This is a genomic window from Phycisphaeraceae bacterium, assembly GCA_040222855.1.
GTDB lineage: Bacteria > Planctomycetota > Phycisphaerae > Phycisphaerales > Phycisphaeraceae > Mucisphaera.
Window position 1 is genome coordinate 1 of the sequence record JAVKCD010000025.1, and the last position, 461,373, is coordinate 461,373.

The window sequence follows — 461,373 nt, forward strand, 5'->3', positions numbered from 1 at the left end:
CGGCGCGCGTGGCCCGGGCTACAGCGCCTCGGGTGTGGGTATCTTCAACCTCGAGGGAGGATCGGTCACCGTCAACGGGACCTCATCCACCGCCATGCGTGTCGGACGCGCTGGCGCTACAGGCACCCTCAACATCTCAGGAGGTACCTGGAACACCGCAGGACAGTTCAACATCGCAGCGGCTCCGGCACAGAGCGGTATGCCATCGACAGGTCGAGTCAACATGTCGGGTACCGGCTTGCTGAGCGTCTCCGCAACCTTTATTAACGATGCCACCGGCTCAAGCGCGGGCGACGCTCTGCTGAGCCTGACCGGATCAAACACTTCGGTGAATGCCGTCAGTTATGTTCAGAATGAAGATGGGGCCTTGCTTTTCACCGCCGACGACATAGGTGTCTCAGCGATTGAGGTGTCAAGCACCACGGACCTCGAAGGGACTCTGGACGTTGACCTCAGCGCATTAACTGGCACCCCCGGCTTGCTGATGTTGATTAACAACACCGGCACCAACCTCGTCTCGGGAGCGTTCGGGAATGCTCCAGAAGGCACCATGTTCGGAGGCTACACGCTGACATACCTGTATGACAGTGGTGACGGCGTGGGTAACGATGTGGCGCTGCTGATCCCCGAACCCTCGACTGCGTTGCTTTCACTGTTAGGCCTTGCCGCCATCAGACGCCGGTGATTCAAATCGTTTGCTCCTGCCACTCCGTGAAACCGCGGAGTGGCATATTTCAGAAACTTAGGGCCCATGATGCGTTTGTCTCCTCTATTCTCGATGACTCCGGCACTTGCTGTGGCTGTAATATCGTTCAGTTCGCTCAATGTGAAGGCAGACACCTATACGCCTTCAACACTCTGGGACAACGGCAATGTCGATGGCAACTGGGATCTTGATTCTGGTTGGACCAGCGGACAGGAGCCGGATGAAACTGACCTGGTTGCGATCAATAACGGGAGAATCGTGACCATTACTCAGCCTGGCGAGGTCGCCGATGTGCTGCGGCTCGCTTCAACCCCGACTTCTCGTGGAACGCTTCGTGTCCTGTCCGGAGACCTGATGTTCAGGCTCGGGCGAGTCGGAGACGAGGGCATTGGCGTCGTTAACCAGCTTGGGGGTAGTGTGACCTCAACCAACCAGCTCTGGATTGGTGCGCGTGGTCCGGGGTATGACGCGGCTGGCCAGGGAACCTACAACCTCACCGGCGGTTCTCTCACCGTTCTGGGTACGTCCAATACAGCTTTCCGTATTGGACGCGCTGGCGGGACGGGTGTGCTCAATCATTCGGGTGGCATCCTTAGCACCGCTGATCAGTTGAATATCGCCGCCATCCCGGCAGCTGATGGTCACCCGTCCCGAGGGAGCTACATCATCTCTGGCAATGCGGTCCTCAACGTGGGTTCCACGCTGCTCAATGACGCGACCGGCGATGACCCGGGTGAAGCACTCTTCGAGATTCGTGGGTCTCAAGTAAGCATCTCGATGCTCTCGTACGGGCATCGTCCGGACGGCACGCTCCGATTTGTCGCGGACGCTTTTGGTGTTTCTCCCATCCACGTCCTGAACGCACCGGTTGGCGTGGAGATCGAAGACGGCCTGCTGGACATCGATCTCACGGCTCTTGCGGGTACACCTCAATCCCTTGTCTTGATTGACAACCAGACGGCGAACCCGATCAAGGGGCAGGGGGGTATTGGCATCGGACGATTTGTCAATGCACCCGAGGGGACATTGTTTGGTGACTATCGATTGACCTACTTTTATGACAGTGGGGATGGCGTGGGCAACGATCTGGCCCTTCTGTACGAAGGCCTTGCGGGCGACTTCGATGGCAACAGTCTCGTGAATGCGGACGACATTGATCTACTTGCTGATGCCATACGCAGCGGCTCGAACGACCTTCAGTTTGATCTGAATAGTGATCTCCAGCTCAGTTCGTTGGATCTGGATTATATGATTCAGGAGATCCTCAACACTCTCCTGGGTGACACCAATCTCGACCAGGCCGTAGACCTCGTCGATCTCTCGATTCTGGCCTCCTCTTTTGGAGGGACGTCCGGCTGGGCTGGCGGGAACTTCAACACCGACACACTCGTCGACCTGATTGACCTGTCAACGCTTGCCGCGAACTTTGGCCAGAGTCCCGCTGTCCCCGAACCGGGCTCGGCTCTGGTGATGCTATGGCTGGCGTTTGGCACAAGGTCTGGCTATCGAACTTTCTCCTCTTAAGGACTCAGAGGAAGCATCGTCATGAAACGGAAACGGACTGGTTTCACACTCATCGAACTTCTGGTGGTCATCTCGATCATCGCTCTGCTGATCGGAATCCTTCTCCCCTCACTCAGCTCTGCGCGCAAGCTCGCCAAGGCGATGAGCGGGCTCAGCAATATCCGCCAGACGTACATCGGCATGGCGGCTTACGCCGCCGACAACAACGGATGGCTGCCCTACCGACCGCCCACCTCAAACTATCTCCCCCACAGGATGAACGTCAGCGGACACTACGATCTCCAGAAGAGCTTCATCGGACCCTATCTCGGCAGTAGCAGGGATCAGTTGATGTTCTGTGTGGGTGACCTCTATGAAGAACGCAATCCGGAGTCGAACGGCTACGACTACAACCTCGTCACGGTTCAGTATCTGAACATGGTCCTGCCTTCAAGCACGCCTTATGTGCAGGCCAATGGCATCTATGACCTGACACGGATTGATAACCCCGGCACCAGCGACAAGCCAGTCTGGGGATGCCTGACCATCGAGATCTCATCAGGCCTGTTCCTCGGACATGACGCACCTTTTAGTCAGGCACCACCAACGGGCAGCAACTTCGTCTTCATGGATGGGTCAGGACGCTGGACGTCATGGGGTGATCACGAGCCTTATCTGATCTCATCGACTATTTACTACCGGCCTAAGACCTCTGATAACTGACGTTGCGATTCCTCGTAAAGTCCACTGCATACCAACGCAAGGAAGCAGCATGTGTATTGCCCTACGCGCTCTCTCCAGGATGCTCTCGCTCTCCTTAATACTGACCTTGTCAGGTCTGGCTCAATATGCTCATGGTCAAGCCACCGAGCTGGACGATCGCGCACAGCTACTGGTTGATGACGTTCTGATTGCCAGCGAGAAGAACACCCGCTACGTCATTCATCAAGCTAGAAAGCTGGCCCAACCGGTTGTCGAAGCCGATCGTCTCTGGGAAAGCAACCGGGTCTATCTATATGGAACGGTGCTTCGAGACCCCGCGACGGGCCGCTTCCGAATGTGGTACTCGGGCGGAGGGCTCGCGTACGCTGAGTCGGCAGATGGCCTGAACTGGGTCAAGCCGGAACTCCTCTATCACCAGCACAATGGGCAGAACACGAATGTGCTGGTGACAGGCTCGAACCTGACTTGCGTGATCTATGACCCTGAGGAACCCGAGCCGGCATTCCGCTACAGGCTGCTGGATAACACCAAGCACCATGATTTCATCGGCTTCCACTCAGCGGACGGGCTTGAGTGGAAGCGCTACCCAAAGACGCCACTCCTGGCCCAGGGCTCGGAGCTAATTGATGCAGTTCGTGATCCATCATCGGGGCAGTTTTTTGCCTACATCAGACCTTATCTCCCTCGGCACCATCCAAAGAACAACACTGAAAAAAGATTGATCGCTGTCACGACCAGCCCTGACTTTCAGACCTGGTCTCCGATGAAAGTCGTGATCGAACCGGATGCCATCGATGACGCATGGACGAGTCGCGAGGGGCAGCGGACCGAGTTCTACGCCATGGCAGGCTTCCCCTACGGTTCGCAGTACCTCGGCATGCTGATGGTCTTCCGGATCACCGAGATCATTGAGAATCAGGCCCCAGGTCAATCGAAGTATGAGGGGCCGATCCATGTGGAGCTTGTCCACAGCCGCGACGGTCTTCACTGGGAGCGATCTACACCCCGCACGCCGATCATCGACAACGGGCCTTACGGATATGACGCCGGCGCCATTATGGATACGGCCAACCTACCCGTCATTGTCGGCGATGAGGTCTGGATGTACTACACGGCTCTGACCACCAGCCACGGCGGAAAACTTCCGGAGAAACGCGCCTCAATCGGTCTGGCTCGCTGGCGCCTGGATGGCTTCGTCTCCCGTGACACCGCTTCAGACGAGGGCGAACTGATCACCAAGCCCCTCATTCTGCCCGAAGGTCAACTGACCCTGAACGTGGCGGCACCAGCTGGCAGCGTTCGAGTCGAGATCCTGGGCCAGAACGGTCGGCCCATCCCGGGGTACACCCTCAACGAGTCCATACCCTTCACCGGTGATAACACTTCGGCTCGAGTCCGCTGGCGAGAGCAGGTCAATGTGCCGATCGATCGCCCGGTTCAGCTTCGTTTTGTCTCGAAGAACGCTTCCCTGTTCAGCTACAGGATCGCGGGTGATCGACCATGAATCAGCGGCTCACGCTATGCCTGTGTTTCGTTGTCGGTATGGCGATTGTAGGCATGCCCGCTCTTGCGCAGACCAATCGCTCGATTGATATTCAGGATCTTCACGATACGCCCATGGGTCTGATCGCCACCCAGGCCGTCTGGCTCAATGACGGCCTCGTGGCTCTGGTCGAATCCAGCGATCAAGCATCGCTCTTCTACTGGCTTCCTGACTCAGCAGAAGCTGACATGCTGGTCCAGATGCGGATGAGCCAACCGGCTATGGTGCGAGCTGAAGGTGGAGCCTTGGTGATCGGCGGCTACGAACAGAAGAAATGGCTTCGTAGTGTGCAATCAGTCGTCCTTGAGGACTCTACGCCAGTCATCACGCTGGCAGGCGATCTGCCTCTAACCCTTGAAAACCCGCTGGCGGTAGCCCTTCGAGATCGGGTCTATGTGGTCGGACTTGATCACGATACCCAGACCTCGAAGCTCATCAGCCTCCGTGTTGAAAACGGAACTGCTATTGATTTTCGTGAGCACGCGTCTCCCCCTCTGGCTTTATCGGGTCAGGCCAAGCTGGTTACACAGGCAGCAGGCGAACGCCAACACCTCTACCTGCTGACGCACGATAAGAATCAGCACTGGCACCTGATGGCCTATGACCCCAACACCGACCAGTGGCTATCACGTGAATCACCAACGATCTCGGGACCATCCAGACTGCTTGTGCCATTCGGGGCTCACAGCCTGATCCTGACGACAAAGAAAGCCATAGGGTCTGGTCAAGCGTATAACACGATTACCAACCGCTGGTCATCGATGAATATCCAGGGACTTGATCAACCACTTATCAGCGTTGATGATTCTCATCGCAGTCTTGTCTGGTTCATGCCAGAGCACCCGGATAACACCGGGCGCATCACCGAGATCCGCCCAGCCAATCTGCCATCAAACTTCGGCTGGCTTGATTACACGACCCTCGCTCTCTACCTACTTGCTCTGGTCGGGCTGGGAGCCTACTTCAGCCGACGCGAGAACTCGACTGAGCAATACTTCCTGGCTGGCAGGAACATCCCGTGGTGGGCCGCGGCGCTGAGTCTCATGGCGACCCAAGTCAGCTCGATCGGCTTCATCGCAGTCCCTGCCAAGACCTTCGCAACCGACTGGATCTACTTTGCAGGCATCCTCAGCTGGTTTGTGGTCGTGCCCGTGGTCACCCGCGTCCATATCCCCTTCTTCAGAAGGCTTAAGGTCACCAGCGCCTACGAGTACCTCGAAGCTCGCTTCGATGTCAACATCCGACTGTTTGCTGCCCTGACCTTCAGTCTGCTCCAACTCGGAAGGATGGCGGTCGTCCTCTATCTACCCGCGCTTGTGCTATCCGTGGTGACCGGTATCCCCATCATCACCTGCATCCTGATCATGGGTGTTCTCGCCACTGCCTACACCGTCGCGGGAGGGATGGAGGCCGTCATCTGGACCGATGTGCTCCAAGCCGGTCTGCTCCTGCTCGGCGCAGTCCTCTGTGTCGTCGTCGCGATCGCCGGCATCGAGGGCGGGCTTACTGAAGCCGTCTCCCTGGCCAACGCAGACGACAAACTCCGGCTGGTCAACACCGACAGCAGCTTCATGGTCAGTGCCCTATGGGTCATCCTTCTGGGAAGTATCTTCTCTCGTTTCTCAAACATCTCGGCTGATCAGTCCGTGATCCAGCGCTATCTCACCACAACCGATGAGAAACAGGCAGGCCGGGCACTCTGGGGAGATGTCGCCGTCTCGATCCCCTGGGCGATCATCGCTTTTGGCATGGGTACGGCCATCTTCGTTTTCTATCAGGCCAATCCGGATCATCTCGCCCCGGGTCTCAGAGCTGATGCCGTCGTCCCTTTCTTTATTTCGCAGCAACTACCAACAGGCCTTAGTGGCTTAATCATTGCTGGTATCTTCGCTGCGGCCATGTCCAGTCTCGACAGCGCGATTCACAGCGTGTCCACGGTGCTGACCACAGACGTCTACCAAAGAGTCCGGCCCGAAGGCTCCGATCGCGTGCGACTCCGACTCGCGCGTGGGCTTACCATCCTTCTCGGAGCTTTCGGGACGGGTATCGCCCTTCTGATGACAACAGCAGAGATCCTGTCGATCTGGGATCTCTTTATCGAAGTAATCGGCCTATTCGTCGGCATGCTGGCTGGCTTATTTGTACTCGGTATGTTCACCACCCGCAGCAATGGTACCGGTGCGCTGCTCGGGGCCATTCTCGGAGCGGCCAGCCTCTACCTGGTGAAACAGCACACCGCGATGCACTTCTATCTCTTCCCCGTGGTCGGCATCGTTGTCTGCGTTGCCTCCGGCTATCTGCTCAGCTTGATCCTGCCCGGTCGTTCGACGACGCAGGACCTCACCATCCACACGATGCCCAAGGATCTCACGCAGAGTGCATCCCAATCCTGAGGAACTGGCAACATGTCTGACTCATCCGGAAACCTGCCAATAGCGAGCATAATCAAGCTGACCGCGGCTCTCGCTCTCCTCGCTGGCGCCGTCATGCTCCTGATGTGGGGTGGCGGGGAACCTGAACTCGACATCCGCCAAGCCTACTACTTTGACCCGCAGACAAGCCAGGTTTTCGTCGGTCCCGCTTCAGGTATCGCGCCAATCCCCGCACCTTCTGATCCCGCGGGTGTCTTAGAGCCCACCGGAGTACGCGCTTTCATCTTCTGTTGCGGGCCCTGTAATGCGTCTTATGACAACATGACTCCCGAGCAGATCAAGGAAGCAGGTGCCATCATCGGCTGGCTTGAACGGTACACACCTGAAGGTCGTGAGATCCTGATGCGCAGGAATGATCAGCGGCCCGATACTGATTTTGAGACAGGCATCAGCAACAAGCTAGTTCGGGCAGTCGATAGTGATCGCTGGTATCCCGCTGAATCACCCGCTGCCAACCGCATACGATACGCTACGCGACAGCACTGTGAGGATGGATCCCCGAACCTCTGTACACCCTGAAAATCACTGCAACGGAGCACTTCGTGTATCTGCGCGAGGGGCCAGCGGTGTGTGGTAATCCTCCCACAGAATCAGCAGAACCCGGGGTGAATCCTTGACCATTGAGTTGGCAGTTGTGGCTTCCCCCTAGCGGCCTGTCAAGTAAATCGAATTACTGGCTCCAGCTTCACCACCTTCGGTTCAGCGAATAGGCTTCGTATCTGACGTTCCCAGCAGGGTTGCTTCCATGGGTAGGTGCTGACCTAGACCTGTGGCTGTGACAGGAGTGAGGAGGGCAGGCTAAACCTCAGCGGATTTGATCGGTTAGCCCCGCACGATGGTCCGTGCGGAACGGGGACGCTGGTAACCCCTCCTGATTGATCAGATTCGCGCGATCAGGGTTATCTGCCCACGCATAACGTATGGCGTCGATCTCAAACCCCTCCGGCGATCGCAAGACTACGCGGTCCTGCTGAATTTCAGCCTCTGCCCAAACAAAGCCTCCGTCTGCGGGTGCGACCGCGAAACCCCTTAACGGCTCATCGTCGCGCGTGGTGAGTCCGGACCCAACACTGCCGAACGTGATGACGGCTTGACTCCCCATTACCTGCACATCCTTAACCAGTGGACCATTGGGCACGACCTTGAGTCCATAGACGTCGTGCAGTACTGAGAGGGCGAGCCGGTAACCAACAGTCTTCTTGTCACGCGGGTGAATATCGTCCTCCTCGCCAACATCGATTGTGACAGCAAGACCTGTATTCATTACCTGCTGAAATGTCAGTAGCTGACTTTCACGCAGCTCAGACCAGGCACTGGGTTCTGACGCGTCAGTCTGAGCGGGGCCGTACCCGGGCAACTGAACAATCAGGAATGGGAAATCGCCCTGTCCCCAGTGGGAGCGCCAATCGTTGATGAGCTGCGTCAACTGCCAGCGATACTGGTAGGCACGTCCGCGGTTCGTCTCGCCCTGATACCAGGCAACGCCTCGGATACCGAAAGGCATCAAGGGTTCAATCATGCCGTAGAACAGGCCCGATGGGCGATGTGGATGATCCGGACGCCCGAACGACGGCTTCCTGGGTTTCTCAGATACTGTGTTTGGATCAGCCGCCCGCGCCGCCTCCCACTCAGCGATCGAACGCTCCCAATCGGCGACTTGTTGATCGAATGTCGCCGTAGCCATATCCCATCGCTCTACGATCGGCCGCGTTTCATTATTCGATAGTATGACCTCACGTGTGGTCCAGGCCTCGGCAGGCGTACCGCCCCAGGCCGACAGGATGATCCCAACCGGTACATCAAGCCCCGTACGCAACTTGGTGGCAAAGAAGTACGCGACCGCACTAAACTCACGCACCGTCTCTGGCTGGCCCGGCTGCCACGCACCCTCAACAGAAAAGACCGGCGAGAAGGACTGTTGGCGTTCAACATGGAACAGCCTCAGATGTGGATCTCCGGGCTTTTGAATCTCGGTTGCTCCTCCTTGTGCCTTCTCAAGCCGGAACTCCATGTTCGACTGTCCGGAGCACAGCCATACCTCCCCGACAAGAATATCCCGCAGCTCGATCTTGTTACGCCCCACAATGCGCATGGCGAGAGGGTTGCCGATCGCCGTAGTCGCTGGCAGAGGATCCAGATGGATCATCCATTGCCCATCATCATCCGCGACGGCTACGTGCGTCTGATCTGTGACGCTGACGGTGACGCGCTCACCCGGGTCAGCCTCACCCCAGATCGGCAGCGGACGATCCCGCTGCAACACCATGTGATCACTGATGATCGCTGGCAGCCGTACGTCGGCGTGCAGAGGGTTCAACGCGTGAATCAGGAAGAGCAGGGGTATGAAGCATCGGGTCATCAGGTCCATCCTTTGAGAAAGTATGGCCCTATGCCCTGCTCAACAACTCAGTCGTGATCCTGGTCATCAGGCAGGGCGTCGGACTCATGCATCAACCGCGACGCTGCGTCGAAGACAAAAACGAGGTTAAACGATGATATGCACAGTTTATCGTCTAGCGGTTGGAACTGACCTCTCCCCCTCCCACCCCCCGCGCCCGCCCCGGTGTTGTTGTACGTCGTTCCTGCGTTAGCTGGTCTGGGTTGGGGCCTGCTGGTCGGGACTGAGATGCTCTGGTTTCTGATCTTGCGAGATCGACCGGCTTGTTTGTGTGAGGGTTGTGCGCATGGTGGGTTTTGGGGTGGGCGGGGATGAATCCGGGTTGCGGAGGGGTGTGCGGGGCTGTGTTTTGGGTCAGGGATGGGGTTGGGGTGGGGGTTTGAGAGTTTGGATGGTTGTGGGTTGTGCGCACGGGGGTTTTGGGGGGCTTGTTTCTGGCGTTCTTCGTGGTGGTTCGGGGGTGGGGTCGTCGATCAAAGGTGACCGATGGGGCCCGGAATGCGGGTGTTTGTGCGCACGGGTGGGAGGGGCGGGTGGGTTGATGGTGTTGGGTGTCGCGGCAGTTCAGGCACGGCAAGAGGCCTGAGCGGCGTGGCAGCATGTCTTGCGGCGGTGTGCCGGGCTGGGCAATAAGATGCGTCAAGAGGCCGCCTAGGGATCATCACCTGCCGAACCGATGGGATACACGGAGGGGGTGATTTAGAGCCAGCGATCAAGATTGAGCGAAAGAATTTCCGTGGTGATCCGCGATTGCTCTATCCAGTCATCTTGGTGCGATATAAAATCGCCTTCGCGGCCTGAGATGGCCGCAGGCGGAGCACAACAATCTGTTGGACCCCCGCTACACCCCAAAAGAGCGTGCCGAGATCCTCCAACTGATGCGCCTGCGCTGCTGGTCTGCCAAGCAGACAGCGGCGCGGTTCGTGGTCCAAACCAACACGATCCGTAACTGGAGAAGGGCGGTCAGAGAGAAGCATCGCGCTCAGGATGTTGTTGGTGCACCGCCCTGGAACAAGCTGCACGCAGGGGTGCGCTGGCTGGTCGATGAGATCAGATCTCTCTGTCCAGAACGCGAGTTCGGGACCCGAACCATTGCTCGGCACATCATGAAGGCCGGGGTTCAGATCAGCAGGGCCTCAGTTCTGCGGATTCTTGAGGAAGAGCGACGGCCTCATCCACCAGCTTGTACGTCCTCAAATGAGTCAGATCGAACTGCGCCCGAGCACTTCCAGCCACCGGGGCCGGATCATATCTGGCACATGGATCTAACCGTTCTGAAGGTGCTGTGGCTGCGACTTGAGGTTGCGGGCATCATGGACGGGTTCAGTCGGAAGATCCTGACCCTAAGAGTCTCCAACTCAACTCCGAACACGAATCAGCTGTTGGCTCTAATCGACGAAGTATCGGGGCAAGCGGGCTTGCTCCGATACTTCGTCACCGACCGAGGGGGACAGTTCCAGAGGCGGTTCAGGAATGAACTCAAGAACCGGGGCATTGAGCACGCCCGCGGCAGGGCTCGGACCTGGCAGTTCAATGCCAAGATCGAGAGGCTGTTCTGGAGCCTGAAGAGCTGGTGGCGTGTATCTCTGATTGTGCCGAGGGTCGAGGCGATCCAGGCGCGCCTCGATGCCTACGTCACCTGGCACAACCGCTTTCGGCCACATGCAGCGCTAGGTATCAGGACGCCTGTCGAAGCCTTCATGGGATCATCAGTTGCCGAACCGCTTCGCTACGCGGAAGCGGGCGAGATCGAACCCGTGATCAGGGTCGAAAGACGAAACGTCCGCGGTGACCCCAGATTGCTCTTCCCAGACATCCGAGTGCGACCTAAACTGGATTTCGTGGCTTGAAATGGCTGCAGGGCGGAGCACAACAATCTCCTGGACCCCCGTTACCGCACAAGAAACGGCTAACGCCCACTCGCCCTACGCTTCCGCTCAGCCGGATGCCACCGCTCCTCAGCGTCAGCAAGCGACCGCCTCGGATCAACAATCGGCCGCGGACGATCAAGGCCCCGCAGCCACAGCCGCGAGTACTCCCCGCCCGGGTCGTAGCGCTGAGCCTGCCCGATGACGTCAAAACCACGGAAACCACGGGGGTCAGCCCCGACGCCCGCCGCATAGGCCCAGTTGCCCCAGTTCGCCGCCGGGCAGTAGTCAACAAGCCGCGACTCAAACCAGCGTGCGCCCCACCGCCAGTCGATCCCGAGGTTCTTGGCCAGAAAACTCGCAACGTTCTGCCTCCCCCGATTGCTCATGAACCCGGTGCTAGCCAGCTCGATCATGTTCGCATCGACAAAATCAACACCCGTCCGACCTCGGCACCAGGCGTCGAAGGTTTCCCTGTTCCTACCCCAGTCAAGCTCGCGGCCCTGCGGCCCGTCGGCGTGAAACAGCAACCGGCCATGCTTTAGGAGGTAGAGGCGAAAGTACTCCCGCCAGTGAAGCTCAAACCTCAGCCAGTACGTCGAGTCGTTGGCGACCCGCTGGTCCTCATAAACCAGAGTCTGTTCTGCGACACGCCGCGACGAGATGCAGCCCAGAGCCAGCCAAGGCGACAGCTTCGAGGAGTAGTCCGCGCCGAGTAACCCGTTGCGCGTCTCCTTGTACGACCGCAGGCAATCCCGATCGAACACCCACGACCGCAGCCGCTCGAACGCCGCCGGCTCACCGCCCCGGAACACCATGACCACACGATCATCATCCCCAGGCTCCTCCACACCAAGCTCTGTCAGACTCGGCAACGCTCCCGGCTCCAACTCGTGAGACAGGGTCTCGAGACGACTCGGGGCTTCCACCGGATGGCCGAGCTGCATTCTCTTCTCAACCTGCCGTCGCCAGTTACTGAACACCTCTGGCAGGTCACGCGCGTGCTCGAAGACATCGTCAAGTTCGTAAAGGCACTCTGGGTCAAGAATATTCTGATCACATTCTGGATGCTGCACATTCAGCCTTTTGAGCAGCGCTCTCTCGATCGCACGCTCTTCCGTGCCGGGTTCGCGGACCAAGCGGACCCGCGTAACACCGAGCCCGGCGACCAGGTCTGGCAGGACAACTTCCGGTTCGCCCATTCGGATCATCAGCTCGCTGCCAAGCCGACGAAGCGACGCACGCAGCGCATCAACAGACTCCAGGATGAACCGCAGCCGTCGACCGCAGCACCGCGGGAAACCCAACGGGTCCTCAGCAAGAAGCTCTCTGGGATCAAGAATCCAAACACCAGCGACAGGGCCGGTCATCCCCGCGAGCAGCGGCTGATCATCCACGCGCAGCTGCCGCCTAAACCAGACCAGTGTACGCGTTGGCTCGTGCCCGCCAGCCATCACCAGTGCCACGTCCCGGGTGAGCCCTTGAACGGGCCCACAACCCTGCCGGTCACCCAGCCGCCATAAAAGTTGCCGGTCTGCGGCTCGACGCGTTCATCCCCGACGTAGCAGGCGTCCATCGGCTCTGCATAGAACGAAACGTAGTCACGGATCGCCGTGAATGACCCCGTCGGACTTGGATACGACCAGGCCGCCGCCTCGGCGACCCGAGCGCCCACCACAACATTGAAGTAACGCGCACGCCCCTTCCACTCGCAGACGGAACTCTTTCTGATCACCTCCAGCACGCCCTCCGCGACATCCGCCGGCGGGATGTAATAGGTCGGCGGGTGACTCGTCTCCAAAACCCGGTAGCCGCCCGTCGATTCCGCGATCACCCGACCCGCCAGCACGACACGCAGGCGATCGGTCACCGGTTCGAGGCGCGGCGGGCGAGGATAATCCCACACAGACTCCTGCCCCGGTCCAGGCTTGATCGGCGTGATGCTCATGCTGATGCCCATCGCGACCCAGCTGCATGGCTGATCTCTAGCGGGTCTCTTTCGCTGGATTGTAGGTCGGTTCAGCGGGGCAGACCCGCCTCGGCTGCCAAACTGTCGAACCACGGGGCCACCCGGCCGCCGTGCTCTACGATGTCGACGTGAGAACCCGCGTCCTCGAGCCCGAGCGGATGGATGACCCGGCACTGCCGGCGGCCGAACATCACCACGCACTCGCCGGCCTCCGCCGCATCAACGCGATCTGCATGACCCACCGGCGACTACTCGGCTTGGTCAGGAGTCTGACACGCAGCAGACCGGGCGACAGCATCCGTGTGCTCGACCTGGCCTGCGGGTCCGGCGATGCCGTGCGCTACATGGCTGGGCACGCCGCAGCAACGGGGCTGAGCTGGCACATCACCGGGCTCGACCGCAGCGCCGTCGTCGTAGACGAAGCCCGAAGACTCACCCCCGCATCACTTAGAGATCACGTGAGCTTCTCCGTAGGTGATGCACTCGATGATCTCGATGCTCATGCGGCGGACATCGTGACCTGCAGCCTGTTCCTGCATCACCTGACCGACGAGGATGTGGTGCGACTCTTCCGGGGGGTTTATAAGAAGGCACGCATCGGCTTCGCGGCCCAGGATCTGGTACGAAGCAGAACGGGGTACTGGCTGGCCAGAGCGGGCACAAGGCTTCTGAGCCGGTCTCACGTGGTTCTTCACGACGGCCCGCAGTCCGTACGCGCCGCCTGGACAGTTGAGGAGATGCGGACCCTGCTCGAGACCTCCGGGATGGGCCGTGAACACACGGCTATTATGAGAATCTTCCCCGAGCGCATGCTGATCAGGTGGGCGCGTCATGACTGACACTTACGATGTTGTGGTCGCGGGGGCCGGGCCGGCGGGATCGCTGGCCGCTCTCCTCCTCGCGCGAGCAGGGATGTCCGTCCTGCTGGCAGAGAAATCAGCCTGGCCGAGAGATAAGGTCTGCGGCGGGTGTCTTAACGCGCGCGGCGTCGATCTGCTCCAGAGCGAAAGCCTGGATCTGCCCAGCCTCAAGAACCAGCAGTCGTACGACTCGATGCGTCTCGTAGGCTTCGGCAGCGTTGTCGATCTCCCCCTGACACAAGGCCGGATCATCGATCGGCGGGTGTTTGATGCTGAGCTGGTCGACGCCTCGATCCGGGAGGGCGTCCACTTCTTGCCCGAGCACCGGGTTGCTCTGTTCGATGGCGACAACAGGGACGACGGGCTTCGGATCATGCTCAAGGCTGGCGCGAACACGCGTGTTGTGAGCACTGGTTACATGATCGACGCCACCGGGGTCGGTCAACAGACGACTCCAACCAGCTGGGTCCAGGACCGGCGGTGTCTCGTGGGTGTTTCGGCCACCGTGCTCAGGTCCGACTGGCCCGCCGAAGTACCCGCGCCAGGACAGATGGTCATGGCGGTCCGACCCGAGGGCTATGTCGGCGTGGTTTTGCTGGGCGATGATCGTGTCCATGCGGCCGCGGCGATCCGCCCGTCGGTCATTCAGCGGCGGCGCTCCGGGGTCGCCGCCGTGGTGGCGGACATGCTGATGGCGTCACCGACCCAAGCCGACAGCGATTCCCTGACCAGGATGATCTGGAAAGGCACGGGCTTGCTCAACCGGCACGCGTCGCCAGCCGCATCGCATCGCTGGTTTCGTGTCGGGGATGCCGCGGGCTACCGTGAACCGTTTACCGGCGAGGGAATCACGCGTGCGCTCGAGAGCGCCAGGCATCTGGCGCAGCTGCTGCTCTCCGAGAAGGACACACCGGCCCAAGAGCAGATCTGGAACCGCTGGTGTTTTCATCGTTATCAGCGGCAGTGGCCCTGCCGTCTGGTCTCGGACCTGATCGCCAATCCCATCGCCGCGCGTGTCAGCCTGGCGTTGCTCTCGCGGTTACCGGTGCTGGCACAGCCAATCTTACGATCCATTCAAGCCGATGTACCAAGAGGTGTCTCATGACCATCATTCACGACAGCGGGCGTCGCGCCGTTGATCCCACGCGGGCTCACGCCAAAGAACAGACACCAAAGGATCGGGGCACCAGGGTTCTCGGTTTGGGTACGGCTCTACCCGCGCATCGGCTCTCTCGCGAGATGGCGCTGCGCTTCGCACTCGACCGTCTTCCCGACCGGCAAGCTGACCTGAGCTGGATTGCGCGCCGATACGACCGGAGCGGGGTCGATGCCCGCTTCACGTGTCTATCGCCCGAGGCTGCTGCGGCATCTGAGTTTGATCTGCCCTCGATCGAGGAGTTCTTCCAGAGGGCATCAAGCCCCGCTGACAAAGGGCCGAGCACCGCAGAGCGTATGGCGCTCTACGAACGCTGCGCGCCACCTCTGATTGAGCGGGCAGTCTCCAGCGCTATTGCCTCAGCGGGTCTGGATGCTCACGAGATCACGCATCTGATCACCACGACCTGCACCGGCTTCTTCTCGCCCGGGCTTGATCATCTCCTGATCGATCGGCTCGGTCTGCACGAATCGGTGCAGCGAGTTCAGGTCGGCTTTATGGGTTGTCACGCGGCGATCAACGGACTTGGCGTCGCCGAGGCCCTTGCCAGCAGGGAAGCCGGCGCCCGTGTGGTGCTCGCCTGTGTTGAGCTGTGCTCACTGCACTTCCAGTACGACGCGTGTCGCGAGCAGGTGGTGGCCAACGCGCTGTTCGGCGATGGAGCCGCCGCCGCCGTGGTCGGGCAGCCCGGAGAACAACGAGTCGGGACGGCATCTGATCACGTCAGTATCCGGATTTTGGGTCGCTGGAGTCATGTCCTGCCGGGAACCCGTGAAGCGATGTCCTGGCGGGTGACCGACCACGGGTTCAGGATGACGCTCAAGCCCGAGGTGCCCGGGCTCCTCCAGGGCTGCCTCCATGAAGGCCTTCTGGATCGTTGGTTGGCTGTCCATGGGCTGAACCGCAAGGAGGTCTCGGGCTGGGCGGTTCATCCGGGTGGACCCAGAGTTCTGGATGCTGTTGAAGGCGCGCTATCACTGCCATCCGAGGCGTTGTCCGTCAGCCGCGAGATCCTCTTATCCCACGGCAACATGAGTTCACCCACCATCCTCTTCATCCTCCGGGCCCTCATGGCGTCGGGCGTTCGAGGTCATACCGTGCTGATGGCCTTCGGGCCGGGCCTGACCCTTGAGCTGGCCCTGGTGCACATCGAGGGCTAGCTCGAGTCCGCCACCAACCACGGCGCAAGGAGGAGTCACGGGTTCCGCCATGTCAGGCTGCGCGCATTCATCTCAAGGACCAGCGGTTCACCTTCGGCCAGCATGCGCTCGCCGTACGCGACCGCCCTCTCGAGTTGCTGCTGATTCAGCTGCTTGTAGGCACGCAGCCTCCGATCCAGGTGCTCGTACCAGCAAGCCTCGAAGAGATGATCGAGGATGATCCGCATGAAGCAATGGTCGTACCGGACAGCCCAGTTGCCCTCACGGGCCGCCGCCGGCAGCCGCTGGCGTGTGATCTCGAGGTACCGGTCCTGCAGGTCGTACCGGTCTGCCTGATGTCCTTTAGCGTCTGCGTCCATGCGGCTTGACCTGTTTGACCATGAAGGACGCCAGTGAGTGTCCTGGTCTATGATCCCCTATGAGCCATATCGCAATAGTAGGAGCAGGGATGGCTGGGACGACCGCCGCACGCCTGCTTGTTGAGGCTGGCCAGCGGGTCACGCTCTTCGACAAGGGCACCAGACCGGGCGGCCGTATGTCCACGCGCGAGCTGGATGACGTCAGCTTCGATCACGGCGCGCAGTACATCACGGCGAGAACGCCATCCTTCACGCAGGCGCTGGCGTCGTGGCGTCAGGCCGGCGTTATCGCCCTTTGGGAAGCCCGATCGATGGATTGGGACGGCGACCTTCACCCCTCCGACCAGAAGAAGACACGCTGGGTCGGCACGCCCGCGATGGCCACGATCCTTAACCACCTGCAGATCGGTCTCGATGTTGAGTATGGCCGTGCTGTGGACAGGATCATGAAAACCGACGCCGGCTGGAGCGTGCGACTCGACGACGGCGAGACGCGTGCCGGTTTCTCCTGCCTGCTGATATCGATCCCCGTCGAGCAGACCCGCCGGCTGCTGTCCGACTCCGGTCTCTCGCAGACCATCGACCTGGGCGAGTTGCACAGCCAACCCTGCTGGACCCTGTTGCTCTCCTACGAGCATAGCCTGGCTCTCGACTTCGACGCCGTGAGACTGACCGGCCACTCTTGTCTTGGCTGGCTGGCCAACAACTCCTCAAAGCTTATGAGGCCCTCCAAGGGCCCGGAGTGCTGGGTCATTCAGGCTACCGAGGCATGGAGCAGAGCCCACCTCGAACAAACCAGGGAACAAGCCGCCGAGCAGCTCCAGTCTACCTTTGAGCATTTCGTGAGCGGTTTCGATCACCCGCTGCCCGAGCCTCTATCAAGCAAGGCTCATCGCTGGCGCTACGCGCACATCGATCGGCCCGCCGGACAGGACCGGCTGACGGACACCGACCTGAAACTCGTAGTCTGTGGGGACTGGCTGCGCGGCCGACGTGTCGAGGATGCCTACCTCAGCGGGGCCTCCGCCGCAGATGCCGCCCTCGAGATGCTCGGCCCATGAGCGCTCTCCTGGTCGAAGCGGGTAGGACCTTAGGCCAACTCTGGGCGCGTGGACCCAAGGGTGCTCGCTGGTATTACGTCGGCGGGGCCCTGTTGATCGCCAGCGGCCTGCTGCACGTGCCGGTCTTGCTGATCGACGGAAGTGACTGGGCCGGCCCCGTCTCCTGGCGCAAGCCGATCCTCTTCGGGATCTCAACGGGCGTCACTCTGATCTCTCTCGGCTGGGTTTACGGTTTACTGCACGGCTCATCGCAAACCTGGCTCGATCGAGTCTCCAGAATCGTCGCGCTCGCTGCGGTTCTGGAAGTCGGGCTGATCACCCTCCAGGCCTGGCGTGGCGTGCCATCGCACTTCAACATCGAGACGGGGTTGGACCGCTCGATTCACTACGCCATCGACGCCATGGTGATCCTCATCATGCTCATGGTGCTCTGGCTGAGCCTCGCGAGTTTCCGAATCAAGACACCGGCCATAGATTCACTGTCCGCCGATGATCGTCTGGGCATTCGCTTCGGCATGCTCGCGCTGAGCTTCAGCTGCCTCTTCGGGCTCTACATGCTGATCTATGGCATGCCCAGGGCTGAAGCTGGGAAGGATCCCGGGCTCTATGGCGAAGCGGGCGTCCTCAAGTTCGTGCACGGCATCGCGATCCACGCCCTGCAACTCCTGCCCGTGACAACCTGGCTGATGAAATGGCTCGGCGTGTCCCAAACCGTAAGAATTCGTTCAAGCATCTCCCTTGCACTCGGCATCACGCTGCTGACGGCTTACGCCTGGCTTCAGACTTTCTCTGGCCTGCCCCGGTTTGATCCGACCCTGCTCGCCGCCGGGGTCCTCATCGCCGGGCTGCTCTTCCTGGCACTCCCCGCAGGGTTGGTCACGGCCTTGCTGGTCAAGTCACGGTGTCGCCCAACTCGGATGAGGACCTAGACTTGGCGATGCTCTCACTGGTCTGGTTCAAGCGAGACCTGCGCACGGCCGATCACGCCCCGCTCAGCGACGCACTCGCTGACGGCGCATGCATCGGCCTCTATGCCTACGAGCCGAGCATCCTGAACGCCCCGGAGCAGGACGCCTGCCATCTGGACTTCATCAATCACTGCCTCGAAGAACTCCGCCATGCTCTCGCGAGCCTCAACTGCCCCCTCTTGATGCTCAAAGGCGAGATGCCCGAACTCCTGGATCGACTCTATGAGCAAGTCCGCATTGACAGACTCTTGAGCTACGAAGAAACCGGACTCGGCGTGACCTACGAGAGAGATAAGCGTGTCGCGCGATGGACTCGACAACGTGGCATCACTTGGAAGGAGTACCCGCAGCATGGCGTGGTCAGGCGTCTCGAACACCGTGACGGCTGGTCGCGACGCTGGCTCGAACGCATGCGACCCGATCCCCTCCCGGAACCGAAGCCAGGCCGGCCCTTACCGACATCGGTGATGAAGGCTCTGCCAGACACGACATGCCTGACCCCGGAATCACTCGGCCTTGAACCCTCCACCAAAAGCGAGGCACAGCCGGGCGGAAGCCAGGCCGGCCTCACCCTGCTGAACTCGTTTCTCCACGAGCGCGGCCGCGACTACCAGCAGGCCATGTCCTCGCCACTGGAGGGTGCCGACGCCTGTAGCCGGCTCAGCCCTCACTTCGCCTACGGCACCCTCTCGATCCGGGAGGCCTACCACGCTTCCAACAACAGACTCCAGGAACTCAAGGGCAAGCGTGGCAAAGCCAGCCTCTGGCGTTCATCCGTCCAGAGTTTCTCCAGACGCCTCCGCTGGCAGAGCCACTTCATCCAGAAACTCGAGGACGAACCCGACATCGAGTTCCGGAACATCAACCGCACCTTCGACGGCCTCCGAAACGAAGACCCCGATTCATGGTCCACCCAGGGAAAAGAACGCTTCGACGCCTGGTGCCGTGGCCAGACCGGCTATCCCATGATCGACGCCTGCATGCGCTGCCTGCACACTACCGGATGGATCAACTTCAGAATGCGCGCCATGCTCATGAGCTTCGCCAGCTACCACCTCTGGCTCCACTGGCGCCCGACCGCCCAATACCTAGCTAGACAGTTTGTCGATTTCGAACCCGGGATTCATTACAGCCAGGCCCAGATGCAGTCCGGCGTAACGGGGATCAACACGGTCCGCATCTACTCGCCGATCAAACAAGCCCAAGACCAGGACCCCAAAGCCATCTTCATCAGACGATGGATACCCGAACTGCGCGAGCTGCCCGACGAGTACATTCATCAGCCGGAGGCCTGCCCGCTGATGATCCAAGCGATGTCCGGCTGCGAGATCGGCCGTGACTACCCGCAACCGATCGTCGAGCACAAGACCGCCTACCGAACAGCCCAGTCCAAAATCTTCCAGCGAAGATCCAGCCCGGGCGCCAGACAAGAAGCCCAACGCGTTTACCTCAAGCACGGTTCCCGCCGCCGCCCACATGGAACGATGTATTGATCAAACGGAGTGATTGATCTGCCCCCGGTGCTTGTGCCAGTCGTAACGCTTACCACTGGCAGAACTGCGCCTGTCCCCATCCTGGTGCCAGTCTCGACGCTAGCCTCGGCCATCAATCGGCCGGGTTAACCCGGCCGGATGAAGCTCGAAGACTCAACCCAAGACTGGTACTGAGGACGGGAGCAGCGCAAATCAGCCAGTGGTAAGTGTTACCACTGGCGCTAAACCCGGGGGCAGGTCAGGGTGAAGCGGTGCTGGAGCGTGTCGGTGATGAGTGGCGTGCTGGTCTGGGCCGGGATTGCTGGGCGACGAGTTTGCGGGTGGGTTGTGCGCATGGTGGGTTTTGGGGTGGGCGGGGGTGAATCCGGGTTGGGGAGGGGTGTGCGGGGCTGTTTTTTGGGTCAGGGATGGGGTTGTGGTGGGGGTTTGAGGGTTTGGGCGGTTGCGGGTTGTGCGCACGGGGGTTTTGGGGGGCTTGTTTCTGGCGTTCTTCGTGGTGGTTCCGGGGTGGGGTCGTCGATCAAAGGTGACCGATGGGCCGCGGGATGCGGTTGTTTGTGCGCACGGGGGGTCGGGTGGGCTCGAAGGTGTTGGGTGTCGAGGCGGTTCAGGTACGGCTAGAGGCCTACGCGGCGTGTGCTGGGCTGGGCATCAAGATGTGTCAAGAGGCCGCCAAGGGATCATCAACTGCCGAACCGATGGGATACACATAGGGAGGTGAGTTCGAAACCCAGATCAGGGTCGAAAGAAGAAACATCCGTGGCGATCCCAGATTGCTCTTCCCAGACATCCGAGTGAGAGCTAACATCATTTTTGCGGCTTGAAATGGACGCTGGCGAAGCACAACAATCTGCTGGACCCCCGCTCAGCTTCTGTAAAACACGTGACCTCGAGCAGACATCGAGCTCTGCTGGAAACCACTCCGCCTAAGGTCATTCACTTGGAAGATAAGCCCATAGCGCCGGTCTGCCGACATTGCAGTGAACCGCACGACCCAGCAGAGACAAACCTGCCAGGCTCATGAAGATGGTGATCCGAGCCACATCCCAGGCGGCGAGCTTCGATACGCCCTGGCCACGCTGCCGTCGCGATGGGCTTCGGATGGGATGGAACACGGTTTCCACCATCGCGGGTCGGCTCTGCTCGGCGTCCTGGAACGCATTGATGCTGTTCAGGGCGTCGTTGATCGACGATTCATCAAGGGTCCCGGCCTCAGTCAAGCGGTGATCGATAACGCTTGCTGCGCTGCGGCTGAGCGTTGGCAGGATGAGCAACCCTACAAAAGACCAGAGGGTGAATGCGCACGCGTACTCGATAACACCGACCGCTGTCGCCAGTCTGTCAGAGCCCAGGGCTGAGGCGCTGATCAGTGAGCCCAGCATGATGAAGGCAAGGGCAGATAGCCTCCCACGCACAAAGAGCCCCGACCGAACGGCTTCGTCTCTCCGCTGGCTAATCGCCTCGAGTTGATTCTGAGGGAGACTTGTCTGCCAGAGTTGAGGCTGCACATCCTGCCGAGGACAAATCAGTCCGTCGAGCCCACCGGTAAAGCCTTGGTCCTCGGACGCCGTGAGGCACGTGCCGTTCTTGACGGCCGAGCTCAGTTGCGCCATCAGTCGAGCGTAGGGACGTCGCAGCCACAGCAGAAGCATGGACAGTGTCATGGTCCAGATCACGGCGCCGCCAGCGCCGAGCTGACGGGACGCCAGGAGCAAGCCCATGGCACAGGCAAAAAGGCAGGCCGAGTGGACGGCCACACCCCGGGACCAGTTGACCGCATAACCCCGGAGCGTCGGGTGCGGCCTGTTGTACCGGCGCGGGAGCAGGTAACCGCCCAGCCAGTCCAGAGGCGTCTGGATCAGGGCATAAAGGCCGACGAACCCAGCCAGCAAATAGATATCTGGCAGGGACTGAAGCTCCGAGGGACCCAAACGCAGGCGGAGCAGGCCAACCACCGCGAGGACAACCATGAGGCCCACGCCGCTGATACCGAGCCAGAGCCGTGCCCGGCCATAGCCGTTATCCGTCCGAGTGGGCGTGACCAAATCCAGGTTTGAAGACATATTTTTTCTCGCGTGGACAGGACTCTAGGCTGGAGAGCGACCACGGTGTATTCAGGGTATCGAACGGCCATGACCCCAAGGGTCTGACCGATGTGAATGTCTGTCTCGATTCTTCATCAGGGTCTACTGCTTGTGTCTGAGAACCATCAACTCGTCCAGCAGACAGGCTGTGCTTTGAGGGGGGCAGTTGCCACAAGATCAAGGTCAAACGACAAAACGCGCGTGGTGATCCGAGATTCTTGTATCCAGCGATCAACGTGATCACTAAAATCCATTCGGTGACCTAACAAAGTCCCTTGGACAAGCACAACATTCTCCTGGCCCCCCGCGATTGCCTGAATATGAGTCAGGCCCGTCTGTGTCTGCCGCCGAGCACAGGCAGGCTAGTGAGTAGCAGGGTGACACCCGAGAAGGGTTCAGGGACGTTCGAGAGATTCATGCCGAAGTGACTGGCTAAGAGCGATAGATCGATGAGATCGACGTGATTGTCGCCGTTGAAGTTACCGCCAGCCCAGCCCGACGAGCCTCCAAAGTTCGAGGCCAGCACCGAAAGATCGATCAGATCCACCTTCATGTCTAGGTTGGCGTCGCCGAGCAGGGCGGTAGTGACGAGCACGCTGGTCGGCGTGTAGGTCACGGCCAGACCCGCGCCTTGGGGCACGCCGGGACCGGAGACGCCCGTGATGCTGTTAAAGATGCCGGCGACGCTGACAGCAGTGACGACCTCGAAGGTATCGCCAAGACTCGGGGTGAAGCCGTTGATGAGGGCAAGGTCGAGCGTGCCGCCGGTGTTGGCCATGGCACTGTGAACGATACGGTCAAACGACCCAGGCGACGTACCGCCGAGCTCGATCTCAAGCCTACCCTCGTAGGCGACCGAGCCGCGATACACGGTGGCGGGGCTGAAGCCGGGGGCATCGGTGCCGGTGATGACCACGTTGTCGAGGGTGCCGACGCCCTTGACGTAGCCCGTGAGCGTGATGGGGTTCGCCGATGAGTCGCCGATGACGTTGCCGTTGTTGATAAAGGGATTGAACGGGTCGTTGGGCGTCAGGACATTGCCGTGACCGATGAGGTTACGGCCAAATCCCAGGGTGATCCCGTTCTGCGCGATGATGACACCGCCGACGCCCGCGCCGTCGCCCAGGGTGGTGAGGGATCCGAGGACGGCATCGTTGCTGTCGTTCAGAGTGATGGTGTTGACGTCGACGTCGAGCTCGCCGTCGAGGAAGACGCCCGCCGGGTTGGTCGCGTCGCCGATCGCCAAACTGCCGGTGAGGCTGATGATCGAGCCGGTACTCGAGGCGAGGCGGCCCTGGAGATTGCCCTGCCCGAAGAAGGCGGCGCCAGCGGGGAGTTGGAAGCCGTTGTCGGCCACAACGCGACTACCCGGCTCGGTCGCGACGTTGGCGTTACCGAGGGTGAAGAAGCCGGCTTTCTTGAGTGTGACGGTGTTTGGCCCGACGTTGAGCGTGCCACCGATGGACACACCGTTGAAGTCGGAGGCATCACCCAAGGTGAGGTCGCCGGTGGCGGTGACATCGCTCCGGGTTGTGAAGACGGCTTCGACGGTGCCGGAGCCGTTGAACGGAAGGTTGCCAAAGTCAAGGAGATCAGCTCGGAGTGTGCCGCCGTTCATGGCGATCGCGAATCCACCCGTTTCGGGGCTCAGCGTCTGCGTGCCGAAGTCGGCGGTGCCCCGGACATCGAGCGTCGAAAAAGTGGCCGTGCCGTTCTGCGACACGTCCAGCGTCCCGCCGGCCCACACGGTGATCGCGTTGCCCGCAGCCAGCTCGCCGCCGTTGCTCACGGTCACTTCCGCACTCCCACCCGGTCCGGATTTCGTGCCGCCAATGAAGACGTCGTCCGCCGCAGACAGCCGGCTGCCTGCGTTCGTGACGAGCACGGTGTGCGCCCCCGCCCCGACACCCCCAACCACGATGTCGGCATCGGGCGAGCCATTAAATGTGGGCGTGGACGTAATCCCCTCAAAGAAGTCAAAGCCCTCGACCCCCGCCCCAACCTCGCTGCCCTGCGAGACCGTCAGGCTCGCCGACACGTCGTCAGCGATCACAAGATCCTCGTCGATGTTCCAGCCGCCGTTGGCGCCGGCGAAGAAGGCCGATGCCGTCGTTTCGTCCGCGTTGGCTCCGCTGCCAATGGCACCGGCCCCTGACGTGACCGGCACATCGCTCGCACCGGTCAGCATCCCGGCCCCATCCCCGCCCACGCTCAACGTGCCGGCGACGAACAGACGCCGGCTCAAGGAACCCGAGAAGCTCGACCCAAGCCGAGCAGCTGCGCTCCCGTCGATCGGCAGGTCCCCGGCCAGAGACAAGATGCCAGAGCCGCCAGCGAACTGCACCACACCCGTCCCCACTAAGGCCCCCGCCCGCACCGAGCCGTTCGAAAGCAGTAGATTCGACGTCAGTTCCAAGGTCCCCGCGTCCAGCTTCTCGTTCGTGGCGACCGTGTTGGCCGTGTCCCACGTCAGCGTGTTCGCCACCTCCAGCCGTGCTTCATCGAAAGATGACGCGCCACGATCAAAAGCGCCTTTCACGGTCGCTGTGCTCGCCGTGATAAACCCGTCAATCGCTACACGACCGGTCGTATCCACGAGCAGATCGTTGGTCACGTCCGCGAAATAGGTGCCCAACACCTGATTCGAGCTCAACAACTCGCCCGTCACCCCCGTCCCGGACGCGCCGCCCACCGTCAGGTTGGTCGCCACCAGATTCTCCGGCGGCAGCGAGGAACTCGCCCCCACGGTGTCCAGCACGATCCGCCCCACCGAACCGGCCCCGCCGACCGTCACCGTCCCGGCTGAGAGCAGGCCCGGCACGCCGATCGCGAACTCTGCCGTGCCGCCGAAACCAGAACCCACATTGATTTTGTCCGCGTGCGCGAAGCCTCGCCACGACGCAGAGCCCACCGTCAAGCGCGGGCTCGTTCCGAATCCGGCGACCGTGATCGTCTCGGTGATGCTGAGATCGGTGAACCCGCCACCTCCACCTCCAAAAAGTGTGACGTCGCCATTGGTCACCGTCAGGTTGCGGGCGAACATGTCGGTCACACCCGGTCCTAAGGCGTACGTCGCGGCGTTGTTGAACACGACGTCGTCCGCTGTTGTCGGCACCCCGGCTGGTGACCAGTCCGAGGCCGTGCTCCAGACCCCGCTGCTCGACACGTCGATGAAGAACCGCTCCGCCGCCACGCAGGGTGTGGCGACAGCCAAGGCCAGGCTTACTGCCGCCCCCGCGACGCACGACCCGCTCGAGTCCTTCTTGATCACGCTGAATGACGCTCGACGCATCTCGCTTCCTCCTACCTGATACATGAACTCGTACTTTGGCGCCAACACCGTATGGCGGTCGTTCGCTTCTATTTGATGCGGCTGCGGCGCTGGCTGTTCAAAAACGATTGTAAGGCCTCCTCACAAGAATCCAAGCCACTCGTGGGCAACTGACCTGCCCCCGGGTTTAGCGCCAGTGACAACACTTATCACCGGCCCGTGGCGTAAGTCCCTGTTGGTGCCGGGCATCGAGGCGATTCAAGACCGCCTGAACGCCTCCACGACGTGGCACAATCTCTTCAGGCCGCATGCGGCGATGGGTACCACAGCGCCAAGCGAAGCGGCCATCGGAGCCTCGGTTCCAGACCCGCTTCGCTATACGGAAGCAGGTGAGATCGAACCCGTGATCAGGGTCACTCGCCAAAACGTCCGTGGCGACCCAAGATTACTCTTCCCAGAAATCCGCGTGAGGTCTTGAATCGGTTTTGTGGCATGATGAAAAGCTGTTGGTGGAGCACCACAATCTCCTGGACCACCACTGCGCCACAGGAGTTTGCGGCAGATTGCTGTCTGTATTTGCAACTCGCGCTTTATCGAGCACCTCATAGCTCATGTATTAGAGTAAGCCCATGAAGACGGACTTCTATCGTGTCATGCCGGGCTCGAAGCTCGACCTCAATGGCCTTCCTACTGCTGATGATGGCGGTATCGATAAGGATATGGCACGTGATCGCTTCGCAGAGCTAAGGCAAAGGCTAATCGAGAAGCAAGAGCTGCTGTATGCCGATGGGCGTTTTGGCGTCCTCGTCGTGTTTCAGGCCATGGATGCTGGCGGCAAGGACAGCACGATCCGTAAGGTGATCGGACCGCTTAACCCGGCAGGCGTACGGGTCACGAGTTTTAAAGCTCCCAGCGACGAAGAGCTTCGACACGACTTTCTCTGGCGCATTCATGCCAACGCACCAAGACGCGGCAACATCGCCGTATTCAACCGGTCTCACTACGAGGACGTGCTGATTGCGCGGGTCAAAGATCTGGTGCCTCCAAAGGTCTGGCAGCAACGGTATGACCACATCAATGCCTTCGAACGACTGCTTTACGACGAAGGCACACGGGTTGTGAAGTTTTACCTCCATATCTCCAAGGGCTACCAGAAGCAGCGGCTTCAGCTAAGGCTTGATGATCCGAACAAGCACTGGAAGTTTGAGCCGGCTGATCTTAAAGAACGTGCCCGATGGTCTGACTATCGGGTGGCCTTCGAGGATGCGATGTCGCGTTGCTCAACGGAGCGGGCACCGTGGTACGTTGTACCGGCTGAGCGGCGCTGGTTTCGTAACCTGCTCGTGGCACAAGTCCTCGTCGATACGCTGGATGCGTTGGATCTGCGGACGCCCAAGCCGGCTTTCGATCCCACGACCGTTGATATTCCGGATTAGGCTGCATGCATAGGGTCTCGTCTTGAACATCCTCCTCATCCTTCTGGGTCTGGCCCTGCTCACCGCTGGCGGCGAGACACTCATTCGCGGGGCGTCCCGTCTCGCTGCGGCGGCCGGTATCCCGCCTCTGCTGGTCGGGCTCACCGTCGTGGCTTTCGGCACCAGTGCCCCCGAACTCGCCGTATCCATCAAGGCCGCACTCACCGGGCAGGCCGACCTCGCCCTCGGCAATGTGTTGGGCAGCAACATCTTCAACATCCTCGGTGTGCTCGGGATCGCGGCTGCCCTATCGCCCGCTGGTATCGCTGTTGCGCCTGCTGCCTTGAGCTCTGACATCCCCATCATGGTGGCTGTCGCCTTTGCCTGCCTGCCCATCTTCATCACCGCCGGACGCATTGACCGCTGGGAGGGTGCTCTCTTCCTGTTCTTCTATGCTGCCTACCTCACCTTTCTCATCCTGGCCGCAACCACCCATCCCGGTCTCAACGCCTTCATGTCCGCCATGGTTGGCTTTGTCATCCCTCTCGTCGTTATCACTCTTGCCCTCAGTCTGATCTACACGAGAACCCCACGATCGTGACCCAGCAGCCTCCGACCGAAGAACCATCCGAAGCGATCCGGAGCAAACATGCCCCGGTGGTCCCGCTTCATTCTGTCTTCGACGACCTAGATCAGTTCGTTGCGTCGCGGAACGGGCAGGACGTCACCTTGGCTGACGTGGAGAACGCACTTCGCGGGCGCTGGGCCGCCGTTCTGATCCTTGTGCTCTCTATGCCTTTTATCTTTCCGATTCCCATCCCGCTGCTCGCCACTGTCTGTGGGCTTCCGATGTTCGCGATCGGTCTACGGCTTCTGCTTGCCCGGGAACCGCGACTCCCGGCATATGCCTACCGGCACCAACTCAGCGCAAACACACTGTCCCGCATCGCCTCGGGACTCCGACGCTTGCTCACCCCTCTGGCGTGGCTCTACCTGCCTCGATTGGCCCCGCTCTTCTGGCCCATCGCCTGGCGAATGACCGGTCTCTCCATCGCCATGGCGGCCCTGATGCTGAGTCTTCCCCTGCCCATCCCGTTCGCAAACATGATCCCCGCCCTGCCCTCATCCAGTTCGCCGCAGGACTGCTCCAGCGGGACGGGCTCGCCATACTGCTCGGCCATATCCTGACTGTTGCTGGCTTCGCTTACCTGTACTGGATCTCCGAAACCGTGCTTCAACTTCTAAAGTCATTTTTCTGAACACAGTGGGGATACTGCCTCTGGTACTGCTTTGGGGCGTCCACCGTGATCAACCACTTTGTCGACTCTAAAAAGCTGTTCTACGTAGGGTTGAAATCCGTTAATGAACCAAGTGCGGAGCTCGGCAGAAATCGTCCCGTGCTTGCCTGCGGATCATCCTAAGATAGGGCTCATGAATCAATCCCAGAGACTCGAGAACCAGAAACTTTATTGCGCGGCCGTGGGCCCGCTGACGATCTGGCTGCGGCGGGAAGGTGAGGAGTTATTCGTTGCCACGGAGCGTGATGCCGACGAGTCGCTTAGGCATCGTGACGAGCCACTGGTTATCGATGACTCGGAGCCACCCACGAATTCCGCGGCGATGGCCTGGGACCGTTACATCCTGGCGTCGAATTCGCAGGAGATCAGTCTCCGGTACCTTTTGCCAGATCGCCCGCTTGTCGCGCGTCCTGAATCGATGCTGGTCCTGCCGCCTGGGAGACATGCCACGTTTTACTTCGGTATTCCTCTCCGGATCGCGGTTATCGAGGTCACGTCCACACCTGTGACACTGACAGAGTTGCCCACGATCGTCCTGTCGAATATCTGGTTCGGCGATCCGATGCAGGGGGAGTTGTGCTACTCGCTCATGACCCGAGCCAGGCGCGATGTCGATCTTTCCGAACGGCGTCCGTATCGGGCGATTTGTACGCTTGAAATCCGTAACGAGTCAGATGAGCCGATCAAGGTCCAACGGCTGCGAGTGGACGGCCCCAATCTCGACCTCTTTGAGGGCGAGGGTCAAGTCTGGACCAATCGTGTTGTTGCCCGATTCAGGAGCCAGGAGCAGGGAAGTGAGGTGGAGGTTGTTTCATCTGCACCGAAGTCGGGCGTCCGCAAGATCGTGCCGGCGCGTGAACCGGTGGCTGGGAGTGTCGTGTCAAGGGTTCTGGGGATGTTCCGACGAGAGGAGTCTATTGACGCATGATGCTCGCTGCCCTTATTGAATGGCCGGCACTCAGGGAGTACGCACTTCAGAATCTCGAGACGATTATTCGTGTCCTGATACTGCTCTTTATCGGCTTGCCGGCTGTCTGGTTCGTCTCTAGGACTGTCGGAAGAGCGCTGGAGAGGCGAACGACCGCACAAGCCGGGATGGTCGTCCGCAAAGTCATGCTGTACGTGGGGGTGTTGATCATTGGTCTTTCAATAGCAAGGCAGTGCGGGATCCCCCTCACCCCACTTCTTGGTGCGGCCGGGATTGTTGGTGTCGCTGTGGGATTTGCATCACAAACTTCCGTCTCCAATATTATCTCGGGCCTCTTTCTGATCGCAGAGAAGCCATTCGCTGTTGGAGACGTGGTCAAGATCGGACCGACCACTGGCCTTGTCCTGTCTATTGATCTGCTGTCACTCAAGATCCGGACCTTCGACAACCAATATGTCAGGATCCCAAATGAGATGCTGATGAAGACAGAGGTGACCAACATTACCCGCTTCCCAATACGGCGCGTCGACTTCACCATTTCGGTTGCCTATCGCGAGGATCTCGAACGCGTCAAGAGCATCCTGCTTGACCTTGCAAAGCAGCATCCTCAGGTGTTAGACGAGCCCGATCCGCTGGTGCTACTCACGAACTACAACAACTCCGGCATCGATTTCCTGTTTGCCGTCTGGTGTGTCAAATCTGACTTCTTTGAGATCCGCAAGACCTTGATACCCTCCATCAAGAAGCGATTTGATGAAGAAGGGGTTGAGATTCCCTTCCCTCATATCAGTTTGTACGCTGGATCTGGAACCGAAGCCTTGCCCATACGACTCGTCAACGAGGAGCCGGCTCTGGATTCTGCGATGCCTGCTGACCCATCCAAAACCTGATTTCAACGGCACCAATCGTGTTGGCATGAACCAATCCCGCCTGTTTGGAGAACACAATGAGAACCGCAGTCTTCTCGGCGAGGCCTTATGACCGTCGGTCTCTAAATTATGCCAACGAACAAGCCGGTAGTCCGCACAGTTTTGACTTCCTCGATGATCTCGACTCGGGGAGCCTGACCGGCTCACGCCTCGCTCAGCCGCACTCGCCTCTGGATACGAGGCTGCTTGCGTCTTTACCAACGACGATCTGGGACGCGAGACGCTCACGATACTCGCAGAAGGGGGCTGTCAGACGTGCGCCTCTCCCCGGATCCTGATCCACAGATGATGCTCGTATAGCGGAGAGCGTGGGATTAGAACTACTGGTAGGGGCTAGAGCTTTCTTATCGCGACATCATTCTGCGCGCATCGCGGATCCAACTAGAGTTGAACTCAAGATCCGAACCCTCGGTCGGCGAGGATGATCAAAAACGTAACCTCGAATTCGGCCACAGAGACACTCGGGCCTTTTGGCCATTCCAAGCACAGGCCCACCCAGCCATAGAAGTCGGAGACCCCGAAAGTCACCGGGTTATCGCCGGTTTTCCTGATATAAATCCTTGTTTTTACTACACTTAGAGCAAGCGGTGTGAGAATCGAGATACGTCAAAGCGTCTCTGTCGGGGGCTGTTGGCGGCAGAAAACGGCCTAGATGATGTCCGAAATGTCTGCCTGCTGAACCCCCATATCAGCGTAAACCCTTATATGGCAGTCGGATAAGTCTGTCCGGGGCCGCATTACCTGACACTCGTTCTGCGCCCTCGTCGTACAGTATTGAGGCACGGGTGCCTGTGCATCGAGATAGCGAGCTGTTACCGAAGCAAGGTGCAGCTAAGCACCACTCACGGCCAGTAAAGGCGGACACCAAGACCCAGGTGTTGCTAGTTCAGCTGCGTCTGGTGAACAAGCTGCCATGCGCTGCTCCCGTCCTCGGTACCAGTCTTGGGTTGAGTCTTCGAGCTTCTGCGATGCTTACGCCACGTGGCACAATCTCTTCCGGCCGCATGCAGCGCTGGGTACGTTGACGCCAAGCGAAGCGGCCATCGGAGCCTCGCTTCCAAAAGCGCTTCGATACACGGAGGCAGGTGAGATCGAACCCTTGATCAGGGTTGAAAGACGATGCGTTCGTGGAGACCTGAAACTGCACTTCCCAGACATCCGAGTGAGACCTAAATGGTCCTTGCGGCCTGAAATAGCTGCTGGCGGAGCACAACAATCTGCTGGACCCCCGCTGTTACGCAGCGATCACGTCAACCTAGCTGAGACAGTTACTTTCCGCTACTTCCCACGAGATGATCTAGCAGGTGATCCAACGATACGCTTGCGATCATGGACGATCGATCACTGACCGCGAAGGGTACAATCAACTCTCGGTTGTGGATTATTGAGCCGCAGCTATAGACCACATTGGGCACATAGCCTTCGCGTTCGGTGCCTACTGGCGTTATCAGGGGTGTGCTTAGTCTGCCGATCACTTTTGTTGGATCGTGCAGATCGAGCAGAGCGGCACCGATACAGTATTTACGCATCGGGCCGACGCCGTGGGTTATGACCAACCACCCTGCTTCGGTCTCAAGTGGTGACCCGCAGTTCCCGATTTTTATCGATTCCCAGGTCTCACTCGGTCGAAGAATCACACGGGGATCGCTCCACTGGTGAGGGTTATCTGACATCATGAGGTGAATGTTCTCGTCGTCCTGGCGTGAGAGCATCGCGAAACGACCATCGATCCGTCTCGGGAAGAGCGCCATTCCTTTGTTCTGGATCGCCGATCCACCCAGCGTCAGCATCCTGAAGTGACAGAAATCTTCTGTGCGAATCAGCTGCGGTAGGATTGTCTGTCCGTTGTAGGCCGTGTAGGTCGCGTAGTAGACCACGCTGCCATCATCATCCTGGAAGCGGACAAATCGAGCATCTTCAATGCCGTTCGTCTCATTCGGTGATACGGGGAAGATAATGCGCTCACTCATGGCGAGCTCGGGAGCAAACTCTAACTCGTAGTTCGAGTCCGCGAGCCATTGGACGTGGTCCAGCGTCAGCGTCAGCTCCGGCGTAACTCGACCGATTTCACGACGCATCGCTTCAACACTATTTGTGAGATCACGCCTTGTGAAGCTCTCTGCAAGCGGCCCGAGCACGGCTTCCATGTGGGGCTCATCAAGTCCCATCTCATGCAGCCGACGCCAGAATCGAGTCTTGTCATACCGAGGATCAAGAACAAGCTTCGGGGCGCTTACGAACCTGGATACATCATCGAGAGAGATACTCCCGTCTGCTGTAATGCTGCCCGCCCTGAACTCGATTGATGAGATATGCCCCTCGCCGGTTGCGCGGAGACTCATGATGAAGCGTTGTTCGCCGGGTGCAGTGCCGCTCTGATCCGGGTGCCGCACGATCGATGGATTGAAAATAGCTGCTGACTCGAGAGCATATTCGCCCGAGAACATCGCGCCGATCAATAGCCTCAGTTCTCGCGACAGAGGGCGATGCGTAAACAGATACGGCACGATTCTATCGAAGTGCTGGTGTAGCTTCCCCTCAATATCGAGATGGCGGCCGTCGAACTCGAGCAGGACACTGGCCAGGTGGGCAGCGACCTCCTCGTCTGTCAGCGCCAGCGTACGGCCAAGGATTGCGGTGATTCGGTCTCTTCCCGATGGTATAAACGGCCTGAGAATTACCCGGGCACTCTCAGGGAGTACTGTCAGATCATGGCGTCTGATTCTGATCATACTCATGAAGACCCGTCGGCGTAGTTGGGGGTGAGGCTTCTTGAGGCCTGCATGTCGGCGAGTGAAAGATGGAACGCAAAAGTCGACTCTGCACCCTGATTCTCACTCACCCCGTCAGCGTGAAGACCATCGCCACAGCCGCCTGTCTCGAAAACAAACAGCGGTGTTCCCAGATCATTTCGCCCTAAGAACCACTCAAACGCGCGTCGTGCTTCGCGTAACCACATCTTGTCGCCGGTGACTCGGTGGGCCTCAAGACAGGCGGCCACCATCGCCTGAGCCTCGACAGGCTGTTGATCGAAGACCGCGGGAGACTCGCCGCGTGGATAGAAACCGTTGTTGCCGATCGGGCGGAAGCATCCTTCGCTCGTCGTCTGGATCGATACCAGCCAACGCAGAACTTTAAGAGCGATCTCTACTGCACGCGGGGTGGGATTCGAACGCTGTCCAAGCAAGAGGGCTTGGCAGAGTCGTGCATTCTCGTATGTTACGACCGGCTCAAACCATGGCCAGTCGGGAGTGGAATAATGCTCCCACAGGACGAGCAATCTCTCTTTGAGTAGATATCGCATGTCGATCGCGGCTCTGTCTTGCGGTAGGTGACAGAGATACTCATCGATACCAATAAGCGCGAAGGCCCAAGCGCGAGGGGATGAGAACTCCGCTACTACCGGTAGGCCACGACGAAACAGGCGGTCGCAGAGTCTTCTGCGGCCGGTGTCTCGACAACGATTGGCTCCCGTGCCCATCGCCCAGAGTGCTCTTGCGTGGCTGTCTTCGCTGCCTACTTCCTCTAACCATAGCCTGCTGTGACTCATGAAGTTAAGGCATCGCCCGTTCCCCGAGGTCATCGCATTGGCGAGGAAAGCCAGATAGGTTGTTTCGAGTTGTGCTGTGACACTCAATGATATCAACGGTGCCTGCTCCTCGATCATGCAGCACAAGACCAGACCTCTTGCGTTGTCGTCGGTGCAGTAGCCTTCAGTAAAGTTGGGAACGTTGAGGATCGCGTGCTGAAAGATGCCCACTCCATCGGTCATACGGATCACATGGTCGATGCGCTGCGCAGGCAGACTAAAAGGCCGACTGTTGAGCGTCCACGCAGCGAATGCGGCTCGTGGTTGTTCTCTCTGATCATGGCTGGCCTGGCGAAAGGTATCGAGATAGCGGTCGCCAACACACGGCCAGAGCATCGATCGGCCAACATCAAATGCTGCTTCCTGTATGGCCTTCATATTCTGCCTGTCATCAAGAAGCCCTGATACCGCTTCCGCAATCGCGGGCGCATCACGGAAAGGGACCAGGACGCCGCGGCCTTCTGCCAGCAGCTCTTTGGCATGCCAATATGGTGTTGAAACCACCACTCTTCCCGAGCCGTACACGTAGGCGAGTGAGCCTGAGGTGATCTGCGATTCGTTGAGATATGGAGTCAGGTAGACATCGGCTGCACCAATAAACTGTCGAAGCTCGTCAATGGCCACAAATCGATTGTCGAAAATAACGTGATCGGCGACGCCAAGGTCTTCAGCGAGATGCTGTAGCCCCAGACGGTATTGCTCACCATCGCGCACGAGCAGTTGAGGGTGCGTTGCACCGAGAACGACGTACACCACGCTGGGGTGTCGACGAACAATACTCGGGAGGGCTTTGATGACGAACTCGATACCCTTGCCCGGGCCGATCAGTCCAAACGTGAAGAGCACATCGCGACCCGCCAGACCGAACTGTGCCTTGTACTCACTCGAGCCGCCCAGAGGCTGATCTGGAATACCGTGAGGAATGACATCAATCGTCTCTTGGGCGGCTCCGTAGATGTCTCGGAGGATTTCAGCGCCCTTATTCGCCATGACGACGATGCGGTCGCTTAGCTTCAGGAGTTCGAGGGTCACCCGGCGCTGATCTGCGTCAGGGTGATCGAGCACGGTGTGCATCGTTGTGACCACCGGCATACGCACCTCATGAAGCAACGCCAGGACGTGTTCTCCGGATACCCCGCCATAGATGCCAAACTCATGCTGGACGCAGAGAAGATCAACATTGTTGAAGTTCAAAAAGTCCGCAGCACTCCGATAGGATGCTAACTCTCTCTCCTGGATCTCAAACCGCACAAGGTCGGGGTACTGGTAGACCTGATGCCGGTCAGTCACGGCCACCACAAGGCACTCTGAACTGGGAGCCTGTGTTGATACTGCGGAGCACAGATCGTGCGTGAAGGTCGCGATCCCGCAGAGACGAGGTGGATAGTCGCCAAGAAATGCGATGGTACTGGGATCCGAATCGGGTGGGATCTTCATCCAGGCTCATAGTCTTCCAAGAGCCATGAGAGCGATGAGCACCACGAGGACGAGCCCGAGCCCTCCGCTTGGATAGTATCCCCATCCCCGACTGTGCCCCCAGTAGGGCATCGCTGCCGCGATGAGGAGGATCAGGGCCATCAGAAAAATAAGGTTTTGCATCATGATTCCTTCCGATTCAGAGTTTTGTTGATCAAGAGAAACAGTCGGCATGCCTATTTATTGAAGGCGACGCGAACAACTCAACATCAGACGGCCAGAGCCGCCCCAGAAGGCCCCTTGCTTACCCCAGCACTTCATCCGGTCATCGCTGTTGTAGTAACCGACCACGTGTTCTTCGCTGTGCTGTTCCTTGCCGACGATCGAATCTTCTTCTTGATGCTTCATGTCAATAGTCCTTCATGTGATCAGGTTCATGGGTCAGGCAATCCATACTCTGCCGACATGCGGCCTGAAGCAGGTGCCCTGCGATAGCGGTAGCTATGTCTCTAATGGGCTTCTCGACTATCTGGCCGATGAGCCAAACGCAGAGGGCAACGGGCCGCCGGTTCCCTGGGCGAGTTGGAGCTTCTTCTCTTCATGCCGCAGTTCGTGCTCGGCGTGCTCCCAGTTCTCCTGACAGTAGCCTTCCCGGCATCCGCTCTTCTCATAGTTCGCATACGCACGCGACGCGATTTCATCGTGGCCGATGCCTCTGGGAGACGCGGGTCTCGAAGGGCTGGGGATGTTGGCTGATCGGACCGAACCGTCGCCGGACTTCGTGATGGATTCTGAGGCTTTATTTGATGTTGAACGATTCATGGTTGGGCTCTTTCTGAATGGTTGAGGCGCGGTGTTGATGATTGAATAGCATTCCTCTGTGCGAACCTTTAATGGGTCCGATCAGAGGTCTGCACGTCGTGAGCTTGATGATGGAGACCAGCACGATCCTGCGTGCGAACTGCGGATCGTGTTGAAGGATCAGGGGTTGGTCAGCCCCATGAGTCGTCCTGCTCCAAGGGTTTTAGCCCTTGCCCGCGGATCGCTCCGGGCAGCAGCATCTCGACTCGCTTCTTATTAAGGCGAACCGAGCTTCTTGTCTGGGTTTCCGATGGTTCTGGATTCACGTTCAGGATGTCCTGGATCAGTCGCATGTCACAGCTGGGCCGCTTTCCGTTAAGAAGCTCGTCGTGATCGTCTTTGCGACGCTGCCCGATTCGTTTGTCAGCCATGTACGCATCCTTTCCGAGGACAAACCCCAGCCAGCGTTATGCTTTGAAAAAAGCGGTGCCAGCAAGCCAGGATTTGATCTGAACGTATGTGAGAACCAGGCCATACAAAAGGTCTCTACGCGTTCAAACGATCAGCATTGTCCTGAAGTCGAGTGCATCAAGCCATCAGGCTCAACCCCTAGATTGATACTTAGGGATGCTCTATCGCTAATCCTGGATCATGCGGATACAATGAACGTGGTGTTTGTCTCCAAGACAACACGCGAATGGCACACCATGTCCCTTAATCCATGCGAAATCCCAGTTGATGACGACCCGCGACCGATGGCTGAGGCGGTGATTGCCTTGACACATACGCCCACTGCTGTGGTCACACAGTCAGGTGAGATCGTGGCCTCCAATGTCTTATGGACCGGGAGAAAAACATTCAGGATGGCGGCGGACGGGCCCCGAAGGCTCGAGGAGTCGCTACCCGAGTGGTTCAGTATGAAGTCGCTCACTGAGTCCATGCAGTTGGGATATCCCCCTGTCGGGCATCAGAAAGGCGTCTGGAAAACGATCTCGGCGCACAATGGCAGGCCGTATCGTCGGCAGGCTTCGATCTGCTGGTCCAGATTGCCTCTCCACGGCCAGAGTCAAACACTGACGATTATCTCGGTGTCAGACGAGCTCACGACTCATGATCTCGTCTCTTTGATCGGCTCCCAGAGAGCTCACATCGATCAGCTACTGATTCGCCAGACACTTGTTGAAGAGGCCGAGCGTCGCAGGCTGGGGCAGTCTCTTCATGATGTGGTCGCCCAGGATCTTGCCGAACTCAACTCCGAACTGATTCGTTGCAGCGCATCCGCGACATGCAAAGACCGTATGGAGAAAAAGCTCAAGCAGATCATCGCAGCGGTTCGGGACATGTCATTCGAGATCAGCCCACCGGTTCTCGAAGACCTTGGTCTGCTGCCGGCGGTACACTGGCTTAGTGAGCATGTCAGTCAGCGATACGGTGTCTGCGTGACTGCTGCCGAGGACGGCGTCGAGCCGGATCTCACGCCTGAAGCAAGAATCATCATGTTCCGTGCCTTGCGTGAGCTGGTGATCAATGCGGCGAAGTACGCATCCGAGCACGTCATCACGATCACCTGCTCATCGTCACACGATAAAAGCTCTATCGAGGTGGCTGATCGTGGACCAGGACTCCGGCGGTCCGCTAACGACAAAGTTCACTACGGGCTCCTGAGTGTCGAGCAGCAGATCCGAGGCATCGGCGGATCGTTTGAGATCTCCACCAGAAAGGGTGAAGGAACGTTGATAACCATCACCATCCCCAAGAGTACCAAGAAGAACAGATCATGACGGCTGTAGTCCTCGTTGATGATCACGCCATGATGCGGGCGGGTATCCGCTCGATCCTCGAGCACGAGGAGACCATCACCGTCGTCGGCGAAGCCAACGACGGCCGGGAGGCCATCGAGCTGACAGCGAGAGTTGTTCCTGATGTGGTGCTGATTGATGTCGGCATGCCGGGGCTTAACGGGATCGAAGCCACACGGAAGATCCTCGCCGAGGACCCGAAGGTTTCGGTCATCGCTCTCTCCATGCATTCCGATGAACGCTACCTCCACGGCATGCTCGAGGCGGGAGCGCGGGGATACCTGCTCAAGACCTGTGGAGCCAGAGAACTCATTCTGGCCATCGAGACTGTCCAGCGGGGTCAGATCTATATCACTTCCGAGCTAACGCACCTTCTGGTTGATAGACGGTATCCAAGAGCAGGCCAGGTGCAGCACGGGGGAAGCCGACTCTCTGAAGAACTGACTCCTCGCGAACGAGAAGTTCTCCAACTCATCGCTGAGGGGCAGACCAGTAAGCAGATCAGCATACGGCTCGGCACCGCGATGAAGACCATCGAATCACATCGCACCAACCTCATCCAAAAGCTGGATCTGCATTCCATCGCCGATCTGACGAAGTACGCCCTTCGAGAGGGCCTCATCCAACTCTCCGACTAAGCCTGATGCCAGACTCAGGGCATTCCCTTGAAGTACTCGTGGGTTCACCCTATAGATGCCTTGACGCTCTTGAGCCATACTTCAACAGGTGACATGAGGCGAGCCCGTAGAAGCTCGTTATATCGTATCACCGAGAGGCACGCTCCTGATGGCCACCAACAACCTGTCTCCGCTCGCTACCGCATCACGAGACCTGGTCATCCAGCTCTCTCAAGGGGCTGACCCGTCCGCGATCGAGGCCGGATGCCGAGAACTCCTGACTCAGAACACCAATGGCCTGGGATCGATCGATACACGGGTTGTTGAAGTGGCCAGTGAGATTGTCCGGGGCGTTCTGACGGGGGCTGTGATGTTGCGAACGCCCACGATCACCGCTGCAACGCGTGGTGTCTCTGAGACTGGCAAAGCCGGTAAAGACGGCGACGCGGAGCGGCTGAGTATTTCAGAACGTGCGTGCCGCGACGTGCGTGACAGCGACGACGCATCCAACTCTGATTACACAGCCGCGCTCGAGGGTGCAGCTCCCGCAGCGCATATGACTACCGAAGAACTCCGCACCTATATCGCCAAATCAGACGCTGACCCAGAAGCGTCGGGAGCGAAGTCGCTTGTCGGTGACCGCTAAAAGATCCATTTCACAACGAACCAGGAGTCAGACCATGACAACAGAGAAGAATGCAAAACACGAGAAGAGTCAGAAATCATCACCGATTAAACCAGGCACACCGATGCCACCCAAGAAGATCGTGGTCGAGGAGAAATCAGGTAAACCTGCTACCGGAATCAAGAAGTAAGCAGCCCTCGTCTCCCTGACAAGGGTCCCAGACGAGAAGAGGAGGGGACCGCCCGGTATGCGAAAGCATTACGGGCGGGTTTCAGAACGACGCTACGCCAAGCCAGGCCAGCCCTAATCGAGCCCCTGCCGTAGAGATCGTGAACCAGTTTCTGCATGTTTCCTTCTGGATGACTCACAAGGTGAGCGATCCATTGATGCGCATGCCCAAGAGTCAGGAAGACCAGAATGTGCCGTACCAAAGTCGTACTGATGACCGCCTATCTCCTCAGCCTCGCACCCGCGATGGCGTCCGCACAGACGATGCCCGATTCGCCGCGACAGGCCATCGAACTCGCCCAGCGACTCAGCCATCATCACGTCTCACTCGCAGAGGCCATCGCGTCTGCCGAAGCATCCTGTGGCGGTACCGCGATCGCTGTGCGTCTCTCACTTGACCATATCGAGACCCTGCCAGATACCGCGACGCTGCTTCCCTCAGGCCAGGTCTTCGCAGCCCCCCCGATGGCGCCAGACAAATCAAAGACCCTGGATCAGAAGGCCAAGGCCACACCCCCCGCCTTGGATGATCCCACCTCACTCTACGCGGTTGTGACATGCGTCATCGACGCCTCCAGAACCAGAGATGTGGTCATCGACCTGTCCGACGATACGGTCGTGGGCATGCATCACATGGGGATGATGTCTCGTTCACGTGGGTCAACCATGCATGGCCCAATGAATGGACGCTCAGAACAAGCCATGAGGCACCGTGCCACAGATCTCATGAACTGCCAGGCATCGAACCAGGCGGGCGAGGATCTTGGCAGCATCGACGATCTCGCCATCGATCCGGCTTCGGGCCGAGTGGTCTACGGCGTTCTCAGGCGTGGCGGGATTCTTGGTATGAACCAGTCTTCTTACGCCGTCTCGTTGGTTGGTTCCAAGTCCGGCGAGAAAGACGATCTGGTGATCGCTGCATCGGAATCTGACTTCAAGGGGCGCGAAGGCTTCGACACGGATCATTGGCCTCTTGGTGCAGACGAGGCGATTGGCTCAAAGCAGAAGACTGCTACCACGAATGTGGTCAAGCCCAAGAGCATTTCCAAGGCATCCAAGATCATTGGCTCTCAGGTGATGACGAGAGACGGCAAGAAGGCCGGAACCATCAGCGATCTGGTCATCGACGCCAAGAGCAGTCAGATAGCCTTCGTGATCATCAGTACGGACCGTGGGCAGGTCCAGTGCACGATCAAAGAGATCGAGATGACCGCCGAGAAGTTCAAGTCCACGCTCACGACCAAAGAGCTCCAAGCCAGGCCGATCCTCAACGCACGTGTGGAACCCGACTGGAATGACACCGAGCCAGACACGAAACCAACAAGGTAGTGATCTGGGTAGCGCAATAGACTCTCCACTTTGTCGGCGATTGAATCACCGATAAGCAACCAGAGTGACGAAGCGCATAGCAGGCTCTCATCAGACCGACTTCTCTAGGGAAGCCGGTCTTTGTTATTACTGGCATGAGTTGGGTTACTAGAGGACCGAGCTGCCCTTGGTCGCGTGCCCCAGCATGCTCGAGCGCGAATGCAACACGCCAGAACAGATGCGTTTTGCCAGCGGTCTCTGTCGTTTCAGGGAGCTCGCGCAGATAGTGGAGGCGCGCTGAGGCCAGGGGCGTCCCCAAGCCGAATGTGTCTAGTTTCCTGATGTATCCGAACGTATTCACTCTACAAGGCCGAGCCATCAAAAGTCAGTGCCCTCTAGCTAGCTTGACTACAGCCCAGCCTTAAGCATGTATGTGTGCATGCCAGCTCAGGACCCAACCGATCTTCCAGCAGCTAGTACTTCGCAGCTTCGCCTCCTCTGGCAGAACCGTGTCGCCTCCTCGAAGCCTCACCCACCGCGCAGCCGCACGCTGCTGCTGCGTGACCTCACCTGGCCCGATCAGCAGGCTCACCACGGCGGCTTCGACGCCGAGACCGCTCGCCTTCTAAGCCACGCCATCCGCACGGCCGAGCGTCCATCATCGCGCACCGGTGCCTCCAAGCCCCGCCCCAGAGCCCTAAAGCCCTCAAGGCTGACCCCCGGCACCTCGCTGCTGCGCATCTGGCACGGTGTCACCCACGAGGTCCACGTCGAAGCCACTAGTCGCTTCTCCTATCGGGGTAAGCCCTACCGCAGCCTCTCAGCGATCGCCCGCGAGATCACCGGTGCCCGCTGGTCCGGCCCGCGCTTCTTTGGTCTCCAAAAGCCCTGAATCGACTGGATCTTCCGGGTGATCTATGGCTTATGTGTCTCTACAAGCCATGCCCAAGCGCTGCGCCATCTACACCCGCAAGTCCCACGAGGAAGGCCTCGACCAGGCCTTCAACTCGCTCGATGCGCAGCGCGAAGCCGGTCTTGACTACATCCGCAGCCAGAAGCACGAGGGCTGGACGGTCGTTGACCGCTATTACGACGACGGCGGCTTCTCCGGGGGCAACACCGACCGACCCGCGCTCAAAAAGCTCCTTGAGGACATCGAACGCGGCCGAGTCGATGTCGTGGTGGTCTACAAGGTCGACCGCCTCTCACGTTCGCTCCACGACTTCGCCCAGATCATGCAGCGCTTCGATGAGAGGAGGGTGAGCTTCGTCTCGGTGACCCAGCAGTTCAGCACCACCACCTCGATGGGCAGGCTCACTCTTAACATGCTCCTGAGCTTCGCGCAGTTCGAACGCGAGGTCACCGGCGAACGGATCCGTGACAAGATCGCCGCGACCAAGAAGAAGGGGATGTGGGCCGGCGGTCAGCCACCTCTGGGCTACCGGGTCGAGAACAACATCCTCCAGATCGTGCCCCCGGAAGCGGAGATCGTTCGTTGCATCTTCGAGGGGTATCTCAAGCACCGCTCGCTGCTGAAACTGGCCGAGCAGCTCGATCAGCAGGGCCTTCGGACCCGCAGCTGGACCAGCTCCAAAGGTATTGCGCACGGCGGCCGTAGATTCAGCACCAACGCCCTGCACCGCACCCTCACCAATCGGACCTATCTCGGCAGGATCACCCATAAGGGCAAGGTCTGGCCGGGCCTGCAAGAGCCGATCATTGACAAGGAACTCTGGGATCGGGTGCATAAGGCGATGCATAAGCGCAGCCGCCAGGCTGCTTCAAGCTGGCGTCACACGCATCTTCTAAAGGGCAAGCTCAAGACCCGGGAGGGCGTGACCCTGACCACCGGTTCCACCGGCCGCAAGAAGCAGCGTCATACCGGAAGGGCGGTTCCCTACTACATCAGCATGACGGCGCTTAAGCAGGGCTACAAGACCTGCGCGATCAAGAGCCTCAACGCCCGGCACCTGGATGACCTGGTCCGCTCGATTGTGCTGACTCAGGTCCAGGAGGACCCACGATACGCGCGACTCGCTTCGCTCGAGCCATCGGTCCGCGACGCGATCCTCCGAGCCACCATCCAGCGTGTCACCCTAGCCGAGGATCAACTGGACGTTCATCTGGATCTCGCTGCTGGCGCAGCTGCGATCGAGGACGGCTGCGCAACAGGCGATGCTGCAGAACTACAAAAGACCCCCTTCCCAGTCTGTCTCTACCGCCCAGCCGTGGAACGGGATGGTGAGCGCCTCCACATCACGCTGGCGATCCAGATCAAGAAGCTCGACGGCAAGCGATTGATCCTGGGTCCCGATGGTCAGGACCTCTTCCAGCCGGCGCAGCCCGAGCCTCAGCCGCACCTGGTTCTGGCCTTGGGTCAGGCCTACAGCTGGAAGCAGAGGCTTGAATCGACGGGCTGCACCCTCGCGGCCCTGGCCAAAGAGCTGGGCATCACCGAAAGGCGGATCCGCGAACTGCTGCCCCTGACCCTTGTGGGCCCCGGGCTGGTCAAACGGATCCTCACTGGGAACCACGGCTCGACGATCACCCTCGATCGGCTTCTGGCAACCGCCACGCATCTTGATTGGCAACGCCAGCTGGCGTTCCTGGGCATGGACGAGCCAGTCAGCACAACCCCCTGAAGCCAACGAATCACTCGACCTTGAGCAGCCAGAGGGGCCCATCCGGACCACTCAAATCCGCAATGGAGACACTGCCCCCACAGCGGCATCATTCAGCGGCTCCAGAAAAAACGGAGACGGCTGAGAAATCCGAGATCACGCCGAAAGGGCCGGGGGATCGGCGGTGGTTCGTCTAATGTAAGTTCTTGTCAATGAAGAACTTATAGTAAGCGGACGGGGATTCCGGTTACGGCCATCGGTCTCTGATTAATGGTCATTCAGCTAGGAATCCAGGCTAAGCGATGTCCGATGTGTCCGGTCGAGAGGGGTCTGGCTGTTCGCTAAGTATCTCGTAGCACTTTCTTTATCAATGTCCGGGCTTGCCGACCCGGACATTGGGCGAGGAGGGTATGTCCCAGCCGCGTGACCGGTCGATCTGGATGTTGATCGATACTATTTGCTCAGTGGTACATGGCAGCAACTTATTCGCGTGACTCTAGCCGGACCCCCTTGAGCGACACTTCCATCAAGCAGAGTTGATCAGATCCAGAAGCGTTGCGGCCTCAGGCTCTAGCGCCGCCGGCTCGTCTTCGGGCACGAACTCCAGCATGAGGTGATGGTCACGACCGTCTTCACGCAGCAGCCGGAGGCAGGAGCGCCAGGAGTCCTGCGCCTCAGCCAGGGCACGCCGCTCGATCTTGCCATCCTTCATACGCCAGTTAAACACGTGGACATCTGTCACCGCTTCGAGCACACTTTGCAGATCAGCCACTCGTTGCTCATCGCTGAATCGGTTGGGGGGCTGCCAGCCAAGTGTCAGAGCCGGATGACCGATCTCGTCTCGCAGCCGCGTAGCCGATGCAGCGGTATCAGTCAGCGTGCTGGCGTGATACTCGACGACCACACGTACCCCTCGGGTCTCAGCCTGAAGGACAAAGTGTCTGCCATCTTCGACGATCCGAGAACGCTCCGTGTCGCTTGTCTCCGCCGACCCACGCGTACCCGCCCAGACCCGGACGGCAGGAGCTCCCAAGGCGACTGCGGTCTCGATCACCCGGTCCGCAGCACCGTCGATCAGTGCCTGCTCGCCAAGCCTGTAATAGGAACCGTAAGAACCACATACCAGACCGTTGGCTCGCGTGCGTTCTCCAACACGTTTAGCCGAGACCAGGTCTCCGTGAGGCACGTGAAGATCACCACCCCACTCGATGGCGGATAGGCCAGTATTCAGAGCAAGGTCGATGATCGCCTCAGGCGTGAGCTGGCGATAGGTGATGGACACGAGCCCCGGTATCAGCATGACGACTACCTCACCCTTTGACTCAAACAGATCACAAACGGTCCTATCATGATTCTGCGGAGCACATAATGCTTGATCAGGATTCTCGCGATCATCTCGTGGTCGCTTCGGTGCAGATGGCAGGGCTATCGATCAGGTTCTGAAAGCAGCGCGTGGCTCAAACAATCATGGACCCCGGGGCCCGGTCTGGGCGCGGGCCGAGGGGCCAAGGGTCTCGATCCGGATCATGATCCTCAGAGGCTCGTCCGATTGCAGGTTCAGGGCAAGCTTTCGGATCGCACGATCAGGGTCGGCTGGGCCATACTCAGGGGCGACGCCTTGAGGCGCAAAACTACTCCCCAGCGCGTTGTTGAGGAGGCTGCCGCCATGGTTGGGGTTCTGTCCTGCGGGGTCGGGTGAGGTAGGCAGTGGCCTGGCTGCCATGATCTGCCAGCCAGCCTCGGCAGGTTCAGTGAGGATAACCCGGATCGTTTGGCCCTCCTGCGTAAGGGTCGCGACACGCCGATCGGCCGAGAGATCGATGCGGGCGCGCGTGTGTGCGAACCACCACAGATCGATTGGCTCTCCAGCGTCGATCGCGTCGGTGATCGTGGCGGCATCTTGAGTGAGCGTGAAGGTCCGAGATACCGGGACGCCATAGACCTGCGACAGATCAACTGAGATGCTCTGATCTTCGACCACCATTGGAGCATCAGCGCTCAGGTCCTGGTCTGGCCTCTCGGTTGGGTTGATCACGAGGGTGTTGTGCCCCTCGGCGCGATTGCGATAGTAGTGCCACCGCCGACCATCACGGCTCTGATCGAAGTATCCGGGCAGGTTGTAGTCGTCACGACCCGGATCGATAAACCAGCGGATTCCTCGTGTCTCCAGGACGAAGGAGCCCAGGTCGAGCTGTCCGTGCGCCGATGGGAGCGTGCCCCCTTTGACAGCCAGAAAGCTGGCCATCGGGTCACCCCAGGCCGTGCGTATCATGGCCACGCCGACTTTCTCGTAGTACTTGCTGCGGGGAAGTGGTGTGGTTGATTCTTCGAGTAGCTGCGGGTCGTACCAGATCAGTTCGAGCAGCCTGCCCCGGTCACGTTCCACAGCAAATCGCGCGTAAGCGGGCTGAGAATACCTCCTGGCGAGGTACATCAGCGCCGGCGAGGCGAAGCGAGATTCGATGGCGTCGGCGAAGTTAAAGACGAACCCAGTCGGTCCGGTCATCTGCAGCGGGAAACTTCCGGTGAGGTCGAAGCCTTCGATCTCAGCAAGCCCGAACGCGTGTCCAAGCGCCGATTCAAGCCCGGCGATCGCCAGCACGTTGTAGGTCGTGCCATACGACCAGTATCCCGGGCCTTCCTCGTACCCGCCGTCCGGCGCGTAACGCGCCATCGACTTCGGCAGTGATCCAATACACAATTCAATGATCCGTGCACTCAGGTCGGGCTCTTCATCGGCGACGGCCAGGGCGGCCAGGATCAACCCGCCGCCGCAGACCTGATTCCAGTTATTGCTGGTGGTCGTCCACCATGCCTCGTCTTCGTAGGCAGACAGAGCGGGTTGGAGAGCATGGCGGACAATGGCCTGACGGATCACGGCTCGCTGATCTTCAGTCCAGGTGTCGTAGAGCCAGTCATAAGCAAGTGCGAAGCCAACGGCCATCTCAGCGACATCAAGAAAGTGCGCCGGGTTCCAGTCCGGGAAGCCCGCCGCGGCTTCGAGGTCCGCCCAGATACGATCGATGTACCGTTTATCAGGGTTGAGGGTGTGCAGCAGGCCAAGAATCTGCACCCGTGTCATGACCGCGCGGCTCTCATATAGCAGGCGAACACCATCGCGAAGCTGATGTTTTGCGACGGGTTGAGCGAGAAGATCGGGCGCACGAAGACGCAGTCGCTGGTGCCAGTCGCCAGCCACCTGATCGGTCTGGACGAGCGCACGAAGACGCTCGAAATCACTCATATTCACCAGCAGCCGAGGATGAGGTCGCACCTGCTCCGCGATCGAGTCGATGCGGAACGGTCCCGCAGGCAATCGACTCGCGTCGGTCAGATTCGCGCTGTCGGGGTTGTTGGCCCAGGCGTAACGGGCGGCTTTTGCCTGGACCCCGGTGGGGGGCGTGAGTCGGATTCGGTTGGGTGATTCGATCGTGGCTTCGGCCCAGTGCCAGGCACTGTGGCTGTCCTGAACAGCGAAGTGCCGTGGCGGCTCCCCGTCGATCGTGGTGAGGTCGCCGGTGCTCTCGAAGGTCAGAATCACACGCCCGCGATCGTGTCGGAGCGTCTGGACCCTCGGGCCTTGAGAAGCAATCGGTTGTCGATAGACGGTCGCGAGCGCCCATTGTGCAAGGCGTAGGGCAACGGGCTGCTTGTTGGGTGGGTGCCCGTTGTCCGAGTCGCCAAGGTCGATGGTCACGGCGAGACCGGCGTCGTGAAGATCACGGGCGGCCAGACGCTGGGCTTCGCGAAGACTGGCCCACGCTGAATCCACAGGCTGATCGTTCGGCTGCCGATAGTTGGGCAGTTGAACGATGCCAAAGGACAGCCGAGGATCGTCCCAGGCCTCTCGCCAGCTGGTGATCAGCGTCTTGAGCATCAGCTCATAGTCATCTGCCCGTGCGACATCCGATTCGCCCTGGTACCAGATGACGCCACGCAGAGAAAATGGGATCAGCGGGTGAATCATGGCGTTGTACAGGCTCGACGCCTGGGACTGCGGTCGAAGCGCCACCGGTGGGGCTGGTTTTCTGGAGGGGGCCTTACCTTCCGCGATTGCTCTGTCACGCTCGGCTTGCCACGAGGCGATCCGGCGGGCATGCTCCGCCTCGAGCCGCGGACGATCGGCCTCCCGGCGGGCGTCACGATCGAGAATATGGCTCAGCGCACGATCCGCCTGGATGGCCTCGATCGGCGTCCAGGCATCGGCGGTTGTCGCTCCCCATGCCGAACTGATCAGCCCGATCGGTACGTCCATTTGCTGGTGCAACTCAAGCCCATAGAAGTAGCCGACAGCGCCGAATCGTTCGGCACTCTCGGGACTGCTTGCCAACCACGAGCCCTGCAGGTCCTCGCCACGCTCGACGACATGATTAGCAACGAGAAACAGTCGGAGGTTGGGGTACGCGTCGGCCTTCTCTATAGCCCGCGGCCCTCGCTCCGCATTGCGCAGACCAAACTGCATGTTGGACTGACCAGTACACAGCCAGACCTCACCGACCAGCACATCCCGGAGTACCGCGCTGTCGGGTCCAGCCTCGATGGACAGCGACCGTCCGTGAGCGCTTCCCATCATCGGTTCGAGCGTGACACGCCAGTCACCCGTCTCGCTAGCGATGACGGTATGAATCTGGTCGGCGAATCGAACCGTGATCGGAGTACCCGGTAGGGTGCGACCCCAGATAGGCACCGGTTTGTGCCGTTGAAGCACCATGTGATCATCGAGAATGGCCGGTAGTTGCAACGCAGCACAGACCATGGCAGGCCAGAACAAGGTGAGCAGGGCGGCAAGAAAGGTGGCGGAGAGTTTCACGGTGATGACCCTGAGAGGTGATGGTGAGACTACTTCACATAATCCCAGCGATTTCCCGCGGCGGCAATGCGCAAAAACGCCCTTGTCTTGCGAGATCACGAATCAGGCGTAAACCGTTAATCATGTTGCGGGATAAGCTCTTGATCGAAGGGCGAGAGAGTCTATTCTGAACCGTTCAACTCGATTCTGGCTCGGTGGTCCCATGAGGCGGATCGAACCATGTGGCACGCCTTTGACATTCTCGCAGATCATCTGCACGTCCCCGAATCGCTGCGACAGACCGCGGTCCCTGAGACGGCAAGGCTGGTCTATGGCGAACGCATCGTACGCTGGTTCTCGGATAAATCGGCAGACGGTCCCTGGCCGGCAGATGTTGACCTGCGACCCGGAATGGTCCTCTCGCGCACGGTCGGCAAGGATGATCTTCGCCTCCGCATCGAGCAGAGCTGGCCCCAGACCGTGCCCTGTGTGCTTGAACTCGACCTGGTCTGCGAGGCTCAGGGGCTGCACACGGTCAGGTCATGGAACGCCCGTGAAGTGATCGGTTCCGAGGATCAACCGTCCCCCCTCGTAGCCACAACCGAGCGCGGAACCTGGGAGCAGGGTGTCCTCAGCCGCCGTCACGTCGGCGGGCGCAACGAGATAGCCCACCAGCGGCGTGTCGGGGGCTTGCTGTCAATCTATGGCTTCATGGGGCGATTCCCACTCGACGCATGGCCGATGAACTCGCAACAGGCCGATGAATACGAATTGCTGTACGAGCGCATGCTGGAACTGGGCCCGGTCCGCCTGCGTCAATTGCCGCAAGGCCCGGTCTATGATCGTCCCGCAGCCGAGGGTCTCAAGGGCTACGAGTTGCGGCCCGAGCGAGGCTTCCCTCTCGAGTTCTGGGTCAATGGCCGCGGAACCGTGATCTACCTCGTTGAGGCGGCAACCAGAGCCTGGATGCTCGAGTCAGTGGAGGCGCTGTGATGAATCAGCCACGAATTACAAGGCGGCGGTTCGTGCAGGGATGTGCAGCTGGCGCGCTAGGCGGGATGGTCGCACCCATCGCATGGGGTCAGGCTCCGGCGGCGGGGCGAGCCCGACGGCCGAACATCCTGACAATCAGCACGGACCAGTGGCACGCCGGAGCCTTCGGACACCTCGGCAACCCTTGGGTCCGCACTCCCCATTCGGACCGCATCGCCGACCGATCTGTGCGCTTTGATCAGGCCTACTGCGCGGACCCCGTCTGTGCTCCCTCCCGCACCTCATGGCTGACCGGACGCATGCCGGTGGAGCACGGCGTGATCGGCAACGGCGTCGCAATAGACCCCGGGATGATCGACAGCGGGCAGTGGTTCGGTAACCACGGCTACGAGACCGCTCACTTCGGCAAGTGGCACACTCGCGGACGCAACCCGGCCCGATCACACGACATCTATCACGGCATGCACCCCGCTGGCCAGTACGCCGATACCAGCGTCGCGCAGATGGCACGGTCCTACCTCCTCGGGCGGCCTAAGACCAAGCCCTTCTTCGCCCACGTCGCGCTCATGAATCCCCACGACATCTGTCAGGTCTCATGTTTTCACACCGCCGCAGGTGATCTCCCCATCGATCCGGAGCAGCTTCCACCCCTGCCGGATAACTTCAGCAACCGTCCCGACGAACCGTCAACGCTTGCACGCCGAGTACGACAGTCTTTCCGAAGGGCGCAACAACGCAGCTGGGATGAACTGGACTGGCGTCTCTACATCTGGATGTACTACCGCTACTGCGAACAGGTGGACCTGGCCGTTGGCATGATCCTCGATGCACTCGACGCCTCGGGAGAAGCAGAGAACACCCTGCTGGTTTACACCTCCGATCATGGGGAGGGGCTCTCGCATCACGGCCTATATACCAAAGCGTTCCTGTATGAATCCGCGGCCAGGGTCCCGTTCTATATCAGCTTCCCGGGGCGTCTGGACACCGGCGCGGCCAACACATCCATCCCGGTCTCGGGGATTGACCTGATGCCGACATTCTGTGCTGCGGCGGGGGTCCCGACCCCGACGGACCTGCCGGGTGAGGACGTGCTCGGGCAGTGGCGCGAAGGCACAAGCCGGCGCGAACACCTGGTGATCTCCGGGTCCTTCGGCGGCCATATGGTGCGTGACGATCGATACAAACTCATCCGCTACGACAACGATGAGACCGTGCAGTTGTTCGATCTTGAGAAAGATCCGGGAGAGACGAGAAACCTCGCGGGCGAACAACCCAGCCGTGTGGCCTCGCTCTGGACCGGCGCGGAGGCTTTTCACCAGCGGCTCAAGCCGAGACAACCCTAAGGTCACCGTTCAACGGCCGTTGGCCATTTTTCGCCAGGCCGCTGGCGCCATGCCAACCCTCCGGGAGAAGAAACTGCTGAAATAATGAACCGTGGAGAAACCCATCTCCTCCGCGATACGCTTTAGTGGTTGATCCCCCTGTGTCAGGCTGAGTTTGATGGCCTCGATCCGCAGCCGGTGGTACTCCTCGAGGACTGAGCGATGCAGAACTTCACGGAATAGTTTTTCCAACGAGCGACGCGATACACTCGCGGCTTCAGCAATCTCATCGACAGAAACCGGGTGCTGCAGATGCGCGTGCATGAAGGCGATCGCACGCGAGATGTCGGGGTGCGTGCGAGGATACGTGTCGGTGCTGCGTCGGGCGATCAGGTCCTGAGGCGGGACGACGACTGGGGCTTCGGGGGCGGCCTCGCCCCGGAGCAGGCTGTCCAGGAGCCGGCCCGCTTGGTAACCAATCTGCTGACTGCCGTGGTCGATGCTCGAGAGAGGGGGGTCCGAGAGATTGCAGGTCAACTCATCATTATCCACCGCGAGCACAGCCAGCTCCTCTGGGATACGAAGACCAATCGATCGCGCTTCCTCAAGCACCATGACCGCGTGAAGGTCATCACAGACGAACAGGGCGGTCGGGGTGATACGCGCCTGCAGCCATTGCCGTAGGCGCCGCCGCGCCGTCGCGCTGGGACGACCTGTCGAACCGCTGATACCGGTGATGTGCTGGACACAGGTCGCACCGGCCTCACGCAGCCGCTCGGCATACCCCCCGAAGCGTCGGGACACGTAGTAACGCCCATCCAGCCCCGCATAGGCGAAGTGCTCAAAGCCACGGTCCATGAAGAACTCGGCCGCCATGCGCCCGACGGCATGGTGGTCAACGGTCACAACCGGAAGACCAGGGCCCTCAAGGTTGCCAGCGATGCTCACCACCGGGATGCCAAGCCGCATGACCTCGTCACGCATCGCCTGCGTTGTGACCGGCATGATGAGGCCGTCCGCATCGATATGCCGAATGCTCTGCGGGTTCTCATCAGCGACGGAGAGCTCCACCCGCCAAGGCTGTCCGTTGGCGACGTAGCGGGCCAGACCAATCGCTTCGGAGCGGCCATACGCGCTGGCAAGGTCCAGACGCACCGCAACCCGGGGGCGGGTTCGATCACGTCGGAGGCGGGGGCGGGCGGGTGGAGACATAGCGCTTCGTGATAATGCAAATATAATACGGAAACGCGCATACCGCCAGTGCGATGGATGCGCATACTGATATCTGAATCACAGCTTGTCTTGGATGTTCGTCTCACCCCGGTTCACTGGCGCGTCATGATCCGACCCACACCCTCCCTACTACGCCCCTCCACGCCGAATCCAGGCCTGCACTACGCTTACCCCCTGCAGCCCGCCGATCCCCTCCGGCTCGACGCCGACGTCGTAATCTACGGTGCAACACCCTCGGGAATCGCCGCCGCGATCCAGGTCTCACGCATGGGCCGATCGGTGCTCCTGCTGGCCTTCGGCCGACGCATCGGGGGAATGACCACCTCCGGTCTGGGCGCAACAGACGTCGGGCATCAAGGCGCGATCGGCGGGATCTCGCGAGAGTTCTACGAGCGGGTCGGGCTGCACTACGGCCAGTCCGTCTCCTGGCGATTCGAACCCTCCGTCGCCGAACGAGTTCTCAGCGAGATGCTCGACGACGCAGGGGTCCGTGTGCTTTTCGAACAAAGACTCATACGCGTCCAGTCAGAGGCAAAACGCCTGGTCGCACTCGAAACCGAGGGAGGGCACCGTGTGACCGGTCGCGTCTTCATCGACGCAGGCTACGAGGGCGACCTGATGGCTGCCGCGGGCGTGCCCTACACCGTCGGTCGTGAGCCCAACAGCCGCTACCGCGAGACGCTCAACGGCGTGCACTTTGGTCATCCCGGGCACAACTTCAAAGCATGGGTGGACCCCTATCGCACGCCCAGAGACCCGGATTCAGGGCTGCTCCCGGGTGTGACTGCCGAGGTGCCCGGAGTCAACGGCGATGGCGATGAGGCGATTCAGGCCTACAACTTCCGTGTCTGTCTCACGAATCAACCGTCGAATCAACGGCCGTTCCCCAGACCCAGAGGCTACGATCCTGCTCGCCACGAGTTGCTCCTGCGCTACATCGAGGCGGGTGTCTGGGACGCGCTATACCTCACCTTACCCGTGCCGCATCACAAAACAGATACCAACAACTTTGGTGCGGTCTCGTCAGACCACATTGGTGCGAATCACCGCTGGCCCGATGGGTCTTACGCCGAGCGCGAGCGAATCTTCCAGGAGCACGTGGCCTACAACCAGGGCCTTTACTATTTCCTGGCAAATGACCCCAGAGTGCCGGCGTCGATCCGCGACGAGCTGGCCGCCTGGGGGCTGCCCCTGGACGAGTTCGAGGAGACAGGCGGCTGGCCACACGAACTCTACATCCGCGAATCCAGACGCATGCTCGCTGACGTCGTGATGACCGAGCATCACTGCAGGAAGTTCGACCGATCCGAGGACTCGATCGGCCTGGCCGCCTACACCATGGACTCGCACAACTGCCGGCGACTGGTCATCGATGGGCGCGTCTACAACGAGGGCAACGTCGAGGTCCCCCCCAGCAGCCCATACGAAATCAGCTATCGGGCGATCGTCCCGCCCCGCGGACACTGCGCCAATCTCCTTGTCCCGTGGTGTCTCTCGGCAAGCCACATCGCCTTCGGCTCAATCAGGATGGAACCGGTCGGCATGGTGCTCGGTCAGTCGGCTGGCGCAGCCGCCTGCCTGTCAATAGAACTCGGCGTCGATATTCAGGCTGTCCCGTATGACGAGCTCGCCGATTGTCTGACCTCAAATCATCAGGTGCTGACGTGGAGCCAAGAGCCGGTCAGCACGGGGATCAATCAGTGGGTGGAACAACCCGCCGATCGCACTTCGGTCATGACCGACAACCACAGCGATCACAGCGCCGCAGCAACCAGATAGGCCCCATCGCTCTTCAGGACCAACAGCCATGACTCATCATTACACCACAACACCAAGACGTGCCCGGCGGGTCCCGGGCTTCACACTGATCGAGCTGCTCGTGGTCATATCGATCATCTCGCTGCTCATCGGTATCCTCCTGCCGGCACTCGGAGCGGCTCGAGCCTCGGCCCGAACCATGGCTTGCCTAAGCAACCTCCGCCAGACCGGGCTGGCCTTCAGCATCTACGCGACAGACCACAACGACCTGTTCCCCTCAAGATCGGACCTCTGGTACCGCGCGAACGTGCTTGGACAGTACATCCAGGGCGGGGACACCACGACACCCGGCAACATCGGCGGATCGACCTACGCCTGCCCGAGCGACGAGGATGGCGCACGTTCCTACAGCATGAACATCTACGCGACCAGCGGAGACGCAGGAGCCTTCATCAACTCGGCTTTTGGCGAACAGTTCAACGCCGCGGTCATCAACGCCAGCCAGATGATTATCATGTCCGAGAGCTGGTCCTACTTCCAGTCTGATGGGCAGTACTTCGCCTACGCCTTCCTGGCCGAACGAGGTTTCACCCCCTATCAGAACTTCGTCGATCGCCCGGTCCGTGGCTCCTCACAGTTCGGCAAGGTCTACGACCCGCTCCGCGAGAGCCAGTTGGATTTCTCCCGCCACCGCTCAACAGGTGAACCCCACGAGGCACGCGGGAGTGTCAACATCGTCTTTGTCGACGGTCATGCCGCTTCCCACACAGACGAGCAGATGGTCGACCGCGCCGCCGAAAAAAGCACCTACGCCCTTCTCTGGTCACCCAAAGACCGCGACGTGGAGAGCAACTGATGTCGATGGCCCCCGCACCTCACGCCGAATGTTTCTCACTCACTTCCTGGCTGATGATCACACTCATGATGCTGGCCCCGCATGCACCCGGCCAGGCCCTGGCGCAGCAAGCCGCTACGGGCCCGGGGCCCATCAAAGTCGAGGTCGTCGAGCGCTACGGTCGCTTCATGCTCCTGCGCGACGGCAAGCCTTTCGAGATGCGTGCGGTTTCCGGTTTTGATGAGCTGGACACTGCGGCCGCCGCCGGCGTCAACACCCTCCGAACGTGGTCGACCAAACACCTGGACAACGGCAGAATCCTCGACGAGGCACACGCCCGCGGGATGGGAGTCATGGTCGGGCTCTGGCTCGGTCACAAGCGTGACGGCTTCGACTACAGCGACCCCGAGATGGTCAAAGAACAGTATGACCGCGTCACCGCCGAAATCCTCAAATACAAAGACCACCCCGCGGTGCTGATCTGGGGCATTGGCAATGAGGCCGAGGCCCGTGGCGGACAGCCCTACGAGGCTATCCAGCAGATCGCGGAGTTCGTCAAAGAAGTCGATCCCTACCATCCGACAGCCACAGTGCTAGCCGGCTCGCACGTGGACCGCATCACCGCAGTGCGCACACGGGCACCGTCTATCGACATCCTCGGCATCAACACCTACAGCCACTACGCCAACGTGGCGGAGAACGTCCGCAAAGCCGGCTGGACCGGGCCCTACATCGTCACCGAGATCGGCAACAACGGGACCTGGGAGGGCCCCCGTACCACCTGGGATGTCCCCATCGAGCCGCCGAGCGGGATCAAGGCGCAGCTCTACCGCGAACGTTACCTGGACTTGATGGCCAACCGCCGACAATGCCTCGCCGCTTTTCCCTTCAAGTGGGGGTACGTCCCGAAGGGCACCTCTACTTGGTTTAGCCTCTTCCACGCTAACGGCGAGCCTAACGCCGTGGTCGATCAGATGATCCAGATCTGGACAGGCCGCTGGCCGCAGGATCGCTCACCCTGGGTCACCGAACTCAACATCGAGGGCCAGCCCTACGACAGTAGCATCACACTTAAGCCCGGCACGGTGGTCACCGCAGAGGTCCGTTACACCCACGCTGACCCGCACACACTCGATAGCCGATGGCAGGTCAAGCCGGAGGCCACCATCGCCAGCGGGCAGGGCAGCCAGGCGATCAACGTGACCGCCGTCGATACCCCCATCGAAGTCATTGACCCCTACACCATCCGCTTCACCGTTCCATCCGAGCCGGGCCCCTACCGACTGTATTTCTACGGCTACACCCCCACGGACCGTCTCGGGTCGGCCAACGCGCCGTTCCTCGTCGCGTCCGGACCCTGAGCAGGGGAGAGCATGCTCTTACAGGACACGCCCCGCCGTCGTCGAGTTGCACTTGTGCTCAACAAGGACCAGCACCGCTGGCGACGCGTGCTCCGCGGGCTCCTGGGTCTCCACGAAGCACGGGATGAATGGGAACTCCACAGCGTCCCCGGCCTCACTGATCTCCACCTCGACCTGTTGCGCCGCTGGAAACCCGATGGCATCATCGCAGACGTGCCCGACCAGCAGGCCGCAGAAAAAATCATGCAACTGGACATCCCCACGGTCCATCTGGCTGACCGCACCCAAGTCCACGGGCTCACCAGTGTCGGCGTTGATCACCACAAAGTTGGTCAGATGGCAGGCCGCCATTTCGCGGAACTGGGGCTCCGGCATTTCGCTTATTTTGGCGATCTTGACTGGGCATCCAGCCGCGCACACCTCCAGGGATTCCATCAGACGCTGACGGACATAGGCCTCGATGCACGAGTCATTGAGCCCCCCAGATTCCCGACCCTCGACATGTCCGAGGGCTGGACCTCGGCCGATGACAGGATCGCGTCTTGGCTCGAATGCATCCCCCGCCCATTCGGCCTCCTGCTCGGAGATGACCGGTGGGGACTGTGGGTTGCTCAGGTCATCCGTCGCGCCCGCATGACGATCCCTTACGACGTCGCGATGCTCGGCATCCAGGACGACGAACTCCACTGCGAGATGACAACCCCTCCGCTCTCCAGCATCCGCCTGCCACTCGCGCAGATCGGGCTCGACGCCGGGCGACTCCTGCTCGAGATCATCGACGGCCGGGCCGATCCCGCCTCACAGATCAGATTGCCCCCGGTGAGCATTACCTTGCGGGCCTCCACCAGCTTGCTCGCGGTCGAAGACCCCGACCTGGCTCAAGCCCTCCGATTCATCGCCGACTCGGCCCACCTGCCGATCCAGGTCGAAGACATCCTCACAGCAGTCCCGGTCTCTCGCCGACAACTCGAACGCAAGTTCCGTGAACTACTGGGCAGAACACCCCTGCAGGAAATCCGTCGCCAGAGACTCCTGCGCGTCCGTGACCTACTGGCGACAACCGACGACTCGCTCCAGCAGATCGCCGAGCGCACCGGATTCGGCAGCATGTACAGCCTCTGCCGTGTCTTCCGCAGAGAAGCAAACGAAACACCTATGACCTTCCGACAGCGATACCGCAGAAGTTGAACTTCACCCCTTGACCGCCCCAAGCTGGATCCCCTTGACCAGATAACGCTGAAGCACAACAAACAGAACCAGCATCGGCAGCACCGACAGCGCCATCGCCGCCATCAGCACATTCGTCTGCTGACCCTGAGAGGAATCGAAAAACAGCAGACCCACGGGCAGCGTGTACCGATGTGTGCTCTTGAGCATAACCAAGGGCCAGAAGAAGCTGTGGAAGCTCGCGATGAACGTGAAGATCGTCAGCGTGATCACCCCGGGGCGGCTCAGCGGCAGGATGATGTCCCAGAACAGACGCCACCGTGAGGCACCGTCAATCATCGCCGCCTCATCCAGCGAAGACGGGATCGTCAGCATGAACTGACGAAGCAAAAACGTCCCGAACGCGCTGAAGGACGCCGGGATGATCAGCCCCATATAAGTATCCACCAGACCAAGACTGATCATGATCTGGTAGTTGGGGATCATCATCACTAGCCCCGGCAGCATCATTGTGCCCAGGTACAGAAAGAACACCGTGTCCCGACCACGCCAACGCAGACGTGAGAAACTAAAAGCCGCCAGCGCGCTGGTGAATACCTGAAGAAACGTGACCCAACTCGCCACCAGGATGCTGTTCCAGTACCAGCGACCAAAAAGAATCCCCTGAAGCTCCGTCCCCTCGGCCGATTCCAGACCAAGCAGCACCGCGTAGTTATCCCAACGCAACTCCGAGGGCAGCCAGCTCTCCAGCCCCACTTCCTCCAGAGGCTTGAGGCTGGTCAGAATCATCCACACGAACGGAAGGATCATGGTCATGCTCAGCAGCGTGAGCACCAGGTGAACACCAACCTTCGATAACCCCGCCGAACGTCGGGCACCGGAAGCAGCAGCAGGACGGTCTCGTGGCGGCAGATCAGTCATTGACAAACCGGTTCCCGAACGTCCAGTTCATCATCGTCAGCACAAAGACCATGGCGAACAGCGTCCATGTCACCGAGGCCGCGTAACCGAGACGACCGGTCTCGAACCCCTCGATGTAGATGTAATAACTCAGCGTCGTCGTCGCCCCCGCAGGTCCGCCCTCCGTCATCGTCCGCGCCATCTCAAAGCCACCCTGCAGCCCCGCAATCACGCTCATGATCACAATGAAAAACGTGATCGGTGCGAGCTGCGGCCAGGTCACATGCCAGAACCGGTCCCAGTGGCCGGCACCATCAATCGAAGCCGCCTCGTACAACTCGCCCGGCACGTTGCTCAGACCAGCGAGGTACAGCAGCATATTGTTGGACCCGATGGCCGCCCACAGCATCATGATCATCAGCGCCGGCTTGGCCCACCGCGTGTCACTGAGCCAGTTCGGAGGCTCAAGCCCGCCCGACGCCATCTCCGGCAACCCCCAGAACACCCGGCTAAGACCCAGCAAGGCCAAACCGCCCACCATCCACACCACACCAGCCAGAACTGTCCCCCCTACACCCTCATCTCGGCGGCATGTCTGCCCCGTGGCAACAACGCTGATCACAGCCCACAGCACGACAGTCACCGCCACCACCAACAACGCCACCGCCCGCCACTCGCCAGCGCCCCAACCGCCAACCCAGCACGGCAGCGTCAACGCCGCCACGGCCACCAGCACCGGCAGCCCCCCCGACTCACCCTCCCGATGCCAGCCAAGCAGCCATCGCGTGCCCACGACCGTCAGGAACACCAGCAAGCCCAGCAGCAGCAGACTCATGGCCTGTGGCACCCCGGCAGGCACCGCCAGCACCGAGTCTTCCACGCCCTCAAGCACCGGCCGCAACACCGCATTGATCGGCCCGGTCTCCGGACTGTAGAGCTTCTTCCAGAGAATGTAAGTCGCCACACCCGCCGTGAAATGCGGCAGATAAAACAACGTCCGGTAGACCGTTGAGCCTCCCGCTGCCCCCCCAACCAGCACAAGACCCGCCAGTGATGCCAGCAGCAGCGTCATCGCCGTCACCCCCGCACCCAGCATCGCCAGAACAAGCAGCGACAGCACCAGCACGGCAAGCGACACCCGCCGCATCCAGGCGATCCAGGCCGGATGGCCCAGGTCCTGACTCAGCAGCAACGCGGCACCAAGTGAACCCGCGATCCCGAACGGAATCGCCATCATCAGGAACAGCGTGTTGCCCAGATATCGCCAGAAATCAGGGTCGCCGGCCATCCGCACAAAGTTGTCAAAGCCGATAAACCGCAACGGCTCCTGCTTGAACATGTTGTGCAGCCGAAGATCCCAGTTCGAGAAGGCCAGAATCAGTGACAGGATCAGCGGCAGGAACGTGAAGCACAGAAAACCAACGATATTCGGCAGCAGAAAGCCAACCCCCACAACAACATCCCACCATCCCTGGCGACTCGGACTCCGTCTCATTATCCGCCCCCGCTCTGATCAGCCGCTACCGTCTCGTAGCCCGCGCGATACGCCTTATGGAACGGATTCGTGATCCAGTCATCAGGCACCGGATCGCCCGCAGCCTTGGACGCGTCGATCTCCGACTGACGCTCGATCAGAGACCCGTACCGCTCCCGCAAGGCCTCGCTCTGCTCGATCGAACGCTCGATCTCCTCATTGATCGCTTCCGCAGCACGTCGGGCAGCTTCCTCAGCCGGGAGAATCTGTGGGTCACTCAACACCTGCTCACGCGCGATATTCATCAGACGCATCACCGTGATCCGTGACACAAAAGGACTCTCGTCGTTGCCGATCGCACGATATCGCGCGCTGTGGCTCCACGCCTCATGCGTGCCCCACTCATTCGGGTACGCCGACGGCCGGCGGTACGCCTCGGTATCCGTAAAAGAAGGATTGGGCGGCAACGCGTCCGCATCATCAACGATGCGCTGGTTGTACGATTCACTGGCCAGAAAAGCCAGAAAAAGAGCCGCTAGGTCCTTGTGCCGACTGCCTCGATAGATCGCCGCCGAACGAGTGCCGATCAGATCATTGCTGAAGCCGCCCGGAAAAACCGGCATGTAGCTGAGACTCAGGTCCATCGGCTGCTCATACAGGCGAAGCCGGATCAGCGACCACCGCCCGTTGTAGATCATCCCGTAACGACCCGCGTAAAACATCGACACCGAAGCACCGCTGAAACCTGATTCCGCCGCCATCGAGGCCTCCTCCGCAGCGGAGGGCATGAGGTCCAGATCGTAGACCCAGCGGCGCAGACGTAACAGTTCCTCGGCATATCGAGGATCGTCCAGCGTGCAACGCGTCATGGTCTCGTTGAAGATCGACAGCCCCCGCGACCGGATCATCTGCAACAGCATCGCGTAGGCGCGGTAGCCCGTCGGCGTGTCCACGAAGTACACCGTCTGTCGCTCGCCCGGAGCGTTCGCCGCGCTGATAAAAGCAGTCCCGATCCGCTCGAAATCCGCGTACGTCCACGCCCTGGATGGGGTCTCGACGCCAAGACGCTCAAACAACCCACGATTGACCCAGAAACCCAGCAGCGACACATTGCACGGAAAACCGTACTGACGCCCGTCACGCACCAGCGCGCTGCGCAACGCCGGATACGTCGCCTCAGGGCTGAACCCCATCACGCGGGCACGATCCGTGACGTCTTCCAGAACACCCAGCGGCTCCATCTCCCCGATCGAGCAGTCCATGATGTCCGCAGCAACACCCGCCACACTCTGGATGATCTTCTTCGAGTTGTTGCCCGTGCTGATGGCGTCCAGCCGCAGTTCCACCACCGGCCGACCACGATCATCAACGTGACCCTGATCAATCAGCCACTCGTGGAATAACGCCACCTGAGCGACACGGGCCGGACTCATGTCCGTCGCCCAGTAGATGACCGGAACCTCACGCTGCTGCTCCGGCTCAGTCATCAGCGTGACGCCCCCAGCGAGGCTCAGGACCGAGAGGATGATCACAAAAAGGTATTTCATGTGACCGGGGCGTCTTCCGTGAGCGGCTGATCGGTCCAGACCCCGAACCACGGGCTGTCGTCATCATCGACCCTGAGCCACGCCGTGTCCTGCCAGGCCATCGAGCCCTCCGACGCCCGGCTGCTCTGCCACAGCCGCGCACTCACATCGGACGACCCGGTCAAGCGGATCGAGCCCGTCTCGCTCTCCTCCGGCTCCCCGGCAGCAGCAACCTGCCCCTGCCCGAACGAGCCCGCCAGCAGACTCAGATCGATCAGATCCACCACACCGTCATGGTTGCTGTCACCCTGCATCCACGACCCCGACGTGCCAAAAGAGTTGGCCAGCCGCGAGAGATCGATCAGATCAACCACGCCATCCAGATTCGTGTCGCCGTCGTAGGTCGGGCGGATGAGCACAGAATCCGGATTCGTGTCGATTCCCAGGAACACTCCGCCACCCGGCCCCAGCACATCCGAAGCTGTCGCGTACCCCACATTCGCCGCAACATCACCAGGCAAAAGCTGGCCGTTGGCGATCACCGTGCGAAGCGACCCAGCGGTATCCACCGAAGGCTGATTCAGAACCAGCCCGTACCCGTTCAGATCAAGCACGCCCGCTGAGCCCAATATCAGGTCACCCACCTCCATCGCAAGCACCGGACGAACCACCAGCCGGAAAGCCCCATCAAGATCGAGCCTGATCCCGTCAATCCCCGAAAGATCAAGCCTGTCCTCACCACCCGGATTGACGATCTGAATCCGTTCGACGCCCGCGCCAGGCACCTCCATCACAACGCCATCACGCGTCACAACGACGCTCTCAACGCCCGCTGTCACCGTGATCACGTTGTCCAGTTCGGTTGCCGCGATCCAGACCGTGTTCCCGACCCGGCCCGCAAAACCCTCGCCGCGTGTCTCGTACAGCACCGAGCCGATCCCGCGCGCAGCCTCCACCATCGCGTCATAAGGCGTATCGGTAATCGTCACAAAGCCAAGATTACTGTTGTTGTTAGAGTTGTTTAGCCGCCCGCTCGTGGGGAAGTCCCAGTACTGCAGCCAGTGAACGCCGACAACACGGTCGCTGGCCATCGCAGTCTCAAGATAATCACTGTACGCCTGTGCCCTCGCGGCCTGATCAGCCACCTCCCGGAGCCCATCCGAGAGCAGACCCGTGTCGTTGGCACTGAAGTGGAACTCGCTGATGATGATCGGTACGTCAGCGGTCAGCGCCGCAGGCAGCGTATCCACGCCGGTCCCGTATCGGTTGATACTCAGCACATCAACCCGGCTCGCCGACGCCTCAGCCACCGGAATCCGGACGCCGTTGGTAAATCGCGCGCCGAGATACAGGTGCTCAGGCGCAGCTTCGGTCATCGCCGAGGCGGTCGTCTCGAAGTACCGCTCAGCATAAAGACGATCAAAGTCGCGAAGATCCTGACCGGCACCACCGAGACCCGGCACGACGTCTCGACGCTCCAGCAGGTCTTCCCACGAGGCATAATCCGTCTGCCACACGCTATTGAGCCCGCCGATGCTCCCGTAACGCCCCATCAGCAGGTCCCGAAAAGCCACCTTGGCGTGTTGCGTAGGCGCGGACGCCAGAGCCGCCAGCCCGACGTCAATGTCCTGCGTCGAGGAACGCGTCCACGACAGCTCGTTGTGAACGAAATAGCCCAGCAGCCACGGATCGCTCAGGCTCTTGCCGGTCTCCTCGAGAATCCGATTGATGACATTCGTGCGGTACTGCGGGTCAAAATAATCCGGGAAGGTGCCCACCCCGTTGATCAGCGACGCGTTAGGCGGAAACAGCACGATCGTGTAAGGCGTCCGACTCTGAAGATAAACATCCTCATCCGAAAACCCGCCGATCGTGTTCATGCCCCAGCTCCGCAGCCGGTCGTGGGCGAGACTCTGGCTGATGGCCTCCCAGTCGCTGCCGTAACGCTCCAACGCGTTGCTAGCGTAGAAGTTCATCGTCAGCGGGAAACTGCCCTGATAGGCACCAGAAGTCACTGCCGATGTCTCGACCCGGAGAAACTCCGCTGCCGGGTCGCCCGGCAGCGGGAGACCCGCGAAGTAGTGCTCACGTCCCGTCACGCCGGTCTTCACCGCCGCCGCGCCGCCCCCAAGCCGTTCCGGGTCACTGACGCCGGTAAGACCATGCGAGAAGAACAGCCGCCCCTCGGGGTCCACCAGCCACCAGCGGTCCCCAAGCTTCTCCGTACGAAAGTAACCCGTCGCCGTGAGCTGCGGACCGCTCGCCCAACCGCCGTAAACATTGAAATCACCGGGACCCGGATGGGCCAGCAAATCGGCGGCCTCGAGCGTCACTCGGTCCGCCAGGTCCTGAGAAGAGGTCACCTTCTCCGGCCAACTCATATACCGATACTGACCGAACGGATCGATAAAGGGAAAGAAACCCGCCGGATAGAGCCCGCTGGCATAAGGTGATTCCGGGCCCTGCGCCATCGCGAAGATCGCCCCCTCCGGATCGGGCAGGAGCATCAGCGAATCCGCGAGCACCACGTCGGCCCACCGACTCCCCAGCCTCAGCTCGTCAAAAGCAACACTACCCTGACCCTGGAACCGAGTCACCGCCACGCGATCGAAGCCCAGATCGAACGTAGCGATCACCGCGTCCGGCTGGCCCGGCACCAACCCGAGGTCGGGGTTCTGCCAGACGCTGATCGTGTCCGCTCCCTCAGCAAAGTCAACGCGGAGCACAAAAAGCTGAGGATCGTCGCTGTATCCACCAAGCGCAACCCCATCCGACGCCTCGGCACCGACCAGCAACCGGAAGTCCTGCCCATCACCGGGGCTGAAAATACGCAACTGACGCTTGTCCTGAGTCACGCCGCCGTCATACAGCGAAAAGGTCGCTAGCGGAGCATCCAATCCGCTGACCTCCAGCAGGAAGGACAGATACAGTGGGGACCCGTCAAGCGACGTCGTCAGTCGACCACCCTCCGCCAGATAGTTCCCAAGCGGACCGTTGTTCCCGTCCAGCAGCACCCTCGAGACGACATCCGTGCCGTTCAGCACCACCCGATTAAGACCCGCCTCACCGTAGCCGGGGTAGCTCAGGCTCCCCGCAGCCAGCGTGGCGCTGCCAAGCGTCGCCCACGAACCGTCATAGCCCGGCGTGTAGCCGGCTATCCCGTCCAGAGAGGACCCCGCGGGGTAATCAAGGTTCGCAAAGCCCTCCGCAGAGAGCGGGACGCCCGGCAGCAACACCAGTGACCCCGGGTCGGTCACCGAAGACCAGGTCTCACCCATCCGCCACTCATCAAACGCAACCGTCCCGGACCCACCAAAACGTGACAGCGCCAGTCGATCAAAAGACAGGTCATAAGAAAACTGCGCCTGCGGGGCCGGCTCCGGGGAACCGGCCACCGGGTCCTGCCAGACACTCAGGGTGTCGTCTCCCTCAGCAAAATCAACACGCACGACAAAAAGATGCACGCCATCGCTGAGTGAACCCAGCGGCTGGGCACCTGCGGTCGAAGGGCCGACCGCCACCTGAAAAGTCGGCTGGCTGGAGGAGGTAAAGACCCGAAACACCCGATCGCCGCTGGTCGTGCCATCCTTATAAAGCGATACCGTGGCCGCAGGACGACTCGGGCCCGTCACCTGCCATAGAAAACTGAAATAGAGCGGGTTCCCCTCAACCGAGGCACCCAGATCGTTGCCAGGCATCACATAAGACGCCAGCGGCGACCCCGCCGTCGGATCAAACTGCCGGAACACCAGCGCATTGTCCGCCAGCTCCACCCGCAGATCACCCGTCTCCCCGAAGCCGGCGTACCCAAGACTCCCCGCCTCCGTCGTCACCGTCCCGGACCCACCCCAGACCCCTGAGAAACCGTCCACGGTCTCAAGCGTCGCGCTGACCACAGCACCCTCCAGGTACGCACCCTCAGCAAAGCCATCCAGCACCAGCGGAACAGCACTCAACATCATCCGGGGCTCAAGGGGTTGTAGCTGAGTCATACCTGGGATCAAGCCACTCATAGACGCCTGGAAACCACATACAGACGCGAACACCGATTCAACCATGGAGTATGACCGCCAGAATGCCGAGTTCAATACCCTATCGCGCAATGCCATTACCCATTCGAGTCAGCCAAAGCAGCATCCCCCCAGATTGTCGCAAGTCGGCAATGGTCTTGCGCGATACAACATTGCCCCGGAAGCCTCCCGACGTATAGTCAAACTTGAGATTCAATGGCCACCGTCTCCCGAGCGAGATCAACCAGGCCTCAACCTTTCGAACGCCCTCATCTCGGGCATCCCAGGAGGAGAAACATCGTGATCAACCGCAACCCCCACCCCAGCACCCTGTTGTCCTGCTGCCTCTCGACCACACTTGCCATCGGCCTGGTGTCCGCAGGCACAGCGTCCGCGAATCTGATTGCCGGCGATTCGTTCCTGACCGGCAACCCAGCCGATGCCGCCAGCGGAGAATACATCACCACTCAGTTCCGCCGCGGCCAGGTCAACGGTGCCGGACAAGACCCCACCATCCCAGGCTTCACCGGGGCGTGGACCGGCAACGTGACCAGCGGATCACTCGCTGTCGCCCAGTGGACCGCCGAATCGGCACCAACAGGCACCACCGCGCCCTACCAGGTCGGCGGCAGAGCACGCTTTGGCGGGTCCAGCGCCGTCAACGGCCTTCAGCGCCGCGTCCAACGCGAACTCTCGCCCTACACCCCGGCCTCAACCTACTACATGTCCGTGATCACCCAGATCGCTACCGGCGACCTCGCGGGTGCTCCCGGCTTCGCCGGCGTCGGCTTCACCAATGCCGATGCCTCCGTGACCCAGCAGGACGCCAACATGGCCGGGGGCTCGGCGCTCCGCGGACTCCTCATTGGTGCCGCTTCCTCCGATGGCGCGACCACCGACTTCGTCATCCGACACGTCGGAGCCGCAGGTCTCGTCGATGAGGTCGTCGATGCCGGTATCCCCAACGTCGAGCCGACCCTCACCGTCGTCCGTCTCGACTTCAACGACGACCCCGCCAACCCCGCAGGCAACTCCAGGATCAGCGTCTGGCACAACCCGGACTTCACCGCAGCCCTCACCGAGGCCGACGCGACCGCGGACTCGGCACCCCTCACCTTCCGCACGTTCGCCCTCGACACGATCGGTGATCTCACCCACCTGACCATGACCGGCATCAACTACTCCAAGGCCGCCAGCTTCGACGAGGTCCGCCTCGCCACCACCTGGGAAGCCGCCGTCCCCGTACCCGAACCGGCTACCGGAGTCCTCGCACTTACCGCACTCCTCGCCGTCAATCGACGCTCTCGTTGACCAGACCTCACGCCCATACTTCGCCCATGGAATCACAAGGAAGGATGACCATGTCTCAGATCAAGCCTGCACTCACTGGCGGATGGTTGGCCGCCGCACTGCTCATCGCCGGGTTGGTGTCCACCGACGCACGCGCCACGCTGATCGCCGCCGACTCGTTCTTCGGCGCCATCCCCGGGGACCCAGCCCTCGGCGAGTACGACCAGACCACCTTCAAAAACCAGTTCCGCCGTGGACAGACCAACGGTGCCGGACAGGACCCCACGATCCCAGGCTTCATCGATCCCTGGTCCGGCAACGTCACCAGCGGGTCTCTCGGTGTCGCTCAGTGGACCGCCGAGGTAGACGGCATCTTCGCAGACACCAACCTCCTCTCCGAAGGCGGTCGCGCACGCTTCGCCGGCGTCGATAACCTCCAACGCCGAGTCCAACGCCAGCTCAGCCCCTACACACCCGCCGACACCTACTACTACTCGCTCATCTCACAGGTCACCACCGGTGACACCGGACTCGACGGGTTCGTGGGCATCGGCTTCACCAACACCGGACCCACCGTCAGCCTGACCGACGCCAACCTCGTCGGCGGGTCCGACCTCCGCGGCTTCCTCGTCGGTCCCGCCGCCAACGGCTCATCCACCGACTACGTCGTCCGTCACGTCGGCTCCTCAGGCGTCCTCCAGAACGACATCATCCTCCCCGACATCATCCAGAACGATGAGTTCGGCTCACCCTTTGTACGCCACACGGTCCTGCGCATCGACTTCAACGATGACCCACTCAACCCCGCAGGCAACTCAAAGCTCACCGTCTGGCAGGACCCCACCGACCTCGCCTCGGAATCCGCTGCCACCGCATCTGTCACACCCATCGAGTTCCGTACCTTCGCGCTGGGCAGCAACGCTGACATCACCCATCTCACGATGACCGGCATCGACTACTCACGACCCGCCAGCTTTGACGAACCACGATTCGGCACAACTTGGGAGGCCGTTACTCCTCTCAACGCGCTCCCCGGCGACTTCGACGCCGACACCGACATCGACGCCGATGACATCGACCTGCTCACAGCCGCCATCGCAGCTGGATCCGCCGACACAATCTACGACCTCGACGGCTCCACCACCATCGACGCCGCCGACCTCGATGAGATGATCCTCAATCTCCTCGGGACCTTCTTCGGCGACACCAACCTCGACCTCGCCGTCGATCTCATTGACCTCTCCGCCCTCGCCACCAACTTCGGTCAGACCAGCGGTTGGGCTGGCGGAAACTTCAACACCGACACGATCGTCGATCTCATCGACCTCTCCCTGCTCGCCACCAACTTCGGCGCAGGAACCGTGGTCCTGCCCGAACCATCTATGGCCCTGATGCTCCTGGGCATTCTGCCAGCGCTCGCTCGACGTTCTTGATCACCATCCCGTAGCGGCATCGAACAGGTGTCGCTACGGATTTCTCCCCACACCGGGTCATCCCTATCCGTCCGTTTGCGGAGCTTGTTCCATGCCCTCACAGGCACAAAACACCCATCAACCACACCTCGGCCACGACCTGATCGTCTACGGCGGCACCGCCGCCGGGGTCCTCGCCGCCGTAGCTTCCGCCCGTGAAGGCCTCAGCACCCTCCTGCTTGAACCAGGCGATCATCTTGGTGGCATGGTCTCAGGCGGCCTGGGCGCAACCGACGCCGGGACCCCCGAAGCCATTGGCGGTCTCGCACGCGAGGTCTTCAACCGCCTCGGAGAGCACTACGGACTCGACGGACCCGCCTGGACACACGAACCCTCCGCCGCCGAGCACGTCTTTCGTGAGATGCTCAAAGAGGCTGGCGTCACCGTCCGCTTTCGTACGCGACTTCACGAGAACCAACCCCCCGAGAAGATCGAGGCCACACTCGCATCTATCACCACCCAAACAGGCGAGCGATTAACCGCCCACCAGTTCATCGATGCCACCTACGAGGGCGACCTGATGGCCGCCGCAGGCGTCAGCTACCGCGTCGGCCGGGACTCGATCGACGCCTACAACGAGCCGAAATCAGGCATCCGCCCGCCGGTTCACTTCGGCGTCTCAGCCCACGACGACCACGGCCTGCTGCCCGACATCGCCGACGAGCCCTACGGCGACATCGGCGCAGCCGACCACCGCGTCATGGCATACACCTATCGCCTCTGCCTGACACGAAACCCCGACAACCAAATCCCCTTCGACAAACCCCACGGCTACGACAGACGCCGCTACAGCCTCCTTACACACGTCCTGGCCAAGGCCCCCGATGCCCGCTTCCTCGACATGATCCTCCCCGTCGACCTGCCCAACGGCAAGATCGACGCCAACAACCGGCCCGGACTCATCGTCTCCACCAACCTCCACAACGGCAGCTGGGAATACCCCGAGGCCTCATGGAACAGACGCGATGCCATCGCTCACGATCACCAGACATACGTCCGCGGCTTCTTCTACTTCCTCGCCAACGATCACGCCGTCCCCCCGCAACTCCGCTCCGAAGCCGCTCAGTGGGGACTCGCGGCAGATGAGTTCACCGACACCGACGGATGGCCCCACCAACTCTACGTACGCGCTGGCCGAAGAATGATCGGCGAGCACGTCATGACCGCCCACGACATGCTCACCCACACTTCCAAGCCCGATGCCGTGGCCATGGGAAGCTACTTCCTCGATTCCCACCGCTGCCGACGGATCGTCATGCCCAGCGGTGAAGTCGCCACCGAAGGTGGTGTCGGCGGCGAAACAACACCCTATGACATCCCCTATCGATGCATCACACCGCTGGCCGCCCAGGCCACCAACCTCACCGTTCCGGTCTGCCTCTCATCCTCATCCGTTGCCTGGTGCTCACTCCGCATGGAACCCATCTTCATGGCCTTGGGTCACGCCGCAGGCCTGGCCGCCGCCATCGCATGCCGCTCTGATCGTCCGGTCCAGGCCCTCGATAGGGCTCAACTGCAGCAGAAACTCCGAGAAAATAATCAGGTCATCAGCCAATCCGGACTCTCCGCCATGCGTGAACACCAGCATCAGCCGCTGGGCGCACCTCAGGTCACCGTTCGTGCCGACACCGCTCGCCAGGTCCTGCGTGACCCACGCACGTCAGACACAAGACAGCGATAAACGCAACATGCGCCACGCAGAATACCGGGTAGCCAGAAGCCGCCTGCTGCTTGCAGGCACCTAATCTATCGCTGGGATGAGCTTGCGCAAACCCTATCCAAGACTGGCGTTTCGTGTGTCAGCGGGGGTCGATCTCAGATATGTCGATGAGTCTCTGCGCCTCACGGGTCTGAGATCGGTGTCTCCCGCCTGAATCTATATAGAAGGTCAATCTGGGGCGAGTTCTCTCGAGATTTAGCTTGCTGGATCCCCACCGCGGTGGTCCAGGAGATTGTTGTGGGTCTCAAGAGGCCTAAGTGATGTCCGATGTGTCCGGCTTGGGGCAGGGTGGTTACCAGCTAAATACCTCATATGCCTTATCTTACCGATGTCCGTGGGTACTGACCCGGACATCGGAGGAGAAGAGCATGTCTCAGGCAGATCAGCGATCGATCTGGGTATTGATTGATGCCATTTCCGTGTTATTCGCGCAGGCGTACATGGCATCGAGAGCACGAGCCGTGGGTATACCCTCGTCGATGACCCGGGTTCAGGCACAGCGAGATCATGCCTATTCAGACTCTGTCCTTCTCGAGCGAGAGCTCGCCATCTTCCGGGGTCACCGCCAGAATCGGCCCGCTAAGCAGCGTCTTCACTACACCCCAAAAGAACGCGCCGAGATCCTCCAGTTGATGAGGCTGCGCGGCTGGTCCGCCAAGCAGACAGCTGCTCGATTCGTGGTTCATCCCAACACGATCCGCAACTGGAGAAGGGCGGTCAGAGAGAAGCACCGGGCACAGGATGTGGTGGGCTCACCGCCCTGGAACAAGCTGCACGCCGGTGTGCGCTGGCTGGTCCACGAGATCCGATCCCTCTGCCCAGAGCGAGAGTTCGGAACCCGAACCATGGCTCGCTACATCATGAGGGCTGGGATTCAGATCAGCAGGGCCTCAGTTCTTCGGATTCTTGAGGAAGAGCGTCGGCCTCGTCCATCGGACTGTACCTCTTCAACTGAATCAGAACGAACTGCCCCCAACCACTTCTTCCAGCCACCGGGACCGAATCATGTCTGGCACATGGACATGACTATTCTCAAGATGCTCTGGCTGCGCTTCGAGGTCGCCGCCATTGTGGATGGGTTCAGCCGGAAGATCATGGCCTTAAAGATCTTCAGATCGAGCCCGAACACAGACCAGTTGCTGGCTTTGATCGACGAAGTATCGGGGCTGGCGGGCTTGCCCCGATACTTCGTCACCGATAGAGGAGGGCAGTTCCAGAAGCGGTTCAGGGATGAACTCAGACGTCGAGGCGTCAAGCACACCCGTGGCAGGGCTCAGACCTGGCAGTTCAACGCCAAGATCGAGAGGCTGTTCTGGAGCCTTAAGAGCTGGTGGCGGGTGTCCCTAATGGTGCCGAACATCGAGACGATTCAGGCACGCCTGGACGCCTACACCACGTGGCACAATCACTTACGGCCGCACGCAGCGTTGGGTACGTTGACGCCAAGCGAAGCGGCCAGCGGAGCCTCGACTCCAGACCCGCTTCGCTACACGGAAACAGGTGAGATCGAACCCGTGATCAGGGTCAGGCGACAAAACGTCCGCGGCGACCCGAGATTGCTCTTCCCAGACATCCGAGTGCGACCCAAAGTGGATTTTGCGGCCTGAAATGGCTGCAGGGCGGAGCACAACAATCTGCTGGACCCCCGCTCCAGAAGCTGATCCAGAAGCGTGACACCGAGACGCTGCACCGCTGGATGAACCCGGCGCTACTCAAGGGCAAGCTCCGGACTTATGAGGGCTTCGCCATGAGCCCGACCGCCGTCCATCGCCCTTTAACCAAACGAGTCAAGAACGGTCAGAAGCGCCTGGTGCGTTACTACGTCAGCCAGAAGGCCATCCAGCACGGCTTTGCAAGTTGCGCGATCAAGTCCATCAACGGAGAACACCTCGACGAACTGATCCGAGGCATCGTTCTGAGCCATCTCAAGGATGAGGCACTCTGCCACCAGGAACCCCAGGTCCGGGACCACTGGGTCCGCCACACCATCGAGAAGGTCGAGGTCCGGCCCGACCAGCTCATTATCAAGCTCAACAAGAAGCGCACCCGTGAGGTTCTCGAGCAAAACTTCCACACCCCGGAAGATTCAGATGATCAAGGGCCGGTATGTCTCTTCGAGCCCGAAGTCATCGAGAGCGAGCAGATCCTCGAGCTGCGCCTTGCGATCCAGATCAAGCGGTTCGACGGCAAGCGTTTGCTGCTCACACCCGAGGGCAAAGACCTGGTGATCCCCGCGAAGCCTGAACCCAAGCCCCATCTGGTCAATGCCGTGGGCCTGGCGTATCGCTGGCTGGAAGAGCTGACCAGCACCGAAGCAACATCGAAAGACTACGCCGAGAAGATCGGGATCAACCCCAGACGTCTCCAGAAACTGCTGCCCCTGACCTATCTGAGCCCCAGGGTTCTCAAGGCCATCCTGACCGGCACCCTCTCGCCCCGGATCACGCTGGAAGACCTCCTGCGCGTCGCAGAGGACCTCGACTGGAATCGCCAGCATCAGGCTCTGGATCTGCCCTCTTAAGGCACAAAGCCCGTACCCCACAACTCAAAAACGGACACCTCAATCCGGGCTGAGAGACACTCGGGCGATCTCGCGGCGGATTGGACACAAATGGCCCGAAGCGTAGTTCGGAGAAACGGAATACCCCGTGTTATCGGCGATACTCATGATTGTAAGTGCTTGTTAAATATAGACTTAAGATAAGCGGAGAGGGCGGGATTCGAACCCGCGGTACGGACAAGCCGTACACAGCATTTCCAATGCTGCACCTTCAGCCGCTCGGTCACCTCTCCAAAGGGGGTCGACGGCGTCGAACCGGTTATCGTAGACGATCGTGGGCGAGCGTCCAACTCAACCTGTTGAACATCTAAAACCTGTTGGGGTCTTGGTCTACGACGGCTTGATGCTGATTGATAAGCCGCTTGGGATCACCTCGATGCAGGCCCTTCGGGTGCTGCGTGTCGGTTTGGCGGCGGCGGGGGCGAGGGTTAAGGGGAAGGGGCCGGGCAAGGTTCGGACCGGTCATGCGGGGACGCTGGACCCGCTGGCGACGGGCCTTCTGATTGCTTGTGTGGGGAGGGCGACGCGGACGGTGGATCGGCTGATGGGGTTGGCGAAGCAGTATGTGGCGGAGGTGGACCTGACGGCATTTACGGAGACCGACGACCGAGAGGGGGCGCATGAAGTTGTGGTGGTTGATCGGGTGCCGTCGCTGGAGGAGGTGCGGGCGGCCTGTGAGGGCTTTGTGGGTGAGGTTGAACAGACTCCGCCGGCGTATTCGGCGGTGCATGTCGATGGGCAGCGTGCGTACAAGCTTGCTCGTGCCGGGGCGTCGGTTGAGCTAAAGAGTCGGGTTGTTCGGATCGACGCGATTGAGATCGAGCAGTATGAATGGCCAGTTGCTCGGCTGCGGATTGATTGTGGCAAGGGGGTTTACATCCGGTCGCTGGCGCGTGATCTGGGGCAGGTGCTCAAGACGGGGGGGCACCTGGCGTCGCTTCGACGGACGGCGATTGGGCCGTATCGGGTTGACGATGCGGTGACGATGGGGCGGTGTGAGCGGGCGATCAATCCCGGTGATCTGCTGCCTGCGCCTGTGGCTTAGGTGTCATCGGGGAAAGCCGGTCCCTTGTAGGCCATTCGCATGAGCAGCAGGCCAAACTCAAAGAGCAAGTAGAGGGGGATCGAGAGGACGAACATGCTCAGCAGGTCGGTGGGTGTCAGGACGGCGGAGGCGAGCAAGACGGCGAGGGCTGCGTGTTTGCGGAACTGTGCGATCCAGTCCGGGTCGAGCATGCCTGCCCAGCCGATGACGAGCATGGCGACGGGCAACTGGAAAGCGATGACGATGCCGAGGCCCATGAAGGCGGCGAAGCCGACGAACTGTCCCAGCTCGGGCATGGGTTGGAGCATGCTGGGTTGGCGTGCCATGATCGCGTGGACCTGGCCGTCGAAGTAGGCGCGGATGCTGCTTAGGGATGTGTTGATCCAGATGTCGCCTTCGGCGGGCGACTCGGGGTCTTCTGAGTAGACCGGCAGGTTGAGCGCGGTCGTTGTGCCGGCGTCTTGCATCGAGTCGTTTGTCTCGACCGTTGCTGTCGAAGTGCCGAGCATGAGTTGGAGCATGAAGCCGCGCTCGCCCGGTTCGATCGGCGGGTAGGCCTGGGCCCAGCCGAGGAAGAAGAGGAGGCACACGGGCAGGAGGATGTGGTATGTGAACAGGACGCCGAGCGCGACCATCACTGAGCTGAAGGGCGCGAGAATGTGGATGACCCGTCGTTCGTGGGGGTAGAGTCCGGTCGCGATGAAGCGCCAGCCTTGGTAGAGGATCCAAGGAGACGCCAGGATGGCTGCTGCGATCAGGGAGACGCGGAGGTAGACGGAGGTGAATCCGGCGGTGGGATCGAAGGCATAGACCTGGGGTGGGTAGCCGAGGGCTTCCTGGGTCTGGAGGAGTGGTTTGGCGAGCCATGCGATGAGATCGAAGCCGAAGGTGAAGGTGAGGACGGCGGCGACGGCGATGCCGATGAGGGAGAGCATGATGCGTTTGCGGAGTTCTTCGAGGTGTTCGCCGAGACTCATCTCGCCCGGTGTTGGACCGGAATCGGGTTGATCCATTGGTAAGGTCGGCGGGGGTGGGGGGGTGGCAGACGGCATGAGCCGGGATTGTAAGCGGCATTGCGGCAGGCCCGCCGATCAGGCGAGGAGCATGGCGTCGCCGTAGCTATAAAAACGGTAGTGGTCTTCGATGGCCTGGCCGTACCAGTTGAGCAGGTTGTCGATGCCGACTCCTGGGAGTGATGCCACGAGTGCGAGGAGGGTTGATCCGGGGAGGTGGAAGTTGGTCATCAGCAGGTCGGTGTAGCGGAAGCTGAACCCGCTATCGGGATGAATGAAGAGGTCGGTTGCGCCGCGATAGCCATCGTGGGGCAGCGGTTCGGGTAATGATTCGAGGGTGCGTACCGAGGTTGTTCCGACGGCGAGGATGCGTTTGCCTTGGGCGCGGGTGCGTTCGATCTCGGCGATGGTGGAGGGGGAGACTTCGATGCGTTCACTGTGGAGGGTGTGGTCTTCGAGTCGTTCGGATCGTACTGGTGCGAAGGTTCCCAGTCCGACGTGGAGGGTGACCCGTGCGATACGGATGCCGACTGTATTGAGTCGGTTGAGGAGTTCGGGTGTTAGGTGGAGGCCTGCGGTGGGTGCGGCTGCGGACCCGCCTTGGTCGGCGTAGACGGTGTTGTATCGATGGGCATCGGCGTCCTCGACCTCCGCGAGTCCGGCGTGTTTTCGAGCTTTTCGGATGTAGGGAGGCAGGGGCATGGAACCGATCGTGGCGAGCACTTGGGCGGGATCGTCATCGCGATCGGGGCGTGCGAGCCAGTTGCCTGCTTGCAGGTGTGTTTCGAGTTGTAGGCGCAGGACGGGCTGCGCCTGTTGATCGTGGAGTTCGATGATCTCGCCGGTCTGGAGTTTGCCGCGCGTTTCGAGCATGACTTGCCAGAGGCCGCGATCGTCGATGCCGAGGTAGAGGCCTTTGACGGTTCCGCCGGTGCCGCTGCGGATGCCGCGGATAAGTGCGGGGAGGACTTTGGTGTCGTTGACGACCATGAGGTCGCCTGGCCCGAGGACGCCGAGGTCCGGGAGGTCGCGGACGCGGTGGTGCTCGACGCGGTGGTGCTGCCGACGGATGACCATGAGTCGTGCTGAGTCTCTGGGCTCGGCGGGGCGCTGGGCGATCCGGTCATCGGGCAAGTCAAAGTGCAGGGCCTGGGTCCGCATAATGTCAGACTCTACGGGAGATCCCGGCAGCGATCCCCTATACTTCGGGCTGGAAAAGTAGCGGGTCGTCAGCGGCGATGGCCGGCTCGGATCAAGGATCAGGACCCGAGACCATGAAGCCAGGACGCATGCCCCGTGGCCCCAAGGACCTTGGCCCGATCCGGGATCGGATGATTGCTGAAACGAGTTATTTCCTTGGCGAAGCGATGCGTGGGCGGGTTGCTGCTCCCAGAATCCCAACCAGGAAAGTATCCGAGGGCGGTTTCTCGATGCTGCGAAACCATCCGCTGGGCCGGTTGCTTGCGCGCCACTTCTGGCGAAACTGGTGCGGAACTGTCGAGAAACACGATCGTGGGCAATAGCTCAGACACCGCCACCCGGTTCCGGGAGGCACCCAAGAGAGGGTCAACAGCACATGTCAGCTAAGGCAAAAGTCAGTTCCGGATACCGCTGGCGTCTGATCATTATTGGTCTGGCGTGCATCGGCTGGGCCCTCTACTGTGCCTACGATGGTTTTTACGCTTACCCTGCTCAGGCGGATGAGTATGCTGCGCTTCAGGAGTTCAAGGAGCAGTATCCGGAGGACTGGAACACCCGTTGGCCAGACCACGCTTTGGCCAACGACTTGGCTCCTGATGTCGCGAAGATCAAGAACCGCACCAACTTCGACATCTACACCCAATACATCATGCTGGCGATCACGGGCCCGCTGGGTCTGATTTTTGCCTTCCGGGCTGTAACCTGTGGTGGGTGGTGGGTTGAGGTTGATGATCATGGCGTCCGGGCGCACGGGAATCGCTCGGCGACGTGGTCGCAGATCACGGACCTTGATAAGACGAGGTGGAAGAAAGGCATTGCGTACCTGAAGTATCAGGATGATTCGGGGGCCTCGGGCAAGATTCTTCTCGACGACTGGAAGTACGAGCGTGACCCCACGCGTGAGATTGTTGAGGCGATCGAACAGCATCTGGGGCACCCCACGGACGACGAGGATGAGGCCACGGGGAACTCATGAGGGTTGTCCGGATTGAACCTTGGCGTGCTTTCGGCCAGAATCCCGTGATGAGAGTTGGGGATGACGCATGGCGTCAGGATGACCCCAGCCGTTCAAGGGCTTCAGGACGAAGGAACACCCATGACTCGATCAGCAACTATTCATCGTGAAATCGCCGGACCCGCGACTCTGACGTTGTTCGGTCTCTCCCTTGCCTTGTCCGCCGCAGGCTGCCGTGTCCAGCCGAAAGAGATGCCGCAGGTTGCGCCGCCACCGCCAGCAACTTCGGTATCAACCATGAGCCAGGTGGGCGTCGAAGATTCAGCCTCCGACGCTGCGGTGATGGTTGAGCCTGATTTCGTAGAACCCGGTCCGCCTCCCCCGCCACGGGCTGGCGTGACATCGGGCGAGGTGCCGGTTTCGGCGCAGCTGGTACCCGTCGTTGTCGTCCCCGCTCCTGCACCTGGACCAGCCGCTGTGCCTGTGTTGCCCACGCTGCGCAGCTACGAGATCAAGAAGGGCGACTCGCTCTGGAAGATCGCTGAGAGAGAACTCGGCTCCGGGCTCCGATGGCAGGAGATCGCTGATGCCAATCCCGGCATTGATCCCGCGAAGCTGGCGATTGGTCAGGTCTTGATTCTGCCGGAGTGAAGCAAGGCCCGGGTCAGTCTGGTGTCTAAGCCTGCGCCGACTCGGGCGGCATCGGGCTACTCGTCAGTTCATCGATGAGTTCACACACGGCGGTTTCAAGCTCCGCCAGTGCGACAGTGGGTGTTGCTCGATCCACATCATGGACGTGCCAGTAGCGCACTCGGTCTTCCCAGCCCGGATGCTTGGCGGCCAAGCGATGTCGGTGCTCCGCTTGCTTGATGGCGATCACCAGCGACGCGTTCGCCAACTCAGACTCAACGACTTGAATCGGTAATCGTGCTGCGATCTTCTCGACGCCCAGCGATTGCAGCTTCGCCCTGGCCGACTCGGCCATCGGTCCTGCGAGCGTGGGGTTCTCATCCAATCCGAGTGCGCGCGATCCCGCGTGCCAGCTGAGTCCGTGGTGCTTGGCCAGATGATTGAACCACGCCTCGGCGAAGCGGCTGCGGTAGTAGTTGCCCGTGCACAGGAACAGCAGTCGCTGAGCCTTGGTGCCATCTCCAGACATAGAACACCTCTGATCCTGAAGTCTTCTCTAGAGGAGGCTGACTGTGGCGGTGCTCATGCGTGGAGGGGGGGGTAACGGGGGGGAGGGGGGGAATGGCCAGACCCGGACTTGAACCGGGGACACCGGCATTTTCAATGCCGTGCTCTACCAACTGAGCTACCTGGCCTGCTGGCCGCCTGCTGGCGGGAGGCTTAATCTAATGCCCGCCCGGTCAAAGTCAATCGACCGATGGCGTGCTCAGCTTCCATCGGCTGCCCGAGCCGAGGCCTTCACCGTTTGCATCCAGCAGCTGCCCGGGATATTCTGCTTGGCTCGCTGTAGCCCGTCCATGGGCCGCGCATGACCTTCTACGACAGGACTGTGACATGGCCAAGACCGTCACCAAGGTATTCAAAATCCAGGCTCCCGCCGGTCAGGCAACCCCCGCGCCGCCTATCGGTCCGGCACTCGGGCAGAATGGCGTCAACCCCGGTCAGTTCATCCAGCAGTTTAATGAGCGCACTGCCCCGATGCAGGGCAAGGTCGTTGGCTGTGTGATTACGGTTTACAGCGACCGGAGCTTCGAGTTCGAGATCAAGGCCCCGCCAGCGGCTGAGCTGATCAAGTCCATCCTTAAGCTCCCTAAGGGATCGGGTGAACCCAACAAGAACAAAGTCGGCAAGCTTACTCAAGAGCAGCTCACGGCGGTCGCTGAAGAAAAAGGCGTCGAGATGACCGGCCACTCCATCGAGGCTGTCAAGCGAACCATCGCGGGCACGGCTCGGTCGATGGGCGTCGAGATCGAGGAAGCTCCGGCTGCCTGATGAGCCGACAACCCATACAAGGGCCCACCACGAGCCCGCGGCCGGCACGCGTCACGCCGCTCTAATCCGTGGGAGATCGTTTGGCAGTTGCCAGACCATCGAAAGGACTCCACCATGCCTCACCAAGGCAAGCGTTACCGATCTGACATCGAGAAAGCCAGCCAGGAACCCGTCGCCCTCGTCGAGGCCGTGAACCGGGTCAAGGCTTTCAAGGCCGCCAAGTTCGATCAGTCCGTCGAGATCGTCATGCACCTCGGCATCGACGCCAAGCAGGCCGACCAGCTCATTCGTGGCTCTGTCTCGCTGCCCCACGGCATCGGTGCCTCTAAGCGAGTCATCGCCTTCTGCTCTGCTGATCTCGTTGATGATGCCAAGGCCGCTGGTGCTGTCGAAGCCGGCGCTGATGACCTGGTCAAGAAGATCGAGGGCGGCTGGCTTGAGTTTGACGTCGCCATCGCCTCGCCGGACATGATGCGTGTGGTCGCCAAGCTCGGTCGCCAGCTCGGTCCGAAGGGCCTGATGCCGTCACCCAAGAACGAGACTGTGACCCCCAAGGTGGTTGATGCTGTCCGTGATTTTGCTGCGGGTAAGGTCGAGTTCCGCAACGACGCTGGCGGCAATGTTCACGCCATCATCGGCAAGCACTCCTTCGAGCCGACCAAGCTCGTTGAGAACGCCGAGCACTTCATCGCCACCATCGAGAAACTCAAGCCGTCCTCCACCAAGGGCGTGTATGTCAAGAAGATCGCCCTCTCCGCGACCATGACGCCCAGCGTCGTCGTGGCCCACGCCTGATCCGAGCCAAGGACCACGACCGAGGAACAAGACCATGAGCAAGCCCGTTAAGACCATGATCGCCGAGAGCTACAAGGCGAAGTTTTCCGACCGCGATGGACTGGTGATCGTCGATATGCGAGGCGTCAACGCCTCCGACACCGTCGCGATGCGTAAGGCCCTTGCCGACAACGGCCTCCGCGTGACTGTCGTCAAGAACAATGTTGCCAAGAAAGCCATCGAGGGAACCGAACTCGAAGCCGTTGGCGACCTGCTGACCGGCTCCTGCGCTTTCGTCTACTCGATCGACGGCGAGCAGTCGATCATCAACGTCACCCGCACGCTCGTCGACCACGCCAAAAAGAACCCTTACGTCGTCCTCAAGGGCGCCGTCATGGAGGGTTCGATCTTCGCTGACGAGGCGGGCGTGAAGGACCTGAGCAAGTACCCGACCCGTGAGGAAGCCATCGCGAAGATCGCCGGTGCTCTTCTTGGCCCAGGCGGGACGCTTGGCGCCGCCCTCAAGGGACCGTTCACCACGATCGCCAGCCTCATCAAGGCCGTCGAAGAGAAGGGCGGAGAGGTCGCTAAGGTCGCCTCGTAATCCACTGTTCAACCCGCCGCACTTGCGGCATGAAGTTTGTCAGGCACACGTGCCGACTGGAACCCGTCAGGGTTTAAATGATCGATGGTCGATCGCCTCTCGGCACGCCTAACCACGGAGTCTCGATATGTCAGAAGAAGCAGCCGTTAAAGAGTTCGCAGCCGAGATCAAAGACCTTGGCGACAAGCTCGCCGCCCTCACGCTCAAGCAGGCCGTCGAGGTCGCTGAGTACCTCGAGCAGGCATACGACATCAAGCCCGCTGCTGGTGGTGCCGTGATGATGGCCGGCCCCGCTGGGGGTGATGAGGGTGCTGCCGCCGCCGCTGAGCAGACCGAGTTCGACGTGATCCTCACCGCCGCTGGCGACAAGAAGATCCAGGTCATCAAGGCGGTCCGCGAGGCCACCGGCCTGGGCCTCAAGGAAGCCAAGGAACTCGTTGATGGCGCTCCCAAGGCCATCAAGGAGAAGATCTCGAAGGAGGACGCCGACGCCCTCGCTGAGAAGATCAAGGAAGCTGGCGGCGAGATCGAGATCAAGTAAGGCCTCGACGCTCCCGCAAATCTGTCAGTTTAAGACCCCGCGAGATGATGCCTCGCGGGGTCTTTCTTGTCACGGGTGTGCCTCCGCCTTACCGGACCTCTTCCCAGAGCCCAGTCCCCCGCTGAACCGATACCGGGATCATGGGGTTTTCACTGCTAGCCCGTCTGATTGCGCCGTACACCCGCCGAGAGTGGCCGGGGACCTGGCGGCTCCTTCGCTGGCTCCAAGTGACGAACTCTGGTGCTGACCCTGCATGGGCTGATGCCTCTGAGTCGATCGTTCGCGGTAAGTGGCACGGCTACCGGATGGTGCTTGATCCTTGCGACTGGATGGACCGCGCCGCCTATTTTCTTGCCAGGTACTACGACGTCCCCACGCAGCTCGCCATGATGCAGCTGGTCGAGCCGAGCGACCGTGTGGTCGATATCGGGGCCAACCACGGGATGCTGACGCTGCTCGCTGCTGCTCGCGTTGGCGCGAACGGATCGGTTGAAGCCTTCGAGCCGCATCCTGGCTGCGTCGAGCGCATCCAGCGGCAGATCGAACTCAACGGTATCAGACACGTCAGACTCCACGAGGCCGCACTCTCGAACAAGACCACGCGGGCCACGCTTCACTTTGCCCCCAGGCACGCCGGCTACAGCACACTCACATTTCCTGAGGGTGAAGCGGCCAGCACGCTGACCCACGCAGTCGAAGTGAATCTGATCCGAGGTGACGACGCCCTGCTGTCCGACCCTGCCCCAGTCCGCCTCATCAAGATGGATGTCGAGGGGCACGAGCCCCGAGCGATCGAAGGGCTGAGTCAGATCATTCGGCGAGATCGCCCCGCTATTCTCTGCGAGATCAACCCATGCTGCCTGAGGAGTGCTGGCAGCAGCCCCGAGGACATCACCCGGGTCCTCGTCGCGCACGGTTATCGTGGCTATGTTCTCTCTGAACGACGGCAGAGGCTCATCACGAGTCCACTCGATCTTGATGAGCAGCCCACCAGGACCATCGACAGCCTCTGGCTTCATCCGGGGAGTGTCGCGGAGAGACGGTTTCATCCTGTCATGCCTGTGACTCAGGTGGCCCGTCTGGGTAAGGCAGCCTGACGCCGATCCGATCTGCCTTAGACACGCTACCATCGGATCGTGGCGATGGACCCCACCCAACTTCTCGGCCCAGATGGCCCGATCGCGAGACGGCTGGGGGACGCGTACGAAGAGCGTCCCCAGCAGGCCGACATGGCCCGTGCTGTCTGGGCGGCCCTTCGTGAAAGGCGCCCGCTGCTGGTCGAAGCCGGCACCGGCGTCGGCAAGTCGTTTGCGTATCTCCTGCCCATGGTTCTCCACGCTCTTGGTATGTCTGATCATCAGGACGAGGGGGTTGGCTCTAAGAAGAGAGTGGTGATTTCGACGCACACGATCGCGCTGCAGGAGCAGCTCATCAGCAAGGACATCCCCTTGCTCCAGTCGGTTCTGCCCGGTGTGGCTGACGAGTTCTCCGCTGTGCTGGTCAAAGGTCGGGGCAACTACCTGTCTCAGCGGCGTCTGTCGCGTGCGTGGGGGCGGCAGGCGCAGCTCTTTGACGAGGACCAGTCGATTCACAGCCTCGAAATCATCCGAGAATGGTCCAACGAAACCGGCGACGGCACCCTGGCGACCCTCCCTCAACTCCCTCGGCCGGGTGTTTGGAGTGATGTTCAGTCTGATGCGGAAGACTGCCTCGGCCGGCGGTGCCCGACGTACAACACCTGCTTCTTTCAGAATGCACGCCGGCGGATGGCTCATGCCGACGTGCTGATCGTCAACCACGCGCTATTCTTCGCTGACCTTGCGCTGCGAGAGCAGGGCATCGGCATTCTCCCGCCTTATGACGCTGTGGTTCTTGATGAGGCCCACACGATCGAGGATGTCGCGGCAGAGCACTTTGGTCTGGGCATCAGCCGCGGGCAACTCATCCTTCTACTGAACCGACTGTTCAATCCGAGTCGCTCGCGCGGGACGCTTGTGGCTCAGAACGGGCTCGCCGACGCTGACCTGCTTGAGGCCGCCATTCGCCAGGTCGAGTTCACTCGGGCCGCTGGCGATCACTATTTCAATGCCTGGCTCGACTGGCACCGGGCCCACGACAGAAGCAACGGTCGCATCCGCGAAGCCGGGGTCATTGAGGATGTCCTATCTGATCCTCTGGCTCGCCTGGCTTCCATGATTCGGCGGGTCCGCGATGCGATCGAAGACGAGCAGGACCGTCTGGAACTGGCCTCCTACGCTGACCGCGCAGAGGCGCTCGCTCGGTCGATCGGTATCTGGAACGGGCAGGAGCTCACTGATGCCGTTTACTGGATCGAGGTCAGCCAGTCAGGCCGTTCGCCACGGATCCGACTGTCTGCAGCACCGATCGAGGTCGCTCCGAACCTGTCACGTCTGCTCTTCGGAGCCACCGACTCTGATGGCAAGCCTCTGCCCGTGGTCCTGACGTCGGCGACGCTTGCCGATCAGCAGGGCACACGCTCGAACGCTGAGACTGACCCTTTCGCGCACATCCGCACTCGGCTTGGCTGCGGCAACATTGAAGGCGTCCGACTCGATTCGCCTTTTGACTACACCCGGCAGGCGGAGCTGCTGATCTACGATCGTCTTCCGGAACCCCGAGACCCGCGCTATCTCGATGCCGCGACGCTCGCCGCTCTCGAACAGATCGACGCGACCGAAGGCGGGGTTTTCATGCTCTTCACGAGCTACCGCGACCTACGCGAGATTGCCCGCCGGCTCTCTTCGTCCCTCGATGACCGCTCGATGCCCATGCTGATTCAGGGGGCTGGTATCGAGCGCAACGAGCTGCTTGCTCGATTCCGCCACGACCGGCGCTCTGTGCTTCTGGGAACCGACACCTTCTGGCAGGGGGTCGATGTCCCCGGCGATCACCTGCGTAATGTCATCATCATGCGGCTCCCTTTCGCTTCGCCGGACCGACCGGTCGTCGAAGCCCGTCTGGAACGCATCGAAGCGCAGGGCAAATCCGCTTTCGCACACTACTCCCTGCCCGAAGCCGTTCTCAAGTTCAAACAGGGCTTTGGCCGGCTGATTCGCACCCGCTCAGACTCTGGGCGTGTCGTCGTTCTCGACGCCCGACTCGCCCTCAAGCCTTATGGCCGCCGGTTTCTCGCTGCCTTGCCCGAACTGCCCATCCGCCGGCTTGGTCAGCCTTCCCAGCTTGACCAAGCCTCACAATCTCTCCCAGACAGCCTCGATGCGCCCTGGTACGGGTGATCCCTCAGCTTAAATGCTCCGATAAACAGAGGCGTCCGTGCAAGAAACGCATGCCAACTGCGTATTCACCTTCAGGCAGCGGGATGCTGGACGATAGGGAACACTCATGGTCGCAGGTGAACGGAACAACGGGATGAATGCCAGCAACCAGAGCCGCAGCGATTCGGGCAAGTCCCGATTCGGTATGGTCAACGGCCAGCAGCCTCGTCGCGTCCTCCTGCTCTCGCGTAACAACCGCTGCAACTCGCAGATGATGGAAGCCTGGATGCGCCACCTAGGCCGTAACCGACTCGAAGTCGTTAGCGCTGGTCTCATGCCCGATGATCTCCATCCCCTCGCCGTGGAAGTGATGTTCGAGGTCGGTATGGATATCTCCACGCAGAAGCCCAAGCCCGTCGAGGGCGTGATTAGTGAGCCCTTCGAGTTCGTGATTACTCTCTGCGACTATGCCCGTGATCATTGTCCAGCGATTCAGGGTGCGCGATGGATGGTCCATCATCCTTTCCGCGATCCCGACATGTCTTCAGGCAATGACGAACGGCGCTTGGGTGCCTTCCGCATGGTCCGCGATGACCTGCACGACTGGGCCAAGTCCTTTGTGAACTGGGCGGTCCAGCAGCCCGTTGGTCAGCAGGTTGTCTCAGCCTGACACCGGCCATCATCCAGATAACAAACAAGCCGCCCGATGATGGGCGGCTTGTTGATTCTTCAGACCATTTACGTAGTGAGTCAGTCGTGCTACGCCTTCATCAAAGGCGAAGCGGTGCCCCATGAATCGGCATAGACGAACTCGTCGAATGGTTTGCGGCTGCGTTCGGTCTCATCTCGCTGGCGAAACTCCTCGGGCATGTCATCCAGGGTCGCGCCATAGCCCACCGCGATTGCTGTCATTGGCGTAAAGCCTTCAGGAACCCCGTAGGTCTCGCGCACCTTGTCCTGATCGATCCCTGCCATCTGGTGGACGAAGAGGCCCATCGCGGTGGCCTGCAGCGACAGATTCCCCGCCGCCAATCCGAGGTCGTGCTCAGCGACTCGATTCGGCTTGCCGTTCTTGGTGAACGTCGTGCTGACCGCTGTGAGGATCAATAGTCCTGCGTTCTTCGCCCAGCCGCGATTTGCTTCGATCAGGCAATCCATGGCCTTCTCAAACGCTGGCTCGTCCGTCCTGGGTGCGAGGATGAACCGCCAGGGTTGTTCGTTGTAAGACGACGCCGCCCACCGGGCGGCTTCTATCAGCGAGCGGATCTTTTGCGACGTGACCACCTTCGGCGCAAAGCCGTAGGGGCTCCAACGCCGCTTGGCGACATCAATGATCGGGTATTCCGTGGGCGCCGGGTTTTCCATGCGTGTCTCTCGTTACAACTTCCGTGAAAAGAGCAGGTTAGCGTAACTCGCCGAACTTGGCCAAACCGCCACGCTCCCTTTCGATCCTCACCCACGCGTCGATCACCCGCAACTGAAAAGCCTGCGCCTCGGGGTCGCCATACAGCCAGAATCTCGGCGCGTCATTGGGAAGATGCTTCTCCAGGATGTGCCAGCCGCGCTGGTCAACCAGCCAGTCACGCACGTTGATGACCGGCTCGCCCTCATTTGGGAAGAGGAGGTCCAGTGCTTCGGCGAGATAGCCACGTTCCAGCAGCACCAGAAGACAGGCAGGGGCCGCTTCCGGATCGTGTCGGGCGAACTGCATCGCGACGGTGGGTAACACGGGGGCCTGATTCGATGCGCGGAGGAGTTGTCGATACCCATCAAGATGCTCGGGCAGGTCGGCGGGGACGGGCAGTGTACCGCCGCCCCAGGCGTTCAGCGTCCCGAGGAGCAGGCCAGCGCGCATCGTCGCAGGGTTCAGGAGAAGCTCGCCGGCGAGTGTGGCTCGTTCAGCTAACTCCATTCGTTCCTGGACCGTGAGCAGCGCCAACTCGCCGACGCCCGGTTCATCGGAGGCGAGGGCGTCCTTCATGTCGTCAACCCGAAAGTTCACATCAATCCGGGTCGTGAGCACGCGTTCCAACACTGGCCGCTGGGGGTCCATGAACCGATAGCCCCAGTTGTCTGCCGCCTCGATCGTTGCCAGTCGCGTGAGATCACCCAATGCGTGTCCAGGCGGGTGCCTCGAAGCCAGCGCCTCACTGGTCTGAGACACCGCAGCGAGAAAAATCGGCCACTGCTCGGGCCGCTGCAGGTCCGGCTCCTGGCACCAGCCGGCCAGCACCATCTTGTCAGGTGTAATCGTCGGCTGCTTCATGGCTGGCTTGGGCAGGGCCAGAATCGCCCGCCAGGTCATCAGGCGCTCAACCCCTTCATCTTCCCACGTCCCGGTCGCTATCAGGGCGAGGAGTTGCGGGTAGGCCGTCTCTGGCATCTCCGTCATCGCCAGCACCGCCGCGGCCCGCGTTTGATCGGGGATCCGCGCCAGCAGCGAAATATCCAGCAGCGTCTGAGCCTCGATCTCGCCCCGCTGAGCGAGAGCCCAGAGCATGGCTTCGGCGTCCTCCGGCTCGACCTTCATCAGGTGTAATCGGAAGTCCTCAGCGGTGGCTAACGCTGTTGCCGGTTTGTTCTCACCGGTTAAGCCGTAGTCAATCCACGCCCCCGCGTCGCCCAGTAGGTCGCCAGCTAGGATCAGAGTCACCAACAGCATCAAGGCGCAGGTCTGCTTCATGGTTACAGCATAGCCCACAAGAAAACAGCCTCCGACCGTAGTCGGAGGCTGTTGATCGAATCAGGCTATAGGTTGGGCTCAGCCCTTGTTCCAGAACTGTCCGCCGTAGACCGCTGTATCGCCCAACTCTTCCGCGATCCGGATGAGCTGGTTGTACTTGGCGTTGCGGTCGGATCGGCAGGGGGCACCGGTCTTGATCTGGGCGCAGTTGGTGGCGACTGCAATGTCGGCGATGGTGGCGTCCTCGGTCTCGCCGGAACGGTGGGAGAGGACGGCGTTGTAGCCGCTACGCATCGCCAATCCGACGGCGTCGAACGTCTCGCTGAGCGTGCCGATCTGGTTGACCTTGACCAGGATGGCGTTACCGCAGCCCATGTCGATGCCCTTGCGCAGGAACTTCTCGTTGGTGACAAACAGGTCATCGCCCACGAGCTGAACTTTGTCGCCCAGCTTGTCGGTCAACACCTTCCAGCCGTCCCAATCGTTTTCCGCGAGACCATCTTCGATCGAGCGGATCGGATACTTCTTGCACCAGCTCGCCCACAAGTCGGCCATCTGCTCCGACGAGATGATCTCCTGCGACGACGAGAAGAACTTGTAGCCCTTCTTGCCGTCCTTCTCCGCCTCATTCCACAGCTCGCTGGTCGCCGGGTCGAGCGCGACGTAGATCTGCTCGCCCCACTTGTAGCCGGCCTTGTCGACGGCCTCCTCGATGATCTTGAGCGCGTCCTCGTTGTCCTTGAGGTCCGGCGCGAATCCTCCCTCATCACCAACGGCTGTTGACAGGCCCTTGTCCTTGAGCACGCTCTTGAGCTTGTGGTAGATCTCGACGCCGGCTCGCATGGCGTCTTCAAACCGCTCGAAGCCCCAGGGCTGGATCATGAACTCTTGGAAGTCCACGGTGTTGTCCGCGTGCTTCCCGCCATTGAGGATGTTGAGCATCGGGACCGGCAGCGTCTTAGCGCCCGCACCACCCAGATAGCGGTACAGCGGGAGTCCGCATGCGTCTGCCGCTGCATGGGCGGTTGCCATCGAGACGCCCAGGATCGCGTTGGCTCCGAGCTTGGATTTGGTCTCGGTGCCGTCGAGTTCGATCATCAGGCCATCGATGTACTGCTGATCCCGACCGTCGAGCCCGATCAGCTCCGGTGCGATCTCGTCGTTGACGTTCGCCACGGCCTTCTCGACGCTCTTGCCCAGGTAGTAATCCTTCTCGCCATCGCGCAGCTCGACGGCTTCGTTCTCTCCTGTGCTCGCGCCGCTGGGCACCATGGCTCGGCCCTGGCTGCCGTCGGCCAGCAGAACTTCAACCTCGACGGTCGGGTTGCCACGCGAGTCAATCACCTGCCGGCCATGGACGACTTCGATCTCGAAGCTCATAAGAACACTCCTGGTTCTGAGTAAGAAGGGGGGTGGGATCAGGGGCAACCGTGAGCTCATCAGCAGCTCGATTGATCGCCAGAGTCACAAGTCTTGTGTTCCGGCAATCCACGCAGAATAGCGAATCCCGTCATCTCGTGATGAGGGGGTCAGGCAGACGTCCTGCCGTTGTGATCGGCTTAGAAGTTGTGGCGAACGTTGACGCTGCGGCCGGTTCGACGCTTGCGGTTGATCATCTTGCGACCAAGCTTCGTCTTCATCCGGGCCCGGAAGCCCCACATGCGGGCCCGCTTGACGCGACTGCGGCGCTTCTGGTAGTGGGTCGTCATCGTCTGCTCACTATCTCTCTGGAGTCACTCAACTTATGTGAGTTTACTCGGGCCTTATGATCAGGGGAATCAACCGGGCATTGCCCCGCCGATCCACCACACGGAGCGTCATCACACGCTCCAATCCGGTCAAGCCCCGCAGTGTAATCGAGAAAGCCTCACGCGTCGAGTCCAGAATCAGGTCCTCAGGCACGATCGGTCGGTAGGACGTGTCCCCGTCGAGCAGATACCCGATCCCTGCGATCGGGGACAACGCGTCGATCACCTCGCCTGATACCCGCACCGCCCGCCCCGGCATCGTGATCGCCTCCAACCCCTCCACCTCAGGCGGGGTCTGGTCCACCAGTACCGCGTCACTTACCCGCCGGGCAAATCGCGCCATATCAGGAGGGTTGTCGAGTCGATCATCCGCCGTGACCCGGACCCGGTACCAGCCGTCCGGCACTCGCTGGGTCGCCCAGCTTAGCCGCGTCTCGGCCAGCTCGTTCTCCAACTCAATCCAAACACTCGACCCTGCTGGTTGCATCTCGACGACATACTCCAACCGATCGCCGTTCGGATCGCTCGCCTCCCACTCGATCCCATACTCCGATGAGACCTCATCGTCCGGGTTCTCGACCTCCGGGACCTGAACTTGGACCGAAGCCAGTCGGGGCGGGAGGTTCGGCGTCACATGAGTCAGCTCCACGGCATCGACCGAAGGCGCTACGCGACCATCACCCAGCAGCGTCACCCGATACTGCAGGAACCGCGCAGGCGGAGACACGATCGGCACCTCCCGAGGCAACTCCATCGCCGCAGCAGCGTTCGGCATCAGCCCCATCGGCGCCGACCACGCTGACCACATCTCGGATTCGACATCCCCCACATTCCCCGAGCGCGTCTCGAACGTCACCGAGCTGTTCTCCGGCAGCTCGACGCGAACCCGAGCCATCCCCCACAAGCTCACCTGATCGGCATCAATCGCCACCGACTCAAAGGTCCCGCGCCGCCCCACACCCTCGCCCAGGGACACCAGCCGCGCCGGGTTCGATAGCCCCGCGAGCATGGGTCCACCGCCGACATCCCCTCGCAGAAAACTCACCTGCTCGCTCTCGAAGTCTGCCAGCACCGAAACCTCGAAGGTCTCCTCATCAACCGAGAACACCTGCCCCTCGTTCCCTGTTCCGACCACGATAAAATCAGCCAGCTCGACAAGACTCAGCATCGTCGCAGACTCGCGCAGCACCTCAATCACGAACCCTGCTTCAGTGATCGCATAGACGGCATTGCCTTCCTGATCACGACTCGCCTGACGCGCCGGACGCACCCGCGACGCCGTGGCCGAGCGGCGGGCCTCGCTCGAGCCACTCGCCTGCCCCATGCCCCCGACCTGCATCTCCCCGCTCTCTCGCGCCGCCATCAACCGCTCTCGCAGCACCTCGCGCAACCGATCACGCTGCTCACCCGTCACGCCCGTGGCCTGCTCCGGCTCGACTGCGTCCGTCTTAAGCTCTACGTCATCACCCGTATCGTCAGCGCTTACTTCTGTTTCCGGTTCAACCTCAGCCTCAGCCTCATCCTCCTCGACCGCATCAAGGATCGGGTCCGACGGCTCGACTTCCAGGACAGGCTCCACTTCGCCTACTGACTCATCTATCGCCTCCTCCAGCCGCCCGGGGCGAGCCTGCTCGGCGTCCGCCGTGCCGACGAGCAGCGAACCATCTCGGGTGACCAGCATCGAAGCGATCTCCGGTTCTGGCGCATCAAACAGCACATACACAGAAGGCTTGTCCGCCTCCAGATCGCGCACCCGATACACCAGTCCCTCGCCATCGGTCCCCGCATAGAGCGTCTGGCCGTCTTCGCTCAACGCCAGACTCAGCACATGGCTTTGCCCCGTCTCCAGGAGCACTCGCGGCTCCGAGTCCGGATCACTCAGGTCCACGATCAAGACCTTCCCCTCGGTGCCGGTTGCCACCGCGACGCGCTCGCCATCCAATGGGACGATCTGCCAGATGTACCTCACGCCCTCAAGAATGACACTCGGCGTTACCGCAAGCTCGGCTTCCTCATCGCCCTCACCCGCCATCAATCCCTCGACCCCGAGTCGGGACGGCTCACCCGACACCCCCACGATCAGCCGATTACCTGCTTTCGTGAGCGCAAACACCTGCTCGCTCTCGTCGATACCCCCAACCATCACAGGCGGAGCACCCTCCTCGACGATGAAATACCCCGCAGGCCCTGCCGCCACACGGTATCGACCCTCCGCATCCGGGCCGACCACATCGAACAACGAAGAGAACGCTTCCTCGCCCTCTGCCAGGTCGGTTAGTTCACGCGTCAGCTCGATGCGCCCTGTGTTCGTGATCCGCGTGCCGTCCGCCACGCCCTCACTAAAATCGGCCTCCGTCTCGTGCAGCACCGTCACCGGCTGGATGCCCCAGGCCGCCGAGCCGCAGGATACGACGGCGGCCATCACGACAACTGCGGTTTGGCACCGACGCAACAAGTTCATCATGACATTCCTCTCGCTCACGGCTTGCGGATGCTCAGCGTCAGCATGACTTCGCCGGAGACCTCAAGCCCTGTGTCCAGTCGCGACTCGATCAGCTTCGGCAGCATCGTCGCTCGCGTCGATGTGGCCGTCATGATCTGCGACGACACACTGCCCGGCAGATCACGCATCTCGGCACCATCCATCGCCACCCCGCCACTCGCTGGCATCGTTGCCGTGGCATAAAGCGACATCGCGGGCAGATTCTCCATCGTCTCGATCACGTCAAACAGCTCATCCACACCGTCTACATCAAACCGGTGCATCCGCGTCTGCATCCACAGCCGGCGATACGACCCGATCCCGCCCACCATCACAGGGACATCCATCTCCCCCGCATTCTCCGGCACCGGTAGCGTGATCCGCACCGTCCGAAGCTCCCCGCGATAGGGCAGCAGGTCCACCAGGATCACGGCCTCTTCCCCAGGGGCCACGACGTTCCGCTCAAACCGAACGCCCTCGATCATCCCCGCATCCAGCCCTCGCCTTACCTCCAGGGCCATCTCGACCGACGCCAGCCTTAGCTGCTCGAACGGATTGCTCATCCCCATCCCGATCACCGGGACTACGGTCGAAAACAACGCCTCGAACCCGCCGCCCGCCGTCGTGTTCGACACCTCCACCGACCGACCGCCTTGAAACCCGATCGTCATCCGGTAGTCCATCGTGTGCTCGGCTGGCGGAGTCTGAATTGCCGTCAACGACTGCGCCGCGCAGATCAGCGAGAGGATCGGCGTGTAAAGCGGGTGTCGAGCAATCTGATACGCGTAAGCACGATCCGGTTGACCGTCCATCTGAACGTCAACCTTCATATCCGCGAACACATGCTCGATCGAACCTCGTCCCGCTACAGCCGTCGTCTCATCCTGCATCAGCGTGCCCGCCACCCGCAGAGGAGTCCCACGCTTAAAACTGATCTGCAAACTCGGCACAATGAAGTGCACATAGCCGCTGGCCATTGGCAGCGCCGTCGAACCCTCCCCCATCATCGCGTGGCCAAACGCCAGCACCGTGCCATCGGGACGCACGTCCGTCACCGTCCCGACACCCGCCAGGTCCAGATCACCCGTCGTCAGCGGGATCGCCAGCACCGACCCCGCCGTGATCGGAGCCTCTCGGTCGATCCACTGAGGAGGCGGGCCCACCGCACCGCCACCCGCCACGAAGCGCAGTAACCCTTCGCCCCCGCCCATGGGCAAGCCAGCCGACAGCAAACCCTCAGGGACACCCGCCACCGGAATCGACATTGGACGCTGCACGTCCCCCGCCTCAAGCCGACGCCCGGTACCCACCAGCGTCCATCGCTTGAGCAACTGCTCCCAGAGTTCAGTCGAGGCCCGCACTGACTCGCGCTCGCTGTCCTCCCCCAAGGCTCGCATCATCCGCCGGACATCCCCCAATGCCCGCGCCGAGGCCTGCGCATAGTCCACCGGATCACGACCGATTCGCTCGCCCACCGGGATCATCTGCTCAATCGGCTGCACGCCGATGAGGCAACCCTTGGCAAATGCAAACCCGTAGGCAAACGCGCCGATCAACCGACCGCCACCTAGCTCGGCCTCAGGGTCGTTCGGCTCGGGGCCATCCCACAGATAGATCGGCGACCCCGACATCCCCTGCACCGGGCCCGATTCGAGCATCCGCGGGTCTTCCGACCGCAGCCAGATCACCGCGAGTCCCGGCCCGCTTCGCTTCACGACGCTGAGCACCTCGACCTCAAACGGCTCGATGTTCGTCCCCGAAAACACCGTCAGGCAGACCCCCCGCATCCCCGGCCGCACCTCATCCACCGGCATGATGGCCGTCGCCCGTTCCGGCACCAGGATCACCGAGGGATCAGGCATGACCGGGTTGGCAACCACCATCCGGCTCAGGCCCGGAACCAGCACGAGACACACAACCAGCACGCCGATGCGCAGGATCAACACCCACGGAGCGTATCGGTCAACAGGGGGGATGACAACCGCCACCCTTCCCCGATGTCATCGGTCTGCAAGGGTCGTCAAAACAGATAGCTATACTCGCTATCGTCAACCCCGCCGCTGATTCGAGCCCACGGGCAGCGCGGCACGAGCAGCTTATGGACGACGCCATCAAAGCCCGCTGCGAAGAAGCCCTCGGCCACACCTTCGCCAACCCCGACCTCCTCGAACGCGCCCTCACCCACGCCTCCAGCACCGGCGAACGTCTCGACAGCAACGAACGCTACGAGTTCCTGGGCGACGCCATCCTCGGGCAGGTCGTCTGCGAATACCTGTTCCACGAACTCCCCGAAGAGCAGGAAGGCGAGCTCACCAAGATCAAGAGCGCCGTCGTCAGCCGCCGCGCCTGCGCTACCGTCAGCCGCAAGCTCGGACTCCCGAAGATGCTCAGCCTCGGCAAGGGCATGCACACCACCGCAGCGCTCCCGCAGTCGGTGGCCGCAGCCGTCTATGAGTCGGTGATCGCCGCCATCTACCTCGACGCTGGCATCGAGCCCGCCCGAGCCTTCATCCTTCGCACTATGACGCCTGTGCTCGAAGAGTGCACCCAGTCCCTCCACCAGCACAACTTCAAGTCCGTCCTCCAGCACTACACCCAGCGGCACCAGCCCGCCAACCCCAGCTACGTCCTCCTCGACGAGAAGGGCCCCGACCACGCCAAAGCCTTCGAGGTCTGCGTCGAGATCGCGGGGTTCCGCTTCGACTCAGCTTGGGCAAACAACAAGAAAGAAGCCGAACAAAAAGCCGCCCTCCAGGCGCTCACCGACATGGATATCGCCAGCCTCAGCGAAGACGGCACCATCACCATCCACGAAGACCGCTACGACCAGCCGCCCCGGATCGATCAGCTCTCATCCGATTCAGGCTGATTGCCGAAGCTCAGACTCGGCACGCACCCAGTTCTCGAACTCGCGGCCTCGAGGCTTGCCCTGAGCCAGCCACAAAAAATAGGCCCGGTTCGCGATCTGGTCGTGCGTTAGCGTCACCACCACGCTTGGCTTGACTGTCGCTTGGTCCTTCAGCGACGTCTTGCTCGCGGCGCGAGCCGCCTTCACCACGCTCTTGACGGCCGCCTTCGCCTCACCCACGGTCCGACGCGCTCGGCCAGTTGTGCTCTTTCGTGCCATCGCATGAATCTCCTTAGCCTTGGGGAACGTCGTCGCCGGGACCCGAATCGGTCTCACACGGCGATGACCAACCCCATTATCGGCCCTTGCTTGCTCGAAACCTCAGTAATCCATAACCCAAGCCGCCTAGTGGTCTTGCGGTCACGAAAGCTCCTTGATCCGCTGGAGCACCTCCGCGTCGTGACCCGGAACCTTCACCTTGTCCCACCGCTCGGCGACCTTCCCGTCCGGGTCGATCAGGTAGGTCGTCCGCACCACCCCCATGTACTTCTTGCCGTACATGCTCTTTTCCTGCCAGACCCCGTACTTGGCACAGATCGAGGCGTCGGGGTCCGCGAGCAGGGTGAAGTTCAGGTCGTGTTTCGCGATGAACTTCGTGTGCGATGTCTCATCATCCGGGCTGACGCCCAGGATCACCGCTTTCGACTTCCTGAACTTCGGCAGCCCATCTCGAAACTGGCACGCCTGCTTCGTGCACCCCGACGTGTCATCCTTGGGATAGAAGTAGAGCACGACCCACTTGCCCTTGTAATCAGCGAGCTTGTGCGCCTTGCCGTCCTCGTCCTTCAGGCTCAGCGCGGGGGCTTTTTTGCCGACTTCTGTCAGCGGCTTGGTCATATCCGATGAAACTCGTTCAATTGTCGTTGGCATATCATGCTCCAGGTCTTATGGTGGTTCTAGGAAAGGCCCGCTATCGCCCGATGATAGCGCAGCACGATGCTCAGAGGGAAAGGATCAGTCATGTTTTCCAAGCCCGGAATCCGCCACCGTTCTCAGCGACCGGCGTTCACACTCATCGAACTGCTCGTCGTCATCTCCATCATCGCCCTGCTCATCGGCATCCTGCTCCCGGCCCTCTCAGCAGCCCGCAACACCGCTCGCAACATCACCTGCGGCTCCAGCGTCCGCCAGTTCGGCATCGCGATGCAGACCTACCTCATCGACCACCGCGACACCTATTTCTGGCGTGCCCCGAATGAGTTCATCAATGACTTCGGTATGGAGTGGTACGCATGGGGAGGCCGCGAATCCGGCAACGCCCACACTGGCCAGCTCATCTTCAACAACCTCTCGCCTCGCCCCCTCAACCGCTACATGGGCGAGTCCATTGAGGCCTTCCAATGCCCCTTCGACACGGATCCTGTCGCCTGGTCCGTCTTCGAGGACCAGACCTACACCCACTTCGACCTTGTCGGCAACTCCTACAACTTCAACGCAACCGGCCGACCCAACACCCACTTCGTTCCCGACGGCTGGGGTCTCGCTGGCCGCCGCTCGGCAGCGCTCTTCACGCCCTCCGAGTCCCCTGTGTTCTTCGATGCCTCGGGTGCCAAAGCCGCCCCCAACACCGAGGTCTGGCACGCTGACGACAAACTCAACCTCGGTTTCGCCGACGGGCACGTCAAGTTCCGCGCGATGCCCGAAGAAACCGATCCCGATATCGACTGGGTTGAGCCTTCGGACGACTGGATCGTCACCACCGTCTTCGCCGCCCCCTAAGCCAAACCAAGTCCTCCCGCCGTTATACTCAACTCTCCACAACCCGCCTCGGGTCAAGTGCTACTCGCCTCGACTCGATGATGCCCCTGAGCAAGCATGTCCTCTCTCAAAGCTGGGGATATGGTCCTGGATAACCGGAGCCCAAGCGTGTCCAATAAGAAATGTGCCTTGATCACCGGCATCACCGGTCAGGACGGTTCCTACCTCACTGAGTTGTTGCTCGACAAAGGCTACGACGTCCACGGCATCATCCGGCGCTCGAGTTCCTTCAATACCGACCGAATCGATCACCTCTACAAAGACCCGCACGAAAAGGGGAGCAGGCTCAAGCTCCACTACGGCGACCTCACCGATGCTAACGGTCTCGCCCGGCTCATCACTCAGGTCAAGCCCACCGAGGTCTACAACATCGGGGCCCAGTCCCACGTCAAGGTTTCCTTCGACCAGCCCATCTACACCGGCGACGCCACCGGACTCGGCGCCGCCAAACTCCTCGAAGCCTTCCGCGACTACCAGGAAACGACCAGCAACCCGATCCGCTACTACCAGGCCTCCACCTCCGAGATGTTCGGCGGGATGCCCGAGACCGCACCCCAGTCTGAAGACACGCCTTTCCACCCGCGCTCGCCCTACGGCGTCGCCAAGCTCTACGCTCACTGGCTCACCATCAACTACCGCGAGTCCTACGACCTTCACGCATCCTGCGGCATCCTCTTTAACCACGAGTCACCCCGCCGCGGCGAGACCTTCGTCACCCGAAAGATCACCCGCGCCGTCGGCCGCATCAAGCAAGGTCTGCAAACCAAGCTCTACCTCGGCAACCTCGATGCCAAACGCGACTGGGGCTTCGCTGGCGACTACGTCGAGCAGATGTGGATGATGCTCCAGCAGGACACCCCCGACGACTACGTTGTCGCTACCGGCGAAACCCACACCGTCCGCGAGTTCTGTGAGCGAGCCTTCAGCCGTGTCGGACTCGACTACAACGACCACGTCGAGATCGACCCGCGTTACTTCCGACCCGCCGAAGTCGACCTGCTCCTCGGTGACCCCACCAAAGCCAAGAAACAACTCGGCTGGGTCCCCAGGACCTCGTTCGACGAACTCGTCAACATGATGGTCGATCACGATGTCGAACTCGCCTCGCGGGAAAAAACCCTCCGCGATGCCGGACACGTTGTAACCGCCAGCATGGGCCACGACTGATCGCCGCGGCGATCTTCAAGCGCCCCCGGTCTTCTAGAACGATGATTTTCCTGCGGTTTCCTGCTTGCACAGATTCAAGTCGTCGCTATGATCTCGCCGTTATGAGTCACATGACCGCCGACATCAAACCCAAATCCAAACGCGCACTCAAACGCGCCTGATGTCACTTCCGCGTTCTGCGGACCTCTGACCTAGCGGTCACCCACAACTGACAACTTCAAGAATCGCCCGACCCGCAGACGGTGTTTTCGCACACCCGCACAGCGTCGGGCTCACCAGGAGAGCACCATGCTCGCCCCGCAACGCTTTCTGATCATCGGTGCCGGCAAGACCGGTGGACACGTCCCCAGCGCCCTCCCGCCCGATGCCGCCATCGACATCGCTACCACCCGCATGCCCCTCACCGAGCAGCGCCTCGCCGATGCCGATGCCGTGATCGTCTTTGTGCCTCCAGCCGCCATGCCGGACCTCATCGACCCGCTCCTCGACGCCCGGCTCCCCGCTGTCATCGGCACCACCGGCGTCACCTGGCCCGCCGACCTCGACACTCGCCTCCGCCTCGCCCAGACCCCCTGGCTCGTAGGCTCCAACTTCAGCCTTGGAATGAACCTGATGTTTCTCATGGCCGAACTCCTTGGCCGCAGTCAGCAGCTCGCCCCCGAAGCCTTCGTGGGTTCAACAACCGCCATCCACGAAACCCATCACATCCACAAGAAGGACAAGCCCTCCGGCTCCGCGCTGCGTCTGCGTGACGCTTTCGTCGACGCATCGCTCCCGATCACTGCCGAGCGCACCGGCGACGTCGCCGGTCATCACGAACTCCGCATGACCCTGCCCCACGAAACCCTCACCGTGACCCATGACGTCGCCGACCGCGCCGTCTTTGCACAGGGTGCCGCGTGGGCCGCTCAGCACCTCCTGCCCGGCCTTCCCGCCGGCTTTCACCGTTTTGAAGATCAACTCCGCCAACACCTCAGGAACCAACACCATGAATCCGTTTAACACCACCGTCTGGACCGCCTGCATCACGCCTCTGACCACCAACGCCGCTGCCGTCGACTACGCCAGCTTCGAGCAGACCCTCCGCCGACAGGAAGCCGCTGGCAACGGCATCCTCCTCCTGGGCACAACCGGCGAAGGCGCTTCACTCAGCTCTGAGGAGAAGCGGCAGATCATCCGCTGGGCCACGACGCTCGGGCTCAATGTCCCGGTCATGGTCGGCGTCCCCGGCTATCAGTTCGCGGATGCCCTCAACTGCGTCGAGTGGCTCCGCGGGACTCACGCTGACGCGCTGCTCGTCCCGACCCCCTGCTACACCAAGCCCGGCCGCCACGGACAGGCCGCCTGGTTCCGTTCGATGCTCGACGCGGCTGGCCGCCCCTGCATGCTCTACAACGTCCCGTCGCGCTCAGGCGTCGCCCTCGCCACCGACGCTGTCCGTGACATCGCCGATCACCCCAACTGCTGGTCGATCAAGGAAGCCTCCGGATCGATCGATCGCTTCAACGAGTTCGCCGAGACGGGCCTGGCGATCTACTCCGGCAACGATGACATCATGCCCGACATCGGCCCTCGCGGGGCCGCCGGTCTTGTGTCCGTCGCTTCCAACCTTTGGCCCGAGCAGACCCTCGACTACGCCCGCCGGTGTATCACCGGAACGCTCAGCGTCGACGAACGCCAACTCTGGTCCGCCGCCATCGCCGAGCTCTTCCGCGCGTCCAACCCTGTCCCCGCCAAGCGTGCCATGCACGCCCTCGGCCTCATCGCGACCCCTGCCCTGCGTCCACCCCTCCACGGCGACGACCTCGACGACCTGAGCCCACTCCTGTCATACTCCGCAGAGATTCAGGAGACCACCGTTGCCGCTTGATGACCTTTCCAACCATGACTTTCTAAGACAGCTCGAATCAGGCGAACGCCGCGTCGCCGCCCGCGCCGAGGACGGCACATGGACCGTCAACGAGGATGTCAAACGTCGCATCCTCGAAGTCTTCCGAACTTCCGAGCTTGCCGCCTTCGAGGGCGGGTCGGTCGATAAAGCCGATCTTGGACCGCGCCGCTTCCATGTCGAAGACGGCATCCGCCAGATCCCGGGCGGGACCGCCGTGCGCGCCGGGGCGCATGTCGCCCGAGGCGTCGTCATCTGCCCGCCAGCCTGGGTCAACATCGGGGCCTTCGTCGACAGCGACACGATGATCGATTCCCACAGCCTCGTCGGTTCCTGCGCCCAGGTCGGCCAGCGCGTTCATCTCGCGGCCGGCGCTCAACTCGGCGGGGTCCTCGAACCCATCGGCAACCGCCCGGTCATCATCGAGGACGACTGCTTCATCGGCACCCAGGCTGCCGTCGTCGAAGGCGTGATCGTCCGCCGCGGCGCCGTCCTTGCCCCGGGCGTGCTGCTTACCGCCGCCGTCACGCTGTACGACGCCGTCCACCAGACCACCCTGAAAGGCGAAGTCCCCGAGAACGCCGTCGTCGTCCCCGGCTCCCGGCCCGCCACCTCCGACTGGGCCCGTAAACACGGCCTGCAACTCAACTGCCCCATCATCGCCAAGTACCGCGACCCCGGCACCGACGCGGCGCTGATGCTGGAGGAGGCGCTGCGGTGAGTCGACCCGGCTGAAGAGGTTACTGGACACGAACCTCTAAACGATCGCCAGCCTTCAGGATGTTGAAGTCCGGCAAGGATTGAAGGCTTCCATCTGTTCGGTAAAGCGCCTCATAATCAGCGCTCACGCGCGTGATTTCCACGCGGTCATCTGGCTCGCATCGAGGACCGACGGAAGCGATCAGTTGTCTCATGCTGATCGGCTCAGATTGCTGATTGGTAAGCTTAAAAGCACCAGGAAGGCGAACATCGCCCTCTATGTAGACAAACTCATTCGCTACAGGTTCAACGAGATTGAGCGTGTCACGAGCCACGCTCTTCACCACCAGCACATCCCCTTCCTCCACATACCTAATATCACGGTTCTCCTGCTTGAAGTCGATCGTGACCACATCCACACGCCCGTTACGATCCGTGATCTGTACCTCAAACACCGTGTTGTCACCACCAGCAATGCCGGCTGAAGCGATCAGTTGCAGGACCGTTAGTTTCTGGCCTTCTGGGATCGCAAACGCACCCGGTCGGCTGACATCGCGATTGATCGTGCTGAACCGATATTCGGGTTCGGATTGTGGTCCGAGTAAGTACCAGCACCCAACAGCTGTCACGACTGCGATGAGTAGTCCCGCGATCCCCAGCTCTTTCCTGCTCATCTCATGGCTCCGGAGGGAGGAAACCGGTCTTAGATTCCGATACAACTTAGCTTTGCATACGGAGGCATTCAATGGATTTCTCACAACACCGCTTCGTGGTCACTGGCGGGGCCGGATTTCTTGGGCAGGCGCTCTGCGGAAAGCTTCGTGAGCGGGGCGTCGCCGATGACCGGCTTTTTGTCCCACGCAGGAAGGATTACGACCTCACCCTCGAGGCCGATGTCGCGCGGCTCTACAAGGACGCGAAGCCTGATGTGGTGATTCATCTTGCCGCGGAGGTGGGCGGGATCGGGGCCAATCGTGATCACCCGGGGCGTTTTTTCTTCGCCAACGCTGCTATGGGCATGCACCTGATCGAGCACGGGCGTGCGAACAGGATCGCCAAGTTCGTGCAGACAGGGACCGTCTGCGCGTACCCCAAGTTCGCTGAGGTGCCGTTCAATGAGGACGCTATTTGGGACGGTTTCCCCGAGGAGACCAATGCGCCGTATGGGGTTGCCAAGAAGTCGCTGTTTGTGATGCTTGATGGGTACAAGCGGGAGTACGGTCTCGACTCGTCGGTGGTCGTGCCGGTGAATCTGTACGGGCCGAACGACAACTTTGATCTGCACACCTCGCACGTGATTCCGGCGCTGATCCGCAAGTGTGTGGAGGCGAAGAACGCGAAGGCTGATCACATCGTCTGCTGGGGGACGGGCTCGGCGTCTCGTGAGTTTTTGTATGTGGACGACGCCGCGGAGGGGATTCTGGTGGCGACGGAGAAGATGGACGACCCGACGCCGATCAATCTGGGCACCGGGTCTGAAATCACAATCAAGAATCTGGTGGAGCTGATCGTGAGGCTCACCGGTTTCGAGGGGGAGATTGTCTGGGACGCGACCAAGCCGGATGGGCAGCCGCGGCGGTGTCTGGATACGTCCAAAGCGGAGAGACTGCTGGGCTGGAAAGCTCAGGTCGACCTTGAAACCGGGCTGCGGAACACGATTGAGTGGTTCCTCAAGCAGGACGAGGTCCGCGAAGTCGTTTACGGTTAGGGCATGACCACGGAGCCGACGCGGCGTAGCGTCATCACCATCGGCAACTTTGACGGCGTCCACATCGGTCACCGCGCGATCCTCCGGGTAGCGAGGGCGCTGGCTGATGAGCATCGCGGGGCGTCCGGTGGGGGGAGCGGGGGGGTGGAGGTGATCGCGATGCCGTTCGATCCGCACCCGGCGACCCGGCTGGCGCCGGAGCGGGTTCCGCCACGGCTGACCTCGCGCGCTGAGCGCGCGCGGTTGTTGCGGGCGGTGGGGGCGGATCGGGTGGTGTTTTTGGAGCCGGATCAGCGGACGTTGGGGATGGACGCGGGGGCGTTTGTGAACGATTTGGTCGAAAAGTATCGGCCGGTGGGTTTTGTGGAGGGGCCGGACTTTCGGTTTGGGCGGGCGCGGCAGGGGGACCTGGCGTTGCTGCGTGAGATGGGGCGGGCGCATGACTTTGTGGTGCGGGTGGCGGAGCCGGTGGAGGTGGCGTTGCACGATCGTTGGGGGCATCGGGCGGGGAGTTCGCTGGCGCGGTGGCTGATTGGGCATGGGCGGGTCGAGGATGCGGCGCGGGTGCTGGGCCGGGCGTACAGCGTGGTCTCGACGGTGGTGGCTGGGGACCGGCGGGGTCGGGCGATCGGGTTCCCGACGATCAACCTAAGTGCTGATGAGATCGAGGGTTTCATCATCCCGGCGGATGGGGTGTATGCGGGTGAGGCGGAGATCGAGGGGGAGGCCTCGGCTTATCCAGCGGCGATCAGTGTGGGGGTGAAGCCGACGTTTGGGGGGCATGATCTGACGCTGGAGGCGCATTTGATTGGTCTGGATCACGAGGTTTATGATCGTCGGGTGGAGCTGTCGTTTACGCGGTGGGTGCGGGACCAGCGGGCGTTTCCGGGGTTGGAGGCGTTGGTGGAGCAGTTGGGTCGGGATGTGGGTCGGGTGCGGGAATGGGCCGATAGAGGGGAACTGAGCCCGGTGGCTGGTGATGCAGCGTCGCTGGCGGCGCGGCTGTCGTCGCCTTAACTCCTGTTCTGAGGATTGCTTGTGACCGAGACGAACCAGGACTTTCCGCGTCTGGACGCTTATACCTCGACGTTGTCTGCGGACCAGGCGGCGGCGTGGCTGCTTGAGGCCGGGGCTGGCGGGCCGGTGAGTGTGATGACGCACACGAAGCCGGATGGTGATGCGTTCGGGTCGGTGGTGGCGGTGGTGGGGACGTTGTGTGCGCTGGGGATGGAGGCTCATGGTTATGTGGTTCCGCCGATTCATTCGGGGGTGGCGCGGCTGCCGGGGCAGGAGCTGGTGTCGGTGGTGAATGGGACGGCGGGCGGGGCGCGAGTGCCTGCTGAGGGGTCACTTGTGATCGTGGACACGGGGGCGTGGTCGCAGGTTGGACCGTTGGCGGGGGTGGTGGCGGGGCGGCTGGAGCGGACGTTGTTGATTGATCACCATTTGTCGGGGGACATCCCGGCGGGGGCGCGGCACATCGACGGGGCGGCTGCGGCGTGTTGCGAGGTGCTGTATCCGATTCTGGGTCACTGCCTGGTCAGCGGTGGTTTTGGGATGCCGGACGCGGTGCGGGACGGGTTGTACGCGGGGATCACGTCGGACACGGGGTGGTTTCGGTTTTCGAATACGCGGCCTGGGACGCTGCGGGCGGCGGCGGACCTGGTGGAGATGGGGGTGGATTCGCCGACGCTGCTGGCGACGCTGGAGCAGAGCGAGCGGCCGGAGAAGCTGGCGTTGTTGCGCAGGGCTATTGGAAGTCTGGAGTTGTGGCATGATCAGTCGGTGGCGGTGATGACGCTGCGGCGGGCGGATTTTGAGGCGACGGGGGCGCTGGAGGAGGAGACGGAGCGGTTTGTGGATGTCCCGCAACAGGTGATGACGGTGAAGGTGGTGGTGCTGGTGGCGGAGAAGCTGGAGGGGGGCGGGTGCAAGCTGAGCTTCCGGTCAAAGCCGGGGGATGACGCGGTGAATGTGTCTGAGCTGGCGCGGACTTTTGGTGGCGGGGGGCACGCGCGGGCGTCAGGGGCGCGGGTGTCGGTGTCTGTGGAGGAGGCGGTGGGGCTGCTGCGGGAGCGGGTGGGCGAGGTGCTGGGGCGCGGGTGAATATTCACTTAGGTTTTGGGTGGCGGGGAGCGTGGAGAGCGGGCGGGTCTGTCGGTATGGCCGAATGCATCCTTAGAATGACTCTATGGTTACGGTGGGGTTTGGCGTTTGCGGGGGCCGTGGGAAAGATGTTCACAAGTGGTTCGGGGTGCTGTGGCCGGGCGCGGCGTGGTTGTTTTGGATGTTTTGAATGTGGGGTCATCGGTCAGGATTGTGCGCCAGCGCGGGCATGCAAGCGGTGTTTTGGTGCTGTGATTGGTTGGTTTGCTGCCGTGAGGGGCCCGTGGTCGTCAATCAAACGTGACCGATGGCCCCCGGAATGCGCTTCATTGTGCGCCCCCCCCCCCCCCCACATTAAGGCAGGCGCAGGGTGTGGCGGACGACTTGAGCTGGCTGAGGTTGAGAGGCGGGTTGTTGGTGGGCGGTGGAGAGGTTGGCGTTTGGTGGCGTGAGCTGTCGGGAGGTCGGGGGGCGCGGGGGGTGGTTGGCGGGGTGGAAAAAAAAGTGTCGCGCCTAAGGTGCGGTGAATCACCGATTTAAGCCAGATGCGCCAGTTTAACCCCTAGATTTGCTAAAGAATACGGTTGCGAACCCAAGATATAGGGGTAGGATGCGTGTTGCCCGCTGAGGACGTTTGAAGCGTGTTTTGGTGGGCGGCGTGCCTCGTCGCAGGTCCCCTGTTCTGGCGTTTGGGGTCCGGCTCAATCTACTGCCCACGGGTTTGCCCGTCATGTCGCATGCGATGTGATTGCGCTGTTCTTGTGGGTGTGGTTGGCTGGGTCTGCCGGGTCAGGGGGAGGTCGGGTGTCGGGCTCCTCCGCTGACACCTGGCTCCTCTCCATCTGCGATGGAGGGCAGGGATGCCCTCGCGGCGCGTTTTTGGTTGGTTTTGGATTTTGGCCTGTGTCGAATGTTCGGTCTTGATTAGGTAGTTAAAGTTTGTAATCTGTTCGGTATGGCCGAGCAGCTAAAAAGTCGGAAGAACCCCCCCACCTGGACTGAGCGTTTCCGGTTTGGTGGCTGGGAAGAAGATGAGGCGTGGTGCTATGGCCGTGTTGTGTGACAGTCAGATTCGTGAGTTGGTGTCGATCGAGCCTTTTCAGGAGGCGGAGAAGCGGGCGGGTCGGATTTCGTATGGGGTGTCATCGTATGGGTACGACGTTCGGGTGGGGACGCTGTTTAAGATCTTTACGAATGCTCCGGTGGATGGGGGGCAGTCGATTGTTGATCCGAAGCGGTTTGATGATCGGTCGTTCGTGACGGTGGACACGGAGGTGACGGGTCGGGATCACGTGATCATCCCGCCTAACTCGTTTGCGTTGTGCGAGACGGTGGAGACGTTTGTGATCCCGCGGGACCTGCTGGTGATCTGCGTGGGCAAGAGCACGTATGCGCGGTGCGGGATCATTGTGAACGTGACGCCGCTGGAGCCGGAGTGGCGGGGGAAGGTGACGATTGAGATCAGCAACACGACGCCGTTGCCGGCGAAGATCTACGCGAACGAGGGGATTGCGCAGATGATCTTTTTGAAGGCTGATCGGGTGTGTGCGGTGAGCTATGCGGACAAGGCGGGGAAGTATCAGGACCAGGTGGGGTTGGTGCTGCCGAGGGTGGATTGAGGGGACTCTTCTAAAAAAGGAGTGTTGTAATGCATCGTAAACACGACGAACTGGTTCAGAAGCAACTCGATTTGCCATGCAAAGGTCAAACTAGGGACCAAGTTCGGAAATGGTTTGATGAGGTTAAGCCTCAGCCTGGCGATACGGTCGTAGTGCGAACTACTCACGCGGGCATTTGGAGCTATACAAAAGACACCATCGAAGACGTTTATAAATCAACTAATAACCAAATCCGCGTAGCGCTGAAGCTGCACGGAGCTTTCTACAGAAATGGCGTCAACTGCTACGAGCCAACTGGCCAAACGAGGTTTGTCGAGCTTACTCCTGATGTGTTGGCGGCTGCGGAGAGCAATGACACTTATCAGTGCATCTACCGGGTTATTGATTAGCGGGATTTATTCATTCATTCATTCATTAGAGGTGTATTGATGCGTCTGGCCGGTATGTATTTTGGGTTTTGTTTGATACTCGCTGGCTGCCAGTCTATGCCGACCGGTCAGTTGATGTCGGGTGTGAACAAGCAGGGTTTGCCGGACCATAAGTATCTGGTGGGGACGGCGGTGGATCAAGTGGATTACCGGGCGCCGGTGGCGGGGACGGCTTATCTGGTGGAGGGGGCGCGTGGGCGGGTGATTGCGATCAAGTCGCTGAAGGAGGGGGAGAACTGGTTGTACAAGTTCCCGAAGATGCCGGAGACGGAGATCGAGCGGACGTACGGGCCGGGTCAGCCGAACTATCAGTTGCGAGTGAGTCTGTACTTCATCCCGGCGAGTTCGATGCGTTATCAGCGGGGTCTGACGCGGGCGGGATCGGGGTCGTAGTTTTCGGGGTGCTTAGGCCTGGGTTTTGGTTTTATTTATTCTCTTTTTTATCTGACAAGGACTGTCATTCATGAAGATCAACCGCCGTTTTACTGAGTCGGGTAAGGATGTGTTTGAGAGTGTTTCGTGGTCGCGGCGCTCGTGCCGGATCGGGAACCTTGACGGCTCGGTGGTGTTTGAGATGAAGGACGCGGAGATCCCGGCGTCGTGGTCGCAGTTGGCGTCGGACATCATGATCTCGAAGTATTTCCGGAAGGCGGGGGTGCCGAGTGACGGCGGCGCTAATGGTCTGCCTGATGCTGATTTTGAGGTGGGCGGTGAGGTGACGGTGGGGCCGGAGACGTCGGCGCGGCAGGTGATTCATCGGCTGGCGGGTTGCTGGCGGTCGTGGGGTGAGGCGCATGGTTATTTTGATACGGCGGAGGATGCGCAGGCGTTTTATGACGAGCTGTGCTACATGCTGCTGCATCAGATGGCGGCACCGAACTCGCCGCAGTGGTTCAACACGGGGCTGAACTGGGCTTACGGGATCAATGGTCCGGCGCAGGGGCACTATTACACGGATCCGGCGACGGGTGAGACGAAGAAGTCGGAGGATGCTTACTCGCACCCGCAGCCTCATGCGTGTTTTATTCAGTCGGTGGGTGATGATCTGGTGAATGAGGGTGGGATCATGGACCTGTGGGTCCGTGAGGCGCGGCTGTTTAAGTATGGTTCGGGGACGGGGACGAACTTCTCGTCGGTGCGGGGTGAGAACGAGCCGCTTTCGGGTGGCGGGAAGAGTTCGGGGCTGATGAGTTTTCTGAAGATTGGTGATCGTGCGGCGGGTGCGATCAAGTCGGGGGGGACGACGCGTCGGGCGGCGAAGATGGTGTGCCTGGACCTGGATCACCCGGATATTGAGCACTTTGTGAACTGGAAGGTTCGCGAGGAGATCAAGGTGGCGGCGTTGGTGGAGGGGATGAAGGCGATCGGCGGGGAGCGGGCGTCGGAGCGTGATCCGGAGACGATTGGTGAGACGGCGGAGCGGCTGGGGTTGACGCTGGATTATGATTTTAATGGTGAGTCGTACCAGACGGTGTCGGGTCAGAACTCGAACAACTCGGTGCGGATCTCGAACGCGTTTTTCGAGGCGCTCGATAGCGACGGCGACTGGACGCTTCGGGGTCGGACCAGTGGGAAGGTGTCGAACACGATCAAGGCGCGGGGGTTGTGGGACCAGGTCGGTTATGCGGCGTGGCGGTGTGCGGACCCTGGGGTGCAGTTTGATACGACGATCAACGAGTGGCACACGTGCCCGGAGAGTGGTCGGATCAACGCGTCGAACCCGTGTTCGGAGTACATGTTCCTGGACAACACGGCGTGTAATCTGGCGTCGCTGAACCTGCTGAAGTTTTATGACTCGGAGACGCGGGCGTTTGATGTCGAGGCGTACGAGAACTCGATCTCGATCTGGACGGCGGTGCTGGAGATCTCGGTGCTGATGGCTCAGTATCCGAGCGAGTCGATTGCGCGGCTGTCGTATGAGTACCGGACGCTGGGGCTGGGTTATGCGAATCTCGGTGCGATGCTGATGCAGGCGGGGATTCCTTATGACTCGGAGCGGGCGCGGGCGATTTCGGGTTGTCTGACGGCGGTGCTGACGGGTCGGAGTTACGCGACATCGGCGGCGATGGCGAAGGAGTTGGGTGCGTTTGCGGGTTATGAGAAGAATCGTGAGTCGATGCTGCGGGTGATGCGGAATCATCGGCGGGCGTCTTACGGGGTTCCGCGGAACCCGTCGATGGCGGCGAATCACGAGCTTGGGGCTTATGAGGGGTTGAAGATCGCGCCGGTGCCGATTGACGCTGGGAATCTGACATCGACTCGTGAGGCGGCGGGTGTGCTGTCGAACGCGGAGTCGTTGGCGGAGCGAGCGAAGGTGGCGTGGGATGATGCGCTGGAGCTGGGTGAGGCGCACGGGTATCGGAATGCGCAGGTGACGGTGATCGCGCCGACGGGGACGATCGGGTTGCTGATGGACTGCGACACGACGGGGGTGGAGCCGGACTTTGCGTTGGTGAAGTTCAAGAAGCTGGCGGGTGGGGGTTATTTCAAGATTGCGAATCAGTCGTTGAAGCCGGCGTTGGATGCGCTGGGTTATTCCGAGGCGCAGGTGAAAGGGATCATGACGTATGTGATGGGGGCGTTGACGCTGGAGGTGGCGATGCCTTCGGCGAAGGGTGAGGTGGCTGCGAACGGTCCGACGTTTGCGGAGTTTTTGATGGATCGTGGTTTGGAGAAGGCGGACCTGGATCGGTTGACCAAGGCGTTGCCGACGGTGTTTGAGATTGGTCAGGCGTTCACGTCGTGGACGCTTGGGGATGAAGGGATGAAGAAGCTGGGTCTGGCGGACAAGGCGTCGGAGGCGGGTTTTGATCTGCTGCGGGCGTTGGGTCTGACGGGCAAGCAGGTGGAGGCTCTGAATCGAGCGATCTGCGGGACGCAGACCGTGGAGGGTGCTCCGGCGCTCAAGGATGAGCATCTGGCGGTGTTTGATTGTGCGAACAAGTGCGGGAAGCTGGGGCAGCGGTTTATTGTGGCTGAGGGTCATATCCGGATGATGGCGGCGGCTCAGCCGTTTATCACTGGTGCGATCAGCAAGACGATCAACCTGCCCAACGAGGCGAGTGTTGAGGATATTCAGGGCTGCTACCGGTTGAGCTGGGAGTTGGCGCTCAAGGCGAATGCGCTTTATCGGGATGGTTGCAAGCTGAGTCAGCCGTTGAACACGGGGTCCTCGGACACGAAGGACGAGGACGTGCTGGAGGCGATGGAGGATGAGGAAGCGGTAGAGCTTGCTCGTGAGGAGGTCGCTGAGCAGGTGGTGGCGTTGGCGGGTGCTGACGAGCCGATCCGTGAGCGGATTGTTGAGAAGATTGTGGAGCGTCCGCTGCGTCGGCGGCTGTCGGACACGCGGCATAGTCGGACGCACAAGTTCAACGTGGCGGGCCACGAGGGCTATCTGACGGTGGGGCTTTATGACGATGGGACGCCGGGCGAGCTGTTTATCACGATGGCGAAGGAGGGATCGACGATCGGCGGGTTGATGGACTCGCTGGGTACGGCGATCTCGGTGGCGCTTCAGTATGGGGTGCCGGTGGAGTCGCTGGTGACGAAGTTCACGCATCAGCGTTTTGAGCCGGCGGGGATGACGCACAACCCGGATATCCCGTTTGCCAAGAGTCTGGTGGACTACATTTTCCGTTGGATGGGGATGGAGTTTGTGTCGGGGTACAAGTCGGCCAATGCGCCGCTGCGGTCGACGGATGATGGTGATGATCAGACGCCCGCGACCTCGCGGACGATGCCGACGCTGACGGCGGCGCAGACGAGCCATTCGACGGGTAACGGGAATGGCAAGGGCCACGGTCGGGCGGCGAAGCCTGAGGCGGAGGTGTCGGAGTCGGCGACGGCGGTGCTGGTCGAGGAGCGGAAGCCGCGGTTTGATGTGCGTTCGGATCGGGTGACGGTCGAGGACTCGAGCCTGGCGGCGGCGATGAAGGGACTGCAGGCGGACGCTCCGGCGTGCGACGTGTGCGGGACGATCACGGTGCGCAATGGCACGTGCTACAAGTGCCTCAACTGCGGGAACTCGATGGGCTGCTCCTAACCCCCCACCCCCCCACTTCAAGGCAGGCCGCGGGCTTGACCTGAGGGCAAGGGTGGTTGGTTCTGGTGGGTTTCACTTTGCTTCTTCCCTCTCTGCCCCCTCGGCACGCTTGCGTGGCGAGGGGGTTTTTCTTGATCGGGTGAGGGGGGAGTTGGGAGGGGTTGGGGGTTAGACTCTGGTGGTGAGCAGAACAGCGACGCCGATTGATGGGAGGGGGGGCGCTGGGGCACGCCTGGCTGGGGTGGGTGTGGGGGGGTGGCGTGAGCGGGTGATGGTTTGGTGTGGGGTGGTGATGGTGGGGGTGGTGTTGCTGCCTGGGTTGGTGCCGACGTTTGTGAATCCGTGGTTGGAGACGGACCCGCGGGTGGAGGGGTTGACAGGGGCGCTGGGGGGGATGACGGGGACGGTGGCGGTGGGGGTTCAGTTGGTGGGGATGATCGCGGCGGGGGTTGGGTTGGTGCTTGCGCGGGGGGTGCGGGGGTGGTGGTTGCTGCTGGCGGGGGTGGGGTGTTTGGGGGCGATGTGGAGTGTGTTGAACGGGGCGGGGTCGACGGGGAATCGGGTGATGGTGGGGTCGTGGGTGGCGGGTGCGGTGATGGCGGTGGGGATGGCGTCGCTGGTGTCGGATCGGCGGGCGGGTGCGGCGGTGCGACGGTGGGTGGTGGCGGTGCTGGTGGGTGGGTTGATCCCGCTCGCGGTGGATGCGTTGTGGCAGGTGTACGTGGAGCATCCGGAGAATCTGCGGTTTTATGAGCGGACGATGGATGAGATGCTGGCGGCGCGGGGGTGGGCGGAGGGGTCGCCTGAGCATTTGTTGTTTGCGCGACGGATGAGTTTTGCGGATGCGACGGGAGGGTATGCGCTGTCGAATGTGTTGGGGTCGGTGGGTGCGGGGCTGGCGTGTCTGGGGTTGGGGTTTGTGGGGACGCGGCTTAGGGATCGGGGGACGTTGACGGCGGCGGGGGTGTTGGGTGTGGGGGGGGTGCTGGTGTGGTTGACGGCGTCGCGCGGGGCGATGGGCGCACTGATGCTTGGGGTGGTGTGGTTCGGGGTGGCGTGTTGGTTGGGTGCGCGGATCAGGAGGGGGTGGTTGCGTGGTCTGGTGGTGGGCGGGTTGGGGTTGTTGATGGTGTTGCTGCCGTGGGTTGCGATCGGGTGGGCGGGTGCACAGGGTCCCCCCCCACCTCCGCCGCCTGGGGAGGTGACGTCGTTTCCGGGATGGTTGAGTCTGCTGTTTCGGTATTGGTATCTGGAGGCGGGGTTGCGGATGCTGGTGGAGGTGCCGGGGGTGTGGTGGTCGGCGGTGGGTCCGGAGGGCTTTGCGTTGATGTTCGGGTGGATGAAGGACCCGATGCTGCCTGAGGACGTGGCGAGCACGCACAACGTGGTGGTGGACCTGCTGGTGATGCTGGGGGTTTATGGTTTGTGCTGGCTGGTGCTGGGCGGGTGGTGGCTGTGGCGCGGGATGTGTCCTTCGCGAGCAGCGGATGTTGAATCCGGAGGTGAGGAAGAGCGTCATGTGGGGGGTGAGCCGAACTGGTTGGGGGGGATGGCGGCGAGTGGGGTGTTGTTGCTGCCTGTGGTGTGGATGACGGTGGAGACGCTGTATCTGGAGACGGCGTTTTTGCAGCTGCTGGTGTTCGCGGGGATGGCGGTGGCGGTGGCGTGGCTGGCGGAGCTGGGGAAGGGGGTGTCGGCGCGGGTGATGGGGATGGGTTTGGCGGCGGGGGCGCTGGTGCTGATGGTGCACGGTCAGATGGAGATGACGTTTTTTAATGGTGGGGCGTCGCAGCTGGCGTGGGTGGTGTTGGGATTGGCGGGGGGTGTGGGGGCGGGGGTGAATGTGCGGCCGTTTAAGCTGTCGGGTAAGCGGTTCAGGGATGTTGTTGGGGGATTGGGTTTTCTTGGTCTGGGTTCATCAGTCGCTGCTTATCTGGTGTGGGTCGGCTTGGTGGTGGTATCGAGCGAGCGACTGTCGCTTGAGGCCGCACGCCTGGTCGTGGCAGGCGAGAGTCTGCGAGCTGCGGATTTGCTGGAGAAAGAAAGCGGCTTATTTACATTGCTCGAGAAGGATCGCTCACCGTTCGCCGAGTGGATTTTTCGCCTGCGGATGGAAGAGGCACACAGGGCTTCGGCTCAGGGGGACAGCACTCGTGCGCTTGAACTGAGTGGACTCGCCAACCCTGTCTGGCTGCCTTCTCGGAGCGTTCTGGTCTTGTGGAACGAACTGGGCTGGCTCGATGAAGAGCGGATGCCAGGGACAGCAGCAGAACTGCGTCGTCAGATCGCCGTCTGGATGTTCTTCTCTGAGAAACTGCCTGACGAGACTCATCGTGATATGTGGCTGGACGTGAAGGCTGAGATGGAGAACTTGTTGACGATTGTGCCTTACAGCGTTCGGGATCGGTTGCGGTTGGTGGAGGTTTTGATTGAGCTTGAGGACTGGGATGAGGCAGCGGCGGAGTTGGAGCGGGCGCGAGGGATCCATGCGGGGTTGTATCTGGATCCGTTGAAGCAGTTGCCGGAGGAGCGGTTTGAGGGGTTGGCGGGGAGGATTGAGGCGGGGCGGGCGGGGGAGGAGTGATCCGGGATATGTCTGATGCCAAGGGCTGTCGGCACACTTTGACGGGCCTTCGGCGTGTCAAAGTGTGGCACCCGGGTGGGGTTGCTGGTTCCGGGGGCGGGCTGCGCCCGACCCCGGCCACCCATGTCTGAAAGAGGATGGCTCGGCCCGAGCGGGTTAGTTGGTTTTGAAGGGGTTGCCGGTGGTGTGTTCGAAGGTGTCTTCGAGGGTGGGTTCGGCGAGGGTGGCGGAGCGGAGTTTGGGTTGGTGGTGGTCGAGGAGGTAGCGCATGGCGGCGGGGCCGTTAGGGGTTTCGAGTCGGGCTTCGCCTGGGATGCGCTGGGGGAGTGGGGTGACGGGGTGGTGCTGGTTGAGGTCGTTGATGAGGGGGTGGAGGTCATCGGGGTCGAGGGTGGCGAGGGTGAGGACGGCGGCGTGGTTTCCGCCGGCCATGGTTGTCTTGAGTTGGGCGGGGGAGCCTTCGGCGACGATGCGTCCTTTGTCGAGGATGATGACGTGGTCAGCGTGTTCGGCTTCGTCGGTGAGGTGGGTGGTCATGAGGATGGTGAGGCCGGTGCGTTTGCGTTCGGCGTCGAGGGCGTGCCAGAACTGTCGTCGTGCGGTGGGATCGACGCCTGTGGAGGGCTCGTCGAGGATGAGGAGTTTGGGGTTGTGGAGGAGGGCTTTGGCTAGTTCGGCGCGTCGGGCGAGTCCGCCTGAGAGGGTGGCGACTTTGTCATCGGCGCGGTCGATGATGCCGAGGGTTTCGAGTCGCGCGGGGACCTGTTGCTTGAGCTGTTGGTGGGTGAGTCCGTAGATACGGCCCTGGAGGGTGAGGTTTTCGCGGACGGTGAGTTCGCGGTCGAGGGAGGGGCTCTGGAAGACGACGCCGAGGGATTGCCGGATGGTGTGTCCGGCGACGCGGAGGTCGTGGCCGAGGAGGGTGATGCGTGGGATGACGTTGGGGCGGCCGGAGGGTTTGAGGGCGGTGGTGAGGATCTTGAAGAGGGTGGATTTTCCTGAGCCGTTGGGGCCGAGGACGGCGGCCATGGTTCCGTGGGGGACGGTGAGCGCGATGTCATCGAGGGCATCGGTTTCGGTGCCTGGGTAGCGGTGGGAGAGCGCATCAATGGCGATGGCGGGCTCGGTGCTGGCGGGCCTTGGGGGGGTGTTGGTCGTCATGGGGTGTGCGTGGGCGAGGGTCACAGGCGGTCCCACGCGAGGGCCGAGAGAACGATCGGCAGGTAGAGGAGTGAGGCGATGAAGACGACGCGGGCGCGGCGGTCGCAGGGTCTGAGGGCGAACCAGATGGAGGCGGCGGCGAAGGCGAGGGTCGTGCCGAGGGCGACGATGGCGTACACCCAGCCGGCGGTGCCGTAGGCGCCGAAGAGGGGCATGGCGGCGGCGGCGATGAGCAGGAGGGCGGTGACGACGACGTGGGCGGCGACCTGTCTGCCTTTGGCATCGACAACGGGGAGCATGCGGAGTCCTGCGGCGGCGTACTGGTTGCGGTAGAGCCAGGCGATCGCCATGAAGTGGGGGATTTGCCAGATCAACATGATGAGGAAGGCGGGCCAGGCTTCTGCGGAGAGGATGCCGGCGGCGGCGGCGTAGCCGATGAACGGTGGCATCGCCCCCGGAATGGCACCGATGTGGGTGGCCCAGGGGGTGAGGGCTTTGAGGGGGGTGTAGATGAGGACGTAGACGAGGAGGGTGGCCAGGGCGAGTAAGGCGGCGAGGGGTGTGGTGAGCAGGAAAAGAATGAGGGTACCCAGGGTGCCGGTGAGAACGCCGAGGGTGATGCCTTCGGTGATGGAGATGCGTCCTGCGGCGATGGGGCGGTGGGCGGTTCGGTTCATCCGGGCGTCAGGGGTTCGTTCCCAGACCTGGTTGAGGATGCCGGAGGAGATGCAGGTGAGGCCGACGCCGAGGGTGAGGCCGATGATGGCGACGGCGTTCCATTGGTCCATGTGGAGGGCGAGGGCGTAGCCGACCCATGAGGTGAGGACGACCATGAGAGTGATGCGGAGTTTGGAGAGCTCGAGGTAGTCGCGCAGGCGTGAGGGCTGGGCCGTGTGGGCTTTGGGCGATTCCTCGGTGATCTGTTTAGTTAGTGGGGCGGCTTGGGTCATGCCCCTCCTGTGGTTTGGAGGGAGGGTTGGGTGTGGCCGTTGTGGCTGGCTGGGTCGTGATGTGTCGATGGGTTGTCGCTGTTTGATTGAGGGGGTTGGATCTGTTTGATGGTGGTCGGGTGGGCGAGGGAGGAGGCGATGGTGACGCGGGCTGCGAGCCAGACGGAGGCAGCGAGCAGGAGGGCGCCGAGAGACTGGTGCATGGTGGCGAAGGTGGGGTGGATCTCGGCCCAGACGGTCATGATGCCGAGCATGATCTGGGCGGCCATGAGGCTGGCGACGTTGACGAGCGGGGCGGTGACGATGGCTTTTTGTCGGAGACCGGCGAGGATGGCCCATGCGGCGAAGAAGGCTGAGAGGATGACGATGACCGCCATGAAGCGGTGGGTGAAGTGGAGGTGGACCTGTCCGATGGTGGTGTCGATGGGGACGCGGTTGATGAGGTGGTCGGGGAGGTCGAGGATGGCGGTGTCGAGCTGGGCCTGGTTCATCGGGGCCATGAGGGCACCGTAGGAGAGGGGGGCGTCGGGGATGGCTTTTTCGGCGCCGAAGTGTCGGACGGAGGCGCCGATGCCGAGTTGGGCGATGAGGATGCCGACGAGGGCCCATGAGAAGAAGGTGGCGAGTTTTTCGCCGACGGCCTTGGGCTGGTTGGCGGGTCGGCGTTTGGCGGTGGTCCAGAGGGCGCCGGTGGCGACGACGGTGAAGATGACGATGCCGAAGAAGACCTGTCCGACGACGCCATGGAGGGCGGCGAGGGGTTGGGATTGTTCGGTGACGCGGAGTCCGCCCATGACGCCTTGGGTGATCACCAGAATGATCATGGGGATGCCAAGCCATCGGAGCCAGGGTTTGGGTGCCCAGATGGCGAGTCCGGTGCCGAGGAGGAGGGTGAGGAAGCCGACCCATGATCCGATGAGGCGGTGGGAGTGTTCCCAGAAGGTTCCGATGTCGTGGAACCAGACCTCAAGGGGGGCGAGGAACATGTTGTAGCCGAAGGTTCCGGGCCAATCGGGGACGGCGAGTCCTGCGTCGAGGGAGGTGACGTGCCCGCCAAAGCCGATGAGGACAAAGGTGGAGAGGGCCAGGAGGATGGCCAGGAAGTGGAGTGTCCGGCGGTAACCGGAGCGGTTTGGGGGGGTTGCGTCCTTGGCGGTCATGAGAAGTCTCGTGGAGATCCGACTTTAGGGGTGGGTGTGGATTATACTCACCGGATTGAGCCCCGCCTGATGTTTGGATGGGGAAACCACCCGTTTTGATGGAGCGATCTCATGGTCGAGCAGAGCAACGGGTCGGTCGCCCGGAGCGGCCGACGGATTGAGATTTACGATACGACGCTGCGGGACGGCACGCAGGGTGCGGACGTGGCGTTGACGCTGGCGGACAAGCTGAAGCTGACGCGGGCGTTGGACGAGATGGGCTTCGATTTTATCGAAGGGGGTTATCCGCTCTCGAACCCGAAGGACGCGGCTTATTTCGAGCAGGTCCGGGGTTTGAAGCTCAAGCACGCGAAGATCACGGCGTTCGGGATGACCCGGCGCAAGGGGATCGAGGCGAAGGATGATCCGGGGATGCAGGCGCTGGTAGCGGCGGGGTCGCCGGTGATCGCGATCGTCGGGAAGACGTGGGACCTGCACGTCGACGAGGTGCTGCGGGTGTCGCGGGAGGAGAACCTGGCGATGATCCGTGACTCGGTGGCGTTTTGTGCGCAGTCGGGTTCGACGGAGGCGGTGTTTTATGACGCGGAGCACTTCTTTGATGGCTACCGGGCGAACCCGGCGTATGCCCTGGAGACGTTGAAGGCTGCTCTGGATGGTGGGGCGAAGCGGCTGGTGTTGTGTGATACCAATGGGGGGTCGCTGCCGGCGTTTGTCGCGGAAGCGGTGACGGCGGTGCGCGAGCGGTTTGGGTTGGGCGGGGCGATCGAGGGTGGGGACGGACCGCTGCTGGCGATTCATGTGCACAACGATGGTGCGTTGGCGGTGGCGAACTCGCTGGCGGCGATCGAGGCGGGGTGTGTGCAGGTGCAGGGCACGATCAACGGCATCGGCGAGCGGTGCGGGAACGTGGACCTGATCCCGATGGCGGCGAACCTGGCGCTGAAGCTGGGGTATGACTGTCTGCGTGAGGGGGCGACGGCTGGGCTCAAGGGTCTGGCGAAGCTGGCTTACGAGTTGACGGGGATGTCGGCGTGGGCGGGTCAGCCTTACGTCGGAGCGAATGCGTTCACGCATAAGGGGGGGATGCATGTGCACGCGGTGCTGCGGATCGCGCACAGCTATGAGCATGTGGAGCCGGAGACGGTGGGGAATACCCGGAAGGTTCTGGTGTCGGAGCTGGCGGGGGCGAGCAACATCGCGGCGCAGGTCGGGGCGAAGTTCGGCATCGAGGACGACAAGGCCACGCAGCGGAAGGTTCTGGAGAAGATCCAGGACCTGGAGCATGAGGGGTATCAGTTCGAGTCGGCGGAGGCGTCGATGGAACTGCTGGTTTACGAGGCGCTGGGCAAGCGGCCATCGTTCTGGCAACTGCACCACTACCGTTGCGTTATCCTCAAGCGGGACGGGGATGCGGAGACGACGACCGAGGGGACGGTGAAGCTCTCGGTGGATGACGTCACGGAGTACCGGGTGGCGGAGGGTGACGGCCCGGTGAACGCTTTGTATCAGGCCTTGACCGACTGCCTTGGCGACCATTACCCCGAGATCCACAAGATCCATCTGTCGGACTACAAGGTGCGTGTGGTGAACCCGACGGCGGAGACGGCGGCGCGGGTGCGGGTGGTGATCGAGTTCCAGTACACCGCAGAGGACGGCACGACGCGGGTGTTCTCGACGGTGGGTGTGGATGAGAATATCGTGGAGGCGAGTTGGGAGGCGATCTCGGATGCGTTTCAGTATCTGTTGATTGAGGTGCGGGCTGGGGTGGGGGTTTAAGCGTGTCACCCGGCGGATGAGAGCGTAGTGCTCAGCGATTAGACCGGGATGGAAGGTGTCGGAGCTGGCGGGTAACCAAGCCATTGGTTGGTCGGTTCGACCCACGGTGCGACTTTGCGGATGGCTTCGGGATCGACCGAGGAGCGGTGTTGGCCGGCGCGCTCGGCGTCGTAGTGTTCTCGGATGAACTGTTCCATGGCGTCGTTGGGTGAGAGGTCGCAGAAGGCGATGATCTCTCGGGTTTTTTCTTCGCTGAGGTCTTCGAGCCGGACCTCGTAGTAGCGATCAGGTCCGAGGGAGCGGCCGAAGGCGCAGCTGAGTTCAACGCACCATTTCCACTGGAGGCAGGCGACCTGGAGGCGGTCCATTTCTCGGAGCATCTGATGGATGCCGGGGAGCCGTGGCCCCCAGGGGTTTTCGCCGACGAGTTTTTTGAGGGGTTTGGGTGTCATGCGTCGGAGATACTCGGGGGCGTAGAAGGGCATTCGGAGCCAGGAGAGTTCTTTGAGGCGTCGTCGGGTGTGTCCGACGGCGACGTTGGTCACGCCATGGCCGGATTTATCCCAGAGCTTGTCGGAGCTGAGGACGGCGTCGTAGCCGTTTCGGATGATGTGGATGTAGATGGCGTCGGGGAGGACGGCGTCAACGAACCCGGGCCGGATGGAGTTGCTTGGCGTTTTTTCGAGGAGTCGAGATCGGTTGGCGTTGTGAACGCGTTGCGCGAGACTCGAGCGAATGCGTGATCTGATGGCGGGTGTGAGGTGTTCCGGTCGGAGAAGGTCGCTACGCAGGTCGTTGCCGTCTTTCCAGATCAGCCGGGGTTCGACGACGTAGGCGAGGTCGGGGTGCTGGGCGAGGACTTTTCCGATGAAGGTGGTGCCTGAGCGGGGTGCGCCGAGGATGATGATCGGCCGGTGGAGGTAGCGTTTGAGTTCCTCGTGCATGAGCGGGATGGTACGGGAATCGAGCTTTGCCAGCAGTTTTGGGCTTAGCCTTTGACCGCACCCAGCGTGACGCCCTTGGTCAGGTGGCGTTGGAGCATGAGGTAGATGAAGAGGGTGGGGACGACGATGAGGACGAGCCCGGCGAAGACCATGCCCCAGTCGACTTCGTACTGGCTGACGATGGTGATGTTGGCCAGGCCCAGGGGGAGGGTTCGGAGGTTTTCGGAGCCTTCGCCGGAGAGGAACATGAAGGCGAGGAAGTACTCGTTCCAGGTCCCGATGAAGGAGAAGATGGCGACGGTGATGAGTCCGGGGCGGGCGAGGGGGAGCATGATGCGCCAGAACGCGCCGAACTCGGTGCAGCCGTCGAGCAGGGCGGCCTCGTGGAGAGATTTGGGCAGGGAGCGAAAGAAGCCGGTGAGGATGAAGATGGCAAACGGCAGTCCGACGGCGATGTAGACGAGAACCAGGCCGAAGCGGGAACTGAGCAGGCCCATGGCTTTGAGCTGGAAGAACAGCGGGACGACGGCGAGTTGGAGGGGGATCATGAGCCCGCCCAGGAAGTAGAAGAGCAGGGCCTTGGCTCCCGGGAAGGCGAATCTGGCCAGGGCGTAGGCGGCCATGGCGCCGATGAAGACGACGCCGACGACGGTGGCGAAGGTGACGGCGACGGAGTTGAAGAAGTATTCGCCGAAGCTGCCGGTGGTCCAGGCGCGGGTGAAGTTGTCGGTGGCGAGGTTGTCGATCGCGGGGGGTGCGAAGGGCTCGTCGAAGACCTCGGCCGACGGCTTGAGCGAGGTCATAAACAGCCAGAGCATGGGGAAGAGGGTGGCCAGCAGGTAGGCGATGAGGAGGGTGTAGATGGCTCCTGTGGTGAGGACGGTTTTGGGGGTGGTGCGTCGTTCACTCATGGTTTAGAGCTCCACCGCTTCGCGTTTCATCAGTCGGAGGGTCGCCGCGGTCCCGAAGAAGACCATGATGAACAGCAGGACGGCGATGGCGGCGGCCTGACCTACTTTGAACTCGGAGAACATCGCCCAGACCATGCGGGTGCCGATGACGTGCGTCTGGGTGTTGGGCGACTGGTTGGTCAGGAGCCAGATGACCTCAAAGGCTTTCATGCCGGCGATGACCAGGAAGACGATCGAGACGGAGAGGGCTTCCCAGATCAGCGGGATGGTGATGGTCCAGAACTGGTGCCAGGGGGTGGCTCCGTCGATCTCGGCTGCTTCGTAGAGCGACTCGGGGATCGACTGCATGGCGGCGAGGTAGAGAACCATGTTGAAGCCGCAGGCGGCCCAGATCATCATCGGGATCAGCGACCAGTAGAGATTCTGTTGGGAGAGCCAGGCGTAGTTCTGAAACGACTCGAAGCCGAGCCAGACAAGACCCTCGTTGATGGGCCCGCCAGCGGGGTTGTACATCTGTTGCCAGAGCAGGATGGCGGCGACGCCGAGGAGGTTGGGGAAGAAGAAGACGATACGAAACAGCCACGAGCCCCAGACGCCACGAGACAAACATGTAGCGAGAAAGAGGGCGAGAGGGATCACGAACGCCGGGATGACGAACATGATGAAGAGGTTGTTGCGCAGCGCGATCCAGAAGCCGTCGTCTTCGAAGAGCAGGCGCTCGAAGTGCAGCAGGCCGACGGGCTGCATGTCGGTGAGGCCATCCCACCGCTGGAGCGACCAGCCGAAGGAGCTGATGGACGGGATGACGACAAAGAGTGAGTAGAACGCGACTGCGGGGAGCAGGAACAGTGCGACGGCGGAGATGCGGACGCGCATGCCGGCGGCTTCGACCTTGTTGCGACCGCTGTAGGCGCTGCGGATCTGCAAGACGGTCGTGATGAGGACGTAGATCACGCCTGCGCCGAGGAGGGACAGGAGGATGATGGGTTTGACGGAGTGGCGGACGGTGATGCTGTCGGGGTTGGCTTTTTCGGCGCGGATCTTGGTGGCGGCTTCTTCAAGGAAGCGGGCTTCGGCGGCGGGGTCGAAGTCTCGGGCCTCGAGGATGCGGGTGCGGACGTCCTGCCACTGCTGGTTGATCTCGGCGAAGTCGTCATCGGGGGTGGCGGCGAAGATTGAGGTGACGGTTTCGAGGACAGCGGCGACCTCGCGGAGGTCGGGGGGGAGTGCGGTCTGGTTGACGCCCCGGATGGCAACCGGGCGGTGCTCGTTGCCGGCGATGAACGCCGCCTGCTCGGGCGAGGTGGCGAACTGCATGAAGCGGACGGCGGCTTCGGGATTGGGAGCGGCGGAGAAGATGAAGTAGTAGCCGGTCCCGCCACAGATGGCGGTCGGTTCGGCGTTGGGGCCGGGGACGTAGGGGTATTTGAAAAAGCCGACCTCGAAGTCGTCGGGGATCTGGTCGGCCATCTCGGTGAGGAGCCAGGTGCCGCACATGACCATGGCGGCGTTGCCGCGGAAGAACTCGAGCTGGGCCTGGGTGTGGCTCATGCCCTCGGCGCCGGGCTGGAAGTGTTCCTCGGCGAGCTGGCGCACGAGCCGGAGCATCTCGATCATCACCGGGTGGTCGTAAGTCCCGGGCTCGCCCTTCTGCATGGCCTCGAAGTAGTCGCGGCCGCCGAGTTGATAGAGGGTGGTGTTGATGAGCTGGTGGAGATACTGCGGGTACTGACCCTGAAAGGCGATGGGCGCGATGCCGTCGCCTTCGGCCTTGATCTGCTCGCAGAGGGCGAGGAGCTGGTCCCAGGTCTCGGGGATTTGCCAGCCTTTTTCGCGGAAGAGCTTGCGGTTGTACCAGAAGCCGTAGGTGGAGTACCAGAGGGGGATGCCGTAGTTCTGACCGTTGTATCGGAAGCGATCGAAGCTGCCGGGGAGGAAGGTCTCGCGCCAGGTGGGCTGTCCCGGGCCGAGGGGTTCATCGAGGAATCGGTCGAGGGGCTGGACCTTGCCGGCCTCGATGAGGCGGCCGTAGTTGACGGGGGCGTCGGAGAGTTCGGGGAAGGAGCCTTCGAGGATACGGACGCGAACCTTGTCCACGATGCGCGGGTCGCTGACGAGATCGATCTTGATGCCGGGGTTGCGGCGCTCGTACTCGCGAGCGACCTCTTCGAGCCCCCGGGCAAAGAGCATGGCCTGGACGCGGGTGGGTTCTGACTCGGCGGCGTGCGCGGTCGTGCCAGCGGCAAGGCCGAGGAGGGTGAGGATCACAAGCAGGGCAGCGGTGAGACGTGGAGGCATCTGTATGGCAGGATAACAGAGGTTTAATCTTCTAGAACGATCTGGCGGGTGAATCTTTACCTGTCCTGACTATTTACCCAAAAGTGAGCAAGACCCTTGACTTAAGCGCTTCCTTGCGTTTTACTAATAGATACGAGTCGTGTTCAGTGACTCGGGCTTGACATCTTTTTGTTTCGAGAGGACCCGTCGCGGGAGCGGCGCAGCTTGACATTATCGCGGGTTGATTGGCTTGCGATCCCCGTCCACCACCCCCCCCTGAGGTGTCGGCCATTCTTGGTCGGCACCTCTTTTTGCTGGGTGATGGTGATCGTCAGGCGTCCCCAGAAAAAACCGGCCACATAGGGCCGGCTTAGTGAGTTTCAAGTGGGGTCGGGTTTATTTGCTGATCAGCGGGCGGCTGACCTGCGTGTCCGGGTCCGCCGGCGTGGCGGGTGGGGGTGTGGTCGTGGCGGGGGCGGAGCTTTGGGACTGCGCCGGGGCGGCCAGCTCAGTCGGCGTGCCGGGGGTGTCGGCGAGCGGGATCAGAATGATCTCAACCCGGCGGTTGACCGGGTTGCCTGCGGCGGTGTTGGGCTCGAGAGGTCGGTAGGGGCCGTAGCCGGCGACGCCTGTGTGCGAGGCTCGGACGCCGGCGTCGCTGAGGGCGTTCATCACGGCGATGGCTCGGTGGACTGAGAGATGCCAGTTGGTCGGATGCTTCTCACGGGTGCCGGGGTTGCGGATCGGCAGGTTGTCGGTGTGGCCGATGACGCGGACCTCGTAGTCGGCGGCGGCGGGGCTGGAGAGCACCTGAGCCAGGCGTGAGAGGCCAGTTGCCGCGGAGGTGCTGACCTCGGCGGAGCCAGGGGCGAAGGTGAGGTCGGACTTGAAGCGGATCAGGGCCTGCTCCGCGTCGTACTCCATAATGTCGGCGTTGGCCTCGGCGAGCCGCTTGAGCGGTCGGTCGAGTTCGGCGGGGAGTTCCTTGACGGCGCGGGCGTCGCGGAGCTTCTGCTCGGCGGCGGCGAGGGCGGCCTGGAGTCGCGCTCGCTCGGCACGAAGGCCTTCGAGCTCCATCATCATGACGGGGTCTTTGGGGGCGGGCGCATCACGCATGGCCTGGATGGTGGCCTGAGCCTCTTCGAGGCGCATGGTGAGGTCAACGATCTGGGCTTCGGCCCGTTTGTTGACGGCTTCCAGCTCGGAGATCCGCTGCTGCGCGGCGCATCCCACGAGGCTGAAGGAACTGAGAATCATGGTTGCGATCAGCAGACGCTTCATCTTCAATTGCCCTTTCGGCCCAGACTTCCGGATTTAACGTATCGTCAGCAAGGTACAGCATCGGCGCGGAAAAAGCACCGATAGGGGCTGTGATCGGCCGCGATGAGGAGTGATCGTGAATATGGCGGACAGAACGGTTTATCTGGCCGCTGGGGTTCGGGATGCCCGTGGCGTGAATCTGAGCCCCGGAGCGGTCGTTGTCGAGGGCTCGGACCCTGTCACCGTGGTGGCCGTGGGGTCGCCCGAGGAGCTTCGGGGGGCCGGGCGGGTCGTCGATCTGGGCGATCGGCTGCTGATGCCAGCGATGGTGAACGCCCACGCCCATTTGGAACTGACGTCGCTGGGGCCGAGACCCTACGAGGCCGAGGGGGGGTTCTTTGGCTGGGTGTCCGGGGTGAGGGAACGCTCGGGCGACTTGCACCAGGAGCCGGAGGCGGAGACGAGTGTTTATCGGGCGTCGCTGCGCGATGGGCTGAGGCAGAGTCGACTGGCGGGCGTGGCGGCGGTGGGGGATGTGGCGACCTATGACCTTGCTGCGGCGGAGCGACTGCGGAGTGGCCTGCTGGGGGTGACGTTTCTGGAGTTGTTCGGTGTCGGCGACCCGCATCATCGGGCGGCGTTGGAGCGGGTCCATCGCGGAGCGCCGGAAGGGGCTGGGTGGCAACCGCATGCGCCCTATTCGGCATCGCATTCGCTTTACGGTGCGGCGGCGTGGTCGGGGCGGCCGGTGTGCACACACTTCTGTGAGTTGATTGAAGAGGTCCAGTTCGTCGCGCACGCGGACGGCCCGTGCCGGCAGTTCCTGGAGTCGATCGGTCGGTGGAGCCCGGAGGCGGAGCCCCGGTATCGACAGGGCTGGTCGCCGGCGTACTGGATGGAGCCGGCGCTGAGGGCGCGGCCGTGGCTGCTGGCCCACGCGCACTACCTGGATGACCGCGACATCATGCTGCTAGCCGACACCAACGCCTCGGTCGCCTACTGCCCGGTCGCTGCGGACTACTACGGTCATCCGCAGCAGGGGCGCGAGCCGCATCGGTATCAGGAGCTGATCGCGGCAGGCGTCAACGTCTGTCTTGGGACGGATTCGATCGTGTGTCAGCCGAACAAGGCGGTGCAGCCACTTGGGATTCTGGGGCAGATGCGCAGGCTGCATCGGCGTGATGGAGCCAATCCGCAGTTGCTCCTGGAGATGGCCACCGTGCGCGGGGCGCGGGCACTGGGTTTGGACGAAGGGCTCTTCACGCTAAGCAAAGGCCCGGTGGCTGGGCTGGTCTCGGTGGCGCTGGGGCAGGCATCATCACAAGATGCACTAGGGCGTGTGCTGGACCACGACGAACCTGTTTCGCTGGTCGGGCCCGAGGGCTAGGATAGGACGCATGGAGCCGGGACCCGTCCAGCCTGAACCGCCGAATGAGCCACCCGCGGGCGTGCTGCAGAGGCTGCAAACGCTTCAGGTCCGATTCCCGGATGAGTACGCATGGTTCGTGCTCGTCTCGTCGATGGACCTGATGTTCACCTGGCTGATCCTGAATCTCGGCGGGCGCGAGGCCAACCCGTTCGCCAACTGGGTCTATCTCGGGCTGGGTTTCAACGGGTTGGTGATCCTCAAGTACAGCGTGGTGGTGCTGGTGATCCTGATCTGCGAGCTGATCGCGCGTCTGCGCGAGCCAACCGCCCGCACGCTGGCGCGTCTGGCGGTCGGGATCAGCGCGTTCCCCTCGGTCTGGGCGTTGCTGCTGCTGATTGAGTTTCTGATCGAACACACGCCGTAACGCTATGCCTCAAGCGGTCAGCGCGACTGCATCCTCGGCCTCCACGGGGGCGACAATCAGCGACTGCAGGTACTCGGGGTCGTTGCGGTCCACCCACATCGTGAAGGTCTCGCCGTCGTCGATGCGCTCGTCGATGAAGTGATCGATGAGGTTCTTCAGCGCGAGGTGGACCTTATCGCCCTCGACCTTCTTGGCGATGATCTCGCCGAAGCGCGGGTCGGTGCCCAGGCGGGCGCCGAGCAGGACGTTGTAGCCATCGACCTTGATCGGCTTGCCGTTCTCATCCTTCTGGTCCTTGAGGACCACGGGGATGCCGGTCAGGCCGATGTCGGCGGTCTGATACTGCGAGCAGGCGTTGGGGCAGCCGGTGAAGTTGATCGTGATGTCCTGATCAAGCTCGGTGTTCTCTTCAAGGTAGCGCAGCACGCGCCCGGCACGATGCTTGGTCTCGACCACGGCGAGGTTGCAGAACTCCGAACCGGTGCAGGAAATCAGCAGATCACGGAGACGGTGAGCCGTTGGCGTGAGGCCCGCGCTGTCCAGCTCTTTAGTCAGGGCTTCGAGATTAGCCTCGGGCACGTCGAGAAGGATCATGTTCTGCTTGCCGGTCAGGCGGATGCGCTTGTCGCCAGTGGCGTATTGGTCAGCGAGGTCGGCGGCGTCGGCCATGTTCTTCGCGGTCAGTCGGCCGCGTTCGATCGGGATGCCCACGTAGTAGTTACCATCCTTCTGCTGGCCGATGCCCATGTGATCCGAGTGCACGGCGGGGGGGTTCCCCAGCGCGTCATCGTGGATCAACTCGTACCCGAGGATGCCTTCGAGCGTGTCCCTGATCCACTGCCAGCCCTTGTCAGCGACAAGGAACTTCAGGCGGGCGCGGGTGCGTTTTTGACGGTAGCCGTGATCGCGGAAGAGCGTGCAGATCGCCCGTGAGACCTCGACAACCTGCTCGGGTTTCACGAAGGCCCGCATGGCCTGGCCGAAGTGAGGGGTCGAAGAGAGTCCGCCGCCGATGAGCAGGCCGTAGCCTGGCTGGCCCTGATGGGTCGCGCCGTAGAAGCCGTAGCAGTTGATCTGCGGCTGGTGGCAGTGCAACTTGCACCCGCCGATGGACGGCTTGAACTTGCGGGGTAGATTCGAGAACTCGCTGCCGGCGTCGGTGAACATCGTCGAGATGGCCTGAGCGTGCTCGGCCGAGTCGATGATCTCATCCTTGAGAACGCCCGCCAGCGGGCAGCCGACGACGTTGCGGGGGGCATCACCACAGGCGAACTGGCTGGAGAGGCCGATGTCCCAGAGCGTTTCGAGGACCGGACGGAGGTCGGCGGTGGTCAGCCAGTGGAGCTGGATGGTCTGGCGCGTCGTGATGTCGCCAAAACCTCGGGCTCGGTCTTCGGTGATCTGGGCAATGGATCGCAGTTGTGCAGGCGTGAGCTGCCCGCCGGTGATGCGGATCCGGAGCATGAAATGGCCGTTGTTGGGCTTCTGCCGGTAGACGCCAAACCACTTAAACCGTTGTGCTACATCATCTTCCGGGATTGCATCGTAATCGCCGGAGTCCGAATAGCGCAGCAGGTCCTTGAGGACGTCGAAGCCGTCTTTGGCCTTTTTAAGCTCTTCAACAGGGTTGACCTTGGTCACCATGGGGCGGGCTCTCGCTGGATGGGGGGCTCGATCCGGCCGAGATCATCAGGGCCGGGCCATACATCCTAGCAACGCGATCGTGCTTGGCCGATAAACTGCCCGGCTCGGGCCGCCGGGCGTTGCCCTCGAACAGGGCACAGACCCGCGGCATCCCTTACTTTTTTGAGGAATGTCTCCGATGCGAATCACGATGGTCGGCACGGGTTACGTGGGCTTGGTCACGGGGACCTGCCTGTCGAATACCGGCAACGACGTGACCTGTCTCGACGTGGACCCCGGCAAGATCGAGAAGCTCAAAGGCGGGGTCTCCCCCATCTACGAGCCCGGTCTTGAGGACCTGATCAAGCGCAACACCAAGGCCGGTCGGCTCGGCTTCACGCTCGACAAGCCTTCGGCATACAGCTCAGCGGAAGTCGTCTTCATCTGCGTGGGCACGCCGTCGGACGAGGGCGGACGTGCCGACCTCAAGTATGTGCTCGCCGCCGCCGAGGACATCGGCGACGCCATCGAGGCCGCAGACGGCCCAACCGGCAGTGGCCCGGACGAGCGTCGCCCCAAGATCATCGTCGTCAAATCCACCGTTCCCGTGGGCACCAACCTCAAGGTTCGCCAGGCGATCGCGTCACGCACCAAGAAGCCTTTTCTCATGGCGTCGAATCCCGAGTTCCTCAAAGAGGGCGCGGCGATCAACGATTTCAACAAGCCCGACCGCGTCGTGCTGGGCGTTGATGCCGAGGAAGCCGGTGATCGCCTCCGCGATCTCTACACCCCCTTCGTCCGCCAGGGCAACCCGATCTTTGTCATGGACATCCCGTCTGCGGAGATGGTCAAGTACGCCTCGAATGCCATGCTCGCGACCAAGATCTCGTTCATCAACGAAGTGGCCGGGCTCTGTGAGTCTTACGGCGCGAACATCGACGAGGTCCGCCGCGGGATGTGCGCCGACGCCCGCATCGGCAACCAGTTCCTCTACCCCGGCCTGGGCTATGGCGGGTCGTGCTTCCCCAAGGATGTGCTGGCTTGCGTGTCGATGGGTGATGAGGCCAATCGCCCGACCACGCTCCTGGCAGCAGTCCATCAGGTCAATCAGCAGCAGCGCTCGGCGTTTCTGGAGAAGATCGACCGACACTTCGGCGGGTCCAGCTCGCCGGCTGACCTCAAAGGCGTCACCATCGCCGTCTGGGGCATCGCCTTCAAGCCCGGGACCGATGACATCCGCGAAGCCCCGTCGATCACGTTAATGAACGCCCTGATCGAGCGCGGCGCCAAGGTCATCGCCCACGACCCGGTCGCCCACGAGACCGCCAAGCAGGTCATGGGCGATCGCATCAGCTACGTCGATCGCATGGACGATGCCCTCAACGATGCGCACGCCCTGGTGATCTGCACCGACTGGGACGAGTTCAAGCACCCCGACTTCAGCCGGATGCGCAAGGTGATGAAGGCCCCCGTGATCTTCGACGGCCGCAACCTCTACCGCACCGATGCGATGCGCGAGGCCGGCTTCGTCTACCATTCGGTGGGGCGTGACCCGGTGATGTAGCCCGATGGCTCAGAGAAAGGACAGATGCTTTGGACTGGATCGAGTGTCATTCCTTTCTGTCACGGACCATCAAACCCGGGAGTGTCGTGCTGGACCTCGGCGCCAACCACGCCGGATTTAGCACGGTGATCGCTGACCGATACGGCTGTCGCTGTATCGCACTCGAACCAACGCCCAGGCTTCACGAGGGCTACGAGCCTCATCCGCTGATGACCTATGTCCCCGCCGCAGCGAGCGGGACCAGTGGGCGGGCTCGCTTCTGGCCGATGCCCTGCGATCAAGCGTCAACCCTGGTGGCTCAACCGGAGGGAGAGTCCATCGAGGTGGAGTGCCTGACCCTCAGGGACCTCATCACTCGCTACCAGCTCGACCGCATCGATCTGGTCAAGATGGACATCGAAGGTGCAGAAATCGACTTCCTCGATTCTGCCAGCGATGAGGATCTTGGTCGTTGTGATCAACTCACCATCGAGTTCCATGACTTCAATGGTTTAGTCGATGAGCGCGACGTCAGAAGGGTGCTTGACCGCCTCGATTCGCTTGGCTTTATCTGGGCCAGAATGTGCCCGAATGCCAGAGGCTTTCATGACACCATGATCATCAACGCGGACCACCTGGGGCTGGGGCGCATGGAACGGATTTATCTCAAACACATCGCGAAGTATCACATGGCGGGGCCGAGAGTCCTGCGCCGCAGGCTGGGAATTACAGGTTGATTATCCAATCCGCACCATCGCTGCGAACGCCTTGAACCGCGCATCAATGTCCGCTCGCGTCAGCGTCCTCATCCGCCCGAGCGAGAAGTCCTCGATGTTGAAGCTCGCCGTGACCGTTCCGTAAGCCAACGCCTTCTGCATGCCCGACAGCGAGGTGTCGCCGGTCTCGGCGAGATACCCCATCATCGCCCCCGCGAACGAATCGCCCGCTCCGGTCGGATCAACCACTTTCTCAGCGGGGAAAGCCGGCAGGGCGGCCCAGCCGTCAGCGTGTTTCATCACGACGCCGTGCTCACCCTTCTTGATGATCACGAACTTCGGCCCGAGCTTCTCCAGATCGAGCGCCGCGGCGACCACATCACGGCGACCGGTCAGCGCCTTCGCCTCCGAATCGTTGACGATCAGACCGTCGACTTTCTTGATGACCTCGACCAGCTCATCCTTCTGCGTGTTGATGTACAGGTCAATCGTGTCCATCACCGCGAGCTTGCGCTTCGGCACCGAGTCCAGCAGGTTGAGCTGATTCGACGGCCGATCGACCGCCAGGAAAACGTACTCCGAATCCGCATAAAAATCGGGCAGCACCGGCGGGTCTTCGAGCAGGATGTTCAACTCGATCCCGACCGTATCCCGATCGTTCATGTTCTCGTGGTACTTGCCGTGCCAGCGGAACGTCTTCGAGCCCTTGCGGACCTCCAGCCCCCGCCGGTCGATGTTGAAGTGGTCGAACGTCGCCAGGAAATCATCCGGGAAGTCCTCGCCCACCGCCGCAAGCACGCGCGGCTGAGTAAAAAACGACGCCGCCGCCGGGAAATAGATCCCCGACCCGCCGAGCAACTCCTCGGCCATGCTGGTGGGGGTTTCGATCTTGTCGATACAAACGGCACCGGTGACGATGAGGCTCAAGGGTCTCTCCTTGGATTAAACAGAGTAAAGGGCGGGCAGAGAGTGTAGGGCAAGTGACGGCTCTAGGCCCGATACCCACCCATCCCACAAACCAACTTCCACTCCCCCGCCGTCACCGGCTGGACACTCAGCCGTGAGTTGTTGACCAGCACCATCTCCTTGAGCTTCGGTTCGGCCTTGATGGCGGCCAGCGTCACAGGCGTCGGCATCGGGCCCACCGCTTTCACATCCACCATCACAAACTGCCCCTTCGCATCGCCCGGGTCCGGGTACGCCTCCTTCACGACCTCGACGATGCCCACCACCTGCTTCTCATTGACCGAGTGATAGAAGAAGCAGCGGTCGCCCTTCTTCATCGACTGCAAGTGCAGCTTCGCCGAGTGGTTCCGCACACCATCCCACGCAGTCCGCTTGCCCTTCGCGGAGGTCTGGTCGTCCCACGACCACGTGCCGGGCTCGGTTTTGATCAGCCAGTAAGCCATGAATACTCCTAGGCGTTCGTGGAGGCGTCGGCGAAGTGTTGCAAGCAGGCGCGGATCCGGCGGAGCGTCTCGTCTCTGCCGAGGATCGCCAGCGTCAGATCAATCGGCGGGCTCACCGCAGTCCCCGTGATCGCCACCCGCAGCGGTTGAGCGATCGAGCCCATGTTCTTGTACCCCTGCATCTGCGTAAAAGCCTCGATCGCAGCATGAATCGCCTCCGGCGTCCAGGGATCAATCCCTTCGAGCACCGGGCAAACATCATCCAGCGCCTTGAGCCCCTCGCCGTCATTCTTGTGGAGGTTCTTCTTTGCCGCCTTGTCGTCGTAGGTGGCGGGGGGGGTCTTGAAGAAGGCGGCCGAAGAGGAAATATCCGAAAGTGTCACGAGCCGCTCACGATACGCATCGGCGAGGTCATGAAGCTGATTCTTCACGGCGTTTAAGAGCGCTGCGTCATAATTAAGCAGGTAGTCATCCAGCAATCCGCTGAGCGTCTTGACTTCCAGCGACTGCAGATAATCAGCGTTAAACGCCTTAAGTTTCTCACGATCAAACTTCGAGTTGGCCCGATTAATCCGCGCGAAGCTAAACAGCTCGACAAACTGCTCACGGCTGAACTTCTCCAGGTCGTTGCCCGGGTTCCAACCGAGTAGTGCAAGGTAGTTCAGCAGCGGCTCGGGCAGATACCCGCTCTTCTCAAAATCAAACGTGTCAATCTCAGGGAGCTGGATCTTGAGGTGCCGGGCGATCATGATCGCAGTCTCGACGTTGTCCGATTCTTTGCTCAGGAACCGATCAAACTCCTGCTGCTCGATGCCCTCAACACCGGTCAAGCCCGCCTCCTTCGCCGCCTTCCGCGCGATCTTTCCCTTATCCCGCTTGCTCATCTTCGAGCCGTCCGGGTTCATGATCGACGGTAGATGCACAAACACCGGCCGCTGATACGTCCCCGCATCCCCGGTGATCTCCGCCAGCGCATCAAAGATCGCCACATGCTTCGTCGTGTTGGTCAGGTGCTCCTGGCCCCGGATGACGTGACTGATCCGCATCAGCGCGTCATCCACCGTTACCGCCAGATGAAACGTCGGGAACCCGTCCGCCTTGCGGATCACAAAGTCTTCGAGGTCCTTCGCCTCGACCTTGATGTCGCCATAGACCTCATCCTTGAACGCGATGTCCCGGTCCATCCGAAACCGGACGATCTCCGGCTCATCATCTGGCACATAAGCACGCCCAGCCTTCAGCAGTAGGTCGATGTGCTCACGGTAGGGATCTAGCCGATCCGACTGCCGGTAAGGACCCAACGCACCGAGGTCCGAAGCCTTATTCGTCGGGTCCTTGAGCGATGGCCCCTCATCCCACATCAACCCGAGCCATTCAAGGTCACGCACGATGCCCTGGAGCGACTCGTCCGATGACCGCTTCCGATCCGTATCCTCAATCCGCAGGATGAACTCGCCGCCATGCTTCCTGGCGAACGCCCAGGCGAACAAAGCGGTCCGGACCCCGCCGATGTGCAGGGCACCCGTAGGCGACGGGGCGAAACGGGTGCGGACAGGCCGGGATGGAGGGACTTCACTCATCCGGCCGATTCTAAGCATTGCCGCCAGGCGTGCCTGCCGCCCCCGTACCTCCCCGCACCAACCACGACCCGCCCGAGGGCTGGTATAAGCGTGCTCAACCCCCACAAGACCGAGACCCACACCCCATGGCCCAGACCGAAGAACGAGCCCTGAACTTCATCGAGCAGGCAATCGAGGAGCACAACCGCACCGGCCGCTTCGGCGGGCAGGTCGTCACCCGCTTCCCACCCGAGCCCAACGGCTTCCTCCACATCGGCCACGCCAAGGCCATCTGCATCAACTTCGCCATGGCCGCCAGATACGGCGGGCGCTGCCACCTCCGCTTCGACGACACCAACCCCGTCAAGGAAGAGCAGGCCTACATCGACGCCATCCGCGAGGATGTCCGCTGGCTCGGATACGACTGGGCCGACCACGAGTACTACGCCTCCGACTACTTTCCCCAGCTCGACGCCTGGGCCGAGCAGCTCATCCAGGCCGGCAAAGCCTACGTTGATGACCTCACCATGGACGAGATCCGCGACCATCGCGGGACCCTCACCGAGCCCGGCCGCCCGAGCCCCCACCGCGACCGCTCCCTCGATGAGAACCTCGACCTCTACCGCAGGATGAAAGCCGGCGAGTTTCCCAACGGCGCCAAGGTCCTCCGCGCGAAAATCGACATGGCCTCGCCCAACCTCAACCTCCGTGACCCGGTCATGGTCCGCATCCTCCACGCCGAGCACCCCCGAACCGGCAGCCAGTGGTGCGTCTACCCCATGTACGACTGGGCCCACGGCCAGTCCGACGCGATCGAAGGCGTCACCCATTCGCTCTGCTCACTCGAGTTCGAGGCCCACCGCCCGCTCTACGACTGGTTCGTCGAGCAACTCGGCATCCACGCGCCCCAGCAGATCGAGTTCGCCCGCGGCAACATCACCTACATGATCACGTCGAAGCGCAAGCTCATGCGCCTCATCGACGATGGCCACGTCTCGGGCTGGGACGACCCCCGCATGCCCACCCTCCGCGGGATGCGCCGCCGCGGCTACACCCCCGAGGCCATCCGCCGCTTCTGGGACGAGGCCGGCGTCGCCAAACGACCCAACAACATCCACTTCTCCAAACTCGAAGCCCTCCTCCGCGACGACCTTAATAAGCGAGCCCAGCGCCGCATGGCGGTCCTCGACCCGCTCAAGGTCGTCATCAGCAACTACCCCGAGGGACAGGTCGAGCAGATGGAGCTGGTCAACAACCCCGAAGACACCGCCGTTGGCACCCGCACCGCGCCGTTCTCCAGAGAGATCTGGATCGAGCGCGACGACTTCATGGAAGACCCGCCCAAAAAGTTTTTCCGCCTCGGCCCCGGCCGAGAAGTCCGCCTCCGCGGGGGCTACTGGATCGCCTGCCAGGAGTTCATCAAGGACGACGCCGGCAACGTCATCGAGCTGCGCTGCACCTACGACCCCAACACCCGCGGCGGAGAGAACCCCCCACCCGACGCCGAGGGCAAAGTCCGCAAGGTCAAAGGAACCCTCCACTGGGTCAGCGTCGATCACGCCCTCGACGCCGAGGTCCGCGTCTACGAGCACCTCTTCACCAAAGAGAACCCCGAAGACGGCGACCTCGCCGACAACATCAACCCCATCTCCCTCAAAGTCCTCACCGGCTGCAAACTCGAACCCGCCCTCGCACAAGCCGCCATCGGCGAACCCATCCAGTTCGAACGCCTCGGCTACTTCACGAAGGACCCGGACAGCACCGCGGAGCGCGTCTTGTTCAACCGGACGGTAACCCTCAAGGACACCTGGGCGAAGGAGCAGGGCAGGGGTTAAAGGCGATCGATCGGTGTCAAGAGCGTTCAGCAGGAGAAGCGGGCATGCTCAAGCGTTGGTATCACCGGGTTAGGACACGGCTGCTGCCCGAAGTGCTCAGCCGCACGCTGACAATCCGGCGGCGTGACGACATGGAGGTGCTGGGTTCGGTGTACGGCGGGTGGTCCGTGCCGATCGGTCTGCTGGACGCGGGCTCGGTGGTGTACTGTGTCGGCTGCGGGGAGGACATCACCTTCGACCTGGCGCTGATCGAGCGTCTGGGGTGCGAGGTCTGGGCGTTTGACCCGACGCCTCGCGCCATCGCGCACGTCGAGCGTCACGGCGGGGACCAGCGATACCACTTCACGCCCGTCGGGATCTGGTCGGAGGACACGCGCGTCACCTTCTACCTGCCCGACAACGAGGAGCATGTGTCCGGATCGATCGTCGGGCTCAACGGCCGCGGGCGTTCGATCGAGGTCGAGGTGCGTCGGCTCGAAACCGTGATGCGTGAGCACGGGCACGACCGGATCGACCTGCTGAAAATCGATGTCGAGGGGGCGGAGTACGACGTGCTCCACGGCATGCTGGACTCGCCGGTGCGCCCGAGGGTGCTCGCGGTGGAGTTCGACCAGCCAACGCCCTGGCGGCGCACGAGCCAGCTGATCCGCCGGCTCCGCGGCGAGGGCTACGAGCTGGTGGAAGTCCGGGGGTGGAACTACGTCTTTGTGCGGTCGTGACGGGGCCGCCGGAGCAGACCGAGGGCGAGCAGTCCGAGCGACGCGCTGGCGGGGGAGGGGACGAGGGTGAGCGTGAGGGTGGCGTTTGGGGAGAAGAAATCGTCGTCGCCGGCGAGGGTCGAGTTCAGGAGAAACCGGAAAGGCTCGCCGTCGCGGAGCACGCCTGTCAGCAAGGCATCACGGGTTTCGAGGAGGACCGGCGTGTCCATGAGCAGGGCATCAAGGGGTATGCCGTCGAGGTAGGCTTCGAGCAACTCAATGTTGACTGAGGTACCAGGGTACGCGTGGAAGCGGATGCTCTGCTGCTCGCCGGTTCGGCTCGTGTCTCCGCCTACGCCGCCGGTGAAGATCACCTGCGTGCTGTCATAGGCACTGAAGGACCGCGGGAGCACGCCGCCTGAGAGGGTGATGCTGCTACCACCATAAGCCTTCATGGCCGAACCGATCTCGCCATCGAGGAGGGTGAGTTCGCTGTCCACGAGTTCGAGACCGGTGCCGATCGAGCCGCCTCGTACTTCGATGATGCCGCGGAGTGCACCGTAGTTGCGCCCGATCGCCCCATCTTTTTCGAGGACGAGGTGCTGTCCGGGCGTCACGCCATCGGGTGTCGGGTCGCTAGGGAGTACGATCGGCCTGGTCCGGGTGCCATCGGCGTCGAGATGCTGAAGGTTGACCTGGCCCATGAAGAGGTCGTCGTTGCGAGACGTGAAGACCAGGACCGAGCCGTCCGCGAGGACCGTGGTGAAGACGTCATCCGGTCCGAGGCTCTCTGGAAAAGCGTTGATGGCGACGCCGTTGAGTTCGAAGATTGAGCCCTCGAGCGTGAGTTGAGAGCCGGCGTACGTCTGGAACTGGCGTCCGAATCTTCCGCCGGAGATGTGCATATTCGATTTGGTTTCAACGGCGGCGAGTCCCAGTTCCGTGCTATCGCCGATATCTCCGCCATAAATCCATGCGTTGGAGGTTGATTGGTCGTTGCCTCCGCTGATGAGCAGTCCGAGTGTTGCCACACCTCCGGTGATGATCGTTTCGGCTTGGTTCTGAGCAACGATTCGTCGGACCACACCTCCGGCGAAAGTCAGAGAGGAGCCATCCAGCATGTTGATGTCATTAGCCATCGTTCCACCTGAGTAGGTTGCGCTACTCTTTTTGAGCTCAAGACTTCGGCCAATCGCCTCGCCAGAAACTGTAATCACACTATTTTCAGCGTAGATGATCGAGAAGCTGCCGCCAGTGATTGCTAGGTGACTCTGATCGAGAAGCGTGACACGTCCCTCCATAGCACCTTCAGCGAGCGTGACCTGACTGCCAACCGATCTGAAATAGTCGCCGACGGCGCCCCCTTCGATGCGCAAATCGGCATCCACGACGGTGAATGCGTCTCCAGCGTGAGCTGATGCTTCGAGGATCAGGGTCTCGCCCGGTCGGAGCCCGTTGGGGATCGGGTTAGCGGGTGCGATGATGGTTGAAGCGGACGCCGGCGGCACGGCGGCCTGAACCAGGTCAACCCGCTTGAGCCCGGTGCTGCTGCGGAACAGGTCATACGCGTCAAGGTAGAAGACGGAGCCGTCGCTCAAGACGCCGGTGATCCGGTCGTCACCATCGACATCAACCGGACCTGAAACAGGTTGACCGTTGAGGAGGAAGTTGTTGCCGATGATCGCCGGTCTTGTGGGTAAGCCCTGTCCGGTGGTGTTGCTCAGCTGGTAGACTCTTCCGCCTCGGATCTCAATGTCGCTTCCGTCACCTGCTTCTAGTTGGAGATGCGTGCCGCCTGAGATCCGTGCGGTGCTGCCGGAACGGAAAGACGTGCTCAGGTTGGTGCGGCCGCCGCTAATCTCGACGTAGCTGCCATCTGATGCGTCGAGACTATCCAGGAGTTCTCCGCCGGTGATGTAGATGCTGCTGCCTGCGTAAGCATGAAAGTTGTTGATGCCGTCACCGATCAAGCCACCCGAGATGTTCCACGTGCTGTCTCGAAAAGCCATTATGCCTCGCAGGCCAGTGCCGCCGGAGATGTTGACGCTGCTGCGGGTGGCTTCGAGTCGTCGTTCGACTTGACCGCCAGTGATATTGAGGGTGGCGTCGACCACGGCGAAGTTGTCGGGCAGGGTGCCATCGGAAAAGGTCATGATCTGCCCGCCACGCAGGCCCTGAGGGATGGTGTCAGGCGGCGCGATGATGTCAGATACACCAGGGATCGGGGTCTCGATCAGATTCAGCGTGAGGAAGTCGAAGGTGTCCTTGCGTCCAGGTTGGACTCGGCTGTTGAAGATGAAGACAGAGCCGTCCGTCAGTGCTCCGGTCAGGGTTGATCCCCCGGGTAGCACACCAAAAGGCAACGCGGTGATCGGCGTGCCGTCGAGCCTGAAGTCACCGCCGTACAGGTTCACGGTGCTGCCAAAGCGTGCTGTCACGTTGTCGCCGAAGGAGCCGCCAGTGATGTTGACGACGGACCCGGCGTTGGCGGTGAAGAAGTCCCGGATGGTGCCACCCGAGATGTTGATCACCGAGCCGCTGTTGGCGGTCAGAATATTCTCCACGAGGCCGCCTGAGATGTTGACCTCCACATTGGAACTGCTGCCATTTTCAAGTCCTGCTGAGAATCCTTGGCGAAGCACTCCGCCTGATGACACGTTCACCTGGGTGTCGGATTCCGCTGTGGTGTTGAAGTTCGGGCTCTGAGGAGGCACATCGATGACCGTCGTGAACTCTGCCCGGGCTGTGTGTGATCCGGTGAACGAAGCTGCGCATGTGATTGCCCAGCACGCCTGCGTGAGTCGTCGTCGATCAGCCATCGTGTACTCCTTCGAACAGCTGTGCCCCGGAGGGGCGGTACTCAAGAACACCAGCTTAACGATCAGGAGAGCCAGAAGGCAAGACTTTTGTCGAATACTTGGGTCCTCCGCGAAGCTCTCCGAACGCTCACAGCCTTCAAAGCGAGCCGAGTCCGATCGTCAACCTCGACGCCCAACGCACCCCACCGCACCCCTCACCCCCAAACCCACCACCAACGCCGCCGCTGCCACCCGCCCACGCACTCGGCTCCACCCCAGATCAAATTATCACCCACGGCCCGGAGATGTTGGCGCCTTGGACAGAGTGGAGGAAGATGCTCGCAGGAGGCCTCACCTGTGCAAGTGTATTGCCCATCTTGTGAGGCCCAGGTCGCCGTCGATGACATTGATCTCTCGACGCGTCTGGGCAAGTGCCGGCAATGTCAGTCGGTCTTTCCACTACCGTCGTTGCCTGGTCCCAGCACTCAGCGTGTACCGCAGTCACCGGGCTCGCCGCCATCAGGTATCAGCCTCACGCAGTTTCCGGGAGAAACTCAGCTCCGCCTCCGTTGGTATGAGCCTGCGGCCTGGTTCATGCTCTTTTTTTGCATCGCGTGGGATAGCTTTCTCGTGTTCTGGTATGCCACCGCGCTCTCAGCGGCAGCAGGGCCTGGCTTCTCGTTGTTTGCCATCATATTCCCAATCGCGCATGTGGCGGTCGGTATCGGGCTGACCTACTGGACCATCTGCGCCTTTTTCAACACGACCCTGATCACGCTCAACCTCAATCGACTCACGGTCAGACATGGCCCCGTGCCCTGGCGTGGGAACGCCCATCTCGACCCGGCAGGCGTGATCGGTGTCCGTATCGCTCGCAACGGACATAACAACGAGGAACCTCGATACAAGGTGACGTTCAAGACCGACAAGGGCCAGGATCACCAGATCCTCGGGTGGCTGGAGCGAGACAGAGCCCGCTACCTCCGCGACTGGCTCCGATACGAACTCGCCATCAGGTAAACCGCTTTCATCGAGCTGTTATCGCGTTTCATCAGATCGGACCTGAGCGCCGGTCAAACCACCCACCCCTAATGTTTCCGGACCCATCTGCCACATTCGCGGGAATGCTCGGACCCTGCCCGCGTGTTTGGCGTACACAGTCATAGAGACGAACACCGCTTAGCCGATAGCAGCCCAAGCGGGTGGTTCGTCACCCCACGCTGGCCTCATCATGGCTGGCATACGGGTTGCAGACACAGTCGGAGCACGCGGTCTACAATGCCGCGAGAGAATACAGACGCGTCCCGATACGGCGCAGGAAGCAGGAAGCCATGTTTGAACGCTTCACAGATCGTGCCCGCAAAGTGATGGCCCTGGCCAACCAGGAAGCCCAACGCTTTAACCACGAGTACATCGGCACCGAGCACATCCTCCTCGGACTGGTCAAAGAAGGCTCAGGCGTCGGCGCCAACGTCCTCAAAAACCTCGACGTCGACCTCCGCAAGGTCCGACTCGAAGTCGAAAAACTCGTCAAGTCCGGCCCCGACATGGTCACCATGGGCAAGCTCCCGCAGACCCCACGGGCCAAGAAAGTCATCGAGTACGCCATCGAAGAGGCCCGCAACCTCAACCACAACTACGTCGGCACCGAGCACATCCTCCTCGGACTCCTCCGCGAGCACGAGGGCGTCGCCGCCCAGGTCCTCATGAACCTCGGCCTCAAGCTCGAAGAAGTCCGCGAAGAAGTCCTCAACCTCCTCGGCGCAGGTGTCGAGCCCGAAGAAGCCTCTGCCGCACCCGGAAAATCCTCCGGCGAACCCTCCAGCAAGGGCGGAAAAAGCAAGACCCCAGCACTCGACTCCTTCGGCCGCGACCTCACCGAACTCGCCAAGGAAGGCACCCTCGACCCGGTCATCGGCCGAGCCCACGAGATCGAGCGCCTTGTCCAGATTCTCTGCCGTCGAACCAAGAACAACCCCGTGCTCCTCGGCGAAGCCGGCGTCGGCAAGACCGCCATCGTCGAAGGACTCGCCCAGCGCATCATCGGCAACGAGGTCCCCGACATCCTTGCCGACCGCCGCATCGTCGTCCTCGACCTCGCCATGATGGTCGCTGGCACGAAATACCGCGGGCAGTTCGAAGAACGCATCAAGGCCGTGATGAATGAAGTCCGTCGCGCCCGCAATGTTCTCTTGTTCATCGACGAACTCCACACACTCGTCGGCGCAGGCGGGGCCGAAGGCGCCATCGACGCCAGCAACGTTCTCAAGCCGGCTCTCTCCCGCGGCGAGATCCAGTGCATCGGTGCCACCACCCTCGACGAGTACCGCAAGTACATCGAGAAGGATGGCGCCCTCGAACGCCGCTTCCAGACCATCATGGTCGAGCCGCCGAACAAGGTTGACACCGTCCAGATCCTCAAGGGCCTCCGCGACCGCTACGAAGCCCACCACCGCGTCCGCATCACCGATGAGGCACTCGAAGCCGCCGTCGAGATGTCCGAACGCTACATCACCGCTCGGGTTCAGCCCGATAAGTCGATCGACGTCATCGACGAGGCCGGTGCCCGCATCCGCCTCAAGTCCATGACCAAGCCCCCCAACCTCGCAGAACTCGAAGAGCAGATCGAACGCCTGCAGATCGAGAAGGACGAGGCCGTCAAAGCCGCCGACTACGAACGCGCCGCCGAGCTGCGCGACCGCGCCGAGACCCTCCGCTCCGAAAAGGAACGCATCCAGCAGGAGTGGCGCGCCAAGTCCCAGGAAGTCGATGGCGTCGTCGATGAGGAAGTTATCGCCGAGGTCGTCTCCAAGATGACCGGCGTCCCCCTCACACGACTCGAAAAGGCCGAGAGCCAGCGACTCCTCCAGCTTGAAGAAGAACTCCACAAGCGCGTCATCAGCCAGGAGGAGGCCGTCAAAGCCGTCTCCAAGGCCATCCGCCGCGCCCGATCAGGACTCAAGGACCCCCGCCGCCCCATGGGCTCGTTCATCTTCATCGGCCCCTCAGGCGTCGGCAAAACCCTACTAAGCAAGGCCCTCGCCGAGTTCATGTTTGGCGACCAGGACTCGCTCATCCGCATCGACATGTCCGAGTACATGGAGAAGCACAACATCAGCCGACTCATCGGCGCCCCTCCCGGATACGTCGGCTACGAAGAAGGCGGCCAGCTCACCGAGCAGATCCGCCGACGACCCTATGCCGTCGTCCTCCTCGACGAAATCGAGAAGGCCCACCCCGATGTCTTCAACATGCTCCTCCAGATCATGGAAGAGGGCGAACTCACCGACTCCTTCGGACGCCACGTCAGCTTCCGAAACGTCGTGCTGATTATGACCTCCAACATCGGCGCCGATCTCATCAAGAATAAAGCCGGCTTTGGCTTCGCCAAGAAGACCGAAGACGCCGACTACGACAAAATTAAAAAGACACTGATGAGCGAGATCGAGCGGTTCTTCCGCCCCGAGTTCATCAACCGCCTCGATGACACCATCATCTTCAGGCCCCTTAACCGCACCGATCTCGTCTCCATCGTCGACTACGAGATCAAGCAGGTCTTCAAACGCCTCGAAGAACGCAACATGGGCATGGAAGTCGATCAGCCCGCCAAGGAGTTCCTCATCGACAAGGGCTACAACCCCGACTTCGGCGCACGGCCCCTCCGCCGCGCCATCGAACAGTTCGTCGAGGACCCCCTCTCCGAAGCCATCCTCCGTGACGAGTTCCGACCCGGCCAGGTCATCAGGATCACCCGCAAGGAAGACGCTGACCACCTCAGTTTCGACGCCCAGGACAAGCCCGAGGCGCCCCCCGAGGAAGCCGTCGCCACCGTTGGCGGAACGGGCGATGAGAAGGCCTAGATAAACTGGGTAATCTGCTAGTTCAAACAAAGGCTGACCCAACGGTCAGCCTTTGTTATTGGCTCATCAAATAGACAGATTCAGTCAGTTAACCCGTCGATTCTGGTGAAGCACCAGCCCTCTTGTGTCGAAACTAAAACGGGTGACTTCTAGAAGGCTTCCCGCCTTCACCCATCTGCGTTTGGGAGTGTGGACCGCATGGACACGGACCTTCTGGAATCGGTGCTCGAATCACCGCGACTCCCAAGTCTCCCTGATGTCGCCATGGAGGTCATCAGCCTCGTCCAGGACGAGGAAGTGAGCATCGATAAGCTCGCCGAGAAGGTCCAACTCGACCCCGCCCTCGCCGGCAAGATCCTCAAGACCGCCAACTCAAGCCTCTACAGCCTCAACGAGCCCGTCTCCAGCATCAGCTCGGCCCTCGTCCTGCTCGGGCTCAACACCGTCAAAACCCTCGCCCTCGGGTTCGCCGTCCTCGGCAACCTCCAGGACGCTGGCGGCGAGAACTTCGACAACGACAGCTACTGGAAGCGATCCCTCTACACCGCCACCTCCGCCAAGGTCATCGGAACCCGACTCGCTCTCCCCTTCCAGGAAGAGATCTTCCTCTCCGGACTCCTCCAGGACATCGGCATCATCGCCATGCACCAGGTCCTCGGACCACGCTACGACGAACTCGTCGAACAAGCCGGCGGGCACCACCCCATCCTCGTTGAACTCGAACGCGAAAGCTTCGACCTCGATCACCCCACCGTCGGAGCCGAACTCGCCAAATCATGGAACCTCCCCGAAGTCCTTGGCGTCCCTATCCGCTTCCACGAAGAACCCGATGAGGCACCCGAGGAGTTCAGGCAAGGAACCCGCTGCGTCGCCCTGGGCAACCGCGTCGCCGACCTCTTCATGCACGAGGAATCCGGTAACGCCCTCGAACTTGTCAAGCAGGCCGCCAACGACTGGTTCGGCATCGACGAGGACCGCATCGAACCCCTCCTTAAAGAGATCCACGAACGCGCCGCCGAAATCAAACGACTCTTCTCGCTCCCCGCCGGACAGCTCGAAAGCTTCGAGAAAACCCTCGCCCGAGCCACCGAACAGCTCCTCAATATCTCCATCGAAACCCAGCAGATGAGCACCCGTCTCGAAGAGCGCAACCAGGCACTCGTTAAGGAAGCCGAATCCGATGCGCTCACCGGCGTCGCCAACCGACGCAAGTTCAACGAGGTCGCCGCCTCCGCCTTCGACACCACCAACAGCACCAAAGCCCCCCTGAGCATCCTCTTCTTCGACGCCGATCACTTCAAGAGCTTCAACGACACCTACGGCCACCAACTCGGCGACCGCGTCCTCGTCGAACTCGCCGCCCTCATCACCAAAACCACACCCACCGACGCCGTCGTCTGCCGCTACGGCGGAGAAGAGTTCGCCGTCATCCTCGCCAGCACCGACCGCAAAACCGCAGCCCAGATCGCCGAAACCGTCCGCGAAGCCATCTGCGGACAACCCCTCCTCACCCACGAAGACAAACCCCTGAGCATCAGCTCCAGCATCGGCGTCGCCACCCACGACGGCACCGTCTTCCAACGCGTCGAACAACTCATCAAAGCCGCTGACATGGCCGTCTACGCCGCCAAAAAAGCCGGAAGAAACTGCGTCCGCATCTTCACACCACGACTCAAAGCCGCCGCCTGATCAGCAGCCTCACCGACCAACCAGCAACTCCGCGATCTGCACCGCATTGAGCGCCGCGCCCTTCCGGATCTGATCGCCGCAGACAAACAAATCAAGCCCCATCCCCTCCGCCTGGCTGATGTCCCGTCGAATACGACCAACAAACACGTCGTCCAGCCCCGAAGCTTCCAGTGGTGTCGGGAAACGATTCGCCGCGCGATCATCAATAATCGACACACCAGCCGCATCCGCAAGCACCCGACGCGCCTCATCCTCTCCCATCGGCTTGCGAAGCGTCAGGTTGATCGCCTCGCTGTGCGCCCGCAGCACGGGAACCCGCACACACGTCGCCGTGATCGCCGTCCGATCCCCCTCGGCCTGATCCCAGATCTTGTGTGTTTCCTTGACCAGCTTCATCTCCTCCGTGTTGTACCCCTCAGGACCAATATCCGAGTTGTGACTAAACACATTAAAGGCGTACTGCTGACTGAAAATCTTGCACGTCGGCGGCTTGCCCTCCAGCACCTCGCGCGTCTGCTGCTCCAACTCCGCCATCGCCGCAGCCCCCGCTCCACTCGCCGCCTGGTACGTACTCACCACCATCCGCTCGATCCCCACCGCCCGATGAATCGGCGTCACCGCCACCAACGCAATGATCGTCGAACAGTTCGGGTTCGCGATGATCCCCGGCTTCGACCCGATCGCCAGGTCACCCACCGCCTCTGGATTCACCTCCGGCACAACCAACGGCACCCCCGCCGTCATCCGAAACGCCGACGAGTTGTCAATCACCACTGCACCCGCCTCAACCGCCCGCGGAGCGATCGCCTGGCTGATCGATCCCCCCGCGCTGAACAGCGCGATATCAACCCCCTCAAACGATTCCTCCGCCAGATCGCTCACCGCGACCTCACGACCCCCAAACAACATCGTCTTCCCCGCACTCCGACTGCTCGCCAGCAGCCGCAACTCGCCAATCGGGAAATCCCGCTGCTCCAGCACACGCAAAAACTCCTGACCCACCGCCCCGGTCGCCCCGGCAATCGCCACCGTCAACGCAGAAGAACGCCGGGAAGACCCAGCAGAACGGGCAGCAGCAGAGGGGGGCAACACCGACATCGGACCTGACTCCTAATCATGTGGATCGGAAAACCACCATTGTAGCCAACACCAACGATCCTTCCCGCCCCAAGGACCGTACCATGAGGTCATGACCCTCTGGCACGCTCTTCATGGATGGGTGGCGGTCACGGCACTCTGGGCAACCCTCGCCCTCGGCCAGGCAACCGCCGTCTATCCACCCGAAGACCACGACGCCGAAGACCTCATCGCTCAAACCCTCGATGAAGCCGACCGCGGAGCCTGGGAAACCGCCGCCCGCCTGGTCCACCGCATCGTCATCAACCACCCCGATGGCCTCGTCAGAATCGACGACGGCCGCTACCAACGCGCCCCCGAAGTCGTCTGGTCAGGCGTCGGCGCCCAACCCGAACTCCGACTCGCCTACCAGAGCCTCTTCTCCCAGCAGGCCCGCCGCGAGTTGCAAAACCTCCGCGTCCTCCCCGAAAGCGTCGCCCAACTCATCCAGATCACCGACCGCTACCGCGCCACCCCCGCCGGCATCGACGCAGGACTCCTCCTCGTCGCCCTCCACCTCGAAGCCGCACGACTCGGCCCCGCCGCCCTCGTCCTCGACCGCCTCGACCGCGATGCCCGCCGACCCGAACAGCACCAACGTATCCTGGCCCTCCGCGACATCCTCAACACACTCCGCCAGGCACAACCAGAACCAAAACGCACCCAGCACCTCGCCTCCGGATCCGTCGTGCTCGGACCACCACCCGAAACTCTCGGCCGCGCAGAATCCGCCTCACTCTGGACCGTCCCCTGGCGCGAACTCGTCGATGAACAAACCAACACCATCTTCGACCCCCGCCAGGTCGGACAACGTGGCTTCGCTATCAACCGAATGAACCAGACCGCCTTCCCCCAGCCGCTTCTCACCGGCGGACAGGTCCTGGTCAACACCGGCGGAGCCCTCGTCGCTCTCGATCGCTTCTCCGGCGGAGTCCTCTGGCGACACGATCTCGACCCACCCGATGACACCTCACAACAACTCGCCAGAATGCACGCCATCATGGTCCTCTCCGAGTCCCGTGGCGTCGCCACCGACGGAACCAGAGCATTCGCCATCGTCGGCGTCGGTCGCCAGGCCTCACGCATCGGACAACGCGGCAACTCCCGCTCCAACAACAACGCCAGCCGACTCCTCGCCGTCGATCTCCAACAAGGCCGCCCACTCTGGGAGCAACACCCCGATTCCCTCGCCGACAACACCCACGACTGGCACTTCGTCGGCACCCCCGTCACACGACAGGGCTTCCTCTACGCCGTACTCCAACGCATCCAGGGACGCTCACTCGCCGAAACCAACGTCGCATGCTTCGCCGCCGACACCGGCGAACTCCTCTGGCGCACCAGCGTCGGCACCGTCGCCGTAAGCCAGCCCGTCGCCTCACCCGGCGCGCCCCAACTCGCCATGGACCCCCTCGCCGAACGACTCGTCCTCATCGACCCCGCTGGACTCATCGTCGCACTCCATCCCACCGATGGCGGGATCGCCTGGGCACTCGACCTCCTCGAAGCAACGCAAGAACAAACCAACCCCACCCCCAACCCTCGCCAACGATTCCCCGCTTTCCTGCCCGGCTTCAATCCCCAGGCCACCTGGCTCAACGCCGGACTCATCGTGCAAGCTAGCGGACTCGCCCAGGCCGTCCTGCTCTCGCCAACCGATGGCCGGACCCTCCGCATCATCAAGGACATCGATCCGACCGCCCACTGGGCACCCAATCCCCAAGGCGGTGCCCTTGTCCTCAACGATCCCGTCACCGTCCTCAGCGAAAACGCCGAGATCATCGAGCGTTGGCCCTTAGCTGCCGATCGCCCACAACCACAGGACCAACACCAAGGCCTGTGGTTTATTCGCGGATCAGGTCTCTGGTGGCTCGACCCCACCGCCGGCCGATCCGTCCTCTGGACCGATGCCACCCCCTCGTTCCGACTCGCCGCTAACGATGAGCAGTTGATCATCGCCCGCCCCCAGGGAATCTCCGCCTTCATGGCATGGCCCGTCGCACGCGATCGCCTCGCCCAGGCCGTTGAACAAGACCCCAATGACCCCGAGTCCGGCATCCGGCTCGCCGAGGTCGCCGCCGGCCAGAACGACGCTCAGACCCTCGTCCGCGGACTCGCCGCCGCTGCCACCTCTCTCGACGCCTGGCACGACCAGGCCAACCCCGCTGACATCCACCGACTCACCACCCGACTCTTCTCCCTCGCCCAACGGCCCGCCGCTCAGCAGCCCCGCGCCGCTCAAACACTCCTCGATCTCCTCGCCGAGCTCACCGCCACACCCGCCCAGCAAAGCATGGCCACCCTCCTCACCGCACGCGCCCACCAACGCGCTGAAGAACCACTCGCCGCCGTCGACAGCTACCAGCAACTCCTCCTCACACAAGAACTCGCCTCCGCCTCCCTCCCATGGCTGCCTGGTGAACCCCTGGCCGCACAGATCGCCGCCCACGAACTCCGAGCCCTCGTCCAAGACCAACAGACCGAAGCCGACGCTCCGGGCGGCATGGCAGGCGGCCTCGGAGGCGGGGTTAGCGGCGGGGGGGTCTATGACGAATACGATGAACGCGCCCTCGTCGAACTCCAGGCCGCCAGAGACCGCGATGACCCCCGAGCCCTCGCACGAATCGTCGAACGCTACCCCGCCTCCCGATGGTCCCGCGTCGCCCTCGAACTCGCCGGACAGCTCAGCCTCAGGCTTAACCAGCCCCTCGAAGCCACCCTCCACCTCCGCAGGGCCTACCGTCTCGCCGAAAACGATGAACAGGCCACCGCCGCCGTCCGCGAACTCCTCGAAGCCTACCGCCTCCTCGGACTCCCCGAGCAACGCCGAAGCTGGGTCCGCCGACTCGAACGCGACCACCCAGGAACCTCCGTCGTCCTCCTCGATGACCCCAACGATCTCATCACGGCCCGCCCTCGCTCCGCCGTGAACTGGACCGGCCTCCCCAATCGCGCCTGGACCACACCCACCACCAGCATCACCCCTGACCCCGCCTCCTCCACCGTTGTCACCCTCAAGCACAACCAGCTCGAACTGTGGCGGCAACCCGACAACGCCACCGCGCCCAAACGACTCCACCGCGAGAACTACCAGGTCGGTCCCATCGTCGCGATCGCCGACAAACGCTCCGTCCTCGTCACCGAAGCCGCCACCTGGACCATCACCTGCTTCGACGCCATCACAGGACAACAGCTCTGGCGGCGCGAACCACCCACAGCCCAGGCCGACAACACGACCGCCAACCGAGGCGTCATCAACCTCCTCGAAGGCGACCGCAGAATGCTCAACGCCCAGGTCCTACTCCAGGCTCAGGCACGCAACGCCATCCGCCCCCTGGGCGTCCAGACCCTTCTTGTCCGCGACCTCACCGACTTCCGCGTCATCGTCAGCGACCAACGCGGCCGCATCATCGCCCTCGACCGCGCCAACGGCACCACCTCATGGACCCACGCCATCAACCTCGGTGCCCTCCAAACCCTCAAAGCCAACGAATGGGTCGTCGCCATGGTCGGGCAGCAACCCTCTGAAGAAGGCCAACTACGCTCCAGAATCGTCCTCCTCGACACCCTCACCGGCGAACCCATGGTCCCCATGCTCGAACCCGACGAAATCGTCGTCGATCTCGCCCTATCCGACGTCGACGTCATGGCCACCATCGAAGGCACCACCCTCGTCGTACGCCGGGTCGAGGACGCCCAGCCACTCTGGCAAATCAACCACGAAAACACCTCCTTCCAACGACCCCTCTGGATCGACGGCCGCTTCCTCGCCGTCCAGGACAACCGCGCCCAACTCCACGTCTACGACGCCCTCACAGGACAACAACTCCTCAAACTCCCCACCATCCTCCGCCCCAACACCTCAGCCACACCCATCACCGCCGTCGGCGACAAAGCAATCGTCCGATGGAACGACCGACTCCTCGCCATCAACGCCCAGGGCAAGACGCTCTGGGAAGCCGCGCCGCTCGCCAACGACTACCGCTACCAGGCTCACTGGCTCACCACCGACCGCGTCCTCACCTGGCTACAACCCGTCCAGCCAGCCGTCATCCCACCACAACCCGCCTGGGCCGAGTACGACCTCGATACCGGCCGACTTCTCCGACAACAGACGCTCCCCGCCAACTGGAGGCAGGCCGACCTCGACCAAAGCGGGCCCACCGCCCGCGGCTTCGTCCTCAACCTCCGCAACCTCGGCACCGCCTTCTTCGCCACGCCTCCAACCCTCGCGCCACCCACCGCACCCGTCGGATTCGAGAACCTCCGCCAGGGACGAACCACCTCACCCCCACCACGCCCCCTCCCCATCACACGTCCACGCTGAACCCGCCCAACCTTTGCCGCTCCATCCTCGGGCGCATAGGATGAACCATCACCCAGTGGAGACAGCCGTGACACAGACCACCTCCGAACCAGTCCTTAACCAGCCCATGTCCATCCTCCAGGACCAGGACCACGATGCCTACCGCATCATCGCGGCCGAGGTCCAGCGGCAGGAAAACACCCTCGAACTCATCGCCTCCGAGAACCACGCCTCGCCCGCTGTTATGGCCGCCATGGGCTCAGTTCTCACCAACAAATACGCCGAGGGATACCCCGGAGCACGCTACTACGGCGGGTGCCAGTACCACGACCAGATCGAAGACCTCGCCCGCAACCGCGCCAAAGAACTCTTCGGCTGCAAGTTCGCCAACGTCCAGCCCCACTCCGGTGCCAACGCCAACATCGCCGCCTTCATGGCCGTCCTCAAGCCCGGCGAAACAGTCCTGTCCCTCCCCATCGACTCCGGCGGCCACCTCTCTCACGGACTCAAGGTCAACTTCTCCGGGCACTTCTACAACATCGTCGACTACCGCCTCGACCCCGAAACCGAACTCATCGACTACGACCACGTCCGCAGCCAGGCCCTCGAACACAAACCCAAACTCATCATCTGCGGATACTCCGCCTATCCACGCACCATCGACTTCAAAAAGTTCCGCGACATCGCCGACGAAGTCGGTGCCACCCTCCTCGCCGACATCTCCCACATCTCCGGCCTCGTCGCCGCAGGCATCCACCCCTCGCCCTTCCCGCACGCCCACATGGTCAGCACCACCACCCACAAAACCCTCCGCGGGCCCCGCGGCGGACTCCTCCTGACCAACGATGAAGAGCTGGCGAAAAAACTCGACCGCCGCATCTTCCCCGGCTCCCAAGGCGGGCCCCTCATGCACGTCATCGCCGCCAAGGCCGTCGCCTTCGGCGAAGCCCTCCGACCCTCCTTCAAGGCCTACGCCAAACAGGTCGTCGCCAACGCCCAGGCACTCGCCGATGAGCTCGACTCCCTCGGCTACCGACTCGTCTCAGGCGGAACCGACAACCACCTCATGCTCGTCGACCTACGGCCCAAAGCCGATGACCTCACCGGAGCCGACGCCGAAAAATGGCTCGAAGCCGCCGCCATCATCTCCAACAAAAACGGCATCCCCAATGACCCCCGACCCCCCAAGGTTACCTCCGGACTCCGACTCGGAGCCCCCGCCCTCACCACCCGCGGCTTCAAGGAAGACCAGATGCGCCAGGTCGGCCAGTGGATCGACAAGGTCCTCACCGCCAAAGGCGATGAGCAGGTGGCCCGCGAAGTCAGAGAACAAATCGTCGACCTGTGCGCACAGTTCCCCATGCCTCACTGACGTTTAACCACGTTTGATTGACGAGCAAGGCACGCTGGCGACCCCAAACCGCTCAGAAACGCGCTTTGACAGCCCGTTCGCATCAGCCTCATCCGACGCGACCAGAAACAGCGTGCTCCCCGAACCCGTGATGTGAACCGGCGTTTCAAGCTCATCAGCCAGCTTTTTTCGCAGATTCCCCAGCCGAGGCTCCGCCGCACACGCTGGCGCCGCCAGATCGTTAAACGGATCGTGCGCACTGACCAAACCGCCCGCCGCCAACGTCAACACCCGATCCAGATCCACCTCATGCGGCCCCGGCTGATCGTCAAAAGCCTTGTAAACACCAGCAGTTGCGCAACCAAAACCAGGCCAGATCAGCACCAGCCAAACCACCTCACGATGCGGAGCACCACTCAACTGCTCCCCATACCCCGTCCCGATCGCCGACGTCTCGCCACTGTGCGCACCCACAAAAAATGCCACATCCGCACCAAGACCCGCCGCAATCGACTTGAGCACACCGTCCGGCAGACCCAAACCAAACAACCGATTCACCCCCACCAACACCCCCGCCGCATCGCTCGAACCACCCCCCAGCCCACCCCCAGCCGGAACCCGCTTGCTCAGCACCATCTCCACCCCCAACGTCCGCTTTGCATGAGCTTCTAAAGCCTCCAGCGCCCGCCAGCTCAGGTCCTTCTCCACCGGCCAGTCCACCCGGTGCGTGCCCAGCGCATCCTCAGCAAACGCAACGCTCAAAGAAGAAGGTTCCCCGGTCCGCGTCAGCGTCAGCGTGTCCGCCAGACTCACCGCCACCATCCACGTCGCCACCGGGTGATAGCCCCGATCATCCCGCGCGCCCACCGACAGCGCGAGATTCACCTTCGCCGGGCAAGCCAGGCGAAGCGTCGAGCCCTCGGATGTTGAGGGCGAAGCCTGAATCATCAGTCGTTATCCAGCTTGGGCTTCAGCCGATCGGCCAGCGCGATGCAGCATCCCGGCGGGGCGGTCTCCCTCGCCCAGCACGGCCATCGCACGGTCCACAAGCTGCTGCGTCGGCAGACCGATCATCAGCCCGCCATGCACCACGCACCACGCCGCGTCGAGCTTCTCCGCCGACGCCCCGGTCTGCATCGACCACGCCGCCAGTAGCTTCTCGATCATCCCAGGCAGCGCCCGCGTCGCTTCCTTGTCGCTCAGGCTCGCCAGCCAGAACATCAGCCGGTACTGCTCCGGCTCCGCGCTGGCGACCTCGATGTAACGCTCCAGCGACCGCGCCGCGGGAACTCCATCCTCGATCAGCTCCAGCACCGGGTCGAACCGCCGCTGCGTCACCTCCGCCAGCAGGTCCCGCTTGTCCTTGAAGTACCGGTAGATCGATCCCACCGCGCAACCGAGCTGCGAGGCGATCTTGCGGATCGTCGTTCCGTCGTACCCCAGGTCATTGAGACAGACCTGCGTGGCTTCGAGGATCTGATCACGGCTCAGCGGGGCCCGGGAGCGTGGCTTGGCGGTCTGCTCCTGTGCATTGCCCTCGGCGTGATTGTTGTGAGTGACTTTCTCTACTGGGTTTACGACAACCGGTCGCTCCGGCAGAGGCCAGGTTTTAGTGATGCTACTCATGTTGTTCACCTCCATGCGAACCCCTCTAGTCTGGTCCTCAACGCGGTCTGTGTCAACCACCAAGGAACGCAAAAAATGGGGTGAAGAGGGTTGATCGTTCGTCCATCGCCCGATAACAGGCGTCCGGGAGGCCAGCATACGGCAGCCACGGCCTTGTCGCTAGAGCCTTTGTGGAGAACCTGGTTCGTCCCCGGTTTCTCCACGGCCTACTGCGGGTGTATTGCGTGGCGAGATTCCGGCCGATCTCCTGCGCTTAGGCGTCGGTCACGCAGCCTTCAGAGGCGTTACAGACCGTCTTGATGTACTTCCACAGCGTCCCACGCGTTGCCTTCCAGGCCGGCTGTTTCCAGGCTGCTTTCCGCTTCGCCATCTCATCCTCCGGGACATCGACGGTGATGGCGTGAGTCTCGTCGTCAATCGTGATGCTGTCGCCATCGCAGACCAGCGCGATGGGCCCGCCTTCCTGGGCTTCGGGAACGACGTGGCCGACGATGAAGCCGTGGCTCCCGCCCGAGAAGCGGCCATCGGTGATGAGCGCAACATCGTCGAGGAAGCCTGCCCCGGCGAGGGCCGAGGTGGGGGTCAGCATCTCGGGCATACCGGGTCCACCTTTGGGGCCTTCGTAGCGGATGACGATCACGTCGCCGGAGGTGATCTTGCCAGCTTCGAGTCCGGCGATCATGTCTTCCTCAGAGTCGAAGACGCGCGCGGGTCCGGTGAAGCGAAGACCCTGCTTGCCGGTGATCTTGCCGACAGCGCCGCCGGGCGCGAGGTTGCCGGTGAGGATCGAGATGTGGCCCTTGGCCTTCAGGGGTTTCTCGATGGGGTAGATGATGTCCTGGTTAGGCGGGAGGTCGGGGACGTTGGCGATGTTCTCGGCGAGGGTCTTGCCGGTGACGGTCATGCAGGAGCCGTCGAGCAACCCTTCGGCGAGGAGGTACTTCATGATGGCGGGGACGCCGCCGATCTTGTGTACGTCTTCCATCAGGTACTTACCCGAGGGCTTGAGGTCGGCAAGCAGCGGGATGCGATTGCCGACGGCTTTGAAGTCGTCGATGGTGAGTTTCACATCGACCGAACTCGCCATGGCGATGAGGTGGAGCACGGCGTTGGTCGACCCGCCCATGGCGGTGATGACGACCATGGCGTTCTCGAACGCGGCACGGGTCATGATGTCGCGGGGCTTGAGGTCTTTTTCGAGGCAGACGCGGATCGCTTCGCCGGCGCGTCGGCATTCATCGGCTTTTCCGCCGTCTTCCGCGGGTGTTGACGACGAGAAGGGCAGGCTCATGCCGAGGGCTTCGATGGCGGCGGCCATGGTGTTGGCGGTGTACATCCCGCCACAGGCACCGGCACCGGGGCAAGAGTTGCGAACGATGGTTTTGCGTTCGTCTTCGGTGATGGTGCCCGCGATGGCCTGGCCGTAGCTCTGGAAAGCGGAGACAACATCAAGGGTTTCCTGCTTGCCCTTGACGGTCGCGCAGCCGGGCTTAATCGTTCCGCCGTAGACCATGATCGCCGGGCGGTTGAGTCGTCCCATAGCGATGACGCAGCCGGGCATGTTCTTGTCGCAGCCCGGCAGGGCGATCAGGGCGTCGTACCACTGCGCGCCCATGACGGTCTCGATGGAGTCGGCGATGAGATCGCGCGACTGGAGTGAGAAGGACATGCCATCGGTGCCCATGGAGATGCCGTCGGAGACGCCGACGGTGTTGAAGCGGAAGCCGACCATGTCGGCGTTCTGGACGCCGGTCTTGACCTCAGCGGCGAGATCGAGCAGGTGCATGTTGCAGGGGTTGCCTTCGTACCAGACCGAGGCGATGCCGATCTGGGGCTTGTCCATGTCGGCTTCGGTCATGCCGGTAGCGAAGAGCATGGCCTGTGAGGCGCCCTGGGATCGGGGCTGGGTGATGCGAGAGGAATAACGGTTGAGGGCCTGGCTCATCCTTCGGTCTCCTTTACGGGGGGATCGAGATGATAGGAGATTGTGAGACTTTCAGGTTGTGAAGTAGCCTCACACAGCACGCCTTGGGCGTGCAATGTGCCACCCCTCTTGTTGTCCTTAGCCGACGGGTCGTCGGGTGGGGTTGAGGACGATGTTGTCGTGGCCGGGAACGATGGCGTCGGCGATCTCGATGGCTTCGGTGAGGCTTTCTTTGGCTTGTTCGATGTCGAAGGCGTTGCGTTGGACGCGGCCGTTTTCGAGGTGCTCGACGGAGCCGACGGCGTCGCCAGCGATCAGGACGGAGAAGCCAGAAAGGGGCAGGAGCAGCCCCGCAGTGCCCGGTGTGTAGCCGGGGAGGGGGAAGAGATCGACCTGCGGGGCGAGCTGGTCGGGAGCGGGCTCGAAGCGTTTGAGCAGGGCGATCTCCTTGCGGAGCGTCTCCTCGTGCTGGGGGTCATCGGTGTCCTGGAACTGCTGGACGAGGTGGGCCCCGATAGCTTCGCGTTCGGCTTCGGAGATAAGCCAGCGGGCGTTGGGGAAGCCGAGGAGCCCCCAGCGGTGGGCGGGTCGGAAGCAGGTGAGGAAGACATCGGAGATGTCATTGGGTGTCAGGCCGGAGCGTTCGCCTAATCGTGCGATGAGAACCTCGGGCGGGAGGCCGGGATCGACGAGGATGGTGCGTTTATCCGAGCGGATCAGGGTGCAGGTGGCGTGGGGCGTCCGCGCGGGGCCCTGATGGTCCCAGAGGTCGTTGACGGAGAGAGCGCCGATGCTGATGACGCGGTAGTCGAGGGGCATGGGTTACTGGTTGATGGGGGGTGATGGGGGGACGACGATGCGGACAACGGACGCTTGGATGCGCTGCTTCAGCACCTCGAGTTCCAGTTCATGGCGGTAGATTTCGCTTCTGAGCTGGGTGCGGAACTTGGGGAGCGGTCCCTCGATCTGTGCCGTGACGGCCTGACTGAGCAGGTTGCCTTCTTCATCGGGGGCAAGCTCATCGAGATGCCTGCGTGTGGCTTCAATTCTGGCTTGAAGCAGGATCTGCTCCAGTGCGAGTTCGCTTCTGTGGCGTTCATCGAGCACTTCGGTGAGTGTGTGAATCAAGGCTTCGGCGACGTTATCGACGTCCTGGCTGTAGTCTTCGTTCTCGGTCCAGACTTCGAGGCGGATCATGTTTGTGATGTGGCGAGACGTTATCGATTCGTCATAGACAAGCCGTCGAGCAGTGATGAAGCCGTCGATGGCGTCGGCGATTCTCGCCGGATCGTTGGCCAGCGATCGTCCTAGTGCCGTGTTTCGGAGTCTTGGCGCGGCCTTGGCGGCGAGTGAGACGTCCTGGAGCAGAGCGGCTGCCGTGACTGTATCGAGGGTTTTGTCGGTGGCGTTGATCTCGATGATGGCAACGGACTCCCAGCGTCCGTCCTGAGCGAATACAGGGATGGCGGTGATGAGGTGCATGGCGAGTAAGCAGGTAATCAAGGAGAGGCGGGTCATGATTAGTCTCCTCAGAAAGCGGTTTGTCATTCCTTGAAGTGATCGACGTGGTGCCAGGGGAGGGTTCCGCCGAAATGCTGTTTCTTTTGCTTGAGGCGTTCGAGGACGAGGGGAGGGAGGAGTCGGTTGAGCTGGTCGATCTCTCCACCAGCGGCGATCTGTTTGATGAGGGTGGAGCTGGTGAAGGCGAAGGCCTCGCCGGACATGATGAAGACGGTTTCGATGTCGGTGAGGGCGCGGTTGGTGAGGGCGAGTTGGAACTCGAAGTTGAGATCGGTGACGTTGCGGAGGCCGCGGACCATGGCGGTGGCTTTGATGGAGCGGGCGTAGTCGACGGTGAGCCCGTGGAACTGGTCGACTTCGGCGTTGGGGAGGTCGGCGACGAGTTCGGTGATGATCTCGACGCGTTCGTCCATGGTGAAGATTTCGGCTTTGGCGGGGTTGCGGCCGACGGCGATGACGAGGCGGTCAAAGAGGGGGCAGGCGCGGCGGATGATGTCGAGGTGCCCATTGGTGATCGGGTCGAAGGTGCCGGGGAAGAGGGCGAGTTTGAGTTGGCTGGTGGCGGCCATAAGCTTGAGTTTATGGGATCGTGGAGCGGGTTGCCGGTGTGGTTATGATGTGGGCCGCCGCGGGTGTGGCGAAACTGGCAGACGCGCGAGATTTAGGTTCTCGTGGGCTAATACCCCGTGCAGGTTCGAGTCCTGTCACCCGCATTGAGATTGGATCGAATCGAGGTGCAGGAATACCTGCACGCTGAGGCTGGTGGTGTATTCTTGGGGTGGCGGTGCGGGGCGTCTTGTGAAGCAGGGAGAGATGTGCTGGTTATGAGGCCGCGTGCTATCGCCTTTAGTCTGAGTGTGCTGCTGGTCGCTGCGGAAGCGGCGACGGCTTTGCCTATGTTCACGGATGTCTCGGCAGAGGTTGGTTTGTTTCACCGTCAGGGCCCGGCGATTGATCCTGCGACGACGCCAGCGACAACGGGGATGACCGGTGGGGCGGCGGCGGGTGATTTTGATGGTGATGGCTGGGTGGACCTGGTGTTTACGGGGACGGATATCCCGCCTCTGATTTATCTGAACGATCAGTCTGGTGGGTTTAATCTGTCGTTCACGGCATGGGCTACGCCGCCAGCGGTGGCGAAGACCAATGGGGTCGCGGTGGGGGATATCGATAACGATGGCGACTCGGACCTGTACATCACGGTGGTGGGTCATGAGCAGCACTTTCTGTATGTGAACCGCGGGGATGGGGTGTTTGATGAGGTCGCGGTGCAGCGCGGGGCGACGCCGGGGGATGGCCAGCGGTCGCTGTACGGCACGGGCGTGGCATTCGGCGATGTGGATCGGGACGGTTATTTGGATCTCTATGCGGCGGAGTGGCGGCCAGCTTCTGTGACGGGTCCTGCGGACGCGCGGCTGTATCGGAATCTAGGCGCGTCCGGTCCCGGATCGTTTGAGGATGTGACGTCGGCTTTTGGGGTTGGGATGGATGTCACGAGCGGGGTGCAGGCGGGGCGATCGTGGTCATTCTCGCCGCGGTTCAGTGATCTGGATCGTGATGGGCGGACGGACCTGGCGGTCGCTGGTGATTTTGGGACGAGTCGGTTGTTCTGGAATGAGGGCGGCGGGAGTTTTAGTGATGGCACGGCGGGGGGCATCGGGACCGGGTGGCACGACATGGGTTTTGATGTGGGGGATGTGGATGGTGATGGCGACCTGGACTGGTTCGTCACGGACATCTTCTTTACGGAGAGTTCGGATGAGCATCCCAACGGGAATCGGTTATTTCGTAATGACGGCGGGCGGACGTGGACGGATATCACGTCGGACTCGGGTGTTCGTCATGGGTATTGGGGCTGGGGTGCCGAGATGGCGGATCTTGATAACGATGGCGACCTGGACATCGTGCATACCAATGGTTTCATTGACGGGGATGCTTATCTGAGCGATCCGATGCGGTTGTTTGTGAATGATGGTTCGGGTGTATTCTCGGAATCAGCATTGGGAGCCGGCTTGACGGATACGGGTCAGGGGCGGGGGTTGTTGACGCTTGATTACGATCGTGATGGCGATCTGGATGTGCTGGTGGTGCGGAACGGGGACAAGCCTGTGCTGTATCGGAATGATTCGGCGGGCGAGCATAGTTACCTGCGGATTGATCTGGAGGGGGTGGTGTCGAATCGTGATGGGTTGGGTGCGTGGATCACGGTGACGCCTGATCTGGAGCAGCCGGAGCGGGTCCTGGTGCATGAGATGAATGCGTCGTCGAACTACCTTTCGGTGAGTGAGGTGACGGCGCATTTCGGGCTGGGTGATCATGTGGGGTTGCTGGATCGTGTGGAGGTGGTGTGGCCATCGGGTTTGGTCCAGGTGCTGACGGGGGTGGAGATCAATCAGGTGCTGAGTCTGGTTGAGCCGGTGTTAGCGGGGGATACGAACCTTGATGGCGTTGTGGACCTGATCGATTTATCGCTGCTGGCGGGGCGATTTGGTGAGTCGGGTGTGGACTGGGCGGGGGGTGATTTTGACCGGAGTCTGTCGGTGGACCTGATTGATCTGTCGCTGCTGGCGGGGAACTTTGGGTTGTCATCGGGTGTGCCGGAGCCGGTGTCTGGGGTGATCGTGATGCTGGGGGCGGTGGGTTTGCTTCGGCGATAAGATTCGGGGATGAGAACTTCCCAGCGAACCTGGTTTCTGAGTCTGTGGTGTGTGTTGTCGCTGGTATGTCCTGTGGTGGCGGAGCCGCTGCGGATTCTGTTTGTTGGCAACAGCTACACGTACTTCAACAACCTGCCAGAGCAGGTGGAACAGATGGCGGCGTCTCGGGGGATCGAGGTGGAGATCAGTCGAGTGCTCAAGGGTGGGTATTCGTTCGAGCGGCACTGGGCGGATGAGGAGGGGAATCCGGGGGATGTCCGGCGGGTCGTGGCGGAGGAAGGGCCATGGGATGTGGTGGTGCTGCAGGGGTTGAGTACGGGGACGTTGTGGAAGAGGCGGCCACTGTTTTTTGAGTATGGCGGGAAGCTGGTTGAAGAGATTCGTGCACACGAGAATCCGGAGCGACCCACTCGTGTCGTGATGTATCTGACCTGGGCGCGGCGGTGGATGCCGGAGACGCAGCCGTGGATCACACAGGGGTATTCGGAGTTTGCGCTCAAGCACGATGTGGAGATCGCTCCGGTGGGTGAGGCGTGGCGCGTCGTGCGGCTGGAGCGATCGGAACTGGAGCTGTTCGATCCGGATCAGACGCACCCGGGGCCAGCGGGGTCGTATCTGGGGGCTTGTGTGTTTTTTGAGACGATCTTTGAGGAGTCGGCGGAGGGGTTGCCACGTCGGATGGAGGGTGAGAAGGTGCATCCGCGGGATGGATTGCCGACGCTGGTGGATTTGAGTGAGGAGGAGGCGGGGTATTTGCAGGAGTTGGCTTCGGAGACGGTGGCGGGGTTTGACCCGGGCGAGCATGCGGGCGAGTTGGGTGAGGCCCCGCCTTGGCGGGATCCGCCTAAGCCTGATGAGGCGCGATGAGGTCAGTTTGCGGGAGGTTTTGACTTGACTCTTGAATCGAGGTGGTCATACTTCGGGCATGGACACCCTGTTTGGCTATTTTTTTAGCACTTGGTTTACATGGCGACAAGCCGTGTTGGTGTCCGCTTAGGGATTGACCTTTAAGCAACGATTGGACCCCGACGCGGCTGAGGCGTCGGGGTTTTTTTATGTTCCTTTTCTGGCCCGGTGTTCGGGCCGATGAACCTCGAAGTCACTTCCCCGGAGCAAACCGGGATCAGCCTCCAGTAAGGAATCGACCATGATCGTCGTGATGCGAGCGGGTGCCAGCAAGGAACAGGTGGATCACGTGTGCAAGCTGGTGCGAGAGATGGGGCTGCAGGACCACCCGATTGTGGGGACGGACCTGACGGTCGTGGCGGTGATCGGCGACGAGAACAAGGTCGAGGGCGAGGTGCTCGAACGGCTTGAGGGGGTCGATCGGGTGATGCGGGTGATGGCCAAGTACAAGATGGCGGCACTCGAGGCCAAGGGAGGGACGCGGTCGCTGGTAAAGGTCGGCGAGAACTGTGTGTTTGGTGGGGAGCATGTGCCGGTGATCGCGGGGCCGTGTTCGGTGGAGTCGGCGGAGCATATTCTGGAGTGTGCTCATGCGATGAAGGCGGCGGGGGCGCATGCGCTGCGAGGCGGGGCTTACAAGCCGCGGACGAATCCCTACGCGTTCCAGGGGCATGGCGAGGAGGGGCTCAAGATGCTGGCGGCGGCGCGAGAGGCGACGGGGCTGCCGATCGTGACGGAGGTGCTGACGCCTGGGGATGTGGCCTTGGTGTCGGAGTACGCTGACTGTCTGCAGATCGGCACGCGGAACGCGCAGAACTTTGCACTGCTGCAGGCGTGTGGGAAGCAGCCCAAGCCGGTGCTGTACAAGCGGGGGATGTCGATGACGCTGGAGGAGTATCTCCAGGCGGCGGAGTACATCCTGGCGGCGGGGAATCCGAACGTGATCCTGTGTGAGCGGGGGATCCGGACGTTCGAGGATCACACGCGGAACACGTTGTCGCTGTCGGTCGTGCCGGAGCTACATCAGCGGACGCATCTGCCGGTGGTGATCGATCCGAGTCATGGGACGGGTCATGCGCGGCTGGTCCCGGATATGGCGCGGGCGGCGATGGCGGCGGGTTGTGACGGATTGGCGATCGAGGCTCATCCCGATCCGGCGCATGCGCTCACGGATGGTGCGCAGTCGATCACGCCTGAGTTGCTGGCGACGCTGATGGTGAGCCTGCAGCGTGTGGCGGCGGCGGTGGATCGGAGTTGTGTGGTGGCGGGGGTGGGGGTTTAGACTGGCGACATGGGGCGTCAGTTGCTTATCTCGGGGATCATTCTCTTCTCAACGCTGGCGGGCGGCTGTGTGCGTTATCAGCAAATCGGTGCGGAGGAGTTCATTGAGCGCTACGAGGCTGAAAGAAACGTCTATGCGTATCACGAGTATGAGGGTGTGTTTCTGTTGCATCACCACCTTTCGTACTACACATGGATAGAGTTAGGCTCGAATGTGGGGCGTGAGGTGATCTACACCTGTCCCAGAAGTGAGCTACCAGAAAATTTTCCAATGAGGCCACAACGTGATATCGATCCGTGGCGTCCTGACCCGCGACCACCTGGTTTGATGCATTTTGATTCTGGCTTGGAAGAGAAGATCGACTGGAGTATTCCAGAGACCAGGCTTGGGCTGTAGAGAGTTGAAGTCTGAGTGTCTTGGCTCAGGCTGATTTGAGCAGAAGATCTGCGATACCGGCTGTGCCAAGCACGATGCTGATGATGCCGTTGAGGGTGAAGAAGGCTGTGTCGAGGTGTTTGGCGGGGCTGCGAGCGATGAGGGTGTGCTCGAGGGTGAGGAGGCCGAGGCAGAGGCCGGTGGCGATGGCGAAGAGCAGGCCGAGTTGAGGGCTGGTGAAGGCGAGGGTGAGTAGCAGGGCGGCGGCGAGGGTGTGGAGGGTGCGGGAGGCCCAGAGGGCGCCGGCAAGGCCGAGGGCCGAGGGGATGGAGAAGATGCGGTGGGTGCGGTCGTGGTCGAGGTCGGCCAGGGCGTAGAGGATGTCGAAGCCAGCGACCCAAGTGAGGACGAAGCCGGCGAGGAGCCAGAGGGCTGGGGTGGCGAGTGAGGCGGGCTCGATGGCGAGGGCGGCGGCGAGGGGGCTGAGGGCGAGGGAGACGCCCAGGACGGCGTGGCAGAGAGCGGTGAAGCGTTTGGTGAGGCTGTAGAGGGCGAGGACGAGGAGGACGGCAGGGGCGAGGATGAGGGGCCAGGGGTTGTCGAGGAGGGTGAAGCCGGCGGCGGCGAGGAGCAGGAGAGTGGCGGAGGCGAGGCAGGCGGCGAGCATGGTGGTGGGCGAGACGCGGCCCGCGGGGACGGCTCGGCGGGCGGTGCGGGGGTTGGCGGCGTCGAGGCGGCCATCGGCCCAGCGGTTGAAGGTCATCGCGAAGGTGCGGGCGGCGACCATGCAGAAGAGGATCAGGGCCCACTCGGTGAGTGAGGGCAGGCGGCTGGCGGCGTCGGCGGCGAGCATCATGCCCAGCAGGGCGAAGGGCAGGGCGAAGACAGTATGGGCGAGTTTGATGTCGGCGGCGATCTCGCGGGCTGACTGGACGAGGCCTTGCGATGTCGTCGGTGCTGCGGAGGGGTTACTCGTGGGCATCGTCTGAGTCCGGGGCGCGTTCGCGGGCTAGCTGGTCGGCCCAGCGGACGTTGAGGTCGTGTTGGATACCGAGGTGGTCGAGGCAGCGGCCGACGACGAAGTCGATGATGGCATCGACGGTGTTGGGCATCATGTAGAAGCCGGGGTTGGCGGGGAGGATCATGGCCCCGGCTTCGGTGGCCGATTTCATGTTGTTGATGTCGATGAGGCTCAGGGGGGTTTCGCGGTGGACGAGGATGAGCTTGCGTCGTTCCTTGAGGGTGACGTGGGCGGCGCGGTGGAGGAGGTTCTGGGAGACGCCAGTGGCGATGGCGGCGAGGGAGTTGGAGGAGCAGGGGATGATGATCATGCCGTCGTGGCGGAAGGAGCCTGAGGCGATGGGGGCTCCAACATCGCGGTAGGGCTGGAGTTTGACGCTCCCGCCGGTGGAAGGTTGTTCGGCGTGGGTGGGGTTGAGAAGGATGGAGCCGGGGCCTGCGAGGTCTTCGAGATCGACGTTTTCGATGCCGAGTTCATCGTGGAGGAGTCGGCGGCCGAGCGGGGAGACGACGAGGTGGACTTCGGCCCCTGCGGCGATGGCGAGGGAGGTGAGTCGGGTGGCGTAGGCTGCCCCGCTGGCTCCGGTGATACCGACGACGATTTTGGGCTGGTTGTGTTGGTCCAAGGCGGTCTCCTAGAGGAGTTTAGGGCCGCCGGTGCGGTGGGGGCGGGTTAGTTGCTAGCGACTTGCTGAAGCCCGAAGGTGAGTCCGGTGGCTGAGACGTTGAGGCTGGTCACGCGGACGTTGGTTTTGCTGTCGATGGGGAAGATGGGGTCGAAGGCGTGGCCCTCGAAGGCTGCGACGATGTTCTGGACTTGTGCTTTGCTGCCAGCCTTGTCGGCGTAGGTTTTGAGTTGACTGGTAATGGTCTCGCGGGGGAGGGCGAGTTCGCCGGCGTCGATCCGGGTGATCTTGAGCGTGGCCTGGCCGTTGGGGGTGAAGGTGAGTTGGTTGTGGAGGGTGATCCAGCCGGAGACCTCATCGGTTTTCATCTCGAAGGCGAGGACGAGGCGGCCGTTGACCTGGTTGACGAGGTAGTTGGCTGCGAAATCGGGGAGCTTGGTGCCCTGGTTCTTGGCCCACTGTTCGAGTCGCTCGCTAAACCAAACGTTGATTTCGTCGAAGGTCATGGTGAGCTTCTGGGGTCCGGTTTTTTGTGTCGTAGATGCGTTGGGCGTCGTGGTTGGGTTGTTGGTCAGGCGGAAGTTGCGGCCGGTGCCATCGAATGCAGCGACGGAGGCGTTGGTGTTTCCCTGGAGGAGTTGGCGGGTTTCGGGATCGATGGAGCTGTGGGTGTCGCCGAAGAGGCTGGCGAGTCGTTGTTCGAGGTTCTGTGCTATCTGCTCACGTTCGGCTTTAGGTGTGTTCTCGATGAAAGCGAGTGTCTGGCGGACGTGCTCGGGGGTGGTGGAAGCGAGGTAGGCGAGGGTGACGCCAGCGAGGGTGACCAAGGCAATGATGGCGATGAGGAATGTCCCCCAGCGGAATCGTTTTTGGGCTGGGTGTGAGGTGGTCATGGATTGGTCTCGCTAGCGGAGGTTAGGTGTGGCGATCTATTGATCGCTGTTGGAGGCAGTATCGGCTGGGGTGGTGATCCGCTGGAGATCGCGTGCGGCGTCCCAGAGGCGCTGGTGGAGGATCTCGTGGTCGGGCACGGCATCAACGGCCTGGGCAAGGCGGCCAAGCAGGGCGATGGAGGTTTGTTCGTTGGCGAGAGGCATTAGGGCGGCATCGCCGAGTTGCTCACTGGCGAGTTGGAACCACGCTGAGCCCGATAATCCTTGCTTGGGGGTTTTGGAGGCTTTGGCAGGTTCGATCCATGTTCCATGAGGCAGGTCGGGGGGGGAGGTGATGTCGGCTTCGATGCTGCGGTTGCGCCAACTGCGGGCTTTGCGGGCGTTGCCCGAGCCTTCGGCCATGAGGAGTTCGACCCACAGTCGTCGGCGGCGGGCTTCACGCCAGATGCGTTCGGCGTCATCGGGCTTGATGGGGGCGGTTAAGACGATCTGGGCGGCGAGGATCTTGCCGGGCTCACTGCCGGGGTCGGCGTGGGGTTTTGGCCCGGGTTCGGGTCCGTCTTCAGCGAGTCCTTTGAGGATGGCTTCGGGTGATTCAGAGCCGAGGAGTAGCCAGCCTTCGGCGGCGATGATGCGTCTTTGACGTCGGCTTTCCTGGAGCGGCATGAGGATGCGGGCGTAGTCGTCCCAGGACTCGCGCTGCCTAGCGTCGAGGAGGGCTTGTTCCGCGTGCTGCTCGGCGGTGAGGTAGTCGCGCTCGGCGAGGGCGCGGCTGGCTTGTTCCATGATGTCGGCGGTGGTGTTGATCACACGGTGATTCTATCCCGCAGCCCAGATGAGGAGTAGGGGCATCGGGATGAGGAGAAACAGAGCGGTGTTCACGACGAAGAGCCCGCTGGCGAGTCGGCTATCGAGGTGGAACAGGTTGGCGATCATGACCATCTGGATGGCGGCGGGCATAAAGGCTTCGATGATAAAGACACGCACAAGGAGTTGGGTGGGCGGGGTGGCGGTGGTCATGGCGAAGGCGAGGAGTCCGAATGTGAGCAGGGGGGTCAACCCGTACTGAGCGACTGCGAGGATGGCGTGGGGTCCGATGCGTCGCATGGATTGGTTGAAGTGGAGTCGGAGTCCGACGCCGAAGTATCCGCCAAACGCTCCTGCGTAGAGGAGGATTTTGAGGATGGAGCCTTCGGCGAGGACGGCGGGGTAGGGGACTTCGAGTATGGCGAGGATGACGGCGACGAGTGAGGCGTAGAAGAGGACGGCGCGGACGCTGACGAGACTGTTGAAGATGAGTTTGCCCAGGGGTTCATCGTCTCCGCCTTCGGGGCCGAAGCGACGTGCGAGGGGGTAGAGGAAGACGATCCCACAGGCGGCCATGATGTTGACGGCGGCGACGGCGTAGGCGAAGGCTGCTTCGGCGGTGGCTTGAGCTGCTCCGGGGTCGGTGGGGTCGATACCGGGTGGGGCGTATTCCGGGTTGCTGAGCATGGCGAAGCAGAAGTAGGCTCCGAGGGTGAAGCCCTTGTTGGCGAGGCCAGCACCGATACCGAGCAGGACGGACTCGCTGGAGGCGTAGCCGAGGCGTTTGCAGAGGAGTGTGATGGCGACAGCGGGGATCAGGACGAGGGTCGGCTCAAAGAGCAGTAACCATAGGCTTGAGCTAAGCGGCGGCAGCCGCCAGATGGCCATGAGGGCCATGATGGACCAGATGACGGAGATGGTGATGAGGTGGAGGAAGCGGCTTGCGTCTTCGCGGACCCAGCCTTTTTCGCGGGCGATGTAGCCAGCGGCGAGACAGAGCACGCCAAAGATGGCGAAGATCAGGAAGTCGAGCGTCCGTGCGTCCATGTGGGGTCAGTTGCCTGGTTCGCGGGGCACGAAGGCGTGATAGATCGCGTTGAGGGCGACCTCGAAGTCTTCGGCCTCGACGCCGACGATGATGTTGAGCTCGCTCGAGCCCTGATCGATCATGCGGATGTTGACGTTGGCCTGGGCGAGTGCGTTCATCAGGCGTGCGGCGACGCCGGGCTGGTGGGCCATGGCGCGGCCGACGGTGGCGATGAGGGCGATGTTGGGGAAGACCTCGATGGAGTCGGGTTCGACGGCTTTGCGGATGCCGTCGAGGATGTGGACGAGTTTTCCGGCGACCAGGTCATCGCGGAGAACCAGGGACAGGGTGTCGATGCCTGAGGGCATGTGCTCGAAGCAGATGCCTTGCTCTTCGATGACTTGAAGGATTCTGCGAGCAAAGCCGACCTCTGAGTTCATCAGGGCTTTTTCGATGGCGATGATGGTGAAATCTCGGCGACCGGCGATGCCGGTCACGGGGCTGGCTGAGGCGTCGCTGGGGCTGTCGGCGACGATGCGTGTGCCGGGGTCATCGGGGGCGTTGGTGTTGCGGACCTCGACGGGGATGGAGGCTTCGCGCACGGGGAAGACGGCCTCGTCGTGGAGGACGGTGGCACCCATGTAGGAGAGCTCGCGGAGTTCTTTGTAAGTGATGACGTCGATGCGTCTTGGGTCTTTGACGATGCGAGGGTCGGACATGAGGAGTCCGGAGACGTCGGTCCAGTTTTCGTAGAGCTCGGCGTTGACGGCACGGGCGACGATGGCGCCGGTGACATCGGATCCGCCACGCGAGAAGGTGATGACGTGGCCATCAGGGTTTCCGCCGTAGTAGCCGGGCACCACGGCGCGTTGGTGCTGGAGGAGGGTGCTGCCGAGGCGTTGGTAGGTGGCTTCGCGGCGGAGTCTACCGTTGCGGTCGAACAGGATCTGGTCGATGGGGTCGATGAAGGGAGCGTCGAGTGCGGCGGCGATGATGCGGCCATTGATGTGTTCGCCGCGGCTGGCTGCGTAGGCGGGTCCGTGTCCTTCAGCGACCTGCTGGAGGATGGTAGCGTGGGTCTCGGCCATGAGTGCATCGAGGTTGATATCGACGCCAAGGTCGTTGGCGATCGTGACGAAGCGTTCGGCGATCTGGTTGAAGGTGTCCTCGATGGGCTGGCCTTTGGCGGCGAGTCGGTGGCAAACGAGGAGAAGGTCGGTGACCTTGGTGTCCTCGCGGTGGCGTTTGCCGGGTGCCGAGGGGACGATGTAGCGGCGAGTGGGCTCGGCCGCGATGATCTCCAGAGCCTTGCGGATCTGGTCTGCATCGGCGAGTGAGCTGCCGCCAAACTTGCTTACACGAACGCCCAAGGCCGATCTCCTATTCAGTCGCCGAATCCACGGGATTGAACACTTTAGCCGAGCATCGGCGGGCTTGCGGGGTTTTGGGGCTGACGAGAGGTGCCCGCTGGCCATCGCCGGGAGTTGTTCTATACTGTGCGGCTCGCCCCCAACGCCCGGGTGGCGGAACTGGCAGACGCGCCACGTTGAGGTCGTGGTGGGAGTAAAATCCCTTGGAGGTTCGAATCCTCTCCCGGGCATTCCCCCCCCCCCCCGTATTTTTGATTTTTGAAGGGCTTAGCGCACAAGGCTGATGGCGTTTTCGGCGGCTTGCTTTCCGCTGCGCATGGCGCCTTCTATGGAAGGGGTGGTGGTCCAGTCGCCAGCGGGGGTGATGCCGAGGGGTAGGGCGGTAGAGCGGCTGATGGGTGGGAGGGCGTTGGGGATGGTGTAGGTTCTGAGGTGTCGCCAGGTGCGGGTCTGAGGGCCGAACCAGGTTGAGAGTTCTTTGATGATGCTGGCTTGTAAGTCGTTTGGCTCGAGGATGGGGTGGATGGCGGTGACGCTGATGAGTGATGCGCCAGATGGAGCAAGGGCGGGGCAGATATTGGACAGGACGCAGACGTGGTTGAAGTAGCCTTCGGGGTTGCTGTTGAGGACGAGCATGCGGTCCTCGACGGGGGGTTTGTCGGCGGCGAAGTAGAGAACGGTGGTGCCGTGCATACTCGGGGCGGGCTGGTTGAGGAGTTGGGCGGTGGAAGAGGGATCGGCGGCGAGGATGACGGAGGAGGCGCTGAGTTGTTCTCCGGTGGAGAGGGTTACTGCGTGGCGGTTGGGGTCGATGTTGTGGACGGTGGTGTTGAGGCGGATGCTGTCCGTGGGGAGTTTTTGGGCGAGTTGTATCGGGATGCTCTGAATGCCTCTGGCTGGGATGACGGCCCCGCCTTGGGAGAAGGTGTTGAAGATGAACTTGAGGTAGCTGGCGGGGGCGGTGAGATGGCGGTCGAGAAGGACACCGCGCCACCAGGGATCGAGGAAGGCCTGGCGGAACTGCGGGGTGAAGTGGAGTCGGTCGAAGAGCTGAGCGGCGGTTTCGTCAGAGGGCTGGTCATCGTGGCGGGCGGATCGGGCCATGGTGCGGAGGCGGCCGATGCGGAAGCGGTCCATGAGGTTGCCGGGGCCGACGAAGAGGGTCTCGAAGAGGCGGGCGGGTCGCCGCCAGGGGTCGCTGAAGCGGGCGAAGCCGTTGTTCCAGCGGATCAGGGAGCCGGCCTCGAAGGGGTGGAGATCGAGGGCGTCGAGATCGAGGAGGCTGGAGGCGTAGTCGTAGCCGGTGAGGAAGATCTGGAATCCGCGATCGAGCGTGAAGCCGTCGAGATGGTCGGTGCGCATGCGCCCGCCTGGGGCGTCGGAGGCTTCGAGCAGCAGGAAGGGGTAGGCATCGCGATGGAGTTCGGTGGCGCAGGCGAGCCCTGCGACGCCGGCGCCGATGATGAGGATGGGGCGTTCTGGTCGGCTGGTGTGCATGCTCGTTAGGGTATGGGGCAATCTCGGCGACGGCACCCCGGAAGGAGTGTGAAATTCCTATGTTCACTGAACGACAGCAACCGCGAGCGAATGATTTGAAGTTGTTGCATCAGCTTCTGGCGTTGCCGACAAGCCCGTTTCATGAGCAGAATGTAGCGGCGTTTGCGTGGACGATGGCGGCGCGTTTGGGGTGGCATGTCAGGGTGGATCGGTTTGGGAATTTACGGCTTAAGCCGACAGCTCGGACGCGGCCGAAGCTGGTGCTGACGGCGCATCTGGATCATCCTGGGTTCTGGGCTCTGGCGATGGAGGATGATCAGACGCTGATGGCGCACTGGATGGGAGGTGTGCCTGCTGAGGTGATGCCGGGTCAGGCGGTGCGATTCTGGACGGGCGGGAGGAAGCTGCCGGAGGGTGCGCCTGGGCCTTGGTGTCGGCTGGGGTCGGAGGCCAGACTGGGTGGAGCGGTGGTGGATGGGCGCGTGAAGGAGATCGTTGAGTTGGGGGAACGAGGGACGCCAACACTGGTGCGGATCACGGTTAAGAAGGCGGTTACGCCGGGTTCGATTGGGATGTGGCGGCTGGGTGATCCGGTGGTTCACGATGGTCGCGTGTTTGCGCGTGCGGTGGACGATGTGGCGGCGGTGGCGGCCTTACTGGCGACGGCGCGGCGGCTGAATCGGTTGAGCAACAAGCCTGATGTGGAGATTCTGCTGACACGGGCGGAGGAAGGTGGGTTCTTTGGGGCGATTGATTACTGCCGAGGGATTCGGAATCCGGAGCGGGCGCCGGTTCATGTTGGTTTGGAGATGTCCTCGGCGCGGTCTGAAGTGCCGGTCGGGTCGGGGGTGGTGATTCGTGTTGGGGATCGTCGGATGACGTATGACCCCGGCGTGGCGGACTGGGAGAATGCGACGGCTCAGGCGCTGGCAGCGGGGGATGCTGGGTTTCGCTTCCAACGGCAGTTGATGACCGGTGGGTCGTGCGAATCGACGGTGTACCAGACGTATCTGGGGCGGGCGGGGGCGTTGTGTCTGCCGCTGGGCAACTACCATAATGTTGATCGTGAGCGGAAGACGATTGCACCGGAGTTCATTGACCTTGCGGACTTCCGAGACCTAGTGGAGCTGTGCGTGGCTCTGGCGAAGCAACCGTTTTCTGACAAGGTTGAGCGTGGCGACTCGTTTAGGGCGTGGTGTGAAGTGCACGCTGACCGGCACGCGAACCTGACGCATGATCCTGTGGGAATCGTTGAGCCATTGGATGGTTAGGCAGTGATAGTTCCGGGTGGGATCAGATCGACGAGCTGTGCGGCGCTCTGCTGGAGGTCGATGTTGAGGATGTCGTGGAGGTAGGTCTCGACGGCCTTGAGGTCTGCGCCCCAGCCGTCAGCGGTTTGGTTGATGAGTTGTTGGTAGCCGAGTCCTGCGCCGATGATGAGGCCTGCCAGGGATGCAACGGTATCGGTGTCGCCTGGGAGGGAGACGAGGAGTGATAGGAGGTGTCGCGGGTAGCGGGCTTGTGCGGCGCAGGCGATCAGTTGCGTCCAGAGGTAGAGGGGATCGAAGTTTCGGTCGGCGGGTTCAGGGTTGAGGTTGAGATCGCTGGAAAGGTAGATTCTGTTGGTGAACTGATCGATGAAGTCGTGGTCGCTGGTCTGGGTGTCGCTGCCGAGGTCGTGAGCGATCCTGGAGGCGTGCTGGACTGTGGCGGGTGTGTCGAGGTTCTGAGTGAGTGAACTGGCGTGATCGGCCAGGGTGATGAGGCTCCAGTCGTGCGTCTGAGCGGCCTCGGCGATGAGACAGGCCCAGAGGGCGGTGATGATGGGGGCGTGACCCTGATCGAGGGGGCACCAGCGTGATAATCGGTCGTAGATCGGGTTGGGCGCGGTGGTGCGAATGGTGATGGCGAGGTGTACGCCAGTGAAGAGGCCGAAGATGATCGGGGTGTCGGGTTTGTAGAACGAGGCGGTTGTGTTTGATTGGTGGGCCTCGGCCATCGAGAGCCAGTCGTTGATCTGAGCGGTTCTGTTCGAGGTCAGCCAGGAGGGTTCGTCAGTTCGTGGTTTGAAGTTTCGCATCCAGAAGACCCAGCCATGCCATGACGGTTGTCGTTGTGACTTGAGGCATGACGTTAAGTAGGGATCGAGGATGAGATGGCGGAACTCGGTGTCATCGGTGACGACGCCGAGGCGGTCGGTTGTGATATCTGCGGGGGGCCAGACATTCCAGGGTGAGCCGTCGGCGGTGTGGAAACTGGAGGCGGGGAGGAGTCGGTAGTGGTCCTGGGGGTTGGCTGGTTTTCCTGCGAGGCCGTCGAGCTCTCGCGGTGCGCCGAGGGCGTCGGCGTAGGCGGCGAGGAGGAGCATCCCGTGGGCACGGTCGACGCGTTGGTCTCGTGTCATCGCTGGCATGAGCGGGTTGGTGTTAGCCTTTCATCCCGGTCATGGAGATGCCTTCGATGAAGGTGCGCTGGGCGAGGAAGAACAGGACGATGACGGGAAGGACGACCATGGTGCTGGCGGCCATGAGGTAGTGCCATGGCGTGCCCCCTTGCCTGCTCTGGAACGATTGGAGGCCGAGGGCCAGGGTGAAGTCTTCCTGTTCGGTGAGGTAGATCAGGGGCCCGAGGAAGTCGTTCCAGGTTGCTAGGAACTGGAAGAGGGCGACGACGGCGACGGCGGGTGTGGCGAGGGGGAGGATGACCTGGAGGAAGATCCGGATGTGCCCGCAGCCGTCGATGGTGGCGGCTTCGGAGAGTTCTCGGGGGATGGTGCGGAAGAACTGGCGGAGTAGGAAGATGTTAAAGGGCGTGGCGAACCAGAAGGGGACCCAGAGCGGGTGGAGCGTACCGATCCAGCCGAGTTCGCGGAAGAGTCCGTAGAGGGGGACCATGACGACGGGGAAGGGGATCATCATGGTGGCAAGGACGATAAAGAAGACCTTGTCGCGGCCGGGCCATTCGATGCGTGAGAAGCCGTAGGCGACCAGGGAGCAGGAGATGACCGTGCCGGTGACCGTGAGGAAGCAGAGCAGGAGGGAGTTAAAGAGGTACTGGGGGAAGTAGGCCATCTCCTTGATGGCTTCGAGGTAGTTTCGCCAGCGGAAGTGGATGCTGTAGGCGATCGATCCGGCGGGGACGGTGATCTCAGCGGTCAGGGGGTGGGCGAGGAACTCGCGTTCGTCCCAGTCGATGATGTGACGGCGGAGTTTGGTGATGGAAACGGTCATCTCCTGTTCCTGAGAGATGGCGGCATCGACTTGCTCATCGGTCCGGTCGTAGACACGGCCCAGGTCGGCGACAGGGATCGTCTCGCGGCGGAAGGTGCCATCGCGGAGGGGGACCAAGACGTCGATGGTGCCTTGATCAGGTACGGCGGTGTCGGGGTCATACAAGCGGACGCTGGTGGAGCGGCCGTTGATCATGGCCTGCCAGTGGTAGTTGGCGATCACGCGGATCGAGGTGTCGAGCTGGTCGGTCATGGGGTCTTCGAGGACGCGGACCGGGACGGGCTCGGCGACATCGGGCAGGTCAAGGTGCCATTGGTAGGCGTAAGCGACCGATACGGGTTGGTCATCAGCGGTGTCTTCGGGGATGTCGCTGGCTCCGACCTGGACAAGGCGGCCAAAGACCTCGACATGGGCGGCTGTGGGCAGCCAAGTCGGGGGCAGGGACATGGTCTGGTCGATGGGTTTCAGGGATGTGGAGAGCATCCAGAGCATCGGAACGGAGAAGATGAACCCACCGAGGCAGAGGATGGTAAAGCGTAGGAACTGGGTGGGTTTACTAGACATCGTGTATCAGTCCCCGGCGTAGTAGAGGTGGCGTCGCATGCCGACATGGGCGAGCCAGGTTAGGAAGAGGATGATGCCGAAGAGCACGACGGCCATGGCGCAGGCGTAGCCCATGTTGTTGTAGGTGAATGCGTTTTGATAGAGATAGACGGCGTAGAGGAGTGCGGAGCGTTCGGGCCCGCCATCGGGTCCCAGCATGACGAAGGGTTTCACGAACTCCTGCATCCCGCCGATGATGCCCATGATGAGGTTGAAGTAGATGACGGGGGAGACCATGGGGATGGTGATGCTCCAGAACTTTCGGAGGCTGTTGGCCCCGTCGAGTTCGGCGGATTCGTAGAGTGAGCGTGGGACATCCTGGAGCCCGGCGAGGAAGAGGACCATGGTCCCGCCGATCTGCCAGACCTGTGAGAGGATGAGCGTGTTCTTGGTCCAGGCGGGGTCATCGAGCCAGAGGGGGCCTTGAATGCCGAAGAGGTAGCTCAGGGCGTAGTTGACCAGTCCGAACTGGCCGTTGAAGAGCCAGAGCCAGATCATGGCGACACCCACGAGCGGGACGATAGCGGGGATGTAGAAGAGGGTGCGGAAGATCGAGCGGCCGAGGATCTCTTTGTTGAGCAGGACGGCGCAGAGCAGCGCCATGATGAGGCCGAGTGGGACGGCGAAGGCTGCGTAGTAGGCGGTGTTCCAGAGCGAGAGCCAGAAGATCTCGTCCTGGAGCATGTAGGTGTAGTTCTCCGTTCCGATCAGGATCGGGCTGCGGAGGATGTCGTAGTCGCAGAATGAGAAGTAGACGGCCATGGCGACGGGGTAGAGTCCGAAGACGGCGAACCCGATGATCCACGGGCTAATGAAGGCAAGGCCGAGCCTGAGTTTCTGTCGTTCGCCTGGGGTCATCGCATCTGCTCCCATTCGGCGAGCCGGACGTCCTTGGTCAGCTCCCAGCGTCGGACGGCGCGGTCGAGTTTTTTCTGTATCCGTTGCTCGACCCGTTCCATGGCGGGTTCGGGTTCGATGACCTGGCGGTAGACCGAGTTGATGCTGACGTTCATCTCGGAGAGGTACTCCTGCCAGAGTGGGATGAGCGGGGTGGTGCGGGCGTTGGGGCTGGAGGCGAGGTCGATGAAGACCTCGATGTAGGGGTTTGGGTGATCCTGGAGGAAGCGTTCGCTGGTCTTAACCAGCGGGCTGAACTTGCGGTGGCCGAGGCAGAGTTTTTCCATCGGGCCTTGCTGGTTGACGTAGCGGATAAAATCAAAGGCGGCATCTGGGTGGCGGGCGCCTTTAGGGATGACCAAGACGTCGGACTCGAGGATGGTGACCTTGGGGGTGGTGTTGGGGTAGGCGGAGGGGAAGGGGGCGACACCCCATTCGAGCCGGGGGGCGAACTGATCGATGAAGTTGTACATCCAGACGCCCTGGATGACCATGGCGATCTGGCCCTCAAGGAATGGCTCCTGCGGTGAGCCGAAGTTGCCGAAAGAGCTGCCGAAAGCGAGCATGTTGTTCTTGCCATATTTCTCGGTGTAGCTCTCGATCCAGCGCATGGCGTCGAGGTTGGGTTCGGAGGCGGGGGTGACTCTGGTTCCGTCGTCGTTTACAAGCGAGGCGTCCCACCAGTAGCCCCACATGGGTAGCCACCAGCCGGGGTAGGTGGGGGAGTGGCCCAACTGGATGATGCGAAACTCGCTTGCCCTTGAGTCGTCGGCGATGCCGGCTTGTTCTTGAGTCGTCATGTCGCTGTAGCGGACCTGGATTGTTTGTCCGTCTCGTTCGAGTTCGACGATGGTGAGTTTCTCGGCCATGGCGTCGAGTTCAGCGATTGATTGCGGGGGGCGTTCGGGGTCGAGTCCGGCTTCTTCAAAAAGCTGTTTGTTGTAGTGGAGTGCGACGGTGGCGGGCGTTGTGGGCAAAGCCCAGACAAATCCGCGGTGGCTGACAGTTTCCCAGAGGGCGGGGTAGTAGTCTTCTCCGCTGATGCCAGCTTCTGCGATGTAGCTGTCGAGAGGGGTGAGGGCGTTTTTCTCGGCGTAGCTGGGGACCATGTACCCCCAGAGTCCGGCGATGTCCGGCGGGTTTCCGCCCGCCGTAGCGAGGAGGACTTTCTGGTCGATCTGGCTGACGGTCAGGAACTTGACGAGGACTTGGTCCTGGGAAGCGTTGTAGTCATCGACAACACGACGCATGGCTTCGGCTTCAAACGATCCCCATTTCTCCCAGTATTGAAGGATGATGCGGCCGTCGGCGGTGCGATCGTCCCGGCTGTCGCCACAACCCGTGAGTGCGATCGCCACAATGGTCGCGCATGCCAACAAGAAGACTCGGCGACACCATGGGGGCAGGATCATGAAGAGGAACTCCTGAAACCGTTATGAAACAATGTCGCTGTGCGTCTCTATGAAACCGTATCAATCATTCAAGCGTAGTGTAGCGTGACCGGGTGTCGTGATGGTGGGGTGGCACGAAGGTGGCATGAAACATGATGAAACGAGAGGGGTTTCAGGACGGCTAGTAGCCGATCAGCCATGCTGGCGGGACGACCTGCTGCTCTGCTGCGGCGGAGCCGTCGAGCATGAGACGGTTGAAGGACTTGCCGCCAGCGTGGACGAGGCCGATTCGATCGGGGACGTGGCCGGGCTGGCGAAAGTCGATGACGCTGGTGGTGCGGCTTGGCGGCGGTTCATCGGGTCCGGGTGGAGACGCGGCGGAATCGATGAGCAGGGGAATGCTGGATTGCTGAACAGCACCGTCCAGGTCTATGAAAGCTGGAGCGGGGGCGTTGTCGTAGTCAGCCTGGTCACCTGGCAGACCGGCATAGCCGGTTGCGTTGATGGCGTAGGTGCGTGTCATGACTGCTTCGCTGATACTTGCTGTCGCTGGGCAGACCAGGATGGATTCAGCGTCGTATAGCTCTGCAGTAGTCTGGCCTTGGCGTCCCATTCGGGCCTGGACTTCGAGAGCCCAGTTGGGACGCTGGCCGTAGGGTTGGCCGAGAGCCGGGCTGAGTCCGCTGTGCTCGTCGGCGTAGAGACGTATGCCGATGTAGGCTTGGCGGAGGTTGGTCAGGCAGCGGGCGGAACGTGCGACATCACGGGCTGAACCGAGTGCGGGGAGCAGGATGCCGATGAGCACGGCGATGATGGAGATCACCACGAGTAGCTCGATCAGGGTGAAGGCCGGGTTGTGTGTATGCGTTGCACGGCTCACGGCGTCGGCACGATCCGGAGCAGCTTGCCGTTGCCGTCATCGGTGAGGACGTACATGAAGCCATCGGGTCCCTGGCGGACATCGCGGACTCGTTGATCGAACTTCAGGGATGTTTCGTTGGCGACCTGGCCGTCTTCCAGGTCGATCCGACGGATCTGTTGCATGCGTAGTCCGCCGGCGAAGAGGTCGCCCTTCCAGTTGGGGTAGCGGTCGCCGGTGTAAAAGCAGAGGCCGGATGGGGCGAGGTTGGGGGTCCAGACGATCATGGGTTCGATCGTGCCTTGCATCGTGGCGGTGTCCGAGATGCGTGGTCCCCAGTATTCGATGGAGTAGGTGGCGGCGGGCCAGCCGTAGTTGCCGCCAGGTTGGAGCTGGTTGAGTTCATCTCCGCCTCGGGCTCCGTGCTCGGAGACGTAGATGACGCCGGTGGCTGGGTCCAGGTCCATTCCCTGGATGTTGCGGTGGCCGTAGGTGTAGACCTCGGGGAAGGCGTTTGGCCGGTCGGTAAAGGGGTTGCCGGGTGCGGACTCGCCTTCATCAGTCAGACGGACGGTCTTGCCGAAGTGGCTGTCGAGGTCGAGGGCGTAGAGGCGCGTGAGTTTTCCATCGACTGAGGAAGGGGGGTTCCCGCCGTCGCCGATGGACATGAGAAGTGACCCGTCGGCGAGCCAGAGGAGTCGTGAACCGAAGTGTTGTCCGCCCTTTTTCAGCTGAGAGACTTCAAAGAGGTTCTGGACTTGTGAGAGTTGCGAGAGGTCTTGACTCAGGACACCACGGACCAGAACGGTGTGGTTGGCGTCCTTGGTACCTTGAGAGAGCGTGAGGTAGACCCAGCGGTTGTTGGTGAAATCCGGGTGGAGCGAGATGTCCATCAGTCCGCCCTGGCCGTGAGCGAGGATGGGAGGGAGTCCGCCAACGGGCTGATTGATCAGTTCGCCGTTGACGACGAGGCGGAGTCGTCCGGCGCGTTCGGTGATGAGCATGGCGTCCTGGTTGGGGAGCCAGGCGATGCCCCATGGTCGTTCGAGCCCCTCGATCACGGTCTCGGCTCGCCAGTTGGGTTCTTCGGGGACCTCAGCGGTTGGTGTGATGGGGCCTTGAGGGTACTCCTGCCCGCAGGCGGTTGAGACCTGGAGCAGCGGGCAGAGGCAAAACATCAGCAGGATTGAGGCTCGTGACATCGGGCAACTCCAGTGGAGACCAATCGGTCCAGGTGCTTGTTGTCATCATCCTAGGAGCGGAAGACGGGTTCATGCTCGCGGGAAACGGCTTGTTGAAGGGTCATAAGCTCATCTTGGGTCAGAGGGGCGGTGTTCTGGGTGAAGCCAATCGCCAATCTCATCAGATCGGGCAGGCCGGGGGGAATGGCGGCGCAGACGCCGGGCTGATTGAGGGTGAAGCGGAGTTGAAGGTGAGCGAGCTCGATGCGGTCTTCGGGGACATACCACACTCGGTCTGGATGCGGATTTTCTTCCCCCTCGTCGTATCGTCGTCGGGCGAGGGACTTGATGGCGAGGACGCCAACGTCGTGTTGATGGCATATCTCCAAGAGGGCGGGACCGAATCCGCCTTGAAGCCAAGCGGCGTAGTTGATGGGGAACAGGGCGGTTTCGATGATGCCTGTTTCGATGAGTCGGATGGCTGCAGCTTCGTTGTGGGCGCTGAGGCCGATGTGGCGGATTTTGCCTTGTTCGCGAGCCTTGTGATACGCCTCCAGGGCCCCGCCGGGTGCGAGGATCTGATCGACTTCTTCATCGGTGGTCACAGCGTGGAACTGATAGACGTCGAAGTGGTCGGTTCTCAGGAAGCTCAGAGATCGTTCCAGGTCGGCCATGGCGTCCTTGGCGGTTCGGTGCATGGTCTTGCAGTTGAGGACGACACCGTCGCGGTGTCCTTGGAGTGCCGGACCAAGTTGCTCCTGGGCGTCGCCATAGCCCGGGGCGATGTCGAAGTAGGTGATCCCGGCTTCGAGGGCTTCGGCGACGATGGCATTGGCGGGCTCCTGTTGCTGACCCTTGAGGGCGATGCCGGGGAACCCGAGGATGGAGACCTCAAGACCGGTCTTTCCGAGTTTTCGCTGTTCCATGATGTACGCCTTTCGTCAAGACATACAAGGATAACGTGGGCGATTGCCTGTGACCGGGTGGTGTCGATTATTCTGGTTCTCGACGAGAGATCGCCCCCCGGCCGTGGACCTGCGCTATCCTTAGGGCATGACTACGACGACCTCCATGCGTCCTGCCACACTCGCTGACCTTCGCTCTTCGGGCTGGGTTTCCAAACCGGTCAAGCGGGAGATCCATGACAATCTCATGAAGATGCTGCGGGGGGATCAGGAGATGTTCCCCGGCATCATTGGCTACGAAGACACAGTGATTCCCGAGATTGTGCTGGCGTTGCTGGCGCAGCATGACATGCTCTTTCTCGGCGAGAAGGGGCAGGCGAAGAGTCGGCTGATGCGTGCGCTGGTTCAGTTCCTCGATGAGTCGGTGCCGTACATCGATCACCCGGAGATGCCCGTGCATGAGGATCCATTTGCGCCGATTTCTCGGGTGGGCAAGGAGCTGATCGCCAGCCTGCCTCCCGAGGAAGTGCGGATCGGCTGGTGGGACCGCGAGCATCGGTATGCGGAACGACTGGCACCGGGCACCAAGTTTGCCGACATCATCGGCGAGATCGATCCTTCCAAGCTGGCGTCGGGTGTGAGCATGTCGGCGGAGGAGGCGTTGCATTTTGGGTTGATCCCACGGATGCACCGGGCGATCTTCGCGATGAACGAGCTGCCGGAGCTTGATGAGCTGGTTCAGGTCGGGCTTTTTAATATCCTCGAAGAGCGCGATGTGCAGATCCGTGGTTATCCGATCAGCTTTGATCTCGACATCATGATTCTGTTCTCTGCGAATCCCTCGACTTACAACCGGTCTGGGAAGGTGATCCCGCAGCTCAAGGATCGCATTGGCTCGGTCATTCATACGCACTACCCACAGGACCGTGATCTGGGGATTCAGATTACGGCTCAGGAGGCACCGGTTTCGTTGGAGGGTGATGTGCCGGTGGCGGTTCCGTATTTCATGCGACAGCTGATCGAGCAGATCACCATCGCGGCAAGGGCATCTCGCTATGTGGATCATCACTCCGGTGTCTCGGCGCGGTTTAGCAGCGCGAACTACGCGACGATGGTGTCTTCGGCAAGGCGTCGTGGGGCAGTGTTGAATGAGACGCCAGCTGTTCCACGGATATCTGATCTCGGGCACCTCTACGCATCGAGTCTGGGCAAGCTAGAGCTTGACATGATGGGCTCGCACCAGATGAGCGAGAAGCAGGTCTTTGATGCGATTGTCGCCGAGGCAATCCGGACCCTCTTTGATGAGTATGTCGATCAGCATGGGCTCGAGGAGATCAGTGCGATCTTCCGAGAGGGTGTGCGTATTGAGGTGGGCGATATGCTGCCTTCGGAGGCTTATGAGCACGCTCTGCGGCACGTCCCGCCTGCGTGGGAGAAGGCGTTTGAGGTCAACTCCGCCAGTCAACCACAGATGCGGGCAGCATGCGTCGAGTTTGTCCTTGCCGGCTTGTATGCGACGGAGCGGATCAGCCGTCGGCAAGACCACGGCAGGATTGCCTACGAGTTATGAGCAAAGCACCCTATTCATCCAGGCAATCTTGGCGTGGGCGTCACGCTGGAGGCGTCATCCACACCTATCAGGGCTATGACCCGGTGGAGCTGCCGGGGCCGATCTCCAACATGGAGCAACAGGGCGATCTGGCGTCGTTGGGCATGGAACACATGCTGACGTATGGGTCGATGCGTCGCTTCTCTGAGGAAGAGTTGGCTAACGCGATTCACCTGGACCCTAGCCAGATTCAGGGGTTGGGACCTAGTCTTGAATCCTTGATCGCCATGCTTGAGGAACGCAAGCGCAAGATTCTTGAGACCTACGAGACTGCGCATGCTCGCTTGAAGGCCGAGAATGCGTATCTGGATCACGCGGCGTCACTTGATCCGCCTCGAAAATCGCGCAAGGCTTATCGCTCAGCCATCGAGGGTTTTCAGTACGCGGAGCTAAAGAAGCTGTGGTACCGACAAGAGGATGAGGGGTCTGCGTTTGCGACGGGGCTGCTTCACCTGATGGAGGAGCTTGGTCGGTTGTATCAGGTCGAGAAGCTGGCCTCGGATTATCGGTTTACAGGGCACGATAAAATGTCGGTTGATCGGGCGCTTGAGATCAAGGCGGAACTGGAACAGATTGACAAGTTGCTCGAGCAGCTGCGTCAGGCGATGGAGAACGCTCAGTTAGCCGTCATTGATATGGATGAGCTAAGTGAGTTCGCGGACCCCGGTCAGATTGAGGAGCTTGAGGCGTTTCAGCGGCAGGTTGAGGAGATGATTCGCGAGCAGGCGCGTCGCCAGGGGCTCGAGCGTGGAGAGGCTGGCGGTTATGACCTGACGCCGGAGGCTTACCGGCTGTTTCAGTCCAGGGTGCTTGGGACGATCTTTGCTGACCTGTCCGCTGGCAAGACTGGGCGGCATCAGGCGGATTTGTCCGGCGAGGGGGCTGTTGAGACGCAGCGGACTCGTGCTTATGAGTTTGGTGATTCAATCGCGCACATGGATATCCCGGCAACGATCACGAATGCCATGCTGCGTCAGCAAGGTGGCGGCAGCACTGGTCCGGTGCGTTTTCGGCCTGAGGACATCGAGGTTCACCTCACGCGGAACAACCCTAAGTGCGCGACGGTGGTTATTGTCGATATGTCGGGCTCGATGCGGCATGGCGGGCAATATGTCGATGCCAAGCGGATGGCTCTGGCTCTGGATGGGTTGATCCGCTCGGAGTATCCGGGGGACTATCTTGGCTTTATCGAGATGTATTCGGTCGCTCGGATTCGAACGATCGGCGAGGTGGTGGCGATGATGCCGAAGGTCCCGACGATTCGTGACCCGGTGGTTCGTTTGCGGGCCGACATGTCGGACCCGGAGATGAATGAGTATCGGGTCCCTCAGCACTTCACGAACATGCAGCACGCGTTGTCACTGGCTCGGCGTTTGTTGGCGGCTCAGGACACCCCGAACCGTCAGGTGGTGCTGATTTCGGATGGCTTGCCGACGGCGCACTATGAGGATCAGGACCTCTACATGCTCTATCCGCCGGACCCACGAACGGAGGAGATGACCCTCCGGGAGGCAAGGCTCTGCAAGCAGGAGGGGATCACGATCAACATGTTTGTCGTGCCGAGCTGGTCACAGGATGAGGACGACATCCGGTTTAGTCACCGGATGGCTCAGACGACAGGCGGGCGGGCTTTTTTTACGGCAGGGCATGATCTTGATCGGTACGTCGTGTGGGATTACGTCAACCATCGGCGGTCTGTGATCGGGTGAGGGGCGCATAGCGAAACCCGCCGGCCGATGAAGGCCAGCGGGCTGCTCCTCGCTTGGTTGTGCTTTATTTAGTCCAGCGAGACTTCGACTTCGGCGAACCCGCTCTGCGGGACACCAAAGCTGCCGATGTCTTCGCCGGGGAAAGCACGAGGCGTCTGCAGCGCGGCCAGTCGGTCGGGCTGCAGTTCGATGACGCCAAAGAGTTCAAATCCCAGCCCGTCACTCGACGAGAGGTTGATGCCCTGCTCGTAGGAGTTGGTCTGCGTGTAGGCCGAGGCCGAACGCATGTCGGAACCATCGTCCGACGAGAACATCTCGCATCCGGTGCTCAGCAAGGCGAACGAAGCAATCAAAGCAGTGGTCGTGATCTTCCAGTTCATGGCGGTGCTCCTCAGGAAGGTGCGATGCCCGCCGGACGCCCGGCTGGGACTGGTGCGCCCCACCGGCGGCACCACCACAGGAATCGACTCGTGAGGAGGGGTTATTCAGTCCTTCGACGCGATCTATGCCGTGGTTTCTGCATCCGCCCATAACCTCAGCGGCATGATCGCTATAACCGGTCTGATTGTTACGGGAGCGTGGGTGACAGCGGGGTGCACAACAAAAAACCGCGGCCCTGAGGGCCGCGGTTATGAGGGTTTGGAGGTTTCTTAAGGCTTACTGAGCCAGAGCGACCTGCGGGGACGCCGAGGCGGCTGCCTTGAGCTGATCGATCGTCATGTTCTCGGGCGTGAGGCCGCGGAGCAGGGAATCGATCGCGGTCTGGCTCTCGACCGGGGGCAGGGCGAGGAGCTCGATGCCCTCGACGACCTGCTGGACGCCTAGCAGGTACTCGTAGGCCTGCGGGTTGTTGGCCTGGAGGTAGCTGCGGTAGGCCATGGGGTCGAAGGACCCGCCGCTGTCGGCCATGTAGGCGTTGAAGGACGACTGGAGGGTTGATCGGACGAACGGCTTGAGGTCCATCATGACGGCCTCACCGGTGGTCGGATCGAACATGGGCTGCCCGAGATCGTCGGTGGCCGGGCGGCTGATGAGGCTCTGGTAGTCGCTGAGCACCGACTCGACCAGGCTTGGGTTGAGGCGACCGATGGCGACCTCACGGGCGGCCTGACCCAGCGGTGCGGCGGTACGGGGCAGGTCGTCGTACAGACGCTGACCGACCAACCAGCTTACGACCTCTTCGAAGCTGTGGTCGCGTGCAAAGATGCTGATCTCAGCAAGCTGGTCCATAGCTGCCTGGCTGACGGGGAGGTCCTCGATGAGGACGGCGTTCTCGATCCGTGGCGAGGCGGCGGCGATGGCCGTTGCGACGTTGGCCGAGGACCCGCTGGAGGCACCGTCAATCACGAAGCCAGGAGCAAAGGTCAGGATGACCTCTGAGGGCTGACCGATCACGATGGGAGCCAGGGTTGCATTAAATGTGATCGTCGCGGCTTCGAGGACGGATGAGAGTTTGTATTCCTCGCCGGTTCCGGTCTCGTTGAGGGCCGCACCGGTCAGGATGATGCTCCTACCGACGACGATGTCAGCACCTGAGTCGTTGGCGACGGTTCCGTCAGCAAACCGAGTGGTGCCAGAAGGACGACGCAGGAGGTTGATGTTGCCCACAGCAGCGATGGTGACATCGGTTGCGGCCGTGAGGTCGGTTACGGTCACATCATTAGCGTTGATGACCAGTGAGCCGCCGTTACCAGCTCTGTTGACGACCGTGAAGCGATCAACAATCGGTGATCCTGGAGCCAGTTGGGTCATGGCGAAATCACCGGTACCATCGGCATCGAAGGTCAGAGTGCCATCGTTGAGCGTCGTGCTCTGACTGATCCAGAAGGCGGTAGCGATATCTGTTGAACCCGGGAGAGTCCCGCCAACGGTGTTGATGGTGATATCGCCATTGGTGCCGGCGTCGGTAGCAATCATCAGGTCGTTGGAGAAGATCCTGGCCAGCTCAGAGCCGGCTCCGCCGGTCAGGGTGAGGTTGCCGTCGCTTCCGGGAGCGGGTTCATCGGCGGCATCGGTGATGAGGATGTCCTGACCACCAGTCGCGGTGATGTTGACCGTCGCGGGGCTGGCACCAGCATTGACACCGATCTGACCGTCCAGGTCGATGTCGCCAGCGAAGATGTCGATATCGAAGGTCGGTGCGTTGACGGTCACGCCGCCGGGCACGCTGAGAAGCCCGGTGCCGTCGTCGTCTTCGTCAGCATCAAGCGTGGTTGCGCCGCCCGCAGTCAGGTTGCTGTTGATGTTGATGCCGTTGTCGGCCTGGAGTGTGAGGACACCGGACCCAATAATGCCTCCAGTCGGTGCGAGGAGCGTCAGGCTTCCGCCCGCGTCGATCGTGACCCCACCGGCGATGGTGATGGCGTCGTCGCCAGCGTCATTTGCCGCGTTGGCATCGCCATTGAGTGTGATGTTACCCATGGTGGTGGTGAGATCGACATTGACGTCGATGCCCTGGTCTGCACGGGCATTGAGGTCGTTGGTGATGGTCGAGGCAGTTCCGCCAAACACGATGTCACCAGAGGTCAGTGGGCTGAAGGCGCCGTTGATGTTGGCTGTGTTCCCTGCTGTGACACCATCAATGGTGATCGTCCCAGTGGTGCTGAAGGTCACAATCCCGGCGGTGATCTGACCAAGTTCGGTGTCGGAGATGTCCATCAGGGCGGTCGCGGCTGCGGGCCCGATGTTGATGCCATCGCCCTCGGTTTCCGTGAACTGAACCGGCCCGAAGCTGCCGGCACCGTTGTCGGTATCGATGAGGCCATTGATGGCGACATCCTCGCCGTTGATCGAGATGATCTGGCCCTCGGTGCTCAGCGTAGCGGGTGCATCAATGATGACGCCACCTGCTCCGGTGCTGGCACTGTCTGAGAAGAGTGTGATACCGAGGTTAAAGACATCGGTGCTCAGGTCGCCAGCGACGGTGATGTCCGTCAGGGCACTGAGGACAATGCTGCCGGTGGTCACCGAGATGCCACCGGAAGCGGTCGTGATGCTGCCCGTATCCGAGGTCAGGAACAGGAAGCCGCCATCACTTCCATCGTTGATGTTCATGCTGTCCTGCTCGACGATGGTGACGACGCCTGCACCGGTATCAGGTGCCACGAACGTCAGGCTGCCAAAGTTGTGCAGTTCATCGGTCTCACCGAGCGTGATCGAGGTCCCGCCAAGGGTGTTGGTGTCGAACGTGGCGGAGCCAGTGACATTCAGCGTCGTGCCGACACCTGTTTCGTCGGTGATGGCACCTGCCGAAGTCAAGATCAGGGAGTTGGCTGAGCTAGCGGCACGGAGTTCGGTCGAGCTGTCTTCGGTGATGACGACCGCGCCGCCCGAGACAAATGTCAGACTGTCGAAGTTCACGGTGTCACCGCCGTTGTCACCGAGTGTGATGTTGGTTCCGCTGAAAATGGCTGGACCCGTCGTCGTCAAGGAGACGCCCGATGCATCGGTGATGTCGCCCGTGGAGAACAGGTTGAGCGTTCCAGAGGTGTTGGTACCGGCGACTTCCGTGGCGCTGTCCTCGCGGATCGTGACGGTGCTGTTTGCGTTGAAGGTCACCTGTCCGAAGTTGACCGTATCGCCGGCAGCACTGCCCACGTTGATCTGAGTATTACCACCCAAGGAGGTGAGCATGGCGAGGTTGGTGACAGTGATGGATGAGCCGGCGCTGTTCGAGATCCCGGCATCCGACACAAGGTTGGCGGACAACGCGGTGTTGGTCCCGTCGATCGTCATGTCGTTGTCCTGAGCGATCGCGACGGCACCGGTGGAGTTGAAGGTCGTGGTGCCGAAGCTGAGGGTGTCGCCAGCGTTGTCACCGAGAGTGATGCCAGCCCCACCAGCGTCGGCGAAGTCGGCCAGGTTGGTGACGGTGATGGAGACTCCTGAGGCATCGGTGATCGCGCCGCCGGAGTCGAGGTTAAGCGAGTTGGCCGTGTTGCTGCCGGTGATGTTGGTGGCGTCGTTCTCGACGATCGCCACGGCGCCGCCGGAGTTGAAGGTCAGTCCACCGAAGGTGTGACTGGCCGCGTTATCAAGGGTGATGGAGGTGCCGGAGAAGGTGGCGTTGTTGGTCACGGCGAGGGTTGAGCCCCCGTCGTCCGCCACGGCTCCGAGTGATGCCACCGTCAGGCTGTCGGCCGTGTTCGCGCCAGCGAAGTTGGTGTCATCAGTTTCAATCACGACGACCGAGCCTGCTGAGTTGAACGTCAGGCTTCCGAAAGTTGTCAGGACGTTGTTCGAGAGGCTGATGCTGGTTCCGGCAAAGTCGGCGTTGTTGGTCACAACCAGTGTGGAGCCGGCCACATCGGTGATCGCGCCTCCGGAGTTCAGGTCGAGGCTGAGGGCGGTGTTGGTTCCGGCCAGATCGGTGGCATCTGCTTCTGTGATGGCGACCGCACCGGCCGAGTTGAAGGTGAGGCTGCCAAAGGCATTGGTGCCGTCCAGAGTGATGCTGGTGCCGTCAAAAGTGGCCAGTCCTACCACCGTGATGTCAGCACCACCAGCATCGGTCAGGGCTCCGCCGGAAGTCAGGTTAAGTGACGTGGCGCTGTTCGAGCCAGCGATATCAGTGGCGTCATTCTCAACGATCGTGACCGCGCCGCCGTTGAACGTCAGCTGGCCGAAGGCGTGACTGGCCGCGTTGTCGAGCGTAATTCCGCCCCCTGAGATATCGGTGAATGTGGCCAGGCTTGTGACGGCCAGTGTCGAGCCAGCGCCATCGAGCATAGCACCGTTGGTGACCGTGATCGTGAGGTTATCCGCGGTGTTTGCACCCTCGAAGCCAAAACCATTAGCCTCGATCAGCACGACATCACCGGTTGAGTTCACCGTCAACTCACTGACGTCCACCGTCCCGTCGAGGGTGATGCCCGCGCCGCCGGTGTCAGCAAAATCAGCCAGCTGCGTCACAGTCAGTGAGGCACCGCCTGCATCGGTGATGGCCCCGCCAGAGTTCAGGTCGAGGCTGAGGGCCGTGTTGGTTCCTGCGAGGTCGGTCGCATCAGACTCGGTGATGGCGACGGCCCCAGCTGCGTTAAACGTCAACTGGCCGAAGGCGTTGGTGCCATCGAGGGTGATGGTGTTGTCGATCGTAAAATCAGCCAGCCCGGTCACCGTGAGATCGGCGCCGCCGGCGTCAGTCAGAGAACCATTGACACTGATGAGGTTCAGCGTATTCGCGGTATTCGACCCGGCGAGATCGATGGAATCATTCTGCGAGATCGAGACTGCGCCGGTGGAGTTGAATGTCAGAGAACCGAAAGAGTTGATTCCATCGAGCGTGATGCCGGCGCCGCCGGTGTCGGCGAAGTCAGCGAGGTTGGTCACAGTCGTCGTTGCGCCTGGCGCGTCGCTGATGGCCCCGCCAGAGTTCAGGTCCAGACTCAGTGCCGTGTTAGTGCCTGCGATGGTTGCGGCATCCGCCTCGGTGATGGCCACGGCACCCGCTGAGTTGAAGGTCAGCGTGCCAAAGGCGTAGGTGTCATCAAGGGTCAGAGCCGTTCCAGTGAACGACGCCAAGCCTGTAACCGTCAGGTCTGCGGTCCCATCGTCGGTGATGGTGCCTGCCGTTGAGGTGAGGCTTAAGCTTCCGGCGGTGTTTGTGCCGCTGATGACGATCGCTCCAGCCTGAGTGATGCTCACATCTCCAGCGGAGTTGTAAGTCACCGAGCCGAAGTTATTGGTGCCATCGAGCAAGATGCTGGTGCCCGTGAAGTCTGCAAGGCCTACGACGGTCATGTCAGCACCGGGAGCGTCCGTCAAGGCACCGCCCGATACGATTGTCAGCGCGTTTGCCGTGTTGGAGCCCGCGATATCCGTCGCATCGGTCTCATTAATCACCACGGCACCGGTGGAGTTGAAGGTCACCTGTCCGAAGGCGTTGGTGCCATCAAGGGTGATACCAGCGCCGCCGGCATCGGCGAAGTCAGCTAGGTTGGTGACAGTGAGGGTGGCGCCGGTGCCGGTGAGGGCCCCGCCAGAGTTGAGGTCTAGGCTACCAGCGGTGCTGGTGCCAGCAAGGTCGGTGGCATCAGTCTCGGTGATCACCACGGCACCGGTTGAGTTGAAGGTCAGGGTGCCGAAATCGCTGGCACCACTAATCGTGATGCCTGCGCCGCCGGTGTCGGCAAAGTCGGCGAGATTAGTCACCGAGAGTGTCGCGCCAATGACGCTGACGGCTCCGCCTGAGTTCAGGTCGAGGCTGAGGGCGGTGTTCGCACTTTCCAGGCTCGTCGCATCGGTCTCATTGACCACCACCGCACCGGTGGAGTTGAAGGTGAGGGTCCCGAAGGCGTTGGTGCCGTCAAGGGTGATGCCGGCGCCACCGGTATCGGCAAAATCGGCAAGGTTGGTGACGGTGAGGGTCGCGCCGGTTCCGGTGAGGGCCCCGCCGGAGTTGAGGTCAAGGTTCAGTGCTGTGCTGGTGCCGGCGAGGTTGGTGGCATCAGTCTCGCTGATCACCACGGCGCCGGCTGAGTTGAAGGTCAGGGTGCCAAAGGCGTTGGTGTCATTTAGCGTGATGGTTGTGCCCGCGAAATCAGCCAAGCCGACCACTGTAATGTCGGAACCACCGGCATCCGTCAGTGCGCCGCTGGAGTTCACGTCCAGTGAGTTCGCCGTATTGGAACCGGCAATAGCCGTGGCGTCGGATTCGTTGACGACGACGGCACCGGTGGAGTTGAAGGTGAGTGTTCCGAAGGCATTGGTGCCATCGAGGGTGATGCCGGCCCCGCCGGTATCGGCGAAGTCAGCGAGGTTGGTGACGGTGAGGGTGGCTCCAGTGCCGGTGACGGCTCCACCGGAGTTGAGGTCAAGGCTACCCGCGGTGCTGGTCCCGGCGAGGTCGGTGGCGTCGGATTCGTTGACGACGACGGCACCGGTGGAGTTGAAGGTGAGCGTTCCGAAGGCGTTGGTGCCATCGAGTGTGATGCCAGCCCCGCCGGTGTCGGCGAAGTCAGCGAGGTTGGTGACGGTGAGGGTGGCACCGGTGCCGGTGACGGCCCCGCCGGAGTTGAGGTCAAGGCTACCCGCGGTGCTGGTCCCGGCGAGGTCGGTGGCGTTTGATTCGGTGACAGCCACGGCGCCGGTGGAGTTGAAGGTTAGCGTTCCGAAGGCGTTGGTGCCGTCGAGTGTGATGCCAGCTCCGCCGGTATCGGCGAAGTCAGCGAGGTTGGTGACGGTGAGGGTGGCACCGGTGCCCGTGACGGCTCCGCCGGAGTTGAGGTCAAGGCTCAGAGCGGTGCTGGTACCGGCCAAGTCAGTGGCGTTGTTCTCATCGATCGTCACCGCACCCGCAGAGTTGAATGTCAGGGTGCCAAAAGTATGGCTGGTCGCGTTGTTCAGCGTGATGATTGTGCCATCGAAGTCGGCAAGACCAGTCACCACGAGAGTCGCGCCAGCGTTATCGACGATCGTGGCTGTGGAGTTGAGATCAAGGCTGCCCGCGGTGCTGGCTCCGGCTAGGTTGATCGCGGCGTTCTCGGTGATGGCGACCACGCCGGCCGAAGTGAAGGTCAGCGTCCCGAATGTGCTGGTCGCGGTGTCAAGGGTGATCCCGCTTCCGTCGCTGTCGGTGAGGGTCAAGTCGCCCAGTGTCAAAACGCCACCCGCGCCATCGCTGATCCCGCCGGTACCAGCGATCACGTTAGTTGCGCCGCCCGTGATCGAGCCCAGGTCAACGGCACCGGAGTGATTGATGGTCACCAAGCCAGCGCCAGCGTTGATGGTGGCCGTGCTGGTGAAGGTCGTGCCGTCGGAAGTGAAGTCACCGCCGTTGGTCGTGATGTTGGCGTTGACTGCGACGGCCCCGCCAGCGTTGAAATCAACATTGAGTTGATCGCCGGACGCGGTGATCACGTTGCTGATGGTGATGCCGCCAGCAGCATTGATGATGAAGGTGGCTTCACCGCCAGCGAGGTTAGGAATGAGGTCGGCAGAGAGTGTGACATCACCGTTTTCACCGCCACCACCAGTGGTCGTTTCGATGGTGACCGAGGTGCCAGCATTTAGCAGGCCGACGATGTCGGCGACATCGACATTGGATCCGGTTGCGCTGGGATCCCAAGTTCCGAGTGTGAATGCACCGTTGGCGCTAGCGCCTGCAGAGATAGTTACGTCGAACGGGTCGAGAAGGAGAGTTGCCGCCACGATGTTACTGAGGTCAACTTCGAGGTAGCCGCCGGAGACTTCAGCAAAGCCGCCTGGTGCCAGGATGCTGCCGTAGAAGCCCGTGGCCAAGTCGCCCCAGACGGTCACAGTTCCGCCTTCACCGACAGTAAGACTTGAGGTGTCGCTGACGAAAGTCGTCTGTGCGGTGGCGAGCTCGCCGCCACCCTTGTATTCGCCACCGATGTTGATTTCGTTGCTAGCCGAGATGTCGGCATCAGCGACGACAAGTTCTTTGGCAGTAACCTGAGCCTTGTCGGTGGCGGAGATGGTTCCGCTGACTTGAGCGCGGCCTTCTTCGGCGGCGATCTTGACGGTCTTGGCTTTGATCGAGCCGGCCTGGTGCAGAGCGAGGCCGTACATGTCACTGGAGCCGAGGATGACGGCACCTTCGTCGCCAGCGTCGAGCACCCCGTTGTTGACCAGGGAGGTCTGACCGTCATCGGTGGAGGTTCCTGCGGGGAACTTGACCATGATGTGGCCGTTGCGCGGCTGGAGGATGACCTCATCGCCAGCGGCCATGATGAGCAGGCCGTTGGTCGAGAGGATCGAGCCGTGATTGGCGACCCGCTGACCGATCAGAGCGGCGGTGCCACTGGTGTGGATCGTGCCGTGGTTGATCACTTCGCCAGTGAGATTGCTGAAGTGGTTGACGTTATTAAGGAAGTTGCTGTCAGTGATGTTGCCGGCGGCGGCGTAGATCCCGCCGACGTTCACCAGACCATTGGGGCCGACGTAGACACCCGCCGGGTTGGCGATGTAGACGAAGCCGTTGGAGGTCAGCGTCCCGTTGATGTGCGTAGGCTGGATCGCCTGCACACGGTTGAGGACTCGTGAAGTGTTCGTCGGCTGAGCAAAGTGCAGGCTCTCATTGACGTTCACGCCAAGGGTTCGGTGATTGATGATGGCGTTATCGATTGTCGTCGTGATAACACGGCTCGCGCCGCCGGTATCGGTCATGCCCGGGTCGTTTGAACCAGTGGTCTGGCCAAATGCCGTAGCGCCCATGCCGGAGACCGCAGCGAGGGGCAGCACCGCCAGCAGGCGACGGTAAGGAAACGAGAGGACGCGGGGTCGATCAGAGGTCTTCTCGGACATCATGTTCAATCATCCTTCACTTAGCGTGAGCACAGCGGGGTCGGCCCACACCGGTCACAGGCAACGACTTCCGGTCGCTGCTCAGGTTCTGGTTCATCCACACCACGGAACGACGGGGCTCACTGTCGAGAGCCAGCAAGACGCGAGCGGGGAATCCGCTTGCAGTTGCCGGTGACTCGATTTGTAGCGCGTCCAGTCTCATGTCTTTTGGTAGCACCTAAGCGGCATACACCGCATCAATGTTTAGTCAGATCAATAAAGTACGGTCAGACTGAAGTGGAGTTCGGTGTCGCCCGGCTCGACTTCGTTAGCCAATCCTTGCTGCGCGTCGTTGATGGCAAAGCCCAGATCGACATCGATGCTCAGGTTCTTCTTGAAGAGGAACCCAACACCAACGCCAGCACTGAGAAGATCATCGTCCTGCTCGCCGGTCGTCTTGTCGTTGAGGCGGACCATGCCGTAGTCAACAAATGACTTCAAGACCAAGTCCCAATCAGGCTGAGCGTAGACTTCCTGAGGAGCCACACGGAACGGCTCACCGAACAACTCCATGTCGGGTGTTCGGTCGACAGGGAACATTCTGGGAATATGGAACCGATATTCAGCAGACACGAAGAGCGTGTTATCACCCGCGGTCAGGGCCTCCGGATAGCCACGAACCGTGTACAACCCGCCGAGGATCCCCTCGAACTGAGGCACCAGTCGTGATTCAGTGAACTGACCGGTTGCTCTGAGCAGGACTTCGTGGGCTAGCGTTGAGGTCCTTGGTGTGCTTGGGTCTTCCCACGAGTTCGGGAAGAGCAGGGGCTCTAGGTAGAACGAATACGAGGCATTCGCCCGCAGGAGCACCCAGTCTTCATCAGGTTTGACACGTCCGAGGTCCTGAAGTTCGGCGAAGTCCTCGTTCACCAAGTTCGGGTTCCACATCACTCGAACATCGCCCACCAGACGATTGGTGTCGGTGATCATCTCGGTCCCAAGACCGATGTACGGAATGATGAACTGTGTGCGTCCCTGTTGCCTGGTCACATTGTTACGAACCATAATGTGCCGGTAATCAATACCTGCTAGGGCGTCCAGGAAGAAGTTCTGCTGCTGGTAGAAGTTCCAGGCCAAGCGACCGTCGGCACCGTACGTCTCGCCCTCGAAGTCTTCATTGGCTTGGCCAATTTCAGATGCGTCAAACTGCGTGAAGTAGGCATGAGCGCGTCCGCGAAGCCGAGGCGAGAACAGCGGAGCTTCATACGTTGCCAGGTAGGCCTCGGAGTCAGGGTCGCCAAACGAACTAACGATGGCATCAAGACTCAGGATGTCATCATTGCTCGTGAGCTGATTGTGAACGAAGCCGAATCGGTGCCGCAACTCCTCGGTCGTTTCGGTCCCGGTATTGGTCACTTGGTAGTAGAGCACCCACGGCTTGTTCTCGTTGACTAGATAATCGAGCTGAACCGCTCCTGGCTCATCGAGTGCCGAGACAGCGACATCGACCCGGCGTCCGGGGTGACGGTTGAGCTGGAACAGGTAACGGTCAAGTTTTTCCTTCGTGAGCAAAGCCTGGGGGTTGGCAACCTCTGCATCCATCTCGGTCGGCTGAATGGGCGAGTCTGCCGGGATCCCCGTATGCATGGGGTTGTCAATGCGGTCAGAGGTCGGGACTCGTTCGCCCGAGGCAACCGTCCTGGTCGCAGTCACTTCAGCTGACAGGATGAGGATCCCAACGGGCTGATCCATCGCCGAGCGAAGGTCTTCGCCCTGGATGGTGATGTCGTTGGGATCGGGAATGGTACGGATGCCGATGTAACCCGCATCGTTCACCACGGCACGAACCTCATCGAGGATCGCATCGACTGCGGTGAAGTGGTAAGCCCGAGTGCCGTCGTAGTCGCCAACGGCCAAAGCATCGCCCAGATTCAGTTGGGAGATACTGACCATCTCGACGGTTCCGCCGTAGTCCAACGCCAGAGCCGGAGAAGTCCAGCGTCCCTCGACGAACCCGAGTGGAAACTTCTTGGCTTCGATCGACTCGATCGAAGGAAGACCCGGGTTGGGCCGTGCGTAGGAAATGGTGAACTGCAGAATGGTGTAAACCGGTCCACGCAGCGTGGCTCGCCGTGTGACCGGTTGTTCATTCTCAGTCGTAGTGCTCGATGTCTCACCGCCCGGCGGGGTGTCTGGGATGGTGCCGCGTGGGCCCACCACAGGTGCCGGGGTGTTCTGGCCAAGGGCCACACCGCCGGTCAGCATCGCACACACCGCCACGGCCATGGCCAGCCGTGATCGTTGCGACGTGCCAGACGTTCCGGAGACAGACCTGGACAATACGCGTTCTCGTTCCGTTTTCATTCAGCAATACCCCATGGAGGTTGCCCGGAAAGGTAGCAGAAGAGATTCAAGATGGAGAAGACTCGATCTAGTCACCACGTTCTACTGTCACCCTTCACCGTTCATTCTGGACCTGATACCCACAACATCTTGGGGCTACCGATACTTGAGACCCCAAGTACAACCAGCAAGGTAAAGCTGGCGATCAAGGCTGTCAAGAGAAGATGAGAGATTTCAGGTGTTTGGAGAAACTTTTATGACTGAACTTTGGCCGGGCTCATCGGCTTTTCCAAACATTGCGAAGAGATCGGCTCGCTGCTTCGATGCTGTAGCGCTCGACCGCCCGTTCCCGCGCAGAGCATCCCATCGCCTGCCAGCGGGGCCGCTCTTGCAATGCCTTTTCAAGAGCGGTCTGAACTGAAGTCGCAGTCACCCCTTTAAATAGCCAGCCTGTCTGACCATCCACCACTGTCTCGGCAGGGCCACCTAGTGCGTGAGCCAACACCGGTAAGCCCATTGCCATCGCCTCGATAACCGACAGCCCGAAAGGCTCGGGGTCAAGCCTCGCATTCACCGCCAGATCCATCGCTCCGAAGTAGGGTCGAGGATCAGTCACCCGGTCCACGAGCAGTATTTTGTCTCGATACCCACCAGCGACCGCCGTCGAACTTATTTCGGCGGCGATCTCACCATCCAGCGGCCCACCAACCAGCAGCAGCCTCAACTCAGGAAAGCGGCTGGCCAGCAGTCCGACAGCCTGTGCCACCTCTCGTTGACCCTTTGCATCGAATAGGCGAGCAACCACGCCCACGACCACATCATCTTTGCCAAAGCCCATCGACCGGCGTAGCTCGAAACGTTCCGATCGTGGGCTGAAACGATCTGTGTCCGTGGGGGGGTACACCACTGCTGGCTCGTACCCGGGTCGCGCAAGGGTGGACGCCGTGTACTGGCTGTTAGCGATCGGGCGGATTCCCCATCGACGCGTTGCCATCCTGAACATCTTGGCATTCAGATCCATCGGAAGCGTTCGCCCAACAATGTTGGGCATCTCCCAAAATGATGCCAGCCCGCGGCGATGAAAAACAGCACCCATCATAAACGTGAAATGTGGCCAAGCGAGATGTACCACATCCGGTCTGAGGCGATCCAACGCTACCTCCAACTCACGGGCCAACCCACGCTTGTAGACCGACATCGCTGCCAGACCCCGGATCTTGGCAAACAGCCCCCCGACATAGTTCGGCGCTTCGGCTAAACCAAGACATATCGATTCAATCGCAGAGCGATGCAGTTCATCAGAAAATGTCCCTTCGCTCAACGAGATCACACAGGGCTCAACCCCCACTCGCCGGGCGGCCTCCATCATCCCCAGCGTGGCGGTCCGTATACCGTAAAGTTCATCGCCGCTGACGACCCACGCTGCACGGCTCACTGGGAAATCTTTGGTTTCTGAGGTGGAAGTGTTCACTGGTTAAGCGATTCGCTGGTGACGCAACTATTCTCTTTCAAGCACGTTCGCTTGTACGCTCCGACAAAACTGGGACCAAGGCTGCTGGTCCGGGGCAGGCAAGTTCAATGCTGCCAAGGAAGACCATAGCAGTTCTCTTGCAAGTCTTCGGTCTACCCCGTCTCGGCCAGTTGAAGACATGGCAACAGACCCGCAGGCAACCTGTCGAATCTTTGTTGACGCCAGATCAGCTAAGCTACGCCAGTCTGACGCAGCTGTGCGCTTGCCCCGACCACCATGATCAGGGCCTAACTCACAGAGCAGGCGTCGATAGGCTCCATTGCTAAGGCTAAATACAGATGACTGGCTCAGTTGATCCTCAACATGTGAAGCCCGTTGAAGCCATGGGTGCACGCATGCGCGGCGGGGCGGCGACGCTCCTGGCCGGTAAGCTCTTCTCCGGAGCCCTGGGCACCCTTGTGCGGATCATCGTTCTGGCGAACCTTCTCGGGCCCACGGAACTCGGACTGTACGGCGCCGCCATGCTGGCGATCGGCTTCCTCGAAGTTTTCACTCAGTCGGGTCTGCGCCAAGCCATCATCCAGACCGAAGACACCAGCCCGATCACGCTGAGTACGGCGTGGACCATTCAAGCAGTCCGCGGGATGCTGTTAGGCCTTATCCTCTGGGCAGCATCACCGGCACTCGCCGCGATGGTCAATCGCCCAGACGCCTCATTGCCCATCGCGGTACTCGCTTTGGCCCCGATGCTGATGGGTTTTTCCAGTATTGGCGTCAACTTTCTCGAAAGAAAGCTTCAGTACGGGCGTTATGTTCTGCTCACGACAGGCATGTCCATCGTTGAACTGGTTGTCGCGATCACCTACGCGATGTACAGCCCCACTGTCTGGGCGCTGGTCATCGGGCGCATCGCCGCGTGTACTTTTTATCTCATTTTCTCATTCGTCATCAGCCAGACCCATGCACGACCGGGCTTCTCTTTTTCTAAAGCGAAAGAACTTCTCAGTTACGGCATGTGGATCCTCGTTTCCGGATTGATCGCCTATGCCCTCATCAAGGGCGGGGATTACGTCGTCCTGCACTACCTGGGCCCCGAAGACTACGGCATCTGGTATCTGGCCTACGCCTTGGCGACACTCCCGATCATGCAGGTTGTTCACACGGTGGGTGTCGTGACATTCTCTGGTTTCAGCCGGCTAAAAACTGATGTCACCAGACTTCGAACGGCGTTTCTTAAATCTTTTCTTGTCATCGCGACAATCAGCTTTTTTATCTCAATGCTGATTATTGCAATTGCGCAACCTTTCGAGGAGCTTTGTCTCTCAGATGATTATGCCGGAGCTGGTGATCTAATCGAGATCCTCGCTATCTGGGGTCTATCACGCGCACTTGGGGCCGCGAACACCTCTCTTTTTCAAGCTGTTGGGCGCCCTGCTCTCGCCTCGGTCTTCCAGTTTGTCATGCTTGTTCTCGCGGCTATTACTGTTATTCCAGCAGCCACCGCGTTTGGAGCGATAGGAGTTGCCTGGACGTTGGCGTTTGTGGGACTCGCTGTGCAGCCGATGCGTTACCCTCTAACTTGCCGCGATCTGAAGATGCCATCTTCCAACATCTATCTCCGTGTAGGCGCTCCACTGACCGCCGCAATAGCGGGTGTTTCAGCTGCCAAAATACTCACGTTCTTTACGCCCAACCTACATCCCGCAATCCATATTATTCTCACACCTAGCGCAGCTGCCATATCCTTCCTAGTCGTCATGAGTTTGTGGCTAAGGCATACTGGACTGGAGCTTGCCACAGTATTGTCCGAAATTCTTCCAAGGCCACTCAAAAGATGGAGTCCACGACGTGCTGGGTCTAGTTAGAAGATTTGTGCCCCGAAACTTCAAGCTTGCGGCACTCGGCACTGTCGTCCGCTCGCCCTTTCTGACACGCCTTTTCTATCTCTTCTTCAGTGAGTTTTCTCGTGAGTACGCTGCCGTACTCTACGGTCGCCTAGCCCACATCCGCGAAGCAGGCGCAGCCTCTGACGATGGCGCCAAATACACGCTTCGCCGGAACACCCATCGGCTCGAAAAAGGTCTGATCATGCGGCCACGCAGGGATGTGTTTGCCGCAGGCTACATAGGTGAGACCGTCAACATCTACTGCTCTTTGGCCGACGACAATGACGAATCTTCTGCCATGGCCTCGTTGCTTGGTTGGGCTGGTGATGTTCTGCATCGCTACTTCGAGGCGGTTCCAGAGAACGTCAACGAAAAAGTAGACCGCCTCCGAAGGAAATTCCTGGAAACAACACAACGCCACAAACGACCCGTTGGAGAACGCGCCCCCTTCGTCCGGGACCGAGCGCCTCTCAGGATCAATATCGATGACATGCTCGAGCTCGCTAAACGCCGGCGCTCGGTTCGCTGGTATGAGCAAAAACCGGTTCCTCGCGAGATTATCGATCAGGCCATGCTCGTCGGCGGCTACGCGCCTTCAGCCTGCAATAGGCAGCCCTTCGAGTTCCTGGTCTTCGACAAGCCAGAAGATGCTGCGCGCATCGGCTCGATCGCCATGGGCACCGTCGGTTTTGCCCAGAACTTTCCCTGCTTGATCGTCATCGTCGGGCAACTCAGGGCGTTTCCGTTTGAACGCGATCGACATGTCCCTTACATCGATGCCTCCCTCGCAGCTATGGGTTTCCAGTTTGCTCTTGAAGTCCAGGGTGTCAGTTCTTGCTGCATCAACTGGCCTGACATCGAGTGTCGTGAAAAAGCCATGGCTGATGCCCTCGGCCTAGAGCCTGACCAGCGGGTCATCATGCTCATGTCCGTCGGCTACCCCGATCCCGAAGGACGTGTCCCCTTCTCACAGAAAAAAACAGTCGATGAACTGCGGAGCTATCAAACCCCATGATGATCGAGATCCACGGCGCCGCCTTCTCCAACAAAGGTGCCCAACTCATGATCCGCACGGTCATCGACCGTGTCCAGCAGTCGCTTCCCGAGGCTCGCTTCTGTCTCGAAACCGCTAGTGATGCTCAGTATCCGCAGCTTGCTGAGTACGGCCTGCACATGCTCTATCCGCAGGCCTCTTACGACCGTTCGCGGCGGATGCCCTACTACCTTCCTCTGAGTTCACTTGCTGGGCGAATCATTCCTTCGTCATTTGTCCGCCCCTTTGGACTCGTGCGAAGACAGGACACGGACGCCATGATCGATATCTCAGGTTACGCTTTTGGCGACAAGTTCGGAGTCACTAAAGCACGGCTCTTCAACCAGCGTGCTGCGCAATATCGCAGCAGAGGTAAACCCGTCATTCTATTGCCCCAGATGCTTGGACCCTTTGAAAGTCAGGGTTTTCAACCGATCATGGCGCGCATGGTTAGTCAGTCCTCACTTTTGTTTGCTCGCGACCGCATCTCTCTAGACGCCTGCAGAGCCCTGCTCCGCGAGCAAGCCTCACCAATCAAACTAGCACCAGACATCACCATCTTTCGCTCTCCAGGGACTCGCCAGGTCGCCATGCCAGAAGACCCGATGCGAACCGTTGCCCTAGTCCCGAACATCCGCATGCTCGACAAGGGTGATCCTCGCTGGAAAGCCGAGTACGTTCCTCGCCTGACCGCCGCCGGGAAACAGATCCTCGATCGCGGGCTCAATCTCCATATCGTGATCCATGAAACCCGAGGCTCCGACGCTAAGCTCGGCCACCAGCTCAGTGACGCCATCGATCCGATCCGCGTCCCTGTCATCCAATACCAAGACCCGCTCGACCTCAAGGCGTACCTCGGTCACTGCCGCTTCATCATCGCCTCTCGATTCCACGCCGTCGTCGGCGCTCTCTCCTCTGGCGTGCCCGCCCTCGTCATCGGCTGGGCCCACAAGTACGAGATGCTTCTTGAAGATTTCGGCACCCCCGACACCATCCACAACGCCTCGGACCCCGCTGATCACCTGCTCAATCACATCGACCGACTTCTGGATGACTCCCACCGACAGCACGAGCACGAGACCCTGACCCGCCACAAGGCTGATATGAAGCCCGCCAACGACCACATGTGGCAGCAGGTGTTCAACACCCTCGAATGACATGAGCCCGTCGAGCCGTCATAACAGGGCGGTTGGGTAAACCAGACAACCAGGCCAAGCGGGGCAAAATGGAGCCGAAGGGGATCGAACCCTCAACCTCTGCATTGCGAACGCAGCGCTCTCCCAATTGAGCTACGGCCCCTGCGTGTCCCAGAAGATACCCATTCTCAGGCTCGCTTCCAAACTGACGCCCTATTTTCATCGCTCAACCCCAGTTTCTCTTGAATTCTGCCCGTAATGACTTATAAAAGATTAGGGGCACGCGCCCTCGCACCCGGCACTTTCGCCGGGTCTTCTGATTTCACGATGTCCTCAAACGGGAGAAGAGTCTCATGATCACCCATGCTTTCCGTACCGGCGTAGCCATCGCCGCGCTCGGCCTTACCGCCAGTCAGGCGTCCGCTTACCTTCAGGTGTTCCCACAGGCCGATGCCGAACTCGAAGGCGCTCGCTTCTACGACGGTGCTTTCTCCGATGGCACCAACGTCTACTCCGTCTTCCGATCCTCAGCCCCTGGCGACGCCAACGGCTACATCACCAAGTTCGACGGCTCGACCCACTCGTCCGTGATGACGGGCGGCCAATGGAACGCTCTTGGCGCTGGCGACCTTGCAGCCTCTGACGGCGCTCGTGTCATCGGCGGCGAACTCCGCTTTGGCAACTTCTTCACCAACGAGTTTTACGCCGTCGATCTCGGCTCTGGCGCACCTTCAGTCGTGACAACAAACGCAGACCTCAATCTACTTGTTGCCGATAATGCAGCCATCACCGCTGTCCACACGGTCACCGATACTGGCACCATCATCGCTTACGAGTCTCGCACCGACCAGATCGTCGATGAAACCCCTTCGATCATTCTCTCAAGCGCATCGCTGACCTCAGCTACCGGCAACGACACCGTGTCCGGTATGGCTGCAAATGGATCAGACATCATCTGGGGCAGTAATAGTTCTGACGAGCTCTACAGCTACGACGGTGCCGCCGTCTCGACACTCATGACTGAAGCCGAATACACCGCTTTCACCGGCGAGGTTAACCCCGGCTTCAACGACATGACCGTTGGTGCTGACGGCCTGCTGTACTTTTACGACACACGGACCGATTCGATCCTCTCACTCGATCCTGATGCCGCTGTCCCCGCTTCGACCCTCGCCGTCGTCATCTCCGAGGCTGAACTCCTCGCCGGACCCGGGCAGTCCGATCTCATCGGCAACCTCACCTGGTACAACGGCGGCATCGCATGGACCGTCACCAGCACCTCCAGCGGCCGCGTCCCCGGCTTCTACTCCATCCCCGAGCCCGCTTCGGCCGCCCTCATGGGCCTTGCTGCCCTCGCGGCCTTCCGCCGTCGCTAAAGTTTTTGGCTGAGATTCGACAACCTAAACCGCTTCCAACGAGGCCCGTGGACTTCCACGGGCCTCGTTGTCTTGACCCCCGCACCCCCGACGGGTTAAATGAACAGTTGACCTGACACGATCCCCTCCCTCAACGCCGGAGATCCCATGGCCAAGCGCAACGACTGCTGGGGCATCGAGATCGGTTCCTACGCCATCAAGGCCATGCACCTCGTTCGCACGGGCGGCGACATCCGACTCAACGACTACGTCATCCTCCCCTACAAGCACGTCCTCTCGACCCCAGACATCGACATCGACGAGCAGATCCGACTCCAGCTCGACGCCTTCCTAACCAAGCACGATGTCTCCAAGTCCGTGGTCGTCGCCTCCGTCCCCGGCAACATGGCCTTCGCACGCTTCGCCAAACTCCCGCCCGTCGAGCCCAAGCAGGTCAAGAAGATCGTCGAGTTCGAGGCCAAGCAACAGATCCCCTTCCCCATCGATCAGGTCGAGTGGGATCACCAGGTCTTCAAGAACGAGGACTCCCCCGATATCGAAGTCGGCATCTTCGCGATCACCAAAGAGCGCGTGATGAACTTCTTGGCCAACTTCCGCGCCGTCTCCGTCCGTGTCGATGAGATCAACCTCGCCCCCGTCTCTGTCTACAACGCCTTCTCCTACGACAATCAGGACAACTCGGCTGGCGGAACCATTTACCTAGACATCGGCACCACCTCCACCGATGTCATCATCGTCGAAGGCGATGCCATCTGGCTCCGTACCTTGCCCATAGGCGGCAATAACTTCACCGATGCCCTCGTCCGCTCCTTCAAGCTCAGTTACCCCAAAGCCGAGAAGCTCAAGCTCGAAGCCTCGACTTCGAAATACGCCCGGCAGATCTTCCAGGCCATGCGACCCGTTTTCGCTGACATGGTCCAGGAACTCCAACGATCGCTTGGCTATTACCAGTCCATCCGCCGCGACGCCAACGTCACCCGCATCGTCGGTCTTGGCTCCACCTTCCGACTCCCCGGATTGACCAAGTTCCTCAAGCAGCAGATGCAGATCGAGGTCCAACGCCCCGACGGCTTCAAACGCATCACCGTCGACGGCAAACGTGAAGCCGACTTCGCCGAGGAAGCCCTCAACCTCTCCACCGTCTACGGCCTAGCACTCCAGGGCCTCGGCGAGGACAAGGTCCACGCCAACCTCATGCCCACCCCCATCCTCAGGCAGCGACTCTGGGCCGCGAAGCAGCCCTGGTTCCTCGGGGCCGCCGCCGCCATGGCCCTGGCCGCCGTCATCCCCGCATACAAGAACTTCGCCGACCAAGCCGAGATCAACGCCGTGGCTCGCGAACTTGCCCCCAGTGTCCAGGAAATCACCCGGCAAGCTGACCAGTACAAAAATGAGTTCCAGGACATCCAGTCAGGCGGCGAGCCCATCAAGCAAATTGACGGCCTGATGACCCTCACCGAGATGCGCGGCATCTGGCCCATGGTCCTCGCCGACCTGGCCAGTGCCGCCCAGGCGACCAATCCTCAGTCCGAACTCGTCGCAGGGACCGACTACGACAAGATCAAAGCCATCCCGCGTGCTGAGCGGCGACTGGTCATCATCGAAAGCTTCACCCAGACCTACATCGCCAAGCCCGAGTCTGAAGCCGAAGAGGGTGCCGGACAGCAGAACCCCGGCGGCATGTTTGGCAGCCCCGGCATGGGAGGGATGGGCGGCATGGGTGGCGGAATGGCCGGACCGGGAATGGGTGGCATGGGCGGGATGGGAGGCGGCATGGCTGGACCCGGCATGGGGGGAATGGGTGGCATGGGAGGGATGGGCGGCATGGGGGGCGGCATGGGTGGGATGGGGATGGGCAGCAGAGGCGACGCCGACATCTCGCAGACCTACTCCATCGACGACTTCTTCATTGAGGACAAAGGCCCTCGATTCCAGGTCGTACTCCAGGGACGAACGCCTCACGCCAACCCTGCTGATTTTCTGACCAACACCATCATCGAGCACCTCCGCGACAACGCGGATCGCCCTGACCGGCCCTACAAATTCGTCTTCCCGGAGAATGTTCTGGTCGCCATCGAACGCGTCGAAGTCCAGCCCGGCAACACACCCGGTGCCGCAGGCATGGGCGGCATGAGTGGTGCGGCAGGGGGCATGGGCGGTATGGCGGGAGGGATGGCCGGTCCAGGCATGGGAGGCATGGGTGGTATGGGTGGCGGCATGGGAGGGATGAGCGGCGGGCGATCGAGCAGCGTGAACACCGGCGATCTCCTGCCAACCCACCCACTCGAGGCCGAACCCGCCGCAACCGACACACGCTTTAGAATCGAGTTCTTCATCGAACTCAAGAAACCAGAACCCGTCCGTAACCCCACGACCTCACAGGCTGATCCTCTATGAATGCATTGATCAACTGGGTCCGCAGCAACCCCCTCACGCTGGTCGCAGGCATCGTCGCCATAGTCTCCCTTGGCGTGATGGTCTGGTTCATGCTCGGTTCCGCCGAACTTCGCGACGAACTCCGCTCCGAAGCTCGCGCTATCGACAAGCTCAGGAGCTACCGACCCGTTCAGGTCGAGCTGCCACCCTCCGCGCCCGGAGAAAAGGCCTACGAAGCAAGCAACGTGATGGTCAACGCCCAGGCCATCGAACGCGTCAAAGCCATCAACAACCAGATGGCCAGCCAGGCTCAATCCGTCATCGATGCCGCCATCCGCTTCAACCGCGACGGCATGCTCGAAGACCAGCCCGTGATGTTCGGACAGGCCCCAGCCAACCTGGCTCGGGGTCCAATCCTAAACGGCCTGTTCCCCGCCTTCGCCAACGACTCGGTCCCCTATCGCGCCCGCGACGTCTATCGAGCCTCCTTCCCCGCACTCCTCACCGCATGGACTCCCGACGGGCCCGCTTGGCGGCTTGACGCGGGAACACCGCCCAGCCAGGAAGAGATCGCCGGTCGCATCTCCGAGGTCGAGGCCGACCTCTTCCAGGAAGGCGATCGCTCGCAGGCCGATGAGCAGGCCATCCAGCACGAGATACGCTCCAAACGTGCCGCCCTCATCCAGCTCCTCCGCGAGCGGGCCCAGATGATTCACGTCTACGCCGAGACCAACCCCCAGTTCATGCCCTTTCAGATCGGAGCCTGGGTCATGGGCACCGGTCAGCCCCAGCCCCTCGAGCTCTGGGAAGCCCAGATGCAGCTCTGGATCCAGCAGGACATCGTCGCCGCGATCGCCTGGGCCAACCGCGTCTGGGAGGACGGCTCCGACGGCAGCGACTCCGGCCAATCGGTCATCATCGCCCCAATTAAACGCCTCCTCGGCATCAACGTGATCCCCGGTTACGTCGGGATTCACACCGTAGGCGGAATGGGTCAGGCCCAAGCTCTCGCCGGTGCAACCGGACCGCGAAACTCACGCTCGGCAGGGGGCTTCTCCACTGGCGGGGCCAGCTCCTCAGGCGGCTCAGCCACCTCCCCGCCCACCAACCGTAACTTCTACGCAAGTCCCACCGGCCGTGTCTCGAACTCCCTCTACGACGTACGCCACGCCACGCTGTCCCTCCACGTTGATGTCGCTCAGATCCCCAGAGTCTTCGAGGCCTTCTCTCGCATCAACTTCATGACCGTGATCGACTGTGCGATGTCCGATGTCGATGAGTACGGTCCCGATGGCCTCGCAGGCGGGTACTACTACGGCACCGCCGATGTCGTTCAACTCGATCTCGTCGTCGAAAGCGTCTTCCTAAGACAGTGGACCCTGCCACTCATGCCCGAGGAAGCCAAGGATTACATCGGCATCAGCCGCTAAGGCATCGCCCGCAACCAAGCAGTGACGCGGCGTGCCAGACGCCCGCCGGAAGGAATCGATCATGAAAGGCATCAGCCCCATCGAACAGCACCTTGAGAAGATCGTCCTGGCGATCGCCATCATCGTCCTGCTCGCAGCTTTCTACACCCAGTTCATCGCCCAGCCTCATAGCATCAACGAGGGCTCCCCAGCGGAAGTCAAAGAAAAAGTCCTCGATGAGATCGACAACCTCCGCCGTCGACTCGATGGACCCTCCAACGTCCCCGACTACGCCGTCTCCGGCTTCCGCGAGCACTTCGCCTCCGCCGTCGATGACGACGCCATCGGTCGGCTGAGAATCCCCGATCGTGTCGGCCAGCTCCCGCCGCCTCCTCCCACCGAAATCGAGGACGCACCCGCATACAACCTGCCCACGCCTCCCCTGGCGACCGACCTCCAGATCGCCCATGGCCACGCCCTCCTCGCCACCGACGCCGCTGGTGGGCAAGGCAACGTCACCAACGACCTCATCCAGCGCGTAGGCGGGCGGGCACCGTACGACTTCCAGTACGTCAGCGTCGCCGCCACCTTCCCCTTCGCCGAATGGATCCGCCGACTCGAAACCGGCCCGGTCCGCGATCGCGTGCCCCCACGATGGTGGGGCTCCCGCCGTCTCCTCGCCGGTGTCGTCCTCCAGCGTCAGGAACTCAACCCCGCGACCGGCCAGTGGTCCTCGCCTGTCATCATCGAACCCATCCCCGGACAACTCGGCTTCATCGAGAACGCCGAGCAGACCTGGCAGCCCGGCGAGGTCCAGCAAGCCCTCTTGGCCCTCTCCGACCAGCAGACCTTCGTCCAGCAACCACCCTTCGCGCCAACACGGGCTGGCGTCCCCTGGACGCCTCCAGGCGAAGGCCTCGCCAGCCTCGACCCCGCGACCCATCGCGAACTCCGCGACCTCTTTGAAGACCTTGCAACCACCCGTGATCGCCTCGATCGACTCATGGAGCGGGAGCAGCGCACTCAGAACCGACCCCAGCGAGAAACACCCACACGACGCCCCGCACGCCAGCCCACAGGCGGCGCAGCCGGCATGGGCGGAGGGATGGGCGCTGGCGGGATCGGCGGACCGGGTGCAGGAGCAACGCCCACCCCCAATCGACCTCAACCAGCTAGCCAACTCGAACGCCTCCAGCAGCAGGAAGATGAACTTATCCAAGAGATCATCGCCATCCTGCTCCCAGAACAGGCTCAGGACGACAACAACAACTTCCGCAACCAACCCGGGCCCGGCATGGGCGGCATGGGCATGGGTGGTATGGGGATGGGAGGCATGGGTGGCCCCGCAGGAGGCTTTGGTGGGCCCGTTGGCGGAGGCATCGGCGGACGCCCCGGTGTTAACCCCGGCCAACAAGCCTCCTCGGCCATCACCGAACCCACTATCCGCGTCTGGTCCCACGACATCACCGTCGAACCCGGTAAGACTTACCGCTACCGCGTCATCGTCAATGTCCTCAACCCACTCTTCCGTCGCAGCAGCATCGAAGCCCAGCAACGGGCCGAAAACTACCGCAAGGTCGCACTCGGACCCAGCCAGAACGAACTGGCTAACGCCCCCTGGTCTGAGCCCGTCAACACCGATCCCCAGACCTTCTTCTGGCTCGCCGACGGCTCGCTCCAGCAGCAGGAAGCCGAGATCGAAATCTGGACGCGCTTCGCCGGGCGCTGGGAACGCCTCGAAGAACGATTCCAACCCGGTGACACCATCTCAGGCCGCGCCACCATTCAGGGGCCCCTGGGCGTCCAGTCGCTCCGCATGGACACCGGCTCCACCATGATCGACTACGCCTCGCTCGGGACCGGTGCAGCCTCCGCAGCTCTTCTGTTCACCACCCCCGACAAGCCCGATCTCGTCACACGCTCCGTTGATGACGACCGCAGCAACATCAACTACGTCAGACTCCTCAACGAAGTCGATGCCATCGACTTCCTCCAGGAGTTTGGCGGTGGCGCGGGCAGATCTCGACCATCCGGTCCGGGCATGCCCCCACCGCCTGGCATGGGCGGGATGGGTGGCGGCATGGGCGGACCCGTCTTTTGAGCCCTCACATCGACCCCGTCAGCATCACCAAGAACACCCCGCCTCCGCAGGCGGGGTGTTTGACCATCAGGCTCAACATGCCCGAGTCACGCCCCGCGCACGCCCACCACGGCGACCGAGCACCACCCGTTCCCGATCCGATTCGTGATCGGAAGCCCGCGAACACTCGGCACACTCGCCGGTAGCCCCCGCTCGACACAACGCGCATGCCACACCCCGAGGTCATGCTCCGCCACCTCCTGCTCTTCGGTCAGCAGCACCAGACACAAGCCACCGTAGCGGATCGCTGGCTCGTTCCAGAGTTTCGTCAGGTCCTTGCTCACCGGTGCCAGCAGTTCCGCGCTATACCGTCGAAACGCCCCGCCCGTCTCGTGCTGCGCCACTAGCTTAACCTCCAGCCAATACGCATCTGAGACCTCAACCCCCGCCGAAGAATCAAACAGCGTTCCCGCGACCGCCTCATCTTTAAGCGGCAACCGGTCCTGAGTCAGTACGAGATCACACCGCTCGCCACGGCTGCGCTTTCGCTCCACCCACCGACTCGGATAACGCTGCTCCCGGTAGACCCCGTAGCCCCCAGCCTCCAGACACTCAGCTAGCAGCGGATGCAAACCCACCTCGTCCAGAGCATCAAACCCATACACCACCTGCTCCAGATCATCCGCCGCCGCGCGATGCCGAAGCCCCGTCTCTAATGCATCAGCGATCTCCGCTGTCGACCACAGCAACCAGCACCCTCTCCGCTACCAGCTCGATAACTCGCCCACGATCGGCTCAAGCACATCCTTGACCGTCACCAGCCCCAAAGGCCGCTCAGCCTCATCCACCACCACCGCCATAGGCAGACGACGGACCTGCATCACACTGATCGCCTGACGAATCGGCGTAGCCTTACTCATAAATACCGGCGTCTTCATCAATGCACCCACCCTGGGGCACGACACCCGCTCTCGGATCAGAACATCGCGGATATTCAGGACGCCCACCACCTTCCCAGTGCCATCCACCACAGGGAATCGCGACCGGCTCGTCCGGTCAGCCAGCGACCACACCGCCTCGGCATCGGCATCCTCAGGCACCGTGATCACTTGATCCCATGCCGTCATCTCGCCACCCACTCGTTTCTCACTCAACCCCAGCACACGCCCGATGATCGCTGTCTGCTCATCACTCAGGATCCCGTGCCCCAACCCCTCCTTCACCAGACTCTCCACACGACGACGGGGATGCGAAGGCGCAACAGGCCCCGCACTGATCAATCGACCAAAACCCACCGTCAGCGGGACCAGCCCGCAAACCGTATACAACCACCGAGACCCCCGCAGCACGCGTGCTAACGGGTACATCAGCCGATCCGCGTAAGCCGAAAATAAGTCCTTAGGCAGCGTCTCACCAAACACAAACAGAATCGGCGTCACGATCATCGTGTTCACCAGAACATTCGCCCACCCCGTGACCCCACGTGCCTCCAGCAGCAACCCCAGCGTCGCTACGCCGATGTTGTTCATGATGTTGTTGCCGACCAGCAGCGTGCTCAGCAGCCGTGTCATGTTGTCCAGTTCATGATGCAGCAATCGAGCCGACAGCACACCCCGGTGTTCGAGCACCTGCAACCGCACCCGATTCAGGCTGTAGACACCAGTCTCCAGGCCAGAGTACAACGCCGACCCGCCAAAGCCGATCAGCATCGCGATCACACAAAGAACCGCCTCAATAACACTCATTCCGCACCCCCCGTTGGCTTCTCCCCTTCAACGGCCACCCCGACCATTTCCAGCAGCAACGTCTCGATACGACGGCCCTGCATCGACTCGACCGTAAACCGCACATTCCCCACTTTGAGCTTGTCCCCTGGCTTGGGCAGCCGCCCCAGCATCGCCATCACCAACCCACCCAACGTGCTCGCCTCAAACGTCTGTTGCCCTTGCTCCAGCAAAACCTCACGCCCGAAAATATCCGGCCAGTCATGCACCGCCAGATCACCCCCGACACGCCAGCGACCCAGGCCAACCATCTGCACCAGCGGGCGACCGCTCGCCTCATACTCGCCCGCGATATCGCCCACCATGTGCTCCGCGACATCCTCTAGCGTGATCAGACCCGCTGTCCCGCCATACTCGTCCACCACGATCGCAAACGTCGTCCCCGACTTTCGCAGATCAACCAACAGCCGATCCACCGTCGCCACCGCAGGCACATACCGGACCTGCCGGATCAGCTTACGAACCCCAGCACGCGTCTTGGGCTGGGCCACCAACACCTGCCGTGAGTACAACAACCCGATCACGTGATCCAGATCACCATCCGTCACCGGAATATGCCGGAGCCCCGAGGTCTGGATCAGCTCCATCAGCTCCGACGCCTTGTCATGAATATCAAACGACCGGATATCCACCCGTGGGATCATCAGGTCATCCACCCGGAGCTGACTCAACTCCAGCACCTGCTGCAGCAGCCGCTCTTCTTCCGAATCAAGCACCCCGCGGTTCTCACTCAGACGCAGCAGCGTCTCCAACTCCTCCTGAGACAGATCATCCACACTCCCCGAAGGCGCCACCAGCCGCGCCAGAGGCGTGATCACGCCGTGCTGCGCCACCACACGCACGGGGGCCAGCAATCGGTGAACCGCCAGCAGCGGAAGTGACGCATACACCGACCAGGTCACGCGCGACTTCGACGCCACGAGTTTCGGAAGCACCTCGCCCAGCAGAACCAGCACCACCAGCGTAAGCAGTGCCTGTACCGATAACACCCAACCCGTACCCCACGACTGCTCGCGAATCTTCATCGCCGCCGCAGAACTTAGCGCGAAATACAGCACATTCACCGTCATGTTGCCCAGCAGAAGCGTGATCAGCAGCCCCCGTGTCTCCGATAGCAATGCCCCCACGGCGACACCCGAAGCACCACCTCTGCGCTCGATCATCAACCTCTGATGCTTCGACAGACTAAACAGCGCCGTCTCGGTGCCCGAGAAAAAGGCACTCGCCAACAGCAGCACCGGCTGCAACCCCAGCATCACCAGCAAGGTCAGGTCCATCGAACCGCCAGCTCTACCGTAATCATCACCACTAGACCTTTGCCTTGGTGATACCTTCCCACCGGTGCGCTCGCATCGCGGCCAGCACACGCTCCGCCGCATCCACCGCCGTGTAACCCGCCTCCGCATCCACGGCAGGTCGGTTACCCGTCCGAGCCGCTTCCAGGAAACTGCTCAGCTCCGCTGTCAGCGGGTCCTCTTCACCCGGTGGCAGATCCATTGTCAACTCATCCAGATTAACCAGCGACGAGTAATCCAACTCCGACAGATCAACGCCCTCTTGCAACAGCCTGCGAATTTCGTCCAGCGCCTCGGCGTTCTCCGTCAGCTTGATCACCACCCCAGTCCGTCTCTGGTAATCCAGACTCACATAAGCCTTCTCACTGAAGATCCGCATCTTCCGCTCGGTCTTCAGTGCCAGTCGCGAGGCCGTGACATTTGCTACGCACCCGGACTCGAACACAAACCGTGCGTTGGCCACATCCTCATGCTCACTGATCACCGAGATCCCCGCCGCCTCGACCCGCTGAACCTCGGAACCGACCAGCATGTGCATGATGTCCAGATCGTGGATCATCATGTCCATCACCACACCCACATCCAGCGACCGAAACGTCATCGGACTCACACGGTCCACCTCGATAAACCGAGGCGTGATCCCCATGGCCGCCACCGCCCGCACCGCCGGATTAAACCGCTCGGTGTGCCCCACCTGCAGGATCGCACCGTTGGTCGCCGCAAAACCCGCCAGCTCCCGGGCCTCTTTCCGAGTCGGGGCCAGCGGTTTCTCCACCAGACACGCGATCTTCCGCTCCAGCAACGGCCGTGCCGCGTCCATGTGCATCTGCGTCGGCACCGCCACCGTCGCCGCCCGCAGCATCGGATGATTCGCCAGCAGCTCCTCCGAGGTCAAATACGCTTGACAACCGTACTGATCCGCCACCGCGTAAGCACGGTCCTCATCCGCATCCACCACCGCCACAAGCCGCGCCTGCGGCAGCGCCTGGTAGGTCCGCGCGTGATGACTCCCCATCCGGCCTACGCCGATCACAGCAACATCAAGGATCCCATCGTCGATCATCCCTACATCGTAGCCGGACCGACACCTTCACGCCCGAGCCAGCACGCATCCTGCGTGATCTTCGCCACAACGCCCACGCCCGCTACGATGACACCATGCCCGCTTTGCCCAACCAACCCGCTACCCGCAAGCCCGTGCTAGGCATCACGATGGGAGACCCCGCAGGCATCGGCCCTGAGGTCCTTGTCAAAGCCCTCGCCGACCACGACATCCGACGCCTCGCACGCTTCGTTATCTTCGGCATGAACGAGCAGCTCACCTACGCCGCCGACCTCGCCGAACTCGACCCCTTCTGGCATCGCGTTCACCACGATTCTCCCAGGACCGAATACGACCTCACCCACCCCGTCGTCTGTGTCGATGACGACCGCTACTCGCTTCTCACCCCCGGCAACCGTGGCCCCTCCAAACTCGGCGGGCAGGCCTCCATCCGCTTCCTCGACGACGCCATCGCCGCCGCCTCCAGACCCATCGACCAAGGCGGGATTGATGCCATCGTCACCGCACCCATCTCCAAAACCTCGTGGTCGCTCGCTGGCTTCGCCCGCTACCCCGGCCACACCGAGTTCCTCGCTCACCGAACCAAATCTCGTCGCGTCGTGATGATGTTCGACGCGCCCCAACTCCGCGTTGCGCTCGCCACCGTCCACATCCCCCTGATGGACCTGCGCAACAAACTCACCATCGGCGCTGTCTATGACCCCATCGACCTCGGCGCCGCGGCTTGCCGCCAACTCGGCATCCAGAACCCCCGCGTCGCCGTCTCGGGTCTCAACCCCCACGCCTCCGAGGATGGGCTCTTTGGCGACGAAGAATCACGACTCATCACCCCCGCCATCGAGATGGCCAAACAACATGGCATCAACGCCGAAGGCCCCTTCCCCGCCGATACCCTCTTCACCCCAGACAAGCTCAAAAAGTACGACCTGTTCGTCGCCATGTACCACGATCAGGGGCTCATCCCGGTCAAAATGCTCGCCTTCGACACCGCTGTGAACATCACCCTCGGACTCCCCATCATCCGCACCTCCGTCGACCACGGCACCGCGTTCGACATCGCTGGCAAAAACGTCGCCGACCCCGGCTCCATGAAGGCCGCCATCCGCCTCGCCGCACGCCTCGCCAGTGACCGGAAAAAAGCCATCTCCACCAACTCAAGCTAGACGATCACGGCTCACCAACTACAAGCCTCTCGAACAACGCCGCGTACACCACATAACCCTCATCCGAGGGATGGATGATATCCCGGTAAGGATGCTTCCCAGCGTTGAACGCATCAAGCATCACCCCAGTCGCATCGACAGCCTCCACGCCATTCGCCCGCGCTTCACCGAGCATCACCCGCCCGTTCGCGTGCAGCTCACCGGCCCGAACCTCATCCACATCGGGATGGACCACCAACACCACCCGCGCCCCGGTTCGTCTTGCGTCCTCAAACAGACGCCGGAGTGCCTCCAGCGACCGTTCCGCCGCCTCCATGTCCACCCGAGGCAGCAACTCGTCCCACTGCCCTTCCTGCTTGTTCCACCACCGCCACAGCGCTGGCGCATATCGCCCCAAGGCCTCGGTCGTCGCGCTCCAAGGCGACACCGCCGGATACTGATGCGGGTCCAGCGCTTCAAACTTCGGCACATCCGTCAGGTCGTGACTCGACACCACCACGATCACCACATCCAACTGCTCAAACCCATGTCGCTCAAACGCCGCAGCCATATTCTCCGGTCCCCACGACCCCGCCGAGAGATTCCCGACCTCCACCGGCCGATCCAGCCTCGCCTGAACTCGATCCGCCAGCAGGGTCGTCGCCAGCGCATCGTGATCCACCAGCGTCCCTCCATTCACCACGCTGTCGCCGATCACCACGACCCGCATCGCCTCCGCACGCTCTCGTGAGCGTGGGAACGCATCCGACCGCATCCCCAGATCGTTCACCACAATCCGATTCCCCCACCGCCACCGCTCCTGATTGGGCACCAGCAGATACTCGACACGGTCATCCGCCATCCACAGAGGCGGATCCCCCAGACCCACACCCCAACGCAGATAACCCTCCGAACCCGCGAGCAGCAACACCACCGCCAGGATCAGCAACCAACACCACACCCCCCAACGTCGCCCAGGACGTCCCACCTCATGTTGCTTGACTCCCGCCGCTTGACCCTCACTCATTATCGCTACCTAACCACGGCCGCGCCGCCTGCAACGCCTGGACCGCATAAGCCGTCGCCAGATTCGGGTCACCCTCCAGCCACCTCGTGCTCTCGTTTCGCCACAGACCATCCTCGCCCTGCATCGCCAGCAGTTGCTCAGACAGGTCAACCGCCCACCGCCGCTCACCCTCTGGAGCGTCAAGCATCATCTCACCCCAAGCGCTCAGCGACCGTGCCATCACCAGGTAGTAATAGAACAGACCGTCCAGCTCATACCCCGCCGGCATCCCTGGATTTCGCTCGACCGTGTAGTGCTCACCCAGCCACAGATAAGCCGCTCGCACGCGCGGGTCATCGCGATCCAGCTCCGCGTAGAGGTAACTCATAAACCCCGCATAAGTCATACTCCCATACCCCCGCAGTCCCGACACCGGCTGACCCGCGAGCGCCTCATCGATCTTCTCAGGGTTCGCCTTGCTCTCCGGCACGCCGATCAAGTCCAGGTTCACCGAGGTCGCGTAGATAAACCCGCCATCTCGTGGCAGCACCTCGTTATCAAACAGATCGTTCTCCGGGACCGCCTGAACCCGTGTTAGAAAAACCACCGCCCGCTGATACGCCTCGTCCTCAGCGTCCAGGCCCGAAGCGTGCAACCCCGCCAGCATCGTCGCTGTGTTCGACAGGTCCGGACGACCTTTCCCCCCATAACCCGCGCCCCCGTAGTACGGATGCACCTCGGTCACGACCTCGCCCCGAGGGTCCAGCTGACCAGCCCACTGCAAACCACGTAGAAAATCATGCCCGCCCTTGATGATCTCAGCGATGCCCTCCCGATCCGCCACTGACGCCAGCGCCGCCAAGCAGATCGCCGTGTTGTAGTTCTGCAAAAACCCGCCATGAATCCCGCCGTTTTCCTTCACGAACGACAGCACATACGCCAGCCCTCGCTCGCCTGCCGGATGCGAGACGCCGAAGCCCGGCTCCGCGTACAGCCCCTCCAGCACCAGCGCCGTCACCGCAGGCCCCGGCTCCGCTGTCCAGGACCCATCCTCGCCCTGACGCTCAACCAGCGCCGCCAACCCGCGCTCGATCGCCCGGTCCACCCGCTGCTGCATCCCGTCAGCCCACGCCGCACCTACTGGCAGCACCAGACCCAACACAGCCCCCAACAGCAGCAGTCGTCGTCTCATACCCGAAGTATAACCCTCACACCCCGCACAAACGGCACAACCTCACCACCATCCGGCACCGCTGGCGCGGACGCTGCCCAGCCTCGCCCTCAACGTCCCGATATCACAAGGAGACGTTGACCCCGGAGGACACTGTGCCACGAACCGACCTTGAGATCTGGATCGATCTGCTCAGCCGGCTGTCCGAGCGCAACGAAACCCTGTGGATCACCCAGGTGATGCCCGAGCAGCCGCCCGCCGTCGCTGGCACCGACAAATGCCGCGTTCTGGCTGTCAACGAAGATGGCTCGCTCACGGTCGAACGCAACCTCCGCTGCGGTGAACCGATGCCCGCCGTCGAGGCCACCGTCAACGTCCTCGCCTTTGACGGCACCTTCCGCTGGGCTGGCACCTGCACCGTCGAGTCCGGCAGCTTTTTCCGACTCAACGAGGACCACGCCGTCCGCGCCGCTCAGCTCTCCGCACCTACCGACCTCCACTCCGCCCAGCGCCGTGACGCCTTCCGCGTCCAGACCACCGGTGCCCACGTCGTCCTCCATAACGAAAACAACAACCAGCCCATCCACGCCTCGCTGCTGGATATCTCCGTCTCAGGCATGAGCGTTCAGTTGACCAACAACGACCTGGATCCGACCCCGGACTCAGCCCTGAACTGCCGAATCACTCTCCCCTCCGAGAAACAGCCCCTCACGATCCAGGGGACCGTGGCTCGCACCGGAACCGCAGAAGACGGGGCCACCCAGATCGGCGTCGCCTTCTGCACCAAAGACAACCTCGCCACCCGTCGCGCTGAGAACGCCATCAGCCGCTTCGCCGCCTGGCTCCAGCGACAGAGCATCGCCGGCCGCAAACGCGCCTGACCTCGACCAAACCTAAATCACACCCTCCCACCCCGCCGGACACAGCAGCACCGGGATGGTCGATTGCCGCACAATGTTTGAAGGCACGTCCCCAGCGATCAGCCGCTTGAGCACACCCCGCCCCGTCAGCCCGAGCACGATCAGCGTGCAGGAGTACTTCGCCGCCGTATTCAGGATGGCCTTGGCCACATGATCCGAATACAGCATGATGCCCTCCGCCGCGATCCCCGACTTCCCCAGCCCCTCGGTCAACACCGACAACGTCTTCTCGCCCCGATGATTCGCCTCCTGCTCCGTCTCCTCGTCATCCACCAGCATCGCAACGTGCGCCACGACGACCGTTGCACCCAATCGCTTAGCGAGGTCCGTCAGAGGCGCCACCAGCTTCTCACTCGCCCAGGGTGAGGACACCGCGATCAGGATCCGCGTCTCTCCAGACGAAGGCATCGGCGGCAGACTGGACTGGGATTCACTCATCAGCACCGTATCCTAAGCGCCAGCGACGCCCCACACCACGCCCGCTGCCTTTTAGCCCACCTCCACAGCCCCCGATGGCAGGGGTCCACCAAGCAAGGCACGCAGCAGCCCACCCATGTCTCGCGGCGCGAAGTGAACCTCCGAGGCCTCCTCAATCGCCTCCGCAGACCACCAGCGAGCTTCTCCCAGCACGTCATGCTCCTCCGCCGTCAAACGCTCGGGCGAGACCTCAGGCCGCGCCGCGACCCGGCAGAGAAAAAACCGCTCGCGCTGGTCATACTCAATCCCAAGCCACCGGAACACCGCCCGCCGCCGCCACACCCACGGCCCCAGTTCGAGCACCTTGATCCCCGTCTCCTCCCACAGCTCGCGCACCGCCGCTTGTTCGTGAGTTTCACCAGCCTTCACCCCGCCCCCGGGCGTGATCCAGAAAACCCGACCGGTGTCCGGGTTCCGACAGGGGATCAGCAGCAAGCACCCGTCAGGATCGACCACCAACACCCGGCCCGCTTGACGCACCACGGTCTGAGCCATCTCGCCATCCGACATCACAGCCCTCGAATCCCAGCCATTCAAAAAAAGCCCCGGGCGAGCCCGGGGCCATCACGATCACACATCAGCGAAACGAAGACCGACTCAGCTATCCAGCGCCCGCAGGCCCAGCCCAGCTTCAGTCAGCTTCTCCTTGATCTCAATCAGCGACGTCATGCCAAAGTTCTTAACCCCCATCAGTTCGGCTTCGGTCTTCATTGCCAGGTCGCCGATCGACTGAACATTCAGCAGCGCCAACGCCTTACGCGCCCGCACCGACAGGTTCAGTTCATTCACCGATTTGCTGAGCAGTTCATTGTCCCCACCCTGTTCGCGGAGCTGCTCGTAGACCTGCTCTTTAGCCGCTTCGTTTCGCTGCTCGACCGACTGGCCCAGCTTCAGCGCCTTCTGCGACAGCATCGCCTTGATCTCATCCAGCGAAGCGTCGCCGAAGTTCTTGAACGACCGCAGCTCAGCTTCAGTGACCCGCAGCAGATCGCCCAGTGTCCGGATGCTCATCTTCCTCAGCGCATTTCGAGTCCGCACAGTCAACTCGAAGTCGGTGACAGGCGTGTCGAGCATCGCGTTGTGCTTCTCGAGACGCTTCTCCTGCTCGTCATCGATGATCATGCCCTTCGAGGCCATGACATCCTTGATGTAAAGCCGCGCCCGAGGATGATTCGGCTCAGTGTTAAGCACCTGACGGATGCAACGCTCGGCCCGGGCAAACTGCTGACGATCCTCGTAGAGCACCGCGAGGTTCACCAAGGCGTGCAGCGAAGGTCGCTCCTGTCGAACCGCCTCTTCATAAAGGTGCAGCGCCTCCTCCTCTTCGCCGAGGAGATCGAGGTTGTAGGCGAGCCGGAAGCAGACATTCGCATCCTGAGGGTCTGCGGTATACGCAGCCTCATACGACGAAATCGCCGCCATACGCTCCCCACGAAGCTCTGCCTCGTAACCCTGCTTGAAGTACTTCGCCGCCGTCTCCAGGTCGCGGACTTCACCAGTATCCGCAGCGTACGTCGCGCTGTCGTTCATAAGTTCTAGCCTCTATATCAGTTCCGGGATGAACAACGCATCATACGCGCACCCAGACCCTCAGGCAAAACCACAGCACGCCCGGCAGGTCCCCCGAGAGCCATTAAATACCCAGGAATCTACTCGCCCGACACCCGCCCCAGTCGCCGATCCACCCGCTCAAGAGCTTCCACCACGGTCTCCAGCCGCTGGGCGATCCGAGCGTAACGCCCACCCGTCGCTTGCTCATCCGAAACTAGCTCCGGCGTGCGCTCTACTACCACAGGCCGCAGCCCGGGTGTGGATCGCTCCGCGCTGATTGCCGATTCCGCCCCGTAACTCGGGCCCAGCCGCAGCAGCCGCTGTTCCCGATAGGCCGGCTCCTCCGCCGCTGGCGAAGCATCCTCCGTGGCCCTAAGCACCTCATCCAAGGAGCCCCCGGAGGTGGATTCAACCGTCTTTTCGGTACCAGAACGCGCGGGTGCCGCAGGGCGGTCAAACGAGACAGGCTCAGGCTTATTGATCTCTGAGACCTCACCGCTCCCAGGCAAGAGCGACACCACCGCAGCCAAGGCCACCACCCCTACGGCGACCGTCCCGATCGCCAGCCCCGTGAACCAGGGCCGAGCATGGTTGGCGTCAGATCGCCGGGCGGGTGTGTGCGGTAGGGGGGTAGGGGGGGTGTGGGGGGGGTTAGTCATCGCTGAGGAACTCCGTGAAGTCGAGATCAGCGAGGAACGCTTGGGTCTCGACCTGCACCACCACAACGGCCCGTTCCCGCCCGCGATCCAGCAGGGCCTCAGCGCGTGCCTGGGTCTCGGCTCGCTGCTCCGCGGCCAGCTCGTGAGCCGTTCCTAACGCTGGGGCAGGCAACCCGCTCTCGGCTGCGAGCATCTCGATCCGGTGCGTGACCCGTTCGAGTTGACGTTCGATCTCAAGCTGCCGGGCGTGCAGGTCCAACGGGCGCTCGCCCGCTACCACACGTACAGCCGCCAGTCGATCCAGGTCGTCCATTTGGCGATGGAGTTGATCCCGTTGTTCAGCGAGCCGGCGCATCGAAGCGCGATCCCCCGGCGTGGCCGCCATAACAGGCCCCGTCAACACCATGGCGACCAGTACGCCTGACCAGAACTTCATCATCGCATCACCTCATTCGGACTTCGGTTGCTGCATCGACGCCTCGAACCGCAGCCGCTGCATCCGCTTCTGCAACTCAGGATCGATCGCTTCGCCCACCAGTCGCCCCTGACCATCGGTGTCGGGCAGGTTGGCGTCATCCAATCGTTGTTCCAGCTCCAACGCCTCGGCCTCAATGGCGACCTCCGCGGCTTCCGTAAACCGATCCGCCTGCTGGCGTAGCCGCTCCAGCGTGTCCTGCAGGCCCCGCATCGGACCCTCATCGCCATCATCAAAGAGCCGGAGCAGCTCCTGAGCGCCTTCGACGGTCTTGATCAGCTCGAGGTTGTCGCGGAGCCGCCGCTGGGTGGCCTCGAAGCGGGCGAAGAGCAGTTCAGTGGTCATCACCAGTTGTTCATGGACCAGCGCGGCCCGTTCAAGCACACTGACGACGTTGACCCAGACCCGCCGCTGGTCCGGGCTCATCTGCCGACTGAGCAAGCGGACCTCTGCCAGCTCGCGGACGGATCGGTAGTGCGCCGCCAGCCGGGCGCGACGCCCGGCGTCTTGCTCGACGATGATCCGCTGGGCGATGCCGTCGAGGAGTTCCTGATCCGCTGGCGTGAGCCCATCGAGATTCGGTGGCTCGAAGGTCTGCAGTGACTGCGCCAGCCGGGCTCGTGCCCAGGCGATCTGTTCGCCGAGGTAGGCCTGGCCTTGCCACATGGACGAGAGCACGCCTTGCCGTCGCGCGACGACCTCATCCACGGCGCTGAGCACCGTGCGCATCGCCTGCTGGACCTCGCCCCGCGACAGCAGCCGATCGGCCTGGTCGACCGACTCAACGAAGCGGAGGAAGGACCGGTCGAGTTCGCGCTCGAGCGGGGTGACCGAATCGCCGAGGCGGTCGATTGTGCGCGCAAAGCCGTAGCCGCGGATCGAGGGCGGGACGGGGGTTTGGTCGGCGGTGGTGATGGCGAGGCGGAAGGTGCCGAGGTCCCGGGCGGTTGATTGCTGGTCCATGATGTCGCCGACCTGGCCGGGAGATGGCAGGGACCAGAGGCTGACGATCGCGGCGGTGACAGCGAAGGGCCGGTTCACTCGGTCGGCCTCCCGTCGTGATGGGGGGGCAGGGGCACAAGTACTGGATTTGCCGGGACTTGCACGGTCAGGCGCTCGGCCTTCTGGGCGACTTGCTGGCGAAGCTTCGGGTCGGGGATGTTGGACCAGTAGGCTCCGGCCATGCGGCCGTCGCCCTGCATCATGGCTTCGCTGCCAGCGATGAGGTAGGCGAGGCTGGCGACCTTGGCGCGTTCGCGTTCGCGTCGGGTTTCATCGGCGGCGGCGGCGACTTCGGCCTTTGCACCCTCGAGATTGGATGACTGGATGGCTGTCGTAGCCGAGCGTAAATGCTGGTCCAGACGATCTTTGCGGCCGAAGGAGCAACCGGCCAGTAGTGGCAGGCACAGCAGGGTCAGCAGCAGCCAGCGGGGGCCCGCCATGGGGACACCCGGACGGTCTTGGGGCGCAGTCTTCATCTGTTCTAATGTCGGCAGGGCAGGTGGGGGGGCTGGAGGATCGGCTGGCCGGTGGCTAATGGCTTGAGCCCGCCGGGTTTGCCTGATCGTTATGACCGGCGTTCCGGGCAGGCGTTGAGCCGCGGGTGAGGATTCGGGACCCTAGGGCGGCGACGCCAGCGGCGAGCGGTAGGGCGGAGGTGGGCTCGGGGATGACAGGCGGGCCGACCAGGTCGATGAGCAGGTCATCGATCAGCCCGCGCCACTGGCCCCAGGAATGGCCTTCGTTGGTGAGCTGGAAGTCGTAGTCGTAGCCGGAGTTAGCGAGGATCCCCGCCATGGTCTGGCCGTGGCTGCCCTCGAAGGTGCCCTGGGTCATGGAGATTTTGAGGTCGTCGGTGAGGTCGAGGTCGCGGTACCAGTCGTAGATGGTGGGCCAGACCCAGAAGGCGGGGGACTGGATGCCGAGGTTGCCGAAGGTGTCACTGCGGAGGGCTCCGACGTAGGCGGAGACGAGCCCGCCCAGGGAGGTGCCCATGATGGTGCGGGCGGCGGCGGCGGGGTTGGTGCGGAAGTTGTCGTCGATGACCGGGACCAGCTCATCAGCCAGAAATCCAACAAAATCGGGGTTATTGACGTACTGGTCCGCACGTCGGTTGCTGCCGGAGTTGGTGTCGCGGGGGTCGATGAAGACGGCGACGACGGGCTGGATGATGCCTTGGGCGATGAGGTTGTCGAGGACAATGGACATGGAGCCGAGGCGGTCATCGAGGTACTCGTGGCCATCGGTGACGTAGACGGTGGGGAGGTTGGCGAGCTGGTTTTCGTTGTAGCCTGCGGGTGTATAAACCCTGACATTGACGAGATATCCGAGTCTGGCGGAGGTGATGCGGGCGTTGTTGGTGATGGTTCCGCGGGGGATGGCGGGGTCGCGGTTGGCCTCGGCGGGGTAGGTGTAGGCGGGCATGCGGAGTTCGGAGTTGGGTCCGAAGCCGGAATACATCTGGAGGGGGTTGGCGGGGTCGAGGACCCAGCTGCCGTTGTTGACGACGACTTTGTAGTCGAGTCGGCTGTCGGGGGCGAAGGTTCGTTCGTATAACCACAGGTCTGTGTTGGGGATGCGGGTTCCGGAGGCGGGCCGCCAGCCGTTGAAGTCGCCGGCCCAGCCGACGTCGGAGGCTGAGCCGCGGTAGAGGAAGGCGGCGCGGTCGCCTTGGGCGTAAGGCACTTGTCCGTAAGTTCTTAGGTTGTTCCAGAAGGTGTCGATGGCGGCGGTGCGGTCGCCAGCATCAGTGATGGTGGAGAGGGCGAGGAGGTCGTTTTTGAACTCGGAGTACGAGTTGTAGAGGTCCTGGCGGGGGTTGTCGGCGGGGTACTGGGCGAGGGCGGGGAGGGCCAGGAGGAGGGTGATGAGGAGGGGTCGGCAGAGGGAAGGTGTGCGCATGATGGTGGTCCGGGCGTGCAAAAGTCGACTGAGTGAACCGTTTTACTTCAGCCTAAGTCTACCTCGAAACGGCGGGAAAGCGCGATCAAACGTGACCGATGGGGGTTGAAATGCGGTGGTTTGTGCGCACGGCTCTGCTTCGCTCGCTAGCGAGTTTCGCAGGGTTTGGTGTTGGTGCTGAGGGATGAGGTGAGGAATCCGGCACGACCCTGAAGGGTCGTGGCACCCGTGTCATCTCATCGGTAGTCGGCACAGGGCATCCCGGCGTTCTTCGGGATCGCCCTGCGGCAAGTGAGCCCGGTGAGGAGCAAGAAAGCGAAGGCGGAGGTGGGTTCGGGGAGTTGGTAGAAGCCGGGGTTGGGTCCGGTGGCGACGGCCCATGCGAGGGTGTCGTTGTGCCAGGTGAAGTTGGTGATGTCGGTGGTGGCGGCGGGGCCGGCGAGGAGTTGGTCGCGGGTGAGGACGGTTTCGAGGGTGTCGGCGGGGTTGGGGGCGAGGGGGTCGAGTCGGTAGATGGCCTGGGAGACGAGGTCGTTGAAGTAGAGGAGGTCGTCGCCGCCGAAGTGGAGGAGGGAGAAGACGGCGGAGGTTTTGTTGGTGTGGGCGAGGAGGGCGGCGGCGGGGAGGAGGGTGTCGATGTCGTCGGTGTTGTTGCTGTTGGCGATGTAGAGTTCGTTGGTCTCGTCTGACGCCCAGACGAAGAGATCGCCGAAGCCGGCGTTTCGTTGTAGCTCAGGATCGAAGGCGTACGTCATTGCAGAGATTTGATCTGACCCGGTGTCGCTGAGGATTTGCTGGCGTGTGCGTTGGACGATGGGTCCGCTGAGGCCAGCGATGATGTTGTCATTGCTGTCCTGGGTTAATACGGTACCGACGAAGAAGGATCGTGAATCTGTGAGTATGGCACTTGCGTCGGTTAGATCGATGATGTTGCCCGGGTCGGGGAATAGCACCGGCCATTCGAGTCGGATGCTGCTGGTGCTCGCTGGTGTGTCAAAGAGACTTAATCGATAGGCCTGATCGGTGATCGGATTGATGATGAACAGCAAGGTTTGCGAATGCCCCCCGCGTTGACCACGGTTGGTATAGACCCCGCTGCCGGGTGAGGCAGCGAGCGGTCCGAAGCCGGTGGTGTTCCATGTGGTGCTGGTGACAGCGCTGGAATGGGATAATCCGTCGAACTTCGTGATGTATCCGTTGGCCTGGTTTGTGGAGGCGAATACGGTGAAAGCATCGAAGCCATCCGAGAAGATGCCATGGAGTTCGCCGGGGTCCTCGAGTTCGGCAGCTGCTTGTGGGAAGACTTGGAGGTAGGCGTGGGCAGGGGTAGTGGTGAGGAGGAGAGTAAGAGCTAAGAAGCCGGGGAGGGTGGAACGCATGAGTCCTCCGGAGGTCAGGGTTGAACGGATGTCCTGGAACGCATGGATGTAGTTTGGTGCGGGTGGGCTTGAGTTGTCAAGAGTTTTGTTGAGAGATTGCGACAGGGGGGTGGCCCTGCTTCGCCGAGGCTTCGCAGGGTTTGCAGGTGTTTGTGAGGGGATGGGGCGGCTGTTGGTTGCATCCGGGGCCGGCTACGCCGGACCCCGGCCACCCGGACGTTACGATTGGACAGTGTGTGCTCTAGTTGGGGGATAAAACTTTCTGGATGGGTGCAAGGGAGTGGGTTGGGGTGCGACGATGGGGGAAAGGAGACGATTTTATGAGCCAGAATCCAGGTGACTTGATGAAGCGTGACTTGATGGAGCGTCGGTGTGTTGGTGGGCGGTTGGTGGCGGGGGCGTTGGTGTTGGGTGTTGGGTTGGCGGGGGCTGGGCTACTGATGGGGACGGGGTCAGTGGCGTTTGGGGATCATCATCATCAGGCTCAGGCGGGTGCTGCTGATGAGGTTGTGGAGCGGGACCTGGTTGAGGTGGCGGTGGCGACGGGGAAGTTCAGCAAGTTGGTGAATGCGGTGATTGCGGCGGGGCTGGCGGATGCGCTCAAGGGTGAGGGGCCGTTGACGGTGTTTGCGCCGACGGATGCTGCGTTTGAGGCGTTGGGTTCGGAGGCTTATGAGGCGCTGCTGCGGCCGGAGAATCGTGAGAAGCTGGTGGCGGTGCTGACTTATCATGTGGTGTCGGGTCGTGTGCTGGCGGGTGATCTTCGGGATGACCGGTCGTATGAGACGTTGAATGGTGCGGGTGTCCGGGTTGATCTGGATGGTGAGGGTGGTCCGCGGGTGAATGCTTCGCGGATTGTGGTGACGGATGTTGCGGCGCGGAACGGTGTGATTCATGTGATTGATCGGGTGCTGCTTCCGCCTGACCCGTCGATGACGGGTTTTAATGGGGCTGCGGCGATTCGTGTGATCGATGCGGCGGTGTCGCGCGGGGTTCCGCTTTTTAATGATGGCGAGGAAGAGGCTTGCCGGGCGGTGTATGAGGTGGCTGTGATTGGTTTGTTGGCGCTGGGTGATGACGTGGTGCCGGAGTCGATCAAGAAGGATTTGAAGACCACGCTGGCTGCGGCAGGCGCGATGCGTGATGCGGAGGATGCGGTGTGGCGTTTGCGGAGTGGCCTGGATACGGCGCGGGCTTTGCTGGCGAGCAGTGCGGGTCGGATGGTGTCGGGGCCGGAGGATCTTGGGGATGGGCGTGTGCGGTTTGTGCTGGAGGGATTCGCTGATGCGAAGCGGGTGTCGGTGACGGGTGCTTGGAAGGATTGGGACCCGCTGGGCGATGCGATGAAGCGTGAGGGTGATCGTTGGGTGTTAGAGTTGCGGCTTGGTCAGGGGCGGCACGCGTACAAGTTTGTGGTGGATGGTGAGTGGGTGCTGGATCCTGGGAATCCGGCGACGACGTTGGATGACGCGGGGTTTGAGAACTCGGTGTTGCTGTTGACTCGATAGGGCTTACGCGGCGTTGATCATGACAGGGATCCTGGTTGGCGCTTGCGCCAAGCCCCGGCCAGCGGACGGCCGGGGCTTGGGTTTGCTGGGGCTGGCACTCGGATCAGTGGGGCGTGCGTCTGTGGTAGGTGAGCAGGGTGATGAGTATCAGGGCGGAGGTGGGTTCGGGGATGTTGTTGGTTTGGCCGAAGTTGGTGGCGAGGATGGAGAGGTCGATGAGGTCGATGGTGTTGTCGCCGTTGAAGTCGGCGTCGGCCCACCCGAGCACGTTACCGTCGGTCGGGGCGATCTGACCGAAGTTGGTGGCGAGGGTTGAGAGGTCGATGAGGTCGACTTGTCCGTCGAGGTTGGCGTCGCCCAGGAAGGTGTTGGCGATGACTTCGACGAGGTGGGTTACGTCGGCGGCGTCGGTCTGGCCGTCGTTGGTGTAGTCGAAGACGATGTCGCCGAGGTTTTCGAAGAGGAGGTCGATGTCGGTGGCGTCGAGGACGCCGTCGAGGTTGAGGTCGCCTGGGGTGCCGATGGTGAGGGCTCGGGCGACGAGGTCGTTGTAGGCGTCGATAGCTTCCTGAGGCTTGCCGATGAGGATGTCGGCGATGGGGGCGAGGTCGCGGAGGTCGAGTCGGCCGTCGCCGTTGGCATCGGCGGGTGCTCGGAAGAAGGTGTTGTTGGTGAACATGAAGGATTCGAGGAGTTCGATGTCGCGGGCCTCGTAGATTCCGTCTGCGTCGAGGTCGGCGATGCCGGCGCCGAAGTCGGTGATGAGGTTGATGCCGGTGAGGTGTTGGATGTTGACGCGGCCGGTGAGTTCGAAGGTGACGATGGAGAGTTTCTGGTTACCTGAGGTGAGGTCGTTGATGTTGCGTGCCCAGAGTCGGCGGTCGGCGAGGCTGGCGGCGGAGTTGCCGGAGACGGCGTCGATGAGTTGCTGGTCGGTGAGGTAGGCGGGGAGGTTGACGAAGACGTGGACGGAGTTGGCGGTGCCGTCGGGGGATTCGAGTAGGAGGCGTCGGTCGCGGTCATCGGGGGCGTCTCGGCCTTCGAGTGAGACGAAGTTGACTTCGGGTGCTTCGCGGTCGACGTAGATGACCTGTCGGAAGTCGGTGAAGACGGCGGGTTCGCCGGGGCTTCGTTGGCGGAAGACGCGGCCGGTGATGAAGTGTCGTCCTTCGCCCAGGAGCGAGGTGTCGATGGTCTGTTGGTATAGGCCGTTGCCGTCTTGTTGGAAGAAACCGGGTTGGTTGGTGTGCGTGAAGTTTTCGAAGGCATAGCCGATGTCGCCTGGGGTCACGATATCGACGGCACCGGAGTTGTTGGCGTCGATACCGTCGTTGATTCGGAATAGTGCTGCGTCGCCATCGGCGGGTTGGTCGCGGACGGAGCCGAGGAGGTTGACGGCGTTAGTTTGGATCTGGAGGGTGAAGGTGTCTTCGGTGATGACGGTGAGGTCGGTGAGTTGGGTGCTGCCGTTGAGTCGGTCGTCGGTGAGCGGGTTGCCGGTGAGGGTGGGTGGTCCGGCGGGGATGATGTTGGTGATGGGGTTGTTGGTCTGGTCGAGGAAAGACATGTTGCCTTGTGGTCCGGAGACGCCGTAGATGAGGTATCCGTTGCCGTGTTCGATGCCGTTGGCGGCGTTGCGTGGTACGCGGATGTCGGCGGTGCCATCGGGATTGACGACGACGAGTTCGGGGAGGTCGTTGAAGGGGTCGATGGTGGGATCGGCGGCGTTTCCGGTGAGTTCGATGAGTGGTGTGCCTGGGGCGAATGCGGTCTGGACGGTGCGGCTGTCGAATCCGGAGTCGAGTCGGTTGGAGAGGATGACGAGGGCGGAGTTTTCGCGTTCGTAGATGAGTGTTTGTTTTTCGTCGCCGAGGGGCGTGCGGTCGTGGTAGTTGCCGCGGCCGTGTGTGTTGCGGATGTTGGTGAGGGTGGTGATCTGGTCGCCGAAGGCTCCGCCGAGGGCGTCGCCACGGCCTGGTTTTGGGAAGGCGCGGAAGCCGTCTTCGATTTTTTCGCCGTTGAAGTAGACGATGGCTTGTCCGGGTCGCATGAGCATGTAGGCGTGGGCGACGTTGTTGAGGTGGGCTGGTCCGTCATCGTGTGACTGGACGAAGGCGACGCCTTGTGAGCCGTTGTTGGCGAGTCCATCGTCGAAGACGTCGAAGGATGCGTTTTTGACGTTGCGCCAGTCGTTGGCGATTCCGTTGTCGGAGAGGTTGGCGCGGATGGCGAAGAAGTAGCCGAAGTCGAGGGCGTCGCGGTTTCCGCCGAGTTGGGAGAGGTTGTTGTTGTCGATGTCTTTGCGGATGTAGCTGTTGATGAAGGAGGCGCGGTTGTCGCCGCCGGTTTCGGAGAATGAGAAGGCGTGGTCGGGCGAGCCGTCGAGGAGGGTACGTTTGTTGGCGAGGTACATGCCCAGGTCGAGGAAGTTCATGACCCAGGGTTCGAAGTGTCGTACGGCGTCGAAGCGGAAGCCGTCGACGCCGACTTCCTGGATCATCCATCGTGCGTTGCGGATGAGGACACCGGTGGCGTTGTCGGCGTAGGCGTCACCCGCGAGTGGGTTTTGGGTGTTGTAGTCGTAGAGGGTGACGTTCTGGTTGAGTGCGGGGTCGAAGACGGTGGTTCCGCCCAGGTCCTGGTCGGGATAGAAGCGTGCGTTGTCGGGGGTGGGCTGGTCCCAGATGGAACCGGAGGGGATGTTGAGGGGATTGCCTGGTTCGACGGGGTGGCGGATGAACTGGTGGTTTTTTTCCTGGGCGATGTCGATGAGTCCGGCGAGGCGTAAGACCTTTTCGTCGGGAGTGGGGATATCGGTGTCGAAGGCTGGTGCTCGGAAGTCGCCGTAGGGATCGGTCGGGAGTTGGGTGACGAAACCGGGGTAGTCGCCTTGGGCGATGAAGTCGGGTGTGGTGTGGTCGCGGAAGCCGTTGTGGTTTGGGATGAAGTCGGTGTTGACGCGGATGCCGGCGTGGTGGGCGGCATCGACGAGTGTTTTGAGTTCTCCGCCGGTGCCGTAGAGGGTTGGGTTGCCGGGTGATCCGAGGTCGAAGCGGTCGAAGACGTCGTATCCAACGGAGAGTCCGCCGGAGTCGGCACGTTGCGGGGGTGGCAGCCAGAGTCGACCGTAGCCGGCGACGAAGATGTCGCCCATGCGTTGGTCGATGACTTTCCAGTCCTGGTCGAAGAACTGGAGGATGGGATCGGGTGAGGTGTCCTGGGCGTGGGCTTTGGGGGCAAAGAGGATCAGGAAGACCAGAGTTATCAGGAGTGTCTTTGGTGATTGCACACTGCACGCCTTCGGCGTGCAATGTGGCACCCTTATAAGGGCATTCACGGCACGGGTGGGGATCATTCCGGGGTTTATCACGGTTGGTCTCCGGTCGGTCGTGGGTCGGGAAAGAAAAAGGGCGCTTGGGCTGTCACCCAAGCGCCCTGTGTATCTGGGTGTGACCGAGAACTCAGGTCACGGGTTGTTGTTTAGCGGCGACGCGTGAGGGCGAGGCCGGCGAGTCCGAGGAGTGCGGCCGAGGCGGGCTCGGGGACTGTGACGGAGAAAAACTGGTCGCCGGTGAACTGACGGAAGTCGATACCGGCGAGACCGCCGGTGAAGCCGCCGCCGCCGTCGCCGCCGAGGTTGCCCTGGGGGGCGGGGAGACCGCCGAGGATCTGGTTGGAGTGGAAGTTGTTGTCGCCGTTACCGATGGCGGCGTGGATCTTGATGACGTCGCCGGCGGTGAAGGTGCCGAGGTCGGCGAGGGCGATGGAGAACTCGAAGCCGGTGGTGACGGCGGCCGCAGCGACGGGATCGGCCGCGGCGGTGCCGCCGAGGACGCCGGCGGCGTTCGAGTTATCCATGGCGAAGAGGACGTCCTGGGTCAGGAAGGTTCCGGCGTCGGCGCCGGTGGTGGCGGTGCCGGCGACTGCGGCGATGGTGCCGAGTTCACCTGCGGCTCCGGTGGAGGAGCCGAAGTTGCCGAGTTCCGCGCCGGGGGTGCTGGCGCTGCGGTCGACGATGTCGACTTCGAAGTTGCCGCCGCCTGTGCGTGCGAACATGTGGAAGTCGGCTTCGAAGCCGGTGTCGAAGGTGAGTCCGCCGAAGTTGGAGGCGACGTCGCCGAAGTCGTAGGCGAGGGCACCGTCGAGGGTGTTTTCGCCGCCGGCTTTGGAGTCGATGAAGATGGAGATCTTGTTGAAGTTGGGCTCGATGTTGCCGGTGAGGGTGACGTAGAGGCGGTCATTGGTGACGGTGGCGTAGGCTGCGTTGAGTTCGCTGAAGTTGTCGCCGAACTGCGTTTCGACGGTCTGGACAGCGAGGGGGGCGCCATACATGCCATCGACGGTGCCGTCGATGGTGGGCGCGGCCATGGCGGGGAGGGCAAGGGCGAGGGTGAGCAGGCTGGCAGTGGTGCGGATCATGATGTTTCTCCATCTCCGGGGTTGAGTGAGTCGGGTTGACCTGTTTGACGAGCCGTCACGAGACGGCGGGTTGTTGAATCGATTAACCGTTGGTCATGGTGGTGTGAGGGGGTGACATTAGGTGCGAAGGCATCTTGTGAGGGCGTCATTCTGAACTGAGATCATTACAAGTGAATCACTATACATAGTAAAGCCCGAGAGTGGGTGAGGGTCAACCCGAATTGGTGAAGAATCTGATGATTCGATGGGGGTTTGGGGGGTTTATGAGGCTGAGTGAGTGAAAGACGGGGTGTCGCGGGCGGTTGGTGTTGATCCGTTTTACTTGTGTGTTAAACTCCTGATGACCGATTCATGTATCAGATGCGGGTTTTGCCTGCGGGTTGATCACTCATCTCACCTTGATTGCGGATTTTGTTTATGTCCAGCAGTTCGCCACGTGTCCCGGCGTCGGAGCTTCCGGAGGATGGGAAGTCGGGGGTGCGCAAGCGTGCCAAGCGTGTGAGCATGCGTGAGGTGGCTCGGCACTCGAATGTGTCGGTGGCGACGGTGTCGATGGTTTTGAACAACAACCCGCGGATCTCGCGGGCGACGCAGGTTCGGGTTCGGCGGTCGATGGATGATCTGGGTTATACGCCTGACCGTGTGGCTCAGAGTTTGTCGAGCACGTACACGCGATTGATTGCGGTGTTGATTCCGCCTTTGAGTCACGCGTTTGCGGATGCGTATTTTGGTGAGATTATTTCGGGGATTTATGATCGAGCGGCGCGGCTGGGTCACAAGATCATTCTGGAGCAGGCGAAGCCGAAGTTCATTGAGTCGGGCCAGCATGTTGAGCTGGTTGAGCGGCGGTTTGTGGACGGGATGCTGTGTCTGGGGTTTATTGAGAACTACGAGTTTATTCAGGACCTGGTGGATCGTGACCAGCCGGTGATCGCTGTGAACACGCAGTTCACTGATCTTGAGGTGGACACGGTGGTTTGCGACTACACGGCGGGCGCGGAGCAGGCGATGAACTGCCTGCGTCAACTGGGCCATCAGAAGATCGGGATGATTCTGGGTGGGAGTCGTGGGGTGACGACGCAGGACGTAATGGCGGTGTATCGAGCGAACTCGGAGGAGATGGGGACTTATGATGGTGGGCTGGTGGTGGATGGTCGTTATTCGGAGTCGGGTGGTGCGGAGGCGGCGCGGCAGCTAATGGATCGTCATCCAGAGGTGACGGCGATTTTCTGTACGAATGACAAGATGGCGATGGGGGCGATGCACTATCTGCATCGGAGTGGTCGGTCGGTTCCAGAGGATGTGTCGGTGGTGGGTTTTGACAATCTGTATGCGAGTCAGTTTTTGAATCCTCCGCTGACGACGGTGCATCTGCCGTTGTATGACCTGGGGGACCTGGCCTGCGAGCGGCTGATCCAGCGGATACGCGGGTTGCGGGAGCCGGTATCGGAGTTGTTGCCTACGCATCTGATTTTGCGAGAGTCGACGGCGATGGCGGCGAAGCGTTAGTTTCTTAGTGGGTTGTCATCCAACGATGGTTTGACATTGAGTTTGAATCCAAGGAATGCGAGTCTTCGGAAGGACTGAGTTTGAACGTGCATTCGGGTCGTGAGGGCCGTCCTTCGCTGGTTGTGTTGTTGCTGCCGGTGTTGTTGACGGTGCTGTTGGCGGGCGGGTTTGTGTATTTGTCGCGTGGCGGACTGAGTGTTGCGCAGCCGGCGAGCGAAGAGCCTGTTATTGATGGTCCTGTTGAGATGGTTTTCGTTGATGATGAGGGTGGAGCGAGGCGGCTGCGGCTGGTGACGGACGTGAAGCTGGGCGGTGAGCGGCTGTATGGCGTGGTAGAGGGGGTGTCGTCGGCGAAGACGTTGCGGGTGGTTCCGGAGGGGGCGACGGGGCCGGTGCTGGCGGCATTGGAGGTTAGGCCTCGACATGACCAGGTGGCGGTGTCGTATCGTTCCGGGGCTCGGGAGTTGGAGCAGCTTGATGGGTTGTGGAAGTTGCTGAGTGTGCGATTGCCTGAGGGGATGGAGGCGAAGTCGGTGAATCTGGCGGGGTCGTTCAACCATTGGTCGACTTCGGATCATCCGATGGAGGGTTGGGGTGATGGGGTTTATACGGCGGTGCTGCGGTTGCCGCCTGGGGTTCATTACTACAAGTTTTCGGTGCAGACGGGTGAGGGGCCAGTGTGGCTGAATGATCCGGCGAGTGATCGAGCGCTCGAGGAGCCTGATGGTCATGGCGGGATGAACTCGGCGTTTATGTTGGGCCCGGATCCACGTCGGCTGCCTGAGGCGCAGCCGGATCATGTGCAGGGCCAGGCGTTGTTTCACGAGCCGGAGAATCGCGAGGATCTGGCGGTTGCGGGTGAGGATGTGGCGCGTGTGGCGATCCGGACGCAGCGGGGTGATGTGGAGCGTGTGGTGGTGTGGACGGGTGTGGATGGGGGTGGGGATTGGGAGTCGACGGAGCTTGATCTGGCGACGGATGAGGGGGCTGCTTACGATCGTTACAAGGGGTTTGCTGAGCTAGCTTCTGACGGTGGGCGGTATTTTTTCGAGCTGGATGACGGGGCGTTGAAGGTGTTTTATGCGCGGGGGGCGTTGGTTGAAGATCGAGAGGCGGCGGAGCGATTGGCTTATGCGTCGCCTGGGGTATCGGGTGCGGTGACGCCTGAGTGGGCGCGGGATGTGGTGTGGTACCAGATTTTTCCGGAACGATTTCGCAATGGTGATGTGCGTAATGATCCGGGCGATGCTGAGTATGAGACGCTGGTGCCGTGGCGGGGGGATTGGTGGGCGGTGCAGCCGGGTGAGGTGACGGGGCAGGAAAACTTTTATCAGGGGCATGGGAACGTGTGGCGGCGGCGTTACGGGGGGGATGTGCAGGGGCTGCGGGCGAAGTTGGGATATCTGCGTGAGCTTGGCGTGACGGCGCTGTATCTGAATCCGGTGTTCGAGGCGTCGTCAATGCATAAGTATGACGCGACGGATTTTCGTCATATCGATGATAACTTTGGTGTGAAGGGTTCGTGGCCGGTTGAGGGGGAGACGGATGACCCGGTGACGTGGCGATGGAGTGAGTCGGACCTTGTGTTTCTGGATTTTATGGCGGAGGCGAAGCGTCAGGGTTTTCGGGTGGTGATTGACGGTGTGTTTAATCATGTCGGTCGGGCGCACTATGCGTTTGAGGATGTGCTCAAGAACGGCAAGCGATCGGCGTATGCGGGCTGGTTTGAGATCACGGACTGGGGTGACCCCAAGAACTGGGGGCATGAGCCGGCGATGGAGGTACATGGGAAGGAAGGGGGGATCCAGTGGAAGGCTTGGGATGGGGTGAATGGTCATCTGCCGGTCTTTGCGCGGGACGAAGAGTTGGGGTTGGCGGAGGGCCCTCGGGCGCACATGCTGGCGATCACGCGGCGGTGGATGGCGCCGGATGGGGATGTGCATCGTGGGATTGACGGGTGGCGGCTGGATGTGGCGAACGAGGTGCCGATGGCGTTCTGGCGTGACTGGCGGAAGCTGGTGAAGGGGATCAATCCGGATGCGTTTATAGCGGGTGAGATCTGGAATGATGCGTCGCCTTGGTTGGAGGGGGATCAGTTTGATGCGGTGATGAACTACCGGTTTGCGGATGCGGCGGTGGATTTTTTTGTGAATGAGTCGACCGCGATTTCGGCGACGGAGTTTGGTCGTCGGTTGCTTGATTTGTGGTTGGCGTATCCGGCGGCGGTGTCGTTTGTGCAGATGAACCTGTTTGATTCGCACGACACGGATCGGCTGGCGTCGATGTTTATGAATCCGGATCGGCCTTATGACGGGTTGAATCGGCTGCAGGACACGGGGCCGGATTATGACCGTGGGTCGCCTACGGATGAGGATTATCAGCGGATGATCCAGGCGGTGGTATGTCAGATGACGTATGTGGGGGCGCCGATGATTTATTACGGCAATGAGGTGGGGATGTTCAGCCCGGATGACCCGTCGAATCGGATGCCGATGTGGTGGGCGGACCTGATGCCTTATGAGGATGCGGCTGCGGTGATTCGCGAGGATGTGTTTGCGGCGCATCAGCGTTTGATTGCGATTCGGTCGTTGTTGCGGCCGTTGCGGCGTGGGACGATGCGGATTCAGCACGCGGACGATGAGGCGGGGGTTTTGGTGTACGAGCGGGCGTATCGGGGCGATCGGGTGGTGGTGGCGATCAATCGGAGTGGGCAGACGCGGCGGGTTCGGGTGGAGCTTGATGCGGATCGAGCGGCGATTGACTGGCTGAATCCGGCGCATGCGCGGGTGTTGATGCCGGATGAGGATGATGTCGATGCCCGACCGGAGGTGGTGGCGACGGCGCGGATTGGGTTGCGTGGGACGATTGAGGTTGAGTTGGGTCCGTGGGGGTCGGCGATTTTTTCGCCGGTGCCGGCTGATTCCGGGGAGGCACGCTGATGAAGCTGTGGGATATTCCGCGATGGTTGTTGGGTTTGGGTGCGGCGCTGGTGGTGGTGTGGGCGTTTGTGGATGTGGGTGCGCGGACGTGGCGGTTGTGGTCGGACAAGCTGTCGGACCCGCGGCCGGTGCTGACGGTGCTGCACTGGGGGGATAACGATGAGGTAGCGATCGTGCAGGCGCTGGTGGATGCGTATCAGGAGGCGAATCCTGATGTGCGGGTGCAGCGGCTGCATGCGAGCGATTATGACTCGAAGCTCAAGACAATGTTGGCGGCTGGGACTCCGCCTGACCTGTTTTATCTGCGTTATGAGGACATGCCGGACTTTGCGCGGACGGGGATGCTGCTGAATCTTGAGCCGTATATCGCTGAGGATCGGGCGCGGGGTGAGGCGGGTTGGATTGATGATGTGTTTCCGATTCTGCTGGAAGCGTATCGGTGGAACGATGAGCTTGGGCGAGCGGGTTCGGGGACGTTGTATGGTGTGGCGAAGGACTTTACGCCTCTGTTGATGTACGCGAATCTGGATTTGTTTGAGCGAGCGGGCGTGGCGGTGCCTTATGGGGGTTGGACGTGGGGTGAGTTTCGTGAGGTGATGGGCAAGATTGCTGCGCTGGGGGATCGTGATGATCCGAACGGGCGGGTGTATGGGGGAATTTTCAAGACCTGGCCTGCGGTGTTGCGGGTGCTGGTGTGGAACTTTGGGGGTGAGTTTTTTGGTGATGGTTTTGATGATGTGGCGCTGGATGAGGCGGGCGCGCAGGAGGCGATGCACTTTATTCGTAGGATGCGGATGGAGGACGAGACGGTTTTCAATGCAACGGGGCTTAGTCAGGATGAGGACGATCTGTTTCGACGGGGTCGTGTGGGGGTGATTGGTCCGGTGGGGCGTTGGTATACGCCACGGTTTCGGAAGATTGAGGCGTTCGACTGGGATGTGATTCCGGTGCCTCACAAGGAGGGGGTTACGCCTACGACGGGGATCGCGACGGTGGCTTGGTCGATTGCGTCGCAGTCGGCTTACCCGGATGAGGCTTATGAGTTGTTGAAGTTTTTGTGTGCGGCAGATGGTCAGGAGATGATTGCGCGGATGGGTTTGGCTGTGCCGGTGCGGCGGAGCGTGGCGGAGTCGGAGGCGTTTTTGTCGCCTGGTCAGCGGCCGGCGAATGCGAAGCTGTATCTGGAACTGACGGAGACGGCGCGGCTGGCGCAGAATCCTGTGAATCGTCGGTTTGATCAGATTCTGGAGCAGGAGATCGCGAAGACGATCCGGTTGGATGAGATGACGCCTGAGGAAGTGGCGGGTGAGGTGGAGCGGCAGTGGGGGATTGAGATCGCGTCGCCTTTACAGACAAAGGACTATCCGTTGATGCCGTGGCGTTGGCTGGGGCTTGGAGCGGGGTTGCTGGTGGTGGGTGTGACTTTGGTGGGCTGGTTGATTGCGCGGCGGCAGGTGTTGGGTGCGATTGATCGTTCGCAGGAGCGCACGGGTTTTGCGTTTATCTCGCCCTGGCTGATCGGTTTTGTGCTGTTTTTACTGGGTCCGATGGTGGTTTCGTTGTTGCTGAGTCTGACATCGTGGTCGGCGATGGCCCCGCTGAGTAGTGCGCGGTTTGTGGGTCTGGACAACTATCTGCATCTGTTTACTTATGACGAGCAGGTGAAGCAGGCGTTGTGGGTGACGTTTTATTACACGGTGTTGGCGGTTCCGGTGGTGCAGACGGCTGCGATCCTGGTGGCGGTGATGATGAACGCGAAGGTGCCGGGGATTGCGTTTTTCCGGACGGCGTACTTTGTGCCGTCGGTGGTTACGGGGGTGGCGTTGGTGACGCTTTGGATCACGATTTTCAATAATGATCAGGGGTTGTTGAATCTGGTTTTGCGGGATGTGCTGGAGCCGTTGAATGCGGTGACGGGCTGGGGTTGGGAGCCGCCGGACTGGTTTGGTCGAGATGGTGCGGTGTTTGCGATGCCGGCGTTGGTGTTGATGACGTTGTGGGGCGTGGGGGGCGGGATGATTATTTATCTGGCGGGGCTGAAGAACATTCCGGAGTCGTTGTATGAGGCGGCGCGGATTGATGGCGCGGGGGTGGTTCGTCAGTTTGTGAACATCACGTTGCCGATGTTGTCGCCGTTGATCTTTTTCAATGTGATCATGGGGATCATTGGGTCGTTTCAGGTGTTCACGCAGGCGTATGTGATTCGTGGTTCGACGGGGGGAACGGACGAGAACATGCTGTTTTATGTCTTGTATTTGTATGACCACGCGTTTCGGAATCACAACATGGGTTATGCGTCGGCGTTGGCGTGGGTGTTGTTTGTGCTGGTGCTGGTGTTGACGTTGTTTGTCTTCCGTGGTTCGCGGGGGATGGTGCATTATGAAGGGCTGCGCGGATGAGCACGGTGACTTCTCCTGGTCTTGCGTATCGTCCGAAGCGCTTCCGTCACTGGGGATCGGTGTGGACGTATCTGATTCTGCTGGCGGGTGCGATTCTGCTGCTGATTCCGTTTTTCTGGATGGTGTCGAACTCGCTGAAGACGGACCAAGAGATCGCGAATATCGGGCAGGTCCTGCCGGCGGTGCCGATGTGGGGGAACTATCCGGAGGCATTGGAGCGGATGGGGATGGATTCGGATCGGTGGGCGTTTCCGGCGTTGTCGAACACGGTGGTGATTACGGTGCTGAGTGTGATGGGGTCGGTGTTTTCATCGTCGTTGGTGGGGTTTGGGTTTGCACGGTTTCGTTTTCGGGGGCGTGACCCGTTGTTCATGCTGATGCTGGCGACGATGATGTTGCCGCCTCAGGTGACGATGATTCCGGTGTTTTTGTTGTTTCGGCAGATTGGTTGGATTGACACGATGCTGCCGTTGGTGATCCCGATGTGTTTTGGGCAGCCGTTTTTCATCTTCATGTTCCGGCAGTTCTTCTCGCAGTTGCCTGAGGAGTTGCTGGAGGCGGCGCGGATTGACGGGGCGACGGCGCTTGGCGTGTATTGGCGGATCATGTTGCCGCTTAGTTGGCCGGTGATCGCGATCGTGGCGATTTATACGTTCATGTTCACCTGGAATGATTTCATGAACCCGCTGATCTACTTGAACTCGCCGGAGAACCGGACGCTGGCGCTGGAGCTGAACAGTTTTAATGGTCAGTACGGGGTGGAGCGTCGGGAGCTGCTGATGGCGGCGTCGTTTGTGACGATGCTGCCTTGTGTGCTGCTGTTCTTCGCGGCGCAGAAGTACTTTGTGGGGAACGCGGCGGAGGCTGGGGTGAAGGGGTAGCCCGGCAGGGCCGGGCTAGGGAGGAGAGAGTTGAGAGTAGAGAGTGGGGGTGTGTCGGGTGGGAGACGAGCTGAGGATGATCTTGAAGAGGAGATGCAGGGTACGGCGGGCATGCGCCGGGGTTCGTTTGTGTGGTTGGTTCAGGATGTTGGGATACAAAAAGCGTCCGTGCTTTGGGCACGGACGCTTGAGGTGTGATTCGTTAGGGAGTGTGCTCTTATTGGCTTTCGATCGGGAGTGGCGTGATGAGGACATTCGTAGCGCCCTCTGGGCTTTCGGATCCGCCACTGCCATCGGCAAAGAAGATGTTCATGTTTTGTCCGTGGCGTCCACCAAAGTTTTCCAGTCCAGCCAGAGTCTGGCCGCTGACGGGTAGCTTTGAGCGGAATCGTTCGTCTTCATAATGTCCGGCAAGTGTTCCGGGATTGGCGACTCCGAGAGATCTGTGTCCAGCGCTTGAGATGAAAACCGTATCATTCCAAACGTGGATGCCGCCGGAAGACTGAACACGGGCATCGGTATCAGAGCGTGTGCCGAGATCGGCGTAGAGCATGGTTTGAGATGGAGACTTGATGCGGTTCTGGTTTCCGCCAACTGGTGTGCCATCTGCTGTCGGGGATTTATAGGGTAATAGCGTTGGTGCGCCACGATCTGAGAAGTTGTTGGTAGGACGATTGAGGGCGGTTACATCAACATTGACGCCATAAGACAGGGGCAAGAAGTTTTCTGGAGGCGTGATGTCGCCATTTTCACCCGCAGCATTGAGGTCTACGATGTAGCCCGGGAAGTCAGTGTTCAGGCCTGGGTCGGCTGGGCATAGGAAGACTTCGGGGTTGTTTTGCTGGAACTGGGAAGTGGAGCCTTGATCCCAGAAGGTGTCATTTTCGCCACCGCCGAGGTACGGGATGAGCGCCGAGGCATGATCTTTGAGCGTGAGTGGGTCAGATGCGATCCCGGTGGCACGGAAAGCAAATCGTTTACGGTCGAAGCCGTACTCTTCTTCGACGAATCGGGTTTCGGCGGTGACTGGGTAGATGTCCTGATGCTCGACGGCGAAGACGTTTGCGGCGACGTTCTGCTGTCTGCCGTTGGAGAGGCAGGCTGCGGAGCGTGCGGTGTTGCGGGCGGCGCCGAGGGCTGGGAGGAGGATGCCGATGAGCAGGGCGATGATGGAGATCACCACGAGGAGCTCGATGAGGGTGAAGGCTTTGGGGCGTGGGGTGGTGAGGGTTGCGAGAGGCGTCATCGTGAAGCTCCTTGTGGGCTGGTTTGAGTCGCTTGTCGGTTTAAACGGTTTACCCTTGGATTTGAATCGAGGCGGATTGTTGGTGTCTGAGGCGTGTTCTGAACGGGTCGGATGAGCGTCGTGAACCGGGCGAGACGGGGTTTTTGACGCTTGAGACAGCCTTGGTATCGGCCTGTTGCTTAGGTAAGCATAAACCAGATGGCGTCCGGGTCAACCCCGGAACCGCCGGAAAAGTTTGCCTATTCTCAGATATTTGAAGGTTGTTCGTGTTCTGATTGGGTTTTGCGGAGCGCCATCAGGTGTCTGGAGGATGAAGGTGCTTGATTTTGGGTTGAGGGTTTGCTTAATCGGTTCAATGGGTGTATCTTTCCGGTGTAGACGGAGTTCGCGTCTTTCGTTGGTTTTGGCTTCGGATTCCGTGTCTTGTTGATTTAAAGTGATTCGTCCGCACGTATCGGTTCACACTTTACTCATCGGAGGTAGTTATGAGATCCCTGACCATCGCTGGTTTCGCGTCCACGTTTGCTCTGCTTTCGGCTAGCCAGGCCATGGCTGGAGCCCCGTCGGGTCCGTTTGTTGACGGCTTCCTGGAGACAGATTTTTACGGCAGTGCGTTGTCGGTGCAGAACACCAATACGGGCTTTGGCGACAGCAATCTTGGCCAGGCTGAGTTTGCGAACGGTTCTGAGATTAACGCGTTCTACGCCAAGGTGCATGACGGGATGCTTTACGGGTTCGTCGCTGGCAACCTGGAGAGCAACTTTAACAAGCTTGTGATCGTGTTTGACTCGGTGGCAGGCGGCGTGAATCAGGTCCTGAACGATCCGAGCGACCCGCTTCCCGATCTGGACTTTGGTGTGGATGCGTTTAATGACGGTCTTCGTTCTCTGAGTGGGTTGACCTTCGACGAGGGCTTCGAAGCGGACTACATGATGTCGGTGACTCACGGCACGGAGAATATTGATGACCCAGGCAATCCGTTCCCGCCCTCGGGCTGGTTGCTGTCGACTCATTTTGCTGAGTTGAAGCCTCAGTCGGAGAGTCCTGCGGCGGGTTATGCGGGCGGCACCAGTGCTCCAGGCGTAGAGGGTGTTGATGTCAACTTTGTTGATTCGAACACGGCCGATCCGGTGACGACGCCTATTGAGCAGTTCTTCATCACGCCGAGTGGCGGCCGGGCTGCCGCGGATAACAGCGCTTTTGGTATCAAGGCTCAGATCAATAACACCAATGCCTATGCTGACGATGGCGATCCGTTTGATCCGACGCCCACAGCAGGTGGTGTTGTTGGCAACGGAGGAGCGGATGCTGCAGAGCAGGTCTACATTGATCTTGCAGCAGAGGTGCTGACGGGTATTGAGTTCATGATCCCGCTTTCGACGCTTGGGAACCCGACGGGCGATATCAAGATTCACGCCCATATCAATGGTTCGAACTACGGGTATCTTTCCAACCAGACCAATGGTGTGGGCGTGTTGCAGGGGAATCTTGGTGGCGACGGAGCGGGTGGTTTTCTTGGTAAGCCTGATCCGCTATCGGGCGTCGATTTCAGCGCGATCCCGGGTGATCAGTTTGATGTGGTGGCGAATGGTGTTGCGGTTCTTCCCGGTGACGCGAACGGCGACGGGACGGTTGACTTGATTGACCTGTCGACGCTGGCGACGAACTTTGATGGGACTGATACGCCTTACACTTTTGCTCAAGGCGACTTCAACGGCGACGGGTTTGTCGATCTGATCGACCTGTCGATCTTGGCGACGAACTTTGGACAGAGCGTGGTGGTGCCTGAGCCTGCTGCTCTGGCGATGCTGGGGATCGGGGCGTTGGCTCTGGTTCGGCGACGCTGATCCAGGGTTGATGGATGATTGAATGATGGAGCCCCGGTCCTTGCGGCCGGGGCTTTTTTATGCGCGGCCAGTTCATTTAGACTGAGATATTTGGAACAAAGGGGTTGAAAGAAGGGATTAAAGTGTTAAGTTAGGTATGGGAGTTGAGCGCGTGAGAGCGTGCGTTGTGGATTGAGAGGGTGTGCGGTGGTTAGCCGCTGGTTTCATTTCTATTAGCGACAATGAGAAGGGATCTAACGATGAGAACGAGCACAGGCTGTCTGTTGGCTGCGGCGATGATGATGACGGCGGGGACGGCATCGGGGTTGACGATCAATCTGACGTTTGATGCGGGGTCGAGCACGAACCCGTCTTATGATCCGGGAGCGGCGCAGTTGACTGCGATGATGCAGTGGGCGGCGGATTACTGGGAGGACATCATCCAGGACAGCTGGACGCTGGATATTGAGTATTACTGGGATGATCTGAGTGACACGAACGGGACGCTGGGGGTGCACAACAATCTTGGGACGAGTTCGGGCAAGCCAACAGACGCGCGGATTCGGCTGGACACGCAGTCCAACGGCTCGAATCGGTTGTGGTATTTCGACACGACGCCTGACAACAACAGTGAGTATGACATGCAGCAGACGCTTTATCGCGATCTGACGGCAACGCAGCAGGCGGACTGGTTTAATAACTCGCCGCCGGCGTTGTTGGAGGTTGGGTATCGGGGGGATGCGTTTTCGTCTGCGCCTAATGCTGCGCGGAATGGTTTTGATGCGCTGAGCACGATCATTCATGAGATCGGTCACGCGGTGGGTCTGACGAGTAATGTGTCGAGTGGGGAGTATGCGGATGGGGACTATGACGTTCCGACGGGTCTGACCAATGGGTTTGTGACAGGGATCGAGGGCGATGTCCATCTGGATGCGCGGACGGCGTTAATGTGTGGGAGCTGTGGCGAAAGTGGTGTCCGTCGGCTGCCGACGGCGATTGACGTGTTGGCGGCGGCGACGGGGTCGAACTGGACGAATCTGGATCTGCTGCGTCAGGACATGCTGAGTGCGGGGGACATGGGGAATGATTTCGAGTGGGTGGGTGGCAAGCAGCCGGGGTCTGCGGATGATGCGTGGATGCGTCATGGGGGCACTGCGCAGATTTTGAGTGGTGGTACGTTTTTCGCGGCGAGTCTGTTTGTGGGTGAGGGGACGGACGTGCAGACGAATGGGGAGAAGATCGACATTGGTGGGTTGGTGACGATCGAGCGTGCTTCGGGTGAGGGTTCGACGCAGATTTTTGTGGAGACGGGTGGCGAGCTCGAGGCGGGTGATGTGATCGTCAACGGCGGTGAGTTGGACATGAGCGGGGGGTTGGCGGATATCGGGGATGACCTGGATACCGAGGTATTTGATGGGTTTATCGGTGAGGTCAACGGGAACGGGACGGTGGATGTGGCGGGGACGTTCCGTAATGACGGGCGGATTCGGCCGGATGGCGGTCGGTTGACGTTTGTTTCGGCGAATGCGACCTCGGCATGGGACCTGGATGGTCCATCGGGGAATGGTTTGGTGGATGCGTCGGTGGGGAATATCACGTTCGCGTCGGGTGGTGTGAATGATGCGTTTGATGGTGTGATGACGGTGGGTGACGGGCAGGACATCACGTTTAATGTGGACTGGGCATTGGGTACCGGAGGTGTGTTGAATCTCAACGGTGGGGCGACGCTGGCGGCGGATGCTGAGATCCTGGGGACGGGGACGACGACGTTGTCGGGTGTGGTGAATGTGGTGGGTTTTGCGGCGATTGATACGCCTGTGGTGGTGGAGTCGACGGCGACGGTGAACATCACGGCGAGTGATGCGCAGTTGACGCTGGGGAACTCGACGTCTGATTCGATCACCTACAACGGCGGGACGTTTACGGGTGCGGGGACGTTGGTGCAGAATGGTGACGCGACGGTGACGGCGGGGAATACGGTGACTATCCAGACGCATACTTTTGACTGGGATGGTGGGACGATTTCGGATACGACGCTGGAGGCGAACTCGCGGATGGATATCACGGGTCGGGGGATCAATGATGCGCATGATGGGATCATCACGATTGGCAGCGGGGCGGTTTTGAATGTGAACACGCGGTCGCCCTTGATTATTCTCCCGCCTCCGGCGGAGGGCGATGGGTTGGCGATTGAGGGGACGGGGATCATCATTCCGCCTCTGACGTTCCCGGTGGCTTGGACGCTGAGCGGGACGATGAACATGAACGGCGGTGACCTCGAGGGGTCGCGGATGATTGTTGGGGATGGGGGGACGGGGACGGTGAACGCGTTGACTGGGACGAATGAGTTGTTCGCGCCGGTGACGTTTACTTCGACTTCGGCCACCAATACGACGAGTTTTCTGGAGTTGGAAGGGACGGCGATTTTTGAGGGTGGGACGCACACGGGTGCCGGGACGCTGCGTTTCAACTCGGATGTGACGATTGCGGCCAATACGACGATCGCTACAGCGACCCTGGACTGGGACGGATCGAACGGTGGGGACAGTGTGACGACGGTAAATGACGGCGTGACGCTGACGATCAACTCAGACGTTATTGATGGGGGTGTAGATGGCTTTGACGGGACGCTGCGACTCAATGGTGGGCGGGCCAACGTCAATACGGCTGCGGCGTGGGAGCTCAATGGGTTGGTGGACATGGTCAGTGCGAATCCGTCGATCGCGGTGCTCGATGGCTCAGAGGTCGTGATCGGACCGGGTGGCGTGATTCGTGGTGCGGGAGCCTTCTCGAGGGTCTTTTCGGAGGTTTCTCTGGATACGGGTGGTGTGGTTGAGGTGCTGGCTGGCGGGCAACTTTCTTTTGATGATCTCACGAGCTACGACGGCGGGACGATCACGGGTGATGGCGCGTTTCTCCAGAGTGGTGATGCGACGGTCAATGCCCCGACTACGGTGACGGTGGCTCGGTATGACATGGATGGTTTTCAGGGTATTTTTGCGGAGATGAACCTGATCTCGCAGTTGACGATCAACAGCGATTATCTGCAGGCGTTTGATAACACCAACCGGTATTCGGGCACGCTGAATTTCGGGTTGTTTGGTCGGATCACGGTGAACACGCTGGATGGCTGGTTCACGGCTGGGGCGGTGAACTTCAATTCATTCAGCACGGGCTGGGATGTGATTGTTGGGCAGGATGTTCGATTCGACGGGCCGATCAGTGTGGACGGATTCCCGCAGGTGCCGGCTCGGGTGACGTTTGATGATGGGGCGGTGATGACGTTTGTGGATGGGACGGCTCAGTTCCGGCTGGAGAGTGGGACCCCCGGTCAGCCGAACCGGATTGAGGGTGCCACGATCAATGCCGGGGGCACGCTGAGTGCGAGCAACGGGGCTGACCTTCATGGTTTCGGGACGATCGCTTCGGGTGTGAACTTCCTGGCTGGCTCGGACCTGATGGCGGATGATGGGACGCTTAGTGTCGATGGCGGTCAGGTGACGAGCGTGGGCGTGATCGGGACGGCGGATACGGACGGTATCCTGAACTTTACGACGCCTTTCAACACTTCGGTGGCGACGGCGCTGGAGCTGAATGGGGGTACGGTACTCGGCTCGCAGATCGTGAATGACGGTGTGACGCGCGGCCGGGGCTCGATTGGCACGGCGGGTTTCATCAACAACGGGGTGCTGGAGGGTGTGGGCGGGCTGCTGATCGTGGCGACGACGCCTCGGGCGGATATTGATGGTGCTGTTCCGGAGTCGGGGATTGTTCGTGCGACGCAGGGCAGTATTCAGTATGTGAACCCGGGTGGGTCCAACTTTGGATTCGACTCACAGATGGAGATTGGGGCGCCGTGGTACTTCCAGATGACTGAGGGGCTGTTGGTGATGGGGGGTGGCTCGGATCTGTTTCTGACTGGCGGTCGATTGATTGCTCCTGAGTTGCGGCTGTCCGGCAATCTGGATGTGAACAGTGCATCGACGTCGATTCTTCAATCGGCGACGACGTTCCGTCCATCGAGTGTCAATAACGTCGATACGGTGCTGTCGATTCTCGGTTCTGCGGAGGTTCAAGCGGGGGCGAGCTTTGCAGGGACGGGCCAGATGGTGGTTGGATCAGCCTCATCGTTGGCGCTGTTGGACGGTGCGGATGTGGGGATTGAGGTTGTGAATCAGGGATTGATGACGATTGGTTCGTCGCCTGGGTTTGCGGAGGTGAACGAGTTCCGTCAGACGGTGACGGGTACGCTGGAGATGGAGATCGACGGGTATGCTTCGGGTACGGAGCATGACCTCCTGCAAGTGACCTTTGACGGTTACCTGGCGGGTGAGATCGAGCTCTTGATGGGGTTTGAGCCGGAGTATGGCGATGCGTTCAAGCTGATTACGACGGAGGCGGGTGATCTTTTTGACACCTTTGACATCGTGTCGGGCCTGATCGTGAACCCGACGAAGTACATGGCGGTGATCTACGACAATCAGCAGTTGGTGCTGGCGATTGCGGCGCTGCCTGGGGACGCGAACCTGGACGGCATGGTGGACCTGATTGATCTGTCGATTCTGGCGTCGAACTTCGAGACGATCGGGACGTGGGCGACGGGTGATTTCAACGGCAGCGGCAAGATCGATCTCGTTGACCTGTCGCTGCTGGCGAGTAACTTCGGGACATCCGTGCCGATTCCTGAGCCTGGGGCTGGCGTGCTGGCCGGGCTTGGGCTGGCGGGTCTGATGCGTCGTCGCCAGGTGGCGTAAGTCACGATCTGATAAGAGTTTTTGTGTAGCCCCGCCTCACCAGGCGGGGCTTTTTCGTGGGGTCATGCGGGGGTTGCCGATAAGAGATATCTGGAAACACTCGGGAGCCTGGTATGGGTCAGAAGGTCAGCGTGGTGCTTGGAGGTGGGGGGTTCATCGGCGGTCGGCTGGTCGCGGAGTTGGTTGCGCGGGGCGAGCGGGTGCGGTCGGTGGACCTCAAGCCGGTGGGAGAGTGGTTTCATCGTGTGGCGGGGGTCGAGAATCTGGTCTTGGATCTGAGGGAGGCTGGCGCGTGTCAGGCTGCGTGCACAGAGGCGCAGACGGTTTACAACCTCGCGGCGGACATGGGTGGGATGGGGTTTATTGAGAACAACAAGGCGTTGTGCATGCTGTCGGTGCTGATCAACACGCATGCGCTGATGGCGGCGCGTGACGTGGGGGTGGAGCGGTTTTTCTATGCGTCCTCGGCTTGTGTCTACAACGCGGAGAAGCAGCGGCGTGCGGATGTGACGCCGTTGCGCGAAGCCGATGCTTATCCGGCGATGCCTGAGGATGGGTATGGGTGGGAGAAGCTGTTTAGCGAGCGGATGTGCCGGCATTTCACCGAGGATTTTGGGTTGGAGACACGGGTGGCGCGGTTCCATAATGTTTATGGCCCGTATGGCACCTGGGAGGGGGGGCGTGAGAAGGCTCCAGCGGCGATCTGCAGGAAGGTTGCAGAGGCTGATTTGACGGGACGGCATGAGATCGAGGTGTGGGGTGATGGCAAGCAGACGCGGAGCTTTACTTACATCGATGACTGCATCGAAGGCATCCTGCGGCTGATGGGGAGTGACTGTCGTGAGCCGATGAATCTTGGATCGAGTGAGCTGGTATCGGTGGATGGTTTGGTGACGTTGGTGGAGGGGATCGCGGGGTTGCGACTGGAGCGGCGGTATCGGTTGGATGCGCCGAAGGGTGTGAACGGCCGGAACAGTGATAATCGGCTGATCCAGGAACGGTTGGGGTGGTCGCCGTCGATCGCGCTGGCGGAGGGGATGGCGGCGACGTATGCGTGGGTGCGGGAGCGTGTGGCGGAGCGTATAGAGGCCGAGGCACCGGGGCTGCGTTGGGTGGCGTAGGGGTTGTCGGGGGCTTAGGTGATGTGATGTTGGGGGTCGTGTGGCGTTATGCTGCGTGCTTCTTTTTATCGAGAGGCTGCGGTCATGTCGGAGCGATCAGGGATGGGCTTGGGGCGGTGGTTGACGCGGCTGGTGGCGTGGGGCGTGGTGGCGATGGCGTTGGGTGCGGGGGTGACGCTGGTCTTGTTGGATAACAAGCATTTTCGGGCGGCGGTGTTCCCGGCGCGGATAGCGCCGGAGATGCCTCATGCGGCGTCGTTTACGCTGCGGAATGTTGTGCTGGATGCGCGGGATGCGGCGGGAGCTTCGGGGGATTTGCTGTCGGTGGCGCGGGCGCATGCGGTGCTGTCGGAGGAGGCGCTGCGGCGAGCGAAGAGCACGTTTGATTCGTGGATGGGCATGCGGCATTCGGAGAGCAAGCTGTTTCCGGAGTCGTGGCTGGAGGCGGAGTGGAACTACCGGAACACGGCGGCGGATTTTTTCTGTTTCCAGTTTCATGTTGCGGCTTATCTGGGTTTGGACGAGTTGTTGTTGATGCGCGAGACCATGGAGGCGGAGCGGGCGATCTCGGGTCCGGATTCGCTGGCGCACGCTGCGAGTTCGGAGACGGGTCGCGTGTTGCTGGCGTCGTCGGAGCACCCGGTGTTTGGGGCGCGAGGACCGATCTTCGGGACCAGTGAGTACGCGAAGGATGGGCTGCTGAGTCTTTATGAGGGGACGGGGGATGAGCAGGTGCGCGAGCGGTTGGTGGAGGTGATGGATGCGATCCTTGCGAGCAGCCGGCATGAGTCGCGGTACGGGCTGATTCCCTCGTCGAACTCGGAGGTGAATGGCGAGGTGTTGCAGGTTCTGGGGCGGATGAGTCTGGTGGTGGATCGGCCGGCGTATGCGGAGATGCAGGCGAGGCTGACGGACGCGGTGGTGGGGCAGATGATGGTCAAGACCGGCGGGCTTCCGGTGCACAGTTACGATTTCGAGGCTGATGAGGTGGAGGAGGGGTTGCTGTCGCTACGGGATCACGGGAACGAGATCATCGCGGGGTTGACCGAGTCCTATGCGTTGGCTGTGGCGAGGCGGGATGAGCCGTTGTGGGCGGGGCGAGCGGGGCGGTGGGCGGAGCCGATCGGTCGGATGCTAGAGCTGGTGCTGGAGCATGGCCGGGATGAGCGGGGTCTGATCGTGAACGAGATCGATCCGGTGACGTATGCGATCACGGATTTGAAGCCGAGTGACAACTGGGGGTATGTGCTCAACGGGGTGCTGCTGTTTGCGGATGCGGCGGAGCGGCATGGGGTGATCGAAGGGGAGAGGTTGGAAGCGATGCGTGATGAGGTGATGGCGGTGGCTAAGGCGGTGGCGGCGACGGATGGTTTCAAGTGGCAGGGGGCGAGCATGGATGGTTATGCGGACGCGATCGAGAGTGCCTTGTATCTGTCGGCGTACTACCCGCGGACGACGGGGGTGTTGCTGCCCTGGGTGGATCGGCAGATCGGGATCATGTTCGACATGCAGGCGGTGGACGGATTTGTTTCGCAGGGGTACCTGGATGGCAACTACATGCGGACGTCGCTGATGTACGCGGAGTTGAGGTCGGGGGGGTGGAAGATGCAGCCGTGGGAGCCGGGGACGCGGGTTGGTTTGGCGGAGCAGGGGGGGCGGGTTGTCATCGTGGTCGAGAGTGATGGCGGGTACGAGGGGCGGCTGGTGCGGGGACGATCGTCGCAGCCGATCAGCGAGGCTCTGCCGTGGCGTTGGGCTCGGCTCAATAGCTGGCCGGCGTGGAACCCGTTGGATGAGGTGGTGTCGGTCGAGGTGATCGAGGGTGATGTGGGGGGCGTGACGGTTGGTGGTTTGGTCGAGGGATTGGATATCAGTCTGGCGGCGGGGGGGCGGGTGGTGTTGGGGATGGTGCGGGAGTGAAGTGGGGATGACTTGGATGTTGTTGTAAAAAAGCACCCCGGGCTTGCGCCCGGGGCTCGTTAGGTGCTTTTGTTTATAGAGAGAGGGCGGATCAGCGGGCGGTGAACTCGGCCTCGAGGGATCGGGTGATCTGGGAGTGGAGTTCGGTGAGGTGGGCCATGGTTCCGAAGTCGATGCTGTCGCCTTGGGTTTCGAGTGTGGACTCGATGTCGGCGGCGAGGTTGCGGAGGGTGAAGCGCATCATCCGCTGGACGTCTGGGGAGAGGAAGCGGGTGAGGCCGAGGTCGATGCGGACGTAGTCCATGAGCATCGCGGCGTGGATGTTCTGGAGGTTGCGGCGGATGGTGGGGATCATGGGGTTGGCGTCGGTCCAGCCGTCGGCGGGCGTGTCGGCTGTGTCGTTGACTTCATTCCAGACGGCGTTGGTGAGTGTCTGGAGGTGCTCGGCGGCGGTGTACTTGTCATCTTCCGTGGTCTTGACTTCGGCGTCGTAGATCCGCTGGATGAGCGGGTAGGCCATGAGGTCTTCGAGGGTTCGGATTTGAGCGTTGGTGATGACCAGGTGGATGGGGTAATCGAGCATGAGGCTGCCGCCACCACGCCAACGGCTGGGTGCGAGGTTGTTCAGGAGTTCGTGGTCGGTGACGAAGAAGTCGGGGTTGAACATCGTCTTGGCGATCTGCGTCATGGCCGCGCGCATTTCTTCGGCTTCGAGAGGCTCGAGGGCTGGGGGCGCGTCGGGGTCGCCGAGGCGTGATCGTGAGTAATGCTGCCCACCGACGATGCGTGAGACGAAGTAGCTCTGCTGTGTTTTTTCGAACATGAGGGAGGCGAACATGGAGCGGAGGAAGTAGCGGGGTTCATCGGGGTCGATGGCCCATTCGGTCAGGTTGCCGAGCAGGTCATCGGCGAGCTCGGCTCGTGAGTCCATCCAGCCCAGGAGGTCGTTGCTCATGTCCCAGCGGTTGGTGAGGGGATCGGGAGAGTAGACCCACATGGTGTCTTCGTCGGTGGCGAAGGCGAGTGCGGGCTCGGTGGAGCGTGATGCGACGGCTTTGATGAACTCTTCGTGGGATTGACCGGGCTCGGGGACGCCGTAGCCGTACTCGATGGCCCAGTGGTCGTAGGGTCCGATGACGGGGGTGACGAAGTTCTTGACGTTTTCGTACTCGTCGCCCTGGAAGAAGAGGATGGGGTTGTAGTCCATGACGGAGGATGAGGTGGCCTCATCGGTGCGATCGCGGCGTTGGCGGATTTCGTCGAGTGAGAGCCAGCCGGACGCGCGGAAGTTGTGTCGGAGTCCGAGGGTGTGGCCGACTTCGTGGGTGGTAATCATCTTGATGACCCCGCCGATGAAGTGCTCGGGGATTTCTTTGCCGGTGGGGGTTCCCATGCGTGAGAGCATGAGGCCCATGGCCATTTGCTGCTGGAGCCCGTGGGCGAGCTGGCAGGAGGCGCCGTCGTGGTGGTGGAGTGCGTCGGTAGCTTCGGCGAGGAGGGCGTCTTCCTGATCGGGTGTGATCGAGCCGTGCTCGCGGACGTGTTGCATGATGAGCTGGTATTTGTCGTAGGCGGGTCCGCGCCAGGCACCGAGGGACTCGGGTCCGAGCTGGTCGAACTCGGAGTTGAACCAGCGGACCATGGAGTCGTCGAAGATGATGTCGGCGTCGAGGATCTGGCCGGTGCGGGGGTCGGCGACGGAGGGGCCCATCGCGAATGCGCGTCCTGAGACGATCCAGCGGACGAAGTTGTAGCGGGCGTCTTCGGGGTCGATGTCGGCAAACTCGTTGGTGTCGGTCTGCTGCTGAACGACGATGGCGTCGATGTAGCCGATCTCCTCGAAGGCCTTGTTCCAGTCTTCGATGCCGTCGCGGACCCAGCGTCGCCAGCGGATCGGGACCGTCTTTTCGATGATGAAGACGATGGGTTCCTTGGGCGGGGAGAGTTCGAGGGAGGGGTCTTGTTTTTCGAGTTTCCAGCGGTTGGCGTAGCGAACGGCGGTTTCGCGGGCGGCGTAGCTCGTGGACCAGTCGAGGCGGTCCGTGGTGAAGTATCCGATGCGCTCGTCTGCGGGTCGTGGGGTGTAGGAGCCGAGGGCGGGGAGTTTGCGGAAGGCATAGGAGACGCCAACGCTCTCGCCGCCAAAGGCTGAGGACATCGCGAGGTCGGCATCAATGAGCATGTTCTCGGGGAACACCTTGGTGGTGCGCAAGACTGAGAGTTGGCGATTGGGGGTGCGCGAGGAGGTGCCGATCGGGCTTGGCGGTCGGGCGACGTTGCTGAACACCAGCGAGCCGAGATCGACGACCGGGTCGCCGCCAGCCATGGTGACGACGGGCAGGGCGGCTAGGAAGCTGGGGCGGTAGGTGCGATCGATGGCGTCGTTGAGCGGGGTTCCTGGGGTTTGGATGTAGCGGACATTGGGGACCACGAGCTTGACGTGCTTGCCGACGAGTTCCCAGCGGACGAGCCAGTCGCGCCACATCCACCCGGCCATCTGGCCGCGCGAGATGCTGGTGGCGAAGAGCAGGTCCTGACCGAGCAGGGAGGCGGGGATGCGGCAGAGCAGGCGGGTGTGGTCCTGCTTGGGGTCCTTATCGTCGGCGCGGTAGAGCGTCATCAGGCCGGGGATTTCTTCCAGGCCTTCGATGACTTCGTCAAAGGGAGGGTACGCCGGCTTTTCGTCCTTGGCTTCTGCGGGCGTGTCCTGGGCGAGCAGAGCGGAGGTCCCGATGGGGCTGACTCCGAGCAGGAGGGCGCTGATGAGGCTGAGGGTGGCCAGGTGACGGTTTAGTGAGGTCCTGCGCATCGACGAAACTCCAGTGCGAGGGCCGGATCGAGTGATCCGGCAGAGGAAAGATGTGATCTGTTTATCGACCTTGAGGTCAGTGGCACGCGAGCAGGCGGCTGGTCTGATGAATACGGACGTAAAGGGCTGGGGGTTTTTGGTTTTTGGTATCTCCTCTCGTCCGTCTGTCATGTTATCCGGACGCGGAGGGGTTTGGATGAACATCCATAAAAAACCGGGCCCGAAGGCCCGGTGGGAAGGGTTAAGGGGCAGATGTTCAGTCAGCGAGATCAAAGAGAATCGCCTGAGCCGGTTCCGAGGCGGTCAGTTCGATCGAATCTTCGCCGGTGATGGCCAGTGCGTCGCCCGCCGAGAGGTCGTGTCCTGCAGCGGAGGCCTTTCCGGTGGCCAGGTGCAGCCATCCCGAGCGTCCTGACTCGAACTGATAGGCCAGTGGTCGGCCGGGCTTGAGGTCTGCCACGAGGAAACGGGCGGACTGGGCGAGTGGCATGGTGTTTTCTTCGAATCGGTCGGTCTCGCTGTCGTCTGCGGCGAGGAGTTGCCATTGGTGGTCGCGGCCTTCAGCGGATAAGGTTCGCTGGTCGTATCGCGGCATCACGCCCTGGGCTCGCGGGATGATCCAGACCTGGAGGAGGTGGACTGGGTCGGTGTCCGAGCCGTTGAGTTCGGAGTGACGGATGCCGGAGCCTGCGGTCATGACCTGGAGTTCGCCGGGTTTGAGCGATTTGAGATTGCCCAATGAATCGCCGTGCTTGAGGACGCCTGAGAGTACCCAGGTCATTATTTCCATGTCTCGGTGGGGATGCTCGCCGAAGCCGCCACTTGGCGTCACGACGTCATCGTTGATCACGCGCAGCGGGCCGAAGTTTGTGTGTTTTGGGTCTTGATACCCGCCGAAGGAGAAGGTGTGGTGGGAATCGAGCCAGCCGAGGTTGGTGTGTCCGCGATCGGTTGCTTTGCGTAGGGTGAACATATTTTGGCCTTTCCGTGACGAGGCGTCACTTTAGTTGTTGAAACAACTATCGTCCAGCGAGAATCATTCCACGGCGGAGGAAAAATAGTGTGTTGCCGAGGTGTTGGTGTGCTACTGGGTGTGGGCGAAAAAAGTTAGGTAAAATTTTGGGTAAGGGGCTTGCGGCGTGTCGATAGATCAGTTAGGTTCTTGTTCACCTTACCTAACCCCAACATTGACGCTAGAAGGAGCCTCCCCTATGGTGACCGCAACAGTCCAAACTGCCCCGAATGGCCAAGCCCGGGGCTCGAAACGAGGAGTCAGCATGGCACGCACGGGAACCGATGCGGTGGATCGTGAGAAGAAGCAGTCTCTTGAGCGGGCGTTGTCGGCCATTGACAAGAGCTTTGGCAAGGGCTCGATCATGCGGCTGGATGACGACCCGTCCAAGCTGATCCCTGGGATCGCGACGGGCTCGATCAGCCTGGATTTGGCTCTGGGCGGGCGTGGTATACCCCGGGGGCGCGTGATCGAGATTTTTGGGCCTGAGTCGTCGGGCAAGACGACGTTGGCCCTGCACACGATCGCGAGCACTCAGAAAACCGGTGGGATGGCAGCGTTCATCGACGCGGAGCATGCTCTGGACCCGACTTGGGCTCGCAAGCTCGGCGTGAAGCTCGAGGACCTGCTGGTCTCGCAGCCGGACACCGGTGAACAGGGGCTGGAGATCTGCGAGATGCTGGTCCGCTCGAATGCTGTGGACATTGTCGTCGTGGACTCGGTGGCGGCTTTGATTCCGCGGGCTGAGATCGAGGGTGAGATGGGTGATTCGCACGTTGGCTTGCAGGCCCGCCTGATGAGTCAGGCACTGCGGAAGCTGACGGGGGCGATCAACCGGTCGTCGACCACGGTGGTGTTCATCAACCAGATCCGCGAGAAGATTGGCGTGATGTTTGGTAATCCGGAGACGACGCCGGGTGGGCGAGCGCTGAAGTTTTACGCCTCGGTCAGGATCGATATTCGTCGGACCGGCTCGATCAAGGAAGCTGACGTGGCGGTCGGCAACCGGGTGCGGGCCAAGGTCGTGAAGAACAAGGTCGCCCCGCCTTTCCGTCAGGCCGAGTTCGACATCATGTTCAACGAGGGCATCAGTGCTACAGGCGACCTGATCGACCTGGGAGTCGAGACCGAGGTTGTTCAGAAATCCGGGGCCTGGTTCAGCTTCGGCGAGGTCCGGCTCGGCCAAGGCCGGGAGAACTCCAAGAAGTTCATTGGTGAGAACCCTGATCTGTTCGAGGAGATCAAGCAGAAAGTGCTGGAGGCCAAGGGCATCGCTGGCAAAGCCGAGGAGGTGGAGGCTATCGCTGGCGATGATGATGCGAAGGACGTGGAGGAGTCGTCCTGAGCGTCGCCCCCCCTTACCCCGCGTCCGCGGTTCCGACCACTGAGTTGGTGGCGTGGGTGCGAGGGGACACGATTCGCGGTCTGCTCCGGCTGTGAGTCGTGGTGCCAGGGCAGTGCGCCCCGTCGGTGGCGTTTCACGCTTGTTCCACCGGCGGGGGCGACCTGTCCGATAGATTGATGGTGAAAAGAAGGCCCAGAGACATCGTGGACATCGACGGGCTCCGCCTGCAGCATCATGCTCAAGGTGAGTCGGATGAGTTCGAGCCCCGGCGGCGGTGGATCGCTGTCTTTTGGCGCTGCTGCGGGAGGTACTCGCGGATCTACATCAACCGGCAGGGGCATTCCTACGAGGGGCACTGCCCTAACTGCGCCCGGCTGGTGCGAGCCCGCATTGGGGATAGCGGGACGGCGGCGAGGTTTTTTGTGGCGGAGTGAGGGGGGACAGGTCAGTCGTAGGTAAGAGGAGGTGGCCGTGGTTGATGCGGTAGGGTCGGAGGCGCTCGACGGCGGTGTGGATGAAGTCGTCGGGGGTCACGGGATGTGGGCTGTACGGATTGAGTTCAGTCACGACTCAGGGTCCTGCGGTGGCGGTTGGCCATCTCGGCGTGGGCTTTGAAGTCGCGTTCTTGAGACTCACGACGCTCTGGATCCGACTCGGAAAACTCGCTTTTCCACTCTTCCATATGACGGTCCCAGTTCTGCCAGAGTTGCTCAAGGCTTGTCTGGGTGGCGTCCTCGATGAACGCGCGTGTGCCAGCGAGGAGGTAACAGTCGTAGTCAAAGCTATCGAAAACAACAGCGTCGTGTGTGCGATTGGTTATTAATACGTCGCCGACAAATGGTGTATCCCACACGTAATCACGAAGATCATCCTCGATCAGATTTAGCTCTGCGATGATCGATGTGGGCTTTGGTGCTGACTCACCATCGAAGATCCTCCCCTCGAAACTTTCGGGTTCGAGTAAGTGTGTAAGACTCGCAGTACAGCCCAATAAGCAGGATCGATTTCCGTGCTTGCGAAGGGCTGTCAAAAGCGGGCGCGAGGCCTCTAGATCTTCTCTATCTATTTTCGCCTCAGGTAATGGAACCACAAGGAGGCCTTGCTCGATGAACCAGTCTGCATCAAGGTCGCACATCGTGTTGAGCATCTTCGATATGGTGAGCTGATGCCGCGTGAGTTCCTGACCTCGGAGTAAGCGTGGCATGTGGCGTGCTTGGGAGGAGGGTGTTCTATGAGACGCTGTCGGGTCTGTTGTGGTGGGCGTAGCGGGTCAGACTTCCTTAGGTGGGTGGGTGGGGTCGGCGTCGTCGGGTTCGTCTGCTTCGGAGGGCGTGGAGGTTCCGACGTTGAGGGCGGCGAGCATCTCGGTTGAGGTCTTGGCGGTTGCGACGCGTTGACGGATGGCGGGGGTGGCGAAGGTTCGGGCGATGAGGCCGAGGAGTTCGATCTGTTCTTCGGGTTGATCCGGTGAGGTGAGGATCATAAAGATGAGTTGGGCCGGGCGGCCGTCGCGGGCATTGAAGTCGATGCCCCATCGGGAGGTTGCGACGATCAGACAGGTCTTGGCGAGGCCGTCGAGTCGTGCGTGCGGCACGGCGAGACCGTTGGGCAGGCCGGTGGGCATAATATGTTCGCGGGTGATGACCATACGCTCGATGGTCGTGGCGTCAATGCCGGTGATCTCGGTGGCTCGACGAGCCATGACGCCGATGGCCTGATCCCGGCTAGCGGCGTCGGGCTCGATGATGATGTTCTTATCAGTGAGGTAGTTCTGCAGTTTTTTCTGGGTCTTCCCGCCTAGGACCCACTGGATGAGCGGTCCGGCCATCAATGAGGTACCGAGCGCCATGATGACGATCGCGACCATCAGCTCCTGGCTGATAAGTCCGGCTTCCAGAGCGAGTTGCCCGAGGATGATGCCAACCGCGCCCTGGGCGGCCATTCCGAAGCCGGTTGCCCAGGATTCCTTCATGCTCAGGCCAGCCAGTCGTGCCCCGAGGACGCAGCCGGTGATTTTGCCGACGAGGGCCACGACGATGACCAGGACGACCAGCCCGATGTTGAAGTTGGCGGCGAAGTTGATGCCGATGCCGATGGAGGCAAAGAACAGTGGGGCGGCGATGTTGGAGATGAACTGGTTGATGGTGTCGCGGGTGCGTTCGGTGAGGTGGTGGGAGTCTCCGATGGCCACGCCGGCGATGAAGGCTCCGAAGATGGAGTGAACGCCGAGCGATTCGGTTGCTGCAGAACAGAGCATGGCGACGAAGACCACAAAACTCAGGACCCCGCCTGGCCACGACCAGTGGGCCTGCACATAGGGCAGGGCGCGATGGAGGAGGCCACGACCTGCTGAGAGCATGAAGACGAGGAAGGCCAGTGTCAGTGCGATGATCATCCAGACCGGCATGGCGTCGGCGGACTGGTCGGCAATCAGTGCGAGCACGACCGCGAAGCCGATCCAGCCGATCAGGTCGTTGAGCATCGCGGAGGCGATGATGAGTGCGCCGAGATCGGACTTGGCGAGGTTGAGGTCCATGAGGATTTTGGCGATGACCGGCAGGGCGGTGATGGACAGGGCGATGCCAAAGAAAATGGCAAAGGCGAGGCCGTGTTCGTTGTCCTGATTGCCGAGCATGACGGGGGCGTTCATCGCGAGGGTGATGCCGATGGTCATGGGGAGTGCGACGCCCAGGGCGCTCACGGCGGCGGTGGCTTTGCCCTGGCGCCAGACTGTTTCGAGATCGACCTCAAGGCCAACCACGAGCAGCAGAAGGGTCGCGGAGATGATGATGACGCCTTCGCGGGCGATCCAGACCGAGCCTTCGAACGGGAATAAGTAGGTAAAGGCATCGGGGGCGAAATTGCCGAGAATCGTGGGTCCGAGGATCACGCCAGCGAGGATTTCGCCGAGGACTGCGGGCTGGCGGAAGGCTCGGGCCAACTCGCCAAGGATACGTGCGAGACCGAGCATCACTGCCAGCGACAGCAGCAGGACCGTGATCTCACTGACCTCAAGGGCACCGGCGGCGAGGAATGGCATCATGGGGACTCCAGAACGTAGCTGTTTGGGCTGTGAAGGCTGGGTGGGAGTGTAACCAACCCTCAGGGTGGTAACCCTGGCAGGCTGGGGAAAGCGTGCAGATCTTCAAAGATACCCGGGTTGACTTGGAGTCGGCGGCGTGGCGACTACACTTAGGAGATGGCGATCAGTCCCGAACGGAAGAATTCTATGGCCAACGGTGTTGCCCCGGCGGGCGGTGTCGTGGCTTGGTCGGTGCCGGGAGCCAAGCAGGAGGCCAAGGTGGCTGAACTGGTCGGGCGTCGAGGCCTGTCCATGCAGTGGGTTAGCTCAGCCGCTGAGTTGGTGATCCATGTGGCACGTTGCCAGCCCAGTTTGGTGCTGCTGCTTGAACCGGAGGGGCCGTCGGACGACTGGCGATCCGAGGCGGCGGAACTGCGTCGCGTGATTGAGCGTCGCTTTGCTTCAGTCCGGTGCATGATGCTGCCGTCGTCAGGAAATAATGGGCAATCGACTTGTGAGGCGCAGCAGGGCGAATCAGATGGGGGTGTGGTCCTGCTGCGGTCCGGATCGGGGCGTGAGAAGGTGTCGCCGGTGCTGGTTCACGTTCCTGACCCTGAGCGGCTTCGGCCGCCTGAGATCACTCAGGACGAGCTGCGCATGCTGCTGGGACCGTACCCGGACGAGGAGCGTGCGTGATGGACCCTGTCGGTCATGCCTTGGAGCGAGGCACGCGTTCTGCGGGACAGCGGGTTGATCCTGAGCAATCCTCGTGGGCGGTGATCCTGTTGGGGCCCACGTGGTGGCAGTCTTCGGTGAAGGCTACTGCCAGCGAGCTAAACGGGCATGTACGTTTCGACTCTGCGTCGTCCTTCCTCGACGCTTTGGCGTTGCTGGAACAGGCGGGCGCATCAACCCTGATGGTCTATCCAGCCGAGGGCTGCGAGTTGGGACGTGATCGCATCGCGTCACTCGGTGCCTTGACTGTTCGCCCAAGAGTGATCGTGGATCAACGAGCGAGTGGCGGGATCGAAGATCGGGATGCGGTTGATGACTGGCTTGATTCACCTATCGATGCCGGGAGCATCGCACGAGTCCTTGGGGTGGCGTATTGCGCATCTCAAGCTGAGCAGAATAATGCATCTTCGCCAGTTGCCATGCAGCACGATATGGCCATGCCTGGCGATGTCGATCTGATCGATGCGGTGCTGGCTGGCGATGGTTCGCTGGTCGAGACACTCGCCGAGGTTGTGTCTCGTCAGACCGGGATGACGGGTTTGAGCGTGGCGTTGGAAGAGAGCGAGGTCGGCGAAGTGCAGCGTCGCGTCGCGGCTGAGTATGGTGGGCAGAGTTACGGCTGGGTTTACGGTTCCGATTCGGGCTGGGATGCCGCGGCGCTTCGTCCGTGGTCAACCTGGGTGGCTCGCTGGTTGATGCTCGCGGACCGTTGCCGACAGATGCAGGACATGGCATTTCGTGATCCGCTTACCGGTGCCTGGAACCGTAGGTACTTCGATCGGTTCCTCGAGCGCGTGCTTGGCAGGGCTCGAGAGGAGCGAAGTCAGGTCACGGTGATGGTGTTTGATATAGATAACTTCAAGTCGTACAACGATCGCTACGGGCATAAAGCCGGGGACACGATCCTCCGCGAAGCAGCGCGATTGATGCAGGTCGTGGTGCGAGATCACGATGTGGTTGCGCGGATTGGCGGGGACGAGTTCGCGGTGATCTTCTGGGATGCTGCGGGTCCGCGATCGGCTAACAGCAGGCATCCTCAGGATGTGCTTCATGCGGCTCGGCGTTTCCAGAAGGCGTTGTGCAGTCATTCGTTCCCGGAGTTGGTCAACGAGGTTGATGGCACGCTGACGATTTCCGGGGGGCTAGCCGGGTATCCGTGGGATGGCCGGACAGCTGGTGAGCTGCTGGATCACGCCGATCAGATGTCGCTGATGGCCAAGCGTCAGGGCAAGAACGCGATCACATTCGGGCGTGGTGCGGCAGAGGACTGCGAGAGTTTTTGAGCTTTCCCGGGAGGTGGCGTTGCTTGTGCGGGGGGTTCGGTCAATAATCGTGGCTTGAACGCACGGCAAAGGATGCCCGTGCGGCGGTTTTCGATCCCCCCTTTAGCGAGGAACGCTGAGCATGTCCTACGATTCCACGATCCATGCCAAGGCTGGCGAACTGATCAAGCTCAGCTATGAGATGACGGCCGCCGCTGGCTCTGGCCACCCCACGACCTGTGCCAGCCTGGCCCATCTGACGGCTGTGCTGATGTTCGACCATATGCGATACGAGCCGGTCAACCCCGCTCACCCGTCGTCGGATCGGCTGGTGTTGTCTGAAGGGCATGCGGTGCCCATTGTCTACGCAGCCTGTGCTGACCTCGGCGTGCATATCGGGCGTGACCCCGCGAACCTGCGTGCGATGACTGTTGAAGACGCGATGAGCCTTCGAGCGATCGACTCGGTGGTTGATGGCCACCCGAATCCGGTTGAGGGCTTCCCGTTCTTTGATGCGGCCACCGGCTCGCTGGGGCAGGGACTGTCGGTCGCCGCTGGCCTGGCGTGTGCGGCCCGGGTGGATGGTCTGGATAAGCGTGTCTTCTGTATCGTCGGTGATGGTGAGTCTCGCGAAGGCCAGGTCTGGGAAGCCATGGACTTTATCAAGGACCATGATCTCAAATCCGTTCTCACGATCTTCAACGCGAACGTCTACGCGCAGTCTGATGTGGTCAGCGGTCAGCAGACCCACGAGGCACTGACCAAGAAGTGCGAGGCTTATGGCTTCAAGACACTGGTGATTGATGGGCATCGGCCGTCGGAGATACAAAATGCACTCAATGAGCACGCGGAGAGCATGCTCAACCCCGAAGCCGCGCCGATCGCTGTGGTGGCTAAGACGGTGAAGGGTTGGGGCAGCCCCTCGCAGCAGGGTGATGGTCATCACGGCAAGCCGGCTGATGGCGACGACATGGCCAAAGCTCTTGATGAACTGACCAAGTCACTTAATGACCTAGGTGCTTTCGCTGACACCAAGCTCTCCATCAAACTGATGAGCCCAAAAAAGCCAGATAGCAAGCGCAATGAGACGCCGATGAGCATGGGGGCTGCTCTCGACGCCTTCGGCATGAGCGGGGTGCTGAGCAAGGGCAAGCTGGCTACCCGGCGAGCCTATGGCGTTGCCCTGCGTGCCATTGGTCACGCGAGGGGGGATGTGGTCGCGCTGGACGCTGACGTTAAGAACTCGACCTTCGCTGAGATGTTCTCGAAGGATGAGAAGCTTGCTTCGCGGTTCTTTGAGTGCCGTATCGCTGAGCAGAACATGTATTCTGTCGCCGCTGGCCTTTCGGCTGCCGACAAGGTTGCCTACTGCTCAACCTTTGCCAAGTTTGTGACCCGTGGCTACGACCAGATCGAGATGGCGATCAACTCGGGAGCGAACTTCAAGATCGTCGGCTCCCACGCTGGCATTTCGCTTGCTGCCGACGGCCCCAGCCAGATGTCATTGCCGGACATCGCATGGTTCCGCTCGTTTGCCACCATGACACGTCCAAATGGGCAGCCCGGCTGCTATGTTCTTCAGCCTTCGTGTGCTTATCAGGCGTACGCCCTGACGATGGCGATGGCCGATTACGACGGTGTCTGCTATATGCGAACTCTGCGACCGGATCTTGAGTTCCTTTACTCAGAGAACGACACGTTCACTCTTGGCGGGCACGAGGTGCTTTCCGAGGGTCGTGATCTATTGATCGTCGCTACCGGTTACATGGTCCATCAGGCGAACAAGGCTCTTGAAGCACTCGACAAGCAGGGCATCGACGCCACGCTGGTCGATCTCTACTCGATCCCGTTCGACTCCGATGCGATTCTAGACCTCGCGAACGCCAACAACGGCAATATCCTCACGCTGGAGGACAATTACGGCGGCGGTGCTGGGTCGGCGATTGCTGACGCTGCGGCGGCTGACGGGGGTGGTTTCACCGTCAAGCAGATGCACGTCAAACGGCTGCCGAAGTCCGGGCGGTCACCTGAAGACCTGATGGACTACTGCAGCCTGAGCGTCGATGATATCGTTCAGTCGGCTATGGGCATGCTTGAGCTATCGACAGCGTGAGGTAAGCACTTCGATCCTTCTCAGCGGCCTCCGGTCATCACCGGGGGCCGCTGTCGTTGACAAGATCACCCGTGAATCAGCTAGGCTTGTGAGTGATGGCAACCAACTGGCAGGAAGCATTCTGGTCGCTGATGGATCGTGGCGGGCCCGTCATGTGGCCGCTGGCGGCGCTGAGCGTGCTTTCGCTGGCGGTCGTTCTAGAACGCCTGTGGTTTCTCCTGCGACTGGCGGGGCCGGGATCGGCAGCGGAAGCTGAACGACTCACTCAGTCAGTTGCGGGTGATGAGGCCATCGTTCCTAAGCGAGCATCGATCTATGCGGATTTGCTGTTCTCGGTCGGCGAGAAACGCAAGGCGGTTGCGGTCCACTCGGCACTGATGACCCAGCGGACACGACTGGAGCGTTTTTTGTCTTTTCTCTCCGTCGTTGTGACGATTTCCCCCATGCTCGGGATTCTCGGGACGGTGCTCGGGATTATTGACAGCTTCGAGGTGCTCTCGGGGGCCGATCGGGGGTTGGACCCGGCGGATGTCGGAGCAGGCATCGCTGAGGCCCTGATCACCACCGCAGCGGGTCTGATGGTCGCTGTCGGGGCTCTGGTGGGTTATCAGCTCCTAGGCGGTTGGGTTCGTCGTGTGCAGACCAGGCTGGAGATACTCGCTGACGCCCTGATTCGCGCATAAAAAGGGTGCTCTGGGTCTGGCGTGGCGAGGTTAAACGGTCTAAATTGCCGATATCCCCCAAACGGAGGGGCAATAAATCACCCTGCGCCCGATGCTCGACCCAGACGGGTCACGAGGCCGATGGCCTCTCTAAGCCCGAAATCTCATCTCGAAGGATGTCGTTCCATGCTCAAAGCCAACGCTGCCAAGATCCGGCACTTTCACGTGGAGCCCTCGCTCCCCGAGGCCCTCAAGCCTCTTTTGGAGATCGCCCATAACCTCTGGTGGACCTGGAATCACGACGCCGTGAGTCTGTTCATCCGGCTCGATCAGAATCTCTGGACCCACACCAAGCACAACCCGATCAAGCTGCTTGGGCTCGTCTCGCAGGACAAGCTCGAAGCTGCTGCCCGCGATGAGGGCTTCATAGGGCAGATGCAGCAGGTGCATCAGCAACTCAAGGCTCACATCACCCGGTCCCCGTGGATGCCCGAAGGGCAGAAGGACCCTAATGAGTACAGGGTCTGTTACTTCTGCGCTGAGTTTGGCCTGACCGAGAGCCTGCAGATCTACTCTGGCGGCCTCGGTGTACTCGCTGGCGACCATCTCAAGAGCGCTTCTGAGTTAGGCATTCCGCTCATTGCTATGGGACTGATGTACCGCCACGGCTACTTCCAGCAGTACCTGAGCCCGGACGGCTGGCAGCAGGAATCCGACCCCAAGCTCAACTTCGCCCAGCTCCCGGTACGCCAGGTCAAAGACAGCTCGGGTGAGCAGGTGAAGGTGAGCGTTCACCTGCCCGGACGCGACGTCAAGATCGCGCTGTGGAATGTTCAGGTTGGCAAGATCACGCTTTACCTCCTTGACACGAATCTCCCTGAGAACAACGAGGAAGATCGCGGCATCACCGGCCAGCTCTATGGCGGGGATATGGACACACGCATCAAGCAGGAGATCGTGCTTGGCATCGGCGGGGTCAGGGCTCTCGAAGCGATCAACATCCGCCCGGATGTCTGCCACATGAACGAAGGCCACTCGGCTTTTCTTGGTCTTGAACGCATCCGCCGGCTGATTGAAGACTACGACATCACCTTTGACGAGGCTCGGCAGGCTGCTGCCTCATCCCATTGCTTCACGACCCATACCCCCGTGCCTGCGGGGATTGACCGCTTCCCACCCGACATGATCAAACGATATTTCAAGGGTTACCACGAGAGCCTGCGCCTCGATATGGAAGGTCTGCTCGCGCTGGGTCGCGAGAATGTTGGTGACAAGAATGAGTTCTTCTCGATGGCGACCCTCGCTATTCGTACCGCCGACTGGTGCAACGGCGTCTCCAAGCTCCACGGCTTTGTCTCGCGTGAGATGTGGAAGGGCGTCTGGCCTAACCTTCCTTCCGAAGAGATCCCGATTGGGCACGTGACCAATGGCGTGCACGCGCGAAGCTGGCTCAACGCTGATCTTGTGAACGCCTTCGATCGCTATCTTGGGACCCCGTGGCGGGAAGATCAAGCAGACCCGGAGGTGTGGAAGGCAGTCGCTGACATCCCCGATGAAGACCTCTGGCGCATTCATGAGCAGGCACGAGCCAAGCTCATTGTCTGGTCGAAGCGAAAACTCCGTGTTCAACTTGAGGCTCAGGGCAAGAATCCCACTCTGATCCGCAAGCACTGCGATGCGCTCTCTGACACTGCGCTGACGATCGGCTTTGCCCGACGTTTCGCCACCTACAAGCGTGGCACCTTGCTGCTGCGTGATATTGAGCGATTGAGTCGGCTACTTGGCGACGCGAAGCGTCCCATCCAGTTCCTTATTTCAGGGAAGGCACACCCCGCCGACGGTGGTGGCAAAGCGCTGATTCGCGAGCTGTCTAAGTTCTCCAACGACAGCGAAGTTGGCCACCGCATCGTGTTTCTCGAAGACTACGACATTGGTGTCGCCCGTCACCTTGTCCAGGGCTGTGACATCTGGCTCAACACTCCGCGACGGGGCATGGAGGCCTCCGGCACCTCGGGCATGAAGGCCGCTATGAACGGCGTGCTCAACTGCTCGATCCTCGATGGCTGGTGGGATGAGGCGTACACCCCAGAGGTCGGCTGGGCTATTGGTCGGCGGGAGGAATATGCCAATCCCGAAACCGGTGACGAGATCGAGAGTAAGTCGCTGTACGACCTTCTTGAGAACCAGATTGTCCCGCTTTTCTACCAGCGTGACGACAAGGGTGTTCCGCACGAGTGGATTGCCCGAATGAAGAAGTGCATCATGGCCCTGACTCCGGCGTTTAACACCAACCGGATGGTCCAGGACTACACGACCAAGTACTACCTGCCAGCGGCTCGGCGAGCGGCGAAGCTCAACGGTCATAAGCTCAAGGACTCGATCGCTCTGGCTCATCAGAAGAGCCGTCTCCGAGACTGCTGGGGTGAGGTCGCCGTCAACTCTGTGAAGGCTGGCCTTGATAAAGTCGTGGAGCTTCGCCAGACCCTTCCGGTCGAGACCGAGGTTACCCTTGGCAAGATCGATCCCAAGGAGGTCCGTGTCCAGATCTACGCGGGAATCCTTGACAACGATGGTCATATGCAGGATGGCTGCACCATCGATATGACCCACAAGAAAGACCTCGGGAAGGGCAAGCACCTTTTCGAAGGCTCGATTGAGCCACATACCAGTGGTCGCTATGGTTTTTCCGTGCGAGTCATCCCTGGGGTCGAAGATCTCAAGGGCTTCTGGGAGCCCGGCCTCATCCGCTGGGACGCACCCGAACTCCCGACAGCCCCCGAGATCGAGGCGGAGGAGCTCGAAGAGGAACCTGTCGTCATCACCAAAGCCTAGTGACTCCCGAAACAGCAAGATCACTCAACGCCCCGGGCCGCCCTGGGGTGTTTTTTTAACGATTGGGAACACCAACTGGCTTGGCTTACTCTATGACCATGACTGAGCCAGCGTTATTTGCGGGGCACGATGACGACCTGCTTACCCGCGTTTACGAGAAACAAGGACGTACCCTTGACGACCTTCCCTACACCGAGGAGTTCGAGCACATCGTCGAGGCCGTAGCCCTTGATGGCTCCTCAGTCAGCACGACTGAGCGTGCAGCGGTCCTCCATCGCCTGCAAAACCTGAGGAAGTCCGGGCGTTTGCCGCGGCTTGGCGGAGCAACCGCAGAGCGCCCGCGCATCGACGCAGAGCACGAACACACGCTTCGGATACTTGTCCAAACGGAGTTAGGCGGCGGCATGGGTGGGCGTGATCAGCTGCCCTATACGCCGGCGTTTGACCGCATCGCTGAGGGCTTCGCCACGGATACTGGCCTCCGGCTCGAAGCCCGGGACCTCTGGCGGCTGATCGCCAAACTCGCCAAGTAGGAGGCCGGTATGGGTCACGAGTCCTGCGATGACCTGAAGGTCTGGTGCTGCGACAAAGTCGTAGGTTTCATCCGGCTCTGACCGGGGGAGAGGGTATCGTTTCAGAGATGTCCACTGACCCCGCCCACACCCACACCCCCGCCCCCACCCAGCTCAGCGAGCAACGATTGCTTGCCTGGATCGCGAGTCGCTACCAGAAGCAATCCGGGGTCATTCTCGGCCCTGGCGATGACATGGCTATCCTCGAATCTGGTCGAGGCCCTCTTCTGATTGCTGCGGATCCGGTTATCGAGGGGGTCCATGTTTCACGGGGAACCGATCCCCGAAAAACAGGAACCAAGGCGGTCAAGCGGAATCTGTCCGATGTCGCCGCCATGGGGGCCCTGCCGAAGTCGGTCGTCTCCTGTGTCGTCTTCAATCAGGCGTGGTCAGAGTCTGCAGCGAAGCAGCTTTTGGAGGGTATCGATGAGACCGCCTCTGCTTACGCTTGCAGCGTCGTCGGCGGGGACATCAGCATCCACGGCGGACCGACCGTTGTCGTGATCACACTTCTCGCTGACACAGGAGGCGTCGAACCCCTCCGAAGGAGTACGGCCAACGCGGGTGACCACGTCTATGTCTCCGGCCTCCTGGGTGGGTCACAGGCCGAGCACGAAGGTTGGACAGGGCATCTCGACTTCACGCCTCGCGTCACCCTGGGCCGGACTCTCGCTTCTAACGCCGATCTCAGGCCTACCGCCATGATGGACCTCAGCGACGGGCTTGCGATGGACCTGCCCCGGATGCTTGCGGCCTCCGGCGGGCTGGGGGCAACGATCGAACTTGACCGGTTGCCCCTGAACCCGGCCATCTCGGGTTCATCAGACCCTGGATGGAAATCGGCTCTCGGCGATGGCGAAGACTACGAACTCCTGCTGACTCACCCCGGCGATCTGCCTCCCGAGATTGAAGGTGTCCCCATCACTCGGATTGGGCAGGTCGAGCCCGGAGGGTCAGCCCTACGGTACCTCTACGCCGATGGCTCGATCGTTGCGGTGGAGGGACTCGCGGGCCTCGGCTGGGAGCACCGCTCGTGAGCGAGGCGATTGAGATCCATCTCCAAGACGCCGAGGCCACCCGCCGGCTTGGTGTTGCCATCGGACGCTTGGCAGAGGCCACTGAGGTCATTGCCCTCGTTGGTGAACTTGGGGCAGGAAAAACCACTCTGGTTCGTGGCCTTGCCGAGGGTCTGGGAGTCGAGCCTCATGCAGTGTCGAGTCCGACATTTGTCCTGATGCACGAGCATGAGATCGATGGCCGCCGGGGTCTTGCAGCACTGGTCCATATTGATGCTTACCGGCTCAACTCGGCTCAGCAACTCTCGGGGATTGGCTGGGATGATTGGGGTGGCGAACTCCGTGAAAGAGCTATCGTTGTCATCGAGTGGGCGGATCGCGTCGCTGGGGTACTGCCGAAAGATCGACTTGAGATCGAGCTCATCCACGACGCCTCGGGTAGGCTGGCTCGCTTTCGTGTCAGCAACTCGTGGCGCGACAGACTCTCCAGCCTCAAGGAGGTGTATGCGGAATGACATCCAAGGGTAACGACCAACAGTCAGGCGAGAAGAAGGACTCACGCCGTTGCGTCATCTGCAAGCAGGCCATCCCCGCTGACCGCGATGGTGTCTTCTGCACTGATCGGTGTAAGACGATTGACCTCGCCAAATGGATCGACGGCAGCTACACGATCAGTCGACCGATCGAACAAAGCGATCTTGAAGAGGGTGTCGATTAGCGTGGGCTTATGGGAGGCTGGCGAGAAGGTTCACTCGGGATCGGAATCCGCCTGTTGGGCCTCCGGCGAAACGCCCTGAATCACCAGGCGATGCCCCACATGCTCGAAGCCGTGCTTGGCACAGAGCTGGCGAACCAACTCGGTCACCTCGTCGAGCGGGAACTCGACGATCCGCCCGGTCTCTACGCACATGAGGTGCCCGGTAGGCGGCCTCCCGATACAGGTCTGGTAGTGCGTCTGCCGAGGGTCCAGGAGGACCTCTTCGATGATGTGGCACTCGACCAGGTGCTTGAGCGTCCGGTAGATGGTTGCTTTTGACACCTTCTGCTCTGCCTCGCGCATCTCCGAGAGCAACTGCTCGGCCTCGAACACTTCGGTGCGCGATAGGACGGCATCCAGAATCACCGCCCGCTCCGCTGTGAACTTGAGCCCCTGGGCGTGCAAAAACCGGCGAAAAATCGAGCACACCGGTGGCATGATCGCCGGATTTTCAGCCGGATCGGAGGATTGGGTGGTACGGCTCACCATGATCCCAGTATAGCCCCTGTGGAACCTGCCTGATGAGCATCGCCCAGGCTGGTAGGCTTGCTGACCGCAAGTCACCAAGGAGATTGTCTTGAGCACGCATCGGACCGTCGGCGTTGGATTGATCGGACTGGGCACCGTGGGTGGGGGGGTGGCCCAACTGCTCCGCGACCATGCGCTTCTCTATGAGAAGCGTTGTGGAGCGAGCGTCGAAGTCCGGAGCGTCCTGGTCCGGGATGTCGGCAAGGCTACTGGCACGGGTCTCGTGGATCCAGCCCTTATTACGGATGATCCCGACGTGTTCTTCGCCGCCAACGACATGAACATCGTCGCCGAGCTGGCGGGGGGGATTGATCGGGCTGGCTACTACGTTCGCCGATCGATCGAGACCGGTCGGCACGTTGTCACCGCCAACAAAGCCCTGCTCGCGGCTCAAGGCTCCGAGCTTTTTGCTCAGGCTCGTCTGCATGCCGTATCGATCGGTTTCGAGGCGTCCTGCGCGGGCGGGATTCCCTGTATCACGGCGCTCAAGTTCGGCCTGATGGCCAATCGGTTTGTCTCGCTTGTTGGCATCCTCAATGGAACCTGCAACTACATGCTGACCGAGATGAAAGAGAAGGAGAAGTCTTACGGCCAGGCGCTCGCCGACGCGCAGGCCGCTGGTTATGCTGAGGCTGATCCCACCCTTGATGTCAGTGGTCGGGACGCAGCTGACAAACTTGCCATTCTCAGTTCACTGGCTTTCGGCTGCCGTATCTCCAGCGGGCAGGTCGGGGCTATCGGCATCGACTCACTCGATGAGCACGATGTCGCTGCAGGCAGCGCAGTAGGCTACGAGCTTCGCCTGCTCGGTATGGCGACGCTCGCTGGCGGCAGTCTGTCTTTGATGGTCGAGCCCTGCTACGTCCCCGCCGGTGGCATCCTTGCTGGCGTTCGCAGCGCCAACAATGCCCTGATGATCGAAGGCGACGCTGTCGGCCGCGTCATGCTCTACGGCCCTGGTGCCGGGCGCGGCCCCACCGCTAGTGCCGTCGTCAGCGACCTGCTCAATATCGCCAGTGGCTGGTATCCCGCCGCCTTCGAGACGATGGGTCTCACCCCCGACCTCCACGCCGACGCTGAACTGCTTCCCGCCGACGGCCGCTTAGGCGACTTTGCTATCCGTTCCCAGGGCTCAAGCTCCCTAGAGTTCTTACGGGGCGTCACGGCAGCGCAGGCCCATCGACAAGCCGATGGTGGGCGGGCCCTGCGTGTTTATGAAGCCTGATTCGATCGAACGAAGTTAGGCGGGACTTGGCTGATCCCATCGCTGGAGCAGGTCCGGAAGCTGGCCTGTAAAGGCACCGCGAGCCATTACAGGGTCCGCACCCGCCTCGGCTGCGGCCCTGAGCAGGTCTACGGCCACATGAGCACCGAACGCCACCACCACCGGCTGGGCCGGATGGTCCACCGCCAGCCGGATGAGCGGCAAGGCATCCTGTCCGAGGTCCAGGTCGATCAGAACGGCCGTCACAGCATCATTCGGTTTGCCGTCATCTACACGGTCCAGGCGGGCCTGCAGTTTCTGGCTGTCCCTGGCTGGCCTTGAGACAATCCCCAAAGCCTCCGCTGTTCCACGGATCTTGGTGGCAAAAATCAGGTCTGCACAGGCGTAGACGATCATGACGATGGAGTATAAGAGGACTTGGGGCCAGCGGGGCCCGTGTGATCCCATCTGATGCACGATTCTTCTGAGCATCACTTACTGACCTGAAATGACTGGTATGAATCAGCAGAGCGACGCCTTTAAAATCCTTGATGAACTCGGCTTCCGCTACGATCCTGTGAACCTTTACCAGCAGGTTCTCGGTTCCGTCCTGCGTGCCGCTGAAGTCGTCGATGCTCCACGGTACCTGCGCCTCATCATGGCCCAACCGAAGAATGAGCTGATCGTTCACTTCCCTGTTCAACTCGACACCGGGCAGTGGCGTCTTTTTAAAGGCTATCGCGTCCAGCACAACAATATCCTGGGCCCCTACAAGGGCGGGATTCGTTACCACGCTGACGTCAGCCTCGATCATGTCAAAGCTCTTGCCGTTTTGATGACCATGAAGTGTTCCCTGATGCGGCTGCCCTTAGGTGGAGCCAAAGGCGGGGTCCAGGTCGATCCATATTCACTCACCAACGGCGAGCGTATGCGACTGACTCGGCGTTTCGTCTCCGCCCTGGGCGAAAACATCGGACCCGACCACGACATCCCCGCCCCTGATGTCGGCACCAACGCCCAGACCATGGCGTGGATGGCCGATACCTACGAAAACTTTTCCACGACCCATGGCCGTCTGGGCGGGCAAGCCATCGTCACCGGCAAACCTCTTGAGTTTGGCGGGTCGCATGGCCGCGAAAAAGCTACTGGACAAGGGCTTGTCTACGTTCTCGAACAGATGATGGACCCGCTTGGCATGAAGCTTTCGGGTATGCGTTTTAGCCTGATCGGCTACGGCAACGTCGGTTCGTGGACCGGCAAGCTCCTCTGCGAGCGTGGGGCCAAGCTCGTCGCCGTCATCGACCACACCGGAGCGATCCGCAACCCTGCCGGTATCCACGCCCACGCCCTTGCCGATTACGTCAAAGAACACCATGGCGTCGCTGGTTTTGATGGTACCGAAGCGATCGATGAGAAGGCGTTCTACAGCGAAGACGTCGATATTCTTATCCCTGCTGCTCTTGAACAGATGATCGATGAGCAACGCGCTGAGTGGATCAAAGCCAGCGTCGTCGCTGAGGGAGCTAACGCTCCGATGACACCCGAAGGCGAGCGTGTGCTGTTGGCCAAGGGCATTACGGTGCTGCCCGCCATCCTGTGCAACGCAGGCGGTGTGACCGTTAGTTATTTCGAGTGGAAACAGAATCGCCAGGCCGAGACCTGGGAAGAAGAGCGCGTCGATATGGAACTCCGCGAGCACATAGTCGCCGCCGGACGACTCGTTCGAAGCGCTGCCGAGCAGTTCGACTGCGATCTGCGAACCGCTGCTTACATCGCCGCCTTCGAGCATCTCGACGTCGTCTACAAAATCCGCGGAATCTTCCCTTAATCCCGATAGAGACCATGCTGCTTGATGTAGTCACGGACTCGAGCGGGAACGCTCTTTGGGATTGGTCCGCCAGAGCGAATCGCCTCGCGGATCGCTGTTGCGCTTAGGTCAGTCGAATCAACCTCAACCAGCCGCCTTCGCCACCGCTCTGCCTGGTCAGCAGCGAGTCCATCGATAAACAATTCTGCGGTCAAAGGTGGGCGGATCATCACCGCGGGTGGGGCCAACCTCTCAATCCGCTCCGGCTCGCGCCAGGTATCAAACACCGCCGCCTGATCCGAGCCGATCAACAATCGCAGGTGCGTGTTCTCAGGATGATCTCGTCTTAGCGCCTCGAGCGTCTTGACCGTGAATGACGGATCATCTGCGGGAGCATCCAGCTCACGGATATCGATTCGAGCGTGCTCTCGATCCGCTAACGCCAACCGTAACATCGCTAATCTGTGTTGGCCATCTGTAATCCGCTGGCCCACTTTATGAGGCGGAACCCCCGCAGGCACATAAAGAATCAGGTCAGCATTCAGCGCGACCCGAGCTTGTTCTGGCAACTCAAGGTGCGCGCGATGGGGCGGGTCGAACGTCCCGCCAAAAATCAGAATCGTCCGCTCGCTCATTTCCAGAGTCTACGCGTTTGCCTCGACCTCGTTGGCGACGGCTTGGGCCAGTCTTGCTGTCGCTTTAGCTGCTTGTCGCATAAACCGTGCCGTCGAAAACCATCGATCCGGGCGACGCAACAGACTCCGGGCAAGGCCCCACGGTGCGATGACGCCTTCCGGATGAAGCCAATCGTCAATTCCGGGCGGAAGCGTCGTTTGGGCATCGTCAGAGATCACCCGGAGGGCCCCGAGGTTCACCCGTCCGGACAGTCGCTCGGCAATGGCATACGTCTCCATATCAATTACGGCAGCCCCGACCTGTCGCCGTAGCATGGTTTTCTGGTCAGCATCAACAATGATTTTTGATGTGCTCAGGAGTTCAATCTCATCCAACCCTGTGCCATCCAGCGGAATTGATCCCCCGGTTTCATTAACCACCCGAACCGGGCGACATACATCGCCAGCCTGCAACACCGGGTCCAACGCCCCCCCCAGACCGACCACCAGCACCCGTGGCAGGCCGGCTGAGAGCTCTGGCAGATCAGGGATACGATCAACCGCTCCTGATCCTATGCCAACGACATGCAACGTCATGCCGCCACCGGCCCAGGATCTTTGCCCCGAAGGTTTCAGCCTCAACCGCCGCGCAATCGGTCGGGCTTCGGAGGTTGTTGGCGTCAGGATGAACGTGTGCACGGCGATTGGTCCGGTGGGCGTCAGCCCCATATGATAAGGACATGAAGGTAACGATCGACACCAACCAGGTCACCCTTGACGGCCAAACTCTTGGCGAAGTGCTCGACGAAGCCCGTATCCTCCTCGAAGATCAGGGCCGGGTGATCGCCTCGGTCGAGCTGGATGGCAGGCCACTCGTGGGCGACGGCCTCGATGACAGCCGCGACCTGGAGATTGCTGACGGGACCCTCTCACTTGGCTCTGAGGACGTCACGATGCTCGCTACCTCGGCGCTTGGTGAAGTCGATGAAGCCCTCTTAGCCGCTGAAGGCCTGCAGACCGAAGCCGCTGACCTGCTCCAAGGCGATGACCCGATCCCGGCTTTTGAGAAAATCGGCCAAGCCATGAGCATCTGGATGCAGGCCCAGCAGGCGGTGGCCCAAGCGGCCATCATCACCGGCATCGATCTCGAAGAACTCGCGATTGAAGAGCGATCTGCCAGCGACGACATCGAGCATCTCCGCGAACGACTCGAACAGCTCAAAGATATGATGGTCCGTGGTGACACGGTTGCTCTCGCTGACACGCTGGCCTATGAGTGGCCCGAGTCTGTAGGGCGCTGGCGTGGCCTTGTCCGCGGGCTGACCGATCAGATCGTCAACCACCCCTGAAACCTCAAGCAGGGGGGTAAACCGAGACCCCCGGAGTCCAGACCTAGATGAGCCAGCCGCAGCTAAATCACCCGACTCTTCCACTGCTCAAAGCGCAGTTTCCAGACAACACTCTGTACGCCACCGAGTTCCGCGGGCAGACCACCGTCGTCGTCACGCCTGCGGACCTTCACGATGTGCTTGCCTTCCTCAAGCAGGACGATGGTTCCCGTTACGCGATGCTCAACGACATCGCCGGCATCGACTACCTCAACTACCCCGAGCCCAAAGGTCTGCCGCCCCAGGGCCGGTTTGGCGTGATCTACAACCTCACCAGCCTCGACAACGATCTCCGGGTCTTTATTAAGACCTACGTTGATCCCACCATGGATACCTCTGGGATCGCTGAAGACCCCGCCCTCGAACTTGATTCTGTTACTGATCTCTGGCCCGGTGCCGAGTGGCTAGAGCGCGAGGTTTACGACATGTTTGGGATTCGATTCCGCAACCACCCCGACCTCCGACGCATCCTGCTCTGGGAGAAGTATCCAGCACACCCGCTGCGAAAAGATTATCCCGTCCGCGGTCGTGGTGAACGCGAGACCTTCAATGTTGTCGATCGCGACTCTGCCTGATCAACGCTCCGTACCGTTATCACGACATCACGAAGGCTGGTCTTCCGACCACTCGTCTGAGAGCGTGCCTTCCCAAAGCGGGGCACGATCGAGCAGCGCGGCTTTCGCCAGGATATGGGAGCCCACCGGTACGGCCACGCACGCGAAGACCAGCGTCACAATCGCCTTGGTCACGACAGCCAGCGTTCCGATGTGAAACACCGACGCCAGCAGCAAACCGGCCAGGCCAAGCGTGGCGCACTTCGACGCTGCATGGAGCCGGTGATATGTGTCAGGCAGCCGGACAATACCGATCGCCCCGATGAGCATGAAGGCCATGCCGATGAGAAGCGTCAAAAGCGTCAATGCATCAGTGAAGTAACTCATCCTAGGCGGTCTCCTGATTTGCCGAGGGGCCCTCGCCCTGGGCCCGTGCACCGATGTATTGCCCAAATGCAACGGTGCTTGCGAACCCGATGATCGCTACCGTTAGAGCCGCGTCAAAAAAGGCATCAATTCGTGTGCGGATCGCCAGCACCAAGACCAGCCCCACCACCTGCAAGCCTAATGAATCCGCAGCCAGAACACGGTCGGCGAGATGGGGGCCCTTCACGATCCGGTACAGGCACAGAAGAATGCCCGCGAACATCGTGATGACGCCAATCCACAGGCAGGCCGTGATCAACGGATCGATGAACGTCGAGGGGTCCGGTGGTGGAAGATGCCCGTAGTGGTTGGCGGTCGCATCATCAACCGGCTTGGCCGCTGCCAGGATCAGGGAAGGAGTCGTGTTCATGCTCGGAAGACCTCCTTGAGGATACGGTCACGAAGCATGTCCAACTCAGCAATCGCTTCCTCGCGCGTGCCCGCATACATCGCGTGGATGTACAAGTGTCGGCCATCCTCGGAGATATCCGAGGTCAGAGTGCCAGGCGTCAGCGTGATTGCGTTTGCAATCGTGGTCTTCTGGACGTCTGTCAGACCATCAACGTTGTAACGCAGGATTCTGGGCTTCATGTGATGCGTAGGCGTCAGCACCTCGTAAGCCACCTGAAGATTGGCGATCACCAGAATCCGGACGAAATACCAGCTAAAGGCGATGAGTCTCGTGATGCTCTTGAGGTAGCTACCATCGCCGGTCAGTTTTGATACCAGCACCGTGATGGCAAAACCGATGAGCAGACCAAACGCAAGGTTGATCGTCGATACCGATCCCAGCAGCGCCATATAGAGCGTGGCCAGGAACAGATTCAGCAGAAACAGGCCAATCATGGTGCGGTCCTCAACGCAAGGTTCTCGGTTGGCGTGACCGTGGGCTGATCCATCGTGTCCGACCAGGCAATATCACCCAGTCGCCCGTCGCCTAGAACCGCCTCGACATACGCCGTGGGGTTGTAGAGCTGCTCGCCAGCAACGAACGCAGCCTCATAGGCCACTGGAGCACCAAAGCCAAGGAACAGCGCCATGGTCACGAGCATTACCGTCCCGATGTACGCAAAGTGGTTTGATGACCGTACCACCGCAGCGGGTTCTGCCTCAGGAGACGGCCCCGGATTCCAGAAGCCATAGCTCCAGATCTTCAGCATCGACAGCAACGTGAGTGCTCCGGTGAGTAACCCGATGATCGCCAGCCACCACAATCCCGCCGACCAGCCTGACTGGATAATCACCATCTTTCCGAAGAAGCCTGACAGCGGTGGGAGCCCAACAAGACTCATCGCCGCAACAAAAAACAGTACACCCAACCACTTGTCGCGCTTCAGCAGGGAACCGAGCTTATCCAGGTCGTCAGTCCCTGAATGCTTCTCCATCAACCCGCAGCACAGGAACAGCGAGCACTTCACCACCATGTGCTGGATCATGTAGAAGGCGCAGCCTGCCAGAGCCTGCCCAGTCATGACGGCGATCCCGAACACCATGTAACCGACCTGGCTGATTACATGAATCGACAGGATTCTTCGGATGTGGTGCTGTGACACGGCGCCGAGCACCGCGAGAAACATGGTGAATGCCGCGGACGCCGCGATCAGTGCCATGATCAGCACACGCATGTCCGAAGCCTCAACACCAATCGGCGGGGCCTGAGCAAACACCAGCGGGAACAGTCGGGCGATGGTGTACACGCCGACCTTCGTCAGCAGTCCGCCAAACAAACCACCAATCGCGATCGGCACCGTCCAGTAGGTATCCGGAAGCCAGAACCAGAGTGGGAAGAACGCACCCTTTAGCCCAAACACAAACAGGAACAGCACGCCGATCGCTGTAAACCCGACCGGCAGACTTTCGCCATTGGCCTGAGCCTCGGCAACGATCCGTGCCATGTCAGCAATATTCAGCGTGCCCAGCATGCCGTAAACCATCCCGGCACCCATCAGGAACACCGTCGAGGCCAGAATATTCAGCAGAACATACTTGTAAGCATGTCGAAGCTGCTGATCCGACGCCCCAAGGCAAAGCAGGGCGTACGAAGCCATCAGCATGATCTCGAACGCCACAAACAGGTTGAACAGATCGCCGGTGAGAAAGCTGAGGTTCACACCAAAAATAAGCATCTGAATCAGCGGATGAAAATACCGGCGTTCCACCTTTGGCTGCAGTGTCGAGAAGCTGTGGATGTAAGCGCCGAGTGACACCGCCGCTGCCGCTGCAATCAGCATCCCCGAGAAACTGTCAAACACCAAGGTGATGCCATAAGGAGCGGCCCAGCCACCCATCTGACTCACGAGGATGTCCTGGCCGGGCACGATAGCGCAGAGCGTTGAAACCGCACCCAGAAAGAGCGTCGCGAAACTGATCACACCGAGGATCCGCGACGGCCACTGGTGGTTCACGAGCGCCACACTCAGCAGCCCCGCAAACAACGGGACCAAGCAGTAAAGAACGATCAGGTTGGATAGATCAGGGATCACGGCGTGGCGATCTCCTCGGGTCGACCCGATGCCCGGGCGCTTGGGTGAGGGTTGTTGAGTGTCGGATCAGGGATCGGGGCATTCCACCTAGCCGAAAACGCCTGGCGCTCAGGATCCACGCCCTCCGGGTTGTCGTCGAAATCCTCAAGATCAAGGGTCCCGGTCACACGACCGGTCACCACGATCAACGCCAGCAGAAAACCCATCACACCGAAGCTGATCACGATCGCTGTGAGAATCAGCGCCTGCGGCAGCGGGTCCACCATGTTCGACAGCGGATCCGCTGCGTCCTCGCCATAGCCAAGAATTGGTGGGAGCTTGAGCGACTTACTGCCCTCGGCGGTTGTGATCACCGGCGACCGACTCATCGCAAGGATCACGAGATTGGCGGAGTGACCAATCAGAAACACACCCATCGCGATACCCTTGAGCTCTCGGCTCAGGAGCAAGTACATCGCTACAGCAACGGTCACCGCAACACAGACCGCGAGGATCACTGTCATAGCTCAAGCTCCTCGCTGAATCGGCTGATCATCCCCACGCAGATGCCGACCACAACCAGAAAAACACCCACGTCAAAAAACATCGCTGATGCAATGTGCAGTGATTCTCCAAACGGTAGATTCAGGTCCCATAGATAAGATCGCAGCAGGCCCTCCCCAACAAACAGCGGGGCCACCGCCGTCGCCAAGGCGATCGACAGCCCTAGCGATACCAAGACCCGAGGGTGGCAGGGCAGTAGCTTGTCCAGTTCGGCAGCCCCCGATGACATCCGGAAGATGGCGAGGGTGGCCGCCGCCATAAGGCCACCAATAAACCCGCCGCCCGGTTCGTTGTGACCCTTAAACGCCATATACAGGGCAAACACAAGCCCGATAGGCAGGATCAGACTCATCGAGATTCGCAGGATGATCGTGCTCATGCCGGTGTCGGAACCTTTCTCCGGCTGGGCAACAGAGACCACACACCCAAGGCAGCGATCGCCAGGACCACCACCTCCCCGAGCGTGTCCCAACCGCGGAAATCAACCAAAATCACATTCACGATGTTCGACCCGCCACCGCCTCGCTCAGAGAGCAACGCGGAGTTCGGATCGCCATAGTAACTGTTCTGAGCAAACACGGTGCCCAGCAGAGCCGAGTCATCAATCGGACGATCAGCCGTTGCCGCCAAGAGTGTCATCCACCCCATCACCAGCCCCACCGCCACGCTGACCGCGATTCGCATCGGCCGGCCGGCATGACTCTGCGGCTGGTCTCTAGGCAGCAGGCGGAGCACGACCACAAACAACAGAACCGAGATAATCTCGAACATCAACTGCGTCAACGCGAGGTCAGGAGCCCGGTATATCAGGTAGATCCCCACCACCGCGAAACCACAAGCTCCTAGCAGCAAAATACGTACGACGCGGATCTCCGTCGCCGGGATGCACAACGCCGATCCGCATACCAGCATCCCCATCAGGAGCCCCGGCCAGTACTCGAACCACGCTGAGAGATCGCCGAGCGCAACCAACGCGACCTCAATCATCCTTGTGTCGTTGACCACTGCACCGGCGAACATTGCCAGGAAGGTAAACAGCACAATCAACATGTACTGACGCAATCGGCCTGTCTGGACCATCCTGAAGACACGGCCACCACCGGTGACGGCCAACCAGTAGGACGCGGGATAGATCGTGTCGTGCACATCCACCACCGCGCGTCGAAGGTGAGGCAGAAAACCGACGATCACGCCACCGATTATCGCCGCCAGCGAGCAATAAAGCGGCACGCCAGGATGCGCCACCAGGTACCACACGCTCGGCACGCCCTGAGCGAAACTTTCGTAGAACGCAAAACGCTCACCGGACATAAACACCGAGTTCCACAAGCCGGGGAATAGCCCGCCGACATACTGCGGGATCACCAGAAGCAGACCCGGCAACCAGATCAGCGAACCCCACAAGCCACCCTCAGGTGGATGCGCGTGGTGGTGATCATCGTGATCCGGAACAGCGAACGCACCCATCCCGCCAGGAAGTCCCAACAGCGTTGTCGCCAGTCGGACAAAGATCGCGACATTGCATACCGCCGTCACGATCGTCATCAGCATCAGCAACCAGAACCATGCCGACACCTCTGTCGCGTGGTAGATCGCATACAAGAACAGTTCTTTGGCCTGGAAACTGATCGTCCCCGGTCCCGCAGCCAGTCCGTACCCCGCCAGCAGCAACACCAGGCAGGTGGCAGGGAACTTGTAGAACGCTCCGGTTAACCGCGTGATATCTCGTGACAGGAAGTGCCCGATCGCTCCCGCCGCGATAAACAGCGGAGCCTTGTAAAAAGCATGATTCGCGATCTGGGTCAGGTCCAGATCAATCGCTGGCAGCAGGTGCGTGATGCCATCATTGCCCACGTGTGGGTATGTGATCGCGCCCAGCCCGTACATCGCCATCAGCAGCCCAAGCTGCGACACGGTTGTGTAGGCAAAAATCCGCTTGAGGTCGTGCTGCTGGATCGCAATCACCCCGCCCAGCAGCATCGTGATCGCTCCCAAGCCAATCAACAGCCAGGGGAACAACGTGATTTCCGACATCGCTGGCATGATCCGGCCCGCGAGGAACACACCCGCCTTCACCATCGTCGCCGAATGCAGGAACGCCGACACAGGCGTAGGAGCCGCCATGGCACCTGGCAACCAGTAGTGGAACGGCCATTGGGCCGATTTCGTCGCGGCACCAATAAAAATCAGTAAAAACGCCCCGATGACCCAAGGATCAGCCAGATCGATCTGACCAATCTGCGCTGTCAACTCGGACCACCGCCAGATGTCCGTGGTGACGCCCAGCAGCAGAATCCCGCCGAACAAGCCCATCCCGCCCAACCCGGTCGTGAAGAACGCCTGCATGGCGAGCTTCACGGCCTTCTTGTCGTAACGGTCCCAGCCGATCAGTAAAAATGACGAAATCGACGTCATCTCCCAGAACAGCAGCATCTGTAGGGTGTAGTCAGACACCACGATGCCCAGCATCGCTGTCATGAAAAAGCCAAGCGTGGGATAGAACCGAAACAGCGAGTCCTTATCAGGGCCGAAGTATCCTCGCGCATACAAAACGATCATCAGCCCGATGCCCGACACCAGCAGCGAGAAGAAGATCGACAAGCCATCGGCATTAAACGCAAGGTCCAGATTCAGGTCAGTCATCCACGGGATGACACCACTTGTCGGAAGCGGGATCGCCGCGTAGGCACTCGCGCCCGAAGCATGATGCACCTCTGCATGACCACCATGCCCCGCCACATGAACCGCAGCGGCCTCATAGATCTGAGTCGAACCAACCCAGAGCAACCCAAACGCAACCAACGGTCCCAGCGCAGCCAGCAGCACGCGTGGTGTGATGCTCTCTCGCGGGAGCAGCAGCGTCAGCAGACCCGTGGCTAACGGGGCCAATACGGCAAAGAGCATGATCCAGGCTGCGTCCATAGCCCTTCCCAACTGGGGGTTCCCGACCGACGACCCATGAATATCAAGGGCCCAAAGGGCCCAACATGCTACGCCCAACAGCATTCAACTGCCCAGCACGTCGCCATCATCGGAATCTCAGGCCCCCATACTGCGGAATTGCGAACCGCCCGATAGCTCCAGCCACCATCAAGTAGCTATCGGGCTGTTACTCTGATCGCCATGAGCGAACCGCGACCCCTCTGGGCCCCCTGGCGCATCGACTACCTCCGCTCAAGCCATCCCGATATCGAGCAGAGTGACTGTTTCCTCTGCCTCGCTGGTGAGCCTTCCCCCGATCAGGCCACCCTCGATGCGCGACTCGTCCTGGCCCAGACCGAGACCGTCTCGGTTCTCCTCAACCGTTACCCCTATACCAATGGCCACCTTCTGGTCGCGCCCAACCGCCACGTCGCCGAGCTGAGCGATCTCGATCACACCGAGCTGACAGCCCTCATGCACGCAATCGCATGGGCCGAAAAGCTCGTCCGCTCCGCCGTCTGCGCCCAAGGCGTCAACATCGGTATGAACCTCGGGCGATGCGCCGGCGCCGCTGTTCCCGGTCACCTCCACGCTCATGTTGTCCCCCGATGGAACGGCGACGTGAACTTCATGGAAACCATCGGCAACGCCCGCATCATGCCCCAGGCCCTCGAACAAGCTCTCGATGACCTGCGTGTGGCTATGAAAAAAGCGGAGCCATTAAGCTCCGCTTCATAAGTTCTAAACAAATAAGGTTAGGGGCTCAGGCCGCCATGATCTGCCGGCTGTACCGGATCCCGATCCTCGTCTCTCCCTCATCGCCAGACGACTGTCGGACGATCGTTCCTTTCAGATCAAAGCCCTTCTCGGGACCATGAGGCGGGAAGAAAATCGTGATCTCATCCCCCAACTTCGCTGGCTCCTGGCTCAGGGCACCGAGACCGGTCTCCGACATGTCCGACAGCGACATCGCACAGATCTTCCTGCTGGTCACCGACCGGTTCAGGTCTTCCCGTGACATGATCAGGGCTGTGACCTTGCCTCGCATCCGCCGGCGGATACTCTGCCTGCGTTCAAAGAGGAACGAGTCGGGTTCCACATTGGCATCCGGTGTGAGTCGAAGTGATGCGTTTGACATGATGAACCTCCAAACGGATGTAAGGGCTTCTGCCCAACGGTCTCATCGGAAACATCGGTCCGACAACTGCTAAGGTTGATACGTGCAACAAGAAAGCCCGAAAAGTCCTCTCCCGGGAGTCTGCCTGATCGGCGCAGGCCCCGGCGACCCCGGCCTGCTCACCGTCAAAGCCCTCGACCGACTCCGCCAGGCTCAGGTCGTCATCTATGACGCCCTCGCCGACCCCTCTCTGCTCGCACAAGCCCCTCCCGATGCCATCCTGATCGACGCTGGCAAACGCGCCCGCGACCATAAACTCACTCAGGACCAGATCAACCAAAAACTCGTAGAACACGCAAAAACAGGGCGTTTTGTCGTTCGGCTCAAGGGAGGAGACCCCTACCTTTTCGGCCGTGGGGCCGAAGAAGCTGTCTATGTTGCCAGCCACGGATTGGACTGCGAAATCATCCCGGGCGTTACCAGCGGACTTGCCGCACCAGCCACCGCTGGCATCCCCGTCACCCACCGGAACCTTGCTTCCAGCGTGACGCTCATCACCGGACACGAGACACCCGACAAGCCCGAGTCAAAACTCGATTACCGGACCTTGGCCGCCCTTGCCATCGCGGGCGGGACCCTCTGCTTCTATATGGGTGTGGGCCGAATGTCTGCCATCCTCACCTCACTCGTCGAACACAACCTCGACCCCGCCACCCCAGCCGCCGTCGTCCAGTGGGGCACCCTTCCCAGGCAGCGGGTCGCCCGCGGCACCGTCTCCAACCTCGACAAGCTCGCCAACAAGGCCGGGATCAGCTCGCCTGCCATCATCGTTGTTGGCGGGGTCGCTGGACTCGACGAACCGGGTCTTCAGGGCTTCATCCGACGCCCTCTCATGGGCCAGCGTGTCCTTGTGACCAGAACCCGGGTCCAGGCCTCACAACTCACCGACCTCCTCCGCGAGCAAGGCGCAGAAGTCGTCGAAGCCCCCACTATTCGCATCGTCCCAGCCAAGGACCCCGCCGCCCTCCGCGCTGTCGTGCAACGGCTCTCTCAAGTCAACTGGCTGGCCCTCACCAGCGCGAACGCCGTCGATAGCCTCGCCGAAGTTATGGATGAGCAAGGCCTGGATGCACGTTCACTTGCGGGCCTGGCCGTAGGCGTCATCGGGAGCAGCACCGCCCGGCGACTCCGCGAACGACTTTCCATCCGCGCCGACGTCATCCCTCAAGAAAGCCATGGCGGGGCGCTCGCCGATGCGATGCAAGCCGCCTCGCCACAGCCCGGCAGGGCACTTCTCTTGCGCGCTGATCTGGGCGGAGTCGATCTCCCCGACCGCCTCAGGCAGGCGGGCTGGGAAGTCCACGACGCCGAGGCCTATCAAACCCAACCCGTCGATAGCCTCCCCGAGTCTGTCGTTAATGATCTCAAAGCAGGTCAGTTCGACTGGGTCACCCTCACGAGCTCTTCTACAGCGGCGAATCTGGTATCGCTCCTCGGCGACGATGCCCCATTACTTTCAACCATCAAACGCGCCTCTATAGGGCCCATCACATCAAAAACGCTGACCGACCTCGGCTACCCGCCGAGCGTTGAAGCCACGAACGCCTCGATAGACAGCCTCGTCCGGGCGATCGTCCGAGAGACGGACAAAAAACAGCCCTAGCTTGCCCAGAATCCGCCTTAACGCTACGCTCATCCGCAGGAACGGACCATATCTAATCGAGACCCATCAATAGGAATCCTGACATGCTTGACAACTATCAGCGTCTGAAGGATCTCATCGAAGCCATCGAAGACGACATTCGAAAAGCCGCGGGCGGGAACAAAGCCGCTGGTACCCGTGTCCGCAAGCAGATGCAGGACATCAAGAACACAGCACAAGAACTCCGCAAGCAGGTCCTGGAGACACGCACCGAAGACTAACTCGGTGTATCTATCCATCTCATGCCAAGCCTACTATTCGATCTACCCGACCTGGACCCGCCTGTGCCGGCGCTCGATGTCGCGCAGATTGAGGCCATTAATCCCCATCGAGGGATCATGCGCCTCCTCGATAAGGTCGTCTATAAAACACCCGAACTCGATCGCATGGTCGCCATCAAAGACATAGGCGACGACGAGTTCTGGGTACCCGGCCATATCCCTGGAAGACCGATCTTCCCGGGGGTCCTCATGATCGAGGCCGCAGCCCAGGTCTCTAGTCTCCTCTACCTCATGCGGACTCCAGATGTAAAGTTCATGGGCTTCGTTGGCGTCGATGATCTCCGATTCCGTGGACAGGTGGTCCCAGGCGACCGTCTCGTGATCCTGGCACTCGAAGTCGAGTTTCGCAGGCGACGATCTATCTGCGATGTCCAAGGCGTTGTAGGCGATAAAGTTGTCTTCGAGGGTCGAGTCACCGGTATGCCGCTCTGATCACTTCCCAAAGCATCGATCCGCCTCCCGGTAGATATAGATAACGAAGATTCGCCAGAGAAACGAACATCAGTGTTCATTTTCTAGTAACATATTTAGTCCAAAGATAGTACGAACCCTAAGTCTGTTATCAGGAGCCTGTTTCATGTCCAAAGCCGCCGCAGCCGTCGCTGAGATCCAGCGCATGATCAAAACCCTCCAGGCCGAACGCCAGAAGCACGTTGATGCCATCACCGAAATCGATGCCACCTTCGATGGACTCGGACTGGCAGGTGAAGCCCCCAAGCGTCGTGGCCGCCCCGCTGGCAAAAAGAAAACCGCTGCCAAGCGTGGGCGCCCCGCCGGTCGACGTAAAAAGCGTGGCAGCTTCAAAGTCACAGGCGAACAATCCATCCTCAACTTCGTCGGCAAAGCAGCCAACCCACCCAACGCCAAGCAGATCAACACACACTGGTCCAAAGAAGGCCGTGGCGGGAAAGCCGACAACACCATCACCAAGCTTGTACAGGCCAAACAACTCGAACGAATCGAAGTCAAAGGTCAGCGCGGCGGACGCTACAAACTCAAGAAAAAATAACCATAATAAACAAGCAAACCGCTACCACCCCGCGCGTGAGGTGAACACCACCCGCTCGCGGGGTATCTTATGCGCAGGGGCTCTGCCAGCACCTCTCTATACGATTACGGAGTGACACCATGGCCAAATCCAAGACAAAAAACAGCAAGACCCTCGGCGTTGCCCTCATTGGCTCTAAGTTCATGGGCAAGGCGCACTCGAACGCCTACCTCAACGTCAGCAAGTTCTTCGACCTTCCCCTCGACCCGAGAATGGTAATAGCCGCCGCCCGTGACCCGAAGGACCTTGCCGCCTTCTCCAAACGCTGGGGCTGGGAACGCTCCACTACCGACTGGCGCCAGGCCATTGCCGATCCCGAAGTCGATCTTGTCGATGTCTCCACGCCCAACCACCTCCACGCAGAGCAATCCATCGCCGCCCTTGAAGCTGGCAAACACGTCGCTTGCGAGAAGCCTCTCGCCGGAACCCTCGACGAAGCCCGCTCGATGGTTGAGGCTGCCAAAAAGGCTCGCAAGCAGCAAACCTTCGTCTGGTTCAACTACCGCAGAGTCCCCGCGATCGCCTTCGCCAGACAACTCGTCCAGGAAGGCCGACTCGGACAGATTTACCACGTCCGCTGCGTCTACAAACAAGACTGGGGCGGGCCCGAGACCCCACTGCTCTGGCGCTTCCGCGGTAAAGACGCTGGCTCCGGAGCCCTGGGTGACCTCGGCGCTCACATCATCGACGCTGCCCGCTTCATTACAGACGACGAGATTGCCGAGATCACCGGTGCGATCCTCGAAACCTTTGTTAAAGAGCGAGCCATCGTCGAAGAAACCGCTGCCAAAGCCGCATCCCTCAAAGGCAACAAGAAGAAGCGCAAAACCAAACCCAATATGGGACGCAGCACCGTCGACGACGCGGCCGTCTTTACTGCCCGCTTCAAACAAGGTGCTATCGCCACCTTCGAAGCCACTCGACTCTCTACAGGCGACAAGAACGGCAACCGTATCGAGATCCACGGCGAGCACGGCGCTATCCGCTTCGGCTTTAACCGCATGAACGAACTTGAGTGGTATGACAACACCCTTGAACCACGTCTTCAGGGCTGGAGCACCATCGACGTCACCGATGGCGACGCAGGACATCCTTACGTCGCTAACTGGTGGCCCGTCGGACATGGCCTCGGCTACGAGCACGGCTTCATCAATCAGCTCGCCGACACCTGCCGAGTGATTGCTGGCAAGAAAATCTCCGCTCCCATCCCCGACTTCAAGGACGCCTACCAGACCCAACGCGTCATGGAAGCCGTTGTCCTTTCCGCCCGTAACCATGCCACGATCAAGCTCTCAGAGGTCAAGTAAACCGCTCTCCCAACGCTTATGCCGTGCTCCCGCCTCCTCCCTCGACTTTCTTCACAACCGAGGGGTGGCAGCGGTGCAACGCTGGGATACACCGGAACGTGGTTTCCCTTACCCTAGACTCTCTTTTCTCAAATCCCCACACTCGCACGGGGAAAAGGCCACACACGGTTTGACACCCACTGGAGATCGGCTACATTTCTCCTTCTCGACACGGCCTGGCCGTCGTCGGGGGTGTAGCTCAATTGGTTAGAGCATCGGACTGTCGATCCGAAGGTTGCGGGTTCGAGTCCCGTCACCCTCGCTTAAGTATCTGTAAATACTGAGCTTAGAAAATGCGAGAGCATCGGACCATAAGTCTGGTGCTCTCCTTTTCTTTATGCCCTCCTACGCGGCGGGAGGGCGGTTTCGCAGGAGTTTGGCCTGCGCCGGTACTGACATATTTGCTGACTTTGATCCGATGATCGAATGGCCTGATTGGCACAAATCCGACATGTTCGAGACCGGTATCAAACTGCTCTTAAGTCAGCACCACCGCAGCCTCCCTGAGCTCGGTGATGATCTCCTCTTGACAATGCAGCTTCCTGGCTATGAACCTGTTGTTCCCATTTCTGCCAGACCATCATTCGAGATTCAGCCTGGACTCGGTTACAGGCGGCAGGTCACAGCGGGGTTAATCAACTGGACCAGCCCGATCTGGCTCGCGATACAGACGCCGATGCTCATCCTCCCACCGCTCGCACCAGCCGCGAAACTGCTCATAGATTCCGCCCGATGTCTCGATCCGCTCGGTCATCGATATCATCAATCGCACCAGATTCCCCCAGTCACTCACATCAATCACCTCTGAGTCGAGCTTCCCCGTCTCACGGTTGTAGTTGTGATAGTTTCCCAGCGGAATACAAACCGCTCCCGCCTTACCCGTCCACGCCTGAAACACACTCGATTCACACGTCCCCCCGTCCATCAAGCGACGCTGAAACGTAAAATCTTTGTGCTGCTCGCACAGCCCCGCAGCGCATTGCTCCGCCCACGCACACACCTCAGGGTCAAAAATCCCCGAACGATCCCCCACCCTTACGATCGGCCCCGAGCCCAAAGGCGTCAAAGGCAACGCCTTGCTCGTCTCTACACTCACCACCAGATCGGTCAACGCACCCTCATCCTTGTGATCATCGAAGTTCTCCCTGCAATACCGAATAGCCCCAAAAAAACCGCCTTCCTCGCACCGCGTAAACAAACAGGTCACCGGCCGCCGAAGCTCGCCTCGCTTCAGACTGTCCATCAGACAGACCAGCGCCGCCACACCCGCCAGATCATCCACTGCCGGAGCACTCATCCGACCATTGAGCGTGATCGGCTCCCCCAGATCCCACATCCCAATCGACCCCGGCTCGACCGCACCCTCCACCCTCAGGTCCACCTCCGCTACATCGCCCGCAGCGTTAAAACTCACCACCCGCTCCACCACCGCCGTCACACGACGCCCACCAATCCGCAGCCTCCGCGACACACCTTCGTCATTCATGAGCCCCGGCTCGATCTGATCCAGCCCCTTACCCCCGGTCCAGAACACGACCCGCGACCCTACAAACAGCTCCTCCGGATAACGCCCCATCCAGTGCGCACGCAGCAGGTCCTCCCCTTTCTGTTCAACCGCCCAGAAACCAATGTGATCCATGTGAGCCGTGAACATCAGCCGCTTGAGACTCTGATCCGGCTTCTCCGGCACAAACTCAACCACAATATTCCCCGCCTCATCACAACGCACCGGCAGCCCGCGATTCTTTGCAAACTGCCACACCCACAGCATCACGTTCTGCTCGTGAAATGGTGCCGTCGGAAGCCGCATCAACTCCTGAGCAAACCGCAGCCACCGTGTAGGCGGGTGAAACCGCTGACGCAACCGCTGACTCAGCGACACAGCCCGCTCATCCGGGCCAAAGTCCTGCGTCCGCAACCGATTCAGCTCGCGTCCGTCCATGCAACCATTCTACGCCACCCAGCCCAGCCTCAATAGTCGTACTCGGGTACAAGCCCACTGGTTGCAGTAATGTCCACCAGACTCAAAGCCGCTTTCGCTCTGCCCCCTCCAGCCGAAAAGTTCACCATCGCGTCCAGCAGCGTCTCGACCTGTTCCCGCGCGCCGCTGACAAACGAGACGTGCCCGTCCATGAACCCGAAGCTCTGGCCTCGTTCCCCGTGATTATCCACCTTCTTATCGCTACCAGGCAATGCGACGGGATCCACATCTGCGATGCCGTAACGACCCGCCGCATCATTCTCAGCCAGGATCGCCACTGCAGACGTCTGGCGTACCCAGACATCCGTCTTGATGCGTGCGTTTGGAACCACGTCAGTAGATATCCAAGGCGTGTAATATTCTGTATCAGTAACAGCGAGCTCATCGACGGTCCCTGTGCGGTACTTACCGAACTCAGCCCAAGAGTGCAGGTCATAGCTGTGCCCACCCGCCTCATCAACCGCGCCTTCAGCTGCATTTCTATATAGATCGGTCAGAGGCTGGTACTGCTGCCCGGGGCGGTTCGTTACGTTACGCGCTGGCTCACGAGGCTCTGGAGATCTAATCTGATTCGGCGTGCTTGGACAGATCGCCGCATCGAATGTATTCCCGAAGATACCCTCTCCAAACTCATTCTTGCCCACGATATACATCGGGAAAAAATCGGAGATATTCTCCCCCTGAATCGTATCCGCATTCGGGAACGGCACACGATTCTTCTCATCCTCCGCGATGATCACCGAAGCCTGCACCATTGACCGCACATTACTCGTGCAGATCAGCGTCCTCGCTGTCTCACGAGCACTCCCCAGCGCCGGCAGCAGGATCCCGATCAGCAGGGCGATGATCGAGATCACCACCAGCAACTCAATCAACGTAAACCCGCGCCGACCCACGCTCGACGCCATGCTCATCATTCGATCATTCATCCCAAGGGTCTCCGACTAAGGCCCCGCCACATCGGGCAGGACCAGGTGAATCTGTCTGTGACGCAGGCCCGCGCCAATCATTCCGACTCTCTCCGCTCGATAGCGGCAAGACGCTCAGCGACCCGCCCCTCAATCCCGTCCACGGGCTCAATATCCAGTCGCACCCCCACAGCCGTCAGGCTCCGCCCATCACCCTCGCCTCGAAGAAAAAACCGACTTTCCTCATCCGCCGTCATCCGATAGACATAGTTGTCATCCGTTGCCATCACCACGCGCCCCCGGTCATCCGCCAGCGCCTCGACCATCCGGAGCACCGCGTAGTTATCCCAGACCCCCAACTCCGCTGCATACTCAGAGATAACCACACGCTCCTGCTTGGCTTCAACCCGCCCCTCAGCGATCGCAGCCTCACCAAGCTCCAGATCAACGACATCCCCTTCACTCAGCACACTCAGCCGCACACCCGACCAACCATGCCCCTCCCGCTCCGATGACGCCAGATCGATCATCGTCAGGCCGTGGTCACCAATCACACGGGCCTCTCCAACCCCAAGGTCCACCACCATCGCGCTGTTCTCACTGACCCCAAAACCCAGCCGAGTGTCGAGATGGTCCATCGCTACCAGCAACCGCCCGAAGCGACCCCGCCTCAAAAAGTGCTGGTCCACCAGCCCGTAACCAAATAACCCCATCCCCTGCACATACCCCACGCCCGGCACGTCATAACCCGGGTTCGCGCCCAGCAGCATCGCATCAGCGCTCCGCCCGCCCGTGATCATCCACTCGCTCATCATCGCAGCGCCCGCCGAGGTCCCCCCAACAGTCCCTCCCTTGGCAAGAACCTCAAGCACAGCCGCATAGCTCAAAGTGTCCCCCGTCTCAGGGCGCATCGCCCGAAGAATCCTGATCTGATCCCCGCCAGTAAACCACAGCGCCCCGCACGACGCCAGCTCCCCGGCAACCTCAGCCGTCTTCAAGAGCTCGGGCTGATCATGTCGGAGGGCAGTGTCATCAATCAGCTCCGGCTCCTCCGAATACTGCCGCAGATCTCCTACCGTCAACGGACCCGAACGCTCCGGGACCCCACTCGCCAGCGGGATCACGGCGACACGTGATCCCGCTGAAGTCCCCTCCAGAAAGGCTCGGTAGATCGCAGCATGGTCAGACTTCAACGCACCCCCGATGATCACCAGCCGCCCACGATCAGGAAACTGATCGCCAAACGCTCGGTCCCCATTCAACAAGCCGACAAACATAGTCAGCGACAGCCAGAGACTGAATGCAAAGGCGGATGTCAACTCATTCACTCGCATCAACAACACTCCTGCCACACGTCCCATCACGACGCCAAACAGCCATGACAAAAAGCCAACTGGCTTGCTTAATCAGTCACCCCTCACGCCTTTGGGTATCTGAACAAATAACACATGCGATTAGCGGAAAACGCCAACCCATCGTGCTTAATCCGGCTCTCTCAGGAGCCTTCTTGTTCAGGTGATCAGGTGCGCTACAGCCAGCCGCAAAGCTGCCCGGAACGATTCCTGACCCAGCCAAACTACATCCGAACCCTCGAAAGGTCAATCATTTTATGACCATAAGCCTAGAACTTAGATTGTTTAACAACTTTCACCACAGAGAATCATTGACACGGCACCCTTCACAGGACAACATAGCGTAGGTAAAAGACCCCGAGTTCTTCGGGCGACCATCACCCCCATCAACCTGCTCATGGCTCAGGGACATTACATGCTCTGTGATCCGCCTTGTCCTGGCACTTGCCCGACAACGGCAGAGGGCTGATTAGCACGCGACCAAACACCGCCACGGCCTGTTCCGATAGACACATCCCAATAGGAGGGAAAGAATCATGAAGACCTCGACAAGCACGCTGCTCCTCACCGCACTCTTCACCACCGCCTTCGGCATCACCCAGGCCGCTCAAGCCGCCAACACACTCCCGTTCACCGAAACCTTCTCCGACTCCGCCGGCGACGGCTTCGACCTCACCCCCTTTACCGATAGCTCCGCCTACCCCTTCGCCGTTAACAACGCCGCAGGCACATTTGACGTCGACATGACCAGCGGGGCCCGCTCCTACTCCACCATCGAAGTCTCCGGGCTCAACCCCATCATCGGCACCGCCGTCACCATGACCACCGACTTCGATCTATTTGACAACACCACCTCCACCACACGAGTCGGCTTGGTCCTCTTCGGCGAAATCGCCGACACACAGGACGATCCCGGCGCCTTCCTCGCCTTCATCTCCGAGCCATCGGGCTTCAACCAGACGTTCTTCGGCACCCCCGAGTTCGTGCTCGAAAATCGGCCCGCCGTCGATCCAAACCCTCGCCAAGTCGTTTCCGACTTCTGGGATGTCTTCACAGGAGCTCTGAACTACACCACCTTCACCCTCTCTGTCACCGCCACCATCGCCGACAACCTCGGCACACCCGAACTCGTTCTCGACTATTCACTCTTCGAGACCGACAACCCCGGCAACGGCACGGAGACCGGACAACTCATCTCCGTTCTCGAAGCCATCCCCACCGGCGACTTCTTCGGCTTCGCCGTTGACCGCAACTCCGCAGGCCCTGAGTCTGCCCTTGCCTTCGATAACTTCTCGATGTCAGTCACCGGCAACGGAACCAGTGCCACACCCGGTGACTTCAACGCCGACACCCTCGTCGATGCCGACGACATCGACCTGCTTACCGCCGCCATCCAGGTTGGTTCCACAGACCCGCAGTTCGACCTCGACGGCCTCAACGGCGTTGACGCTGGCGACCTCGACGAGATCCTCTCGCTCATCGGAACCATCCCGGGTGACGCCAACCTCGACTTCGAGGTTGATCTCATCGACCTCTCCGCACTCGCCTCCAACTTCGACGGCACGGCCGGTTGGGCCGGCGGAAACTTCAACACCGACACCGTCGTTGACCTCATCGACCTCTCGCTGCTGGCCTCGAACTTCGGCAGCACGGCCCCGGCTCCCGAACCCGGCAGCCTGGCCATCCTCACCCTCGCCAGCCTCGTCATGATTAAACGCCGCTAAACCCAAGGCGTTGACCTCGACCCCACCCGACGCCACGCCCCAACCCGGGCGTGGCGTCTTTCTGAGCAAACCACGACACCAAACGAACGCCGACCGACCATGAGAAGCCTCATCCTTTCCATCCTGGCTCTCACCATCAGCTCGACACCGACGCTCGCCCTCGACTACTACCTCACCGGCTCTGCTTCCGACAGCAACGCAACACCACAGCCCGGACTTGTCCTTGCTGGCGGCGGGGCCGATGTCGACTCCGCCATGACCTGGCTCCTCAATCGCGCCGCTGGCGGAGACATCGTCGTGATCCGCGCCTCCGGCTCCGATGGCTACAACGACTACTTCTACAGCGATCTCCCCGGCACACAACCCAACTCCGTCGAAACCCTTGTCTTCCGATCACGCACTGACGCCTTCAACTCCTTCGCCATTGACAAACTCCAGAACGCCGAAGCCATCTTCATCGCTGGCGGGGACCAGTCCCGCTACGACGACTACTGGCGTAACTCACCCATCGAGGACATCCTCAACACCAAAGCCGCCAACGGCGTCCCCATAGGCGGAACCAGCGCAGGTCTCGCCATCCTCGGCTCAACCGCCTACGTCGCGCAACGAAGTTCCGTCACCTCCACCGAAGCCCTCTCCAACCCCTTCCACCGCAACGTCACCCTCCAACACGACTTCCTTACCATCCCCTACCTCGATGATCTCGTGACCGATTCCCACTTCACACAGCGCGATCGTGAAGGCCGACTCGCCACCTTCGTCGCCCGAATCCTGTCCGATACCAACGCCACCACAGCACGAGGAATAGGCGTCGACGAAGCCGCCGCCCTCACCATCGACGCCTCCGGCTACGCCACCTTCCACGGCCCCACCAACCGCTCCGCGACCCTCCTAAGCGTCTACGACCCAGACATCAACCTCCCCCCAGGACAGCCGCTCAACCTCGGACCCATCGAGTCCTACACCCTCACCACCGGCGGAGCCTTCCGACTCCCTTCCTGGTCGCCCGTCGGCAACACAGCCACCACACGATCATGGTCCGCCTACAACCACGGCAACCTGATCAACCTCGGGAACCTCGGCGACCTTAACCTCGACACCCTGGTCAACACCGCCGACATCGACCTCCTGCTCACCGAGCCAACCACCCCAGGTGCCGACCTCAACCTCGATGGCACCGTCAATCAACTCGATCTCGAATACCTCCTGGTCATCGTCCTCGGCTCAAGCATTGGCGACGCCAACCTCGACCGGAAAGTCGACCTCGCTGACCTCTCGACCCTCGCAACAAACTTCGGCAACACCAACGCAGCAGCGGCAGGGGGGTGGGCCGCTGCCGACTTCGACGGCTCCGGTAGCGTCGACCTGATCGACCTCTCACTCCTCGCGACCAACTTCGGCTTCAAAGTAGCCGTCCCTGAGACAACCAGCACATCACTCCTGTTGCTCGCCCTCGCATCACTTAACCGTCATCACCGTCGCAACCACCCGAAGGCTCAAGCATGACGACCCACTGCACCAACCACGCGCCCGGCCGCGACGGCAAGCACCCCGAGCCCTTCGAGCTGGCGCTCCTGCAGGAGGTCCTCGCCCAGCCCACCAGCCCCTTTCACGAACAGAACGTCGCCGCACTCGCCTTCGACACCGCACGCGACATCGGCTGGGACGCCCGCGCTGACCACGTCGGCAACATCCTCATCACACCCACACCACAAACTCAGCCCAAACTCATCCTCACCGCCCACATGGACCATCCCGGCTTCTGGGCCCTCCGCAACCTGCGTCCAGGACGACTCCTCGCCCAGTGGATGGGCCGCGTCCCCGCCGAGGCCATGATCGACCAGCCCGTCCGCTTCTGGACCTCAGGCCAGCCCATCACAAGACTCCCCGGACTCTGGTCCAACCCCGACTCCACCGCCCGCCTCGGCGGCCGCCCGGTCGATGGACACCTCCGCTCCATCCTCGACACCAACGACCTCAACAACCCCAGCCTCGTCGAAATCGACATCGACGCCAAAGTCGATCCCGGCTCCATCGGAATGTGGCAACTAGACGAACCCCAGTTCGTAGAAGGTCACGTCTGCGCGCGCGCTATAGACGATCTGGCAGCCGTCGCGACGCTCTTGATCGTCGCCAAACGCCTCAGTTCGACACGAAACGCGCCCGAAATCGGCTTCTTGCTCACCCGCGCTGAGGAGGGCGGCTTCTTCGGAGCCATCGACCACTGCCGCAACTTCACCAACCCCAAACACGCCCCACTGCACGTGGGCCTCGAAATGTCCATGGCCCGAGGCGACGTCGCCGTCGGCACAGGCGTCGTCCTCCGCGTTGGTGATCGCCGCACCACCTTCAGCCCCAGAGTCACGGACTGGGAAACCCGTGTCGCCTCTGCACTTGCGGACAACGATCCCAACTTCCTCCACCAGCGACAGTTAATGCCCGGCGGCTCCTGCGAGTCCACCGTCTTCGAGGCCTTCTTCGGCCGTGCCGGTGCCCTCTGCCTTCCTCTGGGCAACTACCACAACGTCACACCCCAAGGCGACATCGCACCCGAATACATCGACCTCGCTGACCTCCGAGACCTCATTGAACTCTGCGTCGCTCTAGCCCGCAGCCCCTTCGACGGCCAGTCTGAGCTACCCGCATTCGCCGCATGGTGGTCCGATTACGCCGACCGCCACCACCACCTGTACACTTCGGCCAACGCCTCCGCAGACCTGAATGTCGGCGTAACCGATGCCACGATCAGGAGTTCCACATGAGTGATCCAGGACCAGCCAAAGCCTGGACCATGCCACCAGCCCTCGTGATCCTCTCCTGTGTCCTCCTCCTCGCCGCCATCGCCTCCATGACCGTCCCTCGCGGCACCTTCGAACGCGAACAACGCTTCTTCCCCACCCTCCATCGCGTCACCGTCACCGCCCCAAACACCACCCCCGCCCAGCTTGCCACCAGCAACGGCCTCGATGCCTCAGATTCCTGGCGCGCGCTCAACCCGCAAACCCGCCAGCCAATCGAAGACCTCTCCGACTATCAGGGAAACGATGTCCTGCTGGCTGGATCCGACGGCTGGAACCGCACCGTCGTCATCCCCGGTTCCTACAAGCGTCTCTCAGATGACGACCAGTCACGCTGGTCCGAACTGCCCACCGTCATGGGCCGCGTCCTGCTCGCCCCCATCCTCGGCATCCAGGACAAAGCCCAGATCATCGGCTTTGTCCTGCTCATTGGTGGAGGCTTCGGCATCATGCTCGGGACCGGCGCCATCGACCGCGGACTCCGGGACGCCGTCCTCGGACTCGAAGCCGCCCACCTACGCCTCCTGGTCATCCCCGTCAGCTTCGCACTCTTTAGCCTCGGCGGGTCAGTTTTCGGCCTGGGTGAGTCCACCATCGCCTTCGTCCTCATCACCATCCCGCTCGCGATCCGGCTGGGCTACGACACCGTCACAGGCGTCGCCATGTGCTACTTCGCCTCGCAGATCGGCTTCGCAGCCGCCTTTATGAACCCCTTCACCCTCGGCATAGGTCAGTCCATCGCCGAACTCCCCTATCTCTCAGGCTTCGGCCTGCGCGTGACGATCTGGTGCATCATGACCGCCCTCGGCATCGCCTTTGTCCTCTGGCACGCCGAACGCGTCCGCCGCGACCCCTCCAGATCACCGACCATAGCCCTCGACCTCGAACGCCGAGCCCACGCCGAATCAGCTGAAGATCACCACGGCGAACTCACCCTCCGGGACGGCCTTGTGCTCATCGTCACCCTCGGCTCGATGGTTGGAGCCGCCTGGGGCGTCTCCGCCTGGGGCTGGTACATCAACGAGATGGCCGCCTTGTTCGTCGGCTGCGGCGTCCTCGCGGGCATCTTCGCCGGACTCAGCCCCCAAGCCATGGCCAAGCGCTTTATTGAGGGCACCGCCATGATGGTCGAAGCCTGCCTGATCATCGCCGTCTCGGCTGGCGTGGTGATCGTCCTCCAGCAGGGCCAGGTCCTCGACACCCTCCTCCAGACGATGGCCGACCCACTCGCCTCGCTGCCGGGTTGGCTCGCACCGGTGGTCGTGATGCTCGTGCAGGCCGTCATCAACTTCTTCGTGCCCTCAGGCTCCGGACAGGCCGCCATGACGATGCCGATTATCACACCTCTCTGCGATCTGATCGGTATCGAGCGTCAGGTCGGCGTCCTCTCTTTCCAGTTCGGCGATGGCCTGGGCAACACCCTTATCCCCACCTCCGCCGTCCTCATGGGCGTGCTCGGCGCAGCCCGCATCGACTGGGCCGTCTGGGTCCGTTGGGTCCTGCCCTTCGTCGTCTTCCTCCATGCTGTCGCAGCCGTGATCCTCATGATCGTGACGCAGGGCCCCGCCTCCTGGCTGACCTAAGTCCTACCTCTCATTCCGCGAGCACCCGCATCACCGGAATGATGCCGTCATCCCCCACGGTCGCGCGGTACTTCTGCCACTGATACAAGCCGGCGCTCATGTGTGGGTCGAACACCGCGATGGCCGCTCGAGCCCGCATTGGCGGCATACCCGTCAAGTCGATCAGCAACCCGGCGTCGGCTTCACCCTCCAACGCAATATCATCCGCAACCGCCACGGTCTGCAACCCGGCGTACCGGTGATAACGCTCGTCATACGTCTCGCTGACGCTCACCAGCCGCAGAATCTCCAGCTTCTCGGGTCGGTCGTTCACAAGAGAGGCCGGGATTCCATGTCGCTTCGCCAAATCGCCATACACCTCCGCGTGCTCGGCGGGGATGTAGTAACCCACTGGCGTAACAACCCGGCGCTTGACGACTCGGGTCGTCCGATGGTTCGGGGCCGCAACGATCAGCGTCTCACCCTTCTCCACGTCGATCACCGGAATCGTCCGCCCCTGGCGCTCCTCACCGAGAGCCTCAGGCAGCGCTTCACCCCAGAACGTGTCAACCGGGATAAAGTTGGGCAGAGGCTCACGCTTGGCCCGTGCGAGTCTTGTCCTCGCCTCAGACCGCATCTCACCCGGCAGAGCGATCGCCAGCCAGACCAGCAGCCGGTGCGCCCGGGCCCGCACACCAAGATCCGCCTGCGGCTCCGCCGCCCCACGAACGATGCCCGACTCGATAATGTAGCCCAGCGATCCGCTCTGCAGCGCCATCCCGTTGCGAGCATCATCTGGATCAAGCGTACTAAAACGCAACTCACCGCCGGGCGGTGCATCCCCCACCAGATAACGGCTGTAGTTAATGCCCGCAGAAGCCATCACTGGCGCAACCCGCTCAAGCCATAGCTTTCCCAGAACGTAGTAGCTGTCCGGCAGCAGGGCGGTGTTGGCTGTGTCCATCATCACCAGAGGCCACTCCAGGTAACCCTGCGCGGTGTAATCGCCGGTATCACGACGAAACTCGTGACAATCGATGATCACGTCCGGTTCGATCCTCCGTGCCAGCGCGTGAATCGCCCGCGTCTCCGGTTGGCTCAAAATCAGATGATCTCGGTTGAGATCGAAGTTCTCTGCATTCCGACGCTGATTCACCACGAGGCCGTCAGGGTTCAGCGTCGGCACGATCCAGAGCTCGGTGTTCGTCGGCAGTCGCCCCAGATCCTCAGCGAGATCAGAGATCAGAGTCAGGAGCCCCTCACGTCCAGCGGGCTCGTTGCCGTGCTGTAATCCGATGAGCAGAACGGTCCATGGCTTCTGCCCACACCCACGGTCCGCAGACCGGAAGCGCACCCCACGAATCGTGCGTCCCTCATGCGTTTGGCCGACTTCAGTTACATCCACACCCCGCTGGTCACTCAGCGCGTTAAGCATGTCCAGTTCGCGCTCCCAGGGCGTGACCGCCGAGAGATCAAGATCACGGTCCACCCAGCGCGGCACGCCCTGAGCCGACGCTCCAGGAGCGACCATCAAGATCAGGAACAACACAACACATTGGTTGGGAATCATTTGTTTCATAGCTTCACCCGAAGAGCGTTGATTGCCCGTGCGTCAGTCTGAACCTTACCCACGACCTGAAATACATGGCGTTAAACCCAGAGTAAAGATAGGTAAGCCATTAAAAAGATGCTTGCTGCTGACAGGATTCAAGGTATCCTGTACTGCGATGAGCGCGGGGCACCGCTTCATTAAACAAGAAGGAGCCGCACGTCGGGCTGCCTGATTGCACCATAAATCCGTAGCTCGCTCGTCCTTCTGGATGAGTCAGCCACGAGATCACCAACCAAACAACTCCGGTCCGGAGGCCAGAGAACACAGTGGCCTGTGTTGCGTTTCACCTTGCTCATGTTTGAGAGGAGAAGAACGATGAATCGAGTTGATCTGAATCGAATGGTCTGGACTACAGGGCTCGCAGCGACCCTCATGGCCGGTACGGCCGCCCACGCGGTCGTCCTCAACGAAGTCCGTCACGATGACCCAGGCGGTGATACCGAAGAGTACGTCGAGTTGTTCGGAACGCCCGGCGCATCACTTGACGGTCTTACCTTCGTCGTGATTGGGGACGATTCAAGCGCTTCCAAGAGTGGCATCATCGAGTCGATCGTCTCGCTCGATGGACAGACCCTTGGTGCAAACGGGCTTTTCCTGATCGCGAGCGACGTGCTGGCTCAGGAATCAGGTTTTGACCCCTACCTCGCCAGCGGGCCCGTCGATCTCACCACCGACGACCTGGTCCTCGAGAACGGCGACAACGTCACATATCTGCTCGTCAGCGGTTTCACCGGTACACTAGGCGATGACCTCGATGCCGTTGATGAACTAACCGAGCCTACGCTCGACTTTAAGCCCTGGTCCTCCATCCTCGACGCCGTCTCACTCTTCGATGGTGATAACCTCGGCGATTTCGGTAGTTCGGAAATCAACTACGGCCCAGGCGAAGGCTTCGTCACCCTTGGCCCCACGGGTACCTTCCCGCCCGCTCACATCTTCCGCCTTCCTGGTGGCGGCGCGTGGCAGATCGGTGAGTTCTCCGGTGCCGTGCTCGATACCCCTGGTGCCCCCAACGTCCCCGCGCCGGCATCGGCAGCGATGATCGCACTCGGCGGGCTGGTAGCGTTCCGACGACGCTGAATAGAGAGCCTGATACGACATCTTCTCAAGCCGACCGCACCTCCGTGGCGTGGTCGGCTTTTTCACGGTCATTCGGCTTATAGGCCACGATCATTCGGCGAAGTTTTATAGCGATGTCCGCATGAGAACTTACGATTATTCCGAATGTCATGAATTACGCTAAGTTTCCCAGTGACCAGAGGCTAACAGCAGCTGTTGTGACCTTGAAGTTCTTTACTTCAAGCTGAGTTTGTTGACCTGCAACCCGGAACCTGATCCAGGGGAAGTGAGAGATCTGGGATGATTCCGACCAGGGTTTTCGAAGGAGCCTTGGCCATGAAGAAGTCTCGGTTTACGGACGAGCAGATCTCGATCGCGTTACACCACGCCTAGGACAGCAAGCGGTTGGATGTTTCTCCAAGTGGCAGACGCTTAGCTGGTCATGGCTTCGATGATCCAGTGCACCATCCGTTTCTGCTGATGGGTCAGCCGATGCCAGACTGCGACCAACTGCGACCAACTGCGACACCGAAGGCACTGACTGATTCACTACAGGCGAGTCAGTACTTACCTGTAAATCTCTGTTGATAAGTAACTTGCAAAAGATCTCCTCAGGACTGTCGATCCGAAGGTTGCGGGTTCGAGTCCCGTCACCCTCGCTTAAGTATCTGTTTCTACTGGGTTTAAGAAATGCGAGAGCGCCGGACCAGATGTCCGGTGCTTGACTGTGTTTATGACGTTTTTGGGGTGGGCAGCGCGGATATTGAATTCGTTAGCCTGCGCCGATACTGACTGATTCACTGACTGTGATCCGATGGTCAAATGGCCTGATTGGGACAAATCCAACATCGCCAAGGCCAGTCCAAAACTGCCCTTAAGTCAGCACCACCTCAGCCTCCCTGGCTTAATGATCTCCTCTGGACAATGACGCTGCCGAGTCATGAACCTGTTCTTCCTGTAGTAGGTGAAAGACTTTATCCGGGATTCAGGACGGACTCGCTTGCAGGGGGCAGGTCATTGCAGAGCACAACAATCTTCTGGACCCTCGCTATAGGCCAAGATTTAGTCGCATGGCCTCCATAGCGAGTCCTTATGCATGACTCATGATAAATTTCCGCAAAAATAGTCTTTGTGCGAGCCGCATTAGCCAGTATGTTGCAAGGTAGAAAGTTGTTGGGGAGCGACTCAAGCTAAAGCTTTAGGTGAACATGGATAGAAGGCTGAAGGGAAAACAGCGTCGGTATGCTGGCCTAGAGGCATTTAGAGAGGCATACTCTGTCGATGACGGCCCGTGTCACCCCCGTGTCCCTTTCACCGGGCCCGTCCCCAACCAAAGAGGAGTCGAACGGCTCGAAGAGCGCATCCTGCTGAGCGGTTCAGCTTGGCTGGTGGATGATCAGGACGCTGGCGTCGCGGCGGTGGTTCAACGAGCCATCTTTTACAACAACTCGACGCACGATAGTTTTGATGCCCAAGCCGGTATTAGCGACGTCCCCGCGATTGCTGTGGATAAGCAGGTGCTGCTCCCCGGGGGCAGCGCCGGTTTTAACCATATCACCAGCTACGACGCGGGCATCAATGGTGTGATTCTTGACATCTCCAGCCTTGCTGATCCCTTGAACCTTTCTGGTGAGGATTTTAGCTTTCGTCAGGGCAACAGTGACGATGTCACGATCTGGGGCGATGCGCCTGAACCGTTCGAGATTCTTGTTCGGCCTGGCGCCGGGTCTAGTGGCACCGATCGTGTGCATCTTGTTTGGCAGGGCAATAATCATGACGGCACCGTCGATCCCCATGAAGCCGTCAGTGGGGCATGGCTCGAAGTACGTGTTCTCGCCAATGAAACCACCGGTCTTCAGTCTGAGGACGTTTTCTACATCGGCAACACACCGGGCGAGAGCGGCGACAGCACGAATTCTTTAACGGTCGATGCCACCGATGAGCTTGCCGCTCGGAGCAACACGTCCTCGTCGGCTGACGTGACGAACCCTTATGACTTCGATCGTGATGGAGTCGTGGGCCCCGACGATGAACTCATCAGTCGGACTCACCAGACCACCTTCTTGGATCGTCTGAATCTGATCACGCCAGAGCCTGTTGTTGCACAGGCCGTCTCGATCGCCATCGGTGACTGGTTTGTTCTCTCGGGGACCCAGTATGTTCTCGCTGGTGCGGGTGACACCGATGCCGTGCTCAGATTGTCTGATGCAAGTGTGACGTTTACCGATCTGCCCGATGATTTTGGTGTCGCTGGCATCGGATCGCTCGATCTGAGCCTTGGGAGCATCACGGGCTATGACGACAACGGTGATGGTCAGATCGACGGCTTCTCATTCTCCGGTTCTTTCACGCTAGGCGATATCAGCCTGGGTCTCGGCGGAGCACCACTACTCACACTCAACCAGCTAACGCTTGGTGTCGACGGTTTTACCTTCCGTCCGGAAGCCTCGGGCGATGCGATTCAGACTGGTGCAATCACCTTCGATACCGCGGGGTTGAGTCTGCTTCCCGGCGGGCTTTCAGGTGTCCTGCCTGATCTCGATGCCTCAGCAGACGGCGACAGCATCCCCATTCCCAACGTTGGCTCCATCGACATCGCCACCGGAGCTTTTACCCTCGATATTGCCATTCCCTCGGGTATCGGCAGCTACCTCATGCTTGGTGGCTACGTTCCGCTCGAGTTGACGCGCATCCAGGGCCAACACACGCCGGGCGACCAGGGTGCAATCAGCTTCACGCTCACTGGTGTACCGAGACCGCAGTTGCTGGTCGACCGTCTCTCATCGCTGCTTGGGGTTTCGGCCAGCCTGACGATAGGTCTTGAGGTCTACGATGTAGGCAACGATTCCTTCGTGCCCGTGAGTTCCGATGCGCCCTTGAGCTTTGGGCTGGTCTTTGCAGACGGCACGCTGAGTCTTGCCGATACCCCGCCCGTCCGACTCGCCCTTGGAGATATCAATGTCCCCCTACCAGCGGGTGCGGGAACGCTGGAGCTTCAGGGACATCTGACTCTCGGGGGCTTCAGCAGTGATGGCATCCCTCAGCCGATGCCCGCCGCACTTGGTTCTCCACTCGCGGGTGAGCAGGTCTTCCTTGAACTCACTGCCGTCTCGTCTTCGAGCCTCGGCAGTGTCACAGGGGCGCTCGCCGTTGGCGGGGTCTGGTCGATTGCTAATGGAATCTTCGCAGCCGACCTCTCTGGTCAGGCGACGCTGGAAGCCTCGGATCTAGCGATCTTTGGCGTGACGGGGTCCGGTACGGTTCGACTCAACTTCGGATGGCCGCTGCTTCTCGACGGCAATCAACTCGAGTACACCGGCGATTTCGAGATCACCTCGATCCAGGCAGAACGTTTTATTGTTTCCGTTCCCAACATCGCGACGTTGACGGTCGAGAGCCTGACCTACCTACCCAGCCCCGGGCCTGACGGTCTCATTGCCACGGCGACCGGCTTCACGCTTGAGTTCGAGGGTCTGCTCGACCAGCTCGATGCAACTGCTGCGATCGACACCATCAATCTCTACGACGAGGACGGCGATGGGTTGAGCATCGAATCCTTTGAGCTATTTGGGGGATCGTTGGTGATCGGGCCGTGGCATACGAGTGTTAACGGCACCACGGTCTTCGACTCGGGCAGCATGACGCTGACTCTGGATCGTCTGAGCAACAGAGGGGGTCTGGTTGCTGGCGAGATCGTTCTCTCTGCCGACGATGTCACGCTCTTCCCCAGCGGCCCGCTCGCGGTTGCCGTGACCGACGACAACCCGGTCGATGACACAGCGGCTTTTGAGGCTACCCTCGACACCAGCACCGGTGCTCTGGATATCGCGGCCAAGCAGGTCTCGGCTCAGCTCGCAGGTGTTGTCAGCCTCTCGGCCCCAGCGATAGGGAACGTACCGGCCATCGCCTTCCGACTGGATCGCCAAGCCGAGTCCGATGATGTGCTGATCGACTTCGGGCCTATCACCGGCACCCTTCCGGCTCTTGAAGCCAATGACACCACGCCGACCGCCATCGTCAGTGGTCTTGCCATCCGCTACAGCGGCGGCGTTGAGCTCAGCTCCTTGGCTCTTTCTCTGCCCAGCAACTGGCAGAAGCAGCTCGGTGTCACCCTCGTCCCGGTCACCCTGAGCGGCCTGGCCGTCACCTTCGAGACGCTCGGTGATGGAACGATCGATCTCGGCACTTTCCGGCTCGACACCACCATCGTGATCAACACCGTTTCACTCGAACAGCAACTTGGTAGCGTCCTCGGAACAATCCCTACCGTTTCTGTACAGAGCTACGACAGCGATGGCCATCTCAGGGATCTCTCCGCTGGCGGAACCCTCGATGCCACGCTTCTTGTCGATGGGACCGACATCACACTCACGAATGTTCCAGGGCTCGTTCTCGGGCTCGAAGACTTCGTGATCGAACTGCCCTTCGGCCAGACTCTTGACCTGGATGGCTCCCTGATTCTTCCCGCGCTGGACGGGCAGGGCGGTTTGGTTGCTTTGCCAGCGTTACTGATGCCCGCCAGTCTGCAGGGTGATGATCCTGTGCCGCGTGCCGTGCTCTCGCTCAGCGCAGTCGCAGACACGGCCCAGGGCACCCTCGGCGCAGAAATCGTCGTTGGTACATCAATCAGTCGCAGTTCCGTGATCGACTCGTGGATCTTCAGCTTCAGTGGTGAGGTCACCCTCTCCGGCGACCTCTCGTTCATTGGCGGGAGCACTTCGGGCAGCACCACAGCAGATTTCTTCTGGGTCCTCTTCTCTGGGGGCGGTTCCACCGGGGGCCCGACAATCTCCGGTGGCCCGCCGGAGATCCTTGGCGTGCTCTTCGATCAGCTCTTCTTCGAGATCGACGACCTCGCTCGACTCCGTATCCCCAGTGCCGCCATCGATTTCTCCGGCACAACCCTTCCTGTGGTGGCGACTGCCGATGGTGCGACCCTGGAGTTCTTGGTTGATGGCCTCGAAGGTGTCTCGGGTTCTGTCGACAACATCACGCTGTATGACGATCTCGGAAGCGATGGCCAGATTGACGGTTTCTCCTTCACCAACCTCACGCTCGCTAACGTCGGAGACCTCACCTTCGGTCCTCAGTTTGACGGCACGAGCCTTTTTCAGCTCACAGACGCATCTCTCCAGATTCCAGAGATCACCTACCGGTCGAGCTCGCTGACCTCGGGTCTCCCGGATATCACCTTCACAGCGGCATCGACCGCGCTCAACCTCCCGAACGTTGCGGTCAATGCGGCTGGCCTTGCCATCGCTCTGCGACTCGATGAAAGGACTTTGGAGGCCACGGCTTCCTCACTGTCGGTCGGGGTCGGACCCTCGTTCGAGGGCGGGGCTTCCATCTTCGACCTTCAGCTGCTTAACCCGATCCTCACGTTGGACGACGACCCGCTCACCGACCTTCTCGCGATCAACGCAGCCTCCCTCGCCTTCGGCCCTGATGCTGGCCCGCTTGGTGGGCTTCTCTTCGCCATCAATCCCACCACCGAGAACCTCAATCAGGCTGTCCGCCTGAACGTACTCGACGAGCCATCCGGCCCAGAACTCCGAGTTGGTTTAGGCGAGTTAAGCCTCACCACTCAGGGCAACGGCGAGGGCATTCTCTCCACCCTTGGGCTTGGAGGGATCCTGCCTCTGGATATCGATACCGCCAGCCTTGGCTTTACCGCCACGACACCAGACGGCTACACAGATATCTCAGCTTTTGATGTGCGTATTGAAGGGGCGTTCGACTTCTCGGTATTTGGCGATCTCCCCTTTACTCCGACTGTCTCCATCGGGCAGACCCCTCTCGCCGATGCACCTGCCACAACCGTCGCCAACGATCTTGGTCAGAACCGATTTGGCTTCGATGTGGCCTTCGATTTCACCGGGACCAACGCTTTACCGGTCATCCCGATTGTTCAGGACCTTGTCATCGGCCTTTCTGGCCTGGAGTTGGGAGGTTTCGAGTTTGAGGGAGAACTCAAGCTCGCCGGTTACCGGGTCGATGATCAGGGCAATATCAACTTGCTCGGCTATGGCGTCAACGCCTCCGACCAGCCGGTACTGTACGACCTTGGAGAGGACGCCAACCCCAATCAGGGCGGAAACCAGAATGCCGACCAAGTTCTTGGTTCTCTCGAAGTAACAAGTGATAACCCCGGCGGTTCCGCCTCTGGAGTCGACTTCAGCTTCAACGGCATTGCTGCTGAACTCTCCGGTTCGATCATCGAGCAGGGGGGGAGCTCCCAGCTCAGCCTAGCTGGGGGGGTGCAGCTCAACGGGACTGTCGGGTTCGGCAACTTTCTTGTCCTCGACAGCCTGGCGCTTAACGGCTTCCTGGAACTATCTCTCGCCAATGATTTGTCTGGCGGTTCGTTTGATCTCGGACTGCTGTCAGTCAGTACCAACGGCTTAACCCTCGGGCTCGGGGAATACTTCGAGGCCACTGCTGGCGGGACCGGTGAAGAACCTCTCCTCCTTAACTTCTCGAACAATCCCGAGACCCCGTTGATCGAGGGGTTGTCGGTCCGCCTCGCTTCTCCGGCCATCGGCCTCTACGGCACCCTCGATGGCCTGGATATCTTCGCCGGGGCACTCCCGGACTTCAGCCTTCTGTCTGCTGTGACGATCGGTGTCGAGGAGGGGTCGGTGCTAGACACCTTGCAGGACTGGTTCCTGCCGATGCAGACCAACGAGATCAGCCTGGAGTTTCTCGCTGGCTTCTTCGAGACCAGTGAAGCCGATAGCAGCGACGGTCCGCCGGTCACGGGTATCGCCGACCCAGCTGCCATCAAGCTGCTGACCGATGGCTCCATCGGACTGCCCGGTTTCTTAGGTGACGCACTTGATGACGTTGGTCTCGAGGCCAGCATTGCCTATGCGGGCGTCGGCTTCGACATCGCCAAACTCACCGAACTCGGAGAGATCCTTCTGACCTGGGCTGGCGAGCTAGGCGGGCAGACGTTTGAGGCGTTCATCAACGGATCGAGTGCAGAGGTCATCCAGGCCGCCTTTGCCTCGGCCCTCCAACAGGCTCAGAGCCAAGGGCTGCCCTTTGGCATCCTCGAACTCGGCGAGGTCGTGAATCTTGACGATCTCAACGGGCTCGGCCTATCCATTGGGCTTGAGCTAGGTGACGGATTCGCCGCCAGCGGGGCGATCACCGTTGGGCGAGCCAATGCGAACGGACAGGCCGATTCGGACATCGACGATATCTACTACTTGGCTATCTCCGGTGCTCTACGCATCTCCAGCTACGGTGGTGGGGGCACGATCGTCCTGACAACCGCCGGGCCGATCGCCGCCACCGTCGACTTTGGCGTCCCGATCCCACTCGGCCCCACCACGCTGACACTCGGTGGCGGAGGCACGATCGTCTTTGGCCAAGACCTCCTCCAGAACGTGGATACCTCGCAACCGACCATCAACCCCGCCGATATTCCGTCACCCGCCGACTGGGACCTGACCGACATCGGGACTATCGAGGGCATCCTCGAGCAGCTGTGGAATGGAACGGGGATTGACCCGGTCTGGTCGCTGCCGTCCACGCTCGCCATCCGTGGCGAGTTGACCAGCCTGGCCGTGCTCGGGCTCGTCTCGGTCAACGGGGAGTTTGCCGCCTCGCTGCCGTCACTGGAACAACTCCAGGGTGGTCAGGGGCTTTCGTTCCTTGGCACGGGCGATCTGCGGGCGATCGGCCTGCCCTTCGCCACGGCTGGTGTCTTGCTCGACGCACGCGATCCCCTCAACCCGACCATCAGCCTTGGCGTTGCTGTCCCACCCGCCGACAACCCCCTGGCCTTCCTGTTCCCGGGTCGTGCAGACCTTGCCGGAACACTCAGAACCGAGGGCATGGTTGAAGCCTGGTTTATCGGACTTAGAACCATTCTCGATGGGGCACTCGCTGGTGCTAACGCCGGGCTCTCCGAGCTGATGAATCAGATCGCTCAAACGGTTGATGCTGATCGTCTCGCTGGCCGAGACAACGATCTGATTCAGCAGCTCACGCTACCGATCAACACCCCAGTCTCAGGAACTGGCCTTACGTCCGCGCTCGTCAGCCTGTTGTCGGGTCTCTCGGGACCCGCTCCCGTGTTCATCGACGCTCAGACACCAGACAGCCCCTGGACGTCCGCCAGTCTGGCCGTGGCAGCTTTTTGGCGTGAAGCACAGCAGACGATCACCACGCAGCAGGAGTTTGCCAACGTCATCGGCGATGCCCTGGCCGGAGTTTTTGCCGGGGCCGTGGACAGCGGGGATCAGGCCCTGATTGACGCCTATCAGGCGTTTAACCCCTCCCTTGTGCTTAGGGGTGCACTCCAGCCCTCGCTCCTCGGGTTTCCGATCGGTGACCCGTCTGATGAAGTCGATCTCGTCATCAACAAGAACCAGATCACGCTCGACCTGGAAACCACAAATGTTCTCCAGCGACTCAACGCGATTTTTGCCACTTCGGGCCTTACCGACCGTCTGCAGATCGGCTTCACCGCTCAGCTGCCGGGCAGCCTTATCGACGTCCTGATCAACCCCGACGCCACTGAATCACAGATCGCCGAAGCCTTTGGTGACGCGCTAAACCCCTTCACCGGATGGGAAGCACGCCTCGCTGGGACCATCGGCATGCTTGGCTTCGACCTCGCACGCGTCAGCGGCGTCGTCTTCGGAACCCAGGAAACGGACATCAACGGGCAGGCCATTGGCGGGACGCTCTTTGCAGAGGGTGTCTACAACTTTGGTTACCCCGATGGATTCGACTACGCCGGTGACAACACCGAACTCCCCTCAGGCCAGGAAGACAAGATCCCTGTCTACCTCCAGAGTAACTACGACAACATGACGGCCTTTGGCGGGCTGCTCCTCACCGGGGAGTTGCTCATCCCCGATCTCCTCCGTGATCCCGCGATGGTCATCGCTTCACTTGTGAGCCTGACTTCAGACGCGGGCAGCGACCTGGCAGGCCCATGGAGCCAGGTGAACGGCCTGGCAGGTCTCGACCTCTCGAACTTCGACGACATCATCGCCACCGGTGCCAGCGGGATCGAAGTTGTCTCCATCCTCGCCGACTACCTCACAGGTGTCGTCGAACTCTTAACCGATGAAGCTCCTCTCGGGACCCTGCAGCTCTATGCACCTAGCCCGGCCACACTTGTCGATCAATACCTCGACTACGTTATCCCCGCGGTCGTCGGTCCGCTCGATGGGTCTGGCGAAGTCATTCTTGTCGACCGCTTCCCGGGGATCGATCCGCTGGGCAACCCTGCTTTCGAGCCCGCATCGCCGGATGACGGGATGCCCGGGCTGCTGTTCGCCGATCTCAACGACAACGCCTTCTTCGATCGACCTATCGATCTGCTGATCCAGAACGGCATCATCTGGGCCGACACGATCCCCTTCGGATCAGGCACCGGCGACCTGCTCTTCGGATCCGGAGACGTTCAGGTCTCATCGAGCACGATCGCCAACGTCATGCGATACCGACTTGGCGACGTGGCTCAGGACTTAGGCACGGGTGTTCTAGACCCCGCCCCATCAAGCGATTTTGATCCGGCCTCTTCGCTCGGCTTCATCGACCTTAACCGGGATGGGGCCCTCGACTGGTCCGCTGACCCGACCACCGGCGTGGTCACCTTCCTCGAACCGATTATCGACAACGCCTCGGGCATCGAGCTGGTCGGTATCGCCTTCCTACCGGGCCTCGTGCTCTTCCGAGACGAACAGGCCCTGCTGCCCGGACAGAGCACCGACGGCTATACCCCGCCTACCAGTTCGTCTACTGGCGACCTGCTGATTGGTCTCAACGAGGGGTACGCCGACACCAACGCCAACGGCCGATTCGATCTCGGTGTCGATGTTCTCTACGACCTCAACGGTAACGGTCTGCCCGATGGTGAACTCTTCGTCGACTCCGATCTCAACGGCCGCTACACCAGGCCCGAACCCTTCCAGGACGCTAATGGCAACGGTATCCGTGATGTGTCTCAGAGCCTTACCGAGAGCTACACCGACCTCAACGGCAACGGCATCTACGACTTGGGTGATCAGATCATCGACCTTGGCAATGGAATGTACGACCTACCGGCATCACCGGTCTTCACCTTCGACGCCGTGTCATCCCAGGCACAAACACTGCTGGCCTCGGCATATCTCGATGGATTTGCCGACCTGACGCTGCTTGGCCTTGATCTTGGCAAGGCTCGCTTGCGAGCCGATGCCACCGGGCTCTACGCCGACGCCTCATCGGGCCCTTATGGCGTCGACCTCACAGCTGGCTTTGGATTTGCAGAGGTCAATGCCGGACAGATGATCGGCGAGATCATCGAGAGCCCACTCGCTACTTTGCCCGCTGGCAGCGATTTGGTTGAAGCGCTTCTCCCTGCATCCATCGCTGGCAACGCAGACGACTTCCTTGAGGGCCTCATTGGCTTTGCTCAGGCCTACTCGTTCCCGGTGCCCGTTGTGGCGATCGACGCTGGCTTCGATCTCGCCGCCATCCAGACATGGCTCAGCGAAACGCTCGGTCCCGCCGCCTCAGACATCTTCGAGTTCACAGACGCCTCAGGAACGCCGCAAACCGTCGGAGCCACCAACCGTATCGAGTTTTTCAGCCCCTTCTACAGCAACACACCCCCAGATCACCCAACGAACGACCCCGCTGACCCGCGCTACGTCCAGCCACCTCTGCGCATCAAGGACGAGATCCAACGCTTCGGCGGAGGCCGCCTCTCTGCTACCCTCAATCTACCCGGTTTTGTTGAAGAAGCGTTTGGGATCTTCGAGTCTCAGTTCCCAAACTCACCCGATGACCTCTTTCAGCCCGACTTTGCCTTCCTCGCTGCCGCCGACCGTCTGGCAATACCCTTCATCAACGATGGCGTCCTCCGTGCCGAGAACCTCCGGCTCAGTATTCTCAAGGACTCGGCTCTGGGAGGCTCTCAGGCCGAAGTCATCGTCAGCGCATCCGTCGGCGTGCTCGAAGGCCTAGGCGGGGGCATAGCCGGCGACCTTTCAGGACAGCTCACGCTCGACAGCAACGCAGGACTTTACGGTGCCCTGCTCGTCGAACTCGATCCCGGAACCCTCTCTCTGGGAAGCGAAGGCATTGTCACCCTCGGAGCCAATGCCGAGACTAGACTACTGGTCAATACCACCAACACATCGAAGACCATCACGCTAAGCACGACCTCGGGCCTCATAGATATTGACGTCGATGCCAACTCCGGTGCACTCTGGATCGATGGCACCCTGAACCTAGGCACTCTCACCCTCGACGCCGAGTTTCTGCTTCAATCCAATAGCGATGGTATCGTCCTTTACGGCGACGGTAGTCTCCGAGACAACGGACTCGCCGACTTCCTCGGACCCGCTTTCCAAACCGGCATTGATGTCACTTTTGCTGGTGGGATCCAGAAGGCCATACGCGCGGAGTTCATTACGATCGGTGGACGCCCCATCCTCAGGATCATTGATGACGGCGTCTACGGCGGATTTGTCTTCGATACCTCGGCCTCCCTCTCGATTGCTTCTGGTGGCAGCACACTCTCGGTGGGCTTCAACTCAAGCTCATCGACACAGAGCATAGACTTGGGTATCGATGGTGTACCCTCAGAATCAGTCATCCCACCAGTGTTCATCCCTTCAAATCTGCAGAGCCTGCTAACAATCGACCCCCAAGCAATCCGGCTTTTTGCACGAGGCAACCTCAGCCTTGATGGACTTCCTTATGATCTCGGGCTCAACGGCCTGTTCGCGACACAGATTGCTATCACTGGTGATGCCTTTGAGATCGATCTGTTCGTCGATGCCATCGCAGATCTAGGTTTCTTCGGCTCCGCGGGCGTGTCTGCCTACCTTGAACTCGGGGGCAGTTCAGCCAGCCCCACCGCAGCTGGTCATCTCGCGGTCAAAGCCTCTCGCTTCGGAATCAACAACCTCGCCGAAGTCAGCGGGGAAACCTACTTTGCATTCAATACCGGACGCTTTGTTGACGTACCGACTTTTATCAGTGACCTGGTCCCGGATATCGAGGTCGGTAGCGGGACGTTTGTCGAACTGGGGCTTCGAGACGCACGGATCGACTTCTTTAACGACACGGTCGCATTAGGTGGAGATGGAACGATCACACTGTCCGACAGTCAGGGGTTGACTGTCAGCGGAGGGCTCGGCATCCAGGTCCGACTCCCCGATGAAGTCACGGACCCCTTCGATGGGCTCGTACCCAACACCATCAGTTTCGGACCGGCTCTGCCGTCTGCGACTTCAGGATCACTCGCCAGCCAGAGCGGAACGCAGACGATGAGCCTGGCGCTCGCCAGTCATGGCGTGCTGACGTTTACACGCCAGACCAACGGCACGCTCGACATCTATGGCTACCTGGACTACCAGCACTCAGCATCACTCTTTGGTGGTCTCTTTGCTGCATCTGGCGCAGTTGATCTTCGGGTCAACACGACCTCAAACGGAAGAACCATCAACGGCAACTTCGTCTCAGGCAACAGCTTCGAGCTCGACCTCGATGGTTCGATGGTCATCGACCCAGGGATAGCCGGTGACACCAACGTCACACTCGATGGCGACATCAACTTCCGCGCCCTGGGCATCAATCTCGATATCACCGGTAGCGCCGATGTGACCGCCACCGTCCTCGGCAACGCCCTCTTCGGGGGCTCAGCTACGCTCGATATCAACCTCGTCAGCGGCAGCCTCCTTGAAGCACGATTTACGGCCACCTTCCAGCTCGCGGGCTTCGCCCCCATCTTCGGTACCGCCGAACTAACACCCTCCGGCTGCCTCGACCTCCCCGGTTTGCTGCCGGACGGATGTGCCACCCTCGAAATCGTCTTCCCCGACTCAAGCTTTGGTGAAGGCGATGGTGTCGTTGAAGTCGATCTCTTCCTAACCAACCCGGTTCCTCTTGACTCTCAGGTCGTCATCCAGCTCAGCGAGACCGACCCCGACATCACGCTGCTTGAGCCGATGGTGATCCTCAACGCAGGACAATCCAGTACCAAAGTCTCCGTCAGGATCGAGGAAGACACGTTTGTCGAGCCTGATGACGGCGCTTTCATAAACATCACCAGTGCTACGCTCGACTACTTCTTCTCGATCTTCGACGAAACCCTCACCGGCGACCTCCAGAGCTATCTCGAAGTCATCGACAACGACACCCCACACCTCGTCTTTGTTGAAGGCTTCGCGGCTGGCGTGGACCCCAATGGCTCCGGAGGAAACGGTACAGCAGCACGTTTTGAATTCAAGATTACAAATCAGTTTGGAGTGGATTCCTCAGTAACCGAATCCGTCACCGTCGACTACGTTGTCAGAACCAACCAGTCGACCGCGACCCTCAACTCCGACTTCACCGCACCCTCCGGCACCGTCACCATTCCCGCCAACACCCACCGCGTGATCGTCTCGGTCCCAGTCATCAACGACAATCTTGTCGAGATTAGCGAAACCATCACCCTTGAGATCACCGGGCTCTCCGGTGCAAGCAATGTCGATGTCGACCTCGATCGTTCAGGAACCGCCACCATCATCGATCAGGATGCGGCTCAGGTATCTATCGCCGTGACTGACGATACCGGAACCGAGGGCTTCGTCCTCGCAGCCGGATTACCACGGCTCGACCCCGCACGCTTCACCATCTCGCTCTCCAAGTTTTCATCCGTTGCCACCACCATCAGCCTCGACAACAGCGTACCGAACCTGATTATCTTCTTTGATCTAGCCACACCGGGAAGCGATTTTACCCACAACCCGACGGTGACCATTCCCGCCGGCTCCCTGTCCACCAGCCTCTCCGTCTCGATCACCGATGACCGAATCGTCGAAGACACCGAGATCGGTTACGTCCAGCTCGATGAAGTTATATCGGGCAGCTCCAACGTCTCGATCCTCCAGATCTCGAATCTCATCACGCTCATCAATGACTACGGCAGTTTCGTGATCAATGACAATGACAACTCGTTCCCCTTTCCACCGCCCGAGCCCACCGAGGAACCAGATACAAGTATTCTCAGCCCGGCCGTTCCTGCTGATCTCGAAACCTTCAACTGGTGGCAGTCACGAACAGCAGAACCCAGGCTCGGTAGCTTGAGCCCTAACTTACTTGACACCGATGATTCGAGACCCTTCGGCATCTTCGATGACGAGACCACTTGGCCTCTCGATCGCTGGCGCGACGCCAATCGAGAGCCATTCGAGCGACTCCGCCGACTTCTTGTAGTAGAGGAAGTGCAGGCATGATCAACCGCGCTCTACGCCTCCTGATAGCCATTTCATGCCTGCTGACTGCAACGGCAATGGCTCACGCCAGCATCACCCTGCACGGCCCCAACCACACCGATCAACTCGGTACTTACACCCTTCTCGAAGACACGCCCGGTCAGCTCATCACAATCTACGCCACCAGCGATGACCAGCCCGTTCAGGGAATCAACCTCAATGCTCAGATCGGAGACGGCCTCTCCAACGCCCCCTCATTCACATCGGTTGACCTTTTGGCTGGCACCATCTTTGAGACCAACAACACCGGTCTTGGCTCCGCGTCTGGCGTCCTGACCCCACAGGTCGCTTTCTACTCCACCACCACCGCTATCGGTACAGTTCTCGCCAACGGACTACTGGCGACCATCGAGATCGATACCTCTGGTTTCTTTGCCAGCGACGGGCCCTTCGATCTCATCCTCTCTCAGACCCTCAACAACCCGACCAACTTCGGGCCCATCACGCCCACCATCATCGACGGGGCCATCCTTCTCTCCTCCATCGCTCTCCCGGGCGACTTTAACGCCTCAGGTTCGCTCGATACCCAGGACCTCACCGCTCTCTACAACGGGTTCGGGCAGCTGGCCTTCGACCTGACTGATGACCAGCAAACCGACGCAGACGACCTCCAAGCCTGGGTTGAAACCCTCTACGGCTCACGCCTGGGTGATACCAATCTTGACCGAAGAGTAGACCTCATCGACCTCTCACAACTCGCGTCAAACTTTGGCACCACGACGACCACTTACGAGCAGGCCGACTTCAACGGCGACCGCACTGTTGACCTCATCGACCTCTCTCTACTCGCCACATCCTTTGGCTTCGATGGTTCGCAGGCCACACTTGGGGACGTGAATAACGATGGTCAACTCAACGTTGATGATATCGAGCTGATCTACCAGAACCTCGGCGATCCCAACTACGATCAGGATGGCGACGCCGACGCCGATGCCAACGACCTCGCTTACTGGGTCGTAACTTACTACGGCTCTCGACTCGGCGATGCCAACCTCGACCGAGCCATAGACCTCATCGATCTTTCAATCCTCGCAGGAAACTTCGGGGCAGTGGCCACAAACTTCACCGATGCAGACTTCAACTCAGACGGCCTGATCGACCTGATCGACCTATCCCAGCTGGCCGCCAATTTTGGCTTTACTGCGGTAGTGCCCGAGCCGCTCTCCATCCTGCCACTCGCTCTCATCATACTCATCCGCCAGCGAGACCTAAGAGATGATTGATTGCGCCCCTCTCAGAATCCTGATCCTTTTTTGATGCTCATTTCGGCGATAACTCGGCCTTCGTTTGGAAAGACTAGTTGTATGAAGAAGTCTCGATTAGCCGAAGTGCGGATCAAGTTTGCGATGCTTCAGTGACTGACCTGCAACCCGGAACTTGATCCAGGCGAAGTGAGAGATCTGGGATGATTCCGGCCAGGGTTTTTGAAGGAGCCTTGGCCATGAAAAAGTCGAGATTTACGGACGAACAGATCGCGTTTGCGTTGCGTCAGGCGGAGTCGGGGGTGCCTGTTGAGGAGGCATGTCGGAAGCTGGGCGTGAGCCAGCAGACCTTCTACCGGTGGAAAAAGAAGTTCGCTGGGTTAGGCTTGCCAGAGCTTCGCCGCCTGAAGCTGCTTGAGGAAGAGAACCGCAAGCTCAAGGGGTTGGTGGCGGACCTGAGCCTGGACAAGCAGATTCTTCAGGATGTCCTATCAAAAAGCTGTGAAGCCTGCTCGTCGTCGTGAACTGGCATCGCAGGTCGAGTCGGCCTACGGGGTCAGTGAGCATCGGGCGTGTGGTGTGCTGCGGTTCCCGCGGTCGAGCCACCGCTACCGTCCGACGCGTGACGAGCAGGCGGCCTTACGGATGAGGCTGCGTGAACTCGCCGCGGCGCGAGTTCGGTACGGCTACCGCCGTCTGCACATCCTGCTGCGTCGAGAAGGCTGGGCGGTCAACGCCAAGCGTGTTTACCGCTTGTATTGCGAGGAAAAGCTGCAGATGCGAACCAGAACACCTCGGCGTCGAGTGAGCTGCCGTAAGCGTGTGGAGCGTCCTGCGGCCGAGCGGATCAATGACTGCTGGGCGATGGACTTCATGAGCGACGAGCTGTTCGACGGGCGTCGATTCCGGGTCCTGACGATAGTGGATCACTTCACGCGTTAGAGGTCGGCCAGCGGCTTGGCGGCCGTGACGTGTCACGGGTTCTGACGAGGGTAGGTCACGAACGCGGGTTGCCCAAGACGATCCGAGTCGATAATGGCCCGGAGTTTACGAGCAAGGCTCTTGATCAGTGGGCATATGCCAACGGGGTGACTCTGGACTTTAGTCGTCCGGCAAAGCCGACGGATAACGCGTTGATCGAGTCCTTCAACGGTCGTCTGCGCCAGGAGTGCTTGAACGAGAGTTGGTTCCTAAGCCTAGAAGACGCCCGGGAGAAGCTCGAAGCCTGGCGAAGTGATTACAATCTGCACCGACCTCATAGCGCGTTGGGCAACCTGGCCCCCAGCGAGTTCGCTTCAACCGGCCAGGCATGCCTGGCCGGTTGAAGCCTCGATCTTCTCGCTTTGCTTGGATCAGAAACTGGTTGCGGGTCAACTCCGCGGTAAGTCTCCCACATCACACGGACTGGGTTCAGGGGGAAAGGTCACGTGGCCGCGCGCAGACTTGGCAGTTCAACGCCAAGGTTGAAAGTCTGTTCTGGAGTCTCAAAAAGTGGTGGTGTGCGTCCTTGATGACACCGAGCATCGAGACGATTCAGGCACGCCTGGACGCCCGCTGGCCACAAGACTGTAGGCCTGCTCGGCTCGCGATGGCAGGAATCAGACACGGATAGTCTGAGGCGATGACAAGTGAATCAGTCTGTTGTGACTCGTCTGAAGGTCACGCGTTGAAGCTCTCGCATAATGACTGCTTCTTTATCTTCAGTTTCCTCAGAAAGCGAGACCCGAACTTCCTGAACGCCCATCTCGAGGTTTAGTTCACCCAGAGTCTGAGAAAAGACGCGAGAGAGCGAATGCTTCAACGATGATGCTCGGACACGGAGTTCCATGGTATGCCCAGGCTCTTCGATATGGGCCTCGATGCCGATCTGATAGGTGCCCGCGCGGGTGACATCGAGAGTCAGGGATTGAGCATCGCCCGGTCGCCAGTCGTGGGTGGCGTGGCTGCCCCGGCGCAGCGTTCCAACTAGATCGGAGGGGGCGCACGCGTAAGCGTACTCCGTGACCTGAGGTTCGCCGGTGATCTGAAAGACGGGCATAGCGTAGCTCGCGTCACTGGCTAGGACGCCCCGGTACCACGCATGGAGGGCCTTCTCCAGTTGCTGACGCTCTTTGGGGAAACGTGAGGACGCATCGGACTGCTCGCCCGGGTCATGATCGAGATCGTGTAGGGCGAAGCCGCCATATCCCTGGACATATTTGAACCGCCCATAGCGAACCGCAAGCACCTGATCTTCAAAGGCGAGGTCTTTTTTTGACGGCAGGCGATCATAAAGGGATCTTCTGGCTGGCCACATGGCATCGTGGGTTGCGATAAAGAAATGTCTGTCACGAACGGGCAGATCGGGTTGGCTGATGCGAGTGGCCAGGCTGACGCCATCGAACTGTGCGTCCGGCGCGGCAGCGCCTGCCCATTCCAGAAGAGTGGGGGCGAGATCGATCACGCCTGCGGGGCGGCGGTCGACGCGCGGCGGAAAGCGGCGGGGGGCGTAGACAAAGCAGGCGACCCGTGCACCGTTTTCCCACACGTGCCCCTTGTTGCCCTTCCAGTTCCTCGGGTTACGTCGGGCCATCTCGGCGTCGGTGAGGTGAGGGAGGTTCATCGGGTTGCCGATCGGCCCGTTGTCCCCGAGGAAGATCACGATGGTCTCGCGTTCCGAGTCGAGGCGATCGACCGCTTCCAGGAGACGCCCGACTTCCTGGTCGAGATGTTCGGTCATGGCGTAAAGGGCGGCCAGGGACTCGGAATGGCCCTCGGCCAGGTAGCGGTCGATCAGTTGTCGGGGGGCGTAGAAGGGTTCGTGGATGAGGGGGTGAGCGAGATAGAGGAAGACGGGGCGCTGGTCGTCGTGGCGAGTCAGTTCCCGGATGGCGAGATCGGTGAGAATCTCGGCGGTCCAGCCCTCGGGCTGGTATGCCCGACCGTTGTGATTCAAGACGGGCTCGGTCTGCTGATAGAGCCGATCGGTGATGGTCCACGCCCGGTCAAAGCCGCGTTCGTGGGGCAGATAGCCCGACGTCTTGCCAAGGTGCCATTTGCCGAGCATGGCGGTACGGTATCCTGCCTGATGAAGACGCTGAGCGATCGTCGTTTCGGCGAGGTTAAGGTAGTCGCGGCCGCCATGAACGCCCCAGACACCAGTTCGGAGAAAGTCTCGCCCGGTCAGCAGCGCGGCGCGGGTGGGAGCGCAGACGGGCATGGCATAAAAGGTGTCCAGTCGAACGGACTGCTGCGCCATCCGGTCGAGGTGCGGGGTGCGCACATCCGAGTTACCGAGCATCGCAAGATCGCCATAACCAAGGTCATCAGCGAGGATGACGATGAGATTCGGCTGGAGGTTCTGGGCAGATCTGCAGCCGGTGCATGCGATCAGTACAAGCAGTATCGGGAGGATGGCCCAGAGGGTAGATCCAGACCTGGCGATCATCCGACGTGAGTCTTCTTAATAAAATCGATGACCTCATCGACGTGCCCAAAGGCGAGCGCCGTGACGGTGTCCGCAGCGCCGTAATAAATGGCCAGCCGACCGGTATCCTCGTCGTGAAGCGCAGCGCAAGGGAATGTGACGTTCGGAACGTCGCCGACACACTCATAATCCTTCCAAGGAGAGATCAAGTAAGGCCTGGCGCGGTAGCGAACCTTCCAAGGCTCATCAAGGTCGAGTAGGGCGGCGGAGAAGCTGTACACAAAACCGTTGCAGGAGGTGAGCACACCGTGATAGAACAACAGCCAGCCTTCATCGGTCTCGATCGGGATCGGGCCAGCCCCGATCTTGGTCAACTCCCAGGGCGACTCAGGTTTCATCACGTGGCGGTGTCTGCCCCAGTGGATCATGTCGGGGCTGTGGCTGAGGAAGATCTCGCCGAAGGGTGTGTGCCCGTTGTCGCTGGGTCGGCTGAGCATGACATAGCTGTCGTTGATCTTCCGCGGGAAAAGCACACCGTTGCGGTTAAAGGGGAGGTAGGCGTTCTCGACCTGATGAAAGGTCTCGAAGTCGTGGGTGTACCCGACGCCGATCGTCGGACCGTGGTAACCGTTGCACCAAGTGATCCAGTAACGGTCTTCGATCCATACGACGCGAGGGTCGTAACCGAACTCGAAGCGCCCGACTTCCTCGTCCTCGCAGACCCACCTAATCGGATCGTGGCCGAGTTCCCAGTTCAGCGCGTCAAGGGAGCGTCCGGCATGGAGTTGCATCTGCCGGCAGCGGCTGTCCGCCCGGAAGACGCCAGCGAATCCGGTCCCGTAGCGGACGACGGCCGAGTTGAAGATGGAGTTCGAGGAAGGGATCAGATCCCGTCGGATTACAGGGTTACCCGTATAACGCCAAAGGACATCGGAGCAGCCCGCGGGGCGGTCCTCCCAAGGCATGGGAGCGGATGCCGCAGCATGGGAGCGATTCTCAGTGACGATGTGAGTCATGGGAAGAAGCCCTGAATGGGGGAGTGATGCGCCTGGCTACGTGGCGTTCTGAGTCGGATGCCTGAACATGTCAGATATTACCTTGCACACGGTCTATTTGCAATCGTTTCTGCATAAAGGGGTGGCATAAACGACAGATGCGACTCATTCTGCCTAATCTTCCGGTAAAATAGGGGAAATAAATCTGTTTTTCTGCTTGACAACCGGCTTGATGTAAGGCAATATGTAAACGATTCAAGTTTCAGTGCATCGATTCAGACGCAGGTTAAGTCATGAGTATTACCATCGCACATATTGCCAAGCAAGCCGGTGTGTCGGTGGGAACTGTCTCGCGGGTCCTCAACGGCAAGAATAAGGAGAATCGGCCCGCGGTCGCCAAACGCTCCGAGGCGATTCGGCGGATCGCCCGGGAGCACGGCTATCGCCCAAATCAGGCTGCCCGAACTGTCCGCACTGGCCGGTTCGGCTGTGTCGGCTTCCTCAGCTGCTGCGATCCGACCGCGGACTACTTCGAGGTCGCCCTGCTTCACGGCATCCAGCGGGGTCTCGCCGAGACTGGCGATCGGCTGCTCATGTGCGACCTGCCGATGGCCTCCTTCGAGGACGGTGCCGCGATCCCCCAAGTCTTCGAGGAATACTCGGTCGACGGTCTGCTTATCGAGTACCTCTACGACATGCCGAGATCGACGCCGAGGCTCATCAGTCAGCTCAGTGTGCCCTACGTCTGGCTCAACACCAAGAAGGCCCACAACTGTGTCTATCCCAACGACTTCGCCGGCGGCCGCTTGGCAGCTCAGCACCTCCTGGAACTGGGGCACACCAAGATCGCCTATGTGAGCTTTCACGAGGCGAATGGTTACATCCACTACTCCGTCCACGACCGTTGCGACGGCTATACCTCTGCGATGCAGGAGGCCGGCCTGGAACCCTACCGAACGCTGGTTACTGGTGGCTTCGTGTACGGTCAGGGGCTCGAGCACGCCCGAACCCTGCTCGCGTCTGAGGACCGCCCGACCGCCGTGATCTGTTACGAACGCCACGAGACCATCGCCATCTGGTCGGCGGCGATGAGCCTGGGCTTGCGTGTCCCCGAGGACCTCTCGCTGGTCTGCTTCGGCTCGGACATGATGCGCAACCACACCGGCCTTCCGGTCACGACGCTCATTACCCCCTTCGCCGAGGTGGGCAGGACGGCGGTCGAGGTACTGACGTCCGAGATCACCACTGGCAAGACCATACACGCGACCCGTGCGGTGCCCTATACACTCGAATGCGCACGTTCTTGCGCCCCGCCCGCTGTTGACTGAGCATCTAAGGCCGTGCATCGCGGCCGGACGAACGGATATGACTAATGTGGATCACGCATCCTGACGCAAACCGGCCCGATCTGGGCCACAACCCCTGGAGGATCACAATGTTTGGAGAGAGAAATACCCTGATGACAGGCTGCCTGCTGCTTGCGGGTTTTAGCGCGACAGCCACCGCCGACGTGGTGCTGTTCTCGTTCGAGGACGGTGTCCAGGACTGGGAGTACGCCGGCTTCTCGAGTCAGCCCGGCTCGGTCGCGGTCTCCAGCAACTTCGCCACCGAGGGAAGTCAGTCGCTGGCCGTCACCCAGGACATCTCGGGCTTTAGTTGGACGGCGACCATCGACTTCTTCGCCGGCAAGCAGGAAGCGGCCTACAACGCTCTGGTCGCCGCCGCCGCATCGGGCGATAAGGCGATCGCCTACGACATCACCTACGACCCCGCCAGCACACCCGCCGGCTACACCTTCGTCAACAACTCATTTTCGCTGCAGATGCCGGACTTCCTGCAGGTCAATGACGTCGGCCTCATCGGCGCTGGCGCTCTGGACAACGGCCCTGTGACGCTCACGGTTCAGGAGCCCCTGAGCACCTTCAACGCCGATCCCTCCTCGACCTTCGTGCGCCTGACGCTCGGGCTCAACGGCGACTGGGGCCGGGCTCCGATCACAGTCTATCTCGACAACGTCCGCATCGTGCCCGAACCGGCTTCGATCGGCCTTCTCGGACTCGGAGGACTCGCCCTGCTCCGCCGTCGGTAAGCACCGACCCGCAACCTTGAACCGATCCCGCTCCGGTTGGTGAGAGCCGACCGGTGCGCTTGCTGTAGCCCTGACTTCAACGAGCAGCCACGAACGGAATCACATCATGAAACGCAACCTCCACGGCTTCACCCTCATCGAACTGCTGGTGGTCATCTCCATCATCGCGCTGCTGATCGGCATCCTCCTGCCCGCCCTCGGTGCGGCCCGGCTGACCGCCAAGCGTCTGGCCGACTCGAGCAACCTCCGTCAGTTCGTCATCGCCAACACCGCCTTTGCCGTCGACAACAACGGCCGACTTCCCCACCCCGACACGAACTTTCAGCCAGCCTCGACCGCGTCGCGCGGCGAGCCCTCAGACAGCCTTAAGCAGGCAGTCACCACCGGCTGGTACCGCTGGGACAACGCCCAGGTGCTCATGAACAGCTACGGCCTTCCGCCGTCGGCGTTTGGCTGCAACAGCTACGCCGAGTTTGAGGACATCGATTTCGATCATGAAGCTCAGCAGGCCGCAGGCTACTCAAACCTGACCTCTGACCCCACCCAGAACAAGCAGTGGATCCGGTGGGCGGTGTATGGCGGGAAATACTCGGAGGATTCTCAGGGCAATCCGGCCGGCGGCTCACTCCAGGATGTCGCCACGGGCGAAACCTTGGTCTTCCCTCAGGGCCTCGATGATCAAGCCGAGACAGAAGTCATTGTCGCCTGCTATCAGCACATCTCCTCCGCCGCCTGGGGCTGCGACCTGCCCCACCTCAACGGATCCAACGAGAGTATCGCCCGAAACTTCGAGGGCACCCCGTCCCCGCTTAAGATCGGCATCACGCGCACGGTCCAGTGGGACCGAATCGAGGAAACCTATCGGCCCGACGGTATCTACATGGGCTTTCGCGACGGCTCCGTCGCTTGGGAGGCCCGTGACCGCTGGCAGCAGTTCATGTCGACCAGCGGCGCCAGCAACGCATACTTCTACGTCGGCCAGCGTTGAGCTGCCATCCATGAGCATCCTGACCAACTCATCGATTTGAGAACTCCCCCATGAACCGCGGCCTGCCCACATTCCGCTCCTCCCTCGCCGCCACGCTGCTCTTCGCCGCCGCGCCCGCCGTGCACGCCAACTTCACCTTCCAACCGGGCCACGACCCCGACCTTGGCTTCAACGCTGTTTCCTGGTGGAACTTCGGCTCGGCCGGATCCGAACTCTGGGAGACCGAGATCCAGCAGATGTTCGATCACGGTTTCCGTGAGGTCTCCATCAGCCCGGTGCGTTTCGTGACACCAGGCACTGGCGTGATCCCGCAGTCCACTCAGCGCGGCCCGGAGCTGAGCCACATCGCCGCGGGCATCTCCCGCGCCAAGAACCTCGGTATGGCCGTCACCGTCAACCCCTTCGTGGAGGTCGAGAACTTTCAATACTGGCGCGGCTTCTACGACCCGACGCCCGGATCGACCGAGGCTCAGGCGTTCTGGTCGGACTACACCAACTACGTGCTGGACGTCGCGAGCCTCTCCCAATCCCTTGGGGTCGAAGCTTTGACCATCGGCACCGAACTCAAGACCCTCTCACGCAACAGCGGGCACAACGCCGACTGGACCGCCCTCATCGACGCCGTCGATGCCGTCTTCACCGGCGACATCGGCTACGCCGCCAACTGGGACAACTACGATCACCCCAACGTCACCGCGACAATCTGGGACCACCCCGCGATCGACTTCATCGGCATCGATGCCTACTTCCGGATCGTCTCGCCCCTGGAAGCCGACAACTCCGGCCCCGCTTCCTTCGAAGACCTCGTTGAGAGTCGCTGGAACAGCCTGATCGACGGCGTTATCCTCCCCTTTGCCGAGGCGAGGCAGACCGGCTCTGGCCTGCCTGTCAAGTTCACCGAGTACGGGGCGACCCCCTTCAACCGCGGCATCGCCATCGCCTCGGACGGCACGACGCCCGACGTAGACGAGCAGCTCAAGGGCTTCCGCGGCTTGCTCAGGGCCCTCGACGGCCGCGCCGACGATATTACCGCCATGCACGTCTGGCAGTGGGGCATGCCCGGCACCACAGGCAGTGAGTTCCACATCGATCCGACCCTCGATCGCAACCTCTCCGGCGGTTTCGATGAGAGCCTCAACACGCCCCTGGGCCAGATGCTCGCCGACTTCGTTAGCCACCCGTCGCTCCTCGGCGACTTCGACGCCGACGGCGCCCTCACCGCCAACGACATCGACCTGCTCACTTCGAACCTCGGTAACCCGGCTTTCGACCTCACTGGTGACGGCCTGGTCAATGGCGAGGATCACGCCTATCTGGTTGAGGCTCTGATCGGTACTGTGTTTGGCGACGCCAATCTGGACCTCACCGTCGACCTTATCGACCTCTCTACCCTCGCCAGCTCCTTCGACGGCCCGGGCACCTGGGCGCTCGGCGATTTCTCTGGCAACGGTTTCGTCGACCTCATCGATCTGAGCCGTCTCGCGAGCAACTTCGGATACCACGGTGCCAACGTGCCCGAGCCCACGGCGCTGGCGACGACCTTTCTACTGACTTTCTGCATCCGCCGACGCCGGATCACTTTTAACGAATCAATCACCCTAGGAGGATGAAACCATGTTCCCAGTGAATCAGGGTCTACGGACTCTAGGCCTCTCGTTCGCCGGTCTGCTGCTCGCGTCTCAGGCCCAGGCGAGCATCTTCTCGCCTTCGCAGTCGGAGCTACTCAACATCATCGACGTAACGACCTCCTTCGATGGTGGGGGTAGCCTCTTCGATGCCTCCCTCGACGGCGACGGCGTCCTCTACGACATGGACTTTGCGCAGGGCACCGATGGGATCTCTCGGGTCGTGCTCGAAAACAGCAGTTTTACCGCAGACCTGACCGGTCTCGATTCCTTCGACATCCTCTTCAACCCCCAGTCCTTCGCGATGGGGCTCAAGACCTACCTGGAAACAGGCGCCGGCGACTTCTACGAGTCAGCGCTCCAGCAGGTTGGCGTGAACACAACCCAGCGGATCTCACTCCCGCTCAGCGGACTCGCCAACATCGACGACGTGACGAGCTTCGGGATCCAGATCTTCGAGCCGGATAACGGCACCTCCTTCGCATCGCTCGCCAAGGTGCAGACCGCCGATCCGCCCAAGCCGACCGTGACCAACACACTCTTCTCATGGGAGACCGGGCTGGAAGGATGGACCGATCCCAATCCGACCTTCTTCCCCAACACTGACACCACACGCCAAGTCTTCGCCGGCAACGCCACCGACGGCGTCAACACCCTGGCGATCAGCCGGACCACCGGCTCGCCCAACTTCCGCTGGGGCAGTGAGGCCCGCTTCGACATCAACGCCGGTAGCACCCAAGAGCAGGTCGATGCGATCGCTGATGAGCTCAACAATGCCGACTTCCTGGCGTTCGATATCACCATCGACCCGGACGAGATCGACCCCTCGGTGACCTTCCTGGGCTTCAACGTCTCAATCAATGACGATTCCGGCGCGTTCTATCAGTCCTCGCAGCAGTTCTTCAGCGTCAGTTCGAGCGACACCTTCACCTACCAGGCACCTCTAAGCGATTTTCTCGGCTTCAACAATGGCCTGACACTGGCCGAGGCCGGCATCGTGGCGGACACGGCCGCGATTATCTTTCTGCTGTCGACAAATACCGACGGGCCGGGGACGTTCTACATCGACAACTTCCGCCTCATCACCGAGGTCGACGGTCTACCCGGAGACGTCACCGGCGATGGGGCTGTGGACCTCGACGATATCAACGCCTTCTACGCCGCCATCGGCGGTAGCGACCCGCTTTTCGATCTGGACGGCGACAGCAACGTCGATGCAGACGACGTCGCCTTCCTGATCACCCAGATCCTCGGCAGTTCCCCGGGCGATGCGAACTTGGACCTTGCCGTCGACCTCGTCGACCTCTCGACACTCGCCAGCAACTTCGGCGCGACGCTGATCAGCGACTACAGCAAGGGCGATTTTAACCTGGATGGCGAGGTCAACCTGATTGACCTCTCGACGCTCGCCTCCAACTTCGGCTTTACGGCGGCCGTGCCGGAGCCTGCGGTCGGGGGCCTCTTGCTGCTGGCCGGACTGCTCGGCCGCCGCCGGGCCGCTTGGTCCTGATGCCGCACCGCATGCACGCCCCAAGCAAGGTCCGAGTATTAATGGCTCGCATCCGACAACGTGATTCACTCATCAAGGCGACGCGTGCCACCAGCCACGCGCTCCCGGCGCTCGCCATCATGGTGATCACCTTGAGATACCTTGCCATGACTCCCAACGTCCTGCTCGCTCAGCAGAGCCCCCAGGCCTCCTTGATCGAGATCGATCCGGAGCCGTTGCCGGCTATTATCTCTCTTCGTGACGCTCAGTCCGGCCGTCATGTCTCGCTCTCTCTCCTCGACCTGGCTGGTGAGCCCGATGAGGCAACATGGTTCTCGTCCCGAGCCAGCGGCAACCTCAGCACACCGGATGCCGAACCGCTCGCCTGGTCATGGGAACAAAACGCCAGTGGAAACGCGCTCGAAGCTGAGCTAGGGCTCGAAGTCGCGCAAGGCGGCATCACCGAGCCGTTGATCCTCGAACTGGTCATTCCCGAGCTACCAGGCGTCGAACACGACTGGCTGCTGTTCCGGGACCAGGAGGTCACAACCGGAACCTTCGGCCGCCGAACGACCGCCGACGGTCAGGCGAGCTCGCAGGAGAACGAGAGCCAGGTGATCACCCGCGCTGACACCATCGCCGTGCGCACCAACACCGACGGCTACCTGGTGCTCGATCAGATGGTTGGTATCGAGGGCGTTCTGAGGTTCGAGGACGACCGTCAGCGACGCCCTGCATTTACTGCCCGGCTGCTGCTCAAACCCGCTGATGGCAAGGCCACGATTGGCTTTCGGATTAGACAAGTGCCCTATCTCCAGATCATGCGGGCTAAGGATCGCGCGCTCGCCAGCATGCACCCGGGAAGGGCACGCTTCGCCAGCCAGGGCCCGCCCGCAGTCCGCGACGTCCGCCTGTCGGCCACTAGCCTGGACGCCTACGACCCGCTGACCATCACCGCCGAACTCTCCGGTCAGTGGATCAACCCCTTCGACCCCGAGGACGTCACGCTCGACGCGATCATCACCCTACCGGACGGCCGACGCCTGACGGTGCCCGGCTATCTCAATCAGCCGCACCGCGCCGAGACGGTAGACGGTCGCCAGGTCATCACCCCGGCGGGCGAGCCTCGCTGGGAAGTTCGTTTCACGCCCAGCCAGCCTGGCCTATACGAGATCCGCTTGGTGCTCGACGACGGCGCCGGCAGAGCTTCCTCCGAGATGCACCACGTCGAGGTCAGACCGGCCGATAGCAGTGGCTTCATCCGTGTCGCCAAGGGCAACCCCAGCTACTTCGAGTTCGACGACAGCTCGCTCTATTTCCCGATCGGCATGAACATTGGCTGGTCGGGCGAAGCGGGCACGCGCGACTACGAGATGTACCTTAGCCGGATGGCCGAGCACCAGGCCAACTTCGTACGCATCTGGCTCGGCCCGACCTTCAACCGCATGGGACTCGAACGCGGCATCGATCCCGAACTCCCTGGGGCCAACGGCCTGGGCTGGATTGATCTGGCAGCTGCCTGGAAGATCGACGAGGTCTTCGACATCGCTCGCCGTCACGATATCCGGCTGATGGTCGCGATCGAGTCCTTCAGCGCGATGCGCGACTCGGGCGAGCCGCGCCACTGGCACGAATCGCCCTACAACGTCGCGCTCGGCGGGCCGCTGAGACGCACCGGCGAGATGCTCTCGGACCACACTGCACGCGTGCTCTTCCGACATAGGCTGCGCTATATCGTGGCCCGCTACGGACACCACACGACACTCCTCAACTGGGAACTCTGGAACGAGGTCAACGGCATCGACGGCTACGACTCCGAGGCTTCTGCGTCCTGGCACGCCGAGATGGCTGACGAAATCAAACACCTCGACGCCTACGACCACCCGATCTCCACCAGTTTCTGGATCAACCATGGCGACGAGGCGGTCGATCGTCTGCCGCAACTCGATTTCACCCAGACCCACGTCTACGGCGCCACCGATATCCCGCGATACTTCATCCCAATCGCCCGACGCAAGCTGGCCAAATACGACAAGCCCCATCTCTTCGGCGAGTACGGCGTGAACGTCTCAGCTGCTGGCTCGACCGGCGTCGACATGGAAGGGATCCACCTCCACAACGGCCACTGGGCGGCGCTCCTCTCTGGATCGGCAGGTGGGCCCATGGTCTGGTGGTGGGACAACTACGTCCACCCCAACGACCTTTATCACCACTTCACACCACTCGCTCGATTTGTTAGAGGTATGCCGTTGCATCGCATAGGCTTCCGGGCGATAGAAGAAGTTTCGCTCAGCAGCACCCTCCCGACTGATCCCGACGCGCCTCGACGCCCGCTGATCATCCACCCCGAGGCGCGCAGCTGGAATGCCTGTGACGTCAATCAGCCGCGCACGTTCACCATCGCCGAAGATGGACGCATCTCCGATTTCGATGTCCTACCAGCAGCCCTTCAGAGCGATCAGGGGGGCAACGCTCACCTTCACAACCCCTCAACCTTCCGACTCTCCCTGCCGCAGCCCGCACAGTTCATCGTCCACGTCGAAGGTATCTCCGGATGGTCCGGCTCCCGGCTCCAGGTCAGCTTGAACGGCGAGCTGCGAATCGATGAAGACTTTCCGGACGACAACGGCGCTTCGCGGCAGCTGATTCACACCTACGACGGGCCCTACACAATCGATCTGCCCGCAGGGGACCACGAGATCATCGTGGCCAACAAGGGCGAGGACTGGATGAACGTCTCCTACGAGATCACCGACTACCTGCCCGCGGGCCAGCCCAATGTTGACGTCTGGGCCGCCCGCTTCGACGAGCCGGCTAAAGATGGACTAGTCGCCGTGGTCTGGCTCCGTGACAGCAAACTGACTTGGAGGAAGCAGCAGAATGATTCCCCGGAACTCGACCGCTGGGATCACCTGAGACTGACGATCCCCGACCTGGCTAGCGGGGATTACACGATCGAGTGGTGGGATACGATGAAGGGTACGGTGACGGGTTCCACCGCTGTGACGGTGTCCGGCCGGAATCTGTCGTTGGATGTCCCAGAGTTTCACCAAAGTCTCGCGGCGAAGATTCGGCTAAAGAACTACGCCAGACAGGAGAACTAAACACAAATCACAACTCGAAGACTCAACCCAAGGTTGGACCCAGGACGGGAGCATCGCATTCTGCCAGAAGTAAGGGTTACGACTGGCACAAGCACCCGGGGCAGGTCAATACCTAACAGCACAAAGCACTGAATACACCATCTTCTCAAAGCACCACTGAATAACTCAGTCTCCGTAGTCATCCCAACCATGCCCAGCGGTCAGAGGGATCGAACACGACATCAACCTGGTACGGCGCGAGGCCACGAAAAGCGCTAACCCACCCAACCTACGAAAACTATAGATCACTCACCCCACCCCTCAGCCAAGGCTTACGGCGCCTACATCAGACCGACATCTAAATTGGCCTGATCGCTACCAAACCTTCACATGCTAATCTTCACCCATGAACGACCCCCTCCTCGCCAAGATCTTAGAAGCCGAACAGCAACTCGCTTTTGGGAACCTTGACGCCGCCTCCGAAGCCGCCGAGTTGGCCCTCGTCAACGCCCTACCTCACGCCGGCCTCGCCCTCAACGTCCTCGGGCACATCGCCGCCCACCGTCGCGAAAACCAGCTCGCCCTCACCCTCTGGGAAACCGCCACCCGCGCCGCCCCCGCCATCCCCCAGCCCTGGGTCTCCCTGGGCGGGGCACACTTCGAGCTTCAGCAGTTCGATCGCGCCATCTCTTGCTTCCGCGAAGCCCTACGCCGCGACGAGAGCCTCACCGCCGTCCGCATGCAACTCGGCATCGCCCTCCAGCACGCCGGCCAACACCAGCAGGCTATCGACGAACTCCGCGCCATCCTCACCCACGACCCCTCCAACCCCGAAGGCCCCGTCGCTCTCGCCACTTCCCTCCACGAACTCGGTCGCACCAAACAAGCCATCGAAGCCCTCGAACAATCCGCCGCACAACACCCCAACCATCTCAAGACCCTCTCCAACCTCGGCGTCCTCCACGAAAAACTCGACCAGTTCGAACACGCCATCACCTGGTACGACAAAGCCCTCGCCCTCAACCCCGAGGACGCCCAAACACTCTTCAACCGCGGCAGTTCTCGCATTCAACTCCTCCAAATCAACAAAGCCCGCGCAGACTGGCAACGCGCCCTCCAACTCGACCCCGAACACGCCACCATCGCCAACAACCTCGCCATCCTCGAACTCCTCGACGGCAACCTCACCGAAGGCTTCGAACTCTTCGAAGCGCGATGGAAAGTCCGACATCAGAAGTTCCCCATCCCCTACCCCGAATGGGACGGCTCACCCCTAGGCAGCAAACACCTCCTGCTCTTCGTCGAACAAGGCTTAGGCGACGCCCTCCAGTTCTGCCGCTACATCCCCATCCTCAAACATCAGCACCCCAACGCCACCTTCACCATCGCCACCCTCCCCACCCTTCACGACCTCCTCCGCTCACTAGCAGGACTCTCTTCCGTCGTCGATATCCACCCTCCCTACCCCCGCGCTGACTTCTCCCTCTCGCTCCTCTCGATCCCCCGCGTCCTCAAGACCACCCTCGACACCATCCCCGCCGACACCCCCTACCTCCACGCACCAACCAGCCTCGCTCGCACCTGGAAACAGAAGCTCGACGACCTCACCCCATCCGATAAACCCCGCGTCGGCCTCTTCTGGCAGGGCACCCAGGTCGAACCCCGCCGCACCATCAGACTCGAACAACTCCAACCGCTCTTCGACCAGTCAGACCGACTTACCTTCATCTCACTCCAGAAAGGCCAGGGCGAAGAAGAACTTGAAAAGGGGGGCTATCCCGTCACGCCTATCGGCCACCAGCTCCTCACCTACGCCGACACCGCCGCCGTCCTCGAACACCTCGACCTCGTCATCACCATCGACACATCCCTCGCCCACGCCGCTGGCGCACTCGCCCGACCCACCTGGACCCTACTCCCCTTCCGCCCCGACTGGCGCTGGCTCCTCCACCGCAACGACTGCCCCTGGTACCCCACCATGCGCCTCTACCGCCAATCCACCCGCAACGACTGGTCTGAGCCCCTCGCTCAAATCGCCAACGACCTCCGCACCTGGTGACCTGCCCCCCCCTCAATCTGATCCGGACGCTTCCCCCGTTTCCTAGCGGAACGATTCAGCAACCAAGGTTCCGACACCGCCCAGAAAGCAGAACAACAACGCACCAAACCAGCCCAGTTGGCTCAGGCACAGGCGCACTCAGCCCGAAGTCACTCGCCAGCAAAGACAAATCAATCAGATCAACAACACCCGAAAAATCGAGGTCACCCTCACCATGAACGCCCGGCGTCCCGAACGACGAGGCCAGAATCGATAGATCGATCAGGTCCACCGTCCGGTCAAGATTCACATCCCCGCGCAAAGTGCCAAAGAGATCGCTGATCCAGAACACACCATCCTCTGCGTCCACAACGTCGTCGCCAGTCAAGTCAAGATTCGCCTCCCCCACAGCGATGGCCGCCTCAAGCAACGCCAGATCCTGAGCATCCAGGTGACCATCGCGGTCCAGGTCGCCGACAATCCCTAGCGTCGGATTATCCGAAGACAACGAGATCAGAGCAATATCCAGAAACTCCCCGAGCCCGGCAAAGCTGTTGTTGATCACCAGCCGGATCGCGTTGGCATCTCGGCTCGGATCAATCGTGGCCGGCACACTCCCCAGCGGCTCGAAGGCACCGGCTCCGAGACGGGTATACACCTGATACAAGTCCGCATCGAGATCAAGCTCAATGACAATCATCAGCAGCCCATCAAGGATCGCTGAGTACGAACGCTGCCCATCTAACAACGTACCGGAGCCGAGTGCCTGCCCCGATAGAACAAACTGCCCCGACGCAACACGTTCGAGCTGCGCCTGTGCCGTGATCGTTGAGCCCGTCCCACCGTCAGAATCCAGGAATCCCAGCCTCACTTCCTCGTGCTCACTCGCGTCATAATCCGTCAGGTTCCAGCCTTCAATCACAAGCGAGAGATAGAGCGTGCCCTCGGACTGGTTGGGGATATCCAGGTAACTCGATGCAAAGTTGTCACCGGGCTTTCGAACCCGCAGCACGCCATCCTCAACCGTCACGCCCGTTACATCCGAGCTGAACAGTGTCGAGCCCAGACTGTTGCTGGCACCCGTCAGCATCGTCCCGTTGCTGTCATCAAACTCAAAACGCTCATCAAGAATCGGTGCCAGCGCAGCCGCAAAAGCCAGCCCGACGTTCATGCCGAAAGTATGGAACCGCTCAATATCCCAACCCGGAATAAACTGAGTCTCAAACGTGCTGTAGAACTCCGCATTCAGACGATCACGCCCGAAACGCATCCCGGTCCAGTTGGTCACCGAAGCGTCATACGTCGCAATGATCGGCTCTCGCGCCGTAATGTCCTGCCAGAACGGATCGAGATGAAGCCCCGCGTCAATATCTACAAAACCAAAGTGCTCCTCGGTATCCGTCCACGAGTGAAAATCAACGAAATAATCCACATCAGCGCCCGTGTCGGCCTTCATCGCCTCACCGACAATCTTGAGGTCGGTCATATCGTCGTAAAGAAACTCGTTCCAGAACCGATTCATATCACGATCAGGATGCTCCACACCCGAACGATTCAAACCCGCGTAACGACCATCAGGATTGACCAACGGATAAACATAGAACTCCGCTGCCTCACGCAGCGCCGTCGCACGGGGATCATCACTCACCAGAAAGTTCACAATCCCCTCAAGCACATGACCAGCCGGACCCTCATTCGGATGCACGCCTGACGCCAGCACCACCTTCTCCTTGACACCCGCCACACCTCCATCGGTGATCTTGTAACCATAGAGATCACTCGGACTGATCTGCCGGCCGATGTCATCGATCCCCCCAGGGCTCTGGCCCAGCACAAAGTTCGCATCCCCTGACAACGTCGGACTCACCCAGGGACTTCCCATCAGCGAGGCCGTGTGCGCCTCGACACGACCCACTTCATAAGGAAGCCCGTAGGCGACGTACACCGTGCTCTCATCAAACGCCTCATCATTCCAGAAGCTGTACGTCCCCGAACCCGACTGCCAGATGTTGTTATCAAAGAATCGCCAATCCTGCTGATCGTAACTGTAGACCATCTCGTGATTGGCCAGCCGTGAAGACCCCGACGAGAAATCATCATCAATCGTAAACGTCGGCTGCGCACCACCAACACCCGCTGCAGAAAAGTAGAGCCATTTCCAGTCGCCGGGATAAAAGTTGTCCCGCCCCGCCAGCGTAATAAAGTTACCGTTGATCGACGAGCCACTCTCATCAAGAGAGCCGGTGTCGAAGTTGCCACTCAGCGTGATAACCCCATGCGTCGGCTCCGCCAGGGCCAGCATCACCGCAGCCGTCCACATCAAACCAAACCGTCGTGGGCTCAACTTCATAGTCTTTCTCGCACCCTCAGAGGGTACCCTCTCGTTGACAAACGCCAACTGGATTCATCGCCTGACCCGAGACTTACCAGGCAACCGCAAAGTTGGTCCGCCGCGTGTCCGCTGTCGCCTCCACCCGCCCATCAGGCAACCACCGAATCATCCCACCAGCCCCAAAGTAACGCCCCACCCGATCGTGCATCTGAGTCTCCCAACCTGCCTCCTCCAGCGTCTCCGCCACCGCTCGCGGCATCCCCTGCTCAAGATCAATCACATTCCCGCCCTGACGCGAAGTAGTCGCCCGCCGCAAGTGATAACGAGGCTGGTCAATCGCCTCGGCCGGCGACAAACCAAACATCAGCGTATCCATAAGCAACTGCAGCGTCGTCGTCGGAATCCGCTGCCCACCCGGAATCCCGATCGCCAACGCCGTTTGATCACCGCGAGTCACCAGCGTCGGCGCAATCGTGCTCCGCGGACGCTGGCCAGGACCGATCAGGTTCGGAGAATCTGCCGTGTTCAGAGCAAAGTTGGTCATCGTGTTGTTCATCAGCACACCGGTGCCGGGCGCGATGACCGCAGCACCAAAATGCCAACTCAGCGACTGCGTCACGCTCACCACATTCCCACGACTGTCCGCAACAATGAAATGCGTCGTCGCATCAACGGTCGCTGACTCATCCGCTACCGCCTCTCGCGCCGGATCGAAGCTCGCCGCCCGGTCACGCAACGTGCCTGCGAATGCATCAGTCAGCATCGCCTCCGCATCTGCCCGTGCGCTCGGCACATCCGCAATCTGCCCAGCCATCGGCTCATAAACACCGAAAAGCGTCCGCCCGACCTGATCCATCAGCGCAGCGCCCCGCGGATCAAACTCCGCCGCCGGCAAGCCTTCGAGTGCCTTGAGCGTCGCGAGAATCGTCACCCCACCCGTCGTTGGCGGAACGCTGCTAAAAACACGATACCCCCGGTAATCCGCCGCAAGCGGGTCCGACCACCGAACCTCGTAACCCGCAAAATCCTCTAGCGTCAGCGGAGCACCCGCCGCCTGCGCAGCCGCAACAATCTCCTCAGCGATGCGCCCGCGATAGAAAGCATCAACCCCACGGTCCGCAATCAAATCGAGCGTCTCAGCCAGATCAACATTCCGCAGCCGCTCACCCACACGCGGCAAACGACCATTCACCAGATACAACCGCGCCGCTTCCGCGTCCGCAAGCAGATACTCCAGCTTCGGCTCAAACTGACGCAGCATCGCCCCATCAATCACAACCCCTCGCCGAGCCAACTCAGCAGCAGGGCGGACCAACTCCCCCCATGGCCTCGAGCCCCACCGCTCGTGCATCGCCCCCAGCGCCGCCGGCATCCCCGGCACACACACACTCCGCCACCCCGTCATCCGCTCATCTCGCTCAAGCCCCCGGTACGCCATCACCTCAGGATTCGAGGAAGCCCGGTCAAGCGCCTCAAGCGCATAAACCTCACCTGTCTCCCCATCCCGGTACACCATCGCCAGCTTCCCCCCCAACCCCGACCCATAAGCCTCACCAACCCCCACCGCCATCCCAACCGCCACCGCAGCATCAATAACGTTCCCACCCTCACGCAATACCCGTAGCCCAATCCACGACGCCTCAGGTGAAGCACTCACCACCGCGTAGTGATGACCAACAGCTACCTGAGGCGGAGAATCCACAGCAAAGACGAACGACGCCATCGTCAGTAGCGATAGAGCTAAGGTCCCAGGCATCCAGAGTCGATCAAGCCTAAAACTCATGGACGCGTCCTCTTGTTGATCGACTCGGCCCTTCCGTGCGACCGCTGCTTATTCGTTGTTGTCGGTGTTGGCTGGCACATCATCAATGCTACGCATCTCAGTGTGGCCATCAAAGAAAACAAAGTTCCAGCCGTTCCCGCTCCGATGCGGTGGCGGGATATCACGGCTACCCAGACCGGTGGACAGGCCGTAGGGCCCCTCCGAGAAGTCCATCATGGACCACACACTTGAAGCCCCTCTAGCTTGCCCTTGATCCTGTAACTCAGGCGAGATCGATGTATCAACACCGCCCACAATCAGGTCAGATCGCTTCGGCCGGTCCGCTCCTTCGGGTTCGCCAGATAGTGGTGAAGGGTGACCAAATATCCGAGGCGGAATCGTATCGGCCTGGTTGTTCACCATGTAAGCAAATGCACGAATCTGACCATTGTTAGAGTTACTCCGAGTCACATCCCACGCAATCTCATTCTCAGGGCACTTCCAGATATCCGCATCAGAATCATCAGCAGCCTGCTGCCCGGACGCAGGCAACTCCCAGCCCATGGGCAGATAATCTTCGAGGTACCAGATCAGACTCGCCGCCTGAATCTTCTTACCATCGGACGGGTTCACAAAGCCTAAAAATGGATTGCGCTGCTGGTACGTGTGGATCAACTCAACACCACGAAAGATCGGGCCAGGTAACGTTCCCTGGTCCACTTCATAGTTCAGGACTGCTGTATTGACCTGGCGCATACCGCTCGCACACACCATCTGCCGAGCCGTCGACCTCGCAGCACCCAACGCTGGTAACAGGATCCCGATCAGCAACGCAATAATCGAGATCACCACCAGCAACTCAATCAGCGTAAAGCCGCCAGCCATCATCCCACCACCCCTGCGGACACCCAACGGGTACTTCCTCATGAGAACCGTCCCTATCCATAGTTAAGAAAAACGCCAGCACATCAAAGCCTGCGGCCCAAAGCCGCGCACAAAGACAAGCCTCGCACAAACTAAACTCGACTCTGTCTTGTTCATACCGACGACCGACAGCCCTGACAGCAGGGATTCAAGACTTCATCAACACAGGCCTCTAAAAAGTCTTGCCTCAGCCGCCATGTATAGAATAGACTACATCAGGTCCTGTGGCTCGGGAAGTCCATTGATCACTTAAACTTATGCAAGCCCACTCTTATAGAACAATCCGGCATAGCCGGACGGAGGAGAGAACCATGTCCACTCGCATCATCACACCCATCCTGGCGACCCTGGCCCTCACCAGCGTCTCATCCGCCGTCATCCTCGAAGACTTCCGCTTCGACGACCCCAACGGCACCGAACTCGGCGCCGCCGCCAACGCCATCAACCCCACCAACCTCTGGCAGAACTCCAGCGGCGGACTCCCCATCCCCGGCGACCTCGCAGACTCCACCGTACAGGATGGCGTCTTCCGTATCGCCAAAGCCGATGACCTCTTCTCCACCCGACACCTCCAAATCGACAACATCACCTCAGGCGTCGCCTACCTCGTCGCCGATGTCGCCGGCTGGAACGTCGACGCCTCCAACTTCGCTGAACTCGAAGACGTCGGCTGGGCATTCCTCAACAACGACACCGGATTCAACGGCTCAACCATCACCGCCCAGATGAGACTCGTCCTCTTCACACCAACACAGTTCCTCCTCGAAGGTTCAGCAATCGGTGGCGGGTCATCCAGCCTTCCCCAGAGCACCTTCCTCCCCATCAATCAACCCGATCCCGTCAAGTTCGTCCTCAAACTCGATCGCGACCTCAACCAATACGAAGTCCTCTACCAGATCGACGGCGGCGCTATCAACTCCGTAGGCGTCGGCAACATCGGAATAGATGACAACGGCACCGACGGCAACCCCGCCGACAACCTCACCCGCGACGGCAACTCCGTCCGCTGGCGCATCAACAACAACTTCGGAAGCGTCGGCGAGTTCTTCGACGTCGACCGCGTCTACCTCACCACTTCCGACCCCTTCGCTGCAGGACTCTTCGGCGACTTCGACGATGACGGCATCCTCGACACCGACGACATCGACCTGCTCGTCGCCAACCTCGGCGACCCCGCATTCGACATCGATGGCGACAACGACGCCGACGCCGATGACCTCACCGAATGGGTCACCGGCCTCGTCGGAACCTTCATTGGCGACTCCAACCTCGACGGCGAAGTCGACCTCATCGACCTCTCCGCCCTCGCCTCAAACTTCAACGGCACCGCAGGCTGGGCCGGCGGAAACTTCAACACCGACACAGTCGTCGACCTCATCGATCTCTCACTCCTCGCCTCAAACTTCGGCTCATCCACCACAATCCCCGAGCCCACAGCCCTCGCACTCCTCGGCCTGGGCCTGACCCTCACCACAAGACGAAACGCCTAACCCGACAAAAACCCGATCGCCCCCATCAACCCTCTCCCGATGCCACGCATCCGGAGAGGGTTGTCTTATTGCCCTCCCGAACCCTGCGAAGCCTCGGCGAAGCAGGGCCGGGTGCCACGGGTCATCGGAGCAACGCGACGTGACCCGTGCCGACCCTCACGCCCCACGTAGGCGACGCTACAGCGCGCCCACACCCCACTTTAACCCTCAAAAAACAAAATTATCCACTATCGAACCCTCACCCCAGCAGGTAAGCTAAAGCAAGATTCCGGGCCCATCCAAAGGCCCACAGCCTCACCCCGCGGTCCTTACCGGATGGGACACCCGATGGCAGCCTCACCCACCTCCCCCTTCAACACCGCCACCCTCATCGCCGCCGCCCTCGCCGCCGTCGCCGCACCCGCCAAGGCTGATGTGTACGAGTGGGAATACATTGACCCGCTGAATCCGAATCTCGGGCGTCAGGCATCCACCACCCTGACGACGGATGGTGCCGGACTCATCCCCACGCCTGGGGTCAACTGGTCCAACCTGAATCTCAGGCGAGGGTACTTGCCAGGCGTCAACCTCAACAACGCCATCATCTCCGGGTCCAATCTCTGGTTCGCGGATCTTACAGACAGCAACGTCACCGCCGCCGACCTGTCGCATACAACGTTGATCGCTTCGCACCTGAACCACGCCAACCTCACCCAGGCCAGTCTCTACAACACCGACCTCCGTTCCAGCAGCCTCTTTCAGGCAAACCTGACAGCAGCGAATCTCCGAATCGCGAACATCATCTACGCAGACCTCACATCAGCCAGCCTGGTCTCCGCAGATCTGGCTTGGGCGTCCCTCTTGAGAACGACCCTCGCCTCAGCAAACCTCACCGACGCGCTCGTGTACGGGGCAGGCTTCGAGGACACAACCTCTCGTGGACTGACGTCCACGCAGTTCTACAGCACAGCCAGTTACAAACAACAAGAACTCAACAGCATCAACCTCTCACGCAACGACTTGTCCGGATGGGACTTCTCCAGCCAGAACTTGTCTGATGCAATATTCAACACGGCGACGCTCACCTCAGCCCATTTCCAGAGTGCCAACCTGACCGGAGCCTCATTCCAGTCCAGCCAACTCGTTGCTGCCAACTTCACCGGCGCAAACCTCACCCAGGCACGTCTCGACTTCAGAAGCAACCTCGCCTCCGCCAACTTCACAGGGGCAAACCTCTCATCCGCCATCGTGGAAGGATCGACTCTGGCCTCCGCAGACCTGACGGGTTCCACCATTGCCGGAGCATTCCTCGGGAGTACCACAAGACGAGGACTCACCGAAAGTCAGATCTACAGCACGAGCAGCTATCAGAACCGCAGCATGCGCGGCGTCCGACTCAACTCCAATGACCTCACCGGCTGGCAGTTTCAGGATCAGGACCTCGCCTCCGCGGTCATGAGCCGATCCACGCTTGTATCGGCCAACTTCGCCAGAGCGAAGCTCGATCGCGCCGCATTCAACTCGGCGAACCTGACCTCGGCCAACCTCAGCCAGGCAGATCTGAACCACGCAAACCTCTCGGTATCCACCCTGACGGATGCCGACCTGTCTGACGCAACCATAACCAACGCCAACCTCAGCTTCGCAACCCGTTACGGCCTGACCGCAGCACAGATCTACAGCACAACCAGTTACCAGCAGCTGAACCTGACCGGCCTGAACCTGGCATACAACGACCTGACGGCATGGGATTTCACCGGGCAGAACCTCTCCTCAGCCGTATTCCACAACGCCACCCTCACAGCGACTGCGATTGAGAATGCGATAATCTCCGGTGCTAACTTCACGAACACCACCGCCTACGGCCTCACACCGACACAGATCTACAGCACGCATAGCTATCGGCTGCAAGATCTCCGGAGTGTCATCCTCTCCAGCAACGATCTGACCTCGTGGAACTTCTCCGGCCAGGATCTGTCCAACGCCTACTTCCGAGATAGCAATCTGACATCCACCATCCTGACCGATGCGGTCATCGCCTCTGCGGACCTGACAAACATCATGATCACCCCGAACCAGCTCTATACGACCAAGAGCTATCAGCAGCGGGATCTGAGAAGAACACGCCTCTCCGAGAATGATCTCTCCGGCGTCGATCTCAGCAGCCAGGACCTGACACTTTCCGAGTTGAGACAGACCTCACTCGTATCCGCAAACCTCACCTCAGCCAAACTGGACCGAGCGGTGCTGCTCAACGCCGATCTGACCGACGCCATCATCGCAGGCGCCGCCCTGATCGAGGTCACATGGAACAGCTACTTCAAGCCGTCTCAGCTCTATTCCACCCTCAGCTACCAGAACCAGAACCTCCAGGGCATCAATCTCTCCGAGAACGAGATGCAGAGCTGGAACTTCTCAGAACAGAACCTCCAGAGAGCCGTGATCCACAACGCAGATATGTCGTCAGCAATCCTGACTTCCGCCGATCTCTCTTCCGCAGACCTGTCGGGCACAAAGCTTGCCAACGCGGCGATCGAGCACGCCAATCTTTCCAACGCTGTTATCCGAAACACGGATCTCGCCTTCACACCGCTCACGCCTGATCAACTCTACAGCACACGGAGCTACCAGGACCGAGACCTCAGAGGTGTGAACTTCGGCGGGATCAGCCAGGCCGGATGGGATCTCAGTTCACAAGACCTCGAAGACGCCAGTCTCGGGTCGAGCCTGAACGCCGCCGACCTCTCCTACGCAAACCTCGCGGGAGCCATCTTCCCATTCTCAACCGATGGCGGCTCGAACGCCGACTTCACCGCTGCCGACCTGCGCGGAGCAGCCATCATCACATCGTTCTGGCAGAACGTGACCTTACGAAACACACTCGGACGCACGGGCGTCATCAACGGCCTGAGCCTTCTCCCCGCCGACAGCCTGACTGTCCGCAACCACCCTATCCCCGTCACCATCCGCGGCACCTTCACCGTCGACCCCGCCGCCACCCTAGAACTCCGCCTTAACCAGGAACCCTGGACCTCCACCCTGCACACCGACCTCACCCCTCAACTCGCCGGCGAACTCCGCCTCACCCTCGACAACGAACTGAATCCCGCCAGCCTCCTCAACCAGACTCTACCTCTCTTCGACTGGTCCACACCCCTCGACCCGTCCAACATCTTCGACACCATCACCACCGACTTTCCGAACCTTGTCTTCACCCTCGACACCTCCGCCCTCTACACCACCGGCCACCTCAACATCCTCCCCGCCATCAAAGGCGACGCCACCGGCGACGGCGTCGTCAACCTCCCCGACCTCTCCATCCTGGCCACAAACTTCGGCGGACCCGCCACCGGCTACCACCAGGGCGACTTCAACCTCGACCACCTCGTCGACCTCATCGACCTCTCCATCCTCGCCACCAACTTCGGCCAGTCCGCTCCCGCCCCCGCGCCCATCCCCGAACCCGCCACCCTCCTACCCCTCTCCCTCGCCGCCCTCTACCGGCCCCGCCGCTAACCCTGCGAAGCTTCGCGCCAGCGAGTGAAGCAGGGAGGCGCGCGCACATCCCAACGCATTCCAGGGCCCATCGGTCACGTTTGATCGACGACCACGACCACCTTTCGCTAAGTTACGGCTCGATTCAAGCCCAAAAAACCTCTCGAAAACCACCCCATGACCAACCCCGATCTCCACCAACGCGTCCACCAGATCATCGCCGACGAGCCCGTCGTCGACATGCACACCCACCTCTACCCACCTGCCTTCGGCACCCCCAACCCCGGCCGAAACGGCCCCGCCGACCCCAATGGCCTCCACCTCTGGGGCGTCGACGAACTCCTTACCTATCACTACCTTATAGCCGAAGTCTACCGCGTCGTCCCCGCCACCGAACTCCCCTACGACACCTTCTGGGCCATGTCCAAAACCCAGCAGGCCGACCACATCTGGAAGCACCTCTTCCTAGGCCGCACCCCCCTCAGCGAGGCCACCCGAGGCGTCCTCACCACCCTCGCCCAACTCGGACTCGACCCCAACGAAAAAAACCTCAACAACCACCGCAAGTGGTTTGCAGAACAAGACATAAACCAATACATCGACCTCGTGATGCAAAAATCCACCGTCCGCCGCATCACCATGACCAACAACGTCTTCGATCCCAATGAGCGCACACGCTGGCTCGCCGACCCCGCCGTCGGCTCCGACCCCCGCTTTGCGCCCGTCCTCCGTTTCGACAAACTCCTCACCGACTGGCCCGCCGCCGCGCAAACCCTCACCGAACTCGGCTACCCCGCCGCCCCAACCCCCGACCACAACAGCCTCGACCAGGCCCGCCGCTTCCTCCACGACTGGATCAAGCGCATGAAACCCATCTACTGCGCCGTCAGCCTCCCGCCCACCTTCCGCTACGGCACCCCCGACGCCAACCCCGCCACCACCCGCGTCCTCGAAGAAGTTGTCCTCCCCGTCTGCCGCGACCACGACCTGCCCTTCGCCATGATGATCGGCACCGTCATGCGCATCAACCCCGCCCTCCGCGACGCCGGCGACATGCTCGGCAAAGCCGACGCCGCCTCCGTCGCCCGCCTCTGCGCCGCCTTCCCCGACAACCGATTCCTCATCACCATGCTCAGCCGCGAGTCCCAGCACGAGCTGTGCGTCGCCGCCCGCAAGTTCGGCAACCTCAAACTCTTCGGCTGCTGGTGGTTCCTCAACAACCCCTCGATCATCACCGAGATGACCACCGAACGCTTCGAGCTCCTCGGCTCCACCTTCATCCCCCAGCACTCCGACGCCCGCATCCTCGACCAGCTCCTCTACAAGTGGTCCCACAGCAAACGCCTGATCGCCGATGTCCTCGCCGCCCAGTACCAGCTCATCGAGGACACCGGCTACACCATCTCCGACCCCCAGGTCCGCGCCGATGTCACCCGCCTCTTGAGCGGCAACTTCCTGGACACCCTCGCCCCAGACCACCGCGCCAACCTTGCCGCATCCTGATTCAGAGTGCGCACTTGGCAACGACCCGATGAAGGCCCTATCGGGAGTTGGGACAAAATGCGCCGGCAAGGGGGTAAAAAACGGCCATAATGGCCTAAAAATCAACCTTTATCAGCAAGGCTCACGCAGATTAACGTGACATTGCCCAGCCAGGAGGTACACTCAAGTGCGGTTCTCGCGATCGTTGATTTCACCCTGATTTGCCCTAACGAGGAGACATTGAGATGACCCGCAAGGCAACGTTGTTGGCCTGCAGCCTGATCCTGACCGGTTCGGCTTTCGCCGCGCCCACCACCACCTCAAGCTTTGACGTTAGTGCCTTCGCATTTGACGGTCTTCTGCTCAATGACGACCTGGTCGCCGGCAAGCTCGCCACCGAGTTGCCAGAGGACACGGGGTGGCATCCGGCCAATGCTGCCTCACTCTTTGGCTCGACCTGGTCCTCGGGGCTGCCCGCATTCACCGATGGCACCAATGGGCTCGGATCAGATAGCACTTACGGTCTGTTGAATGACTTTCCCGGAGCCGGTGTTCCGACCAAGGTGATTCAGTTTGACCTCGATGAACCGTCGAATGTCACCGGCATCAACATCCTGACCGGCAACAACAACAACGCCGACGGCCGCATCTTCAGCACGACGGTCATCCGCTACTCAACCGACAACGGCTCGAACTTCGATTTGCTTGGGTACTTTGAGTCGGCTCCTCTTGGTTCGCTAAATAATGAATCAGGTGATCCGGGAACGACAACCTTCAAGTCGCTTTTCCTTGAGATCTTCGATGACGGAGGCGGCAACCTGGCCTCGGGCGTCACGAATCTTCAGTTTGATTTCTACGCGGTCGATAACACCGGAGGACAGTACCGCGATCCGTTCGACGGTGAGAATCCGTTTACCAACGTAGATGATGGTTTTAGTGCGGGCTTCGTCTCTCCGCTTCTGCTCGAAATCGATGTCATCGGCGGCCCGGGCGTTGCGGTTCCAAACGACCTCAACGGCGACGGCCTAGTGAATGCGGACGACATCGATTACCTCACGGCTGGTTTTGGCGGGAGCGACCCGGTTCGTGATACGGATGGCTCGGGCACGGTCGATCAGGATGACGTGGTCGAGTATGTCACCGTGGACCTGGGGTCATTTATGGGCGATTCCAACTTGGATTCGACGGTGGACCTGATTGACCTGAGTGCCCTCGCGTCAAACTTCGGCGGAAACGCTGGCTGGGCGGGCGGTGACTTTAGCAGTGATGGGCTGGTCGATCTGGTCGATCTCTCGACACTCGCGTCGAACTTCGGCAGCAGCAACCCCGTTCCGGAACCCACAAGCCTCACACTCCTCGGGCTGGCAGCCCTGGCCATCAACCGACGGTTCTAAGCATCGATCGGCGTGTATGAATATCTTGATCAGTATCCTAGCGGGCCCTTCCGGGCTCGCTTTTTTTTTTCATCGAGTGATGGATCACTTCTCGACGCGCTGGATACGTGGGTCGGTGAAGACATCCAGTTCATCCCGGCTGGTGCTGGAGAACTCGGTGACGACGGCTCCGGTAGACCCGCCTTGGAACCAGTGCAGCGTGTTCGGCGGGATGGTGTACTGGTCGCCCGGGTGCAACTCGATCTCGTGGAAGACGGTGTAATGCTTCTCACTGCCAGCGGGAAGTCTGGCCTTGATGGATTTAGCGTCGCCTTGGCCTTCAACGTAGAGGTAGACAGTTCCCGAGCGGCAGCGGAAGGTTTCCATCTTGCCCGGGTCGGTTCGGCCATCGTCCAGCGGGACGGGTGGGTGCCTGTGCTCCGGACAGGTCTGGTGAGGCAGGAGCACGAGTTCCTTGCCGCAGTAGCGGTCAGTGTTGGCATAGACGACCAGCGCCAGCCCTTCGCTATCGAAGTTATTGAGGCCGAAGCCGGCCAGCTCGATCTCCCCAAGTTCCTTGTTGGTCAGGACGATCCCCGCATCGCGCATCTTGTGAATCGCCCTTCCGCGGGCCTGTTCTGGTGAGATCATGGTGATGTCTCCTGGGATCGGTGTGAAGCATTCAGCTAGACATGAGACGGCGGCGGGACTCGGGAAGCCTTGAGCATCGCTTGAGTCTGTTCGCTGCGGATGATCACGCCCGACTGCTCGGGTTTCGCAGCCTGGCGGTGCTGGCGACGGATCAACGCCATGAACGCACTAGGGCTCATGAAGGTCAGACGCCGGTTGTTATCGAGATCCCGTAGGGCGCTGATCACGTCGGCTACCCAGGTCGGTGATTTAAGGACGCTGCGGAAGGTCAGGAACTGGGTGCCTTCACTGTCCACATGCTCCATGATCTGCTTGGCGGCATCAGCAGGGGGGCCATCGATGTCGGCGGTCATGCGGGCGTAGGGCATCTCATCACCGTACAGCCCGTGTTCGGGCATGTGACGGTGGCAGATGATCCCGCCCGATGAGAAGCGGGCGTACGCCTCGAGTCCGCGGTCGCCGATGGCGGGTGCTCGGCCCTCGATGATGAAGCCGGTGATGTCGAGGTCGTAGCGTTCGTAGAAGGGGAGGGAGTGCTCGATCCATGTTTCGTAGCCATCGGCCAGCGACGGGTCGAGCCGGGGTGACTCGAACATCGCCGGGGAGACGTAGCCAGCACCGGAATCACCCGTGACGAAGTGATCATGTGGCGTCGCGTGCACTCTGGCGTAGTGCATCGCGTGTGGGGCGCGTTGATCGAGGTTGGGGTTAAACGCCCAGCTCAGGTCGAGGGTGCCCCTTGCCGGATCGGAGAAGAGCCGCGGCAACTCCTGATTGAGCCAGGCGGCGGCGTCGTAATCTCCCATGTAGAACTGAATGTACGCTCGATCGAGCGGGCGACCGTCGTCATCGAGGAAGCCCCGGGCTCTCAGCTCCTCATCGCTGGTCGCACGTGGCTGCGGGTAGCGCTGGTTCAGCGGGAAGTGCTGATAAAACGAGGCGTTGGACATCCCGGCCAGGGAAATGGCGTCTGCGTCGAGATAGGCGTTGTAGGCAGAGAGGATGCGGATCAGTTCCCATTCGCTCTCTACACCGTGGTGGGCCGAACCGGCTCCGGGGTTGTCTGAATACTTCCAGGCCCAGGGCGTGAAGCCCGCGACGTGGAGCATGCCGGAATCGCGCTGGTCATGGAGTTGCCGGAGCAGCGCCTGGAGTGTCTGAAGATCGAGTCCGGCGGGCTGATCGGGTTCATCGACAGCGGATTCATCGTTCCATGCGTTAAGGTCGATGATCATCGACCGGTGACTGATGAGGTAGTCGTGGTTGGTCAGGGTGCAGTTCTGAAGTGGCTGAATGTGCGGTCGTGTAAGCCAGTAGCTGTCGATGTAGTAGCCAAGTTTCTGCGCGGAGAGTTTGCCGGGTGCCAGGTATCGTGAAGCGAGCCATCGGTAAGCGTTGTTCTTTGTGCTCGATGTGGCTTGATAGTGACGCTGCTCATCGGGCGTCTCCCAGTGAGCGGTGCCGTTGCGATCCACCAGGTCGAGGACATCATCGAAGAGGCTTGGTTCTGCCTTCTTGATCCGGCCGATCAGGGGTTTCGTCGCTTCGGCGATCAGAAGCGGCAATCGGTCTTCTGCGCCAGCGATCGTCGAGGCGACATTTGATGCTGCGTAGGGTTCTTCGCGATAGGTCACAACCCCCCGGAGTTGATCGACGAAAAGGCTGATCGCATCTTCCAGCCAGTCGAGCCGGATGGTCTTGCGGCCATCGAGCCACGCACCGGGCTCGTGGAAGGTGGACCACCAGAAATCATCGACGCCCGGCAGGAATCGGATAAACAGGTGCGACCCGTCGCGGTTGACAATCCCCTGGAGCGCCGCCGCGGTGTGGAGGAGTGACCACGCTTGTCTCGCTGAGTGTGGATCGCGGAGGTCGAGGTCCTGGAGCCACTGGAGGTCGAGCACAACCACTGGCTGGCTGGTGTGTGGCGGGTCCATATGGGTGGGTGGCTGGGTCATAGGGTCCACAACTGAGGATCGGCAGTCCGGTGCGAAAGACTCTGAGAAACTAGGCCGGATACGGTCATTGGGTGCGCATCCGAGCGTTGAATCAAGGTCTCTACACAGGATAACCGTCGAAACAGCTATTACCAACCGCAGAATCCATAAAACTTAGCTGTTCAGAAAACCTTGACGCGGATGCGCACTCGGAGTACTCTTCATACGAATCAGGATCTGGTCTCAGGAACCCGCATCAGAAGTAGAGCATGACGACCACACCCTCCAACAAGGCCATCGCCGAGATCGCAAACGAACTGCGTTCGTTTGCCCAGAAGATGCCTGACGGGAGTCAGCTTCCTTCGACACGGGAGTTAATGAAACGGTATCGCGTGGGCCAAGCGTCCGTCCAGCAGGCGATGGAGTTTCTTGAGCAAGAAGGATTGCTCGTCCGGCGGATTGGCAAGGGCACGTTTGTGTCGACTCAGCACCAGGTTTCAGCGACGCGCACGATCATGATCCTGCGGAGTGACTACCCCAGCCGCCGGGGCGATCAGATCACGCGAGAGCTACAAAACGCGCTAGGTGAAGCTGGCGATCAGTCACTGGTGATCACTTATTCGAGTATGGAAACGGTTGTTGGCATGCTTCAGGGGGCATCACGACCGGATGCGATCATCTTGCAGCCGATGTCGGCTTGTGTTCCGCTTGGGGTGATCTGGAACCTCTCACAGCTCAGTGACACGCTGGTCGTGGATCACCCCGTCGATGGCGTCGATGTCGATTCGGTTGGGATCGACTGGCGTGCGGGGCTGACTGCCGCGGCTCGTCATCTTCAGGGCCTAGGCCATCATCGCATCGCGCTTGCATCGGGCGAGCCAGCCACTGCCTGGTCGCAGTTGGCCAAGCACTTCGAGCTGATTGAGGGTCTTGCCGCGCCTGATGGTGACAGCCTCCACGGCAGCATCATCACCGCAGAGACTGAGCAGGGGGGCTCGGCCGCGAAGGGCATGCGTGAGGCGATAGATAAGCTCATCCGTGAATCAGAGGGACGATTGCCCTTCACCGCAATGATTGTCAGCAGCTACGCCAGTGCCGTGGGGGCGCTTGAAGCCCTGAGTCAGCACGGCATTGATGTGCCCGATGATCTGAGCCTCGTGGTGCTCGATAATCCTGATCTGGATCACGATTTGGAGCGTCCGCGACTGACGATGGTGGGCTGTAGCAGCGCGAGCCACGCCGATGCGTTGCTCGATCTGGCCCGATCACGGGTCGCTGGCGTCGAACGCCAGCACGGCTGCGTCTGGCAGGTTCCCGAGCTTGTGATCCGAGAGAGCACGGCCGCCCTTGAAAGAGGTCGTCGTTGATTGTCGGTCGCTGCAGCGGAGTAGCGACTGTTGATTTTGTTTTAGCGTTCGCCATGTCTTATTCACTTCTAGAGGATTGAGGAGAAGCATCATGAAGAATCTGGCACTCACCCTGGCCGCGACGGCCTTCACCGCAGGTTCGGCGCTCGGAGCCGTTACCAGCACCACGAGTCACTCGACCGCCTCGAACGGTTTTGATGCTCTGCTGAGCAACACAGACCTGATCGCGGGTCAGCTCGGCGTCGAGCTTCCTGACAACGGCTGGCACCCGGCCACACCCGGCGAGCCTGCCCGGCTGGTTCAGTTGACCGATGGCGTCACCGGTGGCGGCTTGAATGGCCTGCTCAACGACTTCCCCGGTGCTGGCGTCCCCACCAAGCGCGTCACCTACAACCTCGCGGGCCAGGACATCGGCGGGATCAACATCCTGACCGGTAACGATGGTGCTGACGGTCGCATCTTCAACACGGTTGCGATTTATACCGACGGCAGCCTGCTCGGCTATTTCGAGTCGGACCCGCTGGGCAGCCTGAATCCCACGCCCGGTGGCCCGGCCCCGGACCGTTCGACCTTCCTGCAGATCTTTGATGACGCCTCAGCGACCCTCGCCGCAGGTGTGACAACCCTGCAACTCGATTTCTACGCTGTGGACAACGGCGGCGGGCAGTACCGCGACCCGTTTGATGGCGTTAATCCTTTTACGACGATCGATGACGGCCTGACCGCCGCCTTCGTCTCCCCGCTGGTCTGGGAGATCGACGTGCTGGCGGTTCCTGAGCCGGCTTCGGTCGCCCTTCTAGGTCTCGGCGGTCTCGCCCTGGCGGCGCGTCGTCGTGCGTAACTCACTGTAACCCCGCCCGGGCTGGCTTAACGGCCAGTCCGGACGATTGACTGGAAAACTCCGTACCAAGACACTCAAGCGAGTTATCCCATGCGCAAGAACACAGCCAAAGTCCCCGGATTCACACTCATCGAACTACTGGTCGTGATCTCGATCATCGCCTTGCTGATCGGGATTCTACTGCCCGCTCTGGGGGCGGCGCGAGCGACGGCGCGGTCGATGAGTTGTTTGAGTCTGCTGCGGCAATACGGTATGGCGAATCAGATCTATGCGGTTGACTACAAGGGTTACTATGTTCCTATCCAGAATCCTGGGCACCGGCTTGCTGCTTCGGATGGGCTCCCTCAATGGGCAAATAACGATGAATGGTTCCTTAATCAAGAGTTCCTTGCTTATATTTCAAAGCAGAACAATGATCCTGATGCAAATCTATTCGATAACTTCAATGATCCAGCCTTTCTCTGTCCAAACGCTGAATCTGCGGTTGAGGAGCTAGATGTTCAGTTCTCTTATGGGATGGTCAATGACGGCGCTGCCACCTATAACATTACGCTCACGGGGCTAGCTCCAAACATCAGTCTTCATAATGAGCGTGTCATGAGTTCTCCAACTCAAGGCATGATGATGATGGATGGGTTGGATTGGCATCTTGAGGGTTACAAGGCTCTAGGGATCTCCTTTTCCAAGGCAGACCCATCGTCTGGTTGGGATGAACACGGAGAGTTAGCGTACAACAGTGTTAACTCGACAAAGGGACAGTTGGCTTATGGTGTTGTGGCTTACCGACATCCCTCGGAGAGCGCCAATGTGGCTTTTTTTGATGGTCACGCTTCCAATCGAAATATGAATCAGTTGTGGCGGGAGGACCACGTTGGGGGGAATACGGCACCTACTTCTGAAGCCGACATCTACATGTACCAGACATGGCTCGGGCACTACGGAAACCCGAACTGGTGGAAAGAAGGGACTCATCCGGATATCTACCCATCTCGCTAGCTGAATTACAATTTGCCTCGCCTTGCTCCGCGAGATAAGGATTTCCTCGCTATGCTCACCTTCCACCGACGTTTATTGCTGATGCTGCTTGCCAGCACGAGTCTATTGGCAACGTTCTCTCTGCATTCTCGTGCCGCTGACACCTCCGGCATCGTCTTCGACTTCACCAACCCGACCGGGAAGGTCAACCGCGCGATCTTTGGGATCGAGGGGTTGCCCAAGGTCTTCATGGTCGCGCAGGACAACCCGCGGGTGATGGATTCGTTTCTTCGGCTGAATCCTTCGGGGTGGATCGCGCGGATGGAGACCTGGATCGGTTACTTGGAGCCCGAGAACGACAACGATGATCCCTACACCTACGACTGGGATCGGCTGCACCCGGACGAGATGATCAGGTTCATCGAGGATCGCCCTGCCTACGAGGCGTGGTTGCGGACGATCGATGTCGAGTTGATGCCGCTGCTGTGCTACAGCACTGAATGGCTCGACTCTGGGAACGAGGACGACAAGATCTCGAACAAGCACGAGTGGGCTGAGTTCGCGGCGGCGGCGCTGCACTCGTGGAACGCTGATGGCGACGATCTCCGGGCACGGTACGCCGAGGTCTGGAACGAGCCGAACATGCCGATGTTCGGCATGGGGAATCAGGACGCCTTCTACGAGCTGTTCAACATCGCCGCCGAGCGCCTCCGATCAGAGGACCCGACCCTGATGGTGGGCGGACCGGCGCTGACGCCAGCCTACTGGGCCAAGACCGCCGAGTGGTATGCCGGTTTCATCGAACACTGCGGGCACAACGCGGATTTCGTGATCCACCACATCTACCACGGCTCGGATGTCTCAGCGGATGACGAGGTCCAGCAGATCATCGAGATGACCGATCAGTTCCGCGCCGTCACGGGCAAAGAAAACGGTCAGATGGCGCTGACCGAGATCGACGCCTGGTTCAGCGGCTGGCCTAAGTTCCAGTACATGATGCAGCGCCATTTTGGTTATCTGAGGATCGCCGATCGCATCCTCTCGGTGCACCACTTCACGACGCTGGCCTACAACGAGCACGGCCGGTACACCTTTGGCGTCATGACCGAGCAGGGCGCACCGATGCTCGGGACGTACTGGCCGTATTGGGTCGTCCGTAACCTCGACGGGCTTCTGATCAATACGATCAGGCGTGGTGACGCAGGGATACTCGACGCCGTCGCTTCAAGGCACACGAATGATGACGGCCAGCTGATGCTCGCGGCCGTCGTCTACAACCGCACCGAGTCACCCGTCACCACGCCAATGCTGCTGGTCTTCGAGCCGTCAGATCGCGAGCGTCTGCTCCGAATTGATGAGACGACGGCGACGTTTCAAGGTGTTCGTGATGTGCTTCAAGTCCCCGCTGGCGACAGGCAGATCGAACTCGATCGAACCATCGCCGAGCACAGCGTTATGGCTCTGACACTCCTTGAACCCGGGAAACGTCACTACGGCTTCGCCGACCTCAATGACCAGGAAGCTCCCGCGGTTGAGTTGATGGCAGACCACGACCAGGTGCGGCCAGGCGAGACGTTCACTCTGGTGGCCCGGGTTATCAACACGACCGGTGAGCCGATCTCGGGCACGCTTTCGCTCGGCAATCTCCCCAAGGGTTGGACGGCACCAGAGTCATCAGTACCGACAGGATTACTCGCGACCGGCGCAGCCAAGGAGTTGCGCGTCGCGGTGACCGCTTCAAACAAGCCCGAGCCGCTCTCGCGCATGACTATTGGCGCCACCAGCGAGATCCGGCACCTGAATCATGCCATTACCCCGGTCGCCGAGTTTCTGCCCGGAGCGGGCATAGGCGGGCAGTTTGTCGCCGCCAAGCAATCGTTGTCAGTGGATATCGTGTACGTCGATCCTAAGGAGACGGCATCACGATGAGCACGCTCGAATCCCAACCCGCGACACCCCAGACAAGTAATGGGTCCACCGGAACTCGTCAGGCCCATTACGTCCTCTCGACCCACTGGGATCGTGAGTGGTACCAGCCCTTTCAGTTGTATCGCTACCGGTTGATTCAGTTGATGGACCGTGTGCTCGCGGGCATCGCCTCCGGCGAACTTCGTGGCCCGTTCCAGACCGACGGGCAGGCGATCATCCTTGAGGATTACCTGGAGATTCGCCCCGAACGCCGGGCAGAGCTCGAGAGTCTTGCCAGCGAAGGCAAACTCGTCATCGGGCCGTGGTATGTATTACCCGATGAGTTTCTTGTGACCGGGGAGTCGATGATCCGCAACATCGCGCTGGGCCGGCAAATCGCCCGTGACTTCGGTGGGACTCCCTCAAACGCAGGTTTTGTCTGCGATCTCTTCGGGCATGTCTCCCAGCTGCCTCAAATCCTCGCTGGCTTCGGGGTCCGAGGCGGCTTCCTCTGGCGCGGGACCAATCAGGTGCACACCCGCCACCTGCGCTGGATTGGTGCGGATGGTACCGAGCTTCCCTGCTACCGATTCGGCCAACGGGGTTATTGCGACTACGCCTCTCGGGTGCGCGGCGCATCGGATTTCGACAAGACGTTTTCCTCGGAAGAACTCGACGCGCGGCTCAAGACTTACCTCGACGGCGAGCTTGAAAAGTCGGCAGTCTCTCCCGTCCTCGTGTTCGATGGCGGCGATCACATGGAATGGGATCGCGCGGCTTACGACGCCCTGGCTCATCGCATGGACGAACCCTTTGGCGGGATCGAGATCGTGCATTCATCACTCGATGGCTACCTCAACGCCATGCTCGCCGAGGCGGATCAGATCACCGAGACCGTGCATGGCGAGCTGCGTGAGCCCGGCAAAGAGTTGATGGAGGTCGATGAACAGTGGGTGATTCCCGGTGTCGCGTCGAGCCGGGTATGGATCAAGCAGGCCAACGCTCGCTGCCATTCACTCTTGACGCAGTGGGCCGAGCCGCTGTCGCTGTTGAGTCATCTGACTCTCGGGACCGATGGCGACAAGGGCTTCCTTGATGTCGCATGGAAGTGGCTTCTGAAGAATCATCCGCACGACTCAATCGGCGGGTGCTCGGTCGATACCGTCCACGAAGACATGAAGTTCCGCTTCAGCCAGACCGAGCAGATCGCCTCGGAGCTGACCGAGCGCGCTATGAATCGTCTCACAGCGTCGGTCGCCGGACCGATCGAAGACCATCAGGTTCGCATCGGCGTCTTCAACCCGACGCCGCGCCGCCGAACCGGGCCCGTCAAACTCGATATCGAGGTCCCGGTCGACTGGCCTCGTTTCAATGAGTTCTTCTTCTTCGAGCAGAAGCCGGCCATGCGATTGCTTGGTCCTGATGGAGGAGAGATCTCGTACCACCGAGTTGCTCAGGACATGGATCGACGGCGCAAGCGCCTTGCGACCACGGCGTTCCCTGCAGAGCGCCAGGTGAACGTCATCACCATCATTGCTGACCTCGATTTACCGGGAATGGGCTACACCACCCTTACGGCGGTCCGTGCCGAAAAGGACCATCACCACACGCGCTATGCTGAGAAACCCGGTCTGGCGGTTTCTTCTCACGCCCTAGAGAACAGCATCCTGCGCGTCGAGGTCGAGCCCGGCGGGCGACTTACACTCACCGACAAGCGCAGCGGCCGGGTCTATCCCAACCTGATGACCTTTGAGGATTCAGCCGACATTGGCGACGGCTGGTATCACGGACAGGCGCTGCGCGATCAGGCTTTCTCATCCGCGGCTGCCGGTCACTCTGATGTCGCTGTCATCGCCGATACATCCTCCTACGCAACGATCCGGGTGCGCACGACGATGAATCTGCCCGCGGAGTTTGATTTCAACCGCATGCGTCGGGTTGAGAGTTTCAAGCCCTTGATCCTGGACACGACAATCGAGCTCTATCGTGATGCCGATCACGTCGAGATCACGACAACGGTTGATAATCAGATCAAAGACCATCGGCTGCGCGTGCTCTTCCCGTCGGGTTGCGGCTCGGCGAAAACCTACCTCGCTGATACAGCCTTCGACGTCGTTGAGCGTGATATCGAACTCCGCAAGGACAATCACCTCTACCGAGAACTCGAGATCGAGACCCGCCCGCAGCAGTCATGGACCGCAGTCCAGAACAAGCAGGGTGGACTCGCGGTCGTCACCCTGGGGTTGCTCGAAACGGCGGTCCGCGATCAGCCGGAGCGCCCGATCGCACTAACCCTCTATCGATCGACACGACGAACAGTGCTGACCGATGGCGAGCCTGAAGGCCAGTTGCTCGGACCCTTGACGTTCAAGTATCGACTGGTTCCCCTCTCCGGACCGCCCAAAGTCAAGCGACTCTTTGACCTCGCCGAAGACCTCCACGGCCAGACTCGGGTATCGGTGGTCATGCCCTCTGATCGACGGCACCATCTCGACGTGATGCCGCAGCCGAATCAGCCCGCTCGCTCGGGTCTCCTCGAACTACAAGGCGACGCGGTGCTCACCGCAGCACGAAAACTTGCCGAATCCATCGAGCTACGCCTGTTTAATCCAACGAGTCAGCCTGTCGATACCGTCATCTGGATGCCAGCGCTCACCTCAATCTGGACAAGAGCCTTGCCGGTGAACTTTGAGGGACAGCCAGCTGGTGATCCTATTGCTGTTAACAACCAGTCCCTGCGCGTGACCATCAAGCCCAGGAAGATCCTCACCCTCCACCTCCAGCGATAACGACTATGAAGTGCCAGCTTGTTCGGCTCACCACGATCGCAATGTTGCTGTTCGCAACAGCATCATCTGCCTCCGCTCAGGACAAGCTCTACGGCGTTCACTGGTGGGACTATGACGGCAACACAGCCGGTGCCGGAACAACCGGTGGGTCTTCCGTTGAAACAATCCTGACTCATTCAGCTCCTTGGTGGGGAGCGGGCTACTTTGCCCCTCTCTACCAGCAGGCGACGACTCAGCACCACGCCACTATGATCACCCGAGTTGATTACAACTGGGGCGAGACGGTTCCCAGTCCGACTTCTCTAAGCGCCACCGACTGGGCCAACTCAGTGCTTGGCGTCATCAACACCCTTGGCGATCACGCGAACATCTGGATCATCGGCAACGAGCCCAACGTCACCTCCGAAGCCAACAACTGGACCAACAACCGCATCCAGCCCGCTGATTACGCGGTGGTTTATCAAACGGTCCGCACGGCGATCAAGAGCCAACGCCCTGACGATCTGGTCTTACTAGCTCCGCCAAGCCCCGGCCCCGTGGGCGGCGTGCGATGGATGTCCGGTAACGAGTACCTCAGTCAGACGATCGACGCTGTCATCGGTGGACGATCAGGCGGTGATATCGATGGCTTCGCGATCCACGCTTACGGCAACCCCTATACCTCAAACCCCAGCACCGCAGCAGCGGGTTTCCAAGCCAGCTACATCGAGCAGCTCAACATCATTGACAGCAAGGGTTTTCAAGACGAACCGGTCTGGATCACTGAGTGGGCGCGATTGACATCGACCAGCGGTGACCTCGTCGCGAATGAAGCCGTCACCGCCCAGTTCATCGCCAAGGCACTCGCCGATCTCAACGACTGGAACCAGACGCCTGGCAACCACAACATCGTCTCGACCGCGTGGTTCGTGAATCAGGGCTACGGCGAGTGGGATGAGTTCTCGCTCGAATGGTGGAAGACGGGCGGCAATCCCGTGGGTGACCCCAACGACCTGTGGACCGCGATGCTCAATGCTTCGCAGTACCCCGCAGGATTATGGGGCACGCGTCCGGACCCTTTCCCCGGTGACCTCAATGGCGACACGCTCACGGATGTCATCGACATTAATCTGCTCTTTGCCAATCTCGGCAATCCAGCCTATGACGTCGATGGCAACAACACAGCCGATTTTTCTGATGTGGCCTATCTGATCCGTGAGCTCATAGGCACAGAGTTCGGTGACATCAACCTCGACCGTAAGGTAGACCTGATCGATCTCTCGATCCTCGCCAGCAACTTTGACTCGGTTGGCATCGGCTGGCACCGCGGAGATTTCAACGGCGACACTCAAGTCAATCTTAACGACCTCTCACTCCTGGCCACTTATTTCGGTTTCTCTGCAAGCGTAGTGCCCGAGCCAGCATCTGTGATTTACCTGACAACCTGGCTTCTTCTGGGCCGACGCCAACAGATCGCCAACAAGGAACAAACCCCTCATGCCCGAGTTTGACGGTCTATTCTGTGACCTAGGCAACATCCACCGCCTGTCCAAGGCGCAATCGCGCTCGATCAGCGCGGAGAACCCGACCGGCGCGAAGGGCGAAGGCGGTAAAGCGGTCGAAGGAATCTCCGCAGAGCGTGCCACGGACCTGGGTAAAGGCTGGAAGGTCAACCCAGCTATCGCGATTGAAGCTGGCCAGACGGCTGAGATTGCTGACATCACCGGACCCGGCGCCCTCCAGCACCTCTGGATGACACCCACAGGACACTGGAGGTTTCTCATCCTCCGTATCTATTGGGATGGTCAGGATCAGCCCAGCGTCGAGTGCCCGCTTGGTGATTTCTTCGCATGCGGGTGGGGATCATACGCTCAAGTCACCTCGATCCCTGTCTGTGTCAACCCAGGCAGCGCCTTCAACTGCTATTGGCCGATGCCGTTTCGCCAGAACTGTCGGATGACAGTTGAAAACGTCGGAACAGAATCGGCTTATCTCTATTATCAGATCGACTATGCATTGAACGATGTGCCTGAAGATGCAGCCTACTTTCATGCTCACTTCCGACGCGTGAATCCTCAGCCTTATCAAAAAGTCTATACCATTCTCGATTGTATCAAAGGGAAGGGGCATTACGTTGGTACCTACATGGCATGGGGTGTCAACAACAATGGCTGGTGGGGCGAGGGAGAGATCAAGTTCTATATCGATGGCGACCTGGCACCAGACCAGACGGTCGAGAAGGATGTTGCGGAGCACGGCGGGGACGCCTTCCCCACGATCTGCGGAACCGGCACCGAGGACTACTTCCTCGGCTCATACAACTTCGAGAACCCACACACCAAGCAGTATCAAGAGTTCACCACGCCCTTCGCCGGGATGCCACAGGTGATCCGACCCGACGGCGTCTACGAGAGCCAGCAGCGTTTCGGCCTCTACCGCTGGCATATCCCCGATCCCATCCGTTTCCATCAGGACCTGACCGTCACCATCCAGGCTCTCGGCTGGCGCAAACGCCAGCCCATTCACTACCTCCCGCTCCAGGACGACATCGCTTCGGTCGCGTTCTGGTATCAGTCACTCCCAACACCGGCGTTCCCCATACTCCCGTCCCGTGACAACCTCGAAGTCGTCTAGCACCCTTGCAGGAGGATGACCTTATGAACAGCAGCACGCTCACCATCGCCGATCAGTACGCCCAGCAGGGCTTTTACATCGCCAACGAACCGATTATTCCGCGTGACCTGGTCAGCTCCGCCGAGCAGGGGATGGAGCGAGTCAGGCAGGGGGACTACCGCACGGGTCAGCCACCCTTTGAGTCGCCATGGAATCCGGGTGATGACGACACCAAACTATGCAAGATCGAGATGCCCAACCTCGCCGACCCGGACATCCGTTCCTGTATAGCGCATCCCGCTCTTGGAGAACTTGCGGCACGACTCACCGGGGCGAGCATGATCCAGGTCTGGTGGGTCCAACTCCTGCACAAACCATCGGTCGACCCCGAGGCCAAGAGTGGGGGGGGGCCTGCGGTCGGCTGGCATCAGGACGCTCAGTATTGGCCGGAATGGATCGCAGACTCCGAGCTTTTTACCGCATGGGTTGCGATCTCTGATGTCAACACAGAAGCAGGCCCGATGGCCTTCGTCCCCGGTTCGCATCACGCAGGCCTCTTCGAGGGGGGAGACTTCTTCTCGTCCGACCTCGTTGAGCTTCGGAAGAACATCAGGTTGCCACAAGGCGTGGCTTGGGACGAAGTCCCCGCCATCCTTCAACCCGGCGGAGTCAGCTTTCACCATCGCCACACGCTCCACGGCTCGGGCATCAACACCTCTGGCTCACCGCGTAAATCCTTCGCCGTCCACCTCCGAACCGAGAAATCGACACTGGCCGATCATCCCCGTGTTCTCACACAGTTCATTGATGATGAAGAAAAGTGCCCGGTGATCTACGGCCGCCGCTAAGCAGCCACGGCTCTATCGCGCCGTCATCACTGATCCAGTCCCGCTCTTGGACCAGCCGGGCAAGTCCAGCTTGACCACGTGACTAGCCCATCCCGCCTTCACGCGTGCTTTTACCTCACGCCAAGCAGGCACCGCGCTCACCGCGTCGGCCGCCTCGACACTCGCCGCTCCCACCGCGACGGCGCTCTGAACCGCCAGTTCGGGAGACTCACCTCGCAATAGTGCTGCGAGCAGGCCCGCGATCGTGCAGTCTCCTGCGCCCGTTGTGCCGACAACTTCCGTTACGAAACATGGTGCATAGAGCTCTTTGTCGATCCAATTAGACCCATCTAATCCCAGCACACGGACCATTCGCGACAGACGATCGCTGTCCGCAGCACTCCGCAGATAGAGTCCCTGATCTCCCAGCTTGATCAGCACGACACCCGCACCCATATCCAGTAATCGATCGCTGACTGACCGCAAGCTGGCACCATCCAGCGGCGGGACCTCACGATCCAGCATGAAACACACTTCGTCATAGCTCGGCACAAACAGATCGATTGCTGGCAGCACGCGCTTCATCCACGCTGACCAGTCCACCTTGCCGGTCTCCGAATCCGGGTCCACCGCCGCCATGTCCAGGGATGTCGCCAGCCCGGCACTCTGCGCCCGAGTAAAGACCCTGTGCATGGCTTCCCCGCCGTCAAGTTGGAGATTCCGCATCAAAGGCGGATACCCAAAATGCAGTACCTTCGCTCCGACGAGCGAATCTTCAGGAACATCCTTATCGCCAAATGTCGCGTTCGCCCCTGGACAATGCAGAAAATACCGATCCACACCGGGTGGACTGATGACCACCGTGTAACTGGTCGTCTCCCCGTTGAGCCGCCGCATCGAACGCGTCAGCGCCGGATCATACCCCTCAAGAATCTCCAGCACGCGCGTCGCAAACGGATCATCACCAAGCTTGCCCAATAGGGCGGTTGGCACGCCCAGTCGATGCAACGCGAGCCCGGTGTTCGCGACGGCTCCCCCTGTCGCCGTGAGTGCCGGACCGACCTCAGTCAGCGCACCAGGCGTCAGCACGCCGTCGCCGTGCGTGAACGCCGGGATAATATCCAGGCAGATATGCCCCGCCACCACAACCTGTGCAGCCTCTGCCATCAATCAGCCTCTCCATTAACCAATTGCCACCGTCTTCCCGGTTCGCTGCGATTCCAAAGACGCCGTAAACAGATCGTGTGAAGCACCCGCTTCTTCGGGCGTAACACAGGTAAATGGCTGACTCATCCCGTCACGCCCGTGCGTCAGCTCGTCACAGAAAGCAGCCCACATCTGCAGAATCGAATCCGAGAACCCGAACTCAAAAATCCCGCCGGTGATCGACGGATACGCCGACCGATACGGCGTATCGATCTCATTCCATGCCTGCTCACCACCCGACTCATAAGACAGTGACCGCAGCCGTTTCGGGTCTTTCGTCGAAAACTCCGCGGAGAACGATGTCCCGTTGATGCGGATAAACCAAGTATTCGCATGCCCCGGCGCGATTCGTTTGGTCGATAGCGTCATCGGCACCGTGTGTCCCTCATGCTCAAACTCGGTAGCCAGAATCGCGTTGTCCCACGTCTCACATGGAACTTGCTTTCCATCTGGACCCGGCCGCGTCTTCATCACATTGGCCAGCAATGCACGGACAGTCTTCGGCGTCCACCCATACCGCAGCGGCAGATGCAGCACATGCATCCCCAGGTCACCCATGCAGCCATACTCGCCGTTCGTCGCGATCATCCGCTTCCAGTTGATCGCCTTGTTCGGATCGAGGTCGGATGAATGCCAGAATCCAGCATCGACATCAATGATCCGCCCGAACCGGCCCTCGGCCACCCACTTTGTGATCTGATAGGCCCCGGGGAAGAACGGCAACTCCGAAGAGCACCGCACCAGCACCTCCGGATGCTCTTTAATCACCGCAAGGATCGACCGATTCGCGGGCCGGTCGATCCCAAACGGCTTCTCGCCGAGTAGATGCTTACCTGCCCGGATGATGTCCGAGTACAGCTTCTCGTGCAGGTGATGCGGCACAGCACAGTAAATCGCATCCACCTCCGAATCGGCTAGCAGCACCTGATAATCCGTCACCGCCTTCGTCACGGTTGGAACATGCGCCTCAAACCACGCGCTCGCCACAGGATTGGGATCACACACCACAGTGATCTCCGGCAGAAAATCCACCTCCCCGAGATGGCACCATCGGCCTACTGCTGATGCGAACTCTCGACCCATCAGCCCGCAGCCAATCACGCCGAACCTGATCTTCTTCTTGGCCTTGCTCATTGCCTCAACCCTTCACCAGCTTAAGAGCTCGATCCGCTGTAATGCCCTCATGGACCACCGCCATCAGAGCCCGCGTGATCCCCGCAGGATTCTCATGCTGGATCACGTTACGCCCGTACACAATGCCCTTCGCGCCCGTCTTCATCAGCTTCTCGGTGCGATCAAGGATCACCTGATCCGAAACCTTCCCGCCACCACGCACCAGAACCGGGATCGCCCCCGCCGTCTCGATCACGGCAGGATAATCCGACGGATCATCAGTAGGGTCCGCCTTGATAATGTCCGCACCCAGTTCCACCGCCTGCCGGACCAACGGCAGAATCTTCTCCGGATCACCGTCCACCATGTACCCGCCCGCCTTCTCATTGGACTGGAACACCAATGGCTCAATCATCAGCGGCATCGCAGCGTCATCACACATCGGCTTGAGCCTCAGAATATTCTGGATGCACTGGTCCGTGACCTCGGGCTGCTCGGGTATCTGGAATAAGTTGACCACAACGCACGCCGCATCGAGTCGAATCGCCTGCGTGACAGGCTGCTCAATCATCCGACTAAACAGCGTCTTCGGCAGCTTCTTCCCGTACACATTCGCCACGTCCGTTCGTAGCACCAGCGACGGCTTCTGCCGTCCCGGCACCCGCTGAAGCACCCCCGCCTGACCGACGGTCAACTGGATCGCATCAGGCGAAGCCTCCACCAACGTTGCCACGGCCTTCTCGATGCTCTCCAAACCCCCGCGAATAAAGCCAAGCTCATTGAAGAACCCGTGGTCGATCGCCACATCAAAACAGCAACCCGAGGTCGCATTGAACAGTCGCTTGATCCGATAGTCTTTCATCGCACGTACCAACTTTCTGATCGTGAACAGCCTGTCTCTCTAAGAACCGTAAGAACAACACGAGGCTCAAATGCGGTGCGGGGGGGGTCACCCCTTAACAGCACCGAGTTGTATGCCTTTCACCAGTTGTTTCTGCAGCAACACAAAGACGATCACCATCGGGATAATCGCCATCGTTACCGCCGCCATCATCAAGTGAGTCGCTTGCCCTGACGTCGTATCAAACGCCAGCAGAGCAATCGGCAACGTGAACTTGTAGTCACTCCGCAACATCACCAGCGGCCAGAAGAACGAGTTGTAGTTCCCCATAAACGTAAAGATCGCTAGCGTCACCAGCCCGGGACGAGCCAGCGGCATCACCACCTCCCAGTAAATCTGCCACTTCGTTGCCCCATCAATCTCCGCCGCCTCATCCAGCGACCGTGGAACAGTCAGCATGAACTGACGGAGCAGAAACGTCCCGAACGCCGTGAACGATGCCGGGATGATCAGCCCCGACAGCGTGTCCACCAGCCCCAGACTGATCATGATCTGATAGTTCGGGATCATCATCACCAGCCCCGGCAGCATCATGGTCGCCAAGTACAACAAGAACACAGCGTCCCGACCCGGCCAACGCAATCGAGTGAACGCAAACGCCGCCAGTGACGATGTAAACACCTGTAGAAACGTCACCCAGGTCGCCACAAACAGGCTGTTCACATAAGCCCTCGCGAATGCAACCCGCTCGAACACCTCCGCGTAGTTGATCCACTGGACGCCTCGATCGCCAGGCAACCAGCTCGGCTGCCCCAGATCGCCCGCGTGCTTGAGACTCGTAAGGATCATCCACACAAACGGCAGAACCAGCAGAAAGCCCATCACCGCCAGCGCGATGTTCAACATCAACCCGCTCGCGTACTTTCGCGCATCGGCTTTCAACCTTCGTTGCTCGTGGCTTCGTAGATCACTCATTGACGTACCGATTCCCGAACTTCCAGTTGAAAAGAGTGACACTAAACACCAGCAGGAACAACACCCACGCCACCGCCGAGGCAAGCCCCAGGCGACCTGTCACAAACCCTTCTTCATAAACGTGATAGCTCAGCGTTGTCGTCGCTCCAGCGGGCCCGCCGTTCGTCATAACCCGTGCCATCTCAAACCCGCCCTGCAGCCCCGCGATCGTTGACATCACGAGGATAAAAAACGTCGTCGGGGCCAGCTGCGGCCAGGTGACACTCCAGAACCGCTGGAACCGAGTCGCTCCGTCGATGTCCGCCGCCTCGTAGAGGTCCTCCGGTATATTTGTCAGTGCTGCGAGATAAAGCAGCATGTTGTTCGACCCGATCGCCGCCCACAGTCCCATGATCATCAAGGCTGGCTTGGCAAAGTTCGGGTCATTCAACCAACTCGGCGGCTCAAGCCCATCCGCCGCCATCGCTGGCAGTCGATACGCCACCACCGCTAATCCGAGCACCACAAACTGGCCCACCAGGCTCAGCAGCGCGATCACCAACGCCTCGTCAAAACCCGAGCTCCTGCGTCCGGGGAATCGCTCACCTGATCCTAGCCTTCTGAGCTGATAAAGCAGCACAAACAGAACCATCACCGCCAGCACCCACCACGTCGCCGCCGTCATCAGCCACTGCGACGCCACCACAAACGGGATCATCAACACGATGACCGGAAGCACAGCCGCACGACGGTCGAGTTCGCCATCGAGATACGCCTGCCGCATCTTCCCGAGCCCCCACCCAAGCAGCAACGCCATCACCGCATAGCCCACGAACAGCAATCCCTGCACCAGCACAGGCGAGACGCTCATCACCCCGCCCGCCACGACATCCAGCGCCGGGTCCAACGCTCGGTTCACCGGCCCGGTCTCCCGGCTATACAGCTTCTTCCACACCAGAAAAGTTGGTACGCCCGCCACAAACGATGGGGTATAGAAAATCGTTCTGTAGAACGTGTTGCCCAGCACAGACCCTCCCAGCAGCATCACCCCCATCACCGATAGGAACAGCACGGTCATCGCGGACCACGCCAAACCCGCCGCCGTCAAGAGAACACACCCCACAAACAAACCCAGACTCCCCACAATCCACCCCATCGCGCGCCCGCCCCCAGCTCTGGGGTCCTTGCTCAGCAGCATCGCGAAGTACAGCGAACCAAGCACCGACACCGGGATCGCCAACATGAAGAACAGCGTGTTGCCCAGATACACGATGAACTTCGCATCCCATGAAAACTGATCGCCCACCGAGAACATCTCAACCAGGTTGCCCAAGCCGATGAACTCAAGGTTGCCATCATCCTTATAGGCGTTATGAAGCGTCAGGTCCCAGTTGGTAAACGCCATCAGAAGGCTAAAAAACACGGCAAAAACAGTGAAAATCAACACCCCGATGATGTTCGGGCTTAAAAACAGAAGACCGGCCACCAAGTCCGTTCGCTTGCGAGTCACATCCCACCCCCCGTCGATCCGCTGCTCGCCAAGGGCTCTGCGACCTCCGCCGTCAACAACCCCTCCGATGCATAGTACGCCTTAAGAAACGGGTTGTTGACCCACACCTCAGGAATTGGTTGGTCCGCCTCCTTGAGCGCATCGATCCGCCTCTGAACAGCCAGTCGTCTCTCGTATTCATCGCGCACCGTCGGGTCACGCTCAACACGCTTGCGGATCTCGCGGTTCAGCGTCGCTTCGGTCCGCTCCGCAGCCATTGCCGCAGAGATCATGCCCGCCAGAAAACGATCTCGAAAATCTTTGATTTCACGCTCAACCACCGTCGGCAGCACAAACGGGCTGTACTCGTCGCCGATCGCGATCGTCTCCGCGATCTTGGCAGCCGGCCCGTGCAGTCCCCACTCGTTGGGATAAGCCTCTGGCCGAAGATAAGCCTCGATATGCGTAAACGCAGGATTAGGCGGCAGCGCGTCCGCATCCTCAACAATCAGATTGTTGTAGTCAGCACTGGCCAGATACGCCAGAAACAGCGTTGCCAGCTCCGGGTAATCCGTGTCCTTGTAGATGATCGCCCCGCGCGTCCCGATGCTCGAGTTCGGGAACCCCCCATGAGGCGGCTCCGCAAAACCAAGCTCGCCCAACCGGTCAAACTGACGAAGCTGCAACAGCCAGTACCGCCCGCCTTCGATCATCGCGTACTTGCCCGCACCAAACATCGGTAGGTCCGCTCCACCATAAGCCTGCGCCGATGAAAACGCGTCAATGTCATCAGGCGTTGGCACAATGTTGAGGTCATACATCCACCGCCGACCTCGTTCGAGTGACTCCGCATATCGCGCATCATTCAGCACCGAGGCCGTCATCGTTTCGTTGAACCGTGGCAACCCGACGCCCCGATGCATCCGCACCCAATCGATCTTGTTGAGGAAAAAAACCTCACGACGCGACAGCCCCGCATTCGCCTCATCACAAAAAGCAGCCCCAATCCGCTCAAACGCCTCGAACGTCCAACGCTCAGGCGGAGGATCAAGCCCCAGCGAACGAAATAGCTCCACATTAACCGTCAAAAAACTCGACGAAACATTCCCCGGAAACATGTACTGCCGCCCCTCCACCAGCAGCTCCGGCTCGAGTGCCGCATACGTCTTCGACAGATCAAACCCCATCGTCTTCGCTTGCTCGGTCACATCAAGCAGCACCCCCATCTCAACAAACATGCGCATACTCGACCCGTTGAACACGTCCATGATGTCCGCCGCCACCCCCGACACCGCCTGGATCTTCTGCTTCGTGTCATCCCGACTCGCCGTGTCCAGCCGCACCTCCGCCACAGGCAGCCGCACCGTCACCGGCAGCACACCGGCATCCATCTCCTCTGCGAACAAACCCGCCAGCCCCGGTTGCACCGCAACAAGATCGTCTACCAGCGTCACTGGAATCTCCGCTCGCAACGCCTCTGCATCATCGAGCGATGTGACCACCACTTCCGTCGAGTGACCCGCTTTGATCTGCCACCGATGAAACCGATTGACCTGCTCGCCCCGCGTGGGTGCAGGGTCCGTCACCCAGTACAGCACCGGCACCCGACTCGACAGGTCTGGATAGCTCATGCGCACCGCAGCACTCGAGATCAGCAGCACGACCAGAATACTCGTGAAAAGTGCCTTCATTGACGAATCAGAACCTCACAACCGGATTCAAGCGTACCCCGGCAGGTACTCCGCTTCTGCCTCAAACATCGCCGCCGACATGGCCGTAATCTCCCCAGGCGTACACACCGCCTGACACAACGGGTCCAACAGTAAAGCATGCGTTGCCGCAGATCGGCTTCGCTCGATCGCCGCTGTCGCCGCCAGATCAAAAAAGGCCATATTGCTCGCGCAAATATGACCCATGGCCGCCGGAAGGGCTCCGTATCGAGTCGGTTGTACCCCATTCCCATCCACCAAACACGCCACTTCCACCACGCCATCCCCCGACAGATTCGTGATCAGCTTCCCCGCCTCGCCATGCGCCCGCACCGGCCGATTCATCACATTCCCGTGAATCCGATACGGCACATCCTTCTCGATCGCCTCGATGATCCACGACGCATACTCCCACGACCGCTCGTTCTCGAAGGTCTCCTCTCCCTGAAGCATCCGCTCGCGATGCCCATCACTCGCCGCCCGCCAGGCCGGCCAGTTCGTCGCGTAAAATCGCGAGCCCCCGTGATACCCCAGCCGCAGTAGCTTCCGACCCGCCTCGGACTTTCGGTAGTACGGCAGATACTCCGAGAGATGCCCCGAACTCTCCGTGATAAACGCCCCGAAGTGCAGGCACATGTCCTTCCGAATCAGGTCTTCCTGCTGATATTCACGCCCGACGTCCGCACCCCGCGTCTCGTCCGCCGCATCAAACCGCGCCAACCCCGACGCCGCTTCCGCATGACCCTCGCTCACCTCACGAGCAAACCGCTCGTACAGAACCTTCCGATACAGATCCTCCCCCCGGTGCTCGAGCTTCGTGAACCACGCCAGATGATTGATCCCCGCGCAGGCCCAGTCCAACTCCTCGTAGGGAACCCCCGCGTACTCGGCCAGCAGATGACTCGTCCCCTGCACGCTGTGGCACAACCCCACGACCGGCACCTCCGGCACCCCGCGACCCGCCGCAAGAATCATCATGCTCATCGGATTGGTGTAGTTAAGCATTAGCGCCCCAGGACACAGCTCCCGCATATCGCGCAGGATGTCGAGGAACACCGGCACCGTCCGCAGCCCTTTGAACAGCCCCCCAGGCCCGATCGTGTCGCCGATGCACTGATCCACCCCGAACCGAAGCGGGATGTCGTTGTCCATCTCCACACACGCCAGCCCCGACACTTCCACGCAGCACACCGCGTAGTCCGTCCCCGGCAGCGCCCGCTTGCGATCCGTCTCCGCCCGCACCGTCCACTTCCCCTCCATTCCCATCTGTCCAATCAGCAACTCGATCACCCGCTTCATCAATCCCAGCCGCGTCGTATCGACATCCACCAGCCGAAACTCCCCCCGACTCCCCCCCGGCATCGCCATGACATCCCGGCACAGCACCGGACAGAACATCGACCCCGCCCCCAGAAACGTCACGTTCAGCGGCCTCGGCAGAGTTCCATCAAAACCGCGCGCACCCTCAGCCGTCCGCACATGCCCCTCGTGTCCCGCCTTCTCATGTTGCTTGGCCATACGTCTATTCCTGATTCAATAGATTCGTCGATTCGTGAAATTACCGTTTAGAATGACGTCAAATGCACGTATTCTGTGAGGATATGAGTGCAAAACGTGATATCAGGCCATCCCCCAGGAAAGCCCGCCGCACCGGCCAAGGCCTCTGGCAGGTCCGCCAGTTCGGCCGCGAGTTCAACCCCGCCGGGCGACGCTACGACTTCCACAACACCCGCCGCTCACCCGCCGGTCTCCTGGTCATCCAGGCCTCCCTCAAGGGCCAACTCCGCATCACCGACCGCCACGGCAGTTTCGACGCTCCCGAAGGATCGATCACACTATTCCAATACGCCGACACATCCCACTACTACCGACCAGACCCCGCTGACGGCCCTTATCTCTGCGCATGGATCGGCGTCATCGGCGCAGGGGTTACCGAACACGCCAACGAGCTCACCGCCATCCAGGGCCCCGTCATCGACACCGCCACCGACCCCTCACTCCTCTCCGATCTACAAACCATCATCGACGCCGCAGACCCCCAACAGGACCCCAGCCCGGCCGACCTCGCGGCCAAGGCATATCACTACCTCACTCGACTCTATGACCACGTCAGCCGCCGCCATCAGGCCACCCTCCCACCCGTTGAGCAAGCCGCCGATCAACTCCGCCGACAACCCCTCCGACCCTGGTCCATCAAAGAAATCGCCCAGCGATTCAAGGTCTCCCGCGAACACCTGGCCCGCACCTTCACCGCACGCCACGGCGAACCACCCCACACCTACCTCACCCGCCGCCGCACCGAACACGCCATCCAACTCCTGACCCAGACCTCACTCCCCCTGGCCGACATCGCTCGCCAATCCGGCTTCGCCTCGCACCACACCTTCGCCAGACAGATCCGCTCCGCCACCGGTCAATCACCCTCAACACTCCGCAAACCCCACCGCTAAGCTAACTCTTATCACGGAGTCTCCTCATGAATCATCATCTCAACCCTCAACTCACCGAACACCCCCTCCAACTAGGCGGGATCCGCACCGGCGCCCTCGACCACCCCCAACCCCTCGGCTCCACCGCCACCCGCGTCGCCTTCATCGACACCGGTTCCGGCCTCCGCTACACCGTCGCCCTCGACCGTGGCGGAGACATCATCGACGCCGTCTACAACGACACACCCCTCGCCTACCTCACGCCCAACGGCCTCTCCAAACCCGACCAGGCCCACACCCACGGCATGGACTGGCTCCGCTCATGGGCCGGCGGGCTCATGAGCACCTGCGGGCCACTCCACATCGGACCGCCCAACCCCGACGATCCCAACGCCACCGGTCTCCACGGCCGCCACCACCTCACCCCCGCCGCCGTCACCGCCATCACCAACCCCAACCCACGCCTAGACCAGCACGACTTCTCCCTCCACCTCCGCATCGACCACACCCGAATGTTCGGCCCCTCTCTCTCGATCCAACGCACGATCTCAGGCACCCTCGGCCAGCCGTGCATCGACATCACCGACACCATCACCAACACCGCCGACACACCCATCCCTCAGAACCTTCTCTACCACTGCAACCTCGGTCATCCCCTCCTCGCCCCAGGCTGCCAACTCATCACCAACGCCCGCCGCCTCTCCGCCTGGGGAACCCTTCTCAACGACAACAACCCCGACGCCTACAAGACCATCACCAAGCCCCGCACCGACCACGCTGGCACCGGCGAAGCCGGCATCATCCTCGAACCCAACGCCTCACCAGATGGCACCGCCACCGCCGGTCTCATCAACCCCCACCGAAACCTCGCCCTCACCGTCACCTTCAGCACCACCCAACTCCCATACCTCGCCATCTGGCAACACCTCAGCCACGCCGGCTACGTCACCGGCATCGAACCCTTCATCGGCTCAACCCCAGGCCCAGACTCCGACGGCTCCAACCCCCACCCCACCATCAACCCCGGCGAATCAAAAACCTACACCCTCTCCCTCGAAATCCTAACGACCCCCCAAGCCCTCGAACGATTCACTACCACGGACGCGCCCACGACCTAGCAATTCAGGTCGCGCGAGCCGCCCTGCGTCAGGGCGGCAACTGCCCGCACACAACTACACCTCACCACACCTCAATCACCTCGCTCGGCTCATGCGCCCGCATCAGCCGCTGGAAATCAAACGCCCCCGACCGGATCCGATCCCCCGCCTCCTCACCCGCCAGCAGACGATCCAGCACCAGATCGATCCGCGCCTCTTTCCCCGCCTCCATCAACTGAATCTTCCGCGCCATCATCGGCGTAGGACCATCCACCCCTTCCACCGGCTCCACATCACGATGCAGCGCGATCACCGCCGACTGACCCCGCACACCCACCCGATCAATCCGGTAAGGCGAACCCGTCCGCGGATCAATCAACAACCGCACACCCAATCCCTCAGGCTCCACCAGCCAGTAACCATTGAGCCCCTCCACCGTCCCCCGATCCGGCAACGGCATGATCCCTAACAACCACGGCACGTCCCTTGGCTGCAACGGCACCGGCAACTCCGCAGGCAATACGCCCGACACCTCATTCGCCACCCGCCGATGCACATACACCCGCCCATCCCCCGACTTATCAAACAAATACTCCACCTCCGGATTCATCCCCGCCCACAACCGCACATGCCCCAGCTTCCCCACCGTCAACGCCAACCGATCCGGCCGGATCACCAGCAGATTCCCGTCCCCTTGCTCGCTCCGATGCTCCTTCGCCTCAATCCACTCGATCCGCAGCGTCGTCGACGCCCAGACCCGCCCCAACTCCGCCACACGCTGATTATGACGGGCCGCGACCTGCGCATACGTCGGTAACGGCTGCCCGGTCACGATCGCCGAAGGATTCAGGTCCTCCGGGATCACCGACTTCGGGCTCCTCTTGCAACCCGACACCACCAGCACCACCGACAGCACCAGCAGGGCCGTCGCCACACGATGCCACGCCGAAAAACCGCTCACGAATCGATCTCCACGATCTGACCCAACTGCTCGATCAACGACTCCACGTCACTCTCCGCCAGACCCGGGTCCGCCACCTCGATCACCCGCCCCTCATCCCACTTGCCCATCGGCCCCTTCGCCGGATCCACCTTAGGCGTCAGCTGCCACACCGTCTTCACCTCCCCATCCTCCTCATGCCGCTCCGCCCCGTCGTACCGCAGCAGCTTCTTCCGCATCAACACCAGCGCAATCACATGCCGCAGCGACTGCCGCCGCGAATCGTCCGAATCCCCCAACCGATCGAGCAAGTCCAGCAGCACCCGGTCATCCACCCAAGGCGACCGCTTCGCACTCGGCTCCGGCTGATGCGTCTTCCAAAACGAAAACACTCGCTCCGGCCGAAACCCACCCTCCCAGGCCTCAGCCCCCACATCGACCCGCCCAAAACCAAGCGTTGGCGGGCCAGAGGCGTTTGCAGAATCAGTCAACACGTCAGCAGGGGGGGCCTCCACGAGCACCGCGTAATACGCCTCGCCCGGCTCAAACGCACGCCCCGTCGAGGCGCAAAGCCCCGTCGCTCGCGGCAACTCATACGATGGCTGATTCAAACTCGACAAAACAGGCTCCCTCCATGGAGCAAGAAGTCACTCGGTCAAAGCGGTGCCTTCGCCGCCACATTCCGCACATGCATCGGCCGACAGGTCGCCGCCTGATGCTGCGCGCGATTCGATCGGTCCCCCGTATGCGTGATCACCCAGCCATTCGGATGCCCCTCATCCCCATACGCCTCCCGCTCGATCACCCGCCCGAACGCATCCATCCGCACCAGCTTTGGGTCCTTGCCCGCGATCGCCCGAGCCTTCGCCCAGATCGACTGCACAAACGCCGGCGAATAATCACCCGACCGCTCCACCGACACCACCTGATCATCCAGATCACCCAGCCCCGCCTGACGCGCCGCCCCCGTCACCGTCTGCTCCATCAGCACCGCCAAAGTCATCGGACCCACACCCCCAGGCACCGGCGTGATCATGCTCGACTTCGCCAGACACGCCTCATAATCCACATCACCCATATTCCCCGACGGACCCGGGTTAAACCCCGCATCAATCACCACCGCACCCGGCTTGATCCAGTCACCCTTCACGAAGTTCGGCTTGCCCACCGCCGCCACCACGATGTCCGCCCGCCGAACGTGCTCCGCCAGGTCCTCCGTCCGCGAGTGCGTGATCGTCACCGTCGCGTTCGCCTGCAGCAGCAGCATCGCCATCGGCCGCCCCAGAATCACGCTCCGCCCGATCACCACCGCGTGCTTCCCCTCGATCTCCACCTCGTAATGCCGCATCAGCCGCATGATCCCCCCAGGCGTCGCCGAGTCGAACCCCCGCAACCCGAACGTCATCGTCCCAAAGCTGTGAAACGTCACCCCGTCCACGTCCTTCGCCGCACCAATCGCCTCAAACGCCACCCGCTCATCAATCTGCCGCGGCATCGGATGCTGCAGCAGAATCCCGTGGATCTTCGGGTCCGCCGCCAGTTCCTTCACCTTCGTCACCAGCTGCTCCGTCGTCGTCGAGGCCGGAAACTTGATCTTGATCGACTCCATCCCCAGCTCATGGCAGAGCTTCCCCTTCCGATCCACATACTTCTCCGACGCCGGATCATTCCCCGTCAGCACCGTCACCAGACAAGGCGTCACCCCCGCCTCCTTCTTGATCCGCCCAATCCGCGCCCGACACCGCTCCAGAATCATGTCCGCCACAGGCTTCCCCCGCAGAATCACCGGTCCATCGGCTTTTGCTTCCATCCCCCAAGTATAAGCCCTCCCCCGCCCCCTCACCGAACCCCGCGAAGCCTTGGCGAAGCAGGGCCACCACCCAAACGAGCCCCACCCGGCAGGCTGGGGGCCCAAACCCTCCGCCCTCGAAAACAACGGGTGGCCGGGATCCGGCAAAGCCGGCCCCCGGATCCATGAACCGCACAACAAACCCTCCAACGAGCCCCACCTGGAAAGGTGGGGTGGTCGCATCCCACCCTCTACATCAATACGCGCAACCCACCATCACCCCACCCCCTCGATACGAGCCCCAGGCGCCAAGCCTGGGGTCAAAACCTCACCGCCTCCAACAACCACCCCAGCGCGACACAGCCTGAGGCGCAAGACTCACGGCACCACAAACCTTTTCGTCAAGTGTTACAGCCAAGATCAACCCAAAGAGATCATTCGCAAATCGTAAGCTAGTCATTCAGACCATTGAGCTTCAACCTAACTACACCTCGACCATCGAGAGCCGGCTGAAGGCCCCCAACGACCTCTGCTGGCCGTTCGATTCGATAGGAAGAATCTTCAAGAATCTCTTCAGTACTAACACCTGAGTAGTATACTTCAGATGGAATACTGTATGCGATTAGATAGGATTCAGCATATTGGCTGATATCTCCATATTCTCCACCCTTTGCGTACGATCTAATCATAATATAAATTCTGTCTACCTTAATAGATTTAGCGCCTCCGTAACTAGTAAATGCAACAAAGCGATTGGCCTCATAAGCCTCACGCGTCAAAAATCGATGCGATGTGATTAGATCATTAAGCTTTCTTCGGTGCTTTCTAGAAGAATAATCTCTTTCGTTTATATAGATTTCAATAAGACCAAAATTCTCAAAATCTTCTTTATAATCAACATAAATACGATACCGCTTCTTGTCCACACGAATAGGCCCATCGTCATATATTTGACCCCATAAGTATGGTCTTACCGTTACACTGTTGCCATATGTCTCAGATGTGAGTTCGGAGACATCGATTGAATCAATAAAATTATCCTCAAGGCTACGCATATCTGCGCATGACGCCATAAGCATGGCTAACGCCACGATAAGCATATTAATCTTAAGTCTTAATACAGAGACCATCAGCATGTTGATGTGCTCCTGGTTGCAGCGATGCTGATTCAAGCAGCTTTCTGCTGAGCCTGTTGAAACTAACGTCGCCAGCAGTTCTCCAGTGGCCCAGAACCCCCTCCAGCCTACCGCACTGCCACCCATAACCAAACCCACGCTCATAACCACCCCCACCCCCTCCACCTCAACTCTCCTCTCCAATCTCCCCTCTCTCGCCGACCAACGCCCCACCCCCTATCCTCCCCCCATGCCCATCACCTCCGCCGCCATCCTCGCCATCGGCGACGAGCTCGTCCTCGGACAGACCGTCGACACCAACACCGCATGGATCGCCCAGCGCCTCGCCGCCCGGGGCATCATGGCCAACCTCCACCTCACCGTCCCCGATGACCACCACGCCATCCGCGACGCCTTCCTCCAGGCCGCCGACACCGCTCCCTGGGTCATCGTCACCGGCGGCCTCGGGCCCACCGCCGATGACCTCACCCGCTTCGCCCTCGCAGAAGCCATGGGCGTCGACCTCGTCGAAGACGCCGACGCCCTCTCCACACTCAAAACATGGTTCGAGGGCCGCGGGAAACCCATGCCGCAGCGTAACCGCGTCCAGGCCATGATCCCTCGCACCGCATCAGCCCTTCCCAATCCTGTCGGCACCGCACCCGGCATCCACGCCAAACTCAACAACGCCCAGGTCTTCGTCATGCCCGGCGTCCCCCGCGAACTCTTCGCCATCTACCAGGAGCGCGTCGAGCCCACCATCGTCGCCGCCAGCGGCGGCAACATCCTGATGACCCGCAAGATCAACACCTTCGGTGTCGGCGAGTCCGCCATCGGCGAAACCCTCAGCGACCTGATGACCCGCGACGCCAACCCGACCATCGGTACCACGGTCTCCGGCGGCGTCGTCTCTGTGCGCATAAGAGCGAGTGGAACGAGGCACGATGACGTCGTTTGTTTGTTGAGCACGGCCCAAAAACAGGTCGAAACACGCCTGTGCGCACTGGTTTATGGCCTCGATGACACCCTCCTGCAGGACGCCACCATCGCCCTCCTGCGCGAGAAGAACATGACCGTCGCCACCGCCGAGAGTTGCACCGGCGGGATGATCAGCGCCTCCCTGACCGACGTCGCAGGCTCCAGTGCCGTCTTCCTCGGCGGGTTCGTGACCTACGCCAACGACCGTAAAATCAACGACTTAGCGATCGACGAAGACACCCTCAGCAACCACGGCGCCGTCTCCGCCGCCGTCGCCCGAGCCATGGCCCAGGGCGCCCGCCAGCGCACAGGAGCCGACATCGCCATCGCCACCACTGGCATCGCCGGACCCGAAGGCGGAACCCCCGACAAACCCGTCGGCACCGTCTGGTTCGGACTCGCAACCCCTTCTGAATCCTGCGCTTACCACGCCAAACTCCGCGGCGACCGCGCCATGATCCGCAACCGCTCCAAGATGATCGCCCTCCAACTCATCCGCTTCGCAACCATGGGCGAAGACCCCGCCCAGATGGACTGGCTCACCGCCGATTCCGCCGTGGTAAAGTAAACCGCCACAAGAGGATAGCACCATCGCGGAAGACCCCGCCCAACCCGCAGACACCCCTGAACCGCCTCTCCCCAAGGAGGGGCGCATCGATGTCCACGCCCACCTCATCCCCGACATCGACGACGGCTCCCGCAGCTACGACGAAACCGTAGTCCTTGTCCAGCGACTACTTAAAGCCGGCTACACCGGCTCCGTCTGCACCCCTCACATCTGGCCCCAGCTCTTCCCCAACAACATCCCCGCCCGCATCGAAGACCTCGTCCGCGGTCTGCGCGCACACCTCACCAGCGTCGGACTCGACTACACCCTCTGGCCCGGCGGGGAACTCCGCCTCTTCGACGGCGTCGTCGACTGGATGCAGGACTACGGCGTCCCCACCCTCGGCCCCTCCCGCGCCGTGCTCTGCGACTTCTGGGAACACACCTGGCCCGGCTATGTGGATGACACCTTCAACTGGTTGCTCGCTAACAACTACCACCCAGTCCTCGCCCACCCCGAACGCATCCCGATGGCCCAGGGCCTCGAACCCCATCTCGACCGCATCCACGAAGAAGGCGTCCTCCTCCAGGGCAACCTCCGATGTCTCACCGGCGAGGAGTCCGACCTCTCCCGCGAACGAGCCAGGGCTTACCTCACCGAGGGCCGCTACGACCTGCTCGCCCTCGATGTCCACCGCGCCGACAGCCTCAGCGGGCGTATCGACGGCATCGCCGTTGCCAGCGAGATGATCGGAGCTGATGAAGCTGATCGGCTCACCTGCCAAGCTCCCCGCCAGTTGTTATCAGATCAGCTTGGCCGCTAGCCACGCAGGCTGAGGTTGCTCATATCAAGAGGGTCGATCGGCGCTTCGAGCAACCCAAGGTCTTTACTCGCCATCAGGTTGTTGTCGGCGAGCTGAGACAAATCCGCCAGCGTGAGTTGCCGGTATCGCCCGCCCTTGACCGCAGGGTCGCGCGCCCAGCCGAACAGTCGGTAACCGTGCTCGGTGAGAAGGTTAAACGTCCCGATCGCTGGCTCGACGCCATGGGTCGCAATGACCAGGTGCGGGCTGTGCTTAGCGAGGGTTTCCGTCGCCCCCTCAAGCACCATGACCTCAGCACCCTCGGTGTCGATCTTCATCGCCGTCGGCGCCGGCTCGCTGCCCTCGGCGACAAAGGTGTCGAGTTTGAGCATGCGCACGGCCTCCGTCATGCCGGGCAGCCCGGCGTTTTGCCGGCCTTCCGCAGGCTCCCCGCCTGAGACACGGTCGAGAACCGCGGAGCCGTCGGTGATGTCATCAACCTGCAGCAACTCCTCGCCGTCGGTGTCCCCCAGAGCGATCTCATGCAGACTGATGAGGTTGGGACGCGGGCAGAGTTCGATGTTCCTCCTCGCCAGGTCGATGTTCTGCGTCATGGGTTCGAAGCCAACCACCTTGCTGACGGCGAAGTGCGAAGCGATAAAGCGCGCGTAGTAGCCGATGTTGAGACCGACATCGTAGAACACACCGTCGGGCTCAATGATGCGTTCGAACATGGCCAGGCCGCGGGCATGCCCCCTAAGCGCCTGTTTGCCCCAGAGCCAATGGTGGCGCTTAAGCCGAAACTGGAAGGGCCCGAGGTAGTCAACCTGGGCGGTGACCTTGATGTCCGGCATCGCGTAGCGAAGGCCACGCGCCACGGAACGCAGCGTGTTTGACGAGCGAATGGTCTTGTAGATCGGGAGATACCAGCCAGCCATGATGCTCCGTCCGGTGAGAGTCTGTCCACGCGACCTTGCGTGGCTTCACAGGATAGCGTGGAGTCACGGAGGCTAGCGTCTTCGGATCATCGACAGGATCGACAGCGAAAGTAAGCCGGCACTGGCGGGTTCTGGCACGAGGGCAGAGTTCCCGAAGTTCGAGGCAAGCAAGGACAGGTCGATCAGATCGACGACCCCGTCGCCATTGAACTCGCCTTCAGTCCAGACACGGCTGCTCCCAAAGCGCGATGCGAGGATAGAGAGGTCGACCAGATCAACGGTGCCATCCAGCGTGGCATCTCCGAAGAACGAGCCGTACAGGTCCTCAATCCAGACCCTGATGTCATCAAAATCGGCGTCGAAGTCGCCATCAACGTCGTAGTCGGGGTCGCCGAGGTTGGCGACGAGGAGGTTAATATCGACCTGTGTCAGAGTGCCGGTGTTGTTGAAGTCGCCGGGCAGTGCGGGGACGGCCTGGGGGTCGTAGAAGATATCGTCGAGCAGGACCACGGCGTCGGAGTCGCCAGTGATCACAATGGAATCGAGCGAGAAGCGGTCTTCGACGGCACCGGACCCGGTCCCGCCTCGGCCGGTGGATCGAGAAAACCACTGGTCCGGGTTATCGAGGAACCACTCGTATTTACGCCACTGCCCATCAGCGACGACGTTCTTGATGAGGGATGACTCGGTGTTCTGCTCGTTCTCGTCGAGGTGGAGCGCGACCTGAAGCCCTGGTGTGGTGGTCTTGAGCCAGAAGCCGATTGATCCGAAGGCATCGAGTAGGACATTGCCCGCGGTCTGACCGGCGAAGCCGGTGGCGAGTGTGGCTCCGGCCGCGTGGCGGTAGATGAAGCCGTCGTTCTCGCTGTCTGCAGCTTCATCGAGATCGATGGTGATCTGCTGGGCGGACGAGCCCTGCTGTGCATCCGAGGTAAAGCCGAAGGTGGTACCAGGCCCGAGGTCGCTGTTGGTGACTTGATTGAGCAGCGCGTCGTTCCCGAAGTAGCCCACGTCACCCTCGAAGTCGGTCAGGCTCCTGCGGTTGAAGATCGGCGTAGCCCCCTGATCAACCTGCTCGAGTTGGATGTCAGCCCCGTAGTAGTACTTGAGGATGTCGATGTAGGAGTAGCCCTGGTTGCCCATGTAGTTGGCACCGTTCTGACTCTTGGCGCCGCGGTTGCGATAGAAGGGGTTATTGGGATTGCCCTGGAATCCGAGCGGGGTACCGATGTTGTTGTTGCCAAGATCGCCGTTCTCCCAGGTGTAGGTGACCCATTTTTCAGTGTCGGTGGGGTCGCTGGAGGCAGCGGTCGCCTGAGCGATGCTGCCGGGAACGATGGTCCCTGCTGTAGGGATTGAACCGGCGACGTAGAAGGCTGCGATCAGGGTGTCGGAGAAGGTGAGGATCTCACCTTCGGTGGCGGCCATGGCGTCGTAATGCCGCTGCTGGGGGAGTCCGCGGTTGGGAATGAAGTAGACCTGATCGTTGGTGCCGTTGGCGATGCCGCCAGACGTTTCCATCTTGTAGTACGCATAGGTGCGAGCGGCGACGGCCTGGGCCTTGAGGGCCTCGGTGGAGGCGGCTCCGTTCTCGAAGTAAGTGACGTAGGGGACGTACTGGGATTCGGTCGGGATGCTCCCGAACCCCTGAACGAAGATCGTGTTGAGTGCCGAAGGCACGGCTAGGGCAGTCGAGGCTGGCAGAGCACAGGCTGCGAGCAGCAGGGCACGGGAGATCGTTAAGCTGGAGAGGAGGGAGAAGGCGGGTGAACGCATGCCTGGGCTCCGAGTAGTGAAAGGGCTTGGAAAGCTTGAATATTATACCTGCGCCGACGGTACGGTTTGGCGCGGCGATGCGGGGTGCATCTCACGGGCTATCCATGACTTAGTGAACCTCATAGGTTGCTGGGGGGCCAGAGAATCTTTATAAGACTTTGGCTTGGCGCTGACAGGTTCGTGGTATATTCTGAACGTATAGGGACGAGTGATCCCTATTCAGTTGTGCCTGTCGTTTCTCGTGGTGTAACAAGCCACGACGTCAAAATGTTCCTAAATGGAGGATGAGAAGATGAAGAAGTTTGCTCTTGCAATGGTTGCTTCGCTGGCTACGGCTGGTGCGGCTCAGGCGGCGTTCCTGATCGAAGTTGATACCGATGGTCTCGATGACGGTCCGTTCACGCCGAGTGCCAACTTTGCATTCGGTGGTGACACCGGCACCGCCAGCACCAGTGTCGCGGGCACCGCTGTCGGCCTGACCGGCGGCGATTCGCTGTTCGGTGGCGACGGCTCAGCCGTTGACACCTACACCTACAGCTACACGCCCGGCACCGACGCTGACAACCTGGTCCTGGCTGCTGGCACGGCTCTGAACAACGCGGGTTCCTTTGCCACCGGTCTTGCTGGTGGTGCGAGCGACACCTACACGTTCTACGCTACCTGGCCCGCGACCACGAACGTCTCGGGTGGCGACACGACTTTCACGCTCAACGGCAGCGACTCTAGCTCGGTCGTGCTGGCCGTGCTTGATCAGAACGGTAACGATGGCACTTGGGTCAAGCTCGGCTCGGCTCCGCTGACTGCTGGTGTTGCCTACACCTTGGTCCAGGAGTCTACCGCGGCGACCTTCGTCTCGATGCGTGCTTCGGGCGTCCTCATCGAGGTTCCTGAGCCTGCTTCGGCGGCTCTGATGGCTCTGGGCGGCCTGGCCGCTCTGCGTCGTCGCTCGGCGTAATCCGCTGAGTCTCGACTCACTACATGATTGATGCAGCCGCCCCTTTTGCGAGGGGCGGTTGTTTTTTGGCCTTCATGCTGCGGCAGGTTCGGGGGTGTCGGCCATGCGAGCGACACCAGCGGCCCAGAAATCACGGAACTGACTGCCTGACTTAACGTCCTGAACGTCGCGGCGGAGTCCGGGCCAGGGCTGGAGGTGGGCGGAGTACCAGGACATCCGGCGTTTGATGGTGTTAAGGGCGACCCGTTCGTCACGCATGCGGGCGAGGTTCTCGAAGTGTTGGAGGACCAGGGCGGCTCGCTCGGGTCGGCTCAGAGCCGGGGGCATTTCGCCGGTGGCAAGGTAGCAGGCGGTGTCACGGAAGACCCAGGGCTGACCGAGGGCCCCGCGACCGATCATCACGCCATCGCAGCCGGTGGTGTTGAACATCTGCTCGGCGTCCTGAGGGCTGGTGATGTCGCCATTGCCGATGACGGCGACATCGGGATGGTAGCGCTTGACGGATTCAACGACTCGGGTGATGCCATCGAGGCGGACCGAGCCGCGGAACTTCTGCTCGGTGGTGCGGCCATGGACGGTGATGGCGGAGACCCCCGCGTCTGCGAGTGCAGGGGGGAGGGTGTCGGTGATGAGGCACTGATCGTCCCAGCCGAGACGGATTTTCGCGGTGAGCGGGACGCGGTGGGGTTCGAGGGTTCTGGCGAGGGCCTGGATGATCTCGATGGCCAGGCAGGGCTCGGTGAGGAGTTTGGAGCCGCCATTCTTCTTGGTGACCTTGTCAACGGGGCAGCCCATGTTGAGGTCGATGGTGGTCGCGCCGTGCTCAACAGCCCACAGGGCGGCGGCGCTGAGGGTATCGGGGTGGCGGCCGTAGAGCTGCATACAGACGGGCTTGTCTTCAGGGCAGGTAGCGGCGAGCCAGAGGGATTTCTGGGATTCGTTGAGCAGCGCTTCGGGACAGAGCAGGTCGGTGCAGGCGAGCCCGACCGTGGGATGTCCTTGATAACCGGGGACAGAGCGGACGACGAGGCGGAAAGCCAGGTCGCAGTAGCCAGCGATCGGTGCGAGCAGCAGGGGGGAGGCGGGCTGGAAGGAGCCGATGCGCAGCGTCCTCATGGTCCGGTCCTCGGGGGGAAAAGCTGGGCGATGTTTGGTTACGACGCTGCTGCGGCGGCCTTGTTCCGCTTGGCGGTAGCGTCGGCGAAGAGCTTGCGGGCCTCGCCAGCGAGGTAGAAGCTGCCCGTGACGACAATCAGGTCGTCACGGCTGACGGCGCGCCCAGCGAGCTTGACGGCTTCATCGAGTCTATCGGTTGTCTGGGCCATCTTGCCCGAGAGCAGCCCGAACTTGGTGAGGAGATCGGACGACTCACAGGCTCGAGGGTTGCCCTTGGCCTTGGTGAAGATCAGTTTGTCGGCCCCAAGCGAGAGTTCTTTGAGCATGCCGTTGACGTCCTTGTCCTGGCCGGTACCGAAGATCACGACGAGCGAGTCGTAGCTGATGTGGGCACCCAGAGAGCGGATCAGGGCCTGGATCGAGGAGGCGTTGTGGGCACCATCGATGACGACGCGGGGCTGGGACCAGACCTGCTCCATGCGGCCAGCGATCTTGGTGTCGGCCAGCCCGCGGATGATGTCTTGCTCGGCCATGGCAAAGCCGTGCGGCTTGAGGCTGTCGAGTAGGGCGAGGGCGAGCCCGCAGTTGTGCGCCTGGTGTTCGCCACGAAGCGGGACCGCGAGGTGGTCGAACTGAGAGTTTTCAGTCGTGAGGCAGACGCGCGTGTGGGGGCCGAGTTCCCGGCTGGCTTCAAAACGGTATGAGAAATCCACGTCCTTGCCGTTGAACTTGAGAGGAGCACCAACCTCTTCGGCGACTTCCTTGAGGACCGCGGCCACCTCAGGCGGCTGCTCGATGGAGAAGGCGGGCACGTCTTTCTTGAAGATCCCGGCTTTTTCACGGGCGATCGAAGCGAGGTCGTTGCCGAGCCACTGGGTGTGGTCGAGGGAGATCTGGGTGATGCCGGTGGCGAGAGGCGTCACGGCGGTGACCGAGTCGAGTCGCCCGCCGAGGCCGGTTTCGAGGATGGCGACATCGACGGCCTGCTCGGCGAAGTGAATCAGCGCGGCGGCGGTCATGATCTCGAAGAACGTCGGCGGGATGTCGCCAAACTTCTTCTCGACCGAGGCGATCTGCTTGAAGATCTCAGCGGCATCGTTGTAGCTGATGAGGCTGGAGTTGATGGTAATGCGTTCGCGGAGGTCAACGAGGTGCGGGCTGGTATAGAGACCGGTGGTGAGCCCGCAGGCGTCGAGCATGCTGGCGAGCATGGTGCAGGTCGAGCCCTTGCCCTTGGTGCCAGCGACCTGGATCGCCTTGAGCTGCTCGTGGGGGTTGCCCAGGAGATCGAGGAGCTTGCGCATCCTGTCGAGACTGAAGGTCTTGTCGTCATACTTGACCAGACGCATGCGCTCGTGGTCGGTGTGCTCGTAGAGCCATCGCATAGCGGTGGTGTAGTTGGTGATGGAACTCGCGGTGGACTTGACGCCTGTAGAGGCTGAGGTCCGGCGAGAGGATGACTTCCGCGGCGTGGTGCTGCGGGCACGAGCAGGCTTGGATTTAGCGGTTGGCATCGCGTGATTGTATCAGGTTGACGACTAAACTGCAAACGAACAGTTATAAAACAAGCCTAGGCATGACTTTGCGCTCGCTAGGAAGAATTTTATGAAACGATGAGGTTTTATGCGGGCAGGTTGAGGCCTTGGTCAGCGGTGAGGGTCTCGCGTCCGCCAAGCCAGGGTCTGAGCGGGGCCGGGACGGTCACGGAGCCGTCGGCGTTCTGGTAGAGCTCGAGGATCGGGATCAGGACGCGTGGACTGGCACAAACGGTGTTGTTCAGGGAGTAGCAGAAGCGGGTGGCTTTGGCTTTGGGGTCGGCGGGGTCGCGGTATCGGAGGTTGAGGCGGCGGGTCTGGTAGTCGCCGAGTTGAGAGGCGGAGTGGGTTTCGCCGTAGGCCCCCAGGGGTTTGCCGTGGTTGTCCTCGGGTCCCCGGCTGGGCATCCAGGTTTCGACGTCGATCTGATCGACTTTGCCGGGGCCCATGTCGCCGGTGCAGACCTGGAGCAGCCGGTAGGGGAGTTCAAGTCGCTGCATGAAGGTCTCGACGTAGCCGATCATTTTCTTGTGCCACTGCCGGCTGATGTCGAGGTCGGCTTCGCAGAGGACGACCTGCTCGACTTTGTCGAACTGGTGGATGCGATAAAGGCCAGCGGTGTCTTTGCCAGCAGACCCGGCTTCGCGGCGGAAGCAGGTGGAGAGGGTGACATACCGTCGGGGGAGTGATTCAGCGGGCAGGATTTCATTCTGGTGGAAGGCCATGAGCCCGACTTCGCCGGTGCCGGTGAGGTAGAGATCGTATCCGCCACCTCGCTGAGATTCGCCGATTTCGTAGGCCTGGTCCTTGTCTGCGGGGAAGAAGCCGGTGCCGGTCATCACATGGTCGCGAACCAGGACGGGGACGGACATGGCGGTAAAGCCGTTGTCGATGCTCATGAAAGAGAGCGCGGCTTGGAGCACTGCGTTGTGCAGGAGCATGCCGGCGCCGGTGAGGACGTAGGAGCGACTGCCAGCGATGTTGACGCCACGTTCGAAGTCAAAGAGCCCTAGATCGCGGCCCAGTTCGAGGTGGGACTTGGGCTCGAAGCCTTTGTTCTCGGCGAAGGTCTTGCGGGGGTCGAACCAGTCGGGGTGCCAGGCGCTGGTTTCGACATTACCGGATTCATCGGGGGCGACAGGGACGTGCGGAGCCGCGGGCTGGGGGACTTTGAGTAGGAGGGCGTCGCGCTGCGATTCGAGGGAGGCGACTTTGGCGTCGATCTCAGATTCCTCGGCTTTGATCTGGTTAGGACGCTCCTGAAGGGTCTGCATCTCGGTCTGAAGGGCTTGTCGCTGGTCGGCGTCGGCCTTTTTGAGTTGGCCAGCCACACGACCGATCTCCTTGCCGATGCGGTTTTTCTCGGCGGCCAGTTCCTGCTGGCGTGTCATAGCCTGGCGCAGCTGCTCGTCGAATGCCAGGAGGGCGTTGATATCGACCCGGATGGCCTTATCGTGGGCGGCCTGGCGGTAGCGGTCGGGGTTCTGGCGGAGGTCCTTAAGGTCGATCATGCGGGGGCTCGGGTCCAGAGTTCGATAAAAAGGGGATCCTACCGTCATCTATCGGCGTAGTGGTTGGTGAGCCGCGCAACTCTGGCGGTGAGCCTATATTGGGAGCCGCTATGGGGCTTGTCCCAGTAGGGAGTGGACGTATTGTTTGATTCACATTGGCCGAAAACCCTCAGTCTTCTCGTGATCGCCGGGCTGGTGACTGCTCTGCTTGGACTGACCCCTGTGGCGTGGTCGGACGAGCCCGAAGTCGAGGCGAGCGTCGAGGCGGCTTCGCAGACCGAGGTGGAACAGGACCCGGTCGAGACACTCAGGCGGCAGTTGGAGCGGACTGAACAGGATGCTCAGACGAATGCGGCACTCGATGTGCTGCTGCGGATGGATGACCCGCCAGCGTCTCTGATGAACACACTGATTCGGCTGAGGCTGGAAGGCTCTGGAGACGTGGTACCAAAGGCTCGGCTGGTGTTGTCAAGGATGGACTCTGAGGAAGTGGCAACGGCTTTACTGGCGGTGGCCATCGATCGTGCTGTTCCGATGGAGCGGCGTTTGGCTTCGATCGATGCCTTGTCGCATCGGTGGTATCGCGAGGTGATCGAGGGTTTGTTGACGTTGGCGTCGGGGGATGATTCGCCTGCGATCCGATTGGTCGCGCTGCGGTCACTCCAGCGGCTGCTCGAGCCCCTGCTTGGGAGTGAAGCGTCGCTGGAGAAGCTGAGCGACTGGTATGCCACCGCCAAGGGTTGGGATGCCTCGGGGTGGCATGAGACATCGGAGCGCGTGGCGGTTTCGAGGAGCTCTCGGCAGGCGGCGGAGTTGACCACGCTGAACAATCGCCTCCGGGCGTCGGCGCGACGTGTGTATCGGCTGACACCTGCGGACCAGCAGGAGCCACTGCTGCTTGAGTATCTGGAGGACCCGCTGGCGTTGCTGCGTCAGCTTGGGATCGATCTGGTCTTGCAGCGGCTGGAGCAGCGGGAGCAGGTGGGCGACTCGGTTCGAGCGGCGCTTCGGCAGCTCCTGCTCAACGGAACAGCGGAGCTGCGCGGTCGGGCAGTCGCGGTGCTGCTTAGTCTGAACGATGACAAGGCTGCGGACCTGGTGGCGGATCGGTTGGCCAAGCAGCGAGAGGCCGACGCGGAAGTCCGTTCAGCGATGCTCAAGATGCTGGCGCGCAAGCCGCGAGCCGTAGCAACCCTCGCCATGATTGAACTGTTAGATCACCCCGCAAATCGCACGGTTTCGGCCGAGGCGCTGCTGGTGTATGCCGAAGCAGGGATGCTCGTGGACGAGCAGAAGACTCTGTTGTCCGAGCGTTTGCTCGCATTGCTCCTCCGGAATATTCCGATCAACGCGCCGCTGGTGCGGTTGTACGCTCAGGTGGCGGATGATTCGGAGCTGGATCGTTACGTCGCGTGGTTGAATCATGCCGACCCGGCGGTGAGGTTGTCGGCGGTCGCGGCCTGGAAGGATCGTGTGGCGTGGCCAATGGACCCGTTGGTGGGTCTGATTGATGACGAACTACTCGGATCAATAGCGCGTGAACGCCTCAGCGTGCACCCGGATGCTGGCCGACTCTCGGAGGAGTTACTGGCCGGTGCTACACAGGAGATCACGACAGAGAGTGCTCGTGGAGAGCTGTTGCTGGCGTTGGCTTCGCGATGGACCCTGGATGAAACGGAGCGATTGGATGAGCACCTGGACACGCTGAGTGTGGATCGAGCGATGCGCTGCGATCTTCTCGAAGCGGCGTTATCAGGAACCGCTGGCGAGGACCCTGTGCGTTCGCTGATGCAGCGTCGGCGTCTGGCGGGGCTGTTGTTGGCGGAGGGATTGGCCGAGCGGGCACTGGCTTCACTTGAGCCGCTGCTGGCTGAAGGGCTGCAGCTAGATCCGAGTGAGGACGTGCATGACGCCGCGATTCTAGGGTTGATGGCGGCGGCACGAGCCGAGCGTGTGGATCGAGCGGCGCAGTATGCCGCGATGGCCCTTTGGACTTACGAGTCTGGGGGTGCTGAGGCGGGGGTACGCGATGGCGTGATGCGCGTGGTCGAGCAGGTGGTACAGGAAGCGCTGGCCTCCAACCGTCGGGAGTTGGCGGAGAGGCTGTTTGTCAGCCTCCGTCCGTTGCTCGGTGAGCCTCAGGATGCTGGGGAGCTAGAGCGTCTTAGCAAGCTGGCGGCTGCGGTCGCCATAGCGGATCGACCCGCGGGTGAGATCGACGCGACTGAGGCTCAAGCCCCCGATGAGGGGAAAGCGGAGGTGAAGGCGGATGAGCCTGTCGAGTCGGCATCGGGTTCGGAGGTCCCTTCGGGGTGACCGCTGGCAATCAGCGACGGGGCGGCATAATGTTTGAAGCTTACTGAGGAGACCCATGATGGCGGATGTAATCCGTGGCAAAGCTTTCGTTCTCGGCGACGACATCGATACGGACCAGATCATTCCGGCCCAGTATCTGGCGTACAACCCCTCCGATCCTGAGGAGCGGAAGTACTTCGGCATGTACGCGAACGTCGGCGTGCCTCCAGCGCAGTGTGGGCTGCCCGATGGCAATCTGCGGTTTGTCGAGGAGGGGCAGTTCCAGAGCCAGTACAGCATTGTGATTGGAGGGCGCAACTTCGGCTGCGGATCGTCCCGTGAGCACGCCCCGCTGGCACTGGCCGAGGCCGGTGTTAAGGCGGTGGTGGCCGAGTTTTACGCTCGGATCTTCTACCGGAACTGCGTCAATGGCGGGTATTGCCTGCCCTTGGAGACCAACGATCGCCTCATCGATGAGATCAAGACCGGCGACGAGGTCGAGCTCGATGTTGATTCGAGCACCCTCAGGAACCTGACCAGCGGCAAGAGCTACGAGCTTCAGCCACTGGGAGATGCCAAGCCGATCATCGACGCTGGTGGCGTGTTCGCTTACGCCCGTCAGACGGGAATGCTCAGCAGTTAGCATCGATGATTGTTTTTCATTTCTAAAGTTTCGTCCAAGGAATCTTCGCATGGATGCCAGCTATCTCCGCAGGAAGTTTGAAGCCGGGCTGACCTACGACCAGTACATGGCGACCGGGACGGATGACCAGCGTAAGCGCTGGCAAGAGGTCTATGACCGTGTTGTGCTGACGGATCAGCAGAAGGCCTTGCTGGGCGGGTTCGTCCGCGAAGTCCGGTGCCTGGTGATGTCAGGGATCTGGTGCGGGGATTGCGTTCAACAGATGCCGATCGTCGAGAAGATCGCAGAGGCGTCGGGGGGGAAGGTGTTGCTGCGGTGGCTCGATCGGGATGAGCACTCGGACCTTCAGGATCGTTTGATGATCAACAGCGGCAAGCGGGTACCAGTCGTGGTGTTCGCCGCGGAAGATGATGAGCTGGTCGGATGGTTTGGGGATAAGACGCTGGCGCGGTACCGGATCATGGCGTCGCAGCAGTTGGGTCCGAGTTGCCCGATGCCGGGGGCCGCTGTTCCTGCCGAGGAACTCGCTGCCGTCACCTCTGACTGGCTGGACCAGTTCGAGCGGGTTCACCTGCTACTGCGGTTGAGCGGGCGTTTGAGGAAGAAACACGCCGACTGACCTCAGTTCACTCTATTCAGCCCCGGCGGTTGCTGAGCAGGCGGGTGATCGCTACCCTACGGAGCTTCGCGCAACTTGCCGCGGATTGTACGGTTTAGGTTTTTTCGCCTAAGCCATGATTGGCCAACTGCTTACGGAGTTCGGTCGTGGCAGCCAAAAAGTCGTCCAAGGCCAAGACATCGGCCTCAAAAGTCAGCGCCAGCAAGACGGGGAAGAAGAAAGCCGCGTCGTCGGTCAAGAAGACTGCGGCTGCGAACAGCAAGTCCGCGAAGACCGCCAAGAAGTCCGCAGTGACCAAGAAGGTGACAACGAAAAAAGCGCCCGCCAAAAAAGCACCGGCGAAGAAAGCTCCTGCCAAAAAGAGTCCGGCCAAGAAAGCGGTCTCGAAGAAAGCATCGTCGAGTAAGCCCGCGGTCACAAAAAAAAGTCCAGCCAAGACCGCAAAATCCGCACCCTCGAAACCAAAGGCGGGGAGTGCGGCTTCAAAGAAAAAATCACCCAGCAGCAGTAGGAAGCAGCCGAAAGACAAGGCGGTTTCGGTCAAGACGAATGCCAAACCGGGGAAGCCGGTATCAGCGATCCCAGCCTCGCTGGCCAAGAAGCTCCCGCCTATCAAGAAGTTGTCATCGCCCTTTCGAAATGACTCCAGCCCGAAGACGGTGATCCGTGAGGATCGTGAATGGACCGTTGCGGAGCTGAAGAAAGTCAAGACCGGCCTTCACAAGAAGGACCTTGATTACTTCAAGCGGCTTTTGCTCGACCGGCGAGCCGAGATCATCGGGAGTGTCACTGGCATGGAGACGGTCCGGGCGGACCGCTCGGATGATTCGTCGAGCATGCCGCTTCACATGGCAGACATCGGGTCGGAGAACTTTGACGAGGAGTTCAATCTCGGCCTGATGGCGTCAGAGCGCAAGCTGCTGCACGAGATCAACGAGGCGATACGACGGCTGATTGAAGGCTACTACGGCGTCTGCCTCGAGAGCGGCGAACCAATCAACCGGGAGCGACTCGAAGCTAAGCCTTGGGCGAAGTACACCATCGAAGTCGCACGCGAGCGCGAGCGGCGCGGGTTGAGTTCCGGGTGAGTGTGGCCGCACACCCGACACCGGGCTTCGCTGGATGGCTCCTCTTCACTGGTGTGGTCGTCTTTACGCTGACCCTGGACATGCTGCTTAAGTACTGGGCGTTCGCGACAGTCGCTGGGGTGCCGGTGCGACCCGACCCGACTTACCCCGGAGCAGGGATCCCGCCTCACGAGGCGATCGTCGTGATCCCTCACGTGCTCAACCTCAAGCTAACGCTCAACACCGGGGCGGTCTTTGGCCTGGGGCAGGGCGGTCAGCCGGTCTTTGTCGTCGTCAGCCTGTTGGCGACAGCCCTGATCCTGTGGATGTATGCCAAGTCGCCCAAAGGTTCATGGGGCCTGCATCTTGCTCTTGGCCTGATCCTGGCGGGGGCTCTTGGCAATCTCTACGACAGGCTGATGTTCGCCGCGGTCCGCGATCTGTTCTGGATGCTCCCCACCACCGGGCTCTGGCCGTGGATCTTCAACCTGGCCGATGCCGTGTTGATGATCGGTGTGGCGGGCGCGATGCTCAGTCTCTGGCGTACTGGCTCGCCTGAGCCTGCTGCTGCGCCTGAGCGGTCAGCTTGAGGAAGAGCCCGCGACTCAGCGGACCATCGTCGCCGCGTTCCGGGTGCCACTGCACGCCGAGGTAGAAGCGTGGTCCCTTACGCTCGACGGCCTCAATCAGATTATCCTCGGCACGGGCGAGAACCGTCAGCGTCCCGGCATCGCTGACAGCCTGACGGTGGCTTGAGACGACAACGTCCTCGACGCGAGGCAGCCAGGGGGTGTCGGCCTCGAACGCGATGGGGTGAAGATTATTCTTGTCGTGTCGCTGAGGGAGAGGGACGACATCCTCAATACGCTGGAAGAGTCGCCCGCCGTGGTGGAGAGACATCAACTGCATCCCCAGGCAGATGCCAAGGACGGGCTGCGTGGCCTCATCGAGTGATTTGAGAAGGGCAAACTCGAAAGCCTGCCGTGTAGGGGTCATCTGACGGGTGCGTGGGTCGGTTGGCTCGCCGAACGGCTCCATCGCGGGGTCGCCTCCACCTGTGAGGACGAAGCCGTGGCAGGCGGCCAGGTAATCAGGGATCGCGTCGATCACATGAGGCAGAATCACCGGCGAACCACCCGCTTCCGCAACAGCCCGGGTATAGGCCAACGCAGATTCGTAGTTGCCCGAGTCGGTGCTGTTGTTCTGGTTGTCGGCGGTGATGCCGATGATGGGTCGTGACATGATGAGCAGGATAACCCGCAGACTCGGACTGTGGTCGAGGCGTCGTATAGACTGCTTGCCTCTGGAGAGACCGATGCAGTACATCAGCACACGCGGTTCGGCACCCCGGCTGGGGTTCGAAGAGACGATGCTCGCTGGCCTGGCCCGCGATGGCGGCCTCTATGTGCCCGAGTCATGGCCGACTCTGACACTCGATGAGCTGCGGTCGCTGCGTGGAAAGCCGTATCAAGACGTGGCGTTCGAGGTGATCCGGCGATTCGCAGGAGGCGAGATCAGTGACAACGCGCTCCGCAAGGTGATCGACGAGTCCTACGCGACCTTCCGGCATCGTGCCGTCTGCCCGCTGGTTCAGATCGGCGGGGATGAGCACATCCTGGAGTTGTTCCACGGCCCGACGCTGGCGTTCAAGGACGTGGCCATGCAGGTCCTCGGACGGCTCTACGACCTGGTGCTCGAGCAGCGCGACGAGCGGATCACTATCGTCGGCGCGACCAGCGGGGATACCGGATCCGCAGCGATCGAGGCGATCCGGGGTCGCGAGCGTGCCAGCATCTTCATCCTCCACCCGCACGGCCGCACCAGCGAGGTCCAGCGTCGGCAGATGACGACCGTCCACGGACCCGGCGCCGAGAACGTCCACAACGTCGCCATCGAAGGAACCTTCGATGACTGCCAGGACCTGCTTAAGGCGATGTTCAACGACCCGTCGTTCCGTGACAGCATCAAACTGTCCGGCGTCAACAGCATCAACTGGGCGCGGATCATGCCGCAGGTCGTTTACTACATCACCGCCTCACTCGCCCTCGGCGGACCCGACCGCCCGATCGCCTTCAGCGTCCCGACCGGAAACTTCGGCGACGTCTTCGCCGGATACATCGCCCACCAGATGGGCCTGCCCATCCGACGACTCATTGTTGCCTCCAACAGCAACGACATCCTCACCCGGGCCCTGAACCTCGGCGACCACACCCTCGGCAACGTCGTCCCCACCATGTCCCCCTCCATGGACATCCAGATCAGCTCGAACTTCGAACGCCTCCTCTTCGACCTCTATGACCGCGACGCCGCGAAAGTCGCCAACCTGATGGCGAAGCTCAGGTCCGACCGCGGCTTCCACATCGAAGACCACCGGCTCGCCCCCGCCAGAGCCCTCTTCTCCGCCAGACGCATCGACGAAGAAACCACTCTCGCTACCATCCGCAACGTCCACCGGGAAACCGACGGCTACCTCATCGACCCCCACACCGCCGTCGGCGTCCACGCCGCCCGCCAGGAAATCCAGGCCCTGCACGCCGAGGGCGTCCCGGTGGTCACGCTGGCCACCGCTCATCCCGCGAAGTTCCCGGACGCGGTGGAGAAGGCCGTCGGCACACGCCCACCCCTGCCCGAGCATCTAGCGGACCTGTTTGAGCGCGAAGAACGATTCGCCGTGCTGCCGAATGAGCTAGGGGCCGTCCAGGAGCACATCCGCACGCTGTTGGGGATGTGATTCCAGCACAGTTTATTCCGGGGTCTCCGGCAGGTCACTTGGTTGATCCACCCATTCTTACACGCGCCTTGCTATGCATCGGAATACGAGGTAATATACCTCGGTACCCAATGCATAGGAGGCTTGTGATGGATGTATCCAAAGAACTGATCAAGGGAACCGTGGTGCCGATCGTGCTGTCGCTCCTAAACGAGCAGCCGCGCTACGGCTACGAGATCGTCAAGGTCGTCAACGCCCGCACCAACGGCCGCTTCGAGTGGAAAGAGGGCACTCTCTACCCGACGCTGCACCGGCTCGAAGAGCAGCGGATGATCAAGGCCCAGTGGCGTGATTCAGACTCGGGCAAGCAGCGCAAGTACTACGCCCTGACCCGGCGGGGCCGATCGGAGCTGGTCCAGCGGCAGGAGGAGTGGAAATCGTTCTCACAGGCCGTCAGCCTGTTTCTGACAGGAGCCTGAGCATGAATCCCTACAACGAACTTACTCAGCGGCTCACGAAGCGGCTGAGCATCGACCGTGAACTGCGCATGGAGATCGCCCGAGAGCTGGAAGGGCACCTGGAAGACGCCGAAGCCGAGTTTCGTCGTGGCGGGAACTCTGACCAAGAGGCAAAAGCCAACGCCATCCGTGCCCTCGGCGATGAGCAGGAGATCTCAGATGGCCTGTGGCAAGCGAATCGGCGGCGCATGCGCCTGCGGTCGGTCCTGACCTGGGGAGCGCGCGTCACCGTTGTGCCACTGGCGATCCTGCTGATGGTGCTGCTGATGGTATGCATGATGCTGACCTCGTCATTTGTCATGAACCCCTACGAGATCGACCCCGATCAGACCGGCTGGATCAAGCAGCAGTACTTCGAGTGGCTGCACGCCGACATGAGCGAGGACGACCTGCTCATCGTCTATGGCGAGCCGACTGCCGAGAGTTCAGCCGCCGCGCAGCGCGCGATCTGGGAGCGATTCCCGGATGAGCCGATGTACTACGCGAACTTTGCCGCTGAGGCTCTGCGAGAAGCGCAACACAGAAAGGCGTTGTCGCCCGAGACACTGATTGGGAACGACTCGCTTGAGGAGATTTTAGAGCTTGGAATCAAACTCGATCCTGATAACGCCGCTTACGACTACGCGCTGGCGAGCCTGTATCTCAACGGGACTGCTGAGTTTGTACGCGATGAAACGCTGAGTTCTACACGCGTCCACGATGGCGAGATGTTCACCGATCACCCCGTGAGGATGGAAGTTACCGATCATGAAGCGGTTGATCGGGCAGCGCAGCTGATCCTTGAGGCTTCGACCAAGACACAGACTACGTTCTATGGGTTTGAGGTGGAGGCCAAACGCCAGGCTCTTCTGCCCGAGCCCAGGACCATGATGGGGCTTGTGATGCGAATCAGCCGGTCTGTCTCGGTCATGCTCCCAGGCCTCGGACATCAGCGGGAAGCGGCCAGATTATCTCAGGCCTTGGCTATCAAACGGGCGCGGGCAGGTGATCGTGAAGGGGCAAAGGTGTGGATTGAAGTGGCCTCGCAGATGTCTCGCCAACTCGCGGGTGGATCGAAAGCCCTGATCGAACTCCTCGTCGCTCAATCGATTCATACCACCACCTTGCAGACGAAGGTCTATGTGCACGATGTTCTGGGCGACCTTGACTTGCTGAATATGGCTCAAGCAGATGTGCAGCGTGCTCAGGATCGATTCCAGAGTCTCCAGGACGGCAGTCCTGATTTCTACGAGCGACAAACCAGATACGGCTTGCTGCTGGGCACCATGCTGCCGGCAATTCCATCTCTGACCATCGATGCGACCCCCTGGCGGCAGATCGAGTACGCCGTCTTCGACCAGGCCACCCTGATGAGCATCCTGATCGCGGCCAACACGCTGGTCCTGGGACTCAGCGGACTCAGTGTGATCCGCATCTGGCGAACGCGTGGATCCGGGCAAGATCCGATGCTTCTCTGGATCGGCTGGCGTCGATTAGGCGTCGTTTTGGGTTTGGGCTTTCTGCTGCCGACGGTGCTGGTGGTGCTGTGGTGGATGACGCCCTGGTCCAGCCGGGCATTTGGAATCCAGTTTGCCGGTGGCGTTCTCACGACTGAGTATGTTCTTTTGGCTTCAGCAGTTCTGCTCGCATTGAGTGGGCTGATGATCAGAGCGATTTACCAGCGGGCTAGAGAGTTAGGAATCGATGTCCCCACGCGGCTGTCTCTACGACCACTCATGCCAGCAACGATCATGGCAGCCTCACTCTTTCTCACCGCGATCTGGAGCTATCTCACATGGGACCCCGTGAGTCTGCTTGATGGCGGACCGTCGTATGTTCGACCTCTCGCGCTGAAGGGGTTAGCTAGCCTGACGCTGCTGCTGTGGCTGGGCGGCTGGCTCTGGCGGATGCTAGGTGTCGAGAGAAGGATGGTCCTCATCGGCCTGATGCTTCGCTTATTCGGCTCTGCCCTCGCAGGTGGCGTCATGGGGGCACTGGGCGCCATCCTCATCAACGATGACAGCGTGCCTATAGGCCTGCTGTTCGCTTGCCTCGGAGGCGCACTGGGCATTTTGTGGGTTTTGGTCTGGCTGACATCACCCAAGGTCGATCTTGGTCTGTTTGTAGGATCGGCCATACGAACAGCTGCGCCACTCGCGGCAACAGGTGCCGTATTGTTGACGCTCGTGGTCGCCCCGATGCTCATCTGGGCTGAATCCCGCCTGTCACGCCAGATCCATCAGGACGGCATGCTGTACGCGCAGGAAATAGAAAAATCCGACTACCGCTACCTCCGCGAGTGGCTGATCACCGGCGAGGTCCCCGACGAGTTTCAGTGAAAGGGGGCGGGCGGGCCTGTAGACTGCCGCCCATGAACCAAAAGATGAAGCAGAAGCAGGGGGGCGGGGGGAGTGGGGGGGGCGGCGGCAAGCCCCAGACCGCCATCACACCCACCCGCGCCGAAGACTACCCCCAGTGGTACCAGCAGGTCGTCAAATCCGGGGAGCTCGCCGAGCCCTCCGACGTCCGCGGCTGCATGGTCATCAAGCCGTGGGGCTACGCGCTCTGGGAAAACATCCAGCGCGTCCTCGACGGCATGTTCAAGGCGACCGGCCACAAGAACGCCTACTTCCCGCTGTTCATCCCCAAGAGCTACCTGGAGAAGGAGGCCGAGCACGTCGAGGGCTTCGCCAAGGAGTGCGCCGTCGTCACCCACCACCGGCTGGAGGACGATGGCCAGGGCGGGCTCAAGCCCGCTGGCCCCCTGGAAGAGCCGCTGGTCGTCCGCCCGACGAGTGAGACCATCATCGGGGCGACCTACGCCAAGTGGGTCCAGAGCTACCGCGACCTGCCGATCCTCATCAATCAATGGGCCAACGTCGTCCGCTGGGAGCTGCGTACCCGGATGTTCCTGCGGACGACCGAGTTCCTCTGGCAGGAGGGGCACACCGCCCACGCCACCGCCGAGGAAGCTCAGGCCGAGACCGCGACCATGCACGAGGTCTACGCCCGCTTCGCCGAGGACTACATGGCCATGCCCGTCATCAAGGGCGAAAAACCCGCCCACGAACGCTTCCCCGGCGCCGTCCAGACCTTCTCCATCGAAGCCATGATGCAGGATCGCAAGGCCCTGCAGGCCGGAACCAGCCACTTCCTTGGGCAGAACTTCGCCAAGGCCCAGAACATCGAGTTCCTTGGCGAAGACAACCTCCGCCACCACGCCTGGACAACGAGCTGGGGCGTCTCCACCCGTCTCATCGGCGGGCTCATCATGACCCACGCCGACGACGACGGCCTCATCCTCCCGCCCCGGCTCGCTCCCTCACACATCGTCATCCTGCCCATCCTCCCCAAGGGCAAGCCCCCAGAGATCGTGCTCGACTACTGCAGCAAACTCGCCGCCGATCTCCGCGACCTCCGCTACGCCGACCGCTCGATCGAAGTCGAGGTCGACACCCGGGACCTCCGAGGCGGCGACAAGACCTGGCAGTGGATCAAACGCGGCGTCCCCATCCGCCTCGAAATCGGCGAGCGCGATATCGCCGACGACTCGGTCTTCATGGCCCGCAGGGACAAAGGCCCCAAGGAAAAACAGGGCATCAAACGCACCGACTTCCTCGCCACCGTCGCCGACATCCTCCAGGACATCCAGGACGGCCTGCTGGCCCGAGCCAAGGCGTTTCGTGATGAGCACACCCGTGTCATCGACGATGCCGAGGCCTTCAAAGCCTTCTTCACCCCCGAAAACGCCGAACAACCCGAGATCCACGCCGGCTTCGCCCTCGCCCACTGGGACGGCACCAGCGAAACCGCGAAAAAAGTCCAGGACGAACTCGGCGTCACCATCCGCTGCATCCCGGAAGACAAGGGCGAACCAGGAACCTGCGTGATCAGCGGGAAGCCAAGCGCAAAGAGGGTGGTTTGGGCGAAGGCGTATTGATTCCGGCCCATCGAGCGAGATAACGGTCTTGCTGATCCGTTGATGCGGCACATCTTGCCGACTCCCCAATCGCGGACTAACGTACCGGGCTCGCTCTTCCCGGTCCCGCGTGTGTGGGATTCGGGGTTAACTCAATCGTGGGCGTCGATTTAGGCGTCCCTGCCCTCCGGCATAACCATTCGAAGCCCCGCCGGCACCCGGAAGCCGGCCCGCTGGCCTGACCCGAGCGAGTCGAGGCCATCCAAGGCGGGACAACGAGGCCGAGAAGACACGGAGACCCGCATCATGTCAGACGGAACCCTTGGACTCGGAACACGCTGCCTCCACGCTGGCCAGGAGCCGGATGGGACGACCAACTCACGGGCGGTGCCCATCTACGCCACCACGTCGTATGTTTTTAATGACACCGACCACGCGGCGCGGCTGTTCGGGCTGCAGGAGTTCGGCAACATCTACAGCCGGCTCATGAACCCGACGGTCTCGGTGCTGGAGAAGCGCTTGGCGGCGCTCGATGGCGGGGTGAATGCCCTGTGCTTTGCCTCCGGGCAGGCGGCGATCACTGCGGCGATCCTGACGATTGCCCACTCGGGTCAGAACATCATCAGCGCGACCAGCCTCTACGGCGGGACGTGGACGCTCTTCACGCAGACGTTGAAGAACCTCGGCATCGAGGTGCGGTTCTTCGATTCCAGCAAGCCTGAGCAGATCAGCAAGCTCATCGACGAGAACACCCGGCTGGTGTATCTGGAGTCCATCGGCAACCCGAAGAACGACGTGCCGGATTTCAAAGCGATTGCGGAGGCGGCGCACAACGGGAAGTATGGTCGATTGCCGGTGATTTGTGACAATACGGTGATGACGCCGGCGTTGCTGCGGACGTTTGAGCATGGGGTGGACATCAATGTCTATTCCACGACTAAGTTTATAGGCGGTCACGGTACGCACATCGGCGGGGCGATTGTTGATTCGGGCAACTTCCCATGGACCGAAGACCCCCAAAAGTGGCCTGAGTTTTGTGCGCCGGCGCCCAGTTATCACGGTGCGGTGTTCGCGGAGCACCTCAAACCGTTCGGAAACATCGTCTTTTGTGCGCACGCCATGACGCACTGGCTGCGGGATACCGGCGGGGCGATGAGTCCGTTCGCGGCGTTCCTGTTCCTGCAGGGGCTTGAGACGCTGCATCTGCGGATGCCTCGGCACTGCGAGAACGCGCTGAAAGTCGCGACGTTCCTGGAGGCCCACGACGCCGTCGAGTGGGTGAACTACCCCGGACTGGCCAGCCACAAGGACCACGGCAACGCCAAGACGTACCTGCCTGATGGTCAGGGTGCGATCCTGGGCTTCGGGATCAAGGGCGGGGCCGAGGCGGGCAAGGTGTTTATTAACAACGTCAAGCTGTGCAGCCACCTGGCGAACATCGGCGACGCCAAGACGCTGGTGATCCACCCGGCGTCGACGACGCATTCGCAGCTGGCCGAGGACGAGCAGATGCGCACCGGCGTGAGCCCCGAGTACGTCCGGGTGTCGGTCGGCATCGAGGATGCGGATGACATCATCGCGGACCTGGATCAGGCTCTGGCGGCTGCGGTCCCGGTGGCCGTCTGAGGCTGCGCGGAGTGAGCTAGAATCTTTTTCTCCGGTCGGGCCTTGACGGGCTCGACCGGCTTTCGCCATGGAACCTAACGTCCCGACGAGCACTGATGACCTGCAGACTTCTGGCCCGCTGTCACATGCTCAGAAGGTCGCTCTGGACGGAGCGGTGAGGCTCGAACGCGGCGGTGAGCTGGCCGAGGTGGTGGTCTGCTATGAGACGTGGGGCCGACTGGATAATGACGGGGGTAATGCGATTCTGGTTTGTCATGCGATCTCGGGCGATTCGCACGCTGCATCGCATGACGCTGCGGACCTGATGGGCTGGTGGGATGAGCTGATCGGTCCGGGCAAGGCGATCGATACGGATCGGTATTTCGTGATCTGCATGAATGTCCTTGGCGGCTGCCGGGGCACGACCGGTCCCAACAGCATCAATCCGGCGACCGGGCGGGTGTACGGCCCTGAGTTTCCGTTGATCACGATGGCGGACATCGTTGATGTGCAGGCGCAGGCGCTGGACAAGCTCGGCATCCAGCGGCTGCTTGCGGTTGTCGGCGGGTCGTTGGGCGGGCAGCAGGCGTTGGTGTGGGCGACGCGATATCCGGAGCGGGTTCGGCTGGCGGTGCCGATTGCGACGGCTCCCAGGCTGACGTCGCAGGCGCTGGCTTTCGATGTCGTCGGGCGGAACGCGATCATGAGCGATCCGGGGTTTGAGGGCGGGCGGTATGCGGAGAAGGGCGGGGTTCCGCAGAGCGGTCTGGCGATCGCGCGGATGCTCGGGCATATCACTTATTTGTCGCAGGAGGCAATGGACGCGAAGTTCGAGGCTGATCGGCTTAAGCCTCATGACATTGCCACGGCGTTCGAGAAGCGTTTTTCGGTTGGGTCGTATCTTGCTCATCAGGGCAATAAGTTTGTCGAGCGGTTTGATGCCAACAGCTACATCACGCTGACGCTGGCGATGGACTTGTTTGATCTTGGGCGTGAACCGGGGGTGCTTCGGGAGACGGTGGCCCCGGCGACGTGTCGGTGGCTGCTGCTGAGTTTTTCGAGTGACTGGCTTTTCCCGCCCCGGCAGAGCTGCGAGGTCGTTGATGCCCTGGTGGCGGAGGGTAAGCCGGTGAGCTACTGCGAACTGCCGAGCGATGCGGGGCACGACGCGTTTTTGCTGCGGGCTGAGATCGAGCGGTACGGCCCGCTGATCGGGGCGAGGCTTGAGCAGGAGTTGGTTGGCGAGGTGCGTGTTCACGCGCCTGAGATCATTGGTCCCTCGGATTCGGCGGTGCATCGTGCTCTCGCGGGCCCGTCGGTGTTTTCGAAGCGTCGGCCGGATTACGAGCGAATCTTGTCTCTGATCCCGAAGGGCGCGAGTGTGCTGGACCTTGGTTGCGGCGAGGGGACGCTGCTGAGTCGCCTGCGCGATCTTGGGCATGAGCGGCTGATGGGGATCGATGTTTCGGAGGATAAGATCATCGATACCGTGCGAGCTGGGCTTGAGGTGATCGATCACGACATGAATCAAGGGCTGCCGCAGTTTGCGGATGGTGCGTTTGATTGCGTGGTGTTGTCTCAGACGTTGCAGGCGCTGCCGAATGTCTCGCTGGTGTTGTCTGAGATGGTGCGGGTCGGTCAGCGGGCGATCGTGAGTTTCCCGAACTTTGCGTTTCGGGAGATCCGGAGGATGTTGGTCGAGACAGGGCGGTCGCCGAAGTCGGCCGGGGCTTACGGGTATGAGTGGCACAACACGCCGAACCGGCGGTTTCCCTCGATCGCGGATTTTGAGGACTACTGCATCGACCAGAGGCTTCGGGTTCACCGTGCGGTGCATCTGGATAGCTCAACCGATGCAGAGGTGGCAGAAGACCCTAATCGGAACGCGGATCTTTCGATCTTCGTTCTCAGTAGGGTCTGAGTCGGTGGTGATTTGGTTGAATACCTGATCGCGGGTCGAGAGGGGTACTGGGGGTCAGGCTGCCGCAGTGGCCTTGGCGTTGAGCCGGGCTGCGAGGCGGGCCTTCTTGCGATCGGCGGTCTTGCGGTGGATCACGCCCTTGGCGGCGGTACGGTCCAAGAGCTTGTAGAGGCCGTCGAGCTGCTTTTTGGCGTCATCGACGGAGGCGTGGAGGATGGCCTCGTCGAACTCGACCAGGGCCTCGTGGACGTTGCTCTTGCGCCAGCGGTTGCGGGCGCGGGCCTTGATGTTCTGACGAATCCGTTTTTTGGCGCTGAGCGAGTGGGCCATCGGGGCATCAACCTCGGTCGAGTACAGGGTTTATCGATGATCGGCCGGACTATCGGCGATCTGAGCCCCACAGTGTGGCTGGTCGGGGCTTCCGCGTCAAGTCGGCTTGGGGGGTTAAATCAGGAAGACTTTATCAATGATCAAGATTCAACTTGCCTGTCTAGGCAACCGATAGGTATACTGTCTTGAGAGCGATTTGGGGTTTTCTGACGACAGCCTTTGAAGACCCTGTTTGGATTCGTTCACTTTTGATGATGGCTGCGGGTATCCGGTCCTTCTCCGCCGACGTGTCGGCGGGTGGATGGCTAGGGCCTTTTCATGATTTAGAGGGTCTCTTTCACGACACGCGTGTGCCGTTTCCAGGCCCTGGGAGATTTTAGAGTTATGGCTGAGGATCAGCCCTATCAATCAGGCCAGGTCGTCTCGCACCCCAAGCGACCGGAGTGGGGTCGTGGGATCGTCCGTTCGGTCGAGCCGATTACGCATGATGGTGTTCCGGCCCAACGAGTGGCGGTGGATTTTGCCAACAAGGGGCGGATTGTGGTCAACACCGCGATCGCGAACCTGCAGGTGACGGGCGTTGAGCCGGGTTATGTCGCTCAGCCGAAGATTTCGCCACGTAAGAACCCGTCGAGCATGGTGATCCAGCAGAAGGCCGCCGTATCTGATGACGAGGCTTCGCGGCGGAATGCCGGATGGCTCACCGACTTGGAGCAGGGGCGTGGGGCGGATCAGGAGCTGTGGAGTCTCCCGCTTGCGATGACCGATCCGTTTGGGAGCCTCAAGCAGAGGCTCAGCGCGACGCTGGACAGCTATCGTTTTACGACTGAGCCGAGGAGCCTGATTTCCTGGGCGGTGGCTCAGACTGGTCTCGATGACCCGCTGAGCAAGTTCACCCGATCGGAGATGGAGCAGGCGTTCCCGCGGTTCTGCAGAGACCGTGACAATCATCTGGTTGACCTGGTGCGGACGGCCAAGCGGCAGATGCAGCACGACACCCTTGACGAGGTTCGCTCGGAGATCGAATCGCCCGCGGCCCACAAGGCTTTGCACAAGGCCTCGCGCGGAGCCTGATCCGACACTACCATCAGGGGATGGGTAAGGCTTCCGAGCGCGTTGCTGAGCTGCGTGCGATTCTGGATCGCGCGAATCGGCTGTACTACGTCGATGCTCAGCCCGAGTTGCCGGATCAGGCGTACGACCGGCTTCTCCAGGAGCTAGCTGATCTCGAAGCGCAGCATCCGGAGTTGGCTCGTGACGACTCGCCGACCCGGCGTGTGGGTGGGGAGCCGATCGATGGCTTCGAGACGGTCGAGCACGCGCTGCCGATGAGATCGATTGACAACACCTACGATCGGGAGGAGTTGGTCGCGTGGCATCAGCGGGTACTCAAACGTCTGGCCGGAGAAGATGATTCGCTCTCTCCAGGCGAGGGGTTGTTTGATGGTGAGTCGCCGACAGTCGAGTTGCGGGCTGAGCCCAAGATTGATGGTGTGGCGATCAGTCTGCGTTACGAGCAAGGCGGGTTGGTGAGGGCGCTGACTCGGGGGGATGGCCGGCGGGGTGATGATGTCACCGAGAACGTCCGCACGATCCGGGCGATCCCTCTTACTCTCAGCAGGGGGGAGAGTGGCAACGAGCTTCCTAGCGTGCTTGAAATCCGTGGCGAGATCTACATGCCGCAGGCGGAGTTTGCGCGGATCAATCGTCAGCGTGAGCAGGAGGGGCTCGACGTTTTTATGAATCCTCGCAATGCTACGGCGGGGACCCTCAAGCAGCTTGACGCGCGCCTGGTGGCTAAGCGACGGCTGAGTTTTTTAGCCCATGGCGTCGGGGAGATTGAGCCCAATCGGTACGAGGGCTTCACGCAGCTTTGTGAGGCGATGCGCGGCTGGGGCATCCCGACCAATCAGCAGGTGGGTGGGTTGACGCGGGATATCGAGGAGGTGTGGTCTGCGATCGAGCGCTTCGATCAGCAGCGAGCCACGCTGGGGTATGCGACCGATGGGGTCGTTGTGCGTGTGGATCGGTTTGACCTTCAGGATCGACTGGGTGCGACGAGCAAGGCACCGCGTTGGTGTATTGCGTTTAAGTATGCAGCGGAGCAGGGCGAGACGACGCTTAGGGAGGTGCACTGGCAGGTCGGCAAGACGGGTCGTATCACGCCACGGGCCGAGATGGACCCGGTCGTTCTGGCGGGGACGACGGTCACTTACGCCACGCTGCACAACGCGGATCAGATCGAGCGCCTTGGCGTGGCGATCGGGGATCGCATCGTGGTGCAGAAGGCTGGCGAGATCATCCCGCAGGTTGTTGGTCTGGCTTCAGGGAAGCGGGCGCGTCAGCGTCGGCCGATTGTCGCGCCCGCCGACTGTCCGAGTTGTCAGGAGCCTACTGAGCGCGAGGAGGATGGGGTGGACCTTCGCTGCGTTAACCCGCAGTGCCCGGCGCAGCTGCTCGAAAGGTTGATCTGGTTCGTCGGCAGGGATCAGATGGACATCGATGGGCTTGGCGAGAAGGTCGTGATGCAACTTGTCGAGGCGGGGTTGGTGAAGTCCTTCGGTGACCTCTATCGGCTCGCGCAGCATCGAGACACCCTGCTCGGGCTGGAGCGGATGGGCGAGAAGAAGATCGACAACTTTCTCGCCGGTCTGGAGGCCAGCAAGGTGAGAGGGCTCGCGCGTGTACTCGCAGGTCTTGGGATTCGCCACGTCGGCCGGAGAGCGGCGGAACTGATCGCGGCAGCCTTCGGTAGCGACGAGAAGCTGTACGTTGTTGACGAGGAGGCGATCGCGGGTGTCCATGAGATTGGGCCAATTACGGCGGCTTCGCTGCATGGTTTTGTTCATAGTGAATCGGGGCGGAGGATTCTGCAGGATCTTAAGGAGCAAGGTGTTGAGCTGACCCATCAGGGACCCGCCGGATCTGGCAGTAACGGCGTGTTGACCGGCAAGACGGTTGTGATTACCGGGAGTTTCGATCGTTTTGACCGGCAGGGTCTGTCGAAGCGGGTCGAGGCCCTGGGCGGGCGGGTGACATCCAGTGTTTCGAGTAAAACCAACCTGCTTCTGGTGGGTGAGAGCCCCGGCAGCAAGCTGGATAAAGCCAGGAAGCTGGGCGTCGAGGTGTGGGACGAAGATCGGATCGTCGAGGAACTTGGTGAATCGAGCTAGGATGTTGTGCTTGTCTTGACTTTGAGAGTGCCATTGTGACTGATGCTGATGACATGTTGATCCGCCGTGCGCGTGTTGCGGACGTTCCGGAGATCGCGCGGCTTATTAACGACAGTGCCGAGCTTGGGCTGATGCTGCCTAAATCGTTGGCGAGTCTTTATGAGAACGTGCGCGAGTTGTTTGTGGCGGTCGAGAAGGATCGAGTGGTTGGGGTTGGTGGGTTGTCGATTATCTGGGCGGACCTCGCTGAGGTCTGCTCGCTGGTGGTTGACTCGGGTTGCCGGGGCAAGGGACTCGGGGGGAGACTGGTTGAGGCTTCGATCGATGAAGCCCGGCGGCTTGGCATCAGGCGATTGATGACGCTGACGTATGAGCGGGCTTTTTTTGAGCGTCTTGGCTTTGAGGTGATTGATCGACAGAAGCTGCCGCTCAAGGTCTGGAGCGAGTGTCAGCGGTGCCCGAAGAATCAGGCATGCGACGAGATTGCGATGATCCGCGTACTGGATGATGTCCCACAGATCAGTATTCCTCAGCCTGATCATCTGGCTCCCAAGCCGCCGCTGCTGCCGATTCTCGCGAAGGGTCAGTCCTTGCAGAAGGGCGGGGCAGCGCGTGCTGCTTTTCCGCCGGCCGAGGACGACTAGTCTCGGAACGGCCTACACTCTTGATGACGTGAGCGAACTCGCTCCATGGCTTGCGACCCTTGCCTCATCCGCGGAAGTCGGCTTGGTCCTGCGCGCGCTTAGCGAGGGGCGGCGGGTGGCGTGTCGTGGTTGCCCGGGGTCGGTCTCGACCGTCCTTAGTGGTGTGATTCAGCGGGCGAGTTCGCGGACGATCCTGCTGGTGGTTGCGCACCTTGACGAGGCGGATGATGCGGTCGATGACCTCGAATCGCTTGCGGAACATGGGATGGAGCTTGAGGTCAGGCGTTTTGGGGCTCTGGAGGTTCTGCCCGGTGAGTCCGGGATCAATCTTGAGCTTGTTGGGGAGAGGTTTTCGCTGGTCCGCCGGCTGGGTGAGGGGCATCCTCCGGATGTGATCGTGGCCTCGATCCAGGCGCTGATGCAACCGGTTCCGAAGCACGATCAGCTTGGCAGTTTTTTTCAGCGGGTTCAGGTTGGTGATCGGTGCGAGCCGGCGGGGCTTGCGGACTGGCTGGCTGGCGCTGGCTACACCCGGGTCGAGGCCATTGAGCAGCCGGGCGACTTTGCGATCCGGGGAGGGATTCTGGATCTCTATGCCGCGTCCGCGACAGCGATTGACAGTAAGGGTATCGAGACGGCGGTTAACGCTGTTCGGCTTGACTTCTTCGGTGACGAGGTCGAGAGCATCCGTCAGATCGATCTCGATTCGATGGCCTCGGGTCGAAAACTTGATCGTGTGGAGTGGCTGGGCACCTCCGTCGAAGCACTCCAGTCCGACGAGGGAACGACATCTCTGCTGGCGCTGCTTTCGGAGGGGACGGCGGTTGTCTTGCGTGAACCCATGGAGCTGTCTGAGCAGGCGCGAGGGTATTACGAGAGGCTGCAAGACCCTCGGGGCATTATTGCGCCGGTCACGATCAACGCCAGGCTTGCGGAGTTCCCGCTGGTGGAGCTTGTTGACTATTCGGCACCGTCGCCCGCAGCCGAGATCGTCGCTCTGCCGACGGAGTCGTTGCCCGGCTTTGATACCGATGCCAAGCGGGCGGTGCATGAGATCACGTCGCTGGGTCAGGAACCGGGTCGAGAGGTGGTCGTTGTCTGCCGCCGGGATGCCGAGCGTCAGCGGCTGGTGGAGTTGATTGCGGAGCAGGAGGAGACGGGTACGCATCCGGTGATCACGTTGGGTGCCCTGCACCGCGGCTTTGTTTGGCGTGATTCGTCAGATCGTGCGATGACGCTGATCCCTCATCACGAGTTGTTTCATCGGTACGAAACACGCAGGCGCGTCAGGAAAGTCGCGATCCAGGCGGGCGGTCAGGCGTCGGACGCTTTCCTCGATCTGGAGGTCGGCGATTATGTTGTTCATGTCGATCATGGCATCGCTCGTTTCACGGGCATCCGGACGATGCGCCGGAGCAACGTGACGCAGGAATATCTGACCCTTGAGTTTGCCGACAAGGCGCTGCTGCACGTCCCCGCGACACAGATCGACCTGATCCAGAAATACGTTGGCGGGTTTCAGGGCAAGCCGCCCTTATCGACGCTCGGTGGCAAGCGATGGAGCAAGCAGAAGGATCAGGTTCGTGAGGCGGTCAAGGACCTTGCGGCGGAGCTGCTTCGTGTTCAGGCAGCCCGGGCCACGCAGCCGGGCCTGCGCTACCCAGACGACACGACGTGGCAGCGTGAGTTCGAGGCCGAGTTTCCCTATGACGAAACTGAGGATCAGCTTGCGGCCATCGCGGTCATCAAGAAGGACATGAGCACCGAGCGGCCGATGGACCGGCTGCTGTGCGGGGATGTTGGATTCGGCAAGACCGAGGTGGCGATCCGTGCTGCGTTCAAGGCCGCGGAGTTTGGCAAGCAGGTCGCCATTCTGGTTCCCACGACCGTTCTCGCTGAGCAGCACCACCAGACCTTCCGTCAGCGCATGGCGGATTACCCATTTCGCGTTGAATCGTTATCCAGGTTCCGTACCGCTGGCGAGCAACGAAAAGTCCTCGATCAGTTGGCCCTGGGGCAGGTTGATATCGTCATCGGTACGCATCGATTGCTCTCGAAAGACGTGAAGTTCGCCGATCTTGGTCTGGTTGTGATCGACGAGGAGCAGCGTTTCGGTGTTGAGCACAAGAACCGACTCCTCGGCTTCCGGATGACCGCGGATGTACTGACGATGACTGCCACGCCGATCCCGAGAACGCTGCACATGTCGATGGTGGGTCTGCGAGATATCTCGTCGCTGACTACCGCCCCGGTCGATCGTCGGGCGGTCGTGACCGAGGTCGTTCCCTTCGACAAGCGCCGAGTCAAGCAGGCGCTGATCCGCGAGCTGAGTCGAGAGGGGCAGGCGTTCGTTCTGCACAACCGGGTTCGGTCGATTCATGGCATGGCGACAGAGGTCCAGTCGATGGTGCCGGATGCCCGGATCATCGTCGGGCATGGGCAGATGAGTGGCGGAGACCTGCAGGAGGTGATGCTCAGGTTCATGCGCCGGGAGGCGGACATCCTGGTGTGCACGACGATCATCGAGTCGGGCATCGATATCCCGAACGCCAATACGATCTTCATCAACAACGCCGACCAGTTTGGACTTGCTGAACTGCACCAGCTTCGTGGACGTGTGGGTCGGGGCAAGCATCGTGGTTACTGCTACTTACTGCTTCCTGAAGATCGGCCTGTGAACGATGTCGCCGCCAAACGACTCCGTGCCATCGAGCAGTATTCCATGCTGGGTGCGGGTTTTCGTATTGCGATGCGCGATCTGGAGATCCGGGGGGCTGGCAATCTGCTTGGGGCTGAACAATCGGGTCACATCGCGGCGGTTGGCTACGAGATGTACTGCCTGCTGCTCGAGCAGGAGACCAAGAGTCTGCGTCAAGAGGCCCTGATTGAACCGGTACGCACTCATCTCGAACTCCCGGTCGCTGGCCACTTACCCAAGCGATGGATCGGGTCGGACAAACACCGGATGGAGGCGTACCGCCGTCTGAGTCGAGCCGGGTCGCTCGTGATGTTTGACGAAGTGGTCGAAGGTCTGACGCAGGCCTATGGCGAACCTCCCGAGCAGGCCGGTCGTCTGATTGAGTTGACTGAGATACGAGTCGCCGCGAGCCACCATGGCATCCAGAAGATCAAGCTCGAAGGCCCAGACCTGATTTTCACATCAGACAAGCCTGATTCGCTGCTGCCGCTATTTGATAGCGCTCCGGGCCGTGTCAGCCTGATCGATGCTCAGACGCTCTACTATCGCCCGCCTGAGAGCTACACGGTCGAACTCGGCACGCTCCTGGCGGTTCTGCGCAAGCTCATGGTCAGGCCGCTGCGGGCCGAGCAGCCCAAGCCGGTTGGCGTCAAAGCGGGTTAGATAGATAAATCGGGTGGAGGTATTGAGTCGCCATGGACGATATTGTTCGCATATTCTAAACCTGCCCCGTGACCCGCATGGCGGAAGAGAGTAAGTTGAGTAGCTTCAGAAAAGAGTTGGTGGACCTGATATCGAGAGATTTACTCACGATGGAGAAGAGCCGGGCGGTTACGCCGGTTGGGATAATCAAAGCCTTGGTTCTGCCGCTGGTCTTGGCCGGGGCTGTTTCTCATGCGCATGGGCAGGTCTCTACGCTGGTTGACAACGGGCCATCGGCGAACCGCGTGGACATCGTTTTCATGGGCGATGGCTACACGGCGGGTGACGACATCAATGTTCTCTATCCACAGCACATCCAGTCGTTCCTCGACTACACGTTTGGTGGGAGTCAGGACCCTTTTCCGCGTTACCAAAACTTTTTCAACGTCCACCGTATCGATGTCGTGAGCAACGAGGCGGGTGCCGACATTCCTCCTGATGGTGTCTTTGTCGATACCGCTCTGGACTCGAAGTATTACCACGATGGGACCACCGAACGGCTCCTCTATGTCAGTAACTTCAAGGCGGGGCAGACGCTGAACAACGCGTTGTCGGGAACCGACATCACCGCTGAGATGCGCGTGATCACGGTTAACAGCGACAAGTATGGTGGCGGTGGCGGCTCTTATGCGGTTTATGCGGGCGGGAACGGCCTCCACGAGATCGGGCATCAGTTCGCCCGTCTTGCGGATGAGTACGTCTCGTTCAACACCCCCTACACCGGTTCCGAGCCGTCTGAAGCCAACGTGACACGAAATCCGAATGGCAAATGGGGCGTCTGGCTCGGATACAACGACCCCGATCACCCCGAGATCGGACCGATCGGCGTTTACGAGGGCGGGCGCTACTACGAGACTGACATTTTCAGGCCGTCGCAGAACTCAAAGATGCGCTCGCTCAACCGGGCGTTTGATGCCGTGTCTCGCGAGCAGATCATCCGGAAAATCTATGAACTGGTCGATCCCATCGACGTGCACACGCCGACCCTCACCACGTTGCTTAACAGTGGGCCTCTTTTAGTCGAGGTGATCGATCCTGCCGTCATCGACCTGCGCTGGTCGGTCGATGATGTTTTCATTGATACCGCTGACGACGACAATAGTTTCGACCCCCGAATGTTCGGCTACGCCTTTGGCACCTACGAGGTCCGTGCTCTTGCCGAGGACAACACGCCATGGGTCCGAACGCCATCGATCAAAGCGATGGTCTCCGAAGAAGTGGTTTGGGAAATAAACATCACCGGGCCAGCGATCGACCTTGACGGCAGCGGGTCGCTCACGCCCGACGATGTGGCGCTTGCCTTCACCTTTCTTGATGCCGGTGAGGGCTTCGACCTGGACGGGTCAGGCACCGGGGACCAGGCGGACATCGACTACCTGATCGGCACGATGATCGGGACTGCCTACGGCGACGCCAACCTTGACCTTCAGGTCGATATCGAAGACCTGAGCGTCCTTGCAGGCGGGTTCGGGCTGACAGGCCAGATCTGGAGTGGGGGCGATTTTGACGGGAACGGCTTAGTCGATCTCACGGACCTCTCTCTGCTGGCGGGCAACTGGGGCTTTGTTGCCTCGTCCGTGCCCGAGCCGGTCACCGCAGTCGGCTCGCTGGTGTGGGCTGTCTGGCTGCGTCGCCGCGGTCAGCTTTCTTAGTCGACTCCGTTAGCATGACCTCATGCTTCATGTGGCGATCTACCGTCCCGTCATTCCTCAGAACACCGGAGCGATCGCGCGTCAGTGTGTCGGCATGAATGCTCATCTGCATCTGATTGGGCCGCTGGGCTTTGAGATCAGTGACCATGCGGTGAAACGTGCCGGACTCGACTACTGGCCGTATCTCAACCTCACTACGTATGACGATGATCAGGGATTCTTCTCTTGGCTCGGTGAACGCCGGGTCTGGCTGATTACCAAGTTCGCTGGCCGCCGATTCGATCAGGCTGACTATGCCGATGAAGACGTTTTGATGGTCGGTAATGAGAACCACGGCGTCCCAGAATCAATCCACGAACGCTTCGCTGAGACCCGCGTATCGATCCCCATGCCCGGAACCTCTCAAGGCAACGTGCGCAGCTACAACGTCTCTAACGCCTTGGCGATCGTCTTGGCGACGGCGGTAGTCAGGGTCGATCCCGACCTGCCAGCCAGTAGCTGATCGCTAGCTGAGATGATGCTGGCGAAGGGCTACGGGCGCATCCAGAATCTCTTTGAGCACGATCAGATCGCGTAGCCGCTCGCCATTGCGCAGCGCCGCATGAACTCTTTTTTGTCGCTGCGTCTTCTCGGGTGTTAGTGACGAGGGGATCACGACATCCGTCTGCTGGCGGGGGCGTTGCTGCTGACTGAGTTGTGAGCGGCGCTGCTGCTGAGGTTGAACGCGAACCGGCTGAGATTGAGCGAGAGGCTGGGCTCGTCGCTGCGGCTGTTGTTGAGCCGAAGGCTGCCTTCTCGGTGTCTGCTGAACCGGACGCTGCGGTGGAGCCGGTGCAGGGCGTTGTTGGGGTTGGGGTGATGATGATCGTTGTTGAGACGGAGTTCGCTGTTGAGCCTGACGAGCGGCATCGCGCTGACGGAGGGCTTCTGCCCGACGCCGATACGCCTCCTGCGCTCGTGCCCTGGCCTGAGCCTCGTTGGGCGAGAGATTTCCCGGTTGCTGGCCCGCTTGGGCGCGCGTGGGCTCCTGGACCAGGGTGCCGTCTTCGAGCAGCTTGCGTCTTGCTCGCTCCTGGCGCTCGGTCCGTTCCTGGAGCATGGCCGCTCGGCGCTCTGCGGATTTCTGATCGACCCGCTGCTGAACGGTTAAGCCATCTCCCGGGTCGTTGAAGGCCTCGTCTTCACGCTGCTGCTTGCGGGCCCGCTCCTCGTTCATGGACTTGAGGGCCCCTGCAATCGCAGGACCCACGACAAACAGCAGCATGGTGACCCAAAAAATGATGTCCGAGATGCTCATGGAAAGCTCCTGATCGCATTCTAAACCAGTGGATCGGCGATCACAGCGGTTCTGTCTTGATCCAGATGGAGTCGCCGGAAACGCACGTGGTAGGCACGCTCCAGATTCGCCTCGTCGAGAACATGGCTGGCCGGCCCGCTGGCGATCAAGTCTCCGCCCGCGAGCAGCCATGCATCGTCGGCGTACCGGGACGCCAGGTCGAGATCATGTAGGACGGCGACCACCGCGAGGCCGGTGTCGTGCGCACGTTGTCGCAGAGTTTGAAGCGTTTGATGGGCCCATGCGGGGTCCATCGAGGCCGTTGGCTCGTCAACCAGCATGATTTGCCCCCTCATCCGGAGCTGACAACAGGCCCTCGCGAGCAGTCCACGCTGCCGCTCACCCCCTGAGAGGGTTGTCCATCCGGCGGAGGCTAAGTCCTGCAACGACCAGGCCTTAAGTTCTGCCTGAGCGTCTGATTTAGGCCCGCCCGCGGGCCATCCACCCATCGCCACAACCTCCCCGAGGCTGTGCGCAAACGCCAGCGACGTGTGCTGGGGCACATACGCCATCCGGCAGGCTCGTTCGCGCTCTGAGATCGAGCCCACAGAGTCAGTATCGAGTGAGATAAGCCCTGCTGAGGGCCTGAGTTGGCCCAGGAGCAGCCGCAGCAGGGTGGTTTTGCCCGAGCCGTTGGGGCCCAGCAGGCAGGTCAGACGGCCTGCAGACGCTCTGGCCGTGAGGTCTCTGAGCAGCGGAGGCCGTCCGGGATAGCCGTAGGCGAGGTTGTCGATCGTCAGGCGGGTTTCAGGAGCCATTGAGGGACTGTAACTTGTGCTTGGATGAGGGGCTTGCCGGTTTGACGCGGTGGCGGTTTGGGCTACACTACGCGGCTCGATCCCCCGTATCCAAAAGGGTGTTTGCGGATGAACCGTCAGACTTATCTAGCTAAAAATAACGAAGTGGCCCGCCAGTGGGTGCATGTGGACGCGAGTGACCACATCCTCGGTCGGCTAGCGACCCGGCTCGCTGTTGTGTTGATGGGCAAGAATAAGCCCGAGTACACCCCGCATCACGACGTGGGTGATTTCGTGGTGGTGACCAACGCCAGCAAGATCCGCGTGAGTGGTCGCAAGCTCGACAGCAAGCACCTCAAGCGGTACTCCGGCTACCCCAGCGGCCTGAAACTGACCAGCTATCGTGAGCAGATCGAGAAAGCTCCCGAAAAGCTGATCATGGAAGCCGTCCGGCGGATGTTGCCCAAGAATAAGCTGGCACGTCACCAGCTCAAGAAGCTCAAGGTGTACCGCGGAGCTGAGCATCCTCACACCGCCCAGAACCCTGAGTCTGTCGAGATTTCGATCTAACCTTATTTCACCCCCGCGAGCCTCAGCGGACAGCCCGCTGGAGCCGGAGATCACAGCTTTGTCGACCGAAGACCTGACGATGACCGAAGCGAGCATTCCTGAAGTCCCGACCGTTCCTGAGGTCCCTTCCATTGTGGCCGCTGAGCCTCAGGCTGCTCCGGCACGCCCGGCGACGCCGGACGCGGGTGGATTCGTCTGGGGCACCGGTCGCCGAAAGACGTCGGTTGCACGTGTCCGTGTCAAGGCTGGCACGGGTGTGATCAAGGTCAACGACCGCGAGGTCGATGTCTACTTCACGGAGCCTCAGCATCAGGCGGCCTGCCGGGCCCCGATCGAGGCGACCAACGCCAAGGGACTCGACGTTTTTGTGAAGGTTCATGGCGGGGGCATCACCGGCCAGGCGGGTGCGGTGCTGCTGGGTGTTGCTCGTGCTCTCAAGGGCTACGACCCTAGCTTTGAGGCGGTCCTTCGCGAGCGTAACTATCTCACTCGCGATCCACGCGAAGTCGAGCGAAAGAAGTACGGCCAGGCTGGTGCTCGTCGCCGCTTCCAGTTCTCCAAGCGTTAATCAGAGTTCGCTTGATTCAGTACCCCGAGTGCTCACCATGGCATCGACCTCTTCCCGAGTCGGGATGGCTTGCATTGCGCCTTGGCGTGTGACACACAAAGCCGCTGCGGCCGAAGCAATCTCCAGACTCGACCGGATTGAGTTGGCCCGCGTTCTTTCGGCGATGAAGTATCCGATGAAGGTATCCCCAGCGGCTGTTGTATCCACGGCATCGGCTGGGAAGGCGTCGATCTGGATCACACCATCGGTATCGGCATAGATCACGCCGCGCTGGCCCAGGGTGATGATGACACGACCGGAGACCATATCACGCAGCCTGGGAACCAGGTCTCTGGCTCCGGGTTTGTTGATGAGCTGTTCGGCTTCGTGGTGATTGACGATGAGCAGGTCGATCTTCTTGAGATTGCAGCTACGGGCCGCGTCGTTCATGGGCGCGGGGTTGAAGCAGATGGACATCCCACGCTCAGTCGCTGCGTCGATCGCGTAACCGATGTTGCTGATCTCATTCTGAAGCAGCAGGATCTCGTTTTCGTGAAACTGGTCGAGGACACCATCGATCTGTGCCCGCGTGATCCGTGCGTTCGCACCGGGGTCTACCACGATCGCGTTCTCACCGCGCCCGTCAACCTGGATAAAGGCGGCACCGGTGCTGACGTCTGGATCAACTTCCACGTGACGGGTATCGACCTGCGCTTCTTTGAGTCTCTCGAGCAGCCAGACGCCGTCGGTCCCGACACGGCCAGCGTGACAGACCTGAGCGCCAGCGCGAGCCAGCGCGACCGACTGATTGGCACCCTTGCCGCCAGCGAAGGAGGCGGTGGTTCTACAGCCCAGGGTTTCGCCGGGCTTCACGATGTGATCGACGCGCATCACTCGATCGAGATTGAGTGAGCCAAGGTTGAGGATTCGGATCATGCGGTTGCTGCCGGGGGTTTCGGCATCTCCGATCGCGGGGTGACATCTCGTGTGGTGCGCATATATCCGATGACCAGCAGCATGGTCGCGCCTGTCATTGTGATGGTGAGGATCGCCGCTGCCCCGTAGAGCCCGGACCACCCGCTGAGAAGTGCTCGGAAGCTGCCGGTGCCAACAGCCAGATTCAGGTCTCTGACCATTGGCTCGGCGTGATCGACTGTCGCCGAGATCAGCACGGTGGTGGGTTCCTGAACGCGAAACTGCCAACTGCCGTGCCCGGCCCGATCCGGCAACTCGTAGACATAAACGTCGGGGGTGGTTTCTTCGGGGTCGGCGAGTTGCTTGGCGAAGAGCGAGGGGTCCACCGTCGGCTCGCCCGCCAGCAGATCGGTTATGGCCAGGGGCTCGCCAGTTGCCATGTTCATGACCGAGCAGACCAGCGACTCTGGTCTGATTCTGGTTTCGCGCACTTGGGTTGGTGGGTGCTCGATATAGATCGTCCATAAGCCGGGGCGGTCAATCGTGATCTCAGCAGAGCCAGGGATCTCGATGCGAACGAACTCTTCGAGCATCTCTTTCACAGCGGCCTGAGCTTGCAGGACCTGGTTGATGAACATGCCCGCGCCGATAGCTCCGAGAGCCAGCGCCGCGACCAAATACACCATCGCCATGCCGTGTCGATTATGGTTCATGCCGATATGGTAGGGGGCATTGGATGGGTTTACACGTCGAGGTTTTTGACGTCGAGTGCGTGCTCTTCGATGTAAGCCCGTCGGGGCTCGACTTCTTCGCCCATGAGCACGGTAAAGAGTTTTTCCGCCTCGGACGCCGTATCCCAGGTCACCCGAAGAAGCACTCGGTTAGACGGGTCCATGGTGGTCTCCCAGAGTTGCTCCGCGTCCATCTCGCCCAAGCCCTTGAAACGCTTGATATCAAGACCACCCTTGCCGGCATCCAGGATGGCAGGCAGGGCATCGCGCAGGTTCGTGACGGCAACGCTGCGGTCGTCGTCTTTTTTGCTCGACACCTTCAGCTCGAACCTCGTCGGGCCGGCTGCCCCCGTTGGCGTCTGGACCGGCGTCAGCAGGTAATCATCGAGAGTCAGGTCGAACTCAGCCAAGCGGGCCAGCACACGTTCGATCTCTCGAATCTCGTGGAGTTCCTTGCGAGCTACTGTCGCTGAGGCGTTGGCTGCGGGGTCGTCTCCACCAATGCTCAGGCCGTGCTCGCTCCGGAACGCGTCCTCCTGCTCTTCGGACCAGAAGAACAGGTCGCCGATGATACCCGAGGGGTGCTGGCCGCTGACGCGCACGTGAATGCGCGGGAGGCGTTGTTGTCCCTCGGGATCGTTGGCGCGTTGCGTTGCGAGGTCTGCCAAGGTAATGCCGCGGCGTTCGAGCACACTCATGTATTCGCTGGCCTGCTGGAGGAGCTTGACCATCTCGACGAGTTGATCGCCAGCGATCACCTGCTGCTCGCTTCGGTCGTCGCTGAAGATCACCATCTGGACCGACGAGATCGCCATCTCGGCGAGCACTTTGCGGAGCTGGATGTCATCGATCACGTAGTCGGACTTCTTGCCTCTGACTAGTTGGTATAGCGGGGGCTGCGCGATGTAGACCCTGTTCTGCTTGATCAAATCGGGCATCTGCCTGAAGAAGAAGGTCAGCAGCAGGGTGCGGATGTGGCTGCCATCGACGTCCGCGTCGGTCATGATGATGACCTTGCCGTAGCGGAGTTTTGAGGCGTCGAAGTCATCGGCACCGATGCCGCAGTTGAGCGCCTGGATGATGGTTCGGATCTCTTCAAAGCCGAGGATCTTGTCGAGACGGGCTCGCTCGACGTTGAGGATCTTGCCTTTGAGGGGGAGGATGGCTTGAGTACGATGGTCACGCCCGCCTTTGGCGGACCCGCCTGCAGAATCACCTTCCACGAGATAGATTTCTGACTCGTCGATGTTCTTTGACGTGCAGTCATAGAGTTTGCCGGGCAGCCCGCCGGAGTCGAGGGCGCCCTTACGGCGTGTCAGGTCTCTTGCCTTGCGGGCCGCTTCACGAGCCTGGGCGGCGTTGACCCCCTTCATACAGATCCGCTTGGCGTCGTTGGGGTGTTCTTCGCACCAGTCGGCGATTGCCTGACCGAGTGTCGAGTTCACAAACCCTTCGACTTCGGCATTGCCGAGCTTGGTCTTGGTCTGGCCCTCGAACTGCGGCTCAGGAACCTTGACTGACAACACAGCGCAAAGGCCCTCGCGGAGGTCATCGCCTGTCGGGACCAGATCGCCTTTGAGGATGCCTTTGGCTTTGGCGTAGCTGTTGAAACTGCGTGTTAACGCTGTCTTAAAGCCGGAAAGATGCGTTCCGCCTTCGATCGTGTTGATGTTGTTCGTGAAGGTCAGCAGGGTCTCGTTGTACGACTCGTTGTACTGGAAGGCGAGTTCGCACTGAAGACCGCTTGCATCATCGGTCGTCTTGAAGAGCACGGGCTCGTGTACCGTTTGTTTGCCCTCGTTCAGAGCGGTGACAAACGCTGCAATCCCCTCCGGAAACACATAGGTCTCATCCTGGCCGGTGCGTTCGTCCGCGATGCGGATCTCCAGCCCTGGGTTGAGGTAAGCGAGTTCTCGAAGCCTGCCGGCGAGGGTTTCAAACCGGAAGCTCGTATCCGGGAAGATCTGTGAATCTGGTTTGAAGGTGACACGCGTGCCGGACTTGCTGCGTTCGCCGATCTGGTGGAGGGATTCGGTGGCGACGCCTCGCTCAAAACTCATCGCGTGTAGCAAGCCGTCTCGAGCGACCTCGACCTCGAGGTACTCTGACAAGGCGTTCACGACCGAGGCTCCAACGCCATGCAGACCGCCGGAGACTTTGTAGGAGTCCTTGTCGAACTTTCCGCCGGCGTGCAAGACCGTCATGACGATTTCGACGGTCGGTTTCCCGTTGAGCTGCGGATTCGAGTGTTTGTAGGGGCCGACCGGGATGCCCGAGCCGTCGTCGGAGATGGCAATGGAATCGTCGCTGGCGAGTTGGATGTCGATTCGGGAGCAGCGCCCCGCCATGTGCTCATCGATCGAGTTATCTACGATCTCGTAAACGAGGTGATGCAGACCACGCTGGGTTGTGTCGCCGATGTACATCCCTGGACGCTTGCGGACGGCTTCGAGACCCTCAAGGACTTTGATGCTCTGCTCAGAGTACGAGCCAGCCGCGATATGATTTTTGACGTCAGATCCGGGTGTGTTCGTGGTCTGTTGGGATTCCAAGGCGTCGGTGGCCTGGGGTTCTGTCATGCTGACATTGCCTCATAGAGAGGGCGCGATTCTGGCGGCTCTCGCTCCCCGACAAGGAAGGTTCACCAGAGCCTGCATTCTACCCGAAAGGCGAGGTTTTCTCTACTGCTCGTTAGTCGGGGTGAATTTATGTAAGTGCATGTAAAATATAGAATTGCGTTTAGTTTAACGCAGTTGATAAAAGACGTTATTCAGGGGTCAGCGAGGACTCCGGTTGAGCTCTTTTCGTCCGTGTCTTGAGCACCTTTGGAAAGGGGTGCCACGGCGGGCTGAGCCCCGCTGGAGACGGCATTGAGCTTCTCGACGAGGCGGGTCTCAAGGCCCTCTAACTCCCGATCTATGGGCCAGTCTTGCTCGCGCAGCATGTCGAGGGCTTCCCGCCAACGGGTCTGAGCCTCGTCGATCCGTCCGGATCTGAAGTAGGCATCGCCGAGATGATCGATGATGACCGGGTGCTGAGCGTCTTCCTGCTCCAACGCGCGCTCGAGCCACGCGACCGCAAGGTTCATGCGACCGAGTTTGTAGTAGGCCCAGCCGAGTGAATCGAGATAAGCACCGTTGTTCGGCTCACTCTGGATGGCTCGCTCGATCAACCGGATCGCTCGCTCCAGATTGCGCTTCCGGAGTACTAGGGTGTACCCGAGCAGGTTGGCTGATGGGCCGAAGTCGGGATCGGCTCGTAGCGACCGTTCGAGGGCATTGATTGACGACTCGTCATGCCCGGCCTGTGACAGGATCACCGCGTGCTGGTAGTGAAGAGCTGCCGCTTGAATCGGGAAAGCATCCGTTGCCAGCGTGATGGCTTTCATCGCTTCATCCAACGCTCCCTGCTCGATCAGCGACTCAATGAAGACGCGCCAAGGCAGGATGACCTGTTCGCTGTTGAGGTTGTCTTGCTGCATGACCTCCAACAGCAACGCTGGTTGGTTGGCCTGACCGTAGTGTCTTGCCAAGCCGAGGGTTCTGCTCATCCCGGGTGGTGAGAGCAGCAGCAAGCGTTCCAGAGTGCTCCGCAATCGCTCGACTTGGCCCGTCTTCCGGTAGTACGCGAAAGCGCCGCGCAGCAGGTTCAAGTCGTCAGGCGTATGGTTTAGCCGCTTGTCGAGAAGGGTGTTTCCGTCAGTGATTCGTTGCTGCTGTGCGTAGAGGTCAAGCATCGCCCGCAGCGCGCTCGGCTCATCAGGTTGTTGGCGAAGCAGTTCGGTCAGGATGACCTCGGCGCGTTCGAACTGTTTGCGTGTGGCGTGCCACTGGGCCAGCTTGATCCTCGCCGTCGGGCTTTCGGGCAGAGCGGTCAGGACCCGGCGCATCAGGTTGACCCAGCGTACGCCTGCTTCGCTGTCGCCTTGTCGTTGCTCGTAGATCACAAACAAGGCGAGATAGAGGCGTTCATCCGTGTCATGCCGAGTCAGTGAGTCCAGCAGCACTTCTTCTGCGCCCTGCGAATCACCCAGTCCGAGCAGCACCTTGCTACGCTGAAGATCGAGCTCAACTCCGGCCAGTCCGGAAACCCGGGCGCGATCGAGAACCGCGATGGCATCCTGCGGCCGGCCCTGCGCCAGCCGTAGTGCGGATATCACCGCCATCAGCTCAGCCGACTCGTTGGCATCAACATTCTTGAGCAATGTTTCAGCCTGATCGAGTTGCTGACGGACGATGTTGAGTTGGACCAAGGCTACCCGTGCTGGGTCCAAGTCTGGGTCCAACTCGAGGGCTTCGGATAGCTCTTGCATGGCCTGTGCGTTACGCCCGGGCAGCTCAAGCATCAGAAAGCCGCGCAACATGCGTGCGACAGCGTGTTCACGCTCGTCCGACCACTCGATGATGCCGAGTTGCTCTGTGACCCTGGATCGGTCGCCGATCGAATCCGATACCCAATCCAGTGCCGCAGCGGGTTTCGCGTAGCCCGAGATGGCCATGCGCACAGTCAGCCGGAGTGCCTCCTCCAGGTCTACATCGACTGCGTTATCAGCTCCGTCGGGAACCAGCACTTCGCGGATCAGATACTCAAAGACTTGCGTCGCTTGTGGATGCGACCGCAGGTGCTCTGTGAGTAGTTGTTTGGCCTCTGACGAGGGTAGAGCGCGAGCCAGAGCGATCACCATGGCATCACTCTGGCCGCTGCGCTCATAGGCTCGCTTGAGTCTGGCCAGAAGATCATCGTCACCGGCCCCGACTCGGAACAAGTATCCAGCTAACTCAAGGAGTCGATCATCATCCGGTCGATCATCGAACGCAGCGGCCAGCCGGTTACGCGCCTGCTGCGGCTCGTCCATGAGGAGTTCGGTCCAGAGCAGGCGTACCAGAAGGTCGTCCTGATCTCGCCGACCCAGCGGGGCGGAACCGACTAGCGCGGCTTCGGCAGAACGGACGTAGTCCTTCATCGCGTCATCGGCGAGACCGAGGCGGTGCGCCGCATCACCCAACTCACGCCAGACCAGCGGTCGTGTCAGAGCCATCGTGCGCGCGAGATTATCCAGCGGGTTCGAGCGAGGCGGGAGATTAGGCGGATACAGATCATCGGCCAGGGCTTCACGAGCCGCCACCAGATGCTGATCCCTGAGCAATGTCTGACCCAACAGTCTGGAGACAATGATCCTGATCGCGGGATCAGGCGCGGGGTCTTCTTTCAGCAACGCCTTGAGGTGACCGGCAATAGCGAGCGTCTGTGCGTGGTCGTTTTCATCGGCACTGAGTCGCAGCAGCAACAGCAAGGAAGAAAGGCGATCGGGGTCAGCTGCAATCGCCTCGCGGGCGTACCGCTGGGCCGCGGCCGCGCTTCCGGAGCCTGCATAGATCCGCGCGAGCAGCTCGTGAAAAGCAGGCTCATTTGGGGCCATCCGGGTTGCTGTGAGTAGCCGCGGAATCGCGTCGAAGGGCCGACCATCCAGCCACGCTTCGCGCGCCGCCACATAGGCGTGCTGCGCGGCCCGTGGCGGCTCCAGCCCGGGAGCCGGTGCGACCTCCTGGCGAAGATAGCTCGGTTCTGGAACAGAAGCCAGGACCTCTTCGAGGGTCATCAGCGCCCGCTGGCGATTCTCACCCTCCAGTGGTTGGACGGAATCCAGCCTGAGGCCGGGCGGGAGAGGGATCGATGCCTGACCCAGAACGGCTGGGCCGCAATACATCAGCACCGCCATCGGGCCGAACCACCGGAGTCGAAGGAAGAACATCAGGATGCCAGCGGGCGGTGTACGCATACGCGTATCGTTGCTTAGGGAATGACCTTGTTCAAGGGATAGCTGAAAATCGCTGTGGCGCCGGCTCGCTTGAGCTGCGGGACGAGTTCTCGCTCAACCCGGGCTTCAACGATGATTTCGATCGCCACCCAATTGCGATCTGCGAGCTCATTGACCGTCGGTGACTGCGCCGCGGGGAGGATCGAAAGAACGGCCTCAAGATCACGACGCTGGGCATTGAGCTTCAGGCCGACTTGAGAACGCGCGAGGATCGCTCCCTGCAACAGCACCGAAAGGTCCTCAATCTTTCTACGCTTTTTGGGGTCTTCCCAGCTCTGCTTGTTCGCGACAAGCCGGGTTGTCGAGGTCATCAGGGTATCGATCACCCGCAGCTTGTTGGCGCGAAGCGATGAGCCGGTCTCGGTGACATCGACGATCGCATCCACCAGCCGGGCCTTGACTTCGGTAGCACCCCAGCTGAACTCCACTTTCTTGACGGGGATGTTTCGCTCCTGGAAGTATCTGCGCGTTGTCTGCAGCAACTCCGTAGCGATGATCCCGCCCGCGAGGTCCTCGGGTTTCTGATACGAAGATTCCTCAGGGACCGCGAGCACCCAGCTCACCGGCTTGCCGGTCGCCTTGGAATAGACCAGTTCGCAAACCTCGTGGACATCAGACTGATTCTCGACGACCCAGTCGTGTCCTGTAATTCCCAGGTCGATCACGCCGTCCTCGACGTAGCGCGACATCTCCTGGGCACGGAACAGAATCGCGGACAGCTCCGGGTCATCCACGGAGGGGAAGTACGAACGATCGCGGACCATCACCTTGTAGCCGGCACGCTCGAACAGGTTCAGTGTGGAGTCCTGAAGACTCCCTTTAGGGAGTCCGATCTTCAAGAGGGGTTGGGGCTGGGTCATGATCTCTGTTTCGTCAGGCGCTCGCCTGCTTGCTGCTTTTCTTCTTGGTTTTCTTGGTCGTCTTCGCTGCGGCCTTGCTTTCCTGGCTGTGGTTACTCACCGCCAGTTTCAACGCCTCATCCGCAGCGACCGAAGCCACCGCAGGTGCGTGCGCCGTTACGACATCAGTCGGCCATTTCTGCTGACGATCCGAAGCCCCCTGGATGGCCAGATAGGCAGCAAGCGTGTCGGCCGCTTTGACCTGCCTAAGGAGGATCGACTCCATCTCACCGGGTGATGCTGACTCGTGGACCACACTTCCCTTGGCGAGTAAGGACACCGTACGATCATCCACCGGGAAGGCATGCCCGCCAAAGGTCAGCAGCATCACGCGGGCAGCCACGAACGGGACCATGCCGGGCAGCGTGTCGAGATAGTGACGTTGATCTTTTTTCGCCGACGCCTCGATGGACTTCATCGACACCGCGTGTTCGCGGACAAACAGTTCGTTGAGGACCTCGATCATCCGTGCGACCCGTTCCTGAGCGAAGGGGTAATCGGTCCCGACCAGCTCGACTATCTGGACCTCATTGCTCACACGCAGCTCATTGATGTCCACCATCACCGACATGATTCGTCCCAGCGCGTCTTCTGCTTCGGTCTGCGTTGCACGCCAGTGCAGGAACGAGAAGACCACCTGAGTGATCGGGTCAAAAGGGTCCGGCTCCGGAGCACTCTTGGCTTTAAGAGACTTCTTGAGCAGGGCCTGCCAGGCTTTTTCGTCAAACTCGAGCTTCAAGGCTGATCCTCGGGTAGGGGGGTGTTGGGTTCATATCCGGGCTGCGATTGCTCATCACCATCAGATGCACGCATCGCTTCGACGCCGGTTCGTTCTTCGGCCTCGCGGATGGCAGCAAGCACTTCCGCTTGTTTCTTGAGCATCTCATCCAGTCGGAAGATCAGCTTGGGCACATGCTTGAGGGTCACCTTCTGCCGCACCAGGTCATGGATATGTCTGGCCGCGTGGTTGAGTCCCGCGACCGATGTTGCGCCATGCTCCTCGGGCAGGACCGAGATATAAATGAAGGCCTGCGACATGTCAGGCGTCACCTCGATCCGTGTAATGCTGGTCAGCCCGCTGATCCGCGGATCGGCCAGTCCACGCTGCAGCACCTCCGAAATCGATCGGCGGAGCAACGAAGCAACCTGGGCAAGACGATGGCTCAACGGTTCAGTATCTCAATCTGGGGCTTAGTGCCCTGAAATAATCTCAATCTTGTGGTCTCGGAGCACATACCCGTGACCTCGCTGTACCCAGTCGACCAGCTTGTCGAGCACGCTCTGGGCGACCTGAACACTCGAGGTCACCATCGCAACGCCAAGGATTGCGATCCGATGCTCATCCTGCCGATCGATCTCCGCCACACTCACGCGGTGCTCGTGATGGAGCTTATCCTTGAGGCTCCGGACCACGCGGCGTTTATCCTTAAGCGACATCGCTCCATCGATCGCGAGTTCGAGTTGAAGAATGCCAACAACCATGGTCGGGTACCAAGTGGCCTGAGCAACTAATCAAGTTTGCGTGCCGTTTCTTCAACCTTGTAGCAGATGATACGGTCACCGGATTTTACGTCGTCGTAGCCCTCGATACGGATCCCGCACTCGGTACCCACTCGGACTTCCTTCACATCATCCTTCACGCGTCGCAGGCTGTTGAGCGTGCGTTCATCGGTCACGACCACGCCATCACGCACCACACGCACCTTGCTCGATCGCTCGATCGATCCCTCGGTGACCATGCAGCCCGCAACCAGACCGAGCTTGGTGATCTTAAAGACCTCCTTGACCGTGGCTTCGCCGGTCTGTTTCTCGGTGCGCTCGGGAGCGAGCATGCCTTCGAGGCCGGATTTCACGTCATCTATCAGGTCGTAGATCACACGGTAAGTGCGGAGATCAACGCTTCTGGCTTCTGAGATCTCACGAACGACTGCGGTTGGGGCGACCTGGAAGCCAACGACCACGGCCTCCGAGGCATCAGCCAGCAGCACGTCACTCTCGGTGATCCCGCCGACCGCTGCGTGGATCACCCGCACGGCGACCTCGTCATTGCCAAGTTTCTCAAGGCTTGTTCGCAGCACGTCGAGAGAACCTTGCACGTCGGCCTTGAGGACGACGCGCAACAGATTGACCTGGCCAGCCTTCAAGGTGTCCGCGAAGTTGTCCAGCGTGACCTTTGTTTTCGATGCGAGTTGGGTCTCACGCTCGTGGTCTCGATACTGCTGCGCGACATCCTCTGCCTGCTTGAGTGAGTCAGTAACATAGAACCGATCGCCAGCGTCCGGGATCTCATCGAGACCCGAGATCTCGAGGGGCGTCGCCGGACCAGCCTCACGGACTGACTGGCCGCGATCGTTCGTCATATCACGGACACGGCCAAAAGCACGGCCAGCGACAGCGAAGCTGCCCACGCTGATCTGACCCTCTTGCACGAGGATACGAGCCACAGCACCACGCCCCGGCTGCATCTCGGACTCGACGACAGTTCCGATGGCGTTGCCGCCGTAGTCCGCGGTGAGTTCGAGCAGCTCGGCCTGATAGTCCAGCAACTCCAGCAGTTCGGTGACGCCCTGTCCCGAGATGGCGGACGTACCGATGACCTCGGTTTCGCCGCCCCACGCGGTGGGGTTGAGTCCCTGAGCCGCGAGCTGGCCGTAGATCTCCTGGACTTTGTCATCCGTTGCTTCGGGGCGGTCGATCTTGTTCATCGCAACGATAATCGGGACGCCCGCCGCCTTGGCGTGGTTGATCGACTCGATGGTCTGAGGCATCACGCCGTCGTCAGAAGCGACAACCAGCACGATCAGGTCGGTCATCTTGGCACCACGGGCTCGCATCGCCGTAAAGGCTTCGTGACCGGGCGTATCGAGGAAGACCACGGTCTTCTCGACGCCGTCAGTGCCCTCGACCGTGACGCGATAAGCACCGATGTGCTGCGTGATCCCGCCCGCTTCGTGTGAAGCCACATCGGCCTTGCGGATCCGGTCCAGCAGCGAGGTCTTGCCGTGATCGACATGCCCGAGGACCGTCACGATAGGCGGGCGACCCTTAACATCAATACGCTCGCGATCGCTAAAGACCTGCCGTAGCTCGTCCTCGGCCGATCGCTGCTCCTTGACGATCAGTTCGATGTCGTACTCGAGCGCGATCTCCATCGCCATCTCAGCGTCGAGCGACGAGTTGATGTTGGCCATCACGCCCTTCTGAAACAGGTACTTGATGGCTTCCGTACCCTTGATGCCAGTCGCGGCCGACAGGCTCTTGATCGTGACCGGCTCTTCGATCTCGACCTTGCCGCCGGTGACCGCAGGGGTCAGCGCCTGAACGCCTCCGCCCTTGCGCTTCTCCATGCTACGACGACGCTGCTTGAGGAAGCCGGGAGCGCCCCGTAGCCGCGCGTCCAGTTCCTCAGCGTCCGCCTGCGAGAGCTTGCTCGGTCCGGACAGAAGGTTGTCGGAGGAGCGCGATCGGCGTGTGTTCCCCGATCGCCGGTTTCCACCGCCGTCGCCGCCACGTCCCGATGTCTTATCACCGCCAGAGCCTCCACCAGCCCCGCGACCTCGCGAAGGGCCGCGCGAACGGGTGAACCCGCCGCTCTCTTCCGCGCCCGGGTCCATGCTGGGCATCCCCTGCGAAGGACCGCGAGACGGCCCGCCGCCTCCGCCACCGGGTGATCGGCGGGCAGGGCGCGTCTCAACCGGGTCAGGCCGCTCGATGCGCACCACACGTGGACCCTTGAGTGACGCTTGCTGCGGCTTCTCCAACGGCTTGCCGCCAGGGGAAATCACCTTGGGGCGTTCGGGCACGTTCTGGATGCCAACCGCCTTGACCGGATCATCGCTATCAACGTCAGCCGGCACTTCTGTTTCTTGTGACACCGCGGGGGTGTCCGCGTCGCTCTCGGTCGCCACAGTTGCTTCTGCCGATTCCACCTCAGCTACAGGCTCTGCAACAGCTTCGGCGGGCGTTGGTGTTTCAACAACCGGCGCTGGCTTCACAGGCTCCGGAGCGGGCGGCTTCTTGGCTAACGAGGGGGGCTCAATGTGTGCCTTGCCCTCGTCGGCTTCGCTGTCCTTGGCCTTCTTGGCAGCGGGTTTCCGCTTGACCGCTTTGGCCCGTGCAGGCTTGGCGACGGTCTGTGTCGCCGTCGCCACCCCGCCATCAGACTCCTGGCTGGCCTCCTCATTGTCCGCGCTCGCATCGGAGAACCACTCGCGGATCGTGACCGCCAGGCCGACCTTCACGGTCGACATGTGGTTCGTGATGCCCGGCACACCCTCATCCTGGCAACGCTCGACGATGAGCTTACTCTTCACGCCGAGGTCTTTGGCCAGTTCAAAAACACGCAATGCCTTAGCCAAGGAAGACTCCTTAAGGATTCCTGACAAACCCGCTCACCAGCGCCAATCAGCGTGGTGAGGTCTGCTCGCTGCTTTCTGCGTCAGCTTCAACCGACGCTTCATCATCCGTCGCCGTCTTATCGACAGCCTCAGTCTCATCGCCGGACGGTTCTTCAACGAGATTCCGCTGCTCCAGCAACTCGACGATGTCCGTGCCCGGGTCGGCAGGGTTCTTGGACCCCGGCTCAATCGCTCCGCCGCCAAGCAGGTCGTCAATGCCCGAAGGCGTCGCGACATACTGCTGACGTTGCTGACGCTCGGCTTCCTGCTTCTCTCGCTCCTGTTCCTCAGCGACCGTTTTCGCTCGCTCGGTGCAGGCCGCGACCATCGCTTCGGCGATACCCTCTTCGACATCCAGGGTCTCGACCAGATAAGTCGCTCCGACTTCCTCGACATCGAACACGCTGATGACACCCAAAGCGGCCAATCGGTCGATCAGCTCTTCCGAAGCGCCCTCGACCTCCTTGAGCGTCGTCTCCATGATGTCCAGGCTCTTCGAGAACTCAGGCGGCGTGAGAATGTCCACATCCCAGTTGGTCAGGCGCGCCGCTAGCCGAACATTCTGACCACGCTTGCCGATCGCCAGCGACAGCTGATCGTCATTGACAATCACCGTCGCTCGCCCCAGCTCAAAACACAGCGAGATCTCGACGACCTCCGCGGGCTTGAGTGAGTTCTGGATCAGTATCTGGCTCGAATCATTCCAGCGAACGATGTCGATCTTCTCGCCGCCAAGCTCATCAACGATGTTCTTGATCCGGCTGCCCCGCACGCCTACACACGCGCCGACAGCGTCAACCTTCGAGTCGATCGAAGCCACGGCGATCTTGGTCCGATGGCCGGGCTCGCGTGCCATCGCGCGGACTTCGATAATCCGCTCAGCGACTTCGGGAACCTCGACCTCGAACAGTCGCTTGATGAAATCAGGGCTCGCACGGCTCAGCACGATCTTGACCTGGTGACCTGCGTCGCGGACATCGAGAATCAGACACCGCACACGCTCGCCGGGCTGATGTTGCTCGCCGGGGATCTGCTCCGAGCGGGGCATAAAGCCTTCCGCCCGTGTGCCCATCGAAACCACAAGAGCCCCACCTTCATAGCGCTGAGCCGTTCCGGTCACGATCTCGCCGACGCGGTCAATAAACTCGTTGTAGATGCTCTCCCGCTCGTCCTCGCGGAATCGCTGGATCATGACCTGCTTGGCGGTCTGAGCCGGGATACGACCCAACTCCACCAGATCGATCGGGTCTTGGCCCCGGAACAACCGCAGTTGACCGTTAAGCCGATCCAACTCGCAGGAGAAGTCTTCGGTGTCCACCGCGTTGTAGTGCTTGCGCGCCGCAGACACCATCGCCTGCTCGATATCCTGAAAAAGCAGTTCCTTATCAATGTTGCGGTCACGCGAGATCGAGTCGATCAGGCGGAGCATCTCACTACCGTTCATCATCACAGATTCCTTAACGCGAGCTGGCCTCTGGCCAGCGACCGGGATGTCGAGGCCCATCAGGCGGGCCACAAAAAACAAAAAACCACGAGGTAAACTCCTCGTGGCCTTGGCGTGCTACGTCCGGGTCGGGCCCGGGAGTAGGGCGGTCAGGTCATCAACCGACTCCCTGTGAAGAAACGGAGCCCGTAGGCCCCAATCCGTCGGGTATCGGCTGCGAGGATGTTTGGAGCGCCCCCGATCACGGGAGTACCGCTCCAACACGCTCAACCATAGACCACCTGTGCGACATAGCAGCACCTCGGCCGCCCCGGCGACATGCCGAGGCTGACCTGTCAATTTAGCGTAACCGCCCCCTATGTCAAGAAATGCACGCCCCTGCGGCCAGAATCAGGATCGTCCCGTCAAGCCCCACATCGAACAATGCATGCGATCGCGAGGTCGCCTTGAGGGTCAAACCGATCGCCAGGCCATGAGCCAGCACGACCGCAGCCCAGCCAACGCCAGAACGGTCCACCGGGCTCAGCGCCGACACCAGCAGGCTCAGCATCAGCATCAGGGCCCCGAGCCGCCTGAGACTCGATGGCCGCATGACATGCGCCAGCGTCCGAAGCCCTGCCTCACGGTCTGAACGTCGATCCCGCAGCTCAAACGGCAGGGTCAACGCCGCAATGAACACAGCTCGTTCTGCGACCAGCCAAATCCACTCAAAACCGGCTGGCTCGACCTCGATCACCGGCAGCCCCGCCGTGACGCCAGCCCACACCACACCCACCAGCGGAACCTTGAGCAGCCCGGCCTGCCGGAGTGACCCGGCCCGACGGCTGATGATTGGCACGAGGTACAGCAGCGCCATCACACTCAGCACCACCACCACCAGTTGCTGACCCGGTAGCAGCCAGAGTGTCAATATGCCCGTGACCAACCCCAGGATCACCACAGGCAGCAGCCTCAGCCTCACCCACTCGCCAGGCAGCACAGGAGCCGAACGCGCCGCGTTGTAGAACGTCAGCGTGGCCAGAAACACCCACGCCGAAGTCAGCCTCCACGGGTCCCCACCCAGACGCACCAGCGACCCCGCCGTCAGCAGACCGGCACCCGCTGCGAGATAGACCTGAGATCGAATCAGCCACTGGATCACCCACCGAGTGTACCGATCACCAACACCCAGGACTCACGCAGCCAGCTTCAGTGCCGCGTCGCACGAATCAGAATCCCCACCCTGAATCATCCGCATGAGGCGTTCACGCTTCACATAGATCGCGTCCGCAGAGCCGATGTGATTCACCGGCCGGTGCGTGCACACGTTGTATAGATTGAAAAGCTCATACCCCTCCTCACGCAGCACCGAGTCGACCTCAGCAAACAGCGAGCACCCCTCATAAAACGCCGCGAAGTTCACCTCCAGCACCACACAGCCCACGCCCTGACGGAGCAACTCATGCGCGCCCTCGAGCGCCTGACGCTCGTACCCCTGGAGATCGAGTTTCAAGATGTCCACGTGGCTCAGGCCCGATGCCTTGAACCAATCATCAAGGCGCGTGATAGGCACCGTCCGCCGCTGACCCGGCTCGGTGGCATCCGGGAAGTATTGCCGACTCAGTGCATTCACCGGCAGCACCGAACTGGTCATCGGCGAGCTGTTGATCTCGATCGTTGTCGATCCCGTCCGATCCCCGATCGCCGACTGCTGAATCGTCCCCGGAACACCTGATAGATTCGCCTCAAGCCTCGCTTGAAGGTCCGTGTTGGGCTCGAACGCGTGAACCTCCAGGCCGGGAAAACGGGCGAGAAACCGACGAGCCATGTCCCCGGTATGCGCCCCGCCATCAACCATCACCAGGTGCCCACCCGCGTCGCCCTCAAACGCCGTGATCTTCACCACATCATCAAGCCACGACCCCGGCGACAGACTGATGCTTGGCGGGTCCCACCACTTTCGCAGTCGACCACATACATGCCAATAGACTCGTTTCAGGGCCTGGATCACGCTGGATGCACCTCGTCCGAGAACACAATGGAGAGCCAACACACGGCCCCACCATCTCATCGGATGGGCCCATGAATCAACCCTCTGATTGTGACGCCGAGTCCTTATCGGCAACGCCAAGCCCGCCTCGCCGCAGCGGGAGCAAGGCCAGCGGGATCCCACCCAGAGCAAAAGCCGCTACACGATCGGCCCCCATCACCACGGAATAATCCGTCGGATACAACATCCAGTTCCAGGCTGCACCATCCGCCACCACCGCCACAATCGCGCCCATCAGCACGACCCCCACATACCGCTGACATACCCCCGAGCCAGGCCCCAGTGCCAGCACCAGTCCAGCCAGCAAGGCCGCCAGCACCTGGCTTCCAAAACCCACCGCGATCATCGCCACAGGCATGGGCGGGCCTGGGTTCGGCTGCACGATCAGGTAGGCCGCCGGTCCTTCGGCGTGAGCTGCCTCATAAGCCTCCAACTGAGCTTCATCCGACCAATCTTCAGGCATAGGCGGGAAGTAATAAAAACCCTCCTCCTCGATCCCCAGATCGCGGATCGACGAAACCACTGGGCTGTCCATCTTGATCGGCTTCATCGTCTGTTCATGAAAAGGCAACACCATCCACGAGACCATTCCCCATCCATGCATCAGCACACCCGCCAGCACAACACCCACAAGAAAGCGCAGCATGAACACCCTTTCAACCAAAGAAACCAGTGCATATATAAGGATGCAGTCTAAGTGCTGGCCAAAGTCCAGCAACAGGACAAACCCTCACGCAGCCATGCCAACCCGAGATGTCTCAGGCTCGTACAACCCCCGTATGACGGCATCAAGCTGCATGGCCTTCGCCTCCCATCCCTCATCCGCCAGCCGAAGACGCGCCGACCGCTGCCGCTCAGTGAGACCATTCTGCAACCCGCGCCTTACCGCTACGACTAGACCCGCTTCATCCACAACAAGGTCCGCGGCATCCGCCCACTCATGCACCGCAGGCAAAGCCCGGGCCACTACCGGCAGCCCCGTCGCCATGTACTCCTTGAACTTCAGCGGCTGCATCGCCCGCGTCACCGGCAGGTCCGCATAAGGCATCACCAGCACATCCGCCCGCTGCGCCAGCGCTGGCAGCTCGCCGTAAGCCACCGGCCCCAGCCACGTCACACCTTCGAGTGACTTGAGCCTCGGGTCCGGGTCCTGGACAGGCCCCGCCAGCACCAGATGCCCCAACGAACTCAGCCGCTCGCACCACCCCACATCCAGACGTCGGTCAATCACACCCCAGAACAACAGCACCGGCCGCTGATCACTCGCCCACGGCACCGATGAACGCGCCCCAGCAGCATTCCAATGCGTGAGATCTATCCCATGAGTCAACAGCTCTGCCTCGCCCCCCATCGCCGACATCCGCTCCCGGATCCGCTCCGATACGGCCACCACCCGATCCACCTTCCCCACCAACTCCGCCTCCATATCCCGCATCACCTGGTGATCCAGCCCCGGCCACGCCGAGAAATCATCCACCGCGTAGTACACCCACCGATCGACGCCACCCATCCCCACCACATCTGCAGCAATCGGCAGCGTCGTAACCCCGATCGTCCGTCCGCACTTCGCCGCGCGACTCCCGCTGATCGCCCGCTGCATCAAACGCCGGTTCATCGCTCGCTGCCAACCCGACCGAAACCCTGGATACATCAGCGGGCTCAGAACCTCCGGCCCAGAGCCATCTTGAGTGTCTGTTGATTCAGCCTTCTGAAACCGACCCATCACATACCCCACCGCCCGCCGCGCATCTGACCAGCTAAAACTCGGCCGCCGGGTCCCCACCGTGTTGATCCAGCTCACCTCATACGACGCCATGAAATGCTGCACCAGATGCTGCGCCGATGACGGATGCCGCCCCCAGTGGTCGGCCAGCACCACCAACCCATCCCTCCCGGACGCCATGATGTTCATGGATGCAAGACTCATGCTCGCCTTATCGGCATGGCCGCGATCCACCCGCCATCCTGCACCTCGACACATCAACCACCCGATGTTTCAGGACGGACGCAGAGCGTTCGGGGAGCCCTCCATGACACAAGCATCTCATCGCATCGCCAACGGACGCCAGGGAAACAGCCGCCCTCGCGTCCTCATGCTCACTCATCGCGTCCCGCACCCGCCCGACCGTGGCGACCGCATCCGATCGTGGCACATCCTCTGCGCCCTCGCCCAGCACGCCGACGTCTCCCTGGCCTGCCTATCGGACGCTCCGCTGAGCCGGGAATCGCACGCCAAGCTCTCCGCCATGACCCAGCAATCCGCCATCCAGCCCATCACCCGCGCTGGCAGCCTTGTCCGAGGCGGAGTCTCTTGGGCTCAGGGCAAGGCCATCACGCCCGCCTGGTTCTCCCGAGATAACCTCCACCGCAAAGTCCTCGCCTGGCACAAGCAGCAACCCTTCGACGCCATCTACGTTTTCTGCTCCGGCATGCTGACCTACCTCAAAGGCATGCTCGATGGCCCCAATAGGCCACGCCTGATCGTCGATCTGGTTGATGTCGACAGCGCCAAATGGTCCGAACTCGCCAAACGCGCCCCGTGGCCCCTGAGCGAGGTCCTCAAAACCGAAGCCCACCGTCTGCAAGGCCTCGAACGCGAGCAGGGCACCTCCGCCGATGCCGTGCTGCTCGTCACTGAAGCCGAACGACGGCTCTACCTCGACCGCGTTGGCGGCGGAAACCTCAAAGTAGTCCCCAATGGCGTCGATCTCACCCGCTTCGCTCCGCTCCCCGATTACCACGGCAAAACCCTCGCCTTCGTTGGCGTGATGAACTACTGGCCCAACATCGAGGCCGCCGACTGGTTCGCCCGCCGCGTGCTCCCTCGTGCCCGCCAGACCTGCCCCGGCGCCACCTTCAAGATCATCGGCCGCTCTCCCGCCCGATCCGTCCGCGCCCTTGGTTCACTCGATGGCGTCACCGTCGTCGGGGCCGTCGATGATGTCCGCGAACAACTCCGCACCGTCACCGCCGTGGTCGCACCCCTGCTTACCGCCCGCGGTGTCCAGAACAAAGTCCTCGAAGCCATGGCCTGCCAGCGCGCCGTGATCTGCACGCCTCAGGCCGCGCGAGGCGTCGATGCCAAAGCCGGCGAGGAGCTTCTGGTCGCTCGAAACGCCGACGACTGGGCCCATCAGATCAACCACATCCTGACCCACACCACGCATAGGCAAGCCGTCGCCACCGCGGCTCGGCAACGCATCGAAGCCATGGGTGGATGGAATCAGGCCCTTGCCGGACTCCCGTCGATCGTCTTAGGCGAAAGCTCCAGTCAATCGGCCCGCAAGGCCGCTTGATCCGTCACGGACCTAACATGATCCCGTGACCGCCCGACGCCCCATCCTCGACCAGCTCCTGCTCAAAGCCCACGCTCTCCCACGCGTGCCGGGCGTCTATCTCATGAAAGACGCCAAAGGCGTTGTCATCTACGTCGGCAAGGCCTCCATTCTCCCCGCCCGCGTGGCCAGTTACTTCGTCCCATCCGCCGCCCGCTCGGGCAATCTTGGCCCCAAGAAGGCCCCCATGCTCGATCTCGTCGAGGACTTCGAGACCCTCGAGTGCGAATCCGAGTGGGAAGCCCTACTGACCGAAAACCGCCTCATCAAGGACATCCACCCCCGCTTCAACGCCCGACTCACCGACGACAAGACCTTCCCCTACCTCGTGATTACCCTCCGCGACGAGTTCCCGGGCGTCTTCATCACCCGCCAGCCCACCGACCCGCAATACAAGGGTGCCCGCGTCTACGGCCCCTTCACCTCCGTCTACGCCCTGCGCGATGCCGTCCAGATCCTCCAACGCATCTTCCGCTTTAGAACCTGCACCCTCGACATCCGCGAAGACGACGAATCCCTCAAGCACTTCCGACCCTGCCTGCTCTACCCCATCAAACAATGCTCCGCACCCTGCGGGGCCCGGATCTCCAAGGACGCCTACCGCGCCGACATCCAAAGACTCCTCCGCTTCCTCGATTCCAAACGCTCGGTCGTCCTCCGTGAACTCCGCGACGAGATGACGCAGGCCTCAAGAGTCCTCGACTTCGAGCGCGCCGCTATCGTCCGCGACCAGATCCGTGCCATCGAGAAACTCGACGACCGCGGCGACCGCCGCGACGGCTGGCAACCCGAGACCGAGACCTTCTGCGCCGATCCCGCCAAAGGGCTCGAATCCCTCCGCAAGACCCTCGCCATCGAAGACCCCATCCGCTGCGTCGAGTGCATCGACATCGCCCACCTCCACGGCAATGAGACCGTCGGCTCCAAGGTCTGCTTCGTCGATGGACGGCCCCTGAAAAACGAATACCGCCGCTACCGCATCCAGACCGTCGAAGGCGGAAACGACGACTACGCCTCCATCCGCGAGGTCGTCTCCCGCCGCTACCGCGAGGCAGGTGCCGGCAATGAGCTCTATCCCGACGTCATCATCATCGATGGCGGGCTCGGCCAACTCCACGCCGCCCTCGAAGTCTTCGAGACCCTCGACGTCCGACCCCCCATGGTCATCTCACTGGCCAAAAAAGAAGAACTCATCTACGCCCAGGCCAGGTCCGAGCCCATCCGTCTCGGCCGAGAGAATGCAGGCCTCAAACTCTGTCAGGCCATCCGCGACGAAGCCCACCGCTTCGCCCAGCACTATCACCACATCCTCCGCAGGAAAAAAGTCCTTGGCGAAAACTGAACTCAACCCCAAAGCGCCACGGGCCGCTTAGACCCGTGGCACCACGTGAGGAGGAGAGGGCAAACTCCAGGTTACGTCCCAATCCTGAAGCTGTAATCGTGTGATCGCCGCCTTCGATCAGCCTCGACTTTCGACGATTCCCGCCGACGACACGCCAGACGTACCGCGTGGATCAAACCCAGACTCATCGCCATCACAAGCCCCAACGAACCGACCGCCATGAGCGCCAGCGTGAAATCCATCCGGACACCCAGCACCGTCGCGCGAACGACCTCGTAACCAAACGCCAGCAACCCGGCCACGAGCAGCACACGTTTCCAGCCCTGCTGCTCCTTCGGCTTGACCACCAGCGCTACCGCCAGCAGGCCCACCAACCCGTAACCCATGACCGCGATCACCATCTGTGATGCGCCGACCTCGTAGGATCGCTCCCACACCCCCGCCAGCGGCACCTCACCCCCGCCGGTATCGACGACGCGTGCCAGCATGACGGTCACCAGCAAGCCCAGCAGTACAACACCCCCTACAAACAAAGATCGCAACGCCGGATCACGCCGAACCACACGCAGCCCATCCGCGACCCGATGCACCACGGGCGTCAGCAAGGCATAACCAAGTAGACTCACGCTCAGGAACATCCTCCGAGCTGGCAGCGCCAGCACCGCCCCGGCCGCCGCGGCGCCGGTATTCACCAACACATCATTGAGTGCCGACACCCTCGCGACCGAGAACGCCTGTCCGGTCTCGATCCCCCAGCTCAGCAACCCCGCCAGCATGACACTGACGCCAAGCCCCGCGTTGAAACCCAGCCGTGGCCGCAGCGCCAGCATCCACATCACACCAAGCGGGAAGAAGATCGCCGCATTCAAAAAACCATCCGACAGCCACTCCGGCAGCCCCCAACTCGATACATGGCCCTCGCGGTACACGTACCACCGAAGCGGTTTCGTCAACGCGTAGCCAATTACCTGGGCTGTGCTTCCGATCGACTCACTGTCATACGCTTGCGAATAAACGGTTGGCGGCCAACTCAAATCGAACGGTATCAGCCCGCCGTACACCAGCAGCGCCGACCAGATCAGCGCAAGCGTCGCCGACCGCCGCCACCAAGGCGACGACCACGCACGCTGCACGTTAGGTTGTCCGATCGCCTGATCAACCATCCAACGACTCCAATCAGAAGGCCACCACGCCCCCTGCCAGAATCCTACGATTCAGCTTCGCGCCATCCAAACTGATTATCTAGCTACCTGTCGAGACGGCCAGCGCAAACCCTACAGACCCCCCAGACCGCACGCGACACCTTGTTCCGCTGCGCCAGGCCCGATTCCCCGTCATAATGTGCCAATGGCCACCGGGCTCATCTATTCTGACCGCTTCCTCGATCACCGCACCGCCCCCGGTCACCCCGAGCGGGCCGAGCGTCTGCAAGCCATCGTCGAGCGTCTCAAAGCCACCCACCAGTGGGATGAAGTCGAGCACCTGGCCTTCGACAAGGCCGACCGCCGGTGGATCGACGCCATTCATGCCCCCCGCTACGTCGATCGCGTGTTTGAGGCCTACCGCACCGGAAAGACCGGACTCGACGAGCACGATGGCGGGCTCTGCGCCGACTCCGCCGAGGTCGCCCAACTCGCCGTTGGAGGAATCCTCGCCGCCATCGACGCCGTCATGTCCGCCACCGTCCACAACGCCCTCTGCCTCGTCCGCCCACCCGGTCACCACGCTGAATACGACCGCTCGATGGGCTTCTGCCTCTTCGGTAACGTCGCCATCGCCGCCAACTACCTCATCGAACACCACCGGCTCACCCGCGTTGTCGTCATCGACTGGGACGTCCACCACGGCAACGGCACCCAGCACCTCACCGAACACCGCAGCGACATCTTCTGCATCAACCTTCATCAACACCCCATGACCCTCTACCCCGGCACCGGCTACGCCCACGAGAAGGGCACAGGCGACGGCGAAGGCTTCACCCTCAACCTCCCTCTCGACCCCCACGCCGACGATGCCCGCTACCGGCAGGTCTGGACCGATCACCTCGAACCCGTTGTCCGCGATTACCAGCCCCAGTTCATCCTCATCTCCGCTGGCTTCGACGCCGCTGAAGGCGACCCGCTCGCCCACATGAACGTCACCACCGAGGGCTTCCGCTGGATGACCCGCCAGGCCAAGCAGCTCGCCGAGCAACTCTGCGACGGCCGACTGGTCTCCGTTCTCGAAGGCGGGTACGACTTGCGATCCCTCGCCGAGAACGTCTCGGTCCACCTCACCGCCCTCACCCGCGAAGAACATCAGGACGGCCTCATGGCCATGAAAGCAGGCTTCTAGCCCATGACCACCACGCCCGAAACGACCAACAAAACAGACTGGTACGAGCCCGGCCTCCGCTTCGAGTGCACCCAGTGCGGCAACTGCTGCACCGGCCCCACCGGCTTCGTCTGGTTCACCCCCGAAGAAGGCCAGGCCATTGCCAAGGACCTGGGCATTTCCGAAAAAACCTTCCTCCGCGACTACGCCATCAAGAAGTTCGGCCGCTGGTCCCTGAAAGAGAAAAAACGCGGCAAGCTCTACGATTGCATCTTCCTGACCTGGAACGATGACCACACCAAAGCAGGGTGCTCCATCTACAAAACCCGGCCGACTCAGTGCCGCACCTGGCCCTTCTGGCCGAGCAACCTGCGCTCGCCGGAAGACTGGGAGCAATCCGCCGGTCATTGCCCAGGCATGAAGCAGGGCATGGCGGGCAAAGGCACCTTCGTCCCCGCCGACGAGATCCGTATCCGCCGCGACCTCAGCGACCGCCGGCTTTAGCCATGGACCCCGACCGCCACGATCTCTGGACCCACTGCTTCGCCGCCGCCCGAAACGCTGATGTCGATGGCGCGATCGCCGACCTCTACGCCAACCTTGATCAGGCCGTCGCCGACCGTTCGCCGCGTTGCGACCAGTCCGGCCGCTGCTGCGATTTTGATGGCTACAAACACCGCCTCTACGTCACCGCTCTCGAAACCGCCCGCTTCCTGCTTCATGTCTCACCAACAACGATGAGCAAGCCCCACGACCCACGCGGGGGGGGGCTACCGATCCTGACGGCGAGCAAGCCCGCTTGTGTCTATCAGCACGACAGACTCTGCACCGTTCACACCATCCGACCACTTGGCTGCCGTGTCTTTTTCTGCGAACCCGGCACCGAGGTATGGCAGCAGGACACCTACGAGCATTTCATGTCTCGCCTCCGCGACCTTCACGACAGCCACCGCATCCCCTACGCCTACATCGAGTGGCGGGCCTCCCTCGACGAGGCCGCCGAGGTGCTAGGCCGAGTCGCCCCGCTGGGTCCGAAGTCCGATCGATAAATGGCAGCGTGCTAAGCCAGCCCAATAGTCAAGAGGACTTCGTCAGGCCGATCAACAATCGCTTCAGCTCCCGCCGCCCGCAGCTCCACTGCGACATCGTTTCCGCCGGCAAAGCCCCACGTCACACCCATACTTCGCATCCCTGCCCGCCGGGCCGTCTCGATATCGATCGTCATATCGCCCACGAACCACCATCGCTCCGGAACCCCGCCCAGCTCTTCGACGATCTCCATCGCCCCCGCCGGATCGGGCTTAGGCTCAATGCCCTCCCGCTGCCCGATCACAGACCCAAAAACACCCTGATCAAAGCGGTGAGCCACCAGCCGCTGCGCCGGGCCGTGGGGCTTGTTCGTCAGAACCGCGAGAGGCACACCAAGCTCGCGGAGCGAAGCGATGAGGGGCTCAATCCCCGGATAAGCCGCGGCACGTTCGCCGGAGTGCGTCTCGTAGACGGTCCGGATGCCAACCACGAGGTCATCGATCCGGTGGTCCAGTTCATCGCCGAGCATCGACGCCACCAGATGCCGCAGCCCCAGACCAATCCACGGCCGATACGCATCAGCGGGCAATGCTTCAAGATCAATCGCGGCCCTGGCGCGATTCGCCGCCCAGGCGATCTCAGCTAGCGAGTCCACCAGAGTCCCGTCCAGATCGAAGATGATGCCATCGGGCCGCATCAACAAAGACTACTCCATCACCGGCCTCTGCCGTGGACACCGGCGATGCCCCCGATTATGCTCGCATCGAAAGCCGAGGCACGCATGTCGTATCAAACTCGCGAAAGCATCGGTGCCGCCCTGGGCCGAATCCCTTTGGGGCTCTTCGTTCTCACCGCCAGCCATGAAGACCACCGACTCGGCATGCTCGCAAGTTGGGTCCAGCAGGTCTGCTTCGAGCCCCCGATGGTTTGTGTCGCCGTTGCCAAGGGACGCTCGATCCTCCCCTTGCTTAGCGAATCGCGCCACTTTGCCCTCTGCCAGATCGCCGCCGACGACCGCATCATCCAGCGGAAGTTCGCCAAGGAGTTCGAGCCCGGCGAAGACCCGTTTCTCGGTTTCGAGTTGATCCACGGCAGCATCCGCGATCTCCCCATCCTCTCTGGGTGCAGCGCGTTTATGGAGTGCGAGCTCTCCTGCCATCTCGATGTCGAAGGCGATCACGACTTGTTTATTGGCAAGGTGAAGGCTGGCCACGCCACAGATAAGGACCCTCACGTCCACTTCCGCGATAACGGTTTCGACTACGCCTGAGCCCGCCCGCGAATCGCCCTACAATCTAGCGATGACCACGCAAGCCACGCCGATCAACGTCGATGATCCTGTGAACGCTCAGGTTCTCGCCGTCTCTGAAGACCGCATCCAGGGTTTTGTCCGCGATCCGTTTGCAGCGATCGCCAGGGCTTCGGGCCTGGATGAAGACCTTGTCTGCGAGCGCATCCGCGCGATGCTCGAAGCCGGTGTCATCCGGCGGGTCCGCCAGACCGTTCTGGCCACCAGCCTTGCGCCCGGAGCGCTGGTGGCGTGGAAAGTGCCTGCGGACCGGCTTGATGCCACCTTCGACTGGATGTCGCAGAACGACCCGTTCTCGGGACACGTGGTGATCCGTTCGACGGATGCGGACTCGCCGGGAGCGGCTTATCGGCTCTGGACCACGGTGAAGGTCCCGCAGGGTTACGACCTGGATAAACACTGCGCGTTTCTGCTGAAAAAGACCGCTGCCGAGGCGTTCAAGGCGATGCCGGCGAAGAAGCTGTTCGCGCTTGGCGTGGGGCATGTCCGCAGGAAGGGCATGGAACCGGGCAGCCGCTCCGATGAGCCTGGTCGCGCGATGGACGCGATCCCGGTTGAACTCGATGCGTTGGAGTGGAAGACGCTGCCGGTGCTCAAGGACGAGTTCCAGCCCGAGGAGGTCCACGCGGACCCGTGGTCAGCCCGTGCGGCGAAGGCCGGGCTGTCGCTGGAAGAGTTTTTTGCCGGAGCGGATTCGCTGCAGGTCAAGGGCGTGATCGGTCGGTTCTCGACGTTTCTGGAGCACCATAAGAAGGTGGCGGGGCAGCAGCGTGTGGCGAGTTTTAATGCGCTGTTCCACTGGCGGGTGCCGGCAGGGCGCGAGGTCGAGACGGGCAAGGAGGTCGGGCGTCATCACATTATGACTCACGCTTACTGGCGCGAAGGCGGGCCGGAGTTCAATGGCGTCAACATCATGGGCGTGGCGCACGGGCAGGAAAAAGACAAGGTGCTGGCCCACAAGGCGGCGATTGATGAGCACCTGCTTCAGGCTGGGATCGAGGTGAGCTACACCAACGTCTTCTGGGGCGGACGCTCGGAGATCAAGCCTTCTGAGATCCTGCCGGACCGCTACCGGGCGTGGTGCAAGGGCTTGGGGATCGATCCGGGAACGATGCAGGCGTGAGTGCGTCGATGCCCCCGGACGTTGAGGGTGATGCGGGTGGATCGGAGGATGAAGTGCGCCCCGCGTTTCTGCGGGATGTGCCGGTGAAGCGGTATCGGATGACGATTGCTTACGATGGTGCCGATTTTTGTGGTTGGCAGAAGCAGGAGCCACCGGGGCAGGATCCCTATCGAACGGTTCAGGGAGTGGTGGAATCGACGCTGACGCGGGTGATGCGGCAGCGGGTGAATCTGGTGGGGGCGAGCCGGACGGACTCGGGGGTGCACGCGATGGGTCAGACGGCGCACTTTGATGCGGCGAGCCCGATTCCTTATGAGCGGATGGCGCACGCGATCAACTCGCGGCTGCCGGAGGATGTGGAAGTGCGCACGGTGGTTTGTGCGCCGGATGGTTTTGATGCGATTCGGGATGCGGTGAAGAAGCGGTATCGGTATCGGTTGCATACGCTGGGCTCGCGGCCTTTGGGGACGCGGAAGCTGGTGTGGCATTACCGGGAGGCGCTGGACCTGGACCGGATGAACCGTGCAGCGCAAAAGCTTGTCGGGACTCACGATATTGAAGGGTTGTCGGCGGCGGGTCACGGGCGGGAGTCGACGTTGCGGACGATTTTTCGGTGTGAGGTGGAGCGCGCGGCGGGGGGCGAGGTGCATGTTGTTACGGAGGGGGATGGGTTTTTGTACAACACGGTGCGGATCATCGTGGGGACGCTCATTGAGGTGGGGCGGGGGCACACGGGGCCGGAGCGGGTGGATGAGATTCTGGCAGCGCGGGATCGGCGGCTGGCGGGTCCGACGGCGCCGGCGACGGGGTTGTGGCTGGAGAGGGTCTGGTATCCGGGGGATCTTGATGACGACGGAAGCGTTGTTCAAGCAAGGGTTTAGAGATGCGGGTCCTGCATATTATCACGCGGCTGATCCTGGGCGGGGCGCAGCAGAACACGGTGCTGAGTTGTGCGGGTCAGGTGGCGGCGGGGCATGAGGTGCACCTGGCTTACGGGCCGATTGAGGGGCCGGAGGGGTCGCTGCTGGAGGAGGCGCGGGCGAGCGGGGCGGTGCTGCATGAGGTGGGGTCGATGGTTCGTAGCGTTCATCCGGTGAAGGATTTGCGGTGTTACGGGGCGCTGCGGCGGTTGGTGCGTGAGGTGCGGCCGGAGGTGGTGCATACGCATTCGAGCAAGGCGGGGATTGTGGGTCGCGCGGCGGCGTGGGCGGAGCGTAAGTCGGGGTTGCCTAAGGTCTTGCACACGGTGCACGGTCTGCCTTGGCATGAGGGGATGAACCCGTTGAAGCGGCGGGTGTATGTGGGGCTGGAGCGTTGGGCGGCGCGGCGGTGCGATCACCTCATCGGGATCACGGCGGCGATGGTCGATGCGTTTGCGCACGAGGGCGTCATTTCGGCTTCGGAAGTGGCTCAGAAGTGCTCGGTTGTGGCGTCCGGCGTGTCCTTCTCGTCAATCAAACGCCCCCCCCACCTCGTTTTCGGCGATCGAATGTGCGCACGGTGCGGGTTTCCGGCGGGCAGTGAGTTGGTTGCGCTGGTGGCGCGGCTGGACCCGTTGAAGGGTCATCGAGACCTCTTAGGGGCGTTGGACAGGATCGTGCGCGCGCGGCCGGAGGCGCGGGTGGTGTTTGTGGGTGATGGGTTTGATCGGGCGGGGGTGGAGCGGGCGGTGGCGGAGTGTGGTCATGCGGATCGGGTGGCGATGCTGGGACTGGTGCCGTTGGCGGAGATGGGTGAGGTGTACGCGGGGGTGGATGTGGTGGTGCTGCCTTCGTATCAGGAGGGGCAGAGCCGGGTGCTGGTTGAGGCGCTGGCGGCGGGGTGTGCAGCGGTGGGGTATGACGTGGGGGGGATCCCGGCGGTGCTGGCGGCGACGGGTCGGGTGGTGCCGGTGGGGGATGTGGCGGCGCTGGGAGACGCGTTGGTGGGGGCGCTCAAGGAGACGGAGCAAGAAAAGGCCAGCAGGGTGGCGCGGGGGCGGGCGCATGTGGAGGAGCATTTTGGGGCGGAGGGGATGAATCGGAGGTTGCTTGAGTTGTATGAGGGGTTGGTCGGTTAGAGTTGGGCGATGTTGTGGAGGCACGCACCTGAAGGTGCGTGGCACCCTAAGAGAGGCGGTTGTTGTGGCGAAGATCATGGTGTTTGGTCCGCATCCGGATGATCAGGAGTTGGGGATGGGGGGGACGATTGCGCGGTTGGCGAAGCAGGGGCATGAGGTTTGTATCGTCGATATGACGAATGGTGAGCCGACGCCTATGGGGTCGGTGGAGCAGCGGGAGAAGGAGTGGACGCGGGCGACGGCGATTCTGGATGGTGGGACGGGGCGGGTTTCGCGACGGATGGTGGGGCTGAAGAATCGAGAGGTGGAGCACACGCTGGGGGCGCGGCACGCGGTGGCGGGGGTGATCCGGGAGTTTGGGGCGGAGATGTTGTTTGTACCTCACGAGGTGGATGCGCATCCGGATCATCGGGCGACGACGCGGATTATTGAGGATGCGCGGTTTGATGCGAAGCTGACGAAGATTGATCTGCCGGGGACGCCGGTGTATCCGAAGTGGCTGTTTCACTATGACTGCACGCATCTGAGGCGGATCACGACGCCTGACTTTCTGATGGACGTGTCGGAGGAGATGGAGGTGAAGATCGCGGCGATCGAGGCGTACGAGACGCAGTTCGTGCTGCCTGAGAAGAACCGTAAGGTGGTGGCGTGGCTGCGGCAGATGAACGGGTACCTGGGGAGCCGGATCGGGGTCGATTATGCGGAGGGGTTTTATGCGAAGGAGCCGTTGGGGTTGAGTGGGTTGGAGGGGGTGGTGTGAGGGGGAAGAGCACCAAGAAGCTCAGTGAACGCAGAGTGCGGCTAATTGTGCTACCCCTCTGTCTCGCATCCCTCCTGAATCTACCTGTCGTCCTATGGTTGAGCCGAGGCATAGGGCTGACGTGGCAGCAGTCTCTATACGCCCGATTCACACTTGCTTTACTGTTGTGCTCAGCCGCCTTTATCTTTGCCTGGCAGGCATTCTGTATTATGTTGCCGAAAATTGCTTCACGTGTTGGGATGATTCACCTTCGAATGAGAGATGATCTCCGTGACCCTTCTGTCATCAGGTGGTTTTTTGGTTTGATTCACCTGTGTATTGCTTTAGCTGTATTCAGTGCCGGATTGTGGTTTCTGATCGTTGGTCTTTGAATGGGTTAAGTGAGGCGTGTTTTTCGGGTGCTTGAGGAACTCCTTATAGGGCTCCAAGTGCGATTATGAGTCTGTGATGTAGCGGGCACCCACGGCTTGCGCCGTGGGCTCGTGGGAGGAAGGATGAGAAATATTAGAGGTGTGTTCGTGTCGGTTAGCGGTGTCGGATTCCGGGTGCCGGCTGCGCCGTACCCCGGCCACCCGTTGTTTTTGGTTGCGTGACCCCAGGCTTGGCGCCTGGGGCTCGTATCTGGGGTTCATCTTTCTATCGAGGTGGTTCTTCGGGTTGAGGTGTGGGTCAGGGTTTAGAGACCTGGCCAAGGTAGATGTCGCCTGAGCCGGCGTCGATGGTGAGGGTGATGCGGTAGTCGCCGGCGGCGAGGGTGATGGTGGCGTCGGCGGGGAGGTTGGTCTGGCCGTAGATGCCGAACTCGATTTGGGGGGGTGAGCCGAGGTTGTGGGAGGCGATGGAGACGGAGGCGAGTTCGGCGGCGCGGCCGGTGCCGAAGCGGACGGTGTAGGGGGTTTTGGTGATGGCGTCGGTGATGGGTGTGGAGCCGTCGCCGAAGGTGATGTGGTATCCGAGGTTGTCATCGTCGATGACGAGTCGGCGGGGGTCGTCGAAGTGGGCGATGGATTCGGAGCGGGCAAGGTCGAGGTCGGCGGCGAGGAGTCGTGCGGCGTCGCGGATGCGTGAGGCGTCGGACCCGCGGAGCATGGGAGCGGCCATGCCCATGATGACGCCGATGATGGTGATGACGAGGAGGAGTTCGACGAGGGTGAAGGCCCGGATAACGGATCGTGCTGAGCGGGGTGATTGGGTTGCTCGGAGCATGTGTGTGGTATCGGGTGGAAGAGGGGTGGGGTTGGGTGGATCGGGTGGTGAAGGTGGTCGATGCAGTTGAGTGTGTGGGTGGTCTTGGCTGGAGTTGTTATGCGGACATTGATGCGAGAGCGTGTTGGTCGGGGCGGGTTTACGTTGCTTGAGGTGATGATTGCCTCGACGGTGCTAGCGCTGATTACGTTGGCGTTGACGCAGGCGATGGCTGCGGGACATATGCAGACGCGGGCGGCATTGGAGCGGGCGCGGGCGATGACGTTGGTGGAGGCGATGTTGGAGGAGGTGTCGGTGCTGGGGTATCCGGCGGACCCGGATGCGGTGGTGGCTCCGCCGGTGACTCGGAGTCTGATCACGGATTTGAAGGCCTATGACGGTTTGACGGAGGAGCCTGGGGCGTTGGTGGATCATGTGGGGGTGCTGTTGCCGGATGCTTATCAGGGGTACACGCGGACGGTGACAATCCTTGAGGGCACGACGCTGGCGGTGGCTGATCTGGGGATGACGCTGAATGGGTTGAATGTGTTGGTGACGGTGTCGCTGGGGGATGGTCGGTCGTGGTCGGCGGGGCGGTTTGTGCCTGATCCGGATGGGGGTGTGTGATGAGGGGTCATCGTCGCGGTTTGACGTTGATGGAGTTGTTGCTGGCGGTGTCGGCATCGGCGGTGATTGCGCTGGCGGGTACGACGGTGTTGACGGCGCTGACTTATGCGGCGGAGGAGCAGCGGGATCTGCGGTCGGTGGTGGGGAAGTCGTTGGCGGTGGGGGCGCGTGTGGGTGCGGAGGTCCGGGAGGCACATGCGGTGCTTGCTGTGGGTGACGGGTTTGTGGTGTTGTGGCGTGGGGATGCGGATGATGATGAGCAGCCGAGTCTGGCGGAGCTGGTTCGGATCGAGGCGGTGGAGTCGGATCAGACGTTGAAGGCGTATGGGATTGCGGACGGAGTGGCGGATGTTGTATATGACCTGGCGGTGACGGACTTTGCGACGGAGACGGAGAATCGGATCGATGGGGGGTCGATGGTGGGGTTGAACTGGTCGCGGGATGTGGCGGGGTTTGAGCTGGCGCTGGATGATGCGGATGCGCAGGAGGCACGCTTGGTGTCGTATCGGGTGACGTTTACGGCGGGGACGCTAAGTGAGGTTTATGCCTCGGCTGCGTGCCTGCGGGATGGAGGTTTGTGATGCGAGGACGTCGTCGTGGTGTGGCGTTGTTGCTGGTGATGGTGTTGTTGGCGATCGGCTCGTCGATGGCGCTGGCGTTTGTGTCGGCGCAGAGCACGACGCTGGCGATCTCGGACAATCTTGAGAAGAAGGCGACGGCTCGTGTCAATGCGGAGATGGCGTTGTATGCGGTGAGTCGTTATCTGGAGGCGCAGGCGGACTGGCGGTCGTTGTTGACGGAGGGGGAGGTTGTTGGCGGTTTCGCGGGGGCGACGGTGACGTTGTGGGATGGGGTGGATGCGGATGGTGATGGTGTGGTCGATGGTGACGGGGATTTGATGGATGATGTGTCGGACCCGGTGACGATGGTGGTGACGGCCTCGCTGGGCGGGGTGACTCATCGGGTGTCGCGGGCGTACTGGCCGGCGATCGGGGGTGGCGGTCCGGTGGTGCTTATGGTGGTGGGTGATCCAGACCATCTGACGGCGCAGGAGGCTCTTCGGCGCGTGTTTTTGCTGGGTGAGGGTTATGGGGTGTCTTTGGTGGATTCTTCGGCGTCGAGTGGGGACCTGGCGGATGCGGTGGCGGAATCGGATGTTGTTTATGTGCCTGCTGGAACGAGTTCGGCGACGATTGGCAATAAGCTCAATGACATCACGTTGGGTCTGGTAACGGAGTCTTTGGGGCTGTCGGACAACGTGGGTTTGGCTTCGACTGGCAGTACTACGCGGAGTGGTGACTCGATCACGGTGGTGGATGCTGCGCACCCGGTTGTTGATGGTTTGGGGCTGGGTGAGATCGAGATCACGAATGGATCATCGTCGCTGGCGGCGCATACGGTGTCGGACACGTCGGACGCTGAGGTGGTGGCGACTGCGGGGTCGGATGGGGCGTTGTTGGTGCTGGAGACGGCGGGTATTCGAGATGACAGTTCGGTGACGCCAGCGCGGCGGGTGGTGCTGCCTTGGGGCGGGTCATCGTTTGACTTTGCGAATCTGAATGATGCGGGTCGTGATTTGCTGGTGAACTCGTTGATGTGGTCGGCATCGGGAGGGTCGCGGATTGGGGATGCGCGGCTGCTGGCGTTTTACAACTTTATTCAGGGTGATCCGATCGAGCCGCAGTTGCTGGTGCATTGGCCGTTGGATGATATTCCGCCTGGGGGTGGTGTTGCGGTGTCTGATGATCTGAAGTTGTGGAACAACGCGAGGATCGATAGTTATCGATCGAGTGCCGGGGTGTATGGGGGACTTAATCAGGGCGAGGGGGCGTTGATCACGACGAATACGACGGGGTCGAACAGTGTCGAGTCGTCGGGCGGGACGTTTGGGGGCACCTTGCTGCTGGGGCCGGGGGCGGACGAGGGGGTGGTGATGAACCTGACGAGTGGTGCGGCGGTGACGGGTGGTGTTGATCTGCAGATTACGGCCACGGATGTCTCAGCGCCTGCCCCGCCGGCGGGGATGCCGGGTTCGACGGGTAGCAGGACGGATAACGGTGGGGTGATGGTGTTGGGGAGTGATGGTATATCGACGGACTTTCATTTTGATGACTGGACGATCAACAACAACACGGAGGTGATGATTCGGGGTGATGTGCGGATTCAGGTATCGGGTGATTTTCGGATCAATAACGGTGAGGTCTTGCTCGCGTCGGGAGCGACGTTGTTGTTGCATGTCGAGCGTGAGATCACGCTGGACAACGGCAGTTCGATCAACCCGTACTCGACGCGGGCGGCTGACTTGGTGCTGGAGTTGGCTAGTGCAGGGGAGAAGCTGACTCTCAATGGGGGTGTTATCGCGGGGCGGGTTCATGTGGCGGATGACATCGACATTAATAGCGGTGGCGCGATTTACGGGTCGTTGATCTCCGGGAATGATCTGGTGATTCAGGACGGGTCGTTTCATGTTGATCTGGATTTGCCGGGCGTGCATACGAATAACCCGGGCTTTGCTGTGGTCGAGTTGCGGGCGGGTCACGGGGGATCGACTCAAGGTGGGGTGGTCGCGCCAGCGGCTGGTTATGGTGACGGTGGTACGTCGTTTTGGTTTGATGGGGTGGACGACTTTGTTGAAGTCCCGCATCATCCGGATTTTAAGATTGAGCGTGGGACGGTGAGTTTCTGGTTTCGGCCGGAGCGTCTGAGTGGGAAGCAGGGGCTGGTTTCCAAGGATTCGAGTGGTTATGACCAGGGTGGGCATCTGGATCTTCATCTGGATGGGAGCACGTTGAAAGTGGTTCTTGGGAGCAAGAACTCGACGAAGACGCTGACGGCTTCGGGTGTGAGTGTTGATACGTGGCATCATGGTGCGTTGGTGTTTGGTTCGGGCGGGACGAGGCTGTATCTGGATGGTGTGCTCAGAGACTCGGAGGCTTACTCGGGAGGTCTGGGTGGTAGCTCGGGGGGGACGGGTAACGAGGAGCCGTGGACGTTTGGTGTTGCGCAGCAGTCTTCCGGGAATCAGACGACGGGCGGGTGGAACTGGCCGTTTCAGGGTCGTATTGATGACATTCGGATGTACAGCACGCGGCTGAGTGAGACGCAGTTGGCGGAGTTGATGTCGGGTACGACGCCTTCGGCGGAGGCGGACCCGACGTTGGTGGAGGATCGGTCGGGGTATGGGATTCCGGCGCATCTGTTTATCAAGGACCTGGATCGGGTGGATTGGATTCCGGGGGGTGGTGTGCATATCACGAACAGCACGTCGATCGAGTCGCCGAATGTGATCACGAAGGTTTCGGATGCGGTGAATGCGGCGGGCTCGTTTTCGCTGGTGATCGATTACGAGCCGGGGAGTATTACGAAGAATGGCGACCAGGACCTAGTGAGCTATCAATCGTTTGCGGGGGCGGCGAATCAGGAGAATGTCGAGATTGAGCAGCGGAAGACGAAGTACAACGTGAAGACCCGGCGGGCGGGGGGGTATAAGCAGGTGCAGACGACGAACATCGTGACGGGTGGTCGTCAGGTGCTGGTGGTGACTCATGACGGTGTGGATCTGAAGTTTTATGTGGATGGGGGGTTGCAGTTCACGACGTCCGGGGGCGGGGCGCCATCGTGGTATGACCAAGGGGGGATTGGGCTTGGGGCGGAGGCTTACAAGTACAACGAGCCGTTTACGGGGAGGCTGTATCGGGTGGCGTTTTATGATGGGGCGCTGAGTGAGGCGGAGGTGCAGAATAACTACGCGGAGCCGACCTTCGAGGCGGGGGAGGGGATGATGCCAGCGCGGTGGGACTGGGACGAGTTGGATTAGAGCCCTGCTTCGCTCGCTGGCGTGAGCTTCGCAGGGGAAGTCATGAATTTTTCGCGCTTTCGGCGATAGAAATTGTGTCACCCGGCGCTGAAGCGCATCGTGTGCGACAGCGTGCGGGGATGTGCCCCCCGACTTCCGTCGGGGGCTCGTGGGGTCTTGGTTGTGTTGAGGGCTTAGAGGTCGGAGGGGTCGTAGACCCAGGTGTCGAGGGTTCGTGGTGTGGTGTCGAAGTCGTTGTCGGGGAACCAGAGTTTGAGTTCGCGTTGGGCGGATTCTGGGGCATCGGAGCCGTGGATGAGGTTGTATCCGCCTGACATGCCGAAGTCGCCGCGGATGGTTCCGGGCTCGGCTTTCTGACCGTTGGTTGAGCCGATGAGTTTGCGGCAGACGGCGATGGCGTTGAAGCCTCGGATGGCGATGATGACGGAGGGGGATGAGGTGACGAAGCCGAGGAGGCCGTCGTAAAAGGGCTTGCCGGCGTGCTCGGCGTAGTGCTGTTCGGCGAGCTTGCGGGGGATTTTCATCATTTTGAGGGCGACGAGGGAGAGGCCTTTTTTCTCGAAGCGGGCGAGGATTTCGCCTGCGAGACCGCGTTGGACAGCGTCGGGCTTGAGGATGATGAGGGTGGTTTCCATGGCAGGCTCCAGGTGTTGATTTGCGGGGTTCAGCTTGCGGAAGTCCGGGCTGGACAGGGTGTTATCGCCGAGACGGGGCTTGTCCGCAAGCGGCGGGTGAGGGCTAGCCGGTCAATATTGTGGTGAAAAGGGCGTAACGGATGTAGGGGCTGGTTAAGTCGGGTTGAGTTTAATCCGAGGAAGCTTTGGGGCGCATGGTCCGTGCGGACGTGTGAGTAGTTGGCAAGGTTGACCAGGAAACCCGGCATGAATCCCGTTCTGAGGCTACAATGACAGATCACTTTAAGGCCATGCACCCGGAACCTGCGACCATGGTTACGCCTGTCTCTCAATCAACCCAGCCGGATTCGGCGAAGCTAAATCGTCTGCGCCGTCGTATCCGTCGGACCTGGCGCGTGGTTAGCGTATTCGGTATAGCAGTTATCGGCATGCTGATGGGTTCGGCTGCAGCGGTTTTGGTTCATGCGCCGTCATCTGCGGGGAGTCTGACCTTGTTGGCGATCGATTCGTCATCAGCGGCGGCGCAGCGTGAGGCTGGGGAGGAAGTCACGGCAGCGGACGTGGATTTCGAGGCTCAGTTGCAGCCTGCAGACCATGAGGAGCGGATTGTTTTTGATGGTCGTCCGTTGCAGTTGCTTGGTGAGATTGAGATGACGGTCACGGCGTATAGCCCTGATGAGCGTTCGTGTGGTCCTTGGAATGATGGGTTTACGGCTTCGGGTTACAGCGTGTGGACCAATGGGATGCGGCTGGTAGCGGCGGATACGCGATTGCTGCCTTTTGGGACGGTGCTGACGGTGGATGGCTACAACGAGGGTTCGCCGGTGCAGGTTCTGGATCGTGGTGGGGCGATCAAGGGTAAGCGACTGGATGTTCTTTTTGCCACGCATGAGGCGGCTCGTGAGTGGGGCGTTAAGAAGATTCGGGTGAAGGTTTGGGGTTATAGCGATCAGGCCTCAGCGGCCCTGCCGAGTGCGTTGGAACTCATTCGCACGGGTGGTTGACCCTCTACGTCACGATCTCTAGAGTGCTAGGGCTGATGGCATCGTCCATCGGTCCCGCCTGTGAGGTCGTTCGTGTCCACAAGTTCATCCAAACCCTGGGTTATCTGGCTGCCTGTTGTGTTGGTGGTGGCGGTGATTTCGTCAGGCGCTATGTGGTATGTGATGCGGCCGCCTGCGGAGGTTGGTGGTCCTGAGGGTGCGGGTGGCATGCCTGAGATGATGGGGCCTCCGCCAGCGAGTGTGTTGTCTGCGGTTGTGCGGCAGGAATCGTTAAGCCAGGTGCAACGGATTACGGGTCGGTTACGCGAGGTGAGGCGGGCGCGGGTGGCGAGTGAGGTTGAGGGGAAGATTTTAGAGTTACCGGTTGAGGTTGGTGACAGGGTGGTCGCTGGCGAGACGTTGTTGGCGCGGGTGGATGGGGTGTGGGCTGATCTGGATTTGGAGTCGGCTGAGGCGGAGGTGGCTTCGATCATGGCGACGCTGAATCAGTCGCGGCGTGATCTGGAGCAGTTGATTCAGCTGGAGAAGACGCGGTCGGCGGTGGTGAAAGAGGTCGAGGATCAGCGCTCGGATGTTGAGGCATTGGAGGCAGCGCTACAGGCGGCCAAGGCGAGGCGGGCGCGGATGGCGCAGTCGGTCGAGCGGCTGGAGGTGTTGGCGCCTTTTGATGGCCGGGTGACGGCGAAGTATGCGGAGGTTGGGGAGTGGGCGGAGTTGGGGTCCGAGCTTGTCGAGATCGTATCGGTTGGGTCGATCGATGCGGTGGTGGATGTGCCTGAGGGGTTGGTGAACGGGCTTGAGATGGGTGGTGTGATCGAGGTGGAGATTGAGTCGACGAGTGAGGTGGTTGAGGGCCGGTTGGTGGCGGTCTCGCCGGATGCGATGAATGCGGCGCGGACGTTTCCGGCGAAGATTCGGCTGGATGATGGGGGCGGACGGTTGCTGGCTGGTATGAGTGTGCGGGCGCGGGTACCGGTGGGGTCGCGGGAACCGGTGTTGCTGGTATCTCGTGATGCGGTGCAGTTTGGGTCGGGGACGCCAACGGTCTGGGTGGCAGCTGAGATGCCGGATCAATCGATGCCTGCGGCGATGCCTGTGATCGTGCAGGTGTTGTTCCCGACGGGGGCTGACTATGCGGTGCGGGCGGCCCCCGGTGGTCCTGCGGGGATGCCGCCTATGCTGTTTGAGGGTGCTCAGGTGGTTGTGCAGGGAGCGGAGTGGTTGTTTCCCACGCGTCCTTTGATGATTCAGCCGGCACCGACGGTGGCGCGTTAGGCGAGAGCGGAGACTTCGTGGACATTATCCGCTTTGCCGTTGACAACCCTGTGAAGATCACTGTGGGTGTGATTTTGTTGGTGTTGTTTGGTTGGGTATCGCTGATCAATACGCCGGTGCAGCTCACGCCGAATGTTGATCCGACGATTATTACGGTGAATACGGAGTGGACGGGGCGGAGTCCTGAGGAGATTGAGCGGGAGATCATTGAGCCGCAGGAGGATGTTCTCAAGAACGTTGACAACCTGATTGCGATGACGGCGACGGCGAACCAGGGGTCTGCGGAGATTGAGCTTGAGTTTCTGGTGGGGACGGATCTGGATGCGGCGCGTCTTGAGGTTTCTGACAGTCTTCGGGAGGTGCCGGAATATCCGGATGATGCGGAGGAGCCGGTGGTGACGACGGGGGAGGCGGGCGCAGGGAGTCCGATTGCGTGGTTGCTGCTGGAGGATCGGGCGGGGCGTTTTGATATTCAGAAGTTGGGTGATCAGATCGAGGAGCGAGTCAAGCCGTTTCTGGAGCGGGTCCCGGGTGTGAGCGAGGTGCGGGTTTATGGGGGTCGTGACCGAGAGGTGCATCTTGAGTTTGATCCGTACAAGATTGCGCAGCGTCGGGTGACGGTGGATCAGCTTCGTGATGCGTTGCTGCGGGAGAATACGAATATCTCGGCTGGGGATATGCGGGAGGGTCAGTATGCGACGGTGATTCGGACGGTGGGTCAGTACGAGAATCTCGATCAGATTCGGGATACGGTGGTGACGGCGGATGCGGAGGGCGGGCCGATCCGGATTCGTGATCTGGCGACGGTGTCGCAGGGGTTTGCGGAGCGGCGGAGCTTTGTGCGTTCGCGGGGTCAGGTGTCGATTGCGCTGCCGGTGTATCGGGAGCCGGGTGCGAACGTGATCACGGTGATGGAGGGGGTGGACGAGCGGCTGGTGGAAGTCAATGAGGTGGTGCTGCCGCAGATGGCGTTGATTGCGCAGCGTGATCTGGGGTTGGCGGAGGCGCCGGACCTGTACATCCGGAAGGTTTATGACGAGACGGGTTATATCTATGACGCGCTGGGGTTGGTGCAGAGCAATCTGTTTATTGGTGGGTCGCTGGCGATTGTGGGGTTGTTGTTCTTCTTGCGTAGCGTGCGGCCGGTGATCGTGGTGGCGATCTCGATCCCGATTTCGGTGATTGGGACGTTTGTGGTGATGTATGCGGCGGGGCGGAATGTGAATGTTATTTCGCTGGCGGGGCTGGCGTTTGCGGTGGGGATGGTGGTGGACAACGCGATCGTGGTGCTGGAGAACATTGACCGGCATCTGTCGATGGGCAAGAAGCCGATGGTGGCGGCTTATGACGGGGGCAAGGAGGTGTGGGGGGCGATTCTGGCCTCGACGCTGACGACGCTGGCGGTGTTCGTGCCGGTGCTGACGATTCAGGAGGAGGCGGGGCAGTTGTTCCGGGATATCGCGCTGGCGGTCTGTGCGTCGGTGACGTTGTCGCTGATCGTGGCGATCACGGTGATCCCGACGATCTCGGCGCGTCTGCTTAAGACTCGGGGGAAGCGGGATCGTGATGAGGCGAGGCGGCCGTCGGTGTTGTCGCGGGTGGGCGGTGCGATTTCGGGTGGGTTTGCGGGTTTTATTCATTCGATGCTGGAGCCGGGGCCGGTGGGTGTTTTGGGTCGTTTGTTGGTGGTGGGGTGCTTCTTTACGGTGTCGGTAGCTGGTGCGTTGGCGTTGATGCCGCCTACGGATTATCTGCCGCGGGGGAACCAGAATCTGGTGTTTGGGATTCTGATTGTTCCGCCTGGGTTGGACATTTCGGCATCGGAAGAGATTGCGCTGCGGGTGGAGTCGAAGCTGCGTCCTTACTGGGAGGCGACGGATTACGGTGATCTGGAGGGTGTTGAGCCGTTGATTCATCCGTTTACGGGCCAGCCGGTGGAGGGTGCGCCGCCGCTGGAGAACTACTTTTTTGTGACGTTCTTTGGCGGGGTGTTCAACGGGGCGACGAGTGTTGACAAGAACAATGTTGAGACGATCGCGCCGCTGCTGTCTTCGGCAACGACCAGTACGTGGGGGATGGGTTTTGCACAGCAGACATCCTTGTTTGGGCGCGGTGCGGCGGGGTCGCGGTCGATTGATATTGATATTTCGGGTGAGACGTTGGAGACGGTTCGAGCGGCGGGTTCGGCGATTCAGGGCGGGGTGATGGGGAAGTATGGGCCGATGGCGGTCCAGCCCAGTCCGACAAACTTTGACAAGCCTGCGCGTGAGATCCGGTTTGAGATTGACCGGGTGAAGGCGGCGGAGTTGGGGATTGATGTTCGGGCGTTGGGCGATGCGGTGGCTGCCCTGGTTGATGGTGTCGTGGTGGGTGATTTTCGGGTTGCGGGTGAGATGATCGACCTGCGGGCTCAGGCGGATGGTGGTTTGGCGGGTCAGCCGGAGCGGATTGCGGAGTTGCCCTTGGCGTATCGGACGCCTGGCGGTGAGGTGGGTGTGGTTCCGGTGTCGAGTGTGGCGCGGTTCAGTTATGCGCAGGCTCCTCAGCAGATTCTGCGGCTGGAGGAGCAGCGAGCGGTGACGTTGTCGGTGACACCCCCTGATGAGGTTCCGCTGGAGTCGGCGACGGCAGAGCTGCGTGCGATGATTGATGGCATGCGGGCTCAGGGACAGATTTCGCAGGACATTACGGTTGCGTTGACGGGATCGGCGACGAAGCTGGAGCAGGTTCGCGAGGCGTTGCTGGGGCACTGGGCGGGTTGGACGATGGAGACGGTGCGGTCGCTGGGATTGAGCCGGATGTTCCTGGCGGTGCTGGTGGTGTACCTGCTCATGGCGGCATTGTTTGAGAGTTATTTTTATCCGTTGGTGGTGATGATCACGGTGCCGTTGGCGACGTTGGGTGGTTTTATTGGTCTGGCGATCACGCACGCTTATGTGCCGGGGCAGTTGCTTGATGTGCTCACGATGTTGGGGTTTGTGATTCTGATCGGTGTGGTGGTGAACAACGCGATCCTGATTGTGCATCAGGCGCTGAACTTTATGCGCGGGGAGGCGGATACCGACACTGGCGAGCGGGGTCAGAAGCTGGCTGCGCGGGAAGCGATCCGGGAGTCGGTGCGAACGCGTTTCCGGCCGATCTTTATGACGACGACGACTTCGGTCTTCGGGATGCTGCCTTTGGTGCTGATGCCTGGGTCGGGGAGCGAGTTGTATCGAGGGCTTGGGAGTGTGGTGGTGGGTGGGTTGATTGTGGCAACGGTGTTCACGCTGGTGGTGGTGCCGTTGTTGCTGAGTCTGACGATTGACCTGAAGCATCTGTTGGGGCTGGAGAAGGAAGGGCGGCTGGAGGCTTGACCCTTCCAGGAACCTAACCGGATATCTTGCTGAGGATTGCATGGAGGCGGGGGCGTTACCCGATACAGGGGGTGAGAAGTTGGTTGCGATCTGCGACCGACGTGCCAGGTGAAAGGGCCCCGCCGATGGTTGTTCGCGATTCCTCAGCCAGCTTGGAAGTCCCGGTTCTCAGCCGCGTCCGATATTTTGATGCGGTGGAGGCGAATCGTTCGCTGGTTTATGTCCGTCGTATTACGGAGGATATTTCATCGGCGTATGGTGAGGTGGTTCGGCTTCGGCTGAAGTTTGAGAGTGTGGGGCATCACGATCACGATGGCGTGCTGGAAGAGCAGTACAAGCGGGCGATGGTGCGGTTGTCGGATCTGGTGGATGAGTTGCAGCTTGCGGGGGTTGAGCTACGGGATTTTGAGACGGGTGCGGTGGATTTTCCTGCGATGAGTGAAGATGGTGAGATTTATCTTTGCTGGAAGATTGGTGAGTCAGCGGTGGAGAGCTGGCACGATGCGGAGAGCTCGTGTGACCAGCGGCGGCCGATCAGTGAGTTACCGCGTCTGGTGGGATGATCCGGAAGAGCTATAGATCAATCATCGAGTGACCCCGGAGTCTTGCTCCGGGGTTGTTTATTGGGTGCGTTTTCGTTCTGAGTACCAGAGGGCGGCGATGGTGGAGATGATTCTGACGCCAACGCGAGCACTGATCCAGAGGGAGCCGGTGATTTTGCTGCGGCCGGCGCGTCGTTTTCGGTAGGGGACGTCGATCTCGATGGTGCGGAGTCTACGGGTGGCGGCTTTGACCTGCATCTCGATGGTCCAGCCCCAAGTGCGGTCTTTCATGTCGAGGGCGAGGAGCGAGGGCCAGCGGATCACGCGCATGGGTCCGAGATCGCGGTAGCGTTTGCCTGTGGTGAGTCGGGCGAGGAAGCAGGCGAGGGCGGTGCCGAATCGTTGGTGAGGATCGAGGGCACCGGGTTGGGCGTGGCGTGTGCGGCTGCCTAGGACGAGGTCTTGCTGGCCCTCCTCGATGGGTTCGATGAGGCGTGGGAGCCAGGCGGGGTCATCGGAGAGATCGGCGTCGAAGAAGGCGACGGCGTCGGGGAGAGGTGAGCGTCTTTTGGCGTGGTCATCGGCGATCCAGTCGAGGGCGGCGAGGCAGGCGCTGCCGTAGCCCATGGAGGTCTCGGAGACGACGATTCCGCCTTGCTGGCGTACGAGATCGGGGGTGGCGTCGGTGGAGCCGTTGTCGGCGACGATGATTCTGCGGAAGGTGTTTTGGGGTAGTTCGGCGAAGAGGGCGGGGATGTTCTCGGCTTCGTTTCTGGCGGGTATGACGAGGTCGACGATCACGTGGTGGGGACTCCGCTGCGTTTTGAGGTTATGTTGGGCGTGTTGAGAGGGCTGTCTTTCGAGCCTAACTGGTCGTTATTGAGAGCGGGTTAATCATGCATATTCAGGACATCTTCGCCGAGCATCCAACGACATTCTCGTTTGAGTTCTTTCCGCCTAAGTCGCCGGAGCTGGCGGAGGACCTTTATCAGAACATTCAGGAGTTGCAGGAGCTGCGGCCACACTTTGTCTCGGTGACTTATGGGGCTGGGGGATCGACGCGGGAGGTGACGCATGATCTGGTGTTGCGGCTGAAGAAGACGACGACGCTGGACCCGATCCCGCATCTGACGTGCGTGTGTCATCAGAAGGCGGAGATTGGTGAGATCCTGGATCAGTACCTTGCGGCGGGTGTGAGTAATATTCTGGCGCTTGGGGGTGATCTGCCTCGGGATAAGCCGGACTGGGATCGTGCTCAGGATGCTTTTCGTTATGCGGCGGACCTGGTGACTTTTATTCGTGAGCACGCTGAGCGGGCGGGGCATCCGGATCGGCGGGGGTTTGGGATTGGGGTGGCGGGTTTTCCGGAGGGTCATCCCGGGACGCCTAACCGGCTGGATGAGATGGATCATTTGAAGGCTAAGGTTGATGCGGGCGCGGACTACATCTGCACGCAACTGTTTTTTGACAACCGGGATTTTTATGATTTTCGTGAGCGTTGCGAGTTGGCGGGGGTTGCGGTTCCGATCATTGCGGGGCTGATGCCGATCGGATCGACCAAGGGGATGCGGCGGATGGCGGACTTGGCGGCGGGGTCGCGTTTCCCGGCCGCCTTATTGCGGTCACTGAACCGGGCCGGGGATGATGTGGAGGCGGTGCGGCGGGTAGGGATTCACTGGGCGACGGAGCAGGCGCGGGACCTGTTGGACCATCAGGTGCGGGGGATTCATTTTTATACGCTGAATAAGTCGGATGCGACGCGGCGGATTTATGAGAGTCTGGGGGCGGCGGATTCGGCGAAGTTGTCTTTGTGAGCGGCTGCGTCGGTCTGGTGTGTATACTGGTATATGCTCGTCACTAGACGGGCTTAACTGATCCGTGTTCGGGCCTCCTTGTCGTGCCGAGTCGATGAGGGGACGTAAAAAACGCCAACTCGGTGACAACAAGCGTCACGTCACGCCGGTTTCGCTGGCGGTGGTGTTGTTAGAACACGGAGACCCTATGTCAGGCAGTATTACGCCTTTACCGATCATGCTTTCTGAGGAAGACCAGGCGATTTACGATCGTCTGGAGCCGCCAAAGACGATGGTGGTGAGTTATGGGTATCAGAAGCGGGTGGCGGAGTTGCCCTACGACGGGGATGGGAAGCCTGGGTGTGGTTCGAAGATGGTGATCCGGACTCAGCGGGGGACTGAGATCGGGGAGATGCTGACGACGACGTGCACGAACTCGGGTTGCGGGAAGTCAGTGTCGCGGAGCGAGATGCTGGAGTACATCAAGAACTCTGGTGGGAAGGATTATCCGTTTTCGACGGACGGGAAAGTCCTGCGGGTAGCGACGGTGGAGGATCTGCAGGAGCAGAGTCGGATCGATGGTGACAAGGCGGAGATGATACGTCGGGCGCGTGAGCATGCTCGGGAGCTAGGTCTGCGGATGAAGGTGGTGGAGGTTGAGCCGTTGCTCGGCGGGGAGCGGGTGATTTTTTATTACACGTCGGAGCAGTGGATTGATTTTCGTGAGCTGGTGAAGCTGTTGGCGACGGATTTCTCGACGCGGATTGAGATGCTGCAGGTCAATGCGCGTGAGGAAGCGAGGCTGGTGGCTGATTATGAGAAGTGTGGTCAGCAGTGCTGCTGTAAGCAGTTTTTGAAGGTGCTCAAGCCGGTCTCGATGCGTTCGGCGAAAGTTCAGAAGGCGACGTTGGACCCGCAGAAGATTTCGGGTCGGTGTGGGCGGCTGATGTGTTGCCTGCGATATGAGGATCAGACGTACGAACAGCTTCGGAAGAATCTGCCTCACAAGAAGACGGTGGTGGAGACGGAGGATGGTGTTGGGATCGTGATTGATTCGCAGATCCTGACGCAGTTGGTGTTGGTACGGATTGGTCAGAGTCCGCTGGGGGCGTACCCGCTGGAGAGTGTTCGGATTCTGACGAAGGAGGAGGCATCGGACTGGCGTCAGAAGATGGCGGAGGAGGAGCGGGAGCGAGCGGAGGCTTGGGAGCGGCGAACGGCTCGTCGGGCGGAGCGGAGCGGCGGGAGTGCGCCGCGGCCGCAGTCTTCGCCGGCGGCTGCGCCTCGTCCTGCTGCTGGTGGGGACTCGGGCGATTCGGGTCAGGAAGGGGAAGGGAAGAAGCGTCGTCGTCGGCGGAGGCGTCCACGTCCTGGGCAGCCGTTGGGTGAAGGTGAGGCTGAATCGCGGGAGGGGACGCCTTCTGACCAGATGCCGAATGAGGGCGGTGATGCGCAGGCATCATCGGGAGAGGGTGGTGAGAGTCGTGAGGGTGCACCGAAGAAGCGTCGGCGGCGCAGGCGGCGGCGACGCGGGGGTGGTGGCGGCGGAGAAGGTGGCGGTGGCGGTGGCGGCGGAGAAGGTGGCGGTGGGGGTGATGGTCCGCCTTCGTCGGATGGCTGATTCCGAGGGTGTTCGACTTGTATGGTTATTGTGATCCCGGGTCGATGCTTTCGACGCGGATGATGACGATGCGTTGCCAGACAATTCCGCCTCGTTCGAGGGCGAGGAGAGGCACGGCTATGGGCAGGCCTGGGGGTTTTACTTGTCCCTGGTCATCGGGGGCCTGGAGGGGCTCCATGAGGCGTTGGCCGGTTTCGGGGGCGAGGGTGAAGAGAACCGCGGTACCGGTTGCGGCGGGTAGAGAGAGGGCGAGGGATTCGAAGAAGCGGTAGCGGTCTTCGAGGTTGGTGATGGGTTCGGTTGAGAAGCGGGCTGATGTGATCTGCTGGGCGGGGACGGCGGCGACGGTGAGTCGGTCGGCGATGGTTTTCTGGAGGATGATCCGGAGGCTGAGCGGGCCGCGGGTGAGGGTGGGTTCGCCTTGCCCGGTATCGACGGCGAAATCGATCGCGAGGCGGCGGGTTTCGAGGACGGCGATGGAGCCTGTGGTGATCTGGCTGCGCTCGCGTCCCATGGGCCAAGAGGGTGGTGGGAGTTCGGAGATCCAGCGGGTGATCTGATTGGACGGGAGTGTGCCTGCGACGAGTCCGTTGGTTCGGAGTCGTTCCAGGACCGAGGGGCTGAGGCTGTCACTGGCGAGTTGCTGCCAGGCTTCGGTCAGGTCGGTGGTGATGGGAACGCCGACGATCAGGGTGGAGAAGATGGCGTTGGCTGGGCGTGTCATGACGCCTTCGGGCGGCCCGGGGCGCGTGAGGTCGGAGCGGATGTCGACAAGTTTGGGGAGGTCTTCGTTGCGGGGCTGAGATATTTCCTGGCACGCGGGGAGGAGCAGCGTGAGTAAAGCCAGGCATAGCGCGGCTGGTAGGTGAGGCTTGAGGGTCATCCGTCGTTTCCGGAGAGGACGGCTTCGAGGGCGGAGAGTCCGTCGTTGAGGAGGTCTTCGGGGATGGTGAGGGGGGGTGCGAGGCGGAGGACGCCGTTCTTGGTGGCGTTGATCATCACGCCTCGTTGGATGAGGGCGGCGACGATGTCTTTGACGGTGGATATGGCGGGAGGGAGTTTGGTGTCGTTGATCTCGATGCCTAGGAAGAGTCCGGAACCGCGGACCTGCTTGATGGCGGGGCAGTTGTTGGCGGCGGCATCTCGGAGACGTTTCATGGTGGCCTGGCCCAGGTTATGGGCTCGCTGATCGAGCTTGTCCCGTTCGATGATTTTGAAGACGGTGGCGGTGGCGGCCATGGCGAGGCAGTTGCCGCCCAGGGTGGTGGCGTGGAAGACCCTGCCGTGCTTGGGTGCGGAGTAGAGTTCGGCGATGTCGGGTTTGGCGCACATGACGCCAACGGGCAGTCCGCCGCCTACGCCTTTACCGAGGGTCATGATGTCGGGAGTGATGTTCCAGAGTTGGTGGCCGAAGACGCGACCGGTGCGGGCGCAACCGGTCCAGACCTCGTCGGCGATGAGCAGGAGGTCGTGGGTGTCGCAGAGTTCGCGGAGTTTGGTGAAGTAGTCGGGGTCTGGGACGTGGATCCCGCCTTCGCCTTGGATCGGTTCGACGATGATGGCGACGGTGTCGTCGTCAATGGCGGCTTTGATAGCGTCGATGTGGTTGTAGGCGACGTTGGTGAAGCCGGGGAGGAGGGGTTCGAAGCCCTGACGTACGGCGAGTTGCCCAGTGGCTCCCATGGTGGCGAAGGAGCGACCGTGGAAACTGAGGGTGGCGGAGATGACTTTGTAGCGGCCGAACTCGCTGATGGATTTCCCACGGTTGGCTTTGCCATAGAGACGGGCGAGTTTGATGGCGGCTTCGTTGGCGTCGGCACCGGCGTGCGAGAAGAAGGATTGCCCGCCAAAGCCGAGTCGTTGGATGCGCTCGGCGGCATCGACCTGGGGTTCGGTGTGGAGGAGGTTGCCGACATGCCAGAGTTTATTGGCTTGGTCGGTGACGGCTTTGACCAGTTCCTGGTGGCAGTGGCCGAGGACTGGGGCACCGAAGCCGGCGAAGAGGTCGATATAGCGTTTACCTTCGAGGTCGTATAGGAGCGAGCCTTCGCCGCGTTCGATGGCGATGGGAAGGCGGGCGTAGTTGGGTGAGAGTGCCTTGTCGTGGCAAGCGATGAGGTCTTGCGTCTTGGTGGTGGTCGTCACGCTGGACTCCGTGTTCGTGAGCTATTGGGGTGCGGGTTATGAGATCATTGTGCCCCGATGTGTGGGAAAAGAAAAACCCCGCGGCCGAGGCCGCGGGGCAAGGGGGGCGATCAGGATGAAGCACCCCGGGTCAAGGTAATGGTCAGACCATTTCCTTGAGGGGCTTGAGGGCACGGAGCTTGACGACCGTGGTGGCGGGCTTGGCGGAGATCTTGATTTCTTCGCCGGTGGCGGGGTTGCGGCCCATGCGAGCCTTGGTGGCCTTCTTCTTAAAGCGGACGATCTTGAGGAGTCCGGGGACGGTGAAGGCGCCGGAACCGCGTCCTGAGCCGACTTCCTTCTTGATGAGGGTTGTCATGGACTCGAAGACGGCGGCGACTTCTTTTTTCGCCAGGCCGGTTTCATCGGCGATGGCGGAGAAGAGCTGGGTCTTGGTGAGGGGTTTCTTTGCTGCGGCTTTAGCCATGGTTACGCTCCTTCGTTGGCTGCTTTGGGGCCCGCGTGCGTCCACTGTGGACGACTGATTCGAGTTCCCATCCGCCAAGGTTATCGCACCTTGGCGCGAGTTTCCTGTAGTTTTCCGTCTCAAATCTATCTGGGGCTCATTTTAGCCCTTGAATCACGGGCCTCCGAGCCCCGGACTGCGCAGAGACCTCCCTGGTACAGGGGCATCCTGGGCCGGATGGAGTTGTCAGAATGGCAGGCGGGGTTGGGTGCCAGGCTGCGTTGGCAGGCTGAAAACAGGGTTTTCCGGCTATGAGTGGGTTGTGGCGGGTGGCATCGGCTTTGCGAATGGAGATAGGCAGGCCGGTTGAGTCTCCGGCTGTGATACGACCCTCCGACCAGGAGACAGACCTATGTCAAAGATCATTGGTATTGACCTCGGCACCACGAACTCTGTGGTGGCGGTGATGGAAGCGGGCTCGCCGAAGGTGCTGATCAACAGCTCGGGCAGCCGGACAACCCCTTCGATTGTGGCGTTCACGGATAAGGGTGACCGGCTGGTGGGCCAGCAGGCTAAGCACCAGCAGGTGACGAATCCGATGCACACGGTGTTCTCGATCAAGCGGTTCATGGGCCGCCGGCACAGCGAGGTTGAGAACGAAGAGAAGATGGTCCCTTATGAGATTACGGGGGGTAATGAAGAGCTGGTGAAGGTGAACGTCCGTGACAAGACGTACACGCCTCAAGAGCTTTCGGCGATGATTCTTCAGGACTTGAAGAAGACGGCCGAGGATTATCTCGGTGAGTCGGTGGATCGAGCCGTAATCACGGTGCCGGCCTACTTCAATGACTCGCAGCGGCAGGCGACCAAGGAGGCGGGTGAGATTGCTGGCCTCACCGTTGACCGGATCATCAATGAGCCGACGGCGGCTGCCCTGGCTTATGGCCTTGATAAGAAGGCGAACGAGAAGATTGCTGTGTTCGACCTGGGTGGTGGCACCTTCGACGTGTCGATCCTTGACGTTGGCGATGGTGTGTTCGAGGTGCTTGCGACCTCGGGTGATGGCCATCTGGGTGGTGACGACTGGGACGAGGCGATTATTGATTACCTCGCTGAGGAGTTCCGTAAGAAGGAGGGGGTTGATCTTCGTAAGGACGCGATGGCGCTGCAGCGTCTGAAAGAGGCTGCGGAAAAGGCGAAGTGTGAGTTGTCATCGTCGCAGGAGACCACGGTCAATCTGCCGTTTATCACGGCGACGAATGAGGGGCCGAAGCACCTTCAGATCACGTTGACGCGGGCGAAGTTCGAGGCGATCTGTGATTCGCTGTTTCAGCGAATTCGCGGGCCGGTGGAGTCGGCGATCAAGGATGCCGGCCTCAAGCCGGGTGATATTGATGAGGTGGTTCTGGTCGGCGGATCGACTCGTATGCCGAAGGCTGCCGCGATCGCCAAGGAACTGTTTGGCAAGGAGCCGAACCGAAGCATCAACCCGGATGAGGTCGTGGCGCTGGGCGCGGCGATCCAGGGCGGTGTTCTGCAGGGTGATGTTAAAGATGTGCTGCTGCTGGATGTGACGCCTTTGTCGCTGGGGATTGAGACGCTTGGCGGGGTGATGACGAAGCTGATCGAGCGGAACACGACGATCCCGACGGAGAAGTCGGAGACGTTTTCGACGGCGGCGGATAATCAGAGCGAGGTGACGATCCATGTGCTGCAGGGTGAGCGTGAGTTTGCCAATGATAATCGGTCGCTAGGCCGTTTTAACCTGACGGGTCTGCCTTCGGCGCCGCGAGGTGTCCCGCAGATTGAGGTGACGTTCAAGATTGACTCGAACGGTATTTTGAATGTTGGCGCCAAGGACAAGGGGACGGGCAAGGAGCAGTCGATCGAGATCAAGGGTTCATCGGGTCTGTCGGACGATGAGATTGGCCGGATGAAGCAGGATGCTGAGGCGCATGCGGATGCTGACAAGGAGCGTCGTGAGCTGGTGGACACGCGGAATCAGGCTGAGAACGCTGTGTATCAGATCAAGAAGCAGCTCGAGGAGCATGGCGACAAGGTGCCTGCAGAGCTGAGAGGAGATATCGAGTCGGGCATCGCCAGCGTCGAAGAGAAGGTCAAGGAAGACGATAAGGACGCGATCAAGTCTGCACTGAATCAGTTGCAGGAAGCGGGCATGAAGCTCGGCGAGGCGATCTACAAGCAGACTGAGCCTGGTGCTGCTGGTGAGGCTGGCGGCGGCGAGGAGGCTGCTGGCGGCGAAGCAGATGCGGATACCGATGACGTGATCGATGCTGACTACGAGGTCAAAAAGTAACACCCCCCACCCCCAGCCCCCGCATTTATGTCCAGCGGTATCGTTGGAGTAAGACAAAGAACAAGGCCCGTGGTGATGACCACGGGCCTTGTTTATTTGTTGGTGTTGATTAGGTATTGTTACTCGTTGTGCTCTTCTTCGTGGTTCTCATCGGCATCGTGATCTTCGTGATCTTCGGCGTCATCGTGCATGTCGGCATGAGCTTCATCGTGATCATGGGTGTGGGCTTCTTCAGCCGGTGGTGCGGGGGGCTCGGGGAGTTCGTCGATGCGGGCGTTCATCGGTCGGATGAAGGAGCCGGGGCTGGGATCGACGAAGCGGATGTTGGAGATCTTGGCGTGGCCCTTGGGAGTGTCGGATTTTCCGGTGGCGGGGTCCCAGTGGTAGAAGGTCCAGTCGGTGGCGAAGGCGACGCCCTCGACGGTTTTGAAGGCGTTGTATTCGATGAGGCTGGGGCTTTCTTCGGCTTCCTGCTGGGACTTGCCATAGGTGACGATATAGGCCATGGCGCGGAGGGCGTCGGTGTCGGGGTCTTTGAGGAGGATGTACCAGTCGTCGGGGGCGTCGCCTACGGATGAGTCGAAGGTGAGCTTCATGGCGGCGAGGTGGTTTTGTTCATCGAGGGGGGCCATGCCGATGTCGTCGAGATTGGTGCCCTGATCGGCGAGCTTCATGGGCGCGGCGAGGAAATAGGGCCAGGTGAGGGCGTGGAAGCGGGCCATCTGGATGGGAGCATCGTTGGGGGTGACCCAGGCGTTGAAACCATCGAAGACGATGGTGGAGCCGTCGTTGAGTTCCATGCGGACCTTGCCAGCGTCGGTGTTGAAGACCATGTTGCCAGCGATGATGGTGGACCCGCCGAAGTCGACGGTGAAGTCGGCCTGAACGGCATTGTGTTTGTGATAGCGTTCGGCCCCATGGGCGAGTTCGATGGCCTCGATGAAGGCGGGTTTTTCCGGCTCGACCATGACAGTCTCGTGGTGGTCGGTGGTGTGACATCCGGTCACGCTGAGGAGCGAGACAGAGAGCAGGGCAGTGAGGCGTGTGAATCGGCTCATGGATCATCCTCGTTAATCAGGGTGAAAGGAGCTGTGAACATACGGGCTTGAGGCGATTTCGGCTACTCGGGGCGGGTTCTCGGGGCTGGGGTGCAAGATTTCCGACGCGCTGGCGACCACCTATCTGAGCCGGCAGTGGGCCGGGTCAGTCAGCCTCATCCGCCCGAGTGGCAGGAGGATCAAGATGATCTGCACAGCAGCGAAAATTGCCGGGGTCGGGATTGTCGGGACCGCCGTGATCGGCGGGCTTATCTTTGGTAGTGAGCTTGGGAGTTACGCCCATTCCTCTTGGCATTCGGTGAAGACGTCGGTTCGGGATTCGGTTCCGCTGGAGATCGAACTGCAGCGGGCCCGTGACCTGCTGGGTCAGATCATCCCGGAGATGCGAGCTAACATCCGGCTGATTGCTGAGGAGGAGGTCGAGCTGGAGAATCTCAATCGAGAGATCGCTCGGGCAGCAGGGCGGTTGGACGACCAGCGACAGGCGGTGGGGAATCTGCGGTCGATGTTGTCGGTTGAGCAGGTTTCTTTCCGTTCGGGCGTCCGCGAGGTGTCTCGTGACGAAGTGAAGCATGATCTGTCGCGACGGTTCTCGCTGCTGCAGGAGGCCGAGGCCTCGGTGTCGGCGAAAGAGCGGCTGCTGGCGGGACGGCAGACGGCGCTGGATGCGGCGATTGCGGCGCTGGAGCGGACTCGGACGCAGAAGGCCGAGTTGGAGGCTCAGATCGAGGCGCTGGAGGCTCAGCATCGGCTGGTGCAGGCGGCTTCGGTTGGTTCGGGAACCTCGATTGATCAGAGCAAGCTGGCCAAGACCAATGAGCTGATCACGCAGATCAAGAAGCGTCTGGACGTGGCTGAGCGGACCTTGGCTCGAGAGGGTCAGTTCATCACTGATCTTGAGATCGAGCCGGAGGCGACGGTCGATGAGACGGCGTTGCTGTCCGAGGTCGATGCCTATCTGGGGCATGACCGGGTGGCGGTGGATGATCGTCGGTCGACGACGGCGACGCCTTGACTTGGGGTTTGTCCGTTCGATGATGTGGTACTGAACCGTTTAGAATCACTCCATGCCCGGCTCGGGCGGAGGTGCACGTTGCTCCTGCTGCAGTTTAAACGAGCCGAGATGGCCCTTGCGGACGGACGCCTGGATGAGGCTTGGCGGATCGTCAGCCTTCCGCGAGTCCGTGAGCATCGGCGCGGTCAGGCTTTGTTGGGTCGGCTCGTTGAGGCCTGGCTGGGTCGGGCCAGTGAGCATCTGGACCATGGTCGACTCGAACAAGCGATGCAGGATTACCGGCGAGCCGGGGCCATCGAGAGCGATGCCCCGGCAGTCGCTGCGTTGGGGGACCGGGTCCGACAGGCGATCCGTGAACGAGACCAGAAGGCAGAGCGTGAGGGATCGGCCCTGCGTCATGCTGCGGATCGGATCGCGGCGGGGGCGTGGTCTTCAGCGCATCGGATTCTGCATGGGTTTGGTGATTCCAACGGGCAGGCGGCGAGCCTGATGCGCGACCTGAGTGCACGAGCGTCGGGCTTTGAGCGTGATCGGCAGGCGGCTGAGGCTGCGCTGGAGCGGAACGATTGGGCCACGGCAGCGGGATTGATTGCTCGGCTACGAGGGCTGCGTGCGGAGGATGGGGCGATTGAAGTCCTTCGTCAGCGGCTAGTTCGCGGGGGTGGGCGTGATCTTGAAGCGGCCTTGAACGCGTCGCGGACGACTCAGGCCGATGCGTTGGCGAGTGTGTTGCGAGCGGTGGTGCGGCCAACCGATGGTGAGGTTGTGGCGCTTGATGTGGTCGAAGCGCTTCGACGCACGCGGATAAGTCTGGTTGAGGGGCGAGTCGGCGAGGCGGCGGATCATGCGGCCCGGGCGGCTGGCCTGATGCCTGAGGCAGGTTGGATCGGACAGATGGGTCAGGAGCTTCGTGAGGTAACCGTGACGTTGCAGCGTGTTGGTGTGGGGCCGTTAGCGGGCTTTGCTGCAGGGGATGCGGAGTATCGAGGTGAGGCAGAGACGGCGGAACTGCCGACGCGGGCGCTGGCTGCGGCCCCGGTCGAGCGAACGACAGCAGAGTTGGGTGGCGTGGAGGTGTTGTCGATCGATGGCGTGGGGGCGTATGTCCTGTGTCGTGGGGGTCGGACAGTGGTGGGGCCTGCGTTGAAATCGGGGGTCGATCTGCCGGTCGTGACGAATCCATCGGCTGGGATGATGACGTTCTCTCGGGAGGGCGAGGGGTATACGCTTGAGGTCGAAGGGGAAGGGCGGGCGCGCCCGGTGCGGGATGGCGAGCGGATCACGTTTGCCCCCGGGACGCGGCTGCGGTTTGATCAGCCGCACCCCGCGAGCGGCAGTGCGACGGTGGCGTTGTTGCGGGGTCGTGTGTCGGGTTCGGATGCGCGGCAGGCGATCCTGATGGATGGTCAGTTTGTGATTGGAGCGGGGGCGCAGGCGCATGTAAGGATCGACACGCTGGAGAGATCGCTGGTTGTCTTTGCCCGGCCTGATGGGTTGTTTGTGAAAAGACTGGGTGAGAGTCAGGAAGGGGTGCAACGATTGGCGTCGGATACGTCCATCGAACAGGATGGTTTGCGGATGCGACTGGAAACGCTCTCAACCTAAGACGGAACGCCAGGAGCAGGGACGGCCATGAACAGCACGCTGAACAACCAAGGGTTCCGTTACCAGTCGGGCGAGCGCCCGCTGGAGGGGTACACGATCAAGCGGGCGGCGGGGCGAGGTGGATTTGGTGAGGTTTATTACGCGGTGTCTGACTCGGGGCGAGAGGTGGCGCTCAAGGCGGTGCAGGGGTTTGCGGATATCGAGCTGCGAGGGATCGCACAGTGCATGAATCTCAAGAGCCCGCACCTGGTGTCGATCTTTGATGTTCGGACCAATGATCAGGGCGTACCGTTTGTGATCATGGAGTATGTGGCGGGGCCGAATCTGCGGCAGTTGATTGATGAGAACCCTTCGGGACTGGGTGAGCAGAAGACGGCGTTCTTCCTGCGCGAGATCGGCAAGGGACTGGCGTATCTTCACGACAGCGGCATCGTTCACCGTGATCTGAAACCGGGCAATATTTTTTATGACGAGGGGTACGTGAAGATCGGGGATTACGGTCTGGCGAAGGCGATGGCGGCGAGCCCGCAGCAGAGTCAGACGGTGACGGTGGGGACGGTTCATTATATGGCGCCGGAGATCGGCGCGGGACGTTATGACCGGGGGATTGATATTTATGCGTTGGGGGTGCTGGTCTATGAGATGCTGACAGGGCAGGTGCCATTTTTCGGATCGTCGCCGGCGGAAATCCTGATGAAGCATCTGGGGACGAAGGTTGATTCTTCGAGTCTGCCGGCACCGTTTGATCGCGTGGTCGCGCGGGCGATGGCGAAGGACCCGGCGGAGCGATATCAGGATGTGCGGGCAATGGTGGAGGATGTTTTTGGTTCGGATCACATCCGGCAATCGGTTTCGGCTTATGGGGCTGAGGACCTGACGGTCTACGCCCGGCGTGCGGCGGAGAAGGTTGGCGGTGGCGCTTCGGGTGGCGAGGGGTTGTCGGACCTGCCGGATTCGTCGAACCCGGATACGTGGCAGGTCGCTCGTGCGGCTGAGGTGACTCGGCGCGTGACCGATGGCCTCGGTGGCGTGGTGGGCGCGCCGCCTACGCCGGTGCAACGAGGGTTTGTCGACATCGATGAGGGTCGTGACCCGATTGGTTCGGTGCAGCGTCTGGTGCTGAGTCTGATGACTCTGGTGGTGCTGGCGGGTGGTGCGACGGCATTGCTTGGTGATGAGATGCTGCAGCCAGTGCTGTTTATGGCGACGGTATCGCTGGCGTTCGGGCAGTGGTTCGGGCTGTGGCGTGCTCAGCGGTGGCTGGGGGACCGGTTGTCGGGTGAGTGGCTGCTCGAGCGGATTGGCTACGGGTCGTTGGCGGCGGCGATGTCAGGCGGGATGGTCTTCCCGTTTGTGGTTTGGTTCTCGCCAGCGACGGAAGAACTCATGTCGCTGTGGTTCGGGACTGTGGCAGCGTTGTTTGTGATGGGCTCTTACGGCGCATCTTCTGCGGCACGGACGCAACGGATTTCGCTGGTGCGTGCGTTGGGGGCGTTTCTGGTCACCTGGGTCGTGGTGAGCATCATGGGGGAACCGGAGGTTGGACTGATTGCGGGAGTGACGGCAGCGGCGGTGGCGCTGGCGTTTCGGGTGAAGGTGCCGTTTGATCCAGCGGCTTCGCAGGTCGCTTATCCGCGAACGGCGGTCGATCGTGCGGTGGCGGAGGAGCGGTCTCGCATTGGGCAGCGTTCGCAGAAGGAACCGGAGCGGATCGAGAAACGGGCTGAGTACCGTGATGCGCCCTCGACCGGGCCGGGACCGGTTGGGTTAGCTGTTCCGACTGGGGAGGACCCGATCATCGATCATGATGATGAGGGTCGTCCGGTGCGTCTATCGCCTAGGTCGCGTTTGCTGGCGCTGATCTTCGTGGCGGCTCCGATGACGATGGTGCCGATTTTCGGGTTGCATCGTTTCTATGCGGGCAAGATCGGCACGGGCATCCTGTGGCTTTTGACCGGTGGGTTATTTGGGATCGGCCAGCTCATCGACGGGTTGTTCATCGTGGCGGGGCATTTTGAGGATAGTCAGGATCGCCGTATCAGGACGTGGTGGCCGGGCGGGCGGCATGCTGTGCGTCGTGAGATGGCATCGGCGAAGAATCGATCCGGGGAGGTTGCGTCAACAGGGTCTCGGTGGACGCCAGCGGATTATGTTGGTTCTGCGGTGTCTGCGATTCTGGGGTTGTTTGCTTATGTGACGCTGCTGGCTTCGGCGGCGGTGGCGGCGGTGTGGCTGTTTGGCCTGCCGTATGCGGTGTCGGCATTTGATCCTGCTCTCGACATGGATGGTCTGGCGTTTGATCTGTTTGGGAACTCGGACTGGCAGCAGAGGATTCTGGCGATGGTTCCGCCTGTGTTGATCACGTTGTTGCTGGCGGGGGTCACGCTGCTGACGCTGGCCCGTCGGTTTTACGGTGTTGGGCACATGATTCGGGGGATTCTTGGTGTGGCGATGATCAGTCTGGCGGTCCTCCCGGCGGCGGATCTGTTTGGGCAGCCGAGTAACACAGAGTCGATCTGGCTGGGCGTGGCGCAGCGCGTATCTGAGCATCATGTTCCTGATGCGGTGTTCTTTTTCTTCCAGTCGATGTCGCTGCCGGAGTTGGTGATTGCCCAGGTGTTCGTGCTGATCGGCGTGTTGTTTATTGTGTGGCCGGCACGACAGCTAGTGGAGGTAGGGCGATGATGACCTTGATGCAAGTCCTTGTCCCCGCGATCGGTGGTTTGATCCTAGTCTTTGCCGTGGTCATCGTGATCGGTGTGGTGGTGTCGATAGTGTTTGCGGGCGGTCGTGGACAGGGTTCGCAGGTGATGCGGTTTCTGCTGGGTGTGGTGGCGTTTCTCGTGAGCCTGAGTGTTGTTGGCGTGATGGTCGGGGTGTTGTTGCCAGCTCTGGGCATTGAGGTTCGGGATCAGGGTAACGTCAATCGAGTTGCGACACTTTCTTCCGAGGCTTCCTCTCAGAGACTTGGCGAAAGGGATTCGAGATCTGGTGAAACAACACGTGGGAGTGCCTGGGACCCGGTGGTGGATGCGAGTTTTGAGGTGTGGCCGCACGCGACGGAGGCGGCCGCGCTGCGGGCGCTCGGGCGGCGGGTCTCGCCCCGGATGGCGGGTGAGTTGGGGCTGGAGTCGGGGGCGTTGGTCCGGATCAACCCCGTGGAGGAGGGGCCGGGGTTAAGGACGATTCAAGGACTGGATAGGGCGGCTAAAGAGTTTGCGGGGGCGCTTGGTCGCGTGGAGCCCTGGCGATGGCAAACCCGAGTGGTGTTGGGTCATCCTCGGGATGATGGGACGCCTACGTTGGTGTTTCGAGGGCGGGTCACGGAGGAGACGTTTGCGGGGACCACGCTGCCGTCGCTGCGGACGTTCGGGGCGATCATCGAGCGAGATCACGTGAAAGTGGCCGAGGTGGCGTCTTTTGTGGATGCGGCCTGGGTGATGCCGACTGCGGGTGATGGCTTACGCGTCATCGGCGAGGTGGGCGAGGCGCAGCGGCTGCGAGGGGTGTACCGGACCCATGATCTGGCGGACTCGCCAGCCTCGGCACGTCGGATGGCTTTGGAGGCAGCGGCGGATGATCTGGCGGATCGATACGCGGCGAGTCGAGAGACGCTGCCGAAGTTAAGGAGTCGAGTTCTGGAGACGCTGTTGGATGAACCGCAGTTGCAGTTGAGGTCGCTGACGCAGGAGATCAGTCGGCCGTATGGCGAGTTGTACCGGACAGCGACAGATCTGGAGTTCCCGATGGATCGGCTGACTCGGATGGCCAGTGAACTGGAGATGAAGCTCCTGGAGCGCGAGCAGACGGTTACGGGGACCTGGGCTGCGGTGGTCGGGGTGATCGCGGCGATCGTGCTGGCGTATCTGGTTTTGAGCATTGCCACACAGGGTTACTACACTTACACGCTGGCGATCGCGGGGTTGCTGGGAGCGGGGATCGTGATTGTTCTGACCACGCTTTGGCTGAGTTATTCAGCGGCCTAATCAACCCAACACCTTGCACGGAAGTCCGCTCCATGCCCGGTCTCAATGAGAGTGATCGTCAACTACTGGATGGGGTGCGTGCGCGTGATCCGGATGCCTGGCAGCAACTGGTGGATCGGTATCACGGGCGTCTGCTGGCGTTTGCGCGGCGGCATGGACCTCGGCCGGGGGATGCTGAGGACTTGGTGCAGGAGGCGTTCATTGGTTTTCTGACGGGACTCGATAACTTCCGGGAGGAAGCGAGCCTGGAAACTTATCTGTTCACGATCTTGCGGCGGCGGATGATCGACGCGAGGCGGTCGCGGCGCGTGCCGTTGTGTGAGGCGTCGCTGCGAACCGATGACGAGGGGAGTCCGATCTCGCGGGCGGAGGGGGCGGAGATGACTGCCTCATGGTACGTCCGCAAGGACGAGAACCGGGAAGCGCTGCGGGGTGCTCTGGCCAAAGGCTTGGAGCAACTCGTGGCGAAGTACCGGGACACGCTGAACTTCAGAGAGTTGATGATCGTCGAGGCGGTCTTTTACGCGCAGCTCAAGAACCGAGAGGTGGCGGAGCTGGTCGAGGGGGCGAGTTCTTCGCATGTGGCGGTCATCAAGCATCGGGCGATCGACACGATCCGGCAGGGTGTGGTGGAGATGCTGAAGGATGAGGGGGCGGCCGGGCTAATCGGGGAGGCGGGTGACCTGCTAACCGAAGTGTGGGAGGCCACGCGGCCCAGTTGTCCCAAGCGGAATACGTTGGGGGCCGAGTTGCTGGGCACGCTGGAGCCAGCGTGGTCGGCATACATCACGTTTCACGTGGATCGGCTGGGGTGTGCGATGTGCCGGGCCAACCGGGACGACCTGCGCGAGGCGACAGCAGACCCGACGGCGAGCGTGGTGCGGCATCGCATTCTGGAGAGCACCATCGGCTTTCTCCGGAAGGGTTGAAGGGGACAATCCACTGGAGCAATGCTATACTGCGACTCAGTTGCAGTTAGAGGAGCCCTTCCGATGGCCGACATTGTAGTTGCAGATGTGGTTAAGCCGCAGATTCTGACGTTGGATGCGCTGCGACGGGGTTCCTGCGCGACGATCCGGTCGGTGCAGGCGGGTCCGTTTGACTCCGAGCGTCTGAAAGCGATGGGGCTTTGTTCCGGACGCCGGGTTACGGTGCTCAAGCCGGGGCAGCCGATGATTGTGACGGTGATGGGGACGCGGATCGGGCTCGACCGGAATCTTGCAAGGTTCGTGGAGTTGGTGCCAGCGGAGTTGGATGGGGCGTGCTGCATGGACCCGCTGGATGGTGAAGTGGAGCGATCGGAGCCGCCAGCGTGACGACGATTTCACTGCCCGTCCGGCCATCGCCCTTGTCAGGCCCGACGGGGCCTCGAATTGTGCTGCTGGGCAACCCGAATGCGGGAAAGACGACGCTGTTTAATCGCCTGACGGGCCTGCGGGCCAAGACGGCGAACTTCCCGGGTACGACCATCGAGCGTCGGATCGGAGCGGTACGTCTTGGCTCTGAAGATGTGATCATCGAGGACCTGCCGGGGTTGTATGCGCTCAACGCGGGCAATCCTGAGGAACGGCTCGCCGCAGCGGTGCTCCATGGCGACCTGGATGGTCGTCCCAAGCCGGAACTGGTGGTGGTGGTTCTCGATGCGACCAACCTGGCGCGCAACCTCTATCTCGCTGGGCAGGCCCGACAAGCGGGGGTGCCGATGGTGGTGGCGCTCAACATGGTTGATCTTGCTCAGGCCAGCGGCATTGAGCTTGATCTCGATGCGCTCTCAGGGGAGTTGGACGCGCCGGTTGTGCCGGTTTCGGCGCGAACCGGAGAGGGTATCGACCGGCTGCTGAGCACACTGGCCGAGACGTTCGCTGAGGAACGAGTCGACCGGCCGGTTCCGG

At 61.0% G+C, this 461,373-nt stretch carries 350 protein-coding genes, 6 tRNA genes and 2 pseudogenes (1 of these 358 only partly in view); 200 read left to right on the top strand and 158 right to left on the bottom strand.

Annotation, left to right across the window (positions count from 1 at the left end):
* The 6 genes from RIG82_09910 to RIG82_09935 form a co-directional block, all read left to right on the top strand.
* Positions 1-685 (top strand): hypothetical protein (locus tag RIG82_09910; GenBank protein ID MEQ9461253.1); only part of this gene is annotated, 685 nt, incomplete at its 5' end.
* Between the two features lie 141 nt (positions 686-826).
* The gene (locus RIG82_09915; protein MEQ9461254.1) at positions 827-2,230 is read left to right on the top strand and encodes a hypothetical protein; all 1,404 of its coding nucleotides are present in this window, start codon (positions 827-829) and stop codon (positions 2,228-2,230) included.
* Positions 2,231-2,251: 21 nt separating this feature from the next.
* Positions 2,252-2,932 carry a prepilin-type N-terminal cleavage/methylation domain-containing protein gene (locus RIG82_09920; GenBank protein MEQ9461255.1) on the top strand — a complete coding sequence of 227 codons (681 nt, stop codon included), beginning with the start codon at positions 2,252-2,254 and terminating at the stop codon, positions 2,930-2,932.
* 49 nt (positions 2,933-2,981) lie between these two features.
* Positions 2,982-4,436 (top strand): hypothetical protein, encoded by a 1,455-nt coding sequence (locus RIG82_09925; protein MEQ9461256.1) that lies wholly within the window; start codon positions 2,982-2,984, stop codon positions 4,434-4,436.
* Positions 4,433-6,868 (top strand): sodium:solute symporter, encoded by a 2,436-nt coding sequence (locus RIG82_09930; protein MEQ9461257.1) that lies wholly within the window; start codon positions 4,433-4,435, stop codon positions 6,866-6,868. Before RIG82_09925 ends, RIG82_09930 begins: the two co-directional genes overlap by 4 nt.
* A gap of 12 nt (positions 6,869-6,880) precedes the next feature.
* Positions 6,881-7,426, top strand: a complete 546-nt coding sequence (locus RIG82_09935; GenBank protein ID MEQ9461258.1) for a hypothetical protein — start codon at positions 6,881-6,883, stop codon at positions 7,424-7,426.
* A gap of 286 nt (positions 7,427-7,712) precedes the next feature.
* Here RIG82_09935 and RIG82_09940 read toward each other — a convergent pair whose 3' ends face one another.
* On the bottom strand, positions 7,713-9,275 hold the full coding sequence (locus RIG82_09940) for a sialate O-acetylesterase (protein ID MEQ9461259.1): 1,563 nt from the start codon (positions 9,273-9,275) through the stop codon (positions 7,713-7,715).
* A 1,136-nt stretch (positions 9,276-10,411) separates the two neighbouring features.
* On the opposite strand from RIG82_09940, the gene RIG82_09945 reads away from it, so the two are divergent.
* A complete protein-coding gene (locus tag RIG82_09945) occupies positions 10,412-11,155 on the top strand; it encodes a DDE-type integrase/transposase/recombinase (GenBank protein ID MEQ9461260.1) in 744 nt (247 codons plus the stop codon).
* A gap of 59 nt (positions 11,156-11,214) precedes the next feature.
* On the opposite strand, the gene RIG82_09950 is transcribed toward RIG82_09945, so the two are convergent.
* On the bottom strand, positions 11,215-12,627 hold the full coding sequence (locus RIG82_09950) for a DASH family cryptochrome (GenBank protein MEQ9461261.1): 1,413 nt from the start codon (positions 12,625-12,627) through the stop codon (positions 11,215-11,217).
* Positions 12,627-13,121: a DUF427 domain-containing protein gene (locus RIG82_09955; GenBank protein MEQ9461262.1), complete on the bottom strand. Its 495-nt coding sequence runs from the start codon at positions 13,119-13,121 to the stop codon at positions 12,627-12,629. Before RIG82_09955 ends, RIG82_09950 begins: the two co-directional genes overlap by 1 nt.
* 149 nt (positions 13,122-13,270) lie before the next feature.
* Here RIG82_09955 and RIG82_09960 point away from each other — a divergent pair, with 149 nt between their 5' ends.
* From RIG82_09960 to RIG82_09970, 3 genes are read left to right on the top strand one after another with little or no spacing between them, the layout of a single operon-like run.
* Positions 13,271-13,981 carry a methyltransferase domain-containing protein gene (locus RIG82_09960; GenBank protein MEQ9461263.1) on the top strand — a complete coding sequence of 237 codons (711 nt, stop codon included), beginning with the start codon at positions 13,271-13,273 and terminating at the stop codon, positions 13,979-13,981.
* Positions 13,974-15,107, top strand: a complete 1,134-nt coding sequence (locus tag RIG82_09965; protein MEQ9461264.1) for an NAD(P)/FAD-dependent oxidoreductase — start codon at positions 13,974-13,976, stop codon at positions 15,105-15,107. The genes RIG82_09960 and RIG82_09965 overlap by 8 nt, the downstream gene beginning before the upstream one ends.
* Positions 15,104-16,318, top strand: coding sequence for a type III polyketide synthase (locus RIG82_09970; GenBank protein MEQ9461265.1), 1,215 nt, complete (start codon positions 15,104-15,106; stop codon positions 16,316-16,318). Before RIG82_09965 ends, RIG82_09970 begins: the two co-directional genes overlap by 4 nt.
* 35 nt (positions 16,319-16,353) lie before the next feature.
* On the opposite strand, the gene RIG82_09975 is transcribed toward RIG82_09970, so the two are convergent.
* A complete protein-coding gene (locus RIG82_09975) occupies positions 16,354-16,677 on the bottom strand; it encodes a hypothetical protein (GenBank protein MEQ9461266.1) in 324 nt (107 codons plus the stop codon).
* A gap of 59 nt (positions 16,678-16,736) precedes the next feature.
* Here RIG82_09975 and RIG82_09980 point away from each other — a divergent pair, with 59 nt between their 5' ends.
* Genes RIG82_09980 through RIG82_09990 form a run of 3 tightly spaced genes read left to right on the top strand, consistent with a single transcriptional unit; the run spans position 16,737 to position 20,199 of the window.
* Complete coding sequence (locus RIG82_09980) at positions 16,737-17,738, top strand: FAD-dependent oxidoreductase (GenBank protein MEQ9461267.1); 1,002 nt, start codon at positions 16,737-16,739, stop codon at positions 17,736-17,738.
* Positions 17,735-18,667 (top strand): hypothetical protein, encoded by a 933-nt coding sequence (locus tag RIG82_09985; GenBank protein ID MEQ9461268.1) that lies wholly within the window; start codon positions 17,735-17,737, stop codon positions 18,665-18,667. Before RIG82_09980 ends, RIG82_09985 begins: the two co-directional genes overlap by 4 nt.
* Before the next feature lie 8 nt (positions 18,668-18,675).
* A complete protein-coding gene (locus tag RIG82_09990) occupies positions 18,676-20,199 on the top strand; it encodes a deoxyribodipyrimidine photo-lyase (GenBank protein ID MEQ9461269.1) in 1,524 nt (507 codons plus the stop codon).
* 932 nt (positions 20,200-21,131) lie between these two features.
* On the opposite strand, the gene RIG82_09995 is transcribed toward RIG82_09990, so the two are convergent.
* A complete protein-coding gene (locus RIG82_09995) occupies positions 21,132-22,262 on the bottom strand; it encodes a hypothetical protein (protein ID MEQ9461270.1) in 1,131 nt (376 codons plus the stop codon).
* 346 nt (positions 22,263-22,608) lie between these two features.
* Positions 22,609-25,575: a hypothetical protein gene (locus RIG82_10000; protein MEQ9461271.1), complete on the bottom strand. Its 2,967-nt coding sequence runs from the start codon at positions 25,573-25,575 to the stop codon at positions 22,609-22,611.
* 608 nt (positions 25,576-26,183) lie between these two features.
* Between RIG82_10000 and RIG82_10005 the strand changes: the two genes are divergently transcribed.
* From RIG82_10005 to RIG82_10025, 5 genes are all read left to right on the top strand, one after another.
* Complete coding sequence (locus RIG82_10005) at positions 26,184-26,990, top strand: polyphosphate kinase 2 family protein (GenBank protein ID MEQ9461272.1); 807 nt, start codon at positions 26,184-26,186, stop codon at positions 26,988-26,990.
* 22 nt (positions 26,991-27,012) lie between these two features.
* Entirely contained in the window at positions 27,013-27,570 is a 558-nt protein-coding gene (locus RIG82_10010) for a hypothetical protein (GenBank protein ID MEQ9461273.1), read from the top strand.
* Complete coding sequence (locus RIG82_10015) at positions 27,567-28,157, top strand: exopolysaccharide biosynthesis protein (GenBank protein MEQ9461274.1); 591 nt, start codon at positions 27,567-27,569, stop codon at positions 28,155-28,157. Before RIG82_10010 ends, RIG82_10015 begins: the two co-directional genes overlap by 4 nt.
* A gap of 243 nt (positions 28,158-28,400) precedes the next feature.
* Positions 28,401-29,195, top strand: coding sequence for a DUF432 domain-containing protein (locus RIG82_10020; protein ID MEQ9461275.1), 795 nt, complete (start codon positions 28,401-28,403; stop codon positions 29,193-29,195).
* On the top strand, positions 29,192-30,085 hold the full coding sequence (locus tag RIG82_10025; GenBank protein MEQ9461276.1) for a mechanosensitive ion channel family protein: 894 nt from the start codon (positions 29,192-29,194) through the stop codon (positions 30,083-30,085). The genes RIG82_10020 and RIG82_10025 overlap by 4 nt, the downstream gene beginning before the upstream one ends.
* A 1,307-nt stretch (positions 30,086-31,392) precedes the next feature.
* On the opposite strand, the gene RIG82_10030 is transcribed toward RIG82_10025, so the two are convergent.
* From RIG82_10030 to RIG82_10045, 4 genes are all read right to left on the bottom strand, one after another.
* Positions 31,393-32,862 (bottom strand): glycoside hydrolase family 130 protein, encoded by a 1,470-nt coding sequence (locus RIG82_10030; protein ID MEQ9461277.1) that lies wholly within the window; start codon positions 32,860-32,862, stop codon positions 31,393-31,395.
* The gene (locus RIG82_10035) at positions 32,859-35,150 is read right to left on the bottom strand and encodes a glycosyltransferase family 4 protein (protein ID MEQ9461278.1); all 2,292 of its coding nucleotides are present in this window, start codon (positions 35,148-35,150) and stop codon (positions 32,859-32,861) included. The genes RIG82_10030 and RIG82_10035 overlap by 4 nt, the downstream gene beginning before the upstream one ends.
* A 219-nt stretch (positions 35,151-35,369) precedes the next feature.
* Entirely contained in the window at positions 35,370-35,537 is a 168-nt protein-coding gene (locus tag RIG82_10040; GenBank protein ID MEQ9461279.1) for a hypothetical protein, read from the bottom strand.
* Positions 35,538-35,654: 117 nt separating this feature from the next.
* The gene (locus RIG82_10045) at positions 35,655-35,951 is read right to left on the bottom strand and encodes a DUF2934 domain-containing protein (GenBank protein MEQ9461280.1); all 297 of its coding nucleotides are present in this window, start codon (positions 35,949-35,951) and stop codon (positions 35,655-35,657) included.
* A gap of 209 nt (positions 35,952-36,160) precedes the next feature.
* On the opposite strand from RIG82_10045, the gene RIG82_10050 reads away from it, so the two are divergent.
* The 7 genes from RIG82_10050 to RIG82_10080 all read left to right on the top strand — a co-directional run bounded on the left by RIG82_10050 (position 36,161) and on the right by RIG82_10080 (position 43,149).
* Positions 36,161-37,711 carry an ATP-binding protein gene (locus tag RIG82_10050; GenBank protein ID MEQ9461281.1) on the top strand — a complete coding sequence of 517 codons (1,551 nt, stop codon included), beginning with the start codon at positions 36,161-36,163 and terminating at the stop codon, positions 37,709-37,711.
* On the top strand, positions 37,708-38,367 hold the full coding sequence (locus RIG82_10055; protein MEQ9461282.1) for a response regulator transcription factor: 660 nt from the start codon (positions 37,708-37,710) through the stop codon (positions 38,365-38,367). The genes RIG82_10050 and RIG82_10055 overlap by 4 nt, the downstream gene beginning before the upstream one ends.
* A 148-nt stretch (positions 38,368-38,515) precedes the next feature.
* Entirely contained in the window at positions 38,516-38,992 is a 477-nt protein-coding gene (locus tag RIG82_10060) for a hypothetical protein (GenBank protein MEQ9461283.1), read from the top strand.
* A gap of 34 nt (positions 38,993-39,026) precedes the next feature.
* Positions 39,027-39,161 (top strand): hypothetical protein, encoded by a 135-nt coding sequence (locus RIG82_10065; protein ID MEQ9461284.1) that lies wholly within the window; start codon positions 39,027-39,029, stop codon positions 39,159-39,161.
* 251 nt (positions 39,162-39,412) lie between these two features.
* Positions 39,413-40,528, top strand: a complete 1,116-nt coding sequence (locus tag RIG82_10070; protein MEQ9461285.1) for a PRC-barrel domain-containing protein — start codon at positions 39,413-39,415, stop codon at positions 40,526-40,528.
* 418 nt (positions 40,529-40,946) lie between these two features.
* Positions 40,947-41,399 (top strand): DUF2924 domain-containing protein, encoded by a 453-nt coding sequence (locus tag RIG82_10075; protein ID MEQ9461286.1) that lies wholly within the window; start codon positions 40,947-40,949, stop codon positions 41,397-41,399.
* 49 nt (positions 41,400-41,448) lie between these two features.
* Positions 41,449-43,149 (top strand): recombinase family protein, encoded by a 1,701-nt coding sequence (locus tag RIG82_10080; protein ID MEQ9461287.1) that lies wholly within the window; start codon positions 41,449-41,451, stop codon positions 43,147-43,149.
* Positions 43,150-43,654: 505 nt separating this feature from the next.
* Here the strand turns inward: RIG82_10080 and RIG82_10085 are convergent.
* Positions 43,655-44,410, bottom strand: coding sequence for a TIM barrel protein (locus RIG82_10085; protein MEQ9461288.1), 756 nt, complete (start codon positions 44,408-44,410; stop codon positions 43,655-43,657).
* Positions 44,411-44,593: 183 nt separating this feature from the next.
* The gene (locus tag RIG82_10090; protein MEQ9461289.1) at positions 44,594-47,938 is read right to left on the bottom strand and encodes a sialate O-acetylesterase; all 3,345 of its coding nucleotides are present in this window, start codon (positions 47,936-47,938) and stop codon (positions 44,594-44,596) included.
* Positions 47,939-48,157: 219 nt separating this feature from the next.
* Between RIG82_10090 and RIG82_10095 the strand changes: the two genes are divergently transcribed.
* Positions 48,158-48,910, top strand: a complete 753-nt coding sequence (locus tag RIG82_10095; GenBank protein MEQ9461290.1) for a hypothetical protein — start codon at positions 48,158-48,160, stop codon at positions 48,908-48,910.
* The gene (locus tag RIG82_10100; GenBank protein ID MEQ9461291.1) at positions 48,910-50,253 is read left to right on the top strand and encodes a sulfatase-like hydrolase/transferase; all 1,344 of its coding nucleotides are present in this window, start codon (positions 48,910-48,912) and stop codon (positions 50,251-50,253) included. The genes RIG82_10095 and RIG82_10100 overlap by 1 nt, the downstream gene beginning before the upstream one ends.
* A 9-nt stretch (positions 50,254-50,262) precedes the next feature.
* Here the strand turns inward: RIG82_10100 and RIG82_10105 are convergent, their stop codons facing one another.
* Positions 50,263-51,444, bottom strand: coding sequence for a DNA-binding transcriptional regulator (locus RIG82_10105; GenBank protein MEQ9461292.1), 1,182 nt, complete (start codon positions 51,442-51,444; stop codon positions 50,263-50,265).
* A gap of 126 nt (positions 51,445-51,570) precedes the next feature.
* On the opposite strand from RIG82_10105, the gene RIG82_10110 reads away from it, so the two are divergent.
* Genes RIG82_10110 through RIG82_10125 form a run of 4 tightly spaced genes read left to right on the top strand, consistent with a single transcriptional unit; the run spans position 51,571 to position 56,607 of the window.
* Positions 51,571-53,244: an FAD-dependent oxidoreductase gene (locus RIG82_10110; protein ID MEQ9461293.1), complete on the top strand. Its 1,674-nt coding sequence runs from the start codon at positions 51,571-51,573 to the stop codon at positions 53,242-53,244.
* Between the two features lie 28 nt (positions 53,245-53,272).
* Positions 53,273-54,079 (top strand): prepilin-type N-terminal cleavage/methylation domain-containing protein, encoded by an 807-nt coding sequence (locus tag RIG82_10115; protein MEQ9461294.1) that lies wholly within the window; start codon positions 53,273-53,275, stop codon positions 54,077-54,079.
* A complete protein-coding gene (locus tag RIG82_10120) occupies positions 54,079-55,419 on the top strand; it encodes a glycoside hydrolase family 2 TIM barrel-domain containing protein (GenBank protein MEQ9461295.1) in 1,341 nt (446 codons plus the stop codon). The genes RIG82_10115 and RIG82_10120 overlap by 1 nt, the downstream gene beginning before the upstream one ends.
* 12 nt (positions 55,420-55,431) lie before the next feature.
* Positions 55,432-56,607: a substrate-binding domain-containing protein gene (locus tag RIG82_10125; GenBank protein MEQ9461296.1), complete on the top strand. Its 1,176-nt coding sequence runs from the start codon at positions 55,432-55,434 to the stop codon at positions 56,605-56,607.
* Between the two features lie 3 nt (positions 56,608-56,610).
* On the opposite strand, the gene RIG82_10130 is transcribed toward RIG82_10125, so the two are convergent.
* The 4 genes from RIG82_10130 to RIG82_10145 are packed head-to-tail and all read right to left on the bottom strand — an operon-like array spanning position 56,611 to position 64,448.
* Complete coding sequence (locus tag RIG82_10130; GenBank protein ID MEQ9461297.1) at positions 56,611-57,507, bottom strand: carbohydrate ABC transporter permease; 897 nt, start codon at positions 57,505-57,507, stop codon at positions 56,611-56,613.
* Positions 57,500-58,981 carry a sugar ABC transporter permease gene (locus tag RIG82_10135; GenBank protein MEQ9461298.1) on the bottom strand — a complete coding sequence of 494 codons (1,482 nt, stop codon included), beginning with the start codon at positions 58,979-58,981 and terminating at the stop codon, positions 57,500-57,502. The genes RIG82_10130 and RIG82_10135 overlap by 8 nt, the downstream gene beginning before the upstream one ends.
* Positions 58,981-60,507, bottom strand: coding sequence for an extracellular solute-binding protein (locus RIG82_10140; GenBank protein MEQ9461299.1), 1,527 nt, complete (start codon positions 60,505-60,507; stop codon positions 58,981-58,983). The genes RIG82_10135 and RIG82_10140 overlap by 1 nt, the downstream gene beginning before the upstream one ends.
* Positions 60,504-64,448, bottom strand: a complete 3,945-nt coding sequence (locus RIG82_10145; GenBank protein MEQ9461300.1) for a hypothetical protein — start codon at positions 64,446-64,448, stop codon at positions 60,504-60,506. The genes RIG82_10140 and RIG82_10145 overlap by 4 nt, the downstream gene beginning before the upstream one ends.
* 348 nt (positions 64,449-64,796) lie before the next feature.
* On the opposite strand from RIG82_10145, the gene RIG82_10150 reads away from it, so the two are divergent.
* From RIG82_10150 to RIG82_10170, 5 genes are all read left to right on the top strand, one after another.
* The gene (locus tag RIG82_10150; GenBank protein ID MEQ9461301.1) at positions 64,797-65,807 is read left to right on the top strand and encodes a hypothetical protein; all 1,011 of its coding nucleotides are present in this window, start codon (positions 64,797-64,799) and stop codon (positions 65,805-65,807) included.
* 50 nt (positions 65,808-65,857) lie between these two features.
* Complete coding sequence (locus RIG82_10155; protein ID MEQ9461302.1) at positions 65,858-67,219, top strand: hypothetical protein; 1,362 nt, start codon at positions 65,858-65,860, stop codon at positions 67,217-67,219.
* Between the two features lie 91 nt (positions 67,220-67,310).
* Complete coding sequence (locus RIG82_10160; protein MEQ9461303.1) at positions 67,311-68,939, top strand: FAD-dependent oxidoreductase; 1,629 nt, start codon at positions 67,311-67,313, stop codon at positions 68,937-68,939.
* A 518-nt stretch (positions 68,940-69,457) separates the two neighbouring features.
* Positions 69,458-70,585 (top strand): DDE-type integrase/transposase/recombinase, encoded by a 1,128-nt coding sequence (locus RIG82_10165; GenBank protein ID MEQ9461304.1) that lies wholly within the window; start codon positions 69,458-69,460, stop codon positions 70,583-70,585.
* An 89-nt stretch (positions 70,586-70,674) separates the two neighbouring features.
* Complete coding sequence (locus tag RIG82_10170; GenBank protein MEQ9461305.1) at positions 70,675-71,499, top strand: hypothetical protein; 825 nt, start codon at positions 70,675-70,677, stop codon at positions 71,497-71,499.
* A gap of 184 nt (positions 71,500-71,683) precedes the next feature.
* Here RIG82_10170 and RIG82_10175 read toward each other — a convergent pair.
* A tRNA-Ser gene (locus RIG82_10175) sits at positions 71,684-71,771 on the bottom strand.
* Positions 71,772-71,881: 110 nt separating this feature from the next.
* Between RIG82_10175 and truB the strand changes: the two genes are divergently transcribed.
* The gene (truB, locus tag RIG82_10180; protein ID MEQ9461306.1) at positions 71,882-72,583 is read left to right on the top strand and encodes a tRNA pseudouridine(55) synthase TruB; all 702 of its coding nucleotides are present in this window, start codon (positions 71,882-71,884) and stop codon (positions 72,581-72,583) included.
* Here truB and RIG82_10185 read toward each other — a convergent pair.
* Both RIG82_10185 and queA read right to left on the bottom strand, forming a co-directional pair.
* On the bottom strand, positions 72,580-73,560 hold the full coding sequence (locus tag RIG82_10185; GenBank protein ID MEQ9461307.1) for a twin-arginine translocase subunit TatC: 981 nt from the start codon (positions 73,558-73,560) through the stop codon (positions 72,580-72,582). The genes truB and RIG82_10185 overlap by 4 nt on opposite strands.
* 114 nt (positions 73,561-73,674) lie before the next feature.
* On the bottom strand, positions 73,675-74,757 hold the full coding sequence (gene queA / locus RIG82_10190) for a tRNA preQ1(34) S-adenosylmethionine ribosyltransferase-isomerase QueA (protein ID MEQ9461308.1): 1,083 nt from the start codon (positions 74,755-74,757) through the stop codon (positions 73,675-73,677).
* A 415-nt stretch (positions 74,758-75,172) separates the two neighbouring features.
* Between queA and RIG82_10195 the strand changes: the two genes are divergently transcribed.
* Both RIG82_10195 and RIG82_10200 read left to right on the top strand, forming a co-directional pair.
* Positions 75,173-75,772 carry a hypothetical protein gene (locus RIG82_10195; protein MEQ9461309.1) on the top strand — a complete coding sequence of 200 codons (600 nt, stop codon included), beginning with the start codon at positions 75,173-75,175 and terminating at the stop codon, positions 75,770-75,772.
* Between the two features lie 120 nt (positions 75,773-75,892).
* Positions 75,893-76,402 carry a LysM domain-containing protein gene (locus RIG82_10200; GenBank protein ID MEQ9461310.1) on the top strand — a complete coding sequence of 170 codons (510 nt, stop codon included), beginning with the start codon at positions 75,893-75,895 and terminating at the stop codon, positions 76,400-76,402.
* A 25-nt stretch (positions 76,403-76,427) separates the two neighbouring features.
* On the opposite strand, the gene RIG82_10205 is transcribed toward RIG82_10200, so the two are convergent.
* Positions 76,428-76,910 (bottom strand): hypothetical protein, encoded by a 483-nt coding sequence (locus RIG82_10205; GenBank protein ID MEQ9461311.1) that lies wholly within the window; start codon positions 76,908-76,910, stop codon positions 76,428-76,430.
* 93 nt (positions 76,911-77,003) lie between these two features.
* Positions 77,004-77,076: transfer RNA gene (locus tag RIG82_10210), tRNA-Phe, on the bottom strand.
* A gap of 199 nt (positions 77,077-77,275) precedes the next feature.
* On the opposite strand from RIG82_10210, the gene rplK reads away from it, so the two are divergent.
* The 7 genes from rplK (at position 77,276) to RIG82_10245 (ending at position 83,538) form a co-directional block, all read left to right on the top strand.
* Positions 77,276-77,713 (top strand): 50S ribosomal protein L11, encoded by a 438-nt coding sequence (gene rplK, locus RIG82_10215; protein ID MEQ9461312.1) that lies wholly within the window; start codon positions 77,276-77,278, stop codon positions 77,711-77,713.
* Positions 77,714-77,827: 114 nt separating this feature from the next.
* Positions 77,828-78,508 carry a 50S ribosomal protein L1 gene (gene rplA / locus RIG82_10220; GenBank protein ID MEQ9461313.1) on the top strand — a complete coding sequence of 227 codons (681 nt, stop codon included), beginning with the start codon at positions 77,828-77,830 and terminating at the stop codon, positions 78,506-78,508.
* Positions 78,509-78,542: 34 nt separating this feature from the next.
* Positions 78,543-79,091: a 50S ribosomal protein L10 gene (gene rplJ / locus RIG82_10225; protein ID MEQ9461314.1), complete on the top strand. Its 549-nt coding sequence runs from the start codon at positions 78,543-78,545 to the stop codon at positions 79,089-79,091.
* 127 nt (positions 79,092-79,218) lie between these two features.
* Entirely contained in the window at positions 79,219-79,632 is a 414-nt protein-coding gene (gene rplL, locus RIG82_10230; protein MEQ9461315.1) for a 50S ribosomal protein L7/L12, read from the top strand.
* 140 nt (positions 79,633-79,772) lie between these two features.
* Positions 79,773-80,729 (top strand): FkbM family methyltransferase, encoded by a 957-nt coding sequence (locus RIG82_10235; GenBank protein ID MEQ9461316.1) that lies wholly within the window; start codon positions 79,773-79,775, stop codon positions 80,727-80,729.
* Between the two features lie 45 nt (positions 80,730-80,774).
* Positions 80,775-82,889 (top strand): helicase C-terminal domain-containing protein, encoded by a 2,115-nt coding sequence (locus tag RIG82_10240; GenBank protein ID MEQ9461317.1) that lies wholly within the window; start codon positions 80,775-80,777, stop codon positions 82,887-82,889.
* A 133-nt stretch (positions 82,890-83,022) separates the two neighbouring features.
* The gene (locus tag RIG82_10245) at positions 83,023-83,538 is read left to right on the top strand and encodes an arsenate reductase ArsC (GenBank protein MEQ9461318.1); all 516 of its coding nucleotides are present in this window, start codon (positions 83,023-83,025) and stop codon (positions 83,536-83,538) included.
* A gap of 89 nt (positions 83,539-83,627) precedes the next feature.
* Here RIG82_10245 and RIG82_10250 read toward each other — a convergent pair whose 3' ends face one another.
* The 6 genes from RIG82_10250 to RIG82_10275 all read right to left on the bottom strand — a co-directional run bounded on the left by RIG82_10250 (position 83,628) and on the right by RIG82_10275 (position 91,727).
* Entirely contained in the window at positions 83,628-84,233 is a 606-nt protein-coding gene (locus RIG82_10250; GenBank protein ID MEQ9461319.1) for a nitroreductase family protein, read from the bottom strand.
* A 37-nt stretch (positions 84,234-84,270) separates the two neighbouring features.
* Positions 84,271-85,551 carry a hypothetical protein gene (locus RIG82_10255; GenBank protein ID MEQ9461320.1) on the bottom strand — a complete coding sequence of 427 codons (1,281 nt, stop codon included), beginning with the start codon at positions 85,549-85,551 and terminating at the stop codon, positions 84,271-84,273.
* Positions 85,552-85,629: 78 nt separating this feature from the next.
* The gene (gene eno, locus RIG82_10260; protein ID MEQ9461321.1) at positions 85,630-86,931 is read right to left on the bottom strand and encodes a phosphopyruvate hydratase; all 1,302 of its coding nucleotides are present in this window, start codon (positions 86,929-86,931) and stop codon (positions 85,630-85,632) included.
* Between the two features lie 179 nt (positions 86,932-87,110).
* Positions 87,111-87,260: a 50S ribosomal protein L34 gene (locus RIG82_10265; protein ID MEQ9461322.1), complete on the bottom strand. Its 150-nt coding sequence runs from the start codon at positions 87,258-87,260 to the stop codon at positions 87,111-87,113.
* Positions 87,261-87,303: 43 nt separating this feature from the next.
* A complete protein-coding gene (locus RIG82_10270; protein ID MEQ9461323.1) occupies positions 87,304-89,760 on the bottom strand; it encodes a hypothetical protein in 2,457 nt (818 codons plus the stop codon).
* A 17-nt stretch (positions 89,761-89,777) separates the two neighbouring features.
* Positions 89,778-91,727: a hypothetical protein gene (locus RIG82_10275; GenBank protein MEQ9461324.1), complete on the bottom strand. Its 1,950-nt coding sequence runs from the start codon at positions 91,725-91,727 to the stop codon at positions 89,778-89,780.
* A gap of 152 nt (positions 91,728-91,879) precedes the next feature.
* On the opposite strand from RIG82_10275, the gene rnc reads away from it, so the two are divergent.
* A complete protein-coding gene (gene rnc, locus RIG82_10280) occupies positions 91,880-92,650 on the top strand; it encodes a ribonuclease III (GenBank protein ID MEQ9461325.1) in 771 nt (256 codons plus the stop codon).
* On the opposite strand, the gene RIG82_10285 is transcribed toward rnc, so the two are convergent.
* The gene (locus RIG82_10285) at positions 92,642-92,908 is read right to left on the bottom strand and encodes a DUF2934 domain-containing protein (protein MEQ9461326.1); all 267 of its coding nucleotides are present in this window, start codon (positions 92,906-92,908) and stop codon (positions 92,642-92,644) included. The genes rnc and RIG82_10285 overlap by 9 nt on opposite strands.
* Before the next feature lie 141 nt (positions 92,909-93,049).
* Positions 93,050-93,559, bottom strand: a complete 510-nt coding sequence (gene bcp, locus RIG82_10290; protein MEQ9461327.1) for a thioredoxin-dependent thiol peroxidase — start codon at positions 93,557-93,559, stop codon at positions 93,050-93,052.
* A 90-nt stretch (positions 93,560-93,649) separates the two neighbouring features.
* On the opposite strand from bcp, the gene RIG82_10295 reads away from it, so the two are divergent.
* The 5 genes from RIG82_10295 (at position 93,650) to RIG82_10315 (ending at position 98,223) form a co-directional block, all read left to right on the top strand.
* Positions 93,650-94,408, top strand: a complete 759-nt coding sequence (locus RIG82_10295; GenBank protein MEQ9461328.1) for a prepilin-type N-terminal cleavage/methylation domain-containing protein — start codon at positions 93,650-93,652, stop codon at positions 94,406-94,408.
* A gap of 147 nt (positions 94,409-94,555) precedes the next feature.
* Positions 94,556-95,614, top strand: coding sequence for a GDP-mannose 4,6-dehydratase (gmd, locus tag RIG82_10300; protein MEQ9461329.1), 1,059 nt, complete (start codon positions 94,556-94,558; stop codon positions 95,612-95,614).
* 288 nt (positions 95,615-95,902) lie between these two features.
* The gene (locus RIG82_10305) at positions 95,903-96,616 is read left to right on the top strand and encodes a dihydrodipicolinate reductase C-terminal domain-containing protein (protein MEQ9461330.1); all 714 of its coding nucleotides are present in this window, start codon (positions 95,903-95,905) and stop codon (positions 96,614-96,616) included.
* The gene (dapA, locus tag RIG82_10310) at positions 96,603-97,484 is read left to right on the top strand and encodes a 4-hydroxy-tetrahydrodipicolinate synthase (protein MEQ9461331.1); all 882 of its coding nucleotides are present in this window, start codon (positions 96,603-96,605) and stop codon (positions 97,482-97,484) included. The genes RIG82_10305 and dapA overlap by 14 nt, the downstream gene beginning before the upstream one ends.
* The gene (locus RIG82_10315) at positions 97,474-98,223 is read left to right on the top strand and encodes a 2,3,4,5-tetrahydropyridine-2,6-dicarboxylate N-succinyltransferase (GenBank protein MEQ9461332.1); all 750 of its coding nucleotides are present in this window, start codon (positions 97,474-97,476) and stop codon (positions 98,221-98,223) included. Before dapA ends, RIG82_10315 begins: the two co-directional genes overlap by 11 nt.
* 19 nt (positions 98,224-98,242) lie before the next feature.
* On the opposite strand, the gene RIG82_10320 is transcribed toward RIG82_10315, so the two are convergent.
* On the bottom strand, positions 98,243-98,875 hold the full coding sequence (locus RIG82_10320; protein ID MEQ9461333.1) for a hypothetical protein: 633 nt from the start codon (positions 98,873-98,875) through the stop codon (positions 98,243-98,245).
* 71 nt (positions 98,876-98,946) lie between these two features.
* On the opposite strand from RIG82_10320, the gene RIG82_10325 reads away from it, so the two are divergent.
* The 8 genes from RIG82_10325 to RIG82_10360 all read left to right on the top strand — a co-directional run bounded on the left by RIG82_10325 (position 98,947) and on the right by RIG82_10360 (position 110,691).
* Entirely contained in the window at positions 98,947-99,909 is a 963-nt protein-coding gene (locus RIG82_10325) for a GDP-L-fucose synthase (GenBank protein ID MEQ9461334.1), read from the top strand.
* 3 nt (positions 99,910-99,912) lie between these two features.
* Positions 99,913-100,926, top strand: coding sequence for a bifunctional riboflavin kinase/FMN adenylyltransferase (locus tag RIG82_10330; GenBank protein ID MEQ9461335.1), 1,014 nt, complete (start codon positions 99,913-99,915; stop codon positions 100,924-100,926).
* Between the two features lie 21 nt (positions 100,927-100,947).
* Positions 100,948-102,015 carry a DHHA1 domain-containing protein gene (locus RIG82_10335; protein MEQ9461336.1) on the top strand — a complete coding sequence of 356 codons (1,068 nt, stop codon included), beginning with the start codon at positions 100,948-100,950 and terminating at the stop codon, positions 102,013-102,015.
* Positions 102,016-103,061: 1,046 nt separating this feature from the next.
* Positions 103,062-103,634 (top strand): dCTP deaminase, encoded by a 573-nt coding sequence (gene dcd, locus RIG82_10340; GenBank protein MEQ9461337.1) that lies wholly within the window; start codon positions 103,062-103,064, stop codon positions 103,632-103,634.
* Positions 103,635-103,663: 29 nt separating this feature from the next.
* Complete coding sequence (locus tag RIG82_10345; GenBank protein ID MEQ9461338.1) at positions 103,664-104,023, top strand: hypothetical protein; 360 nt, start codon at positions 103,664-103,666, stop codon at positions 104,021-104,023.
* Between the two features lie 96 nt (positions 104,024-104,119).
* Positions 104,120-104,455, top strand: coding sequence for a hypothetical protein (locus RIG82_10350; protein ID MEQ9461339.1), 336 nt, complete (start codon positions 104,120-104,122; stop codon positions 104,453-104,455).
* A gap of 70 nt (positions 104,456-104,525) precedes the next feature.
* Positions 104,526-108,107, top strand: a complete 3,582-nt coding sequence (locus RIG82_10355; GenBank protein ID MEQ9461340.1) for an adenosylcobalamin-dependent ribonucleoside-diphosphate reductase — start codon at positions 104,526-104,528, stop codon at positions 108,105-108,107.
* A 181-nt stretch (positions 108,108-108,288) separates the two neighbouring features.
* A complete protein-coding gene (locus RIG82_10360; GenBank protein MEQ9461341.1) occupies positions 108,289-110,691 on the top strand; it encodes a hypothetical protein in 2,403 nt (800 codons plus the stop codon).
* Positions 110,692-110,847: 156 nt separating this feature from the next.
* On the opposite strand, the gene RIG82_10365 is transcribed toward RIG82_10360, so the two are convergent.
* From RIG82_10365 to RIG82_10375, 3 genes are read right to left on the bottom strand one after another with little or no spacing between them, the layout of a single operon-like run.
* Positions 110,848-111,852 carry an ABC transporter ATP-binding protein gene (locus tag RIG82_10365; protein ID MEQ9461342.1) on the bottom strand — a complete coding sequence of 335 codons (1,005 nt, stop codon included), beginning with the start codon at positions 111,850-111,852 and terminating at the stop codon, positions 110,848-110,850.
* A 20-nt stretch (positions 111,853-111,872) separates the two neighbouring features.
* Entirely contained in the window at positions 111,873-112,802 is a 930-nt protein-coding gene (gene cyoE, locus RIG82_10370; GenBank protein MEQ9461343.1) for a heme o synthase, read from the bottom strand.
* Positions 112,799-113,962 carry a COX15/CtaA family protein gene (locus RIG82_10375; protein ID MEQ9461344.1) on the bottom strand — a complete coding sequence of 388 codons (1,164 nt, stop codon included), beginning with the start codon at positions 113,960-113,962 and terminating at the stop codon, positions 112,799-112,801. Before RIG82_10375 ends, cyoE begins: the two co-directional genes overlap by 4 nt.
* A gap of 111 nt (positions 113,963-114,073) precedes the next feature.
* On the opposite strand from RIG82_10375, the gene cimA reads away from it, so the two are divergent.
* Positions 114,074-115,738 carry a citramalate synthase gene (cimA, locus tag RIG82_10380; protein ID MEQ9461345.1) on the top strand — a complete coding sequence of 555 codons (1,665 nt, stop codon included), beginning with the start codon at positions 114,074-114,076 and terminating at the stop codon, positions 115,736-115,738.
* 38 nt (positions 115,739-115,776) lie between these two features.
* Here the strand turns inward: cimA and RIG82_10385 are convergent, their stop codons facing one another.
* From RIG82_10385 to RIG82_10400, 4 genes are all read right to left on the bottom strand, one after another.
* Positions 115,777-116,682, bottom strand: coding sequence for a sulfotransferase (locus RIG82_10385; GenBank protein ID MEQ9461346.1), 906 nt, complete (start codon positions 116,680-116,682; stop codon positions 115,777-115,779).
* A gap of 44 nt (positions 116,683-116,726) precedes the next feature.
* Positions 116,727-117,593 carry a carbohydrate ABC transporter permease gene (locus tag RIG82_10390; GenBank protein MEQ9461347.1) on the bottom strand — a complete coding sequence of 289 codons (867 nt, stop codon included), beginning with the start codon at positions 117,591-117,593 and terminating at the stop codon, positions 116,727-116,729.
* Between the two features lie 3 nt (positions 117,594-117,596).
* Positions 117,597-119,891, bottom strand: a complete 2,295-nt coding sequence (locus RIG82_10395) for an extracellular solute-binding protein (GenBank protein ID MEQ9461348.1) — start codon at positions 119,889-119,891, stop codon at positions 117,597-117,599.
* A gap of 375 nt (positions 119,892-120,266) precedes the next feature.
* Complete coding sequence (locus tag RIG82_10400; protein MEQ9461349.1) at positions 120,267-121,151, bottom strand: OmpA family protein; 885 nt, start codon at positions 121,149-121,151, stop codon at positions 120,267-120,269.
* Between the two features lie 121 nt (positions 121,152-121,272).
* Between RIG82_10400 and RIG82_10405 the strand changes: the two genes are divergently transcribed.
* Together RIG82_10405 and RIG82_10410 are read left to right on the top strand one after the other, a co-directional pair.
* Positions 121,273-122,517, top strand: a complete 1,245-nt coding sequence (locus RIG82_10405; GenBank protein ID MEQ9461350.1) for an amidohydrolase family protein — start codon at positions 121,273-121,275, stop codon at positions 122,515-122,517.
* Between the two features lie 10 nt (positions 122,518-122,527).
* Positions 122,528-122,923 carry a DUF5658 family protein gene (locus RIG82_10410; GenBank protein ID MEQ9461351.1) on the top strand — a complete coding sequence of 132 codons (396 nt, stop codon included), beginning with the start codon at positions 122,528-122,530 and terminating at the stop codon, positions 122,921-122,923.
* A 9-nt stretch (positions 122,924-122,932) separates the two neighbouring features.
* Here RIG82_10410 and RIG82_10415 read toward each other — a convergent pair whose 3' ends face one another.
* On the bottom strand, positions 122,933-124,567 hold the full coding sequence (locus tag RIG82_10415) for a hypothetical protein (protein ID MEQ9461352.1): 1,635 nt from the start codon (positions 124,565-124,567) through the stop codon (positions 122,933-122,935).
* Between the two features lie 178 nt (positions 124,568-124,745).
* Here RIG82_10415 and RIG82_10420 point away from each other — a divergent pair, with 178 nt between their 5' ends.
* Together RIG82_10420 and RIG82_10425 are read left to right on the top strand one after the other, a co-directional pair.
* Positions 124,746-126,110, top strand: coding sequence for a UDP-glucose/GDP-mannose dehydrogenase family protein (locus RIG82_10420; protein ID MEQ9461353.1), 1,365 nt, complete (start codon positions 124,746-124,748; stop codon positions 126,108-126,110).
* 29 nt (positions 126,111-126,139) lie between these two features.
* Complete coding sequence (locus RIG82_10425) at positions 126,140-126,826, top strand: FkbM family methyltransferase (GenBank protein MEQ9461354.1); 687 nt, start codon at positions 126,140-126,142, stop codon at positions 126,824-126,826.
* Here the strand turns inward: RIG82_10425 and RIG82_10430 are convergent, their stop codons facing one another.
* The 3 genes from RIG82_10430 to RIG82_10440 form a co-directional block, all read right to left on the bottom strand.
* Complete coding sequence (locus RIG82_10430; GenBank protein MEQ9461355.1) at positions 126,827-127,732, bottom strand: PfkB family carbohydrate kinase; 906 nt, start codon at positions 127,730-127,732, stop codon at positions 126,827-126,829.
* A 62-nt stretch (positions 127,733-127,794) separates the two neighbouring features.
* Positions 127,795-128,214 carry an EVE domain-containing protein gene (locus tag RIG82_10435; protein ID MEQ9461356.1) on the bottom strand — a complete coding sequence of 140 codons (420 nt, stop codon included), beginning with the start codon at positions 128,212-128,214 and terminating at the stop codon, positions 127,795-127,797.
* Positions 128,215-128,222: 8 nt separating this feature from the next.
* Entirely contained in the window at positions 128,223-129,794 is a 1,572-nt protein-coding gene (locus tag RIG82_10440; protein MEQ9461357.1) for a glutamate--tRNA ligase family protein, read from the bottom strand.
* A gap of 125 nt (positions 129,795-129,919) precedes the next feature.
* Between RIG82_10440 and RIG82_10445 the strand changes: the two genes are divergently transcribed.
* On the top strand, positions 129,920-131,608 hold the full coding sequence (locus RIG82_10445; GenBank protein MEQ9461358.1) for a glutamine--tRNA ligase/YqeY domain fusion protein: 1,689 nt from the start codon (positions 129,920-129,922) through the stop codon (positions 131,606-131,608).
* 44 nt (positions 131,609-131,652) lie between these two features.
* Entirely contained in the window at positions 131,653-132,327 is a 675-nt protein-coding gene (locus tag RIG82_10450; GenBank protein MEQ9461359.1) for an FkbM family methyltransferase, read from the top strand.
* Here the strand turns inward: RIG82_10450 and RIG82_10455 are convergent.
* The gene (locus tag RIG82_10455; GenBank protein MEQ9461360.1) at positions 132,306-135,125 is read right to left on the bottom strand and encodes a hypothetical protein; all 2,820 of its coding nucleotides are present in this window, start codon (positions 135,123-135,125) and stop codon (positions 132,306-132,308) included. The genes RIG82_10450 and RIG82_10455 overlap by 22 nt on opposite strands.
* A 609-nt stretch (positions 135,126-135,734) precedes the next feature.
* Between RIG82_10455 and RIG82_10460 the strand changes: the two genes are divergently transcribed.
* The 3 genes from RIG82_10460 (at position 135,735) to RIG82_10470 (ending at position 140,653) form a co-directional block, all read left to right on the top strand.
* Positions 135,735-136,124, top strand: coding sequence for a hypothetical protein (locus RIG82_10460; GenBank protein ID MEQ9461361.1), 390 nt, complete (start codon positions 135,735-135,737; stop codon positions 136,122-136,124).
* Positions 136,125-136,435: 311 nt separating this feature from the next.
* Positions 136,436-138,964 carry an ATP-dependent Clp protease ATP-binding subunit gene (locus RIG82_10465; protein MEQ9461362.1) on the top strand — a complete coding sequence of 843 codons (2,529 nt, stop codon included), beginning with the start codon at positions 136,436-136,438 and terminating at the stop codon, positions 138,962-138,964.
* 198 nt (positions 138,965-139,162) lie between these two features.
* A complete protein-coding gene (locus tag RIG82_10470; GenBank protein MEQ9461363.1) occupies positions 139,163-140,653 on the top strand; it encodes a GGDEF domain-containing protein in 1,491 nt (496 codons plus the stop codon).
* A 9-nt stretch (positions 140,654-140,662) separates the two neighbouring features.
* Here the strand turns inward: RIG82_10470 and RIG82_10475 are convergent, their stop codons facing one another.
* The gene (locus RIG82_10475; GenBank protein MEQ9461364.1) at positions 140,663-141,751 is read right to left on the bottom strand and encodes an aspartate-semialdehyde dehydrogenase; all 1,089 of its coding nucleotides are present in this window, start codon (positions 141,749-141,751) and stop codon (positions 140,663-140,665) included.
* A gap of 91 nt (positions 141,752-141,842) precedes the next feature.
* Between RIG82_10475 and RIG82_10480 the strand changes: the two genes are divergently transcribed.
* Together RIG82_10480 and glyA are read left to right on the top strand one after the other, a co-directional pair.
* On the top strand, positions 141,843-146,096 hold the full coding sequence (locus RIG82_10480) for a PQQ-binding-like beta-propeller repeat protein (protein MEQ9461365.1): 4,254 nt from the start codon (positions 141,843-141,845) through the stop codon (positions 146,094-146,096).
* 67 nt (positions 146,097-146,163) lie between these two features.
* Positions 146,164-147,447 (top strand): serine hydroxymethyltransferase, encoded by a 1,284-nt coding sequence (glyA, locus tag RIG82_10485; GenBank protein MEQ9461366.1) that lies wholly within the window; start codon positions 146,164-146,166, stop codon positions 147,445-147,447.
* A 3-nt stretch (positions 147,448-147,450) separates the two neighbouring features.
* Here glyA and ispE read toward each other — a convergent pair whose 3' ends face one another.
* The 6 genes from ispE to coaD form a co-directional block, all read right to left on the bottom strand.
* Entirely contained in the window at positions 147,451-148,374 is a 924-nt protein-coding gene (gene ispE / locus RIG82_10490; GenBank protein MEQ9461367.1) for a 4-(cytidine 5'-diphospho)-2-C-methyl-D-erythritol kinase, read from the bottom strand.
* A 6-nt stretch (positions 148,375-148,380) separates the two neighbouring features.
* Complete coding sequence (locus tag RIG82_10495; GenBank protein MEQ9461368.1) at positions 148,381-149,052, bottom strand: TetR/AcrR family transcriptional regulator; 672 nt, start codon at positions 149,050-149,052, stop codon at positions 148,381-148,383.
* A 253-nt stretch (positions 149,053-149,305) separates the two neighbouring features.
* Positions 149,306-150,997 (bottom strand): dihydroxy-acid dehydratase, encoded by a 1,692-nt coding sequence (gene ilvD, locus RIG82_10500; protein MEQ9461369.1) that lies wholly within the window; start codon positions 150,995-150,997, stop codon positions 149,306-149,308.
* A 117-nt stretch (positions 150,998-151,114) separates the two neighbouring features.
* Complete coding sequence (locus RIG82_10505) at positions 151,115-151,795, bottom strand: MBL fold metallo-hydrolase (protein ID MEQ9461370.1); 681 nt, start codon at positions 151,793-151,795, stop codon at positions 151,115-151,117.
* Between the two features lie 3 nt (positions 151,796-151,798).
* The gene (locus RIG82_10510) at positions 151,799-152,494 is read right to left on the bottom strand and encodes a hypothetical protein (GenBank protein ID MEQ9461371.1); all 696 of its coding nucleotides are present in this window, start codon (positions 152,492-152,494) and stop codon (positions 151,799-151,801) included.
* Positions 152,495-152,520: 26 nt separating this feature from the next.
* A complete protein-coding gene (gene coaD, locus RIG82_10515) occupies positions 152,521-153,066 on the bottom strand; it encodes a pantetheine-phosphate adenylyltransferase (GenBank protein MEQ9461372.1) in 546 nt (181 codons plus the stop codon).
* Between the two features lie 59 nt (positions 153,067-153,125).
* Between coaD and RIG82_10520 the strand changes: the two genes are divergently transcribed.
* The 5 genes from RIG82_10520 (at position 153,126) to RIG82_10540 (ending at position 157,738) form a co-directional block, all read left to right on the top strand.
* A tRNA-Leu gene (locus tag RIG82_10520) sits at positions 153,126-153,210 on the top strand.
* Positions 153,211-153,321: 111 nt separating this feature from the next.
* Positions 153,322-155,154, top strand: a complete 1,833-nt coding sequence (locus RIG82_10525; GenBank protein ID MEQ9461373.1) for an FG-GAP-like repeat-containing protein — start codon at positions 153,322-153,324, stop codon at positions 155,152-155,154.
* A 9-nt stretch (positions 155,155-155,163) separates the two neighbouring features.
* A complete protein-coding gene (locus RIG82_10530) occupies positions 155,164-156,021 on the top strand; it encodes a hypothetical protein (GenBank protein MEQ9461374.1) in 858 nt (285 codons plus the stop codon).
* Positions 156,022-156,301: 280 nt separating this feature from the next.
* Complete coding sequence (gene aroF, locus RIG82_10535; protein MEQ9461375.1) at positions 156,302-157,342, top strand: 3-deoxy-7-phosphoheptulonate synthase; 1,041 nt, start codon at positions 156,302-156,304, stop codon at positions 157,340-157,342.
* A gap of 9 nt (positions 157,343-157,351) precedes the next feature.
* The gene (locus tag RIG82_10540; GenBank protein ID MEQ9461376.1) at positions 157,352-157,738 is read left to right on the top strand and encodes a hypothetical protein; all 387 of its coding nucleotides are present in this window, start codon (positions 157,352-157,354) and stop codon (positions 157,736-157,738) included.
* A 25-nt stretch (positions 157,739-157,763) separates the two neighbouring features.
* Here the strand turns inward: RIG82_10540 and RIG82_10545 are convergent, their stop codons facing one another.
* The 6 genes from RIG82_10545 to RIG82_10570 are packed head-to-tail and all read right to left on the bottom strand — an operon-like array spanning position 157,764 to position 163,460.
* Positions 157,764-158,699: a UbiA-like polyprenyltransferase gene (locus RIG82_10545; protein ID MEQ9461377.1), complete on the bottom strand. Its 936-nt coding sequence runs from the start codon at positions 158,697-158,699 to the stop codon at positions 157,764-157,766.
* Complete coding sequence (locus tag RIG82_10550) at positions 158,686-159,363, bottom strand: UbiX family flavin prenyltransferase (protein MEQ9461378.1); 678 nt, start codon at positions 159,361-159,363, stop codon at positions 158,686-158,688. Before RIG82_10550 ends, RIG82_10545 begins: the two co-directional genes overlap by 14 nt.
* Before the next feature lie 47 nt (positions 159,364-159,410).
* Positions 159,411-160,256, bottom strand: coding sequence for a hypothetical protein (locus RIG82_10555; protein ID MEQ9461379.1), 846 nt, complete (start codon positions 160,254-160,256; stop codon positions 159,411-159,413).
* Between the two features lie 36 nt (positions 160,257-160,292).
* Positions 160,293-161,066: a hypothetical protein gene (locus RIG82_10560; protein ID MEQ9461380.1), complete on the bottom strand. Its 774-nt coding sequence runs from the start codon at positions 161,064-161,066 to the stop codon at positions 160,293-160,295.
* A 9-nt stretch (positions 161,067-161,075) separates the two neighbouring features.
* Positions 161,076-162,110: a hypothetical protein gene (locus tag RIG82_10565; GenBank protein ID MEQ9461381.1), complete on the bottom strand. Its 1,035-nt coding sequence runs from the start codon at positions 162,108-162,110 to the stop codon at positions 161,076-161,078.
* Between the two features lie 6 nt (positions 162,111-162,116).
* Positions 162,117-163,460, bottom strand: coding sequence for an aspartate kinase (locus tag RIG82_10570; protein ID MEQ9461382.1), 1,344 nt, complete (start codon positions 163,458-163,460; stop codon positions 162,117-162,119).
* 144 nt (positions 163,461-163,604) lie between these two features.
* Here RIG82_10570 and RIG82_10575 point away from each other — a divergent pair.
* Positions 163,605-163,690: transfer RNA gene (locus RIG82_10575), tRNA-Leu, on the top strand.
* A gap of 37 nt (positions 163,691-163,727) precedes the next feature.
* On the opposite strand, the gene RIG82_10580 is transcribed toward RIG82_10575, so the two are convergent.
* Complete coding sequence (locus RIG82_10580) at positions 163,728-164,957, bottom strand: NAD(P)/FAD-dependent oxidoreductase (protein MEQ9461383.1); 1,230 nt, start codon at positions 164,955-164,957, stop codon at positions 163,728-163,730.
* Positions 164,958-165,016: 59 nt separating this feature from the next.
* Here RIG82_10580 and RIG82_10585 point away from each other — a divergent pair, with 59 nt between their 5' ends.
* Entirely contained in the window at positions 165,017-166,228 is a 1,212-nt protein-coding gene (locus RIG82_10585; protein ID MEQ9461384.1) for a M20/M25/M40 family metallo-hydrolase, read from the top strand.
* Here the strand turns inward: RIG82_10585 and RIG82_10590 are convergent.
* The 7 genes from RIG82_10590 to RIG82_10620 form a co-directional block, all read right to left on the bottom strand.
* Complete coding sequence (locus tag RIG82_10590) at positions 166,225-167,370, bottom strand: ADP-ribosylglycohydrolase family protein (protein ID MEQ9461385.1); 1,146 nt, start codon at positions 167,368-167,370, stop codon at positions 166,225-166,227. The two genes, RIG82_10585 and RIG82_10590, sit on opposite strands and share 4 nt — an antisense overlap.
* 13 nt (positions 167,371-167,383) lie before the next feature.
* The gene (locus RIG82_10595; protein MEQ9461386.1) at positions 167,384-168,751 is read right to left on the bottom strand and encodes a carbohydrate ABC transporter permease; all 1,368 of its coding nucleotides are present in this window, start codon (positions 168,749-168,751) and stop codon (positions 167,384-167,386) included.
* 6 nt (positions 168,752-168,757) lie between these two features.
* Positions 168,758-169,648 (bottom strand): sugar ABC transporter permease, encoded by an 891-nt coding sequence (locus RIG82_10600; GenBank protein ID MEQ9461387.1) that lies wholly within the window; start codon positions 169,646-169,648, stop codon positions 168,758-168,760.
* Entirely contained in the window at positions 169,645-171,099 is a 1,455-nt protein-coding gene (locus RIG82_10605) for an ABC transporter substrate-binding protein (GenBank protein MEQ9461388.1), read from the bottom strand. Before RIG82_10605 ends, RIG82_10600 begins: the two co-directional genes overlap by 4 nt.
* Positions 171,100-171,259: 160 nt before the next feature.
* Positions 171,260-171,958 (bottom strand): type II secretion system protein, encoded by a 699-nt coding sequence (locus tag RIG82_10610; GenBank protein MEQ9461389.1) that lies wholly within the window; start codon positions 171,956-171,958, stop codon positions 171,260-171,262.
* Positions 171,955-173,139 carry a PQQ-dependent sugar dehydrogenase gene (locus RIG82_10615; GenBank protein MEQ9461390.1) on the bottom strand — a complete coding sequence of 395 codons (1,185 nt, stop codon included), beginning with the start codon at positions 173,137-173,139 and terminating at the stop codon, positions 171,955-171,957. Before RIG82_10615 ends, RIG82_10610 begins: the two co-directional genes overlap by 4 nt.
* A gap of 50 nt (positions 173,140-173,189) precedes the next feature.
* On the bottom strand, positions 173,190-174,044 hold the full coding sequence (locus RIG82_10620; GenBank protein ID MEQ9461391.1) for an aldo/keto reductase: 855 nt from the start codon (positions 174,042-174,044) through the stop codon (positions 173,190-173,192).
* Between the two features lie 127 nt (positions 174,045-174,171).
* Between RIG82_10620 and RIG82_10625 the strand changes: the two genes are divergently transcribed.
* Both RIG82_10625 and RIG82_10630 read left to right on the top strand, forming a co-directional pair.
* Complete coding sequence (locus RIG82_10625) at positions 174,172-175,593, top strand: magnesium chelatase (protein MEQ9461392.1); 1,422 nt, start codon at positions 174,172-174,174, stop codon at positions 175,591-175,593.
* Positions 175,590-177,341, top strand: a complete 1,752-nt coding sequence (locus tag RIG82_10630; GenBank protein ID MEQ9461393.1) for a VWA domain-containing protein — start codon at positions 175,590-175,592, stop codon at positions 177,339-177,341. The genes RIG82_10625 and RIG82_10630 overlap by 4 nt, the downstream gene beginning before the upstream one ends.
* A 68-nt stretch (positions 177,342-177,409) precedes the next feature.
* Here RIG82_10630 and RIG82_10635 read toward each other — a convergent pair whose 3' ends face one another.
* A complete protein-coding gene (locus RIG82_10635) occupies positions 177,410-177,628 on the bottom strand; it encodes a hypothetical protein (GenBank protein MEQ9461394.1) in 219 nt (72 codons plus the stop codon).
* On the opposite strand from RIG82_10635, the gene RIG82_10640 reads away from it, so the two are divergent.
* Entirely contained in the window at positions 177,627-177,815 is a 189-nt protein-coding gene (locus RIG82_10640) for a hypothetical protein (protein ID MEQ9461395.1), read from the top strand. The two genes, RIG82_10635 and RIG82_10640, sit on opposite strands and share 2 nt — an antisense overlap.
* A gap of 183 nt (positions 177,816-177,998) precedes the next feature.
* Here the strand turns inward: RIG82_10640 and RIG82_10645 are convergent, their stop codons facing one another.
* The 3 genes from RIG82_10645 to RIG82_10655 form a co-directional block, all read right to left on the bottom strand.
* Entirely contained in the window at positions 177,999-186,608 is an 8,610-nt protein-coding gene (locus RIG82_10645; GenBank protein MEQ9461396.1) for a filamentous hemagglutinin N-terminal domain-containing protein, read from the bottom strand.
* Positions 186,609-186,857: 249 nt separating this feature from the next.
* On the bottom strand, positions 186,858-188,870 hold the full coding sequence (locus RIG82_10650) for a ShlB/FhaC/HecB family hemolysin secretion/activation protein (GenBank protein ID MEQ9461397.1): 2,013 nt from the start codon (positions 188,868-188,870) through the stop codon (positions 186,858-186,860).
* 334 nt (positions 188,871-189,204) lie between these two features.
* Entirely contained in the window at positions 189,205-190,257 is a 1,053-nt protein-coding gene (locus RIG82_10655; GenBank protein ID MEQ9461398.1) for a glycosyltransferase family 4 protein, read from the bottom strand.
* A gap of 506 nt (positions 190,258-190,763) precedes the next feature.
* Between RIG82_10655 and RIG82_10660 the strand changes: the two genes are divergently transcribed.
* From RIG82_10660 to RIG82_10670, 3 genes are read left to right on the top strand one after another with little or no spacing between them, the layout of a single operon-like run.
* Entirely contained in the window at positions 190,764-192,263 is a 1,500-nt protein-coding gene (locus RIG82_10660; protein MEQ9461399.1) for an oligosaccharide flippase family protein, read from the top strand.
* The gene (locus RIG82_10665; protein ID MEQ9461400.1) at positions 192,190-193,299 is read left to right on the top strand and encodes a nitroreductase family protein; all 1,110 of its coding nucleotides are present in this window, start codon (positions 192,190-192,192) and stop codon (positions 193,297-193,299) included. The genes RIG82_10660 and RIG82_10665 overlap by 74 nt, the downstream gene beginning before the upstream one ends.
* Complete coding sequence (locus tag RIG82_10670; GenBank protein MEQ9461401.1) at positions 193,296-194,474, top strand: polysaccharide pyruvyl transferase family protein; 1,179 nt, start codon at positions 193,296-193,298, stop codon at positions 194,472-194,474. Before RIG82_10665 ends, RIG82_10670 begins: the two co-directional genes overlap by 4 nt.
* 69 nt (positions 194,475-194,543) lie before the next feature.
* Here RIG82_10670 and RIG82_10675 read toward each other — a convergent pair.
* Positions 194,544-194,616 (bottom strand) — tRNA-Ala (locus RIG82_10675).
* Between the two features lie 190 nt (positions 194,617-194,806).
* Here RIG82_10675 and RIG82_10680 point away from each other — a divergent pair.
* The 4 genes from RIG82_10680 (at position 194,807) to RIG82_10695 (ending at position 201,715) form a co-directional block, all read left to right on the top strand.
* Positions 194,807-195,829: a PEP-CTERM sorting domain-containing protein gene (locus RIG82_10680; protein ID MEQ9461402.1), complete on the top strand. Its 1,023-nt coding sequence runs from the start codon at positions 194,807-194,809 to the stop codon at positions 195,827-195,829.
* Positions 195,830-195,976: 147 nt separating this feature from the next.
* Entirely contained in the window at positions 195,977-198,226 is a 2,250-nt protein-coding gene (gene pilM / locus RIG82_10685; protein MEQ9461403.1) for a type IV pilus assembly protein PilM, read from the top strand.
* The gene (locus tag RIG82_10690; GenBank protein MEQ9461404.1) at positions 198,223-199,635 is read left to right on the top strand and encodes a hypothetical protein; all 1,413 of its coding nucleotides are present in this window, start codon (positions 198,223-198,225) and stop codon (positions 199,633-199,635) included. Before pilM ends, RIG82_10690 begins: the two co-directional genes overlap by 4 nt.
* A 61-nt stretch (positions 199,636-199,696) precedes the next feature.
* Positions 199,697-201,715 carry a hypothetical protein gene (locus tag RIG82_10695; GenBank protein ID MEQ9461405.1) on the top strand — a complete coding sequence of 673 codons (2,019 nt, stop codon included), beginning with the start codon at positions 199,697-199,699 and terminating at the stop codon, positions 201,713-201,715.
* An 86-nt stretch (positions 201,716-201,801) separates the two neighbouring features.
* On the opposite strand, the gene RIG82_10700 is transcribed toward RIG82_10695, so the two are convergent.
* The 4 genes from RIG82_10700 to RIG82_10715 are packed head-to-tail and all read right to left on the bottom strand — an operon-like array spanning position 201,802 to position 205,836.
* Positions 201,802-202,443, bottom strand: a complete 642-nt coding sequence (locus RIG82_10700; protein ID MEQ9461406.1) for a hypothetical protein — start codon at positions 202,441-202,443, stop codon at positions 201,802-201,804.
* A 15-nt stretch (positions 202,444-202,458) separates the two neighbouring features.
* Positions 202,459-203,439, bottom strand: coding sequence for a CNNM domain-containing protein (locus RIG82_10705; protein MEQ9461407.1), 981 nt, complete (start codon positions 203,437-203,439; stop codon positions 202,459-202,461).
* A complete protein-coding gene (locus RIG82_10710; GenBank protein ID MEQ9461408.1) occupies positions 203,436-204,755 on the bottom strand; it encodes a hemolysin family protein in 1,320 nt (439 codons plus the stop codon). The genes RIG82_10705 and RIG82_10710 overlap by 4 nt, the downstream gene beginning before the upstream one ends.
* 31 nt (positions 204,756-204,786) lie before the next feature.
* A complete protein-coding gene (locus RIG82_10715; protein MEQ9461409.1) occupies positions 204,787-205,836 on the bottom strand; it encodes a Gfo/Idh/MocA family oxidoreductase in 1,050 nt (349 codons plus the stop codon).
* 95 nt (positions 205,837-205,931) lie between these two features.
* Between RIG82_10715 and pdxA the strand changes: the two genes are divergently transcribed.
* On the top strand, positions 205,932-206,999 hold the full coding sequence (gene pdxA / locus RIG82_10720; protein MEQ9461410.1) for a 4-hydroxythreonine-4-phosphate dehydrogenase PdxA: 1,068 nt from the start codon (positions 205,932-205,934) through the stop codon (positions 206,997-206,999).
* A 4-nt stretch (positions 207,000-207,003) separates the two neighbouring features.
* Here the strand turns inward: pdxA and RIG82_10725 are convergent, their stop codons facing one another.
* Positions 207,004-207,927, bottom strand: a complete 924-nt coding sequence (locus RIG82_10725) for a GDSL-type esterase/lipase family protein (protein MEQ9461411.1) — start codon at positions 207,925-207,927, stop codon at positions 207,004-207,006.
* Positions 207,928-207,997: 70 nt separating this feature from the next.
* Positions 207,998-209,176, bottom strand: a complete 1,179-nt coding sequence (locus RIG82_10730) for a hypothetical protein (protein MEQ9461412.1) — start codon at positions 209,174-209,176, stop codon at positions 207,998-208,000.
* A 134-nt stretch (positions 209,177-209,310) separates the two neighbouring features.
* Between RIG82_10730 and RIG82_10735 the strand changes: the two genes are divergently transcribed.
* The gene (locus RIG82_10735) at positions 209,311-210,036 is read left to right on the top strand and encodes a PilZ domain-containing protein (GenBank protein MEQ9461413.1); all 726 of its coding nucleotides are present in this window, start codon (positions 209,311-209,313) and stop codon (positions 210,034-210,036) included.
* Positions 210,037-210,048: 12 nt separating this feature from the next.
* On the opposite strand, the gene RIG82_10740 is transcribed toward RIG82_10735, so the two are convergent.
* From RIG82_10740 to RIG82_10780, 9 genes are all read right to left on the bottom strand, one after another.
* On the bottom strand, positions 210,049-210,513 hold the full coding sequence (locus RIG82_10740) for a universal stress protein (GenBank protein ID MEQ9461414.1): 465 nt from the start codon (positions 210,511-210,513) through the stop codon (positions 210,049-210,051).
* Positions 210,514-210,564: 51 nt separating this feature from the next.
* Positions 210,565-211,047, bottom strand: coding sequence for an NUDIX domain-containing protein (locus RIG82_10745; protein ID MEQ9461415.1), 483 nt, complete (start codon positions 211,045-211,047; stop codon positions 210,565-210,567).
* A gap of 102 nt (positions 211,048-211,149) precedes the next feature.
* Positions 211,150-212,082 carry a DNA-directed RNA polymerase subunit alpha C-terminal domain-containing protein gene (locus tag RIG82_10750; protein MEQ9461416.1) on the bottom strand — a complete coding sequence of 311 codons (933 nt, stop codon included), beginning with the start codon at positions 212,080-212,082 and terminating at the stop codon, positions 211,150-211,152.
* A 119-nt stretch (positions 212,083-212,201) separates the two neighbouring features.
* Positions 212,202-212,762, bottom strand: a complete 561-nt coding sequence (locus tag RIG82_10755; GenBank protein MEQ9461417.1) for a hypothetical protein — start codon at positions 212,760-212,762, stop codon at positions 212,202-212,204.
* The gene (locus RIG82_10760; protein MEQ9461418.1) at positions 212,755-213,201 is read right to left on the bottom strand and encodes a hypothetical protein; all 447 of its coding nucleotides are present in this window, start codon (positions 213,199-213,201) and stop codon (positions 212,755-212,757) included. The genes RIG82_10755 and RIG82_10760 overlap by 8 nt, the downstream gene beginning before the upstream one ends.
* A gap of 9 nt (positions 213,202-213,210) precedes the next feature.
* Positions 213,211-214,278, bottom strand: coding sequence for a hypothetical protein (locus RIG82_10765; protein MEQ9461419.1), 1,068 nt, complete (start codon positions 214,276-214,278; stop codon positions 213,211-213,213).
* A complete protein-coding gene (locus RIG82_10770) occupies positions 214,275-214,715 on the bottom strand; it encodes a hypothetical protein (GenBank protein MEQ9461420.1) in 441 nt (146 codons plus the stop codon). Before RIG82_10770 ends, RIG82_10765 begins: the two co-directional genes overlap by 4 nt.
* Before the next feature lie 55 nt (positions 214,716-214,770).
* Positions 214,771-216,138, bottom strand: coding sequence for an alpha/beta hydrolase-fold protein (locus RIG82_10775; protein MEQ9461421.1), 1,368 nt, complete (start codon positions 216,136-216,138; stop codon positions 214,771-214,773).
* 236 nt (positions 216,139-216,374) lie between these two features.
* On the bottom strand, positions 216,375-217,517 hold the full coding sequence (locus RIG82_10780) for a hypothetical protein (GenBank protein ID MEQ9461422.1): 1,143 nt from the start codon (positions 217,515-217,517) through the stop codon (positions 216,375-216,377).
* A gap of 320 nt (positions 217,518-217,837) precedes the next feature.
* Here RIG82_10780 and RIG82_10785 point away from each other — a divergent pair, with 320 nt between their 5' ends.
* A complete protein-coding gene (locus RIG82_10785; GenBank protein ID MEQ9461423.1) occupies positions 217,838-219,025 on the top strand; it encodes a fasciclin domain-containing protein in 1,188 nt (395 codons plus the stop codon).
* Positions 219,026-219,128: 103 nt separating this feature from the next.
* Here RIG82_10785 and RIG82_10790 read toward each other — a convergent pair whose 3' ends face one another.
* Positions 219,129-222,314 carry an alpha-amylase family glycosyl hydrolase gene (locus tag RIG82_10790; protein MEQ9461424.1) on the bottom strand — a complete coding sequence of 1,062 codons (3,186 nt, stop codon included), beginning with the start codon at positions 222,312-222,314 and terminating at the stop codon, positions 219,129-219,131.
* 191 nt (positions 222,315-222,505) lie between these two features.
* Positions 222,506-223,444, bottom strand: coding sequence for a PEP-CTERM sorting domain-containing protein (locus RIG82_10795; GenBank protein MEQ9461425.1), 939 nt, complete (start codon positions 223,442-223,444; stop codon positions 222,506-222,508).
* Positions 223,445-223,861: 417 nt separating this feature from the next.
* On the opposite strand from RIG82_10795, the gene RIG82_10800 reads away from it, so the two are divergent.
* From RIG82_10800 to RIG82_10815, 4 genes are all read left to right on the top strand, one after another.
* Complete coding sequence (locus RIG82_10800; protein MEQ9461426.1) at positions 223,862-224,953, top strand: LacI family DNA-binding transcriptional regulator; 1,092 nt, start codon at positions 223,862-223,864, stop codon at positions 224,951-224,953.
* Between the two features lie 86 nt (positions 224,954-225,039).
* Positions 225,040-227,892, top strand: a complete 2,853-nt coding sequence (locus RIG82_10805) for an alpha-amylase family glycosyl hydrolase (GenBank protein MEQ9461427.1) — start codon at positions 225,040-225,042, stop codon at positions 227,890-227,892.
* On the top strand, positions 227,892-230,291 hold the full coding sequence (locus RIG82_10810; GenBank protein ID MEQ9461428.1) for an extracellular solute-binding protein: 2,400 nt from the start codon (positions 227,892-227,894) through the stop codon (positions 230,289-230,291). The genes RIG82_10805 and RIG82_10810 overlap by 1 nt, the downstream gene beginning before the upstream one ends.
* Positions 230,288-231,172, top strand: coding sequence for a carbohydrate ABC transporter permease (locus RIG82_10815; GenBank protein ID MEQ9461429.1), 885 nt, complete (start codon positions 230,288-230,290; stop codon positions 231,170-231,172). The genes RIG82_10810 and RIG82_10815 overlap by 4 nt, the downstream gene beginning before the upstream one ends.
* 217 nt (positions 231,173-231,389) lie before the next feature.
* Here RIG82_10815 and RIG82_10820 read toward each other — a convergent pair whose 3' ends face one another.
* Positions 231,390-232,418: a prepilin-type N-terminal cleavage/methylation domain-containing protein gene (locus RIG82_10820; protein ID MEQ9461430.1), complete on the bottom strand. Its 1,029-nt coding sequence runs from the start codon at positions 232,416-232,418 to the stop codon at positions 231,390-231,392.
* A gap of 485 nt (positions 232,419-232,903) precedes the next feature.
* On the opposite strand from RIG82_10820, the gene RIG82_10825 reads away from it, so the two are divergent.
* The 4 genes from RIG82_10825 (at position 232,904) to RIG82_10840 (ending at position 242,039) form a co-directional block, all read left to right on the top strand.
* Entirely contained in the window at positions 232,904-234,265 is a 1,362-nt protein-coding gene (locus RIG82_10825) for a dockerin type I domain-containing protein (GenBank protein ID MEQ9461431.1), read from the top strand.
* A 239-nt stretch (positions 234,266-234,504) separates the two neighbouring features.
* Positions 234,505-238,998 (top strand): hypothetical protein, encoded by a 4,494-nt coding sequence (locus RIG82_10830; protein ID MEQ9461432.1) that lies wholly within the window; start codon positions 234,505-234,507, stop codon positions 238,996-238,998.
* A 113-nt stretch (positions 238,999-239,111) separates the two neighbouring features.
* Positions 239,112-240,119: an NAD-dependent epimerase/dehydratase family protein gene (locus RIG82_10835; GenBank protein ID MEQ9461433.1), complete on the top strand. Its 1,008-nt coding sequence runs from the start codon at positions 239,112-239,114 to the stop codon at positions 240,117-240,119.
* A gap of 84 nt (positions 240,120-240,203) precedes the next feature.
* Entirely contained in the window at positions 240,204-242,039 is a 1,836-nt protein-coding gene (locus tag RIG82_10840; GenBank protein MEQ9461434.1) for a hypothetical protein, read from the top strand.
* Positions 242,040-242,130: 91 nt separating this feature from the next.
* Here RIG82_10840 and RIG82_10845 read toward each other — a convergent pair whose 3' ends face one another.
* Positions 242,131-244,848, bottom strand: coding sequence for a zinc-dependent metalloprotease (locus RIG82_10845; GenBank protein ID MEQ9461435.1), 2,718 nt, complete (start codon positions 244,846-244,848; stop codon positions 242,131-242,133).
* Positions 244,849-245,104: 256 nt separating this feature from the next.
* Positions 245,105-245,821 (bottom strand): pirin family protein, encoded by a 717-nt coding sequence (locus tag RIG82_10850; protein ID MEQ9461436.1) that lies wholly within the window; start codon positions 245,819-245,821, stop codon positions 245,105-245,107.
* 304 nt (positions 245,822-246,125) lie between these two features.
* Between RIG82_10850 and recA the strand changes: the two genes are divergently transcribed.
* Both recA and RIG82_10860 read left to right on the top strand, forming a co-directional pair.
* Positions 246,126-247,205: a recombinase RecA gene (gene recA / locus RIG82_10855; GenBank protein ID MEQ9461437.1), complete on the top strand. Its 1,080-nt coding sequence runs from the start codon at positions 246,126-246,128 to the stop codon at positions 247,203-247,205.
* A gap of 176 nt (positions 247,206-247,381) precedes the next feature.
* A complete protein-coding gene (locus tag RIG82_10860) occupies positions 247,382-247,639 on the top strand; it encodes a hypothetical protein (protein MEQ9461438.1) in 258 nt (85 codons plus the stop codon).
* Positions 247,640-247,764: 125 nt separating this feature from the next.
* On the opposite strand, the gene RIG82_10865 is transcribed toward RIG82_10860, so the two are convergent.
* Positions 247,765-248,352: a hypothetical protein gene (locus RIG82_10865; protein MEQ9461439.1), complete on the bottom strand. Its 588-nt coding sequence runs from the start codon at positions 248,350-248,352 to the stop codon at positions 247,765-247,767.
* Positions 248,353-248,475: 123 nt separating this feature from the next.
* Positions 248,476-250,248: a cation:proton antiporter gene (locus RIG82_10870; protein ID MEQ9461440.1), complete on the bottom strand. Its 1,773-nt coding sequence runs from the start codon at positions 250,246-250,248 to the stop codon at positions 248,476-248,478.
* A 186-nt stretch (positions 250,249-250,434) separates the two neighbouring features.
* On the opposite strand from RIG82_10870, the gene RIG82_10875 reads away from it, so the two are divergent.
* From RIG82_10875 to yacG, 9 genes are all read left to right on the top strand, one after another.
* Complete coding sequence (locus tag RIG82_10875) at positions 250,435-250,923, top strand: hypothetical protein (protein ID MEQ9461441.1); 489 nt, start codon at positions 250,435-250,437, stop codon at positions 250,921-250,923.
* Entirely contained in the window at positions 250,923-252,245 is a 1,323-nt protein-coding gene (locus tag RIG82_10880) for a GGDEF domain-containing protein (protein MEQ9461442.1), read from the top strand. The genes RIG82_10875 and RIG82_10880 overlap by 1 nt, the downstream gene beginning before the upstream one ends.
* A 121-nt stretch (positions 252,246-252,366) precedes the next feature.
* Positions 252,367-254,337, top strand: coding sequence for a transketolase (locus RIG82_10885; protein MEQ9461443.1), 1,971 nt, complete (start codon positions 252,367-252,369; stop codon positions 254,335-254,337).
* Positions 254,338-254,432: 95 nt separating this feature from the next.
* On the top strand, positions 254,433-255,020 hold the full coding sequence (locus RIG82_10890; GenBank protein ID MEQ9461444.1) for a MotA/TolQ/ExbB proton channel family protein: 588 nt from the start codon (positions 254,433-254,435) through the stop codon (positions 255,018-255,020).
* A 165-nt stretch (positions 255,021-255,185) separates the two neighbouring features.
* Positions 255,186-257,831 (top strand): alpha-glucan family phosphorylase, encoded by a 2,646-nt coding sequence (gene glgP / locus RIG82_10895; protein MEQ9461445.1) that lies wholly within the window; start codon positions 255,186-255,188, stop codon positions 257,829-257,831.
* 98 nt (positions 257,832-257,929) lie between these two features.
* On the top strand, positions 257,930-258,364 hold the full coding sequence (locus tag RIG82_10900; protein MEQ9461446.1) for a hypothetical protein: 435 nt from the start codon (positions 257,930-257,932) through the stop codon (positions 258,362-258,364).
* Between the two features lie 107 nt (positions 258,365-258,471).
* Complete coding sequence (gene thiL / locus RIG82_10905; protein MEQ9461447.1) at positions 258,472-259,440, top strand: thiamine-phosphate kinase; 969 nt, start codon at positions 258,472-258,474, stop codon at positions 259,438-259,440.
* Positions 259,437-259,934, top strand: a complete 498-nt coding sequence (tsaE, locus tag RIG82_10910; protein MEQ9461448.1) for a tRNA (adenosine(37)-N6)-threonylcarbamoyltransferase complex ATPase subunit type 1 TsaE — start codon at positions 259,437-259,439, stop codon at positions 259,932-259,934. Before thiL ends, tsaE begins: the two co-directional genes overlap by 4 nt.
* Positions 259,931-260,137, top strand: a complete 207-nt coding sequence (gene yacG / locus RIG82_10915; protein MEQ9461449.1) for a DNA gyrase inhibitor YacG — start codon at positions 259,931-259,933, stop codon at positions 260,135-260,137. The genes tsaE and yacG overlap by 4 nt, the downstream gene beginning before the upstream one ends.
* A gap of 30 nt (positions 260,138-260,167) precedes the next feature.
* Here the strand turns inward: yacG and RIG82_10920 are convergent, their stop codons facing one another.
* Entirely contained in the window at positions 260,168-260,665 is a 498-nt protein-coding gene (locus tag RIG82_10920) for a transcriptional repressor (protein MEQ9461450.1), read from the bottom strand.
* 88 nt (positions 260,666-260,753) lie between these two features.
* On the opposite strand from RIG82_10920, the gene RIG82_10925 reads away from it, so the two are divergent.
* On the top strand, positions 260,754-261,929 hold the full coding sequence (locus RIG82_10925) for a homoserine dehydrogenase (GenBank protein MEQ9461451.1): 1,176 nt from the start codon (positions 260,754-260,756) through the stop codon (positions 261,927-261,929).
* Between the two features lie 15 nt (positions 261,930-261,944).
* Here RIG82_10925 and RIG82_10930 read toward each other — a convergent pair whose 3' ends face one another.
* Entirely contained in the window at positions 261,945-262,325 is a 381-nt protein-coding gene (locus RIG82_10930; protein ID MEQ9461452.1) for a hypothetical protein, read from the bottom strand.
* Positions 262,326-262,425: 100 nt separating this feature from the next.
* Between RIG82_10930 and RIG82_10935 the strand changes: the two genes are divergently transcribed.
* Positions 262,426-263,736 (top strand): Glu/Leu/Phe/Val dehydrogenase, encoded by a 1,311-nt coding sequence (locus RIG82_10935; protein ID MEQ9461453.1) that lies wholly within the window; start codon positions 262,426-262,428, stop codon positions 263,734-263,736.
* On the opposite strand, the gene nadD is transcribed toward RIG82_10935, so the two are convergent.
* Complete coding sequence (gene nadD / locus RIG82_10940; protein MEQ9461454.1) at positions 263,733-264,350, bottom strand: nicotinate (nicotinamide) nucleotide adenylyltransferase; 618 nt, start codon at positions 264,348-264,350, stop codon at positions 263,733-263,735. The two genes, RIG82_10935 and nadD, sit on opposite strands and share 4 nt — an antisense overlap.
* A 9-nt stretch (positions 264,351-264,359) precedes the next feature.
* Positions 264,360-265,058, bottom strand: a complete 699-nt coding sequence (locus tag RIG82_10945) for a hypothetical protein (protein MEQ9461455.1) — start codon at positions 265,056-265,058, stop codon at positions 264,360-264,362.
* An 11-nt stretch (positions 265,059-265,069) separates the two neighbouring features.
* Between RIG82_10945 and RIG82_10950 the strand changes: the two genes are divergently transcribed.
* On the top strand, positions 265,070-265,678 hold the full coding sequence (locus tag RIG82_10950) for a hypothetical protein (protein ID MEQ9461456.1): 609 nt from the start codon (positions 265,070-265,072) through the stop codon (positions 265,676-265,678).
* Between the two features lie 47 nt (positions 265,679-265,725).
* Positions 265,726-266,292: an NADH-quinone oxidoreductase subunit C gene (locus tag RIG82_10955; GenBank protein MEQ9461457.1), complete on the top strand. Its 567-nt coding sequence runs from the start codon at positions 265,726-265,728 to the stop codon at positions 266,290-266,292.
* Positions 266,293-266,319: 27 nt separating this feature from the next.
* Here the strand turns inward: RIG82_10955 and mnhG are convergent, their stop codons facing one another.
* From mnhG to RIG82_10990, 7 genes are read right to left on the bottom strand one after another with little or no spacing between them, the layout of a single operon-like run.
* Positions 266,320-266,658 carry a monovalent cation/H(+) antiporter subunit G gene (gene mnhG / locus RIG82_10960; protein MEQ9461458.1) on the bottom strand — a complete coding sequence of 113 codons (339 nt, stop codon included), beginning with the start codon at positions 266,656-266,658 and terminating at the stop codon, positions 266,320-266,322.
* A 1-nt stretch (position 266,659) separates the two neighbouring features.
* Positions 266,660-267,067 (bottom strand): monovalent cation/H+ antiporter complex subunit F, encoded by a 408-nt coding sequence (locus tag RIG82_10965; protein MEQ9461459.1) that lies wholly within the window; start codon positions 267,065-267,067, stop codon positions 266,660-266,662.
* A complete protein-coding gene (locus tag RIG82_10970; GenBank protein MEQ9461460.1) occupies positions 267,064-267,543 on the bottom strand; it encodes a Na+/H+ antiporter subunit E in 480 nt (159 codons plus the stop codon). The genes RIG82_10965 and RIG82_10970 overlap by 4 nt, the downstream gene beginning before the upstream one ends.
* The gene (locus tag RIG82_10975; protein MEQ9461461.1) at positions 267,540-269,180 is read right to left on the bottom strand and encodes a proton-conducting transporter membrane subunit; all 1,641 of its coding nucleotides are present in this window, start codon (positions 269,178-269,180) and stop codon (positions 267,540-267,542) included. Before RIG82_10975 ends, RIG82_10970 begins: the two co-directional genes overlap by 4 nt.
* Entirely contained in the window at positions 269,177-269,683 is a 507-nt protein-coding gene (locus RIG82_10980; GenBank protein ID MEQ9461462.1) for a sodium:proton antiporter, read from the bottom strand. The genes RIG82_10975 and RIG82_10980 overlap by 4 nt, the downstream gene beginning before the upstream one ends.
* The gene (locus RIG82_10985) at positions 269,680-270,102 is read right to left on the bottom strand and encodes an MnhB domain-containing protein (protein MEQ9461463.1); all 423 of its coding nucleotides are present in this window, start codon (positions 270,100-270,102) and stop codon (positions 269,680-269,682) included. The genes RIG82_10980 and RIG82_10985 overlap by 4 nt, the downstream gene beginning before the upstream one ends.
* Positions 270,099-272,645, bottom strand: a complete 2,547-nt coding sequence (locus RIG82_10990; protein ID MEQ9461464.1) for a proton-conducting transporter membrane subunit — start codon at positions 272,643-272,645, stop codon at positions 270,099-270,101. Before RIG82_10990 ends, RIG82_10985 begins: the two co-directional genes overlap by 4 nt.
* 201 nt (positions 272,646-272,846) lie before the next feature.
* Here RIG82_10990 and RIG82_10995 point away from each other — a divergent pair, with 201 nt between their 5' ends.
* Positions 272,847-273,383: an HIT domain-containing protein gene (locus tag RIG82_10995; protein ID MEQ9461465.1), complete on the top strand. Its 537-nt coding sequence runs from the start codon at positions 272,847-272,849 to the stop codon at positions 273,381-273,383.
* 25 nt (positions 273,384-273,408) lie between these two features.
* On the opposite strand, the gene RIG82_11000 is transcribed toward RIG82_10995, so the two are convergent.
* On the bottom strand, positions 273,409-273,783 hold the full coding sequence (locus RIG82_11000; protein ID MEQ9461466.1) for a PilZ domain-containing protein: 375 nt from the start codon (positions 273,781-273,783) through the stop codon (positions 273,409-273,411).
* 82 nt (positions 273,784-273,865) lie between these two features.
* On the opposite strand from RIG82_11000, the gene cobA reads away from it, so the two are divergent.
* From cobA to RIG82_11030, 6 genes are all read left to right on the top strand, one after another.
* The gene (gene cobA, locus RIG82_11005) at positions 273,866-275,425 is read left to right on the top strand and encodes a uroporphyrinogen-III C-methyltransferase (GenBank protein MEQ9461467.1); all 1,560 of its coding nucleotides are present in this window, start codon (positions 273,866-273,868) and stop codon (positions 275,423-275,425) included.
* An 83-nt stretch (positions 275,426-275,508) separates the two neighbouring features.
* Positions 275,509-275,685, top strand: coding sequence for a histone H1 (locus RIG82_11010; GenBank protein ID MEQ9461468.1), 177 nt, complete (start codon positions 275,509-275,511; stop codon positions 275,683-275,685).
* 21 nt (positions 275,686-275,706) lie between these two features.
* Entirely contained in the window at positions 275,707-276,177 is a 471-nt protein-coding gene (locus tag RIG82_11015; GenBank protein ID MEQ9461469.1) for a 3-hydroxyacyl-ACP dehydratase FabZ family protein, read from the top strand.
* 145 nt (positions 276,178-276,322) lie between these two features.
* Entirely contained in the window at positions 276,323-276,754 is a 432-nt protein-coding gene (locus tag RIG82_11020) for a hypothetical protein (GenBank protein ID MEQ9461470.1), read from the top strand.
* A 119-nt stretch (positions 276,755-276,873) separates the two neighbouring features.
* Positions 276,874-278,100 carry a Gfo/Idh/MocA family oxidoreductase gene (locus tag RIG82_11025; protein ID MEQ9461471.1) on the top strand — a complete coding sequence of 409 codons (1,227 nt, stop codon included), beginning with the start codon at positions 276,874-276,876 and terminating at the stop codon, positions 278,098-278,100.
* Positions 278,101-278,327: 227 nt separating this feature from the next.
* Positions 278,328-278,401 (top strand) — tRNA-Asp (locus tag RIG82_11030).
* Between the two features lie 369 nt (positions 278,402-278,770).
* Here the strand turns inward: RIG82_11030 and RIG82_11035 are convergent.
* The 3 genes from RIG82_11035 to RIG82_11045 form a co-directional block, all read right to left on the bottom strand.
* Positions 278,771-280,081 (bottom strand): M20/M25/M40 family metallo-hydrolase, encoded by a 1,311-nt coding sequence (locus RIG82_11035; GenBank protein MEQ9461472.1) that lies wholly within the window; start codon positions 280,079-280,081, stop codon positions 278,771-278,773.
* 29 nt (positions 280,082-280,110) lie between these two features.
* A complete protein-coding gene (locus tag RIG82_11040; GenBank protein MEQ9461473.1) occupies positions 280,111-281,049 on the bottom strand; it encodes a prepilin-type N-terminal cleavage/methylation domain-containing protein in 939 nt (312 codons plus the stop codon).
* A gap of 77 nt (positions 281,050-281,126) precedes the next feature.
* Positions 281,127-282,362 carry a cyanophycinase gene (locus RIG82_11045; protein ID MEQ9461474.1) on the bottom strand — a complete coding sequence of 412 codons (1,236 nt, stop codon included), beginning with the start codon at positions 282,360-282,362 and terminating at the stop codon, positions 281,127-281,129.
* A 554-nt stretch (positions 282,363-282,916) separates the two neighbouring features.
* Between RIG82_11045 and RIG82_11050 the strand changes: the two genes are divergently transcribed.
* The 4 genes from RIG82_11050 (at position 282,917) to RIG82_11065 (ending at position 288,485) form a co-directional block, all read left to right on the top strand.
* Positions 282,917-284,104 (top strand): hypothetical protein, encoded by a 1,188-nt coding sequence (locus RIG82_11050; protein ID MEQ9461475.1) that lies wholly within the window; start codon positions 282,917-282,919, stop codon positions 284,102-284,104.
* 99 nt (positions 284,105-284,203) lie between these two features.
* On the top strand, positions 284,204-285,610 hold the full coding sequence (locus RIG82_11055; protein ID MEQ9461476.1) for a Type 1 glutamine amidotransferase-like domain-containing protein: 1,407 nt from the start codon (positions 284,204-284,206) through the stop codon (positions 285,608-285,610).
* Entirely contained in the window at positions 285,607-286,866 is a 1,260-nt protein-coding gene (locus RIG82_11060) for a hypothetical protein (protein MEQ9461477.1), read from the top strand. The genes RIG82_11055 and RIG82_11060 overlap by 4 nt, the downstream gene beginning before the upstream one ends.
* The gene (locus RIG82_11065) at positions 286,863-288,485 is read left to right on the top strand and encodes a Na+/H+ antiporter NhaC family protein (GenBank protein ID MEQ9461478.1); all 1,623 of its coding nucleotides are present in this window, start codon (positions 286,863-286,865) and stop codon (positions 288,483-288,485) included. The genes RIG82_11060 and RIG82_11065 overlap by 4 nt, the downstream gene beginning before the upstream one ends.
* 10 nt (positions 288,486-288,495) lie before the next feature.
* Here RIG82_11065 and RIG82_11070 read toward each other — a convergent pair whose 3' ends face one another.
* Positions 288,496-289,995, bottom strand: a complete 1,500-nt coding sequence (locus RIG82_11070) for a M14 family zinc carboxypeptidase (GenBank protein MEQ9461479.1) — start codon at positions 289,993-289,995, stop codon at positions 288,496-288,498.
* A gap of 396 nt (positions 289,996-290,391) precedes the next feature.
* Between RIG82_11070 and RIG82_11075 the strand changes: the two genes are divergently transcribed.
* From RIG82_11075 to RIG82_11090, 4 genes and pseudogenes are all read left to right on the top strand, one after another.
* A complete protein-coding gene (locus RIG82_11075; protein ID MEQ9461480.1) occupies positions 290,392-291,156 on the top strand; it encodes a hypothetical protein in 765 nt (254 codons plus the stop codon).
* 1,367 nt (positions 291,157-292,523) lie between these two features.
* A complete protein-coding gene (locus RIG82_11080; protein ID MEQ9461481.1) occupies positions 292,524-305,369 on the top strand; it encodes a Calx-beta domain-containing protein in 12,846 nt (4,281 codons plus the stop codon).
* The gene (locus tag RIG82_11085; GenBank protein ID MEQ9461482.1) at positions 305,366-306,631 is read left to right on the top strand and encodes a hypothetical protein; all 1,266 of its coding nucleotides are present in this window, start codon (positions 305,366-305,368) and stop codon (positions 306,629-306,631) included. The genes RIG82_11080 and RIG82_11085 overlap by 4 nt, the downstream gene beginning before the upstream one ends.
* Before the next feature lie 218 nt (positions 306,632-306,849).
* A pseudogene (locus RIG82_11090) lies at positions 306,850-307,935 on the top strand (IS3 family transposase).
* A 308-nt stretch (positions 307,936-308,243) separates the two neighbouring features.
* Here RIG82_11090 and RIG82_11095 read toward each other — a convergent pair.
* Both RIG82_11095 and RIG82_11100 read right to left on the bottom strand, forming a co-directional pair.
* Positions 308,244-310,037, bottom strand: coding sequence for a sulfatase-like hydrolase/transferase (locus RIG82_11095; GenBank protein ID MEQ9461483.1), 1,794 nt, complete (start codon positions 310,035-310,037; stop codon positions 308,244-308,246).
* The gene (locus RIG82_11100) at positions 310,034-311,032 is read right to left on the bottom strand and encodes a glycoside hydrolase family 130 protein (GenBank protein ID MEQ9461484.1); all 999 of its coding nucleotides are present in this window, start codon (positions 311,030-311,032) and stop codon (positions 310,034-310,036) included. The genes RIG82_11095 and RIG82_11100 overlap by 4 nt, the downstream gene beginning before the upstream one ends.
* Before the next feature lie 272 nt (positions 311,033-311,304).
* Between RIG82_11100 and RIG82_11105 the strand changes: the two genes are divergently transcribed.
* From RIG82_11105 to RIG82_11135, 7 genes are all read left to right on the top strand, one after another.
* Complete coding sequence (locus RIG82_11105) at positions 311,305-312,339, top strand: LacI family DNA-binding transcriptional regulator (GenBank protein ID MEQ9461485.1); 1,035 nt, start codon at positions 311,305-311,307, stop codon at positions 312,337-312,339.
* Positions 312,340-312,470: 131 nt separating this feature from the next.
* Positions 312,471-313,100 (top strand): PEP-CTERM sorting domain-containing protein, encoded by a 630-nt coding sequence (locus tag RIG82_11110; GenBank protein ID MEQ9461486.1) that lies wholly within the window; start codon positions 312,471-312,473, stop codon positions 313,098-313,100.
* A gap of 106 nt (positions 313,101-313,206) precedes the next feature.
* A complete protein-coding gene (locus tag RIG82_11115) occupies positions 313,207-314,088 on the top strand; it encodes a prepilin-type N-terminal cleavage/methylation domain-containing protein (GenBank protein MEQ9461487.1) in 882 nt (293 codons plus the stop codon).
* Positions 314,089-314,138: 50 nt separating this feature from the next.
* On the top strand, positions 314,139-315,698 hold the full coding sequence (locus tag RIG82_11120; protein ID MEQ9461488.1) for a glycoside hydrolase TIM-barrel-like domain-containing protein: 1,560 nt from the start codon (positions 314,139-314,141) through the stop codon (positions 315,696-315,698).
* A gap of 4 nt (positions 315,699-315,702) precedes the next feature.
* Positions 315,703-317,223: a hypothetical protein gene (locus RIG82_11125; protein MEQ9461489.1), complete on the top strand. Its 1,521-nt coding sequence runs from the start codon at positions 315,703-315,705 to the stop codon at positions 317,221-317,223.
* Positions 317,224-317,234: 11 nt separating this feature from the next.
* Positions 317,235-320,306 (top strand): DUF5060 domain-containing protein, encoded by a 3,072-nt coding sequence (locus tag RIG82_11130; protein ID MEQ9461490.1) that lies wholly within the window; start codon positions 317,235-317,237, stop codon positions 320,304-320,306.
* A gap of 385 nt (positions 320,307-320,691) precedes the next feature.
* Positions 320,692-322,344 carry a tetratricopeptide repeat-containing glycosyltransferase family protein gene (locus tag RIG82_11135; protein MEQ9461491.1) on the top strand — a complete coding sequence of 551 codons (1,653 nt, stop codon included), beginning with the start codon at positions 320,692-320,694 and terminating at the stop codon, positions 322,342-322,344.
* 55 nt (positions 322,345-322,399) lie between these two features.
* Here the strand turns inward: RIG82_11135 and RIG82_11140 are convergent, their stop codons facing one another.
* The 3 genes from RIG82_11140 to RIG82_11150 form a co-directional block, all read right to left on the bottom strand.
* Positions 322,400-324,673 (bottom strand): M14 family zinc carboxypeptidase, encoded by a 2,274-nt coding sequence (locus RIG82_11140; GenBank protein MEQ9461492.1) that lies wholly within the window; start codon positions 324,671-324,673, stop codon positions 322,400-322,402.
* A 73-nt stretch (positions 324,674-324,746) separates the two neighbouring features.
* A complete protein-coding gene (locus tag RIG82_11145) occupies positions 324,747-326,438 on the bottom strand; it encodes a gamma-glutamyltransferase family protein (GenBank protein ID MEQ9461493.1) in 1,692 nt (563 codons plus the stop codon).
* A gap of 48 nt (positions 326,439-326,486) precedes the next feature.
* The gene (locus tag RIG82_11150; protein MEQ9461494.1) at positions 326,487-327,344 is read right to left on the bottom strand and encodes a prepilin-type N-terminal cleavage/methylation domain-containing protein; all 858 of its coding nucleotides are present in this window, start codon (positions 327,342-327,344) and stop codon (positions 326,487-326,489) included.
* A 308-nt stretch (positions 327,345-327,652) separates the two neighbouring features.
* Here RIG82_11150 and RIG82_11155 point away from each other — a divergent pair, with 308 nt between their 5' ends.
* From RIG82_11155 to RIG82_11170, 4 genes are all read left to right on the top strand, one after another.
* Complete coding sequence (locus RIG82_11155) at positions 327,653-328,831, top strand: hypothetical protein (GenBank protein ID MEQ9461495.1); 1,179 nt, start codon at positions 327,653-327,655, stop codon at positions 328,829-328,831.
* 327 nt (positions 328,832-329,158) lie between these two features.
* Complete coding sequence (locus tag RIG82_11160) at positions 329,159-332,326, top strand: pentapeptide repeat-containing protein (GenBank protein ID MEQ9461496.1); 3,168 nt, start codon at positions 329,159-329,161, stop codon at positions 332,324-332,326.
* 156 nt (positions 332,327-332,482) lie between these two features.
* Positions 332,483-333,808 carry a hypothetical protein gene (locus RIG82_11165; protein ID MEQ9461497.1) on the top strand — a complete coding sequence of 442 codons (1,326 nt, stop codon included), beginning with the start codon at positions 332,483-332,485 and terminating at the stop codon, positions 333,806-333,808.
* 224 nt (positions 333,809-334,032) lie between these two features.
* Entirely contained in the window at positions 334,033-335,181 is a 1,149-nt protein-coding gene (locus tag RIG82_11170) for a PEP-CTERM sorting domain-containing protein (GenBank protein ID MEQ9461498.1), read from the top strand.
* Between the two features lie 84 nt (positions 335,182-335,265).
* On the opposite strand, the gene RIG82_11175 is transcribed toward RIG82_11170, so the two are convergent.
* The gene (locus RIG82_11175; protein MEQ9461499.1) at positions 335,266-335,811 is read right to left on the bottom strand and encodes a D-lyxose/D-mannose family sugar isomerase; all 546 of its coding nucleotides are present in this window, start codon (positions 335,809-335,811) and stop codon (positions 335,266-335,268) included.
* 35 nt (positions 335,812-335,846) lie between these two features.
* Positions 335,847-337,769 (bottom strand): hypothetical protein, encoded by a 1,923-nt coding sequence (locus tag RIG82_11180; protein MEQ9461500.1) that lies wholly within the window; start codon positions 337,767-337,769, stop codon positions 335,847-335,849.
* Positions 337,770-338,017: 248 nt separating this feature from the next.
* On the opposite strand from RIG82_11180, the gene RIG82_11185 reads away from it, so the two are divergent.
* The 8 genes from RIG82_11185 to RIG82_11220 all read left to right on the top strand — a co-directional run bounded on the left by RIG82_11185 (position 338,018) and on the right by RIG82_11220 (position 349,068).
* The gene (locus RIG82_11185) at positions 338,018-339,115 is read left to right on the top strand and encodes a GntR family transcriptional regulator (GenBank protein ID MEQ9461501.1); all 1,098 of its coding nucleotides are present in this window, start codon (positions 338,018-338,020) and stop codon (positions 339,113-339,115) included.
* 91 nt (positions 339,116-339,206) lie between these two features.
* Positions 339,207-339,956 carry a PEP-CTERM sorting domain-containing protein gene (locus RIG82_11190; GenBank protein MEQ9461502.1) on the top strand — a complete coding sequence of 250 codons (750 nt, stop codon included), beginning with the start codon at positions 339,207-339,209 and terminating at the stop codon, positions 339,954-339,956.
* 90 nt (positions 339,957-340,046) lie between these two features.
* The gene (locus tag RIG82_11195; GenBank protein MEQ9461503.1) at positions 340,047-340,952 is read left to right on the top strand and encodes a prepilin-type N-terminal cleavage/methylation domain-containing protein; all 906 of its coding nucleotides are present in this window, start codon (positions 340,047-340,049) and stop codon (positions 340,950-340,952) included.
* 51 nt (positions 340,953-341,003) lie between these two features.
* Positions 341,004-342,860, top strand: coding sequence for a hypothetical protein (locus RIG82_11200; protein ID MEQ9461504.1), 1,857 nt, complete (start codon positions 341,004-341,006; stop codon positions 342,858-342,860).
* Positions 342,857-345,628: a glycoside hydrolase family 38 C-terminal domain-containing protein gene (locus RIG82_11205; GenBank protein ID MEQ9461505.1), complete on the top strand. Its 2,772-nt coding sequence runs from the start codon at positions 342,857-342,859 to the stop codon at positions 345,626-345,628. The genes RIG82_11200 and RIG82_11205 overlap by 4 nt, the downstream gene beginning before the upstream one ends.
* 5 nt (positions 345,629-345,633) lie before the next feature.
* The gene (locus tag RIG82_11210; GenBank protein MEQ9461506.1) at positions 345,634-347,118 is read left to right on the top strand and encodes a hypothetical protein; all 1,485 of its coding nucleotides are present in this window, start codon (positions 345,634-345,636) and stop codon (positions 347,116-347,118) included.
* Positions 347,105-348,241: a DUF2961 domain-containing protein gene (locus tag RIG82_11215; protein ID MEQ9461507.1), complete on the top strand. Its 1,137-nt coding sequence runs from the start codon at positions 347,105-347,107 to the stop codon at positions 348,239-348,241. The genes RIG82_11210 and RIG82_11215 overlap by 14 nt, the downstream gene beginning before the upstream one ends.
* Before the next feature lie 23 nt (positions 348,242-348,264).
* A complete protein-coding gene (locus RIG82_11220; protein ID MEQ9461508.1) occupies positions 348,265-349,068 on the top strand; it encodes a phytanoyl-CoA dioxygenase family protein in 804 nt (267 codons plus the stop codon).
* 12 nt (positions 349,069-349,080) lie between these two features.
* On the opposite strand, the gene RIG82_11225 is transcribed toward RIG82_11220, so the two are convergent.
* The 7 genes from RIG82_11225 to RIG82_11255 all read right to left on the bottom strand — a co-directional run bounded on the left by RIG82_11225 (position 349,081) and on the right by RIG82_11255 (position 357,877).
* The gene (locus RIG82_11225) at positions 349,081-350,214 is read right to left on the bottom strand and encodes a carbohydrate kinase family protein (GenBank protein ID MEQ9461509.1); all 1,134 of its coding nucleotides are present in this window, start codon (positions 350,212-350,214) and stop codon (positions 349,081-349,083) included.
* Positions 350,215-350,229: 15 nt separating this feature from the next.
* Positions 350,230-351,387: a Gfo/Idh/MocA family oxidoreductase gene (locus tag RIG82_11230; protein MEQ9461510.1), complete on the bottom strand. Its 1,158-nt coding sequence runs from the start codon at positions 351,385-351,387 to the stop codon at positions 350,230-350,232.
* A 4-nt stretch (positions 351,388-351,391) separates the two neighbouring features.
* Complete coding sequence (locus RIG82_11235; protein ID MEQ9461511.1) at positions 351,392-352,228, bottom strand: hypothetical protein; 837 nt, start codon at positions 352,226-352,228, stop codon at positions 351,392-351,394.
* A gap of 87 nt (positions 352,229-352,315) precedes the next feature.
* Positions 352,316-353,182 (bottom strand): carbohydrate ABC transporter permease, encoded by an 867-nt coding sequence (locus RIG82_11240; protein ID MEQ9461512.1) that lies wholly within the window; start codon positions 353,180-353,182, stop codon positions 352,316-352,318.
* Positions 353,175-354,566: a sugar ABC transporter permease gene (locus RIG82_11245; GenBank protein MEQ9461513.1), complete on the bottom strand. Its 1,392-nt coding sequence runs from the start codon at positions 354,564-354,566 to the stop codon at positions 353,175-353,177. Before RIG82_11245 ends, RIG82_11240 begins: the two co-directional genes overlap by 8 nt.
* A gap of 101 nt (positions 354,567-354,667) precedes the next feature.
* Entirely contained in the window at positions 354,668-356,341 is a 1,674-nt protein-coding gene (locus RIG82_11250; protein ID MEQ9461514.1) for an extracellular solute-binding protein, read from the bottom strand.
* Between the two features lie 27 nt (positions 356,342-356,368).
* Entirely contained in the window at positions 356,369-357,877 is a 1,509-nt protein-coding gene (locus tag RIG82_11255; GenBank protein MEQ9461515.1) for an alpha-glucosidase/alpha-galactosidase, read from the bottom strand.
* An 83-nt stretch (positions 357,878-357,960) separates the two neighbouring features.
* Here RIG82_11255 and RIG82_11260 point away from each other — a divergent pair, with 83 nt between their 5' ends.
* Both RIG82_11260 and RIG82_11265 read left to right on the top strand, forming a co-directional pair.
* Positions 357,961-358,809 carry an AraC family transcriptional regulator gene (locus RIG82_11260; protein MEQ9461516.1) on the top strand — a complete coding sequence of 283 codons (849 nt, stop codon included), beginning with the start codon at positions 357,961-357,963 and terminating at the stop codon, positions 358,807-358,809.
* A gap of 26 nt (positions 358,810-358,835) precedes the next feature.
* Positions 358,836-359,906: an aldose 1-epimerase family protein gene (locus RIG82_11265; GenBank protein ID MEQ9461517.1), complete on the top strand. Its 1,071-nt coding sequence runs from the start codon at positions 358,836-358,838 to the stop codon at positions 359,904-359,906.
* Positions 359,907-359,967: 61 nt separating this feature from the next.
* Here the strand turns inward: RIG82_11265 and RIG82_11270 are convergent, their stop codons facing one another.
* From RIG82_11270 to RIG82_11285, 4 genes are all read right to left on the bottom strand, one after another.
* Entirely contained in the window at positions 359,968-360,846 is an 879-nt protein-coding gene (locus RIG82_11270) for a hypothetical protein (GenBank protein ID MEQ9461518.1), read from the bottom strand.
* Positions 360,843-361,445: a hypothetical protein gene (locus RIG82_11275; protein ID MEQ9461519.1), complete on the bottom strand. Its 603-nt coding sequence runs from the start codon at positions 361,443-361,445 to the stop codon at positions 360,843-360,845. The genes RIG82_11270 and RIG82_11275 overlap by 4 nt, the downstream gene beginning before the upstream one ends.
* A 35-nt stretch (positions 361,446-361,480) precedes the next feature.
* Positions 361,481-362,635 carry a tetrahydrofolate dehydrogenase/cyclohydrolase catalytic domain-containing protein gene (locus RIG82_11280; protein ID MEQ9461520.1) on the bottom strand — a complete coding sequence of 385 codons (1,155 nt, stop codon included), beginning with the start codon at positions 362,633-362,635 and terminating at the stop codon, positions 361,481-361,483.
* 431 nt (positions 362,636-363,066) lie between these two features.
* The gene (locus tag RIG82_11285) at positions 363,067-363,900 is read right to left on the bottom strand and encodes a hypothetical protein (protein MEQ9461521.1); all 834 of its coding nucleotides are present in this window, start codon (positions 363,898-363,900) and stop codon (positions 363,067-363,069) included.
* A gap of 79 nt (positions 363,901-363,979) precedes the next feature.
* Here RIG82_11285 and RIG82_11290 point away from each other — a divergent pair, with 79 nt between their 5' ends.
* The gene (locus RIG82_11290) at positions 363,980-365,275 is read left to right on the top strand and encodes a competence/damage-inducible protein A (protein MEQ9461522.1); all 1,296 of its coding nucleotides are present in this window, start codon (positions 363,980-363,982) and stop codon (positions 365,273-365,275) included.
* 85 nt (positions 365,276-365,360) lie between these two features.
* Positions 365,361-366,077, top strand: coding sequence for a CpsB/CapC family capsule biosynthesis tyrosine phosphatase (locus tag RIG82_11295; protein ID MEQ9461523.1), 717 nt, complete (start codon positions 365,361-365,363; stop codon positions 366,075-366,077).
* Here RIG82_11295 and RIG82_11300 read toward each other — a convergent pair.
* Positions 366,074-366,994, bottom strand: a complete 921-nt coding sequence (locus RIG82_11300; GenBank protein ID MEQ9461524.1) for an FkbM family methyltransferase — start codon at positions 366,992-366,994, stop codon at positions 366,074-366,076. The two genes, RIG82_11295 and RIG82_11300, sit on opposite strands and share 4 nt — an antisense overlap.
* A 72-nt stretch (positions 366,995-367,066) precedes the next feature.
* The gene (locus RIG82_11305) at positions 367,067-368,770 is read right to left on the bottom strand and encodes a SpoIID/LytB domain-containing protein (GenBank protein MEQ9461525.1); all 1,704 of its coding nucleotides are present in this window, start codon (positions 368,768-368,770) and stop codon (positions 367,067-367,069) included.
* A gap of 292 nt (positions 368,771-369,062) precedes the next feature.
* Here RIG82_11305 and RIG82_11310 point away from each other — a divergent pair, with 292 nt between their 5' ends.
* Entirely contained in the window at positions 369,063-369,725 is a 663-nt protein-coding gene (locus RIG82_11310; GenBank protein MEQ9461526.1) for a PEP-CTERM sorting domain-containing protein, read from the top strand.
* Between the two features lie 72 nt (positions 369,726-369,797).
* Here the strand turns inward: RIG82_11310 and RIG82_11315 are convergent, their stop codons facing one another.
* The 3 genes from RIG82_11315 to serS form a co-directional block, all read right to left on the bottom strand.
* The gene (locus RIG82_11315) at positions 369,798-370,841 is read right to left on the bottom strand and encodes a tRNA-dihydrouridine synthase (protein ID MEQ9461527.1); all 1,044 of its coding nucleotides are present in this window, start codon (positions 370,839-370,841) and stop codon (positions 369,798-369,800) included.
* A 38-nt stretch (positions 370,842-370,879) separates the two neighbouring features.
* Positions 370,880-372,355, bottom strand: a complete 1,476-nt coding sequence (locus RIG82_11320) for a folylpolyglutamate synthase/dihydrofolate synthase family protein (protein MEQ9461528.1) — start codon at positions 372,353-372,355, stop codon at positions 370,880-370,882.
* A gap of 107 nt (positions 372,356-372,462) precedes the next feature.
* On the bottom strand, positions 372,463-373,887 hold the full coding sequence (gene serS, locus RIG82_11325; GenBank protein ID MEQ9461529.1) for a serine--tRNA ligase: 1,425 nt from the start codon (positions 373,885-373,887) through the stop codon (positions 372,463-372,465).
* A gap of 141 nt (positions 373,888-374,028) precedes the next feature.
* On the opposite strand from serS, the gene RIG82_11330 reads away from it, so the two are divergent.
* The 3 genes from RIG82_11330 to RIG82_11340 are packed head-to-tail and all read left to right on the top strand — an operon-like array spanning position 374,029 to position 377,444.
* Positions 374,029-376,203: a hypothetical protein gene (locus RIG82_11330; protein ID MEQ9461530.1), complete on the top strand. Its 2,175-nt coding sequence runs from the start codon at positions 374,029-374,031 to the stop codon at positions 376,201-376,203.
* Positions 376,204-376,261: 58 nt separating this feature from the next.
* On the top strand, positions 376,262-376,825 hold the full coding sequence (locus RIG82_11335; GenBank protein ID MEQ9461531.1) for a 3-isopropylmalate dehydratase: 564 nt from the start codon (positions 376,262-376,264) through the stop codon (positions 376,823-376,825).
* A 49-nt stretch (positions 376,826-376,874) separates the two neighbouring features.
* Positions 376,875-377,444 carry a thioredoxin family protein gene (locus RIG82_11340; GenBank protein ID MEQ9461532.1) on the top strand — a complete coding sequence of 190 codons (570 nt, stop codon included), beginning with the start codon at positions 376,875-376,877 and terminating at the stop codon, positions 377,442-377,444.
* A 94-nt stretch (positions 377,445-377,538) separates the two neighbouring features.
* Here RIG82_11340 and RIG82_11345 read toward each other — a convergent pair whose 3' ends face one another.
* Positions 377,539-378,042 (bottom strand): hypothetical protein, encoded by a 504-nt coding sequence (locus RIG82_11345; GenBank protein MEQ9461533.1) that lies wholly within the window; start codon positions 378,040-378,042, stop codon positions 377,539-377,541.
* A 22-nt stretch (positions 378,043-378,064) separates the two neighbouring features.
* Here RIG82_11345 and RIG82_11350 point away from each other — a divergent pair, with 22 nt between their 5' ends.
* Together RIG82_11350 and lspA are read left to right on the top strand one after the other, a co-directional pair.
* A complete protein-coding gene (locus RIG82_11350) occupies positions 378,065-378,532 on the top strand; it encodes a TraR/DksA C4-type zinc finger protein (GenBank protein ID MEQ9461534.1) in 468 nt (155 codons plus the stop codon).
* On the top strand, positions 378,529-379,101 hold the full coding sequence (gene lspA / locus RIG82_11355; GenBank protein ID MEQ9461535.1) for a signal peptidase II: 573 nt from the start codon (positions 378,529-378,531) through the stop codon (positions 379,099-379,101). Before RIG82_11350 ends, lspA begins: the two co-directional genes overlap by 4 nt.
* On the opposite strand, the gene RIG82_11360 is transcribed toward lspA, so the two are convergent.
* Entirely contained in the window at positions 379,043-379,753 is a 711-nt protein-coding gene (locus RIG82_11360) for a gamma-glutamyl-gamma-aminobutyrate hydrolase family protein (GenBank protein MEQ9461536.1), read from the bottom strand. The genes lspA and RIG82_11360 overlap by 59 nt on opposite strands.
* Positions 379,754-379,826: 73 nt before the next feature.
* Here RIG82_11360 and thrC point away from each other — a divergent pair, with 73 nt between their 5' ends.
* From thrC to RIG82_11390, 6 genes are all read left to right on the top strand, one after another.
* Complete coding sequence (gene thrC / locus RIG82_11365; protein MEQ9461537.1) at positions 379,827-381,242, top strand: threonine synthase; 1,416 nt, start codon at positions 379,827-379,829, stop codon at positions 381,240-381,242.
* 128 nt (positions 381,243-381,370) lie between these two features.
* Positions 381,371-381,700, top strand: a complete 330-nt coding sequence (locus tag RIG82_11370) for a PadR family transcriptional regulator (protein ID MEQ9461538.1) — start codon at positions 381,371-381,373, stop codon at positions 381,698-381,700.
* A gap of 2 nt (positions 381,701-381,702) precedes the next feature.
* Positions 381,703-384,057: a permease prefix domain 1-containing protein gene (locus tag RIG82_11375; GenBank protein MEQ9461539.1), complete on the top strand. Its 2,355-nt coding sequence runs from the start codon at positions 381,703-381,705 to the stop codon at positions 384,055-384,057.
* A 32-nt stretch (positions 384,058-384,089) separates the two neighbouring features.
* Positions 384,090-385,658 (top strand): proline--tRNA ligase, encoded by a 1,569-nt coding sequence (gene proS / locus RIG82_11380; GenBank protein ID MEQ9461540.1) that lies wholly within the window; start codon positions 384,090-384,092, stop codon positions 385,656-385,658.
* Positions 385,659-385,943: 285 nt separating this feature from the next.
* Complete coding sequence (locus RIG82_11385; GenBank protein ID MEQ9461541.1) at positions 385,944-387,263, top strand: aminotransferase class I/II-fold pyridoxal phosphate-dependent enzyme; 1,320 nt, start codon at positions 385,944-385,946, stop codon at positions 387,261-387,263.
* Positions 387,264-387,330: 67 nt separating this feature from the next.
* Complete coding sequence (locus RIG82_11390) at positions 387,331-389,163, top strand: homoserine O-acetyltransferase (protein ID MEQ9461542.1); 1,833 nt, start codon at positions 387,331-387,333, stop codon at positions 389,161-389,163.
* 54 nt (positions 389,164-389,217) lie between these two features.
* Here RIG82_11390 and rpsT read toward each other — a convergent pair whose 3' ends face one another.
* A complete protein-coding gene (gene rpsT, locus RIG82_11395) occupies positions 389,218-389,493 on the bottom strand; it encodes a 30S ribosomal protein S20 (protein MEQ9461543.1) in 276 nt (91 codons plus the stop codon).
* A gap of 384 nt (positions 389,494-389,877) precedes the next feature.
* Between rpsT and RIG82_11400 the strand changes: the two genes are divergently transcribed.
* The 6 genes from RIG82_11400 to RIG82_11425 all read left to right on the top strand — a co-directional run bounded on the left by RIG82_11400 (position 389,878) and on the right by RIG82_11425 (position 398,864).
* Positions 389,878-390,567, top strand: coding sequence for a DUF3553 domain-containing protein (locus tag RIG82_11400; GenBank protein MEQ9461544.1), 690 nt, complete (start codon positions 389,878-389,880; stop codon positions 390,565-390,567).
* A 20-nt stretch (positions 390,568-390,587) separates the two neighbouring features.
* Positions 390,588-392,666, top strand: coding sequence for an NAD-dependent DNA ligase LigA (gene ligA, locus RIG82_11405; protein ID MEQ9461545.1), 2,079 nt, complete (start codon positions 390,588-390,590; stop codon positions 392,664-392,666).
* 53 nt (positions 392,667-392,719) lie between these two features.
* Positions 392,720-393,310: an N-acetyltransferase gene (locus tag RIG82_11410; protein MEQ9461546.1), complete on the top strand. Its 591-nt coding sequence runs from the start codon at positions 392,720-392,722 to the stop codon at positions 393,308-393,310.
* A gap of 28 nt (positions 393,311-393,338) precedes the next feature.
* The gene (mfd, locus tag RIG82_11415) at positions 393,339-396,671 is read left to right on the top strand and encodes a transcription-repair coupling factor (GenBank protein MEQ9461547.1); all 3,333 of its coding nucleotides are present in this window, start codon (positions 393,339-393,341) and stop codon (positions 396,669-396,671) included.
* Positions 396,672-396,748: 77 nt separating this feature from the next.
* Entirely contained in the window at positions 396,749-398,362 is a 1,614-nt protein-coding gene (locus tag RIG82_11420) for a M64 family metallopeptidase (protein ID MEQ9461548.1), read from the top strand.
* A 22-nt stretch (positions 398,363-398,384) separates the two neighbouring features.
* A complete protein-coding gene (locus RIG82_11425; protein MEQ9461549.1) occupies positions 398,385-398,864 on the top strand; it encodes a tRNA (cytidine(34)-2'-O)-methyltransferase in 480 nt (159 codons plus the stop codon).
* Between the two features lie 3 nt (positions 398,865-398,867).
* Here the strand turns inward: RIG82_11425 and RIG82_11430 are convergent, their stop codons facing one another.
* Together RIG82_11430 and RIG82_11435 are read right to left on the bottom strand one after the other, a co-directional pair.
* Positions 398,868-399,659: a hypothetical protein gene (locus RIG82_11430; protein ID MEQ9461550.1), complete on the bottom strand. Its 792-nt coding sequence runs from the start codon at positions 399,657-399,659 to the stop codon at positions 398,868-398,870.
* A 20-nt stretch (positions 399,660-399,679) separates the two neighbouring features.
* Positions 399,680-400,456 carry an ABC transporter ATP-binding protein gene (locus RIG82_11435; protein ID MEQ9461551.1) on the bottom strand — a complete coding sequence of 259 codons (777 nt, stop codon included), beginning with the start codon at positions 400,454-400,456 and terminating at the stop codon, positions 399,680-399,682.
* 108 nt (positions 400,457-400,564) lie between these two features.
* On the opposite strand from RIG82_11435, the gene rplM reads away from it, so the two are divergent.
* Together rplM and rpsI are read left to right on the top strand one after the other, a co-directional pair.
* Positions 400,565-401,005, top strand: a complete 441-nt coding sequence (rplM, locus tag RIG82_11440) for a 50S ribosomal protein L13 (protein MEQ9461552.1) — start codon at positions 400,565-400,567, stop codon at positions 401,003-401,005.
* A 199-nt stretch (positions 401,006-401,204) separates the two neighbouring features.
* A pseudogene (rpsI, locus tag RIG82_11445) lies at positions 401,205-401,573 on the top strand (30S ribosomal protein S9).
* Here the strand turns inward: rpsI and RIG82_11450 are convergent.
* The 14 genes from RIG82_11450 to RIG82_11515 form a co-directional block, all read right to left on the bottom strand.
* Positions 401,574-402,488 carry a ribokinase gene (locus tag RIG82_11450; GenBank protein MEQ9461553.1) on the bottom strand — a complete coding sequence of 305 codons (915 nt, stop codon included), beginning with the start codon at positions 402,486-402,488 and terminating at the stop codon, positions 401,574-401,576.
* Positions 402,485-403,180, bottom strand: a complete 696-nt coding sequence (locus tag RIG82_11455) for a hypothetical protein (protein ID MEQ9461554.1) — start codon at positions 403,178-403,180, stop codon at positions 402,485-402,487. The genes RIG82_11450 and RIG82_11455 overlap by 4 nt, the downstream gene beginning before the upstream one ends.
* 29 nt (positions 403,181-403,209) lie before the next feature.
* Positions 403,210-405,777: a DNA topoisomerase (ATP-hydrolyzing) subunit B gene (gene gyrB / locus RIG82_11460; GenBank protein ID MEQ9461555.1), complete on the bottom strand. Its 2,568-nt coding sequence runs from the start codon at positions 405,775-405,777 to the stop codon at positions 403,210-403,212.
* Between the two features lie 191 nt (positions 405,778-405,968).
* Positions 405,969-408,977, bottom strand: a complete 3,009-nt coding sequence (locus RIG82_11465) for a tetratricopeptide repeat protein (protein ID MEQ9461556.1) — start codon at positions 408,975-408,977, stop codon at positions 405,969-405,971.
* Between the two features lie 14 nt (positions 408,978-408,991).
* Positions 408,992-409,876, bottom strand: coding sequence for an ATP phosphoribosyltransferase (hisG, locus tag RIG82_11470; protein ID MEQ9461557.1), 885 nt, complete (start codon positions 409,874-409,876; stop codon positions 408,992-408,994).
* 13 nt (positions 409,877-409,889) lie between these two features.
* Entirely contained in the window at positions 409,890-410,654 is a 765-nt protein-coding gene (locus RIG82_11475) for a hypothetical protein (protein MEQ9461558.1), read from the bottom strand.
* Entirely contained in the window at positions 410,651-411,082 is a 432-nt protein-coding gene (gene rbfA / locus RIG82_11480; protein ID MEQ9461559.1) for a 30S ribosome-binding factor RbfA, read from the bottom strand. Before rbfA ends, RIG82_11475 begins: the two co-directional genes overlap by 4 nt.
* Before the next feature lie 24 nt (positions 411,083-411,106).
* Positions 411,107-411,397 carry a DUF503 domain-containing protein gene (locus RIG82_11485; protein ID MEQ9461560.1) on the bottom strand — a complete coding sequence of 97 codons (291 nt, stop codon included), beginning with the start codon at positions 411,395-411,397 and terminating at the stop codon, positions 411,107-411,109.
* A 26-nt stretch (positions 411,398-411,423) separates the two neighbouring features.
* Positions 411,424-414,273, bottom strand: coding sequence for a translation initiation factor IF-2 (gene infB, locus RIG82_11490; GenBank protein MEQ9461561.1), 2,850 nt, complete (start codon positions 414,271-414,273; stop codon positions 411,424-411,426).
* Positions 414,274-414,319: 46 nt separating this feature from the next.
* Positions 414,320-415,759, bottom strand: a complete 1,440-nt coding sequence (gene nusA / locus RIG82_11495; GenBank protein MEQ9461562.1) for a transcription termination factor NusA — start codon at positions 415,757-415,759, stop codon at positions 414,320-414,322.
* 358 nt (positions 415,760-416,117) lie between these two features.
* Positions 416,118-416,897: a UbiA family prenyltransferase gene (locus RIG82_11500; GenBank protein MEQ9461563.1), complete on the bottom strand. Its 780-nt coding sequence runs from the start codon at positions 416,895-416,897 to the stop codon at positions 416,118-416,120.
* Positions 416,898-416,930: 33 nt separating this feature from the next.
* A complete protein-coding gene (locus tag RIG82_11505) occupies positions 416,931-417,746 on the bottom strand; it encodes an FkbM family methyltransferase (GenBank protein ID MEQ9461564.1) in 816 nt (271 codons plus the stop codon).
* 76 nt (positions 417,747-417,822) lie between these two features.
* Positions 417,823-418,431, bottom strand: coding sequence for a hypothetical protein (locus RIG82_11510; GenBank protein ID MEQ9461565.1), 609 nt, complete (start codon positions 418,429-418,431; stop codon positions 417,823-417,825).
* An 84-nt stretch (positions 418,432-418,515) separates the two neighbouring features.
* A complete protein-coding gene (locus RIG82_11515; protein MEQ9461566.1) occupies positions 418,516-419,712 on the bottom strand; it encodes a glycosyltransferase in 1,197 nt (398 codons plus the stop codon).
* Positions 419,713-419,815: 103 nt separating this feature from the next.
* Here RIG82_11515 and RIG82_11520 point away from each other — a divergent pair, with 103 nt between their 5' ends.
* A complete protein-coding gene (locus tag RIG82_11520; GenBank protein ID MEQ9461567.1) occupies positions 419,816-421,081 on the top strand; it encodes a TIGR03087 family PEP-CTERM/XrtA system glycosyltransferase in 1,266 nt (421 codons plus the stop codon).
* A 25-nt stretch (positions 421,082-421,106) separates the two neighbouring features.
* Complete coding sequence (locus tag RIG82_11525; protein ID MEQ9461568.1) at positions 421,107-422,462, top strand: excinuclease ABC subunit UvrC; 1,356 nt, start codon at positions 421,107-421,109, stop codon at positions 422,460-422,462.
* A gap of 71 nt (positions 422,463-422,533) precedes the next feature.
* On the opposite strand, the gene RIG82_11530 is transcribed toward RIG82_11525, so the two are convergent.
* Positions 422,534-423,625: a VanZ family protein gene (locus RIG82_11530; protein ID MEQ9461569.1), complete on the bottom strand. Its 1,092-nt coding sequence runs from the start codon at positions 423,623-423,625 to the stop codon at positions 422,534-422,536.
* Positions 423,626-423,809: 184 nt separating this feature from the next.
* Between RIG82_11530 and RIG82_11535 the strand changes: the two genes are divergently transcribed.
* The 3 genes from RIG82_11535 to RIG82_11545 are packed head-to-tail and all read left to right on the top strand — an operon-like array spanning position 423,810 to position 425,824.
* Positions 423,810-424,796 (top strand): histone deacetylase, encoded by a 987-nt coding sequence (locus tag RIG82_11535; protein ID MEQ9461570.1) that lies wholly within the window; start codon positions 423,810-423,812, stop codon positions 424,794-424,796.
* A gap of 3 nt (positions 424,797-424,799) precedes the next feature.
* Positions 424,800-425,279: a YkgJ family cysteine cluster protein gene (locus RIG82_11540; GenBank protein MEQ9461571.1), complete on the top strand. Its 480-nt coding sequence runs from the start codon at positions 424,800-424,802 to the stop codon at positions 425,277-425,279.
* A gap of 2 nt (positions 425,280-425,281) precedes the next feature.
* A complete protein-coding gene (locus RIG82_11545; GenBank protein ID MEQ9461572.1) occupies positions 425,282-425,824 on the top strand; it encodes a YkgJ family cysteine cluster protein in 543 nt (180 codons plus the stop codon).
* Positions 425,825-425,835: 11 nt separating this feature from the next.
* Here the strand turns inward: RIG82_11545 and RIG82_11550 are convergent, their stop codons facing one another.
* On the bottom strand, positions 425,836-426,501 hold the full coding sequence (locus tag RIG82_11550) for an HAD family hydrolase (protein ID MEQ9461573.1): 666 nt from the start codon (positions 426,499-426,501) through the stop codon (positions 425,836-425,838).
* Between the two features lie 57 nt (positions 426,502-426,558).
* Here RIG82_11550 and RIG82_11555 point away from each other — a divergent pair, with 57 nt between their 5' ends.
* Genes RIG82_11555 through RIG82_11575 form a run of 5 tightly spaced genes read left to right on the top strand, consistent with a single transcriptional unit; the run spans position 426,559 to position 431,055 of the window.
* On the top strand, positions 426,559-427,074 hold the full coding sequence (locus RIG82_11555) for a flavin reductase family protein (GenBank protein MEQ9461574.1): 516 nt from the start codon (positions 426,559-426,561) through the stop codon (positions 427,072-427,074).
* 31 nt (positions 427,075-427,105) lie between these two features.
* Complete coding sequence (locus tag RIG82_11560; GenBank protein MEQ9461575.1) at positions 427,106-428,236, top strand: Lrp/AsnC family transcriptional regulator; 1,131 nt, start codon at positions 427,106-427,108, stop codon at positions 428,234-428,236.
* Between the two features lie 8 nt (positions 428,237-428,244).
* Positions 428,245-429,117: a tRNA pseudouridine(38-40) synthase TruA gene (truA, locus tag RIG82_11565; GenBank protein ID MEQ9461576.1), complete on the top strand. Its 873-nt coding sequence runs from the start codon at positions 428,245-428,247 to the stop codon at positions 429,115-429,117.
* Between the two features lie 2 nt (positions 429,118-429,119).
* Complete coding sequence (locus tag RIG82_11570) at positions 429,120-430,295, top strand: glycosyltransferase (GenBank protein MEQ9461577.1); 1,176 nt, start codon at positions 429,120-429,122, stop codon at positions 430,293-430,295.
* A gap of 34 nt (positions 430,296-430,329) precedes the next feature.
* A complete protein-coding gene (locus tag RIG82_11575; GenBank protein ID MEQ9461578.1) occupies positions 430,330-431,055 on the top strand; it encodes a PIG-L family deacetylase in 726 nt (241 codons plus the stop codon).
* 669 nt (positions 431,056-431,724) lie between these two features.
* Here RIG82_11575 and RIG82_11580 read toward each other — a convergent pair.
* On the bottom strand, positions 431,725-432,261 hold the full coding sequence (locus RIG82_11580) for a prepilin-type N-terminal cleavage/methylation domain-containing protein (GenBank protein ID MEQ9461579.1): 537 nt from the start codon (positions 432,259-432,261) through the stop codon (positions 431,725-431,727).
* Between the two features lie 99 nt (positions 432,262-432,360).
* Between RIG82_11580 and RIG82_11585 the strand changes: the two genes are divergently transcribed.
* The 3 genes from RIG82_11585 to RIG82_11595 are packed head-to-tail and all read left to right on the top strand — an operon-like array spanning position 432,361 to position 436,684.
* Positions 432,361-432,867, top strand: coding sequence for a prepilin-type N-terminal cleavage/methylation domain-containing protein (locus RIG82_11585; protein ID MEQ9461580.1), 507 nt, complete (start codon positions 432,361-432,363; stop codon positions 432,865-432,867).
* Entirely contained in the window at positions 432,867-433,448 is a 582-nt protein-coding gene (locus RIG82_11590) for a prepilin-type N-terminal cleavage/methylation domain-containing protein (protein ID MEQ9461581.1), read from the top strand. The genes RIG82_11585 and RIG82_11590 overlap by 1 nt, the downstream gene beginning before the upstream one ends.
* The gene (locus RIG82_11595; GenBank protein MEQ9461582.1) at positions 433,448-436,684 is read left to right on the top strand and encodes a LamG domain-containing protein; all 3,237 of its coding nucleotides are present in this window, start codon (positions 433,448-433,450) and stop codon (positions 436,682-436,684) included. Before RIG82_11590 ends, RIG82_11595 begins: the two co-directional genes overlap by 1 nt.
* A gap of 173 nt (positions 436,685-436,857) precedes the next feature.
* Here the strand turns inward: RIG82_11595 and ndk are convergent, their stop codons facing one another.
* On the bottom strand, positions 436,858-437,319 hold the full coding sequence (ndk, locus tag RIG82_11600) for a nucleoside-diphosphate kinase (GenBank protein ID MEQ9461583.1): 462 nt from the start codon (positions 437,317-437,319) through the stop codon (positions 436,858-436,860).
* 434 nt (positions 437,320-437,753) lie between these two features.
* Here ndk and RIG82_11605 point away from each other — a divergent pair, with 434 nt between their 5' ends.
* The 4 genes from RIG82_11605 to RIG82_11620 all read left to right on the top strand — a co-directional run bounded on the left by RIG82_11605 (position 437,754) and on the right by RIG82_11620 (position 443,517).
* Complete coding sequence (locus RIG82_11605) at positions 437,754-438,323, top strand: 3D domain-containing protein (protein ID MEQ9461584.1); 570 nt, start codon at positions 437,754-437,756, stop codon at positions 438,321-438,323.
* A gap of 72 nt (positions 438,324-438,395) precedes the next feature.
* The gene (locus RIG82_11610) at positions 438,396-439,598 is read left to right on the top strand and encodes an efflux RND transporter periplasmic adaptor subunit (GenBank protein ID MEQ9461585.1); all 1,203 of its coding nucleotides are present in this window, start codon (positions 438,396-438,398) and stop codon (positions 439,596-439,598) included.
* A 17-nt stretch (positions 439,599-439,615) separates the two neighbouring features.
* Entirely contained in the window at positions 439,616-442,954 is a 3,339-nt protein-coding gene (locus RIG82_11615; GenBank protein MEQ9461586.1) for an efflux RND transporter permease subunit, read from the top strand.
* 125 nt (positions 442,955-443,079) lie between these two features.
* Positions 443,080-443,517: a DUF2203 domain-containing protein gene (locus RIG82_11620; GenBank protein ID MEQ9461587.1), complete on the top strand. Its 438-nt coding sequence runs from the start codon at positions 443,080-443,082 to the stop codon at positions 443,515-443,517.
* 57 nt (positions 443,518-443,574) lie between these two features.
* Here RIG82_11620 and RIG82_11625 read toward each other — a convergent pair whose 3' ends face one another.
* Positions 443,575-444,297, bottom strand: a complete 723-nt coding sequence (locus RIG82_11625; protein ID MEQ9461588.1) for a glycosyltransferase family 2 protein — start codon at positions 444,295-444,297, stop codon at positions 443,575-443,577.
* Positions 444,298-444,392: 95 nt separating this feature from the next.
* Between RIG82_11625 and metF the strand changes: the two genes are divergently transcribed.
* Both metF and ricT read left to right on the top strand, forming a co-directional pair.
* Entirely contained in the window at positions 444,393-445,310 is a 918-nt protein-coding gene (gene metF, locus RIG82_11630; GenBank protein ID MEQ9461589.1) for a methylenetetrahydrofolate reductase [NAD(P)H], read from the top strand.
* A gap of 94 nt (positions 445,311-445,404) precedes the next feature.
* Positions 445,405-446,910: a regulatory iron-sulfur-containing complex subunit RicT gene (ricT, locus tag RIG82_11635; GenBank protein ID MEQ9461590.1), complete on the top strand. Its 1,506-nt coding sequence runs from the start codon at positions 445,405-445,407 to the stop codon at positions 446,908-446,910.
* Positions 446,911-446,935: 25 nt separating this feature from the next.
* Here ricT and RIG82_11640 read toward each other — a convergent pair whose 3' ends face one another.
* The 3 genes from RIG82_11640 to RIG82_11650 form a co-directional block, all read right to left on the bottom strand.
* Positions 446,936-447,793 carry a hypothetical protein gene (locus RIG82_11640; GenBank protein MEQ9461591.1) on the bottom strand — a complete coding sequence of 286 codons (858 nt, stop codon included), beginning with the start codon at positions 447,791-447,793 and terminating at the stop codon, positions 446,936-446,938.
* Entirely contained in the window at positions 447,790-449,055 is a 1,266-nt protein-coding gene (locus tag RIG82_11645; protein ID MEQ9461592.1) for an aminotransferase class III-fold pyridoxal phosphate-dependent enzyme, read from the bottom strand. Before RIG82_11645 ends, RIG82_11640 begins: the two co-directional genes overlap by 4 nt.
* Positions 449,056-449,197: 142 nt before the next feature.
* A complete protein-coding gene (locus RIG82_11650; GenBank protein ID MEQ9461593.1) occupies positions 449,198-449,521 on the bottom strand; it encodes an HU family DNA-binding protein in 324 nt (107 codons plus the stop codon).
* Positions 449,522-449,912: 391 nt separating this feature from the next.
* On the opposite strand from RIG82_11650, the gene dnaK reads away from it, so the two are divergent.
* A complete protein-coding gene (gene dnaK, locus RIG82_11655) occupies positions 449,913-451,817 on the top strand; it encodes a molecular chaperone DnaK (GenBank protein MEQ9461594.1) in 1,905 nt (634 codons plus the stop codon).
* A 119-nt stretch (positions 451,818-451,936) separates the two neighbouring features.
* Here dnaK and RIG82_11660 read toward each other — a convergent pair whose 3' ends face one another.
* Positions 451,937-452,875, bottom strand: coding sequence for a hypothetical protein (locus tag RIG82_11660; protein MEQ9461595.1), 939 nt, complete (start codon positions 452,873-452,875; stop codon positions 451,937-451,939).
* 184 nt (positions 452,876-453,059) lie between these two features.
* On the opposite strand from RIG82_11660, the gene RIG82_11665 reads away from it, so the two are divergent.
* The 7 genes from RIG82_11665 to RIG82_11695 form a co-directional block, all read left to right on the top strand.
* Positions 453,060-453,890 (top strand): hypothetical protein, encoded by an 831-nt coding sequence (locus tag RIG82_11665; protein ID MEQ9461596.1) that lies wholly within the window; start codon positions 453,060-453,062, stop codon positions 453,888-453,890.
* Positions 453,891-453,998: 108 nt separating this feature from the next.
* The gene (locus RIG82_11670; GenBank protein ID MEQ9461597.1) at positions 453,999-455,495 is read left to right on the top strand and encodes a hypothetical protein; all 1,497 of its coding nucleotides are present in this window, start codon (positions 453,999-454,001) and stop codon (positions 455,493-455,495) included.
* 27 nt (positions 455,496-455,522) lie between these two features.
* Positions 455,523-458,180 carry a protein kinase gene (locus RIG82_11675; protein MEQ9461598.1) on the top strand — a complete coding sequence of 886 codons (2,658 nt, stop codon included), beginning with the start codon at positions 455,523-455,525 and terminating at the stop codon, positions 458,178-458,180.
* Complete coding sequence (locus RIG82_11680; GenBank protein MEQ9461599.1) at positions 458,177-459,481, top strand: hypothetical protein; 1,305 nt, start codon at positions 458,177-458,179, stop codon at positions 459,479-459,481. Before RIG82_11675 ends, RIG82_11680 begins: the two co-directional genes overlap by 4 nt.
* 32 nt (positions 459,482-459,513) lie before the next feature.
* On the top strand, positions 459,514-460,410 hold the full coding sequence (locus tag RIG82_11685) for a sigma-70 family RNA polymerase sigma factor (protein ID MEQ9461600.1): 897 nt from the start codon (positions 459,514-459,516) through the stop codon (positions 460,408-460,410).
* Between the two features lie 63 nt (positions 460,411-460,473).
* Positions 460,474-460,797 (top strand): FeoA family protein, encoded by a 324-nt coding sequence (locus RIG82_11690; protein MEQ9461601.1) that lies wholly within the window; start codon positions 460,474-460,476, stop codon positions 460,795-460,797.
* Positions 460,794-461,373 carry the 5' end (the start) of a ferrous iron transporter B gene (locus RIG82_11695; GenBank protein ID MEQ9461602.1) on the top strand. Its footprint extends 1,466 nt past the window's final position, so 580 of the gene's 2,046 nt are visible here — the first part of the coding sequence; its start codon is at positions 460,794-460,796; the stop codon falls past the right edge of the window. The genes RIG82_11690 and RIG82_11695 overlap by 4 nt, the downstream gene beginning before the upstream one ends.

What these genes read in the sequence shown, in the direction of transcription:
- RIG82_09920 (MEQ9461255.1), top strand. Translation starts at nt 2,252, where the DNA reads ATGAAACGGAAACGGACTGGTTTCACACTCATCGAACTTCTGGTGGTC.
- RIG82_09925 (MEQ9461256.1), top strand. Translation starts at nt 2,982, where the DNA reads ATGTGTATTGCCCTACGCGCTCTCTCCAGGATGCTCTCGCTCTCCTTA.
- RIG82_09930 (MEQ9461257.1), top strand. Translation starts at nt 4,433, where the DNA reads ATGAATCAGCGGCTCACGCTATGCCTGTGTTTCGTTGTCGGTATGGCG.
- RIG82_09935 (MEQ9461258.1), top strand. Translation starts at nt 6,881, where the DNA reads ATGTCTGACTCATCCGGAAACCTGCCAATAGCGAGCATAATCAAGCTG.
- RIG82_09940 (MEQ9461259.1), bottom strand. Translation starts at nt 9,275, where the DNA reads ATGGACCTGATGACCCGATGCTTCATACCCCTGCTCTTCCTGATTCAC.
- RIG82_09945 (MEQ9461260.1), top strand. Translation starts at nt 10,412, where the DNA reads ATGAAGGCCGGGGTTCAGATCAGCAGGGCCTCAGTTCTGCGGATTCTT.
- RIG82_09950 (MEQ9461261.1), bottom strand. Translation starts at nt 12,627, where the DNA reads ATGGCTGGCGGGCACGAGCCAACGCGTACACTGGTCTGGTTTAGGCGG.
- RIG82_09955 (MEQ9461262.1), bottom strand. Translation starts at nt 13,121, where the DNA reads ATGAGCATCACGCCGATCAAGCCTGGACCGGGGCAGGAGTCTGTGTGG.
- RIG82_09965 (MEQ9461264.1), top strand. Translation starts at nt 13,974, where the DNA reads ATGACTGACACTTACGATGTTGTGGTCGCGGGGGCCGGGCCGGCGGGA.
- RIG82_09970 (MEQ9461265.1), top strand. Translation starts at nt 15,104, where the DNA reads ATGACCATCATTCACGACAGCGGGCGTCGCGCCGTTGATCCCACGCGG.
- RIG82_09975 (MEQ9461266.1), bottom strand. Translation starts at nt 16,677, where the DNA reads ATGGACGCAGACGCTAAAGGACATCAGGCAGACCGGTACGACCTGCAG.
- RIG82_09980 (MEQ9461267.1), top strand. Translation starts at nt 16,737, where the DNA reads ATGAGCCATATCGCAATAGTAGGAGCAGGGATGGCTGGGACGACCGCC.
- RIG82_09985 (MEQ9461268.1), top strand. Translation starts at nt 17,735, where the DNA reads ATGAGCGCTCTCCTGGTCGAAGCGGGTAGGACCTTAGGCCAACTCTGG.
- RIG82_09990 (MEQ9461269.1), top strand. Translation starts at nt 18,676, where the DNA reads ATGCTCTCACTGGTCTGGTTCAAGCGAGACCTGCGCACGGCCGATCAC.
- RIG82_09995 (MEQ9461270.1), bottom strand. Translation starts at nt 22,262, where the DNA reads ATGTCTTCAAACCTGGATTTGGTCACGCCCACTCGGACGGATAACGGC.
- RIG82_10000 (MEQ9461271.1), bottom strand. Translation starts at nt 25,575, where the DNA reads ATGCGTCGAGCGTCATTCAGCGTGATCAAGAAGGACTCGAGCGGGTCG.
- RIG82_10005 (MEQ9461272.1), top strand. Translation starts at nt 26,184, where the DNA reads ATGAAGACGGACTTCTATCGTGTCATGCCGGGCTCGAAGCTCGACCTC.
- RIG82_10020 (MEQ9461275.1), top strand. Translation starts at nt 28,401, where the DNA reads ATGAATCAATCCCAGAGACTCGAGAACCAGAAACTTTATTGCGCGGCC.
- RIG82_10025 (MEQ9461276.1), top strand. Translation starts at nt 29,192, where the DNA reads ATGATGCTCGCTGCCCTTATTGAATGGCCGGCACTCAGGGAGTACGCA.
- RIG82_10030 (MEQ9461277.1), bottom strand. Translation starts at nt 32,862, where the DNA reads ATGAGTATGATCAGAATCAGACGCCATGATCTGACAGTACTCCCTGAG.
- RIG82_10035 (MEQ9461278.1), bottom strand. Translation starts at nt 35,150, where the DNA reads ATGAAGATCCCACCCGATTCGGATCCCAGTACCATCGCATTTCTTGGC.
- RIG82_10040 (MEQ9461279.1), bottom strand. Translation starts at nt 35,537, where the DNA reads ATGAAGCATCAAGAAGAAGATTCGATCGTCGGCAAGGAACAGCACAGC.
- RIG82_10045 (MEQ9461280.1), bottom strand. Translation starts at nt 35,951, where the DNA reads ATGAATCGTTCAACATCAAATAAAGCCTCAGAATCCATCACGAAGTCC.
- RIG82_10055 (MEQ9461282.1), top strand. Translation starts at nt 37,708, where the DNA reads ATGACGGCTGTAGTCCTCGTTGATGATCACGCCATGATGCGGGCGGGT.
- RIG82_10060 (MEQ9461283.1), top strand. Translation starts at nt 38,516, where the DNA reads ATGGCCACCAACAACCTGTCTCCGCTCGCTACCGCATCACGAGACCTG.
- RIG82_10065 (MEQ9461284.1), top strand. Translation starts at nt 39,027, where the DNA reads ATGACAACAGAGAAGAATGCAAAACACGAGAAGAGTCAGAAATCATCA.
- RIG82_10070 (MEQ9461285.1), top strand. Translation starts at nt 39,413, where the DNA reads ATGACCGCCTATCTCCTCAGCCTCGCACCCGCGATGGCGTCCGCACAG.
- RIG82_10075 (MEQ9461286.1), top strand. Translation starts at nt 40,947, where the DNA reads ATGCCAGCTCAGGACCCAACCGATCTTCCAGCAGCTAGTACTTCGCAG.
- RIG82_10080 (MEQ9461287.1), top strand. Translation starts at nt 41,449, where the DNA reads ATGCCCAAGCGCTGCGCCATCTACACCCGCAAGTCCCACGAGGAAGGC.
- RIG82_10095 (MEQ9461290.1), top strand. Translation starts at nt 48,158, where the DNA reads ATGTGGCACGCCTTTGACATTCTCGCAGATCATCTGCACGTCCCCGAA.
- RIG82_10100 (MEQ9461291.1), top strand. Translation starts at nt 48,910, where the DNA reads ATGAATCAGCCACGAATTACAAGGCGGCGGTTCGTGCAGGGATGTGCA.
- RIG82_10105 (MEQ9461292.1), bottom strand. Translation starts at nt 51,444, where the DNA reads ATGTCTCCACCCGCCCGCCCCCGCCTCCGACGTGATCGAACCCGCCCC.
- RIG82_10110 (MEQ9461293.1), top strand. Translation starts at nt 51,571, where the DNA reads ATGATCCGACCCACACCCTCCCTACTACGCCCCTCCACGCCGAATCCA.
- RIG82_10115 (MEQ9461294.1), top strand. Translation starts at nt 53,273, where the DNA reads ATGACTCATCATTACACCACAACACCAAGACGTGCCCGGCGGGTCCCG.
- RIG82_10120 (MEQ9461295.1), top strand. Translation starts at nt 54,079, where the DNA reads ATGTCGATGGCCCCCGCACCTCACGCCGAATGTTTCTCACTCACTTCC.
- RIG82_10125 (MEQ9461296.1), top strand. Translation starts at nt 55,432, where the DNA reads ATGCTCTTACAGGACACGCCCCGCCGTCGTCGAGTTGCACTTGTGCTC.
- RIG82_10130 (MEQ9461297.1), bottom strand. Translation starts at nt 57,507, where the DNA reads ATGACTGATCTGCCGCCACGAGACCGTCCTGCTGCTGCTTCCGGTGCC.
- RIG82_10135 (MEQ9461298.1), bottom strand. Translation starts at nt 58,981, where the DNA reads ATGAGACGGAGTCCGAGTCGCCAGGGATGGTGGGATGTTGTTGTGGGG.
- RIG82_10140 (MEQ9461299.1), bottom strand. Translation starts at nt 60,507, where the DNA reads ATGAAATACCTTTTTGTGATCATCCTCTCGGTCCTGAGCCTCGCTGGG.
- RIG82_10145 (MEQ9461300.1), bottom strand. Translation starts at nt 64,448, where the DNA reads ATGATGTTGAGTGCTGTTCCGCTGGTGCTGGATGGCTTTGCTGAGGGT.
- RIG82_10155 (MEQ9461302.1), top strand. Translation starts at nt 65,858, where the DNA reads ATGTCTCAGATCAAGCCTGCACTCACTGGCGGATGGTTGGCCGCCGCA.
- RIG82_10160 (MEQ9461303.1), top strand. Translation starts at nt 67,311, where the DNA reads ATGCCCTCACAGGCACAAAACACCCATCAACCACACCTCGGCCACGAC.
- RIG82_10165 (MEQ9461304.1), top strand. Translation starts at nt 69,458, where the DNA reads ATGACCCGGGTTCAGGCACAGCGAGATCATGCCTATTCAGACTCTGTC.
- RIG82_10170 (MEQ9461305.1), top strand. Translation starts at nt 70,675, where the DNA reads ATGAACCCGGCGCTACTCAAGGGCAAGCTCCGGACTTATGAGGGCTTC.
- truB (MEQ9461306.1), top strand. Translation starts at nt 71,882, where the DNA reads ATGCTGATTGATAAGCCGCTTGGGATCACCTCGATGCAGGCCCTTCGG.
- RIG82_10185 (MEQ9461307.1), bottom strand. Translation starts at nt 73,560, where the DNA reads ATGAGTCTCGGCGAACACCTCGAAGAACTCCGCAAACGCATCATGCTC.
- queA (MEQ9461308.1), bottom strand. Translation starts at nt 74,757, where the DNA reads ATGCGGACCCAGGCCCTGCACTTTGACTTGCCCGATGACCGGATCGCC.
- RIG82_10195 (MEQ9461309.1), top strand. Translation starts at nt 75,173, where the DNA reads ATGTCAGCTAAGGCAAAAGTCAGTTCCGGATACCGCTGGCGTCTGATC.
- RIG82_10200 (MEQ9461310.1), top strand. Translation starts at nt 75,893, where the DNA reads ATGACTCGATCAGCAACTATTCATCGTGAAATCGCCGGACCCGCGACT.
- RIG82_10205 (MEQ9461311.1), bottom strand. Translation starts at nt 76,910, where the DNA reads ATGTCTGGAGATGGCACCAAGGCTCAGCGACTGCTGTTCCTGTGCACG.
- rplK (MEQ9461312.1), top strand. Translation starts at nt 77,276, where the DNA reads ATGGCCAAGACCGTCACCAAGGTATTCAAAATCCAGGCTCCCGCCGGT.
- rplA (MEQ9461313.1), top strand. Translation starts at nt 77,828, where the DNA reads ATGCCTCACCAAGGCAAGCGTTACCGATCTGACATCGAGAAAGCCAGC.
- rplJ (MEQ9461314.1), top strand. Translation starts at nt 78,543, where the DNA reads ATGAGCAAGCCCGTTAAGACCATGATCGCCGAGAGCTACAAGGCGAAG.
- rplL (MEQ9461315.1), top strand. Translation starts at nt 79,219, where the DNA reads ATGTCAGAAGAAGCAGCCGTTAAAGAGTTCGCAGCCGAGATCAAAGAC.
- RIG82_10235 (MEQ9461316.1), top strand. Translation starts at nt 79,773, where the DNA reads ATGGGGTTTTCACTGCTAGCCCGTCTGATTGCGCCGTACACCCGCCGA.
- RIG82_10240 (MEQ9461317.1), top strand. Translation starts at nt 80,775, where the DNA reads ATGGACCCCACCCAACTTCTCGGCCCAGATGGCCCGATCGCGAGACGG.
- RIG82_10245 (MEQ9461318.1), top strand. Translation starts at nt 83,023, where the DNA reads ATGAATGCCAGCAACCAGAGCCGCAGCGATTCGGGCAAGTCCCGATTC.
- RIG82_10250 (MEQ9461319.1), bottom strand. Translation starts at nt 84,233, where the DNA reads ATGGAAAACCCGGCGCCCACGGAATACCCGATCATTGATGTCGCCAAG.
- RIG82_10255 (MEQ9461320.1), bottom strand. Translation starts at nt 85,551, where the DNA reads ATGAAGCAGACCTGCGCCTTGATGCTGTTGGTGACTCTGATCCTAGCT.
- eno (MEQ9461321.1), bottom strand. Translation starts at nt 86,931, where the DNA reads ATGAGCTTCGAGATCGAAGTCGTCCATGGCCGGCAGGTGATTGACTCG.
- RIG82_10265 (MEQ9461322.1), bottom strand. Translation starts at nt 87,260, where the DNA reads ATGACGACCCACTACCAGAAGCGCCGCAGTCGCGTCAAGCGGGCCCGC.
- RIG82_10270 (MEQ9461323.1), bottom strand. Translation starts at nt 89,760, where the DNA reads ATGAACTTGTTGCGTCGGTGCCAAACCGCAGTTGTCGTGATGGCCGCC.
- rnc (MEQ9461325.1), top strand. Translation starts at nt 91,880, where the DNA reads ATGGACGACGCCATCAAAGCCCGCTGCGAAGAAGCCCTCGGCCACACC.
- RIG82_10285 (MEQ9461326.1), bottom strand. Translation starts at nt 92,908, where the DNA reads ATGGCACGAAAGAGCACAACTGGCCGAGCGCGTCGGACCGTGGGTGAG.
- bcp (MEQ9461327.1), bottom strand. Translation starts at nt 93,559, where the DNA reads ATGCCAACGACAATTGAACGAGTTTCATCGGATATGACCAAGCCGCTG.
- RIG82_10295 (MEQ9461328.1), top strand. Translation starts at nt 93,650, where the DNA reads ATGTTTTCCAAGCCCGGAATCCGCCACCGTTCTCAGCGACCGGCGTTC.
- RIG82_10305 (MEQ9461330.1), top strand. Translation starts at nt 95,903, where the DNA reads ATGCTCGCCCCGCAACGCTTTCTGATCATCGGTGCCGGCAAGACCGGT.
- dapA (MEQ9461331.1), top strand. Translation starts at nt 96,603, where the DNA reads ATGAATCCGTTTAACACCACCGTCTGGACCGCCTGCATCACGCCTCTG.
- RIG82_10320 (MEQ9461333.1), bottom strand. Translation starts at nt 98,875, where the DNA reads ATGAGCAGGAAAGAGCTGGGGATCGCGGGACTACTCATCGCAGTCGTG.
- RIG82_10325 (MEQ9461334.1), top strand. Translation starts at nt 98,947, where the DNA reads ATGGATTTCTCACAACACCGCTTCGTGGTCACTGGCGGGGCCGGATTT.
- RIG82_10330 (MEQ9461335.1), top strand. Translation starts at nt 99,913, where the DNA reads ATGACCACGGAGCCGACGCGGCGTAGCGTCATCACCATCGGCAACTTT.
- dcd (MEQ9461337.1), top strand. Translation starts at nt 103,062, where the DNA reads ATGGCCGTGTTGTGTGACAGTCAGATTCGTGAGTTGGTGTCGATCGAG.
- RIG82_10345 (MEQ9461338.1), top strand. Translation starts at nt 103,664, where the DNA reads ATGCATCGTAAACACGACGAACTGGTTCAGAAGCAACTCGATTTGCCA.
- RIG82_10350 (MEQ9461339.1), top strand. Translation starts at nt 104,120, where the DNA reads ATGCCGACCGGTCAGTTGATGTCGGGTGTGAACAAGCAGGGTTTGCCG.
- RIG82_10355 (MEQ9461340.1), top strand. Translation starts at nt 104,526, where the DNA reads ATGAAGATCAACCGCCGTTTTACTGAGTCGGGTAAGGATGTGTTTGAG.
- RIG82_10365 (MEQ9461342.1), bottom strand. Translation starts at nt 111,852, where the DNA reads ATGACGACCAACACCCCCCCAAGGCCCGCCAGCACCGAGCCCGCCATC.
- cyoE (MEQ9461343.1), bottom strand. Translation starts at nt 112,802, where the DNA reads ATGACCCAAGCCGCCCCACTAACTAAACAGATCACCGAGGAATCGCCC.
- RIG82_10375 (MEQ9461344.1), bottom strand. Translation starts at nt 113,962, where the DNA reads ATGACCGCCAAGGACGCAACCCCCCCAAACCGCTCCGGTTACCGCCGG.
- cimA (MEQ9461345.1), top strand. Translation starts at nt 114,074, where the DNA reads ATGGTCGAGCAGAGCAACGGGTCGGTCGCCCGGAGCGGCCGACGGATT.
- RIG82_10385 (MEQ9461346.1), bottom strand. Translation starts at nt 116,682, where the DNA reads ATGCACGAGGAACTCAAACGCTACCTCCACCGGCCGATCATCATCCTC.
- RIG82_10390 (MEQ9461347.1), bottom strand. Translation starts at nt 117,593, where the DNA reads ATGAGTGAACGACGCACCACCCCCAAAACCGTCCTCACCACAGGAGCC.
- RIG82_10395 (MEQ9461348.1), bottom strand. Translation starts at nt 119,891, where the DNA reads ATGCCTCCACGTCTCACCGCTGCCCTGCTTGTGATCCTCACCCTCCTC.
- RIG82_10400 (MEQ9461349.1), bottom strand. Translation starts at nt 121,151, where the DNA reads ATGAAGCGTCTGCTGATCGCAACCATGATTCTCAGTTCCTTCAGCCTC.
- RIG82_10405 (MEQ9461350.1), top strand. Translation starts at nt 121,273, where the DNA reads ATGGCGGACAGAACGGTTTATCTGGCCGCTGGGGTTCGGGATGCCCGT.
- RIG82_10410 (MEQ9461351.1), top strand. Translation starts at nt 122,528, where the DNA reads ATGGAGCCGGGACCCGTCCAGCCTGAACCGCCGAATGAGCCACCCGCG.
- RIG82_10415 (MEQ9461352.1), bottom strand. Translation starts at nt 124,567, where the DNA reads ATGGTGACCAAGGTCAACCCTGTTGAAGAGCTTAAAAAGGCCAAAGAC.
- RIG82_10420 (MEQ9461353.1), top strand. Translation starts at nt 124,746, where the DNA reads ATGCGAATCACGATGGTCGGCACGGGTTACGTGGGCTTGGTCACGGGG.
- RIG82_10435 (MEQ9461356.1), bottom strand. Translation starts at nt 128,214, where the DNA reads ATGGCTTACTGGCTGATCAAAACCGAGCCCGGCACGTGGTCGTGGGAC.
- RIG82_10440 (MEQ9461357.1), bottom strand. Translation starts at nt 129,794, where the DNA reads ATGAGTGAAGTCCCTCCATCCCGGCCTGTCCGCACCCGTTTCGCCCCG.
- RIG82_10445 (MEQ9461358.1), top strand. Translation starts at nt 129,920, where the DNA reads ATGGCCCAGACCGAAGAACGAGCCCTGAACTTCATCGAGCAGGCAATC.
- RIG82_10450 (MEQ9461359.1), top strand. Translation starts at nt 131,653, where the DNA reads ATGCTCAAGCGTTGGTATCACCGGGTTAGGACACGGCTGCTGCCCGAA.
- RIG82_10455 (MEQ9461360.1), bottom strand. Translation starts at nt 135,125, where the DNA reads ATGGCTGATCGACGACGACTCACGCAGGCGTGCTGGGCAATCACATGC.
- RIG82_10465 (MEQ9461362.1), top strand. Translation starts at nt 136,436, where the DNA reads ATGTTTGAACGCTTCACAGATCGTGCCCGCAAAGTGATGGCCCTGGCC.
- RIG82_10470 (MEQ9461363.1), top strand. Translation starts at nt 139,163, where the DNA reads ATGGACACGGACCTTCTGGAATCGGTGCTCGAATCACCGCGACTCCCA.
- RIG82_10475 (MEQ9461364.1), bottom strand. Translation starts at nt 141,751, where the DNA reads ATGTCGGTGTTGCCCCCCTCTGCTGCTGCCCGTTCTGCTGGGTCTTCC.
- RIG82_10480 (MEQ9461365.1), top strand. Translation starts at nt 141,843, where the DNA reads ATGACCCTCTGGCACGCTCTTCATGGATGGGTGGCGGTCACGGCACTC.
- ispE (MEQ9461367.1), bottom strand. Translation starts at nt 148,374, where the DNA reads ATGATTCAGGCTTCGCCCTCAACATCCGAGGGCTCGACGCTTCGCCTG.
- RIG82_10495 (MEQ9461368.1), bottom strand. Translation starts at nt 149,052, where the DNA reads ATGAGTAGCATCACTAAAACCTGGCCTCTGCCGGAGCGACCGGTTGTC.
- ilvD (MEQ9461369.1), bottom strand. Translation starts at nt 150,997, where the DNA reads ATGAGCCAGGCCCTCAACCGTTATTCCTCTCGCATCACCCAGCCCCGA.
- RIG82_10505 (MEQ9461370.1), bottom strand. Translation starts at nt 151,795, where the DNA reads ATGCCCCTCGACTACCGCGTCATCAGCATCGGCGCTCTCTCCGTCAAC.
- RIG82_10510 (MEQ9461371.1), bottom strand. Translation starts at nt 152,494, where the DNA reads ATGACCCGCCTCTCCTTGATTACCTGCTTACTCGCCATGCACCTCATC.
- coaD (MEQ9461372.1), bottom strand. Translation starts at nt 153,066, where the DNA reads ATGGCCGCCACCAGCCAACTCAAACTCGCCCTCTTCCCCGGCACCTTC.
- RIG82_10525 (MEQ9461373.1), top strand. Translation starts at nt 153,322, where the DNA reads ATGAGGCCGCGTGCTATCGCCTTTAGTCTGAGTGTGCTGCTGGTCGCT.
- RIG82_10530 (MEQ9461374.1), top strand. Translation starts at nt 155,164, where the DNA reads ATGAGAACTTCCCAGCGAACCTGGTTTCTGAGTCTGTGGTGTGTGTTG.
- aroF (MEQ9461375.1), top strand. Translation starts at nt 156,302, where the DNA reads ATGATCGTCGTGATGCGAGCGGGTGCCAGCAAGGAACAGGTGGATCAC.
- RIG82_10540 (MEQ9461376.1), top strand. Translation starts at nt 157,352, where the DNA reads ATGGGGCGTCAGTTGCTTATCTCGGGGATCATTCTCTTCTCAACGCTG.
- RIG82_10545 (MEQ9461377.1), bottom strand. Translation starts at nt 158,699, where the DNA reads ATGCCCACGAGTAACCCCTCCGCAGCACCGACGACATCGCAAGGCCTC.
- RIG82_10555 (MEQ9461379.1), bottom strand. Translation starts at nt 160,256, where the DNA reads ATGACCACCTCACACCCAGCCCAAAAACGATTCCGCTGGGGGACATTC.
- RIG82_10565 (MEQ9461381.1), bottom strand. Translation starts at nt 162,110, where the DNA reads ATGGACGCACGGACGCTCGACTTCCTGATCTTCGCCATCTTTGGCGTG.
- RIG82_10580 (MEQ9461383.1), bottom strand. Translation starts at nt 164,957, where the DNA reads ATGCACACCAGCCGACCAGAACGCCCCATCCTCATCATCGGCGCCGGC.
- RIG82_10585 (MEQ9461384.1), top strand. Translation starts at nt 165,017, where the DNA reads ATGTTCACTGAACGACAGCAACCGCGAGCGAATGATTTGAAGTTGTTG.
- RIG82_10590 (MEQ9461385.1), bottom strand. Translation starts at nt 167,370, where the DNA reads ATGCCAGCGATGACACGAGACCAACGCGTCGACCGTGCCCACGGGATG.
- RIG82_10595 (MEQ9461386.1), bottom strand. Translation starts at nt 168,751, where the DNA reads ATGTCTAGTAAACCCACCCAGTTCCTACGCTTTACCATCCTCTGCCTC.
- RIG82_10600 (MEQ9461387.1), bottom strand. Translation starts at nt 169,648, where the DNA reads ATGACCCCAGGCGAACGACAGAAACTCAGGCTCGGCCTTGCCTTCATT.
- RIG82_10605 (MEQ9461388.1), bottom strand. Translation starts at nt 171,099, where the DNA reads ATGATCCTGCCCCCATGGTGTCGCCGAGTCTTCTTGTTGGCATGCGCG.
- RIG82_10615 (MEQ9461390.1), bottom strand. Translation starts at nt 173,139, where the DNA reads ATGTCACGAGCCTCAATCCTGCTGATGTTTTGCCTCTGCCCGCTGCTC.
- RIG82_10620 (MEQ9461391.1), bottom strand. Translation starts at nt 174,044, where the DNA reads ATGGAACAGCGAAAACTCGGAAAGACCGGTCTTGAGGTCTCCATCCTC.
- RIG82_10625 (MEQ9461392.1), top strand. Translation starts at nt 174,172, where the DNA reads ATGACTACGACGACCTCCATGCGTCCTGCCACACTCGCTGACCTTCGC.
- RIG82_10630 (MEQ9461393.1), top strand. Translation starts at nt 175,590, where the DNA reads ATGAGCAAAGCACCCTATTCATCCAGGCAATCTTGGCGTGGGCGTCAC.
- RIG82_10640 (MEQ9461395.1), top strand. Translation starts at nt 177,627, where the DNA reads ATGTCGGAACCATCGTCCGACGAGAACATCTCGCATCCGGTGCTCAGC.
- RIG82_10635 (MEQ9461394.1), bottom strand. Translation starts at nt 177,628, where the DNA reads ATGCGTTCGGCCTCGGCCTACACGCAGACCAACTCCTACGAGCAGGGC.
- RIG82_10645 (MEQ9461396.1), bottom strand. Translation starts at nt 186,608, where the DNA reads ATGATGTCCGAGAAGACCTCTGATCGACCCCGCGTCCTCTCGTTTCCT.
- RIG82_10650 (MEQ9461397.1), bottom strand. Translation starts at nt 188,870, where the DNA reads ATGGCCGTGGCGGTGTGTGCGATGCTGACCGGCGGTGTGGCCCTTGGC.
- RIG82_10670 (MEQ9461401.1), top strand. Translation starts at nt 193,296, where the DNA reads ATGATGATCGAGATCCACGGCGCCGCCTTCTCCAACAAAGGTGCCCAA.
- RIG82_10680 (MEQ9461402.1), top strand. Translation starts at nt 194,807, where the DNA reads ATGATCACCCATGCTTTCCGTACCGGCGTAGCCATCGCCGCGCTCGGC.
- pilM (MEQ9461403.1), top strand. Translation starts at nt 195,977, where the DNA reads ATGGCCAAGCGCAACGACTGCTGGGGCATCGAGATCGGTTCCTACGCC.
- RIG82_10690 (MEQ9461404.1), top strand. Translation starts at nt 198,223, where the DNA reads ATGAATGCATTGATCAACTGGGTCCGCAGCAACCCCCTCACGCTGGTC.
- RIG82_10695 (MEQ9461405.1), top strand. Translation starts at nt 199,697, where the DNA reads ATGAAAGGCATCAGCCCCATCGAACAGCACCTTGAGAAGATCGTCCTG.
- RIG82_10705 (MEQ9461407.1), bottom strand. Translation starts at nt 203,439, where the DNA reads ATGAGTGTTATTGAGGCGGTTCTTTGTGTGATCGCGATGCTGATCGGC.
- RIG82_10710 (MEQ9461408.1), bottom strand. Translation starts at nt 204,755, where the DNA reads ATGGACCTGACCTTGCTGGTGATGCTGGGGTTGCAGCCGGTGCTGCTG.
- RIG82_10715 (MEQ9461409.1), bottom strand. Translation starts at nt 205,836, where the DNA reads ATGATCGACGATGGGATCCTTGATGTTGCTGTGATCGGCGTAGGCCGG.
- pdxA (MEQ9461410.1), top strand. Translation starts at nt 205,932, where the DNA reads ATGCCCGCTTTGCCCAACCAACCCGCTACCCGCAAGCCCGTGCTAGGC.
- RIG82_10730 (MEQ9461412.1), bottom strand. Translation starts at nt 209,176, where the DNA reads ATGAGACGACGACTGCTGCTGTTGGGGGCTGTGTTGGGTCTGGTGCTG.
- RIG82_10740 (MEQ9461414.1), bottom strand. Translation starts at nt 210,513, where the DNA reads ATGAGTGAATCCCAGTCCAGTCTGCCGCCGATGCCTTCGTCTGGAGAG.
- RIG82_10745 (MEQ9461415.1), bottom strand. Translation starts at nt 211,047, where the DNA reads ATGGCTCAGACCGTGGTGCGTCAAGCGGGCCGGGTGTTGGTGGTCGAT.
- RIG82_10750 (MEQ9461416.1), bottom strand. Translation starts at nt 212,082, where the DNA reads ATGAACGACAGCGCGACGTACGCTGCGGATACTGGTGAAGTCCGCGAC.
- RIG82_10755 (MEQ9461417.1), bottom strand. Translation starts at nt 212,762, where the DNA reads ATGACTAACCCCCCCCACACCCCCCCTACCCCCCTACCGCACACACCC.
- RIG82_10760 (MEQ9461418.1), bottom strand. Translation starts at nt 213,201, where the DNA reads ATGATGAAGTTCTGGTCAGGCGTACTGGTCGCCATGGTGTTGACGGGG.
- RIG82_10770 (MEQ9461420.1), bottom strand. Translation starts at nt 214,715, where the DNA reads ATGAAGACTGCGCCCCAAGACCGTCCGGGTGTCCCCATGGCGGGCCCC.
- RIG82_10775 (MEQ9461421.1), bottom strand. Translation starts at nt 216,138, where the DNA reads ATGCGCACACCTTCCCTCTGCCGACCCCTCCTCATCACCCTCCTCCTG.
- RIG82_10780 (MEQ9461422.1), bottom strand. Translation starts at nt 217,517, where the DNA reads ATGCGTTCCACCCTCCCCGGCTTCTTAGCTCTTACTCTCCTCCTCACC.
- RIG82_10785 (MEQ9461423.1), top strand. Translation starts at nt 217,838, where the DNA reads ATGAGCCAGAATCCAGGTGACTTGATGAAGCGTGACTTGATGGAGCGT.
- RIG82_10795 (MEQ9461425.1), bottom strand. Translation starts at nt 223,444, where the DNA reads ATGATCCGCACCACTGCCAGCCTGCTCACCCTCGCCCTTGCCCTCCCC.
- RIG82_10800 (MEQ9461426.1), top strand. Translation starts at nt 223,862, where the DNA reads ATGTCCAGCAGTTCGCCACGTGTCCCGGCGTCGGAGCTTCCGGAGGAT.
- RIG82_10810 (MEQ9461428.1), top strand. Translation starts at nt 227,892, where the DNA reads ATGAAGCTGTGGGATATTCCGCGATGGTTGTTGGGTTTGGGTGCGGCG.
- RIG82_10815 (MEQ9461429.1), top strand. Translation starts at nt 230,288, where the DNA reads ATGAGCACGGTGACTTCTCCTGGTCTTGCGTATCGTCCGAAGCGCTTC.
- RIG82_10820 (MEQ9461430.1), bottom strand. Translation starts at nt 232,418, where the DNA reads ATGACGCCTCTCGCAACCCTCACCACCCCACGCCCCAAAGCCTTCACC.
- RIG82_10825 (MEQ9461431.1), top strand. Translation starts at nt 232,904, where the DNA reads ATGAGATCCCTGACCATCGCTGGTTTCGCGTCCACGTTTGCTCTGCTT.
- RIG82_10830 (MEQ9461432.1), top strand. Translation starts at nt 234,505, where the DNA reads ATGAGAACGAGCACAGGCTGTCTGTTGGCTGCGGCGATGATGATGACG.
- RIG82_10835 (MEQ9461433.1), top strand. Translation starts at nt 239,112, where the DNA reads ATGGGTCAGAAGGTCAGCGTGGTGCTTGGAGGTGGGGGGTTCATCGGC.
- RIG82_10840 (MEQ9461434.1), top strand. Translation starts at nt 240,204, where the DNA reads ATGTCGGAGCGATCAGGGATGGGCTTGGGGCGGTGGTTGACGCGGCTG.
- RIG82_10845 (MEQ9461435.1), bottom strand. Translation starts at nt 244,848, where the DNA reads ATGCGCAGGACCTCACTAAACCGTCACCTGGCCACCCTCAGCCTCATC.
- RIG82_10850 (MEQ9461436.1), bottom strand. Translation starts at nt 245,821, where the DNA reads ATGTTCACCCTACGCAAAGCAACCGATCGCGGACACACCAACCTCGGC.
- recA (MEQ9461437.1), top strand. Translation starts at nt 246,126, where the DNA reads ATGGCACGCACGGGAACCGATGCGGTGGATCGTGAGAAGAAGCAGTCT.
- RIG82_10860 (MEQ9461438.1), top strand. Translation starts at nt 247,382, where the DNA reads ATGGTGAAAAGAAGGCCCAGAGACATCGTGGACATCGACGGGCTCCGC.
- RIG82_10865 (MEQ9461439.1), bottom strand. Translation starts at nt 248,352, where the DNA reads ATGCTCAACACGATGTGCGACCTTGATGCAGACTGGTTCATCGAGCAA.
- RIG82_10870 (MEQ9461440.1), bottom strand. Translation starts at nt 250,248, where the DNA reads ATGATGCCATTCCTCGCCGCCGGTGCCCTTGAGGTCAGTGAGATCACG.
- RIG82_10875 (MEQ9461441.1), top strand. Translation starts at nt 250,435, where the DNA reads ATGGCCAACGGTGTTGCCCCGGCGGGCGGTGTCGTGGCTTGGTCGGTG.
- RIG82_10880 (MEQ9461442.1), top strand. Translation starts at nt 250,923, where the DNA reads ATGGACCCTGTCGGTCATGCCTTGGAGCGAGGCACGCGTTCTGCGGGA.
- RIG82_10885 (MEQ9461443.1), top strand. Translation starts at nt 252,367, where the DNA reads ATGTCCTACGATTCCACGATCCATGCCAAGGCTGGCGAACTGATCAAG.
- RIG82_10890 (MEQ9461444.1), top strand. Translation starts at nt 254,433, where the DNA reads ATGGCAACCAACTGGCAGGAAGCATTCTGGTCGCTGATGGATCGTGGC.
- glgP (MEQ9461445.1), top strand. Translation starts at nt 255,186, where the DNA reads ATGCTCAAAGCCAACGCTGCCAAGATCCGGCACTTTCACGTGGAGCCC.
- RIG82_10900 (MEQ9461446.1), top strand. Translation starts at nt 257,930, where the DNA reads ATGACTGAGCCAGCGTTATTTGCGGGGCACGATGACGACCTGCTTACC.
- thiL (MEQ9461447.1), top strand. Translation starts at nt 258,472, where the DNA reads ATGTCCACTGACCCCGCCCACACCCACACCCCCGCCCCCACCCAGCTC.
- yacG (MEQ9461449.1), top strand. Translation starts at nt 259,931, where the DNA reads ATGACATCCAAGGGTAACGACCAACAGTCAGGCGAGAAGAAGGACTCA.
- RIG82_10920 (MEQ9461450.1), bottom strand. Translation starts at nt 260,665, where the DNA reads ATGGTGAGCCGTACCACCCAATCCTCCGATCCGGCTGAAAATCCGGCG.
- RIG82_10930 (MEQ9461452.1), bottom strand. Translation starts at nt 262,325, where the DNA reads ATGATCGTCTACGCCTGTGCAGACCTGATTTTTGCCACCAAGATCCGT.
- RIG82_10935 (MEQ9461453.1), top strand. Translation starts at nt 262,426, where the DNA reads ATGAATCAGCAGAGCGACGCCTTTAAAATCCTTGATGAACTCGGCTTC.
- nadD (MEQ9461454.1), bottom strand. Translation starts at nt 264,350, where the DNA reads ATGAGCGAGCGGACGATTCTGATTTTTGGCGGGACGTTCGACCCGCCC.
- RIG82_10945 (MEQ9461455.1), bottom strand. Translation starts at nt 265,058, where the DNA reads ATGGGGCTGACGCCCACCGGACCAATCGCCGTGCACACGTTCATCCTG.
- RIG82_10950 (MEQ9461456.1), top strand. Translation starts at nt 265,070, where the DNA reads ATGAAGGTAACGATCGACACCAACCAGGTCACCCTTGACGGCCAAACT.
- RIG82_10955 (MEQ9461457.1), top strand. Translation starts at nt 265,726, where the DNA reads ATGAGCCAGCCGCAGCTAAATCACCCGACTCTTCCACTGCTCAAAGCG.
- mnhG (MEQ9461458.1), bottom strand. Translation starts at nt 266,658, where the DNA reads ATGAGTTACTTCACTGATGCATTGACGCTTTTGACGCTTCTCATCGGC.
- RIG82_10965 (MEQ9461459.1), bottom strand. Translation starts at nt 267,067, where the DNA reads ATGAACACGACTCCTTCCCTGATCCTGGCAGCGGCCAAGCCGGTTGAT.
- RIG82_10970 (MEQ9461460.1), bottom strand. Translation starts at nt 267,543, where the DNA reads ATGATTGGCCTGTTTCTGCTGAATCTGTTCCTGGCCACGCTCTATATG.
- RIG82_10980 (MEQ9461462.1), bottom strand. Translation starts at nt 269,683, where the DNA reads ATGACAGTGATCCTCGCGGTCTGTGTTGCGGTGACCGTTGCTGTAGCG.
- RIG82_10985 (MEQ9461463.1), bottom strand. Translation starts at nt 270,102, where the DNA reads ATGAGCACGATCATCCTGCGAATCTCGATGAGTCTGATCCTGCCTATC.
- RIG82_10990 (MEQ9461464.1), bottom strand. Translation starts at nt 272,645, where the DNA reads ATGGACGCAGCCTGGATCATGCTCTTTGCCGTATTGGCCCCGTTAGCC.
- RIG82_10995 (MEQ9461465.1), top strand. Translation starts at nt 272,847, where the DNA reads ATGAGCGAACCGCGACCCCTCTGGGCCCCCTGGCGCATCGACTACCTC.
- RIG82_11000 (MEQ9461466.1), bottom strand. Translation starts at nt 273,783, where the DNA reads ATGTCAAACGCATCACTTCGACTCACACCGGATGCCAATGTGGAACCC.
- RIG82_11010 (MEQ9461468.1), top strand. Translation starts at nt 275,509, where the DNA reads ATGCTTGACAACTATCAGCGTCTGAAGGATCTCATCGAAGCCATCGAA.
- RIG82_11015 (MEQ9461469.1), top strand. Translation starts at nt 275,707, where the DNA reads ATGCCAAGCCTACTATTCGATCTACCCGACCTGGACCCGCCTGTGCCG.
- RIG82_11020 (MEQ9461470.1), top strand. Translation starts at nt 276,323, where the DNA reads ATGTCCAAAGCCGCCGCAGCCGTCGCTGAGATCCAGCGCATGATCAAA.
- RIG82_11025 (MEQ9461471.1), top strand. Translation starts at nt 276,874, where the DNA reads ATGGCCAAATCCAAGACAAAAAACAGCAAGACCCTCGGCGTTGCCCTC.
- RIG82_11035 (MEQ9461472.1), bottom strand. Translation starts at nt 280,081, where the DNA reads ATGGACGGACGCGAGCTGAATCGGTTGCGGACGCAGGACTTTGGCCCG.
- RIG82_11040 (MEQ9461473.1), bottom strand. Translation starts at nt 281,049, where the DNA reads ATGAATGATCGAATGATGAGCATGGCGTCGAGCGTGGGTCGGCGCGGG.
- RIG82_11045 (MEQ9461474.1), bottom strand. Translation starts at nt 282,362, where the DNA reads ATGCGAGTGAATGAGTTGACATCCGCCTTTGCATTCAGTCTCTGGCTG.
- RIG82_11050 (MEQ9461475.1), top strand. Translation starts at nt 282,917, where the DNA reads ATGAAGACCTCGACAAGCACGCTGCTCCTCACCGCACTCTTCACCACC.
- RIG82_11055 (MEQ9461476.1), top strand. Translation starts at nt 284,204, where the DNA reads ATGAGAAGCCTCATCCTTTCCATCCTGGCTCTCACCATCAGCTCGACA.
- RIG82_11060 (MEQ9461477.1), top strand. Translation starts at nt 285,607, where the DNA reads ATGACGACCCACTGCACCAACCACGCGCCCGGCCGCGACGGCAAGCAC.
- RIG82_11065 (MEQ9461478.1), top strand. Translation starts at nt 286,863, where the DNA reads ATGAGTGATCCAGGACCAGCCAAAGCCTGGACCATGCCACCAGCCCTC.
- RIG82_11070 (MEQ9461479.1), bottom strand. Translation starts at nt 289,995, where the DNA reads ATGGTCGCTCCTGGAGCGTCGGCTCAGGGCGTGCCGCGCTGGGTGGAC.
- RIG82_11075 (MEQ9461480.1), top strand. Translation starts at nt 290,392, where the DNA reads ATGAATCGAGTTGATCTGAATCGAATGGTCTGGACTACAGGGCTCGCA.
- RIG82_11085 (MEQ9461482.1), top strand. Translation starts at nt 305,366, where the DNA reads ATGATCAACCGCGCTCTACGCCTCCTGATAGCCATTTCATGCCTGCTG.
- RIG82_11095 (MEQ9461483.1), bottom strand. Translation starts at nt 310,037, where the DNA reads ATGATCGCCAGGTCTGGATCTACCCTCTGGGCCATCCTCCCGATACTG.
- RIG82_11100 (MEQ9461484.1), bottom strand. Translation starts at nt 311,032, where the DNA reads ATGACTCACATCGTCACTGAGAATCGCTCCCATGCTGCGGCATCCGCT.
- RIG82_11105 (MEQ9461485.1), top strand. Translation starts at nt 311,305, where the DNA reads ATGAGTATTACCATCGCACATATTGCCAAGCAAGCCGGTGTGTCGGTG.
- RIG82_11110 (MEQ9461486.1), top strand. Translation starts at nt 312,471, where the DNA reads ATGACAGGCTGCCTGCTGCTTGCGGGTTTTAGCGCGACAGCCACCGCC.
- RIG82_11115 (MEQ9461487.1), top strand. Translation starts at nt 313,207, where the DNA reads ATGAAACGCAACCTCCACGGCTTCACCCTCATCGAACTGCTGGTGGTC.
- RIG82_11120 (MEQ9461488.1), top strand. Translation starts at nt 314,139, where the DNA reads ATGAACCGCGGCCTGCCCACATTCCGCTCCTCCCTCGCCGCCACGCTG.
- RIG82_11125 (MEQ9461489.1), top strand. Translation starts at nt 315,703, where the DNA reads ATGTTCCCAGTGAATCAGGGTCTACGGACTCTAGGCCTCTCGTTCGCC.
- RIG82_11130 (MEQ9461490.1), top strand. Translation starts at nt 317,235, where the DNA reads ATGCACGCCCCAAGCAAGGTCCGAGTATTAATGGCTCGCATCCGACAA.
- RIG82_11135 (MEQ9461491.1), top strand. Translation starts at nt 320,692, where the DNA reads ATGAACGACCCCCTCCTCGCCAAGATCTTAGAAGCCGAACAGCAACTC.
- RIG82_11140 (MEQ9461492.1), bottom strand. Translation starts at nt 324,673, where the DNA reads ATGAAGTTGAGCCCACGACGGTTTGGTTTGATGTGGACGGCTGCGGTG.
- RIG82_11145 (MEQ9461493.1), bottom strand. Translation starts at nt 326,438, where the DNA reads ATGAGTTTTAGGCTTGATCGACTCTGGATGCCTGGGACCTTAGCTCTA.
- RIG82_11150 (MEQ9461494.1), bottom strand. Translation starts at nt 327,344, where the DNA reads ATGAGGAAGTACCCGTTGGGTGTCCGCAGGGGTGGTGGGATGATGGCT.
- RIG82_11155 (MEQ9461495.1), top strand. Translation starts at nt 327,653, where the DNA reads ATGTCCACTCGCATCATCACACCCATCCTGGCGACCCTGGCCCTCACC.
- RIG82_11160 (MEQ9461496.1), top strand. Translation starts at nt 329,159, where the DNA reads ATGGCAGCCTCACCCACCTCCCCCTTCAACACCGCCACCCTCATCGCC.
- RIG82_11165 (MEQ9461497.1), top strand. Translation starts at nt 332,483, where the DNA reads ATGACCAACCCCGATCTCCACCAACGCGTCCACCAGATCATCGCCGAC.
- RIG82_11170 (MEQ9461498.1), top strand. Translation starts at nt 334,033, where the DNA reads ATGACCCGCAAGGCAACGTTGTTGGCCTGCAGCCTGATCCTGACCGGT.
- RIG82_11175 (MEQ9461499.1), bottom strand. Translation starts at nt 335,811, where the DNA reads ATGATCTCACCAGAACAGGCCCGCGGAAGGGCGATTCACAAGATGCGC.
- RIG82_11180 (MEQ9461500.1), bottom strand. Translation starts at nt 337,769, where the DNA reads ATGACCCAGCCACCCACCCATATGGACCCGCCACACACCAGCCAGCCA.
- RIG82_11185 (MEQ9461501.1), top strand. Translation starts at nt 338,018, where the DNA reads ATGACGACCACACCCTCCAACAAGGCCATCGCCGAGATCGCAAACGAA.
- RIG82_11190 (MEQ9461502.1), top strand. Translation starts at nt 339,207, where the DNA reads ATGAAGAATCTGGCACTCACCCTGGCCGCGACGGCCTTCACCGCAGGT.
- RIG82_11195 (MEQ9461503.1), top strand. Translation starts at nt 340,047, where the DNA reads ATGCGCAAGAACACAGCCAAAGTCCCCGGATTCACACTCATCGAACTA.
- RIG82_11200 (MEQ9461504.1), top strand. Translation starts at nt 341,004, where the DNA reads ATGCTCACCTTCCACCGACGTTTATTGCTGATGCTGCTTGCCAGCACG.
- RIG82_11205 (MEQ9461505.1), top strand. Translation starts at nt 342,857, where the DNA reads ATGAGCACGCTCGAATCCCAACCCGCGACACCCCAGACAAGTAATGGG.
- RIG82_11210 (MEQ9461506.1), top strand. Translation starts at nt 345,634, where the DNA reads ATGAAGTGCCAGCTTGTTCGGCTCACCACGATCGCAATGTTGCTGTTC.
- RIG82_11215 (MEQ9461507.1), top strand. Translation starts at nt 347,105, where the DNA reads ATGCCCGAGTTTGACGGTCTATTCTGTGACCTAGGCAACATCCACCGC.
- RIG82_11220 (MEQ9461508.1), top strand. Translation starts at nt 348,265, where the DNA reads ATGAACAGCAGCACGCTCACCATCGCCGATCAGTACGCCCAGCAGGGC.
- RIG82_11225 (MEQ9461509.1), bottom strand. Translation starts at nt 350,214, where the DNA reads ATGGCAGAGGCTGCACAGGTTGTGGTGGCGGGGCATATCTGCCTGGAT.
- RIG82_11230 (MEQ9461510.1), bottom strand. Translation starts at nt 351,387, where the DNA reads ATGAGCAAGGCCAAGAAGAAGATCAGGTTCGGCGTGATTGGCTGCGGG.
- RIG82_11235 (MEQ9461511.1), bottom strand. Translation starts at nt 352,228, where the DNA reads ATGAAAGACTATCGGATCAAGCGACTGTTCAATGCGACCTCGGGTTGC.
- RIG82_11240 (MEQ9461512.1), bottom strand. Translation starts at nt 353,182, where the DNA reads ATGAGTGATCTACGAAGCCACGAGCAACGAAGGTTGAAAGCCGATGCG.
- RIG82_11245 (MEQ9461513.1), bottom strand. Translation starts at nt 354,566, where the DNA reads ATGGCGTTTACCAACTGGGACCTGACGCTTCATAACGCCTATAAGGAT.
- RIG82_11250 (MEQ9461514.1), bottom strand. Translation starts at nt 356,341, where the DNA reads ATGAAGGCACTTTTCACGAGTATTCTGGTCGTGCTGCTGATCTCGAGT.
- RIG82_11255 (MEQ9461515.1), bottom strand. Translation starts at nt 357,877, where the DNA reads ATGGCCAAGCAACATGAGAAGGCGGGACACGAGGGGCATGTGCGGACG.
- RIG82_11260 (MEQ9461516.1), top strand. Translation starts at nt 357,961, where the DNA reads ATGAGTGCAAAACGTGATATCAGGCCATCCCCCAGGAAAGCCCGCCGC.
- RIG82_11265 (MEQ9461517.1), top strand. Translation starts at nt 358,836, where the DNA reads ATGAATCATCATCTCAACCCTCAACTCACCGAACACCCCCTCCAACTA.
- RIG82_11280 (MEQ9461520.1), bottom strand. Translation starts at nt 362,635, where the DNA reads ATGGAAGCAAAAGCCGATGGACCGGTGATTCTGCGGGGGAAGCCTGTG.
- RIG82_11290 (MEQ9461522.1), top strand. Translation starts at nt 363,980, where the DNA reads ATGCCCATCACCTCCGCCGCCATCCTCGCCATCGGCGACGAGCTCGTC.
- RIG82_11300 (MEQ9461524.1), bottom strand. Translation starts at nt 366,994, where the DNA reads ATGGCTGGCTGGTATCTCCCGATCTACAAGACCATTCGCTCGTCAAAC.
- RIG82_11305 (MEQ9461525.1), bottom strand. Translation starts at nt 368,770, where the DNA reads ATGCGTTCACCCGCCTTCTCCCTCCTCTCCAGCTTAACGATCTCCCGT.
- RIG82_11310 (MEQ9461526.1), top strand. Translation starts at nt 369,063, where the DNA reads ATGAAGAAGTTTGCTCTTGCAATGGTTGCTTCGCTGGCTACGGCTGGT.
- RIG82_11315 (MEQ9461527.1), bottom strand. Translation starts at nt 370,841, where the DNA reads ATGAGGACGCTGCGCATCGGCTCCTTCCAGCCCGCCTCCCCCCTGCTG.
- RIG82_11320 (MEQ9461528.1), bottom strand. Translation starts at nt 372,355, where the DNA reads ATGCCAACCGCTAAATCCAAGCCTGCTCGTGCCCGCAGCACCACGCCG.
- serS (MEQ9461529.1), bottom strand. Translation starts at nt 373,887, where the DNA reads ATGATCGACCTTAAGGACCTCCGCCAGAACCCCGACCGCTACCGCCAG.
- RIG82_11335 (MEQ9461531.1), top strand. Translation starts at nt 376,262, where the DNA reads ATGGCGGATGTAATCCGTGGCAAAGCTTTCGTTCTCGGCGACGACATC.
- RIG82_11340 (MEQ9461532.1), top strand. Translation starts at nt 376,875, where the DNA reads ATGGATGCCAGCTATCTCCGCAGGAAGTTTGAAGCCGGGCTGACCTAC.
- RIG82_11360 (MEQ9461536.1), bottom strand. Translation starts at nt 379,753, where the DNA reads ATGTCACGACCCATCATCGGCATCACCGCCGACAACCAGAACAACAGC.
- thrC (MEQ9461537.1), top strand. Translation starts at nt 379,827, where the DNA reads ATGCAGTACATCAGCACACGCGGTTCGGCACCCCGGCTGGGGTTCGAA.
- RIG82_11370 (MEQ9461538.1), top strand. Translation starts at nt 381,371, where the DNA reads ATGGATGTATCCAAAGAACTGATCAAGGGAACCGTGGTGCCGATCGTG.
- RIG82_11375 (MEQ9461539.1), top strand. Translation starts at nt 381,703, where the DNA reads ATGAATCCCTACAACGAACTTACTCAGCGGCTCACGAAGCGGCTGAGC.
- proS (MEQ9461540.1), top strand. Translation starts at nt 384,090, where the DNA reads ATGAACCAAAAGATGAAGCAGAAGCAGGGGGGCGGGGGGAGTGGGGGG.
- RIG82_11385 (MEQ9461541.1), top strand. Translation starts at nt 385,944, where the DNA reads ATGTCAGACGGAACCCTTGGACTCGGAACACGCTGCCTCCACGCTGGC.
- RIG82_11390 (MEQ9461542.1), top strand. Translation starts at nt 387,331, where the DNA reads ATGGAACCTAACGTCCCGACGAGCACTGATGACCTGCAGACTTCTGGC.
- rpsT (MEQ9461543.1), bottom strand. Translation starts at nt 389,493, where the DNA reads ATGGCCCACTCGCTCAGCGCCAAAAAACGGATTCGTCAGAACATCAAG.
- RIG82_11400 (MEQ9461544.1), top strand. Translation starts at nt 389,878, where the DNA reads ATGGCTGAGGATCAGCCCTATCAATCAGGCCAGGTCGTCTCGCACCCC.
- ligA (MEQ9461545.1), top strand. Translation starts at nt 390,588, where the DNA reads ATGGGTAAGGCTTCCGAGCGCGTTGCTGAGCTGCGTGCGATTCTGGAT.
- RIG82_11410 (MEQ9461546.1), top strand. Translation starts at nt 392,720, where the DNA reads ATGTTGATCCGCCGTGCGCGTGTTGCGGACGTTCCGGAGATCGCGCGG.
- RIG82_11420 (MEQ9461548.1), top strand. Translation starts at nt 396,749, where the DNA reads ATGGCGGAAGAGAGTAAGTTGAGTAGCTTCAGAAAAGAGTTGGTGGAC.
- RIG82_11425 (MEQ9461549.1), top strand. Translation starts at nt 398,385, where the DNA reads ATGCTTCATGTGGCGATCTACCGTCCCGTCATTCCTCAGAACACCGGA.
- RIG82_11430 (MEQ9461550.1), bottom strand. Translation starts at nt 399,659, where the DNA reads ATGAGCATCTCGGACATCATTTTTTGGGTCACCATGCTGCTGTTTGTC.
- RIG82_11435 (MEQ9461551.1), bottom strand. Translation starts at nt 400,456, where the DNA reads ATGGCTCCTGAAACCCGCCTGACGATCGACAACCTCGCCTACGGCTAT.
- rplM (MEQ9461552.1), top strand. Translation starts at nt 400,565, where the DNA reads ATGAACCGTCAGACTTATCTAGCTAAAAATAACGAAGTGGCCCGCCAG.
- RIG82_11450 (MEQ9461553.1), bottom strand. Translation starts at nt 402,488, where the DNA reads ATGATCCGAATCCTCAACCTTGGCTCACTCAATCTCGATCGAGTGATG.
- RIG82_11455 (MEQ9461554.1), bottom strand. Translation starts at nt 403,180, where the DNA reads ATGAACCATAATCGACACGGCATGGCGATGGTGTATTTGGTCGCGGCG.
- gyrB (MEQ9461555.1), bottom strand. Translation starts at nt 405,777, where the DNA reads ATGACAGAACCCCAGGCCACCGACGCCTTGGAATCCCAACAGACCACG.
- RIG82_11465 (MEQ9461556.1), bottom strand. Translation starts at nt 408,977, where the DNA reads ATGCGTACACCGCCCGCTGGCATCCTGATGTTCTTCCTTCGACTCCGG.
- hisG (MEQ9461557.1), bottom strand. Translation starts at nt 409,876, where the DNA reads ATGACCCAGCCCCAACCCCTCTTGAAGATCGGACTCCCTAAAGGGAGT.
- RIG82_11485 (MEQ9461560.1), bottom strand. Translation starts at nt 411,397, where the DNA reads ATGGTTGTTGGCATTCTTCAACTCGAACTCGCGATCGATGGAGCGATG.
- nusA (MEQ9461562.1), bottom strand. Translation starts at nt 415,759, where the DNA reads ATGATGAACGGTAGTGAGATGCTCCGCCTGATCGACTCGATCTCGCGT.
- RIG82_11510 (MEQ9461565.1), bottom strand. Translation starts at nt 418,431, where the DNA reads ATGCTGCGCTTTCTTGTGGGTGTTGTGCTGGCGGGTGTGCTGATGCAT.
- RIG82_11515 (MEQ9461566.1), bottom strand. Translation starts at nt 419,712, where the DNA reads ATGAGTCTTGCATCCATGAACATCATGGCGTCCGGGAGGGATGGGTTG.
- RIG82_11520 (MEQ9461567.1), top strand. Translation starts at nt 419,816, where the DNA reads ATGACACAAGCATCTCATCGCATCGCCAACGGACGCCAGGGAAACAGC.
- RIG82_11530 (MEQ9461569.1), bottom strand. Translation starts at nt 423,625, where the DNA reads ATGGTTGATCAGGCGATCGGACAACCTAACGTGCAGCGTGCGTGGTCG.
- RIG82_11535 (MEQ9461570.1), top strand. Translation starts at nt 423,810, where the DNA reads ATGGCCACCGGGCTCATCTATTCTGACCGCTTCCTCGATCACCGCACC.
- RIG82_11540 (MEQ9461571.1), top strand. Translation starts at nt 424,800, where the DNA reads ATGACCACCACGCCCGAAACGACCAACAAAACAGACTGGTACGAGCCC.
- RIG82_11545 (MEQ9461572.1), top strand. Translation starts at nt 425,282, where the DNA reads ATGGACCCCGACCGCCACGATCTCTGGACCCACTGCTTCGCCGCCGCC.
- RIG82_11550 (MEQ9461573.1), bottom strand. Translation starts at nt 426,501, where the DNA reads ATGCGGCCCGATGGCATCATCTTCGATCTGGACGGGACTCTGGTGGAC.
- RIG82_11555 (MEQ9461574.1), top strand. Translation starts at nt 426,559, where the DNA reads ATGCTCGCATCGAAAGCCGAGGCACGCATGTCGTATCAAACTCGCGAA.
- RIG82_11560 (MEQ9461575.1), top strand. Translation starts at nt 427,106, where the DNA reads ATGACCACGCAAGCCACGCCGATCAACGTCGATGATCCTGTGAACGCT.
- truA (MEQ9461576.1), top strand. Translation starts at nt 428,245, where the DNA reads ATGCCCCCGGACGTTGAGGGTGATGCGGGTGGATCGGAGGATGAAGTG.
- RIG82_11570 (MEQ9461577.1), top strand. Translation starts at nt 429,120, where the DNA reads ATGCGGGTCCTGCATATTATCACGCGGCTGATCCTGGGCGGGGCGCAG.
- RIG82_11580 (MEQ9461579.1), bottom strand. Translation starts at nt 432,261, where the DNA reads ATGCTCCGAGCAACCCAATCACCCCGCTCAGCACGATCCGTTATCCGG.
- RIG82_11585 (MEQ9461580.1), top strand. Translation starts at nt 432,361, where the DNA reads ATGCGGACATTGATGCGAGAGCGTGTTGGTCGGGGCGGGTTTACGTTG.
- RIG82_11590 (MEQ9461581.1), top strand. Translation starts at nt 432,867, where the DNA reads ATGAGGGGTCATCGTCGCGGTTTGACGTTGATGGAGTTGTTGCTGGCG.
- RIG82_11595 (MEQ9461582.1), top strand. Translation starts at nt 433,448, where the DNA reads ATGCGAGGACGTCGTCGTGGTGTGGCGTTGTTGCTGGTGATGGTGTTG.
- ndk (MEQ9461583.1), bottom strand. Translation starts at nt 437,319, where the DNA reads ATGGAAACCACCCTCATCATCCTCAAGCCCGACGCTGTCCAACGCGGT.
- RIG82_11605 (MEQ9461584.1), top strand. Translation starts at nt 437,754, where the DNA reads ATGGGTTCGGCTGCAGCGGTTTTGGTTCATGCGCCGTCATCTGCGGGG.
- RIG82_11620 (MEQ9461587.1), top strand. Translation starts at nt 443,080, where the DNA reads ATGGTTGTTCGCGATTCCTCAGCCAGCTTGGAAGTCCCGGTTCTCAGC.
- metF (MEQ9461589.1), top strand. Translation starts at nt 444,393, where the DNA reads ATGCATATTCAGGACATCTTCGCCGAGCATCCAACGACATTCTCGTTT.
- ricT (MEQ9461590.1), top strand. Translation starts at nt 445,405, where the DNA reads ATGAGGGGACGTAAAAAACGCCAACTCGGTGACAACAAGCGTCACGTC.
- RIG82_11640 (MEQ9461591.1), bottom strand. Translation starts at nt 447,793, where the DNA reads ATGACCCTCAAGCCTCACCTACCAGCCGCGCTATGCCTGGCTTTACTC.
- RIG82_11650 (MEQ9461593.1), bottom strand. Translation starts at nt 449,521, where the DNA reads ATGGCTAAAGCCGCAGCAAAGAAACCCCTCACCAAGACCCAGCTCTTC.
- dnaK (MEQ9461594.1), top strand. Translation starts at nt 449,913, where the DNA reads ATGTCAAAGATCATTGGTATTGACCTCGGCACCACGAACTCTGTGGTG.
- RIG82_11660 (MEQ9461595.1), bottom strand. Translation starts at nt 452,875, where the DNA reads ATGAGCCGATTCACACGCCTCACTGCCCTGCTCTCTGTCTCGCTCCTC.
- RIG82_11665 (MEQ9461596.1), top strand. Translation starts at nt 453,060, where the DNA reads ATGATCTGCACAGCAGCGAAAATTGCCGGGGTCGGGATTGTCGGGACC.
- RIG82_11670 (MEQ9461597.1), top strand. Translation starts at nt 453,999, where the DNA reads ATGGCCCTTGCGGACGGACGCCTGGATGAGGCTTGGCGGATCGTCAGC.
- RIG82_11675 (MEQ9461598.1), top strand. Translation starts at nt 455,523, where the DNA reads ATGAACAGCACGCTGAACAACCAAGGGTTCCGTTACCAGTCGGGCGAG.
- RIG82_11680 (MEQ9461599.1), top strand. Translation starts at nt 458,177, where the DNA reads ATGATGACCTTGATGCAAGTCCTTGTCCCCGCGATCGGTGGTTTGATC.
- RIG82_11685 (MEQ9461600.1), top strand. Translation starts at nt 459,514, where the DNA reads ATGCCCGGTCTCAATGAGAGTGATCGTCAACTACTGGATGGGGTGCGT.
- RIG82_11690 (MEQ9461601.1), top strand. Translation starts at nt 460,474, where the DNA reads ATGGCCGACATTGTAGTTGCAGATGTGGTTAAGCCGCAGATTCTGACG.